The 461,373-nt window shown below is 44.0% G+C and carries 400 protein-coding genes, 3 tRNA genes, 3 pseudogenes and 1 riboswitch (2 of these 407 running past the window's edge); of the genes and pseudogenes, 232 read left to right on the forward strand and 174 right to left on the reverse strand.

All coding sequences use genetic code 11. The features are described 5' to 3' along the window. The 5 genes from FKX85_RS04585 to FKX85_RS04605 all read left to right on the forward strand — a co-directional run. Window positions 1–962: the 3' portion of a tetratricopeptide repeat protein gene (locus FKX85_RS04585; protein ID WP_141613610.1), read on the forward strand. 445 nt of this gene lie to the left of the window's left edge; 962 of the gene's 1,407 nt are visible here — the last part of the coding sequence; the start codon falls outside the window, past its left edge; the stop codon is at window positions 960–962. Window positions 963–993: 31 nt separating this feature from the next. Then, entirely contained in the window at window positions 994–1,764 is a 771-nt protein-coding gene (locus tag FKX85_RS04590; protein WP_141613611.1) for a phosphosulfolactate synthase, read from the forward strand. Window positions 1,765–1,816: 52 nt separating this feature from the next. Beyond that, a complete protein-coding gene (locus tag FKX85_RS04595) occupies window positions 1,817–2,752 on the forward strand; it encodes a DUF368 domain-containing protein (RefSeq protein ID WP_141613612.1) in 936 nt (311 codons plus the stop codon). Then, window positions 2,749–3,489 carry a shikimate dehydrogenase family protein gene (locus FKX85_RS04600; protein WP_141613613.1) on the forward strand — a complete coding sequence of 247 codons (741 nt, stop codon included), beginning with the start codon at window positions 2,749–2,751 and terminating at the stop codon, window positions 3,487–3,489. Before FKX85_RS04595 ends, FKX85_RS04600 begins: the two co-directional genes overlap by 4 nt. 232 nt (window positions 3,490–3,721) lie before the next feature. Further along, window positions 3,722–4,972, forward strand: coding sequence for a pyridoxal-dependent decarboxylase (locus FKX85_RS04605; protein WP_141613614.1), 1,251 nt, complete (start codon window positions 3,722–3,724; stop codon window positions 4,970–4,972). 168 nt (window positions 4,973–5,140) lie between these two features. Here FKX85_RS04605 and FKX85_RS04610 read toward each other — a convergent pair whose 3' ends face one another. Then, window positions 5,141–7,921 (reverse strand): glycoside hydrolase family 2 protein, encoded by a 2,781-nt coding sequence (locus FKX85_RS04610; RefSeq protein WP_141613615.1) that lies wholly within the window; start codon window positions 7,919–7,921, stop codon window positions 5,141–5,143. Window positions 7,922–8,159: 238 nt separating this feature from the next. Between FKX85_RS04610 and FKX85_RS04615 the strand changes: the two genes are divergently transcribed. Next, on the forward strand, window positions 8,160–9,527 hold the full coding sequence (locus FKX85_RS04615; RefSeq protein ID WP_141613616.1) for a PhoH family protein: 1,368 nt from the start codon (window positions 8,160–8,162) through the stop codon (window positions 9,525–9,527). A gap of 49 nt (window positions 9,528–9,576) precedes the next feature. Here the strand turns inward: FKX85_RS04615 and FKX85_RS04620 are convergent, their stop codons facing one another. The 8 genes from FKX85_RS04620 to FKX85_RS04655 form a co-directional block, all read right to left on the reverse strand. Continuing rightward, complete coding sequence (locus FKX85_RS04620) at window positions 9,577–10,029, reverse strand: hypothetical protein (protein WP_141613617.1); 453 nt, start codon at window positions 10,027–10,029, stop codon at window positions 9,577–9,579. Window positions 10,030–10,035: 6 nt separating this feature from the next. Beyond that, on the reverse strand, window positions 10,036–11,337 hold the full coding sequence (locus FKX85_RS04625; protein WP_141613618.1) for an AAA family ATPase: 1,302 nt from the start codon (window positions 11,335–11,337) through the stop codon (window positions 10,036–10,038). A gap of 160 nt (window positions 11,338–11,497) precedes the next feature. Next, window positions 11,498–12,250, reverse strand: a complete 753-nt coding sequence (locus FKX85_RS04630; protein ID WP_141613619.1) for a LytR/AlgR family response regulator transcription factor — start codon at window positions 12,248–12,250, stop codon at window positions 11,498–11,500. 143 nt (window positions 12,251–12,393) lie between these two features. Next, window positions 12,394–13,137 (reverse strand): LytR/AlgR family response regulator transcription factor, encoded by a 744-nt coding sequence (locus FKX85_RS04635; RefSeq protein ID WP_141613620.1) that lies wholly within the window; start codon window positions 13,135–13,137, stop codon window positions 12,394–12,396. A gap of 18 nt (window positions 13,138–13,155) precedes the next feature. Beyond that, window positions 13,156–14,208, reverse strand: a complete 1,053-nt coding sequence (locus FKX85_RS04640) for a sensor histidine kinase (RefSeq protein ID WP_141613621.1) — start codon at window positions 14,206–14,208, stop codon at window positions 13,156–13,158. Window positions 14,209–14,365: 157 nt separating this feature from the next. After that, window positions 14,366–17,206, reverse strand: a complete 2,841-nt coding sequence (uvrA, locus tag FKX85_RS04645) for an excinuclease ABC subunit UvrA (RefSeq protein WP_141613622.1) — start codon at window positions 17,204–17,206, stop codon at window positions 14,366–14,368. A 377-nt stretch (window positions 17,207–17,583) separates the two neighbouring features. Beyond that, window positions 17,584–19,263: a DUF748 domain-containing protein gene (locus tag FKX85_RS04650; protein ID WP_141613623.1), complete on the reverse strand. Its 1,680-nt coding sequence runs from the start codon at window positions 19,261–19,263 to the stop codon at window positions 17,584–17,586. Window positions 19,264–19,363: 100 nt separating this feature from the next. Continuing rightward, window positions 19,364–19,687, reverse strand: coding sequence for a Rieske (2Fe-2S) protein (locus FKX85_RS04655; RefSeq protein ID WP_141613624.1), 324 nt, complete (start codon window positions 19,685–19,687; stop codon window positions 19,364–19,366). 207 nt (window positions 19,688–19,894) lie between these two features. Between FKX85_RS04655 and FKX85_RS04660 the strand changes: the two genes are divergently transcribed. Beyond that, a complete protein-coding gene (locus tag FKX85_RS04660) occupies window positions 19,895–20,653 on the forward strand; it encodes a hypothetical protein (protein WP_141613625.1) in 759 nt (252 codons plus the stop codon). 57 nt (window positions 20,654–20,710) lie between these two features. Here FKX85_RS04660 and FKX85_RS04665 read toward each other — a convergent pair whose 3' ends face one another. After that, entirely contained in the window at window positions 20,711–21,466 is a 756-nt protein-coding gene (locus FKX85_RS04665; RefSeq protein WP_141613626.1) for a TerC family protein, read from the reverse strand. 223 nt (window positions 21,467–21,689) lie between these two features. Here FKX85_RS04665 and FKX85_RS04670 point away from each other — a divergent pair, with 223 nt between their 5' ends. Continuing rightward, complete coding sequence (locus FKX85_RS04670) at window positions 21,690–22,202, forward strand: FKBP-type peptidyl-prolyl cis-trans isomerase (protein WP_141613627.1); 513 nt, start codon at window positions 21,690–21,692, stop codon at window positions 22,200–22,202. Between the two features lie 258 nt (window positions 22,203–22,460). On the opposite strand, the gene FKX85_RS04675 is transcribed toward FKX85_RS04670, so the two are convergent. Both FKX85_RS04675 and FKX85_RS04680 read right to left on the reverse strand, forming a co-directional pair. Beyond that, complete coding sequence (locus FKX85_RS04675) at window positions 22,461–22,766, reverse strand: hypothetical protein (protein ID WP_141613628.1); 306 nt, start codon at window positions 22,764–22,766, stop codon at window positions 22,461–22,463. A 115-nt stretch (window positions 22,767–22,881) separates the two neighbouring features. Continuing rightward, window positions 22,882–23,553, reverse strand: a complete 672-nt coding sequence (locus FKX85_RS04680) for a carboxypeptidase-like regulatory domain-containing protein (protein WP_141613629.1) — start codon at window positions 23,551–23,553, stop codon at window positions 22,882–22,884. A gap of 207 nt (window positions 23,554–23,760) precedes the next feature. Between FKX85_RS04680 and FKX85_RS04685 the strand changes: the two genes are divergently transcribed. Continuing rightward, a complete protein-coding gene (locus tag FKX85_RS04685; protein WP_141613630.1) occupies window positions 23,761–25,233 on the forward strand; it encodes a sulfatase in 1,473 nt (490 codons plus the stop codon). Between the two features lie 207 nt (window positions 25,234–25,440). Here the strand turns inward: FKX85_RS04685 and FKX85_RS04690 are convergent, their stop codons facing one another. Both FKX85_RS04690 and FKX85_RS04695 read right to left on the reverse strand, forming a co-directional pair. Continuing rightward, window positions 25,441–26,373 (reverse strand): DUF6263 family protein, encoded by a 933-nt coding sequence (locus FKX85_RS04690; protein WP_141613631.1) that lies wholly within the window; start codon window positions 26,371–26,373, stop codon window positions 25,441–25,443. Window positions 26,374–26,502: 129 nt separating this feature from the next. After that, window positions 26,503–27,018: a DinB family protein gene (locus FKX85_RS04695; RefSeq protein WP_141613632.1), complete on the reverse strand. Its 516-nt coding sequence runs from the start codon at window positions 27,016–27,018 to the stop codon at window positions 26,503–26,505. A 67-nt stretch (window positions 27,019–27,085) separates the two neighbouring features. Here FKX85_RS04695 and FKX85_RS04700 point away from each other — a divergent pair, with 67 nt between their 5' ends. Next, entirely contained in the window at window positions 27,086–28,312 is a 1,227-nt protein-coding gene (locus tag FKX85_RS04700) for a CehA/McbA family metallohydrolase domain-containing protein (RefSeq protein WP_229239765.1), read from the forward strand. Window positions 28,313–28,699: 387 nt separating this feature from the next. Here the strand turns inward: FKX85_RS04700 and FKX85_RS04705 are convergent, their stop codons facing one another. The 4 genes from FKX85_RS04705 to FKX85_RS04720 all read right to left on the reverse strand — a co-directional run bounded on the left by FKX85_RS04705 (window position 28,700) and on the right by FKX85_RS04720 (window position 32,798). Beyond that, window positions 28,700–29,818: a glycosyltransferase gene (locus tag FKX85_RS04705; RefSeq protein WP_141613633.1), complete on the reverse strand. Its 1,119-nt coding sequence runs from the start codon at window positions 29,816–29,818 to the stop codon at window positions 28,700–28,702. Window positions 29,819–30,098: 280 nt separating this feature from the next. Beyond that, complete coding sequence (locus FKX85_RS04710) at window positions 30,099–31,259, reverse strand: glycosyltransferase family 4 protein (protein ID WP_229239766.1); 1,161 nt, start codon at window positions 31,257–31,259, stop codon at window positions 30,099–30,101. A 13-nt stretch (window positions 31,260–31,272) separates the two neighbouring features. Beyond that, window positions 31,273–32,049 carry a 2OG-Fe(II) oxygenase gene (locus FKX85_RS04715; RefSeq protein ID WP_141613634.1) on the reverse strand — a complete coding sequence of 259 codons (777 nt, stop codon included), beginning with the start codon at window positions 32,047–32,049 and terminating at the stop codon, window positions 31,273–31,275. Window positions 32,050–32,066: 17 nt separating this feature from the next. After that, entirely contained in the window at window positions 32,067–32,798 is a 732-nt protein-coding gene (locus FKX85_RS04720; RefSeq protein ID WP_141613635.1) for an acyltransferase, read from the reverse strand. Window positions 32,799–32,913: 115 nt separating this feature from the next. Between FKX85_RS04720 and FKX85_RS04725 the strand changes: the two genes are divergently transcribed. Beyond that, window positions 32,914–33,204, forward strand: a complete 291-nt coding sequence (locus FKX85_RS04725) for a hypothetical protein (RefSeq protein WP_141613636.1) — start codon at window positions 32,914–32,916, stop codon at window positions 33,202–33,204. 225 nt (window positions 33,205–33,429) lie between these two features. Here the strand turns inward: FKX85_RS04725 and FKX85_RS04730 are convergent, their stop codons facing one another. The 17 genes from FKX85_RS04730 to FKX85_RS04815 form a co-directional block, all read right to left on the reverse strand. Next, window positions 33,430–33,801, reverse strand: a complete 372-nt coding sequence (locus tag FKX85_RS04730; protein ID WP_141613637.1) for a hypothetical protein — start codon at window positions 33,799–33,801, stop codon at window positions 33,430–33,432. A gap of 340 nt (window positions 33,802–34,141) precedes the next feature. Then, the gene (locus FKX85_RS04735) at window positions 34,142–35,281 is read right to left on the reverse strand and encodes a glycosyltransferase family 4 protein (protein WP_141613638.1); all 1,140 of its coding nucleotides are present in this window, start codon (window positions 35,279–35,281) and stop codon (window positions 34,142–34,144) included. Then, window positions 35,268–36,392: an acyltransferase family protein gene (locus tag FKX85_RS04740; RefSeq protein WP_141613639.1), complete on the reverse strand. Its 1,125-nt coding sequence runs from the start codon at window positions 36,390–36,392 to the stop codon at window positions 35,268–35,270. The genes FKX85_RS04735 and FKX85_RS04740 overlap by 14 nt, the downstream gene beginning before the upstream one ends. Before the next feature lie 28 nt (window positions 36,393–36,420). Continuing rightward, window positions 36,421–37,788 carry an O-antigen ligase family protein gene (locus tag FKX85_RS04745; protein WP_229239767.1) on the reverse strand — a complete coding sequence of 456 codons (1,368 nt, stop codon included), beginning with the start codon at window positions 37,786–37,788 and terminating at the stop codon, window positions 36,421–36,423. A 34-nt stretch (window positions 37,789–37,822) separates the two neighbouring features. Further along, a complete protein-coding gene (locus FKX85_RS04750; RefSeq protein WP_229239768.1) occupies window positions 37,823–38,731 on the reverse strand; it encodes a glycosyltransferase family 2 protein in 909 nt (302 codons plus the stop codon). A 13-nt stretch (window positions 38,732–38,744) separates the two neighbouring features. Next, window positions 38,745–39,560 (reverse strand): class I SAM-dependent methyltransferase, encoded by an 816-nt coding sequence (locus tag FKX85_RS04755; RefSeq protein WP_141613641.1) that lies wholly within the window; start codon window positions 39,558–39,560, stop codon window positions 38,745–38,747. A gap of 119 nt (window positions 39,561–39,679) precedes the next feature. Then, entirely contained in the window at window positions 39,680–40,987 is a 1,308-nt protein-coding gene (locus FKX85_RS04760) for an oligosaccharide flippase family protein (RefSeq protein ID WP_141613642.1), read from the reverse strand. A gap of 299 nt (window positions 40,988–41,286) precedes the next feature. Next, window positions 41,287–42,360 carry a GumC domain-containing protein gene (locus tag FKX85_RS04765; protein WP_141613643.1) on the reverse strand — a complete coding sequence of 358 codons (1,074 nt, stop codon included), beginning with the start codon at window positions 42,358–42,360 and terminating at the stop codon, window positions 41,287–41,289. After that, entirely contained in the window at window positions 42,360–44,969 is a 2,610-nt protein-coding gene (locus tag FKX85_RS04770; RefSeq protein ID WP_141613644.1) for an SLBB domain-containing protein, read from the reverse strand. The genes FKX85_RS04765 and FKX85_RS04770 overlap by 1 nt, the downstream gene beginning before the upstream one ends. 280 nt (window positions 44,970–45,249) lie before the next feature. After that, window positions 45,250–46,743, reverse strand: coding sequence for a RagB/SusD family nutrient uptake outer membrane protein (locus tag FKX85_RS04775; protein WP_141613645.1), 1,494 nt, complete (start codon window positions 46,741–46,743; stop codon window positions 45,250–45,252). Window positions 46,744–46,755: 12 nt separating this feature from the next. After that, window positions 46,756–49,926, reverse strand: a complete 3,171-nt coding sequence (locus FKX85_RS04780; protein WP_141613646.1) for a SusC/RagA family TonB-linked outer membrane protein — start codon at window positions 49,924–49,926, stop codon at window positions 46,756–46,758. 353 nt (window positions 49,927–50,279) lie between these two features. Then, window positions 50,280–51,299, reverse strand: a complete 1,020-nt coding sequence (locus FKX85_RS04790; protein ID WP_141613647.1) for a radical SAM/SPASM domain-containing protein — start codon at window positions 51,297–51,299, stop codon at window positions 50,280–50,282. Window positions 51,300–51,455: 156 nt separating this feature from the next. After that, a complete protein-coding gene (locus FKX85_RS04795; protein ID WP_141613648.1) occupies window positions 51,456–51,989 on the reverse strand; it encodes a hypothetical protein in 534 nt (177 codons plus the stop codon). A 53-nt stretch (window positions 51,990–52,042) separates the two neighbouring features. Then, the gene (locus FKX85_RS21710) at window positions 52,043–52,576 is read right to left on the reverse strand and encodes a DUF4221 domain-containing protein (RefSeq protein ID WP_262711620.1); all 534 of its coding nucleotides are present in this window, start codon (window positions 52,574–52,576) and stop codon (window positions 52,043–52,045) included. After that, window positions 52,573–53,193, reverse strand: a complete 621-nt coding sequence (locus tag FKX85_RS21715; protein ID WP_141613650.1) for a DUF4221 family protein — start codon at window positions 53,191–53,193, stop codon at window positions 52,573–52,575. Before FKX85_RS21715 ends, FKX85_RS21710 begins: the two co-directional genes overlap by 4 nt. A 78-nt stretch (window positions 53,194–53,271) precedes the next feature. Beyond that, the gene (locus tag FKX85_RS04810) at window positions 53,272–54,411 is read right to left on the reverse strand and encodes a DUF4221 family protein (RefSeq protein WP_141613651.1); all 1,140 of its coding nucleotides are present in this window, start codon (window positions 54,409–54,411) and stop codon (window positions 53,272–53,274) included. 303 nt (window positions 54,412–54,714) lie between these two features. Then, complete coding sequence (locus FKX85_RS04815; protein WP_168196213.1) at window positions 54,715–55,272, reverse strand: RNA methyltransferase; 558 nt, start codon at window positions 55,270–55,272, stop codon at window positions 54,715–54,717. Window positions 55,273–55,361: 89 nt separating this feature from the next. Between FKX85_RS04815 and mutS the strand changes: the two genes are divergently transcribed. From mutS to FKX85_RS04855, 8 genes are all read left to right on the forward strand, one after another. Further along, on the forward strand, window positions 55,362–57,971 hold the full coding sequence (gene mutS, locus FKX85_RS04820) for a DNA mismatch repair protein MutS (protein WP_141613652.1): 2,610 nt from the start codon (window positions 55,362–55,364) through the stop codon (window positions 57,969–57,971). Window positions 57,972–58,120: 149 nt separating this feature from the next. Beyond that, window positions 58,121–58,193, forward strand: a tRNA-Gly gene (locus FKX85_RS04825). Window positions 58,194–58,295: 102 nt separating this feature from the next. Beyond that, window positions 58,296–58,379, forward strand: a tRNA-Leu gene (locus FKX85_RS04830). 61 nt (window positions 58,380–58,440) lie between these two features. Further along, window positions 58,441–58,680, forward strand: coding sequence for a GIY-YIG nuclease family protein (locus tag FKX85_RS04835; protein WP_141613653.1), 240 nt, complete (start codon window positions 58,441–58,443; stop codon window positions 58,678–58,680). A 183-nt stretch (window positions 58,681–58,863) separates the two neighbouring features. Then, complete coding sequence (locus tag FKX85_RS04840; protein ID WP_141613653.1) at window positions 58,864–59,103, forward strand: GIY-YIG nuclease family protein; 240 nt, start codon at window positions 58,864–58,866, stop codon at window positions 59,101–59,103. Between the two features lie 1,023 nt (window positions 59,104–60,126). Further along, window positions 60,127–62,943, forward strand: coding sequence for a DNA polymerase I (gene polA, locus FKX85_RS04845; RefSeq protein ID WP_141613654.1), 2,817 nt, complete (start codon window positions 60,127–60,129; stop codon window positions 62,941–62,943). A gap of 179 nt (window positions 62,944–63,122) precedes the next feature. Next, entirely contained in the window at window positions 63,123–64,499 is a 1,377-nt protein-coding gene (gene radA / locus FKX85_RS04850) for a DNA repair protein RadA (RefSeq protein ID WP_141613655.1), read from the forward strand. A 116-nt stretch (window positions 64,500–64,615) separates the two neighbouring features. Continuing rightward, window positions 64,616–65,038, forward strand: a complete 423-nt coding sequence (locus FKX85_RS04855; protein ID WP_141613656.1) for a secondary thiamine-phosphate synthase enzyme YjbQ — start codon at window positions 64,616–64,618, stop codon at window positions 65,036–65,038. A gap of 80 nt (window positions 65,039–65,118) precedes the next feature. On the opposite strand, the gene FKX85_RS04860 is transcribed toward FKX85_RS04855, so the two are convergent. Further along, a complete protein-coding gene (locus FKX85_RS04860) occupies window positions 65,119–65,775 on the reverse strand; it encodes an HAD family hydrolase (protein ID WP_141613657.1) in 657 nt (218 codons plus the stop codon). A 156-nt stretch (window positions 65,776–65,931) separates the two neighbouring features. Between FKX85_RS04860 and FKX85_RS04865 the strand changes: the two genes are divergently transcribed. From FKX85_RS04865 to FKX85_RS04875, 3 genes are read left to right on the forward strand one after another with little or no spacing between them, the layout of a single operon-like run. After that, the gene (locus FKX85_RS04865) at window positions 65,932–66,315 is read left to right on the forward strand and encodes a (deoxy)nucleoside triphosphate pyrophosphohydrolase (RefSeq protein WP_141613658.1); all 384 of its coding nucleotides are present in this window, start codon (window positions 65,932–65,934) and stop codon (window positions 66,313–66,315) included. Beyond that, window positions 66,315–69,452 carry a DUF3427 domain-containing protein gene (locus FKX85_RS04870; protein WP_141613659.1) on the forward strand — a complete coding sequence of 1,046 codons (3,138 nt, stop codon included), beginning with the start codon at window positions 66,315–66,317 and terminating at the stop codon, window positions 69,450–69,452. The genes FKX85_RS04865 and FKX85_RS04870 overlap by 1 nt, the downstream gene beginning before the upstream one ends. A gap of 31 nt (window positions 69,453–69,483) precedes the next feature. Continuing rightward, the gene (locus tag FKX85_RS04875; RefSeq protein WP_210416905.1) at window positions 69,484–69,741 is read left to right on the forward strand and encodes a hypothetical protein; all 258 of its coding nucleotides are present in this window, start codon (window positions 69,484–69,486) and stop codon (window positions 69,739–69,741) included. 8 nt (window positions 69,742–69,749) lie between these two features. Here the strand turns inward: FKX85_RS04875 and tnpC are convergent, their stop codons facing one another. The 3 genes from tnpC to tnpA form a co-directional block, all read right to left on the reverse strand. After that, window positions 69,750–71,300 (reverse strand): IS66 family transposase, encoded by a 1,551-nt coding sequence (tnpC, locus tag FKX85_RS04880; RefSeq protein ID WP_141613660.1) that lies wholly within the window; start codon window positions 71,298–71,300, stop codon window positions 69,750–69,752. Between the two features lie 168 nt (window positions 71,301–71,468). Then, on the reverse strand, window positions 71,469–71,810 hold the full coding sequence (gene tnpB, locus FKX85_RS04885; RefSeq protein ID WP_141613661.1) for an IS66 family insertion sequence element accessory protein TnpB: 342 nt from the start codon (window positions 71,808–71,810) through the stop codon (window positions 71,469–71,471). Next, complete coding sequence (gene tnpA / locus FKX85_RS04890; protein WP_141613662.1) at window positions 71,810–72,097, reverse strand: IS66 family insertion sequence element accessory protein TnpA; 288 nt, start codon at window positions 72,095–72,097, stop codon at window positions 71,810–71,812. The genes tnpB and tnpA overlap by 1 nt, the downstream gene beginning before the upstream one ends. A gap of 86 nt (window positions 72,098–72,183) precedes the next feature. Between tnpA and FKX85_RS04895 the strand changes: the two are divergent. The 7 genes and pseudogenes from FKX85_RS04895 to FKX85_RS04920 form a co-directional block, all read left to right on the forward strand. Next, a pseudogene (locus FKX85_RS04895) lies at window positions 72,184–72,609 on the forward strand (phospholipase D-like domain-containing protein); the annotation flags it as partial. Window positions 72,610–72,829: 220 nt separating this feature from the next. Continuing rightward, a complete protein-coding gene (locus tag FKX85_RS04900; protein ID WP_141613663.1) occupies window positions 72,830–73,375 on the forward strand; it encodes a YfiT family bacillithiol transferase in 546 nt (181 codons plus the stop codon). 1,401 nt (window positions 73,376–74,776) lie between these two features. Further along, window positions 74,777–75,406, forward strand: a pseudogene (locus FKX85_RS04905) (DNA alkylation repair protein); the annotation flags it as partial. Window positions 75,407–75,550: 144 nt separating this feature from the next. After that, window positions 75,551–75,712: a hypothetical protein gene (locus tag FKX85_RS21860; RefSeq protein ID WP_394344998.1), complete on the forward strand. Its 162-nt coding sequence runs from the start codon at window positions 75,551–75,553 to the stop codon at window positions 75,710–75,712. Between the two features lie 19 nt (window positions 75,713–75,731). After that, a complete protein-coding gene (locus FKX85_RS04910) occupies window positions 75,732–76,769 on the forward strand; it encodes an ABC transporter ATP-binding protein (RefSeq protein ID WP_141613664.1) in 1,038 nt (345 codons plus the stop codon). 98 nt (window positions 76,770–76,867) lie between these two features. Continuing rightward, a complete protein-coding gene (locus tag FKX85_RS04915; RefSeq protein ID WP_141613665.1) occupies window positions 76,868–78,190 on the forward strand; it encodes a Gfo/Idh/MocA family protein in 1,323 nt (440 codons plus the stop codon). Between the two features lie 187 nt (window positions 78,191–78,377). Beyond that, a complete protein-coding gene (locus FKX85_RS04920) occupies window positions 78,378–79,202 on the forward strand; it encodes a hypothetical protein (protein WP_141613666.1) in 825 nt (274 codons plus the stop codon). 10 nt (window positions 79,203–79,212) lie between these two features. On the opposite strand, the gene FKX85_RS04925 is transcribed toward FKX85_RS04920, so the two are convergent. Next, entirely contained in the window at window positions 79,213–79,683 is a 471-nt protein-coding gene (locus FKX85_RS04925; RefSeq protein WP_141613667.1) for a YcxB family protein, read from the reverse strand. A gap of 761 nt (window positions 79,684–80,444) precedes the next feature. Here FKX85_RS04925 and FKX85_RS04930 point away from each other — a divergent pair. Continuing rightward, a complete protein-coding gene (locus FKX85_RS04930; RefSeq protein ID WP_168196214.1) occupies window positions 80,445–80,675 on the forward strand; it encodes a hypothetical protein in 231 nt (76 codons plus the stop codon). On the opposite strand, the gene FKX85_RS04935 is transcribed toward FKX85_RS04930, so the two are convergent. Next, window positions 80,672–81,091 (reverse strand): Fur family transcriptional regulator, encoded by a 420-nt coding sequence (locus tag FKX85_RS04935; RefSeq protein WP_141613668.1) that lies wholly within the window; start codon window positions 81,089–81,091, stop codon window positions 80,672–80,674. The genes FKX85_RS04930 and FKX85_RS04935 overlap by 4 nt on opposite strands. Window positions 81,092–81,432: 341 nt before the next feature. On the opposite strand from FKX85_RS04935, the gene FKX85_RS04940 reads away from it, so the two are divergent. Then, window positions 81,433–82,281, forward strand: a complete 849-nt coding sequence (locus FKX85_RS04940; RefSeq protein WP_141613669.1) for a mechanosensitive ion channel family protein — start codon at window positions 81,433–81,435, stop codon at window positions 82,279–82,281. Between the two features lie 34 nt (window positions 82,282–82,315). On the opposite strand, the gene FKX85_RS21390 is transcribed toward FKX85_RS04940, so the two are convergent. Then, window positions 82,316–82,468, reverse strand: coding sequence for a hypothetical protein (locus tag FKX85_RS21390; protein ID WP_168196215.1), 153 nt, complete (start codon window positions 82,466–82,468; stop codon window positions 82,316–82,318). Window positions 82,469–83,147: 679 nt separating this feature from the next. Continuing rightward, window positions 83,148–85,661 (reverse strand): M14 family zinc carboxypeptidase, encoded by a 2,514-nt coding sequence (locus FKX85_RS04945; RefSeq protein ID WP_141613670.1) that lies wholly within the window; start codon window positions 85,659–85,661, stop codon window positions 83,148–83,150. A 524-nt stretch (window positions 85,662–86,185) separates the two neighbouring features. Between FKX85_RS04945 and FKX85_RS04950 the strand changes: the two genes are divergently transcribed. Further along, window positions 86,186–87,694 carry an FAD/NAD(P)-binding protein gene (locus FKX85_RS04950; RefSeq protein WP_141613671.1) on the forward strand — a complete coding sequence of 503 codons (1,509 nt, stop codon included), beginning with the start codon at window positions 86,186–86,188 and terminating at the stop codon, window positions 87,692–87,694. 110 nt (window positions 87,695–87,804) lie between these two features. After that, on the forward strand, window positions 87,805–88,536 hold the full coding sequence (gene rluF, locus FKX85_RS04955) for a 23S rRNA pseudouridine(2604) synthase RluF (protein WP_141616705.1): 732 nt from the start codon (window positions 87,805–87,807) through the stop codon (window positions 88,534–88,536). Window positions 88,537–88,635: 99 nt separating this feature from the next. Here rluF and FKX85_RS04960 read toward each other — a convergent pair whose 3' ends face one another. Continuing rightward, window positions 88,636–89,328 carry a tetratricopeptide repeat protein gene (locus FKX85_RS04960; protein ID WP_141613672.1) on the reverse strand — a complete coding sequence of 231 codons (693 nt, stop codon included), beginning with the start codon at window positions 89,326–89,328 and terminating at the stop codon, window positions 88,636–88,638. A 700-nt stretch (window positions 89,329–90,028) separates the two neighbouring features. Here FKX85_RS04960 and FKX85_RS04965 point away from each other — a divergent pair. Then, window positions 90,029–90,985, forward strand: coding sequence for a fatty acid desaturase family protein (locus FKX85_RS04965; RefSeq protein ID WP_229239772.1), 957 nt, complete (start codon window positions 90,029–90,031; stop codon window positions 90,983–90,985). Window positions 90,986–92,327: 1,342 nt separating this feature from the next. On the opposite strand, the gene FKX85_RS04970 is transcribed toward FKX85_RS04965, so the two are convergent. Beyond that, on the reverse strand, window positions 92,328–93,134 hold the full coding sequence (locus FKX85_RS04970) for a hypothetical protein (RefSeq protein ID WP_229239773.1): 807 nt from the start codon (window positions 93,132–93,134) through the stop codon (window positions 92,328–92,330). 394 nt (window positions 93,135–93,528) lie between these two features. Here FKX85_RS04970 and FKX85_RS04975 point away from each other — a divergent pair, with 394 nt between their 5' ends. Beyond that, window positions 93,529–93,846, forward strand: a complete 318-nt coding sequence (locus FKX85_RS04975; protein ID WP_141613675.1) for a hypothetical protein — start codon at window positions 93,529–93,531, stop codon at window positions 93,844–93,846. 264 nt (window positions 93,847–94,110) lie between these two features. Here FKX85_RS04975 and FKX85_RS04980 read toward each other — a convergent pair whose 3' ends face one another. The 5 genes from FKX85_RS04980 to FKX85_RS05000 form a co-directional block, all read right to left on the reverse strand. Continuing rightward, window positions 94,111–94,920: a M48 family metallopeptidase gene (locus FKX85_RS04980; protein WP_141613676.1), complete on the reverse strand. Its 810-nt coding sequence runs from the start codon at window positions 94,918–94,920 to the stop codon at window positions 94,111–94,113. Then, entirely contained in the window at window positions 94,917–95,351 is a 435-nt protein-coding gene (locus FKX85_RS04985; protein ID WP_141613677.1) for a DUF4870 domain-containing protein, read from the reverse strand. Before FKX85_RS04985 ends, FKX85_RS04980 begins: the two co-directional genes overlap by 4 nt. After that, a complete protein-coding gene (locus FKX85_RS04990) occupies window positions 95,348–95,758 on the reverse strand; it encodes a DUF2752 domain-containing protein (RefSeq protein WP_229239774.1) in 411 nt (136 codons plus the stop codon). The genes FKX85_RS04985 and FKX85_RS04990 overlap by 4 nt, the downstream gene beginning before the upstream one ends. Next, the gene (locus tag FKX85_RS04995; protein ID WP_141613678.1) at window positions 95,745–96,143 is read right to left on the reverse strand and encodes a TM2 domain-containing protein; all 399 of its coding nucleotides are present in this window, start codon (window positions 96,141–96,143) and stop codon (window positions 95,745–95,747) included. Before FKX85_RS04995 ends, FKX85_RS04990 begins: the two co-directional genes overlap by 14 nt. Before the next feature lie 255 nt (window positions 96,144–96,398). Continuing rightward, on the reverse strand, window positions 96,399–96,851 hold the full coding sequence (locus tag FKX85_RS05000) for a hypothetical protein (protein ID WP_141613679.1): 453 nt from the start codon (window positions 96,849–96,851) through the stop codon (window positions 96,399–96,401). Window positions 96,852–97,349: 498 nt separating this feature from the next. On the opposite strand from FKX85_RS05000, the gene FKX85_RS05005 reads away from it, so the two are divergent. The 3 genes from FKX85_RS05005 (at window position 97,350) to FKX85_RS05015 (ending at window position 101,701) form a co-directional block, all read left to right on the forward strand. Next, window positions 97,350–98,912, forward strand: a complete 1,563-nt coding sequence (locus FKX85_RS05005) for a calcineurin-like phosphoesterase C-terminal domain-containing protein (protein ID WP_141613680.1) — start codon at window positions 97,350–97,352, stop codon at window positions 98,910–98,912. Between the two features lie 532 nt (window positions 98,913–99,444). Next, window positions 99,445–100,008 (forward strand): gluconate 2-dehydrogenase subunit 3 family protein, encoded by a 564-nt coding sequence (locus FKX85_RS05010; RefSeq protein ID WP_141613681.1) that lies wholly within the window; start codon window positions 99,445–99,447, stop codon window positions 100,006–100,008. Then, entirely contained in the window at window positions 100,001–101,701 is a 1,701-nt protein-coding gene (locus tag FKX85_RS05015) for a GMC oxidoreductase (protein ID WP_141613682.1), read from the forward strand. Before FKX85_RS05010 ends, FKX85_RS05015 begins: the two co-directional genes overlap by 8 nt. 199 nt (window positions 101,702–101,900) lie before the next feature. Here FKX85_RS05015 and FKX85_RS05020 read toward each other — a convergent pair whose 3' ends face one another. From FKX85_RS05020 to FKX85_RS05065, 9 genes are all read right to left on the reverse strand, one after another. Continuing rightward, window positions 101,901–102,833: a hydrogen peroxide-inducible genes activator gene (locus tag FKX85_RS05020; RefSeq protein ID WP_141613683.1), complete on the reverse strand. Its 933-nt coding sequence runs from the start codon at window positions 102,831–102,833 to the stop codon at window positions 101,901–101,903. A 750-nt stretch (window positions 102,834–103,583) separates the two neighbouring features. Continuing rightward, entirely contained in the window at window positions 103,584–105,014 is a 1,431-nt protein-coding gene (locus FKX85_RS05025; protein WP_141613684.1) for a pyridoxal phosphate-dependent decarboxylase family protein, read from the reverse strand. 491 nt (window positions 105,015–105,505) lie between these two features. Then, window positions 105,506–106,264, reverse strand: coding sequence for an SDR family NAD(P)-dependent oxidoreductase (locus tag FKX85_RS05030; protein WP_141613685.1), 759 nt, complete (start codon window positions 106,262–106,264; stop codon window positions 105,506–105,508). 28 nt (window positions 106,265–106,292) lie between these two features. Next, window positions 106,293–106,922, reverse strand: coding sequence for a hypothetical protein (locus tag FKX85_RS05035; protein WP_141613686.1), 630 nt, complete (start codon window positions 106,920–106,922; stop codon window positions 106,293–106,295). A 166-nt stretch (window positions 106,923–107,088) separates the two neighbouring features. Further along, entirely contained in the window at window positions 107,089–107,598 is a 510-nt protein-coding gene (locus tag FKX85_RS05040; RefSeq protein WP_141613687.1) for a hypothetical protein, read from the reverse strand. 133 nt (window positions 107,599–107,731) lie between these two features. Further along, complete coding sequence (locus FKX85_RS05045) at window positions 107,732–108,202, reverse strand: hypothetical protein (RefSeq protein ID WP_141613688.1); 471 nt, start codon at window positions 108,200–108,202, stop codon at window positions 107,732–107,734. Between the two features lie 305 nt (window positions 108,203–108,507). Next, window positions 108,508–109,875, reverse strand: a complete 1,368-nt coding sequence (locus FKX85_RS05055) for a sulfatase family protein (RefSeq protein ID WP_141613689.1) — start codon at window positions 109,873–109,875, stop codon at window positions 108,508–108,510. A 1,463-nt stretch (window positions 109,876–111,338) separates the two neighbouring features. Next, window positions 111,339–111,920: a hypothetical protein gene (locus FKX85_RS05060; RefSeq protein WP_141613690.1), complete on the reverse strand. Its 582-nt coding sequence runs from the start codon at window positions 111,918–111,920 to the stop codon at window positions 111,339–111,341. Between the two features lie 124 nt (window positions 111,921–112,044). Continuing rightward, the gene (locus FKX85_RS05065) at window positions 112,045–112,737 is read right to left on the reverse strand and encodes a ComF family protein (protein ID WP_141613691.1); all 693 of its coding nucleotides are present in this window, start codon (window positions 112,735–112,737) and stop codon (window positions 112,045–112,047) included. An 82-nt stretch (window positions 112,738–112,819) separates the two neighbouring features. On the opposite strand from FKX85_RS05065, the gene FKX85_RS05070 reads away from it, so the two are divergent. The 28 genes from FKX85_RS05070 to FKX85_RS05190 all read left to right on the forward strand — a co-directional run bounded on the left by FKX85_RS05070 (window position 112,820) and on the right by FKX85_RS05190 (window position 136,710). Then, window positions 112,820–113,176 carry a carboxymuconolactone decarboxylase family protein gene (locus tag FKX85_RS05070; RefSeq protein WP_141613692.1) on the forward strand — a complete coding sequence of 119 codons (357 nt, stop codon included), beginning with the start codon at window positions 112,820–112,822 and terminating at the stop codon, window positions 113,174–113,176. Then, window positions 113,169–113,531, forward strand: a complete 363-nt coding sequence (locus FKX85_RS05075; RefSeq protein WP_141613693.1) for a hypothetical protein — start codon at window positions 113,169–113,171, stop codon at window positions 113,529–113,531. Before FKX85_RS05070 ends, FKX85_RS05075 begins: the two co-directional genes overlap by 8 nt. An 83-nt stretch (window positions 113,532–113,614) precedes the next feature. Further along, window positions 113,615–114,376 carry an exodeoxyribonuclease III gene (locus FKX85_RS05080; RefSeq protein WP_141613694.1) on the forward strand — a complete coding sequence of 254 codons (762 nt, stop codon included), beginning with the start codon at window positions 113,615–113,617 and terminating at the stop codon, window positions 114,374–114,376. Window positions 114,377–114,411: 35 nt separating this feature from the next. Next, window positions 114,412–114,813: an ATP-binding protein gene (locus FKX85_RS05085; protein ID WP_141613695.1), complete on the forward strand. Its 402-nt coding sequence runs from the start codon at window positions 114,412–114,414 to the stop codon at window positions 114,811–114,813. A gap of 2 nt (window positions 114,814–114,815) precedes the next feature. Further along, window positions 114,816–115,253, forward strand: coding sequence for an rRNA maturation RNase YbeY (gene ybeY, locus FKX85_RS05090; RefSeq protein WP_141613696.1), 438 nt, complete (start codon window positions 114,816–114,818; stop codon window positions 115,251–115,253). A 186-nt stretch (window positions 115,254–115,439) separates the two neighbouring features. Continuing rightward, window positions 115,440–117,305, forward strand: a complete 1,866-nt coding sequence (mnmG, locus tag FKX85_RS05095) for a tRNA uridine-5-carboxymethylaminomethyl(34) synthesis enzyme MnmG (protein ID WP_141613697.1) — start codon at window positions 115,440–115,442, stop codon at window positions 117,303–117,305. 58 nt (window positions 117,306–117,363) lie between these two features. Then, complete coding sequence (locus tag FKX85_RS05100) at window positions 117,364–118,194, forward strand: class I SAM-dependent methyltransferase (protein ID WP_317130678.1); 831 nt, start codon at window positions 117,364–117,366, stop codon at window positions 118,192–118,194. Further along, complete coding sequence (locus FKX85_RS05105) at window positions 118,191–119,936, forward strand: Ig-like domain-containing domain (protein ID WP_141613699.1); 1,746 nt, start codon at window positions 118,191–118,193, stop codon at window positions 119,934–119,936. Before FKX85_RS05100 ends, FKX85_RS05105 begins: the two co-directional genes overlap by 4 nt. 780 nt (window positions 119,937–120,716) lie before the next feature. Further along, the gene (locus FKX85_RS05110; RefSeq protein WP_141613700.1) at window positions 120,717–121,481 is read left to right on the forward strand and encodes a hypothetical protein; all 765 of its coding nucleotides are present in this window, start codon (window positions 120,717–120,719) and stop codon (window positions 121,479–121,481) included. A gap of 24 nt (window positions 121,482–121,505) precedes the next feature. After that, window positions 121,506–122,318 (forward strand): alpha/beta hydrolase, encoded by an 813-nt coding sequence (locus tag FKX85_RS05115; RefSeq protein WP_141613701.1) that lies wholly within the window; start codon window positions 121,506–121,508, stop codon window positions 122,316–122,318. A gap of 269 nt (window positions 122,319–122,587) precedes the next feature. Further along, window positions 122,588–122,737 carry a hypothetical protein gene (locus FKX85_RS21620; protein ID WP_229239775.1) on the forward strand — a complete coding sequence of 50 codons (150 nt, stop codon included), beginning with the start codon at window positions 122,588–122,590 and terminating at the stop codon, window positions 122,735–122,737. A gap of 199 nt (window positions 122,738–122,936) precedes the next feature. Next, the gene (locus tag FKX85_RS05125) at window positions 122,937–123,665 is read left to right on the forward strand and encodes a YqjF family protein (protein WP_141613703.1); all 729 of its coding nucleotides are present in this window, start codon (window positions 122,937–122,939) and stop codon (window positions 123,663–123,665) included. A gap of 205 nt (window positions 123,666–123,870) precedes the next feature. Further along, window positions 123,871–124,260 carry a DUF1801 domain-containing protein gene (locus tag FKX85_RS05130; protein WP_141613704.1) on the forward strand — a complete coding sequence of 130 codons (390 nt, stop codon included), beginning with the start codon at window positions 123,871–123,873 and terminating at the stop codon, window positions 124,258–124,260. Between the two features lie 160 nt (window positions 124,261–124,420). After that, on the forward strand, window positions 124,421–124,801 hold the full coding sequence (locus FKX85_RS05135) for a metallophosphoesterase (protein WP_210416906.1): 381 nt from the start codon (window positions 124,421–124,423) through the stop codon (window positions 124,799–124,801). Window positions 124,802–125,136: 335 nt separating this feature from the next. Continuing rightward, window positions 125,137–125,301, forward strand: a complete 165-nt coding sequence (locus FKX85_RS21395; protein ID WP_168196216.1) for a hypothetical protein — start codon at window positions 125,137–125,139, stop codon at window positions 125,299–125,301. Then, window positions 125,288–125,611, forward strand: a complete 324-nt coding sequence (locus FKX85_RS05140) for a PIN domain-containing protein (protein ID WP_141613705.1) — start codon at window positions 125,288–125,290, stop codon at window positions 125,609–125,611. Before FKX85_RS21395 ends, FKX85_RS05140 begins: the two co-directional genes overlap by 14 nt. Window positions 125,612–125,748: 137 nt before the next feature. Further along, entirely contained in the window at window positions 125,749–126,174 is a 426-nt protein-coding gene (locus tag FKX85_RS05145; protein ID WP_141613706.1) for a hypothetical protein, read from the forward strand. Between the two features lie 49 nt (window positions 126,175–126,223). Beyond that, a complete protein-coding gene (locus FKX85_RS05150; RefSeq protein ID WP_141613707.1) occupies window positions 126,224–126,793 on the forward strand; it encodes a Crp/Fnr family transcriptional regulator in 570 nt (189 codons plus the stop codon). A 76-nt stretch (window positions 126,794–126,869) separates the two neighbouring features. Then, complete coding sequence (locus tag FKX85_RS05155) at window positions 126,870–127,493, forward strand: FMN-dependent NADH-azoreductase (protein ID WP_141613708.1); 624 nt, start codon at window positions 126,870–126,872, stop codon at window positions 127,491–127,493. 534 nt (window positions 127,494–128,027) lie between these two features. Further along, on the forward strand, window positions 128,028–128,465 hold the full coding sequence (locus FKX85_RS05160) for a MarR family winged helix-turn-helix transcriptional regulator (protein ID WP_141613709.1): 438 nt from the start codon (window positions 128,028–128,030) through the stop codon (window positions 128,463–128,465). Window positions 128,466–128,593: 128 nt separating this feature from the next. Continuing rightward, on the forward strand, window positions 128,594–130,999 hold the full coding sequence (locus FKX85_RS05165) for a 3-hydroxyacyl-CoA dehydrogenase/enoyl-CoA hydratase family protein (RefSeq protein WP_141613710.1): 2,406 nt from the start codon (window positions 128,594–128,596) through the stop codon (window positions 130,997–130,999). Between the two features lie 50 nt (window positions 131,000–131,049). Continuing rightward, window positions 131,050–131,403 carry a four helix bundle protein gene (locus FKX85_RS05170; protein ID WP_141613711.1) on the forward strand — a complete coding sequence of 118 codons (354 nt, stop codon included), beginning with the start codon at window positions 131,050–131,052 and terminating at the stop codon, window positions 131,401–131,403. 40 nt (window positions 131,404–131,443) lie between these two features. Next, window positions 131,444–132,619 (forward strand): thiolase family protein, encoded by a 1,176-nt coding sequence (locus tag FKX85_RS05175; RefSeq protein WP_141613712.1) that lies wholly within the window; start codon window positions 131,444–131,446, stop codon window positions 132,617–132,619. 94 nt (window positions 132,620–132,713) lie between these two features. After that, the gene (locus tag FKX85_RS05180; protein ID WP_262711621.1) at window positions 132,714–132,938 is read left to right on the forward strand and encodes a four helix bundle protein; all 225 of its coding nucleotides are present in this window, start codon (window positions 132,714–132,716) and stop codon (window positions 132,936–132,938) included. Between the two features lies 1 nt (window position 132,939). Next, a complete protein-coding gene (locus tag FKX85_RS21720; RefSeq protein WP_262711622.1) occupies window positions 132,940–133,059 on the forward strand; it encodes a four helix bundle protein in 120 nt (39 codons plus the stop codon). A gap of 44 nt (window positions 133,060–133,103) precedes the next feature. Next, window positions 133,104–134,906, forward strand: a complete 1,803-nt coding sequence (locus tag FKX85_RS05185; protein WP_141613713.1) for an acyl-CoA dehydrogenase family protein — start codon at window positions 133,104–133,106, stop codon at window positions 134,904–134,906. Window positions 134,907–135,557: 651 nt separating this feature from the next. Beyond that, window positions 135,558–135,728 carry a hypothetical protein gene (locus FKX85_RS21400; RefSeq protein WP_168196217.1) on the forward strand — a complete coding sequence of 57 codons (171 nt, stop codon included), beginning with the start codon at window positions 135,558–135,560 and terminating at the stop codon, window positions 135,726–135,728. A gap of 286 nt (window positions 135,729–136,014) precedes the next feature. Then, window positions 136,015–136,710, forward strand: a complete 696-nt coding sequence (locus FKX85_RS05190) for a heavy metal-binding domain-containing protein (RefSeq protein WP_141613714.1) — start codon at window positions 136,015–136,017, stop codon at window positions 136,708–136,710. Window positions 136,711–136,947: 237 nt separating this feature from the next. On the opposite strand, the gene FKX85_RS05195 is transcribed toward FKX85_RS05190, so the two are convergent. Both FKX85_RS05195 and FKX85_RS05200 read right to left on the reverse strand, forming a co-directional pair. Continuing rightward, complete coding sequence (locus FKX85_RS05195; RefSeq protein ID WP_141613715.1) at window positions 136,948–139,254, reverse strand: hypothetical protein; 2,307 nt, start codon at window positions 139,252–139,254, stop codon at window positions 136,948–136,950. After that, window positions 139,214–140,212: a hypothetical protein gene (locus tag FKX85_RS05200; RefSeq protein ID WP_141613716.1), complete on the reverse strand. Its 999-nt coding sequence runs from the start codon at window positions 140,210–140,212 to the stop codon at window positions 139,214–139,216. The genes FKX85_RS05195 and FKX85_RS05200 overlap by 41 nt, the downstream gene beginning before the upstream one ends. 445 nt (window positions 140,213–140,657) lie before the next feature. Here FKX85_RS05200 and FKX85_RS05205 point away from each other — a divergent pair, with 445 nt between their 5' ends. Continuing rightward, window positions 140,658–141,323 carry a class I SAM-dependent methyltransferase gene (locus FKX85_RS05205; RefSeq protein ID WP_141613717.1) on the forward strand — a complete coding sequence of 222 codons (666 nt, stop codon included), beginning with the start codon at window positions 140,658–140,660 and terminating at the stop codon, window positions 141,321–141,323. Window positions 141,324–141,372: 49 nt separating this feature from the next. Then, window positions 141,373–142,581: a DUF418 domain-containing protein gene (locus FKX85_RS05210; protein ID WP_141613718.1), complete on the forward strand. Its 1,209-nt coding sequence runs from the start codon at window positions 141,373–141,375 to the stop codon at window positions 142,579–142,581. A gap of 73 nt (window positions 142,582–142,654) precedes the next feature. Here FKX85_RS05210 and FKX85_RS05215 read toward each other — a convergent pair whose 3' ends face one another. From FKX85_RS05215 to FKX85_RS05260, 10 genes are all read right to left on the reverse strand, one after another. Further along, window positions 142,655–142,912, reverse strand: coding sequence for a hypothetical protein (locus tag FKX85_RS05215; protein WP_141613719.1), 258 nt, complete (start codon window positions 142,910–142,912; stop codon window positions 142,655–142,657). A 181-nt stretch (window positions 142,913–143,093) separates the two neighbouring features. Continuing rightward, the gene (locus tag FKX85_RS05220; protein ID WP_141613720.1) at window positions 143,094–143,426 is read right to left on the reverse strand and encodes a hypothetical protein; all 333 of its coding nucleotides are present in this window, start codon (window positions 143,424–143,426) and stop codon (window positions 143,094–143,096) included. A 15-nt stretch (window positions 143,427–143,441) separates the two neighbouring features. After that, window positions 143,442–143,912 (reverse strand): hypothetical protein, encoded by a 471-nt coding sequence (locus FKX85_RS05225; protein ID WP_141613721.1) that lies wholly within the window; start codon window positions 143,910–143,912, stop codon window positions 143,442–143,444. A gap of 435 nt (window positions 143,913–144,347) precedes the next feature. Next, the gene (locus FKX85_RS21625) at window positions 144,348–145,163 is read right to left on the reverse strand and encodes a GNAT family N-acetyltransferase (RefSeq protein ID WP_229239776.1); all 816 of its coding nucleotides are present in this window, start codon (window positions 145,161–145,163) and stop codon (window positions 144,348–144,350) included. Between the two features lie 80 nt (window positions 145,164–145,243). Beyond that, window positions 145,244–146,920, reverse strand: a complete 1,677-nt coding sequence (locus tag FKX85_RS05235) for an N-acyl-D-amino-acid deacylase family protein (protein WP_141613722.1) — start codon at window positions 146,918–146,920, stop codon at window positions 145,244–145,246. A gap of 54 nt (window positions 146,921–146,974) precedes the next feature. Beyond that, window positions 146,975–147,388 (reverse strand): putative signal transducing protein, encoded by a 414-nt coding sequence (locus tag FKX85_RS05240; RefSeq protein ID WP_141613723.1) that lies wholly within the window; start codon window positions 147,386–147,388, stop codon window positions 146,975–146,977. Between the two features lie 227 nt (window positions 147,389–147,615). Further along, complete coding sequence (locus FKX85_RS05245) at window positions 147,616–147,945, reverse strand: hypothetical protein (protein WP_141613724.1); 330 nt, start codon at window positions 147,943–147,945, stop codon at window positions 147,616–147,618. A gap of 289 nt (window positions 147,946–148,234) precedes the next feature. After that, window positions 148,235–148,822 (reverse strand): sugar O-acetyltransferase, encoded by a 588-nt coding sequence (locus tag FKX85_RS05250; RefSeq protein WP_141613725.1) that lies wholly within the window; start codon window positions 148,820–148,822, stop codon window positions 148,235–148,237. Window positions 148,823–148,888: 66 nt separating this feature from the next. Then, window positions 148,889–149,302 (reverse strand): response regulator, encoded by a 414-nt coding sequence (locus tag FKX85_RS05255; RefSeq protein WP_141613726.1) that lies wholly within the window; start codon window positions 149,300–149,302, stop codon window positions 148,889–148,891. A 324-nt stretch (window positions 149,303–149,626) separates the two neighbouring features. After that, complete coding sequence (locus FKX85_RS05260; RefSeq protein ID WP_141613727.1) at window positions 149,627–150,082, reverse strand: DoxX family protein; 456 nt, start codon at window positions 150,080–150,082, stop codon at window positions 149,627–149,629. A gap of 199 nt (window positions 150,083–150,281) precedes the next feature. Between FKX85_RS05260 and FKX85_RS05265 the strand changes: the two genes are divergently transcribed. Continuing rightward, on the forward strand, window positions 150,282–150,995 hold the full coding sequence (locus FKX85_RS05265) for a ZIP family metal transporter (protein WP_141613728.1): 714 nt from the start codon (window positions 150,282–150,284) through the stop codon (window positions 150,993–150,995). Window positions 150,996–151,021: 26 nt separating this feature from the next. Further along, a complete protein-coding gene (locus FKX85_RS05270) occupies window positions 151,022–151,591 on the forward strand; it encodes a pentapeptide repeat-containing protein (protein ID WP_141613729.1) in 570 nt (189 codons plus the stop codon). 408 nt (window positions 151,592–151,999) lie between these two features. Here FKX85_RS05270 and FKX85_RS05275 read toward each other — a convergent pair whose 3' ends face one another. Next, window positions 152,000–154,258, reverse strand: coding sequence for a TonB-dependent receptor family protein (locus tag FKX85_RS05275; RefSeq protein ID WP_141613730.1), 2,259 nt, complete (start codon window positions 154,256–154,258; stop codon window positions 152,000–152,002). A 181-nt stretch (window positions 154,259–154,439) separates the two neighbouring features. Between FKX85_RS05275 and FKX85_RS05280 the strand changes: the two genes are divergently transcribed. Then, complete coding sequence (locus FKX85_RS05280) at window positions 154,440–155,600, forward strand: homogentisate 1,2-dioxygenase (protein WP_141613731.1); 1,161 nt, start codon at window positions 154,440–154,442, stop codon at window positions 155,598–155,600. Window positions 155,601–155,653: 53 nt separating this feature from the next. On the opposite strand, the gene FKX85_RS05285 is transcribed toward FKX85_RS05280, so the two are convergent. After that, window positions 155,654–156,763 carry an acyltransferase family protein gene (locus tag FKX85_RS05285; RefSeq protein ID WP_141613732.1) on the reverse strand — a complete coding sequence of 370 codons (1,110 nt, stop codon included), beginning with the start codon at window positions 156,761–156,763 and terminating at the stop codon, window positions 155,654–155,656. A 67-nt stretch (window positions 156,764–156,830) separates the two neighbouring features. Continuing rightward, window positions 156,831–157,721: a M28 family peptidase gene (locus FKX85_RS05290; RefSeq protein ID WP_141613733.1), complete on the reverse strand. Its 891-nt coding sequence runs from the start codon at window positions 157,719–157,721 to the stop codon at window positions 156,831–156,833. 150 nt (window positions 157,722–157,871) lie between these two features. Here FKX85_RS05290 and FKX85_RS05295 point away from each other — a divergent pair, with 150 nt between their 5' ends. Beyond that, window positions 157,872–158,927 (forward strand): NTPase, encoded by a 1,056-nt coding sequence (locus FKX85_RS05295; protein ID WP_141613734.1) that lies wholly within the window; start codon window positions 157,872–157,874, stop codon window positions 158,925–158,927. Window positions 158,928–158,937: 10 nt separating this feature from the next. On the opposite strand, the gene FKX85_RS05300 is transcribed toward FKX85_RS05295, so the two are convergent. The 4 genes from FKX85_RS05300 to FKX85_RS05315 all read right to left on the reverse strand — a co-directional run bounded on the left by FKX85_RS05300 (window position 158,938) and on the right by FKX85_RS05315 (window position 163,296). Then, window positions 158,938–159,486: an AAA family ATPase gene (locus tag FKX85_RS05300; RefSeq protein WP_141613735.1), complete on the reverse strand. Its 549-nt coding sequence runs from the start codon at window positions 159,484–159,486 to the stop codon at window positions 158,938–158,940. Beyond that, window positions 159,470–160,090: a nicotinamide riboside transporter PnuC gene (gene pnuC, locus FKX85_RS05305; RefSeq protein ID WP_141616708.1), complete on the reverse strand. Its 621-nt coding sequence runs from the start codon at window positions 160,088–160,090 to the stop codon at window positions 159,470–159,472. The genes FKX85_RS05300 and pnuC overlap by 17 nt, the downstream gene beginning before the upstream one ends. 558 nt (window positions 160,091–160,648) lie before the next feature. Continuing rightward, window positions 160,649–162,127 (reverse strand): IMP dehydrogenase, encoded by a 1,479-nt coding sequence (guaB, locus tag FKX85_RS05310; RefSeq protein WP_141613736.1) that lies wholly within the window; start codon window positions 162,125–162,127, stop codon window positions 160,649–160,651. Window positions 162,128–162,390: 263 nt separating this feature from the next. Further along, entirely contained in the window at window positions 162,391–163,296 is a 906-nt protein-coding gene (locus FKX85_RS05315) for an AEC family transporter (protein ID WP_141613737.1), read from the reverse strand. A 108-nt stretch (window positions 163,297–163,404) separates the two neighbouring features. On the opposite strand from FKX85_RS05315, the gene FKX85_RS05320 reads away from it, so the two are divergent. Beyond that, window positions 163,405–163,635 (forward strand): hypothetical protein, encoded by a 231-nt coding sequence (locus tag FKX85_RS05320; protein ID WP_141613738.1) that lies wholly within the window; start codon window positions 163,405–163,407, stop codon window positions 163,633–163,635. 3 nt (window positions 163,636–163,638) lie between these two features. On the opposite strand, the gene FKX85_RS05325 is transcribed toward FKX85_RS05320, so the two are convergent. Next, on the reverse strand, window positions 163,639–164,013 hold the full coding sequence (locus FKX85_RS05325; protein WP_141613739.1) for a UDP-glucuronosyltransferase: 375 nt from the start codon (window positions 164,011–164,013) through the stop codon (window positions 163,639–163,641). A 404-nt stretch (window positions 164,014–164,417) separates the two neighbouring features. On the opposite strand from FKX85_RS05325, the gene FKX85_RS05330 reads away from it, so the two are divergent. The 4 genes from FKX85_RS05330 (at window position 164,418) to FKX85_RS05345 (ending at window position 170,014) form a co-directional block, all read left to right on the forward strand. Continuing rightward, a complete protein-coding gene (locus tag FKX85_RS05330; protein ID WP_141613740.1) occupies window positions 164,418–165,689 on the forward strand; it encodes an alginate export family protein in 1,272 nt (423 codons plus the stop codon). Between the two features lie 625 nt (window positions 165,690–166,314). Beyond that, window positions 166,315–166,938, forward strand: coding sequence for a GNAT family N-acetyltransferase (locus tag FKX85_RS05335; RefSeq protein ID WP_141613741.1), 624 nt, complete (start codon window positions 166,315–166,317; stop codon window positions 166,936–166,938). Between the two features lie 70 nt (window positions 166,939–167,008). Then, on the forward strand, window positions 167,009–167,587 hold the full coding sequence (locus FKX85_RS05340) for a hypothetical protein (protein WP_141613742.1): 579 nt from the start codon (window positions 167,009–167,011) through the stop codon (window positions 167,585–167,587). A gap of 183 nt (window positions 167,588–167,770) precedes the next feature. Then, complete coding sequence (locus FKX85_RS05345) at window positions 167,771–170,014, forward strand: S9 family peptidase (protein ID WP_141613743.1); 2,244 nt, start codon at window positions 167,771–167,773, stop codon at window positions 170,012–170,014. A gap of 3 nt (window positions 170,015–170,017) precedes the next feature. On the opposite strand, the gene FKX85_RS05350 is transcribed toward FKX85_RS05345, so the two are convergent. From FKX85_RS05350 to FKX85_RS05370, 5 genes are all read right to left on the reverse strand, one after another. Beyond that, window positions 170,018–170,584 carry a Crp/Fnr family transcriptional regulator gene (locus tag FKX85_RS05350; protein ID WP_141613744.1) on the reverse strand — a complete coding sequence of 189 codons (567 nt, stop codon included), beginning with the start codon at window positions 170,582–170,584 and terminating at the stop codon, window positions 170,018–170,020. A gap of 31 nt (window positions 170,585–170,615) precedes the next feature. Then, complete coding sequence (locus tag FKX85_RS05355) at window positions 170,616–171,098, reverse strand: GNAT family N-acetyltransferase (protein WP_141613745.1); 483 nt, start codon at window positions 171,096–171,098, stop codon at window positions 170,616–170,618. Between the two features lie 538 nt (window positions 171,099–171,636). Continuing rightward, complete coding sequence (locus tag FKX85_RS05360) at window positions 171,637–172,779, reverse strand: cysteine desulfurase family protein (RefSeq protein ID WP_141613746.1); 1,143 nt, start codon at window positions 172,777–172,779, stop codon at window positions 171,637–171,639. A 236-nt stretch (window positions 172,780–173,015) separates the two neighbouring features. Beyond that, entirely contained in the window at window positions 173,016–174,407 is a 1,392-nt protein-coding gene (gene glmM / locus FKX85_RS05365; protein WP_141613747.1) for a phosphoglucosamine mutase, read from the reverse strand. A 70-nt stretch (window positions 174,408–174,477) separates the two neighbouring features. After that, on the reverse strand, window positions 174,478–174,708 hold the full coding sequence (locus FKX85_RS05370; RefSeq protein ID WP_141613748.1) for a hypothetical protein: 231 nt from the start codon (window positions 174,706–174,708) through the stop codon (window positions 174,478–174,480). Between the two features lie 73 nt (window positions 174,709–174,781). Between FKX85_RS05370 and mazG the strand changes: the two genes are divergently transcribed. Further along, the gene (mazG, locus tag FKX85_RS05375) at window positions 174,782–175,582 is read left to right on the forward strand and encodes a nucleoside triphosphate pyrophosphohydrolase (RefSeq protein WP_141613749.1); all 801 of its coding nucleotides are present in this window, start codon (window positions 174,782–174,784) and stop codon (window positions 175,580–175,582) included. A gap of 128 nt (window positions 175,583–175,710) precedes the next feature. After that, window positions 175,711–177,486, forward strand: a complete 1,776-nt coding sequence (locus FKX85_RS05380) for a chloride channel protein (RefSeq protein WP_141613750.1) — start codon at window positions 175,711–175,713, stop codon at window positions 177,484–177,486. Window positions 177,487–178,479: 993 nt separating this feature from the next. On the opposite strand, the gene FKX85_RS05385 is transcribed toward FKX85_RS05380, so the two are convergent. Further along, complete coding sequence (locus tag FKX85_RS05385; RefSeq protein WP_141613751.1) at window positions 178,480–178,950, reverse strand: Fur family transcriptional regulator; 471 nt, start codon at window positions 178,948–178,950, stop codon at window positions 178,480–178,482. Between the two features lie 234 nt (window positions 178,951–179,184). Here FKX85_RS05385 and FKX85_RS05390 point away from each other — a divergent pair, with 234 nt between their 5' ends. From FKX85_RS05390 to FKX85_RS05415, 6 genes are all read left to right on the forward strand, one after another. Next, window positions 179,185–180,435: an aspartyl protease family protein gene (locus FKX85_RS05390; RefSeq protein ID WP_141613752.1), complete on the forward strand. Its 1,251-nt coding sequence runs from the start codon at window positions 179,185–179,187 to the stop codon at window positions 180,433–180,435. A gap of 116 nt (window positions 180,436–180,551) precedes the next feature. After that, the gene (locus tag FKX85_RS05395; RefSeq protein ID WP_168196218.1) at window positions 180,552–183,839 is read left to right on the forward strand and encodes an ATP-binding protein; all 3,288 of its coding nucleotides are present in this window, start codon (window positions 180,552–180,554) and stop codon (window positions 183,837–183,839) included. A gap of 202 nt (window positions 183,840–184,041) precedes the next feature. Next, window positions 184,042–184,632, forward strand: a complete 591-nt coding sequence (locus tag FKX85_RS05400; RefSeq protein WP_141613754.1) for a LemA family protein — start codon at window positions 184,042–184,044, stop codon at window positions 184,630–184,632. 54 nt (window positions 184,633–184,686) lie between these two features. Beyond that, window positions 184,687–185,121 (forward strand): TPM domain-containing protein, encoded by a 435-nt coding sequence (locus tag FKX85_RS05405; RefSeq protein ID WP_141613755.1) that lies wholly within the window; start codon window positions 184,687–184,689, stop codon window positions 185,119–185,121. Beyond that, on the forward strand, window positions 185,102–185,929 hold the full coding sequence (locus FKX85_RS05410) for a TPM domain-containing protein (RefSeq protein ID WP_141613756.1): 828 nt from the start codon (window positions 185,102–185,104) through the stop codon (window positions 185,927–185,929). The genes FKX85_RS05405 and FKX85_RS05410 overlap by 20 nt, the downstream gene beginning before the upstream one ends. Before the next feature lie 190 nt (window positions 185,930–186,119). After that, entirely contained in the window at window positions 186,120–187,280 is a 1,161-nt protein-coding gene (locus FKX85_RS05415; protein WP_141613757.1) for an iron-containing alcohol dehydrogenase, read from the forward strand. Window positions 187,281–187,758: 478 nt separating this feature from the next. Here FKX85_RS05415 and FKX85_RS05420 read toward each other — a convergent pair whose 3' ends face one another. Next, window positions 187,759–189,420, reverse strand: coding sequence for a M1 family metallopeptidase (locus tag FKX85_RS05420; RefSeq protein WP_141613758.1), 1,662 nt, complete (start codon window positions 189,418–189,420; stop codon window positions 187,759–187,761). 227 nt (window positions 189,421–189,647) lie between these two features. After that, complete coding sequence (gene katG / locus FKX85_RS05425) at window positions 189,648–191,882, reverse strand: catalase/peroxidase HPI (protein ID WP_141613759.1); 2,235 nt, start codon at window positions 191,880–191,882, stop codon at window positions 189,648–189,650. Window positions 191,883–192,070: 188 nt separating this feature from the next. Here katG and FKX85_RS05430 point away from each other — a divergent pair, with 188 nt between their 5' ends. Beyond that, window positions 192,071–192,229, forward strand: coding sequence for a hypothetical protein (locus tag FKX85_RS05430; RefSeq protein WP_168196219.1), 159 nt, complete (start codon window positions 192,071–192,073; stop codon window positions 192,227–192,229). 110 nt (window positions 192,230–192,339) lie between these two features. On the opposite strand, the gene FKX85_RS05435 is transcribed toward FKX85_RS05430, so the two are convergent. Then, on the reverse strand, window positions 192,340–193,764 hold the full coding sequence (locus tag FKX85_RS05435) for a cellulase family glycosylhydrolase (RefSeq protein WP_141613761.1): 1,425 nt from the start codon (window positions 193,762–193,764) through the stop codon (window positions 192,340–192,342). Between the two features lie 214 nt (window positions 193,765–193,978). Here FKX85_RS05435 and FKX85_RS05440 point away from each other — a divergent pair, with 214 nt between their 5' ends. After that, entirely contained in the window at window positions 193,979–195,517 is a 1,539-nt protein-coding gene (locus FKX85_RS05440; RefSeq protein ID WP_141613762.1) for an ArnT family glycosyltransferase, read from the forward strand. Window positions 195,518–195,634: 117 nt separating this feature from the next. After that, on the forward strand, window positions 195,635–195,997 hold the full coding sequence (locus FKX85_RS05445; RefSeq protein WP_141613763.1) for a VOC family protein: 363 nt from the start codon (window positions 195,635–195,637) through the stop codon (window positions 195,995–195,997). A gap of 106 nt (window positions 195,998–196,103) precedes the next feature. Here FKX85_RS05445 and recG read toward each other — a convergent pair whose 3' ends face one another. Further along, window positions 196,104–198,197, reverse strand: coding sequence for an ATP-dependent DNA helicase RecG (gene recG, locus FKX85_RS05450; RefSeq protein ID WP_141613764.1), 2,094 nt, complete (start codon window positions 198,195–198,197; stop codon window positions 196,104–196,106). A gap of 87 nt (window positions 198,198–198,284) precedes the next feature. Further along, a complete protein-coding gene (locus FKX85_RS05455) occupies window positions 198,285–199,472 on the reverse strand; it encodes an RsmB/NOP family class I SAM-dependent RNA methyltransferase (protein WP_141613765.1) in 1,188 nt (395 codons plus the stop codon). A 283-nt stretch (window positions 199,473–199,755) separates the two neighbouring features. Between FKX85_RS05455 and FKX85_RS05460 the strand changes: the two genes are divergently transcribed. Beyond that, on the forward strand, window positions 199,756–201,810 hold the full coding sequence (locus tag FKX85_RS05460) for an alpha-L-fucosidase (protein WP_141613766.1): 2,055 nt from the start codon (window positions 199,756–199,758) through the stop codon (window positions 201,808–201,810). A 383-nt stretch (window positions 201,811–202,193) separates the two neighbouring features. On the opposite strand, the gene FKX85_RS05465 is transcribed toward FKX85_RS05460, so the two are convergent. From FKX85_RS05465 to FKX85_RS05475, 3 genes are all read right to left on the reverse strand, one after another. Beyond that, window positions 202,194–202,958, reverse strand: a complete 765-nt coding sequence (locus tag FKX85_RS05465) for a LytR/AlgR family response regulator transcription factor (RefSeq protein ID WP_141613767.1) — start codon at window positions 202,956–202,958, stop codon at window positions 202,194–202,196. Window positions 202,959–202,985: 27 nt separating this feature from the next. After that, the gene (gene nadC, locus FKX85_RS05470; protein ID WP_141613768.1) at window positions 202,986–203,843 is read right to left on the reverse strand and encodes a carboxylating nicotinate-nucleotide diphosphorylase; all 858 of its coding nucleotides are present in this window, start codon (window positions 203,841–203,843) and stop codon (window positions 202,986–202,988) included. A gap of 89 nt (window positions 203,844–203,932) precedes the next feature. Further along, a complete protein-coding gene (locus FKX85_RS05475; RefSeq protein WP_229239777.1) occupies window positions 203,933–204,337 on the reverse strand; it encodes a DUF4783 domain-containing protein in 405 nt (134 codons plus the stop codon). Between the two features lie 386 nt (window positions 204,338–204,723). Here FKX85_RS05475 and recF point away from each other — a divergent pair, with 386 nt between their 5' ends. After that, complete coding sequence (gene recF / locus FKX85_RS05480) at window positions 204,724–205,842, forward strand: DNA replication/repair protein RecF (protein ID WP_141613769.1); 1,119 nt, start codon at window positions 204,724–204,726, stop codon at window positions 205,840–205,842. Between the two features lie 135 nt (window positions 205,843–205,977). On the opposite strand, the gene ytxJ is transcribed toward recF, so the two are convergent. Further along, window positions 205,978–206,313 (reverse strand): bacillithiol system redox-active protein YtxJ, encoded by a 336-nt coding sequence (ytxJ, locus tag FKX85_RS05485; protein ID WP_141613770.1) that lies wholly within the window; start codon window positions 206,311–206,313, stop codon window positions 205,978–205,980. 852 nt (window positions 206,314–207,165) lie between these two features. Here ytxJ and FKX85_RS05490 point away from each other — a divergent pair. The 20 genes from FKX85_RS05490 to FKX85_RS05585 all read left to right on the forward strand — a co-directional run bounded on the left by FKX85_RS05490 (window position 207,166) and on the right by FKX85_RS05585 (window position 240,661). Next, window positions 207,166–208,884, forward strand: coding sequence for a polysaccharide lyase (locus FKX85_RS05490; RefSeq protein WP_229239778.1), 1,719 nt, complete (start codon window positions 207,166–207,168; stop codon window positions 208,882–208,884). A 142-nt stretch (window positions 208,885–209,026) separates the two neighbouring features. Then, window positions 209,027–209,689 (forward strand): DUF3826 domain-containing protein, encoded by a 663-nt coding sequence (locus FKX85_RS05495; protein WP_229239779.1) that lies wholly within the window; start codon window positions 209,027–209,029, stop codon window positions 209,687–209,689. 7 nt (window positions 209,690–209,696) lie between these two features. After that, the gene (locus FKX85_RS05500) at window positions 209,697–212,852 is read left to right on the forward strand and encodes a DUF6298 domain-containing protein (protein WP_229239780.1); all 3,156 of its coding nucleotides are present in this window, start codon (window positions 209,697–209,699) and stop codon (window positions 212,850–212,852) included. Window positions 212,853–213,135: 283 nt separating this feature from the next. Beyond that, window positions 213,136–214,563 carry a glycoside hydrolase family 140 protein gene (locus FKX85_RS05505; RefSeq protein ID WP_141613771.1) on the forward strand — a complete coding sequence of 476 codons (1,428 nt, stop codon included), beginning with the start codon at window positions 213,136–213,138 and terminating at the stop codon, window positions 214,561–214,563. Window positions 214,564–214,734: 171 nt separating this feature from the next. Next, window positions 214,735–216,315, forward strand: coding sequence for a glycoside hydrolase family 28 protein (locus FKX85_RS05510; protein ID WP_141613772.1), 1,581 nt, complete (start codon window positions 214,735–214,737; stop codon window positions 216,313–216,315). A 657-nt stretch (window positions 216,316–216,972) separates the two neighbouring features. Further along, window positions 216,973–217,917, forward strand: coding sequence for a glycoside hydrolase family 43 protein (locus FKX85_RS05515; RefSeq protein ID WP_229239781.1), 945 nt, complete (start codon window positions 216,973–216,975; stop codon window positions 217,915–217,917). Then, entirely contained in the window at window positions 217,914–220,007 is a 2,094-nt protein-coding gene (locus tag FKX85_RS05520; protein WP_229239782.1) for an exo-alpha-sialidase, read from the forward strand. The genes FKX85_RS05515 and FKX85_RS05520 overlap by 4 nt, the downstream gene beginning before the upstream one ends. A 230-nt stretch (window positions 220,008–220,237) precedes the next feature. After that, entirely contained in the window at window positions 220,238–223,027 is a 2,790-nt protein-coding gene (locus FKX85_RS05525) for a glycoside hydrolase family 78 protein (RefSeq protein ID WP_141613773.1), read from the forward strand. A 464-nt stretch (window positions 223,028–223,491) separates the two neighbouring features. Then, window positions 223,492–224,388, forward strand: a complete 897-nt coding sequence (locus FKX85_RS05530) for a dihydrodipicolinate synthase family protein (RefSeq protein WP_141613774.1) — start codon at window positions 223,492–223,494, stop codon at window positions 224,386–224,388. 153 nt (window positions 224,389–224,541) lie between these two features. Next, a complete protein-coding gene (locus FKX85_RS05535) occupies window positions 224,542–226,122 on the forward strand; it encodes a sodium:solute symporter (RefSeq protein ID WP_141613775.1) in 1,581 nt (526 codons plus the stop codon). A 36-nt stretch (window positions 226,123–226,158) separates the two neighbouring features. Further along, window positions 226,159–226,347 carry a hypothetical protein gene (locus FKX85_RS05540; RefSeq protein WP_141613776.1) on the forward strand — a complete coding sequence of 63 codons (189 nt, stop codon included), beginning with the start codon at window positions 226,159–226,161 and terminating at the stop codon, window positions 226,345–226,347. A 21-nt stretch (window positions 226,348–226,368) separates the two neighbouring features. Next, entirely contained in the window at window positions 226,369–227,514 is a 1,146-nt protein-coding gene (locus FKX85_RS05545; protein WP_141613777.1) for an iron-containing alcohol dehydrogenase, read from the forward strand. Between the two features lie 133 nt (window positions 227,515–227,647). Continuing rightward, complete coding sequence (gene pdxA, locus FKX85_RS05550; RefSeq protein ID WP_141613778.1) at window positions 227,648–228,700, forward strand: 4-hydroxythreonine-4-phosphate dehydrogenase PdxA; 1,053 nt, start codon at window positions 227,648–227,650, stop codon at window positions 228,698–228,700. Beyond that, window positions 228,678–229,853: a four-carbon acid sugar kinase family protein gene (locus FKX85_RS05555; protein WP_141613779.1), complete on the forward strand. Its 1,176-nt coding sequence runs from the start codon at window positions 228,678–228,680 to the stop codon at window positions 229,851–229,853. Before pdxA ends, FKX85_RS05555 begins: the two co-directional genes overlap by 23 nt. Before the next feature lie 155 nt (window positions 229,854–230,008). Next, window positions 230,009–231,376, forward strand: coding sequence for an alpha/beta hydrolase family protein (locus tag FKX85_RS05560; RefSeq protein ID WP_141613780.1), 1,368 nt, complete (start codon window positions 230,009–230,011; stop codon window positions 231,374–231,376). 301 nt (window positions 231,377–231,677) lie between these two features. After that, window positions 231,678–234,119 carry a glycoside hydrolase family 95 protein gene (locus FKX85_RS05565; protein ID WP_141613781.1) on the forward strand — a complete coding sequence of 814 codons (2,442 nt, stop codon included), beginning with the start codon at window positions 231,678–231,680 and terminating at the stop codon, window positions 234,117–234,119. Window positions 234,120–234,543: 424 nt separating this feature from the next. Further along, window positions 234,544–235,767: a glycoside hydrolase family 88/105 protein gene (locus tag FKX85_RS05570; RefSeq protein WP_141613782.1), complete on the forward strand. Its 1,224-nt coding sequence runs from the start codon at window positions 234,544–234,546 to the stop codon at window positions 235,765–235,767. An 8-nt stretch (window positions 235,768–235,775) separates the two neighbouring features. Further along, window positions 235,776–237,353, forward strand: a complete 1,578-nt coding sequence (locus tag FKX85_RS05575) for an MGH1-like glycoside hydrolase domain-containing protein (RefSeq protein WP_141613783.1) — start codon at window positions 235,776–235,778, stop codon at window positions 237,351–237,353. Window positions 237,354–237,429: 76 nt separating this feature from the next. Then, entirely contained in the window at window positions 237,430–240,153 is a 2,724-nt protein-coding gene (locus FKX85_RS05580; RefSeq protein ID WP_141613784.1) for a glycoside hydrolase family 78 protein, read from the forward strand. Between the two features lie 130 nt (window positions 240,154–240,283). Beyond that, window positions 240,284–240,661 carry a hypothetical protein gene (locus tag FKX85_RS05585; protein ID WP_141613785.1) on the forward strand — a complete coding sequence of 126 codons (378 nt, stop codon included), beginning with the start codon at window positions 240,284–240,286 and terminating at the stop codon, window positions 240,659–240,661. 193 nt (window positions 240,662–240,854) lie between these two features. Here FKX85_RS05585 and FKX85_RS05590 read toward each other — a convergent pair whose 3' ends face one another. The 5 genes from FKX85_RS05590 to ileS all read right to left on the reverse strand — a co-directional run bounded on the left by FKX85_RS05590 (window position 240,855) and on the right by ileS (window position 246,748). Beyond that, on the reverse strand, window positions 240,855–241,148 hold the full coding sequence (locus FKX85_RS05590; RefSeq protein ID WP_141613786.1) for a winged helix-turn-helix domain-containing protein: 294 nt from the start codon (window positions 241,146–241,148) through the stop codon (window positions 240,855–240,857). Beyond that, entirely contained in the window at window positions 241,141–241,728 is a 588-nt protein-coding gene (locus FKX85_RS05595) for a hypothetical protein (RefSeq protein ID WP_141613787.1), read from the reverse strand. The genes FKX85_RS05590 and FKX85_RS05595 overlap by 8 nt, the downstream gene beginning before the upstream one ends. A gap of 4 nt (window positions 241,729–241,732) precedes the next feature. Next, window positions 241,733–242,248, reverse strand: a complete 516-nt coding sequence (locus tag FKX85_RS05600) for a DUF1579 family protein (protein ID WP_141613788.1) — start codon at window positions 242,246–242,248, stop codon at window positions 241,733–241,735. 430 nt (window positions 242,249–242,678) lie between these two features. Beyond that, window positions 242,679–243,317: a lipoprotein signal peptidase gene (locus FKX85_RS05605; protein ID WP_141613789.1), complete on the reverse strand. Its 639-nt coding sequence runs from the start codon at window positions 243,315–243,317 to the stop codon at window positions 242,679–242,681. A 44-nt stretch (window positions 243,318–243,361) separates the two neighbouring features. Continuing rightward, window positions 243,362–246,748, reverse strand: coding sequence for an isoleucine--tRNA ligase (gene ileS, locus FKX85_RS05610; protein WP_141613790.1), 3,387 nt, complete (start codon window positions 246,746–246,748; stop codon window positions 243,362–243,364). Window positions 246,749–247,068: 320 nt separating this feature from the next. On the opposite strand from ileS, the gene FKX85_RS05615 reads away from it, so the two are divergent. Beyond that, window positions 247,069–247,638 carry an LOG family protein gene (locus FKX85_RS05615; protein ID WP_141613791.1) on the forward strand — a complete coding sequence of 190 codons (570 nt, stop codon included), beginning with the start codon at window positions 247,069–247,071 and terminating at the stop codon, window positions 247,636–247,638. Between the two features lie 1,103 nt (window positions 247,639–248,741). On the opposite strand, the gene FKX85_RS05620 is transcribed toward FKX85_RS05615, so the two are convergent. Next, window positions 248,742–250,571 (reverse strand): family 43 glycosylhydrolase, encoded by a 1,830-nt coding sequence (locus tag FKX85_RS05620; RefSeq protein ID WP_141613792.1) that lies wholly within the window; start codon window positions 250,569–250,571, stop codon window positions 248,742–248,744. 1,710 nt (window positions 250,572–252,281) lie between these two features. Between FKX85_RS05620 and FKX85_RS05625 the strand changes: the two genes are divergently transcribed. The 27 genes from FKX85_RS05625 (at window position 252,282) to FKX85_RS05760 (ending at window position 274,339) form a co-directional block, all read left to right on the forward strand. Next, window positions 252,282–252,863, forward strand: a complete 582-nt coding sequence (locus FKX85_RS05625) for an RNA polymerase sigma factor (RefSeq protein ID WP_141613793.1) — start codon at window positions 252,282–252,284, stop codon at window positions 252,861–252,863. Window positions 252,864–253,242: 379 nt separating this feature from the next. Continuing rightward, window positions 253,243–253,740: a DUF6789 family protein gene (locus tag FKX85_RS05630; protein WP_141613794.1), complete on the forward strand. Its 498-nt coding sequence runs from the start codon at window positions 253,243–253,245 to the stop codon at window positions 253,738–253,740. 234 nt (window positions 253,741–253,974) lie between these two features. Beyond that, window positions 253,975–254,232, forward strand: coding sequence for a hypothetical protein (locus tag FKX85_RS05635; protein WP_141613795.1), 258 nt, complete (start codon window positions 253,975–253,977; stop codon window positions 254,230–254,232). Window positions 254,233–254,451: 219 nt separating this feature from the next. Next, window positions 254,452–255,453 (forward strand): nuclear transport factor 2 family protein, encoded by a 1,002-nt coding sequence (locus FKX85_RS05640; RefSeq protein WP_141613796.1) that lies wholly within the window; start codon window positions 254,452–254,454, stop codon window positions 255,451–255,453. A 31-nt stretch (window positions 255,454–255,484) separates the two neighbouring features. After that, the gene (locus FKX85_RS05645; protein WP_141613797.1) at window positions 255,485–256,348 is read left to right on the forward strand and encodes a cupin domain-containing protein; all 864 of its coding nucleotides are present in this window, start codon (window positions 255,485–255,487) and stop codon (window positions 256,346–256,348) included. A gap of 41 nt (window positions 256,349–256,389) precedes the next feature. After that, entirely contained in the window at window positions 256,390–256,869 is a 480-nt protein-coding gene (locus FKX85_RS05650) for a RidA family protein (protein ID WP_210416908.1), read from the forward strand. Between the two features lie 23 nt (window positions 256,870–256,892). Beyond that, window positions 256,893–257,852, forward strand: a complete 960-nt coding sequence (locus tag FKX85_RS05655) for a nuclear transport factor 2 family protein (protein ID WP_141613798.1) — start codon at window positions 256,893–256,895, stop codon at window positions 257,850–257,852. Window positions 257,853–257,963: 111 nt separating this feature from the next. Beyond that, entirely contained in the window at window positions 257,964–258,314 is a 351-nt protein-coding gene (locus FKX85_RS05660) for a RidA family protein (protein ID WP_141613799.1), read from the forward strand. Window positions 258,315–258,339: 25 nt separating this feature from the next. Beyond that, window positions 258,340–258,777 (forward strand): cupin domain-containing protein, encoded by a 438-nt coding sequence (locus tag FKX85_RS05665; RefSeq protein WP_141613800.1) that lies wholly within the window; start codon window positions 258,340–258,342, stop codon window positions 258,775–258,777. 52 nt (window positions 258,778–258,829) lie between these two features. Next, complete coding sequence (locus tag FKX85_RS05670; RefSeq protein ID WP_141613801.1) at window positions 258,830–259,288, forward strand: DUF302 domain-containing protein; 459 nt, start codon at window positions 258,830–258,832, stop codon at window positions 259,286–259,288. Window positions 259,289–259,335: 47 nt separating this feature from the next. Continuing rightward, window positions 259,336–259,815 (forward strand): hypothetical protein, encoded by a 480-nt coding sequence (locus tag FKX85_RS05675; protein ID WP_141613802.1) that lies wholly within the window; start codon window positions 259,336–259,338, stop codon window positions 259,813–259,815. Window positions 259,816–259,827: 12 nt separating this feature from the next. Continuing rightward, on the forward strand, window positions 259,828–260,388 hold the full coding sequence (locus tag FKX85_RS05680; RefSeq protein ID WP_141613803.1) for a carboxymuconolactone decarboxylase family protein: 561 nt from the start codon (window positions 259,828–259,830) through the stop codon (window positions 260,386–260,388). 139 nt (window positions 260,389–260,527) lie between these two features. Next, window positions 260,528–261,475, forward strand: coding sequence for an L-histidine N(alpha)-methyltransferase (locus FKX85_RS05685; protein WP_141613804.1), 948 nt, complete (start codon window positions 260,528–260,530; stop codon window positions 261,473–261,475). Between the two features lie 76 nt (window positions 261,476–261,551). Next, window positions 261,552–262,064, forward strand: a complete 513-nt coding sequence (locus FKX85_RS05690) for a peptide-methionine (S)-S-oxide reductase (protein WP_141613805.1) — start codon at window positions 261,552–261,554, stop codon at window positions 262,062–262,064. Between the two features lie 140 nt (window positions 262,065–262,204). Then, window positions 262,205–262,840 (forward strand): cytochrome P460 family protein, encoded by a 636-nt coding sequence (locus FKX85_RS05695; protein ID WP_141613806.1) that lies wholly within the window; start codon window positions 262,205–262,207, stop codon window positions 262,838–262,840. 17 nt (window positions 262,841–262,857) lie between these two features. Then, entirely contained in the window at window positions 262,858–263,301 is a 444-nt protein-coding gene (locus FKX85_RS05700; RefSeq protein WP_141613807.1) for a hypothetical protein, read from the forward strand. 12 nt (window positions 263,302–263,313) lie between these two features. Beyond that, entirely contained in the window at window positions 263,314–263,862 is a 549-nt protein-coding gene (locus tag FKX85_RS05705) for a hypothetical protein (RefSeq protein ID WP_141613808.1), read from the forward strand. 19 nt (window positions 263,863–263,881) lie between these two features. Continuing rightward, the gene (locus FKX85_RS05710) at window positions 263,882–265,135 is read left to right on the forward strand and encodes a thiolase family protein (protein ID WP_141613809.1); all 1,254 of its coding nucleotides are present in this window, start codon (window positions 263,882–263,884) and stop codon (window positions 265,133–265,135) included. Between the two features lie 41 nt (window positions 265,136–265,176). Then, window positions 265,177–266,394, forward strand: a complete 1,218-nt coding sequence (locus tag FKX85_RS05715) for a bifunctional alpha/beta hydrolase/OsmC family protein (RefSeq protein WP_141613810.1) — start codon at window positions 265,177–265,179, stop codon at window positions 266,392–266,394. Between the two features lie 11 nt (window positions 266,395–266,405). Next, complete coding sequence (locus FKX85_RS05720; protein ID WP_141613811.1) at window positions 266,406–266,744, forward strand: cupin domain-containing protein; 339 nt, start codon at window positions 266,406–266,408, stop codon at window positions 266,742–266,744. A gap of 71 nt (window positions 266,745–266,815) precedes the next feature. Beyond that, a complete protein-coding gene (gene msrB, locus FKX85_RS05725; protein ID WP_141613812.1) occupies window positions 266,816–267,274 on the forward strand; it encodes a peptide-methionine (R)-S-oxide reductase MsrB in 459 nt (152 codons plus the stop codon). 317 nt (window positions 267,275–267,591) lie between these two features. Beyond that, entirely contained in the window at window positions 267,592–269,178 is a 1,587-nt protein-coding gene (locus tag FKX85_RS05730; RefSeq protein ID WP_141613813.1) for a beta-N-acetylhexosaminidase, read from the forward strand. A 325-nt stretch (window positions 269,179–269,503) separates the two neighbouring features. Continuing rightward, on the forward strand, window positions 269,504–270,487 hold the full coding sequence (locus FKX85_RS05735) for a nuclear transport factor 2 family protein (RefSeq protein WP_141613814.1): 984 nt from the start codon (window positions 269,504–269,506) through the stop codon (window positions 270,485–270,487). A gap of 77 nt (window positions 270,488–270,564) precedes the next feature. Further along, window positions 270,565–270,885 (forward strand): four-helix bundle copper-binding protein, encoded by a 321-nt coding sequence (locus FKX85_RS05740; RefSeq protein ID WP_141613815.1) that lies wholly within the window; start codon window positions 270,565–270,567, stop codon window positions 270,883–270,885. A gap of 244 nt (window positions 270,886–271,129) precedes the next feature. Further along, window positions 271,130–271,306 carry a hypothetical protein gene (locus tag FKX85_RS05750; RefSeq protein WP_141613816.1) on the forward strand — a complete coding sequence of 59 codons (177 nt, stop codon included), beginning with the start codon at window positions 271,130–271,132 and terminating at the stop codon, window positions 271,304–271,306. Window positions 271,307–271,435: 129 nt separating this feature from the next. After that, a complete protein-coding gene (locus tag FKX85_RS05755) occupies window positions 271,436–273,382 on the forward strand; it encodes a thiamine pyrophosphate-binding protein (protein WP_141613817.1) in 1,947 nt (648 codons plus the stop codon). Window positions 273,383–273,502: 120 nt separating this feature from the next. Further along, a complete protein-coding gene (locus FKX85_RS05760; RefSeq protein ID WP_141613818.1) occupies window positions 273,503–274,339 on the forward strand; it encodes a helix-turn-helix domain-containing protein in 837 nt (278 codons plus the stop codon). A 187-nt stretch (window positions 274,340–274,526) separates the two neighbouring features. Here the strand turns inward: FKX85_RS05760 and FKX85_RS05765 are convergent, their stop codons facing one another. Next, entirely contained in the window at window positions 274,527–275,090 is a 564-nt protein-coding gene (locus tag FKX85_RS05765) for a hypothetical protein (protein ID WP_141613819.1), read from the reverse strand. 782 nt (window positions 275,091–275,872) lie between these two features. On the opposite strand from FKX85_RS05765, the gene FKX85_RS05770 reads away from it, so the two are divergent. The 18 genes from FKX85_RS05770 to FKX85_RS21865 all read left to right on the forward strand — a co-directional run bounded on the left by FKX85_RS05770 (window position 275,873) and on the right by FKX85_RS21865 (window position 289,812). Beyond that, entirely contained in the window at window positions 275,873–276,739 is an 867-nt protein-coding gene (locus tag FKX85_RS05770; protein ID WP_141613820.1) for a transglutaminase family protein, read from the forward strand. Window positions 276,740–276,751: 12 nt separating this feature from the next. Then, entirely contained in the window at window positions 276,752–277,687 is a 936-nt protein-coding gene (locus tag FKX85_RS05775) for a thioredoxin family protein (protein WP_141613821.1), read from the forward strand. 54 nt (window positions 277,688–277,741) lie between these two features. Beyond that, a complete protein-coding gene (locus FKX85_RS05780; RefSeq protein ID WP_141613822.1) occupies window positions 277,742–278,698 on the forward strand; it encodes a CorA family divalent cation transporter in 957 nt (318 codons plus the stop codon). Between the two features lie 118 nt (window positions 278,699–278,816). Beyond that, entirely contained in the window at window positions 278,817–279,269 is a 453-nt protein-coding gene (gene msrB, locus FKX85_RS05785) for a peptide-methionine (R)-S-oxide reductase MsrB (RefSeq protein ID WP_141613823.1), read from the forward strand. A gap of 91 nt (window positions 279,270–279,360) precedes the next feature. Next, the gene (locus tag FKX85_RS05790) at window positions 279,361–279,846 is read left to right on the forward strand and encodes a peroxiredoxin family protein (protein ID WP_141613824.1); all 486 of its coding nucleotides are present in this window, start codon (window positions 279,361–279,363) and stop codon (window positions 279,844–279,846) included. After that, a complete protein-coding gene (locus FKX85_RS05795) occupies window positions 279,846–280,124 on the forward strand; it encodes a GNAT family N-acetyltransferase (protein WP_141613825.1) in 279 nt (92 codons plus the stop codon). The genes FKX85_RS05790 and FKX85_RS05795 overlap by 1 nt, the downstream gene beginning before the upstream one ends. Window positions 280,125–280,383: 259 nt before the next feature. Then, complete coding sequence (gene msrA, locus FKX85_RS05800; protein ID WP_141613826.1) at window positions 280,384–280,878, forward strand: peptide-methionine (S)-S-oxide reductase MsrA; 495 nt, start codon at window positions 280,384–280,386, stop codon at window positions 280,876–280,878. Between the two features lie 126 nt (window positions 280,879–281,004). Further along, a complete protein-coding gene (locus FKX85_RS05805) occupies window positions 281,005–281,286 on the forward strand; it encodes a DUF427 domain-containing protein (protein WP_141613827.1) in 282 nt (93 codons plus the stop codon). Window positions 281,287–281,529: 243 nt separating this feature from the next. Then, entirely contained in the window at window positions 281,530–281,802 is a 273-nt protein-coding gene (locus FKX85_RS05810) for a hypothetical protein (protein ID WP_141613828.1), read from the forward strand. A 39-nt stretch (window positions 281,803–281,841) separates the two neighbouring features. After that, the gene (locus tag FKX85_RS05815; RefSeq protein WP_141613829.1) at window positions 281,842–282,117 is read left to right on the forward strand and encodes a GNAT family N-acetyltransferase; all 276 of its coding nucleotides are present in this window, start codon (window positions 281,842–281,844) and stop codon (window positions 282,115–282,117) included. 25 nt (window positions 282,118–282,142) lie between these two features. Further along, a complete protein-coding gene (locus tag FKX85_RS05820) occupies window positions 282,143–283,714 on the forward strand; it encodes a protein adenylyltransferase SelO (protein WP_141613830.1) in 1,572 nt (523 codons plus the stop codon). Window positions 283,715–283,951: 237 nt separating this feature from the next. Beyond that, window positions 283,952–284,428, forward strand: a complete 477-nt coding sequence (locus FKX85_RS05825) for a TlpA family protein disulfide reductase (protein ID WP_141613831.1) — start codon at window positions 283,952–283,954, stop codon at window positions 284,426–284,428. Window positions 284,429–284,631: 203 nt separating this feature from the next. Continuing rightward, window positions 284,632–285,114 (forward strand): hypothetical protein, encoded by a 483-nt coding sequence (locus FKX85_RS05830; protein ID WP_141613832.1) that lies wholly within the window; start codon window positions 284,632–284,634, stop codon window positions 285,112–285,114. Window positions 285,115–285,124: 10 nt separating this feature from the next. Further along, window positions 285,125–286,066: a DUF6929 family protein gene (locus tag FKX85_RS05835; RefSeq protein ID WP_210416909.1), complete on the forward strand. Its 942-nt coding sequence runs from the start codon at window positions 285,125–285,127 to the stop codon at window positions 286,064–286,066. Between the two features lie 189 nt (window positions 286,067–286,255). Further along, the gene (locus tag FKX85_RS05840) at window positions 286,256–286,855 is read left to right on the forward strand and encodes a DUF6624 domain-containing protein (RefSeq protein WP_141613833.1); all 600 of its coding nucleotides are present in this window, start codon (window positions 286,256–286,258) and stop codon (window positions 286,853–286,855) included. A gap of 427 nt (window positions 286,856–287,282) precedes the next feature. Beyond that, complete coding sequence (locus tag FKX85_RS05845; protein WP_141613834.1) at window positions 287,283–287,510, forward strand: FeoA family protein; 228 nt, start codon at window positions 287,283–287,285, stop codon at window positions 287,508–287,510. 7 nt (window positions 287,511–287,517) lie between these two features. Continuing rightward, on the forward strand, window positions 287,518–289,650 hold the full coding sequence (gene feoB / locus FKX85_RS05850; protein ID WP_141613835.1) for a ferrous iron transport protein B: 2,133 nt from the start codon (window positions 287,518–287,520) through the stop codon (window positions 289,648–289,650). 18 nt (window positions 289,651–289,668) lie between these two features. Continuing rightward, on the forward strand, window positions 289,669–289,812 hold the full coding sequence (locus tag FKX85_RS21865; RefSeq protein ID WP_141613836.1) for a FeoB-associated Cys-rich membrane protein: 144 nt from the start codon (window positions 289,669–289,671) through the stop codon (window positions 289,810–289,812). A gap of 69 nt (window positions 289,813–289,881) precedes the next feature. Here the strand turns inward: FKX85_RS21865 and FKX85_RS05860 are convergent, their stop codons facing one another. Continuing rightward, window positions 289,882–290,760 (reverse strand): lysylphosphatidylglycerol synthase transmembrane domain-containing protein, encoded by an 879-nt coding sequence (locus FKX85_RS05860; protein WP_141613837.1) that lies wholly within the window; start codon window positions 290,758–290,760, stop codon window positions 289,882–289,884. After that, window positions 290,753–291,694, reverse strand: a complete 942-nt coding sequence (locus FKX85_RS05865; RefSeq protein WP_141613838.1) for a glycosyltransferase family 2 protein — start codon at window positions 291,692–291,694, stop codon at window positions 290,753–290,755. The genes FKX85_RS05860 and FKX85_RS05865 overlap by 8 nt, the downstream gene beginning before the upstream one ends. A 124-nt stretch (window positions 291,695–291,818) precedes the next feature. Here FKX85_RS05865 and FKX85_RS05870 point away from each other — a divergent pair, with 124 nt between their 5' ends. The 3 genes from FKX85_RS05870 (at window position 291,819) to FKX85_RS05880 (ending at window position 295,461) form a co-directional block, all read left to right on the forward strand. Then, window positions 291,819–293,411: an ArnT family glycosyltransferase gene (locus FKX85_RS05870; RefSeq protein ID WP_141613839.1), complete on the forward strand. Its 1,593-nt coding sequence runs from the start codon at window positions 291,819–291,821 to the stop codon at window positions 293,409–293,411. A 45-nt stretch (window positions 293,412–293,456) separates the two neighbouring features. After that, a complete protein-coding gene (locus tag FKX85_RS05875; protein ID WP_229239783.1) occupies window positions 293,457–295,091 on the forward strand; it encodes an arylsulfatase in 1,635 nt (544 codons plus the stop codon). Between the two features lie 142 nt (window positions 295,092–295,233). Continuing rightward, entirely contained in the window at window positions 295,234–295,461 is a 228-nt protein-coding gene (locus tag FKX85_RS05880) for a DUF2905 domain-containing protein (RefSeq protein ID WP_141613840.1), read from the forward strand. 5 nt (window positions 295,462–295,466) lie between these two features. Here FKX85_RS05880 and FKX85_RS05885 read toward each other — a convergent pair whose 3' ends face one another. Further along, window positions 295,467–295,928 (reverse strand): hypothetical protein, encoded by a 462-nt coding sequence (locus FKX85_RS05885; RefSeq protein ID WP_141613841.1) that lies wholly within the window; start codon window positions 295,926–295,928, stop codon window positions 295,467–295,469. 19 nt (window positions 295,929–295,947) lie between these two features. Then, window positions 295,948–296,535, reverse strand: a complete 588-nt coding sequence (locus FKX85_RS05890; protein ID WP_141613842.1) for a hypothetical protein — start codon at window positions 296,533–296,535, stop codon at window positions 295,948–295,950. Window positions 296,536–296,584: 49 nt separating this feature from the next. Here FKX85_RS05890 and FKX85_RS21405 point away from each other — a divergent pair, with 49 nt between their 5' ends. Further along, entirely contained in the window at window positions 296,585–296,734 is a 150-nt protein-coding gene (locus FKX85_RS21405) for a hypothetical protein (RefSeq protein ID WP_168196220.1), read from the forward strand. 47 nt (window positions 296,735–296,781) lie between these two features. On the opposite strand, the gene FKX85_RS05895 is transcribed toward FKX85_RS21405, so the two are convergent. The 3 genes from FKX85_RS05895 to FKX85_RS05905 form a co-directional block, all read right to left on the reverse strand. Continuing rightward, window positions 296,782–297,402, reverse strand: a complete 621-nt coding sequence (locus FKX85_RS05895; protein WP_141613843.1) for a class I SAM-dependent methyltransferase — start codon at window positions 297,400–297,402, stop codon at window positions 296,782–296,784. A gap of 39 nt (window positions 297,403–297,441) precedes the next feature. Then, window positions 297,442–297,897, reverse strand: coding sequence for a hypothetical protein (locus FKX85_RS05900; protein ID WP_141613844.1), 456 nt, complete (start codon window positions 297,895–297,897; stop codon window positions 297,442–297,444). A 97-nt stretch (window positions 297,898–297,994) separates the two neighbouring features. Further along, a complete protein-coding gene (locus tag FKX85_RS05905) occupies window positions 297,995–298,348 on the reverse strand; it encodes a DUF3127 domain-containing protein (protein WP_141613845.1) in 354 nt (117 codons plus the stop codon). 232 nt (window positions 298,349–298,580) lie between these two features. Here FKX85_RS05905 and FKX85_RS05910 point away from each other — a divergent pair, with 232 nt between their 5' ends. Continuing rightward, a complete protein-coding gene (locus tag FKX85_RS05910) occupies window positions 298,581–299,948 on the forward strand; it encodes an MATE family efflux transporter (RefSeq protein WP_141616719.1) in 1,368 nt (455 codons plus the stop codon). Window positions 299,949–300,167: 219 nt separating this feature from the next. Here the strand turns inward: FKX85_RS05910 and FKX85_RS05915 are convergent, their stop codons facing one another. The 12 genes from FKX85_RS05915 to htpG form a co-directional block, all read right to left on the reverse strand. Continuing rightward, entirely contained in the window at window positions 300,168–302,702 is a 2,535-nt protein-coding gene (locus tag FKX85_RS05915) for a phosphocholine-specific phospholipase C (protein ID WP_141613846.1), read from the reverse strand. Between the two features lie 271 nt (window positions 302,703–302,973). Continuing rightward, window positions 302,974–304,446 carry a SusD/RagB family nutrient-binding outer membrane lipoprotein gene (locus FKX85_RS05920; protein ID WP_141613847.1) on the reverse strand — a complete coding sequence of 491 codons (1,473 nt, stop codon included), beginning with the start codon at window positions 304,444–304,446 and terminating at the stop codon, window positions 302,974–302,976. Between the two features lie 30 nt (window positions 304,447–304,476). Next, entirely contained in the window at window positions 304,477–307,620 is a 3,144-nt protein-coding gene (locus tag FKX85_RS05925; protein ID WP_141613848.1) for a SusC/RagA family TonB-linked outer membrane protein, read from the reverse strand. A 532-nt stretch (window positions 307,621–308,152) separates the two neighbouring features. After that, the gene (locus FKX85_RS05930; RefSeq protein ID WP_141613849.1) at window positions 308,153–308,725 is read right to left on the reverse strand and encodes a precorrin-2 dehydrogenase/sirohydrochlorin ferrochelatase family protein; all 573 of its coding nucleotides are present in this window, start codon (window positions 308,723–308,725) and stop codon (window positions 308,153–308,155) included. 73 nt (window positions 308,726–308,798) lie between these two features. Next, the gene (gene cobA / locus FKX85_RS05935; RefSeq protein ID WP_141613850.1) at window positions 308,799–309,563 is read right to left on the reverse strand and encodes a uroporphyrinogen-III C-methyltransferase; all 765 of its coding nucleotides are present in this window, start codon (window positions 309,561–309,563) and stop codon (window positions 308,799–308,801) included. After that, complete coding sequence (locus tag FKX85_RS05940) at window positions 309,560–311,662, reverse strand: HEPN domain-containing protein (protein ID WP_141613851.1); 2,103 nt, start codon at window positions 311,660–311,662, stop codon at window positions 309,560–309,562. Before FKX85_RS05940 ends, cobA begins: the two co-directional genes overlap by 4 nt. Window positions 311,663–311,717: 55 nt before the next feature. Then, window positions 311,718–312,977 (reverse strand): sulfate adenylyltransferase subunit 1, encoded by a 1,260-nt coding sequence (locus FKX85_RS05945; protein ID WP_141613852.1) that lies wholly within the window; start codon window positions 312,975–312,977, stop codon window positions 311,718–311,720. A gap of 56 nt (window positions 312,978–313,033) precedes the next feature. Continuing rightward, complete coding sequence (gene cysD, locus FKX85_RS05950) at window positions 313,034–313,933, reverse strand: sulfate adenylyltransferase subunit CysD (protein WP_141613853.1); 900 nt, start codon at window positions 313,931–313,933, stop codon at window positions 313,034–313,036. 69 nt (window positions 313,934–314,002) lie between these two features. Beyond that, on the reverse strand, window positions 314,003–314,704 hold the full coding sequence (locus FKX85_RS05955; RefSeq protein WP_210416910.1) for a phosphoadenylyl-sulfate reductase: 702 nt from the start codon (window positions 314,702–314,704) through the stop codon (window positions 314,003–314,005). A gap of 5 nt (window positions 314,705–314,709) precedes the next feature. Next, on the reverse strand, window positions 314,710–314,955 hold the full coding sequence (locus FKX85_RS05960; RefSeq protein ID WP_141613855.1) for a DUF2061 domain-containing protein: 246 nt from the start codon (window positions 314,953–314,955) through the stop codon (window positions 314,710–314,712). Window positions 314,956–315,028: 73 nt separating this feature from the next. Further along, entirely contained in the window at window positions 315,029–315,445 is a 417-nt protein-coding gene (locus FKX85_RS05965; RefSeq protein WP_137401745.1) for an RrF2 family transcriptional regulator, read from the reverse strand. 157 nt (window positions 315,446–315,602) lie between these two features. Beyond that, the gene (gene htpG, locus FKX85_RS05970; RefSeq protein ID WP_141613856.1) at window positions 315,603–317,486 is read right to left on the reverse strand and encodes a molecular chaperone HtpG; all 1,884 of its coding nucleotides are present in this window, start codon (window positions 317,484–317,486) and stop codon (window positions 315,603–315,605) included. Window positions 317,487–317,781: 295 nt separating this feature from the next. Between htpG and FKX85_RS05975 the strand changes: the two genes are divergently transcribed. After that, window positions 317,782–318,579 carry a formyl transferase gene (locus FKX85_RS05975; RefSeq protein WP_141613857.1) on the forward strand — a complete coding sequence of 266 codons (798 nt, stop codon included), beginning with the start codon at window positions 317,782–317,784 and terminating at the stop codon, window positions 318,577–318,579. 129 nt (window positions 318,580–318,708) lie between these two features. Here FKX85_RS05975 and FKX85_RS05980 read toward each other — a convergent pair whose 3' ends face one another. Beyond that, window positions 318,709–319,026: a hypothetical protein gene (locus FKX85_RS05980; RefSeq protein WP_141613858.1), complete on the reverse strand. Its 318-nt coding sequence runs from the start codon at window positions 319,024–319,026 to the stop codon at window positions 318,709–318,711. 410 nt (window positions 319,027–319,436) lie between these two features. On the opposite strand from FKX85_RS05980, the gene FKX85_RS05985 reads away from it, so the two are divergent. Beyond that, window positions 319,437–320,012, forward strand: coding sequence for a uracil-DNA glycosylase family protein (locus tag FKX85_RS05985; protein WP_141613859.1), 576 nt, complete (start codon window positions 319,437–319,439; stop codon window positions 320,010–320,012). Window positions 320,013–320,752: 740 nt separating this feature from the next. Here FKX85_RS05985 and FKX85_RS05990 read toward each other — a convergent pair. The 4 genes from FKX85_RS05990 to FKX85_RS06005 all read right to left on the reverse strand — a co-directional run bounded on the left by FKX85_RS05990 (window position 320,753) and on the right by FKX85_RS06005 (window position 323,962). Beyond that, a complete protein-coding gene (locus FKX85_RS05990) occupies window positions 320,753–321,328 on the reverse strand; it encodes an FKBP-type peptidyl-prolyl cis-trans isomerase (protein ID WP_141613860.1) in 576 nt (191 codons plus the stop codon). 1 nt (window position 321,329) lies between these two features. After that, complete coding sequence (locus FKX85_RS05995) at window positions 321,330–321,890, reverse strand: FKBP-type peptidyl-prolyl cis-trans isomerase (RefSeq protein ID WP_141613861.1); 561 nt, start codon at window positions 321,888–321,890, stop codon at window positions 321,330–321,332. Between the two features lie 4 nt (window positions 321,891–321,894). Next, complete coding sequence (locus tag FKX85_RS06000; protein ID WP_141613862.1) at window positions 321,895–322,842, reverse strand: FKBP-type peptidyl-prolyl cis-trans isomerase; 948 nt, start codon at window positions 322,840–322,842, stop codon at window positions 321,895–321,897. Between the two features lie 73 nt (window positions 322,843–322,915). Beyond that, window positions 322,916–323,962, reverse strand: a complete 1,047-nt coding sequence (locus tag FKX85_RS06005) for a DHH family phosphoesterase (protein WP_141613863.1) — start codon at window positions 323,960–323,962, stop codon at window positions 322,916–322,918. 194 nt (window positions 323,963–324,156) lie between these two features. On the opposite strand from FKX85_RS06005, the gene FKX85_RS06010 reads away from it, so the two are divergent. After that, a complete protein-coding gene (locus FKX85_RS06010; protein WP_141613864.1) occupies window positions 324,157–324,579 on the forward strand; it encodes a nucleoside-diphosphate kinase in 423 nt (140 codons plus the stop codon). A 130-nt stretch (window positions 324,580–324,709) separates the two neighbouring features. Here FKX85_RS06010 and FKX85_RS06015 read toward each other — a convergent pair whose 3' ends face one another. From FKX85_RS06015 to FKX85_RS06025, 3 genes are all read right to left on the reverse strand, one after another. Beyond that, a complete protein-coding gene (locus FKX85_RS06015; RefSeq protein ID WP_141613865.1) occupies window positions 324,710–326,791 on the reverse strand; it encodes a M48 family metallopeptidase in 2,082 nt (693 codons plus the stop codon). A gap of 487 nt (window positions 326,792–327,278) precedes the next feature. Further along, window positions 327,279–328,337, reverse strand: coding sequence for a lysylphosphatidylglycerol synthase transmembrane domain-containing protein (locus FKX85_RS06020; protein WP_141613866.1), 1,059 nt, complete (start codon window positions 328,335–328,337; stop codon window positions 327,279–327,281). 5 nt (window positions 328,338–328,342) lie between these two features. Continuing rightward, window positions 328,343–329,092 carry a segregation and condensation protein A gene (locus FKX85_RS06025; RefSeq protein ID WP_141613867.1) on the reverse strand — a complete coding sequence of 250 codons (750 nt, stop codon included), beginning with the start codon at window positions 329,090–329,092 and terminating at the stop codon, window positions 328,343–328,345. A gap of 193 nt (window positions 329,093–329,285) precedes the next feature. Here FKX85_RS06025 and dxs point away from each other — a divergent pair, with 193 nt between their 5' ends. From dxs to arsB, 6 genes are all read left to right on the forward strand, one after another. Then, window positions 329,286–331,202, forward strand: a complete 1,917-nt coding sequence (gene dxs / locus FKX85_RS06030; protein WP_141613868.1) for a 1-deoxy-D-xylulose-5-phosphate synthase — start codon at window positions 329,286–329,288, stop codon at window positions 331,200–331,202. A gap of 251 nt (window positions 331,203–331,453) precedes the next feature. After that, window positions 331,454–332,221: an alpha/beta fold hydrolase gene (locus FKX85_RS06035; RefSeq protein ID WP_141613869.1), complete on the forward strand. Its 768-nt coding sequence runs from the start codon at window positions 331,454–331,456 to the stop codon at window positions 332,219–332,221. 72 nt (window positions 332,222–332,293) lie between these two features. Then, the gene (locus tag FKX85_RS06040; protein WP_141613870.1) at window positions 332,294–332,623 is read left to right on the forward strand and encodes an ArsR/SmtB family transcription factor; all 330 of its coding nucleotides are present in this window, start codon (window positions 332,294–332,296) and stop codon (window positions 332,621–332,623) included. A gap of 48 nt (window positions 332,624–332,671) precedes the next feature. Continuing rightward, window positions 332,672–333,136, forward strand: coding sequence for a DUF6428 family protein (locus FKX85_RS06045; protein WP_141613871.1), 465 nt, complete (start codon window positions 332,672–332,674; stop codon window positions 333,134–333,136). A gap of 18 nt (window positions 333,137–333,154) precedes the next feature. Further along, window positions 333,155–333,784, forward strand: coding sequence for a low molecular weight phosphatase family protein (locus FKX85_RS06050; protein WP_141613872.1), 630 nt, complete (start codon window positions 333,155–333,157; stop codon window positions 333,782–333,784). Then, entirely contained in the window at window positions 333,781–334,824 is a 1,044-nt protein-coding gene (gene arsB, locus FKX85_RS06055) for an ACR3 family arsenite efflux transporter (RefSeq protein WP_141613873.1), read from the forward strand. Before FKX85_RS06050 ends, arsB begins: the two co-directional genes overlap by 4 nt. A gap of 321 nt (window positions 334,825–335,145) precedes the next feature. On the opposite strand, the gene FKX85_RS06060 is transcribed toward arsB, so the two are convergent. The 3 genes from FKX85_RS06060 to FKX85_RS06070 form a co-directional block, all read right to left on the reverse strand. After that, window positions 335,146–337,533, reverse strand: coding sequence for a TonB-dependent receptor (locus FKX85_RS06060; RefSeq protein ID WP_141613874.1), 2,388 nt, complete (start codon window positions 337,531–337,533; stop codon window positions 335,146–335,148). 84 nt (window positions 337,534–337,617) lie between these two features. Next, a riboswitch (TPP riboswitch) is annotated at window positions 337,618–337,714 on the reverse strand. Between the two features lie 958 nt (window positions 337,715–338,672). Next, window positions 338,673–338,909 (reverse strand): hypothetical protein, encoded by a 237-nt coding sequence (locus FKX85_RS06065; protein WP_141613875.1) that lies wholly within the window; start codon window positions 338,907–338,909, stop codon window positions 338,673–338,675. After that, window positions 338,884–339,486, reverse strand: coding sequence for an RNA polymerase sigma factor (locus FKX85_RS06070; RefSeq protein WP_137401757.1), 603 nt, complete (start codon window positions 339,484–339,486; stop codon window positions 338,884–338,886). The genes FKX85_RS06065 and FKX85_RS06070 overlap by 26 nt, the downstream gene beginning before the upstream one ends. Window positions 339,487–340,039: 553 nt before the next feature. On the opposite strand from FKX85_RS06070, the gene uvrA (FKX85_RS06075) reads away from it, so the two are divergent. The 3 genes from uvrA (FKX85_RS06075) (at window position 340,040) to FKX85_RS06085 (ending at window position 345,039) form a co-directional block, all read left to right on the forward strand. Further along, entirely contained in the window at window positions 340,040–342,856 is a 2,817-nt protein-coding gene (gene uvrA / locus FKX85_RS06075) for an excinuclease ABC subunit UvrA (protein ID WP_141613876.1), read from the forward strand. 195 nt (window positions 342,857–343,051) lie between these two features. Continuing rightward, window positions 343,052–344,098 (forward strand): WD40/YVTN/BNR-like repeat-containing protein, encoded by a 1,047-nt coding sequence (locus tag FKX85_RS06080; RefSeq protein ID WP_141613877.1) that lies wholly within the window; start codon window positions 343,052–343,054, stop codon window positions 344,096–344,098. Between the two features lie 194 nt (window positions 344,099–344,292). After that, window positions 344,293–345,039: a 1-(5-phosphoribosyl)-5-[(5-phosphoribosylamino)methylideneamino]imidazole-4-carboxamide isomerase gene (locus tag FKX85_RS06085; RefSeq protein WP_141613878.1), complete on the forward strand. Its 747-nt coding sequence runs from the start codon at window positions 344,293–344,295 to the stop codon at window positions 345,037–345,039. Window positions 345,040–345,802: 763 nt separating this feature from the next. Here the strand turns inward: FKX85_RS06085 and FKX85_RS06090 are convergent. Further along, window positions 345,803–346,858: an aminotransferase class I/II-fold pyridoxal phosphate-dependent enzyme gene (locus FKX85_RS06090; protein WP_141613879.1), complete on the reverse strand. Its 1,056-nt coding sequence runs from the start codon at window positions 346,856–346,858 to the stop codon at window positions 345,803–345,805. 197 nt (window positions 346,859–347,055) lie between these two features. Continuing rightward, window positions 347,056–348,066, reverse strand: coding sequence for a dipeptide epimerase (locus FKX85_RS06095; RefSeq protein WP_141613880.1), 1,011 nt, complete (start codon window positions 348,064–348,066; stop codon window positions 347,056–347,058). A 397-nt stretch (window positions 348,067–348,463) separates the two neighbouring features. On the opposite strand from FKX85_RS06095, the gene FKX85_RS06100 reads away from it, so the two are divergent. From FKX85_RS06100 to FKX85_RS06140, 9 genes are all read left to right on the forward strand, one after another. Then, a complete protein-coding gene (locus FKX85_RS06100; RefSeq protein ID WP_141613881.1) occupies window positions 348,464–349,957 on the forward strand; it encodes a M14 family metallopeptidase in 1,494 nt (497 codons plus the stop codon). Window positions 349,958–349,986: 29 nt separating this feature from the next. After that, window positions 349,987–350,433: a hypothetical protein gene (locus tag FKX85_RS06105; protein WP_141613882.1), complete on the forward strand. Its 447-nt coding sequence runs from the start codon at window positions 349,987–349,989 to the stop codon at window positions 350,431–350,433. Window positions 350,434–350,603: 170 nt separating this feature from the next. Continuing rightward, complete coding sequence (locus tag FKX85_RS06110; protein WP_141613883.1) at window positions 350,604–350,936, forward strand: ArsR/SmtB family transcription factor; 333 nt, start codon at window positions 350,604–350,606, stop codon at window positions 350,934–350,936. Between the two features lie 202 nt (window positions 350,937–351,138). Next, on the forward strand, window positions 351,139–351,603 hold the full coding sequence (locus tag FKX85_RS06115) for an SRPBCC domain-containing protein (protein ID WP_141613884.1): 465 nt from the start codon (window positions 351,139–351,141) through the stop codon (window positions 351,601–351,603). 464 nt (window positions 351,604–352,067) lie between these two features. Continuing rightward, window positions 352,068–352,463 carry a DoxX family protein gene (locus tag FKX85_RS06120; protein ID WP_141613885.1) on the forward strand — a complete coding sequence of 132 codons (396 nt, stop codon included), beginning with the start codon at window positions 352,068–352,070 and terminating at the stop codon, window positions 352,461–352,463. A gap of 9 nt (window positions 352,464–352,472) precedes the next feature. Next, window positions 352,473–352,835 (forward strand): iron chaperone, encoded by a 363-nt coding sequence (locus FKX85_RS06125; protein WP_141613886.1) that lies wholly within the window; start codon window positions 352,473–352,475, stop codon window positions 352,833–352,835. After that, a complete protein-coding gene (locus tag FKX85_RS06130; RefSeq protein ID WP_141613887.1) occupies window positions 352,835–353,431 on the forward strand; it encodes a YdeI/OmpD-associated family protein in 597 nt (198 codons plus the stop codon). Before FKX85_RS06125 ends, FKX85_RS06130 begins: the two co-directional genes overlap by 1 nt. A 27-nt stretch (window positions 353,432–353,458) precedes the next feature. Then, a complete protein-coding gene (locus FKX85_RS06135; protein WP_141613888.1) occupies window positions 353,459–354,022 on the forward strand; it encodes a DUF4256 domain-containing protein in 564 nt (187 codons plus the stop codon). A gap of 108 nt (window positions 354,023–354,130) precedes the next feature. Further along, window positions 354,131–355,591, forward strand: coding sequence for an amidohydrolase family protein (locus tag FKX85_RS06140; protein ID WP_168196221.1), 1,461 nt, complete (start codon window positions 354,131–354,133; stop codon window positions 355,589–355,591). On the opposite strand, the gene ccsA is transcribed toward FKX85_RS06140, so the two are convergent. From ccsA to FKX85_RS06165, 5 genes are all read right to left on the reverse strand, one after another. Continuing rightward, window positions 355,588–358,662, reverse strand: coding sequence for a cytochrome c biogenesis protein CcsA (ccsA, locus tag FKX85_RS06145; RefSeq protein ID WP_317130671.1), 3,075 nt, complete (start codon window positions 358,660–358,662; stop codon window positions 355,588–355,590). The genes FKX85_RS06140 and ccsA overlap by 4 nt on opposite strands. Window positions 358,663–358,770: 108 nt before the next feature. Further along, window positions 358,771–360,264 (reverse strand): ammonia-forming cytochrome c nitrite reductase, encoded by a 1,494-nt coding sequence (gene nrfA, locus FKX85_RS06150; RefSeq protein ID WP_141613891.1) that lies wholly within the window; start codon window positions 360,262–360,264, stop codon window positions 358,771–358,773. Window positions 360,265–360,268: 4 nt separating this feature from the next. Next, window positions 360,269–360,919: a cytochrome c nitrite reductase small subunit gene (nrfH, locus tag FKX85_RS06155; protein WP_141613892.1), complete on the reverse strand. Its 651-nt coding sequence runs from the start codon at window positions 360,917–360,919 to the stop codon at window positions 360,269–360,271. A gap of 315 nt (window positions 360,920–361,234) precedes the next feature. Next, a complete protein-coding gene (locus FKX85_RS06160; protein ID WP_141613893.1) occupies window positions 361,235–362,317 on the reverse strand; it encodes a BamA/TamA family outer membrane protein in 1,083 nt (360 codons plus the stop codon). Between the two features lie 78 nt (window positions 362,318–362,395). Continuing rightward, window positions 362,396–364,915, reverse strand: a complete 2,520-nt coding sequence (locus tag FKX85_RS06165; protein ID WP_141613894.1) for a PemB family protein — start codon at window positions 364,913–364,915, stop codon at window positions 362,396–362,398. 61 nt (window positions 364,916–364,976) lie between these two features. On the opposite strand from FKX85_RS06165, the gene FKX85_RS06170 reads away from it, so the two are divergent. The 9 genes from FKX85_RS06170 to FKX85_RS06210 all read left to right on the forward strand — a co-directional run bounded on the left by FKX85_RS06170 (window position 364,977) and on the right by FKX85_RS06210 (window position 374,009). Further along, window positions 364,977–366,734, forward strand: coding sequence for a MutS-related protein (locus FKX85_RS06170; RefSeq protein ID WP_141613895.1), 1,758 nt, complete (start codon window positions 364,977–364,979; stop codon window positions 366,732–366,734). Window positions 366,735–366,817: 83 nt separating this feature from the next. After that, window positions 366,818–366,970 (forward strand): lmo0937 family membrane protein, encoded by a 153-nt coding sequence (locus tag FKX85_RS06175; protein ID WP_141613896.1) that lies wholly within the window; start codon window positions 366,818–366,820, stop codon window positions 366,968–366,970. A gap of 180 nt (window positions 366,971–367,150) precedes the next feature. Continuing rightward, window positions 367,151–368,290, forward strand: coding sequence for a 5-(carboxyamino)imidazole ribonucleotide synthase (locus tag FKX85_RS06180; protein WP_141613897.1), 1,140 nt, complete (start codon window positions 367,151–367,153; stop codon window positions 368,288–368,290). A gap of 3 nt (window positions 368,291–368,293) precedes the next feature. Further along, entirely contained in the window at window positions 368,294–368,809 is a 516-nt protein-coding gene (gene purE, locus FKX85_RS06185; RefSeq protein ID WP_141613898.1) for a 5-(carboxyamino)imidazole ribonucleotide mutase, read from the forward strand. A gap of 277 nt (window positions 368,810–369,086) precedes the next feature. After that, entirely contained in the window at window positions 369,087–369,884 is a 798-nt protein-coding gene (locus FKX85_RS06190; protein WP_229239784.1) for a LuxR C-terminal-related transcriptional regulator, read from the forward strand. Window positions 369,885–370,003: 119 nt separating this feature from the next. Beyond that, the gene (locus tag FKX85_RS06195) at window positions 370,004–370,690 is read left to right on the forward strand and encodes an ion channel (RefSeq protein WP_141613900.1); all 687 of its coding nucleotides are present in this window, start codon (window positions 370,004–370,006) and stop codon (window positions 370,688–370,690) included. A 501-nt stretch (window positions 370,691–371,191) separates the two neighbouring features. Continuing rightward, a complete protein-coding gene (locus FKX85_RS06200; protein ID WP_229239785.1) occupies window positions 371,192–372,289 on the forward strand; it encodes a sensor histidine kinase in 1,098 nt (365 codons plus the stop codon). A 56-nt stretch (window positions 372,290–372,345) separates the two neighbouring features. Continuing rightward, window positions 372,346–373,392: a TlpA disulfide reductase family protein gene (locus FKX85_RS06205; protein WP_141613902.1), complete on the forward strand. Its 1,047-nt coding sequence runs from the start codon at window positions 372,346–372,348 to the stop codon at window positions 373,390–373,392. A gap of 5 nt (window positions 373,393–373,397) precedes the next feature. Further along, complete coding sequence (locus FKX85_RS06210; protein ID WP_141613903.1) at window positions 373,398–374,009, forward strand: peroxiredoxin-like family protein; 612 nt, start codon at window positions 373,398–373,400, stop codon at window positions 374,007–374,009. Window positions 374,010–374,107: 98 nt separating this feature from the next. On the opposite strand, the gene FKX85_RS06215 is transcribed toward FKX85_RS06210, so the two are convergent. Beyond that, the gene (locus FKX85_RS06215; RefSeq protein WP_141613904.1) at window positions 374,108–374,476 is read right to left on the reverse strand and encodes a winged helix-turn-helix transcriptional regulator; all 369 of its coding nucleotides are present in this window, start codon (window positions 374,474–374,476) and stop codon (window positions 374,108–374,110) included. A 114-nt stretch (window positions 374,477–374,590) separates the two neighbouring features. On the opposite strand from FKX85_RS06215, the gene FKX85_RS06220 reads away from it, so the two are divergent. Both FKX85_RS06220 and FKX85_RS06225 read left to right on the forward strand, forming a co-directional pair. Then, a complete protein-coding gene (locus tag FKX85_RS06220) occupies window positions 374,591–375,238 on the forward strand; it encodes an NAD(P)H-dependent oxidoreductase (RefSeq protein ID WP_141613905.1) in 648 nt (215 codons plus the stop codon). Between the two features lie 357 nt (window positions 375,239–375,595). Continuing rightward, window positions 375,596–376,186: an O-methyltransferase gene (locus tag FKX85_RS06225; RefSeq protein WP_141613906.1), complete on the forward strand. Its 591-nt coding sequence runs from the start codon at window positions 375,596–375,598 to the stop codon at window positions 376,184–376,186. A 1,193-nt stretch (window positions 376,187–377,379) separates the two neighbouring features. Here the strand turns inward: FKX85_RS06225 and FKX85_RS06230 are convergent. Continuing rightward, on the reverse strand, window positions 377,380–377,793 hold the full coding sequence (locus tag FKX85_RS06230; protein ID WP_141613907.1) for a hypothetical protein: 414 nt from the start codon (window positions 377,791–377,793) through the stop codon (window positions 377,380–377,382). Between the two features lie 392 nt (window positions 377,794–378,185). Here FKX85_RS06230 and FKX85_RS06235 point away from each other — a divergent pair, with 392 nt between their 5' ends. Both FKX85_RS06235 and FKX85_RS06240 read left to right on the forward strand, forming a co-directional pair. Then, complete coding sequence (locus FKX85_RS06235; RefSeq protein ID WP_141613908.1) at window positions 378,186–378,851, forward strand: DUF4328 domain-containing protein; 666 nt, start codon at window positions 378,186–378,188, stop codon at window positions 378,849–378,851. 26 nt (window positions 378,852–378,877) lie between these two features. Then, window positions 378,878–379,258: a DUF805 domain-containing protein gene (locus FKX85_RS06240; RefSeq protein WP_141613909.1), complete on the forward strand. Its 381-nt coding sequence runs from the start codon at window positions 378,878–378,880 to the stop codon at window positions 379,256–379,258. A 222-nt stretch (window positions 379,259–379,480) separates the two neighbouring features. Here the strand turns inward: FKX85_RS06240 and FKX85_RS06245 are convergent, their stop codons facing one another. Beyond that, window positions 379,481–380,083: a DNA-3-methyladenine glycosylase I gene (locus FKX85_RS06245; protein WP_141613910.1), complete on the reverse strand. Its 603-nt coding sequence runs from the start codon at window positions 380,081–380,083 to the stop codon at window positions 379,481–379,483. 210 nt (window positions 380,084–380,293) lie between these two features. Continuing rightward, window positions 380,294–381,358: a carbohydrate-binding family 9-like protein gene (locus FKX85_RS06250; protein WP_141613911.1), complete on the reverse strand. Its 1,065-nt coding sequence runs from the start codon at window positions 381,356–381,358 to the stop codon at window positions 380,294–380,296. Window positions 381,359–381,560: 202 nt separating this feature from the next. On the opposite strand from FKX85_RS06250, the gene FKX85_RS06255 reads away from it, so the two are divergent. The 3 genes from FKX85_RS06255 (at window position 381,561) to FKX85_RS06265 (ending at window position 387,071) form a co-directional block, all read left to right on the forward strand. Then, window positions 381,561–382,907 carry a deoxyguanosinetriphosphate triphosphohydrolase gene (locus tag FKX85_RS06255; RefSeq protein WP_394344999.1) on the forward strand — a complete coding sequence of 449 codons (1,347 nt, stop codon included), beginning with the start codon at window positions 381,561–381,563 and terminating at the stop codon, window positions 382,905–382,907. Window positions 382,908–383,782: 875 nt separating this feature from the next. Beyond that, complete coding sequence (locus FKX85_RS06260) at window positions 383,783–385,231, forward strand: PhoX family protein (RefSeq protein ID WP_141613912.1); 1,449 nt, start codon at window positions 383,783–383,785, stop codon at window positions 385,229–385,231. Window positions 385,232–385,235: 4 nt separating this feature from the next. Further along, complete coding sequence (locus tag FKX85_RS06265) at window positions 385,236–387,071, forward strand: cytochrome-c peroxidase (RefSeq protein WP_141613913.1); 1,836 nt, start codon at window positions 385,236–385,238, stop codon at window positions 387,069–387,071. 135 nt (window positions 387,072–387,206) lie between these two features. Here the strand turns inward: FKX85_RS06265 and FKX85_RS06270 are convergent, their stop codons facing one another. The 6 genes from FKX85_RS06270 to FKX85_RS06295 form a co-directional block, all read right to left on the reverse strand. Beyond that, window positions 387,207–387,689, reverse strand: a complete 483-nt coding sequence (locus FKX85_RS06270; protein ID WP_141613914.1) for a GAF domain-containing protein — start codon at window positions 387,687–387,689, stop codon at window positions 387,207–387,209. Window positions 387,690–387,699: 10 nt separating this feature from the next. Next, window positions 387,700–388,743 carry a bifunctional diaminohydroxyphosphoribosylaminopyrimidine deaminase/5-amino-6-(5-phosphoribosylamino)uracil reductase RibD gene (ribD, locus tag FKX85_RS06275; protein WP_141613915.1) on the reverse strand — a complete coding sequence of 348 codons (1,044 nt, stop codon included), beginning with the start codon at window positions 388,741–388,743 and terminating at the stop codon, window positions 387,700–387,702. 9 nt (window positions 388,744–388,752) lie between these two features. Beyond that, entirely contained in the window at window positions 388,753–389,568 is an 816-nt protein-coding gene (locus FKX85_RS06280; protein WP_141613916.1) for a DUF4382 domain-containing protein, read from the reverse strand. 1,078 nt (window positions 389,569–390,646) lie between these two features. Then, complete coding sequence (locus FKX85_RS06285) at window positions 390,647–392,173, reverse strand: sodium:proton antiporter (protein WP_141613917.1); 1,527 nt, start codon at window positions 392,171–392,173, stop codon at window positions 390,647–390,649. A gap of 183 nt (window positions 392,174–392,356) precedes the next feature. Beyond that, entirely contained in the window at window positions 392,357–393,583 is a 1,227-nt protein-coding gene (locus tag FKX85_RS06290) for a Glu/Leu/Phe/Val dehydrogenase dimerization domain-containing protein (RefSeq protein ID WP_141613918.1), read from the reverse strand. A 375-nt stretch (window positions 393,584–393,958) separates the two neighbouring features. After that, window positions 393,959–395,035 (reverse strand): anhydro-N-acetylmuramic acid kinase, encoded by a 1,077-nt coding sequence (locus tag FKX85_RS06295; RefSeq protein WP_141613919.1) that lies wholly within the window; start codon window positions 395,033–395,035, stop codon window positions 393,959–393,961. 176 nt (window positions 395,036–395,211) lie between these two features. On the opposite strand from FKX85_RS06295, the gene FKX85_RS06300 reads away from it, so the two are divergent. The 13 genes from FKX85_RS06300 to FKX85_RS06360 all read left to right on the forward strand — a co-directional run bounded on the left by FKX85_RS06300 (window position 395,212) and on the right by FKX85_RS06360 (window position 408,993). After that, window positions 395,212–395,931: a type III pantothenate kinase gene (locus tag FKX85_RS06300; protein ID WP_317130672.1), complete on the forward strand. Its 720-nt coding sequence runs from the start codon at window positions 395,212–395,214 to the stop codon at window positions 395,929–395,931. After that, window positions 395,915–397,198: a hypothetical protein gene (locus FKX85_RS06305; RefSeq protein ID WP_141613921.1), complete on the forward strand. Its 1,284-nt coding sequence runs from the start codon at window positions 395,915–395,917 to the stop codon at window positions 397,196–397,198. The genes FKX85_RS06300 and FKX85_RS06305 overlap by 17 nt, the downstream gene beginning before the upstream one ends. An 11-nt stretch (window positions 397,199–397,209) precedes the next feature. After that, a complete protein-coding gene (locus FKX85_RS06310; RefSeq protein ID WP_141613922.1) occupies window positions 397,210–398,514 on the forward strand; it encodes a tetratricopeptide repeat protein in 1,305 nt (434 codons plus the stop codon). 118 nt (window positions 398,515–398,632) lie between these two features. Next, window positions 398,633–399,175, forward strand: coding sequence for an LPS export ABC transporter periplasmic protein LptC (gene lptC / locus FKX85_RS06315; protein ID WP_141613923.1), 543 nt, complete (start codon window positions 398,633–398,635; stop codon window positions 399,173–399,175). 1 nt (window position 399,176) lies between these two features. Beyond that, the gene (locus FKX85_RS06320) at window positions 399,177–399,389 is read left to right on the forward strand and encodes a hypothetical protein (RefSeq protein ID WP_141613924.1); all 213 of its coding nucleotides are present in this window, start codon (window positions 399,177–399,179) and stop codon (window positions 399,387–399,389) included. Next, the gene (locus FKX85_RS06325; protein WP_141613925.1) at window positions 399,389–400,672 is read left to right on the forward strand and encodes a hemolysin family protein; all 1,284 of its coding nucleotides are present in this window, start codon (window positions 399,389–399,391) and stop codon (window positions 400,670–400,672) included. Before FKX85_RS06320 ends, FKX85_RS06325 begins: the two co-directional genes overlap by 1 nt. Window positions 400,673–400,761: 89 nt before the next feature. After that, window positions 400,762–402,870 carry a peptidylprolyl isomerase gene (locus FKX85_RS06330; protein ID WP_141613926.1) on the forward strand — a complete coding sequence of 703 codons (2,109 nt, stop codon included), beginning with the start codon at window positions 400,762–400,764 and terminating at the stop codon, window positions 402,868–402,870. Between the two features lie 110 nt (window positions 402,871–402,980). Then, entirely contained in the window at window positions 402,981–403,247 is a 267-nt protein-coding gene (locus FKX85_RS06335) for a DUF493 family protein (RefSeq protein ID WP_168196331.1), read from the forward strand. A 10-nt stretch (window positions 403,248–403,257) separates the two neighbouring features. Then, window positions 403,258–403,488 carry a 4a-hydroxytetrahydrobiopterin dehydratase gene (locus FKX85_RS06340; protein ID WP_141613928.1) on the forward strand — a complete coding sequence of 77 codons (231 nt, stop codon included), beginning with the start codon at window positions 403,258–403,260 and terminating at the stop codon, window positions 403,486–403,488. Beyond that, entirely contained in the window at window positions 403,488–404,174 is a 687-nt protein-coding gene (gene rsmI / locus FKX85_RS06345; protein ID WP_141613929.1) for a 16S rRNA (cytidine(1402)-2'-O)-methyltransferase, read from the forward strand. Before FKX85_RS06340 ends, rsmI begins: the two co-directional genes overlap by 1 nt. 3 nt (window positions 404,175–404,177) lie before the next feature. Further along, window positions 404,178–404,966 carry an inositol monophosphatase family protein gene (locus FKX85_RS06350; protein ID WP_141613930.1) on the forward strand — a complete coding sequence of 263 codons (789 nt, stop codon included), beginning with the start codon at window positions 404,178–404,180 and terminating at the stop codon, window positions 404,964–404,966. A gap of 252 nt (window positions 404,967–405,218) precedes the next feature. Then, window positions 405,219–405,833, forward strand: coding sequence for an NADPH-dependent F420 reductase (locus FKX85_RS06355; protein WP_141613931.1), 615 nt, complete (start codon window positions 405,219–405,221; stop codon window positions 405,831–405,833). Window positions 405,834–405,996: 163 nt separating this feature from the next. Next, on the forward strand, window positions 405,997–408,993 hold the full coding sequence (locus FKX85_RS06360) for an AsmA-like C-terminal region-containing protein (RefSeq protein ID WP_141613932.1): 2,997 nt from the start codon (window positions 405,997–405,999) through the stop codon (window positions 408,991–408,993). 110 nt (window positions 408,994–409,103) lie between these two features. Here the strand turns inward: FKX85_RS06360 and FKX85_RS06365 are convergent, their stop codons facing one another. From FKX85_RS06365 to FKX85_RS06375, 3 genes are all read right to left on the reverse strand, one after another. Beyond that, entirely contained in the window at window positions 409,104–409,676 is a 573-nt protein-coding gene (locus FKX85_RS06365) for a hypothetical protein (RefSeq protein WP_229239786.1), read from the reverse strand. Between the two features lie 8 nt (window positions 409,677–409,684). Further along, window positions 409,685–411,208: a 2,3-bisphosphoglycerate-independent phosphoglycerate mutase gene (gpmI, locus tag FKX85_RS06370; RefSeq protein ID WP_141613933.1), complete on the reverse strand. Its 1,524-nt coding sequence runs from the start codon at window positions 411,206–411,208 to the stop codon at window positions 409,685–409,687. A gap of 235 nt (window positions 411,209–411,443) precedes the next feature. Next, entirely contained in the window at window positions 411,444–412,742 is a 1,299-nt protein-coding gene (locus FKX85_RS06375; RefSeq protein ID WP_141613934.1) for a M23 family metallopeptidase, read from the reverse strand. Between the two features lie 281 nt (window positions 412,743–413,023). Here FKX85_RS06375 and aspS point away from each other — a divergent pair, with 281 nt between their 5' ends. Then, window positions 413,024–414,778 (forward strand): aspartate--tRNA ligase, encoded by a 1,755-nt coding sequence (gene aspS, locus FKX85_RS06380; RefSeq protein WP_141613935.1) that lies wholly within the window; start codon window positions 413,024–413,026, stop codon window positions 414,776–414,778. Between the two features lie 627 nt (window positions 414,779–415,405). Continuing rightward, complete coding sequence (locus FKX85_RS06385; protein WP_141613936.1) at window positions 415,406–415,990, forward strand: peptidylprolyl isomerase; 585 nt, start codon at window positions 415,406–415,408, stop codon at window positions 415,988–415,990. Between the two features lie 5 nt (window positions 415,991–415,995). Here the strand turns inward: FKX85_RS06385 and FKX85_RS06390 are convergent, their stop codons facing one another. The 5 genes from FKX85_RS06390 to FKX85_RS06410 form a co-directional block, all read right to left on the reverse strand. Continuing rightward, complete coding sequence (locus FKX85_RS06390; RefSeq protein WP_141613937.1) at window positions 415,996–416,616, reverse strand: SPOR domain-containing protein; 621 nt, start codon at window positions 416,614–416,616, stop codon at window positions 415,996–415,998. Window positions 416,617–416,760: 144 nt separating this feature from the next. Then, window positions 416,761–418,161, reverse strand: a complete 1,401-nt coding sequence (gene fumC, locus FKX85_RS06395) for a class II fumarate hydratase (RefSeq protein WP_141613938.1) — start codon at window positions 418,159–418,161, stop codon at window positions 416,761–416,763. A 1,008-nt stretch (window positions 418,162–419,169) separates the two neighbouring features. After that, complete coding sequence (locus FKX85_RS06400) at window positions 419,170–419,661, reverse strand: hypothetical protein (RefSeq protein WP_210416911.1); 492 nt, start codon at window positions 419,659–419,661, stop codon at window positions 419,170–419,172. Between the two features lie 23 nt (window positions 419,662–419,684). Further along, window positions 419,685–420,068, reverse strand: coding sequence for a RidA family protein (locus tag FKX85_RS06405; RefSeq protein ID WP_141613939.1), 384 nt, complete (start codon window positions 420,066–420,068; stop codon window positions 419,685–419,687). A gap of 263 nt (window positions 420,069–420,331) precedes the next feature. Continuing rightward, window positions 420,332–422,032, reverse strand: coding sequence for a pectate lyase family protein (locus FKX85_RS06410; RefSeq protein WP_141613940.1), 1,701 nt, complete (start codon window positions 422,030–422,032; stop codon window positions 420,332–420,334). A gap of 332 nt (window positions 422,033–422,364) precedes the next feature. Here FKX85_RS06410 and FKX85_RS06415 point away from each other — a divergent pair, with 332 nt between their 5' ends. Continuing rightward, window positions 422,365–423,876, forward strand: a complete 1,512-nt coding sequence (locus FKX85_RS06415) for an ArnT family glycosyltransferase (protein WP_141613941.1) — start codon at window positions 422,365–422,367, stop codon at window positions 423,874–423,876. A 240-nt stretch (window positions 423,877–424,116) separates the two neighbouring features. Here FKX85_RS06415 and FKX85_RS06420 read toward each other — a convergent pair whose 3' ends face one another. Together FKX85_RS06420 and FKX85_RS06425 are read right to left on the reverse strand one after the other, a co-directional pair. Further along, on the reverse strand, window positions 424,117–424,623 hold the full coding sequence (locus FKX85_RS06420; RefSeq protein WP_141613942.1) for a hypothetical protein: 507 nt from the start codon (window positions 424,621–424,623) through the stop codon (window positions 424,117–424,119). An 11-nt stretch (window positions 424,624–424,634) separates the two neighbouring features. Then, the gene (locus FKX85_RS06425; protein WP_141613943.1) at window positions 424,635–425,330 is read right to left on the reverse strand and encodes a DUF4919 domain-containing protein; all 696 of its coding nucleotides are present in this window, start codon (window positions 425,328–425,330) and stop codon (window positions 424,635–424,637) included. 318 nt (window positions 425,331–425,648) lie between these two features. On the opposite strand from FKX85_RS06425, the gene FKX85_RS06430 reads away from it, so the two are divergent. Together FKX85_RS06430 and FKX85_RS06435 are read left to right on the forward strand one after the other, a co-directional pair. Then, on the forward strand, window positions 425,649–427,247 hold the full coding sequence (locus FKX85_RS06430; protein ID WP_168196222.1) for a sodium:solute symporter family transporter: 1,599 nt from the start codon (window positions 425,649–425,651) through the stop codon (window positions 427,245–427,247). Between the two features lie 59 nt (window positions 427,248–427,306). After that, the gene (locus FKX85_RS06435; RefSeq protein ID WP_141613945.1) at window positions 427,307–428,542 is read left to right on the forward strand and encodes an enolase C-terminal domain-like protein; all 1,236 of its coding nucleotides are present in this window, start codon (window positions 427,307–427,309) and stop codon (window positions 428,540–428,542) included. 5 nt (window positions 428,543–428,547) lie between these two features. Here FKX85_RS06435 and FKX85_RS06440 read toward each other — a convergent pair whose 3' ends face one another. The 5 genes from FKX85_RS06440 to FKX85_RS06460 all read right to left on the reverse strand — a co-directional run bounded on the left by FKX85_RS06440 (window position 428,548) and on the right by FKX85_RS06460 (window position 437,484). After that, window positions 428,548–428,865, reverse strand: coding sequence for a hypothetical protein (locus tag FKX85_RS06440; protein WP_141613946.1), 318 nt, complete (start codon window positions 428,863–428,865; stop codon window positions 428,548–428,550). Next, window positions 428,862–430,187 (reverse strand): PepSY-associated TM helix domain-containing protein, encoded by a 1,326-nt coding sequence (locus FKX85_RS06445; RefSeq protein WP_141613947.1) that lies wholly within the window; start codon window positions 430,185–430,187, stop codon window positions 428,862–428,864. The genes FKX85_RS06440 and FKX85_RS06445 overlap by 4 nt, the downstream gene beginning before the upstream one ends. Window positions 430,188–430,349: 162 nt before the next feature. Next, window positions 430,350–432,809, reverse strand: a complete 2,460-nt coding sequence (locus tag FKX85_RS06450) for a TonB-dependent receptor (RefSeq protein WP_141613948.1) — start codon at window positions 432,807–432,809, stop codon at window positions 430,350–430,352. Window positions 432,810–433,174: 365 nt separating this feature from the next. Then, on the reverse strand, window positions 433,175–433,837 hold the full coding sequence (locus FKX85_RS06455; protein WP_141613949.1) for an RNA polymerase sigma factor: 663 nt from the start codon (window positions 433,835–433,837) through the stop codon (window positions 433,175–433,177). A 458-nt stretch (window positions 433,838–434,295) separates the two neighbouring features. Continuing rightward, on the reverse strand, window positions 434,296–437,484 hold the full coding sequence (locus tag FKX85_RS06460; protein ID WP_141613950.1) for a TonB-dependent receptor: 3,189 nt from the start codon (window positions 437,482–437,484) through the stop codon (window positions 434,296–434,298). 496 nt (window positions 437,485–437,980) lie between these two features. Here FKX85_RS06460 and FKX85_RS06465 point away from each other — a divergent pair, with 496 nt between their 5' ends. The 4 genes from FKX85_RS06465 to FKX85_RS06480 all read left to right on the forward strand — a co-directional run bounded on the left by FKX85_RS06465 (window position 437,981) and on the right by FKX85_RS06480 (window position 443,004). Continuing rightward, window positions 437,981–438,679 carry a lysoplasmalogenase gene (locus FKX85_RS06465; protein WP_141613951.1) on the forward strand — a complete coding sequence of 233 codons (699 nt, stop codon included), beginning with the start codon at window positions 437,981–437,983 and terminating at the stop codon, window positions 438,677–438,679. A 297-nt stretch (window positions 438,680–438,976) separates the two neighbouring features. Beyond that, on the forward strand, window positions 438,977–440,746 hold the full coding sequence (gene recJ / locus FKX85_RS06470; protein WP_141613952.1) for a single-stranded-DNA-specific exonuclease RecJ: 1,770 nt from the start codon (window positions 438,977–438,979) through the stop codon (window positions 440,744–440,746). A 2-nt stretch (window positions 440,747–440,748) separates the two neighbouring features. Continuing rightward, on the forward strand, window positions 440,749–441,480 hold the full coding sequence (lptB, locus tag FKX85_RS06475; protein ID WP_141613953.1) for an LPS export ABC transporter ATP-binding protein: 732 nt from the start codon (window positions 440,749–440,751) through the stop codon (window positions 441,478–441,480). Window positions 441,481–441,483: 3 nt separating this feature from the next. Continuing rightward, window positions 441,484–443,004, forward strand: coding sequence for a GH3 auxin-responsive promoter family protein (locus FKX85_RS06480; RefSeq protein ID WP_141613954.1), 1,521 nt, complete (start codon window positions 441,484–441,486; stop codon window positions 443,002–443,004). Window positions 443,005–443,090: 86 nt separating this feature from the next. Here FKX85_RS06480 and FKX85_RS06485 read toward each other — a convergent pair whose 3' ends face one another. Then, window positions 443,091–444,005 (reverse strand): universal stress protein, encoded by a 915-nt coding sequence (locus FKX85_RS06485; protein WP_141613955.1) that lies wholly within the window; start codon window positions 444,003–444,005, stop codon window positions 443,091–443,093. Window positions 444,006–444,204: 199 nt separating this feature from the next. Between FKX85_RS06485 and FKX85_RS06490 the strand changes: the two genes are divergently transcribed. After that, window positions 444,205–444,753, forward strand: a complete 549-nt coding sequence (locus FKX85_RS06490; protein ID WP_229239787.1) for a 2'-5' RNA ligase family protein — start codon at window positions 444,205–444,207, stop codon at window positions 444,751–444,753. A 287-nt stretch (window positions 444,754–445,040) separates the two neighbouring features. Here the strand turns inward: FKX85_RS06490 and rplS are convergent, their stop codons facing one another. The 4 genes from rplS to FKX85_RS06510 form a co-directional block, all read right to left on the reverse strand. Beyond that, window positions 445,041–445,406, reverse strand: a complete 366-nt coding sequence (gene rplS / locus FKX85_RS06495) for a 50S ribosomal protein L19 (RefSeq protein ID WP_141613957.1) — start codon at window positions 445,404–445,406, stop codon at window positions 445,041–445,043. 79 nt (window positions 445,407–445,485) lie between these two features. Beyond that, window positions 445,486–446,193, reverse strand: a complete 708-nt coding sequence (gene trmD, locus FKX85_RS06500; protein ID WP_141613958.1) for a tRNA (guanosine(37)-N1)-methyltransferase TrmD — start codon at window positions 446,191–446,193, stop codon at window positions 445,486–445,488. A 3-nt stretch (window positions 446,194–446,196) separates the two neighbouring features. Continuing rightward, window positions 446,197–446,727 (reverse strand): ribosome maturation factor RimM, encoded by a 531-nt coding sequence (gene rimM, locus FKX85_RS06505; protein WP_141613959.1) that lies wholly within the window; start codon window positions 446,725–446,727, stop codon window positions 446,197–446,199. Window positions 446,728–446,741: 14 nt separating this feature from the next. After that, window positions 446,742–447,311, reverse strand: a complete 570-nt coding sequence (locus tag FKX85_RS06510; protein WP_141613960.1) for a 30S ribosomal protein S16 — start codon at window positions 447,309–447,311, stop codon at window positions 446,742–446,744. A gap of 194 nt (window positions 447,312–447,505) precedes the next feature. Between FKX85_RS06510 and FKX85_RS06515 the strand changes: the two genes are divergently transcribed. Further along, window positions 447,506–447,577: transfer RNA gene (locus FKX85_RS06515), tRNA-Arg, on the forward strand. Here FKX85_RS06515 and FKX85_RS06520 read toward each other — a convergent pair. Both FKX85_RS06520 and FKX85_RS21410 read right to left on the reverse strand, forming a co-directional pair. Then, window positions 447,540–449,102, reverse strand: a complete 1,563-nt coding sequence (locus FKX85_RS06520; RefSeq protein WP_141616723.1) for a recombinase family protein — start codon at window positions 449,100–449,102, stop codon at window positions 447,540–447,542. The genes FKX85_RS06515 and FKX85_RS06520 overlap by 38 nt on opposite strands. Continuing rightward, a complete protein-coding gene (locus tag FKX85_RS21410) occupies window positions 449,077–449,244 on the reverse strand; it encodes a hypothetical protein (protein WP_168196223.1) in 168 nt (55 codons plus the stop codon). The genes FKX85_RS06520 and FKX85_RS21410 overlap by 26 nt, the downstream gene beginning before the upstream one ends. A gap of 731 nt (window positions 449,245–449,975) precedes the next feature. On the opposite strand from FKX85_RS21410, the gene FKX85_RS06525 reads away from it, so the two are divergent. After that, window positions 449,976–450,446, forward strand: a complete 471-nt coding sequence (locus tag FKX85_RS06525) for a JAB domain-containing protein (RefSeq protein ID WP_141613961.1) — start codon at window positions 449,976–449,978, stop codon at window positions 450,444–450,446. A 41-nt stretch (window positions 450,447–450,487) separates the two neighbouring features. Here the strand turns inward: FKX85_RS06525 and FKX85_RS06530 are convergent, their stop codons facing one another. Continuing rightward, window positions 450,488–451,249 carry a hypothetical protein gene (locus FKX85_RS06530; RefSeq protein ID WP_141613962.1) on the reverse strand — a complete coding sequence of 254 codons (762 nt, stop codon included), beginning with the start codon at window positions 451,247–451,249 and terminating at the stop codon, window positions 450,488–450,490. A gap of 59 nt (window positions 451,250–451,308) precedes the next feature. Here FKX85_RS06530 and FKX85_RS06535 point away from each other — a divergent pair, with 59 nt between their 5' ends. From FKX85_RS06535 to FKX85_RS21730, 5 genes and pseudogenes are all read left to right on the forward strand, one after another. Further along, a complete protein-coding gene (locus FKX85_RS06535; protein WP_141613963.1) occupies window positions 451,309–453,543 on the forward strand; it encodes a T9SS type A sorting domain-containing protein in 2,235 nt (744 codons plus the stop codon). 238 nt (window positions 453,544–453,781) lie between these two features. Further along, on the forward strand, window positions 453,782–453,997 hold the full coding sequence (locus FKX85_RS06540; protein ID WP_141613964.1) for a hypothetical protein: 216 nt from the start codon (window positions 453,782–453,784) through the stop codon (window positions 453,995–453,997). A 514-nt stretch (window positions 453,998–454,511) separates the two neighbouring features. Continuing rightward, complete coding sequence (locus tag FKX85_RS06545) at window positions 454,512–454,985, forward strand: hypothetical protein (protein ID WP_141613965.1); 474 nt, start codon at window positions 454,512–454,514, stop codon at window positions 454,983–454,985. 316 nt (window positions 454,986–455,301) lie between these two features. After that, window positions 455,302–455,652, forward strand: a pseudogene (locus FKX85_RS21725) (IS1096 element passenger TnpR family protein); the annotation flags it as partial. Next, window positions 455,649–455,903: a plasmid pRiA4b ORF-3 family protein gene (locus FKX85_RS21730; protein ID WP_141613967.1), complete on the forward strand. Its 255-nt coding sequence runs from the start codon at window positions 455,649–455,651 to the stop codon at window positions 455,901–455,903. The pseudogene FKX85_RS21725 and the gene FKX85_RS21730, both read left to right, overlap by 4 nt. 107 nt (window positions 455,904–456,010) lie before the next feature. On the opposite strand, the gene FKX85_RS06560 is transcribed toward FKX85_RS21730, so the two are convergent. Next, window positions 456,011–456,958 carry a terpene synthase family protein gene (locus FKX85_RS06560; RefSeq protein WP_141613968.1) on the reverse strand — a complete coding sequence of 316 codons (948 nt, stop codon included), beginning with the start codon at window positions 456,956–456,958 and terminating at the stop codon, window positions 456,011–456,013. A 272-nt stretch (window positions 456,959–457,230) separates the two neighbouring features. Between FKX85_RS06560 and FKX85_RS06565 the strand changes: the two genes are divergently transcribed. Continuing rightward, entirely contained in the window at window positions 457,231–457,524 is a 294-nt protein-coding gene (locus tag FKX85_RS06565; RefSeq protein WP_141613969.1) for a hypothetical protein, read from the forward strand. Next, the gene (locus FKX85_RS06570; RefSeq protein WP_141613970.1) at window positions 457,464–458,390 is read left to right on the forward strand and encodes a hypothetical protein; all 927 of its coding nucleotides are present in this window, start codon (window positions 457,464–457,466) and stop codon (window positions 458,388–458,390) included. The genes FKX85_RS06565 and FKX85_RS06570 overlap by 61 nt, the downstream gene beginning before the upstream one ends. Here the strand turns inward: FKX85_RS06570 and FKX85_RS06575 are convergent. After that, complete coding sequence (locus FKX85_RS06575; RefSeq protein WP_141613971.1) at window positions 458,387–458,971, reverse strand: Crp/Fnr family transcriptional regulator; 585 nt, start codon at window positions 458,969–458,971, stop codon at window positions 458,387–458,389. The two genes, FKX85_RS06570 and FKX85_RS06575, sit on opposite strands and share 4 nt — an antisense overlap. A 319-nt stretch (window positions 458,972–459,290) precedes the next feature. Here FKX85_RS06575 and FKX85_RS06580 point away from each other — a divergent pair, with 319 nt between their 5' ends. Continuing rightward, a complete protein-coding gene (locus FKX85_RS06580) occupies window positions 459,291–459,737 on the forward strand; it encodes a MauE/DoxX family redox-associated membrane protein (RefSeq protein ID WP_141613972.1) in 447 nt (148 codons plus the stop codon). A 226-nt stretch (window positions 459,738–459,963) separates the two neighbouring features. Further along, window positions 459,964–460,206 carry a hypothetical protein gene (locus tag FKX85_RS06585; protein ID WP_141613973.1) on the forward strand — a complete coding sequence of 81 codons (243 nt, stop codon included), beginning with the start codon at window positions 459,964–459,966 and terminating at the stop codon, window positions 460,204–460,206. A 42-nt stretch (window positions 460,207–460,248) separates the two neighbouring features. Here FKX85_RS06585 and FKX85_RS06590 read toward each other — a convergent pair whose 3' ends face one another. Beyond that, window positions 460,249–461,373: the 3' portion of a RagB/SusD family nutrient uptake outer membrane protein gene (locus FKX85_RS06590; protein WP_168196224.1), read on the reverse strand. Its footprint extends 228 nt past the window's final position; the window shows 1,125 of its 1,353 coding nt (coding positions 229–1,353); its start codon lies off the right edge, out of view; the stop codon is at window positions 460,249–460,251.

Genomic DNA, 461,373 nt, shown 5'->3' on the forward strand with positions numbered 1-461,373 from the left:
ACAATATTGAAAAAGCCATCTTACACTATAAAAATGCCGTAAAGCTAAAAATCAACCACGAAGACGCCCTGTTTCAGCTGGCCATGATTACAGAAGAGGAAGGCTCCTTTGATGAGATCCTCCAGTTTTATCAGGAGTTTATCGATCAGGATCCATACAGTGCAGAGGCCTGGTATAACCTTGGCGTGGTGTACAATCGTCTGGGGCGCTATGAAGAGGCCATCAATGCCTACGATTATGCGTTGATCATCGATGACAGCTTTGCATCTGCATATTTCAACATGGGCAATGCCCTGATGAACACACAGCAGTACGAAAAAGCCACCGAGGCTTACTTGAATACCATCAACAGTGAAGGAGCCAATTCAGAAAACTGTTGCTATTTGGCAGCGGCCTTTGAGAAGCTGGATCAAATGGACAAAGCCTTTACCTATTTCAAAAAATCGGCAAAACTGGATCCTGAATACGATGATGCATGGTTTGGGCTGGGCATGTGTATGTTAAAAAAGGATAAATTTTTTGAAGCGATACACTACTTCAAAAAAGCCCTGAAACTCTCCAGCGTCAATGCCAACTACTGGGTGGGACTGGCCGATGCCGAATACCACCTCGGAAACCTTCAGGCAAGTTCGGAAGCTTACGAAGAAGCCATCAACCTGGAACCCGGCCTGATGGAGACCTATGTAAACCTTTCCATTATCTATTTTGACCAAAACCGATTTGAGGAAGCCATCGATGTGCTGAAGGAAGGAATCGATGAGCTGCCTGAGGATGCGGAGCTTTATTATCGACTCGTAGTTTATCTTATTAAGACAGGTAAATACAAGGAAGCCTTTTCATATTTAGAAAATGCATTAACTTTGGATTTTGAAAGACATGAAATTCTATATGAGCTGATGCCCGAAGTAAAGCATCAAAAGGCCATATACAAGATCATCGCTCAATACAAAGAAGGATTATAAGCCGAGTACTATTTACCTAAAATTTTAGAGAATGAATTACGTGCTGAAGAACGTACCCGTACGTACTGAGAAACCACGAACTACCGGATACACAATGGCTATGGACAAAGGTCTTAGCCTAAGAGAAGTAGAAGACTTCATCGATTCCTGCGGAGATTATGTAGATATTGTAAAATTGGGATGGGCTACTTCCTATGTCACCAAAAACCTGAGCCAGAAACTTCAGATTTATAAAGATGCCGGTATACCTGTATATTTGGGAGGCACGCTATTCGAAGCATTTGTGATCAGAGGGCAATTCGAAGATTACCAAAGAGTATTGGACAAGTTTGACCTTGCTTACGCGGAAGTTTCCGATGGATCGATCACACTGGATCATGATAAGAAGTGTGAATATATCCGCATCCTATCCAAGGATGTAACCGTACTTTCGGAAGTAGGCTCTAAGGATGCCGCTAAAATCATCCCTCCATACAAATGGATAGAGCAGATGCAGCAAGAACTGGATGCCGGTGCCTGGAAGGTGATCGGTGAATCCCGTGAAGCTGGTAACGTAGGACTTTTCCGTGACTCCGGAGAAGTGAGACAGGGGCTTGTGGAAGAAATTCTGACCAAAATACCAGAGGAAAAAATCCTTTGGGAGGCTCCCCAAAAGGCTCAGCAAGTGTGGTTCATCAAACTACTCGGTGCCAATGTCAATCTAGGAAATATTGCACCAAATGAAATCATACCATTGGAGACGATCCGATTAGGGCTTAGGGGAGACACCTTTGATCATTTCCTCGATATGGCCAACGTATAGAATTAATCTTGGCGACTGTAGCATACTGCAGTCGCTTTCTTTTAATTAATACATGAGACACACCAAACATTACCTCCTGACGTTCCTGAAAGGGATGGGCATGGGTGCGGCAGATATTGTACCGGGCGTTTCCGGTGGGACCATTGCCCTGATTACCGGCATTTACGAGACATTGCTGGATAGCATCAAGTCGATCGATTTGGATGCGCTAAAGCTATTGGTCCGCTTTCAGCTGAGTGCCCTTTGGAAGCATATCAATGGTAGCTTTTTGGTGGCCTTGCTCTTGGGAATATTTACCAGTATCTTTACGCTCTCAAAGCTGATCACCTATTTGATGGATGAACACCCCATCCCGCTGTGGTCATTCTTTTGTGGACTGATCATTATCAGCTCTGTGCTGATCTTAAGGGACATCAAACGGTGGAATATCATGGTCATTTTGGCCATCCCTGTAGGTGCTTTGGTGGCTTATTGGGTGACAGGACTCAATCCCGTGGAATCACCCAATACGCTGTATTTTACCTTTATTGCTGGAGCCATTGCCATATGTGCGATGATCCTCCCGGGAATTTCTGGCAGCTTTTTGCTGTTGATATTGGGTAAATACGAAGCCATCCTTACAGCAGTGAACGAAAAGGACTTCCTGACCTTAGGAATATTTGCAGTGGGATGCTTGGTCGGACTGTTGTCTTTCTCAAGACTGATCAGTTGGCTGCTGAAAAACCACCATGCAGTGACCATTGCAGTGCTTTCGGGCTTTATGCTCGGATCAATCAATAAGATCTGGCCATGGAAAAAAGTAGTAAGCTTTAGGATTTCCAGCAGCGGGGAGCAAAAGCCCTTCATCACTGAAAACCTATTGCCCAACCATTACCTGGCAGAAACGGGCAGTGAGCCAATGTTCTTTATTGGTCTTTTGGCTTTTCTGTTTGGCATTCTGCTCGTCATTGGATTGGAGAGAATGGCATTTTATTTAAAAAAGAAATGAGAAAATTCGGACTTATCGGTTATCCTTTAAAACACTCATTCTCCGGAAAATACTTTGCGGAGAAGTTTGAGCGTGAAGGCATTCATGACTGTCAGTACGACTTATATGAAATTGATACCATCAGCAAATTCCCGGAATTGATCAAAAACAATCCGGAGCTGGAAGGTGTCAATGTCACCATTCCTTATAAAGAACAAGTTATTCCTTATCTCGATGAACTGGAGCCGGGCTGTAAAGCAATCGGTGCCGTTAATTGCATCAAGGCCAAAGAAGGCAAACTCATCGGATACAATACAGACTACATCGGCTTCAAAGCATCGCTGGATGCATGGCTGGAAGGCCAGCGTCCAAAAGCCCTGATCCTAGGCACAGGTGGCGCGTCCAAGGCCGTAAAACAGGCCCTTGAAGCCCTTGAGATGCCCTATCTCATGGTGTCCCGAAATGCCAATGGCCAAAAAGGGCAAATCACTTATGATGACCTCATCAAAAACGAACAATACCTTCAAGAATACTTTTTGATCGTCAACACCACCCCATTGGGAACATTCCCCAACACGGAAGAAATGCCTGATATTCCGGTCAGCCAGATCGGAAGCGAACACAAGGTGTATGACTTGGTTTACAATCCAGAAAAAACTTTCTTAATGCGGTCCCTGGAGGCACGTGGTGCAGTAGTAAAAAATGGTTTGGAAATGCTCCAACTTCAGGCAGAAGCTGCCTGGAAGATTTGGAACTAGATAGAAGGTTAGAGGCCATTGCAACTGGGATCATGAACTGGTGGTACCAGGCCGCTGAAGCACATACATTCGAATATGAAGTCTGTCCTTCAGCCCTATGGGTCCCAAAGTACTGAGTCCACTTCCTGTCTAGAGAATAAGGTAGTTTGGAGATAGTGTCACCCCGTGGCATCCTACCCGCCACAAACTACCTTGTAACATTCTAACCATTCAAAACTTACAACATCAAACCATGTTCTGGAAAAAATTATCGCACGAAGAAGTAAAAAAAGCCGTATTTGAGGCATTAGATCAAAATCATAACTATAGAGGAGAATATCCTGCACTCGGTGTGCCGGGGACTTATTTGGACACGACGGAATTCTATCATGACGCACCGTTTCTGAAAGATGCGCCTTTCATGTCTGTCATGGTCCGAAACCCCAACCATATCGGGATCCACACCTTGAGTGAGGAATCTGTACTTGACCTGTTTCAGGGCACCCAAAAAATCGAGCGGGAGCTGATCAACTTGGTAGCTGAGGAAGTCTTTACCGGGGAAAAAGGCCAACAGGATGGCTATGTGGCCACAGGAGGTACGGAAGCCAATATCCAGGCCATGTGGGTCTACCGTAATTTCTTCAAAGCAGAATTCGGTGCCAAGACAGAAGAAATCGCCGTGGTATACTCCAGCGATTCACACTATTCCATGCCCAAAGGTGCCAACCTGCTCAACCTCCACAATATCATCCTGGATGTGGATGAGGAGACGCGCCAGATTACCCAAGAGTCCCTGGAAAACAGTATCGCTGAAGCAAAGGAAAATGGCATTAACTATTTCATCGTCATTTCCAACCTCTCCACGACCATGTTTGGTTCCGTGGATGATGTCAACCGCCTGGGCGATTTCTTCACCAATGCCAATGTGACGTTCAGAATTCACGTGGACGCCGCCTATGGGGGGTTTATCTATCCCTTTACTGATGAAGAAAGTGCTTATACGTTTAAAAATCCATATATCACTTCATTTGCCAGTGATGGCCATAAAATGCTCCAAACGCCGTATGGCACAGGGCTGTTTTTGATCCGGAAGGGGTATATCCATCACGTGTGCACGGAGGAAGCTCAGTACATTCCCGGGAAGGACTACACGCTATGTGGGTCCAGGTCAGGAGCCAATGCCGTGTCCATGTGGATGATCCTAAAAATCCACGGTTCTGAAGGATGGAAATATAAAATGGCCTCGCTCTGTGACCGTACCGAAAGGATCTGTACCAGACTGGACCGGATGGGCGTGAAATACTTCCGAAACCCGCACTTGAACATCATTACCATCAAATCTGAATTTGTGTCGCCTAGAATAGCCAAGAAGTACAATCTCGTGGCGGACAGCTATGAGTTTACCCCAAAGTGGTATAAAATCGTAGTCATGCACCACGTTAGGCAAGGTATCTTGGACAGCTTCCTGATGGACCTGGAAGGGGAATTGGTAAGCAAAAACTAACCAATAACAGTATCAAAAGTCGTCATCGCGATAAGGAGGAAGCAATTTCGTATAATTTAAATAAGATTGCTTCACACCGCTGCTCTCCGTTCGCGATGACGGCTTTTTTATGCTCATTATAAGTTGAGCTCAGTTTATGAGGGAACACTTATCCTATAATCTCTCCAGTTACCTGAAGTCAAACCATAAGGTGATCGGATAGTCCCGGTCACCATGATGGCTCACGATCCTTCGATCATAAGACGATGGCCCCATGTCCTTTGCGGAGTGGAACTTGGTGCCAATTGCAGGGATCTTATAAAGGAAAGATAAATCGCCCTCCGGAAAAGGCACTCTCAAGCCATCTGTGATGTAAGGAGATTCTGCCGGTGTAAACAGTCGGAAAAACAATCCAGGGCTCTCTGTGTAGACACTGAAATCTCCACTATCAGTACTTAACCGGTAAGCAAACATATCGGCATGATAGCCTTTAAATTCTGGATATTCCAACTTGCCCAATGAGCTGTATCCTGTGACCGTATTGTTATAATCCTTTTGCCACGCTCCAAACCGGGCTCCTCTAAGACGGTTTTGCCAGACGCGGTATGGGCCATCACCGAGCCATTGGATTCCTGCTACCTGCTCTTCGGGAAAGTCGAAATGGATGCCGACATACGGTTTTCCACTTTGACTCCTGTCTGGTGCAGCTGCCTCCACCTTGAGTAATCCATTCTGGTACAGCGTCCATTTTATGGAAGAAGGATATTGCTCGTATTCGACCTCTATATGATAATTTCCCTGCTCATCCTGGTGAACATGAGTTGCTTTTGAGCTGACTTCATTTATAAAAACCGGCCCTGAAAAAGGTATCACCTGACCATTCCTTTCCACTTTTTCCAAGGCATAATCTGCGTCAAAGTAAACCTTGACATTACCCATCTGAAATGTTCGCGTCCCCTGCTCAATGTGGATTGGCTCTCCAGCATCAGTATGCTCTGCCAGCTGCTTAAAAGTAAATTCAGCAGGGGATGGGATCGGCCAGGACCAGGTGTTGATCAGTCTTCCGGATTTATCTTTTACCGCCACTTCTAACCAGTCCTTGCTACCAAAATCCTCAGGAAGCTCCAATGATACTTGAGAGTGCTCTCCTGGTAAGATACTTTTAAGCGTGACCTCACCGCTTTCAGATTCCTGTCCTTCCCAATTCGTCAAGGTTTTGAGCCTCCAGCATAGCTGCATCCCTTCCAAATCCGTGTACAAGTAGTGATTCTCAAGGATGAGTTTACCGTCAAAGTGGGCATTCACCACCATGGGCTTGACCTGAACGGGTGACCAAATATCCCTGATGGTATAAAAGCTTCCTTCTTTCTCACGATAGGAGCCGACAATGCCGTCAGGAGCATGGTTACCATCGGCATCCAAGCTGTCTGAGCGGTCAGTTCTGACGACTGCCTCATCGGCGAAGACCCACAGAAACCCTCCTGCCGCACGGGGATTTTTCATATAATCCGTCCAATAATCATCTAAGTTAGCGCCATGACCACCATCATATAACCCATGGAGCATTTCAGTGGGCATAAAGATATTTTGCCCGTTGGAGAGGCGATTGATACCATCCTTGTAGATGGGGTAATGGAAGGTATCGACGCCGTTTCGGTTGAGCCAGGGATAGATGACGGGCCGTTTTTGGATATCCCATCGATGAAACCATTTCTCGTTGGCAAAATCCCAACCTCCTTCGTTACCATGGTCCCAGACAATGACCGCTGGATGGTTTTCATCCTTGAGAATGGTTTCTTTGATCACCTTGGGCCCAACAATGGTGTCATAGCCATCTTGCCAGCCCGTAACTTCGTCCAGGACAAACAGCCCCAAGGAATCACACAAATCCAAAAATGCCTCATCAGGAGGATAATGGCTCATTCTGACAGCATTCATGTTCATTTCCTTCATTAGCTGGATATCTTCCAGGTGATTGGCATTGCTTAGCGCCCTTCCGGTGGTAGGAAAAAAAGAATGCCTGTTTACACCTTTAAAAACCACCTTGGTGCCATTGACATAGATACCATCCTTATCCCTTAGCTCCACGGTACGGAAGCCTACTTTCTCAGACTGGATATAGACGGGTTTTTCATTGATCAAGAGCGTAAACGTAGCCTGATATAAATGGGGATTTTCTGGGTTCCAGGTTTCCACTTTTCCAAAGTCATGCTTTACTATGGTGCTTTCACCCTGGAGCGATGCGGTAAACTCTCCCAATTCGGAATTGGCCTGAAGGTCTGTGATGCGGACATTTACATTGGCCTTTTCCAAAGGGATGTTGGTAGTCAATAGTGCTTCGAAGTTTCCCGAAGCTTTGGCATCTATCGCAATTCTGGAAAAGTGGGCTTCAGGCAAAATCTCCAAATATACAGGCCGGAAGATCCCTCCAAAAATCCAAAAATCAGCTTGCCGCTCTGCCCTGTTCACTGATTCATTAGCGGAGTGTTTGGCCACTTTCACCTCCAACAGATTCTCCTGCCCAAACCGTACCAATTTGCTGATATCATACTTAAACTCATAAAATGCCCCTTGGTGTATTTCACCAGCCAATTGCCCATTGATTTTTACTTCCGTATCGGTCATGGAGCCTGCAAAGACAATATTGATGGTCTTGCCATCCCAGCTAGCTGGAACGGTAAAGGAATGCTTGTATTGCCCCGTTTCTTTGCCCAGTGTACGGTCTTTGCGGCTATGGTCATGTCCATAATTATAGATGCCAAAGCCATGCAGTTCCCAGTTGGAGGGGACAGGGATTTTTTGCCATTTTCCGGCTTTTCTTCCATTAGAAACCTTAAAATCCCAGTCCACAGCGCTGGCGGCATCTTTTCCGGAAAGGTATATTCTTTGGTATTCTATGCGCTCTTGAGCTCCTGCGAAGGTGATTGAATATAAAATAGTGAGTGCAAGCAGTAATAATTTTGATCTCATGGGATTATCATTTTTGACATGAGTGACCAATATAACTCATCACTCGGATAATCGGGTGATCTGATTCGAAATATGCAATTTTTACCAGTAAAAAAAGGCAGCAAAATCATTCCCATTGATCTCCAACGATTTACAAGCACGAGCCTGTTTTATCTGCTCAATTTTAGTTAAAAATATGGCAATCCCAGAGATAAATAGCTATCTTATTCTTAACATAAATCACTAACCTTTTTCGCCTATGCCAAGAGCTAAAAAAAATGAAAGTGACCGTAAGATCTTTGTTTTGGACACCTCGGTCATTCTTTATGCCCACAATTCCATTATGAACTTTGCCGAACACGACGTAGTGATTCCGATCACGGTATTGGAAGAACTGGATCAGTTCAAGAAAGGCAATGATTCCAAAAATTTCGAGGCGAGAGAGTTTATTCGATTACTGGACAAGCTTTCCAAGGACAAAATGATCCACAAGTGGACACCACTGAACGGGAAGACCAAGGGAAATTTCAAGGTCATGATGACCACCCATGACAGTACTGGCAAAACTGATCTTCAAAATGCCAATACGATTTTTGGGGAGGAAAAAAATGATCATAAAATCCTAAACGCTGCCCTTGACTTGAAAAACAGTGAAAATGGCCGCAAAGTCATCCTGGTAAGCAAGGACATTAACCTCCGCCTGAAAGCAAAATCCCTGGATATCCAGGCGGAAGATTACGAAACGGGCAAAATCAAAAATATCACCGAACTGGAAAGTACCGGCAAGGATATCCTTGAAGGCATCGATCCAGATGTAATCAATCAGTTATATGATAGCCATTCCATAGAGGCCAAGAAAGTACTGGGTACACGCAAGCGCAAGACCAATACTTATTATATTCTAAAAAGCGAAAAAAATTCAGTATTGGCGTACTATAATGGTGAGGAAAACACCATCGAGCGGGTAGATAAGAAATTGGCCTACCATATCAAGCCCAAAAATGCCGAGCAGACATTTGCCCTACATGCCATCACCAATCCCAATATCAAATTGGTATCAGTGCAGGGTGTGGCCGGTACCGGTAAGACATTGCTGGCTTTGGCGGGTGCCTTGGAGCAAAGAAGAGACTATAAGCAGATATTCTTGGCCAGACCGATCGTGCCTTTGAGCAATAAGGACATTGGTTACTTGCCCGGGGACATCAAATCTAAGCTTAACCCGTATATGGAACCCCTCTGGGACAACTTAAAATTTATCCAGAACCAGTTCAAGGAATCCGATAAGGAATATCAGAAGATCACAGAAATGGTCAACCAGGAAAAGCTGGTCATACAGCCTTTGGCATACATTCGGGGAAGATCGCTGTCCAATATTTTCTTTATCGTGGACGAGGCCCAAAACCTAACTCCCCATGAAATCAAGACTATTATCAGTCGAGCAGGAGAAAACACCAAAATCGTCTTTACTGGGGACGTTTATCAGATCGACACACCTTATCTGGACAGCCAGAGTAACGGTCTGTCTTACCTTATCGACCGCGTCAAAGAGCACCCGCTTTACGCCCACATCAAACTGGAAAAAGGAGAGCGCTCTGAACTCGCCAATCTGGCCAATGAGCTGCTTTAGGTTTTATCGCTTTCATAGGAGGGTAGATGAGAAATGTTTATTTACCCTCCTATGATTCATATCCTTGCAAAGCCTTGTCCAGTGACCAAATTTTTACAGCAAATGCTTGAAAAGCATTTCTCTGTTCCTCCCAATCTTGGATTATGGAAAAATCCCCAAAGCCAATTCCTTTTGAGGCAAACTCTGGAAATTTGTTAATGTTCAGTGATAAAGATTCTTTCTCAGGGAATTTTAGTGGTTTCCAAGGGGCTTGGTTGTCCAATGCTAGTTTAATTTGTTCTGCAAATTCAAGAGACTTAATCCTTTTTAGATCTCCATTTAATTGTGCTATAAAGTTTCCTGTTTCCACTAAGGTGGCATAGGGTAGAAAAAAACTATCTTTGTTCTTTATCCTATTTTTGAAGTCTTCTCTTACCTCCAATTTGTCTTGATTCTTGCCGGGAATGTCAAGAATATTTGTAATAATAGAGGTATCTATAAGCCAAATAATGGGTTTAGACATAAAAAATTATTTTATAGATTCCAGCCATTTGAGAGCTTTTTCGACTTTTTTATCAGAGCTTTCTTGGCTCTTTACAAAACGGGATAAAGTTTCTTTGGTAACCAAATCTCCAAGGCTTCCTTGAATGATGAGCTCTGGATAATCAGGTACTTCCTTAAGGGAGGTAAGCTTAGATGCTCCGTCTTTTTTGTCCCTATAGCAAAAGACCACATCTTGTATTGCATTTGAAGGAACAGCATCCATTAATGCAGGATTATGAGTACTCAGTAAAACAGTCAAATTCCTCCGTTTAGCAGTTTCCTTGATGTTTTTTAAAAGTACTTCAGCTCTGCTAGGATGTACTCCGTTATCAATTTCTTCAATGATGACCATTCCATTTTCTGGAGCGGACAGCAAAGCAGCTCCGATAGCCAATACTCGAAGTGTTCCGTCTGATAAGTTTCCCGCGTCAATTTCTCGTCGATATCCCCCAAAAGTCTCTGTCAAAGTAAGCATAACTTCTCCTCTTGGTCCTTTCAAAAACCCTATATCAGAAATATCCTGTTCCGGAAGGCTTTTAATAAAATCCAGTAAGAAAACTCTATTATCCGAGTTCTTTTCCATGAGTTGAAAAAGTACAGCTGAAATATTACTTCCATTTCCTAAGAGCCCATTGCTATCAATAAAACTATATTCACGCATGGACTGAGGGGATGGGTCTAAAAATAGAATAGATTTAAGTAGGCTTTCTGTTAATTGAGTGACGTGTGGAATTTTTAACCGTGAAGTTTTATGGCTTGGAGCAAATACCCCGATACGTGTAAGCTGGGTAAATATACCAAGCTGGTCTGAGCAGATTACCTGAGGTTTTTTACCTCCTCTTGCGAAATTGTTATAAGCTACCGAAATATCCGTGGCCATACTATTGGTAGGCCTTATAGTATTGTATAAAACTTCACCTTTGCTTTTATTCTCCATTGACTCATTGGATATGTGGATTTCTTTTTTATCACGAATATCCAAATCAATATTTAAATCCCATAATTGACCTTCTTTATTGTCACAAATTGTACAGCCAATAGAAAAGAAGGACGAGCCCTTATGTATCAAATCTCCGGTTTTGCCCCTGATAACTGTATCATTTTTATTTACCTCAAATTGTAAACTTGAAAGTTTTTGTCCTTGTGCTATCCAGCTTAAAAAACGCACAGCCTCAATGGCGTTACTTTTCCCTGAGGCATTGGCACCGATCATAACAGTCAATGGTGCCAGCTTCAATTCCGCTTCACGATAGCTTTTAAAGTTCTTTATTTTAAAGGACTGGATCATTAGTGCTTAATTTCACTTATAAATATAGGAAAACGAAAAGACGGCTTCAATTTAAATTGCTATTTATTAATTGATTTAGATTGAGGGGAAATTCTATTAACAAAAAAACCTCCAAATTGGAGGCTTTTTTTTGGGTCTATGATTTACTAACTAAAGTTACTTAACTCTCCGTAATGGTATTGAGCTTTGCCAAGAAGCTATTGTAGTATTGGCGACCTACCTGTACCACGGCTCCGTCCTTAAGGTTTATTTCCTTAGTGCTGAAGCTGGCGATTTGGGCAAGCTGGACAATATACGATTTTTGCACCCGCAGGAAGAGACTGGAAGGAAGTTTTTCCTCCATTTCTTTCATGGATTTGCGAATGGTATAAGTCTTGCTTTTGGTAAAAATGGACACCATGTTTCCGTTGGCCTCCACATAGTAAATATCACCATAATCCACCCGCTCATAAGCATTGTCGGATTTGATATAAACCGCATCAGCGACCAAGTATGGGCTTTCCGCACTAGGTTTTGGGCTGTCGGAGCTGGCACTTTGGTTCCTTCTATTATAAAGGACGATTTCCACGATCGCATGAATGTCATTGGTATTAAACGGCTTTACGATAAAACCTGCTGGATGAATACGTTTTGCCCGCTCAATGATGGATGGGTCACTGTAAGAAGTAACATAAACAATTGGTGCGTCCACCATTTGCTGAATGATCTCTCCTAGCTCAATGCCATCCTTGTCACCCTTTAGTTTGATGTCCATAAATACCAGATCAGGCCGGTATTTCTTGATCACCTTGATGGCCTGATTGGCGGAATTAGCAATATCAATATTTACGTAACCTAAAAGTTCGAGGATCTCCTCTATATTTTCTGCAATATCCGGATCATCCTCTACAACCAGTATTCTTTCTTCTTTCATGTTATCGTATGGTTGGTCTATGTTAGGTGAAGCTCATGATTCCTAATCATTTACATTCACAAATGAATTCAATTTTTTCTAAAATTTGGACTGAAAATGAGAATATAAATTTAAAAAAACAATTTAAAACCACCATTTTTTATTTATAAACTCATCATGTCTTTAAACCTTGCTGCCTGACGACGGCTGACTTCGATGCGATCTCCTCCCTTAAGCGTAACCACCAATCCACCATTAAACCAAGGCTCTATCCCATCTACCCAGCTTAGGTTAATGATATGCTTTCGGCTAGCACGAAAAAAGGACTTTTCGTCCAATCGCTCATCCAATGCATTCAGGGATTTGTGAATCATGGGTTTATTGTTTCCAAAATAAACTTTTATGTAGTTCCCATCGGATTCAAACAAGCGTACATTTTCAAGCTTGACAAACCAACAACGATCGCCATCTTTTACAAACACCTGATCTTCCAAAGATAGTTTTTTATCTCCGTCTATGGTAACTTTTTCAGTATCTTTGGTTAAATCTACTTTATTTTTAAGTTTGTTTTTTAGTTTTAAGATGGCTTCGGAGAGTCTGGAGGGCTCTATTGGCTTTAGCAAGTAGTCCAGTGCATTCACCTCAAACGCTTTGAGGGCAAACTCATCGTAGGCGGTGGTAAAAATCACGTCTGGCACAGCATCCATTTCAGATAGGAGATCAAAACCAGTCTTTTCAGGCATCTGAATATCCAAAAATATCACGTCCGGACTGAGGCTCCCTATCTTTTCCTTTGCATCATCTACATTTACTGCCTCTCCAATTACTTCGACATCTTCTATAGAAGACAATAGGTTGATCAGTTCTTTTCTTGCCAGTCTTTCGTCATCGATTACTAGTGCGCGCATGCTATAGAGTTTTTAAGATTAGTCTAATTTAGTACTTTGTTTTGGAATTTTAATTTCTGTGACCACAAACTCATTGTCAAAATTCCTCATTTTGAAGTAAGCCTTGTTACCATAGATTAATTTTAGCCGCTGGATAGTATTGGAAATGCCATGGCCGCTACCATCGTTTTCTTTGCGGTTTCCATGATGGCTAAGCTGTCCACTGTTTTTTACTGCGATGTACAAATCATCTGAAAGCCCCACAGAACACTGGATGTGAATAATGCCCCCTCGCATCAGATTCGAAATACCATGCTTAATGGCATTCTCGACAATCGTCTGCAGCATCATGGGAGGAATTTTATAATGATAGGCCTTTTTCTCAATATCATAAGACACCCTCAAGCGCTCTTCAAACCGGATGCTCTCCAAGTCAAGGTAGTCCCGCACAATTTTTATCTCATCGCTAAAATCTATCGTCCGCTTTTTGTCCATGATTAACGAATAACGCAGGATATTGCTCAGCTGGGTGATCGCTTCTTTTGACTTGGGAGGGTTTTCATCCACCAAAGCACGGACGCTGTTGAGGGCATTGAAAATAAAATGGGGATTCAGCTGGTTCCGAAGCTGGTTAAGTTTGACTTCGTTGATTTTGGCCTGATACTTCAGGGTAGTATTGTAATTTTCAAGAAAATGGTACAGAAAATACATCATTGCCCACAGGGCGTAGTACAAGAAACTGATGAACATATTGACCAGCAAGACAATCGGCTTCAGGTCTTCCTGCTCTCTCAAAATTCCAAAAACCCAGTTGATCAATACGGTGGCGATCACATTGGCAAAACTTAGCACCAGCAGTGCACAAAATGCCTGGATCAATAACTTGGACAGGTTAAAGTTAAACCAGTCCTTACGTTTAATGATGTGCCTAAAATAATGCGTGGACACAAAATAAAATGCACCAAGCGACAGGTACGCCCCTATCTGAACCGATGTAATGCCGCGGATCAAAGAGACAAAAAACAAGTTGATCACCGCAAATGCAGCCCAACCGAAGATCTGAAATATCCAATATAATCTGCTTCTGTCCATTCCATCCCAAATATAAGGAAGTCTTCGGATGTAGGCAGTGATTTTTTATCAGTGGATACAACCATTGCTGAAAGGGCATATCCAATGTATTGAAAACCTTAGAGGCCACCACTCCCTTCGGATCTGCTCGGGGCGTGGTGGGTATGGAAATGACAGTCTATGATTTGCTCGGCGATAACTCCATCCGCAGGAACTTCGCCGTGTAGCTTGACGGATGTTTGGCGACAGCTTCAGGTATTCCTTGGGCAAGGATCTGCCCACCTTTGTTCCCGCCTTCTGGGCCCAGGTCGATGATATGATCGGCCACTTTGATAACATCCATGTTATGTTCGATGATCAGCACGGTGTTGCCTTTGTCCACCAGCCTGTTTAAGACTTCCAGCAGGTGCTCGATATCTTTGAAGTGCAAACCTGTAGTAGGTTCATCAAGGATGTAAAAGGTCTTTCCTGTATCTTTCTTGGAAAGCTCAGTGGCCAGCTTCACCCGCTGGGCCTCGCCTCCGGAAAGGGTGGTAGCATGCTGTCCGAGGGTAATATAACCAAGACCGACATCGTTTAACGTTTGGATTTTTCTGAGTATTTTAGGCTGTTTTTCGAAAAACTCCACCGCTTGCTCCACTGTCATGTCCAGGACATCAGAAATGGATTTGCCCTTAAACCTGACTTCCAGGGTTTCCCTGTTATAGCGTTTGCCCTTGCAGGTCTCACAGGGGATATGCACATCCGGAAGAAAGTCCATTTCAATAAGCTTCATCCCTGCTCCTTCACAGTCTTCACATCTACCGCCCTTGACATTGAAGCTAAACCTGCCAGGCTTGTAGCCACGGATTTTTGCTTCCGGCAACTCTGTAAACAGTGCTCGAATATCGGTAAATACACCGGTGTAAGTGGCAGGATTTGATCGTGGTGTCCTGCCAATGGGTGACTGGTCTACTTCAATCACCTTATCGAGATGCTCCAACCCTTCTATGCTGCCATATGACAAAGGCGTCCTCCTGGAACGGTAAAAATGCCGGTTAAGCAGCGGGAACAAGGTCTCGTGGATCAAGGAACTCTTACCACTTCCTGATACACCGGTCACACAGATCATACTTCCCAATGGCAGCTCCAGGTCTACATTTTTCAGGTTATGCCCACTGGCTTGAAGTAACTTCAGGTAATTGCCACTTCCTTTCCTTCTCGCTGTAGGAACAGCAATCTCTTCTTTTCCATTTAAGTAATTTGCTGTAAGGCTATTCTGCTGGAGGATTTCCTTGGGTGTGCCTTTGGCGACGATATGGCCGCCGTGCCTACCTGCGCCCGGGCCTATGTCCACCACATAGTCCGCGTCCAGCATCATGTCCTTATCGTGCTCCACCACCAATACGGAATTGCCCAGGTCGCGGAGGTCCTGAAGGGCTTTGATCAGCTTTACGTTATCGCGTTGGTGAAGGCCGATACTCGGTTCATCCAAAATATACAATACCCCTACCAGCTGGGTACCGATCTGCGTGGCCAACCGGATCCGCTGGGCTTCACCTCCGGAAAGTGTCCGGAGTGGCCTGTTCAGCGAAAGGTAATCCAGCCCAATGTCCAAAAGGAAGCCAATCCGCTTCCGGATTTCTTTCAGGACTTCTTCGCCAATGATCTTTTGCTTTTCGGTAAGCTTATCGTCGATTTGGCCAAACCAGTTGCCAAGCTGCTGGATATCCATCATGGCGAGCTCTCCTATGTGCTTGCCGGCAATCAGAAAGTGAAGTGCCTCTTTTTTCAGCCGGTATCCCTCACAGTCTGGACATCCCCTGGTAGTGGTAAAGTCACTTACCCATTTTTGAATTTTCTCTGATCCTCCTTCCTGCTGTTTTAGGAGAAAGTTTACGATACCTTCGAAAGTAGTGCTCCACTTGGTACCTGGATACTTGACAGAATCCACTTCCACGGTTGTCTTGTCACCATAAAGCAAGACATCCAGGACCTCTTCTTTTAAGTCCTTGATAGGAGTGGACAGACTGGCCTTATGACGCTTGAGAATCGCTTCTATTTTCTTGAAAATCCAGATATCCCGGTATTCACCGATCGGCACTATTCCTCCCCGAGAAATACTCAAATTGGGATCTGGAATGATACTTTCCTTTGTAATCTCTTCAATGACACCTAACCCGTTACAAGTGGGACAGGCTCCATAAGGACTGTTAAAAGAAAAAGTATTCGGTGCTGGCTCATCGTAAGAAAGTCCAGTGGTAGGATCCATCAGGTACTTGGAAAAGTGATGGATACTACCTTCCTCATCCCGCAGCATAATGATGCCCTTTCCGTGCTGTAGGGCAGTCTTTAGGGATTGGGTGATGCGGTAGCGGTCGTCCTCTTCGGCAATAATCCTGTCCACGACGATTTCGATGTCGTGGATTTTGTAGCGGTCCACCTGCATCTTGGGTATCATTTCCATGACCACGCCATCCACGCGGACTTTTGAAAATCCCATCTTTCTGATCTGCTCAAAAAGCTCCCGATAATGTCCTTTACGGCCTTTTACCACGGGTGCAAGGATATAAAGCTTTTTACCGGCAAAGTGCTCTAACAGCTGGTCGATGATCTGATCCTCCGTCTGGCGGATCATTTTTTTGCCAGAAAGATAACTATAAGCTTCCCCTGACCGGGCATACAGCAAACGCATAAAGTCATAAATCTCCGTAACGGTGCCTACCGTGGAGCGGGGATTTTTGCTGGTGGTCTTTTGCTCAATAGAGATCACCGGTGAAAGCCCATTGATCTTATCCACGTCAGGACGCTCCATACCACCAAGAAATGTCCTGGCATAGGCGGAAAAGCTCTCCATATAACGACGCTGCCCTTCGGCATAGATGGTGTCAAATGCCAACGAACTTTTACCACTTCCACTGAGGCCAGTGATGACCACTAGCTGATTCCGGGGAATGGATATATCTATGTTTTTGAGATTGTGCTCACGAGCACCGTAAATCTCTATTTTTTCTTCTACTGCTGCTACTGTTTTTGACATGAAGGGATCGGACCTTTAATTAGGTTTACAATTTCACAAAAATATGGATTATTCACGGAATACCCTTACCGTCTTCTAAAACCGTTTTTGCATCAGAATAGTTTGATTGTAAATTCTTTATTACGGGCGGCCGAGAAAACAATCGTCAAATTGAAAAAATCAACTGTTTTCACGCCTAAATCCCCTAAAGGGGACTTTCCAAAGCTCCCCTTTAGGGGATGGGGTCATTTTGGGGATTGGAATAAAAACCCTCAAATTTCTATTTAAAGACAGTTTTTGATCATATTTGAAATTTAGTCTGACGCCAGTAATTTTTAATAAGAAAAATCGTAATTATAAAGGAAACTTCCAACGCCCATGCGATTCAGACATTGTTATTAGTCCTGCTTTTGGCTTCTTTTTCGTAGGGCTTCTTCATCTTCACCTGTCAGCGTGGATCGCATCCCACTGAGTGTGAGCTTCCACCAGTAGTTAAAAATAAATTTGCTTTGGTCCCGCTTAAAATAGACCACTCCTTTTTTAAGCTCGCCTTTTGGACCGGGATTTTCTGAGCGTATCACCAGCTTATTGGTGAGGAATGAACCGATCTTCTGGAAAATGTTCTGCCCGTCGCCATAGGTTTTTCCACGGATGTCAATGGCCAGGTCATGATATTTCATGATCAACTCCCCGGATCCATCGATGTCATCAGCCGTGATATCAAAAGTCAATTCATCAATCTCACCACTACGGGCTTCCACTTGGGTCGCAGGCCTGAGCATGGGATTGATGGCCGTAAGTTCCATATCACGAATACTTCCATCCATGGTAAACTTCCCTGTGCTGTCTTGTAGGAAATAGGTAACGTTTAAATCGACATTCCCTTTACCCATTATCCTTGCAGTAGCTTCCAAGGTAAGCTCATTGTGCATTTCGAGCATTTCTGGAACATTGGTGATGTTCATGATTTTTGCGTTGATCTGGTCAAAAAATATGGTGCCTGCCTTTGGGCCCTCATTATCGGGACGCTCTTCATAAGAAACATATCCGTTCTCCAACTGGATCAAATCCACATGAAGGTCTTTGGGAATACTACTGATGATTTCGTTGATCATTTTTGGCCTTTTCCGCGTGTCATCGGGCTTTCTTTTGTCCCTGAAGACATTGATCACCATGTCCGAGATCATTAATTTTTCGGACTCAATCAGGTTTTTGCGGAAGTAGGCATCATAGTTCATATTGACCAGCTTGACCTTTCCCTCCACCAATTCTATCCAATCGGTTTCCTTCGTAAAACTCCTTGTATAGGCATACTTATCCAGCTTGTTGTCCAGCTGGACATGCTGTACTTCCAGGGATTTTTTTCCTTTGTCAAACTGGATTTCCTCCGCATGGAGGACATTGCGGTAATTATTAAAATGGATAAATGATTGCGCGATCCTTCCATTAATTTCCTCCACAGAAAACAAGGCGTCAGGTTCCTCAAGGTCCTTTTTGGTAAGGTTAAAATTCGTAGCGACCACATTAAGGTCCTCTAGCTCAAGCCGGGCAGAATCGGTTACTACATCCCTGTTTTCGATCGAAAAGTCACTGATGTCAATATGGGCCACTTGGATGGATTTATAATCTTTGCCAGACGTTGGTTGGCGCTGTTGTTTATCTTTAAGCTCCAGCGAATCCAGTGAAGGCGATCGGGAGCTGATGCGGACATGTCTGAGCTCTGCAGAATCGAGAACGATCGAGTTGTTTAGCCATAGACTCTTCCATAAAAATCCCGAAAGCAATATCCTTTCGGCGAGCAGATTGATCTTTACATTGCTTTCAGCGACATCTTCTGCAGGAAAGATGGCTACCGAATCCAGCTCCAAATAGGTACCTCTGTAATCGTAATCCAACTTGATATTTCCGAACTTCACTTGATGACCGCTAAAATCATTGGTCCGGGTGATCAGGTCACTGACTATCCTGTCAGCATTCTTGTTCAGGTACAGGTTTACCAAAAAAGGCACCCCCTCCAATACAAAAACAATGACGAGCACCACTATTCCCAAAAAAATTAGCCACTTTTTATTTTTCATATATCTTCTCTAAATAATACAATCAATATAACTAAAAATTGGCGGTTTTGTTCATTTTTTGAACAGAATATGGTAGAAAAACACTTACCTATCGCGCTGACTACACATAAATTTCCAGGCCTTCTTCCGTCAATGCACTTTTGTAAACTTTCAAGTCTCCACAGCTGCCTCCTGAAGCCAACATTCCCGTCTTCAAATCAAAACGGTAAGCATGCAACGGGCAAATGATCTCCCCCTGACCATTAATATGGCCATCTTTCAGCATGGCTCCTCGATGGGGACAGTGTTGCTCAAAGGCGTAAACACTTTCTCCCGAGCGTACCACGCACACCTTTTTGGCTCCTAGCTGCGTCACTTTGATCTTACCTTCTGGTAACATGCCTTTTACATCGTCTTTGGATTTGCCCAATGTGAATTTTCCCATAATGCCCCATTTACTTTTCCTAATTGTACTGATAGTTCACCTTCCTACCTGAAAGATCTCCCCTTTAAATTAAAATTACGCGTAATCCCGCCAATAATCAGCCTCATCATCTCACCATTTGTATAAAAAGTATCAAACTTTTCCAAAACAGGAAAGGGTACTAGTGGATTTTTGTAAATTAGTGGAACAACGAAAAAGTCCCTACTCATGAAAAATCTATGCTTAATTCCTTTACTGTTATTGGTGTTCAATGTTTTTGGACAGGACCTGGAAGGTGCCTGGAAATTAACTTACCTAAATGGTGACAAGGTCACTGAAGAAGAAAGTGTCAAGATCTTCCAGGATGGTTATTTTGCCTTTGGCACAAAAAAGGCCGATACCACCAATCACTTCATCGGTGCGGGAGGGGGTACTTACGCATTAGAGGGCGAGCAGGCGTATTCGGAGACGTTTGATTTTTACACCACTGATCCCGAAAAGGTAGGCACTTCCGTAGGTTATAACCTGGACTTCGTGGATGCCAAAATGGTGCTTTCCTACACTAAGAAAGGCCATAACGTAATCGAGATTTGGGAAAAAATCTCCGACAGGGATGATGAGTTAAATGGTACTTGGGTGATCACAGGCCGCAAAAGGGACGGGGAGCTGCACACCATGACGCCGGGTGCACGACGAACCATCAAAATTCTCGGTGGTGGCCGCTTCCAGTGGATTGCTTTCAATTCCGAGACCAAGGAATTTAGCGGTACCGGAGGTGGTAACTATACCGCCCAAAACGGTAAGTACACAGAATACATCGAATTTTTCAGCAGGGATGATAGCCGCGTGGGCGCCTCCCTTGGATTTGACTATGCGGTGAAGGACGGTGCCTGGCACCACAGCGGGCTTAGCTCCAAGGGTGACCCTATTTATGAAATCTGGTCAAACTACCGGGAAGCCTATCTCGAGAAACAAGAAGAACAATAGCGGATAAGTATGAGTTATATAAGCTTCTGTCTTGATAATACCAAAATGTAAAAAACCTTACTCTTCATCGGACTCCTTTATCCTTGGATGAAGTTCGACAGGTTTTTGGGACGTTTTTTTGCGCATCCGTAAATTCACTAGCTCCACTGCCAAAGAGAAGAATACCGCAAAATAAATATAGCCTTTCGGGACCTCCACATGAAACCCCTCTACCAGCAGCATCACACCTATCAAAATAAGAAAGCTCAGGGCCAAAATCTGGAGCGTCGGATGCTGATTGATAAAAGTACTGATCTTACCCGCAAAGATCATCATGATGATCAGGGAGATGACCACGGCAATAATCATGATGCTTACATGATCCACTAAGCCCACTGCTGTAAGGATGCTGTCAAAGGAAAAAATCAAGTCGAGCAGTAGAATCTGGACGATTACGTTTCCAAATGATGCGCTTGTTTTAGCCTTTACCTCTTCCGCTTCGCCTTCCATTTTATGGTGGATCTCCATAGTAGATTTGAAAAGAAGAAACAATCCTCCTCCTGCCAATATCAAGTCCCTGCCACTAAATCCATGGTCAAAAACCGTAAAAAGCGGCGTTGTAAACTGAATGATATAGGATATCCCCAGCAACAGTCCTATCCTGAAAAACATGGCCAGTAGCAGGCCCAGATTTCTGGCCTTTGGCTGCTGATGTTCGGGAAGTTTATTAGAGACAATAGAGATAAAAATGATATTGTCCACCCCCAGTACAATTTCCAAAAAGGTAAGTGTCAGCAAGGCTATCCACGTTTCACTCTGCAAGAATATTTCCATAACGCAAAAGGTAAATTTTTGCATGAATTTACCAAAGGTTTTGATTTCTTGGTCATCGGTGAAAATAATTTTTAATATTTTTGAGGACCTGAAGGTCATCAAAGTCCCTCTTAGTAATATCATTAATTAAAAACACATTGGAGCATAGACACTTAGGCTTATTTACTACACTATGTATCTAACGATACCTGGTGTGGTTCTCCAAGTATACATCACTAAAATCATGATTGCAGAAAAGAACAAAGTAGTTAGCGTGGCCTATGAACTTCATGTAGATGATGGTGAAAATGGCAAGGAATTCAAGGAAAAGGTCACAAAAGAGCAAGCCTTTGCATTCTTATTTGGGGCTGGCAATACCTTACCGGCATTGGAAGAAGTCATTGCCGGCAAGAAAGTAGGGGATACCTTCGAAGTATTTATAGATTTTGAAAATGCGTATGGTGACTATGACGAAAGCAAAGTCGCCATCGTTCCAACATCCAACTTCAAAGAAGACGGCAAGAAAAATAAAGCGTTATTGAAAGTGGGCAGGGTCATCCCGATGCAAGATGATCAGGGGAACCACCTTCGCGGAGAAATCACTAAAGTTGATTATAAAGGCGTCCACATGGATTTCAATTCTCCTTTGGCAGGATATGACCTGTACTTCACGGGAGAAATTGTGGGCATTCGGGATGCTGATCCAGAAGAAATTGACCATGGTCATGTCCATGGCCCAGGTGGGCACCAGCACTGATCAGCTAATTTAAGCCAGGCACCAGATCCAGCATGGTGCCTGGTGTTTTTCTGTTTGGACACGGACATTATTACGGCACAAGCAGAAATGTGGGGGATTTGTGGTTGGTTCCTATAAAACACAGTTGGCGCAGATTATTAAGGTTTGCAATGATTTTTTTTATGGAGCATACACTCCCATTGCTACATTAAAGAGAAATGCGCTTATCTAAACCACCTTGAAACCTCTCATCCACCAGAATTATTGCTTGAACCTGTATTACGCATGGGAGCGAGCGTCAAATTCCCTGTTGACTACTTTGCGCAGGTATTTTAGCACAAAAAACACCACTACACTGGCCATGAAAAGTACCAAAAGCACTATTCCCGCAAAAAACGTTTCTACTAGATCTACATGACCAGGCGCTTCTACTAATTCCAAGACCATATTGATCATAGCATGGCCATTAAACGCCATGATGCTCAGCCACAGAAATAGCCCACCGAAAAAAGCCGCTGTTACTTGCAGAATACTTACAAAAATCCCCGACAATTCTATTATCGGATCCTTAATGATAGGAGTCATGATCAAATTTTTTGATGTCGACAAGCCGACATTGCTACACTTCTCAAAAATTTCACTTGCATAAATTTAACGATAATCAATTAAATTCTGTATAAATAATGCTGTTATATTGGCCTTATTCTATCTTCACTGAATCTGATTCCAAGGGATTTTTCCAAAGTGGCCGGGTTTTGCCTGGATCTACCGGATCCCGGGACAGGTTCGGCATTTGGCCTTTACCACTAAACAAGCGCTTGAACGTCGATATTAAGCCCATGGATGGATTACTGGAAAATAACGTAACACCACCTTCCTGATTGATGTTCTTTAACAGCATATCGTAGCTGCTATAATCATGAAAGTAACTTAGGTCTTTGATTATCATGATCATATTGACATTGCGCTGCATCATATTCATTTCCATAGCATGATCAGCCGTGGTATTCAAGATGGCCTCCTTAAACGTCTGCTCAGAAGGCATCCCGGTTACTTCAAACTCACGCATCTCCAAGGTTCTTTCTTCCAATTGGATCAACTGAAACTGGTTATCGTCGCCATTGGCCACCATGGTGAGCGGCTGGTAAGTTAGATGAACGAAAGTGAGCGAATCTCCCACCTTGGCCCTAATGGTAAACTTCCCGTGATCATCGGTAGATATCCGCTCAAGTGAACTGCTGATCCTCACCACCGAAACAGGTTCCAAGGTAGATTTGTCCACCACTTTTCCCGTGATCTCTTTTTCCTCTTGTGCCACCGCCCAAATAGGCAAAAATAATAATAAAAAGAATACAGTAGAAGATTTTCCCATAGTAAGCTTATCCAGAACTCACCGGCAATCTATAGGATAGTTTTGATGAAAAGCAGCATTTAATTTTATTTAACAGCCTGATTAACAATAATTAATAATTTTCAAAAAGAGATACTATTTTCGCATTAATTGAAATTAATGGAAAGCATGCTTTCAATAATAGGGACTGGCCAATATCTTTGGCCAATTCACCTAGAGTAACTATTTATGAGAAACCTGATCCATGTTTTGTTTTTTGCCCTTGTCGTTTCTTTTTCCTTTTCTTGTAAAGAAGAACCCAGGACTCCGCCTAACATTCTATTTATTGCCGTGGATGATCTACGACCTGAGTTGGGCTGCTATGGAAAGTCCTATGTCCATTCCCCCAATTTGGACCAGCTGGCAGCCGAGAGCAGTTTGTTTGAAAACCACTATGTGACCGTGCCCACCTGCGGGGCTTCTCGCTATAATCTGATCACTGGTCAACTTCCCAAAAATCCCGGTGACCTTAGCAATCAAGCCTCCGTCTCCAATATTGCGAATAAGCCTGCGGGGGAACGGCCTACCACCTTCATGCAAGAGCTAAAGCAAAATGGCTATTACACCGTGGGAATCGGAAAAATCTCCCATCATCCGGATGGTTATGTCTATGGCTATCATGAACCAAAAAGTGATAAAATCGAATTGCCCGGCAGCTGGGATGAAATGCTGCTCAAGGCGGGCAAATGGGGCACCGGACATAATGCCTTTTTTGGCTACGCCGACGGTACCAACCGCAACGGTATGGCAAAGGAAGTAAAGCCCTATGAAGCAGGAGAAGTAGGTGATGATGGATACCCAGATGGACTTACAGCAGAGCTGGCCATCGAAAAGCTAAAATCACTAAAGCAACAGGATAAGCCCTTCTTCTTGGGAGTGGGCTTTTTCAAACCACACTTGCCCTTCACTGCCCCCAAAGGCTATTGGGATTTATATGATGAAGAGAACATTCCACTGGCACCATTTGCCGAAATCCCAGAAAACAGCTCCAAGGCCAGTTTACAGAACAGTGGAGAGCTAAACCAATACAAGCTCGGGGAAGAAAAACCCCATTTGGACAGAGTCGCCTCTGATGCTTATGCCAGAAAGCTGCGACATGGCTATTTGGCCGCAGTAAGTTATATCGATGCGCAAATAGGAAAGTTATTGGATGAACTTGAGGAACAGGAATTGGCCGAAAACACCATTGTGGTGGTGTGGGGGGATCACGGCTGGCATTTGGGAGACCAAAAAACCTGGGGCAAACATACTGTCTTCGACAATGCCCTGCACAGTGTACTGATGATCAAACGTCCAGGGGAAAGTGGCCAGCGCATATCGCAGGTCGTAAGCACCACAGATATCTACCCGACTATCATGGAACTCACAAATGTACCTTCCCAAGCGACCTTGGATGGAGAAAGCATGGTGTCCCTTATGGAAAATCCAGCGGCAAAGCATTGGAGGAATACTGCCTACAGCTACTTCAGAAGGGGAATTTCCTTGCGAACACCACAGTATAGATTGACCAAATATTTCCGCGACCAGCCACCGGCCATGGAGCTATACAATCATCAAAACGACCCTTACGAAAGTAAAAACGTGGCCAATGAGAAGCCAAAAGTTGTGAAGCAGCTTATGCCCATCTGGAAAAAAGGCAATACAGGGATTTTTAAGGAATAAGTGAAAGATTAGGCCATTCGGCTACACTCAGGGACCATCATTGTTCATTGCTTTGTGGCGGTGACTCGATACAGCTGTTCTTGTCCTTTGCTCCAAAACAATCCCACCTAACCTCCCCTACAAGGAGAGGAACATTCTGTCTCAATGCTCACGTCTCATATCTAACATATTGCTACTTAATTCTTTGTGCTATAATTACATTATGGCTCAGTCAGTCACCTTGGTTTTCATATTGATTTCCATGGGCATGGACATACCATCAGGAAGCTGTTCGTTCTTTTCGATTTCTACAAAGCCCTCCATAGTCTGGTCCAGATCAATGGTCTTGATCCAGCCTGTTTTGGCATCCAGCGTAATGGTGGCGTTTAAGGTTCCGCCCATGTCATACGTCATAGGAAATGGCATTAATGCTGGATCTACTTTTTCACTCTGGGCCATTTTGGTATTGCCATTGGCTTTCAAATAATACTGGTCACCTTCCTTTTTCACATAAGTATAGGTAATTTGGTGATCGGCATCCACCCCGTTCATGGAAGAAGTGATCGCAACATCCCAGGTATCTCCTGGCTCGACCTTGTTCTCCGGAAAAACCGGGCTGGTAAGCTGTAGATTTCCCAGCATGCCATTTTTGCCAAAATTCTGCTTCATTTGGGACTTGACCTTGTCCAGTTGGTCATCTTCATGCTCTCCTGCAATCTCGTCAACAGCTGAAGAAAAAGCCTGCTCCATTCCAGTTACTTCAAGGATTTTACCTTTTTTGCTCATCTTAATTCTAAAAGGCTTTTCAGCCATTCTTCCAAACATCTTGCTGAGCGGATTGCTGCCTTCTTTGTCCGCATCCTCAGAGCTGAAAGCCATGTTCATCATGGGCATTTTCATTTCCATTCCCATCTTGTCAAACTTGGCTTCCATCAGGTAAGATTCATTATCTACCTCGAGGACTTTTAGCGACATATCGCCCACAATATTCATATCAATATCGATGTTGTTCCCACCAAACTCTTGACTAATGTGAGATGCCATCGTCGATTTTTGGTAATAGGTTTCGCCTTCCGCCAAATCCAGTCGTAGTAGGACTTTTTTGGATTGGCAAGAAGCCATCAAGGCGCATATAAGCAGTAAAAGGCTTAGATTTTTCATAAAGGTCAAAAATGATATCAATTAAAAATTATTTATGCCAATTTAAGCATTCTTTTTCCGCTGCGGCAGGCCTTTACCGACTTTCTATAGTATTGCCATGAAATTCAGGAGCCGCTACGTTGATTACTTTTAGCGTTCATTTTTTTTGTTCAGATCCATTCCTGCATAAAATCCCAGGTCTTTTCTTCGAAGGATTTTGGTCCAAAAGGCGATTTGTCCGGTGTGGTAGGAAAAATGCTCCACAGCATGGATAATATTTCCAATACCTGAGTAGTGATAGCCCTGGACGGTATATTTACTTTCCAAGCTGTTTTGATCCAGGCTTTGCAATAAATCCGTGCATTGGTTAACCGTGGTATTCAATTTATCTATCAATGCTTGTTTGTCCATGGTCTTACTGGCACTAAACTCTGCGTCCCGGTCACGCTTGTCTTCGACTTTTCCAAGGGAGGACAGCAAGTACTGTGTCAGGTTTCCGCATAGGTGTAAGACCAAGTTCCCCATGCTGTTAGAGGATTCGTTTGGCTTTTCCCATATTTCATCTTCTGACAACCACTCCAGGCAACTTAAAATTTTGGAATTGTTTTCCTCCAAACGAAATACGGAATGCTTGATCGTCTCTTTTACTAATATGTTATTTTGCATGGTTTGTGATTTTTTAAGTTGTTTAAACTATTATTTTATAGTAGCTTATATTCTGTTCTCATAAACGATGTATCACATTAGGATCACCAAAGTCATGCGAAAGTTATCGCTTCTCATTTGTTTTTTGCTTTTAGTGTTTTCATGTACCGAAAAAACATCCAAGACCAAAGAAAAACAATGGTACAAAGGCAACCTACATACCCACAGTTACTGGAGTGATGGTGACGATTACCCTGAAATGATCATGGACTGGTATAAGTCACACGACTATGATTTTATTGTCCTTTCTGATCACAATGTACTGGCAAAAGGTGAGAAGTGGAAACTGATCCCAAAGTCTCCTGTACACAAAAAGGCCTTTGATAAGTATTTGGCAAAATATGGAGAAGAATGGGTAGAGCACAGGGAAGATTCTACTGGGCGAAAAGAAGTGCGGCTAAAAACCCTGGAAGAGTACAGGACGATTTTTGAGGAAGAAGGGGAATTTCTCATTATCCAATCCGAAGAGATCAGTGACAGTTATGACAAGAAACCGCTTCACATGAATGTCACCAATATCCAAAAAATGATCGAGCCGCAAGGAGGTAATTCTGTTGCAGAAGTCCTGCAAAACAACCTGGACAAGGTAAAAGAACAGCGGGAAATCACCGGTGTGCCGATGTTTATGCATATTAATCACCCCAACTTTGTCTGGGCCATCACCCCGGAGGACATCATCCAGCTGGATGGTGAGCGTTTTTTTGAAGTGTACAATGGCCATCCGCTGGTCCACAATTACGGGGATTCACTGCGCCCCAGTATGGAAGCACTGTGGGACAAGGTCCAGGCGGCTTATCTACAGGCCGGCAAGCCACCACTCTATGGATTGGCAGTCGATGACGCACACAATTACCATGTGTTTAATGAAAACAGCAGTAATCCCGGCAGGGGCTGGGTCATGGTAAAAGCCAAAGACCTCTCGCCAAGCTCACTGATCGAAGCCATGGAAGCAGGGCAGTTTTATGCCTCCACCGGCGTTACCTTGCAGGACATCCACTTTGATGGTAAAGAGCTGACGGTATCAGTGTCCGAAGAAGAAGGTGTTGATTATGCCATCCAGTTTTTTGGTACCAAAAAATCATCTCCTGAAAGGAGCGGGGAGCTACTGCACGAAATAAATGGTGCCGAAGCCACCTATAGGTTACAGGAAGATGACATGTATGTCAGGGCAAAAGTGATTTCATCCAAGACCAAGGAAAACCCCTACCAAACCGGTGACAAAGAGGTGGCCTGGACGCAGCCGGTGTTGAAATAAGTTTATTTTAGCGTTATAGTAGAGTTGTTTTTATGGAACGCTGAGCACGCAGATAGGGCTGATGTTCACAGATAATTTTGATAGTATGTATTGGTCAAAGTCACTGGGCCAAGGGAAAAAGTTGGAGGGATTAGGGTTGGTTCCGATAGCACGCAGATGCCGCAGATTAATAAGATTTACGCTGATTTTTTATACTGGAGCACGCATTCCCATTACTAAATAAAAAAGAGAAATATGCTTACCATAACCACCTGGAAATCTCTCATCCCCCAGAAATATTGCTTGGTCCGAAGTCAATGGAATGCGACAGGTTTTGAAGTAATGCCGTTCAGTCACCTTGATAAAAATAGCATCTAAACCTTTAAATGTTCAAACCTGCCTTAGCCACTACCTGCTGGCCAATTCCTTAAACACCTCGATATACTGATCCGTCACATGGTCCCAATCGTACTTTTTGGTTAGGCCTTCACGTGAAGTTTGGCGGAATTGCTGCATGGCTTCTGGAGATTGCTCGGCTTTCTCTATCACCGTGGAGATGGCTTTTTGCCCCTTCTGAAAGTACCAGCCGTGCTTGCCATTTTGGAGCATCTCTTGGTTAAATGGCGTGTCCAGGGCAAGGATGGCACAGTCATAGCCCAATGCCTTTAGCATGGCCGGGTTGGTGCCGCCATACTCATGTCCATGGAAATATGCATAGCAGTTTCTGTACAGCGCGGCCAGTTCCTGCTGGTCTTTGACATAACCCGTGAAGAGCAACCTGTCATCGGGGATGTTTTTTAGCCGTTCGGCAAATTCGTCCTTGTAAGGAACATCTCCCACTACGACAAGTTTTCGGGTACTGCTGGACCGGGTAAAACCTTCGATGATCAGGTCGGCATTATTATCAGGAATCAGCCTCCCTACGATCAGGTAATAGTCTTCCCTTTCCAGTTGCCATTTTTGGATCAGCGTAGGATCCGCTTGCAACCCCGGATTGGAGCCATAGGCAATGACTTTGGAAGGCGCATTGAAAAGCTCTAGATAGATGCGCTGCATTTCATCGGAATCATTGATGAGCTGGTCATAGAATTTGGTGGCCATTTTGGAGGCCCAATAAAAATACTTGCCACCGATACCTTTCCACTTTGGGCGGAGCCATTCCAGGCCATCCACATTGATGGCAGTAGGTTTCCGCATGATACGAGAGATCAGGCCAAAAGGGCCATTGCCACTGTTGACCACAAAAATCACATTTGCACTGGAAAAACAGGCATGGATCATGGAAAAAAAAGAGTGGGTCAGCTGCGTAAAGGACTTGGACTCAATGGCCGGCATATAGACCAAATCGATGCCATTGACCTGCTTAGGCCGCTCCTTGAACAAGGAGCGGTGACAGTACACAGTTACACGAATATTCTTTTTTACCAATCTTTCGCACAGCTCCTTTACCATGGTATCGTATCCTCCATATACATAGGGATAACCTTTGGCTCCAAAGATGGCGACGTGAAGTGGTTTTTCTTTCATATTGGTGTGGAATTGTCAAACTGCTTGATAGAGGGAAACTGCCCCCTAGCCCCCTAAAGGGGAATTTTCAAATGATGGGCGACAGTATATGGTTTTGTCACAACCTGAATGTATGGGACATTTCCTTCCTCATCCTTCCAACTTGGGGCCTGGGAGTAGCCGAAGGCCACCCACGGTTATCCCATGCTTGTCCTTGCCCGGGCAGAGCCCCGGTACAACCCGGTTTTACCCCACCTAACCTCCCCTGCAAGGGGAGGAACTTGTTCATGATACACACATCTCACTTCTCACTACTTTTTCCCATAAATTCCTGAAACACCTTTCCCATATTCTCCATATAAGCTTCTATGGAAAAGTGCTGGATCACCCTTTCCTGGCCTGATTGGCCCATGGACAACCTTTTGGAGGGGGCTTCGATCAGTGTATCAAAGGCAAGGGAGGCTTTTGCGGCATCATCCCAAGGCACCAAGTACCCTGTCTCTCCATCCAGCACCATCTCAGTGGCACCGCCGTGGGCAGTGGCGATCACCGGTTTGCCGGCCGCCATGGCTTCCAGGACGGTGGTGGGCAAAGGGTCGGGCAAAATAGAGGGCAGCATAAAGATGTCCAGGCCGCTCATGATATTGGGGATATCGGTACGGTAACCAAGGTTACTGACTTTTCCAGTTAAGCCATTTTCGTTGATTTTGGCATCAATCTCGTCATAGAGGTATTCGTATCCCTCAAAGGCGTCGCCTACCATGACAAAATGAAGATGATCGTGCCTTGCGGCCAATGCTTTTGCCACATCCAGAAAATAGGGCTGGCCTTTCCAGAAATGCACCCTGGCGATCATCCCGATCAGGATGGTGTCTTGGGAAATGCCGATTTCGGACTTCAGGTCATAGCTTGCCTCCTTAAAGGGAAGGTAGTCGATGCCGTTGTAGAGCAACCTTAGTTTATAATCAGGGACATTTGGCTTCATATTTTCCAAAACAGCTTTAGAGACACAAAGAGACAACTCTCCCGTGTAAAGGATATACTTTTCCAGAAAATTTTTAAACCATTTTGGATTTTGGATAATCTCATGAATGTGCCAAATATGCTTAATCCCGGTAAGCATACTGACAATACCGCCTACTACATTTGCATTGCTATTGGTGTATATCAATGTCACACCCTTTTCTCTCACCAATCTGCGCAATTTCCAGCTTGACTGGATGAGCTGACTGGACAATTTCAAAAGACCTAAAGGAGAAAGGTTCTTCCTTCTCAATACACCGTGATCCAATATATTCACTACTACACCCAAGCTTCGGATTTCGTCGACCAATGGTCCCTCATAGGGCAAAATAACGATCGGCTCCATTCCAAGCTGCTGAATGGCCATGACCGACCTCACAAGGTTTCTGCTGGCGCCATACAAGTCCGCTGCACTGTGGATTACTAATACGCTTTGCACGATCTTCCTTCACTTATTGGTTCTTGGCCGTCCCACTGCCAAAAAATTTGTTTTTTGTCTGTACCAGGAAATTGTAGTTTTTGGCAAACAATTTCTTAAAGGTGGAGCTCTCTTCTTTGGGAAACCAGTCCGTTGTACGTGGTTTTTCGATCAACATCTTGTGCTCTTGGTAAGCATAAGTGGCAATGGACGTCCGGTATTTTCCTTCTGGGAAATTGGTCATATCATAGCCATGAAGTGTATATGGTCCACATTGCTGAATGATCAACCTATTGAAGGGCACATCCAGCTCCGTTTCTTCGTCGGTGCGAAGATCCCTGATTTTAAGTCCTCCCTTGTATGCTGGTTTCCAATCCTTATTGAGATACAAGAGCAGGTTTAATTCACGGTACCAATTTTTGTGGATAGGGTGGTAGTTAAAATCCAAGTGCATGTCCAAAAAGCTGTTCTTTTTACCTTGGTGAAGCCCTCCTCCGTGATTTTTAGGATCCACAAATACCTTCTTGGCCGTGATAAAAGATAGGATTTTGTTAAACCTTTCGGAGCTTAAATCCTCATAGAGTGACCTCAGTTCAGGACATATTTCCTTATAATTTGACTTTTCAAACTTGTTGTTGGCAAAGACATAATCACGGCTCTTATTGTCCAGTTCGGGAATGGCCTCATAAGCTGCTTCCAACTGGGCTTTGTCACAAAAATCATCTATGACCAGATGCGGAAAGGGATGAGCAGCCAAATAGCTGACCCTCAGTTTCTCTAAGTTGTTTTCCAGTTGCTCAAAATTGATCATTTTTCTTTTCGTTTGCTTTATACTTGGCTGGTCGATGCTGGGTTTATTTTCCGGCTTTTGATGATACGGGCAGGGTTTCCTCCTACAATGGAGTAAGGCGGCACATCTTTGGTCACCACACTTCCGGCAGCCACCACCGATCCTTTACCGACCGTTACTCCTGCCAAAATTATGGAATTACTGGCAATCCAGCAATCATCCTCGATTTTAGCAAAAGACCTGGTCACTCCCTGCTCGATCATCGGGGTTTCGGTATCACCAAAGTTATGGTTTTCGGAGTAAATACTTACCCGTGGAGACATCATCACATTATTGCCGATTTCGATATAGCCAGAGCAGCCGATATAGGCGTAAGGGCCGATGCTGGAATTATTGCCCACTTTCAGCCCTACTCCTGGCTCTCCGCCGTAGAGATTGGTGGGGCGGATGATGGCATAGCTGCCTACAGTCACCTTATCACCAAAGACAATGCCCTTTTGGGAAAGGCAGTTGATCTCGCAATTGTCCTGTGCGATAAAGTTCTTGCCCACAGACAGATAGCGGGCTTGGCGGATCGTCACTCTTTTGCCGATCAACAGCATTCCCTCGGAGGACTTGAACCACCATCTGCGGAAGCTGCCCCGGACAAACCACACACTCATGCGCAGTAGAACCCCAAGCGTGGATAGACTGTCCCAATTCTCGTCAAACCTATCGGACAAGTCCATCCCGGTGATGTTATTGATGGTGCGTTGGATAAAATTCGCCATGGTGCATTATACGATTTTTCCATTTAAGGAAACAGGTATTTTATCTTTCAAATAAACGTAAAAATGGCTATTTTCAATAAACTATTTGTGGATAACCTTTAAACTCATTCAATTGATGAAAAAAATGGGACTAATCATGATGGCCTGCATAGTCATTTTGAGTTGCAATACCAATGATGATGACCCGGACTTGATGGAAGTGCGGGAAATAGCTTGGAACAGCATTGATGAAGGAGAGTATGGTCGTGAATCGGTCGTTACGCCTTGGCCAGAAGCCGAGGTAAGAACCAATGATGGAAGTTATGCCGTAACCTTCTATACCGAGCAAGATCCGTTACTTGGCCCTATCGTGGTGTATGTCAATGTGGAAACGTTGGAAGTTACAGGTCAGGCACCAAGGTATTAAGTAAATGCAAGAGAATTAAATATAAAACAGGAATGTCTTCGTCCGAAGACATTCCCGTTGCTGTTTGGTATGGTCAGATTTAGAAGATCAATTCACTTTGGTTTAGGTTTACCTGCCCTCATGCGGAATTGACCTTTTTCATGCCGCTAGGTATGCCAGCTTGGTAACATGAGGCCGGCAAGCTGATCCACTTCTGTGCCGGAGGTACAAAACTATACTAGCTGCTTACTCCTCAAAATTGCACTGGTTTTCTTCAGATTTCCATACCAATTCGATATCGGTCATTTCACTTATAGAGATATCCAAATCCTCCTGAGATTCCCCTTGGCAATTGAAAATTGTAGGCACATAAAAACAATTAGGACAGCAAGAAGAGTCAAAATAATAGAAATCTCCTTCATAATATCCGCTTTGAATAGTAGTATAATGTCTACCCATTTCCGTGGATTCAATCTCAGCAATAAGTTCCTGCATCCATTCCAGTTCTTCAGTGGGATTTTCCACGCCGCATGACATGATAACAGGTTCTTCCTCTTCTTTACATGACAAGGACAAAACCAAGAAGCAAGCAAATAACAAATAGGATAATTTTTTCATGGTGTTAAAGGTTAAAAGATAAAACATTACATTCCCTGTACGAGGATGTGACGAATAATGCTACAGGATATGAAGGTTTTTTAACATTTTGGCCAGTTAAGTAATGTACCTACGGCACATCGGCGACTTATACTTTATTATGCAGTTACCAAGCTTTTCCACCTACGGTGGAGGGTTGGCAGACAAGGTATTCTATGGGGAAGAAGTACAGCTTTTTTTATAACCTAGCTTTCCTCAATCTTGTCCAAATGCGGAATCAGTCCTTTTCATGCCGCTAGGTATGAAAGCTTGGTAACTTGAGTACTGCAGACTTATCAACATTTGTGCCGGAGGTACAACACTATCCTCGCAGTACCTTACTAAAACAAGCCTCTAAATCCACTAAAAATTGCTTTCCGCTAAAACAAGTGAGTCGTTTGTTCCCTTTCTCGATCAGTGTTTTGCGTAGCTTTGGATCCTCTACGACCCGCTGCATTTCTTTAGAAAAGGCCTTTGGTGAATTATCCACAGGACAACTGACGGCATCACCGCCCACTTCCATCAAGGCACCTTGTCGTGATACGATTACGGGAAGTTTATAGGAAAAAGCCTCCAGCACCGGCATCCCAAATCCTTCATTCAAAGATGGAAAAATATAGACAAAGGCGTGCTGATAGTAGCTTTCCAGTGCTCCCCTGCTTACAAAACCCGGAAGAACCACTTGATCCCTTAACCCTAACCGATCGACTTCCTGACTGACATTGTCATAGTCATCCAATTCCTTCCGAGGCCCCCGCTGCCCCACCAAAACGAGTTTATATTCATCATGGCTTGATGTTTTCAGAAAGTGGTCAAATGCCTTGATAAGGGTGACCAGGTTTTTACGTTTTTCCATAACGCCCACATGCAGGAAGTAAGGAGCTGAAAGTAGGCTTTTGGAAGGAGTGGCTGGCTTGGCGACCACATTGGTAGCAGGATAGACCACATGGATGGGCAAGCCAGAGATATTCAGGTACTTTTGGAGTTGTTTTTTGGAGTGTTGGGTGATGGTTACCACCTGGGCATTCTTGCGCAGTGAAACCTTAAGCAATGCCAAGAAATATTTGCGCCAGCGGGGATTATAGTGGTCGGGGTTCTCCCAAAAAAAAGCATCGTGCAAGACCGACACCTTCATTCCCTTCGCCCAAAGTGGCGAAAGTATATCAGGGGAAAAGACCAGGTCACTACGATGCCAATAGGTCAAAATAGGCAGCACCACTGCTTTTCTCAAAAAATAGAGCAGTTGAAAAAGCAGGTTTTTCCATTTTGGAGTTTTGCCTTTAAAGAAGGTGTTCGATTTTAGCGATGAATACTCCGGGCTGATGATGTATTCAAAATCCCCCCCACCTTTTAAAGATTCCACGGCCTCCAAGAGCGATTCGGTATAGGTCCGGATTCCCGTCTGAGCCACATGGAGGTAATAGATGTCGATAATAACTATTTTCCGACTATCTCCTATCATACTTAGAATTGACTAACCTTGGTATTGACTTCCATTTTGAGAGTCTATTTTTCGATATAATCTCAATATATTTATACGTAAAATCTGAATAGATCAATGTGGCAAAAAGAGAAATACAAAGGCAAATCACAGTAGTAACTACATTGTACGGAAAATTTAGTATTCTAAACTCTAAAAAATAAACTACCCAAAGAATCAAATAATGATTAAGATAGATTGAATAGGATCTTTCACCTAAAAATTTAAAAAAATTGTTCTTCAAAAAATTCACTCCCTGACTATCATTGGCAAATATATATACCCCAAAACCAAAAATATATGGCAATATAAGTTTATATATATCTGGAACATTATCAAATACAAAAAGTAAGATCACAAGGAAAAGAATATAAATCCCTTGTAAAATAGATGTATTTAGGGCTTTAATTAAAAATAAACTATAAACCATTACCCCAATTGAAAAATTCAGTATCCCACGAACAAAACCAAAATTGCCCGAAACGGAATAGCTTCCATCCAAAAACAGAAATCCAAAACAAAAAATATGAACAAACAAAAAGAGATAGTTAAACCTATTTTTACCTATCACGAGTACAACTCCAAACAAAAAATAACAAATCATCTCGGCGGATATTGTCCATGTAACAGGATTCATTCCCAACGATGATCCAAAAATGGGATTGGAATTCATTAATGTTAGAGCTTCCAAAATTTCCATACCCCAAGTGCCCCAACTATAGTTAGGATCACTAAATCCGTGTTGGTTAATCAATCCATATAATTTCAATATAGAATACATTAAAACGGAATAAACTAACAAAGGATAGAGTCTTATAAATCGCTTTTTCATGAATGTAGCAAAGGATTTGGTATCATTAAGCTTATCGGAATATCTATGGCAAATAACAAAACCACTTAATACAAAAAAGAAATCAACAAAAATATAAGATTGACTAAAAATAAAGTTACTGAGATAATTTTCTGGATCGAATATATCATATGTAAAATGATAAAAAACAACTAAAATAGCAAAACAGCCTCTCAAAGCATCTAACTTTTCAAATCTACTGACATTACCATCGATACTATATGGCCTAATTTTATTTATCACCCTACAATTGAGTTTATTTTTTTATATTTTATCTAGCTAAAACAGTACGTTTACTTTCTCCATATGTCTTTACACTAATTCCAATCATCCACCAACTTACCCAAGATACAAAACCATATAATTCAGCATTAGCAGTAAACAGTGGGAGCAATAGGCCCACTTTTACGGTAGCTGCCACGAAGGCTATCCTGGCCAAATGGGTGTCATGTGATTTTCGAAATGCTTTTACGGCTGTCCAAATTCCAGTCGCCAAGATGGAAATGTAAAGTAACATCCCCAACACCCCTAGCTGGACACCAAATATCAAAAACTGGTTTTCACCGCCAATTCTTAAATCGTCCGTAACGCCAGAAGCATTACCACTGGTCGCCAGCCCGGATCCCAAAGGAGCAATCACCATTTGATTGAAAGCTTCAATCCACGCAAGAAGGTGTCCCATACTGGAGGCATTCTCGAAAGTAAGGGTGTCCACCACGAAATAATAAAAGTCATCGGAGGCAAAATAAACCACATAGATCACAAAACCCAGCAGGAGCATTATGCCTAGTTTGATCAATCCATAGAGCCGAAAAATCATCGCTATAAAGCACAGCATGATAAAAAAAGAAGCAAAAGAAGCCCTTGATGCTGCAAAAAACAAGCTGCCCAAAGAACAAAGCATGATCGTGATAAACAGCCAGGATTGCTCCCGCTTGGAAGTCAAATATCCAATCAGCCCCACCGAAAAGCCAATTAAGCATGAACTGGCCAAATCCAATGGGTCAGAAAAAAACGATGCCAAGCGCATTCCCGTGGTCTGGGTTTCAAAAGTCCAGGTCAATCCATAATTCCCCGAGGGCTCCACATCATTAATGACCCGATTATATAGGGCATATCCCGAAATATTCTGAAAGTGCATGTGGGTGATTTTTTCAAAAATATTTAAGCCAAATGCACCCACAAAGATGACCATCATCATTAAAAACATAATGCGGAATTCTCCGTCTTTCAGGGATGTGTTCCTACCAAAGAAATACATCAATCCCATTATCACCACATTCTTAAAATATACCGCTTTGGTCGTAAAATCAGCCGTTCCTATCGGAAGGATCAAGAAAATCGCACATAACAGGTAAAAGAACAGAAACAGTTTGTCCGTCATCCTTAGCCGATATCCGTCATCAAAAATATTCTTCCTGTAAAGGACAAAGGACAGCAACGCCAAAAGAAGGACCAGTTCTTTTAAATACTTAAATATATTGGTAAGCAAAACCGAAGAGGTGGCCTGATAGGTAATACTCAAAATTGCCGTGTATGCAGGAAGAAAAAGGATCATAAAAAATATCACCCACTCCCACTTGCCCTTGAAGACGATTTGGTAAACCGTCACCATAAGCAAGGGAATTATATAGATCATTACCAGTAAAAAAAGCACAACAGGTACGTATAAATTAAGATTTACATTCCAACTTTAGGCCATCTCTAAGGCCCTTTAGCAAGGCACGGAATTTTTCCCTCCGTCGACGGACCAGAAAATAAACACCAAACAGCCCCAATTTGACCAGTTGGACGGGCCAAGCAACCAGTCTGTGGGGAAAATCCACGTGGTTTCTTAGCTGAAACAGCTGATTTCTGGTGTTAAGGTAATGGACTTTAGGGCTTAAAACCCCCTCTTTCCCTTTCTTTTTGGCCTTGGAAGAGGCACCAGCCTCATGGTAAATGACCGCTGCGGGAGCCACGGCCAGGCCATGCCCTCGCTCCCGCATTCTCAGTGACCAGTCCACGTCTTCGAAATACGCAAAATAGTGGTCATTTAGCAGTCCTACTTCCCTGATCACCTCGGACCTTACCAAGATGCAGCAACCCGTGATCCAGTCGGTGGGATAAGGTAAGGAATGGTTTTTTTTTTGTGTAATGGAGGTCGATCCTCCCGTCCAAGGATTAAACTTGCCTCCGGCATTCCATACTTTGTGCTTATCATGTAGATAGTACATCAGGGGCTGAACGGCTGCCAGTCTTGCATGGCTTTTGAGTTCATGCAGCAAGTGGCCCAAAAACCCCGGGACTACTTCGGTATCATTGTTCAGCAGCATTATATAAGGGATTTCCCTTTCCAGTGCATGCTTAATGCCCACATTATTTCCCCCGGTAAAGCCAAGGTTTTGTTCATTTTGGAGATACGTGTGCTGTGGGAATTCCGATTTCAGCTTGGCCACAGCGCCATCCTCAGAAGCATTGTCCACCAAGATCACTTCGACATCCTCCATCTTGGCTGCCTGCAGTGATTTCAGGCAGGCGCTGGTATGTGCATAGCCATTCCAGTTTAGGATGATAATGGCCACGGAAGGTGTCTCTTTCACGACAGCGATTACCTTAATAGTTTGGCGTAGTCAATTTCCAGGTGTGCTGCTTGTTTACAGTGACCACTGCCTCAAGGTCCTCCGCAAAAAAACCAAGGCTATTGCCCAGATTGGCCAGCAGCCTGTACCCTTTATGCGGGCCGGAGAGATCGTACTTTCGATAGCTGTACTTTTTTACCTTTACCTCAAAATCATCACTCAGCATCTGAAAATAAGCTTTAATCTCTCCTGCGCTATATTCTTTCCAGTGATGCCCATAAGTCACACTATGGTGGATCATCTCCACGCCGATTCCCACTCCTCGAAAACCCAACAGGTTTTTTAGTGTCCTTACAAATCCCGGGAGGCTTAGGCTATTTGGGGTGGATATATAAATCAAGCCACCATCTTTTACCATTCCGTGAATGGCCTTCCAGAAGTTTATGGGATTAAAGGTAATGTGCTCCAGGATCTCTGTAAAAAGAATGATATCATAGTGCCCCTTTTTTCCTTCGGGAACCGCCAATGTGCTCAAGTCATCCTCGATGACGGGATTAAGGTTATACTTAGCGGCACGTTCTCTCACAAATGGCAGCGACCAAAACGCAGACACATCCATGCTGTCCACTTCGCATCCCATTTCTTTGGCCATAATGGATGTATGAAGATAATGACTGCCTATATCGAGCACTTTTAATCGCTTATTTCCTATCCTATTTTGAAGAAAATCGTACACATGGCCAAACCGCTTATGATGCACTTCAAAATAGGAGATGTCCCCTTCATTGCCCGTGGCGGTAATTTCACTTTTCAGTGCTGCAATAAGGGCATCTTTTTCAATCAAACTCATGTTTAGATTATTATCGGTAATCGGCATTACCGTATTGTACTATAATTTATTTCTATCCCTTCTGTGGTACGGTTTAATCCAAAATATTACACGTAACCATATTTATTACTGTTTTTGCCCTATTGACCATTCCTGCTTTTTCCATAGAAGCCTCTTATCAGTTCCGGGCATTTCTTTAGGATGATCCAAAACGTTAACAAAAATACAAAAAGCTCACTCATCACCATGGCCGTACATAATCCGACCGTGCCGAATAGCGTAGTAGCTGTTACCGCACTCACCAACATCGCTAGCAGCATGATCCAGGATGCGTTGAACAAAAGGTATTTTTTGTCGGCTATTAACAGCAAAACGGTATTGCCGGCATTTAAGCTTGCGATCATTGGTACAAAGACCAATATCCGCAAATATAAAACACTTTCCGGTAAAGGTTCCTTTGCCAAAAGCCGGATGATAAATGGTGCCAGCAAAGAAATGATCCCTACCATAAGCCCACAAAGGATAAGCGTGGAGGCATACACTTTCTTCATAAACCGATAAAACCCCTGAATGTCTGATTCATATAGTTTCGCTGCGTTTGGATATATCGCCTGTGCGATCAATGCCGGGACTATCCGCAATACCAAACTTACCCGCTCTGCCAAACTGTACATGCCCAGCATCTCGGCACTGGCAAAAAAGCTTAGCACTACTATTCCACCATTCACTGCGATGTGGTTAGCGAAAGCTGACAAAAAGAGGTAAATATTATCCTTTAATGAGCTAATGATGCTTCGCCAGTTGGAAAATACCAATGCGATGCGAAATTGGAAATGCACATAAGCGAGCAGGAGAAGATTGATCAGCACCGCCGATCCCCCAAAGAAAAAATTCACCCACTTGGCATCGTCAGGCCCTTGGATAAAAAGCACAATGCCTGTGAGATAAAGAAGCTTGCTGAAGACATTGGCCGCTGACACCAATTTCATCTTTTCCATTCCCTGAAAAAACCACACCGGTAGGGTCGCTTCCGAAAACAGCATCAGCAAAGAATAGAGCAGTATGACCTGATATTCTGGAAAAAGCCCAAATCCCTTTACTGCCACCAACAGGGAAACAGCCGCCAATACCGCCAATACCAATTTGCTGGAAATGACAGTGGATAGGATTTCGGAAAGGCTATTTTTATCTTTTTGGTTTAGGGCGACCTCACGGGGACCACTCAGGTTATAGCCGAAGCCGATAAATACATTGGCAATCAATATCACGGACAACGCCAAGCTCACCAGCCCAAACTGGTCCACACCGATAGACTGGATCAGCAATGGCATGACGATCAGTGAAATCAGGATATTGGAGGACTGGATGATCAGTAAAAAAATAAAGTTCTGTACTGACTTATGGCGGATAAGCTGAAAAAACGGTACAGAAATGAGTTTTTCGATCATTATTGGATGTTGGAAGGTTTTAAGGGTTGGGTTTCTTGTACGTCATTGTAAACCTGCCTGGGCAGGGAAGTATAGCTTGTCCCGGTAGCTATTGGAAACGAAGCAATTTCGCTTTCAAAACGAACGATTGCTTCGTCGCTTACTCCTCGCAATGACATTACCGACAAGACAATATTGTCACTTTACTCTTTGCTATTTACTCTCTTCTCGATACTGAATCACCCCACCTAACCTTCCCCGCCGCGGCGGGAAGGAATTAATCTCGATACTTGCGTCTTGTTACTTGATAATGCTCCATTTTACTCTTCCCTAATATTGGCTTGATATAGGCGGGTGATGTAGAGGTAAAACAGGGCCAGGATAAAAGCCACGACTCCTCCTATAATGATGCCAACATACCATTTCAGCTTGCTCTCTTCCAATGGAAATCGGGGTTTATCGATGATCTGGATCAGTGGGGAGCTGTTCCGGTGGTTGATTTTGGCGACTTCCAGGTTCTTGACGATTTCCTCATACGCACTACTGGATACACGGATGTCCACTTGCTTGCGCTCGGCATCCACGACGGTACGTTGCATAAGGGGATTGGGATTGGGGCGTTTGTCCTGCAGCTGGGCATATTCCTTCAGATCTTCATCCAGCACTCTGCGGACACTGTCTGCTTGGGATTGCAGGATTTGAAGGTTTTCGGCAGTCTTTTTGGTTTTGGTTTCGAAGTAAAACTGGTTGACATTTTCGACCAACTTTTCATTATAGGCTTTGGCAAAAGGTTCATCTTTGGAGGTATTGGACACCTTGATGATGCTCAGTTTACGATCAGGTTTATCCACACCAAGTTCATTTTCGCGGATCAGCTTGGCCAGTTCTTTCATCACACTATCCTGTTCCACAGAAAAATCCTCCCTGGGAAGGCTAAAGTCCAGCTTTCCAAAATCCACCTGTCCGCCCCACTTGTCCTCAAGCTCATGAAACTGGATATAGCGATCTACCAACAGCTGTCCATCAATGTCCTTTGCTGGTGTCAGAAAGGTCTTGATCAGCATATTGTCAGAGCGGTAAAGTTCCATGATATTGTCCCCCTGAAACAGGCCACTGCTGCTGCCCAGCGAGCCCAAGTTGATGCCTGCCAAGCTGGCCAGTCCAGATAAGCTTCCCATGCTACTCCCGCTGGATTCTTCCAGCACAAAAGAAGTGGCTGCCGTATATTTGGGCTTCTTTAGCCAAGAAGCGGCCAACCCAAGCACAGCACCCACCACTATAGCTATGACAATAAACCTCGTCTTACTTCTAAAAAACGTGAGCCAGCCCTTGCCCCGAAGGATAAGTTCACGGAAAGTAATCTTGTCGTCGATAATGTGTTTTTGATCTGCCATTAGTTTCCTGATCCGTTATTAAAGTTGATCTGAGAGATGACCAATGCCACCGTAGCCAAGCCACTTGTCAAGCCTACGATTTCCCCGATCCTGAGCGGTACTCTTGGGCCTTTGGAAGGCACGATTACCTCTGCACCAGGTTCCACTTTAGGATAGGATTTAAGGCCCAGAAAGGTCTTGGTACGGGCCACCTCTCCATTGGCATAAACGACATAGGTGCGTTTTCGCTTGGCCCTATTGTCAAAACCACCTGCCCTGTCTATATAATACTTCATCGTACGGCCACTTTCATACCTTACAGTAGTAGGGTAAATGACATCGCCACGCATTCTCACTGTCTGTAGCTGCTTTGGCACACTAATGATATCACCCTCTTCCAAGATCAAATCATACTTCGATCCCGGCTGCTGAAGGATGGCCTCCAAGTCAATGGCGATGGCTTCCGTTTCTTTAATCTTGATGGCCGTACCTTCTCCTTGCCCAATATCATAAAGGGTCTCCTGCCGGGTTTGGGCGATAAAATCCCGTTTATCCTGCTCACTCAGGCTGTCCCCTGTCTGTGCTTGCAAGCGTCTCATTTGGCTGGCCTGTGCTTCAGAAGGATCTCCTTTGTCAATGCGGTCAAGCAGCTTTTCCAGGTTTTTCTGCTTTCTGAGCTTTTCAGACTCGGTATTGTAGTATTCCGTTCTTCGGATGAGTGTAGCCCCCGCTGGATAAGCATATCCGGTCAGGCCTCCTGCTCTCCTGATGACATCAGAGACTCTTTCTTCGGTGTTTCTAAGGGCAAATTCCCCTGGTGCATTCACTTGTCCCTCCACTTTGATAATCCGCTCCAGGGCAAAATTGGGTTTGCGGCGGACAATGATATTATCATAAGGTACCAAGGTCTGGGGGCTTCCTTTGACACTCAGGTCACTGTTTAATGCTACTGGGATGAGTTCGGCAATCTCCCCGCTCTCGCCATTCTCCTGCACTCTTCGCGCTATTTCTACATCAGCCTTGGAGGCCGATTCAGTAAAGCCGCCTGCACGCTGTATCAAATCTTCCACGGTCATCCCTTCTGCATAAGGATAGATGCCGGGATCCCTCACTTCTCCGGAAATCTTGAGGTAATACTCGTCTTTCAGGTCATAAATGGAAGAGATCCGAATGATATCATCCTCTTCCAGGGTGACCTCTTCCGTTCCGTCCATAACATCTTTTAAATCCACCTGGATGATTGATGTGGAAAGATCATCATTGGTTCTCAGGATATTGGCCCGGTCAAGGTAGGCATCTCCGCGGAGGCCATCGGCACGCCGGATAAGCTGGGAAAGGGTAAGGCCATCCGAAAGGGCGTAGTTTCCTTCCCTAAACACCGCTCCTTTGATCTGCACCCGGTTGTTATAGCGATCAAGGACTGTTCCTACCGTGTATTGGTCGCCGGCCTTGACGCTAAAAATATCAAACTGGCCTTTATAAACGTCAGAGACGGACTTTTCTTTATCGGTAAATCGGGTGACGCTGATTTTGTCTTTATAGGCATCGTCCGTAAATCCTCCTGCGTATGCCAGCACCTCTCCAAGTGTCTCTCCATCCTTCACTTCAAATACCATTGGCCGCTTCACGGCACCTTGGAGGGTCACCCTGGACTGATAAGGCTCCACCAAAATCACATCTTGGTCTTGGAGCTGTAGGCCCATATTGGCCTTGCCGTTGACCAGAAAGTCATAGGCATCCACGGTGGCTACTTGCTTATTGTTGCGCATCACTTTGATGTTTCGCATGGTACCGTTTTTATTGGGACCTCCTGCGGCGTACAGCGCATTGAACACGGTGCTGAATGCGCTGAGGGTAAAGGTACCGGGCAGTCTCAATTCACCCACCAAGTGTACTTTTATACTACGTACATTGCCAAGGGAAATTTGCATAAAAGTGCTTGGGCTATCCCCTTGCATATCAGCATAGAAGCGCGAAAGTCTGTTTTTGATCACCCTAGTGGCTTCTGTGATGGATAGCCCCGACACACCGATGGGGCCGATGTTTTCCAGCAGCAGGTTACCTTCTGGGGTAACGGTGGATTCATAATAATTTTCGGAAGCCCCATAAACATCCACATAAACAAGATCACCGGGCCCCAGGACATAGCTATTCGGAGTGGCCATGTTAAGATTGGGCTCAAAGGTCAGCTGTCGCTCCTTTTGATAGAAAAGGTCCAACCCAAAATACACTTCTGTGCCTTTCACCTGTTCGGGTTGCTTTTGATTGGCATATACGCCTTGAAGAATTTCATGCTGGTTATTTTGCTGTCGGGGTTTGCGATCAGCCAACGTAGCACTACTTCTACTGGTTGTGGAGCCAGTTTCTAACTGCTCGATCCGTTCTGAGAGTTTTTCGACTTCTGCATCGGCCATGCCCCTCGAACGTGCCATTTCAAGTAATTCCGCATTGCTAAGTCCTGCGTCTTTGGCTTTTTGGAGCAATGTCCTTACCTGATCATCCGACAATTCGTCTACCTTGATCGTAGAGACATCTGTCATGGATTGGGCAGCTATCTCTTGCGGTACCGCTAACAGCAGCGCAAACCCAACGAAGGCTCGTATGAGCACCAAGTTCAAAAATTTTATCATTATTCCTGATTTGTTTTAATTATCGTAGGAAGTGGACACAGCTTCGCCACGTCACTCCCACATTTAGTGACCAATGAATTGATTTTCATTATCTAGCCACGAAAATAGAAAACCACCGTAAAGATAATTATTCCGACTGATTGAGGGCAATGTTTGTAATTAAATGCCCTCCTTATGCTAATCAAATAAAATCAGCACCACTCCAGGCAAAAAAGAAACCAAAAAAAGCCCGGATGATATGTCCGGGCTTTGCATTAATTTAGCAATGATAATAATCTCCTTATTCAATAGGATTTTGGATTATATTATCATTGGCGTTACGTTCATCCACAGGGATTTGCCACTGCCAATTGGCTGTTCCCGCTTCTTCAAAGAACTTGCTGTTGATGACAATGCCTACATGGTTACCGCCGTTTCTGTCCAGGGGCAAGTCCAAACGCTTAAGGTCATAGAACCTAAAACCTTCTCCCCACAGCTCCACACGACGCTGGATCATGATCTCATCGATCAAGGCCTGGCCGGTATTGGTGCTTTGAGTATATTCTGGATCCCTTGCGGAGGCCAGCTCAAATAAGGCAGCGGACGCTCCCACATCATCACCAGCCCTGGCGAGGGCTTCCGCTTCGATCAGGATCATTTCTGCTGCTCTCATATAAGGTACGTCTCCTACTGAGCTACCATTCGCTTGGGCCAAGAACTTGCGGTTCATATAATCGACTTTAGCAAAAGATTCTAACGTCACTTCATCGATAAACGGATCTCTCAATTCAGGATCGGAAGCATTGGGATCCCACAGTCTCTTACGGTAATCCGTTTCACTGATCTGGTCATAAAGCGGCTGGAAAATGGCTTTAGGATTACCGCGGATATTGGTAGAGCTAAAGTTCAGCGACATATACGCAAAGAAAGAAGCAAAATACGTTTGCTGAATATCAACTTGATGAAATCCCCACATCCATTCTGGATTGGTATAATCATTAAAGCCACCAAACAATTGCGACTCATTCATTAAATCGAAACCATCCCTGGCAGCATTGGCTACCGTAGCCGCTTCGGAAAATTGCCCTTGAGTAAGCAATACCCTTGCTTTGATGCCTCTGGCTACATTGATGTTGAAGTGAGAAGCATTGTTTCTGCTTTCATCCAAAAGGGCAATGGCATCATCCAGGTCCTGATGGATTTGAGCATATACTTCCTCTACGGTATTTCGTGGACCACCTACGGTAATAGGCTCCGATACTATCGGCACACCCATTTGGTCATTGCCACCATTTGCATCATAGCGTTTTGCAAAGATCTGCACCAAATTAAAGTGTCCCCAAGCACGGTAAGCCAGTGCCTGACCTTTGATCTCATCCCGCTCTTCTTGGGGCCCCTCAGCACCATCAATATTAGCAATGATCATATTGGCATTGCCAATAATCTTATAGTAAAATTTCCAGACAAACTCCACGTCGGACTTTGTTTCATTATTATGCCTCTGCCAAGTGGACATTTCCACAAACCAACCGTTAGCTTGATCAGTCATTACGACATCTTCCGCAAGTACTTCACGCATGATCATTACGCCGTGCTCTCCCGGTTGCCCTTGGGAATCGTAGCGGAGACCCATGGCACGGTGAATACCATTTAATGCTGCCATGGCATTGCCTGTAGTTGTAAATACTACTGTTTCGGAAACGGCATCAGTCGGGGCTGTATCTAAGTAATCACTGGCACAGCCAATGTTTACCATCAAGCCCAATAGAAATATTTTATGGATTAATTTTTTCATGTTAATTCTCATTTAGAAGCTTACATTAAGACCCAACGTGAACGTCCTGGCAGGTGTGTAGGTATTTGAAGTCGTTCCATTGAAACTCTCCGATACAAACATTCCCTTTCTTTTTGAAAGCCAACCAAGGTTTTCCCCGGCAATAAATACCGTGGCCTGGGAAGCATCTACCTTGCCTAGGATGTCTTTTGGTAATCGGTAGCTCAGGTTAATAGACCTTAGGTTCAGGTAAGAACGATCGATGAGCCACCGGTCTGAAGTACCATTGGTTTCGGCCGAATTGATATTATCCATCCTGGGCACATCGGTAATGTCACCAGGCTGCTGCCATCTACCCAGCGCATCGGTATGGAGGGCATCCCCATCAGGGCTGGAGCTCATTAGGCTGGCATACAGCCCGTCGTAGATTTCACCTCCCACCGCGAAGCTGACCAAAACACTTAATTCAAAGTTTTTGTAAGAGAAGGTATTCGCCAATCCACCAGAAAAATCTGGAATCGCTGTACCGGCAAAATGCTGCCTGGCATTGTTATATTCGGTCGTCAGTGTATCCGTTCCGACGATTTTCACATCTTCACGTACCTCGCCATCCTCATTAAGGTATTCATCCGCCGTATATAGCCCATACCCTGTCTCTGGATCCACACCTCTCCAGTCTCTCAACCAGTAGTCGTAAATCGATCCGCCCACCACATATTTTTTGGTGCCGTTGATCTGCTCATCAAATGGCAGCTTTTTGAATTTATTGGTAAAGGTCGAAACGTTCAAGTTAGCATTCCAAGTGAAATCCTGATTTCGGATGATGTCCCCTTGGATCTGGAATTCCACGCCGCTATTGGCCATGGTACCGATATTGATCGGCCTGCTTTCCAAACCAGTCGTAAGGGACAATGGTACATCAAACAACAAGTTTTCAGAAACTCGGTAGTAATACTCCAAGGTACCGGAGAAACGTTTTGCGAAAGCAAAGTCCAAACCGACATCAAAGGTATTGTTAGATTCCCATAGTAAGCTACGTGCTGAAAGGCTTCCTTGTAAAATACCTGGCTCATTCGCATTGTTATAATCAAGATCATATAATGCCTGCCACGGATAATAGTTTGGGGTTCCATCATCCTTTAATAATCCATCATTACCCACTTCTCCATAGGAAGCTCTAAGCTTCAGCATGTCGAAGAAATCGGCATTGAAGAATGCTTCTTTCTCGATGTTCCATGCACCGGCCACAGACCAGAAGGTCCCCCAGCGTACATCTTCAAAGAACCTGGAAGATCCATCCGTCCTGATGGATGCAGAAAGGGAATACTTATCATCATAGACGTAGTTAAACCGAGAAAAATAAGATTCGATTCTGTAAGTATCCACACGGCCATTCGCAGCACTGGTTACCACAAAGTTGCCCGGTTCGATATTACCATCCAAAACTTGATCTTGCTTAGCCAGATATTGGTAATTGTACTTAAAGTCATAATTCTCGTGCGCCACTAATCCTTCAAAGTAATGCTTGCTGTTAAAGGTATTGGCATAGCTTAGGATCTGGTTAAATGTAACGGCATTTCTTCGGGTATTGGTTCTGTTGGTTCTACCAGCAGGAGCACCATCACCGACGATTTTATTGTCATATTCGATTCCCAAATAGGAAATCATATCCGTCGAAACGTTGGTTCGGAAGGTGAAATCTTTCAGGAAGTTTACTTCCGCATAAGCCCTGGCACTGATTACATCCCGGTCATACAGGTCTTCATTTAATTTGGTCTCCTGGGTCACATGACGACCGACTGATGCTCCTGGCCCACGTCTTACGGAACCAAGGTCAATCATATCACCGGTATCATAGATCCGCTGACCATTGGCATCAAGGATATAACCACCTGTTTGTTGGTTTTGAAGGTACACTGGATAGATCGGACCCATATTTCTCGCAAAGAAGAATGGGTTTACATAGCTGGAGCTGTTATTAACAGTTCGTGAACTGTTGCCATCTGCCATCGTAGCAGACAGGTTAATGCCGGTCTTGAACCAATCCGTAGCTTGTGTATTTACATTGATTCGGCCCGTAAAACGCTCCATATCCGATTTTAGCAGGAAGCCTTTTTCATTAAGGTAACCTACTGAGGTATAGAAATCGGTTTTTTCGGTTCCTCCTGAATAGGTCATGTTATATTCGCCACGGTTACCGGTACCGATCAATTCATCGTACCAGTCAAGATCGGTAAAGTTGTTTACAGCAGCGGAGTTTAGGCTACCGTCCAGTCCTACTACTTCTCCGTTAGGAACATTGTAAACATTGTATCCTAGTAATTCGATCAGGTTTTCAGAAGCATATTGGCTAGCCGCGCCATCTTCCAGGCCGTTTGAAGTCATTTGGCCATGTTTGAGAGATTCCCAAACGAGCGGGTAGTACTGACCGGCATTTACCCGGTCGTATTCAGGCAATGCCCTGGAAGAAACACCCTGCCTTACCGAGAGGTTAAAGGTGGATTTTTTAGCTCCTCCTTTTTTAGTGGTGATCATGATGACACCATTGGCAGCACGAGCACCATAAAGGGCTGAAGAAGATGCATCTTTCAGCACGGTCACGTCAGCGATGTCATTCGGATTAAGGTTAGAGATATCTCCAGAGTAAGGTACTCCATCTACTACATAAAGTGGATTCTGGGAGGCATTTACGGAGCCAATACCACGAATACGAATTGTTGGGCTTTCGCCTGGCTGACCGCTGGCAGAGGTGGTGATCACACCGGCCGCCTGTCCTTCCAGTACGTTGGTCACACTGTTGATGGGACGATTCGCAATTTGGGCTTCTTTGATGGCTACTGCCGAGCCGGCAAAATTGCCCTTTTCAGCTGATCCATATGCCACAACGATCACCTCTTCCAGGTTTTGGGTGTCTGGCATCAAGGTGACATTGACAGTGCTTTGGTTGCCAATGTTAATTTCTTGGCTGCTATAGCCAATAAAGCTAACTACCAAGGTATTTTTTCCTTCAGGTACCTCTATGGTGTACACACCATCCAAGTCGGTGATGCCACCCACTGTGGTTCCTTTTACCAGCACGTTTACGCCTGGCATTCCATTCGGCTCCTCTTCGGAAGTTACTTTCCCCGTTACGGTCCGGCTTTGCGCCCAAACCGAGGAAATAGTAAAGAGGGCTAAGATAAGACTTAGTAAACTTTTCCTCATGCGATTGATTTTAAATATTTAATGTTGTTTTTATCGGATAATCATAAAAACTATAGTTGTTGGCATCAATTATCCAATTGAAAGATATAATAGATTTTATTAATTTTTTACCAAAAATTAACATTTATTAAGAAAAACTGGTGATTACCACCTTTAAATAAAACTACAAATTTGAAATAATTTAATATAATGACGATATCATTGGATTTAAAAAGTACTTTTTCTTTGGTGTTTTTACAAGATCATATTATAAAATTCCTATGCTAATCACAGGATTAAAATTGATTACGGAAAAAGCCTAGTTACCAGCTTCATTGCCTTTTCTTTACTAACCCTATCTTCAAAAAAATTGGTTACTCCGAACAATTTTTGCAAATCTCAATTTGACTCCTATCTCGTAACAATTGCTTTCTAAAGGTTTGGTACTTTGCCGTCTGCCAAATATGGCTAAATCCATGTGTGGCCAGATTGCCCATTTTATGGCTGGCATCCTTATCAAAGCAGCAAGGCACCACATCGCCATCCCAAGTCACCACGGTTCCTTGCCACATTCGCCAGCATTTGTTGCGGATGGGCTTTTTTAGCTTCCATTTACCATTTTGCTGGGGCAAGTACCTGGAGTATCTGAGGTTCTTGGGGATCAATTCAGAACCATTTTCATATTCATAAATTTGGGCTGTTTTGAGCTGGAGCTCATCCACTTGGAGAGCGCCGGCCATTTCCTTGATGGCGGGAAGCTCATGTTCATTTTTTCCCGTGACCAGAAACTGGAAGATCACTTGGGGAAATTGCTTTCCGGCAGCATTCCGCTCCGCAATAAGCAATTCGATCCCCACCTTCACACGCTCCAGGTTTCCCCCAATGCGGTACTGCTCATAGACGCCCTGCGATGCACCATCCACCGACACGATGAGTTGCTTCAGCCCAGAAGCGAGCACTTTGGGAACGGTCTTGCTATTGAGAAAATGGGCATTAGTGGAGGTAGCTGTAAAAATCTTCCGATCATCGGCATACTTCACCAACTCCAACAGTGCGGGATGCAAAAAAGGCTCCCCCTGAAAATAAAGATGAAGGTAAGAGAGATGGCCAGCACTTTCCCGGATGATCTTTTGGTACAGTGATTTGTCCAACATTCCAGTTGGCCGCGTAAAGCTTCTCAGCCCGGAAGGGCACTCTGGGCACCGCAGATTGCAGCCTGTAGTAGGCTCTACGGACAGGGCTGTCGGAAGTCCACGCATATGGGGTACCTTCACCAGCCTGGACCAATGAAAAGAACCGTATAATAAAAATACATTTACTATCTTTTTCCACGTCAAGTAGCGTAGAAATGCTTTCGCTAATATAAACTTGCTTTTTACCGTCACTGCTGTCATGGCCTTCAAATGTATTAAAAAAGGCGCAATTTAGGAGGATAGACAAGGGTAATGTCCCTGACAATTGGAAATAGACATTATTTACCGTAGATACCGCGAAGCTATGTAGAATGTCTTCTGACTGCTGATTTTACTAATCGAACCAAGGCTTATAACCTACCTCTTCTTGGCTTCAAAGGTTTGGATCATTTCTTCAAATTCCTTTTGGATAGTGTCAGCAGAAAGGGCAGGGACTGTGGTGGTTATTTTGAAGTTTTGGCCCAGCTTAGGGTACATATAAAAGTAATTGACTGATTTTTGCCCGTCGTTTAGGGACTGGAATTGTGCCCAGAGGGCCGTGGTTCCGTCTATTTGGGTCTTTCCCTGCTCGATCACTTCGAAGCCCTCCACGCCATCGGCCACATTGTACATCAGCTCAAAATCGAAATCCTCCTTAAAAGCCGGCTTATCACCGAGGGATTCTATATAATCATCTCCTTGGGGCCGCTGCACATACGTGAACGATACATACGCCCCATCTATACTGGGAACGTGGACCTCATAAGTATAGCCATCATCCTTTACTTCCCAGCCACTCGGTTTGACGTAGCTAAACTGGATGCTGGGGTCGTTTACCACTACGCGGTCCTGGGCGGATACCACCAAAGGCAACATGCCGAGAAAAAAAAGGACTATCGATCTGAATATCATAAAATTACTTGGTCTGGTTTATATAATTAGAAAGAGCAAAAAAAGTGCCCAGCTTATTCTTCTTTTATTTTAAAACGTACAAATCCCATTTCATCATTTACATTTTGAAATATATAAATCAAGCCATTTTTCACAAAGCACTTTCCAGGATGCCTGTTAAGCGGTATGTCTTTGGTTTCAAAAAGTGGATTCATTTTATGGTCAAAAACTGTTAAGACATAGTCTGCTTCCAATTCACCATCTCCCACCTCCCGGGCCACTCCTTTGGTAAACCGATAATACAACTCGTTTTCAGGATCAAATAGCGGCATTTCGAAACGGACTTCCATCGTTCTTTTCTTGGATATTTCTCTAAATTCTTCCTGAGAGGACACCTCCGATTTTGGATTATCCGTTTGCCTATCAGGTGTGATTTCACTATGAAAATGGTAGCTTGATAGGCTATCTGCTGACAAATCATATATATAAACTGCATTAATTCCTTTGGGAGCAATCATTAAGCTATCATCCTGCATGGCGATATCCACTCCTGGGTAAGAGGCGGAACTACCGTATTCGGTTTTGTGAAAAACCCGAAACTTTTTCATTTCATCCAATCCCGAAATGGGAATCCTATTAAGGGATTTATTCTGGACATCGATGACGCCAACCCACGAGGGTCTCCGAATGCCGCCTCATACAACACCAGAAAGTATTGTCCCGAGGGATCCATCATTCCCCTGGTCTTAGGGTATATATCCTGCTCCAGTGAATCTCCCGAAAATTCCAGTTCATCTATGTTTATCTGAAAAATTCGTTGGGAAGTACTGCCAAATGCATTGATTTTATTAAATGTCGAAAGTAAAAATTTCCCTCTGAAAAAATCAAAACTCTGGATATGATCTTCAGTGCCATTAGGCCCCTCTTTTTCCAGTTGAAATTTTTCCTGTAGTGACAAATCGTCGAGATCGATTACTTCAATGGAATTATCATGGCCATTATAGTTATACAGCTTTGAAAGATCACTGCTCCAATCAGCCCTGTACAATCCATATTGGGTATAGATAATTTCCTCCCCGGGATCCACTAGGACAGTATCCACGATTTCCATAGTGAATTCTCGATCTGAAATTATTTCATTACCTGATGCTACCGTCTCAGATTTGTGTTTCTGAGAGCAAGCTAAAATCAAAAATGGTATCGCAACAAAAAATAGCTTGTTCATCCTATCAATTTCTTTAAATGTTACATTTCTAAAATTATTGTTTCGTGAGGATTACGAAGGGATCAATTTATCAAAAATTCACCTTTTTTCAGCTACCTCTCCGCGAATAAAAGCCAACTCATCACCAATTGCGGTCTTCCAATGGATTTTTCCATCGTTTGCATGGCTGATATTGGGGATAAAATCCTGAATAAGGTTTTCCCCAATTTGCTTGAAGTCTCTATCAAAAACAGTAATGACTCGAATTACTTTTCCATCTTGAGAAGCGATCGAAAACCGATAGAAGTGCTGGCGCTTGGCATCGAAAACCGGCTTTTGAAAAGAAACAGAATTTAACATTTCCAGGTAGAGTGTGTTAAATTCTTCCAAATCCTTCGTCCTCTTCTTTTCAGGCTCGATTTGCTGATTTGGAGTGAACTGACTCTTATAGCTAACATGGGATACTGCCTCTTTTTCAACCTGGTACACAAACAGTTCATTGATTGCGCTATTGGACATCAAAATCTTATCCCCAACCAATTGGAAGTAAAAACTGTTGCCTACACTCATTTTGTTACCATTTTGATTTAACGATACGCTGAACGCTTTTATCCTCCCCAATTCTGGAATGGGAGTTTTATCAAACTGCCCAGTTGACACATTTAACTTGGCGATTCCTAAAGGCTCCTTGGCGCCTTCTATATTATGGTAGTAGGAATAATAGGTGTCTTCATCATACATAACGCCTTTTGTGCTTATGGCTTCGTTTCCTTCCAAAATAGCCCCCTTTAAGTTTTTGTTATCCAACTGTAACGCATACAGTTTTTCTCCTGATGGATCGAAAAGTTTAATATGATCATCCGAATCGTTGATCAACATATTACCATTCCCACAACTTGAAATGTAACCAATCCGGGCTCCTGTTCCATTTGGGCCATTTTCTTCTAGACGAATCCGTCCTTTCAGTTGCATCTGATCAAGGTCTACCTCATCAATGCGGTCTCGGACGTGATCGTAACTGTAAAAGTATTTGAGATCGCCACTAATAGAGGAAGGGCTGCTCGAATTGTTACCTAACATTATAAAATCATCTCCTGAATCCACCACTATGGTATCTGTTATATTCAGGTCAAATTTTCTATCATGCGAAATTCCTTTTTCGGCTACTTCTGAATCCCTGTCTTTTTGGGAACAGGAAAAAATCATAAACAGTAAAGCGATAAAAAATAGCTTGTTCATAAAAATAAGATTAGTTGAAAATTCTTTAGAATAAAGTAATGGTTTTTATCATTATTTACCAAGCATCCAAGGGTTTAGGTATCCTACGTGACGATGGCACTTTTGATCAGATATCCTTTGAATCATTTAAGGACAATCCTAACGGAGGCCACCGTAGAAAGTGAAGGTGTAGAGTACCACGGGACAGTTAGTTCCTTAGGAACGGCATATATATATTGCCCCAAAGGGTGTGGGCAGCCCTAAACTGGATAGATATTTTCTATATGCTCACCATGATCCTTGACACAAAACGGTCAATGCCATCTACTTGACATTATCCTGATCACTGTCCCAAACCCCTAGCTTAGACACAAAATCCCAAATAGCAATGCCCATGCTCACCGAGATGTTCAGGGAATGTTTGGTGCCCATCTGGGGGATTTCCAGGACATGGTCACTGGCCAAGATGACTTCTTCCTCCACGCCAAAGACCTCATTGCCGAATACCAATGCGTATTTACTGTCCTCTATCGGGCCGAACGCATTCAGCTTGGTACTGTTATCCACTTGTTCCAGTGAACAGATGGTAAAGTTTTGTTGCTTTAAATCGGCTATGGCATCCAAGGTGCTCCCGACATACTCCCACTCCACGGAATCGGTGGCGCCGAGGGCAGTCTTCTGGATGTCGCGATGCGGCGGGGTGCCGGTGATACCGCAGAGATAGATTTTCTGAATCCTAAAGGCATCCGAAGTCCGAAATGCCGATCCCACATTGTTCAGGCTACGGATATTGTCCAGGACAATGACCAGGGGAATTTTATCGGATGATTTAAACTCGTCGACGGACAGGCGGTTAAGCTCATCCATGCTTAATTTTTTCATTCGGTTTTTGTTTACCTTCTTGAATCGATTAATTTCAGCCTTTGAATAATTACCAAAATTAACACGAAAGATTTAAAATCCGGTAAAAGATGGCCAAAGCAAAGGCAAAAGCAGCGAAGGAAACGCCCTTGATGAAACAGTATAACAGCATCAAAGCCAAACATCCAGGTGCCTTATTACTGTTCAGGGTGGGGGATTTCTACGAGACATTTGGGGAGGATGCCGTCAAAGCCAGCAAGGTCTTGGACATCGTCCTCACCAAGCGCGCCAATGGTGCCGCCAGTCATATCGAATTGGCGGGTTTTCCACACCATTCACTGGACAGCTACCTGCCCAAGCTGGTCCGAGCCGGAAATCGTGTGGCCATCTGTGACCAGCTGGAAGACCCAAAAGATGTCAAGGGCATCGTCAAAAGGGGCGTTACCGAACTGGTCACGCCTGGACTGTCATTTAACGACAATGTCCTCGACAAACGTCGAAACAATTACCTGGCATCGGTATATTTTAACAAGCAAAGTTTAGGCATTGCTTTTCTGGACCTGTCCACAGGGGAATTTATGTGTGCCGAGGGCAATGCGTCGTACATCGAAAAACTCCTACAAAGTTTCAGCCCTTCCGAAATCATTTACTCCAAGGCCGATAAGGGCAGGGCTACAGAATTGCTGAAGGACGATTATACGACATTCCACTGTGAAGACTGGGTATTTCAATATGATTACACTTATGAAAAGCTGACCGAGCACTTCCAGACAGCCAATCTGAAGGGCTTTGGCATCGAAAACTTAGAACAGGGCATCATCGCAGCTGGTGCCATTCTTTACTACCTGGAGGAAACCGAACACAAAGAAGTAAAACACATTGCTGCGATTTCCCGGATTGCCGAGGAGAAATTTGTCTGGCTGGACAAATTCACCATTCGAAACCTAGAGCTGGTTTATTCACAGCAGGAGGGTGGAGTGCCCTTGATCCAAATCCTGGACCAAACGGTAACCCCGATGGGCTCACGGATGATGAAAAAATGGATGGTACTGCCCCTAAAGGAAAAAGCCCCTATCGAAGAGCGGCTAAAAGTCGTCGACCATTTCCATGCTGAGCAGGAGCTGGCCGAAGAAATCCTCAGTCACCTGAAGCACATCGGAGACCTGGAAAGGCTGATCTCTAAAGTGGCCGTAGGCAGGATCAATCCACGGGAAATGAACCAGCTGAAGAAAGCCCTTAAAAGTTCATTGCCCATCAGGGACCTGCTTAAAAAGCAAAAGAACCCTTCCCTCAAAAAACTTGGTGACCAGATCAACGCTTGCGAATTCCTTCTGGAAAAGATCGACAAAGAACTCAAGGAAGATGCCCCCATGCTGACCCATCAGGGCAATATCATCTGTGACGGGGTGGACGCTGAACTGGACGAGTACCGCAAATTGTCCACTTCCGGAAAGGATTACCTGGTGCAGATCCAGCAACGTGAAATCCAACGTACAGGTATCAGCTCTTTGAAAATTGCTTATAACAAAGTCTTTGGTTATTACCTTGAAGTCTCCAATACCCATAAGGACAAGGTACCTACCGAATGGATCAGAAAGCAGACCTTGGTCAATGCAGAAAGATACATCACCGAAGAGCTAAAAGAATATGAAGATAAAATCCTCTATGCGGAGGAAAAGCTCGTCGTGCTGGAACACAAATATTTTAACTTGCTTGTGCAAAGTGCCGGGGAATATGTCACCCAGATCCAGGAAAACGCCCGGATCTTAGCCACCGTCGATTGCCTGCTCTCTTTTGCAGTCATCGCAGCCCAAAACGGCTACTGCCGTCCAAAAGTGTCGGATACAGATAGCCTGGAGATCAAAGATGGCCGCCATCCCGTGATCGAAAAGCAACTTCCCATTGGTGAAGATTATGTACCCAATGACATCTACCTGGACAATAGCACCCAACAGATCATCATCATCACTGGCCCCAATATGGCCGGTAAGTCGGCATTGCTTCGCCAGACGGCGCTTATCGTGCTGATGGCACAGATGGGGAGCTTTGTGCCCGCTTCGTATGCACGAATTGGCATTATCGATAAGGTGTTTACACGGGTAGGGGCTTCGGATAACCTTTCTAAGGGTGAGTCCACCTTTATGGTAGAAATGACCGAAACGGCCAGCATTCTGAACAACCTCTCCGACCGCAGCTTGGTGCTTATGGATGAAATCGGCCGTGGTACCTCCACCTATGATGGAATTTCCATTGCCTGGTCCATCGTAGAGTTCCTGCACAACCACCCTAAGTTCAATGCCAAAACACTCTTTGCCACACACTATCATGAACTTAACCAGCTGGCAGAGGATTTCCCAAAGGTGAAAAACTTCAACGTTTCCGTAAAAGAGGTCGCCGATAAAGTGATCTTTATGCGTAAATTGAAGGAGGGAGGCAGCGAGCACAGCTTTGGGATCCACGTGGCACAGATGGCCGGTATGCCAAACCCTGTAGTCCTCCGTGCCGCAGAGATCATGGGACATTTGGAGAAAGACAAGGACATGAACCAGCAAAAGGAAAAGATGAAGGATGTACCTAAAAACAACTTCCAGCTGAGCCTTTTTGAGATCGACCCAAAATTTAAAGAAGCGCAGGAACTATTGGACAGCATAGACATCAACACCATCTCTCCGGTCGAGGCCTTGCTAAAACTCAATGAAATCAAGAAAAAACTGGACTAAAAAATCTCCTTGAAAATCAGCAGGGTAGCGAAACAAGGGGAGAAATCTAAAAAAATATTGAGTGTGATATTTGTGGTTTTAAAAAAGCTGCGTACATTTGCACTCACAATGACGGAGATAAAACGGTCAACGTCACGATTTCATCACAAGCGAAAGTAGCTCAGCTGGTAGAGCACGACCTTGCCAAGGTCGGGGTCGCGAGTTCGAATCTCGTCTTTCGCTCTCAAGAGCCCTTAAACGAAAGGGCTTTCTTGTTTCTGGGCATATTTTATAAGCTCAAACACTCAAACAAGAATGCACATTACTTCTATGCCAATAGAAGAAGCCGGGATGGTGGAATTGGTAGACACGCAAGACTTAAAATCTTGTGTCCATTAGGACGTGCGGGTTCAAGTCCCGCTCCTGGTACAGAAAAGCCGCTTTATTGCGGCTTTTTGTGGTTAATATCATTTTTTGTATTTTCTCAGCCATGTTTACTGTTTATGCAATCTCAAGTAAAATCAGGAATTACATTTATGTCGGGATGACATCAAACATAGAAAACCGGATCAATAGACACAATTCCGGTTACGAACGAACTACTAAACCCTATAGGCCTTTCCTAATGATATATACTAAAGATTTTGCTACGCGGGCTGAGGCTCGCCAACATGAGAAATATCTTAAAACTCGGAATGGTAAGCGCTATTTAAGAGGTAAAATCCTTTAGGACGTGCGGGCCTGTCTAGATGGCCAAACTGAATAGCATGCATGCCCGTAAGATCTTTACAAACACCAAATAGAACGTATTGGCTTATGAAAGCCAGGTAGATTCAAGTCCCGCTCCTGGTACAGAAAAGCCGCTTTATCGCGGCTTTTTGTGGTTAATATCATTTTTTGTATTTTCTCAGCCATGTTTACTGTTTATGCAATCTCAAGTAAAATCAGGAATTACATTTATGTCGGGATGACATCAAACATAGAAAACCGGATCAATAGACACAATTCCGGTTACGAACGAACTACTAAACCCTATAGGCCTTTCCTAATGATATATACTAAAGATTTTGCTACGCGGGCTGAGGCTCGCCAACATGAGAAATATCTTAAAACTCGGAATGGTAAGCGCTATTTAAGAGGTAAAATCCTTTAGGACGTGCGGGCCTGTCTAGATGGCCAAACTGAATAGCATGCATGCCCGTAAGATCTTTACAAACACCAAATAGAACGTATTGGCTATGAAAGCCAGGTAGATTCAAGTCCCGCTCCTGGTACAGAAAAGCCGCTTTATCGCGGCTTTTTGTGGTTAATACAGGGAGATCGCTTTGAAAAAAATGTTGTATAAATCACAATTTCTAATTCGTTGTCATCCCGACTTGAGGAGGGATCTCAATTTTAAATTACTGTCGACCGACTAAATTTCACATACGCTGAAAAGTAGGTTTAAACGGAAAGAGAAAAGATTTTTTGGATTTCCTAAATCTACCCTGTCCTCTGAAGAAGTGATCAGAAAGTCCCCTTTAGGGGATTTAGGGGTAGATTTTGACAAATTTCGTTCGAAAGTAAATTCTTTACTCATATGCCAATGCTTTTAAATAAGAGATTTCTTCCCGATGTATCGGGATCGGAATAGCCTGCCCCGGTGGAGGATATCGGGCACATAGGCATTGTTAGAATGGCGTAGCTAGTGGAATACGCAGTCGCTCATCTAAAAGCGATTGCCCTGGTGGTTAATACCATTTTTTATAATTTCTTAACCAGGTTTACTATTTATGGATCAAGCCGAAAAATTGGGGGCTATGCAGGGTCGTTATTGGATAGCACGCAGGTGACGCAGATTGGGAAGGTTCTCGCTGATATGTTTTTTGCAGGTTTTCGGAGGATTTGGAAATGCAAAGTTGCCATAAGCAAAGCCCACAAATTCACGCTAAAAGCCGATCCATGTGGATAGCTGCAAATGCCTTTGGTGGCTTCGCGCCTTGGTGTCTTCCTTTGTTAGCGCCACAGGCGCTAAAGCACAAAGAGGTTTAGTTGAAAATTGTATATGGCTGAGATTACCAATTAACTCGGTAAAGACTGCGTTTCCTTTCCATTATAATTTGTAATTTAGCCTTCCCTGTACTGGCCAAAAGAATGGCAAGCAGGCTAATTCATACATACTAAGCAGATTAAACCCATGCCCAGTTCCGACAAGAAAAAACTCTTTCTTTTAGACGCCATGGCCCTAATTTACCGGGCCCATTTTGCATTTAGCAAAAACCCAAGGATCAATTCCAAGGGCCTCAATACCGGCATAATGCTTGGCTTCACCAATACACTTTTGGAGGTGATCGAAAAGCAAGCGCCCAGCCATGTTGCCGTGGCTTTTGATACGGCTGCACCGACATTTCGCCACGAGCAGTTTGAAGCCTATAAAGCCAACCGGCAAGAGCAGCCAGAAGATATTACTGTCGGTATTCCCTGGGTAAAGCAAATTGTGGATGGTTTTAACATCCCCATCTTGGAACTGGATGGTTATGAAGCGGATGACATTATCGGGACGATAGCCAAGAAGGCCGAATATAAAGATTTTGAGGTGTACATGATGACACCTGACAAGGATTACGGCCAGCTGGTGGAAGAGCACATCTTCCTGTACAAGCCCGCTTTTATGGGAAATGCAGTGGATGTGATGGGGCCGAAGGAAGTATGTGCCAAGTGGGAAATCGAAGATCCAGATCAGGTTCGGGATATTCTTGGCTTGATGGGAGATGCTGTGGATAACATTCCAGGAATCCCGGGAATAGGCGAAAAAACAGCCAAGAAGCTGCTAAAAGCCTATGGCACCATAGAAGGCTTATTAGAGCATGTCGATGACCTAAAAGGCAAGCAAAAGGAAAATGTGGAAAACTTTGGCCAGCAAGGCCTGCTTTCCAAAGAACTTGCCACGATCAAACAGGATGTTCCTATCGAATTTAATCCCAAGGACCTGGAATATGACGGGCCTGACGAAGAAAAGCTCAAGGCACTTTTTGCAGAAATGGAGTTTAGGACATTGACGCAACGGGTATTTGGCGAGAAGATGAAAAAGCCGGCGGTAAAAGTCAATGAACAATTGGGCCTGTTTACCGGACCAGAGGACCAAGCGGAGGAGGAAGAGGAAATAGAAGAAATCAACCCAATGCCGACACCGGAACAGACGAACTCAGTGGCTTCCATGGTGCATTCCTATCACAAGGTGGAAGGACTGGAAGCGATCAAAGAGCTCGTGGACTACCTGGAAATACAGGATGAACTTTGTTTTGATACCGAAACGACAGATCTGGATCCTAATAAAGCCGAGCTGGTAGGCTTGTCCTTTGCCTACTTGGCGGGTGAAGCATTTTACATTCCAGTTCCCGCAGACCAGGAAGAGACCAAAAAGCTCCTGGAACCACTGCGGGGTGTTTTTGAAAATGAAGCCATCACCAAGATTGGGCAAAACCTAAAATATGATGCGTTGGTGCTTAAGAACTACGGCATTGGGCTGAAGGGCAAACTTTATGATACCATGCTGGCCCATTACCTGATCGAACCAGAAGGTAAGCACAATATGGACTGGCTGGCGGAACATTATTTGAATTACCGGCCAGTGTCCATCGAAACACTTATTGGCAAGAAAGGAAAATCCCAAGGCAATATGCGTGATGCCGATGTGGATAAAGTGGTGGAATACGCTTCAGAGGATGCTGACATTACCTTGCAGCTGGCGCAAAAACTGAATCCTGACCTAAAAGAACGTGGTTTGGAGAAACTCTTTTATGAAGTGGAGACCCCACTGATCCCAGTGCTGACGGCCATGGAATATGAGGGTGTAAAGATCGATAAAGACAGTTTGGCCGAGTTATCCACAGCCTTGGAGAAAGACATTATCCAGATAGAAGCCCGTGTTTATGAATTGGCAGGGGTTAAATTTAACCTGGCTTCTCCAAAGCAATTGGGCGAGGTGCTCTTCGTGAAGATGGAGCTGGATCCAAAAGCCAAGAAAACCAAAACGGGCCAATTTGCGACAGGTGAAGAAGTGCTCTCCAAGTTGGCTCCAAAGCATGAAATTGCCCAGGCCATCCTAGATTATCGGGAATTGGTGAAGTTGAAAAACACCTATGTGGACACCTTACCTACTTTGATCAATCCTAAAACCAACAGAATACATACTACTTATAATCAGGTGGTTGCAGCCACCGGGAGACTATCCTCCATTAATCCAAACCTACAGAATATTCCCATTCGTACCGAACGAGGCAGGGAGATCCGAAAGGCTTTTGTACCGAGGGATGAGGACCATGTGATCTTGGCAGCAGATTACAGCCAGATCGAACTGCGTATCATGGCGGCTTTTTCGCAAGACGAATCCATGATTGAGGCATTTAAAGAAGGACGGGATATCCACAGCACCACTGCGGCCAAGATCTTCCAGGTGCCTTTGGATGAAGTGACAAGTGATATGCGTCGAAAGGCCAAAACAGCCAACTTTGGCATCATCTACGGGATTTCTGCTTTTGGACTGTCACAGCGCCTTAACATACCAAGGGGTGAAGCCAAGGAAATCATCGATGCCTATTTCAAAGAATTTCCCGCTGTGAGTCAATACATGAATGATTGCATCGAGAAGGCCCGCAAAAACGAATATGTGGAAACCATCCTTGGCCGTCGACGCTATCTCAGGGATATCAACAGCCGAAACGCCACTATGCGCGGCTATTCCGAGCGAAACGCTATCAATGCCCCCATCCAGGGAAGTGCTGCTGATATGATAAAGGTAGCCATGATCCATGTGCATAAGTGGATGCAGGAAAAACAGCTGAAGTCCAAGATGATCCTACAGGTACACGACGAACTGGTATTCGACGCCCACAAGGATGAGGTGGATCTACTCAAGAAAGAAATTCCAAAACTCATGACCAAAGCCTTAGAGATCGAAGTACCCATGCAGGTGGAAGTCGGTGTCGGCAAGGATTGGTTGGAAGCACACTAAAGGGATTGGAAAACTATAGAATAGAAATTTTGGAAGATTTGTAATCCTGTTCATCTGACTTTGTTTTCAGGTTGCGATGCCAGCTTTTCACCAATTTATTTCGTGTTAATAAGTGAAATTCGTGGACATCATCTTCAATAGGAAATTTTCCACAAACACGTGTTAATTATCATATCAACATGCCAAAAATAAAGACGGCTTATTTCTGCCAAAACTGCGGTGCCCAAAGTCCTAAGTGGGCGGGCAAGTGTCCCGCCTGTGGAGAGTGGAACACCTATGTGGAAGAGGTTATCCACAAAGAAGAAACAGGCCGTGGAAGCTGGAAACAGGGTGCTGAAAAAACAAAACGCAGCAATTCGCCCAGAAAATTACAAGAGATCAACTACGAAGAGCATCCTCGTTTGGTCACGCAGGATCCTGAATTGGACCGTGTTTTGGGAGGAGGAATCGTTCCAGGCTCCCTGACCCTGATAGGGGGTGAGCCGGGCATTGGCAAATCCACCTTGATGCTGCAGATAGCACTGGTGCTGAACCAAACCAAAGTGCTGTATGTCTCCGGTGAAGAAAGCGAGAGCCAGATCAAGATGCGGGCGGACAGAATGCAGTTTCATTCAGACAACTGCTTCGTGCTTTCGGAGACCAATACTCAAACCATTTTCCAGCAGATAGAAACGGTGAAACCTGAAGTGTTGGTCATCGACTCTATCCAAACCCTCCACAGCAAACACGTGGAGTCCGCCGCAGGAAGTGTTTCACAAGTAAGGGAATGCACGGCAGAACTCATGAAATTTGCCAAAGAAACCGGTACTCCGGTTTTTCTAATTGGCCATATCACCAAGGACGGCTCCATCGCCGGACCAAAGATCCTGGAGCATATGGTGGACACCGTGTTGCAATTTGAGGGAGATCGACACCTGTCTTACCGGATACTGCGTACTTCAAAAAACCGTTTTGGCTCTACCAATGAGCTCGGCATCTATGAAATGCGTGCAGAAGGCCTCCGTGGCGTGGCCAATCCTTCAGAGATCCTCTTGAGCCAGCGAGAGGAAGTGCTCAATGGCGTGGCCATCGGTGCCATGCTGGAGGGAAACCGCCCACTGCTGATCGAGATCCAATCGCTGATCAGTCCCGCCACCTATGGCACTCCGCAGCGAAGCAGTACCGGCCATGATGCCAAACGGCTGAACATGCTCTTGGCCGTATTGGAGAAACGCGGCGGAATGCGCTTGGGACAGCAGGATGTTTTCTTGAATGTGGCTGGAGGGATGCGCGTGGATGATCCGGGCTTGGATTTGGCCGTATGTGCTGCGTTGCTTTCTTCCTATGAAGATACACCGGTGTCACCAGACTTGTGCTTTGCGGGTGAAGTGGGGCTGGGCGGTGAAATCCGCGCCGTCAACCGCATCGAAAACCGTATTGCCGAAGCAGATAAGCTAGGCTTCAAAAAGATCATCGTTTCCAAATATGCCGTAAAAGGCGTTGACTTATCCACATTTGGCATTGAAGTAATCCCTGTCACCAAGCTGGATGAGATGTATCAGCGTTTGTTCAGCTAATCTGTGGATGTATTGCCCCCTCGGTCCCCTAAAAGGGGAAGGGGAAAAATAGATCAGCGTAAATCCTAAATAATCAGCGGCATCAGCGTTCCGTATTATTTTAAACTATTCCACATATGAAATTCTTCCAGAAGCATACCACGTTAAGGCCTTATTCAAGAGGTTTTCACCTGATCACGCGAGAGGTGGAGGCTGCTATTCCAGCAATCAGGGAAATCCAAACAGGCACTTTACAGGTGTTTATCCAACACACTTCTGCTGGTCTCACGATCAACGAAAATGCCGACCCAACAGTCCGAAAAGACTTCGAAACGTTCATTAATGACATGATTCCCGAAAGTTATCCACGGTTTATCCACACTTACGAAGGGCCAGATGATATGCCTGCCCATATCAAAAGCAGCTTGTTCGGCTGCTCCGTTTCAATTCCCATTTCTGGGGGAAAACTGGCTCTAGGGACTTGGCAGGGTATCTATTTAGGTGAATTTCGAGACCATGGTGGTTCAAGAAAGCTGGTGATCACTGCCATGGGGCAATAAAAAAACCGTGTAAAAGCCTGCCATTCACAGACTTTTCCACACGGCTTCATCTTTTATATACAGAAAATTGTTTTTAAAAATTATCGTAGCAATTCCTGTACTTTTTCCAAGGTGATTTCATTGTAGTCTTTTATGTAAATATCACATGGCGGCAGTTCCTCCTTGGTATGCGAGGTAAGGACACCGACCACCTTCATTCCTGCATTGATCCCAGCGGAAACGCCGGAGTAGGAATCCTCGAAAACCACACAATTGGCTGGTTTTGTGGATAAGTTTTCGGCTGATTTGAGGTAAACTTCTGGTTGGGGTTTGTGGGTGGTGACATCTTCGCTGGCCATGAGTGATTCCATGTTGGCGCGAATGCCAAGGGTGTCGATGATCAGGTCCATATTGGCGCGGGGAGCCGAAGTGCCTACACCCGTCCTGAAGCCTTGCTCCTTCAGGCCCGCCAAGAACTCCATATATCCTGGCACCGGGGTTACTTGTGAGGCATAGATTTCACGGAAAAGCCCCTCCTTCTCATTTTCCAGATCGACCAGCTCCTCTGGCGTCACCTCTCTTTTCAGAAAATAGCTGAAAATATAGCTGTTAGGTTTCCCGTACATATGATCGGCATATTCTTCTTTGCTGGCTTTCATGCCACGTTTTTCAAAAAACCGGTCAAAGGCCTGAGAATGGAACGGATTGGTATGACAGATCACCCCGTCCATATCAAATATCACTGCAAAATTTTCCATGCCGCAAAATTAGGGCTTTTTATGGGATTGGGAAGGGAAGGGAGGTTATTGGTTTGTTAAGGGAAGACTTGAGACAATAGATTTGAGATTTTAGATGGAGGGTTTTTGGGAATGTATTATCTTGGAAAACAAATATATCCATAGACTATATTTTTTATGATTACAGTGTCGTGTGCATTAATACAAAAAGGAAAATATATTTTAGCGGTTCAGCGAAGTGAAACCATGAAAATGCCCCTTAAGTGGGAATTTCCAGGTGGAAAAGTTGAATTGCATGAAACTGCTGAAGACTGTTTAGTTAGGGAAATTGAGGAAGAACTTCATCTAATGATAGAGCTAAAAAAGCGGTTAAAAGCTGTAATTTACCCTTATGATAATTTTACTATTAATTTAATTCCATTTACCGCAAAAATTAAGTCAGGTAAATTGAAACTAACCGAACACAAAACATACAAATGGTTATTAAAAGAAGATTTATTAAGGTTGGATTGGGCCGATGCTGATATACCTATTGTTAAAGACTTTTTAAATCAAAACTAATGCAAGAAGGAATATACGAGTCTATAATTAATCAATTAACACAAGAAAAGCTGGATCAAATTAATGCTGATAAGTTTTACATTAAATCTGAATCTATTGATAAAGCAGAAGCAGCAAGCCTATTAGCTCAATATATTTATTCAATCGTGAAAAAGGCATTGGTAATTATACCAAAAGAGAATGCTTTGGAATCACAATTGAAGCTAGCAAATCGACTAATCTTTACTATACGAGATGAGTTAGATGATATTGATTTTGAAAGTGACCTTCTAAAATTAGAAGGGAAGATTCTTAAAGCAATTATTTCTAAGGTAGATGCGGATTTTACTGATATAAATCGTCATTTAGGAGAAATCACACCTCACTCTCGTTTAATTTATAGTGAATTATTTACAGGAGGTGGTAAAAATATTCCTCTTGATGGGGAGCTGAATAAAGAAATCTTATCCTCTAATAAAATTGATTTTCTGGTTTCTTTTATTAAATGGAGCGGTCTGAGGCTTCTATTACCAGCACTAAAAGTATTTACTGCGCGCGGGGGCAAACTTCGTATCATTACGACTACTTACGTAGGAGCAACAGATTTTAAAGCAATCAAAGAACTTTCCAATCTTCCAAACACGTGTATAAAAGTTTCATACAATACAAAGAATGAAAGAGTACACGCTAAAGCATATTTATTTAGAAGAAATACTGGCTTTCACACCGGGTACATTGGGTCGTCAAACTTCTCCAAATCTGCCCTAACTAAAGGCTTGGAATGGAACATCAAAATTACCACAAAAGAAATACCTCATGTAATAGATAAATTTCAGAAAACTTTTGAAAGCTACTGGAAAAGCTCTGATTTCGAAGTATTCGACAATCGTAAAGAGGAAGATCTCAATCGTCTTAAAATTGCTCTTCAGGAAGGGAAATTCAATGGTGAAAACACTAAGAATATTACTAGCTATTTTGATATTAGACCTTACAAGTTTCAAGAAGAAATACTGGAAAAACTGCAGGTTGAGCGACAAATTCATCATCGTTCCCGTAATTTAGTTGTAGCTGCGACAGGCACGGGGAAAACAGTCGTGTCTGCATTTGATTTCAAAGCTTACCTTTTAAAGAATCCAAAAGCTAATTTATTATATGTAGCTCATCGGAAAGAAATATTAATAAAGGCCAGAAAGACATTTCAGGAAATTTTAAAGGATCAAAATTTTGGTGAATTATGGGTAGATGGAATTCTTCCAACTGATCGTAGACATGTGTTTGGTTCGGTCCAAACTCTAAATACACAACTACCTGGATGGGAGATAAAAGATGAATACTATGATTTTATTATCATTGATGAAGTTCATCATATTGCTGCTGAGAGCTACCGTTCTATTTTGAAACAGTTTAATCCTCAGATTCTTTTAGGTTTGACAGCAACTCCTGAAAGGATGGATGGAGCAAATATTTTGAAGGATTTCTCAAACAAAATAGCTGCTGAAATTCGTTTGCCTGAGGCAATAAATAAAAAATTAATTTGCCCTTTCCAATATTTTGGGATATCTGACAATACAAATCTTTCAAATCTTAATTGGAGAGGAAAGTATATTCCAAGTGAGCTGAGTAAAGTTTACACAGGAAATGATAAACGGGTCGGTCATATTATTGATAATCTAGAAAAATATGTAACGGATATACACCAAGTTAAGGCTATAGGTTTTTGTGTCACAAAAGAGCATGCCAAATATATGGCGGAAAAATTTTCACTTGCAGGATTAAAATCAAATTATTTAGTAAGTGGTTATAAAGAAAATAGAATAAAAATTTTCAATCAATTTCAGACTAATTCAATAAACTATTTATTCGTTGTAGATATCTTTAATGAAGGTGTAGATATTCCAGAAATTGATACGGTTCTATTTTTACGACCCACAGAAAGTTTGACTATCTTTTTACAACAATTAGGTCGTGGTTTGAGATTGCATAAAGATAAAGAATGTTTGACTGTTTTAGATTTCGTGGGTAATGCTCGTCCTGAATATGATTTTGAAGGAAAATTTAGAGCTTTAATCGGGAAGTCACATAGTTCTATTAAAAATGAAATTGAAGATAACTTTCCACATTTGCCATTAGGCTGTTCTATTGTTCTCGAAAAAAAGGCAAAGGAATCTATTTTGAAGAACATACAGGCAGCATTTAATCCATCAAGAAAAAAGCTCATTGAAAAAATTCAATTATTTGAGCATCAATTTACCTTAGAACTGACCTTATCAAATTTTATAGAGGTACATCATATACCTCTTGCAGTAATATACAAAAAAGGGGCTTGGAGTCGGTTATGCGAAGAAGCCGGAAAATTAGAAAGCTTTAATAATGTAAATGAAAAGAATTTTGTCAGTTGCGTACTAAAGAAATGGCTTTCTACATCTGCACCTACTTATTTCAAATTCCTTCTAAAGTTAGCTAAAAAGAACTTCAATATTTCACTAAATGAACTAGTACCAGTAGAGAAGATAATGTGCACTATGTTACATTATGATTTTTGGCAAAAAGAAGGAGGATTCAATTCGTTAGAAGAGAGCATAAAGGCTATTGGAAAAAATAACGTGATAGTAAAAGAGATTATTGAAGTTTTAACTATTTTAGAGGATAAAGTATCTTTTCTTGAAATAGATATTAAACTACCATATATCCAACCTCTAAAAGTGCATGCTAGGTATACAAGAGATCAAATTCTAGCTGCATTCAAATTGAACACATTTGATAATAAAAGTCCAAATAGAGAAGGGGTAGCCGAAAATCCGAATATAAACTCAGAATTATTGTTTGTGGATCTGAAAAAAACAGAAAAGGACTTTTCACCAACTACAATGTATGATGACTATGCTATAAACGAATCCTTATTTCACTGGCAATCTCAAAATTCTGCGAGGCCTGATAAAGGAAAAGGTTTGAGTTACGTCAATCATAAGTCGAAAAAAAAGAGAGTTTTATTATTTGTTAGAGAACAAGCAAAAGATGAATTTAATAATACCATGGGCTATGTGTTCATTGGAGAAGGAAATCTATCAGAACATTATGGCTCAAAGCCAATGAATATAAAATGGAAACTTGAAGAACCAATTCCCTCTTATCTATGGAACGATGCTGCTAAGCTTTAAATTTACTCCCATTTCAAGTATTTTTCATTAAATGACCAGTTTTCAACATTTGATAGCCGAATTCCAAGAAAGTCTTGATGACCATGCGCTCTCGCGGTCGGAGAAGCGGGAGATTAAGTCATACTTGACATCGCTAACGACGCATGATCGGCAGGTGTTGCTGTCGGATTTGTTTCAGATGGCACAATCCAAAGCACCGGACGTCCACACCGAAAACCTGATTGCTTGGTTTTATGAAGCGGTAAAGATCCTTCAGGAAAAGGAAAGCCCCCAGGCCAGTGCAGAGTAACCGCCCTATTAACCCCGTGTTGTGTGGTTGAAGTTTTGTGGGTATAAGTCCCGGATGTTTTTATGGTTGATGGTCATGATATTTCTCAGCGCATGTTCGAGCCACTGCTGGGGATTCACGTCATGTAGCTTACAGATACCGAAGAAGGAATAGATCATGGCCGCCCTTTGGGCCGCTTTATGGGAACCGGCAAACAGGTAGTTCTTCCGGCCGACCACCATGGATCTGATTTCTCGCTCTACGGGGTTGTTGTCGATCTCCAGTTCCCCGTCATACAGGTAGTTGGACAGCTCGGCCCATCTGTTTGCCGAGTAGAACAGGGCTTTTCTCAGCTCGCTTTTGGGCAGGGCCTTGGGCAGCTGCTTCTTGATCCATTCGGACATTTTGTTGATCACCGGCAATGCCTCATCCAAACGGAGCTTTTTACGGTCTTCGGCAGATAGGTTCAGCTTCTTGGCCTTTCTTTCCACATCGTAGAGCTTGCCGATAAAGCCCAGGGCTTCGGAAGCCAGCTTTTTGTTCTCCACCAAGGCCTCAAAGTACTTCCGCCTGGCATGCGCCCAGCAGGCCAGGTGGGTGACCTCCTTATTGTCGGCGTAGTGTTCATATACGGCATACCCGTCACTTTGCAGGTAGCCCTTAAAGTTTTCCAGGATGGCACTGGGGGCTTCCTTTCCCCGGGTAGGCCGGTAATCGAACAGTACGGTTTTTTCCAGGGGATTATGGTACACCCAATAGTAGCCTGTATGGCAGGCGCCCTTCTTGTCGCCGTCCAATACCCGTATGGTACTCTCGTCCACCATAAGATAGCCCATGGCCTTGGTGTCGGCCACCAGGCAATCGTACAGGGGCTCGAGTTTTTCCAGGCCCTGTTTCACCCATCCCTCAAGTGTGGTGGGTGCTATAGGGATCTTTTCCCGTTTGAATCGCTGCGCCTGCCGGTACAGCGGCATATGTTCCAGGTATTTCCTTGTAAGGATGTCGGTGAGCAGTCCGTAACCCGGGATGCCCTTCGGGATGGCCCTTTCCGGTAACAGGCCGATCTTTACCCCGGCACTGCTGTACTTGTCTTTTGGTGCATATTTGTAACGGATATACCTTCTGCGGATATATTGGGCAGGGATATAGTCCAGCTCTTCGGTCACTTCCTTGCCGATACACTCCATTCCGGTAAGATCGCCTTCCGGATGGATCTCGATCTCTTCTGTAGGGAGATGGTCGGGCAAGGGCTGTCTGCCCGTATGGGCGGGGCGTTTCCTGCGGATGTATTCCACCTTGCGGGAGAACTCCTCCTGCTGTTGCCGCTCCTGCTCTTGGGTTGGCTCAAAGGGCAGGTCCATCTGGTCTTTGTTCCCCTCGAAGCGCTCCCGCTTCTGGGCAAAGGACATGCGCTTGAACTTCTCGATCATCGCCAACAGCTGCTTCTCATAAGCTTCTTTCTCGGCCAGGATACGTTCCTTCTCGGCTATCACCCGCTCACGGTCGGCCACCTGTTGCTCCCTTTGCTCCAAAAGGGCAAGCAGTTCGGCTTTGGTCAACTGATCGAGTGGCTTTGACATGCCCGAAAATAAAGCCTCCCGCTTATAAAACCATGAACTTTTTTTCCACATCCCCTGTGGAAAAAGCTCTCAAGGGATGGTTTCGGCCATTTCACTTCAAAAAACACCTGATGGAGCGAATAGGAGCGCATACGGCTCCAAAAAGCTGAACACCGGTCAGTAAAAAAATCAACCGGGGGTGTAGCGGGGACGCTGCCGGTAGCCGTCCACCTGGATGCCCTCGACCATCAGCACCAGTTCGGGCCATTCCAACACGCCGTCGTCCCGCTCCTCCGGGAGCAGGAAAGTGCCTTTTTCCAGGCGTTTATAATAGACCACGAAACCGCCCTTCTCCCAGTGCAGGAGTTTGATCAGGTTGCGGTTGCGGTTGACAAAGACGAACACCTCCCCGGAAACCGGGTCCCGGTCCAGTTCATTGATGACCATCCCGTAAAGCCCATTAAATCCTTTGCGCATGTCCACCGGGCTGCGGTACAGGAAATATTGGTGCTGGGAGCCCAGTGAAAACATCAGTAGAGTTTGATCAGGTTCGACAACAGCGATAGGTCCCCGCCAGGCACCCGCAGCTTTACCCCGTTCGGATAGACCACTTCCACTGTCTCTGCTGAAAGGCTGCTGCCCTGGGTACGGACAGGCATAAAGCCGGTCGCTCCCCGGGACTGTTCATCCCTCAGCTTTCGGTACCAATAATTGAACTTGGGATAACCGATCCCCTTTTGTGCACTGAAGGTCTTCTGCGTTAGACCGGTCGTTTTAAACTCTTCGACCAGGGCGGCCATTTCTTCTTCTAGGTTCATCACTTTTGCTTTTTCCACAAAGCTATGCGATCAAACCCGTCAATGAAATATGTACTTTATAAGGAGGTTACAGTGCAGAGGTCTTTTTCAGCCCTGGAAATGCCTGCAGAGAGGCTATAATCCGAGAAATCAGGTTGGCGCAGTCCGTTATCCACATCTGTGTCTTTACCATTAGCGATAATCAGATTACGGATGAATTGATCCATTCACATGAGCGGAATGTGGCCGTGAGGGTATTGACGGATGATGAAAAATGCTTTGATCTTGGCTCGGATATTGACCGGATCAGGCAATCTGGCATTTCTGTTCTGACCGACCACAGTGCTGCCCACATGCACCACAAGTTTGCCATCTTTGACCAGAAAAAGGTACTTACCGGAAGTTACAACTGGACCAGGTCAGCTGCTGAATTTAACTATGAAAACATCGTTTTGTTGGAAGATATCCACACGGTGAGGGCCTTCGAAAGGGAGTTTGAACGACTGTGGAAAAGTTTTGAAGGTGGCCTTTAGAACCATTCAATGCAGAATTGAATAAACGTCCCCCGAAAGTCTATGATATTGATAAAAGCCTATGGTATAATGAGCTTGGGAAGCAAAAAATGCTTTTTTCCCATATAACCTGTGCTATTGGCTTGTTATTTGTATTTTCAAGTGGAAAGTAATTAGTCTCTTCAAAATTTGCCGCTTCTGTTACTTTTCTACAGATTGAGAAACCTAAAATTTGTGTCCTATGAACCCTCAAGAACTTGAAAAATTAAAATATCCCATTGGTCAGCACCACGAACACCTAAAATTCACCATGGAGGATGTGTCCAGCTGGATCAGGGATATCGCCCAATTTCCCCAGCAGATCACATCGCTTACCGAAAACCTCACCACAGAAGAACTCAACTGGCTCCATCGTCCCGACGGATGGACCATCAAGCAACTGGTGCATCACTGTGCAGACAGTCATATGAACAGTTTTATCCGTTTTAAATTAGCCCTGACAGAAGATACGCCAAGTATCAAACCGTATTATGAGGATCGCTGGGCGGAATTGCCGGATAGCACAATAGATGATGTTTCTGATTCATTGATGATTATTGCTGGTATCCATCGTCGGTGGACCGTTCTGCTCAATAGCCTTAGTGAAGAGCAGTTGCACCGGACTTTTTATCACCCAGAACACCGAAAGGAAACCAACTTGGGCGTGACCACAAGTATGTATAGCTGGCATTGCAAGCATCACTTGGCGCACATTGAGCAGGCTTTGGCCCATAAAGGAGCATTTTGACAGAGGTCTATTGAACTAACCTTCTCGTCTATGACATTCGTCGCTTATCAGTATGATGAGGGGAAATATATTTTACCCACTGTTAATGTTATGAGCTATGCTGCGGAATGGATTGTTTAGGATCAAGCAATATTTCTGGGGGCGGGAGAAGATTTATATTCATTTGGTATGTCGCCACGAAGTCGCCAAGACACGAAGTGTTTTGTAGGCGGATTCCAAATTTCATGGAAAACAAACAGCTTTGGGTCTTAGAATCTTTGTGGCAAAAAAACAAAAAAGAAATCCTGTTAAAATAAAGGGATTCATGCCCCCAACTTTTTCGCTTGCCTCCTTTTTCGCACATTTTGAGGACCAAGCAATATTTCTGGAAGATGAGAGATTTCCAGGTGGTTTTGGTAAGCATATTTCTCTTTCATTTAGCAATAGGAATGTGTAGATTATAAAATCAGTATAAATCCGTCATCGCGAACGGAGTGAAGCGATCCCGTATCTGAAAACGGGATTGCCACGTTCCCGATAGCTCGGGACAGGCTATACTTCCTCGCTATGACGGTATTTTAAATCGCGTTTATAATAAAAAAAATCAGCGCAAATCTTATTAATCTGCATCATCTGCGTGCTATCGAAACCAACCCTAATCCCCCCAACTTTTCCGCTTGATCCATTGTTTATAGGCGTTGTTGTGGAGATTACCAGTCTGTCTCATAAATCCGCGTCATTGTGATGGTAGCCATAGCGGAGAAAAGCAATTTCCCCATGCATGCATTAAGAATAGCTTGAGATCGTTTCACCTCGCTCGTGATAGCCCACCCCGCTATCGGAGACGTGCTTTTGGCTTTTGGGAAAGCCTGTCGTCCTGCGTCCGCCTTGCATTTCCAAATCTACCGGTTCATTGTACGGCTATCGGAACAACGGAGATTCAAAAAAATCGGTTAGTTTGTAGGTATGAGCGTAGCACCGCTACGGTATATCCTGTCTCGCCGCCAGGTAGAGCCGAAAACTAAAACATACCGGCTGATGTTGAAGCAATTTCAGGTTTAAAATCAATGCCGTGTAGTTAACGTATGTCCCCGATAGTCATGCGGGCCAGGCTATCCTGATCCTGACAGATCGGAAAAGAATCTTTTCAATCTGTGTTGTATGAGAGAGCTTCCCTCGCCGCAGCGAGATGACAGCTTTGTCACTGTCTGCTCCTATCTAAACGGCATTAAACCCGCAATATGCATTAGAAAATCTACTGTGGGTTTAAAATAGCACTGAAAGATCCACTTCGACAGCTAAGATGTTTTAAATCGAATGAGGTTAAAAGATTGGTAATCATCACGCATCAATACATGGATTCTTTTCCTATTTTTAGGGATGAAAGTCTACCTGCGCACCCTCTAAAATGAATTTCGCCGACACGGAAATAATGTCATTGCAAAAGGCCAAAAGTCATATATGAAGGATCATTTTGAATTTATCGGCCTGAAGACACCCTTCAGAAGGAAACTTCAAAAGCCATTTTTGGAAAAAGCAGCCCTACCTGATAAGCAAGAATTATCGGAGATGGTGGAGATCCTTTGGAATATGCCAGAAAGGGAATTCCAGCTTTTTGCACAGGAGCTAGTGCAGAAGTACTTCCGGAAACCGGAAAAGGCCGATATTGACCTGCTGGAGTATATGGTCGTGAATAAATCATGGTGGGATACGGTAGATTTTATAGCGGTAAAGCTAGTGGGTAATTATTTTTGGGTATATCCTGAGCAAATAAAACCCTATGTGGATAAGTGGCTCGCATCGGATAATATCTGGCTGCAACGAACCGCCCTGCTCTTTCAGCACAATTATAAAGATAAACTGGATACTGAGCTCCTTCAGGAGATTATCCACACGCTGCTGGGTTCGAAGGAATTTTTTATCAATAAAGCCATCGGCTGGATCCTCCGCCAATACAGCAAGACAAATCCTGATTGGGTAAAGCAGTTTGTGGATAACACTGAATTGGCCAATCTCAGTCGAAAGGAAGCGTTAAGAAATGTGGATAAGTGATTTCACCTATGTCCATCCATTATTTTTATATCATTGATTTACAGCAATATACATAAATTCGTGTCAAGTACTTTCGGTACCTATACTTACCAATTAGTGATGGACGCGCCGTATTATGTTACATTTATTTGAACAGACAAAAGAATGCTCTTTGTTAACCGCATGATGATCCTTGGCAAGTACAGAATATCGATTCGTTATTACCAAGTTTTATCGATTGGGTTTAATTCTGATCAGTTTTCCCATCGGTTTAGGATGACTATTCAGAGAAATACCATTAAATTTATCCCAATAGGCCATTTATAACCCCAAAGCTTATATAAAAATGAGTTTACTCCAGCTCCATGGAATCAGCAAGAAGTATCCACAGACCAAGCAGTTTGCGGTAAAAGATATCCACATGGATATCGAGGAAGGCAGCATACAGGCCATTGTAGGGGAAAATGGATCTGGAAAGACCACATTGCTAAAGTTGATCGCTGGGTTAGAGCATCCTGATAAGGGAAACATTGTATTCTCAGGGCAGACTATTGTGAACGGGAAGTCATCCGTCCCGGCCAATCAGCGGGAGGTGGGGGTGATCTATCAGGAGTATGCCTTGTTTCCACAGATGACTTTATTGGAAAATGTACGGGAAGCACTGCACCGCGAGCCCCGTAATGCCCGGCAGATAGCCATGGACAGTCTGGCTTTGGCGGGGCTGGAGGATAGTTTTAATGCTTATCCACATCAGCTTTCCTCTGGCCAGCGGCAGCGTGCAGCGCTGGCCAGGGCATTGGCTTCACGTCCAAAGCTGCTGTTGCTGGATGATCCTTTTCGTAGCTTGGACACCCGTTTCAAAAACGAAATAAGCGAAGATATCAGGGACATTGTCAAGTCTACTGGAATTACGGCGATCGTCGCCAGTCACCATGCCAAAGACGCCCTTTCCCTGGCAGATAATATTGCCATTCTTCATAAAGGAACCCTCCAGCAAGAGGGTACTCCTATGGAAATCTATAAAAACCCTGCAAATGCCTACGTCGCCAACTTCTTTGGAAAGCGAAATGAGCTATTGGCCACACCTACCGAGGATGGTTTTTATGCGGGTTTTGGTTTTATCCCGCATCCGGAATCGGCCAGCTTTACGGAAAAGGTAAAAATCCTCTTTCGGTCTGAGGATGCCAAAATCAAAAAAAATGCTGAGCAGCCCCTTAGTGGCATCGTGACGAGGATCCTTTTTTATGGAGATCACCAAATCATAAAGCTGGAAGATGATGAGGGCATGCAAATCAGCATCAAGGCCGCACCTGGGAGAAATTTCGAAATGGGTACGCGGATGTTTTTTACCATTGACAAGTTTGAGATCGAAGCTGCTTTTTGATTATCTCTCGAATTCCTCATTATTCTTGATAAATACAATGTATCGGTTTACTTTGGGTGTATTATTTTGTGAAATCTAATAAAAACCCGAAATATTCCATGAAAAAGAAAAACAAGCCTGGTCTTTCCAGAAGAAAATTTATAGGTGCTTCGGCACTTAGTGCCGCAGGGCTTTCATTTTTGCCCCATCTTGGCTTTGGCAAACCGCAAACACTCACCAACTCCCCGCTAGGGATCAGCAAAGTCCGATTAGGATTTATCGGACTGGGCAGACAGTCTTATGGGATCATGAACGGCATGATGAACATCCCCAATGTAGAAATCATCGCTGGCTGTGATGTGTATGGCGTCAAGCGGCAGCGGTTTCAATATGCTGTGTCCGAGCGATATGGCAAGAAGCCCGCCGACGTCCCCGTTTATGAAAAGTATCAAGAGTTGCTCCAGCGGGATGATGTAGATGCAGTAGTCATTGCCACACCTGATTTTTGGCATGCATTGATGGCCATCGATGCCTGTAAAGCGAAAAAAGACGTATACCTCGAAAAACCCCTTACCTACACCATTAAAGAAGGTCAGGCACTGGTAAAAGCTGTCCGTGATAATAGTGTGGTCTTGGCCGTGGGCAGTCAACAGCGCTCTGAAAACAATTTCCAATATGCCGTCAGGATGGTTCAGAAAGGCCATATCGGAAAAGTACACCATGTCAAGGCCAACGTAGGTCAACCTACCTCTCCAAAACCATTTGATTTGCCTGAGGAGAATATACCTTCAGATCTAAATTGGGACCTGTGGCTCGGGCCGATCAAACCTGTTCATTATAACCACGAGCTTAATCCGCCCATCAGCTTGGATCCAGCCCAAAACGAACAGATTTGGGGAGCATGGCGATGGTACTGGGAAACAGGTGGTGGATTGATGACTGACTGGGGCGCCCATATGTTTGACATTGCTCAGTGGGGAATAGGCATGGATCGGCATGGCCCGGTGGAGATCGCGCCTGAAAAAGACAATAGTCCACTGACCTTTACGTATGATAACGGAATTGTCATGACCGCGGAGCCTTTTGACGGAAATACGCGCGGTGTCCGCTTTATTGGTGACAAAGGCTGGATTCAGGTCTCAAGAGGTGGATTTAAGTCATCTGATCCTAATCTGTTAGTACCGGAAGCCGAAAAGTCATCGATAAATGCTCCGGCACACTATCTTGACTTTATAGAGAGTGTGATCAAACGAAAAGATCCTATTGTCCCCGTGGAGATCGGCCATAGCACCTGTACGGTCTGCACCTTGGGCAATATTGCCAATAAACTACAGCGAAAGCTTCGATGGGATCCTGCTTACCAGGTTTTTAAAAAGAAGGACAAAGAGGCTTCCAAGATGCTTCATTATAACTATGAAAACGGTTATTCACTTGATTATTAACTCACAATAGCCTTTATTCCCCGTGGATAACTAGGTTATCCACGGGGAATAAATTTTTGGTAATTTTCACCAATAATAATCTTCTGATGAAATCTTGTTTTGCGATATAAAAAGTGGTAGTTTGCTTGATTATAAAACACTGCGTGTTTCCCTTTGGGGAGCCGGGCGACTGATAAGGCAAATACCTATGCAACAAAATCAAGAGGCCAAATTTTTTCATTGCTATGCCACAGCCAATGATAATCGGCTTTTCATCAAAGATATCCTTAACCTTGTCCGCTTAAAGCACAGCGATCCAGGTGTGGAAAAAGTGATGCTCTATATTGCAATCAGTAAGGTAAAACCTGTTGGGTTTATGGATCGCGTATTTGTAAACACGGTCAGGAAAATGTTTGCCGAACATCCCAGCATTGAGCTTCAGGACATCTGTTTTAAGGAGAATAAAGGGCGTGACTTTAGCAGTTACGCTACCCTTTATAGAAAGGTGAAGCAGCTTGCCTGCGCAGAAGATTATATTTTCTTCCAGAACAGGAGTGCTTTTGGGCCTTTTGAAAACAACTGGCTAAAAGCATTTGTAAAGCAGCTGAACCGTTTTCCCGACGTAGCCATGTGCGGTAGTACCATCAATTTTCAGGACCATCATGAGCGGAGCAACAGCTTAATGCCACATGTGCAGACCTATGTCTTTATTACAAAGCAAAAGTTCCTCAAGATGTTTGGAGACGCTTTTCCCGCTGAAAGCGAAGAAGAGCGTTTACAGATTATCCTAAAAGGTGAAATTGGCCTGAGTCAATTTTTTCTCCAAAAGGGCTATCGTGTCACCTGCATGGAATGGCCAGAAAAAAGTATTTCGGCAACTTGTTCCTCTCTATCAGGCACCGATATCAAAACCAATGTTTGTGCTAAACACCAATTTTACCATAGAAAATATTTCAGGAGAAATAAAAAACCACAGGTGCAAAATCCATTGTTTCCACCTGTGGTTACCTATATAAAAGCGATGTTTAAGTAAATGCCTAGGCCTAAATAAGCCCTTTACGCTTTAGGATGGTTTCGATGAATTTCCGTTCGTTTTCAGTGTTGAAAATTCTAAATGGCAAGTACACGAACTGGGCTTTTGACATGATGAGTACAAAAGCATCCTTGTTGATTTCTGCTTTTTTGATCATTCCCCAGTTGATCGGCATGCCCTGCTTGGTGTTGATCTTCATTAGGATCTGGCGACTATCGATCTCATAGGCCAGCTTTTCAAACATCACCTTGTTTTGCTCCATTTGGCTGACGCCGGCAAATTGGATGACCCAAAACAGCACGTAAAGCAACAAGGCTACAAAGGCCATGCTGATCCACCACCAGGAAGCAATCCAGAAATACCCACAGCCAATGGCAATGGCAATCAAGACCACCCACCACTGTTCCCTGAGGACATTTTTCAATCCCAATTTGACATACGTTCCTGTTTCGAGTTTATATTTTTTTGTTTTTACGATCATGACACTAGTTTTTCGAACCGCAAATATCTGATGATATGAGGTATTTAACAAATGGATAAGGAAATAGCCTTGAAAAATTTTGCTGTTTATATCGGAAATATGCAGTAGGAATCGTAGTAGCCTATCCTCCCGAAAGACTTGAAGCGGCAAGATAATCAGCCCTATCAGCGTAATCAGCGTTCCATCAAAAAAACACCTGCTCCAGGCCTCCAAACTTTTCCGCTTGACCCGTTTTGGGATCAAGCAATACCGCTGGGGGCGGGAGAAGGTTCCCATTCATTTGGTATGTCGCCACGGAGTTGCCATGACACGAAGTGTTTTGAAAACAGCTTTGGGGCTTTGTGGTTTACCGTATCTTATTCGTTACCAGGCTAGCCCACCTAACGGCGGGACAGACCAATTGGCGTTGATATTCCACTTAATAGAAAAGAACGAACGCTCTATGCTGCGCGCACTTTAACAAGTGTTGAGTTAAAAACCCACTGCTCGAGGTTCCTCAGCACAACTGCCGGAACAACAGGTGGCCTGCTTTTTTTGGCCACGAAGACTCAAAGTCACAAAGTAGATTTGTTGGGAAGTGTCGTGCAGTCTGCTCCTTTGTTTCCCAAAAAACTTGGTGACTTTGTGGCAAAAAAGAAAGCAATTTAAAATAAAGGGATTCATGCCCTCAACTTTTCCGCTTGCCCCCGTTTTGCTCCCAAGGCTATTGACTTATTATAATTTTTCTTGTAAATTATCATAAACCAGATAATCATAGGCGCATGAGCATAATGGTAGTTGATATGATCGTTTTCGGAATGGCATATGTCCTGCTCGTGTACTTGGTCATGACGATGATCAGACCAGCGCATAAGCCCAATAAAAATCGCAACGACGATGGTGAAGGAGGGGTAGAAACCGTAAATCCACCAAAGATCGATTTGCCTCCAGGCGTGATATGGCCTTCAGATGGCCCAAAAACGAAGAAGCCTGCCCCGACTGTAGAAGTTTAATTGCTGCATTTATTACAGGTACCTTGCACCAGTAAACTTTTTTCCTTCACGATGAACCCTTGTGGCAAATGGATATCGGGAAGGGCTATCTCATCAATACATTGTGTCTGACCACAGGTATCACATTTAAAATGCACATGTTCATGGTCATGGTGTTCCTCAGCGGCATCGTGGTGACAGAGGGCATATTTGGTAACACCCGTATCATCCAGCACCTTATGGATAAGGTCACTGTCCAAAAAAGTCTTGAGTGTCCTATAGATCGTCACCCGATCAAAATTTTCCTTTAACTTTTCTTCCAAATCAGAATGGGATAGGGCGATATTCCTATTTAGAAACGTATCCAATACATCCCTACGGCAACTGGTCACACGCAGCTGATGGCTTTTGAGTATTTTTGCTGATTTTGTTGACATATACTTTTGGTGTCCTTTTGGGCAATTCAATAGGGTAAAAATACGCTAAATTCAGCGAATTACCACATCACCTCCTTTTGTCTGTGAGGCCTTTATTAGTTTGTAAACCATACTGGCGGCCTAAATCGTTCAATATTTAATAAAAGATTGAATTTGAGATATTAAGCCTATTTTATCCAACATAAACATTTTTTTACCTACAATTGTCCAGTTTATTCTTTAAAATTTATCTAATTTCACTTAATTTAAGCAATCGTAACGTTTCATCATCCTTTGGCTACCTATTTGTGGCCATCAAAAAATCATAAAATCTAAGTTTTTAACTAATTATTTTATAACCTATGGAAAATATTAATGCAGAGACCTTGCAATCAATGATTGATCAGGGCGTGGAGCTCATGTGGGAAATTATCCCAAGCCTACTTTATGCCATTCTTATCTATATTGTGGGTAAGATGGTCATTAATTTTATACTTAATTCTGTAAAGAAAGTAATAGCTAAAAGGAACCCTGATGCATCTTTGACCAATTTTTTAGTGAGTTTGGCAAGTGGTATACTTTATATATTATTGTTCTTGACCATAGGCTATACGGTCGGTATAGATGTTACCTCCTTTGTAGCCATCTTAGGTGCTGCTGGTTTGGCGATTGGTTTGGCACTGCAAGGTTCCTTGGCCAATTTTGCCGGTGGAGTCTTGATCCTGCTCTTTAAGCCTTTTAAGGTGGGAGATGTCATCGAAGGACAAGGTCACCTGGGTGTGGTAGAGTCCATCGACATACTTTATACCAAAATGCACTCTTTTGACAATAAAGACATCGTCATTCCTAATGGTGCGCTGGCCAATTCAGACATAATCAATATGTCCAATAAACCTACCCGAAGGGCAGACTTTAACGTTGGTGTGGCCTACGGCACTGATTTGAAGAAGACCAGAGAAATTATTTTGGGTGTATTTGCCAAGGACGAGCGCGTGCACCAAGATCCGGCACCTGTGGTATTCTTCAATAGCTTTGGAGACAGTTCTTTGGACTTGGTCATCCGTGTATGGACCGATGCTTCCAATCTGTGGCCGGTATATTTTGACAATATGGAAGCCATGAAAGAAGCTTTTGAGGCCAATGACATCGAAATCCCATTTCCTCAAAGGGACGTTAACCATTTCTATCCTGACGGAAAATCAGAAGCCTAAATCACGGCTTAACGCTATAGAAAAGGAGGACTGCTCAGTCTTCCTTTTTTTTGTTCTTTTTACGGCTGTTGGATGCGCAGCCGATGTTTTTGGTCAATTCCACATCCTCCGGAATACCTCCAAAACCCTCACTCAAATCCCATTCGGCAGCTTCTTCCTGTTGTTTTTTCTTGTCTTTTTTGCTCATAGGTGAGTTTACGAATGTGAGCTGGCAAATGTTTATTGTTAAATGTACCCGAATATCCGTTGCTACGACAGCTGTGCTACGAAAACAATGGGCACTAACAATGGAAGCTACCAAGCCATCAAGTTTTGGGGATCACTGGAACGATGCTTCTTTGGGGTCAAGTGGAAAAGTTGAGGGGGTGGATTTAATAGAACGCAGATAGTGCCGATTAAAAAGATTTGCGCTGATTTTTTTTTAGGAAGGGCTGGACAGGTTAGGCGGAAGCCCTTAAAGGCTTGTCTGCATCCAAGTAGCCATGTCTAGTATCAGATAGAGCGTGATAGCCATGGGCAACGGCCTTGGAAACAATAGCCGAATCAACAGCATTTTATTTTAGCAGCAATTACATTATTATCCAAAAATTTACACTAAACCTTTTTTTGAATAAATGGAGTACCCCTCCCTGCGCTGAACGAAAGAAAAATATACTTTCCTAAACCACCTTGAAATTCATCGCCCCCAGAAATATTGCTTGATCCCTTCTTTGCGCCTTGGAGCCTTGGTGGCCCTCAAATATTCCAGTGGCCCAGAAAAAGAATCAACGTCATCTGTGTGGCATTCAAAACAACTTCGGGTTTAACTGGCGTAAAGCCAGGTTTTCGCTTTATCCTATATCACCTCCACACTACTCGTAAGTGATTCAATTTCCCACCAAAAAGACCGCATTGGCCATGATAAGTTTCCCGTTTTCCCAAAAACTTCTGAAAAGAGGGTTATCCACAAGGTAAATAACTTGGCCTTTGCCCTTGTTTTCCACACCGAATACCAAACTTTCTTTCATATTGGCTTTGGCTTTGTAGCCAATAAAGCCAGCCCTGTGCTGATCCAAGCTATGGATAACTCCAGCATTGATTCCATTATTAAGGAAGGCGTAGCGGTTGGGGCTATTTTTGAGGGTATAGTACTTGCCTCCTGTACCATATCCCAGTGAATAGGTGCTGTCCATGTCCACCTCGAACACTGCTCCTGCTGCGAAATTGGATATGGTCTGCCTTTCCCTATCTCGGTATGGGGAAGTTAGGTCTTCATCAAGGTTCGTTTGCTGAAGAAAGTCTTCTTTTTGCTCGTCCGATAAAAATGTGGATAACCCAAAGCCTTCCTTATTGGCAAATAGCTCCAAGGCTCCTTCTATAGCAATAAGCTTTCCTCCTGCATTGGTCCAGTTGGTGAGATTATCCGTTTCCTCTCCTTCCCAACCATAACTGCCACTGGGCAGGATAAGGACATCGTATTTTTCCAGGTTCAGGTGGTTTACATCCGAGGCATTCAGCACTGAAATCGGATACTGCAACTGCTGCTCAAAAAAATGCCAGACTTCCCCAAAATTCAGGGAAGAGACTCCGTCTCCGCTGAAAATTGCCACTTTTGGGGCCTTGATCACCTTAATAGAAGAAGATCCAAAGTCCTTTCCTTTATCCATAAAACCAGTGCTGGCCGTACCAAGGGTAATCTTGTGCCTGTTTGCTAATTGCGTGACGCTTTGATGAAAATCTTTTACGTATTCATTTCCTCCGCGCGTAATGATGAGGCTTCCGGTGGGATAGTCTTTGTTATCGACCGTAAAAGGATAGCCTGCAGACCGGACACGGATGTCTTCCTGAAGCAATGCCGCTAAAAAAGCGGCTTGTTCCGCATCATTCCATGGGACAAGGTAGGCTAGAGCCGAGTTATCCACATCATTATTTACAAATTCCGGCTGTGTATAAGGGGTACTTCCTTCCAACTTTTCTTCCAAAGCATAGGCTTCCAGTCCATAAGCATAAGGAAGGGCCCAGCTGGTAATATCATAAGTCAAACTATCCTGTAGCTGAGCTTCAGGTTCGAAGAGTACTTGGGTGAGCACCGACTTGGGTTGCCAGGCATTGATGATGATATCTTCTTTAGCTAGGTTAAAACCCTCCTTCTTTCCTTTTTGGTAGGAATAGCCGCGAAGGCTGGTGGATTTTCCACTTTGGCTGTACTTGATTTTATTCTTGTCCAGAAGTGCCAATAGCCCGGCAATCCGACCCTCGGAATTGTAGCCTTTGATAACAAAGCTCTTGTACTTTCCTTTGGGTGATTGGTCAAAGTAGGCTTCAAATTCACTCAAAAGCCGCGAAGCGTTCTTTGAAGTAACTTCGATGGCTGTGAGTCCTGTGGTGTGGTGATGCTTGATACGTTCTTTTAGCGTCAACGTATCACGCTCTGCCGTATGGACACCTATACCAGCGGCTCCTGATCCCCCTTGCTCGATGGTCATGCCGATAGCGCCATTAAACATCGGGTAAGTATCGCCATAACTGGGATAGAGCAGGTCAAACACTTCCTTGGTGAAATAAAACCAATCATTTTCGTCAAAATAAGCAGCATTCCGACGACCAAAAGTTTCCTGAAATTCCAATTGATAGTCACTTAGCTGACGATGGAGCGGAACCGCCGCAGGAGCAAAATAATAGGGGCTATTGATGCCTTGTTCATGAAAATCCAAGTGGATATTGGGCATCCATCGTTGGTAAAGTGCCATACGCTGCTGGGATTCCTGCTGCGACTGCCAAGCCCAGTCCCTGTTCAGGTCAAATAGATAATGGTTTGCCCTTCCACCTGGCCAAGGCTCTTGGTGTTCTGCAGATTGGATGTCTGGCTGGAGCTGGGTATTCATCTTTTGATTGTACCAGTTGACATAGCGGTCGCGGCCATCGGGATTGACACAGGGGTCGATGACGACCACATTGTTATGGAGCCAAGCTTTGTTATCGCTTTTGGCTGGATCCACCAATGCCCAAAGGGTTTTCATGGCTGCTTCAGATGAGACGGCCTCATTTCCATGAACATTATAGCTCAGCCAAGTGATGGGAATGGTGGTGTTGGGATTGCCGGTTTCGAGGCCTGTTCGCCGCAAGTTATCCACACGGATCTTTTCCAGTTGGTCGATGTTGTCTTGTGCGGAAACCCAGACCACCATCAAGGGGCGTTTTTCGAATGTCTCACCATAATATTCCAACGTTACATTGTCATTGTGAGCCGCCACATGTTCGAAATAATCCACAATGCGATGGTGTGGCGTAAACCGCTCACCCAGTTGATAGCCCAAAAATACAGCAGGACTTTTGGTTTGGCCATGTGCAATAAGGCTCAGCGTAAGGATTGACAGTGTAATCAGTAATTTTCGTTTCATATAGCGGGACTTAAGACATGAGATGCGAGCAATTCACAAAATAAGGGCTTTCCTGAAGGAGGACAACTTATCCTTTATGAAATTATTTTATATGAGTCTCCGCAATCATACACGTAGCCAAGCATAATTGAATAAATTGTGTTTCTGTTCTTTTATTCAGGTGTAAAATTGCTTTCAATAGGTCTTCATGAATGCTACGCATTTCCATTGATGAAAAGGGCGGAAAATCCAGTCCGGTGGTGAGCCCTTTAAATTGGGAAGGACAAGTTTTCCAGTGAGGACGATACGTTACCCAATTTAATTTATGAAAACTGCTCCGGCCTGAAAATGAATGGATCTCGCTGTTCCACGACGCGAGCTAATTCATTTTCTTAACGGCCTGCTCATTTTTCTTAAACCGGTCTCACCAAGGGACTTCCTTAACTTTCCAAATCACATTTTGGAATGGTACCACTACGGGTAAAATTACCGATAGTCATTTTATTTTAACTATCTTGAGCTTGCTTGGCTTTTAAACTTCAAACATGAAAAACATCACCATTATTGGCGGCGGTGCCAATGGCGTTTCGGCTTTTATTGAACTGTTTATCCAGGTCACAACGGCCGGTTTGGAACGAAAGGTGCAAGTCACCATTGTGGAAAAGGATGATAAACTGGGATATGGGCTGGCTTTCGGAACGCCGCAGCCCGGTCATATTCTGAATACCCAAGCGGACCTGATGGGGATCTTTGCGCATGAGCCGGCACACTTTGCCAATTGGCTAAAAAAGCAAGGCCACCGCAAAAACCAAAACGTCAAAGGTACTGGCGACATGGACAATGCTTATACCACTCGGATTTTTTATGGTGATTACATTGCCGAACAGGCAGAAATTTACCTGAAACGCGCTAAAGCACTACACTTTCCAGTCCAAGTGCTGAAAGACCATGCAATGGATATTGATACTCAAAAGGGACGGTATCAGGTAAAGCTGGAGAGCGGTGAAATCATCATGAGTGATTTTGTCATTTTGGCCTTAGGGACACCCAAACCAAATAATTTCACCACTTTCAGAAAACATCAGCGGTTTTTGGATTTTCCATGGCCAGCTTCCAGGATCAAGACTAAAATTCCAACAGAAGCCCATGTGGGCGTTCTGGGCTCTAGCCTGAGTGCCATTGATACCGTCATGACGCTTGTGGATAACAACCACCAGGGAAAAATCACGCTTTTTTCACCTGATGGAAAACTTCCTCGAGTTCAGCCATTGGAAAACAAAGCATACGAACGTATTTATCTAACGCTGGAAAATATCCACAAGATAAAGCGTAAAACGTTGAAAAAACCCCGTGTAAAGACCCTTTTACGGCTTTTGATGGATGAGGTGGAGCATTATGAAGGACATCCAGTGGATTGGCTGCAGCATACTTCTCGGGAATCTTCTGCGAAAGCACTGCTCCATTGGGACATTTCCTGCGCTGAAGAGGGCGGTGATGCCTTGCTCAATATCGCCGATGCCATGCGGTATGATGCCTCCACTATATGGAGCTGGATGGGAACGGACCAAAAGCTGCTGTTTAAAAAATGGGTTGGCAGTGACTGGGCCATCAACAGGCACCCCATGCCGCTGCACAATGCCAAAAAGCTCCTGCGACTATTTGATCTGGGCCAATTGGAAGTTTGTGCTATGGAGGATGGCGATGCTGTTTCTCATGAAAAGGATACGTTTAGCGTGAAGACCAATCAGAATAAGTTGGTCTCTGTGGATTTTTTGGTCAATGCCACAGGAAGCTCATCGGCACTTGATCAGATGGAAAGTCCACTTATCCACAATTTGATGGAGCGTCAATTTATACAACCATACAAGGTGGGTGGGGCGATCATCAACGAACGCACTATGCAGGTGATCTCTCCCAGGGGTGGTGAGGGCATCTATGCTGTCGGCCATATTGCCAATGGGATTCTGATGGACATCAATGCCGTCTGGTACAACGTGGAGACAATCGGCACTTTGGCGCGTGATCTGATTTTTAGGCTAGTGGAGAAAGATTAGAGGGAGTTTTCAACAGGCTCTTGCTTTCTTGGCCATGACTATTCAATCGACCTCATCAGCCGGTTTTTTAAATAATCTCATAACTTTGTGCTCAAATGGTCAAGGCATATATGGAAAAGGACACGGTAAGGATCAATAAATACTTAAGTGAAATCGGCTATTGCTCCAGAAGGGCGGCCGATAAGCTGTTGGAGGAAGGCCGGATCACCATTAATGGCAAAGTTCCTGAACTGGGCACCAAGGTAAGCCCTGGTGACGATGTCCGTGTCAACGGCAAGCTCGTGTCACCGCCAAAAGAGGATTTTATCTATATCGCTTTTCACAAACCCGTGGGTATTGTTTGTACGACAGATACCAAAAGGGAAAAGGACAATATCATCGATTATATCAATCACCCCAAGCGGATTTTTCCCATCGGGAGACTGGATAAGCCCAGTGAAGGGTTGATATTTCTCACCAACGATGGTGATATCGTAAACAAGATCCTGCGTGCCAAGAACCATCATGAGAAGGAGTACATCGTCACGGTGGATAAGCCCATCACCCCTGCCTTTATCCAGAAAATGGCCAATGGGGTCCCCATTTTGGACACGGTCACAAGGGAGTGCAAGGTGGATCAAATCGGCAAGCGGAAGTTTAAAATAGTCCTCACCCAGGGCCTTAACAGGCAAATAAGACGAATGTGTACCTATTTGGGATATGAAGTCACCAAGCTAAAGCGCATCCGGATCATGAATGTCCAGCTGGATACGCCAGTCGGTAAATGGCGATACCTCACAGCAGAGGAGCTCGCTGAAATCAACCATCAAGTAGCTAGTTCCAGTAAAACGTTTGAAGGATGAGCCAAGTGAGAAAGTGCCCATAGGTGTCGTCACACCGTTATACAGGGTGATGAGCAATCAACCTCTTTCGAGCCAAGGATGTGGATAAGTCTGATGGTGCTAGAGCCGCTCCCTGGCATGGTCACGATACCAGCCAATTGGGCAAGTATCTGCATATTCTTGGAGGGCCGTTTTCTGATCGATTTTGCCATCATTTGAATCAATGTACAGGATGGATAATTTTTTATTCCACTCCGAATGCATGGCTGAGAGGGATTTTATGGCTGTTTTGGGATTTTCATCAGGCTGTGGAAAACCCGCATCGTCGACCACCCGCTGGATCAGGGGCAAGTGTCTTTCGTCAAAAGAACTTCCCGTGTCTTCTAAGATATCCACATAACTTTTCAGCAATGCCAATAGCTGAAACGAATGGTTTTCTTCAGATAAGTTCAGCAATGCGGTTTCAAACCAGACAAGTGCCGCATCATAGTGACCTAAATAGTGGTAGCAGGCAATGAGCTGTAAGGTGATGATATGATATAAAAAAGGGTAATCAGATGGCTTGAGCAGTGTAAGTGCTTTTTCATAATGGTTTATGGAAAGCTCATATTGATCCGATTCCCAATAGAAAAAAGCATATTGCTCGTTTTTCCTAATAAAGAGCACGTCAGCATCCATCTTACCTTCCTGACTGGCAAAAAAATCATCCAGCACGCTCATCTTCTGCTTCCAATCGTATTGGGGGATATCGCGGTGAAGTTTGAGTACCAGATCTTTGGGCATAAAGTCCCTTTGTAACTGCACTTTGTCCATAATGAAGAATGTGTTAACAGAATAGTTTGTTTCTTCAAAGTAATGATTTAAATCATAAACAAAAGAAAAACCCGGCTTTTTAATCGTTTACAACTGTTATTGAGTCATTTAATTGGCAGAGTTAAAAAGAAAACAAGCCATTGGATACGTCCACTTGGAGTGGAAATTTAGCAAGATTTAACATCTTTCCTTATCAATTTATCCGTTTAGAATTCCTATATTTGGTATAAGGTAAGATAATGCTGTTCACAAGAAGATATACTATAAAGAGGCAAGTCTTACATCACCTTGAATTGGTTTCTGTCCAGGTAAGCTGCTTTCCCTTTTCAAGCCTCAGGTATTATCCTTTAACCAAAAAGCAACAAGTATTTTACACACATTTACCAAGCCTTAATGGCCCACGTTTATAGCCTTAGTAGTCATCCAAGAATTCTATCTCTATATGTTTTAATTCTTTTTTCTACCAATTGGTTCATCTCTAATGAAAAGAGCGCTAAACTGAAGTCACAGGTATTTTCATTGCCTGCACCGAAACGAAATATTTTACCATTTAATTATATTCAATATTAAGACTATCCGATTTACGGAATCAGCACTGTCTGATTTCTCCATTACGCTAAGAAGCCGGGTGAATGCTCATTTTAAGCAAACCCAAAAGTCCAGATATGGCAATCTGGAAATGATCCTCAAAACGTTATTCATGCTTTCCCTCTATTTTGTACCAGTATTGTTGGTGATCTTGGGAGTAGTGAGCCAGACATGGCAGCTTTACCTTTGCTTTATTTTAAGTGGTTTGGGAATGGCAGGAATTGGCATGGGGGTCATGCACGACGCCATACATGGCACCTATTCCAAAAACAAATCGATCAACAAGCTGTTGGGCTATACGCTGAACCTCGTCGGAGCAAATGCTACCGTGTGGAAAATCCAGCACAACGTTCTTCACCATTCCTTTACCAATATCCATGAAGGGGATGATGATATCAATGTGCCTTTCTTTCTTCGCTTTTCTCCTAATGCCAAAAAGAATGCAATGCATTCTTACCAGCACTTGTACACGTGGTTTTTCTATGGGCTTTCTACCCTATCATGGGTTACGTCCAAGGACTTTGTCCGGCTCAATAGGTATTACAAAATGGGATTGCTCAAAGGGAAAAATATCTACCGCAATACCGTACTGAAGATCATCGCATGGAAGGTGATGTATTATATTTTCATACTGGTTCTGCCGATACTGTTTTCCCCTTTCAGTGTGGGGCATATCTTGCTCGCTTTTGTGGCCTTGCACTTTGTGACTGGGCTGAGCATTTCTCTGGTATTCCAGACGGCACATATTATGCCCGATGTTACTTTCCCAAAAATGGACAGTGCTGGCCAGGTGGAAGGAGAACGAATGATCCACCAATTGATGACCACTTGTAACTATTCCGAAAAAAACAGGGTGTTTTCTTGGCTGATCGGCGGCTTGAACTATCAAATCGAACACCACTTGTTTCCAGACATTTGCCATGTTCATTACCGTAAGATAGCTCCGATCGTTCGTAAAACAGCTGCTGAGTACAATCTGCCCTATTACTCCAAAGTCACCTTCATACAGGCCCTGAAATCACATTTCAAAATGCTGCATTGGCTGGGAAATACAAAAGTGGCCAGCTGATTTCGGTGTCGGTCATATAGGCGATGGGCATACCGCTTGGTAATTCGGCAATAGGAGTTAACAAGTTATGGATCGAGCATTATTCTGGGGGCGGGACAAGGTTTTCATTCATTTGGTATGTCGCCACGAATTCGCCACAACACGAAGTTTTCGGGAACAATCAGCCAAGTACACGGCAAATGCAAACCAGCCTAATTTGTGCCTTCGGGCCTTTGTGGCAGAAAAAAAGCAAGCCACCAGGTCACCAAGCCACGAAGTTTTCGGGAACAAACAGCCAAGTACACGGCAAATGCAAACCAGCCTAATTTGTGCCTTCGCGTCTTTGTGGCAGAAAAAAAGCAAGCCACCAAGCCACGAAGTTTTCGGGAACAATCAGCCAAGTACACGGCAAATGCAAACCAGCCTAATTTGTGCCTTCAGGCCTTTGTGGCAGAAAAAAAGCAAGCCACCAGGTCACCAAGCCACGAAGTTTTTGGGAACAAACAGCCAAGTACACGGCAAATGCAAACCAGCCTAATTTGTGCCTTCGGGCCTTTGTGGCAGAAAAAAAGCAAGCCACCAGGTCACCAAGCCACGAAGTTTTTGGGAATAAACAGTCAAGTACACGGCAAATGCAAACCAGCCTAATTTGTGCCTTCGGGCCTTTGCGGCAGAAAAAAAACAAGCCACCAGGTCACCAAGCCACGAAGTTTTTGGGAACAAACAGCCAAGTACACGGCAAATGCAAACCAGCCTAATTTGTGCCTTCGGGCCTTTGCGGCAGAAAAAAAACAAGCCACCAGGTCACCAAGCCACGAAGTTTTTGGGAACAAACAGCCAAGTACACGGCAAATGCAAACCAGCCTAATTTGTGCCTTCGGGCCTTTGTGGCAGAAAAAAAGCAAGCCACCAGGTCACCAAGCCACGAAGTTTTTGGGAACAAACAGCCAAGTACACGGCAAATGCAAACCAGCCTAATTTGTGCCTTCGGGCCTTTGTGGCAGAAAAAAGCAAGCCACCAGGTCACCAAGCCACGAAGTTTTTGGGAACAAACAGCCAAGTACACGGCAAATGCAAACCAGCCTAATTTGTGCCTTCGCGTCTTTGTGGCAGAAAAAAGCAAGCCTATAATTCGCCACGACACGAAGTTTTTTGTAAATAAAAGATGCCAATTGAACAACAAATCCCTATCAACCCCCTTTGTGCCTTCGCTTCTTTGTGGCAAAAAAAAGGAACCATATTAAAACAAAGGGAATAATCATCCCCACAGCTTTTCCACTTGATCCAAAGTTATCGCTCAAAAGAAAAGGCGATGGGAAATTTCATCCCATCGCCTTTTTGTTGATTACGTCAATCAAGGTGATTATTCGCAACTTGTATTTTGTAGGTTGGCATCCCAGCAGAAATAAGCATCACTTTCAAAATAGGTTTCACTTTTTACTTGGCCAAATTTACTAGCCTTACTCCAGTTCACGAAGATTTCACTATCCAAATCGGTATTATTTATGACAACGGCCCTGTCCATTTCCTTGGAATCATCAATGCGGTAAGTGATGGAACTGCCAAGATTCTCTCCATCTTTCTCTACAGTAAAGGTAGTGGCGCCATTTCCCGTTTCCTGATCATACCCCCATGAATTGGATAGCCATACCGAAGCAGACTCAGGTGACTCATAAAGCTCCCAATATCCAGCTTCTCCGGTCATATTGGAAGTTCCGGTGAACCAAACGAAGTTATCCACAATCCCTTCACCAGAGATATAACCCATCCAGTTGACATTTTCACCTTGAACATTTGCGGTAAGGCGAATGTCATAAGCTCCGTGCCCTTCCACATCAAATGCCTTTTCCCAAACCCAAAGGCCAGTATCTTCGTCAAACGCGGCTTCTGTGCCTATGGTAGCTTTAAAGGCGGTAATCGGTACGACCAAGTGGGTATAGAGAATGGATGAGTAAACACCCACATTGATAGCAGCATAAGCCCAGTTGGTAGCAGCAGTAACACGCGCTCCTTCGTCACCCTCTTCCTCAAACATGCTCATGTCTGGAGCCATACTGGCTTCAGGGGGCAATGCAGGCTTTTCGGACTGCTGTGGCATCGGCTCCTCGTCCTTGTTACAGGAAGCAAATAGTACCAAGGCTGCCAGAAAGAATCCTAGTGATCTTTTCATTATAAATAGTTGGTTTAGTTTTCATAGTTAAAAAAAACAAAGACAGTGCCAATCAAACACCATAATAAAGGTAAATTATACCAATTATAATCGCAATCAATAGCATTAATTTGTAAACCATTAAAAATGTACCTTTTAACAAGATAATTGCGGATAAGAAAAATTCATGTTTCGGGATGGAAGAAATCTTTGTACTATATTGAAGGAAATTTTAGCACAATCGACAATTAAATCGGGGAAAATGTGGAAAACTTTTTAGGTCACATTTTATATTTTGGTTTAAAATTTGATCAAATAACTACCGTTAGCGGATTGCGAATTTTGCAATGCGTTTTATTTTCGTAAATTCAATATGAATTAATGCTAATTGTTTATCACTAAATCAAAAATGAATATGAAAAAAGTCGTCTACTTTTTAGCGGTCATGTTTAGCTTTGCTGCGTTTTCACCTGCGGCCATGGCAGCACCCGAAAAAAAGGAAAAAGAAAAAACGGAATTATCACCCGAGGAGGAAGCTAGACTCACTGAGATCAATGATCGTGTGGAGGAAATCAAAGCCATGGATTTCTCTGAGATGAGCAAAGATGAAATCAAAGATGTTCGTGAAGAACTGAGAGGGATGAAAAAAGAAGCTAAAACAATGGGTGGAGGTGTCTACCTTTCTGTAGGAGCCATCATCATCATCCTATTGATTCTAATTCTAGTAACCTGATAAGTCATATTATCCCACTAAAAGAGGCTGTTCCTGGTACGTTTTCCGAACGGCCGATCAGCCTCTTTTCTATTTGTGAAAAAAATATAGTTCCCTGATTATCAGTTATATTCACCCCAAAAATTTTATTGATCATTTAAACAGTCTTATACTTCAACTACTACTTTAAGTTACTTGATTTTTTGGTTCTATATAGCCCGCTAGCGCTCAGTTTACCCATAGTAAATCATATAGAACCGATTTTTTTGTATGATATTCTCGTAACTATTTAGCTTTTAGATCATGTACGATCTTGATCACATCGTTCCAGGAATCCTCACTAAGAATCGGCTTATTCTCCACTTCGCCTTTCATAAAGTTATCCACAATAGAAGTGGCTCGTTCCTTACTATCAGGATGTGTACTGATCCACGTAAAGTACTTAACCGCTTCATGATCATCCAAGGACATTTTATATAGGAAGTTGGCCAAATGCTCAGGACTGACTTGGGCGTTTTTCATGTACTCGGCCGCTTTCAGATCTGCTTCCCGCTCTTGTTCACGATCAAAAGCCGTCGAAGAAAGCAATTTTGCGACTTCAGCCACTCCGGTGCCAGAACTGCCAGTGGTGAGGGAAACCAACATGGATATCCCAACCTCCTTGGCAAGCTTTTTCATTACGTGCTTCTGTTGGATATGAGCCATTTCGTGGCAAATTACACCAGTAAGTTCTTCTTGTTTATCCACATTTTTTATCAAGCCTGTATAGAGTACCAGGTATCCATCAGGCATGGCAAAGGCATTTACCTCATCTTTTTTTAAGATGCGTAGCTTGATCTTATCCACATCGATGGCATTGGCTTTACTAATCTCACTGACGATACTGTCCATCGCCATGCGCAAGGTATCATTGGTGACTTCATCGGCTTCGCGCGAATAAATTTTCCACAGCTCTTCACCTAGCTTTTCCTCGAGCTTGTCACTGGATTCTTCCCACCTGAAGAGCCCTATCCAATCGACTTGCGCTAGTAAAAACCAGCCGATCAAAAATGATCCCAGCACGGCAATTCCTTGGAGAAACACATTTTCCTTCATGACTTCTTACAAATTTGACTGGTAAGACTTCCATAAAACCACCATTCGATGTGGATCCCTTTCCGAATTTGGATTGCACTATATATGGTCACGATAAACTCCATTAGGTTTGCTAGCACGACCATAAAGATATAGGCGATGTACATATTGCTCAATTCCGTGTTTTTAAAAATTAACGAAAGTGTCCACCAAAACCCAATGGTGTTGATAACAAAGAGGGAAAACTGCGAAACCAAGGCCTGCGTGCAGTGCCAACGTACAAAATACGTTCCTTTGCGGTTGCCCAAATAAAAGATCAGCGTGGCCAGCAAATTGATAATAGGCAGTGGCAATCCTGCAATCAAAGCCACCAAGGACATGAGATAGCTATTAGAAGCCTTTTCTGCTTCATGGTCGCTAGGCCTGTAGTCAAACGGACGAATGTGCATCATAACCCTTTGTATATATTCCAAAACCAATTGATCAGCACCACCACTGCCAAGGGAATGGCTCTGACAGGATTCCTGAGCCAAACCTCAACTTGTTGATAACTCTTCCACAGGGTCTCTTTCCGCCATAATACATCAACTAGCAGCCATATAGGGCCGACCACTAAACCCGTCGCTACCAAAAGACCTAAAGGATTACTGTATAATGAACCATTCACGTCACCATGGATAATCGCCATGATCGCCCGTGTAATACCACACGAAGGACATGGTACACCAGTGACGTTTTTGATCAGGCATAATGTAGGGCCATGGCTGTGGCTCACCGCTGCATGCAACTGGTAGGCTAACCAGCCATAACCTGCCATAAAAGCGATCGATAGAATGATATAAAGCTTATTCCTGCTCACGATCTGTCGACTCTATTTGATTTGTGGGTTCTGCTGTCCTGTGCAAAGCTTCCAGCGCTTCTTTTAGCTTGATGCCATTCTTTTCCCTGGCCACTCCCGGGATCATAAACCAATCAATGATCGACCAAATCACAAACCCTCCACAGGTTAGTAATTTTAAAATTCCCAATCCTGTATCACCCACCATAAACCGGTCAATTCCCAGCTGACCACCCACCAGGGATACAAGCTGTACCGTATTGGGATCATAAAACTGCAGAACCTGAATGGTTTCCCATGATGCGTCATCAAGCCTCAGCAAGCGCTCACGGATAAAGGGAAGATGATGAGCTTCAAAATACTTACTATTCATCATCATAAAAAGATCAACTTTAGCTACTTCCATTTGTGTGTGTTATAAGTGATAGATATACAAACAATATTAATGTGTTACTTATCAAGTGGTTATTCCCGAAAACTCCAAAATCCAATCAAAAAAATGAAGGTTGATTTGATGTTAATAGGCTAATATAGTACAAAAAATAAAAGGTTAAAAATCGCAAACCAATTACAGCATTTTGCTATTCGATATGAAAACCGATGCTACTGGAAATATTCAAATTTGCCAAATTTATTCACCTTTTCCCTTGCCTCCCTTTCTTTACTCCTCGTAGGTTTGGAGGTAGACTTTGACCTGGAGGGCTTTCCATAGCACATAGGAGAGGGGAATCAGCCAAAACAGTTCGTTAAAGCCTAGATGGAAAATGGTGCGCTTGTTCCAGCCAAGGATATCCACATAATACGCCACAAACCAAATAGCAGAAATAAGTTTTCCGGCGATCCCCAGCATGGTAAGATAAATCCATGAAATTGGATAAAATGCACTTAAAAACAATAAAAAGCCGATAATCAGGACAAAACTTCCATAAATGGTGGCGTCTGCAGGCACTGTTTGCCCAGGCGTCATCGCCAGCCAAGATAGCAGCGGATCTCCCATCCATCTGAAAAAGGCTCCCCAAGCCACTGCCATCATTCCTGAAATAAGGATTACTCCCCGCATTGGCATGGTGTAATGCGGCATAGTCTGGTCGGTATTTGGCGGTTTATTTTGCATGTGCTGTTTTTAGGTAAGCTCAGAAGTTACAAAACTAAGCCTTGCTAGTTAAAATCCCACTATCCTTCACAGCCTTTTGTCATTACTCCAATCCCGATAATTACGGCTCTTTATTAAGCTAACATCACCATTTTTCAGAATTCATAACAATTCTATAACCATATTTTTCGGTAGTGATGTGTCATTTTCGACACTTTACTATTAGAATAAAAGTCCTATGGCCCAAATCATCAGAATGCAGTATTTATATTGAAAATTCTCAGCAGTCCTACTTGGTCAAATGACGGTTATTTGATGAGATTCTGATCCCGAAGGACGGGGATCTATTTGAATCAAATGATTGATTTGACAAAGCAGGAGTAGTTCAATATGCAGGTGCTGTTATTATGGTAATATCGTGTTGCCATCCCACCTATGAAATTACCATGGAGGGATGGTTTTGTCATAAAAAAAGGAAATTTAAAACTTAATCATTTTACTTAAAACGAACACCACATCATGAAAAAACTGCTTTTTACCGGTCTATTACTGGCGGCATCATGGACAGCAATCGCCCAGGAAACTGCCAAAGGAACGGTATATGAAGATTTAAACCAAAACGGCAAAAAAGACCGTAAGGAAGATGGTATTTCCCAAGTAGCCGTTTCCAACGGGGTAGAAGTCGTCCTGACGGACAAAAAAGGCCGCTATGAACTGCCAGTAGGCGAGGATCAAATCATTTTTGTCATCAAGCCTGCCGGTTACCAATCTCCCGTAAATGAGCAAAACCTTCCTCAGTATTTCTACATTCACAAGCCAAATGGTTCTCCCGATATGGATTTTGAGGGAGTGGCACCCACTGGCAAACTTCCTAAAAAAATAGACTTCGGCCTGTTACCTGCCGCAGACAAGACAAATTTCACCGCATTGATCTTTGGCGATCCACAACCATACACCATAGAAGAGGTCAATCATTTTGACAATGGTGTCGTTTCCGAAGTAGCAGGCATCGAAGACATCGACTTTGGGCTGTCACTGGGAGACCTGGTCGGTAATGACCTGGATCTTTTTGATCCTTACATTGCGGCCACCGCCAAGGTGGGTGTGCCATGGTACAATGTCCTGGGAAATCATGACCTTAACTTCGATGCACAGGAAGACCATCTGGCCGACGAAACATTTGAAGCACATTTTGGTCCGGCCAATTATGCCTTTAACCACGGCAAGGTTCACTTTATCGTCCTTGACGATGTAATGTACCCTGATCCACGGGATGGCAAAGGATACTGGGGAGGCTTTCGGGAAGACCAATTGGAATTTGTAAAAAACGATTTGAAATACGTTCCCAAAGATCACTTGATCGTATTGGCATTCCATATTCCATTAAGCGAACCAAATGGCGATCCTTTTAATGATGAAGAGCGCCAGCAGCTGTTTGACTTGCTGAAGGATTATCCACAGACCCTATCACTTTCCGCACATACCCATTTGCAAAAACAAGACTTCTTCTTTGAGAAAGACGGTTGGGGACAGGCTACCCCACACCACCACTATAACGTGGGTACTACCTCGGGAGACTGGTACTCTGGCGAACTCAATGAGAAAGGTATTCCCAAGTCCACCATGCGAGATGGGACACCAAAAGGGTACGCTTTCTTGGACTTTACAGGAAACCAATATGAAGTGAGGTACAAGGTGGTCGATCAGAATGACGATTATCAAATGGCCATCTTTGCACCGAAGGTGCTGGAAAAAGACAAGCGCACATCCGCAGGCATCTTTGTGAATTTTTTTATGGGCACTGCAGACGACCAGGTACGCTATAGAATTGATAATGGTCCTTGGAAAAAAATGACCTATCTGGAAGAATATGATCCCACTTACCTGATGGATGTGTATAAGTGGGACACTACTGATGAGTTATTGGACGGTAGGCGTCCTTCCAATCCTGTAAAAAGCACCCACCTCTGGCGTGCTGGCATTGATGCCAAATTGGAAAAAGGTGCCCACACCATTGAAGTGGAAGCCACTGATATGTTTGGCAAAACGCATTATGGTAAAAAGACTTACCACATTCGCTAATTTTTTAGATTTAGTTTGTAGCCGGAGAGCACCTGTGCTTTCCGGCTCTTTTTTGTGCCACAAAGGCTCCAAGGCACAAAGAGAATTTGTTCCTACTATAGCCCATGTTCCCATTTGATTATCTCCAAATATTGTCTAATACTCTAATTGACCGTGTTGTTCCGCAGCACAGCTGTCGGAATTAAATTTTTAACTCAATATTGCTGGCACTTTACATTTGGCTCAGGAGAAATTAAAAAGGGAAGATAACAAGGGAATGAGCATACCTGCCTTTATACCAGTTCAGATAGCGCTGATCCGCCACAGCGGGACGAATTGCACTGACATTTTTATTCTTATACTTTTGAGAAGATTTAGGTTAAGATTCAGTGATATTGTAAGGTCTCTTTTTGAATTCAAATAGTCAACCATAGGGTGTCAAAAAACCTAGCTACCGATGGATTAAATCACTAATTCATTGAAAAATTGGCTAAACCGTTTTATCTTTTCGCCTAAATCTAACCAAACCCAAAATACCCCTAATGACAAGCCTATGAACAGACGATTAGCCTTAAAACAACTTGCCCTCGCGGCGGGTGGCCTTGCTTTGATTCCTTCCTGTGATTTCAGTGAGGAAAAAGTGCTGGCGGCTTATGATGAGCTGCAGATCACTGAAAGTCAGCAGAAACTGCTTCAAAAACTGGTAGATACCATTATTCCAAAAACAGACCTAAAAGGCGCCACAGAGCTTGGCGTTCATGATTTTGTACTGGTCATGGCCAATGACTGCATGAGCGCTGAGGAACAAAAGCAATTCCTCAGTGGCCTGAAAGGATTTGATGATTATACCAAAAAAACATTTGGTACACGGTTTACCAAAATGGACAATGCCGAAGCAGAAAAAAACGTCAATGCCATTTTGGAAGGCAAACCGACATCGAATGGCGAATTAGCCAGCCAGTATTTCTTGCAAACCACCAAGAAATACACCATCCAGGGCTATTTGAATTCCGAATATGTGATGACAGCACTCATGCCCTTTCAATTGGTACCAGGGCCGGAATTTAATGGAAAAAAAGAAATCGTACCAGGAGAAAAAGTGAACATTAATGGCTAATCTAAATATAAAAAACAAACAAGAAAACACATATGGGGCCATTGTCATTGGCTCTGGGATGAGTGGTGGCTTTGCTGCCAAAGAACTGTGTGACAAAGGCGTCAAGACCTTGGTGCTAGAACGTGGAAGGAGTGTTATCCACAACAAAGATTATCCCACTACCAATATGATGCCCTGGGAATTTGAGCATCGTGGGCAGATGCCTGAAGACATCCAGCGGGAAAATCCGGTGGTCAGCCGCTGCTATGCCTTCCGAGAAGATGCTGCACACTTTTTCGTAAAAGATAAGGAGCATCCATATATCCAGGAAAAACCCTTTGACTGGATCAGGGGCTATCAGACAGGAGGAAAATCCCTGCTTTGGGCAAGGCAGGTCCAGCGCTGGAGTGATCATGACTTTGAGGGACCGGCACGGGATGGCTTTGCTGTAGATTGGCCGATCCGGTATAAGGAATTGGCACCATGGTACAGCTATGTGGAAAAGTTTGTAGGCGTAGCAGGATTTCATGATGGCATTCCGCACCTTCCAGATGGGGAATTTTTGCCGGGAATTGAGCTTACAGCCGCTGAAGAGTACTTTAAATCCATCGTGGAACAAAAATACCCAGGCCGAAACGTCATCAGTGGCCGCTGTGCACATATCACAGGGAATGCGGAATATTATGCCAAACAAGGGAGGGGAATATGCCAACACCGCACCATATGCCAGCGCGGATGCCCATTTGGTGGCTATTTCAGTTCCAACTCCGCATCACTTCCCTGGGCGCAGCGCACGGGAAACCTGACGCTAAAAAATAACGCCGTCGTGCATTCCATTATTTATGACGACGCACAGCAAAAAGCAACGGGTGTGAGAGTGATCGATTCGAATACTAAAGAAGTAACAGAATATTTGGCACCGATTATTTTCGTCAATGCCAGTGCACTAAACACCAATTTGATTTTGTTGAATTCTACTTCTAAGCGCTTCCCAAATGGTCTGGGCAATGACAATGGACTGATGGGAAAATATGTAGCATTCCACAATTATCGTGGTGGTGTTTCAGGAGAATATGACGGCTTAAAAGAGTTTACCACAGAAGGGAAAAGGCCTACCAGCGGTTATATGCCGCGATTCAGGAATGTGGATAAACAAGAAACCAAATTCCTGAGAGGATATGCAGCAGGCATCCATGGCAGCCGGTCCAAGGATGTAAATTACAGCGGTACAGGAGCTGATTTAGTAAAAAATATGATGAGCCCATCCTACGGCCCTTGGAGAATCGGTTCCCATATGATGGGCGAAACCATCCCCAAGGAAAGCAATTATGTTGCTCTAGACACGGACAAGAAAGACGAATGGGGAATGCCCCAGCTTAAGGTCAATGTGGACTATGACCAAAACGATCTTGACATGATCCAGGATTACCGCGACCAATTGGCAGAGATGTTTGATGCAGCAGGATTTAAAAATATCCGTACTTGGGACGACGAACGACGGCCAGGATTGGATATCCACGAAATGGGTGGCGTCCGTATGGGCCATGATCCCAAAACATCCCTGGTCAATAAGCACCATCAACTCCATGCTTGCCAAAATGTCTATGTCACAGACGGAGCTTGCATGACATCTACCGGCACCCAAAACCCTTCGCTGACTTATATGGTTTTTGCAGCAAGGGCGGTGGATCATGCCATGAAAAATCAAGGCTAGTTTGGAGGTGCGGCTGTGGAAAAGCTAGAAGGTTTAAGGTTATTATTGGCATCCAAGCATATTCGAAGGGGCCAAAACTATCAATCACCGAATATCGTTCCTGACGATCTTAACTTACTTTATTACTAATAACAACATGCCATTCAAAAAGAACAGAAAAATATCCTGAGCAAAACTGGGATATTTTTCTGTTTGGGCATTATTTAAACTTTACCACCTTGCCATGCGCCTTGGACGTCATGTCTTCGGGAATGGCGCTAGTCACCTCATTGTATAGCAATTCTACCAATCGCTTTTTCAGAAAACTTCTGGTCAGGACAATGCTCACTTCACGTGTAGGTTGCTCTCCCGCAAAAGGCCTAATCCGAGCTTTTTCATCTTCGCTTAAGTCAAACGTAGCCAGTTCTGGAAGCAGTGTCACGCCTTTATAACGATTCACCATATTTTTTAGCCCTTCCAGTGACCCACTTTCATAATGAAAATTCATCCGCTGAAACTTAGTCTGGTCACAGATACTCAGGACTTGGTCGCGAAAACAATGTCCCTGCTGCAACACCCAAAAATCATCTACCATGAGATCTTTGACTTCTATGGCTTCCTTTTTCAGTAATCGATGGTCTTTGGAGAGATAAGCATAAAACTTTTCATAAAACATCGGTTTTTCCACTATACCTTGCTCTTGCAAAGGGGTAACTACAATACCCAAATCCAACTCATCATTCCGCAAACGTTTAATAATTTCCTCAGTAATTAATTCCTCCACCTGTAGCTGCACATTGGGATACTTCTCCAGAAAATTGCGGATAAAAAGATGCAAAAGGTAAGGTGCCAAAGTTGGAATAATCCCCAACTTGATCACGCCGCTGATATTTCCCTTCAGCTGGGATATCATCTCGTAAATACCCTTGCTTTCAGAAACCACCCGCTTAGCTTGCTCTATCAGTTGTTGGCCTATTTCCGTCGGAATCACCGGCATCTTGGAGCGGTCAAAGATCACCACGTCCAATTCCCTTTCCAACTTATGTATTTGGGCACTTAGAGTGGGTTGGGTGACAAAACAAGCTTCGGCGGCTTGTCCAAAGTGACGGTGTTTATCCACTGCCAGCACATATTCTAATTGCTGAATAGTCATTTGCTAAATTGTTTTTAGCGATCAAAAACTTGTGCAAATATAGGACTTTTTCTTTTTATTTAGACTCATTTTAAATAAAAACTTTTTTCACCTCCTAGCCAGTTCCATATTCTCTTATATGAGTCCCGGCAATCAAAGAGGTAGCCAAGCATAATTGAATAAATTGTGTTTCCTTCCTTTTATTCAGGGGTAAAATTGCTTTCAATAGGTCTTCATGAATGCTAAGCATTTCCATTGATGAAAAGGACGGAAAATCCAGTCCGGTGGTGAGGACTTTAATTTGGGAAGGACACGTTTTCCAGGGAGGACAATACGTTACCCAATTTAATTTAAGAAAACTGCTCCGGCCTGAAAATGAGTTAGCTGGCGCAGTGGACAAACGAGATCCTCTCATTTTTAGCCCACGGCAACTGGCACAAAATCAAATTAAGCCAAACGAAATTGTAATCGGAATACCAAATCACTCAATTTGAAGAATGCTCCATGGCCTAGACTTTTTCATCAATGGAATCATGAATGCTCTTTAAAACTCAGTCCAATACCTGAATAAAAAGCAGGAAAGATCAATATAGCAAAAGCAGTATTGAATTTGGTTACGTGCAATATTGCGAATACACATACTATCTTATTAAACTGATTAGCAATATATTAAAAGTATACTGGATAAAGTAACTTTAATATGATGTCTGTTTTTAATTATTTAACAAGGTTTTAAACAAGTTATCCACAGCATTGGTCAGCTTCAAAAGCTTATTGGAAAAACTGCTCTTTTACAGCGGCTAATTCTTGCTGGAGTATTTTCCAAGCCAATTCAATGTGCTCAAATTTCACATCCGTCTGGCCAATTACCCAACGAATCACGTACTTTTCATTAAGGATGGTGTGGGTAAAAAACACTTTGCCAGACTGGTTCGCACGTTGCATCCAAGCTTGATTAATGGCATTATTCTCTTTTGTGGATAGCGACTTTTCCACAAATCGGAAACAAATGACATTCAAAATAGTAGGTGTTTCCAGTATTACATTTTCTTCATTTTCAACCCATTTTTTTGCCAATTCCGTAAGCTCCAAATGTCCTCTGAGCTTCTGTCTGATTCCTTGCAAACCAAAAGTCCTGATAACCCACCAAAGTTTCAATGCCCGAAACCTTCGCCCCAATTGAATCCCCCAATCACGATAGTTATGCACATGATCATCCTGATCCGTTTTGAGGTATTCAGGAGTCATGGAAAACGTGTTGACGAGATCATCGGCATTTTTCACAAAGAGCACAGAGCAATCGAAATTAGTAAACATCCACTTATGTGGATTGAAGACATAGCTGTCGGCTAATTCATGACCCTGTATCATCCAGCGAAATTCCGGAAGTAGGAGAGCAGTACCGGCATAGGCCGCATCGATGTGATGCCACATTCCAAATCGACTAGCAATTTTTCCGATTTCTCCAATAGGATCTATGGCCGCCGAACTAGTCGTTCCCAACGCAGAAACAACACATATCGGTGTAAATCCATTTTTTACATCTATTTTTATAGCCTCCTCTAGTGCGTTGGGCAGCATTGCAAAATTTTTATCCACGGAAATTTTTATCAAATTCTGAAGTCCTAGCCCAGCTATTCGCATCGCTTTATCCACAGACGAGTGGGCATGCTCAGAACTGTACACACGAAATTTTTCATGTCCAATAAAGCCTTTCTCATTGATAGAAAACCGGCTTGCTCGCTCCCTTGCAGCTAAAACCGCGCATAGCGTGGCAGTGGAAGCAGTATCTTGGATCACACCTTTCCATGCAGAATCCAGCCCTTTGGCATCTCGGAGCCAATTGACGACTTTTTCTTCCAGCTCCGTGGCAGCTGGAGACGTCAGCCACGACATGCACTGGGCACCTAATGTGGACATAAGCATTTCTGCCATGATAGATGGTGCCGAATTATTGGCCGGAAAATAACCGAAGAACAGGGGATGTTGCCAGTGGGTCATACCAGGCATAATCACTTTTTCAAAATCGGTAAAAATCTGATCAAACGTTGCCGGCTCCTCTGGTGCCTCGTTGGGTAGTTTATCATAAATCTCACCTGGATTAATATCAGGAGTTACTGGATAATTTTCTTTTTGCTCCATGTAATCAACCATCCAATCCACCAATTGATGGGCATGCTTTCTAAAATCCTGATTATTCATTTTTCAATTATTGTATTGCAAAAGTTCAAATATGAACTGAAGACTTGATTCTTTCCATTGCAGTTTCTCTGTGCTCCGATCTGCCCCACCTAAACTACCTGCGGCGGCGGTGAGGATGTACTTCCCTGATTATAGTTGACCGGATTAATTATTAAATTTCATTGTTAAACATTGTAATAACTGGTCTTTCCTTAAATGGAATTTTAAATCAATTCCTTTCAAACTCGTCCTGACTTTTGCTCATTTTTGCTATAATGAGAACTGTGACCAAGCATGGCGAATTGTCTGCTCCAGGCAAGCTTGTCTGGTGCCAGTCAGAGAGGAACAGCTTGTCCCGGAGGCTATCGGGAACGAGGCAGTCCCGTCTAAAGATAAGGAAATTGCTTCACTCCGTTGCTCTGCGTTCGCAATAGCCTGTCCTGATACTTTAGGGGACGTTATGCTCATGTCTTAAGTCTCATTACTTGATACTCACATCTCAATACTCCCCACTAATGAACATAAGAACCCGCATTCATATCAATCGTGCCGCCGGTCGCATGGTCTGCAAGGCCAGATACCAGCAAACATACCATCGGTGCAATATCCTTTGGCTCCGTAAGGCGTTCTAGTGCAATGTCTTTTAGGGCGAAGTCCTCGCCATATTGATCCATAAAATCCTTCGCCATATCCGTCCGGACAAATCCAGGGGCAATGATAAAGGCCCGAATGCCCTCTTTACCATAATATCTTGCCACAGATCTGGTAAATCCCACCAAGGCTGATTTGGAGGAGGCATAGGCCAAATATTCGGGTGTATCACCTCGAAAAGCTGCACGGGAACTGATATTGACCACTCTTCCGTTTATATTGAGGCGGGCATGCTGGACAAATTCCTTGGTGATAATGGCCAAGGCATTGACATTTACTGTCATCGTATGGAGCCAAGTGGCTGTCCATTCTTCTGTAGGAGCATCATCGGGCACTGATAGTGCAACACCGGCGTTATTGATGAGTGCATCGATTTTCCCATATTTATCCACTAACCGTGGAATCCAACCCTTCACCTGCTCCAAATCACCCAGATCACACGAAACGATATATGTCGGATTGGGTAATTGCCTCTGCAATTCCTTAGCGGCGGCTGGGTTTTTATGGTAATGAATCAACACTTCTGCCCCGGAGGCAGAAAGCTGCTCAGCAATAGCGCGGCCTATTCCACGTGAAGCTCCAGTGACGAGAATGCGTTGGTTTTCGAGAGAAATATTCATCGAACAATCAAAATTTAATGCTGTTTGGTTACTTTTTAGAACTAATCAATTTCTTCAGATCCGCTCGGAGTGGAACGTTCTTAATACCTTCTTTTACTGCCAAGTAGTCAAAAATTTCTTCGTCCGTCAATGCATGTGTCTCTTTTATTCCCCTGATAATGGTCCCAAGGTACGATTCATGCGGAGCCACATAAGGCTGGAACAATTCCTTAGCAGTAAAAGTAAAAATGGGTTCACCATTTTGTTTGCCCAGGTACAGTAACTGATCATACCAACCTGCCTTTCCCAATATTACACTTCCCTGAGCGATGACCTTATCCAACTCAATTTCAGGACGTTGTGTAAGCCCATTTTCCTGCATGATTACATCATAAAACTGTTCTTTTGAGATCCGGTACATGCAGGCCAAAGTCACTTCAGAAGCAGACATTTCTTTGTGGATAAATGCTACGCCACCGCCACTCCATATTTTTGCAAGCTTGGCAAAATATATCCTATAGGGTATTTCAAGTCCTTTTTTTGCCGTTGGAAGCGACTTATCCACACAACCCTGATAGGTCTTGGTGGCGCCCAAGGGTTTGCCTCCCCTGATATAACAAAGAAACCTTTCCTCCAAAAGGTTAGATCCATAGCTGGCGTACCAAATGTAGTTACACATGTTAGTTTTTGTATTAAGTCGTGAGTATTGAGCTACTTTTTTGGCTATTTGAGCTTGTGACTTCATGTGGGTTCAGTGCTTGGGCGAAGACCCAGCATAACATGAAGCTTATTGCCTAGAGTACATTGAAGATAAAATATTTATTATATCAAAGCACTCTTTTCATCTATTCTATACAACTAATTAATTGATTATCAACAACTACCCGTTCAAATGCCATATTATCCCTAAAAACCTTGATAAGCTTTTCTTGTGAACCATTTTGATCCGAATCACTTAATTCAAAAACATATCTTTTCTTTCCAGCATTAACCTTTAAAATCGTTACTGGCCAAAGAGCCTCATATAAAGAAAATATCCCTATAAATCCCAATAGGCCAAACATAATCAACCAAATAAACAATAGGCGCATAATCGAGCCGCTATTTTTCCAAGAATCATAACTACTTATAAAACCTTGAACTATTTCCAACACAGTAATGACTGAATATATGGCCATACTGAGTATTACTATTCCGAAAAGAGCAAGCAATAGTGGATTTCTGACTTTAGAGCCCTTGGTAAATTCTACTTTTCTAATCTCCGCTAAAACAATTCTTTTATAGGGAAAACCTTTTCTCAGTAACACAAATTCCTGTCCTTCAATTTTAAATTGGGTTGTGGATATTGGAGTCATGATTTTTTTGAGCAAGTCCTCTTGGTATTTTTTTGGCTATTTGAGTAAGAGACTCAGCATTATTCCGTGCTGGGGTGGAAACCCAGCTCAACGTGATATCATGAATTTACGAATAAATATGATAAGTGTGTTACTATAACTTTTTGAATTTGCCCTTCTCTAATGTCAAGGGAACTCCCACTTTGATAGAGTCCAATTTCAAACCAAAAAAGATTTTACTCTTATCATTTCTAAAAAATTCCAGTATAAGTCCAGCATTATACATTTTAAACTCACTTGAGCCTTCGCTTAGATCAACTTCTTTCCAATGCCATTTCCCAACTACTTCCTTATCCAAATAACATACTTTTGCAGAAGAATTGGGCTTAAGTTCAAATGACTTTATTCTTTTGTTAGGATCACCTTCTTCAAAAGGATTTCCAGTGTGCTCCCATTTCCCAACCAATGCTGTCCGATCTAACTCTCCAAGATTAGTTTTATCAGAGAAACTAACTTCTAAAATATCGTTTTTGCTATGGTTCAGTCCTTCTCCAGTATTTTTATCACTACATGAATTCATACTTATAGCCAAAAGGGTGATCAAAAAAACAACTGGCTTTCTCATCTATATTTTAGATTAAATTTAAAATTACAACAGCTATCAATATATTAAATAACTGATTTTAAACCAATTGTATTCATTGAAATAGTTTAGAACCCAAGGCATAAAAGCTTTTATTACCAACATTGAGTATCAAATAGCAATCATATCATCTCGTAAACCGAGCAAACCACTCAGCATGATCAGGAACATCATCCATTAAGTGTTTCTGGTCTGCCAACTCAAAATCCTAACAATCAAAACCGGGCGAGACCGTACAGCCCACCAATGCAAAACCATCCTTATCCAATACTTCTGCTGATATTTTCCTAGTTTTCCCTTACTTTCCGCTTTTCCCAATACCACTGGATCACTTCGTGGCTCAGCTTTTCTGCCAATTCCGGTTGCTGATCTGCTAGGTTGGTGGTTTCAGTGAAATCCTTTTCCAGATCGTAGAGCTCCAATTGGGTACTATCTGAATTGACCAATAATTTCCAATTTTGGTGGCGAATGGCCAAATGGGGGCTCTGGTGATACGACTGCCGTGGATGATTAAAGTGTCCATTTCTCCCAAAATCCCAGTATAGATTACCATTCCTAATTTGTGTCTTCTTGCCCAGAAGGGCATTGCTCATGTCTTCACCAGACCAGGCCACCCCTTCGGGCAATTCAGCTCCTGTAATGGAGGCTAGGCTAGGCAGCAGATCCACCGCCCCAATGATCGTTTCGCTATCCGTCTGGTTTTTTTTGATAACTGCCGGCCAACTGACGATAAAGGGCATCCGGATTCCTCCTTCATACAAGCTGTTTTTGGAACCGCGCTGGCTGTTGGTGCGGATATGTTCGTAGGTGGGGTAGGCACCATTGTCACTGGTAAAGATGACCAGGGTATTTTTGGCGATTCCCATTTCCTCCAGTCCGGCCATCAGCCTGCCGATCTGTCGATCATATTCCTTGAGCACGGGAATGAAATTGGGCTTGCTCGGCCATGAGTCTCGCTTATCATAAAATTCCTCATTGGGAATCCAGGGATCATGCATATCGTCTGGCCAGAAATTCACAAAACATGGCTGTTCTTTATTTCTTGCTAGAAAATCCAAGGTCTTGTCCACAAAATATCCTGTCCTTTCCCAGCGCTCGATGCTGTCCTGCTCACTCCATATCCAGTTGGAAGCAGTGATCAGCTTATCAGGATCAGGACCTTCATAAGTAGTGGTGTATTCATCAAATCCGTATTCGGTAATCTGTGGAGCATCCGTTACATCACGGCCACCACCCATGTGCCATTTTCCGATATGACTGGTTTTGTAGCCAACGGTCTTCAGCACACTGGCCATGGATGGGGCAGCAGGATCCAAGTAATCGAACTGTTCGCAATTGGCATTACCCTTTCGGCTGTGCAAGAAGGTATTGATCCCCCATTCGGTAGGGAACATCCCCGTGGTAATGCCGACTCGAGATGGTGAGCAAACCGGTGCTGCGGAATAATACTGGTTAAATTTCAAGCCGTTGGCCGCGAGTTCATCGATATTTGGCGTGGTCACCCAGCCACTGTTATAGCACGATAGATCGCCAATGCCCATGTCATCCGTATAAATGATAATAATATGGGGTTTGGCCATAGCTATTTCCTGGGAATAACCTCTAGCGCAAGACCACAAAAAAAGGCTAAAACATGCTAAAATCAGGTTTTTCATTTTGGGCTGGTTATTGACAATGATAATTTATAACGTAATAATACCACTCCAATTTATTCATTTAATCGATTTAGTAAAATTAAAATGGAGGATAATATTGGTTCTATATGATTTACTGTGAGTAACTTTTTACATTGTTTGCCAAATTCCAGCGTGGCTTTCACCTCATCACCTTTATTACTTTTTTGCTCTGGGTGAAAAAGTAATCCAAACCTGTCCGCCTGTGGAGGAAACCCCACTGCGATTAGATGTTTGCCTAAAATCAAGGCCAGCACTCGCGCAGGAAAACTCCTCTGTTGTGCCGACAGCTGTGCTGCGGAACCACTAGCGGTGGGTTTCTAACTCAACACTTGCCAAAGTACGGACAGCATAGAGCGTTAGTTCTTTTCTATTAATCGGTATATCACCGCGAATTGGTCTGCCCCGCCGTTAGCTGCGCTAGTTTGGTAACAAATAAGATACGGGTAAGCCACAAAGGCACCAAGCCACTAAGTTTTTTTGGGAAACAAAGGAGCAGACTCCACGACACTTACCAACCAATTCACTTTGTGACTTCGAGCCTTCGTGGCAAAAAAAACAGGCCACCTGTTGTTCCGGCAGCTGTATTGCGGAACCACTAGCGGTGGGTTTCTAACTCAACACTTGCCAAAGTACGGACAGCATAGAGCGTTAGTTCTTTTCTATTAATCGGTATATCACCGCGAATTGGTCTGCCCCGCCGTTAGCTGCGCTAGTTTGGTAACAAATAAGATACGGGTAAGCCACAAAGGCACCAAGCCACTAAGTTTTTTTGGGAAACAAAGGAGCAGACTCCACGACACTAACCAACAAATCTACTTTGTGACTTCGAGCCTTCGTGGCAAAAAAACAGGCCACCTGTTGTTCCGGCAGCTGTACTGCGGAACCATGAGCAGTGTTTTAACTCAACACTTGTTAAAGTACGGGCGGCATAGAGCGTTCGTTCTTTTCTATTAAGTGGTAAATTGATCTGTCCCGCCGTTAGGTGGGTCAGCTTGGTAAAGAGTAAGATACGGGTAAGCCACAAAGGCACCAAGCCACTAAGTTTTTTTGGGAAACAAAGGTGCTGGCTGCAAGACACTTACCAACAAATCTACTTTGTGACTTCGAGCCTTCGTGGCAAAAAAAACAGGCCACCTGTTGTGCCGACAGCTGTGCTGCGGAACCATATGTGCCGCAGGTACATCAGCCGTCCAACCACCTTTTGGTAATATGCCCACGGCACATTTGGAGTGAATCCGTTCCTGCTACCGTTACCAAGCTTGTCTGGTGCATGACTTGATGGCCTAAAAAAACTCAATCCGCTGGCTTGCTGAACGGATAAGACAGCGCCACTATTTTCTTCTTGTCCCCAGACGGCCCCAGTTTCTAGGGTAACTACAAAATCTCCATCTACTAGTAGATTTAAAGAAGACATTTGCTACACTTCATGATTCTCCATTTCTTCAAATCTTTCCCCTCCAAAACATTAGGAGTAATACCAACAGAAAAACCATTGTAAGCGCATAGGAAAGGTAGTTCCAGAACAATACTGTCCAATAGTAGCTACCCACGGCCGTTGAAACATCCATTTTTTCAAAATGTTCTTCCTTCAAAACAACTTTTTTGGTCTCCAAAGGGGAAAGATCAACATGGCTAATATACCACTCACCACCAAAGTAGGTTGCAATTTGTAAGGTATCCATCTGAGGACCTTCACTTTCCAAAGTATGTATTGTGGCAGCACGTGCCGGTACATGATCCTTCCAAAAAACATCGCCATTCCCATCCAATAAGTAAACGCTCTTTTGCTCCTCAAAGGGATTTTCCAGATTCACTTCCACGGGAGAAGAGGGAATAGGACTAGGTCGGGAAAATCCCCATTTAAAAACTCCTAGGATAATAAAAATCAATATCGCCGATATGGATACAAGGCGTAGAAAAAACTTACGCCCTGATCCCATGGCATATACCAACATTAAAATCAATAACACATCAATTGCAATGACTATTGGTAAGAGATAACCTGAGAATTGATAAAATAGCATGGTTTATAAAATGATATAAATTTATAATTTGCGTATGGCTATAAGTATATGGCTTTAACGTTTACCTGTTCTTGCTTTCACAGGTGAAAAAAACTAAAACCCAAACGGCAAAAGCATCCTCACCCTATTTACCTGCGGCAATAACCGCCAAATCCACTTGCGTTGCTCCTGTGGCCAGCAAAACATTGGCTGCAGCAGCGAGTGTAGCCCCAGTGGTCATGACATCATCTACTAAAAGTAACTTTTTATTCCTTACATCTACATCTGAAACCAAGGAAAAAACGTTCTCCACGTTAGCAATCCGCTCCCATCTGGATTTATTGGTCTGGGTAGTTGTAAATTTGGTACGTACCAGTTGGTCTTGGACAGGTAAACCCAATGCATCAGACAGTCCCTCAGCAAACATCAAACTTTGGTTATATCCCCTTCTCTTTTCCTTGGCAGGATGCAGGGGAATGGCCAATACACTATCCCATGTGCCTTTATATCCATTTCTGACCAATTCTTGACCATACAATTTTCCTAAAAACCTGCCCATTTCAGGCCTATTTCGATATTTTAACTGATGAAGCAGCTTTTGGCTAACACCTTTTTTAGCAAATCTGAGGAAGGCCATAACCCGTGTCACTTGACTGAGTCCCATCACTTTTTTTGCCAAATCATTGTCTTCAGCCCGCTTATGGTGGGAAGTCATGGGCAGTTGCACCAGGCATGGCCTACAGATCAGCTCCTCAAAGTCAAACAGACTACATCGGCATATTGCGCAGGTCTGCGGAAACACCAGGGCCAAAAAATCATTGAAAAAAGTGAAACGCATTAGGAAAAAGGGTTGTTAGTTCTAATTGACAGGAAAATACCTGTTATATTTGTTAATTAGATAAAAACTACCCTATAAGTTAATGAATTTAGTCAACGAATTCAACGAATACCGCGCGAAGATGAACGATAAGATCCTAGGGGAGGACAATAAAGTCCTCAAAAGGATCTTTAATTTGGACACGAATGCTTTCAAAGAAGGTGCTGTGGATATCCAATCCAAAGAAATGATCGGGCTGGCCTGTTCCATGGTACTACGCTGTGATGACTGTGTACGCTATCACTTAGGCAAATGCCATGAAGTTGGCATCAGCAAAGAGCAGATTTTTGAAGTATTTTCCATTGCGAACTTAATCGGAGGCACAATTGTCATCCCTCACCTGCGAAAAGCCGTTGAATATTGGGAGGAACTCGAAAACGAAGCTAATAAAGATGTTTAAAAAAGACCTTGATCTTGAGAAACGTTGGAGTAAGCTACTCCTCGGCCTGAAGGACCTTATAGGCAAGAAACCCGCTGATTTGAACGGCATACTATTTATCATCGGGGTACAGGAACTCGGCAAAGGCATGAAAAACTTCAGTAAGGAACAGAAACAGGACCTTATACACATTGCGGTATGCAAAGTCTTGAGCCTGGCTGGCTTCTATGAACTGGATTTTATTGACCAAGATGGATGGCCTCATTGGAAATTAGTGAAGGAATTACCTCACTTTGATCTGCTGGAGCAAGAGAAATTGCTCAAAATCCAAGTCTTAGAATATTTCGAAAAAGAATTTGAAATAGACATTAAATAGACATTTTACTTAGAATAAATATACTTGTTTACCATTTAAAACAATTTACAAGGTAACCCCAAAAGAAAATAAATCCATTATCTATGAATATCGTATCCTATAATGTCAACGGTATCCGCGCTGCCATGAGAAAGGGTTTTGCCGAATGGCTATCTCAAACATCACCGGACATCATTGGCTTACAGGAAATAAAAGCCACCGAAGAACAGATTGAAGTCAGCGTATTTGAGGACCTGGGTTATCATTGTTATTGGTATCCCGCTGTTAAGAAAGGATATAGCGGCGTCGCCATTTTGAGCAAAGTAAAACCGACAGAAATCACCTATGGGATGGGTGTATCCACTTACGATGATGAAGGTAGGATGATCAGGGCTGATTATGGAGATTTCTCCTTCATCAGTGCTTATTTTCCTTCTGGAACTACTGGTGGCATCAGGCAGGATTTCAAGTATGCTTTCTTGGATGATGTATATGGTTATTCCCAAGACCTGGTCAAATCAAGACCAAATTTAATCCTCAGTGGTGATTACAATATTTGCCATAAGGCAATAGATATACATAACCCCATAGCCAACAAAAACACTTCAGGCTTCTTGCCGGAAGAAAGGGCGTGGATGGATAAGTTTACCGGCGCTGGCTTTGACGACAGTTTCCGGTTATATAACCAATCTCCCCATCAATATTCATGGTGGAGCTATCGTGCTAATTCCCGTGCAAACAACAAAGGCTGGCGGATAGATTATCACATGACCAGTTCAGGTATGAAAGAAAGAGTAAAACATGCGGGGATAATGCCAGATGCCATACATTCTGATCATTGTCCCATATTGGTAGAAGTTGAGTAAAAGGAAATTTATAGGACAATTAACCATAAGACTTAATGAAATCGATCAAAATTTCTATTCCATCTCTCATTGAGAATATAAAGATCGTAGAAAGCTTCATTGATAATGCCAGGGAAAAATTCCAAATCAATGACGACATCTATGGCAACATTATGATTTCAGTAACGGAATGTGTCAGCAATGCCATTGTTCATGGCAACCAGGGAGACGCTAATAAAGCGGTAAACCTTGAAGTGAATTTCCTTGAGAACCAATTGAAATTCATCATTGAAGACGAGGGAAAGGGTTTTGATTACGACAATCTAAAGGATCCTACTGCACCAGAAAACCTGGAAAAATCAGGAGGCAGAGGGGTGTTCATCATGAAGCACCTAAGTGACGAAGTAGATTTTGAGAACGACGGTAAGAAAACGATACTTACATTTTACATGAATTAATCATGGCCATCAATTTCTTTCAAGAAGACATCCAATATAGTCTGCCCCAAAAGAATCTTACCAAGCGATGGCTTAGGGAAATCGCCAAAAAGGAAGGGTTCAAGATAAGAGATCTAAACTATATTTTCTGTACAGACGAATACCTTTACCAAATAAACGTAGATTATCTAAACCACGACACTTATACAGACATCATCACCTTTGACAATTCCGAGGAAGAAGCTATACTCGAAGGGGACATTTTCGTAAGCATTGAACGTATATTTGACAATGCCAAAACACAAAAACAAGACATCTATAAAGAAACTATACGCGTAATCAGCCATGGACTTCTTCACCTTTGTGGCTATAAAGATAAAACAAAAGAAGAAGCATCACTCATGAGATCAAAAGAAGATGAAGGTATCAAACACTTCTTCGAACTAAAAGAAAATGCATAGTGTTCCACGTGGAACACTAATTCATCAAAACAAGAAACTTTCAAACGTTCCACGTGAAACATGAGACAAACATCAGAACTAACAAACTACTGTTCCACGTGGAACAGTAAAATAGAATTGAAACGTTTCAGGTAAATACAAAAACACAGTGTTCCACGTGGAACATTCATAATACAATATAAAACTATGTTTCCAGAATACGATGTAATAGTAGTCGGTGGAGGTCACGCAGGATGTGAAGCAGCGCATGCCGCTGCCAAGATGGGATGTTCTGTGCTTCTATGCACCATGAACATGAACACTATTGCTCAAATGTCTTGCAATCCAGCTATTGGAGGAGTAGCTAAAGGACAGATTGTTCGCGAAATTGATGCGCTAGGGGGGATGACGGGGATTATTTCCGATAAATCTATGATTCAATTCCGAATGCTCAATAAATCCAAAGGCCCGGCAATGTGGTCCCCAAGATCCCAAAACGACCGTATGCGCTTTGCAGAGGAATGGCGATTAGCCCTAGAACATACACCCGGCGTAGATTTTTGGCAAGAAATGGTCTCTGGCTTGGTAGTGGAAGACAAAAGGGTAGTGGGTGTCAAAACAGGTATCGGCTTAGAAATCAAAGGAAAATCCGTGGTGCTTACTAACGGAACTTTTCTAAATGGTCTCATTCATATTGGTGAAAAACAGTTTGGAGGAGGACGAACAGGAGAAGCCGCCGCCAAAGGCATTACAGAACAATTAGTGGATCTCGGTTTTGAAGCAGGGAGGATGAAGACAGGGACACCGCCACGAGTGGACGGGAGATCCTTAGATTATTCCAAAATGGAGGTACAGCATGGTGACGAAAATCCAGAAAAATTTTCCTTTTCCAGCGAAACATCTCCCTTAAAAGAACAACGAACTTGCTGGATAACCTATACCAATAAGGAAGTCCATGAAACCCTGGAAACTGGTTTTGACCGATCACCTATGTTCAATGGTAGAATTCAGGGGTTAGGGCCAAGGTATTGCCCTTCAATAGAAGATAAAATCAACCGTTTCGCAGAAAGGGATCGCCACCAAATCTTCGTGGAGCCAGAAGGATGGGATACCGTGGAAATCTATGTCAATGGATTTTCTACATCGCTCCCGGAAGATGTGCAGTACAAGGCCATCAGAAAAATAGCTGGTTTTGAGAATTGTAAAATGTTCCGGCCCGGCTATGCCATTGAATACGACTTCTTCCCTCCAACACAGTTGAAACTAACACTCGAAACACAATTAGTGGAGAATCTGTTCTTTGCAGGACAGATCAACGGAACCACAGGGTACGAGGAAGCAGGATGCCAAGGGCTCATAGCGGGCATAAATGCAGCTAGAAAAGTAAAAGAAGAAAGTCCTTTCTTGCTAAAAAGATCAGACGCCTACATTGGCGTGCTCATCGATGATCTTATTAATAAAGGTACAGAAGAGCCATACCGTATGTTTACTTCCAGAGCTGAATTCAGACTTCTTCTTCGTCAAGACAATGCAGACTTGCGGCTGACCGAACTTGGTCACGCTATTGGTCTGGCATCGGATAAACGCTTGGAAAAAATGCTGGATAAGAAAAATGATACCGCTAAACTAATCAATGACCTCAAACAAAAGAAACTTAGCCCAGAAAGCATCAATGAAGGGCTTGAAGAAATTGATACGGCGACCATCAAAGAAAAAATCACAGTAGAAAAACTATTAAAACGGCCGCAATTAGGACTTAGTGCTATCAAAGAACTTGATCCTGATATTCATCATTATCTATCCAAATACCCACAGGAGGTACTCGATCAGGCTGAAATACAAGTTAAATACAACAGCTATATCGAAAAAGAACAACAAATGGTAGAAAAACTCAACAGCATGGAAAACTTTAGGATTCCAAGCCATTTTGACTATCTCACCATACCAGCACTGTCTGCAGAAGGAAAACAGAAATTGCATAAAATAAAACCAGAAACATTGGGACAAGCATCAAGGATCAGTGGTGTGTCGCCAGCTGATCTGTCCATTCTCACAGTTTATTTAGGAAGATAACATGTACGAAAGATTAACCAAATGTCCACTTTGCAAAGGTGGACTTTTTATTAATCATATGGTGGTGAAAGACCACAGTGTCTCCGACGAATCATTTAGCATTTGTAAATGCAGCAATTGTCATTTTTTATTCACCAATCCCAGACCTGATGAATCCAGTATCAGTCAATACTATGAATCAAAAGACTATATCTCCCATACGGACAAGTCCACTAACCTGGTCAATTTTATTTACAAGCAAGTAAGAAAAATAACCTTACAGCAAAAGATAAATTGGATCAATAAATATACCGCCAATCAAAATAGACTATTGGATTACGGATGTGGCACAGGTCATTTTCTACATTTTGCCCAAACAAGAGGGTGGGAGTGCATAGGTTATGAACCAAGTGAAGAGGCTGCTGCGCTTGCCAAATCCAAATTTAACCTAACACTATATCCGAAACTGCAAGCGCTGAACAATGAAAAGAAATTCGATGCCATTACCCTGTTCCACGTCTTAGAACACATCCATGACCTAGAAGGCACCATGAGGTTTCTCTTAAATAAACTAAAAAAACGCGGCACGCTATTCCTGGCCGTTCCTAATAATTCTTCCTTCGATGCAGCACTATATAAAGAAGACTGGGCAGCCCTAGATGTGCCAAGGCATTTATATCACTTCACAAAAGAAACCATGCAGCGATTGGCCACTGAATTTGGTCTAAAAATAGTGGCACAGGAACCCATGCCCTTTGATAGCTATTATGTATCAATTTTATCTAACAGTATAAAATATAATAAGAAAAAGCTTATTAATTCATTATTTACAGGATATAAGTCAAACAGATTAGCTAAAAAAAATAACAATAATTATTCAAGCATATTGTTTATATTAAAGAAGAAATGAACAATAGAAACCATCATACCCCAATTCTCCTAGCCGCAATAGGCCTGATATTATGTTATGCCTGTGCGAAGCAAAGCTCTCCCATGGGTGGGCCGAAGGATGAGGAACCACCCAAACTACTTTCTTCCAATCCAAAAGATCAAAGCCTAAATATCAAACCTGAGAATGTAACCTTGGTATTTAATGAATACATCAAGACTGAAAATCCTCAGAGAAACGTCATCATCACACCAAGCCTGGACAAAAGCAAAATGGAGTTCCTCGCGTTGAAAAATGAACTTCGCATAAAAATAGGCCAAGAGTTGGAAGATAGCACCACCTACGTTTTTAACTTCCAAAAGAGCATCCAGGATATCTCTGAAAGCAATCCATCAGAAAACCTCAAACTCGTATTCTCTACAGGAAACATGATAGACAGCTTAAGGTTTATTGGAAAAGTGGCCTATATCTTTCCACAGAAAAAGCCTGATATGGAAGATGTCATCGTCGGACTATACAGAATAGAGGATGATACCATGGACGTATTTACGGATCCACCGTATTACCTAACACAAACTGATTCTGCAGGAAATTTCGAAATCACCAATATCAAAGGAGGGAAATACCGGGCTTATGCATGGCACGATGCCAACAACACTTCCAAAGCAGAGGACAAAAGTGAGCCTTATGCATTCATTGGTGACACCATCACCATCATGGATGATGTATCAGGAAGCTATTTTAACCTATACAAAGGCGACCTATCGGATTTTAAAATCAACAGAACCAATGCCCTTGGAAGCAACTTCGATGTTGTATTAAGCAAGTACCCAGCAAAACTAACCGTTACCCACCCTGATCTAGGAAAGTCCTTATTCTATAGAGTCAACGAAAAAAGCGTTCGTTTTTACCATACCAAAATAAGGGACGACAGTACCCAAATCTCATTGAGTCTCCGTGATTCTGTGGGTTTTGGAGTGGACACTACGTTCTACGCATCCTTTATGACAAGTGAAAGAAGGGCCGAAAATCTTACCCCTATCATGGATAAAAACAAGGAATTTATCTCCGATATCAAGACTTCCATTTCCTTCAATAAACCCATCAAGGACATCGTCTACGACTCTCTATTCGTGCAATATGACTCTGCTGCATTTATCCGTATCAAACCTGAATATGTTAGTTTCAAAGACAGTGCATTACGCAATACACTTCTCATGGATATTCCTGTGATAGATACCCTGACGAAGACAAACTTCCAGTTCTATGCTTCAGATTCCACATTTATCGATGTAGAAGACCAGCATAACCAAAAGCCCATCAAAACAACCTTTAGCAAGCAAGATCCAGAGAACTTAGCAGACGAAGTCACTGGAAAAGTATTGGTAGAGGAATGGCCCATCATCGTACAACTATTATCCAAGGATGGAGAAATCGTGAGGGAAACAGCCCTTCAACAGGAAAATCAGGCATATAGCTTCAAAAAAATCAAAGCTGGTGAGTATATGGTAAGAGCCGTAATCGACCGTAATAGGAATGGTCAATGGGATCCTGGAAACTATCTTGAACTCAGGCAACCGGAACCTGTCTATTACTACTATGATAACGAAAACAAATCCTATTACATACTCCTTAGAGGTAAATGGACCAATCAAAACATTAACATCTTACCCAGCCCAGCCTCAGGCATACTCAAAGTAAGCATCGATAATAGCCAAAATGACACGATCCCCACAAAGCCTGAAGACACTGGAGCTATGTAGATAACTCACAAAAATGGTGTTAATAAATGTCTATAACTTATGGACAAATATAGACTTATCCCAAATGCACCTGGTCGTTTGGGATATTTTTTTGGGGTCTATGGATAACCCTCATATTATAAACCTCTATCCACATTTATACACACAGCCATTAATGAACAGTAATGAACGAGGCACTTTATTCACATAAACATGGATAATCAGTATAGGTACTATTTACCAATTACTTACAAGTTGATAAGATGTGGATGACAGTCGCATTATATATGGATAAACTCCGGTTAACGTGTGGGTAACATTAAATGAAAAACTTACCCACAAATCCACACCTTAATAACTGTAATAGTTTTTTATTTAAAAAAGAATATAATATAAATATATAAGGTGTGGAAAGTTGATAAGTCCGAAGAATCCGTTCATTCTGCTCTCTCCAATTTCCTGCTTAAAATTTTGCCATTGATCAGATAAATTTTCTGTAGCCATTTACCAATTTTGTTTTTATGAATATGAGTCTCGGCAATCATGCACGTAGCCAAGCATAATTGAGTAAATTGTGTTTCCGTTCTTTTCCATTAATGAAAATGAAAACATAAAAAAGCAACGCAATTTCCTTGTTCTTGGCTTAGGGACCTTTGGAGGGATTTAAATGAAAAAAGGACATCAAATCCCTTAAAAAGATATCTTTGCATGATAAAAATGGATAACTTTAATCTTTGAATAGAAGCTGAGCAAAATTTCTTAATTCATTGGCTCAACTGTAATAGTGTAAATCCTATAACTATGAAAATAGTCATACTGATATGTAGCTTTGTGTTGTTTTCCCAATCTGCCCTATTTGCACAGGATAGCATATCCCAGGAAAAAATATATTTCACAGATTTTTACATTTCCGCCGGATACAGAAATCAGCCGTACACAGAGCTAAATAATTACCTAAACGGTCAGGGATACCAAACGTTCGATAAGCAAACAGCTACATTAGGAGGTGGAATATCCTACGTAGCCATGTCGCGATTAGGTTTTTTTGCTGAAGCAGATTTTAACCTGAACAAGAAAAGATTTAGCAATGACTATGTAAACTATCGTTATCTACCAGTTCATGCAACGGCTGGTTTACAGTATCACTGGAAAAATAGCATCACTAAGGACTGGAGATTTTATCCCAAATTGGGGATTTATTATGGCACCACTTCACTGGATCTCATCGCCAAGGATCTGAATACCGATTTCAATGAAAACCTAATGGGAAATATGAACACCAGCTTTCTCTATCAACGAAATCTTGGTTTAAATATCAGTTTGAACGCGGATAAGTTATTAGGGGCATTTCTCAAACCGACAACACAAGTGGGTGTATATTCCAGGATGGGCCTGCAAGTCGGCTATATGTTAAACCTCTATTCCAGTGTGACCAAGCTCAGAAGAAATTTTAGCCCAGACCTTCGGCAAGACCTGATTATTTCCAATGCCCCAACGTTTGATCCCAGTGCATTTTATGTGAAATTGAATTTTGCCATTGGCAAGTTTGAGAAATCAAGCGAATAAATGGCCTCGAGCATTTACCCGAACATGAGAAAAATTTATAGCTTCGTAGCCCTTTTTATAGGACTACAATGGATTGCATTAGCTAAAACGGATACTGTGCAAGTCCATAGTGATGCGATGGACAAGGATGTTCCAAATTTGATCATTACGCCTAGTGGTTATTCAAGCGATGCATCCTATCCGTCTGTTTATTTACTTCATGGAGCTGGTGGCGACTATACCTCTTGGGCGAGGATAGCCGATTTACAGCAATATGCGGACCGCTACGGCCTTATCATTGTCTGTCCCGATGCAGGAGTCACCAGTTGGTATTTCGATAGCCCTATAGACCCTAAAATGCAATATGAGACTTATGTGGCAATGGAACTGGTCCATTGGGTGGATCAACATTACGCCACCAAGAGAAACCCGGACTTTCGTGCCATCACGGGCTTGAGCATGGGTGGTCATGGGGGGCTTTACTTGGGCTTTCGCCATCAGGATGTTTGGAGAGCCGTGGGAAGTATCAGTGGTGGAGTGGATATCCGGCCTTTTCCGCTCAACTGGGATATTGACAAAAGGCTGGGATCTTATGCCGAATGCAAAGAGACATGGGAGGAAAATACCGTGATCAACATGCTACACCTACTGGATGGAAAAACACTGGATATCATCATAGACTGTGGCCGGCATGATTTCTTCTATGAGGCCAATGTGCGTTTGCATGATAAACTGGAGGATCGAAACATTCCCCACGATTTCATCAGCCGACCAGGGGTTCATAATGCTGAGTACTGGCATAATTCCATTGCTTATCACCTGATGTTCTTTAACGGTAAGTTTGAGGCACGTAAATAGAATAATATTATCAAATGGAACTAGACCTGTTCCTGTGGGTATTTTTTACAAATAGTAAGTTTTAAAAGACTTTTTTTGGTGTTGGGAGTTATACCATTCAAAAGAAATTATTCTATCTAGGGAAAGGTTTGAATTCCAGCTATACGGGAAACTGATCTATCTCGCGCTCAATACCGACCTGTTCCATTGGATATTGCGGTAAATACAGGATCATATCGGAAATCATCAAAAGCAATGATGCGCGTGTTCTGAATGCTGTCAAATCACTTTTGAGCATTGAGGAAGAAGTAGATTTTTGGGAAGGGCTAAGCGCGGAAGACGGGCAGGCCATCGATGAAGGATTGGAGCAGCTGGACAAAGGCCAGTACGTGTCCCGTGAATCCAACAAACATAAAGGCCTGAAAATGTGTCTTCAGTAAGCAGATGAGTATCTATTACCGCATCAGGGAAGACTATGTAGAGGTCCTCTTGCTTCGGCTACGCTCAGCCAGCCACCGGAGTTTAGCCGTTCATTAGTTTCCCTGAGCGGAGGCGAAGGGAACTAATGGGGCTTGAAAAGATCAAAGCATAACTTTTTTAAAACACCCTACGTTATCCATATTGAAATAAAAGTAGAATATGAGGATCAGAGAACTTCTTCAGATCAAAGATCACCGTCCATGGGAACTTCCAAAAAGAAAATGGAGCTATTATCAAGAATGGAATGACGCAGTTTTTTTGCATTGGCCTGTTGACGAAACAGCATTGAGAAAGTGGGTACCTGCCGAACTGGAGATTGACTTCTTTGATGGACAGGCGTGGATTTCTGTGGTGGCTTTTACGATGGAAAAGATTCGGCCAAGAAATTTGCCACCATTTCCGCCAATTTCAAATTTTCATGAGATTAATATTCGCACTTATGTCAAGTATAAAGGCAAGCAGGGTGTTTATTTTTTGAGTATCGAAGGTGGCAAAAGGACTTCTTGTAAAGTAGCCAAAAGCCTGTCAGCATTGCCTTATCGTTTTTCGCCCATGAAAAGGGTAAATGGGAGTTATCATGCCGCTAATGCAGCATGTCAGGACGAACTGCAATTGAAGTTCCGGATAGAGGCAACTCTGGAGGAAAAGTCTCCGCTGGAATGGTGGCTCATGGAACGTTATGCCCTGTTTCAGGATAGCCCTAACGCGATCAATGCTTATGAAATCCATCATACACCTTGGCCTGCCCGAAAAATTGCTTTAACCAAAGCTTTCATAAAATATCCCAGGTTTTCTAAACTATTTCATGGCCAACCAGTATTAAGTCACTATTCTCCAGGGGTTAAAGTGCTGGCCTGGGCTAATGAAAAAAGTATGAGCATGGAATAACATCTGGAATATAAACGGAAAATTCTGTAAATTAATGCGAGTTCGAACCATAGACCGTTCCCGAAAACTTTCGGGACAGGCTATTCTAGGGTCAGAGGGCCGAAGACCCTACCAAAAGGCAGGGTAGCAATGATGGTTTTTGGCGATGATTATTCCGAACTGATGTTAAATTAAACTATCAAACCTCAACCAAAGTCCTTTTGTTATGAACAATGATATCCGTACGTATCATGAAGCCCAATCGGAAGAAGACAGGATTATTTGTGACAGGTTGTTTCAGCTAATTGACGAAAACCTGTCTGGTTCAGAAAGCAAGGTTTGGCATGCACATCCGGTCTGGTTCCTGGATGGTAATCCCATCGTGGGCTATAGCAAATTGAAAGGATGCATCCGGCTGTTGTTTTGGAGTGGGCAGTCCTTTGATGAACCGGAGCTAAAGCCGGAGGGAAAGTTCAAAGCCGCCGAAATCCGCTATACTAGTGGAGATCAAATCAATAGTCAGGATCTCAAACGCTGGCTGGAAAAATCCCGCATGATCCAATGGGATTATAAGCATATCGTTAAGAGAAAAGGACGCTTGGAACGGTTAGTTTAATGTGAATTCGGAGAAAATGCATCATTTGAGGTCTATTTTGTCATTAACCATAAGCGAATCACTGCCGTAACATCTTTATGGGACTCCCTTACCACAGCGAGATGACAGACCAAGCCGCTTTTTGTCACTGCTAATTCAAACTGATGTTAGTTTATGTAATATGAAAAGGAGAAAATTCATCAGGAATACTATTTTGGGTACCATGGGAGCGGGCATCTTGGGCGCTGCTTATGCCTACCAGATAGAATTTTTTTGGTTAGAATTTGTAAGGAAGAAGATGCTTATCCGCAATTTACCTGCTCATCTTACAGGCAAATCTTTGATCCAAATAAGTGATATCCATGTAGGCAACCGCTTTGATTATCGCTATATCATCGATGCATTTAAAAAAGCCCGGCAATTCAAGCCTGACGTCGTGGTGTATACAGGAGATTATGCGAGTTATGAGAATCAAGAGCAGTTTGGACAATTGGAGGTGGTAGTAAAGTACGCTGAAAAAGGGAGGAGAGGAACAGCTGGAATCTTAGGAAATCATGATTAAAATATACTGCCGGAGAATTTGATTTGGGAGATGGAAGAATGTTGTACATTAATCGTGCAGTGGGCCACTTATGGCAAGTACGGTTTAATGTCCGGCCTGAAATTACCATTTTTCAATTGGAACGGGCTTAAATGTCGGAGAAGAAACCTTTATTTGTGCGGCAGCATATTGTCGGTGATTGATAGGAAATTTAATGCTCCTTGATTGAGGAAAGCAGTTCAGACACTATTTTCCGACTAATTGCAACCAAATTTTACCTGTAGAATGGTTTTAGAAGACAGTAAATGAACTTGGATAATCATATAAATGTTTAAATTTGAACAAACTATGTTGTGATGGTTACAATAATAAAAAAAGGATTAGATAAGAAGATTTTAGATAAGCTTTTTCAGAAAGCGTTAAAAATCAAAGGGGTAAATACCCACAAGTATTGTGGAGTAATCCGCCTGAAAGAAGATCCTTTAGTCATTCAAAATCGAATGAGGGATGAATGGGAATAGTGTTCTATTGGATACTAATTTAGTACTTTACCTGCTTTTGGGAGATGAGGACCTATCTACCTTATTATATAACAAAAAACTATATGTGTCCTTTGTTACTCAGCTTGAATTATTAGGGTATCAGGACATTGAAGAACATGAGCAGCAAGAAATCAGGAATTTTTTGGAAGACTGCGTAATTATCGATATCAATAACCGGATTAAGGAAGAAGTAATTAGGATAAAACAGTCCGGAAAAATCAAATTGCCCGATAGTATCATCTTGGCTACCTCAAAATATTGGCGTTCCCGTAATTACTTCAGATACTGACTTTTAGTAAGATTAAAGAAGCAAATCTAATTTACTACGACAAATAGACGCTTATCATAAACAATTTGAGTCCAAAGTCAGCATCCATAGGGCAAGATCGAATAACTTTTCACAAGTTTTTGTAACGGGATTATTGAATGAAAAAAGAAATTTATTGGCTTATCGGTACAGTGATCTTAGTGCTTGCTTTGCACCTGTTTCATTTTGGATGGGCGGGCTTTGAGCCGGAAACCCAATTTGATCTCCGGATTTTTGATACTCATTTAGCCATGAGCAGCTTGTATTTTTTGTGGCCTTTTGCGGTAGCCTGTTTTTTTGTGGTCTATTTGGTAAAGGTTATCGCATTGGGTTTTAGCAGTGGACCGGCCAATTTAATTTTGATGATCACATCCATTTTCCTTTTACTGTTTACCACCCGTGGTGGTCTGATTATGGGCGGGGTATTGGAAGGCGATTCATTGCTCAATTTTGCCTCGGCCATGGTCCTGGTACAGCTGGTACTGTTGGTTTTACTGGCCTATACTGCTTTTCGCACAGGGAATTTAAAAAAGTATGGGTGGTGAGTATCAGGAGATGATGGTGGATTATAAGGATTAACTTAATAGCGTCGGCATGAATGCTCAATTGCTCAAAAACATAGCAAAATACGTAACACTCAGCCCGGAGGAGATTGATCTTTTTCATACGTTCTGGATGGAAAAGATACTTCTGAAAGGAGACTATCTGCTGAGAAATGGAGAGGTATCCAAAAGTGATAATTACGTGGTCAAGGGTGCACTGAAGGCATTTTATATTTCAGATAAGGGCAATGAGGAGATTTTGTATTTTGCCATTGACGATTGGTGGGCGACAGACATCCTGAGTTTTCAAAAACAAACACCCTCCATTTATAATATTCAGGCATTGGAAGACACCCTGCTATTGCAAATTCATCGTGATTCCTTTCAGGAAATGCTGAAACGTATTCCAAAGTTAGAGTCCTATTTTAGAAGTATCTTGGAGAGCTATGTGGGGAGTTTACAGCAGCGCATTATCACTACCAATTCAAGTAATGCTGAGCAGAACTACATTGATTTCGTGGAGAAATATCCAACTATTTCAGCTAAAGTACCCCAATACCTGATAGCTTCCTACCTGGGTGTTACACCGGAATTTATCAGCCGTATAAGAAAAAGAAAGTAATGCTGATTGAACTAGGTCAATTTTTTTGTGTCACCTGATTGGGATTTTTGCATGGTAAACTAAATGCAAAAATCATATGAAAAAGGTATTGGTCATCAACGCCAGCGCAAGGAAGGAAAAATCACATAGCCGTAAGCTTGCGGAATTGTTCATGGAAAATTGGCTAGCAAAAAATCAAGCTGATTCGGTTACCAACAGGGAAGTGGGGCTAAGTGAAATTCCCCCGATTGATGAAGACTGGATAGCCAGCGCTTTCGTCAAACCTGAAGCGAGAACCAAGGAAAACCAAAAAGGAGTGGACTTCAGTAATGAGCTTATAAAAGAACTAAAGGATCACGACGTCTATGTAATTGCCACTCCCATGTACAATTGGTCAATCCCAAGTGGATTGAAAGCCTATATTGACCAGATTATGAGGATCAACGAAACATGGAAATTTCGTTCGGGGAAGCCAGATGGAGATTATGTCGGTTTATTGGAAAATAAGAAATTGTATATCCTATCGAGTAGAGGTGATGCGGCATATGGTGAAGGAGAAAAAAACGGCCATATGAATTACCAAACTACTTACTTGAAATTTATTTTCGCGATGATGGGAGTTAAGGATGTTACCGTTATTTCCTTGGATAATGAGGAATTTGGAGGGGAACGTTTTGAAAAATCCAAGCTCGAGATTCATAAAAGAATCAAGGCGATCTAAGGTGATTGTTTTATACTGGCGTCAGAGAAAAAAATCGTCAAAATGAAAAAAACAACTGTTTTCACCCCTAAATCCCCTAAAGGGGAGCTTTAGAAAGTTCCCCTTAGGGGATGGGGGTCATTTCAGGGATTGGAATAAAAACCCTCAAATTTCTATTTAAAGACAGTTTTTGATCATATTTGAAATTTAGTAGGACGCCAGTGAGTGTTTTACTTTCTTTGATATAGCTAGTGGTGACTTCACTTAGCCAGTCATAGCAAAGTGAGTAAAAGAAGATCCTGTATTTGTCCGCTTGGAGGATGTCCATCTGTGGTTAACTTCTCTCTTAATAGCATTGGGTAATGTCCATGGCACAAATCCTCCTTATATTCATTCCCGATTTCATATCCAGAACAGCACCTGCCACTTTCCAACCTCTTAATCTTCCAACATTTAATCCGACCAACCTTCTAACTTTTTTAACCCAAAATAGTATGCATGCATACAAAATTATTATTATATTACGTTATGTAAATATAGAAACGACCTGAGACGATGAAGCCGGAAGAAACCGTCGATTTCCACATCAAAACTGCCTGGCATGCCATTTCCCGCATGTATAACCAAAAAGCAGTGGAAGAGGGATTTACTACCTCGATAGGTTTTGTGCTGATCAATATCAACTCACACGAAGGCACTCCTGCGACCAAGATTGCCCCTTTGATGGGATTGGAGTCCAGAAGCCTTACCCGCATACTCAAAACGATGGAAGAAAAAGGCCTCATTTGCCGTAGACCTGATCCTTCCGATAAGCGTTCGGTCCGCATTTTTTTGACCCCTGAGGGCAAGCGGAAAAAAGAAAGATCCATCGAGACCATTCAGGAATTTAACCATGCCATTCGTGAAATAGTCAACAAGAGGGAAATGGACACTTTCTTCAGGGTATTTCAAAAAATCAACCAAGTAATCGAAAAACAATCAACTGATTTATAGTTTGCCCAAGTTGGGATTATTTTACTAGAAATTATTGCTATGAAACCGAGCATGATGCAGATCACTCCGGGAGGAGCCAGTGTAAATTGTGAGGTTCCATTTGACCATTGAAAACAAATTAAAATCAAATGAAACGAGCCATTCAGAAAGTTGCTATTTTAGGTTCAGGAGTAATGGGATCCAGGATCGCTTGCCATTTTGCCAATATCGGTGTGCAGGTACTATTACTGGATATTTTGCCCAAAGAACCCAATGAAGCCGAAAACAAAAAAGACCTGACCCTGAAAGACAGGGCGGTCCGTAACAGGTTGGTCAATGAGGCCTTACAAAAGGCACTCAAGTCCAAGCCTTCGCCGATTTATGATCAGGCTTTTGCCGATCGTATCCAGACGGGTAATTTTGAAGACGATCTTCCCAAAATCAAAGACTGCGATTGGGTGATCGAGGTGGTTGTAGAGCGGCTGGATATAAAGCAGTCCCTTTATGAAAAGGTAGAACTACACCGCAAGCCGGGCACGCTGATCTCCTCCAATACCTCAGGCATTCCAATGCAGATGCTCTGCGAGGGAAGAAGTGAAGACTTCCAGACCCATTTCTGCGGAACGCACTTTTTTAACCCGCCAAGATACCTACGGCTGTTGGAGATCATTCCCGGACCGAAGACCGATCCGGCGATCATCGATTTTCTGATGGAATATGGAGACCGCTATCTAGGTAAGGAAACAGTGTTCTGTAAAGACACCCCGGCATTTATCGCCAATAGGATCGGAGTCTACGCGATGATGTCCAGCATGCACATTATCGAAGAGATGGAGATGGGTATTTCGGAAGTGGATAAGTTGACAGGCACTGTCATTGGCCGAGCCAAATCGGCTACCTTCCGCACCATGGATGTCGTCGGGCTGGATACCATGGTCAATGTCGCCAATAACCTGAGCAAAGCCCTGCAAAAAGATGAATCCAAAGAGCGGTTCAAACTGCCTGGGATCGTGGAGTTCCTTTCCGAAAAGAAATGGCTGGGTGACAAAACCGGACAGGGTTTTTTCCATATGATCCGGCATAAGGACGGCAGTAAAGAACTCAAAGAAATCGATCTCAAAACCCATGAATATAAACCTGTCGAAAAACCTAAGTTCAAGGCACTGGAAGGTTCCAAAGAAATCAACGACCTGAAAAAGCGGATCAAGTTCCTGGTAAACTTTGACGATAAAGCCGGAGAATTTTACCGGGCTACTTTTTATGACCTGTTCCGCTATTGCTCGTTCCGGATTCCTGAAATTTCGGATGAACTCTACCGTATTGACCAGGCCGTTTGTGCAGGCTTTGGCTGGGAATACGGGCCATTTGAGAACTGGGATATTCTTGGTGTAAAAGATGCGGTCAAAAAGATGGAGGAAGCAGATCAAAAAGCCGCTGATTGGGTATATGAAATGCTTGATGCTGGAAATGACAGTTTCTATCGCGTGGAAAATGGCAATCGCCAGTATTACGATATTCCTTCGAAATCCTATAAGGACATTCCTGGACAGCATGAATTTATCCTGCTGGATACGCTTAAAGCAGCCAATAAAAAGATATGGGAAAATCCCGGTGCTACCATTTATGATATGGGCGATGAAGTGATCGGTCTGGAGTTCCATACCAAGATGAATTCCTTGGGTCAGGAAGTGATCGAAGGTATCAATACGGCCATCTCCATGGCCGAAAAAGATTACAAAGGGCTGGTGATCGGCAATGAGGGTGCCAACTTCTCGGCCGGTGCCAACCTGGCGATGCTGTTTATGTTTGCTGGAGATCAGGAGTTTGACGAGATCAATCTAATGATCGCCCAGTTCCAAAAAACCATGATGCGTGTCCGATACAGCAGTGTTCCGGTGGTGGTGGCTCCGCACAATATGGCACTGGGCGGAGGTTGTGAAATGTCATTGCATGCCGATGCAGTACAGGCACATGCCGAACTGTATATGGGTTTGGTGGAATTTGGCGTCGGCTTGATCCCTGCGGGAGGGGGTACCAAGGAGATGACCCTCCGGTTTTCCAATGCCATTCATAGTGGTGATGTGGAAGTGAACAGGCTGCAGGAATACTTTATGAACATCGCGATGGCCAAAGTTTCCACTTCAGCAGAAGAAGCCCGCGGCCTCGGATATTTGCAGGTCAAAGATGGCATCACCATGAACCGTAAACGGCAGTTTGCCGAGGCCAAAGCGAAAGTTATCGAACTATTTGACGAGGGGTATACACAACCTGTGCAGCAGACCAACATCAAGGTTTTGGGCAAAACTTCCCTGGCTTTGTTCGAAGCTGGAATTACCGGGATGCAGTATGGATCTTATATCTCTGACCACGATGCGAAGATCGCCAGAAAACTGGCTTGGGTGATGAGTGGAGGCGATCTATCACAGCCTACAGAAGTAAGCGAACAGTACCTGCTGGACCTGGAACGCGAAGCCTTCCTCAGTCTCACCGGCGAGCAAAAAACCCAGGAAAGAATCCAGAGCATCCTGTTTAAGGGAAAAACATTGAGAAATTAGTATCAAGATAAGAAATTACAAACATAATTTTCAATTAAACCCGTAATACGATGCACAATTTTAAAGAACTAAAAGTATGGCAGAAATCTGTTGACTATGCCATAAAAATATACCAGATGACACAGGGCTTTCCTCAGGAAGAAAAATTCGGACTTACTTCTCAGATGAGAAGAGCAGGTGTTTCGATTCCCTCAAATATAGCAGAGGGCTGTACCAAAACCTCATATAAGTCTTTTGCTAATTCCTTGGAAATTAGTTTGGGAGAAAGCTTTGAATTAGAAACACAATTGGAAATCAGTAAAAGAATAGGACTTGTTACAGAAGATATGAACGAAGAAATTCAATCAGATTTGTCCGAAATACAACGGATGATAATTGGACTAAAATCAACTTTAACCAAGTAGCTAAATCTAGATACTAGCTACTAAAATCTAGATACTCGACATGGAAGCTTATATAATCAATGGATATAGAACAGCAGTGGGAAAAGCCAAGAAAGGTGGATTCCGCTTTTATCGGCCAGATGATTTGGCCGTGGATGTGATCAAGGAGTTGATCGCCGATACACCAGGTTTGGAGCCCGAGATGGTGGATGACCTGATCGTGGGCAATGCCGTTCCCGAAGCGGAGCAGGGCATGCAGATGGGCAGGATGATTTCCCTAATGGCCTTGGGTAAGGTGGTGCCCGGGTTTATCATCAACCGTTATTGCGGCTCTGGTCTGGAAGCCATCGCCCTGGCCACAGCAAAGATCAAATCTGGTATGGCGGACTGTATCATCGCAGGAGGTACCGAATCCATGTCCATGGTGCCGATGATGGGGTATAAGACCGCCCTGAACTGGAAAATCGCTTCACAGCATCCCGATTATTACCTCAGCATGGGGCTGACCGCTGAGGAATTGGCCAAAGACTACAATATTTCCCGGGAAGATTCCGATCAGTTTGCAGTGACTTCCCACGAGCGTGCGATCAGTGCCATTAAAGAAGGAAGGTTTAAGGACGAAATAGTTCCGATCCAAGTGGAGGAAACCTATGTGGACGAATCCGGCAAACGGCAGACGAGGTCGTTTACCGTGGATACTGACGAAGGTCCCCGGCCAGGAACCAGCATGGATGTGTTGGGAGGACTGAAACCTGCCTTCAAGCAAGGAGGACAAGTTACCGCGGGCAATTCTTCCCAGACTTCCGATGGTGCGGCCTTCACCTTGGTGATGTCCGAGCGGATGGTCAAAGAGCTGAACTTGGAGCCAGTGGCGCGACTGGTCAGCTATGCTGTGGCAGGTGTGGACCCCCGTATTATGGGCATCGGCCCGAAAGAAGCCGTTCCAAAAGCACTGAAGCAGGCGGGAATGAAATTGAACGATATCAGTCTTGTAGAGCTAAATGAAGCCTTTGCCGCACAGGCACTTGCCGTGATCCGCGAGCTGGACATGGATCCCGAGATCGTGAATGTAAATGGCGGAGCCGTAGCCCTGGGTCATCCACTGGGCTGCACGGGAGCCAAGCTCACCGTCCAAATGATCAATGAACTCCGCCGAAGAAACCAAAAGTACGGCATGGTCACCGCCTGCGTCGGAGGCGGACAAGGCGTAGCCGGAGTGGTGGAATTGCTGAAGTAGACTTTAGATTGGAGACGTTAGATGTTAGACAGAATCAATATTACTAAAATAGACCACTATTAATAAGCTACCTTTTTACTTAAAAATACAAATTATGCATAATTACAAGGAGTTTAAAGTTTGGCAAAAAGCGATTAAGGTGATAGTGGATGTTTACAGGATTACTAGATTTTTTCCTACGGAAGAAAAGTTTGGTCTAATATCCCAAATGAGAAGCTGCGGGGTTTCCGTGGCTTCTAATATCTCTGAAGGTGCTGGCATAAAAAAGCGACAAGGAATTTTCTCACTTTTTGTCCGTATGGAATGGTTCAGTCTGTGAATTGGAAACACAACTAATTGTTGCTTATGAATTAGAATTTATTGAAAGAAAGGATTTTGCAACGATATCTGAAAAAATAAATGAATTGCAAAGGATGCTTTACACACTGATTAAGAAATGATCAGTCAGTCTAGCATCTCAAGTCTCATATCTAAAATCTGAAATATGGAAACAACAAAAAATAAAACCATTAACGGAGGAGAGTTCCTCATCAGGGAGACGGATGCCAAAGACATCTTTATCCCGGCGGAGTTTACCGAAGAGCAGCGCATGATGGCGCAGGCCTGTCAGGATTTTGTGGATACGGAAATACTGCCCAAGATCGAGGAAATCGACAGCATGAAAAACCCCGATTTGGTACCGGGCATTTTGAAGAAAGCGGGCGAATTGGGTTTGTTGGGAATTTCCATTCCTGAGGCCTACCAGGGGCTGGGCATGAGTTTCAATACATCCATGCTGATTGCCGATATCATCGGTGCAGCCGGTTCTTTTTCAACTACATACGGAGCGCATTCGGGTATTGGTACATTGCCGATCCTATTTTATGGTACTGAGGAGCAGAAGCAAAAATACCTGCCCAAGCTGGCCACAGGTGATTGGGCAGCCTGTTATTGCCTTACAGAGCCGGATGCTGGTTCAGATGCCAACAGCGGAAAGACCAAAGCGGCCCTCACCGAAGACGGTAAGCACTACTTGCTCAATGGGCAGAAGATGTGGATTTCCAATGGCGGTTTTGCCGATCTATTGATCGTCTTTGCCAAGATAGATGACGATAAAAACCTGACGGCTTTCATTGTGGAGAAATCTTTTGGCGGTATCACCATGAACGAGGAGGAGAAAAAGATGGGCATCAAGGGTTCTTCCACCCGGCAGGTATTTTTTAACGACTGCAAAGTGCCGGTGGAAAATATGCTCTCCGAACGGCAAAACGGCTTTAAGATCGCCGTAAACATCCTGAACATTGGCCGGGTGAAGTTGGGAGTGGGCGTGCTGGGAGGATGCAGGCAGGTAATTAAGAATGCCTTGGATTATTCATCCGAGCGGAAACAATTTGGTGTGGCCATCAATACTTTTGGCGCCATCAAATCGAAACTGGCCGAGATGGCGGTGAAGACTTATGTGAGCGAGTCGATTTGCTATCGTCTTGGGCAGAACATTGAAGACCGGATAGACGCGTTGATCGCAGATGGAATGGAGGTAAACCAGGCTAAGCTGAAAGGCATGGAGCAGTTTGCCATGGAATGTGCCATTGCCAAGATCCACGGATCAGAAGTATTGGATTATGTGGTGGATCAGGGAGTGCAGATCTATGGAGGTATGGGCTATTCGGCAGACGCTCCCATGGAACGGGCTTACCGGGATGCCCGGATTTCCAGAATTTATGAAGGTACCAATGAGATCAACCGCATGCTGATGGTGGGCATGTTACTGAAGCGGGCCACAAAAGGGGAGATCAACTTATTCGAGCCGGCCAAAACAGTGGCGGATGAACTTACGTCCGTTCCATCTTTCGATACGGTAGATGCTTCCGAATTATTTGCTGCAGAAAAAGAAGTGTTGAAAAAGCTCAAAAAGGTATTCCTGATGATCGGTGGAAAAGCCGCCATGACTTTTGGGCCAAAGATCGAAGAAGAACAGGAAATCATGATGAACCTTGCGGACATTATGATTGAGATCTACGCGGTGGAGTCCGCACTGCTCCGTACCGAGAAACGGGTGGGAATGCAAAGTGAAGAAGCTTGCAAACAACAACTGGCAATGGTAAAGGTCTACTTATCCGAAGCGGTGGATAAGATCCAGGCAGCCGGTAAAGAAGCCATCGCTTCCTTTGCTTCGGGTGACGAACAGAAAGTAATGCTGATGGGACTGAAGCGATTCACCAAAATGGATGTGGTTAATACCAAAGTTTTGAGAAGACAAATCGCCGATCATATGATCGAGAAAGGGAAGTACCCGTACTTCGATTAGAATGCCAATCCAAAAGAGCCGTCACGCCGAGAGATTTGATCTGGGCGTGACGGCTTTTGGTGTATCGGTCGTACCTACGGCAAGTGGAAATTTATATCTTTTAAGAATTCGACACCTTCCTCATAAAAAAGCATGTTTTCTTCAATTTTTCTTAAAAACTCAGCAAGAATATGCTCTCTATGAGGTGTATAGTAAGCTCTTTTTGAAAAAAATGAATAAAATATAAAATTTATTTCGTGATAGGATAGCTGTTGATAGAAAATAGTATGATAGTAATCCTGATCAATGATTTCCCTGTTTTGATAAATATGGATAATTACTCCGAATACACACCTCATTATTAATTTGTCTCGATTATCTGTATTTGTTGTCCCAGAAATGCTACATAAACAAATAAAGCTCCCGAAATGGAGGCGAATGGCATGGATAATCCTCCAATGTAGGAGCCAACGGTATCAAAATTCATAATACCAAATTAATTTAGATACCATGCAAAAAGAACAGGAAAAAATGAAAGTAAAGAAAAAATTATCCAAATAATTATTTGGTTATTAAGAAAACAAATTCTTTCTTCAAGTTCTATATCTACATTCATTTTGGATCTATTTTGAATACTATGGGTATAGTATTCCACCGAAAACCCTTAAAAAAATGACACTGGAATATAAAACTTGTATTAATGTATCCGCCTTGCAGGTATTGGGCGTTAAGAAATTAAATAAGCGTGTGGGCAAGAAAGCAGGCTTGTTTGACGAAATGCTGCTCGAAAGGGTTATTGGCAGCTTAACTGGAGGAGTTTGCCTGCATGATGGAGGGGTTTAATTTTAGCGTAATAGATGCGCCGCGGCGGGTTTTTTTGGCCACTTTTTTCACCTGTAGGAAAAAAGTGGCAAAGGCTGACTTGATGACAATGCTGAAATTATACCATTACAAATAATTTAGCACCCACAGTAAATCATATAGAGCCTTCATTTTAAGAGGGTTTATTATAAAAACACGAAAAATTTATTACCTGCCTTTTACTTCTGTTTTACGCCATTTTAGCATCCATTGGATTTTAGTATATTGGAAGGTGATTTTTGAAGTGTGAATTTTTATAAAGGAAATTATGAGTAAAGAAACTTGCCCCAACTGCAATGCAGTATTGAAATTCAGTATCATGTCCGAAACTAGTTTAGTAGGAAAAAAAACGGTTGGCTTTATCCACAAATTTACAGACAATCAAAGTCCTGGCTTTTGCACAAAATGTTCCTCTCCTTTAATAACTGATGCTAGGAGTGAATTCAAAAAGACGTGGGAAAAGACTCATTCCGATGAATCTGATTGTTTGAAAGACATTAAGAAATTGATTGATGCAGTTCCTATTGTGACATTACATAATCCCAAAGATTGGAAATATGAGAGTTTAGAGATGATTACCTCTCAATCTGTCACGGGAACAGGAGTGTTTTCGGAAATTGCTTCTAGTTGGACGGATTTTTTCGGGATGGAATCTGGAAAGTACAATAAAAAGCTAAAGGATGGTGAGGATAGATGTAAGGATCAACTACGTTGGGAAGCCGTGGCCGTTGGTGGAAATGCTGTAGTAGGAACTGATATTGATTATTCAGAAGCAGGAGCAGGGAAAGGAATGCTTATGGTTTGTATGGCCGGTACTGCTGTAAAATTGAAGAATCTGTCGGAACTCAATTATGATGTTGATAAGCTTGGAGAACTTCAAGAAGCAGGTATTCGACTTAAAAAGGTAAAAGAATCTATTGATGCCTTAGAACCTTTTAAGAATGTTTCCGATCAAGTTTACTAATCATGGCATAACTAAATTGGGGTTTAGTGTTTTCTGGTATTCAAAGTTTATCGGGTTTAATAGTAACCTGAGCTCGATTTTAAATAGTGTCACTGCGAGCTTGTCTACAGTCAAAGGCAGTCTTGTCTGGTGCCAAATAGGGAGTAGGAAAAGGTCTCGCAATGACGTTATAACCGTTTTTAATCAAATTATATTAATCGAACTGAGGTTAGTAGTATTGGGAAGTCTTTTTTTATTTCACTCGTTTTCCACATAGGTCCTAAAATACCCGCATTCTTCGATCACCTCTTGGTAATACTGGGTATCTGAATATTCATCCTTTAATTTTTGGAAGCCTTTCCAGGCAATAAAATCCACATCGTCATCTTCTTCAGACCATTCATTGGCATACTTGCTGTAGTATTTTTCGTAGTAATATGCATTTCTTTCACACTTTGCCAGCATGTAACTACATTTGGCTTTTTGCTCATGTGTTGTGGCAGCATCGAATGCTTTTTGGTAATACAATTTGGCTTGGGAACAATCGGTGATCATGTGGCGCATGGAAGGACTGAATCCATAGGGACTGTAGGAATAACCCACAATATCGGATTGATATGCCCGTACATTGCCAAAGTACGTGATATTATAAAAGGCATTGCCCAGCAAAAGGCTGTTTTGATAGACTTCTTCCTGCTTGGCCAATTTTTCCTGCATCAACTTTACCGTTTCCAGGAATTGTCCCATGGGATAGGTTTTGCCCAGGGCGTGTTCAGCATCATGATTGTCCCAAATGTGGGCATTGAAGGGGTTGGCAGGGAACACCTTTTCAAACGCCTGACTTTTATAAATCTGCAAGGCTTCATCGATGCGGTTGGCAAAGAGTGCTTCGATGGTTTCATAATAATAGATATCATGTAGCGTGATAGGATATAGTTTTTCGCCAATTTGTTCTATCCCTGTAGCTGTATTGGAGAGGAAAAATTGCTTTAGTTTTTTCGTATTCCCGGCTTGGTCAAAAAAGGTGGGTTGGTTATCGTACCCATAAAAATACCCTGCATATCTGCTTGAAAGCAATTCACTCATAAGGGCGTTTTCTCCCTTGGCAAATAACAGGGAAAGGTATTTTTTACTCCAGGATTGTGCATTTTCATAGCGGAAAACATCGCTGTTGGGATATTTTTGCCCTGGTAGTTCAAAGTAAAGCCAGTTAAGCTCATCGACCAAGGCATCCAGCTGATCTGGAACTGGATTTTCCAACAAATTGAGCTGGTTGATCAGGCGCAATAGACGCAATTGGTTTTTGGCCAACTGGGTCTTGGGTAAATGATCTTCGGCTTTGTCAAAAGCCTTTTCAGCATCGTCAAACCGATCATTTAGTGTCAGCAAATACCCATGGGAAATGTTCCAAAGAAAGGGGTGCTTAGTCTTCCCTGATTGGGCAATCCTGGCCACCAAATCCAGTGCATCGCTGTTGAGTTCTTTGTGTTGCTGTTCTTTATACTCATCTAAATCTGTGTAACCGCGATAGCTTTCAGTGTGGTAATAGGGGTCTTTGATATAACGTTCTTGATGATTGATCAGCCGGGTGAGCAGGAAGTTGAGGTGGGGATTGGTAGGGTCCAATGCAAAAATGTGGCTGATCGCTTCTTCTTCATTAGTATAATAGCCCTGTAGCGCCCAAAGCGTGGTTTTTTCGGCCAGGGATTTGGCGAGCGGGAGCGTTTCCTGTGCAAAAACGACCGAATCCTGCGGATGGTAACTGAAGATCGCTACTTTTTGTAGGGAAGCGCATTCATTAAATACCTGTGCATAATAAAGATTGGATTGGCTGAAGGCCTTTTGGTGGTAATAGACGCCTGCTTTGTAGGCTAACGCCCTGTAATATAAGGTGTTTTTGGGCATGGACGCAGCTGTTTTGTCGAAGAAGGCAATCACTTTTTCTTGGTCAGAGGCACTGTAGAAATAGGCTTTCATCACCTGAAACCAATACCGCTGTTTCATAAACTCATCCGCAGCATTTTCATATTTCTTTTGGAGTTGCTGAAATAGTCCTTCATCCGTCAATGGGTGATTTTCCTTAGGTTCCCAGTAGCCATACCCGCTATTGAGGGAGGCCGTTTCTACCTGCTTGGCCAACTCCAAAAAGGCAAGGAAGTCCTTAATTTTTGGAGTTTTTAGGTCCAATGATTTTGTCCATGAGGGTAGGCTGGAGCTAGAGCTGGTAGAATTTACAACATGATTTAGATCACTTATAAGCGCAGAATCTGCCTGTAACAACAAGGAATCTACCGCATACTTGGGCACAGATGAGGCCAGATACTCGGACCAATCTTTGACGATTTTATCATTAAATCGACCATTATGCGCATTATCCATACCATCATAAAAGAAGAAATTTTCTTCCAGTAGCAATGGCTCGTAGCTTTCGTCCACGTAGATCTCAGGGGTAAAATTAGAGGCAATGATGTCGTAATAGCCACCGCAGGCTTTCACCACCAAATAAGTCAACAGCAAACTGCCACTAAAAAGCAGCCCTAACTTGGGCAAAGATATCTTTTTCATAGTTTCTTAAGTTCATTGAGTCAAGGTCATAAAAAATAATTTCGTCCACCTTCATGTGATTCCCCAGATCCTCCGCCATTTCCAACAATTGTCCTTGGGATACCGCTTCGGTTTTCAGTACATCACCTTTACGGTAATAGGTTCCATTGCGCAACAAATCTTTTTTTACTTCAAAGAAATTGGGCTTGAGGGCTGCAAAGGCAGCATCCATTTTTAGTGCTGAAGCTGTCACTTTTGGCCTAAGTCCCACCACTTGGCCATTTCGGAGATGAATTCCCCAACTAAATATCGGCATGGCCACCTTCAGGGGCAAAGGATAATCCCCTAAAGTATAGGTATAAAGATCAGCGATGGTCTTGTCATAGATGGAGTTGGCGGTTCTGGCATTGATTTCTCCCATATTGTAATACATCAGCACACCATAGTCCACATTCGGAACTTTGGTCTTTTGGGCGTATTTGATTTGGTGGAGGCGAATGGTGGCCGACAGGGTTTTATCAGTCATCTCATCCAATTGGTCGATAAAAGCCATGAAATGGTCACGACTCTTTAGGCTCCAGTCGCAGTCAATCTGGATTTCCTGATAGGAAAGATGGTTGTTTTCTGAAATTGAATTGACATGCTTACTGATTTTTTTTGCCAATTCAGCCACATCCAAATTAGAAGACAGCATCACCTCATTTTTGATATACACTACCGGAACGATTTCCAATGTATCGGGAAAATGATCGAGGGTCACTTCACTGACAGGATATGGCAGGCCATCGGCACTTAGCGCCACATCAAAATAGCGGACATAAAGTTTCTTGACCTCATTGGCCTTGATGGTGTGGGTTTCAGTGGGATTCAAATTTAAGGCCGTTTTCCAATAGTAAAAGGAGACAGCTGGTGGAGAAGTATGCTGGCAAGCACCCAAGCAGGCCGTGAAAAAAAACAGTATAAAAAGGCGTATTTTCATAGCTAAAAAGGTATGAGCAATCGACCATACCAAGTACAAAGTAAATAGAATATCATGAATATGTATGGAATTATTCAGATAAAAGAAGCTCGGTTTGTTCACGATTTGTAATTCCAAATTAAAGATAAAGATGGCATATTATATGGATTCCGATTCGCCACGGCTGACAGGACAGGAGAAACGAAATTGATGGGGTTTCATTTGATAATCATGTGTTTGAAATGCTTTACCGACATTGGGTCGGCACAGGCGCTGTGGTCAGTCCCGTATGAGTATCGGGGACAGGCTATTGCGGCTTATGTGACAGCCTTATTTTCTCCATAACCTGATCTCGGCTTAGAAATCAAACTGATGTACATCAGTTTTGCAACTTTAGCTACTCTAAACGCTTACAAGCTACTGCTATGCACTAAAATCAACTTTATTTTTATAACTTTATTCTCCTATGAAAAAGTCATTTAGCGAAGAAGAACTAAAGGCCATTGCTTCCCAGCTGAGCCACCCAAAAGGGGAAATGGGCATCGATGTGGCCGCTACCATGCATGAATCGAACATTTCCATGACTGAAAAGGCCATAGAACTGCTTCATTTGGAGAACGGCGACAAGGTGCTGGAGCTAGGGCATGGGAGTGCAATGCATGTGAGCCAGCTTTTAGAGGAGCAGGAAAGCCTGCACTATACTGGCTTGGAAGTTTCCGAACTCATGTACCTAGAGGCCAAGAAGCACAATATCCAATGGATCGATGCAGGTATTGCGGACTTTCATTTGTATGATGGAGAGCAAGCTCCTTTTGAGTCTGGGAGTTTTGATAAAATTTTTACGGTCAATACCATTTATTTCTGGAAAGATCCTTTGAGGACAGCAGAGGAATTGGAAAGGTTGTTGGCCGATGAGGGGAGCTTGGTGATCGCTTTTGCGCAGAAACGGTTTATGGAAAAGCTGCCTTTCGCCCAGCATGGCTTTACGTTATATGATGATGCTGATGTTATGGAGTTAATGACTGAAGTTGGTCTGGTGACCTTGGAGCAATCAGACGTGACCGAAACCGTCAAGAGCAAAGCCATGGAAGAGGTACAGCGGGAATTTACCGTAATGCGTTTTTCCAGATAGGTTTTCTCGCAGGGTGGGTCCTAAGCTTTCTGTTTATAATTAGCATCAAATGAAATTAGACCAATTGGTAAACCCCATTTCTGACCGTTCTCGTATTGAATTGATCGACATTTTTAGGGGCTTTGCGATATTCGGGATTTTTATGGTCAATATCGAGATCATGAACTGTTTTATGGTGAACCAAGAGAAATTTGGCAAGTTATGGACTCGGCCAATCGATACCTTTTCCTACAGGATTTTGCAGCTGTTCTTTTATAGCAAGTTTTTCCCAATATTTTCTTTTTTATTTGGATTGGGCATCGGTATGCAGACCAATAAATTCATTAATTCTAAACGACTGCCACTTGGCTTTTTAATAAGGAGAATGCTCATACTGTTGGTTTTTGGAATTCTGCACATCACCTTTTTGTGGGATGGTGACATTTTGCATTTATATGCCCTCATTGGGATATTCACCTTTTTTTGGATCCGAAGAGCTGCAAAGGTGATTTTAATTACGTCGATCATTGTATTTGTTTTTCCATTTTATGATGTCATAGTGGCCATTGTTTTTGGGAGTTTGGAGGTGAATTCTAGCCGCTTAATAGAGCTATATAATCCCCAAGAAATCAGGAATATCATTTGGAATGGTTCGTTGGGTGAGCAAATCAGTTTGCGTTGGGCAGATTATGTTTCAAATATCCCTTTGTTACTTTACATGGTGGGACCAGTAGCTTTTTCAATGTTTTTGTTGGGGCTGTATTTTGTCAGACAGGGCTATCACAATGCGATAAAAGATTTTATTGCACGGACAAAAAAGCCAGTTTTGATGGTGATTTTATTGATCACGGCTTACAGGCTATTTTTTATATTTGCCCTTACTGATCTTGACATTTACCATAATCCTTGGCTTAAGCCAATATTTCTACAACTTATATTCCTATCAGATGTGATGACGGGGCTTTTTTACCTCTGGCTTATGGGTTGGTTATATTATTTTCAAGGATGGAAAAAACTGTTAAGTCCATTAAAGTATGTGGGGAGGATGGCACTTTCCAACTATATTTTTCAGAGTTTAGTTGGTTTGATTCTTTTTTATGGACTTGGGTTTTCTCTTTATGAAAAAATGAGTCCACCGATGATGTTGCTCACTGGGATTTTGGTCTTCGCTGTGCAGATGCTGATGAGCGCGATTTGGCTTCGGTATTTCAGGTATGGGCCGCTTGAGTGGTTGTGGAGAGTGCTGAGTTATGGAAAACGGATGGGGATAAAACGTTAGAAGATTTCTTGTCTTACAAAATGTTAAAAGTGGCTCTCCCGCGCTCTTGAAAAAGTAAAAATTACCTTGGCAACTAACTCATTAGCACGATAATGAATACCGTTATAATTGCCAAAAGCACTGCGATCTTTAGAATCAAGAATCCTTTCCATTCGAATAAACTGCGCACGCGGCTTTTTGTGAGTACTTCATCTTTGGTGAGCTTTGGAGCATTTTCATCATGCTCGATAAGCGTATGGTCATTGCCATATACATCTTTGTAAAGTTCCAGTGTTTTTCTGGGCTTGCGCTTGTAGTCCTCTTTACGCATCCCAAATCCCATATATCCCATCTTCAGTTCATTTATTGGTTAAAAATATCGATTTGATATCCATCATCACGAGGAGGATGCTACAGAGCAATCTGTTTTGCAAAAGAAAAGATTGCTTCCCTTCGATTCTCTTCGTTCGCAATGACTTTAAATCGTAAAAGCTATTGATATTGAATATACAAAAAATAAACGGTATTTGGACTTATATCAATTTCCAACCCAGTGCTGTATTGACCGTACCCTTGACTACATCCAAGGCAGCATTGATCGCACCTTCTACGGCCAATATGCCTAGGCCTTCGATGGTCAGTAAAACGATGCGCGCGCTGCTTTTTTGGATTTCCAAGTAGTGTTTGGCTTGTTCCTCGGTAATTTTACCCTGGAGTTTCAGTTCACCGATCAGTTTGATATTGTTGGCCAATACTTTCAGCTCATTTTCAGCAAAAGGTTGGGCTTCTTCCCAGTGGTTGGTCAGTACACCTTGGACAGCCATGACCATTTTTTCGAATATTTCCTCTGTGTTGATCTCAGACATAATGGGATAGGTTTATCAGTTTTCGTAAGACTCTCCACGTTTGAGGGCCATTTGCAGTCGGATGATAGCTGTAAAGGCAGAGTTAAAGGCGGTTTTCAGTGGAGGAAGTTGTTCTGCAGATGCAAATCCCATCTTGTGCAAAAACTCAAGATTCGATACCATGTTTTGCAATTCCTTTACCTGCTCCTGGACAATGCGGTTTTTGTCGACCGCAGCTGCCCTGACCGCCAAGGTGTTCAGATCCACTTTGGCTTCATCAAAGAATGTTTGGTAATGTTCATAATCTGCTTCTTCGGTGCCGATGGTTCGCTCCAACTGGACAAAATACGCTGCTACTTTTTCTTCAAGTTCCGTTATCTTTTCATCTGTGATGGGATCATATTCACTGATCAGGCGCACAGAGGTACAGGCATGCCCACATAATAAAAATAGCAGGAGGAGGCTGAAAATTTTCCCTTGCGTAGAAATTCGTTTGGATAATTTCATGTAGTTGTGGTCTAATGACAATTTAAGCAATAACCTTGTGTGATACTTAATAGAATGTGCTTTAAACCCGAAATCAATGCCGTTTAGATAAGAGCGGACAGTGACAACGCTGTCATCTCGCCGCAGCGAGGGAATCTCTCTCTCATACAATACATAATGGTTTAAAAGATCCTTTCCCGATCTGTTGGGATCAGGATAGCCTGCCCCGCATGACTATCGGGGACATACGTTAACTAAACGGCATTGAACTCGAAATATGCATTAGCCTATCTACGCCACAGTCTGTCCCGGACTATTTCGGGAGCGCACAGGTATTACGATCTGCAACTGCTTCAAGAGCAGCCGCAGGTTTGCTGCTATATTGATCTCACTGCTTTTATTAGAAATCAACAAATCCATCACTTAGGCCTCGATTATCTGATTTTCATTAAACCCTCAGTGTTCCTTTCCCTCGTATTTCCACATCGGTACCGTTTTTCCGGCATGTTCAAAGCCAATTTTTTCGTAAAATGATACTGCGTCGACCTCAGCTGTGAGCATTTGCATGTGGAATCCCGCATATTTTTCGAGCATCCTTTCCATGATTTTGCGGCCGATTCCTTTGCATTGGTGACTGGGCAATACCAATAAATGCGGAAAATAAACCACCAAATACCCATCAGAAATGGCATTGCCCAATCCCACCAACTGGTCGTTTTCCCAAGCGGTGACCAAACTATCAGAATGGGTAAGGCCATTGTAGAGAACGTCAGGCATATTTGCGGAACTCCATTGGTTTTTTTGGTAGAGTGGCAGTAGGTCTTCTATGGTAAAATTCCGGTTTTCTGAAATTTGCACAGTTGTTTTTTCCATAATGACGTAGTCAATTCCTCCTTTGACAAAGGTTTGGAGGGTTCTTTGAAACCCAAATTTTTCGTAGAAAGCGGTTTTATCCGCGCGTGCATTGCACCAGATACGATGGATGCCTTCTTTTTCCAAACGGGAAATTGCATGCTGGAGCAAGATACTTCCCAGGCCTTTGCCCTGCAGGGATATTTCGGTGGCAAATTTTCTAAACTGGGCTTGGTCGTCTTTTATAAATACGGAGATGACTGTGATGAGTTTATCTTCCTGGATCAAGCCAAAATGTTGGCCATGGTGATCTTCTTCGAGTTTTACATAGTCAATTGGCTGATCTGGCCACATCACACGGTGACGGAGGTCCCAAGTATCTTCTGGACGTATGGGGATGATCTGGTAGTTATTTTTCATTGACTGCTTTGATCCAAGATGGATGAGAAGTTTTACAAATGGGTAATGGAAAGCGCAACTTTCTTACTGATTACCGAATACTAATGGTGTCCCCTCCAGCCTGGGCCGCGGACGACTCTGCCGGGGAAGGCTCCAGTATGTTCTCCATGGCGAAGCACCTGTTGGCCATTTACCAGAACATGTACCATTCCTTCTGCATACTGATGTGGCTGGTCAAAAGTTGCCCGGTCACGGATTTTTTCTTTGTCAAAAATAGCCAAATCGGCATAGTATCCTTCTTTTAAAAGTCCTCTTTTTTTGATTTTAAGGTTACTGGCCGGTAAATGCGTGAGTTTATAGATGGCCTCTTGGAGGGGAATTACCTTTTCCTCCCTGACGTATTTGCCAAGCAATCTGGCAAAATTCCCGTAAGCCCTGGGATGCGTGCTGGATTGGAGAAATACTCCTTCTGCCGCCATCGATTGGGCATCAGAGCCGAAGCTCATCCAAGGAAGCTGGAGTTGTTTTTGGACATTTTTTTCATCCATCAGAAAATAGACCGTTCCTACACGGCTGCCGTCTTCCACTACGAGATCCATGGCCGTTTCTTCAGGGGATTTACCTCTTAGTTTTGACACTTCTGCCAGGGTTTTGCCCGTGAGGTGTTTCAGGCTGTCATTTTTAAAGCCTACCAAGATCATCTTTTCTGCTGAACCGGCAGCTTGCATAAGGCTTTCCCAAGTGATGGCTGGGCTTTTCATTTCTTGTAGGACTTTTTTCCTGATTTCCGGTTGTTGTAGCCGCTCTGCCCAGGCGTCATAGCCCCCCTCTTGTACCCAAGGCGGCATGGCGGCATCCAGGCCGGTTGCCCCGGCGGTGTAAGTGTACATGTCCGTGGTGATGTCGAGGCCGACACTTCTGGCGGAATCGATCTTGCTGATCACCGCATCCAGCTTGCTCCAGTTTGCCGAACCGCTCTGCTTAAGGTGGTAAACTTCTGCTCTTATTCCCGATTCATTTGCGATTTTTATCAATTCATCTAAGCTCTCCAACAGTTTGTTTCCTTCACTCCGTAAATGCGAGATATACATGCCATCATACTCCGAAGCTACTTGGCAGAGGGCGATCAGCTCTTCCGTGGAGGAATAAAAAGCCGGAGCGTAGATCAGGGATGACCCAATGCCCAGGGCACCTTCTTCCATGGCCTGGCGGACCATCATTTTCATGGAGTCCAGCTCTTCCGGAGTGGGAGCGCGGTCTTCATAGCCGACCGTATTGACCCGCAAGGTGGTCGCTCCTACGAAGGAGGCTATATTAGTGGAGACACCTTTACTTTCTAGAAATTCAAGATATTCGCCCAAAGTGGTCCAAGGGATATCATAGGTGATTTTGCCTTGATCTTCCTTCATCTCTCTTCGGGTAGCAGGTGTCAGCGGTCCCCAAGAGCTTCCTTCACCAAAAACTTCCAAGGTCACGCCCTGTTTGATATCACTCATGGAGCGGCCATCCTCGATCAGCGATTCCACGGCCCAGCTGAGCATATTGATAAAGCCCGGGGCCACTATCAGTCCTTTGGCATCGATTTCATGACTTGCGGCCTGATCAGATAGATCATCGATGGCTGCTATGGTGTCCGCATTTATACCGATATCGGCCATAAATGCAGGTTTTCCGCTACCATCGATAATTTCACCATTCCGGATGATGATATCAAAGTCTTTGGGAGTGGTGCAGGAAAATAAAAGCAGAAGGAGGAATGATGTTGGTCTAAGGCACATAACAGTTGGTTTTAAGCAGATGATTGAGATAAGTATACAAAATAAAGCTGATTATTAATCCTTGTCTGTCAGTTTGTTACAATCCAAGCAGCGATAGACTGTTTTAAGATAGATAGGGAGCACTAAAAAGAACAGGGCTAATAGCATGGAGAATATCCCTTTAGAATCCCGCCATGACGAAGTTTCAGCTATCAGATGCTCCGATCCGCAATGAGAGCATTTGACGATATCGCCTTTATCATCTTTGACCGGTTGATGGTCAAATTTACGGAGGATTGCCATGGCCTCCTCTGCCTTGTGTTGTGGCACTTTTAATTTGATGCCACCCAGGGCCGGACTCATAACAGGGTATAATGTTACCATTCCTTCATCATGTAAAAATGTGGGAATGCCTTCGCTTTCCAGTTTGGACTTTATCAAGTGGGCCTTTACAGCATTATCCAGTGTGTCTATCGTGATCAGTTTCAATGTCGGCTATGGGTTCTTTGTGAAAGTTTTACGCTGCTGGTAAAGCATAGGACAAAATTTTCGACTTTCTAAAAACGCATGGGTACAGGAAAGGCTGACAAGGTAATTTCTAAACCCTTCGTTTGGGATCTTGTCCAAACGATAAAGAGTCATTTCCCTTCACCAATTTAGTTGCTACTTTATAGGTTCTACATCCCAAAAAGGATGTGGCATGATATGCATTCATCTTATTGAAATGGATTATTGGCTACTTCTGCCTGATCATCGATTTCAACTTCAATTCCCCCGATCCATTTTGCGGCGAGGTTATAAACCAGACAACCAATGGCTGTCATCACAAAGGCAATTCCGGCGTAAATAAATGGCAAAAACACGAAGAAGATGCCTCCTGCACCGAATCCATTAAGAAAATGGCTGTGATCTGAAAACCCGCTTAACCCGACTACGGTCATTATGAGTCCGAAGGGTATCATAATAATCGCCATAAATACAAAATAAACAATGGCGAACATGGAGGCAGTCTGTACTACACCAAAACGTTTGATTCTTTTTTTCATAATCCGTTTAACAATAAAAGTGTTGGTTCAGATGTAAGATACAAAATATTCTGTTAATGAAGCGATGAACGGTGAAGCTATTGGGGAGAGGTACACTTATATCATTTTTAAACTCTAAAAATCCACATATTTCAGGTAAAATTGATTAGTTGACTTTTAAATAATACTTAACACATTTTTCAGTATGATGACATATTTTGTCAATTAATGAACAAATATATACATTTCGTTAGCTAAAATTAACGATATAGGCTTTCTCGAGAAAACTAGAAATCTATGAGAACAACATTTATAAAATGTCCTTTACCACTTTACAGGGATTGCCAAAGGCCAGCACATTACTGGGTATATCTTTGGTCACCACCGAGCCGGCACCAATGGTCACATTGTCACCAATATTTACCCCGGGCATGATGCAGACATTTCCTCCGATCCAAACATTATCGCCTATCGTCACGGGCTTGCTGCAGGTACGGTAGATGGGTTCGCCTTCTTTCCTGTCCGGCGGGCTTTTAATTCTTTCAGAGGCTTTTAATGGATGGTTAGCAGTGTAAATTTGTACCCCGGGAGCGATCAGGCCATTTTTTCCTATTTTGATCAAATTATCATCCAAAAAGGTACAGTTCATGTTTACAAATGTCTCTTCACCGATACGGATATTTTCACCATAATCACAGTAGAATGGTGCTTCTATCCAGACATTTTTCCCTTTTTTGCCCAAAAGACTGATGAGAATGGTATTTCTTTCATCCATGTTTTCGGAATCAAGGGCATTGTAAATCTTGATCAGTTTTCTGGCCTTGTGGTATTGCGCGATCAGTTCGGGATCGAGCGTATTGTAAAGCTGGCCAGCGAGCATTTTTTCTTTTTCTGTCATACCTTCACTAGAGGGGTTTCACTTAAAGTTAGGTGAAATTGCTTAGTGGAGAATTCTATTTTTCGATTATTTATTCGAAAAATGTTTTTCTATGATATCACTGATTTTATCTTGGGTGAGTGGTTTACTGCGGTATTCACTGATTTCTTGATAGGTTTTTGATTTTTCGTCATCATCAAGATTTATGCTCTTAGTAAGCATTACGACGACGTTTTTGGCTTTTTGGTGCGGGGGAAGCTTTTTATATTCCTCCAAAAAGTCCCAGCCACTGATACCCGGCATATTGATATCCAAGAAAATGAGTTCGGGTCGAGGATTTTCATTTTCATCAACACTTTTTAGGTACTCCAGAGCAGCCATCCCACTTTGGACGGTCACTATTTTATCGACATATCCTGTTCGCTTGAGAATTATCTCATTGATATAATTGGTCGGTTCATCATCGTCAATCAGCAATACACATTTGATTTTTTCATTCATAAGTTAATAGCTTTTTCTAAATGGAACAGTAAATAGCTCCCTTTGTCAGGCTCCGGTTGGAGCCCATATTTTTCCATTATGGGGCTGTTTTTTGCTGTAGCCAAACTGGTTTTTCGCCTTTATCCTTCACCGATGAAAACTGTGGCGATACCAGTTTCTTTTTATCACCCTTCGAAACGAGGTTAAATTTAACTGTTACCGATAGATGTCACCAATCATTTTATTAGTGTAAATATAGGTTCAATTTCATTAAAATGTAATTATTACCCTTTACTGGTAAAATTACGTATAATAAATGTATTTAGTAATTTTTAGAACCATCGATTACTTTTTGCTGATAACACACCAAAATGTCCATCCGATAAGGAACAGCTGAAAGGGAATTCTGAACCAAAGGTATGTTAAGCCAGGCCCGTTGTATTGCCCTGTTTTATAATTTAACTGATCCATGGAAGCGTTGATATTAGCAGGCAGGATTAATATGAAGAATACGCACACTAATATGCCCGTCATTTTTCTTACAGTGCGAAGATGGATCCCAAAGGCTGCGGCTATTTCAATCAATCCAGTAAAATAAACCACAGCAGTTTTGGAAGGGATGAAGTCGGGAATCATCTTGGCCATTCCGGCCGTAAACATCAGATGGCCAATGGCAGTAAAGACCAACATTGTGCTAATGGCCACCCTTCCTGCCAATGGCCAGTTCGGTTTTTTCCGCCATAGATATAACACTATGACCGAAAGAGAAAAACTGGTTAGCAGTACATATAATGGTATCATATCGATTCATTTTCAATGAAGTACAAATTTCCAAAACAAACCCATCCTGATCAATGAACCTGGGTTAAGTAATGGTGGATGATGCATCGTTTGGGGAAAAATCACCGTGAATGCTTATATTGATTAGGGGATAAGTGTTAGAGAATATTCCTTAGTGAAAAGAACCGAGGAATCTGTGAGCGATTTTAAAAGACAAAAGATGGATACGATAAGTAAAATTTTGATATATGCTGGTTTTTCAGGCATTACGGTTTTTATCGGAGGCCTATTGGGCAATGCGTTCAATAATCACATTAAAAAAAGGGTAGTAAAGTATGAGATTTCACATGCAGCCATTGCCTTTGGAGGTGGGATAATCCTGTCTGCTGTAGCACTGGTGTTGGTGCCAAAAGGCCTGGAAGAACTCAGCTTGTGGCCGATGTTGCTTTCTTTTGGTCTTGGCTCGGTGATTTTCTTTTTGATCGACAAGAACCTGGAGCAAAAGGGTGGTAAAATGTCGCAACTTTTGGCGATGTTAATGGACTTTGTGCCTGAGTCGATTGCGTTGGGGGCCTTGTTTGCAAGTGATCCTTCGACTGGAACGCTCTTGGCCATTTTCATTGGTCTGCAAAACCTTCCTGAGGCGTTTAACTCATTTCGGGACATGGTGGTAAGTGGCTTTACCGTAAAGAAAACGCTTGTGCTGATGTTTTTGCTTAGTTTCGCAGGAATCGCGGGCGCCTTGATCGGTCATTTCATGCTCAGGGATTATCCAGGTGTCACGGCACACCTGATGGTTTTTGCCAGTGGAGGGATTTTATACCTGCTCTTTCAGGATATTGTCCCGAATAGTAGAATGAAGCACCACCATTGGGGAGCCTTAGGAGCTTGTTTGGGCTTTATGGTGGGAATGATAGGAGAGAAGGTTCTTTAGACCTCGTAATTTTATTAAATTCGGGCATGAAAACAGCCTATTTTGATGGTAAGGAATTTCGAGACGAAGATTTCAGATTGTCGTTTACTACGGGTGAATATGAGGAGTGCACTTTTGTGGGATGCACTTTTGCTGGATCGGATCTTCGTGACGTGGTTTTTTCAGAATGTAACTTCGAACGTTGTGACTTGAGCAATGCCCAACTGCAAAATACCAGCCTTAGGGATATTGAATTTTCCACTTGTAAACTGCTGGGGCTGCGATTTGACAAGTGCAATCCCTTTTTGTTGACCATAACATTTACCGATTGCCAGCTAGACTTTTCATCCTTTTATGGCCTGAAACTGAAACAGACTAAATTTAAGTCCTGCAGGATGCATGAAGTGGAATTTGTGGAGGTGGATTTGACAGCTTCCACTTTTGATGGCTGTGACCTGTTCCATGCAGTGTTCGATGGGGCCTGTTTGGAAAAAGTGGATTTTAGTACTGCGGAAAACTTTTCGATTGACCCAGAAAGTAACCAGATCAAAAAGGCAAAATTTTCCCTTTCCAACGTGACAGGATTATTGGATAAATACGATATTTCGGTGAGGTGAATGCCTTAAATAACTTGGGTTCGTCTGTTCAATTATTCTATTACATTGCGAACACAGCATCAGCGAAGTGAAGTCTGAAAGTAAGATTGTCGTATCGTACTTACCCGGTTTTGGCATCAAACGGACGCTTCGGGGCTGTTTTTTTTACACTTGCTTCCCCTCCAGCGAGTAAGAATCCTGCTCCTCATGATAATTTCTATTTAAAAACTACTGTCGTCCGACTAAATTTCACATACGCTGAAAAGTAGGTTTAAATGGAAAGAGAGAAGATTTTTTGGATTTCCTAAATCTACCTTTCCTCTGAAGGGGTGATCAGAAAGTCCCCTTTAGGGGTAGATTTTGACGAATTTTGTTCGAAAGCAAATTCTTTACTCGTATGCCAATGTTTAAAAACCGCCTTTTCACGTTTCAATACCTCATTTTCACTTTGATACCCCCATAATAATTCCTGTCTGCAGCAGGCTGGAAGTAACGCCCACCAAAGGCATTGAGATCATTTCCGAGGCTGTATTGCTCGTTCAGCAGATTATCCACCCCTCCAAACAGTTCCAGTTGCCATGCGCTGCCTAGATTTTTGCGCCATCCTAGACGTGCATTCATTAGTTGGTAGGGATCTTGGATCATGGTATTGTCATCCGTAAGGGGGATCTCATCCACCCATTGATATGTGAGGTTGAGGTATATGCCAGTTCGTGTAATGAGATCCAGTTTATTTACCAGATTATTTTGCGGTACGCCAGTCAGGGCATTTCCCGAAAAGTCTTCTCCGTCATTTACATAATCCTTAAAGCGGAAGTGATGATATGAATACGCATGGCCCATTTTTAGCTCTTGGATCAGTCCTGCGGGATTTCTGAGCAGAAAGTAATCCAATTGTGCTTCGATGCCTTTTTGGTCAGTGGCGCCGGCATTTCGAAAAAGGACCACACCTTGTTCATTGGTGTAGGTGGTGATCGTTTCGTCCAACTTAAAGAAAAAGGCACTGGCGTCCAGCTGTACCTTTCCGTCCAAATACTCACCGCGGTAACCTACTTCATAATTGATCCCTTTTTCTGCTTGCAAGTCCAAGTTGATGCTGCCTTCATTGGTACGTACTTCGTCGATGGTCGGCGGAGAAAAGCCGGAGCTGATGCTGCCATATATGGAAGAATAGTCTGTCAACTTCCCAGAAAGCCCAATTCTGGGCACTATTACCGGATCAAAAGTCCGTTCTGCGGCATACGGATCTCCAGTGCTGGCGTCTACGGTCCTGCTGATATCATATCGTGAAAAATTCTCGCTTACGCCTAAGGTCATAAGCAAAGAAGGTGTCCAATTGATCTCTATTTGCTGGAAAATAAAACCTTGTGTGGTGATCAGATCATCCGCAAAGCGAATGGTGTCTGCCTGGCCATTCCTATTACCAAAGTTCTGTGCACCGGTATTGGCAAATTGGTATTCTCCTCCAAAAAGCAGCCGCACAGGGAATGTGCCCCACTGGTCGTTCAGTGTAAACCTGGTCCTGGCACCATACCCGTATTGTGTTTCTTTTTTATAATCCAGGTTGAATGGGTTTTCGAAATCAGTGGTTTGGATATACACAGTGGTGTGGTTGCTCCAGTGGTCGTTAAATTCATAGTCATGAACGAACGTGCCATACAAGGTTTTTTGCTTGATTGAGGCATTTTGTGTAGCAGAACCCGGTCTGGCTTGACGGGGATTTTCAGCCACTTGCTCTGCGGTCAGTCCGCCGGGGATTTCATAAAACAGGTCCGAGTACAATAGCCGTGTGGAAATGCGCTGTCGATCGGATGGCTCAAACCTTCCTTGCAGCTGAAAGACACTCCTGTCCAGTGCGCTGTGATCACGATATCCGTCGGATTGTTGCTTGACATAACTGGCCGAAAGGCTGCCGCTTTCCAGCATTTGGTCCACTCCTACACGGTATTTTACGAGTCCGTAGCTTCCGCCCATCATGGAGGCTTCCGCTTTATTTTGGTCGATCTTTTCTGGAGTAAAGGAGATCACCCCGCCATTCCCGGCTCCATAAATGCTCCCAGCTGGACCTTTGATGACTTCTGCACCTTGGATGTTCGTAAGGTCAAGGAGATTTAGTGCAGTGGTGCCATCTGGAGCTGTAAACGGAATGCCGTCCCAATAGATTTTTACATTTCGCACACCAAAAGGTGCCCTGAGCGAACTCCCCCTAATGGATACCCGGTAGCTTCCTGGGGCGCGTTCTTCTAATCGGATTCCTGCTTTGGTGTTAAAAGCATTGACAAGAGAGGTTTCATTGAAGCGATAAAGTTCTGCTTGATCTACTTTACTGACAGCAGCGGCCTGCTCCATCAGTGACCTTTCCGATTCGAAAGACGTAATGGTCACCTCTGAAAGATTATTGGTCTTTTTCTCCAGTTTTATAGTGATAGAGCTATTCGGATTCACGACAGTCCGCAGCGGCTCATAGGCAATATGCGTAAACAGGCCATTCGTTTTTTCTATTAGATCAAGTGAAACATGCCCCCTTTCATCTGAGAGATATCGTCGTCCATCAGCTATATTAACAACAACCGAAGGAATAAAATCACCGCTTTCAGCATCGATAATGGTCAGGGAAGTCTGTCCAATTGCCGTTGTTGCAAATACACTGAGCAATAGAAGAATCAAGGTGCAATGTAAAAGTCTCATAAAGTAAAATTAACCAGATAATTAGTAATGGAAAGAAGGATTGGAATGGAATTTTTGTTCGGAATGAGGGGAGATTTTACGATATATTACATAAGTGGTCAAGGAATGATAAAATCAGGACGCAAATAATGTAGGTGATCAAAATTTCGTAAATTGTAAAAGACATATAAACCCAAAAGCCATGGCATTTTATCATCGACTTGGTGAATTCCCTCCGAAAAGACACACCCAATTCCGGCAACCGGACGGTAGCCTCTACAAAGAGGAACTGGTGAGCTCCAAAGGATTTTCAGGGATATACTCCACCATGTACCATATCCATAATCCCAACCGTGTGAGCTCGATAGGCAAGCCACAGATCTATTCCTGGGAAATCGCCAGTGACTACGGCTTACGGCAAACCCACCTCAATACTTCCAAGGTCACCTCTACAGGCAGTGATTATCTAACTGCCCGAAAGATGCTGCTCAAGAATCCCGATGTGATGATGGGAATTTGCATTCCAGAAAATCAAAAAATGGACTATTACTTCAAAAACGCTGACGGCGATGAGGTGATTTTTATACACGAGGGAAAAGGAATGCTCTTGTCACAATTTGGTAGACTAGAAGTGAAAGCGGGTGATTATGTGGTGATCCCCAGAACGACCATTTACCGGTTTGAATGGAAAAAAGGAAAAGTTAGGCTGCTCGTCATTGAAGCTTCAAGCCCGATAGAAACCGTCCGAAGATACCGTAATGAAGTGGGCCAGCTGCTGGAGCACTCACCTTACTGTGAACGGGATATTCGTGTGCCGGATAAGTTGGTGATAGAGAAAGAACAGGGCGACTATCTCGTTCAGATCAAAAAGAACGGTCATCTTTATCCCTATTTTTACAGGCATAGTCCACTGGACGTGGTGGGATGGGATGGTTACTTATATCCCTACGCCTTGAGTATCCATGATTTTGAACCAATTACAGGCCGTATCCACCAGCCACCACCCGTACATCAGACTTTTCAGTCTGCAGGCTTTGTGATTTGCTCCTTTGTACCCCGGCTCTTTGATTATCATCCACAGTCTATTCCTGCACCCTATAATCACTCCAATATCGATTCGGATGAGGTGCTCTACTATGTGGATGGCGAGTTTATGAGCAGAAAGGGCATCCAAGCTGGATCCTTTACGCTTCACATGGGCGGCCTTCCACATGGTCCGCATCCAGGCTTGGTCGAAAAAAGTATTGGCGCTACCAAAACGGAAGAAACAGCCGTCATGCTGGATACCTTTCGGTCTCTCCAGCCCACCCAAGACGCCCTCCAGTTTGTGGATAAAAACTATCCGATGAGCTGGACGGAATGATCGTTCAGATTTTTTAAGCTTTCCAACCTCTTAACCTTGACACTTTCAAACATCTATACCTTTATAACAATATTCTTTTTCCACATAAAATAGGCAGGTATAAAGAGTATGACCATCATGAGGAAGGCACCGGCGAGTGAGGCATTTTTTGGTGTAAGCCAGCCATTGAAAAGGGCTTCTTGCAAGAAAAACTTCAAACTAACGGCTTCTCCTTCCCAGCTAACTTTTATCAGTCCAAACAATTTGGCAATAACGCCCGAAAGGAAAAACACCGTAATGGCATTCATCCCATAAATAACGAAGGGTACGGACCATTTTTTCCAGCCCTTGACATCCAAGATCCAATAGCAGGCTGCCAGTCCCAAAAATGCCCATCCTGCGGTATAAAGCACAAAAGAACTGGTCCATAGTGCCTTATTTAGCGGAAAGAAAAGTGACCATCCAAGTCCCCCGATCAGGAGTGCTGTTCCGGCCAATCCCCATTTGGTCAAGCGGTCTTTATCGGACGTGTATCCCGTGAGGATCTTCCCACAGGCTACGCCCAGGAGACAGGTGACGATGGCTGGCAACGTAGAAAATAGTCCTTCCGGATCCCAAGTTTTGGTCTGGGACCACATATGCCCAGTGAGTACCTGCTGGTCTATCCAAGCGGCGAGGTTTGTGCCCGGTTCAAGGTTAGCAGCGCCCATTCCCGGTACGGGGATCAATGTCATACACAGCCAATAACCAATCAGGATCGCACTGGATGAAATCACCAATGCCCTTGGTGACATATACAAGTACATCACCGTGCTGATAAAGTAAACCACGCCAATACGCTGAAGTACCCCTGGAAATCGAAGATTGGCCAAGTCAAAGTATGGAAATGCCGTCAGCAGTAAGCCCAGGCCGATCAGCTTAAGTGACCTGATCAGCGATTTTTTGACAAGCGTGCTTTTAGGGGTTCCCTTGCGGAGCTGCCCTCCCATGGAGAGTTCAATGGCCACACCGACAATAAACAGGAAAAAGGGAAATATCAGGTCAGTAGGCGTACAGCCGTGCCACTTGGCATGCAGCATGGGGGAGTAAACATGGGACCATGAACCGGGATTATTTACCAAAATCATGGCAAATATGGTGATTCCTCGAAAAACATCAAGGGCAAGGATTCGCTGTTTGGGCATAAAAAAACGATTAGCAGAAAACTAATCGTCAATATATTAATTTAAGATGTATTAATTATTAGAAATTTTAATTAATCTCCTGATCTAGATGAGCCACACTGTTGAGGATCAATTGGACTACATGAAAATAAAAATCCTGATTGACCTTGTCAAACGTGTCGGTGTCACGATGATAATCCGGATGGTCCTCCACACCAAAATAAATAAATGGGATGCCTTTAGCGTGGAAGGGAGCATGGTCAGAAGCACTGGTCCAATCATCATGACCCGTCCCAGGAAGGTCATGGCCAAATTTTAATTGGACTTTGGAATGTTCGGCCGCATTCTCCAGTATGGGTTTGAGCTGCGGGTAATGATGGGTCCCACAAGCGTAGATTTCATTCTTATCACTTCTACTGATCATGTCCATGTTCACATTTAAGATGATCTGATCCAACGGAAATGGAAAATCCCTCACCAAGGCCTTGGCACCCTGGAGGCCCATTTCTTCGGCATCCAGGGCAGCGAAGATCATGGAATGCATCGGCCGGTTTTCAGCAAAATAGGCCGCCATCGCCAACAGCGCAGCCGTTCCCGAGCCATTGTCATCCGCACCATTATAGATTTTGCCATCCTTTACTCCCAAATGATCATAATGGGCGGTGATCACGATGATTTTCCCGGAAACGGTACCAGGCACAAAGCCCACAATATTGGCGGCATTTTCAATTTTGGTTTCATCACCAAAGCTAAAAAGCTGGGTATAATCATCATATTGACTGGTCAAGCCGAGGGCTTCAAAACGGCTTTTGATCAGCGCACGGGCCTTCATGCTACCTTCCGTCAAGGGTGCCCTTCCTGCCAATGCATCAGAAGCCAGGAACTGGAAATCCTCCATCAACTGTGAACGGTCGATTTTCTGACCGGACACGCACAAAGGACTGAGGATAAAGAGCATCAAAATGATGATTTTTGGCATTCTCATGGGATTATGCATAGCTAAGGATAAAGTATATCAATGAAAATACTAATTTAGTCTTTTGGAAAGGTCAAACGCTGGTGAAGCCTCCATGAATTTCTAAACGTACATTTGCTGACAAATATGCTCAAAAAATCAAGGACAAGTTTCATGCAATATAGCGAATTATTGGCTATAGGCGTAAAATCGCTTTTGATTCTGATTTCCTTTTTTATAGTCTCATTTCAAACTTTCTGCCAAAGTCAGCTGCCTCCACAGTTTTTGGATGGAAAGGCCATCGTTTTTATCTCCAATGCGCCGGGTGCCCGGCCAATCATGCAGTGGGAAGGTATCGCAAAGGAAGTTCATCCTGCTTTGGTAGAAGCTGGAGGGGATCCGGTAGCCTACTTTGAACTCGAAGAGGTCACCCTGTCTGAGGAGATCCAAGGTGCCTATGCCAAAACTTTCAGCCAGCGGTTAATTAAAAATATCCTCATCCTAACCCGTACCGGCAACGGTGATTTCTATGTGAATATCCTGGAATATTCGGGAAATGAAGCCATCATCAATACGGCGAATCCTTGGAGCTTACATTCACGTGATATCGAAACACTAAAAGAAAGCTTGGTCGCAGCAGGTAAAGGTACTCGTAGTAAAAACCTAATGCCCTTGGAAGTGCCTACTTTCTTATCACCCCTCGTTGGTGGTGGACAGGCGGCCAATAGCACTGCAGCCAGTAATATTCCGGTTTCCGCACGTTTCGTCGCCAAAAATCCGTTAAACCTGGATATATTCAAGTTGGGTATTCCGCTATCCGGAGCCAGCGGGGAAACCGCGCTACTATCCAGATACCGCTATGACCTTTATGGTAAGTCCGAAGAGGAAGCTCTTGCGGCCCAAAAGGCAGAGAAAGCCAATTTAGAACGTATTTTTGATCAATACTATCCGCACCAAACGGAATTTCTTACCGAAATCCGCTCTGATGAACAGTTGATCGATGACCGTGTCCAGTTTGTGCTGACACGAGTGGAGGGAAGGGAAGCTGACCTTATGGAAAGCATGGGGCTCAATCCTTCAGGCCTTGCAAGCCCGGACAGGATTGTCGTCAAATATTACATCAAATTTTTGGTGAGGAATGAACTCTATATTGGCCCAAAATGGGATGCCGATCCAGATGGCCAGACTGCGCTGGTCGATTTTCTAAAAAACTTACAGATCGAACCATAACGCTTATGCATTATTGATTGCCAGCGGTCTTCCCCAAATAGTCCTCAATAGCTTTTATCGATTTGGTCAAGCGCTCGTCCAAACTGCCGGAAATTGCTACCACAGGTGCATCAGCAGTGTGCATCAGTCTATCATACCAATGATAAAAAAACGTTCTCATTTCGGGATCGGGATGCTCCCGCAGTGGATCTTCCTCCCATGGGATATCAATGTCGGTCAGCAGGTAAAGGTCATACTTCCGCCGCGCCATTTGTTCTAATATCCAATCGGCAGTTTTCTGGTATTTGTGCTCACTCCAGACATGGATGACGTGAAGATCGGTATCACAAAAAAGCAATGCCTCAGCCTGTTTTGCCATTACGTCCTCCAACTGGATTTGGCCTTTGGCGATTTCCAAAAGGTCGTCAAAGTGATAATCCCTATCCAGCTGCTGAATATACTTACGGGCATATTCCTCCACCCATGGCTCGCCAAAATGTGCTGCCAATGCCGCTGAAAGCGTACTTTTACCGGTAGATTCCGGACCAATGATGACGATTTTTTTAGGCTGATTGGGCATAATTTTTTGCGGATTTTATCCATGCGATCAGCCCTATGATGGCCAATACCGTAAAAAACAAAAACTGAAAAGACGTAAGGATCAGTCCTTTGTAAAAGTAAAGGGGCACAGAAACCAAGTCGGTAATAATCCAGGCAATCCAATTTTCTACTTTCTTTTTGGCCATCAGGTACATGCCCACGAAGGCCGAGGAAGTAGTAAACGAATCCCAATATGGCACATCGCTATCTGTGTAGGTAGATAATACAAAGTACAGTACACCATAAGAAACGATCAAGAGAACAATGGCATATAACCACCCTTTCCACTTAAGCCAAGTCACGGGCAAGACCGACTTTCCAGGCTTCGGGTGCGTCCAGACGTACCAGCCATAAATGGACATGGAGAAGTAATAGGCATTGATACCCATGTCCGCATAGAGTTTTACCTGGAGGCAAATCCACACATAGATCAAAGTGCTGATGATACCTGTCGGATATACCAGGATATTTTCCTTCATGGAGAAAAAGACACTGGCAATGCCAAAAGTCACCGCAAATGCCTCTAACCAGCTCATTTGCTGAAGGCCCTCTATAAAACTATTGATTATCCACTGCCAATCCATGCCCCGAAATAACGGTAAAAAACCGTGAAAAGGAAGGGATTGAGGTTGGAATATTGGAAGGTTTGGGGTAATCACATAGCTGTAGGGTTATATTCCCCTTATCGACTTATACGTGCTTTCAGTACCTTAGGCGTTGACCATTTGGCATGTATTTGTCTCAATGTTTCCGCTGTGTCCAAAATTCAATTAAACTTATTTGTGCCTTAGCGCCTCCGTGGCATTAGCAATGGAAGCCACAAAGACGGGAAGTCACCAAGCAATATTTCTGGAAGATGAGAGATTTCCAGATGGTTTTGGTAAGCATATTTCTCTTGTAATTTAGCAATAGTAATGTGTAGATTATAAAATCAGTATAAATCCGTCATTGCGAATGCAGAGCAACGGAGTGAAGCAATCTCGTTTTCTTAATACGGGATTGCCACGTTCCCGATAGCTCGGGACAGGCTATACTTCCTCGTATGACGGTATTTTTTCTTCCCGCCATGAAGTATTCGAAGTTAAAAACTAAAAAAGGCTATCCAATTTTGGATAGCCCCTTTGCCATAATATCTTATATTTTTATCCTTTCAAGCTGTAGTTTGGCGCTTCTCGGGTCACGCTTACATCATGTGGGTGGGATTCGTGGACACCTGCAGCAGTGATTTTCACAAACTTGCCATTTTCCTGTAAGTCTTCTACCGTATTGGTACCGCAATAGCCCATGCCTGCCTGAAGTCCACCTACCAATTGGTAAAGCACTTCAGAAACCAGGCCCTTAAAGGCTACTCGTCCTACGATGCCTTCAGGAACCAGCTTTTTGATATTGTCCTCGGCATCTTGGAAGTATCGGTCTTTGGAGCCAGACTCCATGGCTTCCAGTGAGCCCATTCCCCGGTAAGTCTTGAACTTACGGCCTTGATAGATGATCATTTCACCAGGTGCTTCTTCGGTACCTGCGAGCAACGAACCGATCATGATAGAGCTCGCACCTGCAGCTACGGCTTTCACCAAGTCTCCGGAATAGCGGATCCCACCATCCGCGATGATCGGAACACCGGATCCCTTGAGCGCTTTGGCACACTCGAATACGGCTGATAGCTGCGGTACCCCCACGCCGGCGATCACCCTCGTGGTACAGATACTTCCTGGTCCAACGCCCACTTTCACGGCATCGGCACCCGCTTCAGCCAGTGCAAGTGCTGCTTCCGGCGTGGCGATATTACCCACGATCACCTCAAGCTCTGGGAACGTTTCTTTGATTTTTTTACATGTTTCGATCACTCCTTTGGAGTGGCCATGGGCCGTGTCGATGGATACTACGTCTACACCAGCATCCTTAAGGGCCTGCACACGATCCACGATATCAGCGGTAACACCCACTGCAGCACCTACTCTCAATCTGCCATATTCATCTTTACAGGCATTTGGCTTGTCCTTCCTTTTCAGGATATCCTTATAGGTGATGAGGCCAGTCAGTCTGTATTCCTCATCTACGATCGGAAGTTTTTCGATTTTGTACTCTTGGAGAATTTCCTCGGCCTGCTCCAGGGTAATACCAGCTTTGGCAGTGATCAGGTTTTGGACGGTCATGATCTCTTTCACAGGTCGCTGCTGATCCTTGATGAAGCGCAAGTCCCTGTTGGTGATGATGCCTTTTAAGGTTCTTTCGTTGTCCACCACGGGGATACCACCGATGTGGTATTCTCGCATGATGGTTTCAGCATCCTTTACTTTGGCATCCACTAGAAGAGTAATCGGATCCAAGATCATACCGCTTTGGGAACGCTTCACCTTGCGTACCTGGGCAGCTTGCTGATCGATGGTCATGTTCTTATGGATAAAACCCAATCCACCTTCAAGCGCAATGGCAATTGCCAGTTCGGCCTCGGTGACGGTATCCATAGCTGCAGAAACCAAAGGAATGTTCAGCCGGATTTTCTTTGTAAGTTGAGTGGAAGTGTTGGTGTCTCGCGGCAATACTTCTGAGTATCCCGGCACCAGAAGCACATCATCGTAGGTAAGTGCTTCAAAGAGGAATTTATCGGTGTTTAGATTCATGGCAAATTTGGTTAAGGAACCCTATTTGCCCGTCAAAGATACGAACAATTTTGAATGTGAATCAACGTTCGTATGAAAATAATTAAAAAAATCCCGCATTTTTCAATCATCGATGGAATAATCTTTGGAATGCGTTATAAAGATACATTTTAGTAATCGAAGTTTTTGCCAAACTATCATTGGCAAGCATTAAAGGTAACGTATGCTGATTGGTGTATAGGTTAAAATATGATAGAAAGATTGCTGCTCGATCTTCGAATTTCCTATCCTACCAGGTAATACCAGCCTATCAATGTAACAAAGGAAAGCGGGATTCCGATCCCCACCAGCAAGGAGGCAAGCTTGGGATTAAGGTCATGGTTAATCGCGATGATCGAGCCGGTAATCATGGGGGCCATGGCAGTTTCCATGACGCTGACCTTATACAGGATATCTTCTGGGCTGAAGATCCACCGGTAAACCAAGAAAATCAGCACCGGTATAAAGAACAGTTTATAGCCCAAACCATACCAAAGATTTCTTGAGGAAAGCGTCTGGGCATTGATCTTTACCTGAAGTCCCACAGCAATCAGGGCGATGGGAGTGAGGGTGGAGGCAAATGCGGCCAATATCTCGTGCGGAATGCCTGTCAGGCTAACCTGCCCAAGGTTCATGGCAATAGCAATCAGGAAAAACAAAAAAGGTGGAAAGGTCAGGATTTTTCTGGTGATGTCCCGCTTGCGCTTTTTACCATCACCATAGATCGATGCCACGATAATCGCTATGCTGCTCACAATGATAAAGGAGCCAGCCTGATCCACCAAAAGGGCAATCTTTAGTCCTTCAGCTCCATAAAGGGCTTCGATGATCGGAAAGCCGATAAATGATGTATTGGCCAGTCCGGGCACGATGATGAGGCAGCCAGTGGTGGTTTTGCTCCAGCCCAATTTCTTCCCGACGGTACCAAAAATCATCCACGATAGACCAAAACTTATCCAAGCTGTCAGCACAGGGAGTAGCAATCCAATGGAAAGTTCCGTCTCGGGAATATGAAGCAATGCCAATGCTGGCAATACAATATAAATCAAATAAGTGTTCAGGGACTTTGGCGCATTGTCTGGCAGTTCCTTTACGCGTTGGAGCAGGATTCCTATGATCAGGCAAAGAATGACAAGAATAAGGTTGGTCATAGAACAAAGGTTTGGAAAAGTTGTTGGCTAAATTAACAGTAATGTAATCTGTTGTTAATCAATAATTTGATTTTATATAGTTTCTTTAATGATAGAAATCCAATTACTATGATAAAACTTGTACCTATTCTGATCGATAACAAGCGCATCGTGCAACTTTCGCAGTTGACCATCGACCAAGCCAATGACCTGAGAAGTTTTTTGCCGGGCTCCAGCATCAAGCAAATGACCTATCAGGGAATGGAACTTCAGGATTGCATTGAATTTGAAACGTATGAGTACTGGTTTCAGACCAATCATGTCCAAAATGGAACCGCCTCAACCATTTGGGACTTCTGATGATCAGAGCATTCCGAAGTTTTTACGTTTTTCCATGAAATATGACTCCAACTGGGGGTATACATTGCTTTTTGCTTCCGGAATACCAGAAAGCGTCATATTCATGTCTCCTTTTGAACCTTGATCCATTACTTCTAAGGTTTCTATTAGAACGATAAACTCCTGAAGGCTCAGGGGATGGTTGGATCTTTCAGGCTTTACGGCAAACTCATTACCATAGAAATCCACCACCTCAAAATAAATCTTTCCGTCCAGCGGTGCTGCATAAATGCTGATTTCCTCTCCCCATTGGCTTTCGGGATATGAAAGCTTTGCCAGCAGTGCTGAAGGGCCTGTTCCATCAAAGTAGCTCTTTGGTGCAAAATCAAAATCAATCATGTCCCAAAAGTAAATGTTATGCTTCGGAAACCCACAAGGGCCAGTCGGATTCTTTCACCTCGAAATATGCATTAGCCTATCTACGCCGCGGAGCAGAAGTGTGGCGACCTGCAAATTGTTTCAAAAGCAGTTCATTACCATTTTTAATATAAAATACGTATATTTACGTATATTCAGTTACGCGTATGGAAACACACACAGTAGATCACTGCACTTGTACCAATATTTCTTGTAAACGGTCATTTACAAGAAATAAAGAGTTCTTATGCCATAGAAACAACGTGCTATGTAAAAAAGAAGCGCTATGCTGTATTAATGTATAGAAGCACTGTAATACGTGGCTTATTTTTGTAATAAAATACGTAATAATACTTATTTATAACATACCACTATAAAACAACCCAATGAAAAAGATTTATCTCCTGACCATCATTTTATGTACTTTATTGGTGACCCAAACCATGGCCCAAATCCGCATATCTGCTGAGGTACGACCCAGATCTGAATTTCGAAATGGCTTCAAAACGCTCACGGACGATAGCAAGGATCCCGCGTTCTTTACAGAGCAACGATCAAGGCTGTACTTGGACTACACCAATAGCGACTTTGTTTTTAAGTTGGCATTTCAGGACGTACGCATTTGGGGCGAAACCACCCAAATCTTCAAGGAAGAACCCGGCAATACTTTCCTCAGTGAAGCTTGGGGCCAATACTTTTTCAAGCCTGAATTTTCTGTAAAGGTAGGTCGCCAAATCCTCTCTTATGATAACCAGCGTTTCCTTGGTGGCCTGGAGTGGGCACAGCAGGGTAGAAGGCACGACGCACTTTTGTTCATCTATGATAGCGAGCCAAAAGGAATACAGCTACACGTTGGCTTGGCCTATAATCAAGATAATGATGTGCCAGAGCCTGGTTTTCTCCAAGGTGACGGGGCCAATTTTTATAGTGTATCAGGGAATTACAAGACCATGCAATATGCTTGGTTTCACAAGAATTATGAAGCGGGAGGATTTTCGTTATTGGTGCACAATGCAGGCTATCAAAATGCAGATAGTACCGTTTCCAATAAACAAACCTTTGGTTTTATCCCAAATGTAAACATTGGCAAGGTGGCCGTGGCTGGTGACTTCTATTACCAATCCGGCAAACAAGGGACCAATGATGTCAGTGCCTTCCTGGCCGGCGTCAATGCCACCATTCCTACTGCAGTAACCCCGCTCACTATCGGTGTAGAATACATCTCTGGTGATGGTGATCTCACAGACGGGAAAAACACCAACTTCAATCCTGATTTTGGCACCAACCACGCCTTTAATGGTTTTATGGATTACTACTTCGTAGGCCCTGCCAATGGAGCAGTAGGAGTCAATGACATCTACCTAAAGACCAAATGGAAAATCGGCAAAGGAAACCTCCAGGGACACTTACACCAGTTTTTTACCGGTTCCACCCAATATGATGGGGCAGGTGAAGAGCTTACCAAGGCCATGGGAACTGAAATTGACCTTGTTTATGGCATCAAACTGGCCGAGGCTGTCACCTGGAACATCGGCTATTCCCAGATGTTCGCTACAGACACCATGGAGTCCATTCGTGGTGGAGACCGTACCCACATCCAAAACTGGGCTTGGACCATGATCACCTTCAAACCAACCCTATTCACATCATCCAAATAAGTCAACCCAGAAAATAGCAACATTATGAAAATTCCGGCAATCAAAATGGAAGGTGGCCAGTAACCTTTCTGTCTTATTTTTTCAGGCTTAAATGCCTAGTGGCATTGGCCAGGACTCCCTTCTCACTATTTTAGCCGGCAGAAGTGTAAGCAGGGATGCTCCGTTAGGAGCATTAGCTTGGTAACAGAAATTGGATACAGCATCCTAACAGTGCCGTAGGTACTGACCATGGGCAAGGAAAACATATATCATTATCGACTGCATCAGGAGCATGGGCACCCAAATTCATCCGTCCACGCGATGCTTCGATCTCCATAGCCCGCTAGCGCTCAGTTTACCCATAGTAAATCATATAGAACCGATTTGTTTGGATGTTTGGTCAGCTGGGGGGACGGGTATTTCCGAATCCACCAATTTATACAGGAAAATCACAATCTGTTCCATTCCCGTGCAACTAAACTGTCGACTAAACGGAGAATCAAATGGATAATTTTTTAAATTCGTGCTGGCAAAATCTTTACGGCTCTAGATGAATTATAGTGGGCAAATTACGCTGCATTTAACAAGCAAAGTCAAAATACTTGTCCATCATAATTCATTTAGAATCACCTATATCCTACGAACCATGAAAAATAGCTGGCTACAAAATATCGAGCTGAAAGGCGAAATCGCCAGGCTGGTACCCTTAGAGAAATCCCACCGCGATGCACTTATTGATGCAGCATCTGATGGCAAGCTCTGGGAACTATGGTATACCTCAGTGCCTTCACCGGAGACGATTGACGAATACATTGCCCAGGCCCTTCAGCAAAAAGCAGCCAAAGCCAGTCAGCCTTTTGTCATCATTGATAACCTAACTGGAAAGATCGTAGGCTCCACTAGGTACTGTAATGTCGCTAAAGAGCACAAAAGGCTGGAAATTGGATTTACCTGGTACGCCAAAAGCGCCCAACGAACAGGTATCAACAGAGAATGCAAATTGCTTATGCTTAGCCATGCTTTTGAAAAAATGGGCTGTATCTGTGTCCAATTCAAAACCGATTGGTTCAATCAAGCTTCCAGAAATGCCATCGCCCGATTGGGCGCTAAGCAAGACGGAATCTTAAGAAACGACCGCCTCAATGCAGACGGGACCTATCGGGACACAGTAGTATTTTCCATCATAAACCAAGAATGGCATGGTGTCAAAAAAAATCTGCTCCACCAAATGAAAAATTACAAGGAGCAAAAGGAAAAGCCATTGGATTAACTTTTATAAGAGATTACCGTTCTTTTCCATTATGAAATATTGATCAATTTTTACCATACCAAAATAAGCCATGAAACCAGTTTACATCAGTTGCCTACTTGCATTTCTTTCCCATATGCATTTTGCCAGTGCCCAAGTATCACGAGACCTGCCTTTTGCAGATATCAGCACTTACCCGCAAGAAATGACCTCGGCAACTGTCGCTGCCAGAATGGTCGAAAGCCTGGGCTTCAGGTACCGTTATGCCACCCAGGGATTGGAAGATGAAAACATGGATTTCCGCGCATCGGAAGATGCCAGAACCATAGGTGAAACAATGCTCCACATCTATGGTTTGAGCATGGTGATTCATAATTCGGTCATGGAAAAACCGTATGCCAAAAAGGAAAGGCTCAGCCCTATGAAAGCACGGGAAATAAGCTTATACCTGCTGAAGACGGTCTATGACCAATTACTGAGTATGGACGATGACGAGCTGAAGGCGATAACCGTCCGTGGAGATTACCCGTTTTGGATATTGATCAATGGCCCTTTGGCGGATGCCCTTTGGCACAGTGGGCAGGTCGCCACGCTTAGAAGAGCCGCAGGAAACCCCATGCCAAAAGGTGTCAACGTTTTTTTGGGTACATATAATGGTAGTAACAAGTAAAAGGTAGATTTCAAGCCTAAATTGCCACAAAATTGACCATTTATAATACGCTATTAACCAATGGCAATCCAAATTCAAGAACAAAGGGGGAATTACCTGATAATGCTTATTTTTAGCGTTGATCTTCATTTCTTTTCGAAGAAATTGAAGCCATTCTATTATATGATGAAGTAAAATACAGTAATGAAGAAGTTAACCTACATCGCCTATTGTAGTGCAATTTTCCTACTTGGCCACCTGTGCTACGCCCAAGAATCCCAACTTGACATAGACAGGATATATGCTGGGGAATTTCGGCAAGAAGGCATGACCGCTTACCAGTGGATAGAAAATGGAGAAGCCTATGCTGTGGTCGAAAACACGGAGGACGGCAAGCCTCAAATCGTGAAGTACCAAACTTCTTCAGGTAAAAAAAGCATTTTGGTAACAGGAAGCCAGCTGGTACCAAATGAGAAGGGAGCATCCATTGGGGTCGAACGTTTCACTTTTTCACCCGACAGGACCAAGCTGCTGATATTCACCAATAGCTCGCGCGTTTGGCGTGCCAATACCAAAGGGGATTATTGGGTATATGATCTGGGAACAGGCGAGCTTAGCCAGCTGGGCAGCGCATTTCCTGCCTCTTCACTGATGTTTGCCAAATTCTCCGCCGACCAGTCGCAAGTAGCCTACGTACAGGATTTTAATTTATATGTGGAGGAGATTGCCACTGGAGTGGTCAGGCAGCTCACCAAACGCGAAAATGAGTCCATTATCAATGGGACCTTTGACTGGGCATACGAGGAGGAGTTTGGAGCAAGGGACGGTTTTCGCTGGAGTCCTTCCAGCCAGCATTTGGCCTTCTGGAATTTTGACATTTCCGGTGTTGGAACGTTTTATATGATTGACAATATCGATTCCATTTATTCGAAACCCATTCCGCTCCAATATCCCAAAGTAGGCCAGGATCCTTCTGCTGTAAAAGTAGGCATCGCTGACCTAAACGGAGAAAATATTCACTGGGTGCCTGTTCCCGGCACTGCTAACCAAAATTACCTTCCCGGCATGCAATGGGTAGATGCAGAAACGCTCCTTATCCAGCAATTGAATCGCCTCCAAAATAAACTTACAGTCTGGAAATATGACCTTGGCACAGAAGAGCTGGAACAGCTCTATATAGAAACAGAGGATACGTGGGTGGATATTTACTATCCGGATGTTTCGGCTGGAGGCTGGGAAGAAAATGACCTGAAGCTTGTGGATGATAACAAGGCCTTTTTGCGCATGACAGAAAATGATGGCTGGAGACATGCCTACAAGGTGGATATCGCGACTGGGGAAAAAAAGCTGTTGACGCCTACCGAATTTGATGTTGCCTCCATCGCCGGAGTAACGGATAAGGCCATCTATTTCCATGCTTCCCCTGCAAACACAGCGCAACGCTATCTATACCAGGCCAATATGAAGGGAAAAGTGCAGCAGGTCACTCCCCAGACGGAGACAGGGATCAATATCTACAACTGTGCTCCCAATGGCAAATTTGCCATCCAACAGCACGATGAGGCCCTAGCGCCTACCACCTACACTTTAGTCAGCCTGCCAGATCATAAAACGATCCGCTCATTGGTGGATAATAATAGCTATAAACAGCAGTTGAATGACCTTTCGCTTCCAAAGGTGGAATTTTTCCAAGTCACTACAGAGGAGGGTGTCAAGATCGACGGAAGGATGATCAAGCCAGTGGATTTTGATCCAGAAGATCAATATCCTGTGCTTTTTCATGTCTATGGAGAACCTTGGGGAGCAGTAGCCACGGATAACTTCATCGGTCTCTGGAACATCATGCTGGCACAAAAAGGCTATATCATCATCGATATGGACAATCGTGGCACGCCTTGCCTCAAGGGTAGTGAATGGCGCAAAAGTATCTATCGTAAGATAGGACGGATAAATGCCCAAGATCAAGCTTTGGCAGCCAAAGAAGTTTTCCGGAAATTTTCTTTTGTGGATCCCGACCGTGTGGCAGTTTGGGGATGGAGTGGTGGTGGCTCCATGACCCAAAACCTACTTTTCAAGTATCCGGATATTTACCAAACAGGTATGGCAGTGGCCGGTGTTTCCTTGCAGCTGATCTATGATAATATTTATCAGGAACGCTATATGGGCCTTCCACAGGAAAATGTGGAAGACTTTATCGAAGGCTCGCCGATTTCACATGCCAAGGGTCTGGAAGGAAACCTGCTTTTGGTCCACGGCACCAATGATGACAATGTTCACTACCAAAGTCAGGAACTCTTGGTCAATGAACTTATCCGGCATAACAAGCAATTTGATATGATGGCATATCCGAACCGTTCGCATGGGATTTATGAAGGAATGAATACACGCCGCCACCTTTACACACTATTGACCAATTACCTGATAGAAAAGGTACCGGTGAATGAATAGAGATCACAACGATATCCGTCTGCGGATGCGGCTAAGGGCTTGTGGAGTAATGCCGATATAGCTGGCAATGTACTTCAGTGGTATTTTATGGATAAGCTCCGGGCGATCCGAAAAAAGATTAAGGTATCGCTCTTCAGCGGATTCTTTCAGGAGGGCCAGTTCCCTTTTGGCTTTCTTTAGGAATAGACCTTCTGCAGCATGTCTTCCTATTCTTTCTCCCACATCTGAGAGCTGATAAACTGCCTGCAAATCGGCATGACTGATGCTCCAGAGGGTGGTTTCACTCAGTGTCTCTATGGTATATCCACTCTTTGCCCGTGTCAAAAAAGCATCATAAGCACTCATGAATTCCCCCGCAAAAGAAAAACCAAAGGTCAGTTCTTCTTCCCCAGGGATATAATATCTCACTACGCCCTTTTGGATAAATGAAAGGTAATCTTCTCTTACACCTGCCGAAATGACGTGGGTTTTGGCTGGAAATTGCCTTTTAGTTAACTTTTGTGAAAAGAGGGACCAATCACCATCGGTCAGCGAGACCTGTGCTTCGAAGAGTTTTCTTATTTCTTCCATGGACTTCTAAAGGTCTTGAGCGATGAGATGATTATTCCAAAAATGCTTTTTCCACGCGGTAATTAATGAGCTCCAAACCATTGACTACTTTTATATTTTCCTGAACCATGCTAAAACCCATTTTCTCAAAAAAGGGTATGGCTGTTTTACTGGCATCGGCGATAATAAGCCCTGCTTTATTTTCCTTGGCTTTATTTTCTAGTGCTTTAAGTAATCGTTCTGCTAAGCCTAGCCGCTGGTAGTCATACTGGACATACATAAAGTCAATGTAATTATCATCCTTCAATGCACCAAAACCAACGATTTTTGCATCGTATTCTGCCACCAAAAAAAACTCCTCTTTTAAGGCTTGCTTCCATCGCTCCTCATTGATCACAGAAGATATCCACGCAGCAATCTGCTCTTCCGAATAATCGTTTTTACAGGAACTTTGGATCGTTTCCACGTATAGCTGCTGAACTTTGATCATATCTTTCATTTCAGCTTGGCGAATAATAATGTCATATGCATTCATAACAAGGGTGATTTAGTGGGTAATGAAAGACAAATATTTGTAGAAGATAGTTAAATAATTTCAATAAATTTCCGCTATAAAACCACATAATTTGTAGATTTCTATCATTGGGGCAAATTGGTATCACCTACTTTTAGGTTAATTTGTTGGCTACTTTATGATTATAGTATTTTTACGTAAGTGAATGGGCTTCCCAAAGGCCAAAATTTCCTGTTGGTGGTTTTAAAGGTTCCACATTTAATTTCATTTGTAGCTTCCAGCTTTTCTGCTGGATCCAAAATAATGGAAGCCACCAAGTCACTAAGATGCTTGTTGCTCCGATAGCTGTGCTGGGGAACGTGGAGCCTTGAGTCTTTAACTCAATTCCACATCGATTGTATATCCCCCAAGTGTTTCTTCTGTTTCCAAGATACAATCAGGGCTTTATGTGTCTTGGCGCCTTTGTGGCCACGACAATAGAAGCTATCAACTTTTCCGCTGATCACAAAAAAAGCCGACCAAAATGGTCGGCTAGATTTACTGTTTCACTCTTTACTCATTAGGCAGTTACGCCATAAAGTTCTTTTAATTTCTCTACGGTATAATCGATTTCTTCCTGTGTATTAAAACGACTGAACGAAAACCTAACGGAGTCTCTTTCGGGCTGGGCATTGAGTGCGCGCAGCACATGGGAACCTACAGTGGCACCGCTGCTACAGGCAGAGCCTCCAGAAGCGGAAATACCATTTAAGTCCAGGTTAAAGAGCAGCATACCGCTGTTTTCTTCGGAAGGAGGAAGGCTGACATTGAGTACGGTGTATAAGCTGCGGTCCAGATCAGCAGAGAGCCCATTGAACTCCACGCCCGGGATCCCTTCCTTTAGTTGATCGATAAGGCTTTTTTTAAGCTGCTTTACGTGCTGCTTGTGCCCCTCCATATCTTCATAAGCAAGCTCCAGCGCTTTTGCAATTCCTACAATGCCATAAACATTTTCGGTTCCGCCTCGCATGCTTCTTTCCTGTGCCCCTCCATATATAAACGGCCTGATCTTATTTTTCTTGTTCAAATACAAAAAACCTGAACCTTTAGGGCCGTGGAATTTGTGTCCACCGGCTACCACTGCATCTATGGGGAGTTCCTTCAGATCATGTACGTAGTGCCCCATGGTCTGCACGGTGTCGGAGTGGAAAAACACACCATGCTCCTTGCATTGCTGGCCAATGGCCTTGATATCATTGATATTGCCAATTTCATTATTGGCGTGCATGATAGAAACAAGTGAACTGGGATGTGCCTGGATCCAATCGTATAGGTGGTCCATGTCGATTTGGCCGTGTTTGTCGATTTGGGCAAAGTGCAGTTTGATATGGCCACGCTTTTCACATTCTTCCAAGGTATGGAGCACAGCATGGTGCTCGACCGGTGAGGTCAGCACATCTTTTATCCCGTACGTTTCGATGCCGCACACCAATGCGGTATTGTCCGCTTCAGTGCCACCGGAAGTGAAGAATATTTCACCGGGAGTGGTGTTCAGCAATTCAGCTACTTTTTTTCTTGAACGCTCGATTGCTGTCCGCACTTCTCTGCCGTGGGAGTGGACAGAGGAGGGATTGCCATAATGGCCTTTCATATAAGGCAACATGGTTTCCAGTACCTTTTCATCCAGTGCTGTAGTGGCTGCATTATCTAAATAAATGTTCATTATCTCTAAATACTTGGGTACGATGATTATTGATAGCCTACGGCTATGCACTATAATAAGTTAAATCCGCATTCATTGCCGTTTTAGTTAACCAGGCTATCCTGATCCCGACAGATCGGGACAGGCTCTTTCAATCATTATGTGTTGAATGAGAGAGATTCCCTCGCCATGGCGAGATGACAGCTTTGTCACTGTCTGCTCTTATCTAAACGGTATTAAAACCGGGTTAAACCTGCTTATTTGCTTGCAGAGATCACTTCTTTGATATCCAGAATGAGCTTGTTGGCCAAGTGCTCTGCTGTTGCTTTAGTTTCAGATTCGGAGTAAATCCTGATGATCGGTTCCGTATTGGATTTCCTTAAGTGGACCCACTCTTTTTCAAATTCTATTTTGATACCATCAATGTCATTGATGGGTTGTTTGCTGTACTTCCTGCTGATTTCGTCCAAGATGGCATCCACGTCGATATCAGGGGTCAGCTCTATCTTATTCTTCGAGATGTAATAGTTTGGATAGCTTGCCCGAAGTCTGTTGGCAGTCTTTCCGAATTTGGCCAGATGCGTCAAGAAGAGTCCGATGCCCACCAGGGCATCACGGCCGTAATGGGATGCAGGGTAGATGACTCCGCCATTGCCTTCACCACCGATGATGGCATTGGTTTCTTTCATTTTATTGACCACATTGACTTCACCTACTGCGGCAGCGGTATAAGTGCCTTTATATTTTTCGGTTACGTCTCTGAGTGCCCGAGTGGAGCTGAGGTTGGACACCGTGTTTCCGGAAGATTGCGATAGCACATAATCAGCGATGGCCACCAAGGTATATTCTTCTCCAAATGCCGAACCGTCCTCAGTCAGGAAGGCCAGCCTGTCCACGTCCGGATCCACTACGATGCCCAGGTCAAATTTCCCGTTTTTCAATTTACTGGAAATGTCCCTGAGGTTTTCAGGCAATGGCTCAGGATTGTGTGGAAAGTGTCCATCTGGCTCACAGTACATTTGTTCCACTTGATCCACACCCAGGGCTTTCAGGAGTTTTGGAAGAGCGATGCCTCCAGTGGAGTTAACACAGTCGATCACCACGCTGAAGTTACGGGCAGCAATAGCCTCCTTATCCACTAAATCAAGGCTCAGTACATGGTCAATATGCCGGTCGATATAGTCTTCGACCAAGGTATATGCGCCAAGGTTTTTTACACCTGCAAACTCAAAATCTTCCTTTTCTGCCTTATCGAGGACCTCTTTTCCATCTTGATCAGAGATAAACTCGCCTTTGTCATTGAGTAGCTTCAGGGCGTTCCATTGGATGGGATTATGGCTGGCGGTAAGGATAATTCCCCCCCCGGCTTTTTCCAAAGGCACGGCAAATTCCACTGTAGGAGTAGTGCTAAGCCCCAAGTCGATGACATGAATGCCCAATCCCTGCAGCGTAGCAGTGACCAATCTGGAAACCATGTCACCAGAAATTCTCGCATCTCTGCCGAGGACGATTCGAGGGTTGTTGGTTTTTTCTAGGATCCATGCTCCGTAAGCGGAGGTGAATTTTACAATGTCAACAGGAGTCAGTCCTTCTCCTGATTTTCCTCCGATAGTCCCGCGAATACCGGAAATAGACTTAATTAATGCCACTTTGATAGCGTTTAGTTATAAACTATAAGAAAAAATCCCGCTTGACACTACAAGCAGAAACTTTTGGTGATTATTTAAATCTTTCCATTACTTTGTTGACTTCCGAATCTGGGTTGCCACATGCCTCACCTTCATCCATTGACTTTCCGCAATAGCTGCATGAACCACCCTCCTTGTTAAGGTATGGGTTTTGAGAAGCACAAGTTCCCTTAAACTGCCCGTTTTTGAGGAAAATCAGCCTCACGGACATCAGAATGAAAAACAGTGCCAGGAATCCCAAAGTCAAATATAGAGTTGCCATATCCAATTAATTTGTTCAAATTTACGTAATACTTTGAAAACGTCCACACAATCCAAATAGTTTCCCAAGCCCTATGTCCAAAAACTCTTCCCGATCACAACAACTAGAAGCATTTGACAGGCTGTTGACCATCATGGATGAGCTGAGGGAAAAGTGCCCTTGGGATCGCAAACAAACCATTGAAAGCCTGCGCCACCTGACCATCGAAGAGACTTTTGAGCTCTCAGATGCCATCCTCGATGAGGATCTGGAAGAAGTAAAAAAAGAGCTTGGGGATATATTGCTTCATATCGTCTTTTATGCCAAGATTGGTGCCGAAAAGGAGGCTTTTGACATCGCCACGGTGATCGATGGCTTGTGTGATAAACTGATCCGCCGCCATCCGCATATTTATGGGGATACGGAAGCCAATGATGATGAGGCAGTGAAGCAAAACTGGGAAAAGATCAAGCTCAAGGAAAAAGGCAATAAGAGTGTTCTTGGTGGTGTCCCGAGATCACTGCCTGCACTGATCAAGGCCATGCGAATTCAGGAGAAGGCCAGAGGAGTGGGCTTTGACTGGGAAGAAAAGACCCAGGTATGGGAAAAAGTGGAAGAGGAAATGCAGGAGTTCAAGGAGGAGTTTGATGCAGCGGCACCTGGTCAAATCGATAAAGAAAAGGCAACTGGAGAATTTGGTGATTTATTGTTTTCCCTGATCAACTACGCTCGGTTTGTGGACATCAATCCTGAAGAAGCACTGGAAAAGACCAATAGGAAGTTCATTCACCGCTTTCAGTATTTGGAGAATGCAGCAAAGGAAGCGGGAAAAAGCCTGGGTGATATGACCTTGAATGAAATGGATGTTTATTGGAATGAAGCCAAAGAGCAATAAAGTCTCAGATTTATAGCATTATTTTAAGAGGGATAGCAATAAATTTTTACTTTTGGCTTTGATTATCAGAAACTAGCCAAATAACCTTTAATGAATCCGAATAAATTGATTATCAACTTCGTTCCGTTTTGGCAAAAGATATCATAACCCGATTTTTAATCTGGCGGCTCAAGCATATAAGTACTAAGAATTTTATGCTGATTCTTAGTGGTGTCATCGGTATTCTTACGGGATTGGCTTCGGTGATTCTAAAGGTTTCTGTCCATTCCATTCAGCATTGGTTGATCGAGGGTTTTCAGATAGAGTATGCCAATTTCTTTTTTATTCTTTATCCCCTGATTGGTATTTTTCTTACCTATGTGGTGGGTAAATATATCGTCAAGGACTACGGTGGTCATGGCATTCCAGAGATACTTTATAATATTTCCAAAAAGAATAGCCTTATCCCCAGGGTAAAAATGTACAGCCGGGTGTTTACTTCTTGTCTCACTGTGGGACTGGGAGGATCGGTCGGTTTGGAAGCACCGATCGTGGTGACTGGCTCGGCGATTGGCTCTAACTCTGGCCTTCTGATGCACCTAAACGCCAAAAAGCGGAATATCCTTATCGGTTGCGGTGCCGCAGGAGGAATATCGGCCATATTTGGTTCGCCCATTGGCGGGGTGATTTTTGCGATAGAAGTAATCCTGATGGAGGTAAATACAGCAGCCTTTATTCCCTTGTTGATCGCTTCTGTGCTGGGGTCGCTGACCACCATGGTACTTATCGGAAATGATCCTATTTTCTCCTTTAACCTATCTGGAGAATTTATAGCGGCGCATACTCCATATTATTTGCTGCTGGGCGTGGTGACTGGATTGGTATCGGTTTATTTTATAAAAGCGGTATTGAGGACAGAAAATTTATTGGAGAAGCAGCACAATCCCTGGCTGAAGATGCTGATTGGCGGGGCAGTGCTCGGACTTATCATCTTCTTTTTTCCTCCTATTTACGGTGAAGGGTATAGTACGCTGAACTCACTAATTTTGGGAGATCCAGCGGTATTGCTGAACAGAAGCCCATTCTTCTCCGAGATCAACAATACCTACTTTATATTGTTTTATCTCTTAATGATCATTTTCGCGAAGCCGATCGCAGCGGCATTGACCATCGGAAGCGGCGGTAGTGGTGGTATTTTCGCTCCATCCCTGTATGTGGGGGGAATCACTGGATTCCTTTTTGCTTTTGCCAATAACTTCTTTGGGATTTATATCCCCATTCCGGTGGCCCACTTTACGTTGGTGGCGATGTGCGGAGTGATGAGTGGTGTGCAGCATGCCCCGCTTTCGGCGATATTCTTGATCGCTGAAGTTACCGGTGGCTATGAGCTTTTTGTACCGCTTATGCTCGTTTCGGCCATTTCACTGGCCACTACGAATTATTTTGATAAAAATTCCTTATACAAAAACCAGTTATTGGAACAAGGGAAGCACATCCCCGAAACCAAAGATGAACAAGTGCTTGGCCTGATCGATATTCGAAGGATCATGGAAAAGGACTTACTGCCCATTCATCCAGATGCAGTGCTTAAGGACCTTTGTGGATTGGTCAAACTCTCTAACCGTAATATCTTCCCTGTGGTCGATGAGAAGGGCACCCTGAATGGGATCATTACCTTGGATGATATTCGAGATATTATGTTTGATCGTGAGAAACAAAACGAAGTACAGATCCGGCAACTGATGCACAGTCCGCCTGACACGATCCAGCCCTCTGAAAGTATGCGGGAAGTAATGGATAAATTTGAACGTTCTGGGGCTTGGAACCTGCCCGTAGTAGATAATGGGATGTACCTCGGCTTTATTAGTAAATCACGTATCTTTAATGCCTATCGGACACGCCTGATCAGGCAGCAGAAGGAATAGCATAAAATTATATTCTGTTTCACATCTTATCCACGGTTACCCACATCGGGCAAAACCGTATAAAATTCATTTACAGCGTTTTATCCACAAATTAGATTTTCATAATAATCACATAAATAGCTGAAAACAAGATGTTTATGGGTGTCGAAGGAGAGTGTGTGGATAAGTGTGGATAATTGTGGATAAATATTGGTCTTAATTTTTGGAGCTTTTTTCTGTCAGTATAGGGCGATTTTTTGTTCCAATACATGTTCCTTTGACCTCTTAAAAAAGTGAAAGATTTTTCGAAAATCAGAATAAAATATTTATATCGCCAATAGCGGACCTAGATATATTACTTGGGTTCTATATGATTTACTTTGAGTGCTGAATTTATATGTGTTGGTACGGATTGAGCATTTAATTTTGTTGGATCTATTTGGAATACTGTGGGTAAATTATCTACGGGACTGTCCCACTTGTGCGGATAGATTAGGGAATAGTTTTGTTCCTACGGCACAAAGCCCACTGGAGGCAACCTGATTTTATAAATGCCCAGCGGCATTGGCCAGGACTCCCTCCTCACTATTTTACCGACAGAAGTGTCAGCAGGGATGTTCCGTCAGGAGCATTAGCTTGGTAACAGAAATTCTTCGATCTCCATAGCCCGCTAGCGTTCAGTTTACCCATAGTAAATCATATAGAAACATTTTGTTGTTCTCCTTTAACGATAAAAAGAACGAAAAAATCAAGGTTTGAAATGGCATTATATTCCTAGTCATGGGCAACACCTATGGTAAGCAGTCTAGCAAACCGATATAGGTTTTAGCGTTGAATACCTGATCAATGCACACAAATTTACGCTAAAATCCGATTCACGCCAGTAGAGCATTTTTCCCATAATCAACAGGGAAAAGGAATTTTAGAAAAGCATATTGAAATTTATTTGCCCCCAGAAATATTACTTGCTCGGTATTAAGGTCAAGTCAAGCTTAGGAAAAGAAAAAAGGGAGCCTAAACCAGTTTTAGATTTTTGCAATTGGGGATTTGGCAGTCACCATACAGTACCAAGGAGTGGCTGGTGATAGCAGAGGAAAGTTCTTTGCCCATGGTTTCCTTGATCAGGTTTATCCGTTCGTCAGAAAATTCGCGGATTTTGCGGCACTGGTTACAGACATGATGGTCATGGTGCTTGTACGTAAGTGCTTGTTCGTATAAGGCTACTTTGTCTTTAAATTGGTGCTTGACGGCTAGCCCACATTCCACTAGCAGGTCAAGCGTATTGTAGATTGTGGCACGACTGATAGAATAACCTTTATTTCTCATCAGTAAAAAAAGTCCTTCTACATCAATATGCTCATCTTGCGGTAGGGCGTAGAGTTCATCGATCACCGAAAACCGCTCAGGTGTCTTCCTACTTCCCTGTCTCAACAAGAAATTTTCAAAAATTTTCTTTGCTTTATCTAAGATTGACTTTTCTGCCATAGTTTTTTCTTTACTAAGAAATAAAGATGGTGCATTTTTTTAATTATGTCAAACTGAGTCGATCCACAGAGGTTTAATAATGCTAATTTGCTTTCAGTCTAAATTAGCTTTGGTGAATTTTTGGCAAGTTTTTTTCACACTTTAGCAAGTCAGCATCCTGAATCAACCCAAAATCGTTTCTCGATTACTTGGCCATGTTTTTATTTTAAAGCTATAATGCTAAATTAGTTATGTATGACCCTGACAAGACTCTTTATTCTTTTTTTTACAGCCAATTTTTTTATTAGCTCATCACTTTGGGCACAGGTGCCGGGGTTTTATTTAAAAGAAGACCAAAAGCGGGTCAACATCCCTTTTCTCAATTACAATAACCTGGTTATCGTCCCGCTATCGATCAATGGTGGACCAACCTTGAATTTTTTGTTGGACACAGGGGTAAAGTCAAATATTCTATTTAGCAAGTCCATTGGTGATGAGATAGGGCTTTACTATACGAGGACCCTTAACCTCATGGGCGCAGACGGCAAGACCGTGCTGACGGCATTGGTGTCTCCAAATAATTATTTCGATGTAGGCCCTGTGGAAGGTAAGGTGCAGGCAATACTGGTACTGGAGGAAGACTTTTTGGAATTGGAACGGGTAATTGGCCTGCCGATCCATGGCATTATCGGCTATGAGTTTTTTAAATATAATCCAGTCAGAATCAACTATGACACGGACATCATCACCTTTTATCGGCAGGATCGGTTGAATTGGCGGCCGTTTGGATACAGAAAGATAGGCTTGGACTTTAATAACTATAAACCGTATGTGAAAAGCACCATCCACCAGATCGGTGGCGCGGTGATTCATGGAAAATTACTTATTGACACTGGGGCTAACCACGGTTTGATGCTTAATCGGGAAACTTCTGATGAGATCGTCCTGCCTCCGGAAAATATCGAGACAGACCTCGGTCGGTCATTGGGAGGTGATCTTTATGGATATGCAGGAAGGGTAAAAAAATACAGCTTGGGTAATTTGAATTTTCGGAAAGTCATCACTTCTTATCCAGATGAAACAGAGTTTTCGTCTATCATTATCGAATCTGGGAGACTTGGTAGTTTGGGGTCGGATATATTGTCCAGAATGACACTGATCATAGACTATCCCAGAGAAAGGATGCTGTATAAAAAGGCTGCCGACTTTCATAAACCTTTTGAATATGACATGAGTGGCTTGAAAATACGGCTGACAAGTGTAGAGGAGAGGCGCTATTATGTCAGCAGTGTTCAGGAAGATTCCCCTGCTTCTCGAAAAAATTTCAAAACAGGGGATGAAATTCTGGCAATAAATTTACTTCCCGTAGAATACTGGGACCTTTCTGGAATCAATGATTTATTGCGTTCTGAGACAGAAAGGAAAATATTATTTACCATTAGAAGAAACATTAATGGAATAATGGTGGAACTGGAAAAAGAAATCACACTGGAAAAACAGTTATAAAACAGTAGTTTTTCGTAATATTGAAAAACAAAAATAGCCTAAATGGGATTGAAGGGCGAATCTTTTTATTCATGAAAGTAAAAAAAGCTTGTTTTTCTTGTAGATAGTCGATGGTGATGAAGAGAAGAAATATGGAACCTTCCATGCTTACCTTTAGGAGGTTCAGCTTCGGGGAATATCAATGTATTTATCAAAGCAGTTCATTGGATCCGTACATTGATCAGTCAGATTTGAAGAGTTTTTCAGCAGCTTTTTTGTGCATGCCAAATCCGGCTCTTGAGCACATTTATCAGTATTTTTTGATGGAGAGGTCGCTAAGTACCTTTTTCTTTTTCAGTGATGGTACATTTATCAGCGTAAGGTTAAAAGGCAATGTCATTAAGGAATCTGACTCGGCATTGTTTAATATTATGGTCTCACCGGTTCCAAATGTCGATGCCTCCCTGTCAGGCTGGATTCTGGACATGGAAACCCAGAGGTTTTACAGCAATCTTTATAATACAAAACCACAATACCATGGTGACAGTGATTTTATAAGCATGCTCATGCGCCACTACAAGGGAGAGAGTAGAGAGGCTTTTGAACAGTTTATCACCTCCATGGATCAAAAAACATTACCAGTGGACGCTTCCAAGAAGCTACAGTTGGTAAAAACACCCATTGAAAATGGCAGGTTCTACTTTTTTGTGGAGCTTAAGGATAAACGATTGGAGAGTCAGCCCCAGTTTATACCACTAAAGTCTGAATATTTTCATCAAATTGGCCCCAGGACCTTGTTTTATGACTTTGGAAGTGACCAATCCAAAATATCCCTTTCCGGGGATACAGAAGAAATCTTGGGTTATCACTCGAAGGAATTGGAGGAGTTTACCGTCGACCGCTGGCATGCGCTTATCCATCCAGAAGATGTAGGAAAAAGAAAGACCATCGACAAAAGGGAGCCTTCCAAACCTACCGGGGCGTGGTATCGAATACGGCACGGGCAGGGACATTATGTTTTTGTGTATGAAGCTATTTATCCCTATCTCGATGCTGTAACCGGACAGGAAAGGATATTTGGCAAAATCAGGCTGGCATCCAAGTGGGAGTATCGACAGGGGGAAGATGTTAAGATAAAACATACCTTTAAAGAGTTGGCTGATTGTATGCCGGACTTAGTATACTTGTACAGTGAAAATGCCAAAGGAGAGGTTGAGGTTAGGTTTTTGAGTGGCGATACAGAAGAGATCCTTGGCGTGGATGCAGGCTACTTTAAAAAGAATGTCAGAGAGATTATAGATAGTTTTTACTCCGTGGATATACCGCAAGAAGGGAGACTTTTAAGCAATACGAAATCTTCTGAAGCATCTACGATGGTGTTTCAGGTGATGCTGCCCAATAAAGAAATCAGGTGGCTTTATTCAAAATCGTATCCGTTAAGAGAAGGGGATGACGCACAAATCCGCTTAAGAAACATCGTGGACATGTCTTCCCACAGATCGATCGAAGAGGAGGCTATGGGTGTCCAAGACCAAAGTACCGCGGGCTTTGATTATATTCCTTTGGTGATTTTTCAATATAATAGCCAAGGGACCATTTTAAAAGCCAATAGAACACTTTTCCAAAAGACCCAGATCACTGACAGGAGCAAGTATATCGGTAGGAGCATCCACGAAATTTATAAGGACTCCACAATTTATGATACACTTTTACAAGGGATTAACAAGGGTTTCGCAAGGTATGAAGGGCCGTTTATTTCCTTTTTGAATAATAGCAAATATTATGTTGGCCTGACGGTGAGAAAGCTCGAAAATGAGGACATTTACCAAGCGGCTTTTGAGGACATCAGTGAAAAGGATTTTGTCCAGCGCGTACTTAATGAAGTGGCCACCATTTCAGCCCATTTTAATGATGCGGAGTTCTTTAACCAACTCGTAAAACTACTGTCCCAAAAGCTTAATTTTACCTTTTGTATGGTGGGGGAGTATGTCTCTCAATCCAACTCAATTCGAAGTATTGCCGTGGCAAAGTCAGGAGAGCTTATAGATAATTTTTCCTATTCACTTTTAAATACCCCCTGCTATCATGCGATCAATGGTACCGAAGATGACAATGTGGTGATTGTGCCCAATCAGGTGGCAAAAAAATATCCAAAAGACAAATTTTTACAAGATGAGCAATTGGTATCATATTGCTCTACGGGCATAAAGGATAAATCAGGAAAGAAGCTTGGTATATTGGTCTTGGCTGACAGAAGCCCTATTCTAAACCAAAATATCCTTATCAATATTATCTCGATCCTTGGGGACCGGGCTGGGGCAGAGCTGCAGCGCATGCGTTATGAGAAAGAGCTGATAGCTTCACAGCAGCTTTACCAAAGCATTGCTGAAAATTTTCCCAAAGGTACCATCGATGTGCTCGATCGGGACTTGAAATATATTTATACAGAGGGGAGTGAATACCGCAATTTACAGATCAATCCAAAACATCTCATTGGAGCCTTCCACCTTGCCAAATATGAGGCTGATGTCGCTGCGCATGCAAAAGCGCACCTGGAAGAGGTTTTTGGGGGGAAGACCGTGACCTATGAGATCAGCTATAATGGGGAAAACTATAAAAAGATAGGTGTGCCGCTTAGAAATGAGGAGGGTGAAGTGACCCGAGCACTGCTCGTTACCCAGAATATCTCTGCCTATAAAATAGCAGAAGTGGAGCGGGAAAAGCTCATTAGAGATCTGTCCAGCCATAATGAAGAGCTACAGCATTTTGCATACATTGTCTCGCATAATTTGCGGGCTCCGATCGTGAACATCACTTCCCTGCTGGATCTTATCGATGCCGATAATCTGTCCGATGAAGAAAATAAGGTACTCTTTGACAGTCTTAAGGATTCTACTTCCATCTTAAACACCACACTGATGGACCTCATCGAAGTGGTCTCTATTAAGAAGAAAAAGCTGATCAAAATCGATCGGATAAACTTCGATAGCATCGTCAATAATATTGAAAAGAGCCTCTTTAGACAACTGAAAGATGCAAAGGCAAAAATTCATAGGGATTTTGAGGCCGCAGAAATCAATTACGTCTATAGCCACCTTGAGAATTTTTTGCTGAACTTCATGACCAATGCCATCAAGTACAGTCATCCAGACCGCATTCCCGAGATAATTATTAAGACTAGAGAGGAAGGTGATAAATGCAGGATTACCTTCACAGATAATGGCATCGGCATTGACTTGGAGAAATATGGGGATCGTATTTTTGGACTCTATCAGCGATTTCATAACCATGTGGAGGGAAAAGGCCTTGGGCTTTATCTTATCAAAGAGCAAATCCGCTCACTGGACGGTGAAATTTCAGTAAAAAGTTCTGAGGGCGAAGGAACTACCTTTTCGGTGCTCCTGAAAAACCTCCCACTGCCTTAGATATTTATAAATAAATTAGGATGCTTTGCGGAGTGTGGAGTGCATTTTTTTAAACTCTTTCCATTCTTTTGCGTGAGAATACCTAAATTCGAATATTCCAGACCGGATGAATAGGGACATGATATGGAGATTTTATAAGTTTCCTTTACCTTCGGCTGGTCATATCACAAACTAGATACTGTTAAATATCAATTATAAGCACATGAAAAAAGCAATTATTCCAATTTTGATTTTGGTGGTAGTGGGTATTTTTGTCTATACCAAGGCGGTAGGAACCTACAACCAATTTGTACAGACTGAAGAAGACATCAACGGCAAGTGGGCTGAAGTGGAAACCCAATACCAACGAAGGGCAGACCTTATCCCCAATTTGGTCAATACAGTGAAAGGCTATGCCGATTTTGAGAAAGAAACCCTGGAAGGTGTCATCAACGCACGTGCCAAGGCCACTTCGATCAATATCAATGCCAATGAGCTTACCCCTGAAAAGGTAGCCCAATTCCAACAAGCACAAGATCAACTGGGCGGGAGCCTCAGCAGATTACTCGTGGCTGTGGAGCGATATCCAGACCTGAAGGCCAACCAGAACTTCCTGGATCTCCAGGCTCAGCTGGAAGGTACCGAAAACCGGATAGCTGTCGCCAGAAGAAACTTTAACCAATCTGTCCAAGCGTATAATTCCAACTTGAGACAATTCCCGAATAATATCTTTGCGGGGTGGTATGGGTTTGAGAAAAAAGGCTACTTTGAAGCTGTCGAGGGAGCTGAAAATGCCCCTGCCGTAGAATTTTAAATTGACTTATTTTGCCCGGTATATGCCGGGCATTCTTATTAAAAACACTAGGCTATGGCCGAAAAACTATTTTCCAAAGAAGAAAAGCAACAGATCGTTGCTGCTATCAAAGCTGCTGAGCTGCAGACATCCGGTGAAATACAAGTTCATTTGGAAAATCACTGTAAAGGTGAGGTCCTGGATAGGGCAGCAGATGTCTTCGCCATGCTCAAAATGCACAAAACCAAACTTCGCAATGGAGTGCTCTTTTACCTGGCTGTCGAGGATCACAAATTTGCCGTGCTGGGTGATGGTGGTATCAATGCCGTCGTGCCCAAGGGATTTTGGGATGGTATAAAAGAGGAGATGGTAAAGCACTTTAAGGAGGGCAAGTTTACCCAAGGACTGGTCACTGGCATCGAAATGTCAGGCAAGGCCTTGAAGGAGCATTTTCCCTATGATGCTGACACTGACAAAAACGAACTCTCTGATGAAATTTCCTTTGGATAATATGTTGATTAAAAGATACGCGCTATTCCTATTCCTATTTTTGCTGACCGCTCAGGTGATTATTGCCCAGGACGATTTTCCTGAGCGCCCAAATCCCCCCAAGTTGGTCAATGACTTTAGCCAGACCCTTTCCGCTTCTGAGCAAGCAGCCCTGGAGCAGAAGCTGGTAGCCTATAATGACAGTACATCCTCCCAAATTACCGTCGTCTTGATGGGGTCCGTAGGCCAATATGATATCAGTGATTATGCTTTTCAGCTTGGTGAAAAGTGGGGGATTGGCCAAGAGGGCAAGGACAATGGCCTGCTGATCCTCGCCGCCATACAGGATAGAAAAGTGTTCATTGCTACCGGCTATGGCATGGAAGGAGCTGTTCCGGATGCGTTGGCCAGAAGGATCGTGGACAATGTGATCGTCCCGGCTTTTAAGCGGGAAGCTTATTTCGAAGGCTTGGATCAAGCCACCAGTATGATCATAAAGCTGGCCAGTGGAGAATATGATGCGAAAGACATCGAAAAGAAAGGCAATAGCGGTGGAGCTGTATTTTTCATTTTGATCTTCATCGTCATCTTTATCATCATACCCCTGATCAAAAACCGGAATGACAATGACAACCACATGGGAGGCCGTGGTGGTGGCGTAGGTTTGTTTACCTCGTTGATGCTTATGAACCTGCTGGGTGGAGGCAATCGCGGCGGCGGTGGCTTCGGAAACTTCTCCGGTGGAGGAGGTAGCTTCGGTGGTGGCGGCGGATTTGGCGGCTTCGGAGGCGGCAGCTTCGGAGGCGGCGGTGCTGGCGGAAGCTGGTAATTGGTGATGTTGGAAGGTTAGCATGTTTAAAAGTTTAAATGTGGTATTTGTTTAGGTCCAAATTGGCTTGAAAAGTACATTTTCCGGTTTGGATTATAACACAGCCTTTTAGAATTATCGGGAACTGATCAAAGTGATATACTGTTAGGAGGGGCATGATTTTAGAAATAACAATCCTAACGAATCGTATATGCTGAACTTTGAATTTAAGAACCCGACCAAGGTCATTTTTGGCCAAGGCCAAATGGAAAAAATAGCCGTCGAAATTCCTTCTGGAGCCAAAGTGCTTATGACTTACGGTGGAGGAAGCATCAAAAAGAATGGCATTTATGATGCGGTAATGACAGCAATGAAGGATTTTGAGGTCATTGAGTTTGGCGGCATTCCTGCCAATCCCGAATATCATCAGTTGTTGGAGGCCTTGAAAGTCATCAAAGAAGAGAATATTACCTTCATGCTGGCCGTGGGTGGTGGATCGGTCATCGATGCCACGAAGTTTTTATCTTCTGCGGCGCTTTATGATGGTGAAGAGCCATGGGATATTTTGGCCAAAAAGATCCGGACAGAAAAGGGCTTGCCCTTTGGGACGGTACTGACCATTCCGGCGACTGGTTCGGAGTCCAATTCAGGTGCGGTGATCTCCAATCACCAGACTGGAGAGAAATTCTCCATGGGCGGTCCAGGCTTGTTCCCCCAGTTTTCATTACTGGATCCCACTGTTATCCGTTCACTTCCCGAAAGGCAGCTTGCCAATGGTATCATGGACGCTTTTTCCCATGCTTTGGAGCAATATATGACCTATCCGGTCAAAGCGGGCTTGCAGGACCGTTTTGCAGAAAGCATCATGCAGACTTTGATAGAAGTGGGACCGCAGGTGATGAAGGATCCCACGGACTATGATGCGGCGGGGGACTTTATGTGGTGCTGCACCATGGCCCTGAACGGACTTATCCAAAAAGGAGTACCTACTGACTGGGCCATCCATGCCATGGGGCACGAGCTAACGGCACTTTATGGGATAGACCATGCACGTACCTTGGCTATTGTAGCCGGCAGCCATTACCGCTACAACCTCGACAGGAAGAAGGCCAAACTGGCCCAATATGCTGAGCGTGTGTGGAGGATTATGGATGGTACTGTAGAAGAAAAGGCACTGGCAGCCATTGAGAAAACAGAAATATTTATCCAGTCGCTGGGTATTGATACGCATCTTTCCGCCTATGTTGATAAGTACGAGCATACGGCCAAGGAAATTGCTGATCGGTTTACGGAAAGAGGCTGGACGGGGCTCGGCGAGCACAAAGATCTCAGTCCGGCAGATGTGGAGAAAATAGTTGAAATGGCGTATTGATTTTGAAAGAGGATTGCGTTAATTGAAAGATTGGCCACAGATACGCAGATAAAATTATATGAGTCTCCGTAATCATAGACGTAGCCAAGCATAATTGAATAAATAGTGTTTCCGTCCTTTTATTCAGGTGTAAAATTGCTTTCAATAGGTCTTCATGAATGCTACGCATTTCCATTGATGAAAAGGACCAAAAATCCAGTCCGGTGGTGAGCCCTTTAAATTGGGAAGGACAAGTTTTCCAGTGAGGAAAATACGTTACCCAATTTAATTTAAGAAAACTGCTCCGGCCTGAAAATGAATGGATCTCGCTGTTCCACGACGCGAGCTAATTCATTTTCTTAACGGCCTGCTCATTTTTCTTAAACCGGTCTCACCAAGGGACTTTCTTAACTTTCCAAATCACATTTTGGAATGGTACCACTACGTGTAAAATTACCGATAGTCATTTAAAATTATCCCTGCGTATCTGTGGCTTTTTTTATTCTCCCATGATATTCATCTTGGCCACATAGAAGTTGCGGTCGACGATAAGCTTTGATGTGGTAGGATCGAGCTTTTTGGTTTGCCATTGGGTAGTCGGTTTGAGCCAAATTTCCTTTCCATCGACCCAAACCTTCAGGGACATATTAAAGCTTTCTATGGTATTTTCCCATCTGTAGGCCAGCGATCCTTCCCTGAGCGTGTAGCTGAAAATCGGGATATCCACATTCCGAAGGTACTGGTCAAATACAGGATCGAGGTCCATTCCGGATTTATCACTGATGTAGTTTTCGACCTGTTTGGTCGTGACGGTTTGGTGATAAAATTCACTGTTCAGACCACGGAGGATTTCGCGCCATTTATCATCATCATTGATGAGCTGGCGAATGGTGTGGAGCAGATTGGCACCCTTGTAGTACATGTCTCCAGAACCTTCGTGATTTACCCCGTAAGTACCGATGACAGGGAGGTCGTTATTGATGGCCATACGTGTGCCCAGCACATAATCACTGGCGGCTTCTTTGCCGTAAAAATAATCCAAAAATAGGTTCTCGGAATAGGCCGTAAAGCCTTCATGGATCCACATGTCTGCCACATCTTTATTGGTGATGTTATTGGCAAACCACTCGTGGCCGGATTCATGGATGATGATAAAGTCAAATTTCAGCCCCCAGCCTGTCCCGCTGAGATCCCTTCCAAGGTAGCCGTTACCATAGGCATTGCCATATGTGACGGAGCTCTGGTGCTCCATCCCCAGGTAAGGCACTTCTACGAGCTTATAGCCATCTTCATAAAAAGGATACGGCCCAAACCAATGCTCAAAAGCTTCCATCATCCGCTTGGCATCCTTAAACTGTTCTTTGGCCTTTTCCAAATTTTCGCGGAGCACATAGTAGTCCATATCCAATGTTCCTTTTTCCCCTTGGTATTTTTCGGAGAAGTGAACATAATCACCGACGTTGATATTGATACCATAATTGTTGATGGGGTTTTTGACTTCCCAAGTGTAGGTTTTGGTGTTGGCTTTGCGGTTGTGCTTGGTGTCGATCAAGCGTCCGTTGGAGACATCCATTAGGTTTTCGGGTACTTCCACTTTGAGTACTACGCCATTTTCCGGTTCATCGCTGGGATGGTCCTTGTTTGGCCACCATACGCTGGATCCGATGCCTTGGTTGGCATTGGCGATAAAAGGGAGGCCATTGCTGTCTTTTTGCCAAGTGAGACCACCGTCCCAAGGTGGACGTTGCGCTACTACTGGCTTGCCAGCAAAATGAAAGGTAATGCTATAGCTTTTGCCTTGTTCTTGGTCTTGCTTTATGGTGATAAAATGGGCATTGCCATCATGCTGGATGGGAAGGTCTTCACCATTTTGTACGGCCTTGGTAAGCTTCATGGGCACTTGAAGGTCGATTTGCATGCGCTGTGGCTTACCGATGACTTTATACGTCATGGTGTTGGTGCCGGAGAGGAACTGTTTTTCTGGCTCCACTTTTACCGCTAAAGTGTAATGCTCTAAATCCCACCATGCCCTTTCCGGTGTGATGGTGCCACGTAAGGTATCCTGTCGTGTAAATTTTTCCCCATGGGGGAAAAGCTGTGCTTTAGCAGTAAAACTAAAAGTCATTGCTCCCGCTATCAAAAGCGATTTCATCCAGTTCATATCAAATAAGGTTGGGTTTCTATTCTATTTACACTCACTAATGTAAGTCTTATTCATAAAAAGTGGCAATGGACTGCTAAAAATGGATGTTTCGTAATCGGAAAAAAGCAACAATGATTGTCATTCCGACGATAGGAGGAGTCCCAATTAGACATTGAAGAAAGATAAATGGGTAGAAATTTCTCCTTTCGTCGAAATGACAGGTTATAACGCTGTTAACTTACTACTTACTTCAGATCATACCGATCGAGGTTCATCACCTTGTCCCAAGCGGCGACAAAGTCCTTGACAAACTTATCCTGTGCATCAGCGCAGGCATAAACCTCTGCTTGTGCCCTTAGCTCTGCATTGGAGCCAAAGATGAGGTCTGCGCGAGTGGCCGTCCATTTTTTTGCACCCGATTTACGATCCTTTCCTTCAAAGAATTCCTTGTCGTCAGAAGTAGGTTCCCAGATCGTGCCCATGTCCAACAGGTTGACAAAGAAATCATTGGTCAGCTTTTCTGTCCTGTCGGTGAAGACACCGTGCTTGGATCCATCAAAATTGGTGTCCAAGACCCGCATGCCACCTATCAGCACTGTCAGTTCCGGAGCGGTAAGGTTAAGTAAGTTGGCTTTATCCACCAAAAGGTCTTCGGTAGACACATTGAATTTTGTCCTTCTGTAATTTCGGAATCCGTCCGCAAAAGGCTCCAAGAAACTGAAGGCTTCCTCATCGGTCTGCTCGCTAGAAGCATCCATTCTACCTGGTGAAAACGGTACAGTAATGCTGTGGCCAGCATCCTTTGCGGCTTTTTCCACACCGGCACATCCTGTCAAGACAATCATATCGGCCAAGGATATTTTCTTGTTGCCGGATTGGGAATTGTTAAAGTCTTTTTGGAGACCTTCCAGGATGTTCAGGATTTTGGAAAGCTGCTCTGGATTATTAACTTCCCAATCTTTTTGTGGAGCGAGCCTGATCCTGGCACCATTGGCACCCCCACGCTTGTCAGAAATCCTGAAAGTGGAGGCAGACGCCCAAGCGGCGGATACCAACTGAGATACCGACAGTCCAGTGCCCAAGATTTTGTCTTTTAGGCCTGCAATGTCCTTTTCATCTACCAGGTCATGATCCACGGCTGGAATGGGGTCTTGCCAGAGCAATTCCTCTTGGGGAACTTCAGGGCCCAAATAGCGGTCTTTTGGTCCCATATCGCGGTGGGTGAGCTTATACCAGGCCCTTGCAAAGGCATCGGCAAACTCATCAGGATTTTCGTAAAACCTTCTGGATATTTTTTCATATTCCGGATCAAAACGCAAAGCTAGATCCGTCGTCAGCATAGTGGGTCTGTGCTTTTGGGATTTGTTAAAGGCATCTGGAATACTTTCTTCTGCATCTCTGGCAATCCATTGTTTAGCTCCAGCAGGACTGCGGTGTGGATCCCATTCATATTTAAATAAGTTATCAAAGAAGTGGTTGCTCCATTGGGTGGGAGTTTGGGTCCAAGTGACTTCCGGGCCGCCAGTGATCGCATCAGGGCCAGCGCCTGTTCCATAGGAGTTTTTCCAGCCGAAACCTTGCTGTTCAATTGGTGCGGCTTCTGGCTCCGGCCCCACATACTCACCGGGATCAGCAGCACCATGGGTTTTCCCGAAGGAGTGTCCGCCCGCGATCAGCGCGACCGTTTCTTCATCATTCATGGCCATCCTTTTGAAGGTTTCCCTGATATCCGAGGCAGCAGAAACAGGGTCCCAATTTCCGTTTGGTCCTTCAGGATCTACATAAATTAGCCCCATGACCACCGCAGCCAAAGGGTCTTCGAGGTCACGTTTTCCAGAATACCGTTTATCTGCTAACCACTCATCTTCTGAGCCCCAATACACATCTTCTTCGGGTTCCCAAGTGTCTTCCCGTCCCCCTGCAAAGCCAAAAGTCTTAAAGCCCATGGATTCCAGGGCGACGTTTCCTGCAAGCACCATCAAATCAGCCCAAGATATTTTGTTGCCATATTTTTGCTTGAGGGGCCATAATAGTCTTCTGGCCTTGTCCAGGCTGGCATTATCTGGCCAGCTGTTTAGCGGAGCAAAACGCTGCTGACCTCCCCCTGCACCACCACGGCCATCACCGATCCGATAAGTGCCGGCACTGTGCCAGGCCATCCGGATGAACAGTCCTCCGTAATGGCCAAAGTCTGCAGGCCACCAATCCTGTGAATCTGTCATCAGGACATGTAGGTCTTTCTTTAACCCCTGATAATCCAAGTTTTTAAAGGCTTTAGCATAGTCAAAATCTTCTCCTAGCGGATTGGACATTGGGGAATGCTGGCGGAGGATATTCACTTTTAAACGATTTGGCCACCAATCAAGGTTGCTAGTACCGCCTCCTGCACCCTTCTTTGGAGGTGCTCCAGAAAAGGGACATTTGCCACTGGCACTGCTTTCATTTACGTCAAAACTCCGGGATCCATTATTGTTTTCCATTTCTTGATAGGTTTTTTGGTTAATGAACAACCACAGATATTCGTGATTGAGTATAAAAATGATTATCTACTTATTAGATAAGAGTGGATATAATTTAAAAATTTATGGCTATATCAACAAGCGATAGGATAGTTTTGAAAGCTATAATGGCTAAAATTAACTTTCAAAAACCAAAAGGCTGTCCAAATTTGAAAGCCAAGTTCCTCCAACTTGGCTTTGATCGAATCGTAGAGATCGATACAGATGGTAGTCCTGTGAAAAAAGAGGCTTCAAAAGTCGAAATGGAAAAAGGAAATGGAGTGAAGGCTAGCGCGCCTCACTCCATTGGCCGAAACGCTGCCCGCTGATTTATGCAGACCGCCAGTGAAGTGGAATTCAGTGCTTAGCCATGAAAACGGATCAAATAAAGATAAAAGGGCTGCTTCGATGAGAGGCAGCCCTATACAATTAGGGGTTATTAATTAATGTTAGGTAATATTTTTTTGATCAAGGCAGGATAAACCTGCTCTCCGTTATTTCTGTCAAAAAGCCCAAACCCATGGTTTCCGGTATGGCCATTGTCCCAGTAAAAAGGAACCAGGGAATGGTCCAGCATCGTTTTAGTGATCTTTTCCAAGTAATAGCCCCTGTAAACAGTATGATCTTCCAAATTGGTCTTGGAGATCGCACCGTATTCGCCTACAATCACCGGGATACCTTGATCCACAAAGTGGCTTTTCATTTTTTGGAATTGCCCAATGGCATATTCTTCCCCTCCCCATTTTGCTGTCTTGGAAGGATCATCGGCCTCATTGCCCCACTGGCTGACCGGACTATCGGTGTTCAGCGCAAACTCGTAGGGATCGTAATAATGTACTTCCATCATCAGTCGATCAGGCGTATCATCGCTGGGCATTTCCATAAACCCCACCGCATGGTCGATGTTGGTGTTGAAGCTTTGGACGATGAGGTGACGGTAGACATTCCTGCCTCCCGTGCCACGCACAGCATCCACGAAGGTTTGGTTATAGCCGTTTTGTACCGCTGTATGCTCAGGCTTCGGAGTACCGTAATCCCCCTCTACCATTACTTCATTTGTACCGGCAAAGAGCAAGTGATCATCATAATCCCTGAAGTGGAGGGCGATCTGCACCCACATTGCTTCCAAGCGGGTATTTACTCCATCTTCTTCAGCAAAAGTAGGCTGCATCCAGCCACCGTCCCAGTGGATGTTGATGATGGCATACATATCATTGTCCAAAACATAATTCACCACTTCTTCTACACGGCCAGACCATGCTGGATCGATGGTAAAGTTGCTCTCATCCGTGAATTTGCTCCAGGCCACCGGAATACGTACTGCGGTAAACCCAGCGGCTTTGACCGCACCGATAAGTTTTTTGGTTACGACAGGGTTTCCCCAGGCGGTCTCCCCGCCAATCGCCTCAAGAGAGTTGCCCAGATTCCAACCAATGCCCATGTTAGCTGCCAGGTCCAAGCTGCTAAGATCCCTCATGTCCGTTTGGTCAGCGGGGATGTAATAAGCAGGAACGGTTTTTCCAGGGAGCTGCGTGACCTGTATTTCTTGGCTTAGGGCTTCTGCTATGACACGGATGGTGCCAGTGCGGCTTTCGCTGGATTCATTTTTGATGGCTGTGATAGAGATGGTTTGGTTCCCTTGTCCAGCGACTGGTGTAATGCTGAGCCAGTCGCTGGATGCCTGCACACTCCAAGAGGCATTTGAAGTGATAGAAACCTCCGTGTTTTCTCCTTCTGCATCCAGTTCGACCGCTGGGGAAGAAACATCCAATTTGGCAGGTTCTTCTTCAGTAGGCTTACATGCCCATACCATTCCTAGCCAAAGGATCGATAGCAGAAAGACGAAAAGGTTATTTTTACGCACTGGTTTAGCTTAATGAGATATTACCAAAGCTATTGAAAAAGCTGTCGTCATGGGGTGTTCAAATGTTAAGGGAAGGGGTGATGTTTGTTTAATAGGACCTGAAATGTGGGAAAACGTCAAGTATGTTAATATTTGCCTCTTTGATATCTGTGTTCTTATGAGTATACTTACTTTACTTTGATGCTGTTTACATCGACTTAGAAATCCTTGATACTTGAAAAACACACCTAAAGATCTAGTATTCCTGATCGGCATTTTTGTCCTGGCCAAACTCTTGGTTCACTTTATCACTTACGAAAACTATGAGTTGCACCGGGATGCCTATCTGTACTATGCACAGGGCGAGCATTTGGACTGGGGCTTCATCGCTGTGCCTCCGCTCATTGCAGTTTTGGGTAAGGTGACGACGAGTTTTTTTGGTAATACCGTTTTTGCCCTGCGATTTTTTCCCGCCTTGATCGGTGCTGCCAATGTGGGGCTAGTGGGACTTTCGGTGAAGGAACTGGGGGGTAAATGGCTGGCCATCTCATTGGCCTGTTTGGCCTATTTGCTTTCGCCTTCCTTTCTGCACTCCAATACGCTGTTTCAACCCGTTACGTTTAACCATTTTTTTTGGCTGTTGTCATCTTGGTTGATTTTACGGATGATCATTAGAGATAATCCTAAATACTGGCTTTGGCTGTCCGTGGTATTTGGGTTGGGATTTTTGAATAAATACTCGATCCTTTTTTTCTTTGCGGCTTTTCTGGTGGGGCTGAGTTTAACTGCCCATCGAAGGTTATACTGCAGTTCCTATTTTGCCATCGGGGTAGCCCTGGCTTTGGTGATCATTTCGCCAAATTTGGTTTGGCAATATCAGCATAATTGGCCTGTGATGATGCACATGAAGGAGCTGAGGGAAACTCAACTGGTACATGTGGAGCTATTGGGTTTTTTTGTCGATCAGCTACTGATGAACCTCCAGGCTATTTTCCTTTGGTTTGGTTCCTTAATTTTATTGCTTTTTTATCCAAAGGAAAAGCAGTATAGAATAGTTGGTTTAATGTTTTTGTTGTTGCTGGGATTGCTTATGGCAGGGAGTGGAAAGGCCTATTACACCTTGGGGATTTATCCAGTCTTATTTTCCTTTGGTGCTTTTTATGTGGAAAAGTATGGACGAAGATACCAACGACCGATAGCGGTTTTCTTGGTGACATGGATGATTTTTGTGCTGTACCAATCCCTTTCGTTTGGAGGAATTCCCTTTATGACTGTTGAAAAAGTGGCCGGAAAGGAAAAGCATCGTTGGGAGGATGGAAAAGAATATGATCTGCCTCAGGACTTGGCCGACATGACAGGCTGGAAGGAAATAGGGGAAACGGTCAGGGATATTTATGTAGGCTTGGGCTCAGCAAATCGGAACAACTGTGATGTTTTTTGCAATAATTACGCCCAGGCTGGATCCGTGATGTTTTATGGCAAGTCAGTTGGTATTCCACAGCCGATGTGTACCGTTGGGAGCTTTGTGTTATGGTCACCGGATAGTTTGGAGAAAGAATATTTCATTCTAGTGGATCACGATCCTGGGGATGAAGACGGTTCCAATGCCATGCTAAACGATTTTTTCGAAAAGGTAAAGCTGGTGAAAACCATTGACAATCCCTATTTCCGAGAAAACGGCACCAATATCTACCTCTGCCAGTATCCAACCCCACTGATCAAGGAACATTATTACAAACTGATGAGCGAAGCAAAAGGGAAATACAAGCGGTAGTTTTACGATATGAATATCCTTAATCATACCTGAAGACGTTTAAATATAGAAGCTGTCTCACGGAACTTAAAACCGAGAACAGCTGAAGTTTTATTATTCACGATAATCGATATAACAATGGACTACAAAGCTAAATCCATCAGGACATTCATCGGTGCAAAGGAATTTGACCTTTCACGCACATTTTATTTGGCCTTGGGGTTTGAGGAACGTCCCATTTCGTCAAAAATGTCCCTTTTTACCTTAGGCAGGCTTAGCTTCTATTTGCAGGATTACTATGTGAAAGAATGGGCGGAAAATTCGATGGTATTTTTAGAGGTTGATGACTTGCTACAACATTTTGAGCAGATCAAAGAAATGAGCCTGGACAAGCAGTTTGCTGGCGTAAAAGTATCTACAATCGTTGAGAATGACTGGGGGAATGAATTTTTTATTCATGATCCCGCAGGAGTACTTTGGCATATCGGGGAGTTTAATTGAGCGGGCATATAAGTTTCAGTTTTTAAATTTGAATGTTAAGACTTAGCATCCGGATCTAAACCTTTCAACCTTCTAGCTTTATAACCTTCAAACCTCCTACCCCCATCTAACTGATCCGGCTCCAATTGACAGCGTGTTTCTTTTGGTTTTTGATTTGGCGGAGGACCATGGCGTGCTGTGGAAGGGTGATTTCCGGATCTTCTGCAATCAACTGTTGGGCGGCATCACGGGCCATGGTGAGGATAGGAGCGTCCTTGCTGAGATCGGCGATGATCAGGTCAGCCACACCGCTTTGTTGGGTGCCCATAAGGTCTCCAGGGCCGCGGAGCTTCAGGTCTACATCTGCGATTTCAAAGCCGTTATTGGTGCGGACCATGGTATCCAGCCGTACACGGCTGTCTTTGGACAGTTCGTATTTGCTCATCAGGATACAGTAGGATTGTTCTGCACCCCGACCTACCCGTCCACGTAACTGATGGAGCTGGGAGAGCCCAAACCGTTCGGCATTTTCGATCACCATCACAGAAGCGTTGGGGACATTTACACCCACTTCGATCACAGTGGTCGCCACCATGATTTTGGTCTCGCCCTTAACAAAGCGCTGCATTTCGAAGTCCTTATCAGCAGGTTTCATATTGCCATGGACGATGCTGGTGGGGTATTGTGGAAATGCCCGCTGGATACTTTCATAGCCGTCCATTAGGCTCTTAAGATCCATTTTTTCGGATTCTTCTATCAGTGGATATACCACATAGATCTGCCTGCCGAGTTCGATTTCCTTTTTCATAAAGCCAAAGACCTTCAGCCGGTCTTTGTCGTATCGATGGACCGTTTGGATGGGCTTTCGGCCAGCGGGAAGCTCATCAATGACCGAAATGTCCAGGTCACCATAAAGGGTCATGGCCAATGTCCTGGGGATTGGCGTGGCCGTCATGACCAGGACATGGGGGTAATATTTTGGGTTTTTTGCCCATAGTTTTGCCCGCTGGGCCACGCCGAAGCGGTGCTGCTCATCCACGATGGCGAGTCCGAGATTATGGAACTGCACCACGTCTTCAAGCAGGGCATGGGTGCCGATCAGGATATGCAGCTGGCCATTGAGCAATTCACCATGGATACGGGTTCTTGCCGATTTTTTGGTAGATCCAGTGAGGAGATCGATACGCAATCCCATCATGTCTGCAAATTCCTTCAACCCTTCAAAATGCTGCGTGGCCAAAATCTCCGTTGGGGCCATCAGGCAAGCTTGCGTGCCGGAGCTGATGGCGATCAAGGCACTGATAAAGGCCACAATGGTCTTCCCACTGCCCACATCACCTTGGATGAGACGGTTCATCTGCTTGCCGGAGCGCATGTCCGCAAAGGCTTCCTTGATCACCCGTTTTTGGGCATTGGTCAGATCGAAGGGTAAGTGGTCGGTGTAGAATTTGCCGACAAGCTCCGTTTGGCCGAGTACTTGGCCGCGGTATTTCTCGGTGCGGGTAAGCTTTAGTTTTAGCAAGCGTAATTGGACGAAGAAAAACTCTTCAAACTTCAGCCTAAACCTCGCTCGTTTTAGCTTTTCGGGGTCATCGGGGAAGTGGACCTGTCGGATCGCATCCTTTTTGGCCATGAGGTTAAACTGCCCGATGACGGAAACAGGGAGCGTTTCCAGTATTTGGGGATAGGCATTCTGGACGAGTATGTCCATGATGCGGGAAATCCCCTTGCTGTCCAGGTATTTGGCCCGGAGTTTTTCGGTGGTGGGGTAGACGGGCTGAAAGAAGCTCTTTTCCTCCTGGGCAGCCGTAAGTGGTTCCATTTCCGGATGGGCGATGCTGAATTTTCTGCCATAGCGGTTGGGCTTTCCGAAAAAGATGTAGGTACCACCGGGAACCAGTTTTTTGGCTACCCACTGAATGCCTTTGAACCAAGTGAGTTCCATCTCGCCCGTTTCATCTTCGATATGGGCCACAAGCCGTTTTTTACGGGCCATTCCGATGGTTTCCAGCCGCCGGATCTTGCCGATGACCTGCACATGCTCCAAGTGGTCGGAGAGCTGGTTGATCTTGTAAAACTTGGTGCGGTCTTCGTATCGGAAAGGGTAATGCTGCAGGAGCTCACCAAAGGTGAAAATGTTCAGCTCCTTATTAAGCAATGCTGCTTTTTGGGGGCCGACGCCTTTTAGAAACTCAATTTTGGTATCAAAGAATCCTGGCAATTTCCTGCTTTATTGATGGTCCGAATAAATTTGGTACAAATTAATTTTTCATGGGATGAAATGCTATTCTTTCGACGGTTTATTGTCTCATTTGCGCTGCAGGCGAGCAATGTAAAAGCCATCAAATCCACTTTCATGGGCCAGTACTTTTTGGTCATCCAAAAACTGAAAATCCTGTCCCTTTTCTGATTGGAGGAACTTTTCGACCTGTTGCTGGTTTTCAGTGGGCAAAATGCTGCAGGTAGCGTAAACCATGATGCCGCCTGGCTTGACCATCGAGCAGTAATTTTGGAGGATGTCCTGCTGGATCAATTGCACATTGGAAATGGATTCTGGACTGAGCTTCCATTTGGTGTCCGGGTTTCTTCTGAGCACGCCCAGACCGGAGCAAGGCACATCCAGCAATAGCCGATCGGCGGATTCCTTGAGACGCTTAATGGTTTTGTTGTCCTCGATGGTTCGGGTTTCGATGATGCTGATGCCATTTCTCCTTGCCCGCAGCTTGGTGTTTTTAAGCTTCCAGCTTTCGATATCCATGGAGAGGACCCGGCCTTTATCCCCCATCAAGGTGGCTAAATGAAGGGATTTGCCACCAGCTCCGGCACAGGCATCGATTACACGCATGCCTGGTTCCACACCGAGGGCGTTGGCGACCAATTGGGAGGAGGCGTCCTGGATTTCGTAAAGACCCTCTTTAAAAGCAGGGTTGCGGAAGATATTCTGGCGTTTGGCCAATACCAGTGCATCGGCATAGCCTTTTGGAGCATAGGTTTCCACACCATCTTCTTGGAGTTGGTTCATTAGGGCTTCACGGGTGGTTTTGAGCGTGTTTACCCGGAGGACCACCTGAGCTTGTTCATTCAGGGCATTAATCTCATCGTCCCATTTTTCACCGAGCAGTTCAGCCCCCATTTCGTCCAGCCAGTCGGGAATGGATTGGAGTGCCCCACGGGAAGTGAGGGCTTCATATTTTCTTTTTACCGCATTGACATTTACTCCTTCAAATTCATGCCAGGGTGGAAGCACATTGCCCTGCAGCAACCAGTACGTTCCAAATAGGTGATAAAGGTCCTCGGAAGGGCTTACTTCATTGATCAATCGCCACCATCTGACCATTTCATATACAGATTCGGCGATAAAACCGCGGTCTCTGGCACCCCACTTTTTATTGGATTTCAAGGTTCTTTCGATCACCTTGTCAGCATACTGTTGGTTATAAAAGATTTCTTCTATGGCACTGACCACACCTTTGACCGTATTGGAATAAAGCCTCATGAGTTTTTAATTGTTTAAGGCAGCAAAGATAAGGAATTTACATGACGAAGCAGTAAGAAAAAGTAGCAAGTAATGAGATATGAGTATTGAGACCTGAGACAAATTGCCTCCCTGCTGCGGCGGGGAGGTTAGGTGGGGTAGGTTGGAGCAAAGAGAACCCCCAACGAGCCTATCTGATACCATTTTTGCACGTTGTTGTCTGAAATTTTCATTGTCGGGTAAAATTTATGATTCATACTTTACAAATCCTTATATTGGTAGTTGAACCTTTATAAAACCCACCATGAAGAAGTATTTAGCATTATTGCTGGTAGCCTTTTCCTGCCAGCAAAAGGAAGCCGCTCCTCCTGCACCTGTACAACCGGTGCCCTCAGAAAGGCAGTTGGCATGGCAAGACCTGGAATTTTACGCCTTTGTGCATTTCAATATGAACACTTTTTCGAATATGGAATGGGGTATGGGCGATGAGGATCCCAAGACTTTTAATCCTACAGCGCTAGATTGTCGGCAGTGGGCAAAAGTGGCCAAAGATGCCGGTATGAAAGGCATCATCATTACCGCCAAACACCATGATGGTTTTTGCCTTTGGCCAACAGCTACTACCGGGCATTCTGTAAAGAATTCATCTTGGAAAGACGGAAAAGGCGATGTGATCAAGGAACTTTCGGAGGCCTGTAAGGAATATGGGCTGAAGTTTGGGGTGTATCTATCGCCCTGGGATCGAAACAATCCCCATTATGGAACGCCGGAATATATTGATATTTTCAGGACGCAGCTAAGAGAACTCCTGACCAATTATGGGGAAGTCTTTGAAGTGTGGTTTGACGGTGCCAATGGCGGTACCGGCTACTATGGCGGAGCCAATGAAGAACGCCGTGTGGACAAAAGGAACTATTATGATTGGGAAAACACCTATAGCATCATCCGTGAACTCCAGCCCAATGCAGTGATCTTTTCCGATGGTGGGCCGGACATTCGCTGGGTGGGAAACGAGGAAGGCCATGCTTATAAAACTACTTGGTCCAATCTCAAGAGGGACGAAGTGTACGGCGGTATGCCGGAATATGCTTCTGAATATTCGGCGGGTCAGGAAGATGGCACCCACTGGGTACCAGCTGAAGTGGATGTTTCCATTCGTCCAGGCTGGTACTATCACCCTTATGAAGACCATAAGGTAAAATCTCTGCCAAAACTCCTCGATATATATTATGAAAGTTTGGGCCGAAACGGTTCACTTTTGCTCAATTTTCCGGTGGATCGCAGAGGCCTGATCCATGAGAAGGATGCTGAGCAAGTACAGAAATTGGCCGATAAGATCAAGGAGGATTTTGCACATAATTTGGCGAGTGAAAAAGGCGAAATAGCGGCATCCGAAACGCGAGGCAAGGGGTATGGAGCAGCAATGGCCATGGATGATGATGAATCCACTTATTGGGCCACCACTGATGGTACTGTTTCGGGAACGCTTACAGTGACCTTCGATAAGCCTACTACATTTAACCGCTTTCTGGCACAGGAATATATTGCCTTGGGGCAGCGTGTGAAGGCCTTTACCGTGGAGGTAGAGACTGAAAGCGGCTGGGAGGAAATTGCCAGTGAGACCACTATTGGCTATAAGAGGATTTTGAGATTTCCTGATGTGACGGCCACTTCAGTGCGGTTTTCCGTTACGGATGCCAAGGCCTGTCCGACCATCAGCGAGATAGGCATCTTCAATGCACCAAAGGTCGTTATGGCTCCTGAAATCTCTCGTTCTGTGTCGGGAATGGTGAGCTTGGAGGCAGCAGATCAAGGGGTAGATATTTATTTTACCACTGATGGCAGCACGCCGGGCAAGGACAGTAAAAAGTATGAATCACCTTTTGAGGTGATCACACCAAAGACCGTCCAGGCAATTGTCATTGACCAAGCCTCAGGAAAGACCAGTGAAGTAGGGCGTGTGGATTTTGATCTGGCCAAGGCAAACTGGAAAGTGATAAATGGAGCCGATAAGGCGGATCAAGCAATTGATGAAAATCTCCATACCAACTACACCAGTAAAAATAATGAAGTCGTAATTGATCTGGGAGCTGCCGTAGACCTTAAAGGCTTTACATACATGCCGATGCAAAGCAGGTACATGTCTGGTGTGATTCAGCAGTATGAATTTGCCATAAGCACCGATGGAGGCAACTGGAAGACGGTCCGCAAAGGGGAATTTGGCAATATTGCCGCAAGCCCCATTGAGCAGAAAATCACTTTTGGTACTGAAAATGCAAAATTTATCCGGCTAAAGGCCAGCAAAACCCTGGACGGTAAGGAGGCTTCGTTTGCAGAAATTGGTGTGATTACAAAATGATCTATTTACAAAGCCGGAATAGCTACTAAACACTTTGAAAGCCCATCTTCAGCATTGGAGGTGGGCTTTTTAATTGAAATGGGGAGTTGGAAGTTTTTAAATGTTTGTAATTCCATTGTAATCCCTCAATCTATCAAGAACCAAGCAATATTTCTGGGGGATGAGAGATTTCCAGGTGGTTTTGGTAAGCATAATTCTCTTTAATTTAGCAATAGGAATGCGTGCTCCATCATAAAAAAATCAGCGCAAATCTTATTAATCTGCGCCATCTGCGTGCTATCGGAACCAACCCTAATCCCCCATCAACTTTTTCACATGACCCTCTATCAACTACGTCGGGGCAGCCGAAGCCATAAGCCGAACTCCCATTTATTCCCTCATTACTACTGGCTTACCCATTTCTTAAACTTACTTACCTTTTCACGACTGACGATGATATCATCGTTATAGGCGACTTTAGGCGTGATTTTCAGCCGGCTATTTACGTGTTTTTTTATAGCCCCGATAGCTTTTACATTTAGGATGATACTGCGATTGACCCTGAAAAATCGGCTGGGGTCTAGCTGCTCTTCCAGGTCCATCAACTTATTGCTCATAAGGTAATACTCGCCGCTTACCATCTCCACCAAGTAGGTTTGGCCCCCTTCTGCCAAGAAAAATGCGACATCTTCCTGGTTCTTTTGGAAGAGTTGTTCTCCTGATTTTACTAGGAAACGTGTTTTCTGGGATGAGCCAGTTTCAGTTGGCTTTGCTTTTTCTTCGCCAGGATTAGCTTTGGGATAGAGTAATTTGAATTTTTCAAATGTCTTGGTCAAGCGCTCATCAGAGCAATTTTCATTGATAAAATCAAGGCAATTGAGCGCAAAAGCTTTTTCGGTCACAAAAGGTTTGGCAGAGGTAAACACGATGGGGATAAACTTATTCATTTTATCAAAAACAGAAGGATGCAGATCGGTAAGCTCATAACTCCCCAAAATCACGTCTGCATTGTTTCCATCCCTGAGGTATTGGATGGCATCATCCCATGAGGGCAAAACTGCCACTGTCTTGGCTTCTATACATGCTTGGTGAATTTGGTGGCTAAGTCGGTAACCCTCATCAGGCTTATGTACGACCAGACACTGAATAAATTGCTTTTCGACTTTCATGGTGTTTTAGTAGTTTCCAGAAAAATATCAATCAGCCTTAAGGCTGATATCCATGCTTTTGACGTGGTGGGTAAGTGCACCTACAGAAATATAGTTCACGCCACATTCAGCGACATCCTTGAGTGTTTCTTCGGTAATACCGCCGGATGCTTCCGTAAGCATTTGGCCCCCGATAAGGGTGACGGCTTCTCGCATCATGTCATAGCGCATATTATCCAGCATGATGACATCTACCCCTCCTACTCTTAAAACTTCTTTTACCTCCTCAAGGTTTCTTGTCTCTACTTCGATTTTAAGATCCAGCAAGTTTTCTTTAAGATAGCTTTTGGTCGCTGTGATAGCAGCTTCAATGCCGCCCGCAAAATCGATATGGTTATCCTTGAGCATGACCATATCATACAATGCAAAACGGTGGTTTTCTCCTCCTCCAATGGCCACTGCCCACTTCTCAAGCATCCGGAAGTTTGGCGTGGTCTTTCTGGTATCCAATAACTTGGCATTGGTATGGGAAATAAGCTTGGTCAATCGGTGGGTCTTGGTGGCAATACCGCTCATTCGCTGCATACAATTCAACACCAGTCTTTCGGTGGTGAGTATGGAAGCTGCTTTGCCCATGACCTTAAGGCCAATGTCCCCTTTCTTTACTTCTTGCCCATCTTCCAAGAGGAGTTGCACTTCCAGTTCCTTGTCGTAAGAATGAAAAATCAGCTCAGCCAATTCCAGACCGGCAATGATTCCGTTTTCCTTAATGAATAATTGAGCGCTGCCTTCTTTGTCTTTGGGAATCGCGGCAAGGGTAGAATGATCTCCTTCCCCAACGTCTTCCCTAAAGGCAGACTGGATAAATGCTTCCAGATTTTCCCGTGTTAAGTAGTTTTCTTTCACACCGTAAAAATAAGAAAATTCGAGAAAGGGAGGCCTTTAACGGGAACAACTTCCCAGCTATTTAGTAGAAATATGGTGATGAGAGGACATTACTCCTTGGTAATGTCCAGAGAGTAGATGGAACAGCCGTCGCTATCTTTTTTACATTTGATCAGGATGCGGAATTTTGTGCCAGTACTATCATAGGTGCCAATAAAATATTCTATCTGGTTACCGGAAGTTCCCCGATGCACAATATCAAAGTCGCTAGGTGTGAACTTCTTGAAGAAATCCCGCATGACCAATTCTGCCTGATTCTTGGAGTAATCTCCCTCGTTTCCATTGATACTTAATTCTACATTTCTATCAAAAAAAGCCGCCAGATCCTTACTGGAACCTGCTTTAATGGAAATGGCAATTTCCTTGGAATCGTCGTGCTGCGCCCAAGCTGATGACCCCAAAAAGATCATCCCAACTACAAGTAGACAGAAGGTTTTTGATATTAGTTGTTTCATTATAAGAGTGAAAGAATCAAATTCTGAGCCAAAGTGTGTGATGGTAGGTGAACATGCTTAAACTAAGCAAAAAAAAGTAAATTTTACTTAAAATTGAAAGAATAAGCTTATAAATGAAGTACTAAAATCCAGCTAACATCAAAGGGCTTTTCTTCACGGCACAATGTCCCGGCCTCATGATTAGATGCGTAACCTTCTGTATTACAGTAGGGTTAATCGATTGGGAAAGTACTGGTAAACCTATCAAAAGAGCTTGGAGCTTTAGAAATACTGGCTTGTCGGCATGGGTTTTTAGCTACTCAGCATTTACACTCATAAAAAGAAATACTTTCATAAAACACGCTTCTCCTTACATTTGTACTGATAAGTAAAATAAAAAGCCTCCTATGCACTTAAAAAGCCTCCAGCTAATCCAATTCAAAAATTATGAAAAGGCCCTGGTAGCTTTTAGCCCTGAAATAAACTGTTTCCTTGGCATCAATGGAAGTGGAAAAACCAATATGCTAGATGCCATTCATTACCTGTCCCTGACCAAAAGTGCCTTTAACCCTGTGGATATCCAGAATGTCCGGCACGACCAAGCTTTCTTTTCGATGAAGGGGGATTTTGACAAGGCGGGAAAATCAGTGGAAATCCAGTGCATCCTGGAAGCCAAAAAGAAGAAGCAAGTCCTTAACAATGGTAAAGCTTACGATAAAATGAGTGAGCACATTGGGCTTTTGCCGGTGGTGTTGATTGCGCCGGATGATACCTCCCTTATCAAGGAAGGAAGTGAGGAGCGGCGAAAATTCTTTGACACCTTACTGTCACAGCTTGACAAAAATTACCTTGGCAAGCTGGTGCGGTATCAGCATTTTCTGAAGCAGCGAAATGCCCTGATCAAGAAGTTTGTGGAACAGAATAGGATGGACAAAAGTCTACTGGAGCCCTATGACCTGGAACTGATCCAGCTTTCAAAATGGCTTTATCAGGAGCGAGAAGCCTTTATTGATCGCTTTAAGCCCTATCTCCTTCACCATTATGCGGAGATTTCAGGAAAACGGGAGACCGTAGAGATCCGTTATGAAAGCCAATGCCAGAAAACGGATTTTGAAGCGCACTTTTACAGTTGTCTCCAGCGGGACCTGATCCTGAAGCGGACCAATGCGGGAATTCACAAAGATGACTTTGTCTTTGAAATCGATGGCTATCCGCTCAAAAAATTTGGTTCCCAAGGCCAGCAGAAGTCCTTTTTGATCGCGCTAAAGCTTGCCCAGTTTCAGATTTTTAAGGAAGAAACGGGTACCAAGCCCTTGCTGCTTTTGGATGACATCTTTGATAAGTTGGATGATTTCCGCATAGGTAAAATGATGGAATTGGTGGCCCATCATGAATTCGGGCAGTTATTTATCACAGACGCCCGTCCTGAGCGCACCAAAAAGATCATGCAGGATATCAAAGCTGATATTGCTTATTTCCATATTGAGGAAGGCGACATCAAGCGAGAAGGGGATTCCCCTACATGATTTGTTATTTATGGTATTACCAACTTCTCGCTCCGCCACGTGGAGGCCCGAATCCTCTACGGCCAGACCGGCCTCCATCCTCAGGTTTTTTGAATTTCCCAATGATATAGGTAAAGGTAACCAGCCTTAAAACACTTAAACCATATCGATAATATCTTGGTAATTGATGCCCATGTGGCTGCTGTCATAATAAGCCATGCCGTCTTTAAGAAGGATCACCTGGGGGGACTCATGATCCACCGCAAACTCCTGGGCGATGGCATTGGAGATCTCCCTGTAGCTCAGTAGGTCAAGTATGTATGGACGGACTTTTGCGAAGTCTTCTTCTTTCCAATTGCGCTGAAGCCGGTTCCAGGCCATTCCACTGATACTGCAGCTGGTAGAGTGCTTGAAGATCAGCACCGGTTGGTTTTTGCTTTCTTCTTTGATTTTTTGGATTTGCTCGAGGTGATCAATTGCTTTCCAGGTCATAGTTTCTTTTCGTTTGGTCTGTAACAAGCAAAAAGCTCATTTTGTTTCGAAGATAAGGGAAAAATGGTTACGATTTGATTTTCAGGCTGGACAAGGTGGAAGTAGCTAGATGTAAGTATCAAGTAGTGAGACATGAGTACGGATGTTCCTCTCCGCCGTGACGGGGGAGGTTAGGTGGGGTAGATCGGAGAAAAGAGCAAAGAGAAAAATGCAGATAGCAAAAACATAAGGTTGAGTCGGGAGGCTCAGTCTTTGTGCTCCCGTGTCAGAGACGGCGGGACAACGCTAAGACGCGGTTGTGCTGGTTCTCTGCCCCTGTACTAAGAAACATTGAGTCCCTGCCTGGGCACGGCCCCGTCATAACCAATAATGGGTAAAGGCTTGGGAAGGTTTGAAAGGAATTGGTCAAAACTTTCATCTAGGGAAAGACCAATTGTTACTATGTTTGACAATGAAATCTAATAATTAATCCGGTCAACTATAATCAGGGAAGTACAATCGCCTTATTGCGTGCAATTGAGGTACATCGAGATCACTTCGTTTCGCCGTGATGAGGGGGGACTGATTTATAGGACAGCCTCATTAAAGAAAACATTGATGGTTTAATCCAATCAATTTTATCGCTCCATCTTCATGCTCCCAATATCCCTTTTCAGGTAGATAATATCCCCATTCAGGCGCAATGTGGGCTTTTTAGCAGGATAGTTCAGGAAGGTTTCGCTACCTTATTAAGTAACTTTACATAAGCAATTTAAGGAATTCCTACAGTATCGCCGGCTTTCTTTGGCTTGCAATATTAACAATCGGCATCGCTTTGTTAAGCTACTGCTCTAAACCTAAAATTAACTGAACATGTTGGCTATGAAAAAGTCATTTTGGCAAAAAAGCTTGATCATGATGGGTGTATCGGCACTATTGGGCATGGAAGCATTTGCCCAATACCCTGAAATCCCACCGGCCATGCAGTCCAAAACCGATTCCATGATGGCCTTGGAAGAAGCAAGGCTGGAGAAGGTGTGGGACGAAATCTACCCTACCATCCAAAAAGAAGCCACAGAAGGCAGGCCTTACATGCGCTGGGCTTCTTATCCCAAGGACTTTGTGAAAGCAGCTATTCCTGCCTTTCCTGGAGCTGAAGGTGGCGGTGCCTATACCCCTGGAGGACGAGGAGGGAAGATCTTCGTCGTGACCAGTTTGGCAGATAGTGGCCCGGGAACCCTCCGGGAAGCCTGTGAGGCTGGCGGTGCCAGGACCATCGTATTTAATGTAGCTGGTATCATCCAACTGAAAAAAGCCATCAGCATCAGGGCTCCTTATGTTACTATTGCTGGGCAGACAGCTCCTGGAGATGGAATTTGTGTGGCTGGTGAGACCTTTGCAGTGGATACACATGATGTGATCATCCGGCACATGAGGTTCCGAAGAGGGGCTACTGACGTGACGCGCAGAGACGATGCGCTGAGCGGTGATCCCATGGGCAATGTCATCATTGACCATTGTTCGGTGAGCTGGGGTCTGGATGAAAATATCTCCATGTACCGCAATATGTTTACGGCCAATGAAAATTCTGATCGAAAGAAATTGCCCGCGGCAAATATTACCATCCAAAATACCATTTCATCCGAAGGACTGGATACCTATAACCACGCTTTTGGCAGCACCATTGGTGGACTGAACAGCACCTTTATCCGAAACCTATGGGCCAATAACATTTCCCGAAACCCATCAGTAGGAATGTATGGAGATTTCACCTTTGTGAATAATGTGCTCTTCAACTGGTGGAACCGATCCGTGGATGGCGGCGATTATCGGTCCCTTTTCAATATCATCAATAACTACTACAAGCCGGGGCCGATGACTCCCGAAGACAAACCCATCCGCTATCGGATCATCAAACCAGAGTCCGGCTATTTGGATCCCAAGACCTTTGGCAGGGCTTATGTGGAAGGAAACTTCGTAGAGGGTAATCCAAAGGTGACCGCTGACAACTGGGACGGTGGCGTGCAGCCGGGAGATCTTAGTCCTGAAGAAAGGGAAAAGCATTTTGCTTATATGCGCCAATCCAAGCCATTCGAAATGGCACCGCTAAACATCATGTCGGCCAAAGAAGCTTATGATTTTGTATTGGACAATGCCGGAGCTGTTTTGCCCAAGCGGGATGCGGTGGATCAGCGGATCGTAAAGACCGTCAAAAGCGGTAAAATCAATGCACCGAAAGGGAAAGAAATGGAAATCGGAACGGAATTTATCAACAGAAGATTGCCAAAGGATTCGTACAAAAAGGGAATTATTGTCCATCCTGACCAAGTGGGCGGTTATCCAGATTACCAAGGCCAGCCATATCAGGAAACCGATGGTGACGGTATCCCGGATGCTTGGGAAGAAAAACATGGTCTCGATCCCAATGATCCGTCAGACGCCATTAAAGACCTCAACGGAGATGGCTATACCAACCTCGAGAAATACCTCAATGGTATAGACCCGACCAAAAAAGTAGATTGGACCAACTGGGAAAACAACCACGATACCTTGCTGGAAGTGGCGAAGAAAGGCGGACTCTTGCAGGATTAAGATGTTAGTCGCTAGATTTTAGATAGGAGGCGTGAGATATGAGTATTGAGACTTGAGTAGAACAATAACTAAACTTTATACCCTTGGAGGGCACATTTTGACGATCAAGAAATCCCTCCTGAAGAAAAAGCAAAATAAACCAATGATGAAAACGAACATAAAATCACTCCTGTTTGCAGCCATGATGATGATGGGCCTGGCGCAATTAACGAATGCCCAGGGCTTTGATCCGGAATATGTGAAAGTGACCAATGAGCGGGCCAGGAAGATCGTGGATAATATGGACATTTCGGATATTCAAAAAGCCGATAAAGTAACCGATTATATTGCCAAACAATACAGAAACCTCAGCCTGATCCACGACGAGCGCGACAAGCAGATCGATGCGGCCAAGGAAATGTATGATGGTAAGAAGGAGGAAAAGAAAATCAATAAAGCTGAAAAGAAAGCCAACAAGTCCATGGCCAAACTGCACAAAAAGTACCTTGCACAGCTTTCTTCTGAATTGACTGCTGAGCAAGTGGATCAAGTAAAGGATGGTATGACCTACGGAGTGGCTCCAAACACATATAAAGTGTACCAAGAGATGTTGCCCGACCTTACGCAAGAGCAAAAGGACAAGATATGGAACTGGTTGGCAGAGGCCAGGGAACATGCGATGGATGCAGGATCTTCCCATGCCAAGCATGCTTGGTTTGGCAAATACAAAGGAAAGATCACCAACTACCTCTCAGATTTAGGCTATGACCTCAAGCAGGCTGAAAAGGACATGTTTGAGCGCCAAAAAGCCGCTAATAATCAATAAGCTAAAGGTGAAACAGTTTTATAGCAATAATATAAGCTTGATAGGTATCCAAAATTCTGGGAGAAGGTTCTTCCAGAATTTTGTGGTACTTGGCCTTTTGGTATGTTGGTCTTCGCAGCTTATGGCAAGGCAGGACGAAAACCCAATTGGCCACCAAGATGGAAAACTTCATTATCAGAAAGATGAACATGGCAACAGGCTACTGGATTTTTCCTATTGCGGGTTTATGGCCAGTGAGGAAGCAATTCCCACGGTGCCCGTTAAAGTAGTGGTTTCACCTGTCGAGGGAGATGCTACTGCCCATATACAAGCGGCGATAGATTATGTTGGAGGGCTTTCTGCAGATGGAAATGGCTTTAGAGGAGCTGTTTTGCTGGGATCAGGAACCTATAGGGTCGCTGGACAGCTTCAGTTTTCACAATCCGGTGTAGTGCTCAGGGGAAGTGGCCAGGGAGAAACGATCTTGCTCGGTACAGGCAAAACCCGTGAAACCCTTGTTCGCATACTGGGAAAGGATGATCGCAAATTTGGCGATACACTGAACATCACTGAAGATTTCGTTCCTGTCAATGCCCAGGAAGTAACGGTAGATGGAAAAATCTCAGCAGGTACCAACGTCATGGTGGTGCGTCCGTCCACACAAGCGTGGATCGATGAGCTTGAAATGAAGGAATTCGGTGGGGAGACAGGATGGATAGGTTGGAAACCCGGTGGACATAACCAATATTGGGACAGAACAGTCACAAAAAATGCCAATGGAAAAGTTACGCTGGATGTACCCTTGACGAATGCTATCGACCAAGAATATGGAGGAGGATATGTGCTGGATTATCAATGGGCAGGGAGAATAGAAAATGTGGGAATCGAGAACCTTTCCATGCAGTCCACCTATGATCAGTCTAACCCAAAAGATGAAGACCACCGGTGGTCGGCCATCTCAATGGAAAACGTGCAGGACGCATGGGTGCGACAAGTGGAGTTTAAGCATTTTGCTGGATCAGCCGTGGCGGTTTTTAAGACTGGCAGAAGAATCACCGTGGAAGATTGCCGTTCTTTGGCACCTGTTTCCGAAGTAGCTGGCGAGCGCCGAAACACCTTTTTTACCGAAGGACAACAGACACTTTTTCAGCGGTGCTATTCGGAATATGGTTACCACGATTTCAGCACCGGGTTGGCCACTGCGGGTCCCAATGCCTTTGTGCAGTGCAAGGCCTACTTGCCCCATAGCTTTAGCGGTGCCCAGCAAGGATGGGCTTCGGGTGTATTGTTTGATATTGTGAGGGTTGACGGCCAGGCCCTTGTTTTTGCGAACCGCATGCAAGAAGGGCGTGGCGCCGGATGGACGGCTGCCAACAGTGTCTTCTGGCAGTGCGATGCGGCCGAAATCCGAAATTACAGCCCGCCTACTGCGCAAAATTGGGCCTTTGGCGCTTGGGCGCAGTTTGAGGGAAATGGCCAGTGGATTGAAACCAATAACCACGTTAAGCCCCGCAGCCTTTACTATGCACAGTTGGAAGATCGATTGGGCAGTTTGCCTTTGGATCCTTTCTTGATGCCTGTGGGATCCGAACCGACCAGTAGTCCCACAGTGGAGCAGGCAGCAGAGATGACCATTTTGGCAAGGGAACCTTTATTGACCATGGAAGAATGGATTAGTCAGGCTCCTGAAAGAAATCCCATCGACACCAAGGCTTCGCAAGCAAAGACCATTTCCAATTTAAAAATTGATATAGAAAAAGCAGATAAAACTACTGCTCCCCGTGTGGCGATAAAGAATGGAAAACTGACCTGGAAAGGCCAGCTTTTGACGGGTCAGACCCAATCCGTCCAGTGGTGGCGGGGAAGCTTGCGCCCGCGCGACGTGGAGCGGGCACGTCCGCATGTGACGCGTTTTGTGCCAGGAAGGTATGGGGAAGGCTATACCGATTTGATTCCCGAGGTAGTGGCTACCATGAAAGCTGAAGGCAGTGTGGCCCTTGACCATAATTATGGGCTTTGGTACGACCGAAGAAGGGATGATCATGAGCGTGTCAGGAGACTTGATCCGGATGTATGGCCGCCGTTTTACGAACAGCCCTTTGCCCGAAGTGGCCAAGGAGAAGCCTGGGACAGGTTGAGCAAATACGACTTGACCAAGTACAGTTATTTTTATTGGAATAGATTGGATCGGTTTGCTGACCTGGCAGAGCAGGAAGGTATTTTACTGATGCACCAAAATTACTTCCAGCACAACATCTTGGAGGCAGGAGCCCACTGGGCAGACGCTCCTTGGCGAGCAGCCAATAATATCAATGATACCGGCTTTCCAGAACCCCCTCCCTATGCTGGCGATAAGCGAATCTTTATGGATGAGTATTTCTATGATGTAGACCATCCAAAGCGTAGGGAGTTGCACCGGAAATTTATACGACAGTGTTTGAGCAATTTTGCTGATAACAGCAATGTACTGCAGTTTACCAGTGCCGAATACACAGGGCCATTGCACTTCACGCAATTCTGGTTTGATGTGATCGGTGAGTGGGAGGCTGAGACAGAAAACGATGCCCTGATCGCACTGAGTGCGACCAAGGATGTGCAGGATTCCATTTTAGCTGATCCGGTAAGGAGCAAATTGGTGGACGTGATCGATATTCGTTACTGGCATCCGTCAGAGGAAGGTGATTACATTCCTTTGGGAGGGAAGCACATGGCTCCTCGTCAGCATGCGCGAAAAATGAAGCAAGGGAAAGAAACTCCTGGAGCTATTTACGAAGGAATCCGGAGGTATCGCGAAAAATTCCCCGAAAAAGCAGTAATCTACTCCACACCCGCAGGCAGTCGGATGGGCTGGGCAGTGCTTTTTGCCGGAGGCTCATTGCCCAATTTACCAGAAGTGGATGATCCCGATTGGAAGGAGAGTCTGAGTACAATGCAATTCAAAAATGAGGATGATGATAATTGGTGGATGCAAAATGAGGAAGGAGAAGTGTTGATTTATCTACCGCACAGTAATTCAGTTAATACCATAAAAGAATTTGGCATCCAGTGGCCAGAAAACGGTGATGCATTGGTCATCCATGCAGCTTCTGGACGGATTATCAAAAGCATACGGGTTAAGGAACCAAGTGGAGGGCAAGCAATCGAAGCGGATGGCCCTTTGGTGATTTGGGTAAAAATGCAGTAGAAGTAAAAGGGATATACTATTCTCAAAACCCGCTGTCTCTGACGCGGGATTTGTTGAAGATACCAGCGTTGTCCTGTTGTCCCGTCGACTGTACCGCGGGACTTGCTAAAGTTGAGTCTTAGACTCAATTTTCATGGTGCAGGGGCAAAGCCCCTGCACAACTATATCGGGAATTTACAGTCCCCTAGAAACGAAATTAGTAAAGAAGCTGCTGCCATGAGAGCATGAAGCAACTTGCATAACCTATAAACATTACAACCTTTCAACAAATAACCAATCAAGAATGAAACTCAACATAACACTGGGCATCGCAGCCTTTGTAGTTGGCACTTTACTAGGCTGCCAAAGTAATAAAACCGAAACACAGACTGCCGTAAAACCGGCAGAGGCTCCAAAGGGCCTGCCCTTCTTGAAAGTTTCCGATAATAAACGCTATTTCGTCACCACCAGTGGCGAGCCTTTTTTTTGGTTGGGGGATACCGGATGGCTGTTGTTCAATAAGCTGAAAAGGGAAGAAGCTTTACAGTATTTTGAAGACCGAAAAGAAAAAGGCTATAATGTCGTTCAGGTGATGACCCTGCATACCCTTGGTGCCGTGAATGCCTATGGCGACAGTGCACTTGTCAACCAAAATGTGGCCACACCATTGACGCAACCCGGAAGCGATTTTGCAGATTCTGCGGCCTATGATTTTTGGGATCACATTGATTACTTGGTGAGAGAAGCGGAGAAAAAGGGCATCTACATGGCCATGGTTCCCGTTTGGGGTTCCAATGTCAAGGATGGCGGCGTGACCGTGGAGGAGGCCAGGAAATATGCCAAGTTCCTAACGCTCCGCTACAAAGACCGTCCCAATGTCATCTGGCTCAATGGAGGCGACACCTTTGGCAATGAATATACTGATGTGTGGAATGCGATTGGTGAGACCTTGGATAAAAATGACAAAAACCACCTGATCACTTTCCACCCAAGGGGGAGAATGCAGTCTTCAGATTGGTTTGCCGATGCGGCATGGATGGACTTTCACATGTTTCAGTCCGGCCACCGTCGGTACGATCAGGACGATACAGAAAGGGCCTATGGTGAGGACAATTGGAAATATGTTCAGGCAGATTATAGACTTGATCGTAAAATGCCCACAGTGGACGGAGAGCCTTCGTACGAAGGGATTCCGGAAGGGCTTCATGATCCTGAAGAAGGATTTTGGGATGCTGATGCAGTAAGAAGATATGCGTACTGGGCAGTATTTTCTGGTGCAGCAGGCCACACCTATGGCCACAGTGCTGTCATGCAGATGCACCGTCCAGAAGATGGTGAAGTGGGTGCTTATGGCAATACCAAACAATGGACAGATGCGCTCAATGATCCCGGTGCCAAGCAGATGCACTACCTAAAAGACCTGATCCTGCAATTCCCTTACCTGGAGCGTATACCTGACCAATCCCTGATTGCCAATCAAGGTGAAAGACACGACCATTTGGCTGCCACTAGAGGCGAAAAGTATGCCCTCATCTATACCTATACCGGCAGACCTATTCAAGTAAACATGGAGGTGATTAGGGGAGAAAAAGCCACGGCCAGCTGGTTTAATCCCCGAGATGGTAAAATGAATGAAATCGGTGAGGTGGATGCCAAAGGTGTGAAGGAATTCAAACCGGACGGGAAGGTGCAGGATGGCAACGACTGGGTCTTGGTGTTAAATTACGAATGAAGTAGGCAGTCTACAATAGTGAGTATTGAGACCGTTTGTTATTGCCGGGTCTCTGCCCCGGCAATAACAAACTTTGAGTCTCTGACTTAATGCAAGCACTGTTCCTGATTTGTAATCAGGAACTCACGATAATGGGGATTACAAATCCCCTATCATGTATCAAAATAACCTATGAAAAAGTACATCACGTTATTGTTTATTATAAGCCTTTTTGCTTTTAGCCATACCTTGACGGCTGCCAATTCCGGCTGGACCAATATTTTGGAAGTGGGCGGAAACAATGAAGGGAAGCTTTGTACAGAAGCGATCCAACATGCCATCGACAAGGCTGCTGAGGCGGGTGGTGGAACCCTTTATTTCCCGGCAGGTGATTACCTTACGGGAGCCATTCACATGAAAAGTAATACCACTCTTCACTTGGATGCGGGAGCAGTGTTGCGGTTTTCCACCAATTTTGACCATTATCTGCCTTTTGTGCAGATGCGCTGGGAAGGTACCGTGATGAATAATTTTTCGCCGCTGATCTATGCGTATGAGGCAGAGAACATCACCATTACAGGCCGTGGAAAGATAGATGGCCAGGGCAAAGACTGGTGGATGGAAATGTACCGCATCCACGAGGCAGATCCCGAAACCCTCAAGGAGAGCAAGTACCAAAAGATGTGGACAGAGGCCAATGTGGGACTGGAAACTACTCCCAATTACCAAAAGACCATGCGGCTGAAGTTTTTCAGGCCACCATTGATCCAGCCTTTCCGCTGTAAAAATGTACGCATTGAAGGGGTAACTATTGTGAATTCACCTTTTTGGACGGTAAATCCAGCTTTTTGTGACAATGTCACTGTCACGGGGGTTACCATCGAAAACCCGCCTTCCCCCAATACCGACGGCATCAACCCTACCTCCTGTCGCAATGTACACATCTCTGACTGCCATATCAGCGTGGGTGATGACTGTATCACGATCAAGTCCGGAAGGGATATCGATGGCCGAAAATGGGACACCCCGACCGAAAATGTCACCATCACCAATTGCACTATGCTCAGCGGGCATGGTGGTGTGGTGATCGGAAGTGAGATTTCCGGCAGTATCCGGAAAGTGACGATCTCCAATTGTGTCTTTGATGGCACCGACAGGGGGATCCGGCTGAAAGCGGCCAGAGGACGTGGCGGCGTGGTAGAAGAAATTAGGGTGGACAATGTGGTCATGAAGGACATTCAGCTGGAAGCCATTGTGATGAACCTTTTTTATGATAAAGACACCAAGGAAGGACCGGTAACGGAAGAAACGCCCGCTTTCCGCAACATTCATATTTCCAATGTCACAGGAAGCGAAGTAAATGTAGCGGGAAAAATACTCGGTATCCCAGAGATGCCTATTGATCAGATCACTTTCTCTAACATCAATATGGAGGCAAAAGAAGGAATTTCCATCCATACTGCTACCAATGTAGAGCTGCATGATGTGCAAATCACCACCGAGATGGGGCCTTCCGTAAGTGTGGAGGAGACGGAAGGCATTATATTGGACAATATCAAAAGCCGCCAGCCCCATGCAGACCGACCTGTGATCGAAATGACCAATGTCAGCAATGCCTTGGTGACCAATAATTTCCCAATGGCCAGCACCCCTAACTTCCTGAAGGTGCTGGGGGAAAAGAGCATGGACATCTTTATCCAAAACAACCAATGGAGCAATGTGGAGGAGCCGGTGATAAAGGGGAATGAGGTGAAAGGAGTACCAAGCCAATAGACGCTAGACATTAGATTTGAGATACAACGGTGTTGGATGATCCAAGAGGGGCAAAAGCCGCCGCTGCGGAGAGGAAGTTCGGAAGCCTTGTGAGGTGGTTTCTGTCTATAAAGCCGTGTCTGGTTCCATAGACGGCAGAGGCATGTCGAACATCAGAAGACGGATGGACGGCGAAGTACTTGGCAATGAAGTGGAAACATGTACTGATAACCTCGAAGGGGTGTTATTATCTTAGCCATGGGTGAAGCCCTCGGTAATAAAAAGGCAAAGCATTAGGGCATTAGCTGCACGGATCGTCCTAGGGTCATCTTCTTTCCGCTAATGCCCATGGATGGTTAATAAAAACAACAAAAGAAAAGTAGCCTTTTAACCTCAGTTCGATTATAAAACCGTCATCGCGAACGGAGTGAAGCGATCCCGTATCTGAAAACGAGATTGCCGCGTCGCAAGCTCCTCGCAATGACGTTTTTGATGCTAATTATGAGTCGAACTCAGGTTTTTACTGTTTGGGATTTCACCCTAGGACGAACGCTCAGGGCAGACATCCCAAACAAGAATAATGGAGATTTTTAATCCCAGTATGATTTAAAGAACGCCCTGAGGGTTCTTGTACGAGAATCAAGAACCCTTAAAAATTTAGATTTAACGAAGAAATACATGAAGAAAAGACTTAAAAATAAATGGTGGGTTATTGGGTTAATATTGACTGGAATCTGCTTTCTGAGCTGTCAGTCAGAAAAGGAATATTACATATTTACCTCCTTTAGGGAGCCTGCTGACAAAGGGCTTTATTTGGCTTACAGTGAAGATGGGTATCATTGGGAAAGTCTGGGCGGTCCCTTCCTTCCACCAAAGGCAGGCAAAAGTAAGATCATGCGCGACCCTTCTGTGGTCAGAGGGCCGGAGGGGACGTATCACATGGTGTGGACCACCGATTGGAAGGGCGGTAATGGCTTTGGTTATGCCAGCACCAATGATTTTATCGATTGGTCGGAGCAGAAATTCATCCCCGCCATGTCCCATGAACCAGAGGTGGTCAATGTCTGGGCACCGGAGATTTTTTATGATGACGAAGAAGATCGCTACATCATCATTTGGGCATCCACGATCCCTTTCCGCTATGAAAAGGGCGAGGAGGAAGAGCGTAACAATCACCGGATGTACTATACCACCACCAAGGACTTTGAGGAATTTACACCTACCAAGCTCTTTTTGGAGCCTGGATTCAGCGTGATTGATGCGGTGATCGTGAAGCGAAAGAAAGATGATTATGTCTTGGTGTTGAAGGACAATACCCGGCCCAATAGGAATATTCAAGTCGCCTTTGGCAATTCCCCTTTAGGCCCATGGGAGGATTACTCAGCACCTTTTTCTGACTTCCTTACCGAAGGTCCTACCGTCCTGAAAGAAGGGGAGAAATGGCTGATTTACTTTGACAGCTATGGGGCCAAAACCTATCAGGCCGTCAGCACCGTTGATTTCAAGACCTTTACCGGTATTGATGACCAGATCAGCTTGCCCGAAGGACATAAACACGGCACCATCAGCACGGTTTCCAAAGAGGTGCTGGAAAATCTAAAAGCCAACGCGAAAACGAAATGAAGATAGTAAAGAGTATGAAGATAGAAGTACGAGGTACGAAGTATAAAGGACGAAGGCCAGGAAATGCTGAATTTCCATGCTTCCCAGACGGCATTGCGAGGAGGACGGTAGGACGACGTGGCAATCTCCAATTAAAAGGCTTAGCTAGCAAACTGTTCCGGATGTCTGTCCAGGGCCTTTCCGAAGGAATGAAGCCGTTCAGGATTTGTAATCCTCCGTTGTCCCGTCGGCTGTGCCGCGTGACGGTGAAGTTCGAGCCTTTGGCCCTTCTCTCCATTTTTCTTTGCCTTCTATTCATCACCTCAGCCCAGGTATTCGCCCAGGACACGCTCCATTACAGTGGCAGTACACTCTCCAGGGTGGATTATCACCATGGGCAGCTGAAGCCGGCCATCGGCGTGCACGCCGTCCAGACCATGCGTGCCAATAGGGAACAGCCTGACAAAGGGGATGGCTTTGGCTGGACCTACAACCACGCTCCAATGATCGCCTATTGGAACGGTAAATTTTATATGGAATACCTGAGCGACCCGGTTGGTGAGCACATTGCTCCGAGCCAGACCCTTCTGCAGGTTTCGGAAGATGGCCATGACTGGACAATGCCAGAGGTGATTTTTCCGCCCTATCGTATTCCTGATGGAACGACCAAGGAGGACCACGATGGGGTGGCAAAAGACCTGGATGCAGTAATGCACCAACGAATGGGTTTTTATGTAGCAGATAATGGTAAATTTTTGGCACTGGCCTATTATGGCATTGCCATGGATGCCCACGATGGGCCGAATGACGGCAACGGTATTGGCCGCGTAGTAAGAGAGATCAATCAGGATGGGAGTTTTGGACCGATCCATTTTATCCGGTATAATCAGGGCTGGAATGAAGAAAATACCGATTACCCTTTCTTTAAGTCGAGTAAGGATAAGGACTTTATCAACGCCTGTGAGGAATTGCTCAGCAAACCGCTGATGATGCAGCAGTGGGTGGAAGAAGCAGACAGGGATGATCCATTGATTCCACTGAAGAAACAATATAAAGCATTTAGTTACTATCATCTCCCTGATGGCAGGGTGGTAGGACTTTGGAAACATGCCCTCACCAGCATCAGCCATGATGGCGGAGAGTCCTGGGAGTATAACCCATTGAGAGCCCCTGGCGTCGTAAATGGTAATGCCAAAATTTGGGGACAACGTACATCTGATGGCGCTTATGTCACAGTTTATAACCCTTCCGAATACCGGTGGCCCTTGGCGGTGTCCACCAGCAAAGACGGAATTGACTATACTGATTTGCTGCTTGTGCATGGAGAGATCACCTCCATGCGGTATGGGGGAAACTATAAATCTTATGGGCCCCAATACGTTCGGGGGATCTTGGAAGGAAACGGTACTCCTCCGGATGGTGAAATGTGGCTGACCTATAGTGTGAACAAGGAGGATATCTGGGTAGCTTCAGTACCCACACCCATTACCGCAGAGGCCGCAGGTCATGCCAATGAAGTTTTTGACCAGCTGTCTGCCGGCGAAGAATTGAGGCTTTGGAATACCTACAGCCCCCAATGGGCTAAAACGGAAATAGCGGCAATGGATGGTAAAAAGTACCTGACTTTCCGGGATAAAGATCCCTTTGATTATGGCAAAGCACAGCGTATTGTTCCGACCAGTAAGGAAATGCATGTGGAATTTACCGTAATCCCGGGACAAAATGATCATGGCAAATTCCAGATCGAAATCCAAGATGGTAAAGGCCGTCCCGGAGTGGAGCTGATCTTTGATGAAGACGGGCGCTTCAAAACGCGGGCAGGTTACCGCATGAATACACTGACCGAATATGAAAAAGGAGAAAGTTACCGTGTAGAGCTGGACCTGAATACTGAAACGCGTTTTTATCAAATCAAGGTAAACGGCAAAGAAAAAGGGCCAAAGCTCTTTTTTGCACCCTTGGATGCCATGGAACGGGTGGTGTTCAGGACAGGTACCCAGCGGTACTTCCCCAATGCAGAAACACCGACCGATCAGGATTATGACCTGGACAATGCCGGAGACGAAGATCCGGAAGCGGTGTTCTATTTGGAGTCGTTAGTGACGTATTAAGCGTTTAATTGGAACGCAGATGATGCTAATTTGGTGGATTACGCAGGTTTATTGAGTTTTCGCCGCGGCGAATCGGAAAAACAATGATGGCCATACATCAGGGCTAGGAGAAACGGAATCAGTGGAGATCAGCCCAATTTATCTCGCCTGCATTCCATAAAAGAAAAGTTACCAGAAATAATAAAAAATTGAAAATAAGTACGAAACATACCCAACGGTCCATCTTTAGTATGGGATTACTATCTTTTCTGATAGCGGCCGTGCTGCTATTTGGTTGTGAGGCAGGGCCTAAAGGCACCCTTCTTCAGGTCACCCGATCCACTACGGAACTGGACTTAAATCCCATGAACATCAAAAAGATGGCTCCACGATTTGGTTGGGAGCTGGCTTCAATGGAGAACGGTGCACACCAAACGGCCTATCAGGTGGTCGTCTCCCATTCAGCCAGTGATGAAGAAGGATCTGTAGTTTGGGATAGCGGAAAGGTCACCAGTGATCAGAGCCAGTTTGTCACTTACCAAGGTGGTCCACTGATCAATGGTGAACGGTACTTTTGGAAGGTGAAAGTTTGGAATGAAGAAGGTATCGCTTCGGATTGGAGTGATTTGGCTTTTTTTGAGATGGCGCCATATGAGTTGGAAAAAGAGGCCCAATGGATTGGAGCCATCACCCGGGCAGAAAGTGGATTGCCAGCGGGTAGAAATTACCATGAGCCTGACATGCGCCGAGAGGAAAACAAGGAAAAATGGCGTAAGGTGAAGCCTTTGGCAAAGCAGAGTATCCAGCTGCGAAAGGATTTCAAAGTTGATAAAGCGATCGAAAATGCCACCGTATATATCAGTGGGCTTGGTCACTATGAGTTATCCCTCAATGGGGAAAAAGTAGGCAAAAGCGAATTTGCACCGCTGTGGTCAGACTATGATAAAACCGTTTATTATAATACCTACGACGTTACCGAGCTGCTCGAAAATGGTAACCATGTCATCGGCGTGCTGCTGGGCAATGGCATGTATAATGTTTCTGGTGACCGTTACGCCAAATTCCTGATCAGTTTTGGCCCTCCTACGCTCTTTTTCCATATGAAAATTACTTATGCTGATGGTCGGGAGCAACTGATTTCATCTGACGATTCCTGGAAGTGGTCAGCAAGTCCAATTACATTTAATTGTGTTTTTGGCGGAGAAGATTATGATGCCAACTTGGAGCAGGAAGGCTGGAACAAGCCTGGCTTTGATGATCAAGGCTGGAAGCCAGTAGTGCTACAGCAATCCCCAAAAGGAAAACTCCGTCCCCAACAGGCAGCTCCCGTGCTTATCCAGGAACAATATGGCGTCAAGGGGATCACCGAACCTGAAGCAAACACCTATGTTATGGACATGGGACAAAATTTGGCTGGTTTTCCTTCCATCAAAGTGAAAGGTGAAAAGGGACAGAAAGTAAAACTGGTCGTCGGTGAGCATATCAAAGAGAATGGCCTGGTGGGCCAAGGGCGTACAGGTGGGCCACATTACTACGAGTACACACTCAAAGGCGATGGAGAGGAATCCTGGCAGCCGAGGTTTAGTTATTATGGATACCAATACGTCCAGGTGGAGAATGTCAATTTGCCTGGCCAGGAGCAGCAGGAAGGAAGGCCCACTATTACAGAAATCAATTCCAATTTCATTTACAATGATGCCAAAGAAGAAGGAACATTTGAAAGTTCCAATGAAATCTTCAATAAGGCGCACTGGTTGATCAATAATGCCATCAAAAGTAATATGCAAAGCGTATTCACCGACTGCCCGCACCGGGAAAAGCTGGGCTGGCTGGAAGAAACCCACCTGAACGGACCCGGACTCTTTTACAATTATGATCTTAGCCAACTGGTGCCAAAAGTGATGCAGGACATAGCGGATGCCCAGCGGGAAAACGGCCTGGTGCCGAATATCGCCCCTGAATATGTGGTCTTTGGTGGTGACTTTACCGATTCTCCTGAATGGGGAGTGGCTGCGGTGGTGCTGCCGTGGATGTACTACGATTATTATGGGGACAGCTCCTTGATCCGTGAGTACTATCCGGTGATGAAAAAGTATATAGACTATCTAGGGACTACGGCTGATAACCACATTGTTTCCCATGGATTGGGTGATTGGTATGACTATGGTGAACATGCGGCAGGTTATTCCAAAAACAGCCCGATCGCACTTTCGGCGACTTCCCATTATTATTTTGGGGTGAAATTGCTTAAGAAGGCAGCACTGATGCTCCAAAAGGGGGTGGATTACCGCGAATATAGTCGACTGGAGGAAGCAGTCAAAGAGGCCTTTAACGAAGAATTCTTCGATCCTGAAACCAATCAATATGGCACGGGCAGCCAGTTCTCGAATGCGGTGCCGTTGTTCTTGGACATGGTAGATGCTTCCAGCCGGGAAGCGGTGCTGGAAAATTTGGTAGAGGACATTAAAGCGAAGGGTTATCGCTTGACCACGGGAGATGTGGGCAATCGGTATTTGTATCAGACATTGGCCAGGAACGGGCTGAATGAGGTGATGTATAAAATGCAAAATCATTATGACACGCCCGGTTATGGTTTTCAGATCAAATTTGGGCTGACTACACTCACTGAGCAGTGGGATCCCCGCAAGGGCAACAGCTGGAACCACTTTATGATGGGCCAGATAGAAGAGTGGTTTTATCGGGATTTGGCAGGCATCCAGCCAGATCCTGCCCAGCCAGGCTTTAAACACTTCTTCCTAAAACCACAGCTGGTGGGAGATATGACCTTTGTGAAGGCGACCTATGAAAGTATTTATGGTACCATTGCCTCGGAATGGAACAAGGAAGAAGACAAGGTCCAATTCCTTTTTGACATCCCCGCAAATACAAGCGCTACAGCAGTACTTCCAGTGGCCAAAACAGCGGAGGTATTTATCAATGGAAGCAAGGCTGAAAATACCAAAACAGTTAGTAAAGCGGAACATCCCTCTCACCCGGCATATACCTTGGGTTCGGGAAAATATAGTATAGAAGTGAAGTGATAGTATTGAGACTTGAGACAATAGACATGAGTATTGAGATGTGAGACTTGAGATTCCTCCCCGCCGTGGAGGGGGTAGATTGGAGCAAAGAGCAAAGTAAAAATGCAGATAGCAAAAATATAAGGTTGAGTCGGGAGACACAGTCTTTGTGCTCTTGCGTCAGAGACGGTGGGACAACGCTAAGCTCATTACTGCCAATTTCGAGACATTGGAATAACAGAGAGGCGCTCTAAGTTACCCAAGTTGGTGAGTTATAAGTTCCCTTCTCGAAATGCAGGGGCATAGCCAAGGCTGGTTAACAAATCGTCCCCGATAGTATCGGGGCAGGCTATTGTGAATGTGGCGATATCCGAATGAAGCAATCTCAAGTTCCAAAGAGTGGATGGCTTCTTCCCTCTGGTCATCACAATGAATGGATCATTGGGGATCAATTCCCTGATATCAAAATGCAGAAATAAAAAAAAATGAAAAAGCAATATCAAGGCGTGGTGGTGCCGATGGTGACACCACTGACAGCAAGTAGAGAGATTGATAGAGGGGCAGTGGCCAAGATTATGGAGGAGTTTGCCAAAAATGACATCTCGCCTCTAGTACTTGGGACTACCGGTGAATCAGCTTCTTTTTCTGAGAAGGAAAGCCTCGAGATGATTAAGGCAACCGTGGCATCCAAAGCGGCCCACCAGCAGGTATATGCAGGCGTGGTTAGCAACTTGGTAGAAGAGCAACATCGCAGAGGAAGCCAATTCCTAGAGCACGGTGTAGATGCGATCGTGGCCACCTTGCCGGCCTATTACATCCTTTCTGATGACCAGATGAAGTGGCATTTCGAAAGCCTGGCCGATCACCTGAATGGGCCGCTGCTGATGTACAATATCAAGGCAACGACGCAAATGTCCATTCCCCTCTCTGTGGTGGAGGAAATGAGCCATCATCCACATATTTGGGGATTGAAGGATTCTGAAAGGGACATTTCCAGGATGCATGCGGCGATCGACCAATACCAAGACAGGGAGGATTTTTCCTTTTTTTGTGGTTGGGGTGCCCAGTCTGCCAACAGTCTCAGGACAGGGGCAGATGGTATTGTACCGAGTACTGGTAATATTGTGCCTGAAATGTACAAGGCCTTATATGTAGCCGCAATGGAAGGGGATGAGGAAAAGGCTTTACACTATCAGGAATTGACCGATGAGGTAGCCAAAATCTACCAAGGAGGAAGAAGCCTTGGTACCTCATTAGCGGCATTGAAAGTACTCCTACAGCAGAAAGGATGGTGCCAGGCTTATATGAAACCACCACTGACCGAACTGACCAATAGTGAAGCTGAAATGCTGATCGGCCACTGGAATGAAATGATGAATTAGAAATTAAGAATGAGGAATCAGAAATGATGGATTAACCGGTGCCGCTGAGGCGAGGCCACCTTTAAACATTCTAATATTTTAACCATTAAACCTTAAATAACCACCCTTCGACTACGCTCAGGGCTCGGATAACCAATAACCCAATAACCAAATATGGATACTTCACTACATTGGATAGATTACTTGCTGATCATTGCCTCAATTTTGGGGACGATTTATATGGGGATCTATTTTTCCAAACGACAAAAGAGCAGCGAGGATTATTTTGCTGGAGGAGGAGGAATTCCTTCTTGGGCCATTGGCATGTCCATTTTTGCTACGCTGATCAGTAGTGTGACTTTTCTGGCCTATCCCAGTGCAGCCTATAAATCCAACTGGATTTTGCTCGTGCAGGGACTGATGGTTCCCATTGTGCTGGTATGCATGATCTGGGTGATCGTTCCACTTTTCAGGAGAGTTATTGGACTGAGTACCTATGAGTATTTTGAAAAACGCTTTGGTTTCTTTGCCCGCTTGTACAGCTCATTGGCCTTTGTCCTGACCCACTTTTCGAAGATGGGAACCGTGCTTTACCTTGTGAGCTTGGCACTGAGCAGCATGATGGATGTCAATATCTTTATAGTCATCGGGGTGCTTACCTTTGTGATCATCATTTTGACCTTGTTAGGGGGAATTGAAGCGGTGATCTGGATGGACGTAATTCAGGGTTTTTTGCTGATCGGTGGTGGGTTATTTTGTTTGGGACTGTTGCTTTGGGTACCTGAAGGTGGTCCGCAGCGGGTGATGGAAGAAGCCATCAACATGAATAAAATCGGCTTTGGGCCATATGATTTTGACTTTACACAGCTCACCTTTATTGTAATGGTGGTCAATGGGATTTTTTATGCCATCCAAAAGTACGGTACCGATCAGACTATTGTGCAGCGTTATCTCACCGCCAGAAATGACCGTGAAGCCAAGAAAGCCGCATATATGGGAGTGTTTTTAAGCGTACCGGTATGGACGCTGTTTATGTTGATCGGCTCCTTGTTGTTTGTGTTTTATCAGGTTTCAGGTTCCGTCCTTCCAGAGGGCACAACGGTGGATGCGGTGTTCCCTTATTTTATTATGACCGAATTGCCGCCTGGTGTTACCGGATTGGTATTGGCGGCCTTGGCGGCGGCGGCGATTTCCAGCTTGGATTCAGACATGAACTGCCTGGCGGCAGTAGGCGTGGAAGATTACTACAAACGTTTTAATCCCAACTGCAACACTCACGAAAAACTTAAAGTAGGGCGTATCCTGGTCCTGATTGCTGGATTGGCGGCGGCTTTTGTGGCGGTGCTGTATGTGCTTTGGCAGGGAGAAGGAGTATTGGGGGCGGTTTTTGGGCTGTACGCCATTTTTTCGGCGGGAATCGTAGGGATATTTCTTCTGGGTCTTTTTAGCCGAAAGGCAAATAAAGAAGGACTCTATGTGGGGATCGTTGCGTGTATCTTATTTACCGCATATGCCTTGCTCACTTCCACTCCGATAGGCTTTGGCGGTAGTGAAAAGACGTTGCTGTTGGATTTTGGCAGGTTCAATTTTGCGCAGCACAAATACATGCTGGGTGTATACAGCCATTTGATTGTCTTAATCGTGGGTTATGTCGCAAGCTTGTTCTTCAAAAGACCACCGGCAGACGAAAACCTCACGGTTTATGGATATTTCAAACAGAAGAAGGAAATAGAAAGGGTGAAGGAGGTAGTCTGATGTCGGCTGGATAGGACACAGATACCGCAGATGTTTATGATCGTCGCAGATATCAGTTCAGACATTCAGGAAGGTTTTGCTAACTCAGCAGTAGCTGTCCGTCCGAGGCAAGCCAGCCTTCCAAACCAGTGGCTTCGGCTCCGCTCAGTCAGCGGAGCCGAAGCCAAGCTCGAAATGACAGAAACGGACGACTCCAGACTAGTGACCATAAATGAAAACAATTAACAAAAACCAATAACGAAAAAAATGAGGGCGATAACTTTATTACAACCCCAAAAGCTGGTGTTTGGAGCGGGTTCCTTTTCCCGCTTTGTAGAGGACACCATCGCTGCCAGTTACAAACGGATTTGGATATTGGTGGCCAAGCCGCTAATGGATACCCTGAACGGCGGGCTACAAGAGATGAAGCATGCAGGCCTGGAAGTAGAAGTGGCCATTTATGATGCAGGAGAGCCCACATTTAGCCTTTATGAAGAATTTTTACAGCAAGTGAAGGGCTTCGATCCGGACACAGTAGTTGGAATTGGTGGAGGAAGTGTCCTTGACCTGGCCAAACTTTTGGCAGCGATGCAGGACAGTACTGGGCAGTTATCTGATTTTGTTGGTATAAATTTGTTAAAAAGGAGAAACACGCATATGGTGTGTATCCCTACCACTTCGGGAACCGGGAGTGAAGTTTCCCCGAATGCCATTTTGCTGGATGAGGAGACGCTGGAGAAGAAGGGCATTATCAGCCCCTGCCTTGTGCCGGACGCCACATATATCGACCCAGTGTTGACGATAGGGCTTCCTGCAAAGATTACGGCAGAAACGGGAATTGATGCACTTTCGCATTGTATTGAAGCATTTACCAATAAGTTCAGCCATCCACTGGTGGACGAATATGCCCTGCGGGGAATTGCCTTGATCGGGCAAAACCTCCACCGGGCCTTTGAAGCTCCGGATGACTTGGACGCACGATCGGCAGTGGCGCTAGGAAGTATGTACGGAGGGTTATGTCTGGGACCAGTGAATACGGCAGCAGTACATGCACTTTCCTATCCCCTTGGCGGAAAGTATCACGTACCTCACGGACTTGCCAATGCCGTGCTCCTACCGGAAGTAATGGCTTATAATCTTTCTTCCAATGTTCAGAAACACGAGCAGATCGCTTTGGCAGTGGGAGCAGCAAGGGGTAAGTCACCTGAGGAGACCGCCAAAAATGGCGTGGAGAAAGTCAAAGACCTGGTGAGGCTTTGCGAAATTCCTCAAAACCTCACTATACTGGGTGTCCAGAAGGAAGATGTCTCTGAATTGACCGGCTTGGCCATGAAAGTGACCCGCTTGCTTCAGAATAACCCCAGAGAGGTGACCTTCGCCGATGCCGAGGAGATTTACTGCCGCTTGTTTTAGACTGACATAACAGTATCAAGTACCAAGAACGTAACAAGGAATAGGATAGATTTAAGATGAAAGATTAAAGACCAAAGACAAAATGCTGTCCAAGATCTCAGGTCTCTAATCTCAAGTCTACAAATTAAGGAATATGGAAAGACCAATAATAGCCATCACCATGGGTGATCCCGCTGGTATAGGACCTGAGATTATTGTGAAAAGCTTTCGGGATGGAGGATTGCATGCCAAGTGCAAGCCATTGGTAGTGGGCGATGCTGCAACCATTGCCAGGATGGCCAAACAGCTAAATGCTCCATTGACCGTGAAGGCGATTCAGGAGGTTCACCAAGCCAAGTTTGACCCACAAGTGATCGAGGTTGTGGACTTGAATAATGTAGCATTGGACCAACTGGAGATTGGTAAGGTGAGTGCAATGTCCGGTGAAGCGGCTTTCCAAGCGGTGAAAAAGACCATTGAACTGGCATTAAGTGATGAAGTTGATGCGACAGTTACCAGCCCGATCAACAAAGAATCCATTAATTTAGCAGGGCACCATTATGCGGGTCATACAGAGATATACGCAGAGTTTACCGGCACGGAGAAATTTGCGATGTTGCTCGTGGAGCAAAACCTCCGGGTAATCCATGTGACCACCCATGTGCCTTTGAGGCAAGCATGTGACCTGGTGAAGAAAGGCAGGGTGCTGGACGTAATCCGATTGTTACACAATGCCTGCGTGCAGTTTGGGATCGAAAAGCCGCGTATTGGCGTGGCAGGCCTTAACCCGCATGCGGGTGATGGAGGACTGTTTGGTACAGAGGATGACGAAGAAATTTTACCTGCTGTACGGACGGCACAAGCAGAAGGATATGTCGCCGAGGGGCCAGTTCCTCCGGATACCTTATTTGCCAAAGCCGTTCAAGGATATTACGATGGCTGTGTAGCCATGTATCATGATCAGGGACATATCCCTTTCAAGATGGTAGGCTTCAAATGGAACAATGAAACCAAGACGATGGAAAGTGTAAAAGGGGTAAACATCACCCTTGGCTTACCGATTATCCGTACTTCTGTGGATCATGGTACTGCCTTCGAAATTGCCGGGCGGGGAATTGCCTCAGAGGATGCGTTGAACTTAGCGATTGATTATGCCATTCCGATGGCCCAAAACAGAAAAAAACATGATAGCAGTTATAGCCGATGATATTACCGGGGCAGCAGAGATTGCCGGAGTATGCCTGAGATGGGGCATTCCTGTTTCTTTTTCCCTGGACGCCAGTCCTGCCAGTGGAGCTGAAGTGATGGTTATTGCCACGGATACCCGTTCGATGGCAGAAGCGAACGCCCTCAAGGAAACCGACAGGATAGCCTCCGAGCTATTGGATATGGGCATTACGTGGATTTTTAAAAAATCAGACTCCGCAATGCGGGGTCATGTAGCTTCAGAGCTTAAGGTGCTGGCCAATAAGTTGAACAAAAAGAAGATGCTGCTGGTACCGGCAAATCCCTATACGGGCAGGAGCATCAGCGATGGGATTTATTATGTAAAGGGAAGGCCGCTGAACGAAACCAGTTTTAAGGATGATCCTACCTTTCCGGCTTTTTCTGCGAATGTGAAAGACTTGCTGAGGGAAGACGAACTGCCCGTGGCCTATGGCAAATTTTCGGAAGAAGAAGACCTTCAAGGAGGATTCAATATCCCTGATTCCCAAACCATGCAGGATCTCTATGCCTGGGCCAGCCTGATGGATGGTACCGTTTTGCCGGCAGGGAGCGCAGCGTTTTTTGAAATGTGCCTGAAGCGAAATTTCCCTGAATGGATGCGCGGTCAGGAACCCGATCCGCTTTCTTTTGTGGGTAACAGCTTGATGATCGCCGGAAGTAGCCACCAAAATAGCAAGGACTTTGTGGAGAAGGCCGTGGAAAAAGGAGTTCACCTGAGTGAAATGCCCGAATTGCTGATGGAAGAGAAATACAATCCTGCCGGTACAGAGGCTTGGGTGCATGATGTAGGACAGGGGCTCATGGAAGGGGACCGGGTGATCATGGCTTATGGCAAGAAGAAAGTGAGCTTTAAAAATTATCCTGCCATTCTGAAGAAGCGTACCGCACAGGCAGTGTCCAGAGTGATCGAAGAAGTGCCTGTACGAGAACTGTTGTTAGAAGGTGGGGCTACGACCTGCGCAGTGATCGAAGAACTGTCCCTTGGAGCCCTGATTCCCATGCAAGAACTTAGCCCCGGAGTGGTGCGCCTAAAAGCCGTCGATCATGACATGGTGCTGACCATCAAGCCAGGCAGCTATGCGTGGCCGGAGGCAGTTTATAGATATTTTGAGTTGGAAAAGCCAATGGTGTGATGGGTGCAGTAAGATGGGGTTCTTTTGACATAAATAAAAAGAAAAGTCCACAGTCGACCAATGACCGTCGACCGTGCACCTGTGCGATTACCTCCCTTTTAGTAAATAGAAGCGTGCACAGGGGGAAGGGAAATTCATTTCTTGTCCTGTCATTTATGACTACACTTTTCTTGTTCAGTGGACTTACTGACTTGTATGCCCAAGATGCTGACCAAAATTATCGGGCTACTTTAGAGGAGACCCTTGACCGGATCGAAACGACTTTTCAAGTCACTTTACAGTACGACCAAAAATTACTGGGGGACAAAGTGTTGGATTATGCTTTTTGGCGAATTAGGCCAGGAAATTTGGAGAATTCCCTTACGGCAGTACTGTCACCTTTTGATCTAACCTATTACCAGGAGGGAGCAAAGACCTATTCCATCAAGCCTTTTCAATACCATAAAAAATCCATCTCATTTGCTCAGGAAGAGCTGGCGTATTTCGAAAGCCTTTATGATAATCGAATTGCTTGGGAAGACAGAAAATCCCAATTGCGCCAATGCATGATCGAGGCACTTGGTATATTGGAACTTCCTAGGGGGCCATCTTCCGAACCAGTCATTACCAAGCGAAGAAATCATAAGGGCTATTCTGTGGAGAATGTTGCCCTGGAAGTGCTGCCGGGCATTTATACCACTGGCTCAGTATATAGACCTCGTCCGCTGAAAAAGAACCTTCCCATCATCATTATGCCCAATGGCCACTTTGGTGAGGGACGCTATCGGGAAAGTGAACAGATCCGAGCTGCTACGCTTGCCAAAATGGGAGCCGTGGTGGTAGGATACGATCTTTTTGCCTGGGGTGAATCCCAGTTACAGTTTGCTTCCGAAGACCATCGGTTGAGTGCCGCGCATACCATCCAAACCTGGAATGGCATCCAGTGGATCGATTACCTTTCCGCGCTTGCAGAAACTGATCCTGAGCGTGTGGGCATTACTGGAGGGTCTGGCGGTGGTTCGCAGACCATGCTGCTGACGGCCGTTGATGATCGAATCAGCGTGTCTGTGCCCACAGTGATGGTTTCCTCTCACTTCTCGGGAGGATGTCCCTGCGAAAGCGGCAAACCTATCCACTTATGTGGAGGCGGAACCAATAATGCGGAAATTGCGGCAATGGCTGCACCCAGACCATTGTTGATCATTTCTGATGGAGGGGATTGGACCCATACTGTACCGGAATTAGAGTTTCCATTTATCCAGCGGACGTATGGATTTTATGGTGCCGAAAATAAGGTGGCCAATGCGCACTTCCCGGAAGAAGGCCATGACTATAAATATTCCAAACGTCAGGCCATGTATCCGTTTATGGCAGAACATTTAGGCTTGCATATTGATAAGTTAAAGAATGATGAAGGAAAGGTGGATGAAAGCGGTGTAGTCATTGAAGAGGAGCAAACCTTGAAAGTGTTTGGCCAAAATGGGGAAGATCTTCCTGAGAGTGCCATTAAAGGGAAAGATGCCCTGTTTAATGTCTTGGAATAATTGTCATTTCAAATGCCTGGCCCATCATGTCCGTCATTGCTTATGAAGGGATAGCGGAGTGAAGGGATCGCTTCACCTGGAAACAAGATTGCCCGTTGTCCTGCCAGATGTTCCGCGGAACCTGCTAACATTGAGTTTCAGACTCAGGACAACAGCTGTGCCGACTGGAGCAACAATATAACAGCAACGCTGTTCGGAATTTGTAATCCGGATTAGTGAAGCATCGTCCACGGAGGACCGTTGATCGTGGACTGTCGACCAGAAAACCAAGTAACTCAATAACCTAATAACTCAAAAGCCAATGCGTTGGACAACATTCTTACTTCTCGTCTTTTTTGCACATACGACCAGCCTTCAGGCGCAGGATACGCCGTGGAAGCTTTGGTACGATAAGCCGGCATCCAACTGGAACGAAGCCTTGCCCTTAGGAAATGGTCGCCTCGGCGCAATGGTCTTTGGGGCACCAGCGATGGAGCGGTTGCAGCTGAATGAGGAGACCATCTGGGCGGGTTCACCCAATAGCAATGCCCACAGCAAAGCCAAGGAAGCCATTCCCTACGTTCAGCAGCTGATTTTCGAAGGAGATTATCAGGCCGCCCAGGAGCTGGCCGACGAAAAAATCATGTCCCAGACCAATGACGGGATGCCGTATGAAACATTTGGCAATGTTTATATTTCCTTTCCCGGCCATCAAGATTACGAGGATTATTACCGTGACCTAAATCTGGAAGAGGCCATCAGCACGGTGAGCTATACCGTGGACGGCGTTCAGTACAGAAGAGAAGTCCTCAGTGCTTTTGAGGATGATGTCATCATGGTGAAATTGACGGCAGACCAACCTGGCAGTATTACCTGTAATGTCCAAATGACCAGTCCCCATGACAATGCCGTAGCGCGGGTAAGAGAGGATCAGCTGACACTGTCCGGTGTTTCCCAGACCCATGACCACCAACGGGGCGGCGTAAAATTCCAAGGAAGAATAAAAGCCACCAACCAAGGAGGTGAGCTGGTCATCAAAGATGGACTGATCAGCGTAGAGGGTGCCAATGAAGTGACCTTGTACATTTCCATTGCAACCAATTTCAAGAGTTATAAAGACCTTTCGGTGGAATACGAAAAGAAGGCAGGAGAAATTTTAGATGCTGCTTACCAAAAAGATTTTGCAAGCATCAAGAGCGCCCATGTGGACTATTATCAGCAGTTTTATGATCGTGTGGCCATCGACCTTGGCACCACAGAAGCAGCTGATCATCCTACAGACCAGCGGATCCAGCAGTTTTCAGAAGTAACTGATCCCCACCTGGCAGCTTTGTATTTTCAATTTGCACGGTATCTATTGATTTCATGCTCCCAGCCGGGAGGGCAGCCGTCCAATTTGCAGGGCATTTGGAATGACATGCTTTTCCCCCCTTGGGAGAGTAAATACACCGTCAATATTAATGCTGAAATGAACTATTGGCCGGCAGAGCTTACCAACCTGAGTGAGATGCATGAGCCGTTTCTGCAAATGGTGCGGGAAGTGAGCGAAACCGGTCAGGAAACGGCCAAAATGATGTATGGTGCGCGTGGATGGGTGCTTCATCACAATACGGATATCTGGCGCATCACAGGCCCCATCGATTATGCAGCCTCCGGGATGTGGCCAAGTGGCGGGGCATGGCTGAGCCAGCACCTTTGGGAGCGCTACCTGTACAGTGGGGATGAAGATTTTCTGAAAGAGGCTTACCCGATCATGAAGGGGGCCGCACAGTTTTTCTTGGATGTACTGATAGAGGAGCCTGAGCACGGCTGGTTGGTCGTGTCTCCCTCAAGTTCACCGGAAAACAGCCATGTGCATGGTGCGACCATTGCGGCAGGGGTAACCATGGATAACCAGCTGATGTTTGACCTGTTTTCCAACCTGATCCGTTCCAGTGAAATTCTGGGACAAGATGAAGCTTTTGCAGATACGTTGAAAGCCACCCGTTCGCGATTGGCGCCCATGCAAGTGGGACAATACGGGCAGCTGCAAGAGTGGATGCACGATTGGGATGACCCTGAGGATAAGCACCGCCATGTGTCGCACCTTTACGGCGTATTCCCAAGCAACCAAATTTCACCTTTCCGAACGCCGGAATTATTTGATGCAGCCAGGACTTCGCTGATGTTCAGGGGCGATCCATCCACTGGCTGGTCCATGGGATGGAAAGTGAACCTTTGGGCAAGGTTCCTCGATGGTGACCACGCTTATAAATTGTTGCAAAACCAGCTGAGCCTGGTAACCCCTTCCAGCCGTGGCGGAGGAACGTATGCCAATATGTTTGATGCGCATCCTCCTTTTCAGATCGATGGCAATTTTGGCTGTGCAGCGGGAATTGCCGAGATGTTGATGCAGAGCCAGGAAGGGGCGATCCACCTGTTGCCGGCCCTGCCCGGTGTTTGGGATGAAGGAAGCATCGAAGGTTTGCGCGCAAGAGGTGGATTCGAAATTGTCGAGCTGACCTGGAAGGACAATAAGGTGGACAAGCTGGTGATCAAATCCACCCTTGGTGGAAACCTACGGCTCCGATCTGCCAATAAGTTAAAAGCAAAAGGGCTAGCCGAAGCTTCTGGAGAGAATCCTAATCATTTCTTCGCGCTGCCTAAAGTCCAACAGCCGCTAGTTTCCGAGAAAGCAACATTGAATCCGGTGGACTTGCCGGACTATTATGAATATGACTTGGCAACTGAACCTGGTGAAGTATATACAGTTTCTGGCAGGTAAGCTATTGTATTAGGGTTGTTTGTGAATTGGAAGATTAAAAGATTGGAAAATTGTGACATTCTAGTAAAAAGGAAGCAGTGCTGGCAGCTCATTCGTCCAGAGATTTTTCTTGGAAAGATACCAGCACATTTGCGGTTATTCCCCCTTTTAGGAGACTAGGGGGTGAAAAGACAGGTAGAGAGATTGAAGAAATAAAAGGTTGTAATATTTCCCAATAATGGTGGCTCTTACATAGTGCTTCTTAGGGCATGAACGGGTGTGGGTATTGAACACAGGTATACACAGATGTTAATTTTGGGATCTTAAATCTGTGTTCCTCTACGGTTATCACTTTCCGTTGTGATAGAGGGTGCAATGGCAGGTTTGTGGATTAGGGAATTGTCCCGTAGGTACATTACAAATTGAGTCAATGAACAAAAATGACATGAAAAAGAACATTATAAATTATAAGTTGATCCTTGGCGCAGCCATTGTCCTGTTTTCCTGTGGAGGTAAAAAAGAGAATAGCCAAGAGCAGGCTGAAGCAGCTCCTGCAATGGAAGAGAAATGGTCGGTACGATTGGCCAATTCCGATATCATTCGCTTTGAAGACTGGATTGTGGAAGATCCCTATTGGGGTTACCATGAAGGCTTGGTGTGCAAGTCCATGCTGGACATGTGGCACTACACAGGAGATGATAAGTATTTCAATTTTGTAAAAGGTTTTGGCAATAATATCATTGAAGGTGATGGCACCATCAAGACCTACAAAATGGAGATTTATAACATCGATAACATCAATTCCGGTAAAGTACTGATTCCCCTGTACGAGAAGACGGGAGAAGAAAGGTTCCGTATTGCCTTGGATACCTTAATCAAGCAGCTTGAGGAGCATCCACGGGTTTCGGATGGTGGATTCTGGCATAAGAAGAAATATCCCCATCAAGTTTGGTTGGATGGTCTGTATATGGCAGGGCCATTTTTGGCAGCGTATGGGGCTGCTTTTGATCAGCCAGCATATATGGATGATGCCACGGCGCAATTAATTGCCGCTTATGAGGTGCTTTTTAATCCTGAAAAGCACCTATTGTACCATGGCTGGGACGAGAGCAGGGAGCAAGACTGGGCCGATAAGGAAACCGGCCTATCGGCCAACTTCTGGAGCAGGGGCATGGGATGGTATGTGATGGCGATTGTGGATGTACTGGACTATTTACCAGCAGACCATCCACATAGATCTAAGCTGATAGAAATGGCCAATAGCATTGCGGTAGGCATAGCAGATTTCCAAGATCCAGCGACAGGAGCTTGGTACCAAGTGACCGATCAGGGGAGCCGTGAGGGCAATTACCTAGAGGCTTCCGGGACAGGAATGTTTGTGTATTTTCTATACAAAGGCGTTCGCAAAGGTTATTTGCCCAAAAGCTATATAGCAACTGCAAATAAGGGCTACGAAGGCTTGGTCAACGAGTTTTTTAAAGTAGATGAAGATGGCTCCGTGTCCGTTACCGATGTTTGCTCTGTAGCAGGACTGGGAGGTGATGGCAATCGCGACGGGAGTTTTGAGTACTATATTTCAGAGCTCGTCAAAGACAATGATCCCAAAGGGACTGCTCCGGCCATCATGGCCAGCATAGAACATGAAAGATCTTCAGAGGAAAATCAATAATTTAAGACATGCAATACCCAAAAATACTTATCGCCTTTGCGCCTTTGCAAATACCTTTTATCGGCCTTCTTACAGCCGTCTTGTTGGGCAGCTGCGCCACTACAGTGGAGGCACAGGGCCCTGCGATCTTAAAGAAAGAGAACTTTAAACACTATGCTGACTATTTTAGTCGCATGGAAGATGAAAATATCACCCAGGCCATTTCCAATGAAGATTCTTGGGCGTGGATGGAAGATAATATTCCACTTTTTGAGGCTCCCCAGAAAAATTTTGAAGAGATTTTTTATTTCCGATGGTGGTCACTGCGCAAGCATATCAAGGAAACACCTGTGGGCTATGCCATGACGGAGTTTTTGGTGGAGCGGTCTTATTCGGACAAATACAACCTGATCAGCTGTGCCCTGGGGCATCATATTTATGAATCCCGCTGGCTGCATGACCCTAAGTACCTGGACCAGATCGTCCACACTTGGTACCGGGGCAATGACGGCGAGCCAATGGAAAAGCTACATAGTTTCAGCAGTTGGACTGCGGATGCTTTGTATCACAGATATCTGGTGACCGGTGATGAGGAATACCTGCTGGACATGCTGCCGGATTTGCAGGAAGAGTACCAGTGGTGGGTGGACAACCGCCAGCGGGAAGACGGTCTTTTTTGGCAGATAGACGTGAAAGATGGCATGGAAGAATCCATCAGTGGTGGACGTCATGTCAAAAATGTGCGTCCCACGATTAACAGCTACATGTATGGCAATGCTAAGGCGATTGCAAAGATCGCTAGGCTAAAAGGAGACGACGTATTGGCCAAGGAGTATGATCAAAAGGCAGCGGAAATCAAGGAATTGGTGCAGGAGAATCTTTGGAACCAAGAAGATTTGTTTTTTGAGACGGTGAAAGAAGAAGGTGGCTTCGCCAATGTGCGGGAAGCCATCGGGTTTATTCCCTGGTACTTCAATCTCCCCGACGACAAAAATCCTTATCATGCTGCCTGGGATCAGGTAACGGATGAGGGTGGCTTTTTGGCGCCTTTTGGCTTGACCACTGCGGAATGTCGACATCCGGATTTCAGGACCCACGGCTGCTGTAATTGTGAATGGGATGGAGCTATTTGGCCGTTTGCCACCAGTCAGACTATGACAGGCATGGCGAATTTGCTGAACAACTACCATCAAGATATGGTGGGGAAATCCGATTATTTTACCCTGATGGAAAAGTATGTAGAATCCCAGTATTACCGTGGCCGACCCTACATCGGGGAATATTTGGACGAGAAAACAGGCTTTTGGCTGAAAGGCGACCAAGAGCGTAGCCGTTACTATAATCATTCTACTTTTAACGATTTGATCATCACCGGTTTGGTAGGGTTCAGACCAGGCCCCAATGGCCAGATGGAAGTAAACCCTCTGGTACCGGCAGATAAATGGGATTGGTTTTGCCTGGACAACATCGCCTATCAGGGGAATATCGTGACCATCTTCTGGGACAAAACAGGTGAAAAATATAATAAGGGCAAAGGCCTGCATGTGCTGGTGAACGGTGAAGAAGTAGGCAATGCGGAAGATTTGGAGCGAATCGTGGTGGAGTAGATTTTCTTTTGGAGCTTTTGCAAACGGTTGAAAGATCCCCTCTTTTAGGGGACCAGGACGTAAAAATGAACACAAAATGAAACGACTTATAGCTTCGGTATTATTTTTTTTCATGGTGATTTCGATGGTCAAGAGTTATCCTGATGGTGACATCGCTGTGGGAGCCTTGAAGGTGGAAATGCTGACTGATCCGGAAGGTATTGATGTGCGGTATCCGAAGTTGAGCTGGAAAATTTCGGCTGGTCAAAAGGAGACCTATCAGGAAGCCTATCAAGTGCTAGTGGCTTCTTCTCCGGAACTATTAAGCCCAGAGAAGGCTGATGTGTGGAATTCCGGAAGAGTCACCTCTGATGGGAGTATCCATGTCACCTATGATGGTGAAGCGCTGGGCAAGGATACCAAAGTCTATTGGAAAGTAAAAGTATGGACCAACCACGGTGAGAGCGATTGGAGTGAAACGGCCCATTGGTCTCTTGGTCTGCTCTATTATAAGGACTGGAGGGGCAGATGGATCGGTTTTGACAGGGCTTTTCCCTGGGAGGATATTTCGACCTTTCCGACCCTGGGAGCACGGTATTTTCGCCACGAGTTTGGAGTGGAGAAGGAAGTGAAACGAGCCACCGTTTATATCATGGGTTTGGGGCTATATGAGTTACACCTTAATGGCCAAAAAGTGGGAGATGCCGTTTTGGCTCCCACGCCAACTGATTACACCCAAAATGTAAAGTACAATGCTTACGATGTGACGACCATGCTTCGGGGAAGTACTGAGAATGCTGTGGGTGTCATGCTGGGCAATGGGCGTTATTTTACCATGCGCCAAAACTACAAACCTTATAAAATTAAGAATTTTGGCTTCCCAAAGCTCCTTTTCAATCTTGTCATCCACTATAAAGATGGTAGCAAGGAAGTGATTTCCACCAGTGACCAATGGAAGGGCACAGCAGATGGTCCTATTCGAAATAATAATGAATACGACGGGGAATACTATGATGCCAACAAGGAGTTTCCTGGTTGGGATAAAATAGGTTTTGACGATTCATCTTGGCTCCAGGCGGAGTATGTGCAGGAACCACGGGGAGATTTTGAGGCGCAGCTGAACGAAAACATGAAAGTGATGGAGGAAGTGAAACCTGTTTCACTGGAAAAAATTGACGGCGATCGGTATATCTTGGACATGGGCCAAAATATGGTGGGGTGGCTACAGATGACGGTTCAGGGAGAAAAAGGGGATACGGTGAAGCTAAAATTTGCAGAATCCCTCCAGGAGAATGGAGAGCTATTTATGACCAATCTCCGCGACGCTAAAGTCACGGATACTTATATCCTTAAGGACGCCAAAGAAGTCACTTGGGAACCACGCTTTACCTATCATGGCTTTCGGTTTGTGGAGATTTCTGGTTATCCTGACGAGCCCAAAATAGAAGACTTTGTGGGGAAGGTGGTGTACGATAATATCAAGACCGTTGGGCACTTTGAAACATCAGACCCTGTGCTGAACCAAATCTATCAAAACGCCTGGTGGGGCATTGCGGGCAATTATAAAGGCATGCCTGTGGACTGTCCACAGCGAAATGAACGACAGCCTTGGCTGGGAGACCGTGCTGTGGGTGCTCACGGTGAATTTTATATGTTTGACAATGCCCGTTTGTACCAAAAGTGGCTGGAAGATATCCGGCTTGCTCAGAAAGCAGACGGCAGTCTCCCCGACGTGGCACCGGCCTACTGGCGGTATTACAGTGATAATATGACCTGGCCAGGTACTTACCTGATGATCGCCGATATGCTGTACCAGCAGACGGGTGATAGTAGTGTAGTCCGGGAAAATTATCATGCCATGAAAAAGTGGCTCACTTATATGGCTGACCGCTATATGAACGAGGACTATATCGTGACCAAAGACAGTTACGGAGACTGGGTAGTACCACCGGCCAGTATCGAAGCCGGAACTGGCCAAAATGCCGATGTGAAGCGACCAAGTGCATTGATTTCTACCGCTTATTATTACTATTTTATGGAAATGATGAGCGACTTTGCAAGTATCCTTGGCAAGCAAGAAGATATCCCCGCCTATCAATCGATGAAAGTAAAAGTTCATGAAGGTTTCCAAAAGGAATTCTACCATGAAGAAGGCTTTTATGGAGCAAATAAAATGACCGATAACCTGCTGCCATTGGCTTTTGGCATGGTGCCGGAAGAGGATCGACAAAAGGTCTTTGGCCAAGTGGTAGAAACGATTGAGGTTAAAAACAGTGGGCACCTGAGCACTGGGTTAATCGGTACGCAGTGGTTGATGCGGACGCTTTCGGACTTTGGCAGGGCGGATTTGGCACTTAAACTGGCGACGAACACTACGTTTCCCAGCTGGGGATATATGATCGAAAATGGTGCGACCACCATCTGGGAGCTTTGGCACGGCAATGTGGCCAAGGCAAGTATGAATTCCCAAAATCATACCATGCTGTTAGGTGATCTGACCGTGTGGTATTACGAGTACTTGGCTGGAATCAAGGCCGGTGAGAATAGTCCCGGCTTTAAGTCATTTGTGCTGGATCCGGTTTTTGTGCAAGAATTGGATTTTGTAAAAGCTTCTTTTGATTCGCCTTATGGCATGATTGGCAGTTATTGGGAAAGACAGGGGAAGCAGATTGTGTGGAAAGTGAAGGTGCCCGTCAATACTACCGCCACCGTAAAGCTGCCAGCCAGGGCGACCGGCAACGTTACGTTGAACGGTAAGGCCTTGGTCACAGGTGAAACAGTGGTAAAGTTAGGGTCGGGAGAGTATGAATTTGTTTTTTGAATAGCCCCAGCACGTGGGAAAGGCCCTTGGAAATTATCTTTTGTCGAACAAAAATCCTTAAATTTAACAAGCAACACATTACTACTTCTTCTGCAATAAATTCATTGATGAATCAAAACGCTTTATTGCTATGTGTAGGATGCTTGGAATGTATGTCATCATTTTCCTTTTATGTGCATGCCAGCCTGCAAGTCCCCAGTATCCAGATTCCAAGTGTGCAGAAGCCACGGAGTTTGTCCAAGAGGTAGAAAACAGGAAAGGAAGATTATATCGAATGGAAGATTCAGAAAGCTATGCCATAAGCTACCATTATCCAGAAACGGTCGATATGGTGGATGTCGGTGTGGTTTGCCATATTCCAGCTGATTTTCCACTACCGGAAACAGCGGAGGAAGCTTTAGAAGTGACTTTTAGTGGTAAGTATTGGAAGTACACAGATGTGCCTCCAGCCATGGCCGCTGGAAGTACGGTGTATTATTTGGAAGTAGCGACCATAAGCCAAGAGTAGTGGCAGTACATTATATTTGTACCCAGTGTAGGCGACTTTCCTGTTTATATATCCAATTGTTAATAGGTTATGGTTTTCAAAGGAAAAACCGAGCTATGTAGCATTGGGTTAAAAACTCAATGTACGCGGTTCTGCAACACAGCTGTCCGAACAACAGGGAGCGATATAGCGTAGCGAATGCCAATGGAGCCCCTTATTTTTTCTTCACCTGAAGGTAGGCCTCCAGCGCTTGGACATATTCGTCAAAGGCTTGGATTCCCTTTTTGGAGATTTTACAGGTGGTCAAAGGGAAATTGTCCCGGAAAGACTTTTCCACTTCGACGTAGCCTGCAGTTTTGAGTTTTCCGATCTGGATAGAGAGATTGCCTGAAGTAGCCCCAGTTTTTTCTTTGATATAATTAAATTCCGCATCCTCCACCGACATCAGCAATGAAATAATGGCCAGCCGTAATTGGCTGTGGAGGATGGGGTTTAATGTTTTAAACATTGGTCTCAGGGGATTTTGGTTTCATCAGGTGAGCTGGGATAATATAACTGGTCAAAACGGCCACCATAAGTAGGATAAGCTGGTATTGAAATGGCTGGGCAAAGGCAATAAACCCGCAAATAGCGCTAGCAATACCGCCAATCATCAATACCTTATACTTCAAAGCCACCGCAGTAGCATAGGAAGCTGTTCCGTATAAAATCATAAAGATAGGGTATACGACATCCCAACCAATGACAAAGGCCCTGAAAAGTACAAGGATAATTGCTATTCCCATACCGCCCCAAATTCCTGCCATCACCCGGTCCATATAGGTACTTACTTTGCTGCGTTTTTTTTGCTTGGCCATATAGATGAAGTGCATGACACCTCCCAGTGCCATCAGGGTCCATACACGATGGGAATGCTGATACTGCACCACGTAGGCCAATATATAATGGACCAAGGCACATCCGAGTGTGAGATAACCCCAAATAAAATATAGGAATCGGTCTTGATAAATTTGGTATTTGGTGGACTCCACCATCGAGCGGATCAGCTGGATGCTATCCTTCTCGTTCCATTGTGTTGTATTTTCCATGGTTTTATTTTTTGGTTAATTGCATTTCGAAACTTGGGTACCACTGCGAGCCATTTGGAGAATATTGGCCGTTTTCTTGCCATCTTCCCTGTTCATCGAGCTGAATGGTATATTTCAATGCACCACCATTGGCCATATCAAATCCCCATTCGATATGGCGTTCTCCTTTCAAGGTAAAGTAGGCTTCAGTGCTCATGCCATTGGCCAGCCAAGACCGCATGTTATATGCTTGGCTATGTTCATCAAATGTTACGATGGCTAGCGCATTGAAAGCGATACTATCTGCTTGGTAGCCTTTTCCTTCAATGATGAGCGCTTTACCGCTGAGCCTAAATTCCACATTTTCATGTTGGGATATTTCTGTGGCCTGGTTGGAGCCTGTCGTGACAGTGGCCGGACCTTGCCATTTTCCTTCCAAGAAGGACAATTGGCTCATCGCTTCATCAGCACTGGATTGGGCCAGGCCAGGACCACTGGCAAGGGCTGGGATCATGGAGATGATGCATAATAATTCTTTCATGTTGATGATGCTTAGTTATTAAATATGAAACTAATATAAAGTAGTTTATTTTATAAACCAAATAAAATCAATGATTTATATATAGTGTGTTAACCTGAAGATAGGAGGGATGGTGATTTTTTTGACTAGAGGGAAGCTTAGCTTACAGGATTAGTCAATTACAGGTGCAGCCGGCAAGTTGGGGCATCCATTGCTTGGGCCGCCACCAAGAGTCACAAAGAATAGGGATTTTAGACAAAGCGAAAACGCTAGGGGCTTATACAAACGATGTAGTCTTGAGTTAAAAATATAATGTGGTGGCTTCGCAGTACAGCAGTCGGGACAATAAATGTCTTGTTGTCTTTGCGACCTGTGTCAACTTATCTTTTGAATAGATCCCATAAAAATGGCTTGATCCAAAAAAAGCCCCGGGGTTTCCGAGGCTTTTGGATTATTTTTCTTCAATGAACTGACGCTGTATTTCGTCTTCTTCCTCTTCCTGATGGGTCTTGGTGTCCTCTCCAAAGAATTTTTTCTGGAAGAGCAGGATGAATACTACACCCATAAAGATGGAGGCGTCGGCGATATTAAAGATCGGCCATAACGCAGTATAGCTTCCTCCCCATAGTGGTACCCAGTCGGGAATAAATCCTTCCCAAATGTCGATATAGAACATGTCGACTACTTGGCCGTGAAACCAAGGCGTGCTGGCATCAAAAGGGGCATTTCCCAAAAATACGCCATAAAAGACACTGTCTACCAAATTACCGATGGCACCGCCCAAGATCATGGCAATGCAGACGATATAGCCAGGGTGTACTTTTTTTGTGATCAGGTAATAGAGGTAATAGCCGATGCCGACCATTGCTACGAGCCTAAAGGTCGTCAGTATCAGCTTTCCATACTCAGAACCCAGTTGCATGCCGAAGGCCATTCCCGGATTGGTTGTGTAATGGAGCTTAAACCAGTCACCGAAAATCTTGATCTGGCCGGCAGTTCCCATAGCCATGTTCGAATCAACGGCCAGTTTAACGACTTGGTCGATCAGGATGACCAGTAAGGTAATGCCAAAGTATTTTAAATATTTCATTTGCTATAAGTTCAGCGGCGCCATGATGGCCGCACTTGTTTAGTTTATACTTTTTCTACCTTTACTTTCAGTTCGAAATCGTCCATGTCCAGCACAGTTCCTTCTTCCACATCTCCATTTACGTAAAGTGATAGGGCTTGTGTTTCGGACTGGATGTAGGCCGAGAAGTTTTCCAGTGCACTGTCCACCTGCTCGTTCAGCTTGGCCACCTTGATGGTGATTTTGTCCTGCACTTCCAGCCCCATGTCCTTTCTCAGGTTTTGGATTCTATTGACCAGATCACGGGCGATCCCCTCTTGCTTTAGAGCATCTGTCAGGGTCACATCCAAGGCTACGGTGATGCCATTGGCACTGGCCACAGACCAGCCCGGTATATCCTGTGAGGTGATGAGGACTTCCTCTGGTGCCAAGCTGGCCTTTTCTCCATCTACCGAGATGTCGATGCTGCCGTTTCGCTCCAGCGTATTGATCTCCTCCTGGCCCCACTTACCAATGGCTGCTGCCACCAGCTTCATTTTTGGGCCAAAGCGTTTCCCGAGAAGCGGGAAGTTAGGCTTGGCATTTTTTACCAATATTCCTGAAGCATCATCAATGTATTCGACACTTTTGATGTTGACTTCAGACTTGATCAGTTCTTCCACGTGTTGGATTTGCTGTCTGGTATTTTCGTTCAGGATAGGAATGAGGATCTTTTGTAGTGGTTGTCGCACTTTCAGTTTATCCTTCTTCCTTAGACTATGCACCAAAGAAGAAATGTCCTGTGCCAACTGCATGCTGGCCTCCAGGTCTTCATTGATGAGTGCATCATCCGCTGCTTTCCAGTCGGTCAAATGCACCGATTCTTCGATATTCTGTCCTGCTTCTTTGGCTCCTTCGGTCAGGTTGGTAAACATCCAGTCCGCATAGAATGGAGCAAAGGAAGACATCAACTGGCTGAGTGCCATGAGGCATTCGTACAAGGTCTCGTAAGCGGCTTGCTTGTCCTCGTTCATGTCACCTCTCCAGAAGCGTTTCCTTGCCAACCTCACGTACCAATTTGACAGCTGGTCCACGGTGAAGTTCATGATGGCACGAGTTGCTCGCGTACCATCATAATTGTCCATGGCACTTTCCACTTCCTTGATCAGGGTCTGGAGCTTAGAGATAATCCACCTGTCCAGCTCTGGTCTGTCGCTTACTGCCACGGTCTTGGCCGGATCATAAGTAAAGGCATCCAGATTGGCATATAACGCGAAGAAGTTGTACGTATTTTGTAGGGTGCCGAAGAATCTGCGCTGTACCTCGGCCACACCTTCCAGGTTAAACTTCAGGTTGTCCCAGGGGTTGGCATTGGAGAGCATGTACCAGCGGAGTGCGTCCGGGCCATATTCTTTTAGGGTTTTGAATGGATCGACCGCATTGCCAAGGCGTTTGGACATCTTGTTGCCGTTTTTGTCCAGCACGAGGCCGTTGGCGATCACGTTTTTGAAGGCCACACTGTCAAACAGCATCACGGCAATGGCATGAAGGGTGAAGAACCAGCCCCTGGTCTGATCTACCCCCTCAGCGATATAATCTGCAGGGTAATTGGCCTTAAAGATTTCTTCATTTTCAAAAGGATAATGCCACTGTGCATAAGGCATGGCCCCAGAGTCAAACCATACATCGATCAGGTCTGGCTCGCGGAACATTTTATTGCCGTGGCTGTCCACCAAGATCACGTCATCCACATAAGGCCTGTGCAGGTCGATTTCTTCCCCTTTAAATGGAGATTCTTGCATAATGCCCTTGGCAATGGATTTTTCGATCTCTTCGTTCAGTTCAGCGATAGAGCCGATGCACTTGGTTTCGGTAGCATCTTCATTTCTCCAAACTGGTAGTGGCGTGCCCCAGAACCGGGAACGGCTGAGGTTCCAGTCTACTAGGTTTTCCAGCCAGTTGCCAAAACGGCCAGTACCGGTGGCTTCCGGTTTCCAATTGATGGTCTTGTTGAGCTCCACCAAGCGGTCCTTGTAAGCAGTGGTTTTGACGAACCAGCTTTCAAGTGGGTAGTAAAGTATAGGCATATCTGTCCTCCAGCAATGAGGATAGCTGTGCTCGTATTTTTCTACTTTAAAAGCCTTGTTTTCATTCTTCAAGATGATGGAAATGATCACATCGGTGTTTTTGTATTCCGGTGCATTCTCTTCCTCTTTCAGGTAATTTTTTACATAGAAATCATCCGCCGTGTATTCTTTGTGTGCGGTGATTTCGTGCGCTTTCATTTTGGAAAGCAAGTATTCACCTACTACGGGCAAGAACTTGCCTTTTTTATCTACTACAGGGATTTCATTGTCCTGATCGTCTTTGATAAATACACCGGGTACACCTGCTTGCACCAATGTCCTGAAGTCATCCGCACCAAATGCTTTGGCAAGGTGAACGATTCCCGTACCATCTTCTGTGGTGACGTAGTCGGCAGGAATTACTGTATAAGCAGGATGAGGCAGCTTGATGCCGTCGATAGGGAAGAGCGGCTCATACTCCATGCCCAGCATGTCCGCACCCTTAAACTCTTCTACCACTTCATAAGGAATCAGCTTATCGCCAGCTTTATAGTCTTCTACTTTCAGGTCAGCAGCTTTTTTGTTAAAAAGCGCACTCATTCTGGCCTTGGCCAAAATAACTGTTTGTGGCTGGAAGGTATAGGGGTTGAAGGTTTTGACCTTAACATAATCCAACTTTTCTCCTACTGCCAAGGCGGAGTTGGAAGGAAGTGTCCACGGTGTGGTGGTCCAAGCGATGATGTATTCGTTTTCACGTCCTTTTACCTTGAACTGGGCCGTGATGGAAGTATCTTTCACATCGCGGTAACAGCCTGGTTGATTGAGTTCGTGGGAACTCAGTCCAGTGCCGGCAGCAGGGGAATAAGGCTGAATGGTATAGCCTTTATAAAGCAGGTCTTTATCGTATAACCGCTTCAGGAGGCTCCATAGGGTTTCGATGTATTTCGGGTCAAAGGTGATATAAGGATCATCCAAATCCACCCAATAGCCGATTTTTTCGGTTAGGTCATCCCACTCGTCCTTGAAGCGCATGACCGTTTCCCGGCATTTTTTGTTGTATTCCTCTACAGAGATTTTCTTTCCGATATCTTCTTTGGTGATGCCCAGCTCCTTCTCTACTTGCAGCTCCACAGGCAAGCCGTGTGTGTCCCAGCCGCCCTTACGCTTTACCTGATATCCTTTGAGGGTTTTGTACCGGCAAAAAATATCCTTCAATGTTCTGGCCATCACATGGTGAATGCCCGGCGTTCCATTGGCAGATGGAGGGCCTTCAAAAAAGGTAAATGTCTCCGCTCCCTCTCGGTTCTGCACGGATTTTTCAAAGACCTTGTTTTCCTGCCAATAACGCAGTACACTTTCTCCTATTCCAGGATAATCTACTTGTTTGAACTCCTGATATTTTTTCACGATATCTCTCTTATTTCTTCCTAATCAAATGCTTAAGTGCCAGGCTTGTCTTCCCTATCTGGAATACAGCGCTGAGCTAATTGTTTCAAAAGCAGGCACAAAGTTAATAGAAAAGTAGGGTTTATGTATGGTGAAAGCTGAAAAACTCTCATTGCCTAATGGATTAGGATAAACTGTCCAGCTCATTGTTGGGATCATTTGGTCAAAATTGGCATTATCAGGACGGGGATTTCTCTTTTATTTAACTGGAAGGACTTGGGAAAGGACACAAAAATCCAGTTATTAGTAAAATTGTTTTACCTCATTACTACTGCGATACAATGAAAAAAATAACCATCTACTGCGGCTCCAATACCGGTAACAATCCTGCCTATAAAAAAGAGGCGATCACTTTGGCGGAGGAAATGACCTTGAGGAAGATGGATCTGGTGTATGGAGCTGGTAAGGTGGGGCTGATGGGCATAATGGCAGATCATATGTTAAGTGTGGGAAGAAATGTTTATGGTTTTATTCCCCAAAAATTAGTGGATGTGGAGGTTGCCCATCATGGCTGTACAGAGCTGACCGTCGTGGAGACAATGCGTGACCGTAAATGGCTGATGGCAGAGACCGGTGATGGCTTCATCGCCATGCCCGGCGGGATTGGTACCTTGGAGGAGCTTTTTGAGATCATGACCCTTAACCAACTGGGCTATATCCAAAAACCTTTGGCGCTTTATAATGTGGAGGGCTATTATGATAAACTAATCGAATTCCTGAATTTTTCTGCCCAAGAAGGTTTCCTGAAGAAAGCACAAATGGAGCTTTTGATCATCAGTGATGATCCTTCTGAGATGTTGGATAAGATGGCTGCCTATGAACCCAAATTTGTTCCAAAATGGGGAAAATAGAAATCCACGTTAGTGTGGGCAAGCGGAAAAGTTGGGGGCATGAACCCTTTTATTTTAATCCTACTTCTATGTTACGGTTATTTTAGGAGGGCTCTCTTTAAGGTACTTTCTTAATTTGACAAAGCAGGATTAATATGATTTCTTTATTGTTTTTTATGAGTCTCCGCAATCATACACGTAGCCAAGCATAATTGAATAAATTGTGTTTCTGTTCTTTTATTCAGGTGTAAAATTGCTTTCAATAGGTCTTCATGAATGCTACGCATTTCCATTGATGAAAAGGACCAAAAATCCAGTCCGGTGGTGATCCTTTAAATTGGGAAGGACGCGTTTTCCAGTGAGGACAATACGTTACCCAATTTAATTTAAGAAAACTGCTCCGGCCTGAAAATGAATGGATCTCGCTGTTCCACGACGCGAGCTAATTCATTTTCTTAACGGCCTGCTCATTTTTCTTAAACCGGTCTCACCAAGGGACTTCCTTAACTTTCGAAATCGCATTTTGGAATGGTACCACTACGTGTAAAATTACCGATAGTCATTTTGTTTTTTGCCACAAAGGCTTTAAGACCCAAACTAGTTTGTTTTCCAAGAAATTTGGAATCCGCCTACAAAGGACTTCATGTCTTGGCGACTTCGTGACGACATACCAAATGTATGGAAATCTTACCTCGCGCCCCCGCCCCAGAAATATTGCTTGATCCATTGATTAGCCAATTTCCTTACTGGTATAAAAGCATGGAGGGTGATTTTGAGACAATTACAGGTCGAAACACCTGTCCGCCTTGGAGGATGGCGTAAATAGGCTAATGCATATTACGGATTAAAAAAAGCCAGGGAGCTAAACAGGTAGCAGCCCTGGCTGTTGCGGTTGATTTGATTTTGAATGAAATAGCGCATTATGTGTGCCAAACTTTTATCGATATTTTAGAAGGCTGCCTTGGTAGTTTTTACCCCCTTTCAGGATTGCAATTATTGTTTAGTAAGCTTCCATTGAGTGTAAAACTGCGTTTGAACAGCCCGCCCCGAAGGGCAGGCCGTCACAAACACACTTACAATTAACCACAACAACCCAAAATGGGTATTCTTTATTACCTTTTGTATCATTCTGTATACAAGACTTCGCTTTTCTGAGAAATGCCGTTTTCATCAAATGCCTCTACTTGGTAGTAGTAGTCTTGATCGGTGTTGAGGGCCCGAAGTTCATATTCATTTTGGCTGTACATGAGTGCGGAAAGGTTCAGCTTGTCCTTGCTGATGCCCCAGTAAATCACATAACCGGTGGCGCCTTCCACAGGATTCCAGCTTAGGTCGGTATTGCGGCGGTCGCTTTGCCTTTTTGCGGTGAACTTGGCCGGTGTAGCAGGTGCTGCTTCTTTCCCGTTGCCAAATACCCTCAGCTCGGAAATGGCCAAAAACTTATTGGTGCAGTGAACGTGCTCATAGCGTACATACCGCGCCTCCACAGGTTTTTTCAGTTCGACGTATCCATGCGGCATGTCCTGTTGGTTTTGCGAATAGTCCGCGACGGTTTCCCAATTTTTTCCATCCAGGGAAGCTTTGATCACAAATTGCTGCTTTAACGTGTCCGGCCGGCCGAAGATCTCACTGTTAAAATCCTGGAAGTTGATTTGGATGGCTTTTACATCCATGGGTTTTTCCAGGTCGATCTCCACATAAATCGAATCATTATTGGCTTCGGATACCCAGTAAGACCGGATTTCTTCGTCATTGATCTGGGTAATGTCAAATTCCCGGATCTGCTCCTGCATGTATCCGCCTTCACTTTCATCGACTACATTGAGATCCATATTGACTTCTCCGGAGTTTGTTTTTACCGGTTTTTGATAGGACAGCAGCATCCATCCTGTGAAGCGGTGCTTATGGTCTTTCACTTCGGTGTCCGGCAGGTAATGTGGATAATCTCCGTAAGCGGTGTTGACGTACATTTGACCGTCTTCCTCAAATCCGGCGGGGTACATACCGATCCTGCGCTCGAATTTGTAATTGACCGATATGGCCATGGTGGAGTAGTGCCAGTAATTGCCGTTATTGTCCTGTACGGTACTGCCATGGCCTGATCCTTTGAGGAACCCGCCGGGTTTATAAGCGATGGGATTGTAGGGGGCATAGGTAAATGGCCCCAAGGGGCTGTCACTGGTATAGACACCGTCTGCATAGACATTCCACTGTGTGCCGGGAGCGCCATATTCCAAATAATATTTCCCGTCATGCTTGACCATCCAAGGCCCTTCAATAAATGGTTTCAGATCACTTTTATGATCTTGGCCAAATCGTTCCCATCCGTGCTTCTCAGGCTCCAGGTTAAAGAGGTCTTTCTCTTCTCCCTTGGGGACATAATAGTTGTCCGGATCCAGCTCCACTACACGTATTGGCCATTTATTGGAGGATTCTTCATAAAGATAGACTTTGCCATCGTCATCTACGAAAAGATTGGGATCCTGAACACCGCCGGGAGGATTGATCACCGCAAAGTTGGTTTTCCAATCCCCTATGTCCGGGTTGTCGGTTTCGATGACCGCCCCCCTTCCGGAAGGATCGCCCAATACAATGATCTTGTCGTCTTTTACCGCTGCCGCAGGGGCATTGCTGCCATTAAAGTACCAGCTTTGTGGGCGGATAAACTTCCAATTGCTCATGTCGTCCGATACCCAATATCCATGGGAACGGGTGACAAAGAGGTAATACTTTCCTTTAAAGTTCACAATGGCCGGATCTGCTCCGGAACGATAGGAAACATTATTTTTGGCCCGGTAATGGGACATATAGGTATAATCAATGTCGATCGGGTTGCAGTACGTTTCAAAAGACTTTTCCGCAGTTTCAGGAGCAGAAGTTTCCTGCTTACTTGGGTTTTCTGCGCATGATGCCAGAAGACAAATGACGACAAATGGAAGTATAATTCTTTTCATTGGAATAACGTGGTTACCACACTAAATGGGTTTATTTTTTTGATTCATTAAGGGTGAAGTGTGAATACATCTGTTTTCGGTTCCATTGCATCCTCCCTTAATTGCGATGATTGTAGGTTGAAGGTAGGATAATGGAGCTATTCCGGCAGGCTTACGGAATGAAAATACACGGTTTTTGTTTGATTTTTACAGAAAAATTCCATCAGAAATCCCTGTTGGTTTCCATTTGAAACTGGTTGTTTTGACCTTTATTAGCCAGAAATATAAAGGATCATCCCTGATGAATACTAATGATGTGGATAAGGAAGTACGGTGCCCGGAGGGAAGGGGGCATAGTAGGTAAATGTCAGAAGCCAAGAGCGTCTATGGATTAAGGATATGGGAATATATCTGCCGCAAAAATTTTAAATGGCTCTATATGATTTACAGTGGGCAAGAATATTTACCTTTTATGCAAACTTCAGTTTAGTATTCACATCGTTACCTTTGTTACTTCTTTGCTCCAGGTCAAAAAAGTAACCTAAAAGCCCCGCCGCAGTGAGGTGCTTGCCTGATATAAAAACCAGCACACACGCAGGAAAACGCTTCTGTATAGGGTATGAGCTACTTTTTGTGCTGATTTCCATCAGGTCTATCTGGCTGCTAGACAGGAAATCCTACGCCTTTTTCATCGCACTTCTTTGATTTCTTAACGTCAAATACCTCAAGGGTTGGACTACTGACCATTGGCTATGCATGTTAACCCTTTTTGCGGTTATAGGAATATACCAACTTACCGAATAGGATCAGGAAAATTGTTTTTAGATCACTCCCCTGAAAAGGGATGTTTAATCCAGCCCATTGAAGCGCATTGGGCTAATAGGTGATGATGATGAGACTACCCACGGCCTGTAAGGCCAGCTAAAAATCTTAACGGTTAAAAGTATTCCCGTGCCATATTGTTTGGTTAGAAGGGAGGACTCAACTGGGCTTTCAGCCTGCGTTAGAGGAATGTTTTTAGGCTTATGTCCCAAGGCCTTGCCTTTTTGGGTGATAGTGGAACATACCTTTTTGGCGCACTATTGGCCCTTTTTGAATTAGTGGCGGGTGTTTTAGTCCTGGCCAATCGGCAACTAAAATATGCTTATGAGTTCCTGGCATTTGTGTTGGTCTACATTCCATCAGGAAACTGGATGAGTAGTATGATATACATTGATTTATTTTTGGGTTTTTTAAGATTATTTCATGATGATTTAAATTCGAACAACACGGAATAGAAATGGCAACAGGAATAAGGATACACTGCTAATGGTTTGAAATGACTATAATAGGTTGTAAACAACGTATAATTGGTGATAAATTATTGTACCTGAGCAAATAAATGGCAAAAGTTCTTCAACGTTAAAAAAAATTCCCGTTATTGATTTCTGTGATTATGTTTAATTCTTATACCCCAAACCAAATACTTTGGAAACAGAAAAGACAAAATTCGATTACACCGCGCCGGTTAGAGAAAACGGAACCTCATTCCATAAAAACAGCTTGTTGATAACTGAAGATGTTTTTGTCAACCCCGACTATTTAGAAGATGGATAAAATTTAAGCTATTGCTTCCAATGAAGTGCATATCAAAGAATATAAAAAATAATCCTCGACCACAGCGTACCCAAAGCGGTAATCAATCAATAAAGCGGCTGTTTCAGGCATTTTCCAAAATCCATGACAAAAAACATGAATAAGGTTTTATCAGATTTAAAGGCTAAAAATAACGTTGCGTTTGAAAAATTGTACCATGACAATTTTCATAAAGTATCAAAGTTTGTCCAAAACAACAACGGAAATAAAGCTGATGCGGAAGATTTATTTCAAGAGGCCATGATTGTGCTTGTAGAAAAACTTCGGCAAGATAACTTTCATCTCACAGCTTCTATAAACACCTATGTTTACGCTATATGTAAAAACCTATGGTTTAAGAAGCTACGGGACAGAAACTACGAACTGTCTGTTGATGAAATGCAGTCTTTTGATTTTGCGAACTCAATTAATAGTTCCATTGAAGTTGAAAAGACCTATATAGAAAAGCTAAAAGGATATCTAATGAAAATCACCGACCATTGTGATAAACTCATCCGGGATATGTTCTTCAGAGGAAAAACAATTGAGCAAATCCAAAAAGATTTCGGCTACTCGACAGTACATAATGCTCAAAATCAAAAGTATAAGTGTTTAGAACAAATCAGGAAAGTCAAAGAGGACGAAGAAAGATTAAAAAAATTAATTTATCTGGGTGATTATTTTGGACTATTGGTATAAAGGTGGTAGACGGGTGTATCTATTCTAATCTTAACGTTAATAATATTATCAACACTCGAAAAGACTGTTTTCTTACTAGCTATTACTGTATAAAATGAGATTTTGGTAATTGCGCAAGAAAACACAATATGGAAAATCGACAGATCACACTCTACTGTCAATTTTTCAAGCAAACAACTTTTTAGCAGCTACAGGAAAGTTCACTGACTTTGAGGGAGTTTAATGTTTCGCCCTAAACAACTTAAAAGTCAGATGATTGTAGCTGATGAAGTAAACTACCTCGGGGCATTTATTAGGAGAGACTTTAGTTTCGAAGCATCCCAACGGCTATCGGGACGGAGCATCTAAAGCTCGATTATCGAGTAAACTCCATATTCCAATGGAGGTAACCGCAACAGTAAATGAAAAATTAATTATGAGTACAGAAATTCAAAGAACAATACTAGCTGGAATTATTGGAACAGCTATAATGACCGTAGTTATGATGCTTGCACCGATGATGGGAATTCCAAAAATGTCTCCACCAGAAATGCTTTCAGGAATGTTGGGAATGCCTCTTATAATAGGTTGGATAATGCACTTAATGATAGGAATAGTGTTTGCCTTTGGATACACCTATTTGTTTTTTTTTAAACATAAAATCAAAGATGTGTGGCTTAGAGGTGCAGTATTCGGAATTATTGTTTTTGTTTTTGCCCAAATTATGTTGAGTGTAATGGGGATGATATTCTCCATGCCAAAAATGGAGGGTTCAATGATGCTGATCATGATAGGGAATTTAATAGGGCACATTGTTTTTGGAATGGCTGTCGCTAAAACAGCTGGCGAAACCTGTTTTGCCAGTGATTCTTGTGAAACTAAAGCACCAAAAGAATGACCATAAAGCTGATACAGCAGTGCTAGGCAAATGGCACAGGTACAAGGTTGAGTTGTTTTTGTGATTGTTTCATTTGCTCTTCTAAAGCAATTGCATCGTCATCCATAACTGTACTTACACTTGACCAGAGACAGATAATGAAGTTCATTATCAAGATAGCCTATCATGTTTCTTTAAGCACTGGACTGTTGTAGGCCAATTTTTGAAAAGAAATAACAATAACCTGAATAATAAATGAAAAAACTATTCCCTTTACTAGTCGCAATAATTACCCCTAACTCTTTCAATCAGACAAAAAAAGACCAAACAACCACTGAAACCGTAACCACAATGGTTTCTGCAAGGGCAGAAGGTGTTAGCTCCAAAGTGCTTAAAACAGGTCATCTTATGTCTTTGCGCTCGAAGGCAACATTAGTGAAAAAAAAGAAAATGCGACCGCAGAAACACGGTAACCGTTCGGTGCTACCAAGCTTATCAATGCAGGCAATGTAGGTTGGCAATGCCTTAGTTACCGGAAAATCCCTTTACATCATTATGAGAATTTGGGATCCTGCGGATGAGCATATTTTGTAAGGCAATTACCTCAGGGCGAACCCTTCAAGGTACAAAACTAAAAGACATTTCGATGTAAGCATCGGAGTTCCTAATTGTTCCCGGTAATCATAATTAGGACGGAAAAAACAAACACATGTAAGGTTAAAAATTCAACCAATGAGAAAAGTACTCCTCTTATTAATTTCAGTAGTAGTTCTAGGTTCTTGTAAACAAACTAATCAAGACCAAGCGAACGAAAATAGAGTAGTCACAAAGGAGGCTAAAAGTGATTCAGCTTACGAAGCCTTGGTAAGGAAGAACAGTTCGCAGTTTCATAAAAACTTTAGTGCCGGCAGGTTCACCGACAATGGTCCGTTGACAACTGAAGATATTTATGTCAATTCCAACGGAAAGATTGTGGTGGGTCGTGACAAATTTGTGGGTCGTTTAACACGTTATGAAAAGCCGTTTCCCGGCTTGGAGGTCAACGACCGCATTATGATTGTTGATGGAAATATAGTGGCGTTTCATTACCTGATGCAGGCCACGCATCTCGGCAAGTTTGGAGACTTAGAACCCACCGGAAACAAAGTAGAAGCTATGAGCAGTGAGTTTTTTACGATGGATGAAAACGGACTGATGAAAGATTTGATCACCATTTCGCAAGTAGATAAATTTTTAGCCACTGCTTCTGGTGAAGAGCATATCGAAGAACATCAGAAAGTGACGCTTTATCCCATTGATCACAGTGTGCCGAAAGCGGTAACTAAAAAGGCGGCGGATTTGTACCTGCGTCATTTCAATTTTCGCGATTGGGATGCCATAAGCGAACTATTAAGCGATGACGTTCAGGCGAATTGGAACAGCAATCACGTGAGTGGGAAAGAGGCGGTTATTGAAAAAATGAAAGAGCGCTTGACTCCATTTCCCGATTTGACCTACCAATTGGACAGGAGTGCCGCCGAAGGGAACCGTGCAGCCATTGGCTACACTTTACACGGCACGCACAATGGCTTGTTTACCTACAAAGGGAAAAACTATCCGGCAAGTGGAAATGCGGTACAGACAAGAGAAGTACAGCATTTGGAAGTAAGCGCAGACGGAAAAATCAAATCCATCATTATGATGTCTGATCAAGGGGCTTTTTTAAAGTTTATTGACGCTAAAAAAAGCAAATAACAATGAAAAATAACACAAAAAACAGCGTTAAATGAAAAAAATATTACTTACGGCATCCATCGCTATATGTACAATGTTCGCATATGGTCAGAAAAGCCCCTCAAAATATGGGAAATCCCAAATTACAACCAAGGTTGTGGGCGAGATAAAAATTTCGGACGTCAAACTACCCGAAGGGAACAAACCCCTTGAGCTCCGTAGCTTACGGATGAGAAAGCTGGACGTATTTCCCGCCGGTATCGTGGGAATACACAGTCACGAAAACAGACCGGCAATACTGGGCATTATCCAAGGAAAAGGACTCGGAGTACGTTCCTACAAAGAACCGATGGAAGAAGCAGCGTTTAGCGAAGCCACTTTGGAATACAATAGCTTTATCCACTATGCATATAATTTATCCAAAACCGATACACTAAGGATTATTACTTTCGACCTTTTGGATGACGGTTCCAAACAAAACAACCAAATCTATCCGCAACATATGCCCTTGTTTGAGAAACTAAAAGCGGATGAAGACCCCTTCTACGTCTTTGCACCCAAATTGTTTGATCATGAAATAAGCACGCAACTGCACAGCACCAACATTCAGGACATTAAATTCCCCAAAGGGAAGGCCACCTTTTTGGAAAGGCATTTGAGAATCAGAAGAGTGACCATGCCGGCCGGTGCAACAACCGGAGTTCAGAATTATTCCAATCTTCCTTCTTATATCATTGTGTTGAAAGGGACGGTTGAAGTAAAAAATACTGGTTCAAATACTTCAGAAACAATTGCCTCATTAGAATCGCGAAGCCTTATAAATACGGGAAAAATCGAAGTCAAGAATTCCTCCGGCCAGGAAGCAATCTATTTCGTAACCGAGCTGTGGGATCCAGCTGATAAGAACATTCGATAAAAAATCAGTAACTAATAATCGATGCAAATCAATTCAATATTATGAGTAAAATGAAACACATCTTATTTTCAACAGCAATCATTGCTTCACTTTCGCTAACATCTTGTTGTAAGCAAGAAGAAAAATGTGAGGCTCCCACAGCGACTCAGAGAACTGAGCAAGTGGCCCCTGTGGAAACTACTATTGAAAGAATCGAACAAGGGACACACATCAGCCAAGCTTCCAAAGCCGGTAATTTAGTTTTCTTATCTGGGCAAATTGGCGATGGCAAAACAATAACGGAACAGGCTCAAAATGTTTTCAAAACTATAGACGGCCTATTGACAAAAGCCGGCACCGACAAATCAAAAATCATATTCGCCACAGTCTATTTAACAGATATGAACGATTACGGAGAATTCAATGACGCTTGGATAAAATGGCTTGGAAATAGTTCAAAGCCATCACGTGCCACCGTTCAGGTAGTTCAGTTGGCAAAGCCAGAATGGAAGGTAGAAGTTCAAGTATCTGCTAACCTATAAGCTCAAACAATAAAATTTTAACTATGAAATACATTTTAACCATGAAACGCACTTTCTTATTATTCGTAACGGCTTTGCTCGTTGCAACGTTTGCCAATGCGCAAGAAGGATCCGATTACGCGCAACTGGTCAGGGATAATGGAGCGCAATTCCATATCAACTTCAGTGCGGGTAAATTCGATGAAAATGGCTTGCTGGTTACCGAAGACATTTATGTGAATTCAAACAATGCCATTTTGGTAGGAAGAGAAGATTTCGTTAAGCGGGTTAAACGCTACGACGGACCATTTCCCGGAATGACCTTGACCGACCGAATCGTCATTGTTGAAGACAACATTGCTGCGGTTCACTATATATTACAAGGCAAGCAAAAAGGAAAATACGGCGATTTGGCTCCTACCGGAAATAAGGTGGAGGCAATGAGTGCTGAATTTTTTGTGATGGACGAAAAAGGGTTGATGAAAGATTTGCTCACCATCACACAATTGGACAAGCTGAAAGCACAAATAAAAGGCGAAGAAACCATTGAAGAGCATCAGAAAGTGACGCTTTATCCTATTGATCATTCGGTGTCGAAAGAAGTTACAGAAAAAACAACGGATATGTATGTAAGGCATTTCAATTTCCGCAATTGGGAAGGCTTTAAAAATCTTTTGGCAGCAGATGTAAAAGTCAACTGGAACGGAGAAATGTTTACAGGTGCTGATGCCTTTATGGAAAAGATAAAAAGCCGTGTCGCTTCATTTTCCAACATCACTTACCAACTTGACAGAAGCGTTGTAGAAGCCAACCGTTCGGCCATTGGCTATACAATGAACGGCAAACACGACGGTGCTTACTCCTATAAAAACAAGACGTTCCAACCAACACAAAAAGACTTTGAAATAAGAGAAGCCATACATTTTGAAGTCGGTGCTGATGGGAAAATACAGTCCCTTATTGTCATTTCCAATCAGGATGAGTTTTTGCCTTTCGTAAAGTAATTGAAAGCTAGACTTAACAGATTAATAAAAACATATTTACCACAAGGATGCGAGGAGCACAAAGAAAAGCCTTTGTGTTCTTCGTGCCGCTGTGGTCAAAAACACAAAACAATGAGTATTAAACGAATTGAACAGAACAACCGAATGAGCCAAGCTTCCCAAAACGGGAATTTATTGATCCTTGCGGGGCAAGTTGCTGATGGCGCAACCATCACCGAGCAGTCAAAGGGGCTTTTCAAAAATATAGATGCGCTTTTGGCGAAAGCCGGTACCGACAAATCGAAGATCATTTATGCTAATATTTATCTCACCGATATGGATAATTATGAAGCCTTCAACAAGGTTTGGGACGAATGGGTGGCGAGCGACAAAGGACAAGTTCCTTCCCGTGCCGCCTTGCAGGTGGCGCGCTTGGCAAAACCCGAGTGGCTGGTAGAGGTACAGTTATTTGCAGGGGTGTAATCAATACAACTAAAACTTTAAAATAATGGATAAAAAGAAAGAAACCGTTATCCAACCGGGTACCATAGCACTCAACGATCACGAAACCTCCACTGAATTGGCAGCCATCCATATTCCGGACATTGTTATCCCGAAAGGGGGAGCGCCCATTATGGAGCGCTATATGCGTTGCCGTGTATTGGAATGCCAGCCGGGTGAAATCATCAACGTGCATTCGCACACCAATCGCCCCGCCATTTTATATATACTGGAAGGCAATGGCGAAGAGCATAGCAATCAATTTGAAGGAACTCGCCTTTGGAAAGCCGGCGATTGCTTTACGGAATATAACGATACAGAACATTGGGTAAAAAACAGGTCGGAAAAAGTACCGCTCAAGGTGCTGTCGTTTGATTTGTTGGATGCCGAAGCAGAGCTTAAAAATGCAGCGGCGAGAGACAAAAAACAGAGCGGAGGTTGTTAATTAGTCTCATTTGTAAAAAAGAATATCACAGAAATTGATTAAAAAAAATGAAATGAGTAGTTACAAATGGGTCAGAGAAAGTCCGTATTCGGTAAAGGAAACGGCAGACAGGCTAATGGCGATTTTAAAACAGTATCCTACTGTGCTGTTTATTGCCCGAATAGACCAACAGAAAAATGCCAAATCACAAGGTGTTGGCATTGATGAAATGGAAACACTGTTGTTTCAAAACAATGCATTGGTTGGTGCACTGTTTAAAGCCAACCCCGAAGCGGCTTTTGAGTTGCCCATTAAAGCTACAATTTGGAAAGATGCAAAAGGAAAAGTGCAGTTAAGAATAACTGACATCGACCGTCTTGACAAAGAATATGGACTAAACGGTGCTTTTGGAGCGATAGCCATTATTTACGACTTGCTACCGCCTTGGTTAGATATTTTGGTAAGCGATACGCCCGTAGACAAATTCGGTGAGGTACTTCCTCCGGTTTCCAGTTCACCTCAAATCAAATAGTAGACTAAGCAAACAAGTTCATTACAAACATTTATTAAAATATACAAATGATAAAATCTATACTCACACTAATTACTATAAGCTTTATTTCCATTAACTGCTTTGCACAAGAGGAGGCAGGGGAAGTCGAAAAAGGCGTTTGGGAAATCAGTCTGTCGCCCATTTACAGTTATGTCCCCTCTCACTCTGAAGGATTGTTCAAATCGGAATTTCACCTTACCTATTGGTTCACCCACGAATGGGGCGGAGGGGTCTCTTATACACACAAATTCATTGACGGCTCAGAGATCAATGATGACATTGCCCTGATAGGCTCCTGGAATGTTACAAAATATCTGATGCTCAACCTTGGGCTGAATTATAGCATTCCAAAAAAAGGTGGGGAAGAAGGTATTTTAGGTATCTACAATGAAGCCGAAATCAACTTCAGGCCTAACAAGTGGCTGAGCTTCGGGCCACTTGTCGGATCCGTAATTTCCAAAAGGACAGAATTTTATACAGGGGTGCACGTAAGCTTTGAATTTTAAAAACAAATAGTCATGAAAAAAATACTGTTGATCACCTTGACTTTTATGGTATTCAATATAAATACACAGGCGCAGACAAAACCATTGATTACAGAACGTTCGTTTGGAAATATCGGGTTTGAATTATCCCGTATAAATACCAATGAAACGGACTGGACAAAAATACCAACAGAATGGGCCAAGACATATGGGTCTGACAGCTATGCTTCTCTGCATATCGACCGAAAGGTGGCAGAAATAGCCAGGCTGCGTGTTGCCCAGCTGGACAACTGCAATTACTGCGTCATTTTCCACACAAAAGCAGCTTTGGAAACAGGTCTTGAAGCACCAAAAGTATATGCCGTGTCGGCTTGGAGAGACAGCAAGCTATTCACTGAAAAGGAAAAAGCAGCATTGCAATATGCAGAAGCTCTATCACAATTAGATCAGGATAAAATTCAATCTTCATTTGAACAACTTAGTAAAGTAGGCTTCAGCAATGTGGAAAAAGAAGAGCTTTCTATGAGCATCATCCTGATGAGTGTTTGGTCGAGGGTGTTTATGGCTCAGGGAAAGACTTCTGTCGAAAAATAGTTTCGGCAAGCACTATATACAACCCTCAGCCTATAAATGGAATTTGACTGGTGCTAGCCCGGCTTCCTCTTAAGCAGGGTAGTGATGCTCACGGTTAACCTCATATCAGTGTTTTTAACGGAAAAAAGTATTAATCTGAATGACAGCGCAATTTAAGAAAGATGTTTATGTAGGTCTGAGTGCCCCAAACAAGCATTTGCCATCAAAGTACTTTTATGACAAAGAGGGAGATGCGCTTTTTGTGGAAATAATGCATCTGCCCGAATATTATCTTACCCGTGCCGAAATGGACATATTCGAAAACCAAACAGATGGTATTATCAAAGCATTGCAGTTAAGCCCAGATCTCTATTTTGAGTTAATAGAACTGGGTGCAGGCGATGGTTTAAAGACAAAAAGGCTGTTGCATTTGTTGGATCAGAGAGGCTATAAGTTTGATTACTTCCCTGTGGATATTTCTCAAAATGCGCTGGACAAGCTCGAAGCGGATTTGAAAAGTGAATTGCCCGGTGTTTCGGTGATCAAGAAACAAGGCGATTACTTTCAGATTTTGGCTTCCTTAAAAGAAATCAAAAAGCCAAAAGTCATTCTTTTTCTGGGTTCCAACATTGGCAATATGCCAGACGAGGTGGCTACGCAGTTTATTTACGATTTGGGGTCGAACCTTCACCCAGGAGATAAATTATTGCTTGGAGCAGACCTCATTAAACCTGCATCTATTGTGCTTCCCGCTTATAATGATAGCAAGGGCGTTACAGCAGCGTTCAATTATAATCTGTTAACCCGGATTAACAGGGAATTGGGGGCTGATTTTGACATTGGAAACTTCAGGCATCAACCTGAATATACAGAACAGGAGGGTGTTGCGAGAAGCTTTCTGGTAAGTCAGACAGATCAGACAGTACGTATTAAAAGCCTTGATAAATCTTTCGATTTTAAGAAGGGAGAAAGAATAGAAACAGAGGTTTCTAGAAAATACAACGATGAAGTTATACATAAAATAATAGGGGGAACGGACTTTAAAATATCGCACAAACTCAGTGATGGCAATAACTATTTTGCCAATTATATATTGGAAAGAACTTAATTGAAAAAAAGGGGGAAATGTAATGAATTTCAACATAGGGTGGCCCATAAAAAGATAAAACAACAATTGGGGGAAGATGAAAAACGAACATGAAAAAATAGCTTTTAGTGGTGGCTGCTATTGGTGTATGGAAGCCATTTACCAGTCTTTGAAAGGGGTGAAAACCGTTGAGCAGGGTTTTGTGGCGCCTGATAAATCAGAGGATTTTTCGGAGGCAGTAATCGTGCATTACGACAGCACGAAAATCACGCTCAAAACCTTAATGGAAATTCATTTAAGGACACATAGCAGCACGGTAAACCACAGTATGAGGAAAAAGTACAAATCGGCTGTTTATACCTTTTCTGATGCTCAAATACCAGAGGCGGAGATGATTTTGAAGCAACTTCAGAGCGGATTTAAGGAAAAAATAATTACCCAGGTGCTTCCATTTGGATCGTTCAGGTTTTCGGAGGAAATGTTCCACAATTATTATTATGCCAATCCGGAGAAACCATTCTGTCGAACTAACATAGACCCTAAATTAAAGATGTTAATCTCGGAATTCAGTAATGTTATCAACAAAGAAAAATTACAGCATTTATACTAAAAATTGACTTAAAGCAATAGAGAATGAAACCGACATGATCAAAATAATCTATAAGCGAATGTCATTATTTTACTTATCAAGACTTGTCCAGCGCTAGTTTCGGGACAGGTAGTGACTATTGAAAAACAAAATATAAACAGATGAAAAAGATATTTATTCTACTGATACTGTCGATAACGACAGCACTCCTGGTACAAAGCTGTCAACAGGAGGAGGAAAAGTATTATCAGTTTACAGAAAATGGCGAGTTGATGCGCCCCGTTGATTACCGGACCTGGGTGTTTGTAGGCAGTGCGGCTACCCCCAAATCATTGGACTCTACGGCACTCTTTCCCGACTTCCAAAACGTCTATATGGATCCGGATAGCTACCGTTTTTGGAAAGAGAAGGGATACTATAAAGAGGGGACCATATTTGTGAAAGAGCTGCTGCGAAAAGGCGATACTGTTTCGCCCATTGGCCGTGGTTTTTATCAGGGGCCGCACTATTCACTGTCCGCCACTATTAAAGACACGGTGAGATTTCCTGATGTAAAAGGTGGGTGGCAGTACTTCAAATTTACCAATTATGATAAACAACTGCTTAATGACAGCTCCATAGCGTTGGGAGGCAAGTGTATTTCCTGTCATAGTTTGAGCAAATCAGGCTACGGGCCATTTACCGAATTTTACCCCATACTACAGGATGCCAAAAATTATGGAAAAGACAATCCCGAAAACAGAAATACAAGAACGGGGCTTGACGAAACGATGAAAACCTTCAAAGAAGAGCATTAGACAAAAAATAAATAGCCATGGATAAGAATTTGATCAAACAGGAACTGCTTAAAAAAGAAAAGAAACACATCGAACAATCGAATGAAAGTCACTATAACTTTTTACGTGCTAGCGATGTAAACGTGGAGCAAGTAACAGATCTGGACGACCGTTCGCATCAGAGCCAATCTGCCGACATTTCTCAAAGGCTGGACGGCGCCGTTCACAACCACGAAGACCACCTGGCAACCATTGAAGCCATTTCTTTTGAACCCAAAACAACGGTAGAACCCGGTGCCATCGTGAGCGTAAACGGGCGGTGTATCATCGTGGCAGTTTCCAAGCCACCGTTTAAGATTGGCGATAGAAATTTTATCGGCATTTCTACCGAGGCTCCTATTTATAAGGAATTGAAAGGCAAAAAAGCCGGTGACAGCTTCACATTCAATAATCAAAAATTCACCATAGAAATAATTCATTAAAATCAAGAAAATATGAACGATACAGAAGATTTGGTAGCGGCGGTTGCCGATTTGAAAGACCGGGGTTATGGCCACGAGTTCAGGATTAAAAACAAGCAGTTGTTTTCTGATAAGTTGGACAAAGGATTTGGGATGGGTGAATTTACGATCGATGAGGCTTATGGGTTCAGTAGCATTGAGGACGATGGAACGGAAGGGGAACGCCTGTTTGCTGTCACACTTACCAAAGAAAACATCAAAGGATATTTGGTAGATGCTTATGCCGGGATCGAAACCATAGAAACGGACGAAGTAAGGGAAAAATTCGACGCAAATAATGCGCACATCCATTATTTAAGCGATGCCGAAACGAAATACGGGTTGCCCCGTGTGAAAAAGGCCGAGTTTAACCAGGATCCAGACCGCTATATATTGCGTGTCGGCTTTCCCGATTTCCCTGCATGTCCTTTCGGAAATAGTTTTGAAGCCCTGGGCTGGGATAAGCAGGATAAACACTATGTCTGGTTTGTTACAAGCATTATAAAGGACGACCGATTGGTGCGGGAGCAGTATAAAAAGTAATTCTGATGCTGAACAGAAAATGAAGAAAATAATGGATGAAATCTGGGTTGTTTCAGGATTGAGGACGCCTTTCGCAAAAAACGACAGAGAGCTACGCAACGTTGATGCTGTAGATATGTCTGTTTCTGTGGTAAACAAAATGGAAGAAACACATAAAAACCCGGATTATGTAGTTTGGGGAACTGTCATTCCAAATTTGGCGTACAGCAACATCGCCCGCGATATTGTTTTACGATCAAAGGTAGACGATACCACCATTGCCTATACCACCACCATGGCTTGTGGCAGCAGTCTGGCTGCTGCAATTCAATCGGCTTGCTTGATTACCGAAGACGAGATTGCCATTGCCGGCGGTGTAGAAAGCCTTTCTAACGTTCAGATAGGGCTAAGTTCTTACACTTCAAAATGGTTAAGGGCTTTTGGCACCACCAAAGGTTTTTTCAACAAGTTGAAATTAATTGGTGGAATATTTAAATACAGGCTTTACATCCCGCCGGGCGTTAATTCCGTTACCGGAAAAAGTATGGGGCAACACGCTGAAATTACAGCGCAACGATTGGGCATTAAACGAGAGGACCAAGACAAGTTTGCGTTACAAAGCCATCAGCACTATTTTGAAGCATTTGAAAAGGGATTTTTTAAAGATTTGATATTTGAGGCATTTGGCATCAAAGAGGACAAAATTCCAAGAAAAACATCCACGCTTGAAGTACTCGCCACCTTAAAGCCTGTTTTTGATAAATCTTCGGGCAAAGGAAGCATTACAGCAGGCAATGCAAGTTTGTTTACTGATGGTGCTGCCGGAGCCTGGATAGTGGGCAAGAACAGAATAGCCGAATTTGCCTCGTCTTACAAAGCCAAAATGATAGACTGGGAAATGGCGGGCGTGAAAATTGAAGAAGAAGGCATATTGATGTCACCCACCTTTGCCATTCCACGCCTATTGGAAAGAAACAGGCTGAGATATGACGACATTGATGTTTGGGAAATCCACGAGGCATTTGCATCACAGGTGCTATCCACTATCCGGAACCTGGAAAATAAAGAGCACCTTAAAAAAGTAGGGACGACTTTTGATTTTGGTGAATTTCCAACAGAAAAATTAAACCCCAACGGCAGCAGCATTGCCATCGGCCATCCGTTTGGAGCAACGGGTGCACGGATATTAAGTCAGGCAGTTAAAGAAGTTTCCCAAATGGGACAAAGTAAAAAGGCATTGATCAGTGTATGTGCCGACGGAGGACTGGGAGCGGTAGTATTAATTGAAACTTAACATTTTGCTTGCCAATTATAAAACGAATTGAAAAGAATACTATGAATAAAACGAAGCTAGAAATCATTAACAAAAAGGGCAATAAATTAAGTGCTTATTTGGAGCTTCCCGCCAACCAGAAGCCTCATTTTTATGCCATTTTCGCCCATTGCTTTACCTGCAACAGCACTTTTGAACCCGTAAAGAATATCAGCAGAACGCTTGCTAGTTACGGCTTTGGAGTCGTCCGATTTGATTTTATGGGATTGGGACGTAGCGAAGGAGAATTTGCAGAGAGCTATTTTTCGGCCAATGTGGACGATTTGATTTCGGTAAGCGATTATTTAAACGAACACTTCAAAGCACCTTCACTTTTGATTGGGCATTCTTTGGGAGGTGCGGCAGCCATTGTGGCGGCATCCCGTCTGGAAAATATCAAAGCGGTAGCCACCGTCGGTGCTCCCGCTTCGGTGTCGCACGCAAAGCGTCTGTTTTCCGACCAGGTAAAAGATGCCGAAACCGACGAAGCCGTGGAAGTGACCATTGAAGGCCGTCCGTTTAAAATCAATGCGGAGTTTGTAAAGGATTTTGACAAGACTGATTTGATCGCCATTGTAAAAACGCTGCGGAAGCCTATTCTCATCATGCATGCACCCCAAGACAACAGCGTTGGCATTGAGAATGCCCGGGAGTTGTATCATCACGCCTTTCACCCCAAAAGCTTTATTGGCCTGGATACTGCCGATCATTTGCTGACCAAAAGCAAAGACAGCCGGTATGTTGGAAATATGATTGGCACCTGGGCGCAACGTTATTTTGATGAGGCAGAAAACGAAATGCTGGATCCGGCGGGAGAGCAACTGGTAGCGCATTTGAATGTAAAGGAAGATAAGTTTACCACCTTGATGCAAACCCGGAAGCATGCGATTATTGCCGATGAGCCCGAAAGTGTTGGAGGCGACGATTTAGGCCCTGCTCCTTATGATTTTTTAAGCGCGGCTTTGGCTTCGTGTTCCGTGCTTACGGTAAAACTTTATGCCGAAAGAAAAGGCTGGGATCTGCAGGAAGTGTATGCCTATATCACCTACTCTAAAAAGCACAGTGACGACCTGATGGTTGATGTGGAAAAGTCGGGACAGATAGATCATCTTTCTAAAAAGCTAAAATTCATTGGCGACCTGACCGATGACCAACGGACTCGGTTAACTGAAATTGCCGGCAAATGCCCGGTGCATAAAACCTTAACAGGGAAAGTAATTATAGAAACTGAAACCATTTAAAATAACCAACCATGAGTAAACCTTTTAAAAAATACAAATTAAGCGACACCGTAACGCTACAAGTGCTTTCGTATACAGATGAAATGATGACTGCCAAGCTTTGGTTTAGCGGAAAGGGATTTGACGGTACGCACCACCATAGTAATCAGGAAGTAAATGTGGTAGTAGCGGGCGAATTTGAAGCCACCAACGGAAAAGAAAAACACAAGGTGTATCCCGGCCAAACAGTTGTCGTTCCCTCAAACAATGAACACAATATGGAATGCCTCTCACCCACTGGCGCGATGGTTAGCTGTTGGACACCGGCTCGCAAAGACATTATCGAGAACTATACAGAATTGGAGGAGTGATTTTTCATCCATCCAAAATAAAAAAGCAGCTTTTTAAGCCTGCCCATTATTGACAATTAAAACATAAAGCAATGATAAACTGGAATGACGTTATAAAATTCGCAACTCATGGCAATCCAACACCACCAAAAAGAGTGGAAAAAACAGACGAAGAATGGAAAGCACTGCTGTCTGATGAAGCCTATCATGTAACCCGACAGCACGGGACCGAACGGGCACACAGCTCAGAATTGTGCAGTCTCTTTGAGCCGGGCGAATATGCCTGTATATGCTGCGATACGGTGCTTTTTGACAGCAATGAAAAGTTTGAAAGTGGTACCGGCTGGCCATCTTTTACCCAGCCCATCGCCGTAGAAAATGTGGCGTATAAAAAGGATGCTGGTTTTGGGATGGTGAGAATTGAGGCACTATGCAATATTTGTGATGCACACTTAGGACACGTTTTCCCTGATGGCCCTGCACCAAGCGGATTGCGTTACTGTGTGAATGCGGTTGCCTTGAACAAGGTAAAAGCAGGGAAAACAAAATGATGGATTTAACTATTGGTGTATTCTTGGATTCCATCTGTGTGGACAAACCTTCAGAATTAAATTTTAATAAATATAATGGTGATTGACGGACATAGTCTCTAAACAAGACCGGTAAATATAATATAGCCACATCATATATTCTGATGGTAGTGTAGGAGGATAGACAAGCTTATTGGTCGGCAGCAACAGGATATTCTCTTTTACCTTACGGCTCTAATATTCTTTCGAAATGTTACGAGAAAATCGTCGGTGTTTTTATGCAATCCAGTCATGATTAGTTAATGAATTTGAAAAACTATACTTATATAATTATGGGAATGAATAGAATAAAAGCAACACTGCTGCTTGTTTTGTTAACGTCAACCTTAAGTGTTATAGCCCAAGATGTGTTTATTATCCCAGAACCCAACCAGCTTCAATATGAAGAAGGAAAATATCAGTGGAACAGGCCATTAAAGGTGCTTTGCGAAGCTGCTGAATTTGAGAATGAACAAAAAGAACTTAAAACCTTTTGCGATAGCACCGCTTTGGCAAATGAAAAGAGCACTACTTCCAATGTAGGGATTATCAAACTGACAAAAGACTTATCCATAAAAAATGCCGAAGGCTATGAGTTGGAAATCACTCCTCGGTCAATATCGTTAAAGGCAGCTACGGCCCAAGGTATGTTTTATGCGGTTCAAACATTAAAACAAATCATCCAATCAAGCCTTTATCAACACAGTTCGGCTTTGCCTTGTCTTCGTATTAAGGATCAACCCCGTTTTTCGTACCGGGGACTGATGCTTGATCCTGCGAGGCATTTTCTTCCCATTGAGGATTTGAAAAAATATGTGGAAGTAATGGCTGGCTATAAATACAACAAATTGCATCTCCACCTTACCGATGATCAAGGTTGGCGCCTCGAAATCAAAAAATATCCTAAACTTACTACCATTGGGTCCAGAAGAGACGGAATGAATGGCGATAAAACACCACGAAATGGCTTTTACACCCAGGAGGAAATGAAGGACTTTGTTCAATTTGCTGCTGAAAGACACGTTGAAGTGATACCTGAATTTGACTTGCCCGGCCATAGTGTGGCAGCCATTGCATCTTACCCAGAGCTAAAACTTAGTTGTGCCGATACTGTTACGAAAGTTCGAAATCATGAAGGCGTATCAAAGGATATTTTATGTGTGGGTAACGATACCGTGTTTACTTTTATTGACGATGTTATAAAAGAGATGTCCAGCATTTTTCCGTCAAAAATGTTTCATATTGGAGGAGACGAGGCACCTTTGGATGCCTGGAAGAACTGCGCACCTTGCCAGGCTTTAAAAAAGGAACATCACTTGACAACCGATCAGGAACTGTTTGCTTACTTTTTTAAAAGAGTAAATCAGTCGTTAACCAAGTATCAAAAAGAGCCTTTGTTTTGGTATGAGTTGGACGTGCCGGAATATCTCGAAAACAGTACCATATTTTTATGGAGAATGGGAAGTGCTGCCAAGGTATTGGCTGCTGCTAAAAAAAACAATTACGAAGTGATTTGCTCACCTGGAGAGTATGCCTACTTTGACTACCCGCAATGGAAGGATGGCCTACCAAATGTTGATTGGATGGGGGTGATTACGCTCCAAAAAGTGTATCAGTTTGACCCCGCCTATACTTTTAACAAGAAGCAGCAGAAAAAATATATCAGAGGAGTTGAAGCCCCGGTTTGGGGCGAAAGTGTAAAAGATCTGTTTCGAGCTTTTTACATGACTTACCCAAGGGCACTGGCATTGGCCGAAGTAGGCTGGACAGAAATGCCGCAGAGAAACTGGGATACCTTCAAATCAAAATTGGATATGCAATTTAACACGCTGCTTCATAAAGGTGTTAATTATCGCCCACCGGTAGAGCTGTATGGAGGGCTTTAACCGATGCGCCCGATTCAACCGAGATTATGCCGTTTAGTTAAGAGCAGACAATGACAAAGCTGTCATTCCGACAAATAGCCTGCCCCGCATGACTATCGGGGACATACGTTAACTAAACGGCATTGATTTCGGGTTATACTTTGGGGCTAAAAATGCCTTTAGTAATTCCCTGAATAGTAAAATCATTTGATGGAATCCCGACCGTAAAATTCTCTTTGTTGAAAGATATGACGGGGCTGGAAATTTCGATAATGGTATTCGGCAGAAGTCTGGAGACCTATAAAAAGTAAATTGAACAATTTAATTAACAACTAAAAACAGAAAAATGAGAACAATGACAACAATGAACACACAAGCACTACAAAAAACAATCCTTTTAGCAGGAATAGCTTTGATGCTTGCCCTAAATGTGCAAGCACAAAATACCGACAAGGCTTATTCAGAAAAAGTAAGAGAAAATGCGACTACGTTTCACAAAAACTTTAGTTCAGGAGATTTTTATAAAAATGGTGCGCTTGTAAACGAGAAAATCTATGTCAATTCCAACAATGCAATCGTAATCGGACGCGATAATTTCGTAAACCGCATCAAGCGTTTCCACACACCGTTTCCTGAACTGGAACTTCATGACAGGATCGTAATTGTAGATGAAAACGAAGTAGGCTTATTGTACATTATGCAAGACGAGCAGGACGGACCTTACGGAACAATTCCGGCATCTGGGAATAAAATTAATGTGTATGCAGCAGAATTTTTTGTTATGGATGACGAGGCCCGGATGAAGGAATTACTCACCATTACGCAATTAGACCAATTGAAAAAACAGATCACAGGTGTAGATAAAGTTTCTGAATTTGAAAAAGTAAGCTTGCTTCCGATAAAGAAAACCAATTTAGCGCATAAAAAGATGTTGACAGACAACGTGGAAGCCTATGTTCAAAACTTCAACACCCGTGATTGGGAAGCTTTTAAAGCACTGTTTGCCAAAAATGCCGATATCAACATCAACGGAAAAATGATTACCGGAGCCCAAGCATTGATTGACGAGCTAAATAAAAAGATCGCTGACTATGCTCCTGATATGACGTATCATTTAGAACACAATATAGTGGAGGGCGACAGAGGAGCTTTGGCCTATACCATAAAAGGCACCCACACCTTCTCTAGCCAAGTGGGAGAAGATGGAAAACCCTTAAAAAAATCCATTCAGTCGATGGAAGGCATCCATTTTCAATTCAACAAAAAAGGAAAAATTATAAAAGCTGTGATTATTTATAACTCTGATGATTTAAATAACCAAATACACTAAGTGCCAGACGCGCATTTGGCTTATGATTTTAAAAACGAGAATCACCAACATATACGTTTAACAAATAACTAAAAAGAATGGACAATTCGAAAATGATTGAGGCCTGTTTGACCTGTTTTGCAGCTTGTGAAAAAACTGCTGCCATAAGTATAAAAATGGCTGATGCAGATTATCTGCGTTGCATTGCACTTTGTCGTGACTGTACCGAGCTGTGCATTCTTTGTGTTAAGCTGGATGAAAGAGATTCCGATTATAAGCACCAAATAATGAACGTGTGCATTGATAATTGCCTCGCCTGTGCAGAGGAATGCGAGCGTTTTCCTAATTCGGAAGACCACGTAAAATCTGCCAAAGCTTGCCGTAAATGTGTAGAAGAAATGCAGAAACTGCTTAAATAGCGAAAGGTTAAACGTTTAAAAAGAATGAGCATTTGTGATCCAAAGTAGGTCTCGTACTTGCAGCACTCGGAAAACCCAAATACATACGTATCGGGAAAATAGGAGTGTGCAACAAAGCAGAAACCGCTTTTAAAGAAAATGCATTTATGGCATTGGATGAAGCTTACAAAACGGGGGTGCGGTATTTTAATACGGCACCCTCTTATGGTAAGGGTGAGCAGGTTCAATTGTGTTACGGTTTTGTATGGATAATTCAAGTTCTGAAACGGTATTAAGGGGAGGGTCTTCAGTAAGCCAACTTCAGGGAAATCTAGAAGCAAACAGTTTCAAGCTTACTGAAGAAGCGGTGAATACATTGAAAATCCATCCTGTTTCCAACGTTGATGGTTGGAGGGAAAGAAGCCAATTGGAATGGGATTAAAGGTATACTGATGATGTTGCACAGGCATTCCAAAATCGTATGGTAATCGCTATTATAGTTTTAAAACGATAGTCTTTACTGTTCTTTTCACATACTCCACTAGCGTAATATCAATTAGAGAGGAAAATTATGAGTAATAATATACAATGGCACAAGGTACTCGACGATAAAAACAAGCTCCAAGAAGGGCGGGTAGTGACTGTTACTGCCGGTCACAAAGACCTTTGCATTTCACATTACAAAGGGAAATTCACTGCTTTGGACAATAAATGTCCTCATCAAGGTGGGCCGCTTGGTGAAGGCTCAATTGAAAAAGGGCTATTGCGTTGTCCTTGGCACGGTTGGGACTTTTGTCCGCATGGTGGAAGCTCGGGAGATTATGACGACGGATTGGAGACTTTTGAACTTAAAGTAGAAGGAGATGCTATTTTTGTAGGGTTGGAGGAGGAGGGTCCTCATGAAGAAACCGTAACAGATGTCATGGTGGAGACCATGGTAAATTGGGGAGTAAACCGGGTTTTTGGAATGGTTGGTCATTCCAATCTTGGTTTAGCAGATGCTTTTAGGAGACAAGAGGACAAAGGGAAGTTGAAGTTCATTGGCATCCGGCACGAGGGCGCGGCTGCATTTGCTGCTTCTGCTTACGGCAAACTCACAGGAAAACCTGCTGCCTGCTTTGCCATTGCAGGTCCGGGAAGCACCAACATGTTTACGGGCTTATGGGATGCAAAAGTTGATCGTGCACCGATTTTAGCGTTAACCGGACAGGTCGCCACCCAAGTTGTGGGCACAGGTAATTTTCAGGAAGTTGATTTGGTAAGGGCTTTTCAGGCAGTTGCGGAATTTAACCAAAGAGTAGAACACCAAAGCAGGCATACCGAGTTAATGACTTTAGCTATCAAGCATGCGATACTAAAACGCGAGGTATCCCACCTTACTTTTCCCGACCAGGTACAAGTGTTATCTGCTAAGGGAGCAAAAGCGCAGACACCTAAGGGGAGGATTACTTCACTTACCGTGGCTCCACCCCAAGAGCAGTTGGATGAAGCCATTGATAAAATTAAAACTGCCAAAAGGCCTGTAATTATTGTAGGACATGGTGCGCGGTTTCACATGGATAGGATTGTACAGTTTGCTGAAAAATTGAACTGCCCGATAATGACGACTTTTAAAGGCAAGGGCTTAATATCGGATGATCACCGTCTGGGCTGCGGAGTGCTGGGGAGAAGCGGAACTCCTGTAGCCTCTTATTTCATGAATGAAGCTGATTTATTGATAGTGATCGGGGCTTCCTTTTCCAACCATACAGGGATCACCCCCAAAAAGCCCATTATCCAACTGGATTTTGACCCATTGGCAATTGCCAAATTCCATAAAATAGAGGTAGCTGTATTTGGTGAAATATCCAGGACAGTTGGTTTGCTGAATGAGACTTCTGAAGATTTGGCCAAAGACAAAATTGATCAGACTGAGGAAATAGTGGCCCGGTGGGAGATATGGCGGGCTGAAAAACAAAAACGACTTGCCGAAGACAGAGGAAAAGGCATTAGTTCAATTTACGTCTTCGACGCACTTACAAAATTGGCTCCCGAAAATGCCATAATGTGCGTGGATGTAGGTAATAATGCCTATTCATTTGGAAGGTATTTTGAGTCTAAAGATCAAAGCTTTTTGATGTCAGGCTATTTAGGTTCAATCGGTTTTGCTCTCCCGGCTGCTATTGGTGCTTGGGCTGCAGTGGATAATGAAAGGCCAATTGTTGCTGTGGCAGGTGATGGTGGGCTTTGTCAGTATTTGGCAGAATTTACCACATTGGTGAAATACAAGATGCCTATCAAACTCATTGTACTGAACAACAACGAGCTGGGCAAAATATCCAAAGAGCAGCGGGCTGGAGGTTGGGACCAATGGGCAACTGATCTGGTGAATCCGGACTTTGCAGTTTATGCTCAAAGTTGTGGGGGATTTGGCATTAAAGTCCACAGACAAGAGGATTTGAAAAAAGCAATGCTTCAGCATTTTGAGAATGATGGCCCGGGACTTTTAGAAGTAGAAGCTGATGTGAAATTAATATAAATGAGTGTGCAACATTGTACCGGTTTTGAAAAGTTCTGCCTGAGCTCCAGGCTATCGGGGCGAATAGGTGAAAATTAGTATTGATACAACACTATATATTTGGTCTAACAATTTTACGGGATGGTTAAAAAAATAAGAATTTCAGATAAGCTCATGGCGCCTTTTTCTTTTATGCCAAATAATTTGGATGAAGAGTTGTCCATTCTGTGGAATGTGGGAGAAATAACCAATGTAAAACTGGACGGATACGATATTGAAATTGGAACCAATTGCATTCTCTTCGTTTCGGAATTTTATATGAACCTGCAAGCAACTACCGGAACTTTTCGTTTCATCAAGTTTAATAAAACCTTTATCAATCCCGTTGAAACAATGGCTAATACTGGGGAATATTTAATGATTTTTTATGGGTTGCACGCCTTAAACCATTTACCAAAAATTCTTATAAGAGAAGAAGAATTACCGATGTTTGAGCAAATTTGGCAGAACTTTCTTGCTGAAGCAAAAAATATAAACAATCCTATTTCCGAGGCATTGCTTAGAAATTCTTTTCAGCGTTTTCTTCTGATTAGCCAAAAAAAGCACGCAGAAACGGAGTTAGATATTCCTATTGATTTTAAAGATTTAAAGCTCATTCGCGAATTTCAATATTTGGTAAATGCCAATTTTAAAGAATTAAAGAAAGTGTCCGATTATGCAAGCATCCTAAAAGTTTCACCCAAAAAAATATCGGAAATATTTGGCTGCTGCTACAGCAAAAAAGCGAGCGAACTTATTGCGAGCCGAAGAAATCTATTTGCCAAACGCCAATTGATACATACTGATGAGTTGATAAAAAACATCGCTTACGATTTGAACTTTTCAGACTCCCAAGCATTTTCGCACTTCTTCAAAAGGCAAAATGGAATAACGCCCGATGAATTTCGGAGTAAGAACCAAGGTGGAGCGTTGTCCTGAGGCTGTTATAAAAGTGTATATTTACTTTTAACAAAACAATTATCAATCTAAATACTTTGGTATTGGTTTTCTTGTATTGAATAGACACACCGTACTTTTCCAATTGTGTCTGCACTTCGGCTACAATTAAGCTGTACCAGAATAAACTTCTTTTAAGCGTTGATAATGAGATAAAAGAGAATAAGTTTTAAAAACCCATGCCCAATGCCATTGATGCTCCAACTGAGGTCGGTGCATTGTTTCCAAATCTCACAGAAGGAAATGAAAGAAGTAGAAAGAAGTTATAACTATCAGCACGGTAAAACACCTTGCTAGTAGAAAAAGCAAAACCGAAACGTCCGGAGGTCTCAAATGCGAGGCGGGGTGCGATGCTATAGCCGTTTCGCTCTTTTAGAATAATACCAGGCTGAATCAACAGATTGCTCACCTTAGATTCTGTTGGGCCAAAATGTATGATCGGATCTACCTCAAAGCTATAGGCAATATGGCTTGATTTTACGATATTTAACCCGAAAGCCATCGCCATACTATAGCCATTGGAAAAGCTGGAAGTAACCTTTCCATCTGAAAATGATGCAATAGGCTGAACATAGCCAGCATACCCGGAAATTTTATTAGCATTCCCTCCTTTCATAGCGTGGTGCTGTGCAACTGCCGGATGAGAAAAAATCAGTAATCCGATTACAAATAAAAATTTCCGTCCGTTGCTTTCTATATAAGCGTCATAAGTTGTTTTAAAGAATTCCATCATAGGGCATTTCAAATATTCAAATCTGTTTAATTTTAACCTCTTCTCGTTATTTTTACTTCATTCATTCAAGAATAACTAGCTAATTTTTTTGGCTTAAATAGTTAATGCTTTTCCGTTATTTCACATAAATATTTTTTTTTCATAAAAGACAAAGATATGGTAATATTGGATTTTTACAAGAAATATTCTGACGAACATTTTTGTAGGACAAAGTTCAAGGTTATTCGTGATAAACAGGTACAAACCGCAAAAAAATATGGATGTATGGGTAATTGTTAGAAAAATTACGAATATAGTTATAAATTTACTTTATAATAAAAATTTGATTACTCCGATGATTGCCTAGAAATAAGTATGTTTTTCATAAAAAAAGTAAAATATACTTATTGGTTCAAAAACCAGAAGATTATGAATCTGAAAAAGAATATCCAATGGTGTTTATGCTTCAGGGATATAGCTAAAATTACAATGTTTGGAGTGAAATAAAAGATTTGAAAAATCGACAATCTATTATCAAATGATTTTGGTTTGCCTGGAAGGCTTTTAAGCTATTGGTTGAACAGCCACATCACAGATTCACAAATATTTAGATTAGAATTTTAAGCTGATTACCCACTTCTTCAAAAAGCAAAATGGAATGACGCCTGATGAATTTCGGGACAAGAGCCGAGCTGTTTAAATCAGGTTAAAGGCTGTGGGAAAGCCAAACACCAATTGAGGAATTCCCAACACCTTTTTTGCCCGGTGTCTTGGTATATTCGAATAAGAAAGGAAGTTAGAAAATGGAAAAAAACGAAATAAACACAGGAAGAACCAACGCCTTAATCAGTCTTTTGGACGATCCGGACACTAGGATATACGATATGGTGAGAAGGGAGGTCTTAAATGCCGATTTCAATGTTATTCCTGAACTACAAACTGCTTTCGATACCAGTGATGACGAGCTGAAAACCGAAAGAATTGTCGAAATTCTAGACCATATAAAATTAAAAAAATTACAAGCGGATATTGAAAGCTGGAGTGCTCAAGAGAACCCCGATTTAATGGAGGGAATGCTGCATGTTGCAAGCTATGGCTATCCCAATTTCGATTTGGCGGCCATCACAAGTTTGATTGATGAAATTACCACCGCCGTAAAAGCTAAAATAGAAGGGAAATCTCCGGAAGAGATAGCGGAAATATTCAATGAAGTTATTCTGAAGGATTTTGAATTTAGAGGCAATTTCAAGGAATATTCAGCTTTAAGCAATTCGTTTATCAACAAAATGGTCGAAACGAGGGCTACAAATCCCATTGGTTTATCCATCATTTACTTATTGGTAGCCAGGGGCGCAGGCATTCCGTTGGTCGGCATCAATTCACCCGGTCATTTCATTTTGGGATACCTTGCAGAAGATAATGATGCCGAAAATTCGATGAATGAAATAGCATTTATCCTCGACCCGTTCAATAATGGACAAATCATCAAAAACACGGATTTCAAGGCTTGGTTGAATAAGCAAAACGTGCCCAAAGATTTTCGGGATATAATTATCGCTACCGATAAAGCCATTGTTAGAAGGGTTTTCAATAACATGATTTACGCTTTGTACACTTTAGGTGAGAAAAGTACCGCAAAAAAATTGCTAGCCCTAGTAGCATTAATTTAACTAAAAACAGCTATGAAGACTGATAGAAATCAACAGCCGAAAGAGTTGGGAAAAGTTTCCTGGTACCGTGATTATGATGCCGCAATAGCGGAAAGCAACCGGACCAATAAGCCTGTTTTTCTGCTTTTCCAAGAAGTGCCAGGGTGTTCCAATTGTGTGAATTTCGCATATGATATGCTGAGTTATCCACTGGTTGTTGAAGCCATTGAAAATGAATTTATTCCCTTGGCGATATACAACAATGTGGAAGGCGAAGACAAAAAGGTGTTGGATAAATTTAATGAGCGGGCGTGGAACAATCCGGTGGTGCGGTTTATAGACAAAAACGGTGTTGATATTGTACCAAAATTGGAATACTCCTTAAATCCGCTTGCGCTTTATGAAAAAATGCGAAATACCATCCTGATAAGTAGCAAGCAAGTACCCCGGTACATTGAATTGTTGGAGGATGAATTGAAAATATTAAGCGGAATCAGCCGGATAGCCTATTACGAAACGCCTTGTTTTTGGTCGGGCGAAACAAGTATGATACAGCATCCAATGGTGTTATCTACCGAAGCCGGTTGGATGGCGGGCAAGGAAGTGGTAAAAGTACATTATGATCCGGACAAAGGCACCTTGGATGAACTGAACAGCTATGCCATCGACCAAGGGTTTTATTTAATGGAAAAGCTCGATACGTACAAGAAAGATGTAAACCCGCAATATTATCTGAAAGGCTCTATTTTCAGGGTGCTGCCGTTAAGTTTCCGACAAAGAAGCCTGTTGAATTACGCCATTCCGTATAAAAAGGACGGTGAGGGAGAAACCTATTTAAGTCCATTACAGTCTCAATTACTGGTGAAATATCGGAAAAACAATAGAGCGGAAAAAGCAGAAGCGTTGTATGACCGAAATATAGAAGAAAGCTGGTCTTTTCGGGAAGTGGAAACAAACACCCGTCGATGATAACCCACACCTGAATGAAATGATGATGTACTTCATTATGAATAGGAAAAATCTATGATAGAAATTTTATTGAAAAACAAAGAACTTTTATATCCTGGAAACATAACTGAAATTCCGGTTTCAAACCTGGAATTTCAGTTGATGCGTTTTACGGAATATGCTGATGCTGAATTAAATTGGCTTAGCGAAAATTATGGTCTCGATTTCACCATAATGAAAAATCATCAGGATATTGAAATCAGTTCTCACTTTTTAGAAAGTGAAAGCCAGGTAGCCTTTCATTTTTCAATTCCGTATTTTAACAAGGAAGAGAAAATGGAGGAAGAGCAGGTTTTTATCATTTGTTCCAAGACGGGGATTTTTATGTTTACAAATCCCGAGCTTGACGGCTTTTTTAACAGCACCTATTCTTATCAGGTAAATTCAATACAGAAAATAGCGAATGCAGAAAGTCTTTTTAAGTTCCAGTTTGAATTTATTGCGGACTATCTCGCAGACATAACTGAGCGGCTAACAAAGAAAATCAAATTACTTGCCAACAAGATTTTAATTGAAAAGTCCTTTTCTAATGAAGAATTGGACATCATCACAAGATACAATTTCAGCAACTTATTGATTAAGGAAACATTGTTGGAAACAACACGGATTTTTAACCTTTACTTAAAAAGTTATTGGGAAGCATCAACTGGAATTAAACAATGTGTGCAAGCAGAGTTGAATGATTTGGCAACGGTATCGGATTATATTCAATTCAATTTTGACCGCTTGGATGATCTAAAGGAAAATGTATCCAACAAAATAGATCTGGAGCAAAATTATATTTTTAAAATGCTCACAATCGTTACAGTGTGTATTTCCCTACCAACCTTTATAGCAGGTATTTATGGGATGAACTTTAAAGATATGCCCGAATTAGAGCTCGATTACGGTTACCCGATAGTCATCATTGTAATGCTGCTTTCGGCACTATTGCCTTTTATCTATTTTAAAAAGAAAAGTTGGTTGAAGTGATAAGGTATAAACGCACTGCATAAGTGGAAAATCAAACACCAATTGGTGAAAAACTCACACTTAAATGGCTGCTATTTGAAGTAAATTTGTATCAGTAGAAAGATAAAACTAAATAGATATGATACACTGGAAAGACATTATAAAATTCGCAACGCACGGAAATCCAACACCTGACAGAAGAGTAGAGAAAACCGAAGCAGAATGGAAGGCTATTCTTACGCCGGAGCAATTCAGGATTACCCGTTTAAAAGGAACGGAAAGACCGGATACCGGTGCTTTTTGCCACACTCACGACGCGGGCAAATACAAGTGCATTTGTTGCGACAACGAGCTGTTTGATTCGACCATAAAATTCGAGTCGGGAACAGGCTGGCCGAGTTTTACACAACCCATCAGAGAGAATGCGGTAAAGTATGAAAAAGACAGCTCATTTGGAATGATCCGGGTAGAGGCGATGTGCAATAACTGCGACTCACATTTGGGGCACGTATTTGAAGATGGGCCAGAGCCAAGCGGCTTGAGGTATTGCATCAATTCTGAATCCATTGATTTGGTAAAAGTACCTGCTTAATTATCAGAAAAGCGTGACCAAAGCCACGTTTATCAAACCGCATGTTATGTGCTGTTTTGTATAGTTCTGTTGAACATTAAAAATAAAAAAAATGGAAAATACTCAAGAACAAAATACTATAAAAGCTCCCGAATTACGTGTGGAGCAATGGATAGATGCCAACGGAAATAAGTTGGAGCAACCTATAAAACTATCGGATTATGAGGGGAAATATAAAATCATTTATTGCTTTCAGCATTGGTGTCCGGGTTGCCACAGTGTAGGGCTTCCGTCATTGAAAAAATTGGTTGATGCGTTTGAAGGAAATGACAAAATTGCGTTTCTGGGCGTTCAAACGGTTTTTGAGGGAGCGCATGCCAATACCTATGATAAGATTCTGGAAACCCAGAAGAAGTACGGTTTAAAGATTCCGTTTGGACATGACCCCGGCAAAGGCCAGTCTACCATTATGCAGGATTACCGAACGGGCGGGACCCCTTGGTTTATCTTTATCGACAAAGAAAATAATGTGGTATTTGCCGATTTCCATATCAATGTTGATGGGACTATTAAATATTTTAAAGAAGCTGCAAAATAATGGATATCATTCACGATCATATCAATAAAGAATTTGTGCTGCCCTTGGAAAATGGCTTAAAGGCAAAGGTTCTTTATACGCTTGACCACTGTTCTGGCAAGATGCGACTGATACATTCGGAAGTACCCGAGAAATTACGGGGTAAAGGAGCCGGAAAAAAATTGGTTTTAAAGACCTTTGAAAAATTAAGTGAAGAAGGATACCAAGCTAAGGCAGTTTGTACTTACGTTAAATATGTGGCCAATAGTGATCCAAAATGGAATAGCATTATTGATTAGTAAGTGTATAAGTATACCAGCAGCAATAAGGCAATAAACTAAAATTTAGTAAGTAACGAAATAAAATGAAATCAATAAAATTAGAAAATCATAAGAAATCATGTTAAATAAAGATGCAAAAAAGCAAGTTTTCACCTTGCTGTCTCTTCTGTTTTTGTCTATCGTCTTTACGGCATGTGGCATGAATAAAGGAAGTCAGAAGGAAAAAGAAAGTTCAATAAATAAGAATAATCAATTAACAGATAAAAACAGGAATAAAATGGAAAACACAAAAAAAGTGTACATCGCTGGAGGTTGTTTTTGGGGGATGGAAGATCTCTTCAGAAAATTGAATGGAGTTGTGGATACCGAAGTAGGATATATTGGAGGTGAAAATGAAAATCCTACGTATAGGAATCACCCGGGACACGCTGAAGGTATTGAAATAACGTATGATACCACCGAAATCAATTTTAAAGGAATATTGGATTATTTCTATCGCATTCATAATCCGACGACAGTAGACCAGCAAGGAAATGATAGGGGATCGAGCTATCGCTCGGCTATTTTCTTTCAGAATGAAGAAGAAAAACAAATTGCTGAGGAAGTAATAGCCATTGTAAATAAATCTAATAAGTGGGACGGAAAAGTGGTTACCACGTTGGAACCTTATACTAAATTTTGGCCCGCCGAGGAGGAGCACCAGGATTATTTATTAAAACATCCAAACGGCTATACTTGTCATTCCGAGCGGTTTGGAACCTTTCTGGACTAAAAAATAAGAAGAGCCCTTTATGCCCTTAATTTGTGGCATAAAGGGCTTTATTGAAAGGCTTAGGTACCGCTATGCGTTGGCAGTACAGGGATCAATAAACAATTGACAACTTAAACATAAAAAGAAATGAAGGCAGTATTTAATGATGTAATCATCGCAGAAAGTGACGAGACGATTGTGTTGGAGGGCAACCATTATTTTCCTCCCCAAAGCTTGAAAAAAGAATATTTCGTAGAATCCGATTATAAAACCTCCTGTCCGTGGAAAGGTTCGGCATCCTATTACACTGTGAATGTCAACGGAGAAGTACAGGAGGATGCAGGCTGGTATTATAAGTCGCCTTCCGAAGCAGCAAAAGAAATAAAGGATCATGTGGCTTTTTGGAAAGGTGTAAAAGTGGAGGAATAAGTCCTCATATAAATTTAGTGGATTTTACCACTAACGGTTCAGTGCTGACCGAATATGTACAGCTCAGTCAAAAAGGTAGCATTCATTATATTGAGGGATACACTTTGCAAAACCCGAGAGTTGAGCATAATGGAGCGATGGAGGGTCTTACGCTTGCCTTCACGCTTACCCAAAAAGCATATTTGATGGATGCCTATGTCAAGATAGAAGCCATAGAAACTATTTACTTATAACAAAAAAAATATGAAAACACTTGTTGAAAACATCAAAAGCTATTTTTCAAAAAAAGAAAAGGGAGAGCCTGTTGGCAAAGCTCCCGAAGGAATGTGTGCTGTCTGTTGGGGATATTCAGAGTGGGACGGAGAATACTATAAATTGGTAAGAGACAGACATCTGACTCCGGGTAAAGAAATTTATGAGAGTTTTATCAGTAAGATAGTAGATGAGCATGTAAATAAGACTCATAAGCATGAGAATGTATATGTCTGTACGACTTGCAATAGAGAAATTAAATAAGACAGCAGAAAAGAATACAATACGCAAGGGCAAAAAACAATGGACATCATTCACGATAAAACCAATAAAGAATTTGTGCTTCCGTTGGAAAACGGCACAAAAGCAACCGTTAGTTATATTCTGGATAATGCCTCTGAAATGAGACTTGTCCACTCTGAAGTACCTCCTGCACTTAGGGGACAGGGTGTTGGAAAAGAATTGGTGTTGAAGACGTTTGAGAAATTAACCGAAGAAGGTTATCGGGCCAAAGCTGTTTGTAGATACGTTAGGCACGTAGCAAGACGCGACCCGAAATGGAGCGGGATTATTGGGTAGCCGAAAAAGCAAAGAAATAAATAAAATGAAAGATCTTTTTGAACATAATACACATCCCCATTTCTCAAAAGAACTTCCGGCAGACCTGGTGATGGACAATCGGTCGCGACAAGTTTATAAGGCTTGTTTTTCATTCGTTAATCCTTTAAAACCATCCAATCCCAGCTTGGTGCATTCATCTAAAAATTTTGCGGATGAATTGGGCGTTTCGCTAAACAACAAAGCGAAATTGGTACAGGTAATGAGCGGAGCAACTTCTTTTAATGGCTTTGAAAGTTATGCAATGTGTTATGGTGGGCATCAATTTGGAAATTGGGCAGGACAATTGGGCGACGGAAGAGCAATAAATATTGCAGAAGTAGATTTGAAAGACGGTATAAATTGGAAGTTTCAATTAAAAGGTGCCGGTCCAACTCCGTATTCCAGAAATTCTGACGGATTAGCGGTTTTGCGGTCTTCCGTAAGGGAATATTTATGTAGCGAAGCCATGCACCATTTAGGCGTTCCGACCACCAGAGCCTTGTCTTTGGTAAAAACGGGTGACTTGGTATTGCGTGATATTATGTACGACGGAAATCCCGAAAACGAACAAGGAGCTATTGTTTGTCGGGTATCGCCCAGCTTTATCCGCTTTGGTAGTTTTGAAATTTTCGCATCCAGACAAGACAAGGAAAACTTGCAGAAATTGGTCGATTATACCATCAAACACCATTATCCGCAACTTGGAGAAAACCGCGATAAAGCAACCTATTTAAAGTTCTTTGAAGCAGTAGCCAACCGCACCCTCGAAATGATTTTGCATTGGCAACGGGTCGGTTTTGTACACGGCGTGATGAATACCGACAATATGTCGATTCTTGGCTTGACCATTGATTACGGGCCTTACGGCTGGCTGGAAGATTATAGTCCGCTTTGGACGCCCAACACAACGGATGCCCAAAATAGAAGATACCGCTATGGAAATCAGCCCGATATTGCACTTTGGAATTTAGTTCAACTAGCAAATGCTTTGTATCCTTTGATTGAAGAAGTTAAGGGTTTTCAAACCATTCTTGAAAAATTCAGAACCGATTTTCAGGCACGTTATCATCAAATGATGTGTGGTAAATTGGGGCTGTTTAACGACCAAAATGTGCCCAAAGAATACATTCAAAAATTAGAAACCTTATTGGAACAATGGGAAATAGATATGACCATTTTCTTCAGAGAATTTTCTAAAAACATAACTGATTTTGATGTGTTTTGGAAAGGGCTTTCAAAATCGTCCTATCTCGATAAAGAAAAACTCGAAACTGGAAAAAAAGACTGGGCAGCCTGGTTTGATTCATTTTCAAAATATCTCGCACAGGAAAATACCAGCCGCGAAGAAAGAGTCGCAAAGATGAAATCCATCAATCCGAAATATGTTTTGCGCAATTATATGGTGCAATTAGCGATTAACGATGCCGAAAAGAACGATTACAACTTGTTGGACGAACTGTATCAACTATTGTCGAAACCTTATGACGAGCAACCGGAAATGGAAAAATGGTATGCAAAAAGACCCGAATGGGCAAGGCATAAAGTAGGCTGTTCAATGTTGTCGTGCAGCTCTTAGGATAATGGTTAATTGGAGAATAACCAAAAAAAATAAAAAGCTTTATGCAGGCAATTGTAGATGCCGGTACCAAGCTCTTTTGGGGGCCTGTATAGTCGGCCTTGACGGCGATGAAATTATAGCTTTCATAATCATCTTGCTGTATGCCAAACAGCCTTATACCGTATTGTGAGATGCGGTACACATCATAATCCGGGTTAAAACCATTGAATTAAGAATTATACAAAAGCTAAAACCATGCACGGAAATCTAAGTTTAAACCAGATTGTACTGGGCAAGCCTTTACCCGACTGGCACCTGGAAAGAATATTCGATGAACAGAAACTTCCGGATAGGGAGGAATATGTGGGTAAACCTTTGGTTATTTTATTTTTCAATTTAGGCTGCCCCGGCTGTTTAGGCAGGGCAGTTCCTTTTGCCAATCGTCTGGTGTATGAGTATAGCGACAAAATAAATGTGCTGGGCATTCACACCATTTTTGAAGGAATGGAATATGGCAAGCAGGCCTTTGAAAAAGCAAAAGAAGAACTCTATATCCGCTTTCCTTTTTATAAAGATTTTAAGTTCAACACAACTTATTTGGACTACGGTGCAGGTGGCACGCCACATTGGATAGTCGTCGATAAAGACGGCAATGTCACCTATTCCATCTTTGGCTCTGATCCTAACAATGCGCTTTTGAGGTTGAGTTATTTGATTGAGGAGATGGTATAGATAAGGTGCATTGGTCCAAAGGCAAAGGATTATGAAGACAGTTCGGCCCACCTGTTTGCCGAAGTAGTGTTCGTACACCTTTTTAAGACCCCTCTTCAAACAAAGTTAAAGGGGTGCGTACTTTTGCGTACTTCATTAATAGCGTTGTTTACTTTTTTTTGGCTAATTTTGTGTATTATATAATGTGCAAATATGATTTTAGTGTGAAAAATTTACATTTACCTTTTGTGGCTTTAGCTTTTCTTGTATTAAGTTCATGTGCTTCGGTCAAGCAGCAAGTAAGGCAACTAAAACAAGAAGAATCAGATGCAGCGGTCAAAGGTGGTTTGAAAGACTTCCTTTCAGAAAGAGAAGAGAACCTGGAGAAATATAATGTCACGTGTGAGTACACTGATCGTCTTGGTACTATTTTAATTACTGAAATAGATACATTGGAAAATCAGCAAATTCGTGTCTATTATAGCTTCAAACCAAAGACCCCGAGCGCAATCGATAAGGAATATGAAATGGCAGATAGAAATCGGACTTTAATCATTGATGGGAAATACCCTACAATGGAATGGTGTGAAGCGAATGGAATAAAGGAACGTGCCAGCTTTCCGGGCTCACGTATGGAACTAGTGAAGGGATACAAGACTGAATATTGCGAGCAAGTTAAATACAATATTCCCACACTTGGTAAGTAAACGAAGAAATTTGAATCAATTAACAGTATTGCTACTAATAGCAACAATCTTGGTTGCACAAGCTTGTACCGAAAGTGATATGGAAATTACCGTTTTGGAGAAAACGAAAACAGATAAAATCCCCAGTGGATCTGGAATCGTGAAATCCGGCGATGTTTATCATATTATTGGAGATGATTCCCCTTTTTTATTTTCCTTAAACAGTGATTTTCAAATTATCTCCAAAACACCATTGGTTGACAGCCTGCATTCTGCAGGCGGTAGAATACCCAAATCTGAAAAACCGGACTTTGAGGCATTGGAAATGATCGGGCAAAATGAGATGGTTGCTTTCGGTTCCGGTTCTAAATCGCCGCAAAGAGATATTTTTATCCGTGCTTTGTTGAAAGATTCCTTGCTCATTGAAAAGTATCAAATTACTGATTTTTACAACAAACTGCGAAAGCTCCCGATATTGCATGATGCTGAGTTGAATATTGAAGCGGCGGCGTTTCACAACAAACGCATTTATCTTTTTAATCGAAAAAAAAACCTGGTTTTACAGTTTGAATATACAAGGCTCTTAAACTATCTAAGAGGTGAAGCATCTTTCCCCCAACCAGAGATCACGGCATTTTCACTGCCGAAGATAAACGGTATAGAAGCGGGTTTTTCGGGAGCCGCGTCATTAAAAGGCGAAGCAAAGATTATTTTTACAGCTTCGGTAGAAGATACGGACAATGCGTACAATGACGGTGAAATTTTGGGCAGTTTTATTGGAATGATCGACATCTCTGATAATAAGATTTCCGAATCTTTTGATTACTGTAAAATCCCTAATGAAGGTGAACATTTAAAAGTTGAATCCATAAGTGTTGAAAAAGAAATTTCACCCGGAAGAACTGAAGTGGTGCTCATTACGGATGACGATAAAGGTAATTCCGTGTTGTTAAAGGGGAGGTTGAGGTGGTAAACTTGGTATATTGAATAAGCATAATGCATGTCGATAGTGGCAAAATATAATGTCAATGGTGATAGGAAACGGAAAGTGAAGTGTGTTTAACTCCTCACTAGGTGACCTTTTATCAGCAAGAGGGAGGCTTTCTTAGTTGCCAGGCTTTAAAAGATACTGCCAGCATTTGTTAGTGACAATTTGAACAATATGGATTACAAAGACCTTTCTGAAACCATTATAGGGTTAAAAAACGCAGACTTGGAACTTCGGGACAAGCTTGTTCGGAAGGGACAACTGGGGAAAGGATATAGCGAAGAAATGGCCGCTTTGCACAATAGGAATGCGAAGTTATTGGACGAAATAATGGACCGTATCGGATATCCGACATCAGATAAAGTAGGCAAACGGGCCAGTGAAGCTGCGTGGTTAGTAATTCAACATTCAATCGGACAGCCAGGCTTTATGAAAAGGAGTGCCAAGCTATTAGAAAGTGCAGTTCGTGAAGATAAAGCAGACCCCATAAATTTAGCCTACCTGACTGATCGAATAGCCGTGCTCGAAGGGAAGTTACAGCTTTATGGAACACAGTTTGATTGGGACGAAAATGGGGAAATGAGTCCCAGTCCCATCGACGATATGGTCAAAGTAAATGGCCGGAGGAAATCTATCGGGCTTAAGCCTCTGGAAGAGCAGACCAGGATTATGAGAAGACGGATGGAAAGCGAAAACCAACTTCCCCCAACAGACCTTGAAAAAAGAGAACGACAATACGATGAATGGAGAGCATCAGTTGGTTGGATAAAGTAGTACATACGTGTCCGAAATATTGCACGTAACCGAATTCATGAACTTTTCCATCAATTGCTCAATACCTAACGTTCTAAAGGCCAATAAAAGAACTTTCGGTAAATATGTCAACTTCTTCAGTGGTACATGCAAAGTCACGGATAGTCATAAATCAATATTCCGACACCCGACCACTCATCACTGAAACTTAAGATTTCAGCAAAAACAGAACGAATTCTGCACTTTTTCCGTTAATTTTGCAGCAATTTAGATTCAATCTAATTCAATTATTCAGAAATATCGATTTGATATCCAGGGATTCGAGTGTTTGGGAGGCGTGCTTAGTAGTGATTTTGGCACCTTTACCTAATCATCAAGAACACGAGCGTAAGATTTTCTTGGAGCTTATCATCTCGGAGGAATTACATAATGCTTTATAGCACCAGATATGACGACGGCAGATACGATTAAAATAGGTGAAAAGGCCAAAATCCTTAAGATTTTGCCAAGTGAGTTGACCTTAAACTTAATGGAAATGGGATTTTTGCCCGGCAAACATATATCCTTGTTGCAGCGGGCACCACTGAAAGATCCGATGGCCTTTAGACTGGAAAATACCGTCATTGCTCTCCGCAAGAGCGAAGCCCAACTCATTGAAGTGATCCTAGAAAACTAATTACCGTATGCCAGAAGTACTCACCCCTGAGAAGTTATCAACTTTTACTGTGTCCCTTATCGGAAATCCGAATGTGGGGAAAACAACGATATTTAACCGCCTGACGGGATTGCGTCAAAAAGTGGGCAATTATCCTGGTGTGACGGTGGACAAGCGCTATGCTTCCCTAAAAATGGGGGATCAAAACGCTACCATCATCGATCTACCGGGCACGTACAGCATCTATCCCAACTCGGAAGATGAAGTAATCGTCCATCGTGTGCTCAATGGACTGGACAAGACTTCCAAGCCGGATTTTGTCCTGGCAGTAGTAGACATGTCCAGTATGGAGCGTGGATTATTTTTGGTTACCCAGATCATGGATCTTGGTCTGCCAATGGCTGTGGTCCTTAATATGTCAGATACAGCAGAAGAGCAAGGGATCAAAGTCAAAGCCCACCAACTCTACAAGGCACTGGGCGTACCGGTCATCCAAACCAATGCGCGAAGCAACAAAGGAATAAACGGCATCACGGACCTGATCAGCCAGCAAATGTTCGAAAAGCCAGTTCCCTTTTTAGATACTGATCAACTGCTGCCTGGTGACTTGTCAGCAAAAATCTGCGAGCGATTTTCCCTTGAAAACAGCTATCAAGCCTACCAGCTGATCCGCTTTCATGATAAGGAGCCTATTCTTTCCCAAGAAGATAATGAATGGCTTGGCAGGGAAGTAGGGGAAGCTGATTTTGATATCAAATCCATACAACTAAAAGAAACCCAAGACCGCTATGCAGCCATCCAGCAGGTGTTAGAGATGGTGGTAGAAAAGACAGATATAAAGAAAAAGCGCCTAACAGATAAGTTGGACAAGGTCTTTCTTCATAAAATTGGCGGATATGCTATTTTCTTGGGCATACTTCTATTGATTTTCCAAGCCGTTTTTGCGTGGTCAGCAGTTCCCATGGATTTGATAGATGGTTTTTTTGCCAGCTTAAGTGCTTCAGTGTCAGGTTTGTTACCGGAAGGGGTGCTCACTGACCTGATCACAGAGGGAATCATTCCCGGCATCGGTGGAATAGTGATCTTCATTCCGCAGATTGCGTTGTTATTTGCCTTTTTGGGGATTTTGGAAGACACAGGATACATGTCTCGTGTAGTGTTCCTGATGGACAGGATCATGCGCCCCTTTGGCCTGAATGGCAAAAGCGTCGTGCCGCTGATTTCAGGCATTGCTTGTGCCATTCCAGGGATCATGGCCAGCCGTAATATCGGCAATTGGAAAGACCGCCTGATCACGATTATGGTTACACCATTGATGAGCTGCTCAGCAAGGCTTCCGGTTTATGTCATTCTTATTGGTATCGCCGTTCCGGCGACCAATATTGGACCGTTTAACCTACAGGCGTTGGTCATGCTGGGCATGTACTTGCTGGGTGTAGTGGCGGTATTGGTGACCGCATGGATATTGAAGTTAGTCCTTCAATTTAATGAGAGAAGTTATTTGATGGTAGAAATGCCATTGTTTAGATTGCCCCGGTGGAAAGATGTGGTGATCACCATGTATTCCAAATCGAAGACCTTTGTATTCGAAGCGGGGAAGGTAATTTTGGCCATTTCTATCGTGCTTTGGGTGCTGGCGACCTATGGCCCGTCCAGTGCAAGGGAGGAGGCAATGGCCGCAGTGGAAGTGCCCGCCGATGGGGCTGCTGAAGAAGCGATGCTTGAATATCAACATAATCTTGAATCAGCTGAGTTGGAATCTTCGTATATAGGAATAGCTGGACGGTTTATCGAGCCGGCCATCCGGCCTTTGGGCTATGATTGGAAAATTGGGATTGCATTGATCACTTCATTTGCTGCCCGTGAGGTCTTTGTCTCTACGATGGCCACGCTCTACAGTGTGGGCAGTGAAGTGGAGGACGAATTGACCATTCAGGAAAAGCTGAAAAGTGAGGTAAATCCCAAAACCGGCGAGGCTGTATTTAACCTGGCCACGGCGATTTCACTGATGGTCTTCTATGCGTTTGCGATGCAGTGCATGAGTACGTTGGCGGTAGTTTATCGCGAGACCAAAGGATGGAAGTGGCCAGTAATCCAAACTATTTACATGACTGCTTTGGCCTATGTCTCGGCCTTCATCGCCTATCAGTTATTTTCGTAATTAAACAAGCAGAAAATTATGTGGCAAGAAATTATTGTATGGATGTTGTTTGCAGGGATTATTGCCTGGAAGGGGTACCAATATTTCAAGCCGAAAAAATCCAACGGAATGGACTGTGGCTGCGGCAAATGTGATGCGGTCAAGAAAGGTGATTTGCATTGATATTTAAAATTGGAAGATTGTAAGGGTTGAAAATTGTAAAAATGTGGCAAATATTCTAACTATTGCCCATTACTTACTGGTCACTGATCCCTGGACATCCTCCATCTTCACCGTCGCGCCAGCCAGGGAAACCACTGCGGTGATCAAAAAGAAAAGCAGACTAAAGGCAACGGCAATATTTTTATCGATGCCCATGTACTCATGGCTAAAGATAAATACCAATTCACGAGCGCCTACACCGCCGATAGTAAGTGGCAAAACCGCTACGATCGAAGAAAGCAAAAAGACAAACTGGTATTCAAGGATTTGTTCCTCTATTCCCAATGCAAGCAGGATAAAATATGCGCAAATAAGCTGAGCGGACTGTACGAAAAGTGAATAGCCGCTGGTAATCGCCGTAGAGCGCCAAAATGAGGGGAACCACCATCTCACCACAGCAGCAAATACCAGTGGCACCATGGTCAGGCCTACAGCAGCTACCATATCCAAGTCTATGCCCCATGGAGCTGTCCACTCCACGTTCACAAAAAACCAAAGTCCCAGCATGAGCCACACCAAGGCCGCCAAGCCGCTCACACGGTCCAGCAATACCGCGGCCAGTAGTTTTTTTACTTTAGTGTCAAAGCGTTTGTTAAGCCAGTAGACTTTATAACCGTCTCCGCCAATCCCTCCGGGAAGGAAGAGGTTATAAAACATCCCGATCCAGTAAAGTTTGAGGTTTTGGCGCTCACTGAGGAGAACGTCAAGATTACGGAATAGCCCGTTCAGACGAAGGGAAGAAAGGGCTTTGGAAAGTACAAAGCACAGCGCTGCGATGATAAGGTATCCGAAATTCACCTTCTTGATTACCTGCCAAGTGGCTTCGATGTCTATTTTTCTGAATACAAGGTAAATGGCCACTCCTGTGAGTAGCAGCTTCAGGAGCAGCTTAAGTGTTTTTTTATTCACCTTCGAAAACTTCTTTGATGGTATAGGTCTTCTTATCCTGTGACTCAAAGTACGTCCTGACGATGATCTCCGCCACGATACCGGTGGTGATCAGCTGCAGCCCCCCCAAAATCAAGATCAGCCCAACCAGCAGAATCGGCCTGCCCCAGATGTCCTCTCCAAGGATTTTGAGCACCAAAAGGTAAAAATTGATAAGGGCACCAGAGATCAATGCCAAAAGCCCTAAGCCTCCAAAGATATGGATCGGGCGCTGCAAGTACTTTTGGAAAAAGAGCATCAAGATCAGGTCCGCCAAAACCTTGAAGGTCCTGTTCAGGCCGTACTTGGAAGTGCCATGGATCCTTGGATGGTGCTTGACATTTACTTCGGTCATGCGGGCACCTTCCTGTTTGGCCAAAACAGGAATAAAACGGTGCAATTCACCATAAAGTCCCATGTTTTGGGCAATCTGCGCCTTGTACACCCGCAGGCTACAGCCGTAATCCTTTAGGTAGACCTTGGTGGTATTTCGGATCATCCAATTGGCAAACTTGCTCGGCAATTTCCGCAGGACGAAGCCATCCTGTCGATTGGCGCGTACCCCTGCTACCACATCCCAATCCTCGTTGATGGCTTTCTGGAGCATCATCGGAATGTCGGACGGATCATTCTGCAGATCCCCGTCCATGGTTACAATATACTCGCCAATGGCATAGTCTATACCTGCTGCCAGTGCAGTGGTCTGCCCGTAGTTTTTGTTGAAAATCAACACCTTTGTGAAGGCATTGGCATATTGCTTGGACATGGCCACAGTCTTATCAGTGGAGCCATCATCCACCAAGATGAGTTCGTAGGAAATACCTTCTAAGGCTTCATAAACAGCAGCTAATAGTGGTTGAATATTTTCTTCCTCGTTATAAACCGTGACAACAAGGGAAAGCTGTAACTTGGACATACCGCATAAAATTTGGTCAAAATTACAGCTTTTTTGCACGGGCACCAAGTGGCGTTATCAAAACCTAATCTTTTGATAACGCTTTGTTGACATTGAGCAGGGGAATAGCCTGTAATTTTAACACATGGAAAGAATCCTGGATATAAAGGGAATTGTCGGAGGTGTATTGCTGCTCATTGTTCTTCTCCTGCATTATTCTAATCTCAATGGGCTGAGTGTCTACGCCTTGGATGAAGCTAAAAATGCTACCGCCGCCATCGAAATGCTTCAGAAAGGAGAGTGGGTTGTGCCGACGTTCAACGGTGAATACCGCTTTGATAAGCCCCCATTGCACTATTATTTCTTTGTGCTTTCCTACCAGCTTTTTGGGATCAATGAATTTGCGGCCAGGTTCTTCCCTGCTTTGTTTGGCTTTTTGACGGTGTATTTTACGTATCGGTTTGCCAGGAGAAACCTGGGATATCGGGCGGGAGTCCTAACCCTGCTTGTACTCGCTTCCAGTCTCCATTGGTACATCCAGTTTCATATGGCCGTACCCGATCCATTTTTGATATTTTTCATGAGCATGGGCCTGATGGCATTTTACGAATGGTCCCTTTCAGGTTTTCGTTCAAATATGCTGATGTTGGTCACTTATGCTTCATTTGGGTTGGCGGTGCTCTCTAAGGGGCCCGTGGGAGTAGTGCTGCCCGGTATCGCACTGTTGGTATATGGATTGGCGATGCAGTTGCTGAATGGCAAAAGGCTGCTCCGGATTTTTCATCCCATGGGCTTGGCTGTTTTTTTCCTGATCGCCTTGCCTTGGTATGTCTTGGTGGCTACCAAAACCAATGGGCTTTGGATAGAAGAGTTTATCTTTAAGCATAACCTTAACCGTTTTTCGGCTCCCATGGAAGGGCATGGAGGAGGCTTCTGGCTGACTTGGCTGTTTGTGTTTGCAGGAATGCTGCCTTTTGCTTTTTTTATGTTTCAGGGTGTCTGGCATACCCTAAAATTCCGAACCAACCGGGTCACGACGTTTGCATTAATCTGTGCTGCGACCATCATAGTTTTTTTCATGCTGTCCGGCACTAAACTTCCCAATTATACTGTACCGGCATATCCGTTTTTGGCCATTATTATTGGAAACTATCTGGGGGCACTGACCAAGGGAAAGAAGTGGAAAAGCCTGGTGGCTCCCGGGATTGTATATGGAGGAGTCCTGGTATTATTGCCTTTTGGGGTGTATTATGGATTGTCAGCAGATCCTGCATTGTATGTTCCCAAAAGCCTTCTTTGGTGGTTTTTTGTACCGGTTTTGGTGGTTTTTCCAATGTTTAGGGCCCTGGTCAAAAGACAAACCGAGTACTTTTTGGTTTGGTTTGGTGGAGGGTTTATGCTGGTGGCATTTGTTTTCTTTTGGTTTGCGTTTCCAATAATTGACCGTCAAAACCCCGTTTTACAAGCAAAGACTTCACAGCTGGCTGCTACTGATTTGTATTACTTTAAAATCTACAATCCCGCGTTTTCATTTTACCTTCAGCAACCTTTAAAGGATATTCAGAAAGTAGCCGTTCCCCAGCAGATGACAGGCTACCTGATTACCAGAAAGCGGTATTTGGAAGAATTGGATGAAATGGAGATTCATTATCAAAAGGTTTTTGAGGGGAAAGACCTTTTTGAATCTCCTACCACTGTGGTCCTTAGGCTATTGCCCCATGAGCAGATCATGGAGTGATCATCTTGGAGAGGTCTTCATGCTGAAAACAGACCAATTACTTTTATGTTTTATACAAACGCCCTAAATTATGGGATGAACCTACAAAAATTCACCTTTCTTCTCAGCATAGCCTTCATCGGCTTGCATTTATATGGGTGTAAAAAAGTAGTATCCAGCGTAGAAAAACCCAATATTATTTTTATTTACGCCGATGATTTGGGCAAAGGTATGCTCAGCCAAGAAGGCCAAAGGTATCTCACCACTCCAAATATTGATCGTCTGGCAGCAGAAGGAATGCGGTTTACCAATGCCACAGGGAGCATGTTGTGCGCCCCTGCCCGGGCATCGCTGATCACGGGATTGCACGATTGCCATTCCCCTGAATTCCCTATAACCAAAGGACAGCTGTACAAGCATGTCGGGGATTCCACTTACATGGTTCAGGAAATAGAAGAAATGATCAACGGTGTCCTTGATCCTATTCCTGAAGCACAGGTGTTTTTGGGTCAAGTGGCACAGGAAGCGGGGTATGTTACAGGGCAATTTGGCAAACTGGAATGGGGGTTTTCGGTATCAGATTATCAAATGAAACGTCATGGCTGGGATCAGTATTTTGGTTATCTCGACCATAATCGGGCGCATGGATTTTATCCACCTTACCTTTTCGAAAATGGCCAGCTAGTGGATATTCCAGGAAACACACGGGCAGATTGCGGCAAAACCATCGAGCGTGAGACCCAAAAAGCCTTTGACGAGCGATGGGATATGACCGGCAAAGCCGTTTATTCACAGGATTTGTTTATGGACAAAGTGCTTGATTTTATCCGGGACAATAAAGACCAACCTTTCTTTCTCTATTTTCCCACCCAATTACCCCATGGCCCAGTAGCGGTTCCATCGGTTCATCCTGAAGTTGCCGAATCCACGGAACTCACCCAAATAGAAAAGGAATATGCCTCCATGGTCAAATTCCTCGACGATAATGTCGGCCAAATTTTAGATGAACTGGATCGGCTGCAGTTAGCAGAAAACACTTTGGTAATCTTCACCGCCGACAATGGCCATGAAATTTATTATACCCAAGAAGGCAGGGTGCTCAAGCCTTACACCAATATGCAAACCGGTGAGCGCTTTGATAACCTGCAAAACAAGTATTACAGTGATCTTGCTGGTGATATTTTTAATGGAAATAATGGCCGAGCGGGTATGAAAAGAAGCAACTTGCAAGGTGGTCTTGAAGTTCCCTTAATTGTGAGATGGCCTGGCCACACCCCTGTAGGCAGTACCTCTGACCTTTTGGTCACTAACTACGATTGGCTGCCTACGGTGGCAGAGATTACAGGTTATCAACGGAAATTTAGCACAGATGGTATCAGTTTCTTTCATGAAATGACCGGCAGGGAGCAAACGGATAAGCACGAATTTATCGTCCATTCATCCTTTGAAGGGCCGGCCTTGATTGCTGAAGATGGCTGGAAATTACGGTGTATTGTTCGAAAAGATACTTTTGAGCTTTATTATCTTCCTGATGATTTTAAAGAAACGACAGATCTTTCGGCCAAACATCCCCAAAAGGTGGAGGACATGAAAGCAAAGCTACTAGAATTATGTGATAGTGACTATAAGAATGGATGGTACAGACCTGCTATCCATCAATTGGACGTGGAATCTGCTTGGAAAAGTAAATTGACAAATTAAGCTATATTTTGCGGGTGAAAGCATAGGACTAAGTGTATCGCTGATTCAAAGGTTTTTGAGACCGCAGTGGATTTTCCAGTGCTTATACTGGGTTATCCAAAACGCTATTGCTTAATCCACGTGCAGCAAGTATTTTAGCTCCATGAACAGTGAAACCGGAAAATGGATTATTGGCATTGGCCTGGCGATCTTGGTGATTGGGCTGCTTGTTTACTTTTTGGGTGATAAGTTGCATTGGCTGGGGAGGCTTCCGGGAGATATCCGCGTAGCGCGCGAAAATTTCAGCTTTTACTTTCCCATCACCACGATGATCTTGCTTAGCATCATCGTATCCTTGATCCTTAAACTGTGCCAATACTTAGGCCGATAGGCTAGCTAATTTCTAATTCCTTCCGAGAAAAAATTCTTCTTCCACATTTCCTGACACACATAGTTCACACTGTCTAAGATCTGATACACGTTCTTGGGCACAAAGGGGCTCAGGCCAATGGAATAGTGGCCGTTTCGATCCATTTGGATGTCCATTTCATAAGTGGACTTTAGGCGAAGAAGAGATTTGGGGAAAAATATCTGGACATGCGTGGAGGTGTCTTTTGAGGAGAATCCGAATTGTTTTTTCTTATGATGAAATCGTTGAGATACCGATTTTTCCTGAAAAAGCTTCTCCGCAATGATCAGCGTAGACTCTTGCCAGAGCTTTGGGTTAAACTGATGAATAAGCTGGATATTGCCCTTGGTGAATTTATAATAAACATGATGGTCCAATTCCAGCTTCACGGGCAGGTTGTTTTTTATGGATAAAAACCGCCATAGATTATCGATTTTTTTAATGTCCATCTTCCTTCGTTCTTTGGGTTTATTTTATCAGGCGGAGGTAATCCTCAGCAGTTGTTTTGAATGCTTGTCTTTCCTTGCTGGAGACTAAAATAGGGTGCCATTTACCAGCGATTTTTACTTGAAATTCCCTTTCTTCATCTATCAACGGATAAAGCTTGGTGACGAACTGATGGTGGCTGACCCGGTCTCCCTGTTGGAAGCTTAGGACACCCTGCTGCGTCCCTTTGTTAAGCCATCTAAATTCCACGGTTGTTTCCGATGTTAACCTTTCGGATGGTTCAATAAAGATATAGGCTTTATTTCTTATACGGCTTATGATAATAGAAAGATTAACAAAAATCAAATTATTACCTTTTAATCGCTTGCCTAATCGAAATATTTCTAGTTTTGCGGTGGTATTTTTATTGATTTCATAATCCAGCTGGCGTACATTCTTAAAATACAACAAGTTGCTGTCGGCCATTGCATGGGTATCATTGGAGTTGGTATTATCTGCCCGGTATTCATTAAAAAAAGACAAGACCAAGACAATGCCCACAGACGTCAGACCAAAAATTTTGATGATTTTCAGGAGCTCAGGTGTCAGGACGGGGTCTTTGGTAGGCATGGGCATGGTCAGGTTTGAAAGCAGCTAAGTAAACCATAACTTTACGGAAATGTTTGATTTAAAAAAGAATATTCGTTTTCGCATCGGATCAGAAGATTGGGAGATGCCCTTGGGCGTGTTGTTGTTATTGCTGGGAATTACGCTGGTGATGGTAATCGGGGGGGCTTATATGGGGTATTACTTCGGGAACGGTCAGTGATGGAAGCTGACTCATGCCCCGCTTTAGGAGGCAGGTAAGGTTGCCTTTCAGGACTTCTCAAAGCAACAAAACACAAAATCCTGATGATTTCCTGATGGTGTGTGATGCTGTTCATGGAAACATTTTTCCTTTCGGAAACCTTGCCCAAAAATGCCGGATAATTTTTCAGCGGAATATTGCTTGATGGTGATGCCGCTGCACCTTGAAGGTCCTTTTTCAGAAAATGTACCGATGATCATTTTTCCTTTTTCCGCCAGATGTTTGTTTACTGCAGCATAGTAAGCAGTAATATCCGCACTGTTGGTGAGAAAATGAAAGGTAGCCCTATCGTGCCAAAGGTCATAGGTGTCATCGGCACAGAATGTAGTAATATCAGCCACGATCCATTTTACTTTCTCGGCTGCTTTGCCCAGGCGCTTTTGTGCCCGTTTGATTGCTTGGGATGAAATATCCAGCACGGTGATGTTCTGATAGCCCAGCTGAAGGAGATGGTCTACCAGAAAGCTGTCCCCTCCACCGACATCGATTATCTTGGCAGAAAGCGAGAGCTGCATTTCATCGATCAGTGTTAATGAAGTCTTTGGTACGGGCTGATACCAGCTCACGGTAGTCAGTGGCTTTGTTTCGTAGATATTTTCCCAGTGGGCTTTTCGGTCTTTATCGTCCAAGGTGTTCAGATTGGTCTTTAGATAAGTGTAATATGCTGCTCAAAACAATCCCCACCCATCGTCATATTTGCAGGAGGGGTCAAAACCTTTTACCCAATCCACGAATAGTGACTTGAAGTCGTTAATGGCATCTCTGAGTAGCTGTAAGTGCTCTTCAGCATGATTGTCGACCATTGCTACGGAGTAGGTCATGGAATTGAGGTGTCTGGCATGGACTTTCATAAAGACGGCATTTTCCATTTTTAGGATATAGTCGTCCACCCCCTCTGCGCCACCAAATTTCCCACAGATCACGGTGGCATCTTCCAGCATAAAGGTGCCGTACATTTCTTTGGCACTTTCATCCAAGACCCCTACCAATGCTTCGGTAAGGAGCAGAATATCGTTGGCTTTCTGCATTAATGGGTGTTTGTTGATGCGATCTTGTTCTTTTCTGAAATCTTCTTCATCTCCATCGTCCCACTGATTGTCATTATCATCAAAATCATTCCACATACACTTCAGTTTTACTTTTTAGCTAACTATAAAAAGGACTGTACCAGCTGATGTGATACAGTCCCTAAATATAGTCTTTTTGCTATATCTGGCTTAATTAGAAGGGCAAAATATCTTCACCGCTTTCATCATTGAAGGTGCTGACTTCTGGAGCTCCGGATGCCGCTTGGCCACCGGCGGGAGCACCACCTTCTTTATCCACACGCCAAACCTTCACATCAGTGTACCATCTGCTGTTATACTCACGGCTTTCGATCTCTATTCCCGCTTTGACAGTGTCTCCTTGCTGCATGCCAAATTGGTCGATTTTATCCCCCCAAACGGTCAGGCAGACTTTTTTGGGATATTGCCCTTCCGTTTCAAGAATGTAATCTTGCTTTCTCCAAGTGCCGTTTCTTCCATTGCCAGATTGCTCTGGCATAATTTGAATTATTTTACCGTTAATTTCCATATTGCTATTTGTTTTTGTTGCTTTCCCAAACCACGAAGGTACTCAATCACCCCTTTTATTAAAAAAGACCCTCTCTAATTTCTCAAAGTTTTTTGGAGACTTCTGGTGAATGCCCCTGGGAATAAGTGAATACGCTTTTTTGCAGTTCTTGGAGAACCGGAGGTGTCTCACAGACGCCGCTGATTTACGCGGATAAATTAATATGATTAATTATCTTTGGCCAACTGTTTTTATGCAAGCACCGAAAGAGAAAAAATATACAGAAGGAAAGTTGATTTCTGCACTTGTCAGTCTCGCCTTTCCGATCATTTTGGCCAATGTCCTTCAAACCGCCTATCAACTGATTGACACTTTTTGGCTGGGAAGATTGGGGGCCAATGCGGTGGCGGCGGTGAGTGTGAGTTTTCCGATTCTTTTTTTGATCTTATCGCTTGGTGCCGGACTTACGTTAGCGGGTACGGTGCTGGTCTCTCAGCACAAGGGAGCCAATAACCAGAAAATGGTTAATTCAGCCTCTTCGCAGACCGTATTTGTGGTGTTTTTCATTTCTGTACTGCTCGCTATAGTGGGTTATTTTGCCGCTGGTCCTTTGATGAAGTTCATCGGTGCTGGTCCGGAAATCTACTCCGACTCGGTAGATTATTTTAAAGTTTCCTCGCTGGGTTTTGTCTTTCTGTTTATGTTCTTTGTGTTCCAATCCCTGATGCGGGGCATAGGCAATGTTATGCTGCCTGTTTATGTGGTGTTGGTAACGGTCTTGCTCAATTTGGTGCTTGACCCGCTTTTTATTTACGGTTTTGGACCTGTACCTGGTTTCGGTGTAGCAGGTGCAGCCGTGGCCAGTGTCATTACGCAAGGGCTGTCGGCAATTGCAGGAATTTACGTTATGTGGAGAGGAAAGCATGGTATCCAAATCCATTTTTCTGAGATGAAGTGGGACTTCCCCTGGGCCAAAAAGCTATTCCAACTTGGATTCCCTTCCAGCATGGAGCAATCTGCCAGGGCTTTGGGAATGACCATGATGGTCATGCTGGTAACCAGCTTTGGCAGTGAAACGGTCGCTGCATATGGCGTAGGAGCCAGAATGCTGAGTTTTGTAATTGTGCCAGCTTTGGGATTGGCCATTGCGACGACTACTTTGGTAGGGCAGAATGTGGGCGCACAAAAACTCAGAAGGGCAGAAAAAACCGGCTTGCTCAGCGTGAAAGTTGCCTTTTTTGGCCTGACGGGGATTGGAGTGTTATTGTTTCTTTTTGCCGAAGATTTGGTGCGGTTTTTTGTTCCCAATGAGCCCAATGTCATTGCTGACGGGGCACTTTTCATAAAGATAATGGGACCTAGCTTTGGCTTCCTTGGTGTTCAGCAGGTGATCAATGGGACTTTTAATGGAGCAGGATTTACCAAGGCTTCCATGTTTATATCATTTCTGAACCTTTGGATTATACGGTTCCCAGTAGGCTATTATCTGGCCTACCATACTTCTTTGGGCCACGAGGGAATTTACTGGGCTTTTCCCATCTCCAATTGGGTTTCTGCCATTGTCGCCTTCATCTATTTCAGGACAGGTTACTGGCGAAAACGGATTGAGGTTGTACGTTGAAGGTTTGGATGTTCTAAGGTTTTAGGTTGTGGGAGGGACAATGGATAATGGCTCCTCGGCTACGCTCAGGGACCAAATGGTTTGTCTTTGCTCCATGAGAACCCCACCAAACCTCCCCGCCGTGGCGGTACCGGGGCTCAGCCCTCGGTACAACGTCTCATGTCTCCATACTCATATCTCTTACTCACTGCACGGGAATCTTGATACTTGCTCTTTACTCTAGCTGCTAAACATTTCTCTGCCCATAAAGGGATCTGAAATGCTGTCCTTGCCTGTTTCCAGTCTACCGGCATAGCGCAGCTCAAAGCTGCTGATACCCGGCGATTGGAGTTTAAAATCATACCAGCCCTTTGTAGAAGAGGTGTCCAAGGTAAAACTTTCTTCTTCTTTAGGATTTACCTTGAATTTCTTCTCTAGTTTTTGGTAGGTTTCATCCGCCAGTTTTAAGTCTATCGCCTGGAGGGTACTAATGTTTCGAACGGTGATCTTCAACTTGTCCGTATAATTTCTTCGTCTTTTGATAGGCTTGCAGGAAAGCTCCACACGAGGCCCCTGGGCATCTCCGAAAAACTCCCTGAAGTATCCATTTGGCCCATACACCCTGAGATGGTACTGGCCATTTTCAAAAGCCTCCAATGGCCACTGGTACTCCAGTACATCGCCGGATTTTACGGCAAATGCCCACGTCTTGACAGGTTCATAAGTTTCGGAAGTTTGGTTCCAATAATTACCGGGAGCATATACATTAAAAGGTGCCCCCAGAGACTCTTCTTCAAAGATTTCCTTGGCCGCTTCAAATTTCACCACGAAGTGCTTTCCATCCTCGCTGATTTTACCATCTACGTAAAGTTCGTACGGAAGGCCATTGGAAGGTTTGGTGCCAGGCTCCTGCTGAGGTAGTACCTCGTGACTGGGATCGGCCGCTACGTTGCGGGCTTCTTCCTCGGTCAGTGTCCTGAAGTTTTTGGGCAGGTCTTTGAATTTTGCATTATAGATCTCCTGGACGTGTTTGTTCCTGTCCACCCAGGCTGGCAAATCAATTTCTTCACCTTTATAAGGTCGGAAGACAGAAGTCAGGTCTCCGCTGACAGCCCTTCGCCATTCGCTGATATTGGTTTCTTTGATGGTTTTTCCAGTTTTTTTGGAAAGCCACTTTTCCATTAGCTGGATGGTGGAGGTGATGTCACAGACTTGGGAATTGACCCAGCCACCACGGGTCCAGGGGGAGGCGATCACCAGCGGTACACGATAGCCCAACCCCACGGGACTGGTCCTGGAATCTGCTTCGCTAAATCCGGCAGCCTGCTCTTCTTCTTTGGTGACAAATTCGCCCGTGACATCCAATCCTTCAGAGGCCATACCGTTGTCCGGATCTTGGGGGTTAGGGGCTACAAAGGGAGGAACATGATCAAAGTACCCATCATTCTCATCATAATTAAGGATAAAAATGGTCTTCTTCCACAGCTCAGGATTTTGGGTCAAAATATCCAGCACTTCTGATACGTACCAGGCTCCGTACCAAGGGGCACTTGGGTGATCGGAAAATTTCTGTGGAGCCACTACCCAAGATACAGCAGGCAATTTTCCTTCCTTGACATCTTTGCGAAATTGATACAGCACGTCGCCTTTTGGAATGTTCGTTTCACGCTGCTCAAGGCCATCTGCATAGGTCAAGGTGGCAATTTTATGATAGTCTTTGTCTCCACTGTTGGTGGTAAAGGCCTTTTTATGGAGAAGCTTTTCCCTCTCGGACAGTTGGCTGAATTTTTCCGGATTCCAGGCGGCAAGGTATTCACCCAGCTTGACCAATTCCGCTTTCTTTTCGGCGATTTGCTTGGACAGTGCGTCCTGATCCACATCAGACTTGCTCAAATCCGCTTCCAAATTCTCCAGCTCGGCTGGTATTTCCTTCTGCCTTTTTTTCATATACTGGTAATGCCCTTGGCTATACCTCACACCAAACTGCTTGAACCATTCGAGGTTGTTGTCGGTAAAATTGGCCAGCAAAGAACTGTCCTCCACACCAGTGGGCAGACTGATTTCATTTTGATAAACCTTCCAGGAGATGCCTTCGTCTTCCAGCCTATCCGGAAAGGTCGCCCAATCCACTTCATGGCTATAATTCAGTTCTCCATTGCGGACCCTGGCTTTTTCACCTTCACCGTGGGTTTTTCCTGCCCAGAAATAATTCCTGTTCGTCGTGGTGCCTGTAAGGGAAGCGCAGAAGTGTTGGTCACAAACGGTGAATGCATCGGCTAGGGCATAATAAAAAGGGATGTCTTCACGATTGTAATAGCCCATGGTCATCGGCACATCTCGAAATTCGGCACGGCCGGATCGCTTGGCCTCTATCCAGCCATTGTATTTGCCTTCATTGCGGGCATCTACTTGGTTTTCCCAGCTATGGGGAATATCTCGCATCCAGGTAGCTTTGGTGTCTTTGATGTCAAAGCGAAAAGGCGCAAAGCGATTGCCGTTCTTATCAGGCTGAAGCCAAACAGGGTTTTTGTCCGGGAGGCTGATGGCGCGTGGATCATTAAATCCCCTGACACCTTTCAGGGTGCCGAAGCAGTGGTCAAAGGAGCGATTTTCCTGCATGAGCAGGACGACATGCTCAGCATCATAAAAAGTGGTTCCAGGATCTGGCGTAATGGCCAATGCTTTCTCGATGGAAGTGGGCAATACACTCCACATCCCTGCACTTCCAGAAAGCAATGCTGCTTTTTTTAAAAAATCTCTTCTAGAATCGTTCATGTTTCTTTTCTGTCAAGTTTATAACCTAAAACTAATCATTTCAGGTAAAATAGGCCACAAAGGCTCAAAGGCGCTAAGAAATTATTGTTTTCTTACCACTACTAATTAAGACATCAATGGTTTTCCAATTTTAACTTCTTGCCTTCGTGGCCTATTCTTTTCCGCCACCAAGACCCAAAGACACAAAGGGATGGTATGGTTTAATCACCACAAGTACCGGCTTACCCATAGCAACTTCGTATCTTCGTGTCCAATTTATAAATTTACTCTTTTATTCTAACCACCAAGGCATTTGGTTGATCAGGTCGTTTCCTTCCCCAAACTGTCGGGTGATGGCTTCCGTTACATTGGCTGCGTTATAGTTGTACTCTGACTGTGGGTAGATCCACCGATAAGGAATCTCCACACCTGAAGGTCTTCTGAAAGAAGGATATCCTCCTACTCTGTGGTATTCATAGAAAGAAGTCCATCCCAATTGGAAAAACGACTGCAGGTATTTCTGCATGATGATAAGCTGGATTTGCTCTTCCTCGGTAACGGCCGTAGTGAAGTTATTGTTGGACTTGGCCAAATAGTCATTTGCCGCTTCTTCAGTGACATAAGTGGCGTATTCTTCCGAATAGAGCTCATAGAATTTGAAGGAAGCTTTTACTGCTGATTCATACAGTAGCCCAGCATCGGCAGATATCCAGCCTCTTACGGCAGCTTCCGCTAGGATCAGCTGTTGCTCAGAATAGCCTAAGAGCAAATAAGGCTCATTAACGGGGTCTTGGTGATAGCGCTCATTAACCTTGGAAACATTTCCCTGGGTGGCTTTCTGGTTTACTTCTCCATAGGGAGCGGCAGGGTCACCGCCTTCATAAGCGGTAAAGTCGTCGATGGCTTTTCCAGCCTCTTTAGCAGATTTGGTTTGGGTACAATAAATAAACAATCTAGGATCTTCCCTTTCTTGAAGGCGTTGAATGAACGTGGAGTCCATGTACATCCCTGAGCTAAAGCCACTGCTGTTGAAATCAGGATAACGGTTGTTTTGCTGATCCAGGAACACCACTTGACCGCTTTCTTCCACACTTTCCATTAGTGGTTGATTTTGGTAGATAGAGGAAAATTCACTTACATCTACAGTGCCCGTTTTTTCAGAAAGGGTCAGCATCACCTTAAGTCTAAAGGCATTGATCAATTTTCTCCAGCTGGTCAGGTCACCTTGATAGATGATATCACCGGCGATGATATTATTGGATTCGGCCAGGATGTCATTGGCTTCCTTTAGCTCGGTAAGGATCCCCTCAAATACCGCTTGTTGGGTATCGTAAATTGGTGCGTAGCTTTCTTCTGCTTCTCCTTTCAGCGCTGCCGAATAAGGCACATCCCCAAAGGTCAGGGTCAGGTTATAGAAATGGTAAGCTCTGAAGAACTTGCCCAATGCCACATAAGTCATGTCATTGATCCGCTCTCCCTCTTCGATCATTTTGGTCACATCGCGCATATCACTGTAGGCACCATAGCTTCCTCTGGCCCATTTATAATACTGATTGGTATTTTCACCATCGGTTTGCACGAGCATTTTCAGGGCGTACAATGGAGAGGTTCCTCGATAAGCCCTGAATGCTTCCCATTCGATATTGGTCAGCAAAAGCTGCGGGTGAGTCTCTGTAGGCAAGTTGGGATTGACATTCATTTCCTGAAGATTGTCGCAGGATGCCAAACCAATCAATGCTGCAAATAGGATTAGTATATTTTTCATTTTCTTATAATTTCTTAATTGCATAATCCATTAAAATGTAGCCTTCAACGTAAAGCCTACGTACCTCGATGATGGATCTTGAAGATTGTTGTCATTACCATAATCTGGATCCAGCAGAGGCATTTTTTTCCACATGGCCAGGTTATAGCCATACAATGAAAGGTCCAGTTTTTTGATCTTTTCGGACTGCATGATGTTCATCAGATCATAGGTCACTGCCAGCCTTCTCAATTTGAAGTAAGACCTGTCAAAAACGTTGGCAAAAGTCTCGCTTTCTTCTTCGGTCACCTGGGCTTGGTAAGGATAGATCTGCGACCATGTCTGCCAGCTCACGGCGGTGGTGTTTTGGGTGTACTCCCTAGTATCAGAGATCACGTTTCCATCTACATCCCTGGTGAGCTCCCCACCGGTGAGGACTACACCTTCCGGTACATAGACCGGCTCTCCGGCGGCATATTCTTGGTCTCTGTAAAGTACGGAGTTAGGATGTTTTCCTCCCCACCACATTTTTTCGATGGTCATCGATCTAATCAATCCGCCCCAGGCGCCGTCCACATCCACGTCCACTCTGAAGTCTCCTATGCGGAAGCGGTTCTGAATGCCCAGTCTCCAGCTAGGATCCAAGTGGCCGATTTTGGTCGGATAGGGATCTTTGGTCGGCAGACCAGTGTTCGCGTCAAGGATAACCTGGCCGTCAGCACTTTTCTGCCATACCGTGGCATAATATGAGTCTGCACGGTCACCCTCTCTCAAGTTTCCATAGCGGTTCTCTCCACTGTAAATGTCGGAGATACGCTTCACAAAACGTGTCCAGTTCAATCCAATATTCCAGTCGAACTTGTCATGGTCAATGGCCAAATAATTCAACATGATCTCCACCCCATCGGTTGTATATTCATTGCCATTTACCTTTCTGGAATTAAAGCCCGATGCTTCAGAGATACTGAGGTCGATGATCTGATTTTCGTCCAAGATGCGGTAATAAGTACCTTCCAGTGTCAACCTTTTTTGGGCAAAAGAAGTACTCAAACCAGCTTCAAAGGTAGTGGATTTTTCAGGCTGTATAGCAGGATTTACCAATCCCGACGGATAGTAAACAGATGGAGTGGAGCCATAGGTGACGCCTTTGTTATAGGTCGCCTGAAGGCTGTATGGATCCAGGTCATTGGATACTTCTGACCAAGAGGTGTACACCTTCAGGTAATCCATGGCCTTCGGCAATGTGATGAATTCCGATATCATCGCACTCAATGACGCTGATGGGTAGAAGTAGGAGTTGGTCGAAGCAGGCAGGGTAGAAGACCAGTCGTTTCTTCCTGTAAGGTTAAGAAATACGGAGTTCCACATTTCCAGGTTTACGGTACCGTAAACACTGCGAATCGCTTTTTCTTGATAGGTGTTGGATGCCTGTACAGGCCCTTGGGTATTGCTAAGACTGTAAACCCCTGGAACAATCAGTCCATCAGAAGAGGCATATTCCTGCTGGTATGTCCTACGGAAACTTGACGCACCGGCATTGACACCAAAGGAGAAGTTATCCGTCAAGGTCTTATAGTAACTGGCCAAAAAGTCAGCGTCCAGGTTTAGCTGGTCATCGTTCCACATCTTGTAGTCACCATTTCTGGAATCGCCATAGTTCAAGTAAGACTTAGGACTTTGTGCATCGGTAAACTTCCCTTTATTTCTGGCAGAAACCCTTCCCTGAATATATAGATCGGGCGTGATTTGGTATTTCAGCTTCAGCTTTCCGTCCAAGGTGTTTTGGTTGTACAGTTGGTTGTATTCATTAGCCGCAAAGTACACATTGTTATACCATGCATAGTTGTAGTTGGCCTGGCGGTATCCTTCCAGTCCCGGTACATACATGTGGTCTTTTAGGTCTTGGCCATTGACATCATCGCCCATCCAGATCAAGATGGTGTACATGTGGTTTTTAGGGCCATAGCCATATCGAGGATAATTGGGAGAGTGCACCTTATTATAACTCGCCGTGGCGTCAAGTTGTAGGTTTTCCAATAATTTAAAGGAAGAATTAAACGTCATTCCACCTGTGGTGAGGGCACTATTAGGCACTTGCCCTTTTTGGTGGGAATAGTTTCCGGAGAAGTAAAACTGAGCACGGTCGCCTTGATAGGCTATCGAGAAATCGTTTTTGGTGACTACCCCTGTGCGCAAAAAGTCCTTCAGGTTATCATGCCTCACCCATGGAGTAGGGACACGTTCATAGCGTGACTTGTCATCATAAACTGTTCCGGCCACGTTACCGTACCATTCGATGGTTTCGCCTGTTTGCTTATCGCGGATGGGGCTGTTCCACTGAGGAATCATCACTCCAGGCTCAAATTTAGGTCCCCAGATCATATCTCCATCGGAAATACCACCGTCAGCACCGTCCCAAAATTCATATTTGCCATTGGAACCGTTCCCATATTCGGTTTGGGTTTCCGGAAATACGGTAAATCCGGCAGTCACCATGTTGCTGGTGGAGGCCGTAACGGTAAGGCCTTCTTTGGAAGCATTTTTTCTGGTGATCAGGATGGCACCGTTTTTACCTCTGGCACCATACAGGGCTGATGCAGCACCACCTTTGAGGACATTGATGCTTTCGATGTCATCGGGGGAGATATCATAGAAATCAGTCTCTACCGGCACACCGTCCAACACGATCAGAGGTGTCTTGCCCCGAAGGGTAAAGGAGGGCGATTGGAACATCCCCGTGGGGTTGGTTACGGTCAGTCCGGCTACTTGTCCAGAAAGGGCATTGCCCACGTTCATGGTATTGGCCTGTTCCAGTCCTTCTGTGTTTACTTCCTGAGTGGCATAGCCCAGTTTTTTCTTTTGCTGCTTGATCCCAATGGCCGTAACGACTACTTCATCAAGGCTCTTTTCGTCCTCAGTAAGGGTGACATTGATGTTGGATTGACCGTTTACAGGGATTTCCTGGGTGGTAAAGCCAATAAAGCTAAATTGCAACACTGCATCGGTAGCCGCTTCAATGGTGTAATTACCTTCAAAATCGGCTATGGTGCCTTTGGTGGTGCCTTTAATCATGACAGTGACGCCGGGTAGCCCCATTCCTGTGGCATCCGTGACCTGTCCAGTGACCTGATCCTGCCCCACTACTAGGAAGGGGAGCAAAAACAGGACGACAAAAATAGTAAAAACCTGTTTCATAGAGTGATTTGAGTTATAGATGATAGATAATTGAAATTCAGATAATTGTGTGCTTTCAGGCGTTGTTGTTGCCTTAATTTGTCGCAAAACTATCCGTATAGCATATATCAATTGAAAAGGTTCGGTTATGAAATTTTTAATTAAAGCAAAGAATGCTTAAGTGAAAATTAACATTAAATAAGTGCCTGAATTTGGCAATGTGATAAAGGCTATTTGGTGTTGGAAAAATCTAACCAAACGCAGCAAATACGTGATATTAGACTAATGTTTTTAAAAAATAACTATTAATGGAAAGTTAAATGAAATTAAAAATAATTTTATACGATTAAAAGAAAAGGATTCGTAAACAAAAAAAACAGGTAGAGACTACCTGTTCTTTTTAAAATTAAATCAACCGCATATTATATCTTTACTATTATCGAACTGCTGAATTGAAAGATTATGGAACCGTGCTGGATGAAATGGATGAAAGTAGTTAATGGCAAACAGTTGACGGTGCAGTCTTATTCAACAGCCTTTGTCGTATTTTACATTACTTTACCAAAAGCTCTTTGGTAAGCTTGTTCAGGGCTTCTACTTTGTATTCGAAGTCACCTTTTAGCGTATCCCGGTATTGGTGGATGTTTTCCACCATTTCGTTAATGTCATCAGGGATGACTTCTTCCAGAAATTGACGGAGTCGCTTGGCGGTGGTAGGTGATTTGCCATTGGTGCTAATGGCGATTTTTACATTGCCTTTGGTGACGATGCCACCCAGGTAAAAATCACACAGCTCTGGCGTATCGGCGATATTTACTAACAGATGCTTGGCTTTGGCGTCCTGTTGGATCTGCTTATTTACTTCTTTATCGTCAGTGGCTCCAATAACGATGTGACGGTTTTCGAGATAAGCCTTACTATAGGCGGCTTCGATAAGCTGCAGATTGTCTGTTTTGGCTGCAATCGCCTTGATCTCATCTGAGATTTCTTTGGCTAGAACAGTTACCTTGGCCTTAGGGCTGGATTTGAGCAAAAAAGATAATTTTTCCAGTCCCACATTACCTCCTCCTACGATCAAAGTGTCCAGGTGTGCTACTTTTAGAAACACGGGGTAAAGTTCATTCATGGTGGTTATGGTTTATGGGTTAAAGCAGCATCGGGAATGGGTGATCTTCCCGATGCTTTTGATTTTTATATCGCTATACACTGATAGCTTCTCTATATACTTCCATTAATTTAGGACTCTCGCGCACCACGTCGCCAATGACGATAACTGCGGGTGCTCCAATGCCAGATGCCTGTACTTTATGTTCGATATCATGAATATGGCCGGCAACCACTTTTTCTTCCGATGTAGTGCCACTTTGGATCAGGGCAATGGGGGTGTTTTCTCTTCCCCCCTGACGAAATGCTGCTACGATTTCCGGAAGTTTTCTGGTGCCCATCAAGATGACCACCGTTGCTGTGGATTGAGTTGCCAGCTGCACATCACGGGACAGTTGTCCTGATGAAGTCGTACCTGTAATCACCCAAAAGCTCTCTGAAACACCACGCTTTGTCACAGGAATTCCCTGATAAGCGGGTACAGCAATGCTGGAGGTGATGCCTGGAACTACTTCTGTTTCAATGCCAAATTGCTGCACATAGTCTATTTCTTCAGCTCCCCGTCCAAACACAAAAGGGTCTCCACCTTTTAACCGTACTACATGACCGTGCTTTAGGGCGTATTCTACGATCAACTTGTTGGTATCCTGTTGGGGATTCCACTTGCACCCATGCCGCTTTCCTACAAATACCTTAATGGCATTTTCAGTGGCATGTTTGAGGAGTGCCTTATCCACTAACGCATCATAAAGTATCACATCCGCCTTTCCCAGTGCCAATATGCCTTTAAGGGTGATCAGTTCTGGATCACCTGGGCCGGCACCGACCAAGGTCAATTTCGGTGTGATGGGTGATATCATGCTTCTACCTCCTTGGCTCTGTAATCGCTAATGGTATGGTATACTTTTTCGGCTTTTTCATAGTATGCCTTCGCAAAATCCTCGGTAGGTTCATTTTGCTGAATTTCATACACGATATCCGCAAAGCTGCCATCCAGTGCGATTTTCCCTGAATCTACGAAAGTTTCGTCAAACTGCTTAACGATATCTGCATAGGAATTGGTTTTCTTACCTTCAGAAACCAAGATAGCCTTTGCAGTATTTACAAGTGTGGCATAGGTGTGGTAGATGCTGTCTGACCATTTTTTGTCATTGAAGCTATCCTCTGCATTGGCCAGTTTTTCCCTGGCTTCCAATAGCAAGGTAGCTACCAAGTCGATGACCACACCGGCACATTCCCCGACACCGACAGCTTTGACATATTCCTGCTCATTGCCCCAGTCGATATAATCACTGTCCACAATATCATCCGTGCTGGTCAATGGCTTCAAGAATTCATAGAAATACATTTGTCCCTGACGGTCATAATATTCTACGAATACCTCGTCCTTTTCTGCATTTTTTGCATAGTCGTCAAGGATCAGGCGGAGAGCTTGAGGGGCTCGTTTACTCGGGATTTTAATGACTTTATCCGCAAATCTCCCTTGCCCTTGTCCCAAAGTGGCTCCACCAAGCAAGACCTGCAAGGCAGGAATGACGGATTTGCCCACTTTGATGGACATGCCCTGAAACCCGATAGAAGCCATGTTGTGCTGGCCACAGGCGTTCATACAGCCAGAGATTTTGATGCTCAGGTTTGTGTTGGACAGGTATTGGGGATACTCCTTGAAAATCACCTCTTCCAGCACATGTGCGGCTCCTGTACTGCTGGCAATACCCAAGTTACAGGTATCTGTGCCCGGACATGCCGTCAGGTCTCCCAACGTATCATAGCCATACGCTACAAAATCCAGTTTTTCCAATTCCCGATAGAAGAATGGTACTGCTTCTTCTTTTACATCCCTGATCAGGATGTTCTGGCGTAAGCTAAGACGGATTTCGTCATTGGCGTATTTGCTTACTAAATCAGCCAATTTACGAGCTTTGTCTGTATAGAAGTCCCCCAAGTGTACTTTGATGCCTATGGATACGTACCCTTCTTGTTTTTGAGGGAGTACATTGGTGTTTAGCCATCTTTCATAGGCTTCTCCAGTGGGGGTTTCCACTGCAGGAATTTCAGGATTTGGAAGAGTCCTGGCCGCTTCATAGCTTTTATGGTCGATCGGATAGGATTGGAATTGCAAGGCTTTTTGTTCCTCGTTTACCAACTTCATAAACTCCTCTACGCCGATATCTTTTACCAGGAATTTCATCCTGGCCTTCATCCTTTTGGCACGCTCGCCGTGTCGGTCAAAAACCCTGACTACACCTTCTATAAAAGGAATCAACTTATCGGTGGCCAAAAACTCTTCGATCACATCAGCATGTCTGGGCTGGGATCCAAGGCCCCCTCCGAGAAGCACTTTGAAACCACGTACTTCTTCACCATTGATTGTTTTTACCTGCGGGATAAAGCCCAAGTCGTGCAGGTAAGTCAGGGCAGTGTCATCTTCAGTCGCTGAAAAGGCCATTTTGAACTTCCTGCCCATCTCTTGGCAGATCGGGTTTCTCAGCATGTACTTAAAGGTAGCATCTGCGTAAGGAGTTACGTCAAACGGCTCTTTGGGATCAACACCGGCAGTTTCTGAAGCAGTGACATTCCTGACGGTATTTCCGCAGGCCTCACGAAGTGTTACTTCATCCTTTTCCAGTTCCGCCCAAAGCTCAGGCGTTCTGTCCAAGCTTACATAGTGGATTTGGATATCTTGGCGAGTGGTAATGTGTAGCCTGCCGGTGGAATATTCATCAGAAACCTTACAGATTCTGTGCAGCTGTTTGCCGGTTACTTTTCCATAAGGCAATTTGATCCGTATCATCTGTACACCCGGCTGGCGCTGGCCGTATACACCTCTGGCCAACCGAAGACTTCTGAATTTTTCTTCATCTATTTTACCGTCCTTAAAAAGCGAAATTTTCTTCTCAAGTTCGATAATGTCTTTTTCCACAATGGGATTTTCTATCTCAGTTCTAAAGCTTTGCATAGTGGTTGTTTTGATTATTGGGTGAAAAGCCCTTTCTGGCGAAGCGGAAAGGGTGCTATTGGATGAACCCTACGCTGGTCGTGTCAAAGGAGCCCTCATCGATAAGGATAAAGCTACCGTTTGACTTGCTTTCCTGGTAGGGATCAAAGTGAATGGGCTTGCTGAGCCTGAAGTTCACTTTACCGATATCATTTAACTTCAACTGGTCCGTCCCCTCTGATCCGGAGAAATCGGTATGTACCAAGCCCTCTATGCTATCTACTTTTGCCAACACTTGGTTTACGCCATGTTGAAGGATGTATTTTGCTCCTGTTCGTAATGGTCTGCTGTTTACTTGACAGATTGTGGCAGACAGCTGTTTTTCGGATTTAGGCAGTTCGTTGGATTTTACCAGCATGTCACCGCGACTCACATTGACCTCGTCTTCCAGTGTGATGGTGATTGAGCTGCCCGGAATGGCTTCTTCAAACTCCTGATCGAAGAAGTTGATGGATTTTACTTTGCTGCTGGTGAAGGAAGGCAGTACCGTCACTTCATCACCTACAGCAAGCTTGCCGCCGTAAAGTTTGCCCGCAAATCCACGGAAGTCATGGTGTGCATCTGTTTTTGGTCTGACCACATATTGCACTGGGAACCTCGCGGCACTGTTGTCTTCTGATTCATCGATTTCTAGCCCTTCCAGGTAGTCCAATAGGGATGGTCCTTCGTACCAGTCCATGTTATCGGATCCACCGGCGATATTGTCACCATGGAGGGCGCTTACCGGAATGAACCTCACTTGGTCTTCCGTGTAGTTACTTTTCTCGATCAGCGCTTCAAAATCACTTTTGATCTCTTCGTATACCTGCTGATCATAATCTACCAGGTCCATCTTGTTTACGGCCACGATCACACGGCCTACGCGAAGGAGGTTATTGATGAAGAAATGGCGGTAGGTCTGCTCGATCACTCCTTTTCGGGCATCGATCAGGATGATGGCAGCGGCGGAGGTGGAAGCTCCTGTCACCATGTTTCGGGTATACTCCACGTGGCCGGGAGTGTCTGCGATAATGTAGTTTGTATTTTCGGTGTTGAAATAGATGTGAGCCACATCAATGGTGATTCCTTGTTCCCTTTCCGCTACCAGGCCGTCCGTGGCCAGTGAAAAGTCAAGGTAATCAAAGCCTTTTTGCTTACTATTTCGCTCAATGGCTTCCAGTTTATCAGTGGTCAGTGACTTTGTATCATAAAGTAGTCTTCCGATAAGGGTACTTTTTCCGTCATCCACACTTCCTGCCGTCGCGATATTGATCAGTTTTCTATTTTCGGTGCTCATAAAATCTTGTCTCTTTGTTCTATTCTCTCTCGATACTTTCTATGGCGTACTTACTGCTAAAAGTACCCTACTTTTTTACGGTTTTCCATGGCGGCTTCGGAGCGCTTGTCATCGATTCTGGCGCCACGTTCGGAAATTGTACTTGCCCGGATTTCGTCCACCACTTCTTCCAATGTTTCGGCTTCGGAAAGTACGGCTGCTGTACAGGTCATGTCACCCACTGTTCTGAAGCGGACCATTCGCTCTTCCACTTCCTCGTGGTCTTCTCGGTACACATGTTCAGATGCCGTCCAGATCATACCGTCCCGCACAAATGTCTCCCGTTTATGGGCAAAATAGATGGAAGGTATTTTGATGTTTTCTGTCTTGATGTATTCCCATACGTCAAGCTCTGTCCAATTGGAGATCGGGAATGCCCTCACGTTTTGTCCATGATGGATTTTTCCGTTCAGCATGTCAAATAGCTCCGGACGCTGATTTTTTTCATCCCACTGGCCGAAGTCGTCCCGAACGGAAAATACCCGTTCTTTGGCCCTTGCTTTTTCCTCGTCCCTACGTGCTCCACCGATACAGGCGTCAAACTTGTGCTCTTCGATGGCATCCAGCAGCGTGGTGGTCTGCAGGGAATTTCTACTGGAATAGCGACCTCGCTCTTCCTGGACTTTTCCTTGGTCGATGGAGTCCTGAACATTGGCTACGATCAGTTCCAATCCTAGCTCCTCTACCAGCCTGTCACGGAATTCGATCGTTTCGGGAAAATTGTGCCCAGTGTCCACGTGCAGCAATGGAAATGGTATCTTTGCCGGATAAAAGGCCTTTTGAGCTAATCTTACCAAGGTGATGGAATCTTTTCCACCGGAAAACATCAACACTGGTTTTTCGAATTGGGCAGCCACTTCACGGATGATGTGAATGGATTCGGCCTCTTTCGGATTAGGAACAAACGTATTTTTCATGTGCTATTATTGTTTTTATCGGAAGCTCTGTGGCAATGGTTTTTCCATTCAAAGCTCCAGGCGAAACTTCTATTTTATATGTAATCCACATTCTTTATGCGAAACTTCCCACCACCATCTGCCGGCTCGTGGGTCTTCACCGGGCTCGATGGCCCGGGTACAGGGTGCGCAGCCAATGCTGGCGAATCCTTTGTCATGAAGTGGGTTATATGGGATTTTGTGGTCGCTGATGTATTGGAGCATTTCATCCATGGTCCAGTCCAGCAGGGGGTTGAATTTCATGATTTGGTTACCTTCGTCCCATTCCAGTTTTTGCATGGAACTTCGGTTGTTGCTTTGCTCGGAGCGCAGACCGGTAATCCAGATACTGTTTCCCGCAAGTGCCCGTTTAAGGGGCTCTACCTTACGAACGTAGCAACAGCTTTTTCTGTTCTCCGGGGATTCATAAAATCCATTGATCCCTATATCACCGACCAGTTTCTCTACAGTGCTGGTATTGGGATAGTAAGGCTTGATCTTAATCTTATATCTGCTTTCGGTTCTGGCCAAAAGGTCATAGGTCTCATAAAATAACCTTCCAGTGTCCAAGGTAAAGATTTTTACTGGAAGATTATACTTGGCGATGATTTCTGTAATCACCTGGTCTTCCTGACCCAATGAGGTGGAGAACACAACCTTTCCCGGAAACAATTCACACAGCTGCGCTAACGCCTCAGAGATGGAGAGGTTATCAAGCCGTACTGACAAATCTTTCAAAAGGTTCTTTTTCATGGTAATTATTTGTTATCGGATACTCTCGCCCAAGCCCTTTCGTGAAAATAGTAAAGCACCATTTTGCTTACTACTTCTATAGAGCCGATGGACAATGCTGTCTTTATCTGTCCTGTGATCAGGTAGGAAATCACCATGGTGTCAATAGTGCCCACTACCCTCCAGGAAACGGATTTCAAAACACTCTTTACATTGGTGTCTTTTCCTTCTTCATCTACAAACCATTTTTTGATAGATTGATCAAAAATCATAGGTTTTATAATTTGTTGAAAGACAAAAGTATATAAAACCTATAAAAAAAGTAGGGTTTATAGGAAAATTTTTTTATTCTTTATCCAGTATATCAGATAAGGTCTTGTTTTCCAATATATTAAGTGTCTCGTCTCTCACTTGAATCATTACTTGATTTAATCCACATTTCTCTTGATCCCTACACTCTTCGCAGGCTTCGTAATAGTTTAAACTTACACAAGGTAAGAGGGCTATCGGGCCATCCAAAAGTCGGATTATCCTTGACAATGGAATGTCCTTTGGTTCTTTGATCAGGTAATAGCCACCACCTTTTCCTTTTTTACTTCCCAAAAAACCTGCCTTCTTTAATTCAAGCAAGATATTTTCCAGAAATTTATGTGAGATACCGTGCTCAGCGGCAATGTCTTGTATCAATACAGAGCCTTCTTCCTTATGCTTTCCCAAGTAGGTCAACGCATGAAAGGCATATTTGGTTTTTTTGGATAACATCTTACAAAAATAAAATAATTCCTGAATTCCCCCCATTTGTGGGATTTTTTTCTGAAATCTACTCAGGTCAGTTGAAATAGAAGCCTCACTATAAGAAAACCCTCCAAGGGCAACTTGCTCTTGGAGGGTTATCGAAATAATGGGTTGATATTAACTATTAAATCAGGTCCACACTTCTTTTCACAAACTCGGTCAAGTCCTTCCCGGATAGCATGCCTTGGGAAAGTTTTGCAAGGTCAAATGCCTGCTTGGCCAAGCGACCTTTCTCTTCTTCTCCTTCTGCCTTGAGAATTTTGTCGATGATCTTGTGGTTGCCGTTGATGGCTACTTTGTAATTATCGGGCATAGCTCCATAAAAGCCCATGCCTCCACCGGTCTGTGCCATGTCTTTCATCCTGCGCATAAACTCTTCCATGGTGATGGTAACTGGAAGCTCCTCTGGGCTGAGGCCTTCCACTTCCACGGTATAGCTTTGGTTGGCAATGGCTTTTTCGAAGACCTCTTTTACCTGCTTGCTTTGCTCTTCAGTCAGTACATTGCTGGTACTTTCTTCTTTCTTGATCAGTTTATCCACTACATCGGCATCTACTCGCTTGAGGGACGTTTTCTCCAGCTTCTGCTCCAGGTTGTTGATAAAGTGACTGTCTATCGGAGAATCCAGTGCAAGTACGTCGTAGTCTTTCTTGTTGGCAGATTCGATAAAGGTATTTTGCTTTTCAGGATCAGTACTGTACAGGAATATGGTCTGTTCGTCTTTGTCTGTCTGGGCAGCTTTTACCTTTTCCTGGTATTCTGGAAGGGTGTAAAATTCGCCTTTTGTATTTTTCAGCAAAGCAAAATCCTTCGCTTTGTCATAGAACTTGTCTTCGCTGACCATGCCATATTTTACGAACAGGCCAATGTCATTCCATTTGGATTCGTAAGATACTCGATCTTTTTTGAACAGCTCACTCAGCTTATCGGCTACCTTTTTGGTGATATAGCTGTTGATCTTTTTTACATTACCATCGGCCTGCAAAAAGCTTCGTGATACGTTCAATGGAATATCCGGAGAATCGATCACACCATGCAGCAACATCAGGAACTCTGGAACGATATCTTTCACCTCGTCGGTAATGAAGACTTGCCTTGAGAAGAGCTTGATTTTATTGCGCTGTAGCTCAAACTCATTTTTCACTTTAGGGAAATAAAGTACCCCTGTCAGGTTAAAAGGATAGTCTACATTCAGGTGGATCCAGAATAGCGGATCCTCACTCATGGGATACAGCTCTTTGTAAAAGGCGAGGTAATCCTCATCTTTCAAGTCGCTCGGTGCCTTGGTCCAGATCGGCTGAGTAGTATTGATGATGTTATCTACTTCTACGGATTTGTATGCAGGGTTGCCCTCATCATCTTTACCATCTTCTACATTTTCGGTTTTGGTCTCGAACTTGATCGGGATGGGCAGGAATTTGCAGTATTTGTCCAGGATTTCCTGAAGTTTCCACTTGTCCAGAAACTCCTCGGATTCTTCATTGATGTGGAGGACGATTTCAGTACCGCGCTCGGTACGATCTCCTTCGGAAATTTCGAATGAAGTACTGCCATCACATGTCCATTTGGCAGGTTTGGCGCCTTCTTGGTAAGAGAGAGAATGGATGTCCACCCGATGGGCCACCATAAAGGCAGAGTAAAAACCCAGTCCAAATTTACCGATGATTTCATTGGCATCCTTGGCGTCTTTAAATTTCTCCACGAATTCCGTGGCACCAGAAAAAGCAATCTGATTGATGTACTTTTTGATTTCGTCTGCCGTCATGCCCAGGCCTTTATCGGCGATGGTAATGGTCTTCTTCTCCTTATCAAAACTTACTTCAACGGTCAGATCACCCAAATCACCTGTGTATTGCCCCAGTGTCGCTAGTCGTTTTACCTTTTGGGTAGCATCCACTGCGTTGGATACCAGTTCTCTGAGAAAAATCTCATTGTCCGAATAAAGAAACTTCTTGATAATCGGGAAAATATTCTCGGTATGGATCGAGATTGTACCTTTTTCCTGCATAGCTATTTATGTTTTTTATTATTTGCTGTGTTAAATCATTTGCTAATTATCAAGCAGTGTTCCAATTCTCATTTCGTGCCAAAATGACAGTATTGGATTGTTTTTAGCGAAAAATACCTGAAAATGAAACTTTTTATAATGATACAGGTTAAAACAAAGTGTAAAATAATATATTTGAAACACATTTTTAATGTGTTGTAATTGATTTATCTTTACTAAAGCATTCTGCTGGATAGCGGAAATAAAGCAACACGTTATCCAAGGAAATGTACTACTACTTATGAATCTATGAGGTATGAAAATAGTTGTTATTAGTGAATGCAAGCCCAGGGAGATGATCGTCATAAACAAGATCCTCCAATTTCAGCCAAGAGCCGTGGTGGTGCAGCCCAGTTTTTCTAAGAAAAAGAAAAAAAGAGGTGTTGAGGTGTTGGCAAAACGGATGTTGGCAAAGCTTCGCCATCGAGCGTTGAAGCGGAAAATGGCCGTGACAGGAGAAGAAAGTGGTGCGATTTTAAATAAGGTGACTTTTGATGCGAAATTGCTAAATTCACCAGAGGGCATCGAGTTTATTAGGAGATTGTCTCCAGACCTGTTAATTACCTGCAGGGCACCTTTACTTGGCCATGAGATCACCCAGATTCCAAAATTGGCCACGATAAATATTCATTACGGAATTGCACCTGAATACCGGGGGAACGACACCCTTTTTTGGGCGCTCTATCAGAAAGATTATGGGCAAGTGGGAGGCACCATCCATCACATCAGCCAAGGGGTGGATACTGGAAATATCCTTGCCAGGGTCTATCCTGCGCTTGGTCCTGATGATGATGAGACTTCCGTGGATATCAAAACATCCCAGTTGCTCGCTGACACCCTCTATAAATATCTGGAAAAAATTGTTCAGGCACGACAGCCTATACCCGGGATCATTCAGCAGGGCAAAGGGAAGAATTACCGTGCTGCCGATAGGACACCAGGAAAAAGCCTTGAGATGATATTCCGGAACCTCTTGGGCAATTCATCCATCCCCAGCCAAAATCAAAAGGTGGAAACCTACTTCAAGGAAGAAAGCATCAGTATTTTTGCCTGATGCTAATCCTGCTTCTATGTGACGATTAGTTGACAAGATTCCCTCGCGGTGGCGAGATGGGAAATCGAGCTGCCATCCCGATGTATTGGGAAGAGGGCACTTTATTATTTTTGACAAAATAGACTTAGGTTAATCTGTAATTTCCTTTCCCTTTTCATCGTATTTTTTGATGAGGGACTCCTCTTCTGTCCCGAACTTGATTTCGTAATGGACGGTTCCATCTGACTCGGTCACTTTAAAAACTTTGGAGACCACTCGTCCATTGGTTTCTTCACTGTCCAATACCGCCTGAACCACCTTTTTAGGCAAATCCTCAGGAGAGATCTCCTCCCGCTGATCTGTCACAAAGAAACTTGGGGTCTTCGCTAATGTTGACGTAATTGATGAAGCTTTAGGGCTGGCAAAGGGTAAAGCAAAAAGCACCATTACTAACACAATTCTTTCCATGTTTTTTTATCTTCTTTATTATTCAACCAATAGTATTAAGAACACCCATAAAACTCCATGATCCATGCCATTTCTGCGAACCACCAATAGCCAACAAAAAGTGGTGTAACACAACAAAAAGTGTGGAAAAGCGCAACATTTTGTTTCTGTTTTACAGTTGGCTGGTCTTTCCTTCGAGGAAGGACACAGATTCGGATTTTTTTAACAAAAGGTATATCCGTGTGTATATCCATCCATCGTTAAATTCTCTTTTGGCTTAATAGCATGGAGGGATGCCATTGGTACAAATCCAATTTATTTGGGGGCGGAATATTAAGCCCCGAACAGCGGAAACGGCTGCTTTGCCAAGCACTGGATTTTAGAAAGTGATGTAGCCTTTGTACCTTGATGTAGGTATTTCGAAATGCTCCATGAAACGATTATTAGAAGAAATAAAAGCTTGCCAAGTGTGCATTGACAAACTTCCAATGGGAGCCAATCCCATCGTCACAGGAAGCCCACGAAGCAAGATCGTTATCATCGGCCAGGCACCGGGCAAAATCGTCCACGAATCAGGCATACCCTGGAATGACAAAAGCGGAGATAACCTGCGCAAATGGCTGGATGTGGACAGTGCTACCTTTTATGATCCCGACAAAATCGCCTTAGTGCCCATGGGGTTCTGCTATCCGGGAAGGGGAAAATCAGGCGATCTGCCCCCGCGGCCCGAATGCGCACCGCTTTGGCATCGACAGCTTATGGAAATGATGAAGGAAGTGCAGCTGAGCATCTTGGTGGGCAGTTATGCGCAGGCTTATTATTTGGAAAGCCGCTCGCGGAAAACACTGACCGAGACGGTGAAAAATTTCCATGAATACCTGCCAGAATATTTGCCGCTGCCCCATCCGTCTCCGCGAAACAATATCTGGCAAGCCAAAAACCCTTGGTTTGGAGAGGAGGTGCTGCCTACATTGAAAATGCAGGTAAGGAAGATTTTGGATGAATAATAATAGCCTGAGTTCGATAAATACCGTCACTGCGAGGCACTAGATAGGATTTTGGGGAAGGAGCCGCGGCAGTCTCTGCGGTGATTGCCACGCCCTTTTCCAACGCACGCCCCCCTAAAAAGGGCCTGCCTGGTGCAGACAGGTTCGCCCCATACTTTTGGGGACTTTATAACCGTTTTTATCAAATTTCATTAATCGAACCGAGGTTAACAGGGGAATCGCTTTTAAAAATATAAATGTTGTATAAATCACAATTTCTAATTCGATGTCATCCCGACTTGAGGAGGGATCTCAATTTTAAATAAGAGATTCCTTCCCGATGTATCGGGATCGGAATAGCCTGCCCTCCCGAAATCCTTCGGGACAGGCTGGTGGATATCGGGGACAAAGGCATTGTTAGAATGGCGTAGCTAGTGGAATATGCAGTCGCTCATCTTAAAGCGATTTCGCTGCTGAGGTTAAGCTAGGGCAATGCCATAAGCTTTGACGGGCTTGGGAGGATTACAAATCCTCATAATTTGCGTTCGGGATTGTATCCTGCGGCTTACACTCAGGGCACAATCCCGAACGGTTAGTTACACTCTATTGTGCCCTATGTAATAACTATGTCGTTAATAAAAAAGCCATTCTTCAGAAATATTGCTTGATCCCTTATTTCTGTCTCGGTTTTGTGTGCTAAAAAAAAACACCCCAGCTTTTGTCGGGGTGTTTTTGAGATTATATATTTTCTGGAAATGGGTTTAATCCATCCCTACAAATTCCACATCAAAGACCAAAATAGTATTCTCAGGAATTTGCCCTTTTTCTTGATCTCTGTATGCCAAAGGCGAAGGAATAACCAAAACAGCCTTTGCTCCACTTCTTAAATGCTTAAAGCCAAAGTGAATTCCTGGAATAGGATCTACAGATGGGTTTGGATTGAGAGGGTTTAGTTGCTGAAGTTTAAAAGGTGAAGGTCCGTAGGTATCATCCTCTTCATACAGGTCATTATCGATAGCTACCGACTCAATATTCGTCCTGTATACTGTTCCAGCCATATCCTTTTCGACAAAGTTCCTATAAATGATATTACCATAATTAGGCCTGGAAGCATCACCTTCCTCTTGGACGATAATGATGGTGCCACTGGGATCATGGATCCGGTAAAGGCTGTCGATCTGAGCCGTATCCAAGTAGGCGGCGATCTTGATGCTGTCCGTTTTCAAATTACCCGCATAGTCATACTGTGGGCCGAAATCATATGGATTGTTCGGCTCACATGAAAAGGCAGCTATCCCCACTATCGCAGCCATCAGGCCTATCATTAACTTTTTCATATCATTCTTCGGTCGTTGTTTCTTCTTCATTTTTGATGACGTCCCTCAGGTCAAGATCAAAGATCAGCACAGCATTGGCAGGTATCCTTCCTTGGTATTCCCTGTTTCCATAAGCGTATAAAGAAGGAATGAGAACCCTGGCACGGTCTCCTTTTTCCATCTTGGAAAGGGCAATCAAAAACCCTGGTAAATATTTCTGATTATATACTTCCAATGGAGCATAATTTCTATCGGAGTTATACATGCCATTTTCCCTTGCCACTGCCTCAATATTGGTGTCGAATACCGTTTCATCAAGCAATCTACCCACATAATTTACCTTCAAGGTGTCCGCACCATTTGCCTTTACTCCGGAATATGACAATGAGTCCCATAGCATGACGATTCCTGTGCTGGCATCCTGTTCTTTTTTGATGTATTGGTAATCTGTGGTGGCCAGATAATCTTCGATCTTCTTGAGATCCTTTTGATAGATTTCCAGTTGGGTCTCCTGATCCTTGATACAGGAAACAAACAGCCCTGCAAGGAGGGCTGTCAGTAAAATATGATGTAGTAATTTCATGCTATTATTTCTGCACGTCCACTACTTCTACGTCAAATACCAAGATAGAGTTTGGCTTGATTACCTCACCCGCTTGTCTAGGCCCGTAAGCCAGGGTAGAAGGGATCAGGAACTTGGCTTTGCTTCCGCCTTTTAGCAGTTGAAGTCCTTCGTCCCATCCTGGGATCACACGGCCTTTGCCCACCATCACTTCGAATGGCTCGTAAGACCTGCCTTCATTGAAAATATCATTTTCCTTGGCTACTTCTTCCAGGCTGGTGTCAAAGATAGTTCCGCCATCCAGTACATAACCGGTGTAGTTTACCACTGCGGTATTGCCTTCTTCCACGACTTCACCATCACCTTCTTCTTCGATAATGTAAAATAATCCGGATTCCGTTTTGGTGGCGTTGATGTTATTCTCTGCCATATAATCCTGGATTTTCTTCATGTCTTCTGCTAGCTGTACTTCAGCTTCTTTTTCCATTTTGGCCTGCTGCTTTTCCTGCACCTTTGTCATGAAGTCTTGCATTTCTGATTCATCCAAGATATCCGTAACACCAATGTTAAGGGTCACTTTCTCCTCGGCAGTCAGGAATGGAGGAGTGTTCATCTCGCCAAAGATGTCCTTGGCAGCAGCGCTGAACTGGATGCTGTCTCCTTTGCGAAGCCCGGATAAAATCTCGTCAATACCCGGTCTTACCTTGGTGGTATCGTAGCGTTTGACGGAGTCATTGTGCATCATGTACGCAGGAGCGCCATTCTCGATGCTGGAGATAAAGGTGGAGTCCTTGCTGTTTTTGGCAGTAAATTCATAGATGACAAACTGGCCGTTCTCCGGCTTTTCGCTACCTTCTTCGATGTACGTGTATTCCGTGCCGTCCTCGGTAGTTTTGGTCTTTTGACAAGAAATGACTCCCAGGCATGTTGCCACCATACCGGCTGACAACATCAAACTTTTAATGTTTTTCATGTGATGTTTTATTGTTTTCAATGGCCACATGGAACCTTTTAAGATTTACATTAATCATTTTTAAAATGACTGATTAAACCTTGCCGGTTTCATTGACTAATTCTAGTTGATTTAATAATCGTTCTTGATTTTCTTTAATTAATTTTTCGAATCTTTCGATCGTATCTTTTAAGGAATCCATGGACTTGCCACCGGCGGCATTTCTATGCCCTCCACCGTCAAAATATTTGGCGGCAAATTTATTCACCGCCACGTTTTCGATCGAGCGGAAGGATATTTTCACCCCGTCTTTTCGCTCGGTAAACATAGCAGCGATTTTGATGCCGTCCAAGGAAAGAGCATAATTCACGAGCCCTTCTGTGTCTCCAGTCTGTGAATCATATTTTTTCAGGTCTCGCTTACTGATCCAAAAATAGGCCGTGTGCAGATCGGTATGGATGACCAGTCGCCTGGTTAGCGCAAACCCGATAAATTTTAGCCGGTTGACCGAATTGGTGTCGTATATCAGTCGGGAGATTTTGGAATTGTCCGCTCCCAAACCGATCAGCTCCGCCGTGACCATGTGGACATGCTTTGTGGTGTTTGGGTGTTTGAAGCCTCCTGTATCCGTCATGATGCCGGAATAGAGGCAATCTGCTATGTCACTATCGATCAGGTCTTTTTCGTCCATCTTCACGATCAGGTCGTATATCAGCTCACAGGTAGCCGCAGCATCTGTGCTCCAGTACTGGAAGTCGGCAAAATCCTCAGGATCTTGGTGGTGGTCGATGTTTACCTTGGTGGCATTGGCTTTTTTGACAAGCGCGCCAAGTTCGTTTATCCTGCTGAGGCAGGAAAAGTCCAGGCATATAATGATATCGGCAGCATTGATCAGCTCAATGGCTTCTTTCTGGCAGTCTTCTTTCTCAAAGTTCACCACATCATCATTGCCTTTCATCCAGTATAGGAATGAAGGATAATCTGATGGGGTGATCACCGTTACGTCATGTCCCTTCTTCTTCAGGTAATTTGACATTCCCAAGGAAGATCCCAAAGCATCGGCATCGGGCTTGTGGTGTGTGGTGATGACGATTTTCTTTGGTGAAGACAGTAGTTTTTTAAATGACTCTAAATCTAGCATCTACAATATTTTAGTAGCACTTTTTACAGTACACAAGACGCAAAGGTCTATATAATTTTTTAAAATTCCCAAATTTATATAATCGCCTTATACTGAATAAGATAACTTACAAATAATTGTAAATACTCTGAGTTTCCAGTAAAAACGCTAATTTTGCAGCCAAATATAAACCTTCATTTTCAAAACTAAACAAAATGGCAAGTAACAGAACTTTCACCATGATCAAGCCAGATGCATTTGCTGAAGGCAACTCAGGTGCTATCCTAAAAATGATCGAAGAGGCCGGATTTAAAATTGTAGCGATCAAGGCTACGCAGCTGTCTGCTGAACTGGCAGGTAAATTTTATGCTGTGCACAAAGAGCGTCCCTTTTACAATGACCTGTGCAATTATATGTCTTCAGGTCCGATCATCGCTGCCATTCTCGAAAAAGACAATGCCGTGGCGGACTTCCGAACGCTGATCGGAGCTACTAATCCTGCTGAAGCAGCTGAAGGCACCATCCGTAAACTGTTTGCCAAGTCCATCGAAGCGAATGCAGTACACGGATCTGATTCAGACGAAAATGCTCAAATCGAAGGAAGTTTCTTCTTCAGCCAGCTAGAGCACGTAAAATAAACGGAGTTTTCCCTACCGAACAGCCAAGGCGCCAAGGTCACCGGAAGTGAATATGTTCGCGCTGGCCTTGGTGTTTTGGTTTGTTGGGGGAAATATGGGTTTAGGGAGCCCGATAGTTGTATTAGTTGGGTTATTGTCCGGTTTCACTTTCAGAGACCTTCTTTATCAAATCTGCTTGATATTCCAATAGGTTTCTCTTCATCACAAAGTAACTTCTTGAGAGAAGAACAGCATAAAAGTTCATAGCGGTAAATAGTACCTCAAGGTTTGCATCGAAGTAAGTTTCATTCCCAAAATATTTCCATGGCTTACTGAGGTATTTCTCAAAGGCCTCTTGCATCTCTATGGTTACTTCCTGCCGAAAAGCAGGATCTTCCAGAAAACCCTGCAGTTCATTTTTAAGATGCTCTTCCAATGGTTTGATCCTTTCAAAATTGGAATGGATCTGGTCAAAGGGTGTAGTTACACTGACGAAGTCCAGTTTAGCCATTAATTGTGAGTATAATTCATATTTGGAGTCAAATGCTTTGTCAAACTCAAAAAAATCCCGATAACATTTTTCTAAACGTTCCGCTTCTCCTGATTCCTCGGCCAAATACCGGAAAAACCAGTAAACCTGTTCGTCGTTTATTTTGATTCCCGCATTTATTTCCTCTAGTTCCTGCTCAAGTCGTTTGATCAATTTCCTGCTTTCCCTTCTCGTGTATTTTTTCCCATCATAGTCAAATGTCTTCACCTTGACCGTTTTTTCTGCGATCTGTTTGAGTGTTTCAATATCATTCTGCAGGTAAATGGCCGAATATACCATGTCCACTTTGTCCAGATTAAACAATTCATTTAGATGAGCTTTCCGGACGGAACTGTTTAGTACGGAATTCATTTCAAATGGAAGAGGATTCTTGTGGTCGTAATAGCCATTATAAATTTTAGAGAAGGAGTTGCTTAAAAGCTCTTCACGAAATGCTTCACTGAAATCATTTTCTGTAATAACTTCCACCGCTCCCTCGTAAACGACATCCTTAAATGTGTGTTCTGTCATCAGTTTCTCAATACTTTCAGCATCCTTAAAAATACTATTGCCTTTGGCCGGATCATTTGACCTTTGGGTGACCTTGTATTGATCTAATTTTGCAATTCTCTCTTCTGTGCTCGGGTGAGAAGCCCATTGGTCTTTGATGACCAACTTCGATTTATTGAACTTGTTCAATTCATTCAAAGCGACTTCTGGCAACTCATTCACTAAAGGAATGTCATTGTACGTGGCCAAAAATCTGAGTACAAAGGATTGATTTTCATAAATGTTGGCACTCTTATGGTTTTTCTTGACCCTACCTTCATAAAAATTCAATACACTATCAAGCGAATGCTCTGCCACTGAAGCCCGCAGTAGTGAAGACTTTAATGGCTCCGCCCCGACCACATTGGCGGCGATCTCATCAGCATGAAACTCCATCTCTCTGGATAATGCCATATACTGTTTGTTCACCAGCTCATAAAGCTTTCTCAAGACCCACTGGATTGCGTTTACCAATTTCAGTGTTATACCTACAAAAATGGTAAAGTAACCGGTTATGCTCGCCCATTTGTGGACAATTTTCTCGTACGAATCATTTTCATACAACAGATTATAAATTACTTGGTTAACATGGTGAACATAGCTTCCGACCTTCATGGTATGCTGCGAAAAGTGACCGAATTCATGAGCTAATATCGCTTTAAGCTCATTTTTCGTTACCGTGTTTACCAGCCCCATTCCAATTTGCAGGTTTTTCTTGATGGGTAAAAACATACTCCAAAAGTTCGAATCATAGAAAACCGCCGCATTTACGTCAGCAGACAGGTAGACTTTTTTTGGAAAGGATGTCTCCACTTCTCTTACGATTTCACCGATCATTTCAAAAAGCATCGGTTCATCTTTTTCTTTCACCTCTATCAGATGAGAGCGGTCAACTTTATGGGATGTAAACATGAATTTCAGTAAGAAAATAAGCACCAAAAAACCTAGACTGGCCAAGCCTGTCCCTAACAGAAACGTGACAAGGTTCGCATAATTGGCCACAAGGGAGAGTCCCAAATAAACACATAGCACGGTTAAGCCAATAGTTAAAGTCAGTAACAGAAAATAGGTGAAGGCAAAAAGCCCAATTGCAACAATTGATTTTATCGTCTGAGTTCTGAACTCAGGCGATAATTTGATTTCGATCTTCCTCATGTAGTTTCTTTTTTATCGTAAGCATTTCCCAGCTTACCGTATCCATCTTTATTCAAAGGTTAAAAAGCAATTTAAATAAAAAGAGGTTGAAAAATATAATTTGATCAAATCTGGATAAGAAATCAATATAGCTACTTGCTACAGACAGGTCTGCCTGGAGACGGGCTCAATGTGAACCGTCCCGTGAAATTCCGATGAATGCGGGACGGAACAAGTGCGAACGCTCTTTGGTTTTGGCGGCAGCCTGTATGCTCTATTGACATCTTTGCGGCCAAAGCCATTCTCCAAGCCTACATTGCTGAAATTGGCTTACTACACAGTCTCTTATGTTCAGTATCTAAAGTTTACAGCGCATGGACACGTGCATGATCCCACTTAAATCGCTGCGCTCTCCGTGTCTCTGCGGTTTGTCTAAAATCTAATATCTCACATCTAAAGTATTTTCTTGGTTTCGCCTTGATACTTACATCCAGCTACTTGCTACTCCCTACTCTTTTTCTTTTTTCTTAAAAAACACCTGACGGATCCACCTTGGCAGGAAAATAGCACCTAATAGCAGGTAAGGATAGTAGGAAAACATCCTCCACAGGATACTGGTCACGAAGGTGTAGTTTGACAGGAACTCATAGAAAAACTGGGCAAAGAAAAACTCTGCTGTGCCGCTGCTGCCAGGAGTAGGGGAAATCATCATCACGACCCACATGATGATCTGTCTGGCAAAGACCAGAATATGTTCTGTAAAGCTCAGATCCACATAAGCTGTCATCAGGGCATTGAGCATCAGGTAACGGGATGACCAGATAAAAACAGTGGCTACGGCAATGGTAATCCAATACTTTGCCTTTTTGCCTTGTAGCTCCTTACTCGATTCGATGATCTGATTGCCGTATTCACTGGCATGGTGTTTCCACTTGCGGATCCAGCGAATACTGAAAAGCTTCAGCAGCACCCACTTAAAGACCCTCGGGCGGTAAAATAATGCTGCGGCCATAATCAGGGAATACAGCGCATAGAGGGAGTAGCTCACCCAAAAGATATAGGTTAAACTCTTGCCTAGCCTAAGCTCCAGTACATGGCTTTCGGGAAAGATGCTTCCTTGTGCAAAATACAACACGATGGGAGCTCCAATCACAAAAAACAGATTGTCCAGAATAGCGGTCACCATCACAAAGGCGATTGCTTTTCCCAGCTTGATGCCCTCCTTGTGGAGAATAAATACCGCTACGGCTGTCCCCCCTACGATGGAAGGCGTCACGGCTGAGGCGAATTCCCAGAGAATGATCACATAAATGGCCCTCGTCCATGTAAGCCGCTTGTCAGTGATCTCCCTTATCCGAAAGACATATCCTGCATCGCGCATAAAGATCACCAAAACAGCCAGCAAAATAGGTGGCCAGGAAGCATCGAAAACACTGCGGAGGTTTTCGCGTGTGATGGAGGGGTCAGAGTAGAACATCACAAAGACAATCCCTATCCCTAAGAGCACAGGTATCCATACCTTGTTAGGGTTAAGTGTCTTGAAGATCTCTTTATTGTCTAACTTCATAAAATTTATACTGCTGGGATTTCCTCTAATTTCTCTACCCAAAAATTATTGAAGCCTTCTCCCAGCTTGATGGTCACCAACGAAAGTTGAAGGAGTTCCAAAATGGCCAAAAATGTATAGATCACAAAGATCTTGTCAGGCTTATACTCAATAAACTCCGTGAAAGGCATTCGCTTTTTAAAACTGATCTTGTCCAGGACGAAATTTTTTTGTTGGTCAATAGTGTAGGGGTATTGCACCACTGTGTGTTTGGTTTCATCAGTCCTGGCTGCATATCGGGCCATGACGCGCTGAAAGACCTTGAGAATTTTGTACAGATCCAAGTCCTGGATTTCGCTTTCCACATCATCGGCCTTACTGAGTTCTTTAAGTTCTGAGGCGATATTGCCCCTTTTCTCCCTGGTCATGCGGGCAGCTTCCATCTCTGTGAGCTCACTGATGACGGATTTATACTTCTTGTATTCCAGCAGGTGCTTGATGAGCTCCTCTCTGGGGTCGATCTCTTCACCATTCTCATCCAGTTCAGGCCTGGGGATCAGTAGTTTTGATTTGATCTTCATTAGCGTGGCAGCAACGAGGATAAATTCACTGGCCACTTCGATCTCCATTTGTTCCAGGTGTTTGAGGTAATCCAGGAAATCATGGGTGATTTTGGAAATAGGAATATCGTAAATATCCAGCTCATCCCGCTCGATAAAGAACAGAAGCAAATCGAAAGGCCCCTCAAATAGCGGTAATTTGATCTCGAAACTCACTGGATACTATTAAATTTCTCTTAATTTTGCGATCAGATTGAATATCAAAGATATTACATTAATACAAAATTCTATATGCGACGGTTCAAAATCGGCAAGAAAACTTGCAGATAAAAAATTTGGCTGAATTTTGGCTATATTAAAACAATCATTTACCGTCACAGTTACTTGTTAAGAAGGGATATAAACCGCAATGCTAATAGAACCAGGAAAATTACTTGCCCAAATCAACTCTCCTGCTGACCTGAAGCAGTTTAGAAAAGACCAGCTCGTTCAGATTTGTGAAGAGTTACGTCAATATATCATTGACAGTGTCTCTGTGTATGGAGGCCATTTTGGAGCGAGCCTGGGCGTAGTGGAATTGACTGTGGCATTGCACTATGTGCTCAACACCCCTTCGGACCAGCTTGTCTGGGATGTCGGCCACCAAGCATACGGCCACAAAATCCTCACCGGAAGAAGGGATAAATTCTATACCAATAGGCTTTACAAAGGGATTTCGGGGTTTCCCAAAAGAAAGGAAAGCGAATACGATGCTTTTGGAGTAGGACATTCCAGTACGTCGATTTCTGCTGCCTTGGGAATGGCTATGGCGTCTAAATACAAAGGCGATGGACTTAAGCAGCACGTGGCCGTCATTGGTGATGGCTCCATGACGGGCGGAATGGCGTTTGAGGCCATGAACCACGCGGGTGTTTCGGATACCAATATGATCATTGTCCTAAATGACAATTGCATGTCCATTGACCCTAATGTGGGAGCGCTCAGGGATTACCTGACAGACATCACCACTTCCCAGACTTATAACAGGTTCAAGGATGACCTTTGGAGGATTTTGGGTAAATTCAGCAAATTCGGATCCAGTGCCCAAGAGGTGATTTCCAAAGTGGAGGGAGCCGTAAAATCGGCCCTTTTGCACCAGAGTAATTTGTTCGAATCGCTTAACCTACGCTATTTTGGCCCAGTGGATGGCCATGATGTCAACCATCTGGTGGAAGTGATGAATGATCTCAAAAAAATTCCTGGCCCCAAGATTTTACATTGCCTGACAGTGAAGGGCAAGGGCTATGACCTGGCCGAAAAAGACCAAACAAAATGGCATGCACCCGGTAAATTTGATAAGATTACCGGTGAGATAGCTAAGAAAGTATACGATACCCCGCAGCCCCCGAAATACCAAGATGTGTTTGGGCATACATTGGTGGAGCTGGCGGAGGAAAATGATAAAATCCTGGGCATTACGCCTGCCATGCCTTCCGGATCATCCATGAATATCATGATGAAAGCCATGCCGGACAGGGCTTTTGATGTAGGTATCGCCGAGCAGCATGCCGTGACTTTTTCTGCGGGACTGGCCACGCAGGGCATGAAGCCTTTTTGTAATATTTACAGCACCTTTATGCAGCGTGCCTATGACCAAGTGGTGCATGATGTCTGTTTGCAGAATTTGCCAGTAGTATTTTGTCTGGACAGGGCAGGATTTGCCGGTGCTGATGGCCCCACGCACCATGGTGCCTATGATCTGGCCTATTTCAGATGTATCCCCAATTTGGTGGTGGCAGCGCCAATGAACGAAGAGGAGCTCCGAAACATGATGTACTCTGCATCTGTTTATGATGGGCCGTATTCCATTCGTTATCCCCGTGGCCAAGGAGTCATGCCTGACTGGAGGAAGCCTATGCGTGAGATTGCCGCTGGGCAAGGGCGCATTGTCCGGGAAGGGGATGATGTGGCGATTTTGACCTTGGGGCATATTGGAAATTATGCAGTAGATTCCTGCGATATGCTCGCCAAAGAAGGATTGAACCCCGCTCATTATGACATGCGGTTTGTAAAACCACTGGATGATGAGCTGCTGCATGAAGTTTTTGGAAAATTCAAGAAAGTCATCACCTTGGAAGACGGTTGTCTCATGGGAGGTTTTGGAAGTGCTGTCCTGGAATGGATGATGGATCATGATTACCAAGCGCAAGTCAAGCGACTGGGGATTCCAGATGCGGTTATCGAGCACGGTACCCAGCTGGAACTGCACAGGGAATGCGGAATGGATCCTGACGGTATTGCCGCAGCAGTAAGGACACTCGCAGCGCCTGTTTCGGCCAAACACTGATGTGGGGTGGGGGAAGCGTTACTTCTACAGGTAATCACCCCGAAATCATCCCGCTGGTACTATTGTAAAATACTCCGACTCTGTCATCGTATACACATGGTTTTGCAAGATCCCTTCCCGATGTATCGGGACGGCAGGCGTTTTGTCCTCAATATCCATCGGGCAGGTTATCTCGCTGCGACGAGGGAATTTTGGGAATTAACGATAAGCTGATAAAGTAGGTAACCATACTTTATCATTAACTTCATTTTATGACTGCTACGATTGAATACACCGACCAAGGGCACGGCAAGGCCGTCATTTTTATACATGGTTTCTGTGAGACCAAGGAAATGTGGGGGAAATTCATCGAGGCCTTTTCCGGTGAATACCGGGTGCTCTGCCCTGACCTGCCTGGTTTTGGCGAATCCCGCTGGTTTGAAGAAACCATTTCCATGGAGCAAGCAGCCGATATGTTAAGGGACTGGATCAAGGATCTTGGGTTGGAAAAACCAGTCGTCATTGGACATTCGCTTGGCGGTTATGTGGCCTTGGCCATGGCGGCGTTGATGGGAGATGAGCTCGGAGGATTGGGGCTTTTTCATTCTACCGCTTTTGCAGATGATGAGGAAAAAATCGGTGTCAGAAACCGCACACTTACCTTTGTAAAGAAACATGGTGTAAGGGTATTTGTGGACTCCTTTGTTCCTCCGCTGTTTACCGAAGCGCACCGTGCATCCATGGATGATACCATTCAGGAAGTGGTTCAACTGGCGCGCAAAACCACTTATGAGGGGTTGGTGTCCTTTACTAAGGCCATGCGGGACCGAAAAGACCGAATGGATATACTCCGTGGTTTTAGTGCAAAAAAGTTGATGATTGCGGGTGTGCTTGACGGTGCTGTCAAAATAGATTCCAGCAGAAAACATCAGGTTTATGTGGATTATTACCACGAACTCCCAAACGCAGGTCACATGGGGATGTTTGAGGAAGAAAAAGAAACCCTAAAAATGGTAAGGGAGTTTTTGGAGATTGGATAATCATTACATCATTCGCTAGCCTTGGATTTGGAATTTATTTATCGTAATATTGCGATGTAACAATAAATAAAAATGGGACTAGCTAAAACAGATATCTTTTCAGCAGAGCAAAATGGCATCGCTGCTTATGCCAAGGTATTCGGGCATCCAGCCAGGGTCGCCATTTTGCAGCACCTATTTAATATGAATGCCTGCGTATGTGGTGACCTGGTCTTGGAGATCGGATTGGCGCAGCCTACCATTTCCCAGCACCTAAAGGAACTCAAGCAACTTGGCTTGATCAAGGGAAACGTGGAAGGCACGAGTGTTTGCTATTGCATCGACAAGGAAAACTGGCTTAAAATGAAGGAAACCATGATGGCGTTTTTGGATCAGGATGTCGCTAGTTTGGATTGTTGTTAAAAAAAATTGCCTTCTTTTATCGTTATATCGCAATAAACAAATTAAGCTATGAAACTATCAGAAGTAAAATCAGTATTAAACAACTTGGAGAGAATTGGTTTTCAGCTTCCGGACGGGAGCTTGGTGCCAGGCCATTTTCACGTAACAGAAGTTGGAAAAGTGACCAAGCATTTTATTGATTGCGGGGGAACAATCCGTGATGAGGAGGTGGTGAACTTTCAGCTTTGGAATGCAGATGACTACGACCACCGGCTACATCCTGGAAAGCTGGTGCATATTATTGAACTTTCTGAGAAAACCCTTGGCCTCCCGGACGCAGAAATAGAGGTGGAATACCAAGGAGAAACCATTGGGAAGTTCGGACTGGACTTTGATGGCACAAATTTCCTTCTGACCACCAAGCAAACCGATTGCTTGGCCAAAGATCAATGCGGTATTCCTTCCCAAAAGCCCAAGGTCAGAATTTCTGGCGGACAGTCCAATACATGTACTCCAGGCGGAAACTGTTGCTAATGTCCTAAAATTATGATCATGAAAAAAACATTATTTCAAGACCTGGTATCCACCATTAATGAATTAGAGAGCGATAATATTGCGGAAGATCGCAAGTTAAGGCTTCAGCCATTGGTGGACTATATTCAGGGAAAGGTAGATAGAAATGAACCGATCTTACTGAACTTTATCTGCACCCATAATTCTCGAAGGAGTCATTTAGCGCAAGTATGGGCGCAGTGTATGGCTTATTTTTGGGGGATCGATCAGGTCAAAAGTTACTCTGGAGGTACGGAGGCTACTGCCTTATTCCCCAAAGTAGCCGAAACCCTATCCAATCAGGGATTTAAGGTAGTAATACTACAAGAAGAAGCAAATCCAGTTTACAGCATAAAATATGCTGGCAATACGCATCCAGTGATTGGTTTTTCCAAGAAGTGGGATGATGGGTTTAATCCAGGTTCAGGTTTTGCAGCAATCATGACTTGCTCCCAAGCCGATGAAGATTGTCCTTTTATTGCTGGCGCTGAGCAGCGAATCGCCATTACCTATGATGATCCCAAAGCCTTTGACGGCACACCGCAACAGTCAGAAAAATACTTGGAGAGAAGCCTTCAGATCGCTTCGGAAATGTACTATGTATTTTCGAAAATTAACAGCCCATCATGAAAGCAGGTAAAAAATTGAGTTTTCTGGACAAAAACCTCACTGTGTGGATATTTGTAGCTATGGCTGTGGGTGTCGGTCTTGGATACTACATCCCCGCGATACCTGCCAATGTGGAAGCGCTCAGTCATGGCAGCACGAATATCCCCATTGCTATTGGGCTGATCCTGATGATGTACCCACCACTGGCCAAAGTGAACTATTCATTACTGCCCAAAGTCTTCAAGAACACTAAAATTTTATCCGTATCGCTGTTGTTAAACTGGGTGATTGGTCCGGTGCTCATGTTTCTCCTGGCGATATTTTTTCTAAGGGATTATCCAGAATATATGGTCGGACTGATCCTGATTGGTTTGGCTCGCTGTATTGCCATGGTTTTGGTCTGGAATGACCTGGCAGAGGGAAGTAGCGAGTATGGTGCTGGATTGGTGGCACTGAACAGTATTTTCCAAGTCTTTTTTTATAGCTTTTATGCTTGGATATTTATTACAGTGCTCCCTCCGTATTTTGGCTTTGATGGTGTCTTGGTGGATATTTCCATTCAGACGATTGCTGAGAGCGTGGCCATTTATCTGGGGATTCCGTTCTTGATGGGAATATTGAGCAGGTACTTCCTGATCCGGGCCAAGGGAGAAGATTGGTACACCAACACATTTATTCCGGCTATTTCTCCCATGACACTAGTTGCCTTGCTATTTACGATCGTGGTCATGTTTTCGTTAAAAGGTGAACTGATCATGGAAATCCCGGCTGATGTGGTGATCATTGCTATTCCTTTGATGGTGTATTTTACTGTGATGTTTATCATCGGTTTCTTTGTCACCAAAGCGATGGGCGCCACCTATGACAAGACTGCTGCGGTGGCTTTTACCGCTGCAGGAAATAACTTTGAGTTGGCGATAGCTGTGGCCATAGCCGTTTTTGGCTTAAATTCAGGCCAGGCATTCGCAGGTGTCGTTGGTCCTTTGATAGAGGTGCCGGCCTTGATCCTGTTGGTACGAGTGGCTTTCTGGCTACGCAAAAAGTACTTCACGTTCACGTAAGAAAGTGATAGCACGCAGACGACGCAGCATTAGCAGATATTACACAGAAAATTATCAGTGATAATCTCTTTAATCAGCGTTCATCTGCGTGCCATTAAACCTTCTTAAACCTGGATTATGCATTAGTCTATTTATTACGACCTGAAACTACTTTAAAATCACACGCTTTGCTCTATTTTTCAACATCACCATAGCGGTGCTATGCTTCTGTCTCCAAACTAACTGATTTTCTTGCATTTTCAGGCCTTCCCGACATCCACCAGCCTGTCCCGAAGGATTTCGGGAGGACAGGCTACTACAATTCCTAATGTATAATCCAGGTTAAAACTTCACATTTACCCCTGCCATAAAATTGGTTCCGGCCATGGGGTAGTAGTAATTTTCGGTAACAAGCTCCCTATTTGTATCACCCGGAACAAAATAGCTAAAGGTGTACCCATTGGGTTCGTACATGACATCAAAGACATTGTTGACTTTTACACTAAATTCCAGTGCTCTCAGGAACCTTGGACGAAGGGTATAAGCAAATCGGATGTCATTGGTAAAGAAGGCATCCAGTTTACGGCCATCATTCTGGGTATTGTCCAGGTATTGGTCGTCCACGTACTTGGCCATCCAGCTGATCTCCATGTTTTTTATTGGATAAAAGTCCACCATGGCCGAACCCACGATATTTGGAGAAAAGGCAATGTCCGTATCTTCATAGGTAAATTCTTCCTGCTGGAATACTTCGGTGGAGTAATCATCGACGTATTCTGTAAAGGCATTGATCTTATTGCGACTGAAGGCAATGTTTCCTCCAAGGGTCCATTTTGGAGATAGCTTCACGGCTCCATCCAGTTCGATGCCGGCGCGGTAAGAATTGTCCACATTTTCCCGAATGTAAGCACCGACGTCGTTGATCTGTCCTGTCAGGATCAATTGGTCCTTATAGCCCATATAGTAGAAATTGGCATTATAGCTGAAGTTGCCTTTTTGGGCCCTGATGCCTGCTTCTATATTATGCAGCCGTTCGGGACGTGGAACTTCCGTAATAGGGTTGTCAGTAAAGTCACTTCTGACAGGCTCCCGATTGGCCACTGCAAAGGAGGCATACCAGGTTTCACCTTTTCCGCTTTCGTAGCTAATGCCGAATTTTGGATTGAAGAAATTGTAATGCTGTGCACCATCCACCACTCGCTGGTCGTCATTGACACCTTCAAAGCGGTAGTCAATCTGCCTAAACTGCAAGTCACCAAACAAGTAAAGGCGATTCGCGACTTCGTAGGTGGCCTTAGCATAGATGTTACGATCATCTTTCACCGCATTATTATCGTAATAGCGATCACGGATATCGGTGTTTCCAGCGACCCTGGCCCAGATGATCTCACCAAAATGGTCGCCATCATAGCGGTTGGCACCACCGCCCAGGATCAGGTCCCAGTGACCATCGTCAGACACGTAATTCACGGAGAATACACCACCGAAGAAGTCGTTGTCAAGCCATCTCCTGCGGATAATGTCAGTGCTCTCGATGGTCTCATCACCGATTACCACTGGGGCTAGGCCGTAGCTTGCAAAATCATCATCCTCGCGGTATTGTTCATAATACCCTCGACCATAGGTGTAATGCAAGGCAGCATGGGTTTTCCAGTTTTGGCCGTATTTTCCGGTATAGATAAACTGGTAATGGTCTTGCTGGTAATTATCGGTTTCGTTGTCGTAGCTGTAATAATTAAATGTCCGGTCCGTTTGCAATTTGTCTTCAGGTAGGCCATACCATGCTTGGTAGGTTTTTTCTTTGCCAGAAAATACGTTGACTTTAAAGACGTGGTCATCACCGTAATAACCACCCGAGAGGAAATAGGATTTGAGATCAGATGTAGCACGGTCCACATACCCGTCAGACTTAATCTGCGAAAGACGCGCATCTACGGCCCAGCGATCGTTCAGTAGCCCTGATCCAGCTTGTACGGTATATTTTTGTGAATTAAAAGAACCGAATGAGGTGGCTACCTCACCATATGCTTCTTCCTTCTTGGTATCCGTCTGGATATTCATGCTTGCACCAAATGTCGCGGCGCCATTGGTGGAGGTGCCGACTCCGCGTTGGATTTGGATATTCTCCACCGAACTGGCGAAGTCCGGCATGTTTACCCAAAAGACTCCATGGGATTCGGCGTCGTTCATAGGGATTCCATTTACCGTCACATTGATCCTTGTCTGGTCAGATCCTCTGATCCGAAGTCCTGTATATCCGATCCCTGCACCTGCATCTGAATTGGTGACCACAGATGGAGTATAATTCAGCAAAATAGGCATGTCCTGGCCCAGGTTGTTTTTGGCAAGGTCTTCCTTGGAGACCGACGTGAAGGTGGTAGGGGTGGTTTCTGAGGCCCTAGTGGCTGACACGATGAATTCCTCTGTAAGCAGGGAATTCTGTTTCAGGATGATTTTGAGTTCAGGAGACGGGACTTGCAATGCTTCCACATGTGACTCATAACCTACAAAGGACACCTTCAGCTGGTAATGGCCTTCGGGAACATTTTTAATGGCAAAGGCTCCATCGAAATCTACTGTACTGCCTCGGCCTGTACCTTCCAGAATTACATTGGCACCGATCAATGATTCCCCGGTAGTGGCATCTACGACCTTTCCGGTAACTTGGTTTTGTGCCATAGCACAAACTCCGACCAGCAGCATTGCTGCGGTCAAAAACATACGTTTCATTATTTAAATAGGTTAAGCTTGGTTAAACATCAGAGCCATCCAGGGGCGATTGCTCCACTTGTTGTTTACCCGATTGTTCCATATATCATGGAAATCGCATTTCCCTTCGCCGGCACTACCCGGATCAGGTAATATGGGTATGATCTCAGCCCGTGATTTTTGGGCACCCCTAATTCGATCTATTCTTGCAGCAAAGGTAGAAGGATTATTGGAGAATGAAAAAATGTTGTATAAATCACAATTTCTAATTCGTTGTCATCCCGACTTGAGGAGGGGGCTTAATTTTAAATAGGAGATTCCTTCCCGCTGTATCGGTGATCGGAATAGCCTGCCCTCCCTATATCCACCAGCCTGTCCCGAAGGATTTCGGGAGGACAGGCTGGTGGATATAGGGGACAAAGACATTGTTAGAATGGCGTAGCTAGTGGAATACGCAGCCGCTCATCTAAAAGCGATTTCCCTGGTATTCAATAGGCAGTTTGGGGATCAAGCGGAAAAGTTGGGGGGATTAGGGTTGGTTTCGATAGCACGCAGATGATGCAGATTAATAAGATTTACGCTGAATTTTTATAATAAACGCGATTTAAAATACCGTCCTTGCGAATGCAGAGCAACGGAGTGAAGCAATCTCGTTTTCTTAATACGGGATTGCCACGTCGCAAGCTCCTCGCGATGACGGATTTATACTGATTTTATAATCTACACATTCCTATTGCTACATTAAAGAGAAATATGCTTGCCAAAACCACTTGGAAATCTCTCATCTTCCAGAAATATTACTTGGTCCTCAAAATGTGCTAAAAAGGAGGCAAACGAAAAAGTTGAGGGCATGAATCCCTTTATTTTAAAAGGATTTCTTTTTTGTTTTTTTGCCACAAAGATTCTAAGACCCAAAGCTGTTTGTTTTCCATGAAATTTGGAATCCGCCTACAAAACACTTCGTGTCTTGGCGACTTCGTGGCGACATACCAAATGAATATAAATCTTCTCCCGCCCCAGAAATATTGATTGATCCCAGTTTGGTGGGCGGTGATCAGTTGAGTACTGCCAATTTAGAATTTTATGATCCTCAGTCCCGAAATAAAACAGCCCTTTCCGGCTTAAGCCGGAAAGGGCTGTTTTATTTCTATGGTGTGCGTTTAGACTTTTTCGAGTCCGGAAGACCTGGCTTTCTTAAGGATAGACTCTACGGTTTTTTCAGATGGTTCCATTACCACCTCATTGAGCCGGCCAAGCATATCCAGTGTATCCAAATATTCTTGCAATAAGCATTCATCTTTTTGCAAAATCTGCTCAAAGGCAATGCTTTCCATTTCGCTCATTTCCTGATAGACATATTGTATCAGTTGTTCACTTGGGGTAAAATATTTTGTCATAGGCAACATTTATTTGTTTCAACTTTTTCCGCATGTTGATAAGCGCATACCGCATTCTTCCAAGTGCCGTGTTGATGCTTACACCCGTCTGGTCGGCAATTTCCTGAAAACTCAAATCCATGTAATGCCGCATGATCAACACCTGCTTTTGGCTTTCAGGCAGTTCATCGATGAGGTCCCTTACCAGGGCATGAGTTTCGTCCTTGACCTTTTGGTCTTCGACATTGGAATCAGCAAATTTTAGTGTATTGAACAGATTCGAACCGTCTTCCATCATGATGAATGGATAACGCTTCATTTTTCTGAAATAGTCCACCGCTAAGTTGTGCGCAATCCGCATCAACCAAGGCTGAAATTTTCCTTCTTCGTTATATCGGTCAGAGTTAAGGGTTTGAATTACTTTCACAAACACGTCTTGCAGTAAATCCTCTGCTAAACCCTGATCTTTTACTATCATATAAATCGTCGTGAACACACGGGATTTATATTTATCTACCAACACTTCGAAAGCAGCTTCACTCCCATTTCTGTACTGAGCGATCAATTCGCTGTCTTTCGGTCTTAACCTTTTACTCATAAATTCTGACGTTTAAATAACGTAGAAGTCTACTTCATATTGCGGGATTTGGGGTTGAAACAAATTCTGTCAAAGTCAAATGTATATATTTGAAATACACAATGCAATGAAATAACTGATTTTTTTGTTTAAATTATACGTAACATTAGCCTGTGATCAAAATATAAATTCGATTATTTCCTGTATACCAAATTATAAATTGATTATATTTTTGACAAAAATAATCCTCATATAGGTCAATTTTTGTACCAATATATCAGAACCATAGAGTATACATGGAGGTTTAATAAAAAATCTTTTTAAAGTAATAAAATTTAATATATTTCGTAATAAGCGGGTCACGCTTATTGTGGAACTGTCTGTGTTTCTGTGGAAATTTTCAACAATCTAGATTTAATGTTACATGTATCAATTGTTTATAACAAAGATTTATCCAAAAAGGAGTAGTTGAAGGCCCGTTTGATGAAGGATTGAGCCATGAGGGAACTTTTCTAGTGAATTCAGCTTTAAACAAATTACCAATTCACAGGTTGACTTGGTATCTTTGTAAGCTATGAATGAGACAACTGCCTTGAATCCATCATCGATAGAGAATTTAGACCCTAAATCATATATCATCATCAAAAACGCCCGGGTAAACAACCTGAAAAACCTGAGTGTGGCCATTCCCAGAAATAAACTGGTGGTCGTAACAGGACTGTCAGGTTCCGGAAAGTCCAGTTTGGCCTTTGATACCTTGTTTGCTGAGGGCCAGCGGATGTATGTGGAGAGCCTGAGTTCCTATGCCCGTCAATTTTTGGGGAGAATGGAAAAGCCGGATGTAGAATACATCAAGGGCGTTTCTCCGGCCATTGCCATTCAGCAAAAGGTAACCACCAAAAATCCCAGGTCTACAGTAGGCACCACCACAGAGATCTATGATTATCTCAAGCTCCTGTTTAGCAGAATCGGCCATACGATATCCCCCATCAGTGGGGAAGAAGTAAAGCACCATACCGTTACGGATGTGGTGGATTTTATCCATAGCTTCGAAGAGGGCAAAAAAGTAATGATCAGCTGTCCTTTACAGACCAATGCCTCCCGAAGCATGGAAAAAGAACTGGAAATTCTATTACAAAAAGGATTTACACGGATTATTATTGATGGAGAGGTGTATTATGTGGAGGAGCTGCTGGAGGAAAAAAGTATTCCTGAAGGTGACATAGAAATCCTGATCGATAGGGCTGTAGTCAGGAAAGAAGACGAAGACAATCATTTCCGTATAGCAGATAGTGTGCAGACGGCTTTCTTTGAGGGACACGGCGATTGTTTTGTGGTAGTTCCTGGAAAAGAATCGAGAAAATTCAGTGACCGTTTTGAGCTGGATGGAATTTCTTTCGAGCTTCCATCAGTCAATTTCTTTAGCTTTAACAATCCCTACGGCGCCTGTAGGACCTGTGAGGGTTTTGGTTCGGTGCTGGGCATCGATCCGGATTTGGTGGTTCCTGATAAGTCCCTTTCCGTTTATGAAGGTGCCATCGCCCCTTGGCGGGGAGAGACCACCAAAAAATGGGCTACTCCACTGATCAAAAACGGCATTCACTTTGATTTTCCCATTCATAGACCTTATGAAGAGCTCGATGAGGAGCACAAAGAACTGATCTGGAAAGGCAATAGTCATTTCAAAGGGCTCGATGCATTTTTTGAGCATTTGCAGAGTAAGACCCACAAAATCCAGTATAGGGTGATGCTATCACGCTTCCGTGGGAGAACTACATGCCCTGACTGTAAGGGGACCAGGCTCCGAAAAGATGCTGCCTATGTCAAAGTCGACGGCCATTCCATCACCGACATTGTGCTGATGCCGATCGACAGGGCACTGGAATTTTTCCAAACTATCCAACTTACTGAAGGAGAGAAAAAAACGGCCAATCGACTTCTCAAGGAAATCTTAAACCGACTGGAGTATATCGATAAAGTTGGTCTGGGCTATTTGACGCTAAATCGCCTTACCTCCAGCCTCTCGGGCGGGGAATATCAGCGGATCAAGCTGGCCACTTCACTGGGAAGTGCTTTGGTAGGATCAATGTATATACTGGATGAGCCGAGCATTGGCCTGCATCCCAGGGATACCGATCGGCTGATATCGGTGCTCAAATCCCTTCGGGACATGGGCAATACGGTAATTGTGGTAGAGCATGAGGAAAAAATCATGAAGGCTGCCGATGAAATTGTGGACATTGGGCCGGATGCTGGCGTCAATGGCGGGGAACTGGTTTTTCAAGGTGATTTGGAAAACCTTATTGCCCATGGAGAAACCTACACCGCAAAATACCTGAAGGGAGTAGAAAAAATAGATATCAAGCAGGGAAACAGAAAGTGGAAGGATAAAATCCTGATCAATGGAGCTCGTGAAAACAACCTTAAAAACATCAATGTTCAGGTTCCGCTACATGCCCTTACAGTGATCACTGGGGTCAGTGGCTCTGGCAAGTCTACTTTGATCAAGAAAGTATTGTACCCAGCATTGGGCAAAATGCTGGGCACGGTAATCGATGAGACGGGAAAATTTGATAAGTTGGGCGGAGACTATAAATCCATTAGCCAAGTGGAATTTGTGGACCAAAACCCAATCGGAAAGTCTTCCCGGTCCAATCCCGTAACGTATGTGAAAGCCTATGATGCTATTAGAAGCTTATTTGCTGATCAGCCAGTGGCCAAACAGCGGGGCTATAAACCAGCCTTCTTTAGCTTTAATGTGGACGGCGGTCGCTGCGAAGCTTGCCAAGGGGAAGGCACGCAGAAAATAGAGATGCAGTTTATGGCCGATATTTTTCTTACCTGTGAATCCTGTAAGGGAAAGCGCTTCAAAAACGAGATCCTTGACATCACTTATAAAGACAAAAACATAGCCGATGTGCTTGGGATGACCATTGATGAAGCCATGACATTCTTCCAGGAGAAAAATGCCATCATCTCCCGTTTGCAGCCGCTGCAGGAGGTTGGTCTGGGCTATATTGGTCTTGGGCAGTCATCAAACACTCTCAGTGGAGGCGAAGCCCAGCGGGTAAAGCTGGCTTCCTTTCTGGGCAAAGGAGGCAACAAAGCCAAAGACCATGTACTGTTTATCTTTGACGAACCCACCACTGGTCTACACTTTCATGACATTAAGAAACTGTTGTATTCCATCAATGCCTTGATAGAGGAAGGGCATTCGGTGATCATTATTGAGCACAACACTGAAGTCATCAAATCTGCCGACTGGGTGATTGATCTAGGACCGGAAGGTGGTGAACGCGGAGGAAACGTGACCTTTGAAGGTACACCGGAAGCACTGGGGGAGGTAGAGGACAATTATACCGCAAAATACCTAAGAGAGTCGTTTTCTTAATGGAATGTTAGATAATAATTGTCAATCGATGTGAAAGAAACTTTTCCGATGGTTTTTGGGTTGAAAAACTTAAGTCCGGAAGATGTATGTTTGGGCTAATTGGCTGCAAACCATCATGTCAAGAAATGCAGATTGAAGATTTATGCGAAATCAATTTATAATCATATAGGTTGTTAAGATTTTTATCGAGAAGAAATGAAACATCAAATTTATCATCAAGTCCTTGTATGGGCATTTTTAGGTCTCTTTTTTTCATGTAATACTCCGCAGGCTACAGAGCGTCCTTCTCCCATGGGCTGGAAGGAGATCACCACTCCCACCGAAGCGTCCCTAAGGGGTCTTTCCCCCTTGACAGCGGACATTGTGTGGGCGACGGGCAGTAATGGGTGCTGGATGCTAACCATGGATGGTGGCGAGCATTGGGAAAAGGGTGTGATCGCTGGACTGGACACTGTGGATTTTAGGGATATTGAAGCCTTTAATGCCAAAACGGCGGTTGCTGTTTCCGCAGGGCAGCCGGCGGTTATTTATAAAACTACCGATGGCGGGAAGTCATGGGAGAAGAAATACCAAGGGCCTGAAGAAGCCTTTTTGGACGGATTGGCCTTTGTGGATGAAAGAAGAGGGTATGCATATGGTGATCCTGTAGATGGAAAATGGATGGTGCTGCTCACCCTAAATGGCGGGGATTCTTGGGAGCCGCTTAGCCGGACACCTGAAGTCCCTGATGGAGAAGCCGGCTTTGCGGCAAGTGGTTCGGGGATTTTGGCCAAAGGCCATGAAATCTGGATCGCCAGTGGTGGTATTAAGAGCAATATTTATTATTCGGAAAATGGCGGTATCGATTGGGATACCATTCCGGCACCATTTATTCAGGGGAAGCCTTCTCAAGGCATCTTCTCCCTCACTTTTATGAACAAAAGGCATATTGTCGCTGTCGGCGGGGATTATCTTGATCCCGATCGTGCTTCCGGGAACAGTGCTTTTTCACTCGATCATGGCAAAACGTGGAAGTCCACGGAAGGCAAACCTCCCGCTGGCTATCGATCAGGAGTGGCTTATTTTCCAGAAAGGAGTTGGCTGATAGCAGTGGGCCCTAATGGTAGTGATTATTCCTCCGATGGCGGGGAGAATTGGACGAAATTTTCCGATTATGGCCTCCATGCCATAAAATTGGCCAAGAATGGGGAGACCATTTGGGCTTCTGGTGCTGAAGGTAAAATTGCCAAACTGGAGTATTAAAGGGTACTGTCTGGCTGGTATCTTACTAATTCTACCAGAATCACTTGCTTAAAAATAATTATAGGGATTAATTATTAAATCAGGTGGTTTAATATTATATTAGGAAAGGCTTGACTAGAAACAGTAGCTTTTTATCTTACTTGGAGCAGTATAAGGCTAAGTCATGCTATTTAATCCTATAACCTTGACGCAAAATGTTTGAAATAATTCCATCTATATGGATCATGAACGGAAAGTGTGTCCGTCTCGAAAAAGGTGACTTTAGCACCGAGCAGGTGATATCTGATAACCCCTTGGAAATTGCCCAGGAGTTTGAGAACTGCGGTATTGAGCGGGTTCATTTGGTGGATCTGGACGGTGCTAGGAGGGGAAGTCCAAAAAACTATCATATTTTACATACTATTTCTGCTTATACTTCGCTAAGTGTCGATTTCACGGGAGGTGTAGGTACAGATGGAGATATTATCAAGGTTTTTGAACATGGAGCCAAAACCATTACTGCTGCTACTGTAGCGGCCAATTCACCCGAAAAGTTTGCCCAATGGTTGATTTCATACGGAAGGGAAAAAATCAACATGGCGGCAGATACTGATCCCAGAGACCATCTGATCAAGATCAGAGGTTGGCAAAAAAAGACCGATATCCATCTTTTTGATCAGATTTCCTATTTTTACGATAGAGGATTAAAATATCTGAAATGTTCTGATATTACCAGAGAAGGTGTCATGGAAGGGCCAAACTTTGAGCTATATGGAGAAATTGTGGAGCGATTTCCAAATCTCCATGTCGTCGCCAGTGGTGGTGTCCGAAATGTGGAGGATTTTAAGCGGTTAAAGGATTTGGGTTTGAGAGGTGTGGTTTTTGGGAAAGCTTATTATGCTGGAAAAATTACTGCAGAAGAGCTGAAGACCTTTATCGCCAGCTGCAAGGCGCCCCTTTAAGAGGAAGGAAAATTGATCGGTATTGTGTCTATTGAAATAGATTGGACAGGTTACTGCTGTAATTTGTAATTCCGAATTATATTTTAAATCTACTGACGTCCGACTAAATTTAAAATAAGATCAAAAACTGTCTTTAAATAGAAATTTGAGGGTTTTTATCCCAATCCCTAAAATGACCCCCATCCCCTTTAGGGGGATTTAGGGGTGAGAACAGTTGATTTTTTCAATTTAACGATTGTTTTCTCGGACGCTAGTATTTTAAAACCTTCATTTCGCGCCTGCCTTTGGCTGTAGACAGGCCTGTCTGGTGCCAAAGGCAGGCTTGTCTGGTGCCATAAGCAGGGAGAATGCGGCGTGGAAATCTCGGATTCAAAAGAATAGATTGCTTCACTCCGCTACCGCTGTGTTCGCAATGACGGTTTATTTTCGACCTTACGAGGAGCCTGCGACGTGGCAATCCCGTATTAAGAAAACGAGATTGCTTCACTCCATTACCAATGACGGCTTGATATCTATTTCATTTTCGAAATCAGGTTTATACTTCTTTACCAACTGTCATTATCCTCAGAAATTAGGGGGCAAGCGAAAAAGTTGGGGGGATTAGGATTGGTTTCGATAGCACGCAGATGGCGCAGATTAATAAGATTTGCGCTGATTTTTTTATGATGGAGCACGCATTCCTATTGCTGAATTAAAGAGAAATATTGCTTGATCTGAAATTAGTGCACAAAAATAATCCTGGCGTTCTTTGAGACTTTTTAGGTTAGCCTGAGGTAATCGCTGCGGCCAATTGTACGAGGTCTTCTTTGGTGTGGTAGGCGGATAAAATAATCCGGTCCACAGGCGCATCTTCCGACCTTGGATAGGAAAAAGAGGAAATCATAATTCCTGCTTCCAGCAATTTGGGAGACCAACCGTTATTTTTGAAGGTGACCACAGGGAAACGAGGATTGAACCTTAGCTTATCCGAGGAGTCTTTGATCAGGTGAAAAAAATACGCCATGTTTGCTCGAAGTAGCGATTGCTGCTGTTCGTAGAGTTTGTCAGCCTGCAAGAAGGCCTGACAGTAACCTGGTGCTGCTGGAGAGGCCCCTCTGAAGATAGCGCTGCTTTTCACCTTTTCTATAAAGTAGGCATCCCCCAAAATAATTCCCGCAGGAATGGCCAAGGCTTTGCCAAGCGAGCCTGCTACAATCAAACGGACAGGGAGGCTCTTCCACTGATGATAGGTGCCGTATATTCCTTTTCCAAGCAATCCCAAAGCATGACTGTCGTCTATCAGCAGGTAATAATTATTTTGTTCCGAGAGCTGTCTTACCCAGCTAAAATCATGCACGGCCGGTAAAATGGTATCCACCGCATTGGAGAGGATAGCGATGGTGTGGCCTGTTACTTGATGGCTCTTTTGGATACAGTCCTCAGCAAAATTGCGGAAAGACAGGATTGGATCAGGCTGGAATTGGGCGGGAAGGATGGCTGGATGGGCATCCGGAGCTGGCCACACATCATCCGCATGTGCATACAAAAGCGTCTGGGCGAGATATCCGGCCATAAATCCACTGCTGAGCAAAGCTCCAAATGGAGCTCCTGCTTCATGGGCAAATTTCTCTTCCAAGGCGTCAAATACTTCCAGCTGGACATTGCTAAATCTACTGGCTCCGTGATTGGAGCCGTACTGTTGGATGCCTTGAAGAATCAGCTGCTCGAATTTCGGCACACTGCCCATCCCTAAATAAGCAGTGCCGCTGAAATAGAGGTAGTCCTTTCCTTTCCAGGGAATAAGTCTACCGATTTTATGGTTTATAGGGTGGTGCTGCATGTAGATCTTTTCAGGGTGTTTTTGGTGTTTGCGGAAGGCGATAAGACACAGAAAATTTCTGTTTTTACTGTTGAACCGGCCGTTTTTTTATTGTTCTAAACATTTTTTGCTAAAAGCGATAAGGTAAAACACGATAGAAATTCGAAATCCTTCAGCTGACAATATAGTCCTCCAATCATCCAACAACAGAAAAGAAATCAAATTAACTCTGCGCCGATGCCTGGTCCATCTGGGAAAGTGACTTTTCCGGGTTCGATATGGACGCCTTTGGCAATGTCCTTGGCGAGCAGCATAGCTCCGTCCATATCCACATAATCCAGTAGCGGTGCAATATGGGCAATCGCCGTTACGCCCACAGAAGATTCCGTCATACAGCCCACCATGGTCTGCATGCCCAGTTCCTTGGCTTCATAGAGCATGCGCAATCCAGGTGTAATGCCACCCGCTTTGACCAACTTGACATTGATGCCATGGAAGAGACCATGGCATTTTTTGACATCTGATTCCACGATGCAGCTTTCGTCCGCAATGACGGGCAATTTGCTATGTTTATACACTTCCTTCATGCCTTCCAGGTCGTCTTTGGCCAGTGGCTGCTCCATAAATTCCACTTGGAGTTTCTTCAGTTCATGGGAATATTCAATGGCCTGCTCTGCGTTCCATGCACAATTTGCATCGATGCGGAAGATGGCTTTGGTGTGTTTGCGCAGCTCGCGTACGATCTCCAGGTCATGGTCTGTGCCCAGCTTGATTTTATAAAGTGGCCAGTCCAGCTCCCTCATCTTTTCCACCATTTTGCTCGTTTCGGCTATACCTATGGTGAAGTTGGTCGTCGGGATGTTTAATGGATCCAGCTTGAGGTACTCGTAGAGCTTTACGTCCATCTTTTTGGTGAACAGGTCCCAAGCGGCCAAATCCAGTGCACACTGGGCAAATGGATTGTGGGCAAAAATCCCTTTACATTGTTCCCAAAGCTTCTCAGGCGTTTCCCAATTACCTGCTTCGACGATCGGACGGGCATTTTCCAGGGACTCGGTCATGTTTTCGACCGTCATCCCATAGAAGGGATTGGTGGTGGACTCCCCAAGGCCATAAAACTCACCATCCGTAAGGCGGACGATGAGTGTTTCCTGCACATCACGACTTTGGTGGGCGATGGTGAAGGTGTGTTTCAGTGGCAATTGTTTGATCAATATCTCTAGTTTCATTGGGCTGTGGGGTTTTATGTCGGTTTGCTAAGGTGCTAAGAACATTCTGCGGTAAAATGGTTATTGTCTTTTGTCATATTTTATGAAATCTACTGGATTCACCAATTAAAATATGCCTTGGTCAATGGATTTACAGGTTCTCCCGACAGAAATCGGTTCGGAGAAACTGTATGCCGGTCCGCTGCAAATGGTAAATTTAGGTATGCCCAAGTTGTTATTTCTGCATTCGAACCAAAATATCCCTGAAGTTTATTATTTTGATTGACATTAAAAAGTGAATGGTGATTTCTAACAGAGGTTTCCGTACTTAGGAAAAGAAAAATCCCTGAAATCAGTGAGCAATGCTCGTGAATTGAAAGCCAATTTTGGGCAAGGATAATTTTAATAGGCGAAAGATATGGAGCAATTATACAAGAAACGATGGAGCACTATCGCAGTGGCAAGCATAGGGCTGTCCTTTTGTTTGTTTTCATGTACACAACCCCAAGAGCGTACAAAAAATCTCCAACCGGCGGTGCTAGAAGCGGCTTATGAGCAATACAAGGAGTCGGCTATCACCCATCGTCGGTTTACGCATGCAGATTTGCAGCCGCTGATAGAGGATCATACGGAGGGCTTTGAAGTGACTGCTCTTGGAAAGTCCGTGGAAGGGCGTCCTATCAGGCAGTTGGCATATGGAAAGGGGGAAACAAAGGTGCTGCTTTGGTCGCAGATGCACGGGGATGAAAGCACGGCCACAATGGCGCTTTTTGACCTGTTTAACTTTCTGGAAGGCAGTGGGGATGATTTTGGCCAAATACGAAAGGCCATTCATGATCAATTGACGCTGCATTTTATCCCAATGGTCAATCCCGATGGCGCAGAAAGGTTTACCCGCCGAAATGCCTATGGCATTGACCTGAACCGAGATGCCATCAAGGAAGTATCTCCAGAGGCCAACATCCTAAAAACCGCTAGAGAGGAATTTCAGGCTGATATTGGCTTTAACCTCCATGACCAGCAGATTTATTATAATGTGGAACAAACTCCCAAACCCGCCACGATCTCCGTGCTGGCACCGGCATTCAATTATAAAACGGAAGTAAATGACGTGCGGGCAAAAGCCATGCAGGTGATTGTGGGCATGAACCGTGTCCTGCAAGAGGTGACCCCTGGCCAAGTAGGCAAGTACAATGATGCCTTTGAGCCGAGGGCGTTTGGTGATAATTTCCAAAAATGGGGAACCAGTACCATCCTGATCGAGTCAGGCGGTTATCCGGGAGACCCTGACAAACAGTACATTCGCCAGTTGAATTTTATGATTATCCTGAACGCCCTCTATGAAATCGCTACAGGAAATTATGAACGCTATGCCGTGGAGGATTACTTTCGCATTCCGGACAATGATAACATGCTGATGGACCTGCTCCTGAAAAATGTAACGATCGATGACTCTAATGGCCAATATCAGCTGGATTTAGGGATCAAGCGGCGTAATGTGGAGATAGGCAAAGGAGATTTTTATGTAAGGGGCAGCTTGGATGATGTGGGAGATCTATCGGTGTACTATGCATATAAGGAATTTGATGCCAGCGGGATGATGCTGAAAAAAGGGAAAGTGGCCGAGGAGACCTTGGATTCACTTAGCAGTATTACCCCTGATATGGCCCTTGAGCTGCTGAGAGAAGGAAACTTGGCCGTTAAGGTAAAGCATGCACCAGAAGAGGCTCTGCATGAGTTGCCGATCCTCGTCTTTACTGATCAGGACAGCATTCCCGGCGGTACCACGACAGGCAGCTCGGCCAATTTTTTCTTGGAAAGCAATGGCCAACTGACACATGCCGTAGTCAATGGCTACCTGATCAATTTACAAAAACCAGTGATGGAGGGACTGAAGCAAAGGGTGTGGTAGTGGTCATGAATTAATGATGTCATTTCTATATGATAAATCTAACGGGGACGTGGGAAGGTGAGTATTCCATTAATGAAGGTACAGAAGCAGCACCTGAAATTCATTATTTCACTTTTCGGATGGAGCTATATGATGACAATGGGCAGTTAGGTGGAAAAGCCTATGACCTTGCACTTTCGGATGAACCGTCAGTTATCAGCGGATTTGTGGAAGGAAATAATATAAGTTTCATAAAAAAATACCAACGATTGGTATTTGAAGATAATGGAGTCTGTTTTGGGGATGATTCCAAAGAGCATCCGGATATACATTATCATGGAGAATATAACTTGAAAGATAATTGTTACCAAGGAACTTGGGAAATGCTCGAAGAAGAAGAGCGTGTCGGAAATCAAGAAGCTTACGACGAACACTATTTTTCTGGAAATTGGTTAATGTGTAAAGTGGAATATAAATATCAACGCCCAGGCGTATGACGCTATTGAACCTGAGCTGTATACAGAATGATATTCCTGTTTTATCCTAAGGTATAGCGGTTATGGAAGCTGGTTTTAACTATAACACCTTGATTTTTAAGTAAAAATAGCCTCTAAAATTTGCGCAGTTAAATGATTGCGCTTATATTAGCAGTCAAATAGCTGCGTTTATGGAACTACGAAGAGATGTATTTCAGGCCATTGCCGATCCCACGCGGAGGGCAATCATTACTTTGGTGGCCATTCAGTCCATGACCCCCAGTGCCATTGCGGGAAATTTTGACTCCTCCAGACAGACAATTTCTAAACATATCCAGATTCTTACCGAGTGCGAGTTGCTCGAGCAGGAACAGTCCGGAAGGGAAATTTACTACCAGCTGAACCCTGAAAAGCTGAAGACCATTGCCGATTTCATCGAGCCCTTTCGGCAGTTTTGGGATGAGAAGTTCAATAAGCTGGAGGCGGTGATGAAAAACTATAAGTCAAAAAAAGATGGTGACTGATTTAGCCAGTTGGACAATTGTACCTAATCCTACTTTGTCATGTTGTGATTATTTTAGGAGATTACTTCCTGATGTATCGGGACAGGCTATTCGTCGGAATGACAAAACACCCTGTCATCCCGAGGAACGAGGGATCTCTTTAAGGTACTTTCTTAATCTGATAAAGCAGGACTAATCATAAAACTTAACGACTAAACTTACCATGGAACTCAAGACAAAAGTACATGCAGAAGATGGCAAGCAGGAAATTCTTATTACACGGGAATTTGACCTTCCACTGGACTTGCTTTTCAAGGCATACATGGAACCGGAAATCGTGGAACAATGGATGGGCACCAAAGTGCTAAAGCTCGAAAACAAAACGCACGGCAGCTACCATTTTGAGACGACAGATCCAAAAGGTAACAAGCACGGCTTTCATGGAACGGTCCATGATGTTGTTATGAATAAAAAGATCACGCGAACCTTTGAGATGGAGAATGCGGATTTTGGCGCTCAGCTGGAGTTTTTGGAGTTTGAATCACTTAATGAGGATACCAGCAAACTCAGCATGCATGTCATCTATCGCTCGGTGGCCATCAGGGATCAAATCCTCCAGCTCCCCTTTGTCCAAGGTATCAATATGGCGCACGATCGATTGGAAGAAATTCAAAAAAGTATCAAGTAATGAGATATGAGACCTGAGCATAACGTCCCCGAAAGTATCGAGGCAGGCTATTGCGAACGCATAGCAACGGAGTGAAGCAATCTCCTTCTCTTTAGACGAGACTGCCTCGTTCCCGATAGCCTCCGGGACAAGCTGTTCCTCCAGGCCTGGAGCAGGCAATTCGTCAAGCTTGGTCACAGCTCTCGTTATAGCAAAAAGGAGCAAAAATCCGGAGGAGTTTGAAAGGAATTGGTTTAAAATTCCATCCGGGGAAAGACCAATTATTACGATGTTTGACAATGAAATCTAATAATTAATCCGGTCAACTATAATCAGGGAAGTACACTCGCATGGAGTCGGGAGACTCAGTCTTCGTGCTCCTGCGTCAGAGACGGCGGGACAACGCTAAGACGTGGTTGTGGTTCTCTGCCCCGGTACTAAGAAATATTGAGTCCCTGACAAAAAAATATAAGGATAAAATAAGCATGAAAAAGCGTAATAAGATTATCTATTGGATTGCCACCGTTTGGTTGGCATTGGGGATGGTGTCGACAGGCATTGTCCAGTTGATACAGATGGAAGAGGAGGTGCAGATGATGGGCCATTTGGGCTATCCTGTGTATTTGCTTACTTTATTGGGAGTATGGAAAATACTGGGCACAGTGGCCGTTTTAGTCCCTAAATTCCCATTGGTGAAAGAATGGGCATATGCGGGCTTTTTCTTTGTGATGTCGGGTGCGGTGTGTTCGCACCTTGCCGTTGGTGACGAACCTATAACACTGTTTGGACCACTACTCTTGATCGTATTAACGGTTATTTCCTGGTATTTTAGGCCAGCGGAAAGAAAGGCCGAAAAAGTTTTTGGTGAACCGATGAAATAAAATATAGGCATGGAAAAGGTAAAAAATGTAGCGGCTTATATCGCGAATGCGCTCGATGAGGCAAAGCCGATCATGGAGGAGCTCAGGAAGATCATCACAGACACTGTTCCCCAGGCGGATGAAGGAATCAGCTGGAATGTACCCATATACAAATACCATGGAATATTGGTGGGATTTGATGTGGCCAAGTACCATGTAAGCTTCGGGGTGGATTCCCTACAGGAAGAGGATCGAAAAATCCTTAAAGAAAAGGGTTACAAAACTGGCAAAAAGACGATACAGATTAAGTTTGACCAAGAGGTGCCTTCAGAAGTAATAAAGAAGCTTATTCTCGCTCAAGCAGAAATTAATGAACTAAATAGCAAGGGCTGATGAACCCAAAAGTTGATTCTTTCTTTGAGAAAGACAGTAGATGGCAGGAAGAATATCGCCTAATGCGGAAGCTGATGATGGAATGTGGGCTGACCGAGGAACTCAAATGGGGAGTGCCCTGCTATACTTATCCATCAGGAAGAACAGGCAAGCCCGCTAATGTGGTATTGATCCATGGATTTAAAGATTACTGTGCCCTGCTGTTTCATAAGGGAGCCTTGCTTAAGGATACCGAAGGTCTGCTGATCCAGCAGACAGAGAATGTACAGGCGGCCAGACAGGTCCGGTTTACCAATGTTGTGGAAATCCTGGACCGTCGATCAGTATTGAAAGCATATATCTACGAAGCCATCGAGGTAGAAAAGGCAGGTTTGGAGGTGAAGCTCAAGAAAACCAAAGAGTTTGACATGTCCGATGAGTTTAAGGAATATTTGGATGGGAGCCCGGAGTTAAAGACGGCCTTTGAGAAGCTTACGCCGGGGAGGCAGCGAGGTTACTTACTCCATTTTTCCCAGCCCAAGCAGCCTAAGACCAAAGTATCCCGAATTGAGAAAGCCATACCAAGGATCTTTGAAGGCTTGGGGTTAAATGACTAAGATGGAATACTCCACAAATTATAAAATATGAGCACTAACAGAAAGTTAGAAACAGAAGAAGCAAAGGCGTTTTTGGAAATCCTAAAGGACCGTTTTGAGCAAAATCCATCACGACACAAAGGGTTGAAGTGGGGGCCAATAGAGGCCAAATTGGAAGCGAAGCCCCTAAAGATTTGGGCCATTTCCCAGATGGAGGAAACAGGTGGGGAGCCTGATGTGATTGGCCATGATACGGAAACGGATCAATATGTTTTTTGCGATTGCTCAGTAGAAAGCCCAAAAGGGAGAAGGAGTCTTTGCTATGATCATGAGGCTTTAATGGCACGAAAGAAGTATCCGCCATCAAACAGTGTGCTGGAAGTGGCTGCTGACATGGGCATCGAATTACTGGATGAAGCCCAATATCGCTCACTGCAGGAGCTGGGTGCATTTGACCTTAAAACATCCAGCTGGATACAGACGCCCACCTCCATACGTGAGCTAGGCGGAGCACTGTTTTGTGACCGCCGCTACGATACTGTTTTTCTCTACCATAATGGAGCTGATTCTTATTATGGAGCACGTGGATTTAGAGGCTTGGTACGCGTATAAGGTTTTCTGGAAGTTAAAAAGGGTGGATTATACTTATTTTAGCGTTCTGATCAGTATGTTTGGGGAGCCATGATTACAAGGCACATTGTTTTCAGTAAAAACCATCCCATGAAACGCGTACTTTCCATCATCAGTTGTCTGATTGCCTTTTTCTCCTGCCAAGACGTGCAAAAATCCAAGATCAATATATCTGATCAGGCGCAGCTCCTGCACAATGGGAAAATCGTCAATGTAAAAGATGGCAACGTGCTGGAAAACCAGGCCATTTTGGTGGACAGTGCCAGGATAGTCACGATCTCAACTTATGGTGATCTCAGTGAGATGGTGCCTGCTGAAAGACAAATTGACGCGAAGGGAAAGTACATTATTCCTGGTCTATGGGATATGCACGTACATTTCGAGGGCGAGGATCTGGTGGAAGATAACCTTGCTCTTTTCCCGGTTTTTGTAGCTTATGGCATCACCACCGTCAGGGATATGGCCAGTGACCTTGGTGAGCAGGTGTTGCAGTGGCGTGAGGAAATAGCTGCTGACAAATTCCTGGGACCTCAGATTTTTACGGCCGGGAGGAAGTTGGAGGGTATCGACTCCTTCTGGAAAGGTGATCTGGAGATTGCCAATGAAGAAGAGCTACAGCAAATGCTGGATAAGCTGGAGGATTACGAAGTGGATATGGTAAAAGTGACAGAAAATGCCCTTTCGGGTGAACTCTTCCTGCAAAGTGTAAAACAGGCCCATGAAAGGGGTTTTTTGGTTTCAGCGCATGTGCCGTTGGATTTGAGTATGGAAGACTTGGCAGCTGCGGGGCTCTCCAGCATTGAGCATGCGAGTTATTTGCTGCGACTGGGCACTGACGAATACCGCATTGCACATGAAGTCGCCAATGGCAGAATGTCCCCATCCGAAGCCAATACCTATTATGCAGGGCATTTTGACCAGGACACGGCAATGCTGCATTACCAAAAGCTGGCCGACTCGGGCTTGGCCATTACGCCCACACTTATCGGTGGCAAGCAGTTGGCCTACTATGATGTGGATAACCATGCCGATGATGATTTTAGGAAATACCTTACCGATCGTTTTACTTCCAACTACCAATGGCGGATCGACCGTATCGCCGATTCCTCCCCCGAGCAGTGGCAAGCCCGAAAGGAGCGGTACCAGCAGATAGCAGCACAGCTTCCCTATCTCCAGCGGGCAGGGATGACGATTTTGGCAGGAAGTGATGCGGCAGCCTTGAATACGTTTGTGTACCCTGCCTTGTCATTGCACCAAGAGCTGGAGCTTTTTCAGGAGGCTGGCCTGAGTCCGCTACAGGTGCTACAGACTGCTACCATTAATGGCGCTGCATTTATGGGTAAATCCTCCACCATGGGAACTGTAGAAACGGGCAAACAGGCGGATTTGGTCTTATTGAACAGTAATCCACTGAAAGATGTAGGGGCTACCCAAGATATCTTTGCCGTGATGAATGATGGCCAATATTTTGATCGAAGGGCGCTGGATGCGCTGCTCGAACATGCTTCCCAAAGGAAAACTCAGCTGGATCAGGAGCGTTTGACACGTTAGACTTTAAGATAGGCTTTGATGGAAGCGGGGAAGTTTTTGTAACGTAACATGGCTCCGATGGAGATGGCCAGCAAAATGGCTACGCACCAGTACACCCATGACGGAATGGGCACAGGATCACCCTTGGCGTAGGAATGCAGGCCGGATAGGTAGTAGTTGACCCCAAAGGATGTCATGATGATGGAAGCAAATGCCCAGAGGCTGGCAAGCTGATAGACCATAAAGTTTTTTAGCCCTGGAATCAACCTCAAGTGAAGCACACTGGCATATACTAGAATGGAAATCAGCGCCCAAGTCTCCTTTGGATCCCAAGCCCAGTAGCGTCCCCAGCTTTCATTGGCCCAGACACCGCCCAGAAATGTGCCGATGGTGAGTAAAAACAGCCCGATGGTAATGGCCATTTCATTGACAATGGCCAGTTCCAATAAGCTCTTCCACCAATTGACAAGAGGTCTTTTGGGTGAGAAGATCAGTAGAATCATGCTGAGCAAAGCCATGACGGCAGCCAGTGCCAAAGGTGCATAGCTGCTCACAATAATGGCGACATGGATCTTAAGCCAGTAGGAGTGCAGCACGGGCATGAGGTTGGTGATCTCCGGATTGAGCCATTCCAGAAATGCCACGAAGAGCAAGGTGCCCGAAAATATCAGTCCGAGCGGGACCGTAAACCTGGACTTGCGTGAAAAGAGCAGCCCAAAAAGCAATACCCCCCAGCCCACAAACACCAGCATTTCAAACCCATCACTCCAGGGAGGATGCTGCGCTATGTACCAACGAAGGCCAAGATGAAACGTGAAGGCAAGCATGCCCAATCCGCTCAATACCATTCCTGCCCTCCAGAGCCATTTGGTCCACTTGTTTTCTGTAAATGTCTGCCAGATCGCTATTACCAGCATGAAAATCCCCAGCAACCAGAATACTCCAAAAAGCCGATTGCCAAGATTAAGTTTATTATAAAACCTTTCGGCCTGTAGCCGCCGGTCGGTGGGATAGACAGCTTCGCCAGCTTTGCGCTGATACAAGTCAATGTATTCGAGTGACTCATTGGCTTTTTGCCAATTATCAGTTTCCAGCCCTTGCTGTAGGCCCTGTAGATAAATGCCCGTAATATGTCGGACAAATTTAATATCCTCTTCCGGGAAGTTTTGGGTGGAATTTTCCCTTGTAAACCAGGTGTGGTTTTCATCCAGTCGGTTGGGGAAGAGTTTGAGGAAATCACCTGAGAGCAATCCAAAGAAAATATTAAATCGCTCGTCTACTTTGAGGAGTTCATTGTCGCCTTCGTTCCGCTCGGCAGGTTTGAGCAGATTGGCTTTTTCTACCATAGACTGCAATTTATACCGGCCTTCATCATCCACAAAATCCAAGAAACTCACTTTGCCTGAAGGGGGCAATTCCAACGTCTCATAGATATGAAGGCCTTTTTGCGCATCTATTTTGATGATCGGAAGACTTCCCATCATTTCTGGATACATCTGCATGGCCAGCAGAAATTGCTCCGGGCTTAGCATTAATTGTCCCTCATCCAGTGCGATGGAGGATTTGCCATTCAGTTTACGGATGATTTCATTGGCCAGGGTTCCCAAAGGTTTCATCCTGCCATCCAGGTCCTGGACGACCAATTGCCCATAGCGATTGGCCTGCATTTCTGGCACCACCCAAGCGGCCGTTTTGGACATTTCCTGAGCGATACTGGCACTACTTAGTAGGACCAGCATCAGGGTCGCAACGTTTTTGATTTTTTGGAGGTGCTTGTTAAGGTACTGAAAGCGGCTGTTGAGTGTAAAAAGGGTAAAGAACATCCCCAAGCCAAGCAAGAGGTAGCCGATATAGGTCAGCGTACTTCCCAGTTTGTCCTGATTGATGGAGAGTACTGTTCCCTGTTCATCCGTGTCGTAAGAGGCTTGGTAGAAGCGGTAACCACCATGGTCCAGCACATTGTTCATATAAATCCTAAAATCAAAGGATTGCTGTCCATCTTCTACGGTCACCTCACTGGCATAGCTGGAGGGGCTCTGGCTGCCGGGGTAGCGCTGCATCTCAAAATCTTTCAAGTACAGGGAAAAAGGCAGCTGCTGTGCTTTTGGTCCATAGGTAAACCGATAATTTTTGCCCTTATAGGAGACGAGGTTCCATGTTGGGTTGAGCTTTACCAGCTGTACGTGGTTTTTTTGGAGGACATTTCCGGTCTTGTCCAGCACTTCCAAAGCGACCACATCCGGAAGCTGATCGGCCAATTTCGGGTCTTTTTCTTCTACATAGGCCAATTGACTGTCTTCGTGAGTAGCTTTGATGAGGAAAGCGCCGTTTTCCCATTGATAGAGACTTCGGAGTTTAAGGGGCTTGGTTTCTCCTGCATGGATCACGCCTAGGTTCTGATTGCTCATCTGCATGACTTGGAGATGGACCTTGCTGCTGATCATCCAGCTGCTGTCATCTTTATATATTTTGATGGGGTGGGCCGCTTGTTTTTGCGTGGCCAGGTGGAGCTCTTTCATGGGGAGACTTTTGCCAATGGGCAAGATGACATCTTCTCGGCCGTCTCCCAGGGTGAGTGCAATATCCAGGTAATCCACTTCCCCTTTTTGAAATGCAGGGCGGCCGTGCGGAATAAAATCGCTGATCCGGATTTTCAGCCCATCACTATTGGGTAAGGCCACTTCCTGTGGATGGAATGTTTGACTGGTGAGTTTGATGGGTTTTTGGAAATGCTGAAGCTTGTTTTGATCGCTTTGTTGTACCTGTAAGTACTTTTCTGCTGTAAAATAGACATGTTGGGATTGCCCTTCCCGGATATGGATCGTGCCAGCATGGCTGAAATACCGGGTAATGCCCGCTGCAATGATGATTACTATAAAAGCCACATGGAAGAGGCCAATGGGCCATTTTTGACGGCTAAATAAGTGATACCTTTTGATATTGGCGATGAAGTTGATGGCGAGCAAGACCATGATCATCTCAAACCACCACGATTCGTAGATGACAGCCCAGGCCACTGCCGTGCCAAAGTCATTTTCCAGAAATGTGGCCACTGCCATGGCGATAGCAAAGGTAAGCAGTAAAAAAAGCATGAATTTGCTTGAAACCAGCAATTTTAACAACCGCATAGAAAAGGAATTATTTTCGTAATGGTGAAAAGGATATAGGCAACGAAGCGTGGATTGTGTACCAACTTACGGTTATTCATTGGAGATCATTTCTATTGTGTAGCCGGCCTCTCTTTTTTTACCTTCTTCGAGCCATTCGGGAATCACCTCTTGAAGAAACCGTGATTTGTCTGCCCGCTCCTTCTCCATGTCCAAGCCGATGTATGCTTGCAGGGCTTCGGTGTCATTAAAATCAGGCATCTCCACCGGTTTATTGTGTCCTAAGTCGGCCAAGAGCCTAGCCAGCTGGAGCCGTGCTTCCTCAATGATGGAAGTTCCAGAGGTTACGATGCTGCTGGTAGGCAGTGGGGCATGGAAGGCGGCTCCGTGAGAGGCCACGGCGTAATCCCATCGCCACTGGGCATGCCGGATCCCTTCTTGGATGGGCTGCATCTGCTGCTCGGTTGCGCCTAGTTCCCAAGCTTTACCGGCTTCGATATGGGCTTTGGCAATGAGTCTCATGAGTGTTTCGGAGCCTTTTTTGATGGTTCGCTGCCGGTCATAGACATCGGTAATGAGGTCTTCCTTCTTCTCCCGGTGGCAGACGAAGCAGGAGTTTTCCACATTGCTCAGCGGTGAGCCGATGTGGTGATCGGTGAATTTCTGGCCGCCCTCGGTCTTGTAGGGCATATGGCAATCGGCACAGGAAACGCCCCGTTTAGCATGCACACCGAGGGAAAAGAGTTCATAATCAGGGTGCTGGGCTTTCAGCATGCGGGTTTTGCTGATCGGGTGCACCCAGTCAGCGAAATCCAATTTGTCGTAATAGGCCTCGACGGATTCGACGTCCATGCCATCTTTCCAAGGGAAGGTCAGGTATTGGGCTCCTTTTTTATCCGGAGCGTCTTTAGCGAAATAATATTCCACGTGACATTGGGCACATACCAGACTTCGCATTTGCTGGTGACTGGCCGCATTGATGTCTTTGCCCATGGCTTCAAAAGCTTCCACGAGGGCCGGCCGTGTGATGGTCAGGTTCATGGTTTCGGGGTTGTGACAATCTGCACAGCCGATCGGGTTGATCATTTCTGCTCCTAAATCGGACCATTTTTTACTGTAAAATTCTGTCACGCCAATTTCTTTCATCAGTCGGGGCACATCAGGACTTTTGCAGGTCCAGCAAGTGCTGGGCATAGGGCCTTCCCCCGGTTCCAAAGGAGCTCCGGTTCGGAGTATCTGACGGATGTCCTCTACCGCATGGGCGTGTCCTTTGGGTTGGTTGTATTCCTTGCTGAAGGCATATCCTGCCCACAGGATCACGAGTTCTGGATCTTCTTCCAATACAGCGATATGTCCAGAAGTATTGTACATGCTACGAAAACTGGTGTCCTTGGTTTTTATGTATGACTGGTATTGCCTGGGGTAGTTTAGCCCCCAGATGGAATCTCGGGGTTCGATATTCCCAATTTCCACTTTTGGCTGATAGGCGTACTTGGCTTCGTTTTTTCTGTCCATGATGGAATAGGCCAACATGGCCAATAAGAAGACCACTACAGCCGTGATTAAAAAGAGAATCCAGTTTTTCATAGCCTTATTCGTTTGATTCGTGTTGATCGATTTGTTGTTGCATTGAGGATTTTAGCCAAGCAGGAATTACCTCCAGGTCTTTTGGAGCGTATTCTTTGATGGGCTCGATTTGATAGCCCACAGAAGAGAGGCTTTTTACCTTGCCATGGGGTACATCCCTGTGGCATTCCCAGCAAGTGCGGTCTGTGCGCATTTCTTGGTGATTTGTGATGGTGGCCGTCATTTTAGCGTCGGTGATCTGGTCTTGGTGGCATCGGATGCAGTTGCTTTGGATCACGGCCTGAGAAGGTGCCAAGGCCCTAATCACCTCAGGTTCCTTTCTTAGTGTAAAGATGGACGCGTGGTAAAGCCCGTCTTTGGCCTTGAAGAAGTACTTGTTGAAGACATTGTCATGGGGCACATGGCAATCATTACAATGGGCCACTTCCCGGTGGGAGCTGTGGGTCCAAGTGATGTATTGAGGTGTCATCAGGTGGCAATTGACGCAGGCTTGGGGATCATCCGAAAGGTAAGAGGCTGCATTGCTCAGCTTGAGTACATAGATTCCCAGCCCCACGATGGCAGCTACCAGCACAATGGCCGGTTTTCGCCAACGATGCGGTGGAATGAGCTTCCACCGAAACATGGTCCGTTTTGTGGTCTGCCAAAAACCCATGGTTCCTGTTTTATGTTAAAAAAAATAATCTTACCCGATGTGATCCGGTAGTTGACATAATAGCCTTATCAAGATAATAAAACTATACTGCAAATAGTAAAAGTTATTGGTAATAATTGGTTAGAATTTGGTAAAAAAGGGCAGATATGATATAAATCATATGATAATAATTATATATGACCCCGTTTTGCGTATGAAGATAATAGAAGTATTAAAGTGGCTTTCATGGCTATATACCAGGATTCCAAGCAACGGAAGGTGGGCCGCCTCTTGGCGATAGGAAAAGCAGATGTAATGGATGCAGATTAAGGGAATTTAAAAAGACTCTCCTATTCGGAAATAAACTCCCCAGTCGTCCTTGCCTACGGCCGCATCCAGACCGATGTTAAACTTGACGGTTTTGAAGGCGCGGTAACGGTAGCCTACGCCTGCGCCAGGATAGAGTTTCCAATTGAAGCTTTCGGTGTCCGAACCATAAATGGTAGCCATACCCGCGAAGCCAACCAAGCCCATTTTATGATTAAAATTATACCTGTACTCTCCCTGGAGTGCCATGAGCCCATCGCCACGGTATTTTCCCTGGGAATAGCCGCGGATATCTTTACCGCCAAGCGTCACTTGTTGTTCAAAGGCAATATCTCCCAAGCCAAATTTCCCAGCAAATCGAGCGGCAAAAACATCCCTGTCATCATGTACAGAAAAGTAATGGTTGTATTCTGATAGGATCTTATTGGCATCTATATCATTGCCCAGTCCCTCAGGATAAGTGATCCATCGTAACCGTGTCCTCCGGCCTTTCGTGGGATAGTAAACAGCATCCCTGGTGTCGAGGAGGAGGTTTATTTCGAGTCCGTTGGTTTTGGTGGTAGAAGGAGGTTGTACATCGTCTTCGTATTGGGTGTCATAGTGGGAGTAGGTGTAAGTCAGGCCACCATATAGCCTGTTGACAATTTCTCTTTGAATGCCCGCACTCACGATCGTGGTCTTGGTGCCATAATCGTAAAACCCTGGCGCATCGATATCATCCATGTAAAATTGTGAGTTGTTATCTCCGGTCAAAGCAAAAAAACTGGCCCTCCATGTATCTTCTTTAAAATACCATCTGTTAAATCCTGCCACAAAATAGGAATGGTTCGTGGTATAGATGGCCGATAGACCTGAAAGCGACTTTGGGGAGATGCTGTCGCTTGGGTCTAGCTTGTACATCATCATCGGGATGGCGCCAAACATCAGTTTCAAATTCCTGTTATAACTTAAAAAAGGCATCAAGGTGAAATCCATCTTTTTGATGCTGTCTTTCTCAGCGGGCTTGGAGGTCGATCCTCCCTGTCCGAAAAGTGGACCATAGCCAATCAGGATAAAAAATAGTAGAAGCAATAGGGGCAAGGATTTTTTCATAAAAAATCATTAATACATTTAAGATTGTCATTGACTAAATATAGGCAAAAATCACCATAAGAAGGATTTAATAGCTTCCTACTTCCATTCCAATTTTACCTCATTGATCATGGTGGGCGAGCCTCCGTTATATTCCAGCCCAAAACCACCATAAGGATCAGGGGATATATTGCTGGAAAGCTCCACTCGGTCTTTTACTTCTACTGGATAGTCAGCAGGATCGTAGTCAGCACCGCTGGATAGCGTGGCACAGAGGCAATTTTCTTTTACTGAAAGTGAGATGTAGACCGGAGCGCGAAAGCAACTCGTCGATACCGGTTCAGTAAGGGGCGTGACCTGATTATGATCATACCGTATCAGGAAACAGTCTACCGAGTTGGCAAATTTTGTGGTACGCATGATCCGGAGGCCATAGCCGGTTTTGGTTTTGGCGTCGTATTTGATCAGTACATCCATATAGAGAGGAGCTACGCTAAAGCCTTGGCCAGCCGTTTTATGGGGTGAAACGACCATATTGAGCACCATATCCGCTTCCATTTTCATTGGGGGCGTGTAGCTCATCGAGCCCGTTCTGGCGGATTGCAGCAGGCCCACCATCCCATCTGATCCACCAGTTCCTTTACCATAGATCCAAGCATCAGCGGGCTGAAAGGACGGACGGTAGGCAGAAGATTGCAAGGTGTCAAAGGTCCAATGACCAGGGATTATCTCAGGCTGGTTCGCTACTGCCAATGTACTGAAGTCTGTTTCTAATCGGTGGCTATCTGTTTTTACATCCGCTGCTTCGATGGGTGTTTTCAGTGAATACCTTTCTTCTGGCCCTGCATCACTTCGAAGATGTTTGGGGGCGATACCCACCGTGATGTACCTACCAATGTCACTTGCCGAAAGTTGATATTGCCGAAGCGGTTTGCCCTCCCTGGAGACGGCGATTTTGATGGCTTGCGTTCCATTTGGATCGATGCTGCGGTACCACGAAATTTCGGACTGATCGGTAAGTTTCCCTTCCTTAAGCGAATAATCCACGCTGAGGTAGCCATCTTTAGTGCGGTGAATTTTGGGAAGGTCGGAAAACCGGGGAGGAGGTAGTTGGGCTGGGAGGATTTCCAGTTCACAAGCGGCTTCCAGTCCAGCTTCGGTATGTGCCGTGAGTACCACCTTTTGGGCGGTATTGGTCATGTTGGTGGGAATGATCTCTACGCGGTTTCCATCTTCATAGGGTGTGATGGCCACCAAGGCCTTGTCTTCTTCGGGGATTTGCCACTGAACAGGTCGCGTTGCTGCTGGATAGTTCCCGAATCTGAAAAATGATGTTTCGAGCCAAGCGGTATCCTTTTTCGTCTCTAGCTGGTTGGTGGGTGGACTTATCCTTAGCTGCACGGGAATGTCGGTAAAGTCCTCCATTTGGGAAGATGCAGCAGCTTTTACGCTTTCCTTGATCCCCTCGGGATCCCAGTTGTCATCTCCTTTGAGGAGATTGTAAGTATTATAAAGGGTGTCGTCGCTTATTTCAATCCGGTAAGCATTCAGTAAAGGTTTGTCGGCAAGTATAACGGTGTTTTCGGGGTTGTTGCTGCTGATCGTTATCGGTTTATTGTTTACTTCGACATTGTGCTGGTAGTTTTTCATGGAAGCAGGGGGCTCATCCCTCCAGCTGAGGGCGGTCATTTTGGGGCCTTTAAATCGCGTATCAATGACGGCTATTTGGCCATTGGCTTTGGTAAAATACTGCTCACCACCCGTAAAAGATCGGATGTCACAGTTTAAAAATACCGCACCTGTTCCGGTGGTATGGTAAAAAGGCTTGGAGCTGTAAAAATCCAAGGAGCTGTTTTTGTAAACGGCAGTACCACAGAGGGCGTCATCAGTGGATTCGAAGTGACATTGATCAAAGAACACTCTTTTTCCTCCCACGAAGGGACAAAGGTTCAGGCGACTGATAAAATGAGTGTTGCGGGCCACGATCTTGTCTCCATTACAGTGGATCAGCTGGGCTTGGACAATGGCATCAGCGCGACGTGTTCTATTGAGAGCTGGTTTTAAGGGGAATTCCAGGTCGACATTGCAATAATTGCCAAAGGTGATGTTTTCGGCCGAAGTCCCTTGGCCGTCAAAACGGAACATGGTAAAGTTGCCTTTAGCACCCAGTGTTTGTCCACGGTTACAGGCCAAAATAACATTTCCAGGATGCTTGTTCAGCCCAAAAAACCGAAGCCATTCACATTTGATTTCCATACCATAAGGGACGGGACGGCCATCTTGCGGCACCCTAATCTCAGGATCATCAGGATCATCTATCCAATACACATATGGAGCGATATAAAGTACCATGGGGGAATTTTCGCTGCCATCTTTAACTTCTGCCGCAGCGTCTTGGATGGAATTGAACACAAATGGCCATTTACCTGCTTCTTCATCACTGAGCTGGCCGTCCACAAAGAAGGCTTTTGGTCCCAGCACAATGCGCTCATGTTGGTAAATGATATGGTCTCCGCCGAAAGTGACAGGGTCAGTGAAATCCAAAGGAGCATAAGCTTTTTGGGCCCAGCCCAATAGTGGTAAAAATAATAGCAGCCAAATGCACAAGTACTTTTTCATACTATGAAGATAAAAATTACCTACGAAGAAACCTGTTTTGGACTTTATATTATATTTGGGCATGAAACTAGATCTTCGCACCACCAATACTACTCAAGAGCTACGGACCTGCAAGCGGAAAATCGCCAGTTTGGCACTGTCAAGGATGATCTTGTTTTTGGGCATCGTAGCACTGACCATCATCGGTCTCACAGAAATCAGGTGGTTATTGCTTTTCTTTTTCCCCTTAGCGGGGCTTTTTATTTACCTGATATTGCTTTTTAACCTTCAAAAGGACCGTCAGGCATTTTTGCAGGCGATCGCCAATATGGAAAATGAACGGCAATTGAGAAAGGAAAGGAAACTGGCTGACTTTGATGGAGGGGAATCCTTTAAGGATAAAAAACATCCTTTTTCCAACGACTTGGACTTATTTGGAGAACATTCCCTTTTTCAACTGCTGAATCACACCATCGGTGATGGCGGTAAGAAGTTGCTGGCAAATTGGATGAAGGCACCGATCGATCCTGAAAAAGCGAAGAAACGATATTCTGCAATAAAAGAGTTGGCACTTCATACGGGTTTTATCAGGAATTTTGAGGCAACGGGAAAGGCATTTATCAAGGAGGAAAAATCGAAGAAACCTTTTTATGCTTGGCTTAAGACGCCAAGTGCCTGGAAGTCGTTTTATTGGTTTCCCCTCATTGGCGGGCCTCTTGGTGGGCTTGCTTTGTTGGGTGGATGGCTTTATTTGGGGTGGCCTTTAGCTTACCTTTTGATCTGGGTGTTAGCAGGGACAGCTTTGTTGGGGTTGATTTTTCGGCCGTTACTTGTAGCCTTTAAAAATATGCCCGATGAGGGAGATTTAAAAACCTACAGCATCTGGGCCAGGGAACTGGAACAGCTGGATTTTAAAGATGGGTATCTGAAAGAACTTCAATTGCCCATTTTGGAAGGAGAATACCGTGCTTCTGACGCACTAAGGTCCCTAGAGCAGCGCAGCTTTATGGTGCAGAACCGCGCCAATATGATGTATATGATCTTTGATTTACTCTTTTGGGTAGATTTTGGGGTGCTGTTTTCATTGGAACAGTGGAAAAAGAAACATGCCAGCAAAGTCGAACGGTGGGAAGATATTTTTCAGGAATTGCAGGTCTTGGTGTCACTGGCAGCCTTTACGCATGATGAAGGCTTAGAGTGTCCGGTGATATGGTCTGATAAAATGGTGTTAAAAGTCGCTGACCTAAAGCATCCATTATTGCCACAATCGGTATGTGTTGGGAATGATTTTGAGGTCTCAAGCGATCAGAAAACCATTCTACTGACCGGTTCCAACATGTCGGGTAAGACCACATTTATGCGTACTGTAGGGATCAATATGGTGTTGGCCAACCTTGGACTGAGTCCCTATGCCACCTCCTATGAAAGTGGCGCTTTTTGGCTGTTTACCAGTATGCGCAATACCGATAACCTCGGAGAAAGCGTCAGTTCCTTTTATGCAGAACTGGCCAGAATCAAAAGCCTTTTGGATCAAGCGGAAAAGCAGTATCCAGTGTTTTATCTCCTTGATGAAATCCTTAAAGGAACCAATACTACCGATCGTGTGATGGGCAGTGAGGCGCTGATCAGGCAGCTAGCCGAGAGTCACAGTAAGGGCATCATCAGTACCCATGATATCGAATTAGCTGAATTATCTGACAAAATCCCTGGTTTAGTTAATTATAGTTTTCATAGCGATATAAAAGACAATGAAATCCTCTTTGATTATAAAATAAAAAATGGACCCTGTCCTAGTTTTAACGCTCATAAATTAATGGAATTGATGGGGATTCGCTTTTAATAAATACAAATTTTAGGCGGGTTTGGCATAGCAATTGTTTATAAATACCTATAAACCAATTGTTTCACTAAACAACCATAGTTATGAGCTCTTTATTATATTTGATCGCATTGATTCTAATTATAGGATGGATATTTGGTGCCTTCGTTTACAGTGTCGGAGGATTAATACATATTTTACTGGTACTTGCCGTTATTGCTATTTTGTTCCGACTAATTGGTGGTAGGGCAGTTTAGCAACAACTAATAATAGTACCTAAGAAGTGCCAGTCTCATGGAGGTTGGCACTTTTTTTATTTTGTAGGGTTAAAGAATAAGTAAACCAAGGGGATTACTGGGACAAATTATGCGTTGAAGGTACGTGGTACGGAGAATTTGTTTTAATTTTGAGGCATTATTTCTAAAAAAAGTATAAAAGTGCAAGATAACTATCAGCAAAAGATACTAGGAATTATAGGTGGCGGTCAGCTGGGGAGAATGGTCATCCAATCCGCCATCAATTATAACATCGATATTCACATCCTAGATCCAGATGAAAATGCGCCCTGTAGACACATTTGTCATGATTTTAGTCATGGGAAATTGACAGACTATGATACGGTGTATGCATTTGGCAAGGGCTGTGATGTGATCACTATAGAGATTGAGAATGTAAATACCGAGGCATTGGAGCAGTTGGCAAAAGAGGGCAAGAAGGTCTTTCCCCAGCCTGAGATCATCCGATTGATCCAGGATAAGCGAGAGCAGAAGCAGTTTTATAAAGAAAACAATATTCCTACGGCTGATTTTATCCTGACCGATAGCAAAGCAGATGTATTGGCGAATGCGGATTTTTTACCGGCTGTCAATAAGCTGGGCAAGGAAGGCTATGATGGAAGAGGTGTCCAAGTGCTTAAATCCGAGGAGGACTTGGATAAGGCTTTCGAAGCCCCTGGTTTATTGGAGAAGTTGATCGATTTTGATAAGGAAATTGCCGTAATTGTTTCCAGGAATGAGCACGGGGAATTGGTGGCTTTTCCACCTGTAGAATGTGCCTTTCACCCCACCGCCAATTTGGTGGAGTTCTTATTTGCTCCTGCGCAGATATCTGATGAGATCGGTGAGGAAGCCATTAAAGTGGCCAAGGATGTCATTATCAAATTAGACATGATCGGGATCCTGGCGGTGGAGATGTTTGTGACCAAATCGGGGGAAATACTGGTCAATGAAATAGCACCAAGACCGCATAACAGTGGTCACCACACAATAGAAGCTAATTTCACTTCTCAGTTTGAGCAGCACCTAAGGGCCGTAATGGGAATGCCTCTGGGCAATACAGGACTTCGGATGCCAGCAGCCATGGTCAATCTTCTTGGTGAGGATGGGTTTACAGGTGATGCTGTGGTGGAAGGAATGGATGAGGCGATGAAGGAAAAAGGGATTTTCATCCACCTTTATGGCAAGAAAATCACCAAACCTTTCCGAAAAATGGGGCATGTGACTATTTTGGAAGAAAATGTGGAGGCTTTGAAAGCCAAAGCTCTTAAAGTCAAAGACAGCATAAAGATAAAAGCATAAATCATGAGCAAACAGGTAGGAATCATCATGGGGAGCAAGTCCGATCTTCCCATCATGTCAGAAGCAGCGAAGGCGCTGGAAGAATTAGGCGTAAATTATGAACTTACCATTGTCTCGGCCCACCGTACTCCGAGAAGAATGATCGACTATGCTGAAAGTGCACGCCAGCGCGGCATAAAAGTGATCATCGCCGGTGCAGGAGGAGCAGCACACCTTCCCGGAATGGTGGCCTCACTTACCTCTCTGCCTGTCATCGGTGTACCGATCAAATCTTCCAATAGCATCGATGGTTGGGACAGTATCCTTTCTATCCTGCAGATGCCTGCCGGTATCCCTGTGGCCACAGTCGCTTTAAATGGGGCAAAGAATGCAGGAATTCTGGCCGCCTCTATGGTAGGAGCTTATGATGCTAAGGTAGCCGAAAATATGGATAACTTTAAGAAAGAATTACGCGAAAAGGTAGAGGAGAATGCGCGTGATGTGGAATTGAAGGGGTGGAGAGATACCTTGGATGATTGATACACAAGGGGTTGTCTCCAGTGATTAATAAAAAAGCCATCCATTGGAATTATTCAATGGATGGCTTTTTTTGGTTTAATGCACAACCTTATGCTTTAAAAATATACTTTTTTGTCGAAAATGCTTTTTTAGATGTTATAATTTTTACAGTTTGGTTATGGAAAATGTTATCATTTGTGTTTGAAGTTGTTTTTTGTTCTGGAAGCATTAATATTAGAACTAAGGTTCTATTTTTAGAAAAAGGATAACTTTGCACTTTGATTCAGTGATTAAAGCTATGGAAAGAGGTATAAGTAATTTGATAGATTTGTGGAAGGAGGGATACTCGGAGCATATCAAGAGGTACCAGCCATATCAAGCGATGCAACAAATAAGGCATATTGCCTCACTGTTCAGTCCAGGAGATTTTTTCTACTTTATCTTAAATATGCATAACCTGGAGTTAGAGTACGTTCATCCCACGGTTAAAAATTTTATGAATGTCGACCCTGTTCACGTTACTATTCGTGAGCTGCTAAAATGTGTGGAGCCACAGGATCTGGAATCTGTCAAACGGAAGGAAATGGTGCTTCAGGATTTTCTGGAGAAATTTAAAGATCCATATGAGCTTCCTTTCTACAAAATTCTGTACATGTACAGGATGAAGGATCGATATGGCCGCTATCGCACAATGCTCCTTCAGGTCAATGTGCTTTCCGTGTCAGATACCGGAACCATAGAGCATATCCTCAGTGTCCACACGGATATTTCTTATCTTGGAGTCACTAAGAGTGATCACATTTCCTTTATCAGCCTCAATGGCCAAAAGTCATACTATAATGTGAATTGTGAAAAAGGGGGATTTGATGAGGCCCTTTTTGATATTCCTTTTGTTGGTTTTGGGTCGGATCTTACTAAAAGAGAACAGGAAATCATCTTTTATTTCTCAAAGGGTCTTGGTGCCAAGGAAATTGGTGAGGCTTTGAATATTTCAGAATATACCGTAAGGACACATCGGAAGAATATTTTAAAAAAGACCAAGCAAACCAATATGGCACAGTTGGTTTCATTGTGTGTCATGGAAGGGTTGATATAATAAGGTGTAGATGGTGAGTTTGAAAAGTATTTTATAATCGTGCAAATATCCATTAAACCGTAGCATATTATACAGGATGAGTTTTTAACCTTGCGCTGTAAGCCCAAAATATAATTCCAATGTTTCAGATAAAGAATTTGCCGTTCCTTTTAGAAAGGAAAAAGTACGAGGTCTTGATATTTGCCCTGATTGTACATTTGTATGCGGGGGTGTTTTTTGAAAATTTAAATCTGTATATCATTTACTTTTGGCCCTTAAGTATTTTATTTCTAGGTCTTTCCAGTGTAGGGGTCTTTAGGGAAAAAGGAAGATGGAAGATCATTACTAAAAATACCTTGTTGGTAGTGGTGATCATATTGCCAGTTTCGCATCCTTTTTTAAAGGATCATGTTTTATTTATGCAGGTCCTCAGCTTACTATATGTGTCTTTTTTTTCATTGATCTTTTGGGAAGTGATGAAATTTTTGATACGCCCTAGCTACGTCAATGCAGACATAATTTTTGCGGCTGGGTGCGGTTACTTTTTATTGGTGGAGATCAGTGTCTTTCTGCTGCAGTTTATGTATTATAACCACCCGGGATCGATCGCCAATGTAGATGCGAGCAAGTTGGCCAGTACCTATATTGACTTGGTCTACTTTGCCAGCGTAATTCAGACCTCTATCGGTTTTGGAGACATCACACCGAGTTTTCATACCACTAAGCTGGCTACATCTTTTTTGGGAGTTCTGAGCCAATTGTATAATGTGCTATTGGTCGGGATTCTGATCAGCAAGTTCTCCTCGAGAATCAATTCCAAAAGTTGATATTGATAACCTTTACCGGATCTGGGGAATGTTCTTACTGGTAGGCATGAACAATAATTGTTTAATTTATCGATTATGGCAACTTATTTTTACTACATTGAATAAGAGTGGCATTTCAAACACCCTAAATTACACCAATTGTTGATTGTGTTTGATTTTGAGCTGGTGTTTTTGTTATATTAGATAGAAGTCATTGGTTTTTGGTTGTTATTGAAAGCTGTTGCTTTTATTGAGAAGAGTGTTTAGATTTTGCATAATCACGGATTGGATTCAAAGCGGAAGAGCAGTTTTATATTTTGCCTTGCATGAATGGAAACCATCATTATAAATTTAAGAGAGATAAAGCGCACATTGCTATTTGTCATTTTAGTAATCATTTTCGCTTTGTTCGTTGACAGTTTAGTGGAGTGGAGATTGGGTAACCATCCAGTCCTGTATATTAAAAACCTTATCAATATTGCGATCATTCTTATAGCTGTTTTTTTTTATCGGCTTGGCCGAATGAAGCTAAAGTTTGTTTTGGGCATAGCGGTATATTCGATATTTTTAAATATCTATTTTTCGATTCCTATCCGGATGGAGATCGCTTCTTTTGTAATGGAAGCCTATTTTGTCAAAGTGGAACTGATTACGATCTTACTTATGCTAGTGGCGGGGATACTTATCCATCGCCACCATATGATGTTTATTTCGTTCGTTAACACCGCCTTTATTATCACTAGCATTGTACTCTTTCCAGGGGATTATCCGGTATTCAAGTATTTATTTTACTTCGTGTTGATAACTGGGACAGGTCTAACTGGCCATATGCTGAAAAAAACATTGACGAAATTGAGAGAGAATTTGGAATACGCCAATGCTGAAATAGCAAGGAATAACCAAAAGCTGGTTGAAATAAATGAGCAAAAAGACCAGCTGTTTCGGATTATAGGCCATGATATCAGGACGCCATTTAACCAGATCAGCATGATACTAAGTATAATGTCCAAGGATCTCGATAAGGCTAGCTTTGAAGAAATGAAAAATATCATGGAGACTGCCGTGGAGAATGGCAACCGTCTGCTCCATGACCTCATGACCTGGGCAAAAGCCCAGGCGACAGACTCCAGAGCGGTAAAGGAACAGGTCTCCCTATATCCAATCATTCAAAAGGAAGTCCACTTCTTTGAAGAACAGGCAAAAGGCAAGTCCATAAAAATCAATAATCAAATTATGGAGAATATAGAAATCATAGCGGATCCCAATATGACAGCCACGATCATGAGAAACTTTATTTCCAATGCCCTGAAATTTTCCCACCGCGATTCTTCAATCGATATTTTTATGGAAAATAATGAAGAATATAGCTGTATAGCTGTACGGGATCACGGTACAGGGATGAAGAAGGATAGATTGGAAAGGTTGAAATTTTCTGAGAAAAATGTGGTCTCCAATGAAGGCACAGAAAAGGAAGCAGGATCAGGTTTTGGTATCAGAATATGCCAAAAATTAGCCGAACATCAATGTGGAAGGGTAGAAATCACCAGTAAATGGGGGCAAGGAAGTACATTTAGCTTAATCCTGCCAAATGATCCAGTGTCGCAAGACTCCCAAAAGTGAGAACCCTGATGGAATAACTGCGTACACTTTTGTGTCCCGACCAATTATATGACGATATGCACCGAGTTTTTTTTATCTTGATTCTGGCAGCTAGTATCATTAGTCCTTCTTTTGCCCAAGATGGTGGATACACCATTGATGGAAAGTTTGATGTAGATTATGAAGGGTTTGTGTATCTCCATTATGATGGGAAAGTGGATAGCGCGTTAGTGCAGGAAAATGGGTTTTCCTTTTCTGGTAAGGTGCCTTATGTGATGGAAGCTTATTTTACGGCAAATACCCGTATGACCAATGGGGATTTTTATTTGGAGAACAGTGAGATGAAAGTCTTGCTGGGGAGGACAGATGAAATTACTTTTATCTCCGATGTGAAAGGCTGTCATACGCTTAAGGAAATGGAAAAGCTGGGCAGATTCTATGAGAAATCTTCCGAAGGTCCAGACTTCCATCGTGATCTTTATCAATGGGTACTGGAGCTGGTGAAAGCCGATCCCCGAAGCCAATTTTCGGGCATGTTGGTAGCTGCTTTGATTAGCAATGAACAATATGATTTACAGGATGTCAATGATTTGGTGACCGCTATGGATACCACTACCCAAGTGGCAGCGACGATGAGAGAGATTCGATTGACCATGGGGAGAAGAAGTACTGCCTGGGTAGGGAATGCGCTTCTTCCTTTACGCTTCCCGGATGATAGTGGAAAAGTGCGCAGTACAACAGAATTTTCAGGGCAGTATCTGTTGGTCACTTTTTGGGCATCCAACTGTGGTTATTGTAGGAAAGAAAATCCTGCTATGGTAAAGGTCTATGAAAAATACCATGCGAAGGGACTGGAAGTGTTTGGAGTTTCCGTTGATTCGCAGCGGGAGCAATGGCTTGCGGCAATAAAAGAGGATCAGCTACCTTGGGTAGATACGCTGGCAGAAGGAGGAATAAACCATCCGGATATAAAGAGCCTTGGAATATACTTTATACCCAGTAATTATCTCCTTGATCCTAGCGGGATTATCATTGGCGTTAATCTCTCTCCGGAGGAATTGGACCGTCAACTGGCTTCAATTATGAGTGATATTTCCCCGGAACAATCTATTACCTTAAACTAAATTATATGCTTCAATTAAAAATGTTGTTGGTGGCGGTGAGTTTCGCTACATTGTTGTTCTCGTCAGTTTATGCGCAGGAAGTCCCTGCGGATCCCACGGATATTTCTCCCTTACTGATCGGTGAAAAGATTCCAGAAAGTATGGTGAAGGATCCAGATGGCAATGCCCGGTCGCTTCTGGAGGAAATTGGCAAGAAGCCTACTGTCTTGATCTTTTACCGTGGAGGCTGGTGTCCTTATTGTAATAAGCATCTTGCCGAACTACAAGCGGTGGAGCAGGATATTTTGGACATGGGATATCAGATCCTGGCGGTAAGTCCCGATGCTCCTGAGCAGTTAAAGACTACCGTAGATAAAAACGAGCTGACATACAGGCTTTTTTCTGATAGTGACCTGAAAGTGACCAAGGAATTTGGACTGGCTTTTCAAGCACCTGACCGTTATAAGAAAATGCTTTTCAATGCTTCAGCTGAGCAAAACCCCGGCGAACTTCCCGTGCCAGCCGTATTTGTGCTTAACCAAGAAGGAACGATCCTCTTTGAATATATCAATCCCAACTACGACAGCCGTATGAGCGGTAAAATGCTGACGGCAGTACTGGGAAGTCTAGAGGACTAGGATTTTAAGTTTATAATTGAAAAAGGTTGTTTCATGAATGGAGCATTTCATTTGGGAAACAACCTTTTTTGTGGATGATTGGAGTGAGGTTTTTAGGTTCATTCAGCACTCATCACTGCTTCGCGATGCTGTAGTCCCCAAGTGACCATGGCATCCAGTAGTTCACGAATTTTCTTGCCGGAGGGGGTGAGCTCATATTCGACCGTTACGGGTGTGGTGTCATAGACTGTTCTGGTCACAATGCTGTTCAGTTCGAGCTCTTTGAGTTCTTTGGAGAGCATGCGCGGGGTGATTTTTGGGATATCACTTTCCAAGTCTTTAAACCGTTTTTTACCATAGCAGAGCGATCCAATGATGGGAAGTTTCCATTTTCCACTGATTACATTTAGCGTGTCCCGCACGGCTACCACAAATTCACCTGAGCAAATGTGAACTTTTTCCTTGTCTTTTGTCGTTGATGTGTCCATAATGGCTATAGAGATTGCTATACAAAAGTATAGTAGTTTATTTTAGTATGTTACTTCTTTTTGTATAGCAAATATAGTTAATTTTGAACATCAAAAAAACTAAAGAACCAGATCATGAGCTTATTAGAGAATCTAACGTGGAGATATGCCACTAAAAAAATGAACGGAAAGGCTGTTCCCCAAGAAAAAGTGGATTACATCCTGGAAGCAGCGAGGCTTTCCCCTTCTTCTTCCGGATTGCAGCCCTACAGGATCATTGTGGTAACTGATCCTGAGATAAAGGAAAAAATCAAACCGATCGCTTGGGATCAGAGCCAGATCACCGATGCTTCCCATATTCTGGTATTTGCTGCCTGGGAAAAGTACACAGAAGATAGAATTAAAGAGGTTTTTCATAATACATTAACAGCCAGAGGTCTTCCTTTGGACAAGATGGATGCTTACAGAGAGCGTTTGTGGGGTATGTACAGCCAGCTTCCTGAGGAGTGGCATGCGCATCACGCGGCTAAGCAGGCGTATATAGCCTTCGGTACGGCCATCGTTGCGGCGGCCGAGCAGAAGGTAGATGCCACACCGATGGAAGGCTTTGATCCAGCTGCTTTGGATGAGTTGCTTGGGCTGAAAGAGCTAGGGCTGAAAAGCGCTGTTGTTTTACCTTTGGGCTATAGGGACGAAGAAAATGACTGGCTGTCAGGTATGAAAAAATTCCGTACTCCAAAAGAAGAATTTGTGATTTCATCAGCTGAGATCTTGGAGAAATAAGTACTAGTCACGCTAAATTGCTGGCTATTTTCAAGTAAAATAGGAAAAGCTGTATCCTGAGTTTTGGGGTACGGCTTTTTTTATTCAATTTAACTCGGATTATACATTAGGAATCGTCGTAGCCTGTCCTCCCGAAATCCTTCGGGACAGGCTGACGGATATCGGGAAGAGCTGAAAGTGTAATAAAATCAGCTAGTTTGGAGGAGTGAGTGTAGCACCGCTACGGTGTACCCTGTCTGGCCGCCAGGTAAAACCGAAAAGCGTAGCGGCTGATTTTGAAGCAATTTCAGGTCGCAACACTTGTGCGCCGCGGCGTAGATAGGCTAATGCTTAAAGTTCACTTTTAAACTATGACGTATGAATGATGCTAATATGCATGATGTACCGGCCAATTATCCGAAAGTCCTAGCTAAGTGCCAAGAAATAGGTTTTAGTATGCCTTCAGACCAGTATATCGGTGCATTGCTGAAGACCTTGATGTTGTCAAAGTTCGGTGGTAATTTTCTGGAAATAGGTACGGGAATTGGCCTTTCATTGGCTTGGATGGTGGATGGGCTCAGTGAAAAGGCCACATTGACCACCGTGGATAATGATCCAGCCCTAACTGCGATAGCAGCAGACTTTTTTGGTCACGATAAGCGTGTAAAGGTGGTTTGTGCAGATGGGGGTGAATGGATCAGAAGCTATTCGGGTGATGCTTTTGATTTGATTTTTGCTGATGCCTGGCCAGGTAAGTACAGCCATCTGGACGAAACGCTGGCCATGTTAAAAGTAGGAGGCTTTTATATTATCGACGATATGGATACCCAGCCAAACTGGCCAGCAGGTCATGAAGAAAATGTGGAAAAGCTTATTGCTACATTGGAGTCTCGCTCTGATTTGTCTTTATGTAAGATGAATTGGTCCACGGGGCTGGTAGTGGCGGTGAAGACGGAAGATTATAAGTAGTGAGATATGAGACTTGAGACAAATTGTTTCTCTCCGCTGCGGCAGCGTGCTCAGGTGGGATGCTTTGGCATAAAGAGAAACCCTAGAGGGCTTGTCTTGTTTCAGACAGGATTCCAGCTAAATCTTCCAAATGCCAACGCAGCGCCTTTGTCAGAAAGAATTTGATATGAATTGGAAAAGAAGGATCAAGCTGAAAAGTTGGGGGGGTTAGGGTTGGTTTCGATAGCACGCAGATGATGCAGATTAATAAGATTTACGCTGATTTTTTATAATAAACGCGATTTAAAATACCGTCCTTGCGAATGCAGAGCAACGGAGTGAAGCAATCTCGTTTTCTTAATACGGGATTGCCACGTTCCCGATAGGTCGGGACAGGCTATACTTCCTCGCTATGACGGATTTATACTGATTTTATAATCTACACATTCCTATTGCTAAATTAAAGAGAAATATGCTTACCAAAACCATCTGGAAATCTCTCATCTTCCAGAAATATTGCTTGGTCCTCAAAATGTGCGAAAAAGTTGAGGGCATGAATCCCTTTATTTCAATAGGATTTCTTTTTTGTTTTTTTGCCACAAAGATTCTAAGGCCCAAAGCTGTTTGTTTTCCATGAAATTTGGAATCCGCCTACAAAACACTTCGTGTCTTGGCGACTTCGTGGCGACATACCAAATGAATATAAATCTTCTCCCGCCCCCAGAAATATTGCTTGATCCGAAAAGAATAGAAACTGCTTTTGAGGACTTCGCTAAGCACCATAAAGTCTCTTTAAGGGATGATCAGAAGTACTATTTCTATGGTGTGAAAGTTACTTATAGTGTTTTATTTGAAACCGAATATGGGTATTGTGATCTTAAAAGTGTTTATTATAAAAAGTTGAATCCCCATAATTTTAATGAAACTACCATTTAAATGGCATTGAGTAAATCTTTACGAATTAAGGGTGATTCAGTAAAACGTAAAAGTTCCTTTTGGGGATTTGGAAAAAAGGAAATAAACAGACTCCTCTTTTAGAACTACTTGAAAAAACCAATTCAGAAGAAGTCACCTACAGTGATGATTTGCTTGAAATTAGGTTAAGGGAAATTCCAGAAACAATGGAGCGTTTGATTTTTTTGGAAGAATCAATTATGAGGTGGCTCACTGACCTGGAGACTTTCTAAATAAATTATTGATCATTAATATCTGGATCACTGCCCATTCACCGGTAACTCCCGATTATCTGATCCGTCGTTTTGTTTGCCGACTTGGAGGACTTCATAGACGACGTGTTTGCTCGCGCCTCGCCAAGGCAGCTTGCCAAGGTATTCCCGGTAGCGGACTTCCACAAATTTGCCACTGGCCCTTTCCAGTTTTTCGGAAACATCCCCGTCGACACCGCTAAAGCGGAATTCATTGCTTTGCAGCGCCCCGGCAGTAGGGCTTTGAAAGCCTTCCTGTACCAAGCGTCCTTCCCAGGTTTTAAAGATAAAGCCTTTCTTTTCGTAATAATTTAAAGTTCCACCCTTAACACCTTCCGCAAAAACAAAGAAGTACCTCCAATAGATAAATCCTGCCATTATGATTAGCAGCGAAAAAATAGCAATCTTAACGTACTTGTTCATGGTAAAATCAGCTAGTCAGCAGTAAAATCTTCAATAGTAGTTTTTTTGATGGTCTAAAACCTTCAAATGACGATTTTAAGTTCTGACTATTTGGGGAATAAAACAATAGTAGATGTCATTAATATATAAGAACCCACTGAAATAGCCTATTGTTGGATAAGGAAAATCGATTATGGTAATTCTACTAAAAACCACATTACATTTACAGAAAGGGTACATTTGACATAATTATTTGTATTTTTGTTTACCCATTTATTTTTGGTGTGTGCAATCAAACTCTTTTTATAGGATTGATTTTTTGGTGGATAGAAGGGGAGCATTAAAAATTTTTGGGGTTGTTTAACGTAACTACTGCTCATTTGGAAATACGACCTAATCAAAAAAGGGCCAAATTGGCTCAGCTGTTTGTCTATTTGGTAATGGCCCTTCATGCTGTCAGTATTATTTCAGGCTATATGCAGTATGACCTCCTGATTCGTGCGGAGGAAATGGGCATCACTGATCAAGAGGCCGAAGTAAATGACTTAAGAGAGCAGGTGATAGCGATTTTGATCATCGCGACCTACATCGTATCCGCCATCGTTTTTCTTAATTGGTTTCGCAGGGCCTACTTTAACTTGCATACGTTGATGCCAAACCGGCTGGACTTTTCAGAAGGATGGGCTGTAGGCGCTTGGTTTGTTCCTTTCATAAACCTCTACAGGCCTTATCGAATCATGAAGGAGCTGTTTGACGAGACCGAGTCTTATTTGAGAAGGAAGAAGGTGGCTTTTGATTCCCAGCATCAGGATGGTTTAGTGATCAGTTGGTGGGTAGTCTGGATTTTGGGTGGATTTATCGATAGAATATCCTGGAGAATTTATGCCAATGCCGAAACGATTGACGAACTACTGGAAATGACAATCATGGACATGGTTTCCTCCGGAATCATTATCGTATGCGGAGTGTTGGTGGCCAGGCTTATCAAAGATTACAGTCAGCTGGAACAGATATTGGCCAATGAAAGCAACTACGAAAACGCACTAAACCCAACTGAGGAAATAGCCTTGTTAGATTGAATCTTTTACCAACTAAAAAATAGATCATGGAATACTACAAAAAAGTACTTAGCCAATACGCTGATTTTAACGGGCGTGCACGACGAAAAGAATACTGGATGTTTGCGCTATTTAATTTATTAGTATTAATCGTTTTGAGCATAGTGGCTGTTATGCTTTCAATGGTGCTCTCAAGTGAGCTCCCTTATATCTTATTATTTGGTGCCTATACTTTGGCCATTATCATTCCTTCTCTGGCCGTAGCTGTGCGCAGGCTCCATGATATTGGTAAAAGCGGATGGATGTACTTGGTTGGCTTGATTCCGATGATTGGTGGGATATGGCTACTAGTACTTTTGGTTACAGAAGGTGAGCACGGAGCCAATCAATACGGCGAAGATCCTAAAGAAGGGGAGAAAAGCTTTTAAATCTCCGGTGATTATCGGTCAAGACAAGGAGGCTGCTCATACGTCAACGTCATTACCAATTCAATGAATTTCGTATAAGGCAACCTCTCGATATTTTCTTATACTTTGGCCTATTTGATTATGATGCTAAGCTGTACCGGGGCGTAGTCCTCGGTACCACTTTCCATTTCTCGAGTCTTTTCTCTTGGGACTTTGTACCTCGTACTCCATTTTACCCCACCCTTACCTTATCATACGCTTCACCTCCTGGTGGCGAAAGCACTGCATCAGATGGTCATTGACGAGTCCGGTGGCCTGCATGTGGGCATAGATCGTGGTGCTGCCAAGAAATTTAAATCCTCGCTTTTTGAGGTCTTTGGCAAGTTTGTCGGATTCTGGAGTGGTGGCCTTGGCATCCGTCATGTTTTTTAACTGGCCATCTATGGGCTTGCCGTTTACAAAATCCCAGATATAACTCGTAAAACTGCCCACTTCCGCTTGTACTTCCATAAAGCGTTTGGCATTATTGATGGCAGCAGCGATTTTCAGCCTGTTGCGGATGATGCCAGCATCCAGGAGCAGCTCTTCTACCATGCTGTCTGGATAATCCGCCACCTTCTTATAGTCGAAGTCTGCAAAAGCCTTTCGATAGCCTTCGCGTTTCTTTAGAATGGTGGCCCAGCTCAGTCCGGCCTGGGCACTTTCCAATACCAAAAACTCAAAATGGACCCGGTCACTATACACGGGTACGCCCCACTCTTCATCATGGTATTTGATATAATCTTCAAACCCGAGGCACCATGGGCATCGAATTTTTTCACTTTGGTTGATTAGGAAATTGGCCATCTAAAAACTATCTGTGGTTATCACTTATAGAAAATCTTTTACCTGGACAATTTAGCGTTTTGCCAATAGTTACCCAAGGAAAGCACCAAACTAGTGTGCGGCCGATGGAAATATTATCCATCGATGGATACATAAAAATAATGGAAAATGAGTTTATCTGTGGGAAAGTGGCCCATTTACCACTATTAAGTCGACATTAGCTTACCTTTATCACTCTCGCCATATTTTGCTGTCTTCGGTTATAAACCAAGTTTGATCACTGTTGAGGGAAGATGCTGAAAGCTTAAAGCGTGTGGCACTCACCTCGAATTGAGGATGGAATTTCTTGAAGTCACCAGCATCTGGCAATTGGGAAAGCTGGGTGGCAAACGTTCCATGGTTTTTGAAATAGCGGTGCTGTTTATGATAAAGCGAGCGTAGTGCATCCTTGACGGCTTCATCTTTTGCGAGCTGGAAAGGGACTTTTTCTGTACCTGCTGGTCTGGCCGCAAATTGGACGTAGCCCCAGTTTTCAGGAATGTGCATGTTAATATGCCCTTGGGGAGACCACACCCAGTTGTATTCGGGATAGTGTTTGCCCGTTTCAGGATTGGTTTTTTTGATGTATTGCCCGTCCTTGGTGTCCAGCTGCCACTGTACCCTGGAAAAATTGATCCGCCACTGCTGGCCATCGGCTGGTGGGGAATAGGCAGGTCCCTTTTGGGAAAGTGCTTTCCAGGGAATGGCCATTTCTACGGTCCAGGCGCTGTCCTTGTCAGTGGGATCATTAACAGTGCCTTGGAGGGAAAGGCCTTTTTGGAATCCATTTATATTCCAGCCGTTAATGGGAGCGCCGCCATTACGGTAAGGCTTGGTCATAAGCAGGTCCCACTCGGTGCCAAGTGCATTGATCTCCAGCTCATAGTAATTATGGGTATCACCATCGGGATCGATAAACACTTCAATGTCATTTTGGTGAAATATCACGGATTCCCTTTCAGTGTAGGTGGCCCATAAGTCCGGCTCTTCCATCCATACCGCGATGTAGAGGTTTTCCTCATCCCAAAGCATCTTTAGCTTGGTGTCGAAAAGTGGTGTAGGCTTGACTTCTCCCTCGATATCCACAAATAAATCGGACCATGCTGCGTTTTGCCAATCCTTCTCCTCCATTCTTCCGTCCATTTTTAGGGGAGCGGTGGCTTGGTAGGCGACATAATGTCTCCTGTCTTTCAATTGCTGCCCAGAAAGCAAAAAGGGAAACATCAGCAAGAGGAGTAGCAATCTAGGAATAACCATTGTCAAATAATTTTAGTAATAATAATATCTTTACAAAGATATTTAAATATGTAGGGGCTACCGTGATGGGAAGTGATATTTTACCGGAATCTTCCACCAGTGGTTCAGCTATCGCAATGGAGAAAGATGTCGAATCACCGTAAAAATTAGATTTTGTAGGTGGATTTATCCATTAATTTAGGAGGGATGCTTATTTTTGGGCATGATGAAATGGGAAAAGCTGCTAAGTGCAGGTCGCGCAGATTTTAAAAACAAGGCCAATCAAAGCCAAGAGCAATACCGAAGTGAGTTTGAAAGGGACTATGACCGGATTATCTTTTCGGCACCGTTCCGGAATTTACAGGATAAGACACAGGTATTTCCATTACCTGAGTTGGATTTTGTGCACACCAGGCTTACCCACAGTTTAGAAGTGTCCAGCGTGGGCAGATCGCTGGGTAAATCGGCAGGAGAGTATTTGCTCAAAAAATACCCTTCTCTTTCTGAGATGTGTATTGGGTCCAGTGATATTGGTGCGATTGTGGCGGCGGCGGCACTTACCCATGATCTCGGCAACCCTCCTTTTGGCCATGCCGGAGAAGACGCCATTTCTGACTTTTTTAGGTTTCACCCTTCCGGGCAGTGTTGGAGAGACCATTTGCGGGATGAAGAATGGGCAGACATGACTCATTTTGAAGGCAATGCCCAAGGATTCAGGATGCTTCTTGACAAAAACAATGGCCTTCAGGTTTGCTACGCTACATTGGCAGCATTCACCAAATACCCCAGGCCTGCTGCTGTGGAGAAGATAGATCCCAGAAGACGAAGCCAAAAGAAGTTCGGATTTTTCGCTGACCAGTTATCGCTTTTTAAGCAATTGGCAGATACGCTGGGGATTCCTTCATCTGGTAAAAATACCTGGTTCAGGCATCCATTGGCATTTTTGGTAGAGGCGGCAGATGATATTTGTTATAGCATTATTGACTTGGAGGATGGTTGTACGCTTGGGCTGGTACAGTTGGAGGAGGCAATTCCACTTTTGGCAGAGATCATCGGGGAGAAATTTCAGGAAGAAAAGCTCCATTCTATCAAAACTTCTGCACAAAAATTGGCTATTTTGAGGGCCATGGCCATCAGTAGATTGGTAGAGGAGACGGTTGCAGCTTTTAGAACCCATGAAGAAGCCATGCTTTCCGGAGAATTTGATCAAGCCCTGACCGATTGCATTCCTTCTTCAAAGGCTTTGGACAAAATCACCAAATTGTCCGTAAAGAAGATATATCGCTCGCAGCCTGTACTGGAAAAAGAGGCGGCAGGGTTCCAAGTGTTGGAGGGGCTGCTGGAAGTTTTCTCCAGTGCTCTCTATAACCAATATTTCGATACGGAGAGATTTTCCGGTAAGGACAAGAGCATATTGAGGCTTTTGCCTGAAGTGTTTAAGCCTGATAATGAACTTCAGATGCCCTACTTATTGCTCCGAAATTTGGTGGATTTTATTGCCGGAATGACAGATAAGTATGCGCTTTCACTTTACCGGAAAGTCAAAGGAATTGCCCTTCCCGGTGCTTGATTTGGTCTAATTACTGAAGCGTGTAAGATGCTGTTTTTACAGTGTTTGTGGGTATGGATATTTCTATCCGGACGTTTATACTTTTAAGGCTGGAGCTGCGCTATATGATTCGCTGTGTTCTTCTTATTCGTTGAACCGGCATTGCAGGGATCAAGCAATATTTCTGGGGGTGGGAGAAGATTTATATTCATTTGGTATGTCGCCACGAAGCCGCCAAGACACGAAGTGTTTTGTAGTTGTAGGCGGATTCCAAATTTCATGGAAAACAAACAGCTTTGGGTCTTGGAATCTTTGTGGCAAAAAAACAAAAAAGAAATCCTATTAAAATAAAGGGATTCATGCCCTCAACTTTTTCGTTTGTCTCCTTTTTAGCACATTTTGAGGACCAGGCAATATTTCTGGAAGATGAGAGATTTCCAGGTGGTTTTGGTAAGCATATTTCTCTTTAATTTAGCAATAGGAATGTGTAGATTATAAAATCAGTATAAATCCGTCATAGCGAGGAAGTATAGCCTGTCCCGACCTATCGGGAACGTGGCAATCCCGTATTAAGAAAACGAGATTGCTTCACTCCGTTGCTCTGCATTCGCAAGGACGGTATTTTAAATCGCGTTTATTATAAAAAATCAGCGTAAATCTTATTAATCTGCATCATCTGCGTGCTATCGAAACCAACCCTAATCCCCCAACTTTTCCGCTTGATCCCATTGCAGGCAGTTTATGGGTTTTGGCTGGTTAATTTTAGATTAAATTATTGTTTTTTATAATTTTTCAGCGGTATATAATCATAAATAAAACGAAACATTCGCTTAATCAGATTGATTGGTGCTCCGTGTAAATTTGTGGAAACACAAACAACTTTAAAGAGACCAATTATGAAAAAATTATTGACCATTCAGGCCATTGCCAGCGCCTTATTTTTGGCTGGTTGTAATGATGATAAGGAAGGGGATACTCCTGTGCCCCCGAGTGCAGAGGTGGAACTTACAAACCACTCTAAGACTCCTGTATTTTTAAAATTAAAATCAGGCTTTGAGGACGTCGAGATCTATAATTTATTGACCTCCGAAGATCAATTGGAAAATACACCAGCCTTTGTTTATGGCAGTATGGCGGATGGTGCAGGATTAATGAAAAATGATGATGGCACATTTACCTTGCTAAATAATATCGAGGCGGATTATTCTGTAGCCCGGATTGCCTTTGACGAAACATTTAAGCCTGTGGGCGGAGAGTATATCCTAAATGCTGAAGCCACAGCCGCCACGGCCCAATGTTCGGGGTCCTTGATCACGTTGGAGGAGCACGGTTTTGGGCCGTTATACCTTTCAGGTGGGGAATGGGGAGGAAACTCCAAGGGGGTTTTTATGACGGATCCCAGCAAAGATCCTGCTGATGCCCAAACGGCCACCATGCTGCCGGCATTAGGGCAATGGTCAGTAGAAAATGCCGTGGCTATCGGGAAAGAAGCCTACCCTGGCAAAACGGTGGTTTTCGTCGGTGATGATACCAGTGATAATGAAACCCCTTCTGGCCAAGTGGCCATGTATGTAGGGGACCAAGGAGACTTATCCAATGGCAAACTTTATGGTATGAAAGTGACCAGCCCTGGTATCACGTATGAAATGGACATGGAAGAAGGAGAAGAGTACGAGGTGGAATTCAGCGAATACCAAGAGCGTACCTATGATGAACTGGAGCAGGAATCCAGAGAAAAAGGCTTTATGGGTTTTTCCAGAGTGGAGGATATCGACTGGAGAAGAGGTTCCGCAGAGAATAACCGTGAAATTTACTTTGCAGTGACCGGCAGAAAAAACGATGCGTTGCTGAACAAAGGTACTTTTTACGGACGTGTGTATAAATTGGTGTTGGACAGTGAAGACCCTACCAAGGCGACCATTTCCTGTGTACTGGATGGTGACAAACCCGATGGAAAAGCCAAGGCATTCCATAGCCCTGACAATATTCTGGTGACCGAAAACTATGTGTATATCCAAGAGGATCCAAACGGGTATTTTGACCAGTCCGACAAGATGCACTTTGCGCAGTTGTACCAGTATGACATCAATTCCGGTGATCTGAAAACTGTCTTGGAGTGTGACCAAGAAGCAGCTGCTGCGCAAAACTATGGTACGGATGAGGACATTTGGGAAATCACCGGGATGATCGATGTATCTGACATCCTGGGCGTAGATGAGACCTTCCTGATGATTACCCAAAATCACGGCTGGGAAGACGAAGCATTTACCGATCCCAATGCCAATGCCAACACTGATTCAAATGAAGGAAGTATGCTTTTCGTTTTGAAAGGTCTAAACCGCTAACAGTATGCGTAACATATTATCCCAAAAGGCTTATGTTTTCATAGGCCTTTTGCTTTTATCACCCTGTTTTTTTTCTTGCAAGAAGCAAGCTGAATCCAAAAATGATTCTTCACCGATCGATCAACTGGCAGAGCAGTACTATGGTCATTTAAGAAAATCGTATTTGTATTTGGACAGTATTACTGGAGAGAGGAGCCAACGTAAAGTGGAAAGCTATTTTTTGCAGTCCCGGAAACATTTTAAGATGGCTGAGCCCATCTTGGCCTTTATGGATTCGGAAAACTATAAATTTCTGAACCAGCCCAATATTTCCAAGATCGAAGAGGAGGATTTTACAGATATCAAAATAAAATCTCCAAAGGGCTTTCAGGTGTTGGAGGAGACCATTTTTGTGGAAGACCCTGATTGGAAATCCATAGGAAAAACAGCACAACTGACCGCTGGAAGGCTTAAACTGTTACATAGAAACACTTCTTTTGACTTTGTGCAGCCCTATCATGTCCTGTGGATGGTGCGAGATGGTTTTGTACGGGTAGCCCTGACGGGAATTACGGGCTTCGACTCGCCGGTATTGGAAAATTCACTGACAGAGGCGCGTTATGTGTATGCCGGGCTACAAGAGACTTTGGTCCTGTTTAAAGACCAATTTCAGAATGAGGCCGTTTATGAAAAAGCCTTTCAGGAGCTGGAAAAAAGTATCCATGCGCTTGAAGGCGATTTTGGCACGTTTGACCGTTATGGCTTTATCAAGGAGCATACCCAACCCATGCTCGGTATTTGGAATGAGGTCGTGGCAGATTGGGGAGTGACTTTTCCTTTTGAAGAGGCCATCCGAAATGATGCGACTTCATTGTTTTCGGACCAGACGTTCAATATCAGCTATTTTTCATCCGAGAGCTTTGAGGATTTGGATGAAGAGAAAGTGGCCTTGGGCAAGCGGTTATTTAACGAAAAGGCATTTTCCCTTCATGGGGATATGAGCTGTGCCACTTGCCACCTTCCGGAGAAGCAGTTTACCGATGGACGAAAGACGGCTATGGGAAATCCCCGAAACAGCCCGACCCTAGTATATGCCGCACTACAAAAGGGATTTTTCTATGACAATAGGTCTGGCAGTCTGGAAGGGCAGATCGTGGACGTGACCACCAATGAAAATGAATTCCATACCGACCTGGATCATCTCCAAACTATTGCAGCCAATAACCCTTCCTATGCCAAGGCCTTTCGAGCACTTTATGAAAGCGAGGAGGTGTTGGAAGGGGATATTCGGAATGCCATTGCCAGCTATATCAGAAGCTTGGTCCCGTTTTATTCCAAGTTTGATCGAAATATGAATGGGCTCGAAGAAACGCTTACCGCAGATGAAAGAGAAGGGTTTAATCTCTTCATGGGCAAAGCCAAATGCGCCACCTGTCATTTTCCTCCGATATTTAACGGCACAGTGCCCGTTACCTTTAAGGAATCTGAAATGGAGCTGATCGGCGTACCAGGTGCCAACGATACCATCAATGCGACCATAGATGATGACTTGGGCAGGTATGAGGTTTATCACACCGAAGAAAGGAAACATTTCTTCAAAACACCCACTGTCCGAAATGCTGCCCACACGGCTCCGTTTATGCACAATGGCGTTTATAATACCTTGGAGGAAGTGATTGACTTTTATGATCGCGGAGGAGGTGCCGGCATTGGTATTGCATTGGAAAACCAAACTTTGCCCACGGATAAGCTGGAGTTGACAGCATCAGAGAAAAATGCCTTGGTGGCATTTATAGAGGCCCTAAGTGATGGTGCCCCTGGCAACCAAGAAGGTGATGTCAAGCAAATGGCTGTGAAATAGCTGGTAAGGAGACCCTCAGAGGGGCTATGTCGTGAGGAATAGCCCCTCTGGGATAAAAGAGAAGTAATCTTTATTTCGGATATAATTAGTCCTCTTTTGTCTTGATATGGTTACTTAATGATTGACCAAACGCTATTAGATAAATTTTTCTATTATCCGCATTAGCTTCTCCAGGTAATCGGCATCGCTTTGGTCAAAATCATTGAGCTGATCGCTGTCAATGTCGAGTACCAAGGCTACGTTGTTGTCTTTGAAGGCAGGAAGGACGATTTCGGACTTGGAGGCGGAGCTGCAGACAATATGGCCTGGAAATGCTTCCACGTCCGGGACAAGCTGGGTTTTGCCTTCTTTCCAAGCTGCCCCACAGACGCCTTTTCCAAACTGGATTCTGGTACAGGCGACCGGCCCTTGAAACGGCCCCAAAACCAGTTGGTCGTTTTTTACCAAGTAAAATCCCACCCAGAAGAAGCCAAAAGCTTCTTTAAGAGCAGCACTGATATTGGCAAGGTTGGCGGTGAGGTCAACTTCACCTGCGGTGAGGGCCTCTATTTGCGGAAGCAGGGCTTCATATTTTTCTGCTTTGGTTGCGTTTTGGGGAAGGAATAGTGATTCAGCCATTTGTCGTATTTTAAGAGTGCGGTTTGTTTTGCTCGAAGATTTCCAAGCAGTCGCCCATGATATTAAGCGTTTCAGAGGCACGTTGTTTCAGCTTGGGTGCCACAATTCCGCTTTCAAAGGTATCGTTGCCAGTAAACACCCTTGCTTCGTCCCAAAGTTCACTTTGAATAAACTTTTGTAGCAAATAACTCCCGCCTTCGATGATCACGCTTTGCACTTTACGATGGTGGAGATCGTTCAGGATGTCTTCGATGTCAAAGTGGTCTTTTAGTTTTACGTACGTGAGGTTTTTTTCAGATTCGTCTTTGAGGAGGTTATAGCAAAGTGTAGGGATGCTATGGTCAAATAAGTGTAGGTTCTTGTCCAGTGTGAGCTGCTTGTCCAGAACGATTCTTAGCGGATTTTCACCATGCCAATCACGGACATTTAGCTTGGGGTCATCGAAGTGGGCGGTTTTGGTACCTACCATGATGGCGTCTTCTTCAGCGCGCCATTTGTGTACCAGTTGCCTGCAGTAGCTATTGGAAATCCATTTGCTGTCATAGTTGGCACGGGCGATAAACCCGTCCTTGGTCTGCGCCCATTTGAGGATGACATAAGGTCGTTTTTTTTCTATGGTGGTAAAGAAGCGTTTATTTAGCTGTCTTGCATGTCTTTCTAACACTCCCGTGACCACTTCTATGCCGGCATCTTGGAGGATTTTTATGCCTTTTCCTCCTACGAGCGGATTACTGTCCGCGACTGCGATGACCACTTTTTCAACTTGTTTTTCGACCAGCAGGTTGGCACAAGGTGGTGTTTTGCCAAAATGCGCACAAGGCTCCAGTGTAACGTAAACGGTCGACTCTTTGAGCAGGGCTTGCTCTTTCACGCTGTTCACTGCGTTGGGCTCGGCATGAGGACCGCCATATTTCATGTGATAGCCTTCACCAATGATAGCGTCATTGTGGACGATAACACAGCCGACCATGGGATTGGGGCTGACATTTCCCCTGCCCAGTTCAGCTAGTTCCAGTGCACGCAGCATGTATTTTTCGTCTGCAGTCAGGGTCATTTGGCAGGATTATTCTTCAGGGTTTTCAGGTACTTGTAGGATGATGGGCTCCATTTTAGAAGTGGAGTCCAGTTTGGTAATCACAGTGGTCAGGCTGTCCAGGTAGGGAGCCCTTGGCTCAAAATAAACCTGATACTCGGCTGCTTCCAAGCCGATAAAAGTAAAATTGCCCAAGCTGTCAGTAAGGGTGCCCAGTGTGTCCTGTCCGATAATGGCATATACGTATGGTTTGGCATTTATGGGGGTTACTTTACCTTGTATTTCAGTGGAGGTTGTTTTCTCAAAGACACGTACGACGGGATCAAAAAGAAAGCTGCCTTCCTCACTGGGACTTGCCAGAATGGAACGGCTCAGATCGATGTCCATGATCAGATCATAGGACATTCCACCCTCTAGGGGATAGTTTACCTCATGCTCATAGGCTTCATCCTCAGGGTCTGCAAATTGGAGCACCAGCTCTTGATTTTCCTGCACCAAGTATTGCCCATCGCCAAAAACCAGCTTGACCTGACTGATTTTTCCCAATGGCAATTCACCCCTGCCCAAGATCAACCTGGAGTCATTTACCAGCGCACTCACATTTACGATATTGCTGAGTGGTAGGTAATCCAAGGGAATCCACTCTTTGGTTCCTGCACTGTTTCCACTTTCGACGAATACCTCTACCCGCTCGATATCCAGAAACACTTGGTCCCAATCTCCGGGAGCATCCATCAGGTAGACATTGACCAATGCGTGGGTTTGATTGGAAGCATCATCCAAACAGCTGAAGGTAAGGAGAAGAATTGGCAGGAATAGCCCAAGAGATCTTTTAAGTTTATGCATTACCTGGATGGTTGGTTTTAGGTAAACAACGCAAAATTACTGCATTATGGTTTTGAAAGAAAGTTATTTGTCAATACCCAAAGCAAATGTAGTGATTTCGATGCAGTTTCTGACGGGTAAAGGCGGTTTAGTCAGAAATATCACTTTTTAACCCGGATTATACATTAGGAATCGTTGTAGCCTGTCCTCCCGAAATCCTTCGGGACAGGCTGGTGGATATCGGGAAGAGCTGAATGTGCAATAAAATCAGCTAGGTTGGAGGAGTGAGCGTAGCACCGCTGGCCGCAAGGTAAAGCCGAAAACTAAAGCGTAGCGGCTGATTTTGAAGCAATTTCAGGTCACAACACTTGTGCGCCGCGGCGTAGATATGCTAATGCATATTTCGGGTTAAAGATAATATTGTATACAGCATGATTACTGGCTAGCCGTCCGACAGTAGTAGGGATCTCCTTGCAAATTGGCGTAATGTAAAAGATTCCTCCTTCCGTCGGAATGACAAAACCAATGTTAGCATGGTGTTGCGAGCGCAAAATGTAATTTTCCCAGAGGGGTAGTGGTGAAGGTTTTTTCGGATCAAGCTATATTTCTGGGGGCGGGGTAAGGTTTCCATTCATTTGGTATGTCGCCACGAAGTCACCAAGACACGAAGTGTTTTGTACGCGGATTCTAAATTTTATGGAAAACAAATAGCTTTGGGTCTTAGAGTCTTAGTGGCAAAAAAAACAAATCATATTAAAGAAAAGGGATTCATGCCCCCAGTTTTTCCGCTTGCTTCTTTTTTTTTCGTTATAGTAGCGATGATGTGTCAAGGTTTCTTGGGTCAAGTGAAAGAGTTGAGGGGATTAGGGTTGATTCCGATAGCACGCAGATGGCTCAGATTAATAAGATTTGCGCTGATTTTTTTATGCTGGAGCACGCATTCCTATTGTTAAATTAAAGAGAAATATGCTCACCATAGCCACCTAGAAATCTCTCATCTCCCAGAAATATTGCTTGATCCGGTTTCTTTAAACCAAAAAAAGCTTGGATATTATTCTGATCCAAGCTTTTTTGATTTATCTAATGGTGGTTTATTTTTTTACACAAAAGCAAAGAAAATAAGCCATGTAATGATCAATAGTGGTAATAGGATTGGGATGGAAAACCGAATGATGTATCCAAAGAAGGAGGGCATTTTAATGCCTGATTGCTCCGCGATGGATTTTACCATAAAGTTGGGGCCATTTCCGATGTAGGTCATGGCACCGAAGAACACGGATGCAATGGATATTGCCATCAGCTGGAAGGCCGAATCGTGGTATCCATCCATGGCAAACTTCCTCACCATTTCCACATCACCAATGCTAGCTCCTCTGGAGGCCATTGCTGCTGCCAAAAAGTTAAGGTAAGTCGGTGCATTATCCAGGAATCCAGAGAGTAGGCCTGTGCCCCAGTAAAGGCTGTTATGGGTGATCAGTTCGGCTCCTGCTGGTGACTTGGCAAAATTACCTACCAGCTCCAGTGCAGGCATCATGGTGCCAAAGATCCCGATAAATATAAAGGCCACTTCCCGGATGGGCTCGAAGTTAAATTCATTGCCTTGGATGGCTCTTTTATCTGCAAATTTATAAGAAAAGAAAGCGACAGAAAACATGATGAGTTCTCGTATAAAGGAGAACTTGGTACCATCATAAACGATCGCCGGTACCCAATCCAATACGTTAGGATCCAGGAACACTGATATGATCACGACCAAAAGCCACAGGAAATTTTTAGATCCGATAAGGGAAATTTTATTTGAGTATGTGGCGGTATCCTCGATTTCGTCATCATTGGCGGCTCGGCCCAGCTTCTTATCGATGAAGAAGAAGGCGAGAGCGAGAATGATCAATGCGATCCCCCAGGCGGGCCAGTTATGCTCCAATGTCCAGAAGAAGGGCACTCCTTTAAGGAAGCCCAGGAACAATGGAGGATCACCGATCGGTGTGAGGGAGCCTCCGACATTACTCACCATAAAGATGAAGAAAATAATGTGGTAAGCGCGGATGTTATTTTTGTTTAGGCGAATAAATGGCCTGATGAGCAGCATAGAAGCACCTGTCGTACCGATAAAGTTAGCGATGATCGATCCTACGATCAATAGGGTGACATTGGCCAGTGGTGTGGATTTTTTGTCAATGCTAATCATAATCCCACCAGATGCAATGTACAGGGAGGCAAGCAGTGCGATGAACTGCAGGTATTCGGCTAGTGCGTGTACAGGAGCATGCGTATTATGCATGGCAAAAATATAATAGAGCACTACCAGGGAGGCTAAGATAATGGCCACTTTAGGATAATTGTGATGCCAGAAATGCTCGTAGAATAGCGGGCCTGTAGCGATCATCAGCAGTAGTGCCACAAAAGGAATTACCAGCCAAACAGGTGCGTGTGCATGTTCTGCATCTCCCTCTGCATGGGCGTTTGCTTGTCCTGTGTCGGACTGATGATCATCCTGATCTTGGTGTCCCTCCTGATGTGCCGATACTTCTGTAGCTTGATGACTGGTTTGAGCCATGAGACTGGCTGAGCCTGTATAAAACATTGCCCCCCAAATAATCCCAAAAGCAATAATAATGTTCTTCATTAAAATAGAATTAGATTAATTCGTCTTAGGTTTTGATTCTTTTTCCGCTAGGGATGAAAGTAGTTGAAGGAATACGCACCCCTAAACTACAGAATTTGAACCAAACCCACCAAAATAAATTCATATGGTCGGAATAAATTAATTTTTTATTAATCTTTATTCCTGATAAATAGTTTTACATGGTTATACCAGTTGCCGCAACGCTATTTCAAATGATTTTTCAGCAATTCCCGTTTTTGCGGGGTGCTCATCAGCGGTTTTTTTCATTGCCTTGAAGATTGTTTGGCTGACATCTTCAAATATGGCTTGGTCAGTCACTTCACTATGATCTTCCATGAGGTAGGCAAAAGTCCGTGCCATGCCGCAGTTGGCGATGAAATCAGGAATTAGCCCGATCCTCTGGTCAGCTGAAAGTGCTATGGGGCCGACAAAGATCTCCTTGTCAGCAAATGGCACATTGGCACCGCATGAAATTACTTCAAGTCCTCCCGCAACAAGGCGATCCAGCTGAGCCTGTGTGACCAGTCTGGAAGCAGCGGCAGGAATAAATACCTCATGCTCCAGATCCCAGACAATTTGATCCATGGCCTTAAAGGGAATTAATTCATCAGCAACCAGCTTATTGCCTTTTCGGTCCAAGAAAAGCTTTCGTATTTCATCCAGGGCAAATCCGTCTGTATTTATCACCCCCCCTACCTGATCGATGATCCCTACGATTTTGACGCCTTCCACTGCCAAGAAACAGGCCGCCGAAGAGGCGACATTTCCCCAGCCTTGGATGATGGCGCGTTTGCCTTTGAGCACACCGTCCCAAAGCGTGTAATAATGCTTTACTGCTTCAGCCACCCCAAAGCCCGTGATCATATCCGAAACCGTGTATTTTTTTGGGCCGTCAGGAGTATAGTGAGGGTCTTCGAGTACCTTGGATACGCCTTGCCGCAATTGACCGATCTTTCTGATTTTTTGTGGTTCCGTGGCGTGAAAATAGCCGTTCACGATGCCTTCTTGTGGATGCCAGAGCCCGTATGACTCCGTGATGGGTATTACTTCATGTATTTCCTCTATGTTCAGATCCCCTCCAGTGCCATAATAATTCTTCAAGAGGGGCAGGACGGCTTCAAACCATCTTTTAAGGACTTCTTCTTTCCGTGGATCATCGGGATCGAAATTGATCCCAGATTTTGCACCGCCGATGGGAGGGCCCGACACCGTAAATTTTATCTCCATCGTCTTGGCCAAGGATTCCACTTCCCGTCTGTCCAAGCCTATGCGCATTCGTGTGCCCCCTCCTGCCGCTCCGTTTCGGCGGGAATTGATCACTACCCAGCCTTCAGCGTCTGATTCGCTGTCACTCCATTCGAAAACAATTTCAGGTTTCCTGTCCTCAAACCGTTTGAGTAGTTTATCCATACGATAAGAATTATCGGGTTGCACAAAAATATAAAAAATTCATAATTAGGCTATTCTTATAGCTAATCATTGAATGTATTTTGTTAAAAAAGTAAAGACAGGTTATTTTTTGTACTTATAACTTGTAAATTGTATAAAATACGAGTGTTCATGGTTGTTTTATTTGGGTTGTACATTAGGTATGCAGTCTTCCAAAGACCGTAAGATAATCCCATTAATGTAAGAAAAAGTATTCAAATTACCCTGTATTTATTAAAACTCGATGGCAATGGATCGTGTCAAAATTAGCGTTAAGCACCATGAAAAAATATCAAGTAGCAGGAATTAGCGGAAAGAAAAGATGAAGCAAAGCATTTTGGCATTAGCCGTGCTGGGCTAGGGATAGAAGACTCCCCCACAACTGTCCTTTGAGGCACCGGTCACGGAGGCGAAGGTGTTTACCTCATTTTTTAATCTCAACACCCCCAAAAAGGCAAATATCAAAGCTTCCTTAAATTCCACGATGGACCTGTCCGGAACAATGACTTCGGTTTGGTTCCCCAGTTTATTTTGCAGCTGACCAATAAAAAAGGCGTTGTACGCACCTCCTCCTGTGACGAGGAGTTTATGCTTGGTGAGAGGAAAAAGCTGTTGTACCACCCGGGAGATCTGCTCGGTATAGTGCGCTACCAATGTGGCCAAAATATTTTCCACGGTATCATTTTGTTGATTTAGCAAAGGCAAGAATATGCTTTCTATTTCTTCTCTGCCGAGGGATTTGGCTCCCGTATGGGTGTAAAAGTCAATGGCGTTTAGCTGATTGAGAAAAGCAGTGTTTATAATGCCGGCTGCGGCAAGCATGCCTTGGTCATCATACATTAACCCTTTTTTTGCTGCTACTTCATTGAGCAGGAGGTTAAAGGGTGACACATCAAAGGCCATGCGTTGTCCTTGGTGGATCATGGAGATATTGGCAATGCCCCCAAGGTTTAGGCAGCCGTCATATTCAGGGAAGAGATAGTGATCTCCCACAGGTGCCAGTGGAGCCCCTTGTCCATCAAGTGCCACATCGAGACTTCTAAAATCATTGATGACAGGAAGTCCCGCTTTTTCCCTTAAGCTCCAGCCTGAGCCGATCTGTTTGGTCATCTTGAGGTGTGGCTGGTGGAAAACCGTGTGGCCGTGCGAACAGACGATGGCAGGCTTTAATTGGTGCTTTTGACAGAAACCACTTACTTGCTCTCCCATCCATGCTCCGAAATCAACGTCCAGCATGGACAGCTGCTCACCAGAAAGGAGATGTGACCGAAGAAGCCTATGGGCGAGTGTGCCCGGAAACGGTATGGTTTCAGCTTTTAGGATCTTAAAATCCCATCTGTCGTTTTGCTGGAAGCTGCAGTGGGCAATGTCAAGTCCATCGCCAGAGGTTCCGGACATCAATCCGATGGCTTCATACGTCTTGGAGGATTTCATAAGGGTTAAAGTTTGTTAAAAACGAAAGCTTAAAGTTAATTTTAATGAATGTATTTCAAACGGACTTTTTAAAATCCTTAATTTAGGGCCGAAATTCGGGATAATGTTGTTTACAGAAAACATCCTGAATAGTAAGTAAATGTAGCGAGACTTTCGAAGAAGAAGTATTGAAAAATTTGATCATCGATATTGGGAATACGCGTATAAAATCGGCTTTGTTTCATGGCGAAGAGCTGGTGGAGGACTGTGTGGAGGAATATTTGGATGAATTGTTGTTGAAGGTAGGACCATGGGATTTTGATCATGTCCTGGTGAGTTCGGTAAGGTGGTCGAAAAATGAACTGGAAGTGATGCTTCCTTTTTCCTTTTTGTTTTTGGATCGCTCTATGCCCTTGCCGGTCACCAATGCTTATGAGACACCTCACACGCTGGGCTTGGACCGGATAGCTGCAGCAATAGGTGCCCACCGGATGGCCGGCGGATCAGCAGTTCTGAGCATCGACCTGGGCACTTGTATCACATATGATTTTATCGATCACTCAAGTTGCTACCAAGGTGGGGCGATATCCCCGGGCGTACAAATGCGCTTTAAGGCGATGCATGCACAGACAGCACGATTGCCTTTGTTGGAACATGTTCCTTCTGATGGATTTCCACCCCTCATGGGAAATAATACCCAGGAAGGTATGAAAAGCGGTGTTTATTATGGCGTGTATTTCGAAATGGAAGGAATCATTTCCCAGTATCGCAGCCATTACCAAGATTTAAAGGTGTTTATTTGCGGTGGCGATGCTAAATTCTTTGAAAGCTTAACAAAAGACTACATATTTGTAATCCCCAATTTGGTCCTGCACGGATTGAATAGAATTTTAAATTACAATGTCAATACAAACTAGACTGCAACTACTTGGCGTTTTTTGCGCCATCTTCATACTTACACAGGCAAAAGGACAAGTTGGTTCTTCCACATACAGTTCCCTTGGTGTGGGAGATATGAACAATTCTGGCCTTACCCAAAACCAAGCCATGGGAGGACTTGGCATCAGTTATGGGGATGCTTGGTCAGTAAACCAGGTGAACCCTGCCCTGTCCGTGAAGAACAATGTGTTTAATTTCCAGGCGGCTTTTAATTACAAGCGCTATCGGGCTTCTACAGAAAGCAGTTCGTCTACCTTGGATGGGGGAGGGCTGAGCTATGTGACCGTTTCGCTACCTGTCAAGCCAAGAAAATGGACAATCGGGCTGGGCCTGGACCAGGTGAGCACCGTGGATTATGAACATTTGGTCGAATCCCCAGTGGTCAATTCCGAGCTCAATTCGATAAGTAGAATGAGAGGTCGTGGAGGGATCAGTGAGGTTTACCTGAACACTGGTTTCGAGTTATTCAAGAATTTCAATGTAGGCGTACAAGGTTCCTATATTTTTGGCTCCACGATCAAGCATCAGCAGATTACACTGACGAATGAAGACGGGGTGATGGCCGGAGGACAATCAGAATACTACAGCCGACTGACGATTAACGATTTTTCATTTAAAGGCGGTGTTCATTACGCATTGCGCACTGGAGACCGTAGTAGATTGAATTTTGGGGCCATTTATCAGGCTTTTGGTGACCTTAATGGAAAAGTCTTCGCAAAAATGGCCGATATTGGTGAAGCTAGTGATGAGGATTCGGATGGACAGACGATATTTAATAACGAAAGCGGAAATATTTATTTACCTAATAAGTTAGGTTATGGCGTATCTTTCGAAAAAATTAATAAATTTGTGATTGGGCTTGAAGCTCAGCATCAGGATTTTACGCAGTATGAGTCCTTTATAGGAAGAAACGATGATCTCGGAACATCCTTTAAGGTAGGGCTGGGAGGTCAATTTATCCCGGATATTTACTCTATTGAGAGTGTTTTCAAGCGGAGCACTTTCCGTGGGGGTATCGAATTTGAACAGACGCCATATCTTATAGGTGAAAATAAAGTCAATGATATTGGCATTAATTTTGGAGCATCTATTCCTATGAACAGTTTATCTCTGTTAAATTTTGCAGTAAAATTTGGACAGAGAGGTACAACAGACGGTGGCTTAGTCAAGGAGGAATATGTGAAATTTTCTCTTGGATTTTCCATCAATGACAACAGTTGGTTCTACAAAAAAGTATTTGAATAAACGAAACGAGTATGAAAGCTAAATTTGCATTATTTGGGTTATTGTCTTTTGTTTTCGTGGGCTTGGCTCAGGCTCAGGAGGGATGGAATTGGCCTTCTGACAAAAAAATGGAAGCAAAAGCTAGGGAGTACAACGCTGCCTACAACGATTACATGAAAGCGGATCAATTTATCCAAGCTACGAAACCACTTCACTGGCTATTGGTAAATGCCCCCGATCTAAACGAAGCCATCTATATCAATGGCATTACTGTTTACGATGGTGCTTCAAAAGAGACGACAGACGAAGCACAGAAGAAGATTTACCAAGATTCTGTAATGACGATATATAATCTACGCGGCGAAAAATACGACAATACTGCCAGCTGGATCGAAAACCAAGCTTATTATGCCTATAATTATTACAGAGGCGACAAGGAAAAAGTAGGGGATGCTGCTGCATACTTTGCCAAAGACATCGAACTTAATGGTGAAATCAATACTGCTGGATTAGTACCTGCGTACTTTGACTTGGTATACAGAAATTACGCCTATAACCAAGCATATTCTGATGAAGAAGTGCTGGATATATACGATGGGCTTTATGCCAGATTGGACAAAGCGGAAGCTGCAGGTGAAGATGTCTCCGGACAAAAGACCACTTTGGACCAGATTCTTGTAAACATGGAAATCATCGACTGTGATTTTATCCAAAACAAGCTGGCTCCACAAATGATAGCAAATCCAAGCGATATTACATTGGCCAAGAGAGTATTCCAGTACTCTGTACAGTACAAGTGTACTTCTTCAGAAGCCTTTACCAAGGCACTGGAAATCGTGGATAACGATAGCCCTACTTTCTCTACTTCCCAAGTAAGAGGTATGCGGGCCATGCAAAGTAAGGAACATGCCAAGGCCGAAAAATTATTTACCAAAGCATTGGAACTGGCAGAAAATGATAATCAACGGGCGGAAGTATATTATGACCTTGCCAAAGCCCAGGCACAACAGGGCAAGAAGTCAACTGCTCGCCAATCTGCACTAAAGGTGCTGGACTTTGACTCTTCCAAAACAGCTGATGTATGGAACTTTGTCGGTAGCTTGTACATGGGCTCATCCAACGACTGTAGAGGTGGACAGAGCCGTGTGAAAGATTACTCTGTATTCATCGCTGCTTATGAAGCATTTGCCAAAGCTGGTAACAACTCAGGAATGGCCAATGCCAAAGCAAGATTCCCTTCCAAAGAGGAGCTGTTTACAGAAGGCTACCAAGAAGGCCAAACGATCAATACTGGATGTTGGGTCGGTCAATCAGTGACCCTTAGAACAAGAGATTAATGAGGTCATTTAGTCAATGACAATAGTCAACTATGAAAAGGCGGTTCACGAAACCGCCTTTTTTTTATTCCCCACTGAGTAATAGGGATTAACCCGATTTTATTGATAAATTTGCTGCATGATTAGGAATCTGGTAATAGTGTTTTTGACGGTAATGGCAGGATTTTCCTGTAGGGAAAGTGTGGACACAAGCCAGCTGGAAGATTATAATGGCCCTATGAGGATAACTACCGATATGGAAGTATTCAGGAGTGACTCGGCAGTGGTGCGTATCAAACTTACTGCGGGTAAACAACTGGTCTTTGATAATCAGGACATGGAGTTTCCGGATGGGATACAGATTCATTTTTTTGATGTAGAAGGGAAGCTTACCTCTACGATCAGGGCTGATAAGGCCTATTATGATAACAAGACCAAGTTGTATAGGGGAGAAGGGGACGTAAGGGTCCACAATATGGAAAAGGGAGATAAACTGAATACAGAGGAGCTGTTTTGGAATGAACGAAAAGAGATTATTTTTACAGAGAAGTTTTTCACCATTGAAAAAGCCGACGAGACACTGATCAAGGGCACTGGCCTTGAGTCAGATCAGTCTTTCAGTAATTATACATTATACAATATAGTAGACAGCCGATTGCCAATACAGGAAGGGGAAGAATAGTATGAGATTAAAAGGAATTATTTTGCTGTCACTGTCAGCAGCGCTGGTTATTATTGGTACACATCTGACGATGACGCAGGGGATTACCTTTTCTTATCCTGTGTTTATGTTTGCGGTGGCGTTGCTGTTTTGGTATAAGTACTTAAAGACCAAGTGGGCAGAGCAAGACGAGCAATCATCTCAAGGTGAAATGGGTAAGAAAAAGCGCAAATAATGGAATATCAGTACCTTGTTTATGTTTTGATCACCTTAATGTTTTCGGCCTTGTTTTCTGGTTTGGAAATAGCGTTTGTGTCAGCTAACAAGCTTCACATAGAGCTTCAGAATAAGCAAGGGGATTTCACGGGGAAGGTGTTAGCGGGATTTATGAAAAATCCAGGCCAGTTTATTGGTACCACCCTTCTGGGTAATACCGTCTCACTGGTAGTTTATGGTATTTTTATGGCCTATTTGCTAGAGCCGTCCATTGCCCATTACCTACAGTATTTGCCAGACGGCTTAGATGGTCTGAACAATCAGGTGACGGTCATGCTTATCCAGACGGTGCTATCCACTTTGATCGTGCTGATCACTGCGGAGTTTATCCCTAAGAGCATATTCATGCTGAACCCGAATAACCTGCTTAGCTTTTTTGCCCTTCCATTTATGATCATCTATTATATGATGTATCCTATTGTGTGGCTGGTAGTGGGCATGTCACGGTTTTTTATCACCCGGATTTTGGGCTTGGATTATAGCGAAGACCGGCCTGTCTTCAAAATAACTGACCTGAACAGTTTTATACAAAACAACTTGGAGACAGAAGGTGATGATGCTACCGATATCGATACTAAGATTTTTGACAATGCCGTAGAGTTCAAGAAAGTAAAGGCCAGAGACTGCATGGTCCCCAGGACAGATATCGTGGCCGTGGATGTGCAGGACAGCATTGAGGAGCTCAAGTCCACCTTTATGGAAAGTGGGCATTCGAAGATCATCGTTTACAAGGAGAACATCGACGATGTGATCGGTTATTGCCACCACTTGGAGCTTTTTAAGAAGCCCAAGGAAATTAATGACATCCTTACCCCTATCATCATTGTTCCGGAGACCGCGCTGGTCAACGAGCTTTTGATACAATTTATCTCTGAGCGAAAAAGCTTGGCACTGGTAGTGGATGAATTTGGCGGTACCAGTGGAATTGTCAGTATGGAAGATATCATCGAAGAGATTTTTGGTGAGATCGAAGACGAGTATGATAACGACGACCTGATCGAGCAGGAGCTCTCGGATGACGAGTACCTCCTTAGTGCCCGACATGAAGTCGATTATCTCAATGAAAAGTACGATTGGAATTTACCTGAGGGAGATTATGACACCTTATCAGGTTTTATCCTGTCCATAACAGAAAATATCCCCAAAAAAGGAGAGTCTGCGGTGTACGGACCATTTACTTTTACGGTAGTTTCCAAGCAGGAGCACCGAATTGATACAGTGAAACTTAAAATAAATACGTAAGTGAAGTGAAGAAGTGATTATTGGGGGCGATAATATTTTGAATTTACCGCCAGATGTAATTATTTTGCGACACTTCAAAAACTAGAAGAATGGCTTTAATAAAAGAAATTAGACAGAGAACAGGTCTTGCAATCGGAGTGATTGCGGTAGGGTTGATACTTTTCCTGGTAGGAGGAGATTTATTGGGCCCAAATTCAATGCTCTTAGGTGGTAGAGATACCGTGGTGGGAGAAATCAATGGGGAAGAAATTTCCTATGACGAATATATCGCACAGGTGGAGCGGTTTAAGCAAAATTATGTGCAAAACACCGGGCGAAATCCAACGGAAAATGAAATGAACAGTGTGCGTGAGCAAGCATGGCAAGCCATGGTGGTGAAGCGTGTATTCTCAGAGCAGTATGAGGAACTGGGTATGACCATCTCTGATGCTGAGTTGGTAGATATGGTACAAGGTAAAAACATCGTAGCCGAGCTTCGCCAACAACTTACCAATCCGGAAACCGGACAGTTTGATCGCCAGCAGTTGATCTCTTTCTTACAATCTTTGGAATCTGCTTCTCCTCAGCAACGTGCTTTCTGGGCACAGCAAGAGCAGACTTTTGCCGATTCCAGGTTACGTATTAAGTATGACAACTTGCTTTCATCATCATCTTATGCTACCAAGGAACAAGGAGCGATGCAATATAAGATGCAAAACAGCATTGCGGATATTGAGCACTTGTTTGTTCCTTATTATGCGGTTTCTGATTCTGCCGTGAACATTACAGATGCGGACCTTGAGGCGTATCTTTCTGAAAACAGAGAGGAATTCGAAGCGCAGAACACGCGGGATCTTTCCTATGTGACGTTTAATCTTTATCCAAATGGTGAGGATTCTGCGGCGGTGATCAGTGAGATCAGCCAATTGACCGAGGAGCTTCGTGCTGCTGATAACGATTCTGTTTTTGTACTGAGGAACTCAGAAATATCCAACCCATACAGAACCTTCCTTCCTGGACAGACGCTTCCAGCTGATTTTACATCAAATGTGGAAGAGCCTGAAGTAGGTACTGTTTACGGGCCATTCATTACCAATAGAAGTACCTATGTGAGCTATAAGCTTTCTGAGAAATATGAGGGCACTCCACGCATGAGAGCAAGTCATATACTTTTCAGCACGCAGGGTATGGACGATGCTGCGAAAGCAGATGTGAGATCCCAGGCGGAGACGGTATTGGCCCAATTGGAAGAAGGAGGAAACTTCTTTGCTGCTGCGCAGCAATATGGACAGGACGGTACCGCCCAACGTGGTGGTGACTTGGGATGGTTTGCAAAGGAAGACTTTGTGGAGCCTTTTGCCGATGCGGTATTTGTAAGGAAAGAAACCGGGCTTATCGGTAAACTGATCGAAACCGAATATGGCTTTCATATCATTAATGTGACAGCACTGCCAAAAACTGAAGTGGTGAAAATCGCAGTACTGGAGAAAGAACTTGTGCCAAGTGATGCCACTAGAAATGAGGTGTTCAGAGACGCTGACATGTTTGCAGCCAACACCGGCAATGCCGATCAATTCGAGACCAATGCCAAGGAGGAAGGGTATCGTGTTATGGATGCGAGTGGCCTCGCTACCAATGCCAGGTCTATCAATAATCTTACAGGTGCCAGAGAAGTGGTAAGATGGGCCTTTAATGATGCTTCGGTAGGAAGTGTTTCACAGGTGTTTGAATTGGAAAATGCCTATGTGGTAGCCCTGCTGAAAGGTAAGACGGAAGAAGGCGACGTGGAGCTGAACCAAGTAAGAGGCGTGGTGAAGGATGAAGTGCTGAGGAAAAAGAAATTTGAAATGATAGCCGAAAAACTTTCCGGAAAGGAAAGCTTACAGGACATGAAAGCAGTATTCCCAAATGAAGCCTCTATAGGTACTGCTCCAAGCTTAAAATTAAGTGAAAACACCATTCCTGGTATCGGCTATGCGCCAAAAGCAGTAGGTGCGGTGTTTGGATTGGAGACAGGGGAATTTACCCAGCCTATAAAAGAAGATATTGGAGTGATCGTGGCCAAACTTAACAGCAAGACGCCAGCAGGTGAAGTCGCTGACTATACCATGTACCAAAATCAGCTGCAGGCCAACGAGCAACAGCGTACAGCTTATATGATCATGATGGCTGCTGAGGAATTGGCAGAAGTGAAGGATTATAGGTATAAATTCTTCTAAGAAGATACCATTATAGATTGAAATCCCATTCTCCTTTGAGAATGGGATTTTCTTGTTTATGGATTTAATTTTTTATCTGTCGTGTTAATACAGTAAATTCGACTATTATGATGAAGAGGGAATTTAATAAGGCCGCTTTCAAAGAGAAACTTGATGAGCAAACCAGTTTCCCAGCGCTTTATATGTTTAAATTTATCGTTCCAAGTGGTAAGGAAGATGAAGTGAAAGATTTGCTGCCCAAGCATGAAGTGATCTTTAAGGAATCGGCAAAAGGCACCTATGTCAGTGCTACCATTAAGGCAATGATGAAGGACAGCCAGTCGATTGTAGATGTTTATGAGCGGGCAGCCAAAATAGAAGGAATTATTTCGCTATAAAAATTATGCTATGTGGGAAGAGAAAAATGATCAACTTGTAAGGGAATTCGAATTTTCAGATTTTCAGGAGGCATTTGCTTTTATGACCAGGGTAGCCTTCTTGGCAGAAGGACAAGGCCATCATCCCAACTGGAGCAATGTGTATAATAAAGTGACCATAGCCCTGACGAGCCATGATGCTGGAAATAAGGTCACCGAGAAAGATAGAAAACTGGCCTCGGCCATCGATAAGCTGATCTGATGACCGAGGACATAAAGCCGCACCTTTATTTGGTGCCCACTCCCATTGGTAATCTTCAGGACATTACCCTGCGGGCAATAGAGGTGCTCCGAAGTGTAGATGTAATTTTGGCAGAAGATACACGAACCACTGGGAAATTACTAAAGCATCTGGAAATCCAGCGACCCCTTCAGAGCTACCATATTTTTAATGAGCACAAGACCGTAGAGAAGCTGGTGGCGCGAATGGAAGCAGGAGAGCAGTTTGCATTGGTGAGTGACGCGGGTACACCGGCCATATCAGATCCTGGATTCCTGCTGGTGAGGGCCGCCAGGGAAGCGAAGCTGGAGGTAAATTGTTTGCCCGGAGCGACAGCATTTGTGCCGGCATTGGTAAACTCAGCACTTCCTAACGATCGATTTGTCTTTGAAGGTTTTTTGCCTCATAAAAAAGGACGAAAAACCAGGATCGAAAATCTACTGGAAGAACAGCGAACCATGATATTTTATGAATCGCCCCATCGGCTCTTAAAAACACTTCTTCAATTTAAGGAGGCTTTTGGTGAGGACAGACTGGTCTGTGTCTCCAGGGAACTCACCAAAATGTATGAAGAAAACATTAGGGGAACCTTGGAAGAGCTTATTGCCTATTATCAAGAGAACACTATAAAAGGAGAAATAGTAATCACAGTAGCAGGAAAGAACTAACTAATGGAAATAAGCACACTTTTAGACAACACCATTGCCATAGCGAGAGAAGCTGGCGCTTTTATCAGAAGAGAGAGACAGAGCTTTGACCTTAATAAGGTAGAGCACAAAGGGTTTAATGACTTGGTATCTTATGTGGATAAGGAGGCCGAAAAGATCGTGGTGAGCGGACTCCAGGAAATTTTGCCTGAAGCTGGATTTATCACCGAAGAGGGCACAATCAGCAAGGATGGAGAAGTTTACAATTGGATCGTAGACCCTTTGGATGGAACCACCAATTTTGTTCACGGTGTACCTGTGTTTTCTGTGAGCATTGCCCTCATGCAGGACGGGGAAATCGTGCTTGGAGTAGTTTACGAGGTCAATAACAATGAATGCTTTTACGCGACCAAGGGCGGTGGTGCATTCTGTAATGACACCCCTATTTGCGTTAGCCCGACCCCTTCCCTGTCCGCGGGTCTGATTGCAACAGGATTCCCTTACAGTGCTTTCGAGGAGGTGGATAAATACTTGGGCTTGCTGAAGGACATTATCCAGCATTCGCATGGGGTACGACGTATCGGAAGTGCGGCAGTGGACCTTTGCTACGTGGCAGCTGGAAGAATGGATGGGTATTTTGAGTATAACCTTAATTCCTATGATGTGGCTGGTGGTGTGATAATTCTACAGGAAGCGGGAGGTAAAGTGACTGATTTCAGTGGTGGTGATGATTACATCTTTGGGCGAGAATTGGTAGGCAGTAACGAAAAGATCCATGAGGAATTGTTGGGAACGGTTAGAAATCACTGGTAAAAAGTGTAGGAAAAACAGTTTTTAAAGCCTGTTTTTGGTTCTTTGCCTAAAGTAAAATGTATTGTGCTTATTTTCAGATAATTAGGTGTGAAAATGTTTGGTCTAGAACAATTTTTTTTTTAGTTTTCATATGATTGCACAAGTGGCTAATACCAGTTGTGCAAATCACCCAACTTCTTTCCCCTCACCAAGGAAAGAAACCCACACCTTTTTCGTTAAAACTATACAGGATATTTTAAAGACCGCGTAAGCATGACGTTAGGAATTATTGGAGGAACAAAATTGTCAGTGACTTTAGGGAATAAATATATTTCCCGAGGTATAGAAGTTGTATTTGGAGTAAGGGAGGAGTTTGAAGCCAGGCAAATAGAATGGAAGATTCTAAAGATGCAAAAGGACAAAGTATTTGGCTATTGCGAAGCAATGGACAAGGCTGATGTCATCATGGTCTGTTGTGAAAACGAATTCTTGCCTTTGGTATGCAAATGTCTTTCGAGATTGGAAACAAAAGACAAATTAGTCTTGGACTGCACCAATGGAAAGTATAATCCGAATTTCGGATGTAATACCAGGTATATTCAAGAAAAATCAGGTTATAAACGTGTATTGAAGGGATTTAACAATCTAGGACTAGATTATCCTAAATCCGATCCACTAGAACTGGTTAAGGAAACCTATTTCTGTGGAGACAATGATTTTGACAAATACCGCGTAAAAAAGCTGATCGAATTGATAGGTTTTAAAGCCATCGATGCTGGGGGGCTTGATAATGCACCTCTGCTCGAAGCTTTTTATCACCTCAGAAAACAGATTACCCATTTCAAAAAGGAAAATGTGGACTACCATTTTAAGTTAATGTCCGTATAATCCCGTAAATAAGGGTTAAAAGCATAAAATTTCAGGTTTAGGGAACATTAGTGTGTTCCCTTTTTTATTGAGGCATCAAATTTGATAACTTTGTAACAGTCTTGCTGGTTATCATATTTTTAGTTCCAGGCAAGGAACATGTATCACTAATTTTGACATTGCTATGAAAAAGACCCTGATTATCATATTGTCCGTTTTTGCTTTTTTGCTTGTGGTGCTAATCGCCACTCCTTTTATTTTCAAAGATAAGATCGTGGAAAGGATCGACAAGGAAATAGCCAATGCCGTGGATGCACAGGTTTATTATGATGTGGATCAGATTGGCCTGAGTGTCCTGAAGCGCTTTCCCAATATTTCTGCGACTGTAAATGAATTTGGTGTGCGTGGTAATGCGCCCTTTGAAGGTGATACCCTGGCCCATATCAATAACTTTCAAATTGACTTTAATCTTATGTCGGTGATTTTTGGGGACTATCCGGAGCTGACAGGATTGCACCTGAAAGGGGGGAGCATTTATGTGAAAGTGCTGGAAGATGGTACGGCTAATTACGACATCGCCAAGGATACGGGAGAACCTACAGTTCCCGAAGAACCTTCAAATTTCAAATTGGGCATTGATCTGATGGAAATAGAAGATGTCAATTTTGTCTACGACGATCGGCAGTTAAAATACTTCATGGCACTGGAGGATTTTGACATGGAAGGCTATGGTGACTTTACTACCGATGTGTATGGTCTGGATGGAAAGATCCAGACCAATATCGTGCGGATGGATTTTGAAGAGGTCAACTATTTGACCAATAAAGTCTTTACGGCTGATACGGAGATCCAAGTGGACATGAACCAAATGAAGTTTACTTTCGGTGAGGGACAGTTTGGTCTGAATGAATTTTTGTTTGGCATAGATGGCTTTCTGGCCATGCCTTCCGAAGACATAGAGTTTGACCTTACCTTCGAAGGAAGGGAAAATACCTTCAAAAGTGTCCTCTCATTAGTACCAGGGGTGTATACGGAGTCTTTTGATGGAATCAAGACTTCTGGGACCATGGATTTTGGCGGTTATTTTAAGGGGACTTATAGCGAAACCCAGTTTCCGGCTTTTGACATTGGTCTGAAGGTAACTGATGGGATGTTTCAGTATCCCGATTTGCCAAAACCTGTCAGCAACATCAATGTGGACATGTCTGTGAAAAATGAAACCAATAACCTGGATAACACACAAGTCAATATTCCTGCATTCAACCTTAATTTCGGTTCCAATCCCGTTTCGGGAAGGTTATTGCTGGAGAATTTGGTGACTTATGATATTGATGGAGCGCTCAAAGGGAAACTGAACCTAGAGGAGCTCACGTCTATCTTCCCAATAGAAGGCATGGAACTGAAGGGGATATTGGATGTGGATGCTGCCGCCAAAGGCCGCTATGACAGCGTAGCGAAGATCATCCCAGCCATTGATGCCAAGATGACCCTTACCAATGGCTATGTGAAAAGCGAGGAGTACCCTGCACCCATCGAAGAGCTGAACGTGCATACTATTATCGTCAATAATAGCGGTAAGATGAATGATTTCTTAGTGGACTTGTCCAAGTTTGGCTTTAAGCTCGAAGGGGAAGAAGTCAATGGCAATATGGCCATCAGGGATTTGGAAGAGCTCAACTGGGATGGCTCTATTCACGGATCGGTGGATCTTGGTAAGATCAGTAAGATCTTCCCGATGGAAGAAGTGATCATGGACGGCAAGGTAAAAGCCGATATTGACACAAAAGGAAGCTATGCCGATGTGGAAGCGGAACGGTATAATCGCCTGGATACCCGGGGACAAGTAAGCCTTACGGATTTTTATTACACCGATAAGGACCTTCCCCAAGGTGTTCGCATCCATGAAGCCACAGGGGACTTTAGCCCTCAGGCGATCAACTTAACTAGTTTTGACGCAAGGCTAGGCGAAAGCCCCGTGAAAGCCAATGGTAGCTTGGCCAACTATATTGCTTATGTCTTTGAGGAAAATGAAGTACTTTCAGGAAAGCTCAATATCAGCTCTACCAAGTTCAATATTAATGAGTGGATGACCGAAAGCGAATCTACAACGGCGGATACCACCGAGCTTCAACTTATCGAATTGCCCCAGAACATTGATTTTACGATGAATGTTCAGGCAGATGAAGTGCTCTATGATGATTTGGTGTTCAGTGATGCGAAAGGGACAATGACCCTTAAGAATGGTATTTTGACGTTTAAGGATGCCGGGATGCGGACACTGGGAGGTCAGTTGACTCTGAATGGAGCATACAATACCCAGGACATCAAAGATCCGAAGTTCAATATGGACTTCAATGTCATTGCCATGAGTATTCAGGAGGCCTTTAAGTATTTTAATACCGTGAAAGCCTTTGTCCCAATCGCACAGCACTTGGATGGGGATTTTACGACCAACTTCTCCCTGTCAGGAAATTTGGGCCAAGACATGATGCCGGTGCTTTCATCATTGGATGGTAGCGGACTGATCAAAGTGGCCCAGGCAGCCCTTCAAAATAGCCAGATTGTAAATGGCATTACTTCACTTACCAAGCTCAAGAATGGCAATACCATCAATCTCAAGGATATCAACCTACAAGCTGCCATAAAAGATGGTATGCTGGAAGTCCAGCCATTTAATGTGAAATTGTGGGATTATGAGGCTAAAATACAAGGTAGCACTGGCTTCGATGGCAGTGTGAATTACTTGATCAACATGCAGGTGCCTGCTGGTAAGTTGGGAAGCCAAGCTAATAATCTGCTGGCGGGTATCGCAGGTACAGAGGCCACAGGAGATACCAAAATACCTGTTGCCATTAATTTGGGTGGGACATATTCTTCGCCAAAGGTGAGTTTGGCGGGAGGAGATAGCATGGAGGCCATGCTTACCAATGCATTGAAATCCCGCGCGTCGGCTGAGGGCAAAAAGCTTCAAGACCAAGCCCAAGAGCAGTTTAAGGCTCATGAGGACAGTGCTAAGCAGGAGATGAAGGCCAAGGCTGAAGCAGCCCAAGACAGCGCAAAAAAAGAATTGAATAAAAAGGTCGAGGAAGCACAAAATAAAGCAGCAGATGAAGTGAAAGATGCTTTGAAAGGACTCTTCGGCAAGTCGAAATCCAAAACGGACACGACCAAGAATAATTAATCAAAAGTATATACAGGAAATTGTTGATGCTTTGTCCTGTGGGTTTAAAACCAAAAAGGGCTACAACTGAGATCAGTTGTAGCCCTTTTTGGTTCTTTAAGTATATCATCTTACTCCACTACATTTCCTTTTACCGCGATTTCATTAGGAGATAGAAACCAGACTTTTTGTGTGCCTTCCACCGAATAAGTAGAGATTAACCCACTGGATTCATCGATTTTCAGGGTGCCTGTGGTGCTGGATTCATAAAAGAAGTTCTCAGATTCGGCGACAAAGGTCACCTGCTTCACTTTGTCATTGGCTGAGGACTGGTATGTCACTCTAATCTCCTTGATGTTTCCTTTGGCTTCGGGCTTTAGGAGGTAGCGTTTTTCCTTTCCTTTTTTCTGCTCTTCATAGGCTGTTGAATTAGCGGCTTTATTGATGTCCGCTTGAATGAAGGCATCGAGCTCTTTTCGCCATTGTTCTTTATTGAGGACCACTTCCGTAGATGCTTCTTCACCGTTGATCATGGTGATTTTATGGACTTTATGGTCTTTCAGCTCATCGAGCTGGTTGATCACAAAACTTTTGAGCGGAAAATATTTGTCTATTTGGGTCGGATTTGCCAAGGGCTGCTCTTCTCCTTCATTGCAGGAAAAAAGCAGCCCTAGCATCAGTAGTAATGAAAATAACTTTTTCAAAAGACTTTTTATTTTAGCAACACATCACCAGTCATTTCTGCAGGGATGTCTACACCTATCATTTTTAGAATAGTAGGCGCAAGGTCTCCCAACTTCCCGTCATTCACTTCCAACTGGTCTTTCTTGTCAACCATAATACACGGAACTAAGTTCGTGGTGTGTGCAGTATTTGGTGTACCGTCTTCATTGAGCATTTTGTCACTATTGCCATGATCGGCGATGACGATGATAGAATAATCATTTTTCAGGGCAGTGGAGATGACAGAATTGGTGCATTCATCTACTGCCTCACAGGCTTTTACAGCTGCTTCAAATACGCCTGTATGACCGACCATGTCCGCATTGGCAAAATTAAGGCAAACGAAATCCGTTTCTCTTTTGTCGAGCTCAACATTGATCTTTTTGGCAATTTCGTATGCGCTCATTTCTGGCTGAAGGTCATAGGTAGCTACCTTGGGTGAGCTGCAGAGTATGCGGGATTCTCCCTCAAATTCTGATTCACGGCCTCCGCTGAAAAAGAAGGTAACATGCGGGTATTTCTCCGTTTCGGCAATTCTGATTTGTTTTTTGCCACTTTTGGCCAAGACTTCACCGAGGGTATTTTTGAGGTTGTCCTTTTCGAAAATGACAGAAACTCCTTTAAAGGTCTCGTCATAATTGGTAAATGTCACATAGTGCAGGTCGAGCTTTTTCATCTTGTAATCTTCGAGATCCTGCTGTGTCAGTACTTGGGTTATTTCACGTCCTCTATCCGTACGGAAATTGAAACAGATCACCACATCCCCTTCTTCGATCGAAGCGATGGCCTTACCTTTTTCATCTACTTGAACAATTGGCCGGATAAATTCATCAGTGACGCCATTGGCATAAGACTTACGGATGGCCGCTGGTAGGTCTTTGGATTTTTCACCTTCTCCCAGCACCATGGCATCATACGCCAATTTTACCCTTTCCCAGCGCTTATCACGGTCCATGGCATAATAACGGCCAATAACGGAAGCTACCTTGCCTACAGATTGTTCACAATGGCGCTCAAGGTCTTCCAAGAAGCCGAGCCCACTTTTGGGGTCAGTGTCCCTTCCATCGGTAAAGGCATGGATGTAAGGCTCTTCGATGCCATTGGCCTTGGCGGCATCACAGAGGCCTTTTAGGTGTTTAATATGGGCGTGCACACCTCCATCAGATACTAACCCGATAAAATGTACCTTTTTTTGGTTTTCTTTTGCTGTGGCAAAAGCTTCCTTCAAAATTGGATTGTCCTTTAGATCCCCTTCTTCGACAGCTTTATTGATTTTTACCAAATCTTGGTAAACAACTCTTCCGGCACCGATATTCATATGCCCTACTTCTGAGTTGCCCATCTGTCCCTCTGGTAAGCCCACCGCCAAGCCAGAAGCATCCAATTTGGCGTGTGGATATTTTTCAAAAAGACTGTCGATAAATGGCGTGTTTGCCTTGTCAATCGCAGAAACTTCAGGGTTGGTGGCCAAGCCCCAACCATCCAAAATCATTAGTAAAACTTTTTTATCCATGAGGCAAATATAAAGATTTTAAATACAATGATAGAAAATTACTTTGATTCTGTAGCATAGAAAAGGGACTAATAAAGAGGTACCACTATTAAACGGAACGGATTAGTTAATAAGCAGTCTTTTGTAAACGATTAATAATGATATTTAGTACCATTTTTTTATTGCTCTAATAATAAAAAGGAGGCTGCCCATTGATAATGGGCAGCCTCCTTAAGGGTTCTTTATTAGGAATAAATCACTCAGTGGCTTGCGTGATCAGCTTGTCTTCTGGATTCTCTTGGTAAGGAATCGAAGCCAATTGATCGGTTTTTTCTGTTTTCACCCGTTCAAAAGCCATTACATTATCCTTTAAGATCGGGTCGGATGGTGGGATGTCTTCTTTTAGCCAATCTACCTGCTTTCCATGCTTCCAAAATCTGAAGCACAAGTGCGGCCCTGTAGCCAAGCCGGTGCTTCCCACGTAACCAATGACCTGACCTTGTTTTACACGTACGCCATTGCGAATGCCGGAGGCGATTTTGGACATGTGCAGGTATTGGGTGGTGTAAGTGCCATTATGTTTTACTTTGACATAATTCCCGTTGCCTCCTGTGTAGCTGGCGGCGATGATGGTACCATCACCTACTGATCGGATCTCTGTTCCTCTCGGTGCTGCGTAATCCGTCCCCAAGTGGGCCTTGTAGCGTTTTTGAACCGGATGGTATCTTCTCAGGTTATATCGGGAGCTGATTCTGGTAAATTTCACGGGGTCTCGAAGGAAAGCCTTTTTGAAACTATTGCCTTCCAGGTCAAAGAAGGATACCTGGCCGTTTTGCTCAAAAGGAATGGCATAATAGGGCTCGCCCATATGTTCAAAATAGGCGACTTCGATGGGTTCGATGCCGACTACTTGGCCATCAACTACTTTTTCATTGTACACCACTTTGTATTTGTCGCCTTTTTGGAGGCGCTGAAAGTCCACGCTCCAGCCGTAAAGGTCCGCAAATTCATCGATAAGGTCTGGTGTGATGCCTTGCTCGGTCATATTGACGTAAAGGGAAGAGGTGATTCTGCCAGCGATTTCCCTTTTGCGTATTTCTACCGGTTTTGCTTCTTTGTAAATGTCCTTGCCGTCTAATTTGTATACTACAAACTCTGCGGCGTTAGGTTCGTAAATAAAAAATTCTGCTGTGGAGCTGCTATCTTTAGAGGTGAGTACGGTGTATTTTTTATTGAAGGCAATCTTGCGAACATCAAAAATATCTTTTGATTTCCTGGCGATTTGATCGATGATCTGGTAGGGCACGTCAAAGGGCGCCAAAATCGTGGATAAGGTTTGGTTTCTGGCTACTTTTCCCTCTACTATATCCAGTTCGTTTACATTAATTCCATAGAGTAAACTCTCTTCCTTAACCGCTTCGTTCTCTTCTATTTCTATTGCGGTTACTTCTGCATCTACAACTTCACGCTGAGGCTTTAGCTTGGTTTCGTACAAGCCATAACCCGCTGCCGTCAGCAACACGATTCCTGCTGCTGCGATCCATGTCTTCTTCATTCCCTAATGTTGATTTTTGGTAATTAAAATGATCTTGTAATAAGTTTAAATTTTGGTCAAATAGCAAGAAGTTCAGCCATTTTTTACTTTCAATTGGGCGTTTTTGCTAAATCTTTAGATATTAACGAAATAAAAAGGTGTGGATTGTGTTTATAAAGGCGATATTTTTAGGTTTAAATTACAAATAGGCAGAAAAAAAACAGGATACTTTTTGTCATAATAGTAAACTGTGGATCGAATTATTATCTTTGGCGACTGGTATTGAATTAAAAATTAAAAATATGCTAAGAACACATACTTGTGGGGAATTGCGGATAGGAGATGTGGGCGAAGAAGTGACCCTTTCCGGATGGGTACAACGGGTACGAAACAAAGGTGGTTTGGTATGGGTAGACCTACGGGACAGATATGGTGTTACCCAACTGATTTTTGAGGAAGGTTCCAGTGATCAGGTGCTGCTGGAGAAAGCCGCTTCACTGGGACGTGAATTCGTCATCCAGGCCGCAGGTGAGGTGATCGAGCGAACTTCCAAAAACAATAAAATCCCAACGGGAGAAATAGAGGTGAAGACGACTTCACTGGAAGTGCTGAATGCCGCCAAGGTGCCTCCATTTGTGATTGAAGATGAAACGGACGGTGGGGAAGACCTTCGGATGAAGTACCGTTATTTGGACTTGAGGAGAAGGATTGTGCGCGAAAAACTTCAGTTGAGGCACCGCATGATGCAGGAAACACGGAAGTTCATGGACGGCTTGGACTTCATGGAAGTAGAAACTCCCGTACTGATCAAGTCCACCCCTGAAGGTGCACGGGACTTTTTGGTGCCAAGCCGAATCAATGAAGGAGAATTCTATGCATTGCCACAATCGCCACAGACTTTTAAGCAGTTGTTGATGGTGAGTGGTTTTGACCGGTATTTTCAGATTGTAAAATGTTTCCGCGATGAGGATCTGCGAGCAGATCGTCAGCCAGAGTTCACACAGATTGACTGTGAGATGTCCTTTGTGGAGCAGGAAGATATTCTAACGACCTTCGAAGGCCTGGTAAGGCATCTCTTTACGACGGTGAAGAAGGTAGACCTTGGGGAAGTGGAAAGAATGACTTTTGCTGATGCCATGAAATACTATGGTAACGATAAGCCTGATCTCCGTTTCGATATGAAATTCGTAGAACTCAATGATGTGGCCCAGAACAAGGGCTTTAAGATATTTGATGAGGCGGAATTGGTAGTAGGGATCGCCGCCCCCGGAGCGGCCAGCTACACCCGAAAGCAAGTAGATGCGTTGACAGAATGGGTGAAACGACCCCAGATCGGTGCCAAAGGCCTGGTGTATGTAAAATGTAACGAAGACGGAAGCTTCAAATCTTCCGTGGACAAGTTTTATAACCAGGAAGACCTCAAGGATTGGGCTGATAAAATGAATGCTCAGCCAGGTGATTTGATACTGGTATTGTCAGGCGACAAAAATGCCACGAGGAAGCAACTTTCTGAGCTAAGGCTAAAAATGGGAAGTGACCTTGGCCTAAGGGATAAAAATGTATTCAAGCCACTTTGGGTATTGGATTTTCCACTGCTGGAGTGGGATGAGGAGACAGAGCGGTTCCATGCGATGCACCACCCCTTCACTTCTCCCAAGGCAGAAGATTTTCCACTGCTGGAAAAAGACCCTGGAGCCGTTCGTGCCAATGCCTATGACTTGGTGATCAATGGTGTGGAAATCGGCGGGGGATCCATTAGGATCCATGACCGCGATACCCAAAAGACCATGTTTAAGCACCTTGGATTTACAGATGAAGAAGCACAGGCACAGTTTGGCTTCTTGATGGAGGCATTTGAATATGGAGCGCCACCACACGGTGGAATTGCCTTTGGCTTTGACCGGCTGTGTGCGATCTTCGGAGGAAGCGATTCGATCAGGGATTACATCGCCTTCCCTAAGAACAATTCAGGAAGAGACGTGATGATCGATTCCCCAAGTGCTATATCAGACGAACAGCTAAAAGAGCTGAGTATTCAACTGGCACTGAAGAAGTAAGATTCCGTTTAATAAATGAGTTTCGCGCAAAGCCGTGGAGTAGCCAAGAAAATCAAATTGGCTACTCCACGGCTTTGCTTTTGATTAGGGGACAAAGTTGATGAAGTGAAAGGCACAATGGAATTTAGCAACCGAACATAAATAACTGTCAACAGTTAAATCATAGAGATCCCAATATGATTACATCATAATAAAACAAATAAAATTATGGTTCTATATGATTTACTATGGGTAAACTGATTGCTAGCGGGTTATGGAGATCGAAGCATCGCGCGGACGGATGAATTTGGGTGCCCATGCTCCTGATGCAGTCGATAATGATATATGTTTTCCGTGCCCATGGTCAGTACCTACGGCACTGTTAGGATGCTGTATCCAATTTCTGTTACCAAGCTAATGCTCCTAACGGAGCATCCCTGCTTACACTTCTGTCGGCTAAAATAGTGAGAAGGGAGTCCTGGCCAATGCCGCTGGGCATTTAAGCCTGGTAAGATCAGGGTGCCTCCAGGGGGCTTTGTGCAGTAGGAACAAAACTATTTCCCTGCTCTTTCCGCACAAGTGGGACAATCCCGTGAATAATTTACACACAGTATCCCATATGGAGCCAAAATTATAGAAGATTGAATCATGAAATACATACTTATTAATTTTATGTTTCTCCTCTTGCTCCTTTCTTGCGCCTGCAGTTCAGAAAGGAAGTATCAAATCGGCCAGATTACTACCCCAAAGGGCGAAATGCTCTTTTGGTTGTATGAGGAGACACCTGTACACAAGGCTAGCTTTATTCAACTGGCCAAGGACCATTATTGGGATTCCCTGACTTTTAACAGGGTGATCGAAGGTTTTGTGATTCAGGGAGGATGTCCCGACACGCCAGCAGGATTTGGCGGTTCACCGTATTTGCTTAAGCCGGAATTTGTAGACTCTATTCGTCATGTCTATGGCGCTGTTGGTGCAGGCCGTGATGATAACCCCGAAAAACTTTCAGCGGGCTGCCAACTGTATATTGTCCATAATAAAGACGGGATTCCGAGGCTTGATGATAATTATACCGTGTTTGGGCAGATATTTAAAGGATTGGACGTATTGGACGCCATCGCAGAGGTTCCTACTGATTCCACTGACACACCTCTTGACGCCATCACCATGGAGGTAAGGGTTATCGAAATGTCAGCATCAGAAGTGGAGGAATTGGGCTATGATGTGCCTTAAAAAGATCAATTCACTACTTCACCGAGGACTTCTTTTAACGGCACACGTTTACCGTCCTTATAAGGCACTATCCATGCCGTCCGGATGCCCAGCTTCCTCATGAGCTTTTTAAAGGAATCCGCTTCGTCATAATCTCTGTAATGTCCCACTAGCATTCGCTTCAGGTCTCCTTTGTGCTCCACATCTAAGCTAAATCCAGAGGGGATTTCTTTTTGGTATTCCTCTTCTGTGAGTGCACCGATCTGCACTCTGAAGACCACACCTTTGCCCCATTCAGAGGTGACTGGCTTGGAAGAAGGGGCGGTTACGCTGGCTTCATTGTCCGTCATGGCCACATTTTCATCTTCACCTTGTTCGATCTTGTTTTGCTTTATGGCTAAATCCTCAGCTTGTTCAGCTAACTTTCCCTTCAAGTCTTCGTTTTCCTTTTCAAGCACAATAATGGCCACCTTTTGCTCTTGCTGTTGGTTTTTGAGGAGCCAATACTCTTCTGGGCTCATTTTTCTCAGCTCCTTCTTGAGGGCTTTCTTCTTATCTTTGGTAAGTTGCTGTGAATGGGCATTGATCGCTAATGCCAGAAACATTCCTAGCACAAGACCACTTCTCAAAAGGTTTTTCGAAACCATATTCGTTAATGATTTTCTTTGGTTGTAAAAAAGGGGAAGCATATTTCATGTAAAATACGAAATATACTCCCCCTTTTAAAATTTGGATAAAATAAAGTTTGTACAATAGTCTTCTGGGAATAGAATTTCCCAACCAATTTAGGCTTATTTTAGTCCTCCGATCATATTCTCGGGTTTTACCCATTCATCGAATTGTTCACTGGTAAGCAAGCCCAGATCGATCGCTGCTTCACGCAGGCTGGTCCCTTCTTTATGTGCTTTTTTGGCGATGGCAGCGGCATTTTCATAACCGATATGTGTATTTAGGGCAGTTACCAGCATCAAGGAGTTTTCCAGGTGCTTTTTGATAAATGGCCTGTTTGGCTCAATACCAATGACACAGTTGTCATGAAAGGATACACATGCATCCCCAAGTAACCTGGCAGAAGCAAGCAAGTTATGGATCATCATCGGCTTAAAGACGTTCAGTTCAAAATGGCCATTGGAGCCACCTACTGATACCGCCGTATCATTCCCGATCACTTGGGCACACACCATCGTCATGGCCTCCGCTTGCGTAGGATTCACTTTACCGGGCATGATGGAGGATCCTGGCTCATTTTCAGGAATTAGAATCTCTCCAATTCCAGACCGGGGCCCCGACGAAAGCATCCTGATGTCATTGGCAATCTTCATCAGGCTTACGGCCAATTGCTTCAAAGCCCCGTGTGTCTCCACAATGGCATCATGGGCAGCCAGCGACTCGAATTTATTGGGAGCGGTGACAAAAGGCTGTCCCGAAAACTCAGCGATTTTCTTCGCCACCAATTCGGCATAGCCTTTTGGGGTGTTCAGTCCGGTTCCGACAGCGGTACCGCCCAATGCAAGCTCAGAAAGATGTTCAAGGGTGTTTTTCAAGGCTCTTAGTCCATGGTTCAGCTGCGCCACATATCCTGAAAATTCCTGTCCCAATGTCAAAGGTGTGGCATCCATAAAGTGTGTCCGGCCGATTTTTACGACATCCATAAATTGGTCAGACTTGCTTTTTAACGTATCCCTCAATTTTTCCACACCAGGAATAGTCGTCTCCATGACCATTTTATACGCCGCTATGTGCATGGCGGTCGGAAAAGTATCATTGGAAGACTGTGACTTGTTCACATCATCATTGGGATGGATCGATTTCTTCTCATCCTCTAGGCTTCCACCTTCCAGCACATGACCTCTGTAGGCGATTACTTCATTGGCATTCATGTTTGACTGGGTACCGGAACCGGTCTGCCAGATCACCAGCGGAAACTGGTCGTCTAATTTGCCCTCCAGGATCTCATCACATACTTTGGCAATGGTATCTGCCTTTTCCTGTGGCAATACACCAAGTTCAGCATTGGTCAATGCAGCTGACTTTTTGAGGATGGCAAAGGCATGGGTGATCTCCAGCGGCATACGGTTGCGCTCACCTCCGATTTTAAAGTTATTGATGGATCGTTGGGTTTGGGCGCCCCAGTACTTGTCCGCAGGGACTTCCACTGGCCCCATGGTGTCTTTTTCTACTCTATATTTCATGTGTTTATAATTGATTTTTAATGGTCAAATGGAATCTCGCATGAGGATTGTCATCCCTCGCTGTGTCGATGGTGTCATGCTCGATTTCATCGTATAATGTATATTGATTTTAATCAAAAATTGGTCATTGCCACTTTTGATAAAGGGCTTGCCGACAGTGCCTCTAAATTACGACCTGAGGGGCAAAAACCATAAGCGTAAAGGGATTTTGTGCCTTAATAAATTTTATGGATGTCCGGGCCATTCTACCGGCCAACAGCTGATTGGGGATCAATCAATATTTCTGGGGGCAGGGAGAAGATTTATATTCATTTGGTATGTCGCCACGAAGTCGCCAAGACACGAAGTGTTTTGTAGGCGGATTCCAAATTTCATGGAAAACAAACAGCTTTGGGTCTTAGAATCTTTGTGGCAAAAAAACAAAAAGGAAATCCTATTAAAATAAAGGGATTCATGCCCTCAACTTTTTCGCACATTTTGAGGACCAAGCAATATTTCTGGAAGATGAGAGATTTCCAGGTGGTTTTGGTAAGCATATTTCTCTTTAATGTAGCAATAGGAATGTGTAGATTATAAAATCAGTATAAATCCGTCATTGCGAGGAAGTATAGCCTGTCCCGAGCTATCGGGAACGTGGCAATCCCGTATTAAGAAAACGAGATTGCTTCACTCCGTTGCTCTGCATTCGCAATGACGGTATTTTAAATCGCGTTTATTATAAAAAATCAGCGTAAATCTTATTAATCTGCATCATCTGCGTGCTATCGAAACCAACCCTAATCCCCCCAATTTTTCCGCTTGAGCCCTGATTGGATGTTGGTTATTAAGTTGATCGATTATTGTAAACCAACTATTGGACACCGAAACAGCTCCCTGATTATTGACCATCAATCGCTGAATACCAAAGTGGTACAAGACAATATGTACCAAGGCCGGGCCTGATTATTGACCATCAATCGCTGAATACCTTATGGGATTTGCACCTAGTGCCCGGGCTATTCATAAAAATCACCCATTCTTTTGCAGGCTGAGCATTTTGTGGAAAATATCTTGGGACTGCTTGACTTTCCGTTTAAAGTGAGACCATGCAAATAACATATTGCCCAAACCCACGGCAAAACTGATCACGGCAAAGATGGGCTGCTCTTCGCCAAATAAAAAGAACATCCCCATAATCAAAGTAACAACCGACCAAAATACCATGAAAAATGAAGATCCCGGGAACAACCGGTAATCCAAAAATATGATACAACCTGCCCGCGTGGATTCTATATTTCCTTTTATCAACGGCAAAAAGCTATCCGCCCTTCTTACTACCATAGACAGTCGAAAGGAGGTATCGCTTATTTTTCCGTTAAATAAATGTTCTCTGGCATGATCACTTAAAGGATCAGATAAATAATCCACATCCCTAGTGACATGATCCAGACGTGAAAGGACTTCTTCGCAGCTCATGGAAGAAACCAGTATTTCACTATGATGGGGCAAGTATTTGATCATTTTTTCCTGCCTCCACAGGCGGGTTATGCCTTCACGGCGATACAAGAAATCTCTACCTGTACATTTTTTGGCAATCTGCTTACTTCCACGGTTTCCCTTGCAGGAGGATTTGATGGAAAATATTGACCATACGCTTCATTTATGGTACCGAAATCGTCCATGTTCTTAATAAAAATAGAACATTTTACCACATCTCCAAAACTATATCCCGCTGCGGACAAAATAGCATCCAGGTTTTTCATTACGGCATGGGTCTCTTCGGTAATATTTTCGTTGATCAGTTCGCCCGTTTCGGCATCTAGCGCTATCTGGCCAGAGATAAAAAGCGTTTTGCCTGCCTGAACGGCCTGACTGTAGGGCCCTATGGGTGCAGGTGCCTCTTTGGAATAGATAATATTGTTTGCCATCCTTTACTGTTTTAATTCAAAGGTAGGGATTTCCCCCGAAAATAGCAGATGGTAAAGCGTAGATAGTCGGTCGAAAAAATTACGGGGCACCAAGTGAAAAGAAAATGATGTCCCTGTCATTCCGGCGAAAGGAGGAATCCCTTACAAATATACTGGAAGAGATCCTTCCTTCCGTCAAGATGACATTACGTTTTGGCACGTAAAACAGTGCTGAGAACTAGATAAAAGTGCATGGAAAAGATATTAACCAAACTCAAATTGGCTCATTTTCCCAAGTCCCCATTCTCCAAGGTGTCATGGTTATTGGCAAGATCGGTCCAATCCACCTTTTTGGCTGGATCGATACCATTGATGTACATTTCGATATTGGTATAGCCATCTCCATTCATATCTTCCATGGCATCCGAAGGGTCATTGGAATCAAGGCCTACCTGCTGCTCATAGCTATCTGGCATGCCATCACCATCCGAATCGGTATAGGGTGTGCCTTTGTATTCCGGATAGCCTCCCACTTGTGAAATATCCGTGATGATGCCCATCTTGTAAGCATCCTTTGGTAGCCGGCGGTGCTCAAATTGGTAATAGTCATCCGGGTTAAGTCCCTCGGCATATTCGGGCTGACCAGTTTTTACGGTCCTGATTACCCTTTCATCTACTGGATCTCGCCTGGGGAGGGTCGCCCCTGCATGAGCAATGACATGATCATACGCTTCATTGGCGGATATAACACTCATTTCCGGCATAGGGAAAGGGGTATTGGATTTGATCCGTGGAAAGTAAAACTTGGCTTGTTCCAAGCTCATCTCACCGCCTTTTTTACCATTGAGCTGTACACCACCTTTCCAGTTATCGGCTGTTACCTTTTCGTTTCCTTCTACGATATTTCCTGTGATATGAGCGCGTCCCCACACCAAGGTATCCAATCTGGACAATACTGCATCTGGCCGTAAGATCCTGTGGGAAATGGTCTCTCCTTCAGGGGTGACCGGTCCTGGTTTGTAGTAATTGTTAATGATATTGTACTTGGCCATATAATCGCCCCCATCGGTGGTCCTATGGCTCCAGTTAAAGACTACATTATTGACAAAGTTAAAGATCCCGTTCCATCCGATGGAAGGATTACGTCCGGCATTGTTGGCCCACAGATTACGCATAAAGGAGCAATTCTCACCACCCAGGGTACTTCCCAAAGAGTGGTTATACGTGTCCAGTGCTTCTGAGAAAATACTGTTTTGGATGGTAATGTTTACCGTGCCTCTTTTCACGTCTTTGTAGTCACCGCCCGGGCTATACATATGGCGGTACATGGACATATTTTCATCCAGCCCCCAGCTCGCCGAGACATGATCAATCATGATATTGCCCACGGGATTACCTCCTATGGCATCATCCCTTCTGCCCACAAAGGTCTCTCCGCGTCGGAAGCGCATATGGCGAATCACCACATCATGCGTATCGATCCATACCGATTCGCCCGCTACACAAACTCCATCTCCCGGTGCAGTCTGCCCCGCGATGGTCACGTAGGGCGCGCGAATGATCAAAGGGGCCTTCAGCTTGATGATACCGGCAACATTAAAGACAATGATTCTGGCACCACCTTTTTCACAAGCTTCCCTCAGGGTACCTGGGCCTCTGTCTTCCAGGCTGGTGACTGTGATCACCTTTCCTCCACGACCACCGTAGCTGTACATTCCGCCACCTTCTGCTCCAGGGAAAGCGGGAATATCCGCTTGTGGAAGATCCGTTGGGCGAAATGCCCAAGGCACATAAGGCTTTCCTGCTTCCATTTCCGCCATTACCGTTGGCCAAGCTTTTTCCCAGGCTTTATCGGACAGCTTTTGGTTTGCTGTCATGATTGAATCTGATTTTGCCCTTGCCTCAGCAGGCACCTTAGGATACTGGGCAAAGGCTGCGGAAACAGCCAGTACCGAAAAGGCTATTGATAAGAGTTTGCGCTTCATGGTCTAAATTATGATGTATTGGATTTTTACATTTCAGTTCAACATCCAATCTAAGCCAATTTATTGCCTTCAAAACTGCTATTTCCACCAAGCGGGACATTATATGGCTCAAATGGGCTATTTTAAAGATGAGCTGGCCACAATTGTGGAGGGATCTTCTCTGCACCTACTTCGTGCGCACACTGGAGGCCTACTTTGCTCCAAGACTGCCTTCTAAGCCTCGATTCAATCAAAATTTCAAAAAAAATGCTATTTATTAACGGCTTTTTGACAGATTTGTAGCTTCAAGTTGGCTGCACATCATATTGTGTAACAACCAAAAAAAATATGTAATGAAAGACACCAAACAGCTCAGAATCTACTTGATTGCGATACTGGCGATCATTTCCTTTTTTAAGATCCTGTTTACCGCAACCACCTCTCTGAGCCTGTTCTCTGAGGAAACCCAATATTGGCTATGGTCACAAAACCTCGATTGGAATTATTATTCCAAGCCACTGATGATCGCCGTTTATAATTTCATCTTTACGGGGGTTTTTGGCCATACCGATGTGGCGGTAAGGCTTAGTGCCGTACTCTTTTCCGCTGGTACAGCTTGGGTGATCTTTGAGCTTGGACAGCAGATGTACCGTGATCCAAGAATCGGATTTTGGGCGGCATTGATGCTGGTAGTGATGCCGTACTTCCATCTGGCCTCCTTTTTCCATACCACAGACTCTTCGCTACTTTTCTTCTGGGCTTTGAGCTTTTACTGGCTATACCGTGCCACTGAATCGAAGAAGACAACCTACTGGATGTATGCTGGCTTGGCGAGTGCCCTTGGCATGCTCTCCAAAAACACTATGGTATTGGCCATTCCGCTGATTTTTGTTTACCTGCTTCTGGTGGATTTCAGACAGCTAAAGCAAAAAGGTTTCTATATCTACTGCCTCGTTTTTTCGCTTTCATTTGTTCCGATTATCATCTGGAATTTTCAGCATGATTTTGTCACTTTCAAGCATGTAGGCACCTTGGGAGGTGTAGAAGGAGAGAGCAAGCCTTTTGATTTTGGGGAATCCCTTAACTATATCTCAGAATATGCGGGGGGTCAGCTAGGGATCATTTCTGCCTTTTTTATTCCATTTTTGGTCATGGCCATACGAAGGTTGGTCAAGTACAAGGAAAGAAAAATGCTCTTTAACCTTTTGCCGGCCATTTTAGTCTGGATGCTGTTCTTCTTGATTTCCATTACCAAGCGTGTAGAAGTCAACTGGCCAGCATTTGCTTATGTCACCTTGCCGCTTGCCATGGCTTACATATTGACCCTGATCAGTCAGGGCTGGCGGAAGTATGCTGTGTATGCCACGGCGATCTCCGGTATCCTCCTGATACTGATCATGAAACCTGCTCCGCTGGATGCCATAGGTTTCAGGAATGTGCTTCGCCCTGACAAGGATCCCTTGGCACGCCTGGCAGGCTATCGAGAGATGGGGAATAGAATTGATGTGCTCATAGACTCTCTGGAGCTGGAAAAACATTTTATCTTCAGTGACAGCTATCACCTGGCCTCTGAAATGGCTTTTTACGTGGATGGAAATCCACAGACCTACACCATCAACTTAGGTAGGAGGAAAAACCAGTTTGATCTTTGGCCAGGAATTGATCAATTCGAAAACAAAGGCTATGATGGCATTTTTATTCAATGGAATACGGCTGATCGTTCTGAGGTAGTGGATGGATTTGATAAACGTGTCCTGAAGGAAACACATTATGCTATCTATCGTGGGGATACCGTGCGGGTATTTAGTATAGAAGTCTATAAAAACCTACACCACATCGACGAAGTAAAGTCGGATAGTTATTAGCCTGAGCTCGATTTAAAATACCGTCACTGCGAGCCTGCCTGGCACCAGACAGGCTTGTCTGGTGCCAAACAGGGCGTAGGGTAGGATTTGGGGAAGGAGCCGTGGCAGTCCCCATATTAGATGAGATTGCCACGCCAATTTTAACGCACAAACCATCCCCAAAAGGGTTCGTAGTGGCGGATTTATACTGATTTTATAATCGAATTCAGGTTATTGGCCTTGTTGGTAACCCATTTTATCTTAACGTAGATTCACTTCTGCGATCTCCTCATTGGGATTTTCGACTTTTTGTCGTTCTATGCCACTGAGGCGGAGGTCAGTGATGGCCTTGCCCATGGAAGGGCGATCAAGGATAAAAACGACCAAGACCACCACGGCCATCCCTAAAAAGAGGTAATTGGCAGTGATGAAATAAGCCACAATGGACAGCATCGATGGAATTTCCAATAGGGCATATTTGATCATCAAACTACTCAGGTAGCCGATAAGCTTGGCTTTTAGCTCAGACGTCTCGATGAGCTTAGCCAGCTGCTTTCTGAACAGAAGATTACTTCCAGCAATTCCTGCAAGGACCAATACCGGAATCAGATAAGTAAACAGACTGTTCAGCTCTTCATTGCTTACAGTACTTCTGTCCGTGAGAAAATAGGCCGCAGCAAAAAAGGCAATCTGGACCACCAAAAGCATCCTGTGAAGCATCGTCAGGTTATTAAAGTAGGCTTTTGAGGTTTGCGGCTGGGTTTTCAAGGGTCGTTTTTTTATAGGTTATTGTTCCTTAGTGAATGCATGAGAAAATTTCTATAAGGACTAAGGTCAAAATATAACCCTTCCAAGCCAATATCATTGGCAGCCAATTCCAAAAAATCATATTTTCCAATAGATTGATGGTTATCTCCAGGCCTCAATCCCAAGGTTTCCATCAGGATCAATTCGTGTGCAGGGTCAATTACAAAAAAAGCTGTCTCCTTGGTGGCGCCATCACCGGAGCTGAGTAATGTCTCAAAGATCATGTCCATTTTGAAGGTGACTTTTTTATATTCGACGGTGTCCTTAAGATTCTCCAATGCATATAGTTGATAATTCATTACATTGAGATCAAATGGTTTTTTTTCAAGGACTTTTTTTCCAAAGGATACAATTCGCTTCAGGTCTTCATCACGATGCACTTCCTTCCGCAGAATAGCATCAAGGCTATCCACCACCTTCTCTGGCTCGTCAGCGGCGTAGGTACACTGAAATACAAAGCCATAGTACAGGTGACGCATTTCAGCCAGGTTAAGCGTCGAATCGGCGCGCTGAAACCGCTCCAATAATTGGGGATAATACATAAGGGATGCCTTGTCCTTAATCGCCGTTTCTATTTCTTTATAGTCAGGCCTTTCAAAATCCCAATACTGCGCCACGCACACCTGGCCATAGAGAAACACAAAACAAAAAATTGCTACTTTTTTCATGGCAACCCATTTAGATGTCAGTTTTTGCTGCCAGAGGCTCAACTGAATAGTGGAAAAGATCAATTAACTAATCACAGACGAAAAAGTCAATTTATTTCGCTTATGAAATCATTAATTGTTGTTTATGTGCTGCTGGTATTATTTCTTGACCACCCAGCAATGACCTCCTTCATTTTCCCGTGACCAAGTATTTTGATCATATGGATATAAAATCAATAGAAATATAGGTCGTTTGGACTAAAATTGTTTAAATTAGCAATGGCCAAACCTACCATTCTATTTGGCATATGGCAAAGAGTGAAAAAATTGATGATGCTCATGGAAACAATAGCCCTAATCGACCTATCCATAATCGTCCTCTACATTATTTTAATGGTAGTGGTGGGACTCTGGTTTGGCCGGAGAAATAATGACACCACCTCAGGATACTTCTTGGCGGGGAAATCACTCACTTGGGGAGTCATCGGCGCGTCTCTTTTTGCCTCCAATATTTCTACCGTTCATTTGGTAGGATTGGCCGAATCAGGTTTTATAGATGGTATCGTATGGGGAAATTTCGAATGGTTCTCCGCTTTTGAGCTGATCATACTTGCCTATGTTTTCGTGCCTTTTTTCTTACGCAGCCAAGTGGCCACCCTCCCGGAATTTCTCGAAAAACGCTACGATAGCCGATCGCGCGTCATCCTCGCTGTCTTCAGCATCCTGGCAGCACTGTTTATGCATATCGGGGTAAGCTTTTATGCAGGTGCGGTCGTCTTTGAAAAGATATTTGGGATGGACATCATGGTCTCCATCCTGATCATCGCCGCCGCCACAGGCATATACACCATCATTGGCGGGCTGACTTCTGTAGTAGTCACCGAAACGGTACAAACCGTTATCTTGATCTTGGGGTCTTTGATGATTACTGTTTTGGCCATCTGGAAGCTTCCTGAAGTAGGAATAGAGTCTTACGAAGCACTGAAGGAAGCAGTGGATCCGGACCGGTTTAAAGCCGTAAGCTTTAGCAGCGAACAAAAGGGGTTCACGTTTATGGACATGATGCTGGGCCATTTTGTGCTGGGGATTTGGTATTGGTGTACCGACCAGACCATCGTCCAACGTATCTTGGGTGCCAAATCCGAAAGAGAAGCTAAGCTGGGAGCAATCTTTGCTGGTTTTTTAAAGATACTTCCTGTCTTCATCATGGTTGTTCCCGGGATTTTGGCCTTTGCGCTCTTCCGTGACCAAATAGGTGATGAAACGAAAAGTGTCCTGCCGATAATGATCATCAATCTTTTGCCCGTTGGGCTAAAAGGACTGATGATAGCCGCACTGCTGGCGGCCGTCATGAGCAGTGTAGCGGCTGCACTGAACAGTTGCTCTACGTTGGTCGTATTTGATGTTTTTCAAAAGCTGGCCCCAGGATTATCAGACCGACAGCGTGTACGAATAGGTAAATTAACTGGTTTAGTTGTATTGGTTCTAGCAGTACTCTGGTCTCCTTTTTTGGGAGATCTAGGTGGGATTTTCGAATTGATCAATCAGATGTTCAGCATTTTTGCACCCTCGATTGTGGCGGTATTCCTCTGGGGTGTGCTCTCACCAAGAGGAACGGCCAATGCCGCATTCTGGACCTTGCTGGGAGGTAGTCTTTTTGCCGTGACGGTCTTTATCATCGAAAAATACATCCCCATTCATGGCATCAGCAATTACGTTTCCAGTGCGGAAGGGCTAGGGATCAATTGGCTATGGCAAACTTTTGTGTTTTTCCTGATTTCCTCTGGCCTATACTGGTGCATCAGTATCTTGGACCAAACTGTACAGACTATTCCCAGTAATTTCTACCTGAAAACAAAAAGCCCTTCAAAACAGGTCAATCTGCTGACACTATTGCTAATAGTGATTATGTTGGTCATTTATTACCTGTTTTACTGATAAAAAGAAATGCAGCACAAACTTGATTTGAAATAATAGCCATAGAAAACCAAATATTGATGAGTAACTCAGTAGTGATCAAAAAGGTAATGGCGGACGATGTTCGCTTTCCACTTAAAAACGGGGCTGGATCAGATGCCATACACACCACGCCAACCTATGCCTACGCGGTATGTAAGCTAATCACCGACAATGGCTACGAAGGAGTAGGCTTGGCCTTTACCTTAGGCGAGGGAAATAACCTGGTCAGTGATGCCATTGCGTATCTGGGCAAGCACGTGCAGGGCAAGGAAATCAACGAGCTTATGGCTGATTTTGGAAAAACCTATCGCACCATGATGGATGACCCTAACCTTCGGTGGCTCGGCCCACATAAGGGGGTGGTACACTTAGCATTGGCTGCTGTGGTAAACGCTTGCTATGATCTCTGGGCAAAGTCCCACGAAATACCATTATGGCAATTGCTGATTGACCTACCTCCGGAAAAGCTGGTGAATACCTTGGATTTTTCTTACTGCGAGGATATTTTGACCCGCAATGAAGCCATTGCCATGCTCCAGTCCAAGAGCAGCGGAAAAGTTAGGCGAAAGAAAATCCTGGAGTTGGGCTACCCTGGCTATGACACGTCCATTGGCTGGTTCAATTACTCGGACGAGCAGGTCACTGATAATATCCGGAGGGCCATGGACATGGGCTTTACTGCCATGAAATTAAAAGTGGGCAGTGCCATGGCCGAGCGGGACATCAGAAGAGCCAAATTGGTCAGGGAAATTGCCGGCGATGATGCTACGATCATGTTTGATGCCAATCAGCAATGGAACCTGCCACAGGCCATTGCGATTTGCAAAGAGTTACTTCCTCTCAATCCGTACTGGATAGAGGAGCCTACGCATCCAGATGACGTGGAAGCGCACGTTCGCCTTGCCCAAGAAGTTCCTGTGAAAATTGCCCTTGGGGAGCACGTACCCAATAAGGTCATTTTTAAGAATTTTCTTCAGTCGGGATGTGTGAGCTTTAATCAGGTAGATGCCGTTCGTGTCGGCGGGGTTTCGGAATTTATCATGATCAGCTTACTGTCAAAAAAATTCAATGTACCCGTGGTACCTCATGTGGGCGATATGGGGCAGATTCATCAGCATCTGGTACTGTTTAATCATATTACCATGGATCATCCGGCCCTGCTGCTAGAGCACATTCCACATCTCAAGGATTATTTTGTCCATCCTGTAAACATCGTGGAAGGCCGTTATCAGACGCCACAGGCACCGGGTATGAGTACAGAGCTAAAGGGGTAAATAGGCTAAAAAACAAGGTAAAGCACACCGACAGTTCCCAATGCCAGGGCCACCAAGCTGGCGAGTCGGTGCTTGGCAAGTGCTGCTCCGATACAAATGGCAGCAAGTATGAAAAACAACGCCATAAACCATCCCATTTCTGCGTGGTAAGCCTGGCTGGAAACGTCGCCCTGATATGTGAAAAAGGAGACATCCCGGGGGACTTCAGAACTTATCAGCCACTCGGAGCAAAAATAAAGTGCCATTATCAATGTGATGGATGCCAGGGCTAAAAGTAATGGCACAAAGATATGCTGGTTTAGTCGGTCAATTTCCTTTTTCATGCCATAGAATCAGATGTGCCTGAAAACGGTCTTGATCCGACAAACCGCCTCCAAATCGCTTTAATGATCAAATACAGAAAAAACCCATAAATACCCGTCGTTACCAGCAAGGAAGGTACCGCTATGCCAAAATTGGTGCTAAGGATGGCCACCACGATGATAAACGCAGCCATTCCTCCTCCCCAACGTATCAGCAGAGGCCTCAGTGGTACGTAATCGGACCTCTGCGAACGTGCCTTCTTGGTACGTTCCAGGAAAATGATAAATCCACTCAGGGAAAGAAACGCAGAGCCCAGTGCCAGTACGCAGTAGAGAAGTTTTAGCGGCAATCCGCCAAAATCCCCAAAATGGAAGGATTCCTGGACATAATAAAGCTTGTCCCCAAAACCCTGATCGCTGATATTGTATTTACGCTGGACACTAAAGTCCTTTTTGTCCAGAAAGAGCTTGTTGGACCTTCTTTCATAGGCTTGCCCTTGGACATTTCCGAGGACTTGGATAATGCCTTCACCGTTAGTGGTGGGACGGATATTCCAGACCTTTAGTGCTGGGAATTCCTTTCCAGTCGTTTCCAGTACTGCTTCATAATCCAATGCATAGTTGGCGTCTTGATCAGCAGTAAATACCTTCTCATTCCGTACAAAGCCATTTGGCTGCTTCATGTCGAAGCCTTGCATCAGGTAAACCTGTAGTCCCAGCCAAGCACCGGTAATGGCTATGGCCAGATTAAAAGCGAGGGCACTGATACCGACGAATTTATGTAAATCTGCCTGGGTAATCCGTAGGTTTTTCTTTCGTATTTTACCAAAAGCCTGTTTCTTGGTAAATCTTCCGTAGATGAGCAGACCTGTAATGGTGGAAATAAGCAGGGCTATTCCAGCGAGGCCTACGAGCTGTCTTCCATACTGGGCTTCATAAAGTCTCACATGGATGTTTCTCAGAAAATAGCTGAAACTTTTAAAATAATTACGTTCTCCCAGCACTTCGCCCGAATAAGGATTCACAAAGACCTCCCAAACAGTGGGCTGTATGGGGTCAGGATCTTTAGGACGAAGACGGATGTTCCAAGTGTCCAGATATTCCTTAGGAAGTTCTATCTCAAAGAGCTCGTGATTCGGATGCGTAGCCAGTACCGCTTCGACCGCAGTGGTGAGGGAAACCTGATCTGGCTGAGGTGTTACTTTGGTCAAAAGGGGATTCAGCAGCCTGTCCACTTCCGGCCGGAAAAGGGCAGCCGCACCCGTAATGCTGAGAAAGGCGATCACCACCCCAACATACAGGCCTATCCAATTGTGAATCTTCCAAAGTAACTTATTATCCATAAAACGAAATAAAAGAGGCTGTCTTACATATGCATCACTCACGCTGTTAGCAATAACAGAAGAGTTACTGTCATCGCCAACGGAGTAAAGCAATCCCGTTTATAGCGACAGATTCTGTCGTCTCACTGTCCTCAACGGGAGGATAAGACAGCCTCCAATGAGTTAAAACGTATAAGAAACGGTAGTCATGACATTGCGTGGTGCGCCAGGGAATGCCCTGATATAATCGTATCCCCCTACCCAGTGGGTTTTATCAAAGATATTGTTAAAATTCATCTGGATCTGGAATTTATCAATCTTATAATAAACCGCAGCATTGATCAACTCGTAGGCGGGAAACGTAGGCGGCTCCTCTGTAGTGCCCAACGACCCAAATCGCTCTGTCACGAAGTTACCGCCAAGGCCGACTCCCAGCCCTTTCAGCTTACCTTCATTGATGATGTACTTCGTCCATACATTGCCTGCATGTTTAGGCGCATTGGGCTTTTGGCGACCTTCGAGATTTTCATCATCACTTTCCTCAATCGTAGCTTGGTTATAGGCATAATTCACAATTACGCTCCAATTATCCGTAATGCTACCGACCAAGTCAAGCTCTATCCCTTTGGAAAGGTCTTTTCCGGTCTGCACCAGCAGGTCTGGATTTCCTGGGTCATTGGCATTGTAAAGGGCACCTTTTTCTGTGAGGTAATACAAGGCCATCGTCGCACTTAGCCGGCCTTCAAACCAATCACTTTTAACTCCGACTTCCTTCAGCTCACTGGTCAGGGGATCAAAAGGCCCACCAGCTTCTGGATTGTTGATTAAAGTGGCCGTTTGAGGCTGGTACCCTTGTACATACGTGCCATAAAGGTTGATATTGGGCGTAAGGGAATAGACCAATCCTACCCTAGGAATCAGCGCATTTTGGGTCACTTTCTCTTCACTGTCCGTCTTATAGTTCAATAGGTCAGTGTAATATTCTTGCCGAAGGCCTAGCAGCACCCTAAGTTTGCCAATTTTCATTTGCTCCTGCACATATATACCGTGTGAGTGAAGGCTGGATTGGGGAAAGCTCCTATTGCTGTAAATGTATTTACTGATGTCCCGCAGCTGGTTGCCATAAGGGTCGGTCAGATCGAAGTGCGGCACCACTGGAATGGGATTACCATCTGCGTCCAAGGCGTAGAGCGCCTTGTTTTCCGCCTTATAGGAATTGATAGATCCTGTTCGGTCTGCGGTAAGGTATCCTCTGGCCTGAAGCTGTGAACCACCTGGATGAAGGGTCTGCTGGAAGTAGTCATACCCCACGAGCAGTTTATGGTCCACATCGCCTGTGCTGAAATCATAGTTAAAATAGTTGCTGAAGTTATTGTTGCTCCAGCTCCTCTCGCGGATGCCCATCCGCATTTCCACCTTTTCGATGTCCAGGCTTCCGTCACCGTTATTGGCAAATTTATTGTTGCCACGGTGCTCTTGAAGGTCTTCGCTGTAATCTGAACGCATGAATACGGAATTAAAGCTCAATCCATCAGTAATTTGATGACGAAGGGAAATGGTCACATTGAGGCTTTCTTCCTTCAAATAGTCATTGACGGCATTGATGGATTTGCTGATGGGCACGGAGAAGAGATCTCCATTGCCAAATACCGCTTGGCCACGATCCAGCATTCCATCTGATTTCTGATAGACCACATCAAAGTTTAGCAAGGTCTTTTCCGATGGCAAAAAGGAGAACGATGGCGCCACGACCAGGTTCTTCGCATATTGCAGGTCGCGGAAACTTCCTGAATTCTCATAGCCAAGGTTTAAGCGGTACAGAAGACTTTCGTCTTGGGTCATTGGTCCTGTAAAGTCGCCGAGCATGCGGAAGGTATTAAAGCTTCCCACGGTAGAGCTGATGGATTGGCGCTTTTCCTTTAATGGTTTTTTGGTTACCCTATTGATGGTTCCGCCTGCTGAAGCATTGCCGAATAGGGCTGAGGCAGGCCCTTTGATCACCTCCACCCGCTCGATGTGGGGGATTAATTGCTGCTTCCAGAAGCTGGTAAAAGCACGCATGCCATTGACCAGGTTTCCTGAAAGATCTTGGCCTTTTATCCGGTGTCCACGGATGGTAATGTCATTATAGAATGTAAACTGGTTCACTCCACTGACGTTTTTGACCACATCGTTTACAGTGTACGCGCCCTGATCCAGCGCCAGTTCTTTGGTCACATAGCCAATGGACTGTGGGACATCCCTGAGCGGGGTAGAGGACTTCGTCCCAATAAACGAGTTGGTGTTTTTATAGCTGGTCTCCGCTCGACCGAGAATCTCCACTGTCTGTAGCTGAAGCTCATCTTCTATAACCGTAATATCCAACGTAATCGTTTGCCCGTCTTTTATGAGCACCTGCTTTGAAGCCGGCAAATAGGTAAAAGAGCTGAATTTAACGGTCTGCTCACCTGAGGGAACATTCTCCAAAAGGTACTCTCCATTCCTATCAGTAAGGATTCCTATTCCCGTCCCTTCGATGAGCACATTGACAAATTGCGCCCGCTCACCTTTTTGGTCAGTGACGGTTCCTGTTAGTTTCCCCGTTTGTGCTATGCCAAGGGTGCTTAAGCTTAGGAGAAACAGAAAAAGTAAACTGTTCTTCATGGTATCAATTTTTATTTAGACTTATTATTAATAAACGCAAAAGTAAAAGTTATTTTGATATAAGACCACTCGATCACAAATTAAATTTATCGAAAGTGATGCCTATTGGGAGGGGAAGGTTGAGGTATCAAGGTGTTAACCTGAGTTTCTATATGAATTCGATGTCAATCCGTCATCGGTAGGAAGTATAGCCTGTCCCGATAGCTCGGGAACGAAGCGATCTCGTTTTCAAAGGAAAGATTGCTTCACTCTGCTATCGCTGCGTTCGCAATGACGGATTGATGTCGATTTCATGGTCGAAATCAGGTTATTGGGGTTGGATATTTCGCTGAATACTGATGACTGATTACTGCCTACTCTATAGGTTACCATTCCTTCAGCCCCCAAAAAGAAGCCAGCAGGTAGACCACAAAGAACTTGCGTAAGTGGGCAAGCCCACGATAGACCAACCTCCTCGCCGAGGAAACATGTGAAAATTCAAATACCTGTGCGATTTCCTGATAACTGAGTCCTTCGAAATAAAAATAGTAAATAGCTTCTCTTTCACGGGAATCGAGCTGTTGGAGGGCGCCATTTAATCGCTCAAGCTGTTCGCGATCTATTTGACGGTTGATATAAACGGTCTCATGGGACAGTTCGACCGGAAATTGTTTAAATTCAAACCCGTCTTCGTCTGAAAAATACTTATGATGCTTTTTTAAAGCCGCAACAATCCTTCTTTTGAAACTCTTGATAAGGTACGGTTTGATGGCATCAGTCTTGCCCAAATGGCTTCTTTTATGCCTGAGGTAAATAAAAAAATCCTGTAAAATATCCTTGACCAAGTCACGATCTGGGGTGAGCTGGCAGCCAAAGTTAAAAAGGATATTGGCATACTGCTTATATATCGTGATAAATGCCTCTTCACTCCCTCTTCTGAATGCATCCCAAAGACGTCCTTCATCCATCCCCATAGCCGTATGATCAGCGCTGTGGTTACTGGTAGCAGCTGATTTGGGTGTTACGGGACTTTTATGGAGCAAGGACATGGTGATAGGATTAAACGATCATCACCATAATTTTTGAATTAATCAGGTAAAGATCATCCTGCACATTCCTGTATGTCCTTGAAAAACACGAATTTTATTGAAGTGCTGAGAGCTTTAGGATCTTCAGAGCGTTGATGATGGGAGGATCGTGGGTCAAGTGAAAAAATTGGGGGATTAGGGTGGATTCCGATAGCACGCAGATGGCGCAGATTAATAAGATTTGCGCTGATTTTTCGATGCTGGAGCACGCATTCCTATTGCTAAATTAAAGGGGAATATGCTTACCATAGCCACCTGGAAATCTCTCATCCCCCGGAAATATTGCTTGGTCCAGGATCGTCTTTGGTGATAAGGGGATAATTGCAAGTTTTCTTGCCATTAAGATCAGCTTGTAAATACAAAAGAAAAAGGCATCCGCCGTGACGGATGCCTTTTGTATGGATTATTGGTTATTTGTATTAATCGAAAATATACCTTATGCCGATTTGCCCTCTCCATCGGCTAAGGAAGTCACTTACAAAGTAAGGGTTGCCATCGCTCAGACCAGAGCCATCATAGCTGTAGGTAGGTACATAGCCACCGTCTTCATACCCTTCGAAATTGATCAAAGAGAAGGAGTTATTGCTTACGCTATATTGTCTTCCCCAGTCTTTACTGATCAGGTTGCCAAGGTTAAACACATCAAAAGAAAGCTGTAATCTGTGATTGGTTTCTCCCACTGTAGCCAATTTGAATTCATGCATAAAGCGCAAATCCACTTGGTTGGTCCAAGGCAATTTATCACCATTTCGCTCTACATACTGTCCTCTTCTGGAGCTAAGGTATTCATTTCCTTCGATAAAGGTATTCAGCCTATTCCACTGAGAAGCTTGCTCTGACGATGATCCTACGAAATTGATTTCGTCAGCACTAGCAGGTACGTAAATAAGATCGTTGCCATTCGTTCTATCATTATTAATATCCCCGTCATATATATATGAAAGCGGTACCCCAGACTGTCCATTATAGAAAAGGCCGATACTGGTAGAAGAACCGTTCTTATAATTGATCTTGTAGTTCACCGAAGCCACTACCCTGGACCGGATATTATTGTCCGCAAAGCCCAGTTCAGTGCTATTGCCACCATTGACGCTTTCGATATACCTCCAGTTGGAATAAGCTTGACTGGAAGTACCTCCGTTTACGTCTTTGGATTCGCCATAAGTGTATGCCGCACTTAAAGATAAGCCTCCTTCAAAGCTCTTTTGCAACTGTGCGGTTAAATTATAAGCATAACCTTTATTGGTATTGGTCAGAAGGAGAACATCAGTAAAGTTGCCACTCATATATGCGCTTTCAAAAACCACCCTATTATCCGGTCCACCTTGTAAATTGCCAGCTTCTTCTTTGTTGAGGTTTCTGTAATCAATGTTTTTCAAGTTTTTAGTATAGATCGCTTCAAAAGTCGCAATCAAACCACCGGGAAACTGATGGTCCACAGCACCATTTACCCTGAATATTTGCGGGAACTTGAAGTCTTTATCTGTTACATTAATTTCTGACGAGCTAAGTGATTCTCCTAAGTCTGCTGCATCAGGTTGACCATAAGGATCAGGCACAAATGTGAAGTCGCTTACATCTTCAAATTCTCCTTCATCATTTCCTTCATTTCTAAACAAGGAAACCCGGCCAAATTCATTACCGGTATTGGTGTATTGATTAGACAACCAAACAAATGGCACACGACCGGTAAACAGTCCTATGCCACCACGCACCTGAGTGGTTCCATTGCCATTTACATCCCAATTGACACCAACCCGTGGAGAAATCATTAGTTGGGCACCAGGCATTTGGTCTGTGGCCACGCCATATTCGGAAAATTCCTCGTTAAACTGTTCGTTAACGGATGGCTTTTCTGAGAATGTAGGGATATCCAGCCTTAGACCAGCGGTAAGTTTCAAGTCCCTGGTAGCTTGGTATTCATCCTGTGCGTAGAAGCCCAGTTGGAAAGCATTGAATTCTGCACCTTGCTGAGGATTATCTGTTCTGGAGTAAGAATAATCGTAGCTTCTTGGCAATACTTCACCCGGTGTACCCACCGTTTCAAAGTCCTCTATGCTGTAGTAAGAATAAGCTCCGAAGTTTTGACGGATAAATAAATTGTAGGTACTGTAGAACTCATTGTGCGTACCAAAAGTCAGGGTATGTCTTCCTTTAAATAAAGTCAGGTTATCCGTGATGGTCAGTACATCCTGATCCAGTTGGTTGGCGGTCGAGAATGGCTCAGATCCCAGATTAATGCTTCTCCCACCGCTTAGTCTCACATTGATGGCGGGGAAAGGATCACCTAAATAGTCCCTGTCGTCACGTACAGAAGTATAACCGATACGCAATTCGTTGGAGATATTACTTCGGAAGTTACTGGTCAATTCCAGTACAGTACTATTTGTCGTCGATGGAAAAAACTGTCCATAATTATAGAAGTTGGCGGAGTTTGGACTTCTGGACCCATCAATGTTCTCACCATAAACGTAAGAGTGACGCAAGGTCAGTTTGTTGTCCTGGTTAATGTTCCAGTCCAAACGGGCAAATATTTTTTCTGAACTGGTGACATCACTGTACGCGCCGTAAGGACCTGGGTCATATCCCAGCCGTTCAGCTACGGAAGCCACTCTTTCCATTTCGTCTATCGAAATATTTGAGTTTCCAGAACCTGGCTGATAGAGCAAAGGCTGTGTTCTACTGGTCACTTCACCATTGACGAAGAAGAACAATTTGTCTTTAACCACTGGTCCACCCAATCTAAAACCGGTTTGATAATCGGTATAGCTGTCAAGCTTGGTACGTTCTTCGTTTGGGCTCTTTCCTACTAAATTTTGATTATTGCTATAATAATAAACAGAACCCTCGTAATTGTTTGTTCCGGACCTTGTAATGGCATTGATGCCACCACCGGTAAAGCCTCCCTGACGGACATCGTAAGGGGCAATCACCACCTGAACCTGCTCAATGGCGTCGAGGGAAATGGGCTGGACTCCTGTCTGACCACCATTGGTGCCAGATGCAGACAGACCAAAAACGTCATTGTTTACCGTACCGTCAATGGCAAATTGATTGTATCGGTTGTTTTGGCCCGCGAAGGAAGTTCCTGATCCTGCGGTAGACGCTTGCGGAGTTAATCTTGTAAAATCCGACAATGACCTAGAAATCGAAGGGAGGGAATTGATCTGCTCATTGCTGATGCTGGTAGCAGCACCGGTTCTCTCATCATTTATAATAGGGCTGCGTGTGGCCAATACTTCCACGCCTTCTATTTCAAGTCCTTCTTCTTGCAAAACCACATCCAGTCCATAGGCTTGTCCCAGTTGTAGATTAATGTTATTCACCACTGCCTTTTCGAAACCGATATAACTGACTTCCACTGTGTATGGACCGCCTACACGCATTCCCTGAATGGCAAATCGGCCATCTACACGGGTTGAGGCACCATACCTGGTTCCTGATGGCGTGTGAATGGCTACTACATTGGCGCCAGGCAACGTTTCTCCATTAGGATCCTCCACTACACCGCTCATACTGGCAGTGGTAATCCCTTGGCCATACAATGAACTTACTCCGGTCAGAAGTATTGTCATTGCGAATAGACTCTTTAGTAATAGTTGCTTCATAATTTGATTTGTGATTGATAAAAACTGATTTGTTTAATTTGATTTTCCAATACAAATGTATAGGACTTTACAGGGTTTTTATTTTAGTTATTGTTAAGTTTCTCCTTGCTAAAGTTGTTTTTCTTAACATTAAATTCGCACTGACCAAAAATTTTATTTTAAATATAAGAATTTAAGAAAGTAATTCCGAAAAAACACTACATCATCACATCGATAATACAGAATTTATTCTTTTCGTATTCTTGAATCACCTACGCTTACTTTTGTCACAAATAAAATCTGTTTAATACAAAGTGTTTTTCCGGATTGTTAATCTTAGAGTTAAAATACCTTCTGTCACTTTTTTTACTATCTTCAAGTTCTCGGTAAATATTGCCTAATTTTGGCTGTCCCTAAAAAATCAAGTATTCACCCAACACCACCGACTCCGAAATTACGTTATGAAGTTGGATCCGAGATGGCTTGCCAAGACAAGAATAAAAACTGCCAAAAATCTATGAAACAAAAAGGAATTGGATGGCTATACCTCTATCTATTTGCGGGCATAAGTGATATGGTGATGATCGTCGAAGGTCATCAGGACTATCGCTATTTCACCAAGCCATTGATCATGTTGGCACTGGCCTTATATTTTCTCACCACCACTGCTGTGATCAAAAACAGTTTGCTGAGAAAGTGCATAGGAGCGGCATTGCTGTTTTCGTTGGCTGGAGACGTACTTTTACTTTTTCCGTCACTGTTCTTGTATGGTCTCGGGGCTTTTCTGATCGCCTTGATCGGCTATACCATTGCTTTTAAGCTCACCCAAAACCACCAAATCAATCTCCGTAATATCAATTTCCTGAAAACCTTTTTCTTTAACCTACCCATCTACATTTTTGCTGCGATGCTGTATTTTCTGGTCAATGATCACTTGGGCCAAATGAAAGTGCCTGTTGTGCTCTATATCCTCGCCATGGTCTTGATGGTGTCTATTGCCAGAGAGCGCTTCAAGCGCACCAATATGCTTAGCTTTATCCAGGTTTTTGTAGGGGCATCGCTCTTTATGGTTTCGGATAGCATCCTTGCCCTGGACCTTTTTTTTAGTCCTATCACCAATGCAGACATTTTGATCATGGGAACTTATATTTTGGCACAGCTACTCATCGTGATGGGAATCAGGAGCCATTTGGTGCACAGTCCTACGGCAAAGTAGTATTTAGTAACTAGATGTGAGTATTTCATTCCAATGTGTTTTGGACGAAGCGATCTCCTTATTGCGTGATATAAGACTACTGCCCCACTCATAGAAATCGTGACGGAGAAGTGATGAAGGATCGCTTATGTGTGATCCAGTCTCGTTTATAATCCACTGTTAATGAAGAGATCTTTGGACGGATGATGACCGGATGGCCTTATGTAGCAAGGACTTACCCCAGATGTACTGAAAGCAGAGGAAATAATTGCAATTTTTTTTAATAAAGAAGTACTTTAGTTTAGTAATTTAGGCGGTATGGAGTTTAGGTGGGAAATAAAAAGCAAGGCAGATCAATCAACAGTACAATCTCTCAGCAGTGAAATCAATGTCAACCCGACGCTGGCCAATTTATTGGTCAATCGAAATGTGAAGACTTTTCAGGAGGCCAAGGATTTCTTTAGGCCGGATCTGGATAAAATCCACTCACCATTCCTGATGAAGGACATGGACAAGGCGGTGGAGCGGTTAGTGAAGGCGATTGACCATGAGGAAAAAATCTTGGTCTATGGTGATTACGATGTGGATGGCACCACTGCGGTGGCCTTGTTTTATGGGTTTTTGAACACGGTCTATCCCCAGGTGGAATTTTATATCCCCGATCGCTACCAAGAGGGATACGGGGTGTCCGAAAGAGGCGTGCACTATGCTGCTGAAAATGGCTTTAAGCTGATCGTTTCCCTGGATTGTGGCATCAAGGCCTTGGAAAAGGTAGAATTGGCCAATAGTTTGGGCGTAGACTTTATTGTCTGTGATCACCATACGCCAGGCGAGCAGCTGCCCAATGCACTGGCGGTGCTCGATCCTAAACGCCAAGATTGCGACTATCCGTACAAAGAACTAAGTGGTTGCGGGGTGGGCTTTAAGCTGATTCAAGCGTTTACCGAAAGGACGGGGAAAAATGCCAGTCACCTTTTTGGTTTGTTGGATTTGGTGGCGGTAAGCATTGCGGCGGATATAGTGCCGATCACGGGCGAAAACAGGATTTTGGCTCATTATGGACTTGAGCGGTTGAACAATAACCCCCGTCCGGGGCTTATGGCGTTGATATTGGCTGGCAAAGGGCAGCGCAGTCCTCAGGAATTGCTCGAAAACCGTCAGCTGCTGCAGCGCGAAATGCTGCAATTGAAATCGGATAAGGACATTGAGATTTCTGATATTGTTTTCCGGATAGGCCCGCGCATCAATGCCTCCGGCAGGCTGGAGCATGCCAAAGCATCTGTGGAGCTGTTGATTTCACAGGATATCCATGATGCACTGCGCAGGGCAGAAGTGGTGGAGGATGTCAACGCTGCCCGAAAGAATTTTGATGAAAACATCACCAAGGAAGCGATCCAGATGATCGAAGATCGTGAACAGGAAAAGCCCTATAAGAGCACGGTGTTGTACAAGGAAGATTGGCACAAAGGTGTGATCGGGATCGTGGCTTCTCGCTGTATCGAACAATATTACCGTCCGACCATAATCCTGACAGAATCCAACAATAAAGCAACGGGCAGTGCGCGGTCGGTATATGACTTTGATATCTATGAAGCCATTAGTGAATGTAGCGATTTGCTGGAACAGTTTGGGGGGCATAAATATGCTGCTGGCCTTACGATGGAGTTGGATAAAGTGCCGGCTTTTCAGGAGCGTTTTGAGGAAATAGTAACCAGCCGTATAGCGGATATCCACACAAAACCCGTACTGGAAGTGGACGACGAACTGGAGTTGGATCAGATCAATTACAAATTTTATAATATATTGCGTCAGATGGCGCCATTTGGACCGGGAAATACTGAGCCGATCTTCTGTGCTAACCAAGTATATGCCCAAAATATCAAAGTGCTAAAAGACAAGCACCTGAAGTTTGAAATCGTACAGGATGGCCAAGTGACCAGTCCTGTGTGCATAGCTTTTGGCTTTGCGACCTATTATGAGATGCTGCGCAGCAAAATGCGTTTTAATATAGCTTTTGAGGTACGGGAAAATACGTTCAGAAATACCAGTAGCCTTCAGCTGTATGTGAAGGATATCAAATTCGACTGACCATGATACTAAGAGGAGAAAACCTGATCAAGATTTACAAGGGCCGAAAAGTGGTGAACAATATTTCGGTAGAAGTAGAGCAAGGGGAGATCGTAGGCCTCTTGGGGCCCAATGGAGCAGGGAAGACCACTTCTTTTTATATGATCGTAGGGCTAATCAAGCCCAATAGCGGTAAAGTCTTTCTGGATAAGGAGGAGATCACGCCCCTGCCCATGTACCGGCGGGCAAAGCGAGGAATTGGCTATCTGGCCCAGGAAGCATCTGTATTCCGGAAGCTGTCTGTGGAAGAGAATATCATGGCCGTGCTGGAGATGACCGATCTTCCGAAGGATGCCCAAAAGGAAAAAATGGAAGAGCTCCTGGAGGAATTTAGTCTTACCCATGTCCGTAAGAACCTTGGCATGGTGCTTTCTGGTGGTGAACGAAGAAGGACGGAGATCGCACGTGCCTTGGCGGTAGATCCCAAGTTTGTGTTATTGGATGAGCCTTTTGCAGGGGTAGACCCCATTGCTGTGGAGGAAATCCAGTCAATTGTTGCTAAATTAAAGAATAAGAATATCGGCATTTTGATCACTGATCATAATGTGAATGAAACCCTTTCGATAACCGATCGCGCTTACCTGATGTTTGAGGGTAAGTTGCTCAAAGCAGGGACCGCCGAAGAGTTGGCCGCCGATGAACAGGTTCGGAAAGTGTATTTAGGCAAACACTTTGAGCTGAAACGTAAGATTTAATTTATGGACGTATTAAATACTTTTATGACCTGGATTTTTAAAATCCGTATTGGTCAGATAGATAACTTCAAGGAGAATCCCATAGAAGTACAGCGAGACATTTTTTTTGACCTGATAAAGTCAGCAAAGAAAACCCAGTTTGGGAAGAAATATGGGTTTTCGGATATCAAAAGCCCAAAGGACTTTGACCGCCAAGTGCCCATTCACAGTTATGAGCAGATGCAGCCCTATATCGAGCAGACGATGAAGGGTGAGCAAAACGTGATTTGGCCATCCGAGATCAGTTGGTTTTCAAAATCCTCAGGAACGACTGGCAGCCGGAGCAAATTTATTCCGGTCTCACAAGAATCATTGGAGGATTGTCACTTTAAGGGCGGCAAGGATATGCTTTCCCTGTATGTCAACAACTATCCGAACAGTAAGCTCTTCACTGGAAAGAGTCTGGCGATCGGTGGGAGCAGTGAGGTCAATACGTTCGATATCAATAAAAACAGCCAATACGGTGACATCTCCGCAGTGATCATGCGTAATTTGCCCGTGTGGGCACAGTTGGCCAGGACTCCAAGTCTCGAAACGGCGTTGATGAGTGAATGGGAGGAAAAGATCGAGAAAATGGCCAGGGAGACCATGGAGGAAAATGTGCTCAGTATTTCAGGAGTCCCCACTTGGACCATTGTGCTGCTACAGCGGATTATGGAATTGACCCATTCGAGTAATATCCTTGAAGTATGGCCAAACTTAGAAGTGTTTTTTCACGGTGCGGTGGCTTTTGGCCCTTATCGAAGGCTTTTTGAGGAATTGGTGCCTTCCCCTTCCATGCATTATATGGAGACCTATAATGCGTCCGAAGGTTTTTTTGGCATACAGGATCAGAAGAATTCAGACGAGTTATTGTTGATGCTGGATTATGGGATTTATTACGAGTTTATTCCCATGGAAGAGTGGGACAGCGATGATCCCAAGGTGTTGCCACTTGAGGAGGTGGAGTTGGGTAAAAATTACGCTTTGGTCATCAGTACGAATGGTGGGCTCTGGCGGTATAAGATCGGCGATACCGTGAAATTTACTTCTATCCGGCCGTACCGCATTCGGATATCGGGAAGGACGAAGCATTTTATCAATGCTTTTGGGGAAGAAGTGATCGTGGAAAATGCCGAAAAGGCCATCGAGGTAGCTGCTGAAGCGACCAGCGCCATTGTGGTGAACTTTACGGCTGCTCCGGTGTATTTTGAAGGGGCGGACGGCAAAGGAGCACACGAATGGATCATCGAATTCAGTCAAGCCCCGACGGACGAGGCTATATTTAAGGAAAAACTGGATGCGACCCTTCGCGAGGTCAATTCAGATTACGATGCCAAACGCTACCGGGATATTGCATTGGACAAGCCTCGGATTCACTTTGCGGAAGAAGGGCTTTTCGAAAAGTGGATGAAGTCGCGTGGAAAATTGGGTGGACAAAATAAAGTGCCCCGATTGGCCAATAACCGGGAGTACATTGATGCTATTTTGGAGTTGATGAAATAGACCGTTCTAATAAAGCATTTATGCCATGGCCTTGGGCCATGGCATAAATAGAGGTGACTTCTTTATGTACTTTATGGATTAGCAGATCAGATGTTCAACAATGCCTGCAGGAAGCCCATATTCTCTCCCTGTCTTTTGATGACCAGCATGGGGACTTTGTAGTTGATCTCTACCAGTCGCTCCGCTACGCTCCCCAATAAGAGGGCTGCCGAGTTGCTTCTTCCTCTACTGCCGATAACCACCAGGTCAATGTTTCTATCAAGGGCGTCCTGGAGGATATCATCTGCTTTTATAGAGTCTTTGTTAAGAATAAAATCACATGGATGGTTTTCAATTTTGTGTTTTTTCACCATCTCATCAAATTCCTTCTTTGCGTTTTCCTTCATGATTTCGGCAAATTCCTCATAGGATTTACCGGTTTTATGATAGCCAATGGGGACATCATAAAGGTGCATATAGCGGATTTCAGCACCCTTTTTTTCTTTGATAAAATTTTCTACCTTTTCCAGGACTACTTCTGTATGTTCTGAAAAGTCAATGGGAACCAAGAGCTTTTCCAGATGATTTTGTCCCATGTCTTCGGTAACGAAAAAGACCGAGGCAGGAGCTTTCTGGGCAATGCGCTTAGGTAGCCTTCCGCTGCCCTCTAAAGCTGTTTTCCTGCCCATGACGATGAAGTCTACGTGCTTGATCTTAGACCACCTCAGTAGGTTGTCCATGGGGTCGCCCTCTTCGGCATTCACTTCTACTTCCACATCAGCAGGAAGGCCCAAGGTTTTAATTTTGTTTTCGATCTCCTGCTCGATACTCTCGTCGACAGGGGTCGTCAAGTTTGGGTAAGTGCTTGCGATATCATCCGGAAGGACGAGATTGTCCGCAACATGCGTGAAATAAAGTTTTTTGAGGTGTAAAAGTTCGATGACCTTTTTGATATTGTCCAAGATCACTTGGTCCATTTTAGTGAGGTCCAGTCCGACTAATGCTGTATTGTTCTGTGCCATAGGTTGATTAAAGAATTTGTAACAATTTAATAGATACGGAGGAGCTAAGAAAGAGAATCAGGGAGAATTGTGTTTTGGAGGACGAGGAAATGATGATTGTGGCCGGTATTGCTTTTTTCGTTTGGTGCAGAACTGGCTTTTAGATGTGGGCTTGTTTTTTCCGGTGGAATTTATGCATCTTTGGGCCATGCCAAGGTCAATGCAGAAATATTTTGTAGCGATAGTTCCACCAGGAGAAGTTCAAGTACAGGCACAGGAAATAAAGGAAGCTGTGCGGGAAAAGTATAATGCCAAGCATGCGCTTAAATCACCTGCCCATGTTACGCTAAAGATGCCCTTTGTGTGGAATGAGCATAAGGAAGACAAGCTTTTTGGCCTGTTAAGAGCATTTTTTAAGGAAAGAGGGCCATTCCCTGTGGAGTTTAAGGGAATTGGGCGATTTGGCAGGCGGATCATGTATGCACGCGTGCATGGTGGTGATGCATTGGTGGAGATGCAGGAGGCATTTAGGCACTATTGCAGGAGGGAGCTCAAACTGAATGAAGAGCTAAGTGATAAGGCCTACACCCCCCATGTGACGCTGGTATACAGTGACCTGAAAAAGAACTTCTTTGATGAATGTTGGGCGATGCTAAAGGAAAGGGGCTTTTATGGAAATATGGAAGTCCAGCAGGTAGCCCTGCTCAAGAAAGAAAATTATCGCTGGCAGGTGCTGGAGATGATTGATTTGGGTAATAGTCAAGGCTAGATAATAGGGGGCAAGTGGAAAAGTTGGGGGGTTAGGGTTGGTTCCGATAGCACGCAGATGGTGCAGATTAATAAGATTTGCGCTGATTTTTTATGCTGGAGCAGGCATTCCTATTACTAAATTAAAGAGAAATATGCTTACCATAGCCGCCTAGCAATCTTTCATCCCCCGGAAATATTGCTAGGACCGATAATGGATATAAGAAGTAAAAAATGTACCAACTAATTTAAAGCCTAAAAAAAAGGGAGCCAATTTGGCTCCCTTTTTTTATTTCATTGTACTGTGAATTAGTGTTTCACAGTGATTTTTTCTTTTACTTTTGCAGCTTTACCTTGACGGCCACGTAGGTAGTAAAGTCTAGCTCTTCTCACTCTACCTTGTCTTAGCACTTCGATTTTCTCGATGCTAGGGCTAAGTAGAGGGAAGATTCTCTCTACACCGATACCGCTGGAGATTTTTCTTACAGTGAATGTCTCTCCATTGGTGTTAACGTTTTTACGTTGGATCACGGTACCTTGGAACAGCTGCACACGTTCTTTGTTACCCTCTTTGATTCGTACGTGAACGTTAATTGTATCTCCTGACTTGAAAGAAGGGAACTTGGCCCTGGCCTCGTTGTATTCCTCTTCTACAATTTTAAGTAGTTCGCTCATATCTGTATGATTTATGTGCTTGTCGCAAATTCGAATTGCAAAGGTATGCAATTATCTATTTTATTCAATTAATTATCAACTATTTACGTTTTTCGTCCGCTTCGAAATCTTTGCCTTCGAGTAGGTCCGGCCTTCTTTCTTTGGTACGACGAACCGATTCTTCAAACCTCCAATTGGCGATCTTTTCATTGTGACCGGAGAGCAGGACATCAGGTACTTTCATGCCTTCGTATTCTGCTGGTCTCGTATAGATCGGTGGGGCCAGTAGTCCGTCTTGAAAGGAATCCGTCAAGGCAGAGGTCTCGTCATTGAGCACCCCCGGAATCAGGCGGATCACTGCATCTGCGACCACGGCCGCAGCCAGTTCGCCACCAGAGAGTACAAAATCCCCGATACTGATTTCACGGGTGATGTACTTCTGTCTGATCCTTTCATCCACGCCTTTATAATGACCACAAAGGATCATCAGGTTTCCTTTTAGCGAGAGGGAGTTGGCCATTTGCTGATCGAGAGTTTCGCCATCAGGGGTCATGTAGATGATTTCATCGTAATCCCGATGGCTTTTCAGGGCTTCTATGCACCTGGCCACGGGCTCGACCATCATGACCATGCCTGCTCCTCCGCCGAAAGCATAATCGTCGACTTGCTTTTGCTTGTTGGTAGCGTAATCCCTGAGGTTGTGTACCTTAACCTTTGCCAGTCCCTTTTCTTCCGCCCTCTTAAGGATGGAATGTGAAAAAGGCCCTTCCAAAAGACCGGGTACTACGGTGATAATGTCGATCTGCATGGACTAATCCTCTAGATATATTTCAAGTAAGCCATCTGGCAATTGGCAGAAAACTTTTTTTGCTGCCTTGTCCACTTTAAGGATAATATCATCCTGGATAGGCACCAGGATTTCTTTTCCTTGATAATCCATCCCGATTAAGTATTGGGTCTGGAGGTCGTATATCACATTTACACTACCCAGTACTCCTTTGGAGGTATCTTCTACTTCAAAACCAACCAGCTCATGATAATAATATTGATCATCATCGAGTGAAGGGAGGTTTTTCAGCGGAAGGTAGAGCGCCGTTCCCACCAGGGTATCGGCTGCGTTCTTGTCATCAAATCCCTCAAACTTTGCCAGAAAGCGGTTGTTTGGCTGGGAGACAAAATGCTCTAGAAAGTAGGGGGCCAGTCGGTTGTTTTTTTCCAAAAAGACATGCTCGATATCTTCGTAATTTTCTGGATAGTCCACATCCAGGACAGCCACTACTTCTCCTTGGAGTCCATGAACTTTAGCAATGTAGCCTAATTGGAAACAGTTGTCCTTGTTCATGGAAAGGTGCGTAATTAACCTTTGTTTTCTTCTTCTTCGTTGCCTTCGGCGGCAGGAGCTTCACTTTCCTCGCCTTCAGCAGGAGCTTCAGCTGCAGCGGCTTCTGCCTCAGCAGCGGCTTTAGCCTCTTCTTCTCTTTTCTTGATCGCATCAAGACGAGCTTCATTTTTGGCGATTTCCGCCTCATGAGCTTTCTTACGAGCGTCTTCTTTCGCTTGGGCGATTTTGTCTTTCTTGCCAATGATGGCTGTTTCTTTCTGGTCGATCCAAGCTTGGTACTTTTTGTCAGCCTCTTCTTGGGTGATGGCGCCTTTAAGCACACCGATCTGAAGGTGCTTTTTCAGCAATACACCACGGTAAGAAAGCATCGCTTTTACTGTGTCCGTAGGTTGGGCACCGTTAAGCAACCATTGTAATGCTCTATCATTGTTGATGTTGATAGAAGCGGGGTCAGTGTTCGGGTTATAAGACCCGATTTTTTCGATAAAGCGTCCATCACGTGGAGCTCTTGCATCAGCTACAACGACATCGTAGATGGCCATTCTCTTTCTACCTCTACGAGCTAATCTGATTTTTACTGCCATATTTTATTGATATTTAGTTAATTGATGGATCTCGTCCATCGTAAATTTGGACTGCAAAGATAGCGGATTTATCTTTAAAAGAACAAGTTAGGTAGAGAATATTTGCGGAATAAAGAAAATATGTTTTAAATTGCGGCACAATTTAGGGCGGTAGGAAATACTAAGTTCTGCCATCCTCGATTAACGTACCAACAGGTCCCGTAGTTCAATGGATAGAATAGAAGTTTCCTAAACTTTAGATACAGGTTCGATTCCTGTCGGGACTACTTCATTGAAAAGCCGCGAAAAATTTATTTTTTTGCGGCTTTTATTTTTTGTAACCTTCTGATTTACAGTATAGATATAGAGGGCGATTTGGTTAACATATGGGGTTCGACATTTTTGGCCGTCAAACATCAGTTTTTGGGGAAATATCGAACCCACCACCTGTCTCTTCTCTTTTACCTCCAAAGTGTCGTATAAGTTAACTAGCTGATCTACAGAGTGTAGAGTGTCTTTTAGCTTCGGTAAATAGTTCGACTTTTGTTCATTGAGGGTTGTCAGCTTATTTTCCAGTTTTTTGATCTTTTCCTGGGATTCTCTCTTTACTACAGCAAAGTCATCGGATTCCATGCTTCCGTCAATTAGGAGGTTCCTTGCCTTGGATATTTTTTTGTCCAGTCTTTCGATCTCGTCCAGGTATTGCTTTTTGGTTTTATGGCCACTTGAGGTCAGGTCATGATAGACATCCCGAATGCAGTCTTTATAGATATCCAGGATGTTTTCCTGTACCTTGTATTTAAAGAGTTCTTTTCTTACCGCCTTGTTGACCAGTTCTGTCCGGAACCTTACACCACAAGAAGAAAGGCAGTGGTAATAATGGTAGTAGCCGCCCTTGGAGCTTTTGGAAGCGCTCCCAGTAAGTGGCCTGCCACATTTATGGCATATAAGGAATCCTCTTAATGGGAACTTTTCATGGGAAATGACCTTCACGGCACGTTTGCGTTTCATCCTTTTACGCCCGGACAGTACGTCCTGCACATCAAGGAACAGGGATTCCGAAATGATGCCTTCGTGCTTTCCCTCCACAAGGTACTCTTCTTCCTCTTTGAATGCCTTTATCTTGATCTTTCCGTAATAAATCGGATTTCTGACCAGATACCAGAATTGCCCCCTGCTGATGGGCAGCCCCTTTTTGTTGACGAGCTTTCTGATCTGGTCTGCGGCCAGCTGGTTTTCCGCTATTTGCTCAAAGGCCCATTTCACCAAGGATGCCTGTGGTTCTTTTCGGGCTATGATCTTATTGCCGTATTCATCCCGAGTATTGATATAACCGATGGGTGCGGTGCCCATATACCTGCCTTCCTTCTTTGCCCGTCTCATTCCCTGTAAGGTATTGAGTGCCCTGCGGTCATTTTCCACTTCCGGGGCTGCAAGGTAAAAGGCCAGCATCATTTTTTGTTCGGGTATGCTCAGGTCAAGGGGCTGTTCAATGGCCTGTATGTCCACGCCTAGTTTAGTGAGTGTTGAGATCATCAGGTAGGCATCACCGGTATTCCGGCTGAACCTGTCCCATTTGGTAAACAGTACCATGTTGGTATCGGAACGGTTCTTTTTTATCAAGGCCAACAATTTCTGCCATTCGGGCCTGTCAAAAGTCCTGGCGGAATAATCCTCGTAGATGACCCTTCCCACCTGTATATTTTGGAAGACACAGTACTTTCTCAGGACCTCCTCCTGGTATCTCTGCGAATATCCCTTGTCTGCCTGTTCGTCGGTACTTACCCTAATGTAAAGGTCTGCGGTCTTCATCTACGTTAAATATTTGGTAAACAGCTAATTTAGCTATTTTATACATAAAATTTAAGGCTTCTTTGGAGGTTTTTAGGTCTACTTTGTGGCCGTTTTCCTCCAAGGCCTTCTGCAGTTTCTTAGGACTGACCGATCTTTTCATGGCAAAATGGTTGGTTGGGGTTAAAAATGCCTTTCAATAAAGATATATGGTCACACTGAGCTCAGAAGGTAGAGAAGAAGGATTGGCTATTTTAGGGTTTCCATTGATGGCCGGGAAAGTTAGGGGATCAAGGTTTTATAATTGGGCAATTAGAAAAGGTGTTTTGGGCAGCCCCCTTCGGGCCGGGCTATCCGCTATATCCCGGCAAGGCCGGGGATGCCGCTTTCTATCCCTGCTGCGGGATGACTTTGACCAATATCTGATTGTGATAAGCCTCCAAAATTATTTTGAATTAAAGCAAAGAATATCAACTGGGATATGTCAAGTGAAGTCCGAAGGATCGCCTATTTCGTATTGTTGTTATGTGACAATTACGAAAGGCTAAAAACTGTTAATGAGGGAGAGGGCCATGGACCGTTTGAATATTAGGAAAGTGGGGCGTGAACAGTGGATAACTTCACAGAAGTTACCCACAATTAACACCCATAATAATAGTACTTCTTTTTTTTATATCTTTCTCTTTGGATTACCTTCCTTTCCAAAAGTGGGATATGGTTTATTCATTAATCATTCCACAAAGTTCGCTTTCGGTCTGCCGGGCGGCCATGAGCGTTCGGCATAAACACTTGCCTGCCCGCCAACCCTTCATTTATTCCGTTGCCACATGGCCTTGGTTGCCCTCAAGCGCGGCGGCTTCCATAATTAATTTCTAACCATTAAAACGAAATGTTATGGATACCAACAACAAAAACATTGTCCTCAGCCAGGTAGCTGAAATCACCCTGAGCTATTATCCCAATTCAAGGGTTTCAGAAAAACCGCAGATTGTTTCTTCCCTTGCAGCCAATAGAATCTTTAGGGCCAACTGGGATGCATCGAAATTGGGGTTTATTGAAGAGTTTAAGGTGATGTTGCTGAACGGGGTAAACCGGGTATTGGGGATCATAAATGTTTCATCCGGAGGAACTTCCGGTACCATTGTGGATATGAAGTTGATCTTTGCAGCTGCAATGAAAGCTTCCGCGACAAGTCTGATACTAGCCCATAATCACCCAGGAGGAACCTTAAAACCCAGTGACCGGGATGTAAAGGTTACAGAAAAACTGGTCAAAGCGGGTGACCTTTTGGATCTACCGGTAATAGACCATACCATCATCACTGTGGAAGGATATTATTCCTTTGCTGATATGGGAGGGCTTTAGGGCCCTTTTTTATATTAATGGAAGTGAACATCTGTACCTTCCTAATAATACTCATACGTATACCTTCTGGCAAGTGTGAAATCATATGAAGGGAGGTATTCGCGTTTTTCAATCAAATTGCCCGATTGGTCATAATCAAATTGGAATGCATCCTTTTTTTCATTTTCAGCTGGAACACTATATGAAGTTTCTTTTGCTTCCAAATAGTCCTGATCATTATAACGATAGAAGTACACTATCCATGGACTTTCCTGTCCTGCGTAAACAGATTCCTTGATTCTTTGGCCATTTTCATTATATTCATACGTGGTTTTTTCGGCTCCATCACTTGAGTACCATACCTGCGTTAGATTACCATTTTGACCGTAAATATTTTCATACCTTATTTCAGCTGTTTCTCCTGGAGCATGTGCAAGCACTTTGGATAGACGCCCTTCACCGTCATACAGATATTCAGAATATGATTCAAGTACTAAATTGTCATGAGAGAAACTGTAATTGTAATTCCATTTTAACACATCATTTTCATATAAATAGGTGACGGCACCAGTTGTATCCGCAGAAGCGTTTAACCCAACTTTTATCGTTATTTTGCCTTTATTATCATAGTAATAGTGGTTGGTCCATGATGGATCATCAAAAGAGTCTTGATAAAAAAACTCTTTTGATAAAACATTGGGCGGTGTAAACAATTCTAACTGTGAAATGTCAAGAATGTCCCTGTTAGGTGCATTATCTTCATTTGATTGGCAGCCCCCTAAAATTAGCAATGTTATAATGAAATTTTTAATTGATAATTGCATTTTTCACTATTTTTAAGTTTTTATTATAAATATAAATATTTTCAACCTAATTTGTGTTTATGATGAAATTTTATTTCGCTCTATTAGTTTTACTGTTATTATTACCATTTTATTCTAAAGGTCAGATTAAAACAGAAAAGGTAGACAAGTCAGAAATACCAAGAATTCCTGCAGGTATAGCTACAAAAAGTTATTCACCAATTGCAATTAATATTGAAGAAAAGGAAACTAAACTCCAAAAATTAGAGGAGAGTATTTTGGAATATAAATCAGGTGAGGGAATGACATTTGGGATATTTGAAGAGTTTTTTCTTAATTTTGATAAAGTAGAATCAAGCTGCTTAGATGGGACTTGTTATAAAGAAGTTTCTATTTATTCAAAGGGGGCGAATACACTTGGGTTCTATTTTGATCAAATACTATTAGGTCCCAACTCAGAATTCTATATTATCAATGATGAGGAATCTTTTTTACAGGGACCTTTTACCAAAGAAACAGTAAACAAAACAGAAGGATTTATTTCAGGACTAATACCTGGTGAGAGGCTGAGATTGCTTCTGAAAGCTCCTGAAAATGAAGTTTCAACTAATAGAATAGTAATTTCAGAAGCGTCCTATGGGATATATGACTTTTTTGGTGTTAATAAATATACTAGCAATAATTCTATTCAGTCCGCTTGTTTTGGTTGTTCCGCATCATGCAACCAAAATATAAAATGCTTTTCTACATATGAGGAGGAATCTCATGGAGTAATGTTGATGTTGGTAAAAAGTGGAGGCACTTATTCTACCATAGGAACAGGAGCGCTATTGAATAATGGGAAGCAGGATTATGAACCGATTGTACTTACAGCCGTTCATGTTTCTCCTACAATTTATTTGGATTCCATGCAATTTATGTTTCACTACCGAAGTCCACAATGTAATCCAACTAGTAATGGCCCTACAAATATTATAGTTCAGGGAGCAAGCCCCTTGGGACCGAGTGATGGAACGACGGATTTAAGACTTTTAAAGTTAGATGTTAATCCTCATAATAGCCCTGTGTTTAATAATAATCCTGTTTCATATTTAGGATGGAGCATAAACAGCAATCCGATAGGAAGTGTAGTAGGGATACACCATCCAGTATCCGATGTTCAGAAATTTCTTGCTGGGGATGTCCCTTCCCTTAGAAATGATACAAGTGGTCCTGGGAATTATTATTATTGGGAATTTAATCTGACTAACGGGTTACTTCAACCGGTAAGTTCAGGCAGTCCATTGCTGGATGATAATAAGAGAGTGATTGGTGCAAATCATGGAAGGGATCCGGGGGACAACTATGATTGCAATTATAGCAATAATCCAAAAGTTCTTTATGGTCGGTTAAATAGATCTTGGGATATTTTTTCTCAATATTTAGATCCTAATAATGAGGGGCTGGTAGCTCTGAATACAATTACAAACCAACCGGGTGCAGAAACCAAAGGTTATATTGAAGGATTGGACTACCTTTGTTCATCAACGAATTATGAACTCAAAAATTCACCGTTGGAGTTTTCAATCAATTGGACAGTTTCTCCAGCTGGATTGGTGACAAATAGTTCGGGTACCGGGCCCATCGCCAATTTAAGCCCTAGCAGTCCATCAGCTTCAGGAGATGCCGTCCTGACTTTCACAATAACCAGTACAGGAGGGAGTGTCCAAACTGAAGTTAACAAAACCATTAAAGTGGGAAAACCAGGAGTATCCTCAATTTGGTCAGCAACTTCTTCCACTGGCTTAAATCTTCCAGTGCCATTTGTAGCCACATACCCAGATCGTTGTGATGAAATATTGGATGCAGAATGGGATGTATACCCAACAACGGTAACTATAATGGAGGAATCCGGCTTCCCCTGCGCATACCCCAATAATACAGGTGTCCAAATAAGTTTTCACAATAGTGGGTCGTATTCAGTAAGAGTAAGGGTTAAAAATGGATGCGGTTGGGGAGGTTGGAGCAACCCAACCTACATACAGGCTAACAACTTTTTGGCATTTGATTATACAGTGTATCCCAATCCCGCATCAAATGAAATTAACATTGAGATCCAGGATGGACCAGAAAAATCCACGTCCAGCCCTGACTTGATAAAGCAGAGTCCATTTGAAGTAAATATTTTTGATGAGCTTGGTAATTTAATGCTGTCAACAGAAATGTCAGATACCAAATTCAAATTAGATGTTTCTGCCTTAACAGAAGGTTATTATTTTATGCATATAAAGCATGATAAGGGGGTGATTAGGAAGAAGATAAAAATTGAAAGATAAATCAGATTTTTATCGTTGAATAAAGAATAAGACCGGTTTCTAAAAACCGGTCTTATTCTTTAAAGAAAGGTTTTTGAAAATTAAAGGGTATCCATAAAACTTTTACAGGTATTTATTATAAGTTACCGCAGAATACGGTTATCCCACGCTCCGTTTCTTATCCCACTTCGGTTTTCAGTGTGACCATTCCAGCCTTTCATGATCCACATTTGGGCTACAGAACCAATGTAAATTGATCATGAAAGACCAACAAGAACATCCGAATTTTACCGGTAATATTCCTCCATCCATTGAAGAGGTGAAGGCCTATTTCCGGTACATGAACATCCCCGAATCCGAAGCGGAAGTATTCTACTTTTACTACCAGGGGCTGGACTGGAAGAGTGAGTCTGGAAGCCCATTGCGCGACTGGGTGATGGCCGCGGACCAGTGGGTGTGGAACCTTGAAAATTAACCCCATCCTTTCATAACAAGCAAACCCAACCAAGTAAAACGGGGGGCACTTTGCCCTAATCCGGGGCCGCGATCCGGCGGCCAGCAAGATGTAGGATTGTCTGACGCCAATCCGATCTTGCCCCTTGCTGCCGGAGTGGCAAGGGGATGAACGCTCCGGAGTCGCATGTAGGGTTTTATCCGGTGTGAAATCAAACCACTACTTTTGAAAACATGGAAAAGTAAAGGATTGCTTCCGGCATTGGACGTTAATACTTGAAAAACGGAAAGCCGGTTCCCGCTATCCTCCCGCCGGAATGCAAAGGTATCCAGCTCATGGAACCGGACAAGGGCAGGTAAATGCTTCCTTATGTCAGCACCCTTGCCTGGTACCTTTCGCCGTGATAAAATGGCATCCAAGAGGGAAGGATGCCCGGTGAAGGATACCTTTCCAAATGATGGATACCATATTTGGTTTCTCCTGCCTATATTTAAATGGGCAAACCAACTTGTTTTATAATAAAGGATCACATAACATGGAACAGCTTTCTGGCAATAATTGGATAGAACGTAAGGCGTTCCAAAAGATATTTTCACCCTTCAACGAAACCGGTACCCAGGTCTGGACAGTAAGCAGGGTAAAGGAACTCCACCCGCAGGTAGTAAGGATGGTCGTTAACCTTGCCCAACTAGAATTTATAAACTTTATCAGGATCTGTGACGAAACATTGGCCGCATCCAGTGAAAATTATCCAAAACGTCCAAAGGTACCCGTTACCCAAATGAACCATCCTTCGGCAATCGGTATAGAGCTTTTCTACGATACCGATTACAGGACTGTTGATTTTAACGATATCAATTCACCTGTCAAGGGAAACGGAGGGAAAATGGTGGATGCCGTCCTGCGGGATTTTCCAAAAGGGTGGCAACCTGCGGTGATCATGGACTGGAGCAATGGGTTTTGGGACAGGATGGAAGAAAAGTACCATGACCTGCAATGGATAAGGTAGCAGCAGGGACGGCATGGTTGTCAGATAAATATAAAGAGTGGAGGCCCCTTGGCACAGGTGTTCTTATAAATCAATAACCCTTTTTTGTCAGGAAGGAATGCGGCCTGTTTCTCTGGAAAATCCCCTCCTTGAAAAAGTTGAAATCCCACCCCCGAAAGCGGTTAATTTACATCCTGTCAATACCCGTTCCGGACGGAGTGCCAAAAGGAACAGGTTTCAAAGCTACAAGCGTAGCTCCTGAATGACCAACCACCAAGAAATCCCAAACAATACCGCCACAGCTGGATTTATACCGATCCACTAAAAACTACATGTACAACTTCTGGAAATGCCCTGTTCAGTGGAAAGGACCTTGTTGGTGCCGGCAAATATCAACATGATGCAATTGCACTATATTGTGCAGATTGCTATGGACTGGGAGAACATACACCTTGCCCAATTTATGGACCGGGAAGAACGTCCGGGGATAAATGCCTCACTGGTTCCTGAATATGACCTGGAATATGGCCATTTCAATGAGACCCCGCTTAATGAAGTACACCTGTTGCCCGATTTTTTGGTGGACAGACTAGCCAAATCATTTTTCTATCTTTATGATTTCGGGGACCTTTGGCTGCACACTGTAAAGTTCAAGAAGTTGACCAAAAATGACCGGAAGGTTTTTTGAGGCATGCCCCTGTGCCTGAAGGGAAATGTCCTCCCGAAGATGTCGGTGGCACCCATGGGTACAGGCTGTTTTTTGATAGCATCAACGATCCCGGCCATGAGGATTTCCAACTCAACAGGGGATGGTTGGGAATGGGGGACGACCAGGTCTATACCTTTGAATCTCCGGACACCAATGCCATCAATGATAGGTTCCGTGACCTGATCGCTTCCCCGGATTGGTGGATGACGGTGGAGAAATATTACCAATAATCGGTTTTTGGGGCATGGCCCGGAAATATGGGACAGGACAACAATTGTCGATTTCATGTGAATGGTCTTACTATGGGTGGGATGTATTCCAATAGTGGGGTAAGGAACTATTCCCTATACCTTGAGGTGACCTTTCTTGCCCATGTTTCCAGTCCATTCAGCATTTCATGGAGGTGGCCAACCAGTTGCTGCTTTTCCTGGAAACTGCCGGGTCCGGTAGACAGAAAGTGATATACCTGTCGCCGGTATACCTCCCTGACAAAACCATATTCTTTCCTTACCCGATCGATACACTCCTCCAGGCCGATGTGGTAGTAATGCTTTTTGAGCAGGACAAGATTATGAAAGTCCCCGGACAGTGCCTCTTTGTAGTGGGAATCCAGGTCATTTGACAGGCAGATCAGCCTGACCGCAGTTCTCTTTAGGTCCAGAAAGGCTGGGCTTTCATACGTTTCCATTGTAAATCCAAGTGAACTGATATAGGTAAGCAGTTCCAGGGCAATCCCCGAACCCGAACAGTGCTTTAACCGTTTGCGATAGGCCAAAAGAGAAGGAGGATTGTTCCTTTCCAGGTTGGCAGCCTCCCAGAGTCCGGAGGTTATAAATTTCTCCACCTGCCGTACCAGTTTAAGCCCCCTGTTAAACCTCCTCGCCCTGTCGCGGAACCAATACCAATGAAGGTCCTTGAAAACCCTGCCAACTGCATTGTCCGGTGATAATTTACCTGAACGGATCTTTTTGAAGTCGGCAAGATGGTTATTCCAGAATTCCGTCCTTTCCCCAGCCCCAAGCCCATCGGCACGGTCGTCCAAACAGAACAATACCAGGAAGAGCTTGGAGATATGGAAAAGTTCTTCCTTGTTGGCATGTGGATAGGCATATGCAGCAAAATCTTCCTGGTTTTGATCATAGGCACGATTTCGCTCACGGTCGGAAAGGAACAAGCCTCTTTCTTCGGTCCATTTCCTGACAGCAATTCGTGTTATTTTTGTAAATGGGTTTGTGGTCTGGGCTTCATGGGAGCCTTTCAAATCCCTGTGTGCAGCTTCCTTCATGTTATATTCTCCGTTTTGTTAAAAAGATAGCCTAGCTGTCAGGGCCGGTTCGAAAGGAGTATGTTTTTGTCCAAAAATGAATGCCCGGGCAAGACTTGTCGCTAACCTAATCATGTGGGCGAAGTGACACAAATTGCCGGGCCGTTATTCCATTTGACTTACCCGATAAGGCCTGATCCAAGCCTATTTGGTAAATCAGGAAATGCAATGTTACCTCAGCTTTTCAGGGTACACTCTCCATGGTATATTGGAATAAAACAACGCCAAAAGATATGCAGGAACATAAGGTAAGGGGATTTCCCGGCAACCCCCGTTCATTGATCGAACATTTCAACGCCCACCTGGAAAACAAGACCTTTTATTTCACGGGGTACCGTAATGACAGGTTTATTTACGGGACAAGATTGGATGACCCGTTCCACTACTGTACCAGGCCCTGGTTGGGGAGTGAGCGGTTCCATCTTGAACTGGATTCATTGCCCACGGCCCGGCTGGGCCCTACCGAGTGCTTTCCAACCTCTTTGACCAGGGCGCGGGAGTATGGCCCGGAGCTGAAATCAACCTGAACAACAGGAAAACCATTCCCAGTGGCCTTTCCGCCTATTGGGACCTTTCCTACAGGAGGTTTATGGATGACCATATACCTGGGATGTTCCATAGCCGTCTGTGCGACCTGTTCACCGCACTGCTCGAGTCCCATTATTGTTTTTATCTGGGCCTTCCCAAAAGGAAATGGAAAGAGGACTTCCCACTTGCGGACCTGGTCAAGGTATTGTCCTTTATTACCGTCAAGCAAATGGAGAAATTCCCGCGATGTGGAAAGACCAGTATAGGCTGTCTGTTGGAAACGTTCAGGGAACGGGGCTTGTACTTGATAAAGAGGAATATGCATATGGGTAAGGGGGAAATACAACGCTTCGTCCGCCAACGTTACAGGGGGCTTGATTTTTCCTTTAGGGGCTACAATGCCGGAGTGTTTGAATACGTAATTGCCGGTAGTGGCGACGGAATCCTTGAGAAAGAGGAGTTGCTGCGGTTCAAGGTACGGAAAGGTGCCAAGCTGTATCCCCTTATGGCCTTTGGGAAAATCGTTCGGGCATCCAGGGAAATGCCCGATACCACGGCAGATACCATTTTCAGGACAACTCCCATCGCCAAGCTGGTGGGATCCTGGAACAAGAAGGCCACCGTGGTTTTGGCCCACCATGAAGAGCAGCTGGGGTTTGAACTTGCCTACCTTCTCCGTAGACTTTTGGACATGCACCCGCTTGCCCATAGGGCAGGTGGAGTGGAAAGGATGCAGGCCGTATTCATTTTGCAGAAAACCACCATACAAACGGCAGCAACGGTACTGGCAGAGGAGTTGGCAAAGGCCAAAAGGGAACTGGCAGAATACGGGATCTTTTTTATGGACCGGGACGACCGTAGCTAGGGCAGGTTGTCCATTAGCTTTTTGATGCTGGCCGAACTGGTGTTGAAGAGAAATGCCAGGTCCTTCCGGGAAAGGAATTTGCGCTCTTCCCTGTAATTTTCCCAGAAAAAGGCGAATCCCTGCCGCAGGGGGAGCTGGAAGCACCTCAGGTATTTGTGCGTCTCCTCCAAGAGCTGCCTGTTCACGAAGGTACTCAAACGGCTGATCTCGGGCATTTCATGGAGCAGGGCAGCTTCCGCATCATTTTTGAGCGAAAAGCAGGAAACATAGCTGATGGCCCTCAGGTAAAAGGGGGATGGCCCTTTTTCGAAATAGGCATACAGGTCCGCGGCCACCGAGCCTTCTGTAAAGATCCTTACCCTGTAGTCCCTTCCCCGTTTGGCAGGATATAGTTGGGCCATCGTACCGGTGTGTACATAGTGCACATAGGATTCCTCAACATCCCTTTCCCGGATGATTTCCCCCTTTTGATAGGTCTGGATCCTAAAATAGGGCTGCATATCGCGGTATACCTTTGGGTTAATCCTTGCCAAGTGGCCAAAGGACTCTCTCAGCATTTCCGTAGTCAATATTCTACCCATATCGTCAAACAGTTAGTTAAAAGAATGTAAAACATGCCTTGGGCAAAAAAGCAGTATCGGGTAGTTAAGATAACAGCTGTGGCAACAACCTTCAAGGCAACAAAGGATAAAAACAGATGGTTTACCGTAGAGGGTTGAAATTTGGTTTATGTGGTAAGTGGTTGTTAATCAGTTTGGTATAATTTCCGTGCTTTGGGCATAAAGGTTAATTTCATGAAAGGAAAACATTTTGGACGACCAAACCGAAAGAGATTGGACGGCCGATCTTATGGAAAGGACCTTTGATCGGGGCCGTCCCTGGAGCTTTAAGCAAGGGAACATGAACAGCTATAAAACGATCACAAAGGAGAGTATCCCGATATTGGTGAGCCTGTTGTTTGTTTATACGGCCACAAGCAAGGTTTACGATTGGGAGGGTACCAGGGCAGCACTGTATAACCAGGTCTTTCCGGTCTGGATGGCCGAGGGGCTACTGTGGGGGCTTCCACTGCTGGAAATAGCGGTGGGGGGCATATTGCTTTCCAACCGGTGGCGGGCAAAGGGCATGTGGTTTTCCCTTTTGATGATGGTGGGCTTTTCCCTGTATTTGGGACTTGTCATCATGCAGGTGTTCGACCGTGTTCCCTGTAGTTGTGGCGGGGTGTTCTCCGGTATGGGCTGGGAACTGCACTTGGTGGTCAACCTGGCCATCGTGTCTTTGATTGGCTTTTGGTTGGCAAAGTGCAGAACACCTGCCGCGAGGCAGTCCATTGAAGGATTGAAGTAATTGATGTGGTTTGAAAGAATGCCACCGTCACTGGGAGCTGCCAAATGGGCAATGTTTTCGGAAGACGTTTTCTATAGTAAACAAGATATGTACGGCCAGTGAAGGTACAAGGTTCCTGCCTGGCACCGGTAGGGGAGAAAACCGGACGCTCCTCTCAAAAGATTGTCAAGCGTAACAGAACGATCGAAGCGCCCGGATCCATTTGTAATACTTAAACCATAAAACTATGAAAAATAGTATGTTAAATTTAGTAAAAGGCGGGGTTTTTCTCCTCGCCATGATAGCTGCGTTCGCCTTTACGCAGCCGGTAGTACAGGGACCTTATCATTACGATGAGGATACCGAAGAATGGACCGACCTGTCAGGAGTCGAATATTCCTGTGACCAGGAACCCCAAGAGGTCTGTACGTATGCCTCGGAGGATCTGGATGATCCATTTCAAGAGGGAAGGATTGACCTGAACCCTTAAACGCTGTGGGAAAGGGACAGCCAACGGTTGGCTGTCCTTTTTTTAGATCCCGTCCAGTTCCGTTTCCCTTGGGGGAATCGGCAGGACATATTTTTCATCGTCCGGCTCCAGACGGTATATTTTCCCTTCAATCTTTTTTTCAAGGACCTTTGCAGTGGCAGGATCCTTGTTCAACCTTTTCAGATCGGACCACCTCATGCCCCTAAGGACCATTTCCTTTCTTCTTTCGGAAAGGACCTTCTGTAGCATTTCCCGGGTACCTAGTCCTTCAAGGCCACTGGGAACAATAGCCCCCGGCCTGTACCTTGATTTTAAAAGGGTCCCCAATGCCCTTTCTGCCCCTGCGGGGTCACCCATCCTTACGCTGGTCTCGGCAATGGTGAGCAACAGCTCGGGGACGGCAAGGCCGCTGAAATAATCGTTGCTGCCCGTGTAACTGCCCGTGAAGTTGATGTTTCCCAATTCGCGGACAGAAAAGAATGCGCGTTTCCTGAGGTCATCCTCGTCATAGGCATTGTAGAGCAAGGTGTCCACCCTGTGCACCTGGCTGTCGAAGTATCCGTAATCCAACATTCTGGCATAAAAGATGACCTCGTCGTTGAACTCGGAGAACGGGTTCCCGCCATCCAGGTCCAGGGAACTGTAATCCAACAGCCGATCGTAAATATTAAGGGCATTTCTTGCCTCTTCCCTGGCCTTATCGTAATTGCCCATTACCAGGTGTATCCGTGAAAGCAAGGCAAGGGCCGCCTGACGTGATGGCCTGCTGGCAGGAGAGGACCTGTCTTCCAATAAGGCAGCGGCATCCCCAAGGTCCGTGACCATCTGCGCGTAGCAATCGGACACACTGGCCCGTTCCAGGTCCTGATGTACCGCGGGGGAAAGGCGCAAGGGCACGGCAGGCCCGAGATTGTCCCCAGCTGGATCATAGGCCGGAGCGAAGAACTGTAGGAGCTGGAAATAGGCAAAGGCCCTGTGGAAAAGGGCTTCGCCCCTGAGCGTGGAATATTCCGGTAAGCCCCCACCTGTTTTTGCTATCCCTTCAAGGACAACATTCGCATATAGTATGCCCTCGTAACAACTGGACCAGTCAGATAAGACCATTGTCTGGTCAAATACCGGCCTTTGCCAGAGGTAGCAGTTTTTTTGCCAAAGGGAAAGGCCGGT

It is taken from the genome of Echinicola soli, from assembly GCF_006575665.1.
In the GTDB taxonomy this organism is placed as follows: Bacteria; Bacteroidota; Bacteroidia; order Cytophagales; family Cyclobacteriaceae; genus Echinicola; species Echinicola soli.

Excerpts from the sequence above, each read along its gene's own strand:
- ytxJ (WP_141613770.1), bottom strand. The coding sequence starts at position 206,313 with ATGACCTGGAAAGCAATTGATCACCTCGAGCAAATCCAAAAAATCAAA.
- cobA (WP_141613850.1), bottom strand. The coding sequence starts at position 309,563 with ATGATATCACCCATCACACCGAAATTGACCTTGGTCGGTGCCGGCCCA.
- uvrA (WP_141613622.1), bottom strand. The coding sequence starts at position 17,206 with ATGTCAAAAACAGTAGCAGCAGTAGAAGAAAAAATAGAGATTTACGGT.
- FKX85_RS04715 (WP_141613634.1), bottom strand. The coding sequence starts at position 32,049 with ATGATCAATTTTGAGCAACTGGAAAACAACTTAGAGAAACTGAGGGTC.
- FKX85_RS05140 (WP_141613705.1), top strand. The coding sequence starts at position 125,288 with ATGAATGGGAATAGTGTTCTATTGGATACTAATTTAGTACTTTACCTG.
- FKX85_RS05980 (WP_141613858.1), bottom strand. The coding sequence starts at position 319,026 with ATGGAAAGAATTGTGTTAGTAATGGTGCTTTTTGCTTTACCCTTTGCC.
- FKX85_RS05625 (WP_141613793.1), top strand. The coding sequence starts at position 252,282 with ATGAATAAGGTTTTATCAGATTTAAAGGCTAAAAATAACGTTGCGTTT.
- FKX85_RS05255 (WP_141613726.1), bottom strand. The coding sequence starts at position 149,302 with ATGAATGAAAAAATCAAATGTGTATTGCTGATTGACGATGATGAACCG.
- FKX85_RS06165 (WP_141613894.1), bottom strand. The coding sequence starts at position 364,915 with ATGAAAAAGTACTTGTGCATTTGGCTGCTATTATTTTTACCACTATTG.
- FKX85_RS05085 (WP_141613695.1), top strand. The coding sequence starts at position 114,412 with ATGAAATCGATCAAAATTTCTATTCCATCTCTCATTGAGAATATAAAG.
- FKX85_RS05580 (WP_141613784.1), top strand. The coding sequence starts at position 237,430 with ATGAAACGACTTATAGCTTCGGTATTATTTTTTTTCATGGTGATTTCG.
- purE (WP_141613898.1), top strand. The coding sequence starts at position 368,294 with ATGAGCAAACAGGTAGGAATCATCATGGGGAGCAAGTCCGATCTTCCC.
- FKX85_RS06340 (WP_141613928.1), top strand. The coding sequence starts at position 403,258 with ATGTGGGAAGAGAAAAATGATCAACTTGTAAGGGAATTCGAATTTTCA.
- FKX85_RS05845 (WP_141613834.1), top strand. The coding sequence starts at position 287,283 with ATGACGACGGCAGATACGATTAAAATAGGTGAAAAGGCCAAAATCCTT.
- FKX85_RS04975 (WP_141613675.1), top strand. The coding sequence starts at position 93,529 with ATGAAAAAAGTCGTCTACTTTTTAGCGGTCATGTTTAGCTTTGCTGCG.
- rluF (WP_141616705.1), top strand. The coding sequence starts at position 87,805 with ATGGAAAAGGACACGGTAAGGATCAATAAATACTTAAGTGAAATCGGC.
- FKX85_RS05675 (WP_141613802.1), top strand. The coding sequence starts at position 259,336 with ATGATAAAATCTATACTCACACTAATTACTATAAGCTTTATTTCCATT.
- FKX85_RS05155 (WP_141613708.1), top strand. The coding sequence starts at position 126,870 with ATGAAAAAGGTATTGGTCATCAACGCCAGCGCAAGGAAGGAAAAATCA.
- FKX85_RS05570 (WP_141613782.1), top strand. The coding sequence starts at position 234,544 with ATGAAAAAGAACATTATAAATTATAAGTTGATCCTTGGCGCAGCCATT.
- FKX85_RS04655 (WP_141613624.1), bottom strand. The coding sequence starts at position 19,687 with ATGGGAAAATTCACATTGGGCAAATCCAAAGACGATGTAAAAGGCATG.
- aspS (WP_141613935.1), top strand. The coding sequence starts at position 413,024 with ATGCTAAGAACACATACTTGTGGGGAATTGCGGATAGGAGATGTGGGC.
- FKX85_RS04995 (WP_141613678.1), bottom strand. The coding sequence starts at position 96,143 with ATGGAAGTAGCTAAAGTTGATCTTTTTATGATGATGAATAGTAAGTAT.
- FKX85_RS05690 (WP_141613805.1), top strand. The coding sequence starts at position 261,552 with ATGAAAAACGAACATGAAAAAATAGCTTTTAGTGGTGGCTGCTATTGG.
- FKX85_RS05585 (WP_141613785.1), top strand. The coding sequence starts at position 240,284 with ATGTGTAGGATGCTTGGAATGTATGTCATCATTTTCCTTTTATGTGCA.
- FKX85_RS04665 (WP_141613626.1), bottom strand. The coding sequence starts at position 21,466 with ATGGAAATATTCTTGCAGAGTGAAACGTGGATAGCCTTGCTGACACTT.
- FKX85_RS05215 (WP_141613719.1), bottom strand. The coding sequence starts at position 142,912 with ATGGGATATATGGGATTTGGGATGCGTAAAGAGGACTACAAGCGCAAG.
- ccsA (WP_317130671.1), bottom strand. The coding sequence starts at position 358,662 with ATGCTTTTTTTACTGCTTACCTTTGCTATCGCCATGGCAGTGGCCACA.
- FKX85_RS06310 (WP_141613922.1), top strand. The coding sequence starts at position 397,210 with ATGAAAGCTAAATTTGCATTATTTGGGTTATTGTCTTTTGTTTTCGTG.
- FKX85_RS05885 (WP_141613841.1), bottom strand. The coding sequence starts at position 295,928 with ATGGACATTAAAAAAATCGATAATCTATGGCGGTTTTTATCCATAAAA.
- FKX85_RS06245 (WP_141613910.1), bottom strand. The coding sequence starts at position 380,083 with ATGGCCAATTTCCTAATCAACCAAAGTGAAAAAATTCGATGCCCATGG.
- FKX85_RS06295 (WP_141613919.1), bottom strand. The coding sequence starts at position 395,035 with ATGAAATCCTCCAAGACGTATGAAGCCATCGGATTGATGTCCGGAACC.
- FKX85_RS21400 (WP_168196217.1), top strand. The coding sequence starts at position 135,558 with ATGACACTGGAATATAAAACTTGTATTAATGTATCCGCCTTGCAGGTA.
- rplS (WP_141613957.1), bottom strand. The coding sequence starts at position 445,406 with ATGAGCGAACTACTTAAAATTGTAGAAGAGGAATACAACGAGGCCAGG.
- FKX85_RS06080 (WP_141613877.1), top strand. The coding sequence starts at position 343,052 with ATGAAACATCAAATTTATCATCAAGTCCTTGTATGGGCATTTTTAGGT.
- FKX85_RS04725 (WP_141613636.1), top strand. The coding sequence starts at position 32,914 with ATGAAAAAAATGGGACTAATCATGATGGCCTGCATAGTCATTTTGAGT.
- FKX85_RS06020 (WP_141613866.1), bottom strand. The coding sequence starts at position 328,337 with ATGAAGTTAGACAATAAAGAGATCTTCAAGACACTTAACCCTAACAAG.
- FKX85_RS05685 (WP_141613804.1), top strand. The coding sequence starts at position 260,528 with ATGACAGCGCAATTTAAGAAAGATGTTTATGTAGGTCTGAGTGCCCCA.
- FKX85_RS05915 (WP_141613846.1), bottom strand. The coding sequence starts at position 302,702 with ATGAACGATTCTAGAAGAGATTTTTTAAAAAAAGCAGCATTGCTTTCT.
- FKX85_RS06565 (WP_141613969.1), top strand. The coding sequence starts at position 457,231 with ATGCAGGAACATAAGGTAAGGGGATTTCCCGGCAACCCCCGTTCATTG.
- FKX85_RS06335 (WP_168196331.1), top strand. The coding sequence starts at position 402,981 with ATGAAGAGGGAATTTAATAAGGCCGCTTTCAAAGAGAAACTTGATGAG.
- FKX85_RS04780 (WP_141613646.1), bottom strand. The coding sequence starts at position 49,926 with ATGAGGAAAAGTTTACTAAGTCTTATCTTAGCCCTCTTTACTATTTCC.
- tnpC (WP_141613660.1), bottom strand. The coding sequence starts at position 71,300 with ATGTCAAAGCCACTCGATCAGTTGACCAAAGCCGAACTGCTTGCCCTT.
- FKX85_RS05330 (WP_141613740.1), top strand. The coding sequence starts at position 164,418 with ATGAAAAAGATTTATCTCCTGACCATCATTTTATGTACTTTATTGGTG.
- FKX85_RS05735 (WP_141613814.1), top strand. The coding sequence starts at position 269,504 with ATGAGAACAATGACAACAATGAACACACAAGCACTACAAAAAACAATC.
- FKX85_RS04635 (WP_141613620.1), bottom strand. The coding sequence starts at position 13,137 with ATGCGCGCACTAGTAATCGATGACGAAAGACTGGCAAGAAAAGAACTG.
- ybeY (WP_141613696.1), top strand. The coding sequence starts at position 114,816 with ATGGCCATCAATTTCTTTCAAGAAGACATCCAATATAGTCTGCCCCAA.
- FKX85_RS05600 (WP_141613788.1), bottom strand. The coding sequence starts at position 242,248 with ATGAAAGAATTATTATGCATCATCTCCATGATCCCAGCCCTTGCCAGT.
- FKX85_RS05700 (WP_141613807.1), top strand. The coding sequence starts at position 262,858 with ATGGATAAGAATTTGATCAAACAGGAACTGCTTAAAAAAGAAAAGAAA.
- FKX85_RS05145 (WP_141613706.1), top strand. The coding sequence starts at position 125,749 with ATGAAAAAAGAAATTTATTGGCTTATCGGTACAGTGATCTTAGTGCTT.
- FKX85_RS05285 (WP_141613732.1), bottom strand. The coding sequence starts at position 156,763 with ATGCCCAAACAGCGAATCCTTGCCCTTGATGTTTTTCGAGGAATCACC.
- FKX85_RS06290 (WP_141613918.1), bottom strand. The coding sequence starts at position 393,583 with ATGGATAAACTACTCAAACGGTTTGAGGACAGGAAACCTGAAATTGTT.
- FKX85_RS05100 (WP_317130678.1), top strand. The coding sequence starts at position 117,364 with ATGGTGGTGAAAGACCACAGTGTCTCCGACGAATCATTTAGCATTTGT.
- FKX85_RS05020 (WP_141613683.1), bottom strand. The coding sequence starts at position 102,833 with ATGACTATTCAGCAATTAGAATATGTGCTGGCAGTGGATAAACACCGT.
- FKX85_RS05165 (WP_141613710.1), top strand. The coding sequence starts at position 128,594 with ATGAAACGAGCCATTCAGAAAGTTGCTATTTTAGGTTCAGGAGTAATG.
- FKX85_RS05195 (WP_141613715.1), bottom strand. The coding sequence starts at position 139,254 with ATGAAAAAGATATCTTTGCCCAAGTTAGGGCTGCTTTTTAGTGGCAGT.
- FKX85_RS05495 (WP_229239779.1), top strand. The coding sequence starts at position 209,027 with ATGATGAAAACGAACATAAAATCACTCCTGTTTGCAGCCATGATGATG.
- FKX85_RS06305 (WP_141613921.1), top strand. The coding sequence starts at position 395,915 with ATGTCAATACAAACTAGACTGCAACTACTTGGCGTTTTTTGCGCCATC.
- FKX85_RS05755 (WP_141613817.1), top strand. The coding sequence starts at position 271,436 with ATGAGTAATAATATACAATGGCACAAGGTACTCGACGATAAAAACAAG.
- msrB (WP_141613823.1), top strand. The coding sequence starts at position 278,817 with ATGATACACTGGAAAGACATTATAAAATTCGCAACGCACGGAAATCCA.
- FKX85_RS04745 (WP_229239767.1), bottom strand. The coding sequence starts at position 37,788 with ATGATCTATATAATTCCCTTGCTTATGGTGACGGTTTACCAAATCGTC.
- FKX85_RS05810 (WP_141613828.1), top strand. The coding sequence starts at position 281,530 with ATGAAAACACTTGTTGAAAACATCAAAAGCTATTTTTCAAAAAAAGAA.
- FKX85_RS05765 (WP_141613819.1), bottom strand. The coding sequence starts at position 275,090 with ATGATGGAATTCTTTAAAACAACTTATGACGCTTATATAGAAAGCAAC.
- FKX85_RS05340 (WP_141613742.1), top strand. The coding sequence starts at position 167,009 with ATGAAACCAGTTTACATCAGTTGCCTACTTGCATTTCTTTCCCATATG.
- FKX85_RS05360 (WP_141613746.1), bottom strand. The coding sequence starts at position 172,779 with ATGAACATTTATTTAGATAATGCAGCCACTACAGCACTGGATGAAAAG.
- FKX85_RS05370 (WP_141613748.1), bottom strand. The coding sequence starts at position 174,708 with ATGGCAACTCTATATTTGACTTTGGGATTCCTGGCACTGTTTTTCATT.
- FKX85_RS06175 (WP_141613896.1), top strand. The coding sequence starts at position 366,818 with ATGAGCTCTTTATTATATTTGATCGCATTGATTCTAATTATAGGATGG.
- fumC (WP_141613938.1), bottom strand. The coding sequence starts at position 418,161 with ATGAAATATAGAGTAGAAAAAGACACCATGGGGCCAGTGGAAGTCCCT.
- trmD (WP_141613958.1), bottom strand. The coding sequence starts at position 446,193 with ATGCAGATCGACATTATCACCGTAGTACCCGGTCTTTTGGAAGGGCCT.
- FKX85_RS05220 (WP_141613720.1), bottom strand. The coding sequence starts at position 143,426 with ATGTCTGAGATCAACACAGAGGAAATATTCGAAAAAATGGTCATGGCT.
- FKX85_RS05510 (WP_141613772.1), top strand. The coding sequence starts at position 214,735 with ATGAAAAAGTACATCACGTTATTGTTTATTATAAGCCTTTTTGCTTTT.
- FKX85_RS04865 (WP_141613658.1), top strand. The coding sequence starts at position 65,932 with ATGATTACAGTGTCGTGTGCATTAATACAAAAAGGAAAATATATTTTA.
- FKX85_RS05960 (WP_141613855.1), bottom strand. The coding sequence starts at position 314,955 with ATGATTTTTGATCAATCTATCAAAAAATGGTTTGTAGATGAAGAAGGA.
- FKX85_RS06015 (WP_141613865.1), bottom strand. The coding sequence starts at position 326,791 with ATGAGGAAGATCGAAATCAAATTATCGCCTGAGTTCAGAACTCAGACG.
- FKX85_RS06010 (WP_141613864.1), top strand. The coding sequence starts at position 324,157 with ATGGCAAGTAACAGAACTTTCACCATGATCAAGCCAGATGCATTTGCT.
- FKX85_RS04620 (WP_141613617.1), bottom strand. The coding sequence starts at position 10,029 with ATGTCTAAACCCATTATTTGGCTTATAGATACCTCTATTATTACAAAT.
- FKX85_RS06270 (WP_141613914.1), bottom strand. The coding sequence starts at position 387,689 with ATGGCTGAATCACTATTCCTTCCCCAAAACGCAACCAAAGCAGAAAAA.
- FKX85_RS05035 (WP_141613686.1), bottom strand. The coding sequence starts at position 106,922 with ATGTGTAACTACATTTGGTACGCCAGCTATGGATCTAACCTTTTGGAG.
- FKX85_RS06060 (WP_141613874.1), bottom strand. The coding sequence starts at position 337,533 with ATGAAACGTATGTTTTTGACCGCAGCAATGCTGCTGGTCGGAGTTTGT.
- FKX85_RS06585 (WP_141613973.1), top strand. The coding sequence starts at position 459,964 with ATGAAAAATAGTATGTTAAATTTAGTAAAAGGCGGGGTTTTTCTCCTC.
- FKX85_RS06520 (WP_141616723.1), bottom strand. The coding sequence starts at position 449,102 with ATGAAGACCGCAGACCTTTACATTAGGGTAAGTACCGACGAACAGGCA.
- FKX85_RS05190 (WP_141613714.1), top strand. The coding sequence starts at position 136,015 with ATGAGTAAAGAAACTTGCCCCAACTGCAATGCAGTATTGAAATTCAGT.
- gpmI (WP_141613933.1), bottom strand. The coding sequence starts at position 411,208 with ATGGATAAAAAAGTTTTACTAATGATTTTGGATGGTTGGGGCTTGGCC.
- FKX85_RS05955 (WP_210416910.1), bottom strand. The coding sequence starts at position 314,704 with ATGAAAAAGAACCTTTTGAAAGATTTGTCAGTACGGCTTGATAACCTC.
- FKX85_RS04915 (WP_141613665.1), top strand. The coding sequence starts at position 76,868 with ATGAAAAAGAAAAACAAGCCTGGTCTTTCCAGAAGAAAATTTATAGGT.
- msrB (WP_141613812.1), top strand. The coding sequence starts at position 266,816 with ATGATAAACTGGAATGACGTTATAAAATTCGCAACTCATGGCAATCCA.
- FKX85_RS05010 (WP_141613681.1), top strand. The coding sequence starts at position 99,445 with ATGAACAGACGATTAGCCTTAAAACAACTTGCCCTCGCGGCGGGTGGC.
- FKX85_RS05055 (WP_141613689.1), bottom strand. The coding sequence starts at position 109,875 with ATGAAAAACCTGATTTTAGCATGTTTTAGCCTTTTTTTGTGGTCTTGC.
- FKX85_RS06485 (WP_141613955.1), bottom strand. The coding sequence starts at position 444,005 with ATGGCACAGAACAATACAGCATTAGTCGGACTGGACCTCACTAAAATG.
- FKX85_RS06085 (WP_141613878.1), top strand. The coding sequence starts at position 344,293 with ATGTTTGAAATAATTCCATCTATATGGATCATGAACGGAAAGTGTGTC.
- FKX85_RS06440 (WP_141613946.1), bottom strand. The coding sequence starts at position 428,865 with ATGAAAAAGGAAATTGACCGACTAAACCAGCATATCTTTGTGCCATTA.
- katG (WP_141613759.1), bottom strand. The coding sequence starts at position 191,882 with ATGGAAAACAATAATGGATCCCGGAGTTTTGACGTAAATGAAAGCAGT.
- FKX85_RS06230 (WP_141613907.1), bottom strand. The coding sequence starts at position 377,793 with ATGAACAAGTACGTTAAGATTGCTATTTTTTCGCTGCTAATCATAATG.
- recJ (WP_141613952.1), top strand. The coding sequence starts at position 438,977 with ATGGAGTTTAGGTGGGAAATAAAAAGCAAGGCAGATCAATCAACAGTA.
- mazG (WP_141613749.1), top strand. The coding sequence starts at position 174,782 with ATGTCCAAAAACTCTTCCCGATCACAACAACTAGAAGCATTTGACAGG.
- FKX85_RS05415 (WP_141613757.1), top strand. The coding sequence starts at position 186,120 with ATGCTGAACTTTGAATTTAAGAACCCGACCAAGGTCATTTTTGGCCAA.
- FKX85_RS05325 (WP_141613739.1), bottom strand. The coding sequence starts at position 164,013 with ATGATTGATTTTGATTTTGCACCAAAGAGCTACTTTGATGGAACAGGC.
- FKX85_RS05925 (WP_141613848.1), bottom strand. The coding sequence starts at position 307,620 with ATGAAACAGGTTTTTACTATTTTTGTCGTCCTGTTTTTGCTCCCCTTC.
- FKX85_RS21860 (WP_394344998.1), top strand. The coding sequence starts at position 75,551 with ATGCTCTTTGTTAACCGCATGATGATCCTTGGCAAGTACAGAATATCG.
- FKX85_RS04610 (WP_141613615.1), bottom strand. The coding sequence starts at position 7,921 with ATGAGATCAAAATTATTACTGCTTGCACTCACTATTTTATATTCAATC.
- FKX85_RS05920 (WP_141613847.1), bottom strand. The coding sequence starts at position 304,446 with ATGAAAAATATACTAATCCTATTTGCAGCATTGATTGGTTTGGCATCC.
- FKX85_RS04605 (WP_141613614.1), top strand. The coding sequence starts at position 3,722 with ATGTTCTGGAAAAAATTATCGCACGAAGAAGTAAAAAAAGCCGTATTT.
- FKX85_RS05995 (WP_141613861.1), bottom strand. The coding sequence starts at position 321,890 with ATGAAATTACTACATCATATTTTACTGACAGCCCTCCTTGCAGGGCTG.
- FKX85_RS05445 (WP_141613763.1), top strand. The coding sequence starts at position 195,635 with ATGGACTACAAAGCTAAATCCATCAGGACATTCATCGGTGCAAAGGAA.
- mnmG (WP_141613697.1), top strand. The coding sequence starts at position 115,440 with ATGTTTCCAGAATACGATGTAATAGTAGTCGGTGGAGGTCACGCAGGA.
- FKX85_RS06090 (WP_141613879.1), bottom strand. The coding sequence starts at position 346,858 with ATGCAGCACCACCCTATAAACCATAAAATCGGTAGACTTATTCCCTGG.
- FKX85_RS06385 (WP_141613936.1), top strand. The coding sequence starts at position 415,406 with ATGAAATACATACTTATTAATTTTATGTTTCTCCTCTTGCTCCTTTCT.
- FKX85_RS05175 (WP_141613712.1), top strand. The coding sequence starts at position 131,444 with ATGGAAGCTTATATAATCAATGGATATAGAACAGCAGTGGGAAAAGCC.
- FKX85_RS04910 (WP_141613664.1), top strand. The coding sequence starts at position 75,732 with ATGAGTTTACTCCAGCTCCATGGAATCAGCAAGAAGTATCCACAGACC.
- FKX85_RS05805 (WP_141613827.1), top strand. The coding sequence starts at position 281,005 with ATGAAGGCAGTATTTAATGATGTAATCATCGCAGAAAGTGACGAGACG.
- FKX85_RS05045 (WP_141613688.1), bottom strand. The coding sequence starts at position 108,202 with ATGAGAAAGCCAGTTGTTTTTTTGATCACCCTTTTGGCTATAAGTATG.
- FKX85_RS04670 (WP_141613627.1), top strand. The coding sequence starts at position 21,690 with ATGATTGCAGAAAAGAACAAAGTAGTTAGCGTGGCCTATGAACTTCAT.
- FKX85_RS05815 (WP_141613829.1), top strand. The coding sequence starts at position 281,842 with ATGGACATCATTCACGATAAAACCAATAAAGAATTTGTGCTTCCGTTG.
- FKX85_RS05660 (WP_141613799.1), top strand. The coding sequence starts at position 257,964 with ATGAGTATTAAACGAATTGAACAGAACAACCGAATGAGCCAAGCTTCC.
- FKX85_RS06450 (WP_141613948.1), bottom strand. The coding sequence starts at position 432,809 with ATGAAGAACAGTTTACTTTTTCTGTTTCTCCTAAGCTTAAGCACCCTT.
- FKX85_RS05290 (WP_141613733.1), bottom strand. The coding sequence starts at position 157,721 with ATGCCAAAAATCATCATTTTGATGCTCTTTATCCTCAGTCCTTTGTGC.
- FKX85_RS06225 (WP_141613906.1), top strand. The coding sequence starts at position 375,596 with ATGAATGATGCTAATATGCATGATGTACCGGCCAATTATCCGAAAGTC.
- FKX85_RS05030 (WP_141613685.1), bottom strand. The coding sequence starts at position 106,264 with ATGAATATTTCTCTCGAAAACCAACGCATTCTCGTCACTGGAGCTTCA.
- FKX85_RS05180 (WP_262711621.1), top strand. The coding sequence starts at position 132,714 with ATGCATAATTACAAGGAGTTTAAAGTTTGGCAAAAAGCGATTAAGGTG.
- mutS (WP_141613652.1), top strand. The coding sequence starts at position 55,362 with ATGGCCAAAGCAAAGGCAAAAGCAGCGAAGGAAACGCCCTTGATGAAA.
- FKX85_RS06115 (WP_141613884.1), top strand. The coding sequence starts at position 351,139 with ATGGAACTCAAGACAAAAGTACATGCAGAAGATGGCAAGCAGGAAATT.
- uvrA (WP_141613876.1), top strand. The coding sequence starts at position 340,040 with ATGAATGAGACAACTGCCTTGAATCCATCATCGATAGAGAATTTAGAC.
- FKX85_RS05890 (WP_141613842.1), bottom strand. The coding sequence starts at position 296,535 with ATGCCTACCAAAGACCCCGTCCTGACACCTGAGCTCCTGAAAATCATC.
- FKX85_RS04630 (WP_141613619.1), bottom strand. The coding sequence starts at position 12,250 with ATGAAAGAAGAAAGAATACTGGTTGTAGAGGATGATCCGGATATTGCA.
- FKX85_RS04775 (WP_141613645.1), bottom strand. The coding sequence starts at position 46,743 with ATGAAAAAATTAATCCATAAAATATTTCTATTGGGCTTGATGGTAAAC.
- FKX85_RS06250 (WP_141613911.1), bottom strand. The coding sequence starts at position 381,358 with ATGGTTATTCCTAGATTGCTACTCCTCTTGCTGATGTTTCCCTTTTTG.
- FKX85_RS05730 (WP_141613813.1), top strand. The coding sequence starts at position 267,592 with ATGAATAGAATAAAAGCAACACTGCTGCTTGTTTTGTTAACGTCAACC.
- FKX85_RS04810 (WP_141613651.1), bottom strand. The coding sequence starts at position 54,411 with ATGAACAAGCTATTTTTTATCGCTTTACTGTTTATGATTTTTTCCTGT.
- FKX85_RS05065 (WP_141613691.1), bottom strand. The coding sequence starts at position 112,737 with ATGCGTTTCACTTTTTTCAATGATTTTTTGGCCCTGGTGTTTCCGCAG.
- FKX85_RS06560 (WP_141613968.1), bottom strand. The coding sequence starts at position 456,958 with ATGAAGGAAGCTGCACACAGGGATTTGAAAGGCTCCCATGAAGCCCAG.
- FKX85_RS04980 (WP_141613676.1), bottom strand. The coding sequence starts at position 94,920 with ATGAAGGAAAATGTGTTTCTCCAAGGAATTGCCGTGCTGGGATCATTT.
- FKX85_RS04705 (WP_141613633.1), bottom strand. The coding sequence starts at position 29,818 with ATGAAAGAAAAACCACTTCACGTCGCCATCTTTGGAGCCAAAGGTTAT.
- FKX85_RS05840 (WP_141613833.1), top strand. The coding sequence starts at position 286,256 with ATGGATTACAAAGACCTTTCTGAAACCATTATAGGGTTAAAAAACGCA.
- FKX85_RS05795 (WP_141613825.1), top strand. The coding sequence starts at position 279,846 with ATGGATATCATTCACGATCATATCAATAAAGAATTTGTGCTGCCCTTG.
- FKX85_RS06535 (WP_141613963.1), top strand. The coding sequence starts at position 451,309 with ATGATGAAATTTTATTTCGCTCTATTAGTTTTACTGTTATTATTACCA.
- arsB (WP_141613873.1), top strand. The coding sequence starts at position 333,781 with ATGAAAGCAGGTAAAAAATTGAGTTTTCTGGACAAAAACCTCACTGTG.
- FKX85_RS05820 (WP_141613830.1), top strand. The coding sequence starts at position 282,143 with ATGAAAGATCTTTTTGAACATAATACACATCCCCATTTCTCAAAAGAA.
- FKX85_RS06125 (WP_141613886.1), top strand. The coding sequence starts at position 352,473 with ATGGAAAAGGTAAAAAATGTAGCGGCTTATATCGCGAATGCGCTCGAT.
- FKX85_RS05320 (WP_141613738.1), top strand. The coding sequence starts at position 163,405 with ATGATAAAACTTGTACCTATTCTGATCGATAACAAGCGCATCGTGCAA.
- FKX85_RS05990 (WP_141613860.1), bottom strand. The coding sequence starts at position 321,328 with ATGAAAAAGTTAATGATAGGCCTGATGGCTGCGATAGTGGGGATAGCT.
- FKX85_RS05595 (WP_141613787.1), bottom strand. The coding sequence starts at position 241,728 with ATGGAAAATACAACACAATGGAACGAGAAGGATAGCATCCAGCTGATC.
- FKX85_RS06575 (WP_141613971.1), bottom strand. The coding sequence starts at position 458,971 with ATGGGTAGAATATTGACTACGGAAATGCTGAGAGAGTCCTTTGGCCAC.
- FKX85_RS04940 (WP_141613669.1), top strand. The coding sequence starts at position 81,433 with ATGGAAAATATTAATGCAGAGACCTTGCAATCAATGATTGATCAGGGC.
- FKX85_RS06130 (WP_141613887.1), top strand. The coding sequence starts at position 352,835 with ATGAACCCAAAAGTTGATTCTTTCTTTGAGAAAGACAGTAGATGGCAG.
- FKX85_RS06320 (WP_141613924.1), top strand. The coding sequence starts at position 399,177 with ATGAGATTAAAAGGAATTATTTTGCTGTCACTGTCAGCAGCGCTGGTT.
- FKX85_RS05170 (WP_141613711.1), top strand. The coding sequence starts at position 131,050 with ATGCACAATTTTAAAGAACTAAAAGTATGGCAGAAATCTGTTGACTAT.
- FKX85_RS05280 (WP_141613731.1), top strand. The coding sequence starts at position 154,440 with ATGGCATTTTATCATCGACTTGGTGAATTCCCTCCGAAAAGACACACC.
- FKX85_RS04695 (WP_141613632.1), bottom strand. The coding sequence starts at position 27,018 with ATGCAAAATAACATATTAGTAAAAGAGACGATCAAGCATTCCGTATTT.
- FKX85_RS05245 (WP_141613724.1), bottom strand. The coding sequence starts at position 147,945 with ATGAAAAAAAGAATCAAACGTTTTGGTGTAGTACAGACTGCCTCCATG.
- FKX85_RS05875 (WP_229239783.1), top strand. The coding sequence starts at position 293,457 with ATGTTTTATACAAACGCCCTAAATTATGGGATGAACCTACAAAAATTC.
- FKX85_RS04925 (WP_141613667.1), bottom strand. The coding sequence starts at position 79,683 with ATGATCGTAAAAACAAAAAAATATAAACTCGAAACAGGAACGTATGTC.
- FKX85_RS05025 (WP_141613684.1), bottom strand. The coding sequence starts at position 105,014 with ATGAATAATCAGGATTTTAGAAAGCATGCCCATCAATTGGTGGATTGG.
- cysD (WP_141613853.1), bottom strand. The coding sequence starts at position 313,933 with ATGAAAAATACGTTTGTTCCTAATCCGAAAGAGGCCGAATCCATTCAC.
- FKX85_RS06530 (WP_141613962.1), bottom strand. The coding sequence starts at position 451,249 with ATGCAATTATCAATTAAAAATTTCATTATAACATTGCTAATTTTAGGG.
- FKX85_RS06160 (WP_141613893.1), bottom strand. The coding sequence starts at position 362,317 with ATGAAAAAATCCTTGCCCCTATTGCTTCTACTATTTTTTATCCTGATT.
- FKX85_RS05705 (WP_141613808.1), top strand. The coding sequence starts at position 263,314 with ATGAACGATACAGAAGATTTGGTAGCGGCGGTTGCCGATTTGAAAGAC.
- FKX85_RS05905 (WP_141613845.1), bottom strand. The coding sequence starts at position 298,348 with ATGGAAATTAACGGTAAAATAATTCAAATTATGCCAGAGCAATCTGGC.
- FKX85_RS05130 (WP_141613704.1), top strand. The coding sequence starts at position 123,871 with ATGAACAATGATATCCGTACGTATCATGAAGCCCAATCGGAAGAAGAC.
- FKX85_RS05225 (WP_141613721.1), bottom strand. The coding sequence starts at position 143,912 with ATGAAATTATCCAAACGAATTTCTACGCAAGGGAAAATTTTCAGCCTC.
- FKX85_RS05315 (WP_141613737.1), bottom strand. The coding sequence starts at position 163,296 with ATGACCAACCTTATTCTTGTCATTCTTTGCCTGATCATAGGAATCCTG.
- FKX85_RS06240 (WP_141613909.1), top strand. The coding sequence starts at position 378,878 with ATGGAATACTACAAAAAAGTACTTAGCCAATACGCTGATTTTAACGGG.
- FKX85_RS05270 (WP_141613729.1), top strand. The coding sequence starts at position 151,022 with ATGAAAACAGCCTATTTTGATGGTAAGGAATTTCGAGACGAAGATTTC.
- FKX85_RS04685 (WP_141613630.1), top strand. The coding sequence starts at position 23,761 with ATGAGAAACCTGATCCATGTTTTGTTTTTTGCCCTTGTCGTTTCTTTT.
- FKX85_RS04875 (WP_210416905.1), top strand. The coding sequence starts at position 69,484 with ATGACCAGTTTTCAACATTTGATAGCCGAATTCCAAGAAAGTCTTGAT.
- FKX85_RS04760 (WP_141613642.1), bottom strand. The coding sequence starts at position 40,987 with ATGATCGAAAAACTCATTTCTGTACCGTTTTTTCAGCTTATCCGCCAT.
- FKX85_RS05490 (WP_229239778.1), top strand. The coding sequence starts at position 207,166 with ATGTTGGCTATGAAAAAGTCATTTTGGCAAAAAAGCTTGATCATGATG.
- radA (WP_141613655.1), top strand. The coding sequence starts at position 63,123 with ATGCCAAAAATAAAGACGGCTTATTTCTGCCAAAACTGCGGTGCCCAA.
- FKX85_RS05865 (WP_141613838.1), bottom strand. The coding sequence starts at position 291,694 with ATGTCCAAGTTACAGCTTTCCCTTGTTGTCACGGTTTATAACGAGGAA.
- FKX85_RS05395 (WP_168196218.1), top strand. The coding sequence starts at position 180,552 with ATGAAGAGAAGAAATATGGAACCTTCCATGCTTACCTTTAGGAGGTTC.
- FKX85_RS05590 (WP_141613786.1), bottom strand. The coding sequence starts at position 241,148 with ATGTTTAAAACATTAAACCCCATCCTCCACAGCCAATTACGGCTGGCC.
- FKX85_RS06540 (WP_141613964.1), top strand. The coding sequence starts at position 453,782 with ATGAAAGACCAACAAGAACATCCGAATTTTACCGGTAATATTCCTCCA.
- FKX85_RS04970 (WP_229239773.1), bottom strand. The coding sequence starts at position 93,134 with ATGAAAAGATCACTAGGATTCTTTCTGGCAGCCTTGGTACTATTTGCT.
- FKX85_RS05070 (WP_141613692.1), top strand. The coding sequence starts at position 112,820 with ATGAATTTAGTCAACGAATTCAACGAATACCGCGCGAAGATGAACGAT.
- FKX85_RS05535 (WP_141613775.1), top strand. The coding sequence starts at position 224,542 with ATGGATACTTCACTACATTGGATAGATTACTTGCTGATCATTGCCTCA.
- FKX85_RS04770 (WP_141613644.1), bottom strand. The coding sequence starts at position 44,969 with ATGATAAAATTTTTGAACTTGGTGCTCATACGAGCCTTCGTTGGGTTT.
- FKX85_RS04935 (WP_141613668.1), bottom strand. The coding sequence starts at position 81,091 with ATGTCAACAAAATCAGCAAAAATACTCAAAAGCCATCAGCTGCGTGTG.
- FKX85_RS05605 (WP_141613789.1), bottom strand. The coding sequence starts at position 243,317 with ATGAAATATTTAAAATACTTTGGCATTACCTTACTGGTCATCCTGATC.
- FKX85_RS21390 (WP_168196215.1), bottom strand. The coding sequence starts at position 82,468 with ATGAGCAAAAAAGACAAGAAAAAACAACAGGAAGAAGCTGCCGAATGG.
- FKX85_RS06035 (WP_141613869.1), top strand. The coding sequence starts at position 331,454 with ATGACTGCTACGATTGAATACACCGACCAAGGGCACGGCAAGGCCGTC.
- FKX85_RS05185 (WP_141613713.1), top strand. The coding sequence starts at position 133,104 with ATGGAAACAACAAAAAATAAAACCATTAACGGAGGAGAGTTCCTCATC.
- FKX85_RS05210 (WP_141613718.1), top strand. The coding sequence starts at position 141,373 with ATGAAATTAGACCAATTGGTAAACCCCATTTCTGACCGTTCTCGTATT.
- FKX85_RS05630 (WP_141613794.1), top strand. The coding sequence starts at position 253,243 with ATGGAGGTAACCGCAACAGTAAATGAAAAATTAATTATGAGTACAGAA.
- FKX85_RS05200 (WP_141613716.1), bottom strand. The coding sequence starts at position 140,212 with ATGAAAATACGCCTTTTTATACTGTTTTTTTTCACGGCCTGCTTGGGT.
- FKX85_RS21865 (WP_141613836.1), top strand. The coding sequence starts at position 289,669 with ATGTGGCAAGAAATTATTGTATGGATGTTGTTTGCAGGGATTATTGCC.
- FKX85_RS05545 (WP_141613777.1), top strand. The coding sequence starts at position 226,369 with ATGAGGGCGATAACTTTATTACAACCCCAAAAGCTGGTGTTTGGAGCG.
- FKX85_RS05640 (WP_141613796.1), top strand. The coding sequence starts at position 254,452 with ATGAGAAAAGTACTCCTCTTATTAATTTCAGTAGTAGTTCTAGGTTCT.
- FKX85_RS06445 (WP_141613947.1), bottom strand. The coding sequence starts at position 430,187 with ATGGATAATAAGTTACTTTGGAAGATTCACAATTGGATAGGCCTGTAT.
- recF (WP_141613769.1), top strand. The coding sequence starts at position 204,724 with ATGCACTTAAAAAGCCTCCAGCTAATCCAATTCAAAAATTATGAAAAG.
- FKX85_RS05930 (WP_141613849.1), bottom strand. The coding sequence starts at position 308,725 with ATGAATGAACTTTACCCCGTGTTTCTAAAAGTAGCACACCTGGACACT.
- FKX85_RS04950 (WP_141613671.1), top strand. The coding sequence starts at position 86,186 with ATGAAAAACATCACCATTATTGGCGGCGGTGCCAATGGCGTTTCGGCT.
- FKX85_RS06000 (WP_141613862.1), bottom strand. The coding sequence starts at position 322,842 with ATGAAAAACATTAAAAGTTTGATGTTGTCAGCCGGTATGGTGGCAACA.
- pdxA (WP_141613778.1), top strand. The coding sequence starts at position 227,648 with ATGGAAAGACCAATAATAGCCATCACCATGGGTGATCCCGCTGGTATA.
- FKX85_RS04720 (WP_141613635.1), bottom strand. The coding sequence starts at position 32,798 with ATGGCGAATTTTATCCAACGCACCATCAATAACATCACCGGGATGGAC.
- FKX85_RS04965 (WP_229239772.1), top strand. The coding sequence starts at position 90,029 with ATGCTTTCCCTCTATTTTGTACCAGTATTGTTGGTGATCTTGGGAGTA.
- FKX85_RS05460 (WP_141613766.1), top strand. The coding sequence starts at position 199,756 with ATGAAGAAGTATTTAGCATTATTGCTGGTAGCCTTTTCCTGCCAGCAA.
- FKX85_RS04960 (WP_141613672.1), bottom strand. The coding sequence starts at position 89,328 with ATGGACAAAGTGCAGTTACAAAGGGACTTTATGCCCAAAGATCTGGTA.
- FKX85_RS05985 (WP_141613859.1), top strand. The coding sequence starts at position 319,437 with ATGAAACGATTATTAGAAGAAATAAAAGCTTGCCAAGTGTGCATTGAC.
- FKX85_RS04870 (WP_141613659.1), top strand. The coding sequence starts at position 66,315 with ATGCAAGAAGGAATATACGAGTCTATAATTAATCAATTAACACAAGAA.
- FKX85_RS05575 (WP_141613783.1), top strand. The coding sequence starts at position 235,776 with ATGCAATACCCAAAAATACTTATCGCCTTTGCGCCTTTGCAAATACCT.
- FKX85_RS05040 (WP_141613687.1), bottom strand. The coding sequence starts at position 107,598 with ATGACTCCAATATCCACAACCCAATTTAAAATTGAAGGACAGGAATTT.
- FKX85_RS06215 (WP_141613904.1), bottom strand. The coding sequence starts at position 374,476 with ATGGACACATCAACGACAAAAGACAAGGAAAAAGTTCACATTTGCTCA.
- FKX85_RS06400 (WP_210416911.1), bottom strand. The coding sequence starts at position 419,661 with ATGATCAAATACTTGCCCCATCATAGTGAAATACTGGTTTCTTCCATG.
- tnpA (WP_141613662.1), bottom strand. The coding sequence starts at position 72,097 with ATGAACCTAGAAGAAGAAATGGCCGCCCTGGTCGAAGAGTTTAAAACG.
- FKX85_RS05910 (WP_141616719.1), top strand. The coding sequence starts at position 298,581 with ATGCAAGCACCGAAAGAGAAAAAATATACAGAAGGAAAGTTGATTTCT.
- FKX85_RS06545 (WP_141613965.1), top strand. The coding sequence starts at position 454,512 with ATGGAACAGCTTTCTGGCAATAATTGGATAGAACGTAAGGCGTTCCAA.
- polA (WP_141613654.1), top strand. The coding sequence starts at position 60,127 with ATGCCCAGTTCCGACAAGAAAAAACTCTTTCTTTTAGACGCCATGGCC.
- nrfH (WP_141613892.1), bottom strand. The coding sequence starts at position 360,919 with ATGGGTTTTTGGCAGACCACAAAACGGACCATGTTTCGGTGGAAGCTC.
- FKX85_RS05560 (WP_141613780.1), top strand. The coding sequence starts at position 230,009 with ATGACTACACTTTTCTTGTTCAGTGGACTTACTGACTTGTATGCCCAA.
- FKX85_RS05515 (WP_229239781.1), top strand. The coding sequence starts at position 216,973 with ATGAAGAAAAGACTTAAAAATAAATGGTGGGTTATTGGGTTAATATTG.
- FKX85_RS05565 (WP_141613781.1), top strand. The coding sequence starts at position 231,678 with ATGCGTTGGACAACATTCTTACTTCTCGTCTTTTTTGCACATACGACC.
- FKX85_RS05160 (WP_141613709.1), top strand. The coding sequence starts at position 128,028 with ATGAAGCCGGAAGAAACCGTCGATTTCCACATCAAAACTGCCTGGCAT.
- FKX85_RS05410 (WP_141613756.1), top strand. The coding sequence starts at position 185,102 with ATGAAATTTCCTTTGGATAATATGTTGATTAAAAGATACGCGCTATTC.
- FKX85_RS06050 (WP_141613872.1), top strand. The coding sequence starts at position 333,155 with ATGAAAAAAACATTATTTCAAGACCTGGTATCCACCATTAATGAATTA.
- FKX85_RS05475 (WP_229239777.1), bottom strand. The coding sequence starts at position 204,337 with ATGAAACAACTAATATCAAAAACCTTCTGTCTACTTGTAGTTGGGATG.
- FKX85_RS06205 (WP_141613902.1), top strand. The coding sequence starts at position 372,346 with ATGCACCGAGTTTTTTTTATCTTGATTCTGGCAGCTAGTATCATTAGT.
- FKX85_RS05390 (WP_141613752.1), top strand. The coding sequence starts at position 179,185 with ATGACCCTGACAAGACTCTTTATTCTTTTTTTTACAGCCAATTTTTTT.
- FKX85_RS04795 (WP_141613648.1), bottom strand. The coding sequence starts at position 51,989 with ATGATATTCAGATCGATAGTCCTTTTTTTTCTCGGCATGTTGCCTTTG.
- FKX85_RS05455 (WP_141613765.1), bottom strand. The coding sequence starts at position 199,472 with ATGAGGCTTTATTCCAATACGGTCAAAGGTGTGGTCAGTGCCATAGAA.
- FKX85_RS05295 (WP_141613734.1), top strand. The coding sequence starts at position 157,872 with ATGCAATATAGCGAATTATTGGCTATAGGCGTAAAATCGCTTTTGATT.
- FKX85_RS04625 (WP_141613618.1), bottom strand. The coding sequence starts at position 11,337 with ATGATCCAGTCCTTTAAAATAAAGAACTTTAAAAGCTATCGTGAAGCG.
- FKX85_RS04855 (WP_141613656.1), top strand. The coding sequence starts at position 64,616 with ATGAAATTCTTCCAGAAGCATACCACGTTAAGGCCTTATTCAAGAGGT.
- FKX85_RS06490 (WP_229239787.1), top strand. The coding sequence starts at position 444,205 with ATGCAGAAATATTTTGTAGCGATAGTTCCACCAGGAGAAGTTCAAGTA.
- FKX85_RS05540 (WP_141613776.1), top strand. The coding sequence starts at position 226,159 with ATGATCGTCGCAGATATCAGTTCAGACATTCAGGAAGGTTTTGCTAAC.
- FKX85_RS06465 (WP_141613951.1), top strand. The coding sequence starts at position 437,981 with ATGAAACAAAAAGGAATTGGATGGCTATACCTCTATCTATTTGCGGGC.
- FKX85_RS06110 (WP_141613883.1), top strand. The coding sequence starts at position 350,604 with ATGGAACTACGAAGAGATGTATTTCAGGCCATTGCCGATCCCACGCGG.
- FKX85_RS06040 (WP_141613870.1), top strand. The coding sequence starts at position 332,294 with ATGGGACTAGCTAAAACAGATATCTTTTCAGCAGAGCAAAATGGCATC.
- FKX85_RS06510 (WP_141613960.1), bottom strand. The coding sequence starts at position 447,311 with ATGGCAGTAAAAATCAGATTAGCTCGTAGAGGTAGAAAGAGAATGGCC.
- FKX85_RS04595 (WP_141613612.1), top strand. The coding sequence starts at position 1,817 with ATGAGACACACCAAACATTACCTCCTGACGTTCCTGAAAGGGATGGGC.
- FKX85_RS06280 (WP_141613916.1), bottom strand. The coding sequence starts at position 389,568 with ATGCATAAACTTAAAAGATCTCTTGGGCTATTCCTGCCAATTCTTCTC.
- FKX85_RS21410 (WP_168196223.1), bottom strand. The coding sequence starts at position 449,244 with ATGAAAAGATCGGTCAGTCCTAAGAAACTGCAGAAGGCCTTGGAGGAA.
- FKX85_RS05770 (WP_141613820.1), top strand. The coding sequence starts at position 275,873 with ATGGAAAAAAACGAAATAAACACAGGAAGAACCAACGCCTTAATCAGT.
- FKX85_RS04700 (WP_229239765.1), top strand. The coding sequence starts at position 27,086 with ATGTATCACATTAGGATCACCAAAGTCATGCGAAAGTTATCGCTTCTC.
- FKX85_RS05555 (WP_141613779.1), top strand. The coding sequence starts at position 228,678 with ATGATAGCAGTTATAGCCGATGATATTACCGGGGCAGCAGAGATTGCC.
- FKX85_RS06350 (WP_141613930.1), top strand. The coding sequence starts at position 404,178 with ATGGAAATAAGCACACTTTTAGACAACACCATTGCCATAGCGAGAGAA.
- FKX85_RS05750 (WP_141613816.1), top strand. The coding sequence starts at position 271,130 with ATGGATAATTCAAGTTCTGAAACGGTATTAAGGGGAGGGTCTTCAGTA.
- FKX85_RS05975 (WP_141613857.1), top strand. The coding sequence starts at position 317,782 with ATGAAAATAGTTGTTATTAGTGAATGCAAGCCCAGGGAGATGATCGTC.
- FKX85_RS05615 (WP_141613791.1), top strand. The coding sequence starts at position 247,069 with ATGAAAAAAATAACCATCTACTGCGGCTCCAATACCGGTAACAATCCT.
- FKX85_RS06285 (WP_141613917.1), bottom strand. The coding sequence starts at position 392,173 with ATGAAGAACATTATTATTGCTTTTGGGATTATTTGGGGGGCAATGTTT.
- FKX85_RS06375 (WP_141613934.1), bottom strand. The coding sequence starts at position 412,742 with ATGAAGAAGACATGGATCGCAGCAGCAGGAATCGTGTTGCTGACGGCA.
- FKX85_RS06200 (WP_229239785.1), top strand. The coding sequence starts at position 371,192 with ATGAAGCTAAAGTTTGTTTTGGGCATAGCGGTATATTCGATATTTTTA.
- FKX85_RS06065 (WP_141613875.1), bottom strand. The coding sequence starts at position 338,909 with ATGACAAAATATTTTACCCCAAGTGAACAACTGATACAATATGTCTAT.
- FKX85_RS05740 (WP_141613815.1), top strand. The coding sequence starts at position 270,565 with ATGGACAATTCGAAAATGATTGAGGCCTGTTTGACCTGTTTTGCAGCT.
- FKX85_RS05525 (WP_141613773.1), top strand. The coding sequence starts at position 220,238 with ATGGGATTACTATCTTTTCTGATAGCGGCCGTGCTGCTATTTGGTTGT.
- htpG (WP_141613856.1), bottom strand. The coding sequence starts at position 317,486 with ATGCAGGAAAAAGGTACAATCTCGATCCATACCGAGAATATTTTCCCG.
- rimM (WP_141613959.1), bottom strand. The coding sequence starts at position 446,727 with ATGAACAAGGACAACTGTTTCCAATTAGGCTACATTGCTAAAGTTCAT.
- FKX85_RS06255 (WP_394344999.1), top strand. The coding sequence starts at position 381,561 with ATGATGAAATGGGAAAAGCTGCTAAGTGCAGGTCGCGCAGATTTTAAA.
- FKX85_RS05260 (WP_141613727.1), bottom strand. The coding sequence starts at position 150,082 with ATGATACCATTATATGTACTGCTAACCAGTTTTTCTCTTTCGGTCATA.
- FKX85_RS04790 (WP_141613647.1), bottom strand. The coding sequence starts at position 51,299 with ATGACAGCAGTGACGGTAAAAAGCAAGTTTATATTAGCGAAAGCATTT.
- FKX85_RS04755 (WP_141613641.1), bottom strand. The coding sequence starts at position 39,560 with ATGAGTTTGATTGAAAAAGATGCCCTTATTGCAGCACTGAAAAGTGAA.
- FKX85_RS21395 (WP_168196216.1), top strand. The coding sequence starts at position 125,137 with ATGGTTACAATAATAAAAAAAGGATTAGATAAGAAGATTTTAGATAAG.
- FKX85_RS06100 (WP_141613881.1), top strand. The coding sequence starts at position 348,464 with ATGGAGCAATTATACAAGAAACGATGGAGCACTATCGCAGTGGCAAGC.
- dxs (WP_141613868.1), top strand. The coding sequence starts at position 329,286 with ATGCTAATAGAACCAGGAAAATTACTTGCCCAAATCAACTCTCCTGCT.
- FKX85_RS05345 (WP_141613743.1), top strand. The coding sequence starts at position 167,771 with ATGAAGAAGTTAACCTACATCGCCTATTGTAGTGCAATTTTCCTACTT.
- FKX85_RS04840 (WP_141613653.1), top strand. The coding sequence starts at position 58,864 with ATGTTTACTGTTTATGCAATCTCAAGTAAAATCAGGAATTACATTTAT.
- FKX85_RS05115 (WP_141613701.1), top strand. The coding sequence starts at position 121,506 with ATGAGAAAAATTTATAGCTTCGTAGCCCTTTTTATAGGACTACAATGG.
- FKX85_RS05780 (WP_141613822.1), top strand. The coding sequence starts at position 277,742 with ATGATAGAAATTTTATTGAAAAACAAAGAACTTTTATATCCTGGAAAC.
- FKX85_RS05965 (WP_137401745.1), bottom strand. The coding sequence starts at position 315,445 with ATGTTATCCAAAAAAACCAAATATGCCTTTCATGCGTTGACCTACTTG.
- FKX85_RS04640 (WP_141613621.1), bottom strand. The coding sequence starts at position 14,208 with ATGGACAGAAGCAGATTATATTGGATATTTCAGATCTTCGGTTGGGCT.
- FKX85_RS05205 (WP_141613717.1), top strand. The coding sequence starts at position 140,658 with ATGAAAAAGTCATTTAGCGAAGAAGAACTAAAGGCCATTGCTTCCCAG.
- FKX85_RS04860 (WP_141613657.1), bottom strand. The coding sequence starts at position 65,775 with ATGGAAAATTTTGCAGTGATATTTGATATGGACGGGGTGATCTGTCAT.
- FKX85_RS05940 (WP_141613851.1), bottom strand. The coding sequence starts at position 311,662 with ATGCAAAGCTTTAGAACTGAGATAGAAAATCCCATTGTGGAAAAAGAC.
- FKX85_RS05355 (WP_141613745.1), bottom strand. The coding sequence starts at position 171,098 with ATGAATGCATATGACATTATTATTCGCCAAGCTGAAATGAAAGATATG.
- FKX85_RS05760 (WP_141613818.1), top strand. The coding sequence starts at position 273,503 with ATGGTTAAAAAAATAAGAATTTCAGATAAGCTCATGGCGCCTTTTTCT.
- FKX85_RS04930 (WP_168196214.1), top strand. The coding sequence starts at position 80,445 with ATGAGCATAATGGTAGTTGATATGATCGTTTTCGGAATGGCATATGTC.
- tnpB (WP_141613661.1), bottom strand. The coding sequence starts at position 71,810 with ATGTTTTCACTGGGCTCCCAGCACCAATATTTCCTGTACCGCAGCCCG.
- msrA (WP_141613826.1), top strand. The coding sequence starts at position 280,384 with ATGGAAAACACAAAAAAAGTGTACATCGCTGGAGGTTGTTTTTGGGGG.
- FKX85_RS06045 (WP_141613871.1), top strand. The coding sequence starts at position 332,672 with ATGAAACTATCAGAAGTAAAATCAGTATTAAACAACTTGGAGAGAATT.
- FKX85_RS04765 (WP_141613643.1), bottom strand. The coding sequence starts at position 42,360 with ATGGCAGATCAAAAACACATTATCGACGACAAGATTACTTTCCGTGAA.
- FKX85_RS05900 (WP_141613844.1), bottom strand. The coding sequence starts at position 297,897 with ATGTGGAATGATTTTGATGATAATGACAATCAGTGGGACGATGGAGAT.
- FKX85_RS05870 (WP_141613839.1), top strand. The coding sequence starts at position 291,819 with ATGGAAAGAATCCTGGATATAAAGGGAATTGTCGGAGGTGTATTGCTG.
- nrfA (WP_141613891.1), bottom strand. The coding sequence starts at position 360,264 with ATGAAAAACTGGATTCTCTTTTTAATCACGGCTGTAGTGGTCTTCTTA.
- FKX85_RS05400 (WP_141613754.1), top strand. The coding sequence starts at position 184,042 with ATGAAAAAAGCAATTATTCCAATTTTGATTTTGGTGGTAGTGGGTATT.
- FKX85_RS05655 (WP_141613798.1), top strand. The coding sequence starts at position 256,893 with ATGAAATACATTTTAACCATGAAACGCACTTTCTTATTATTCGTAACG.
- FKX85_RS05125 (WP_141613703.1), top strand. The coding sequence starts at position 122,937 with ATGAGGATCAGAGAACTTCTTCAGATCAAAGATCACCGTCCATGGGAA.
- FKX85_RS06005 (WP_141613863.1), bottom strand. The coding sequence starts at position 323,962 with ATGCTAGATTTAGAGTCATTTAAAAAACTACTGTCTTCACCAAAGAAA.
- FKX85_RS05150 (WP_141613707.1), top strand. The coding sequence starts at position 126,224 with ATGAATGCTCAATTGCTCAAAAACATAGCAAAATACGTAACACTCAGC.
- FKX85_RS05825 (WP_141613831.1), top strand. The coding sequence starts at position 283,952 with ATGCACGGAAATCTAAGTTTAAACCAGATTGTACTGGGCAAGCCTTTA.
- FKX85_RS21715 (WP_141613650.1), bottom strand. The coding sequence starts at position 53,193 with ATGAACAAGCTATTTTTTGTTGCGATACCATTTTTGATTTTAGCTTGC.
- FKX85_RS05635 (WP_141613795.1), top strand. The coding sequence starts at position 253,975 with ATGAAAAAACTATTCCCTTTACTAGTCGCAATAATTACCCCTAACTCT.
- FKX85_RS05105 (WP_141613699.1), top strand. The coding sequence starts at position 118,191 with ATGAACAATAGAAACCATCATACCCCAATTCTCCTAGCCGCAATAGGC.
- FKX85_RS06220 (WP_141613905.1), top strand. The coding sequence starts at position 374,591 with ATGAGCTTATTAGAGAATCTAACGTGGAGATATGCCACTAAAAAAATG.
- FKX85_RS06330 (WP_141613926.1), top strand. The coding sequence starts at position 400,762 with ATGGCTTTAATAAAAGAAATTAGACAGAGAACAGGTCTTGCAATCGGA.
- FKX85_RS04590 (WP_141613611.1), top strand. The coding sequence starts at position 994 with ATGAATTACGTGCTGAAGAACGTACCCGTACGTACTGAGAAACCACGA.
- feoB (WP_141613835.1), top strand. The coding sequence starts at position 287,518 with ATGCCAGAAGTACTCACCCCTGAGAAGTTATCAACTTTTACTGTGTCC.
- FKX85_RS06105 (WP_141613882.1), top strand. The coding sequence starts at position 349,987 with ATGATAAATCTAACGGGGACGTGGGAAGGTGAGTATTCCATTAATGAA.
- FKX85_RS06265 (WP_141613913.1), top strand. The coding sequence starts at position 385,236 with ATGCGTAACATATTATCCCAAAAGGCTTATGTTTTCATAGGCCTTTTG.
- FKX85_RS06170 (WP_141613895.1), top strand. The coding sequence starts at position 364,977 with ATGAAACTAGATCTTCGCACCACCAATACTACTCAAGAGCTACGGACC.
- FKX85_RS04835 (WP_141613653.1), top strand. The coding sequence starts at position 58,441 with ATGTTTACTGTTTATGCAATCTCAAGTAAAATCAGGAATTACATTTAT.
- FKX85_RS05775 (WP_141613821.1), top strand. The coding sequence starts at position 276,752 with ATGAAGACTGATAGAAATCAACAGCCGAAAGAGTTGGGAAAAGTTTCC.
- FKX85_RS05385 (WP_141613751.1), bottom strand. The coding sequence starts at position 178,950 with ATGGCAGAAAAGTCAATCTTAGATAAAGCAAAGAAAATTTTTGAAAAT.
- FKX85_RS06135 (WP_141613888.1), top strand. The coding sequence starts at position 353,459 with ATGAGCACTAACAGAAAGTTAGAAACAGAAGAAGCAAAGGCGTTTTTG.
- FKX85_RS06455 (WP_141613949.1), bottom strand. The coding sequence starts at position 433,837 with ATGTCCTTGCTCCATAAAAGTCCCGTAACACCCAAATCAGCTGCTACC.
- FKX85_RS21710 (WP_262711620.1), bottom strand. The coding sequence starts at position 52,576 with ATGAAAAAGTTTCGGGTTTTTCACAAAACCGAATACGGTAGTTCCGCC.
- FKX85_RS05015 (WP_141613682.1), top strand. The coding sequence starts at position 100,001 with ATGGCTAATCTAAATATAAAAAACAAACAAGAAAACACATATGGGGCC.
- FKX85_RS05265 (WP_141613728.1), top strand. The coding sequence starts at position 150,282 with ATGGATACGATAAGTAAAATTTTGATATATGCTGGTTTTTCAGGCATT.
- FKX85_RS06095 (WP_141613880.1), bottom strand. The coding sequence starts at position 348,066 with ATGAAACTAGAGATATTGATCAAACAATTGCCACTGAAACACACCTTC.
- FKX85_RS05645 (WP_141613797.1), top strand. The coding sequence starts at position 255,485 with ATGAAAAAAATATTACTTACGGCATCCATCGCTATATGTACAATGTTC.
- FKX85_RS05670 (WP_141613801.1), top strand. The coding sequence starts at position 258,830 with ATGAGTAGTTACAAATGGGTCAGAGAAAGTCCGTATTCGGTAAAGGAA.
- FKX85_RS04945 (WP_141613670.1), bottom strand. The coding sequence starts at position 85,661 with ATGAAACGAAAATTACTGATTACACTGTCAATCCTTACGCTGAGCCTT.
- FKX85_RS06195 (WP_141613900.1), top strand. The coding sequence starts at position 370,004 with ATGTTTCAGATAAAGAATTTGCCGTTCCTTTTAGAAAGGAAAAAGTAC.
- FKX85_RS05405 (WP_141613755.1), top strand. The coding sequence starts at position 184,687 with ATGGCCGAAAAACTATTTTCCAAAGAAGAAAAGCAACAGATCGTTGCT.
- FKX85_RS05520 (WP_229239782.1), top strand. The coding sequence starts at position 217,914 with ATGAAGATAGTAAAGAGTATGAAGATAGAAGTACGAGGTACGAAGTAT.
- FKX85_RS05250 (WP_141613725.1), bottom strand. The coding sequence starts at position 148,822 with ATGACAGAAAAAGAAAAAATGCTCGCTGGCCAGCTTTACAATACGCTC.
- FKX85_RS06260 (WP_141613912.1), top strand. The coding sequence starts at position 383,783 with ATGAAAAAATTATTGACCATTCAGGCCATTGCCAGCGCCTTATTTTTG.
- FKX85_RS05680 (WP_141613803.1), top strand. The coding sequence starts at position 259,828 with ATGAAAAAAATACTGTTGATCACCTTGACTTTTATGGTATTCAATATA.
- FKX85_RS06325 (WP_141613925.1), top strand. The coding sequence starts at position 399,389 with ATGGAATATCAGTACCTTGTTTATGTTTTGATCACCTTAATGTTTTCG.
- FKX85_RS05000 (WP_141613679.1), bottom strand. The coding sequence starts at position 96,851 with ATGCAAAATAAACCGCCAAATACCGACCAGACTATGCCGCATTACACC.
- ribD (WP_141613915.1), bottom strand. The coding sequence starts at position 388,743 with ATGACCCTGACTGCAGACGAAAAATACATGCTGCGTGCACTGGAACTA.
- FKX85_RS05465 (WP_141613767.1), bottom strand. The coding sequence starts at position 202,958 with ATGAAAGTCGAAAAGCAATTTATTCAGTGTCTGGTCGTACATAAGCCT.
- FKX85_RS04680 (WP_141613629.1), bottom strand. The coding sequence starts at position 23,553 with ATGGGAAAATCTTCTACTGTATTCTTTTTATTATTATTTTTGCCTATT.
- FKX85_RS05530 (WP_141613774.1), top strand. The coding sequence starts at position 223,492 with ATGAAAAAGCAATATCAAGGCGTGGTGGTGCCGATGGTGACACCACTG.
- FKX85_RS05300 (WP_141613735.1), bottom strand. The coding sequence starts at position 159,486 with ATGCCCAATCAGCCTAAAAAAATCGTCATCATTGGTCCGGAATCTACC.
- rsmI (WP_141613929.1), top strand. The coding sequence starts at position 403,488 with ATGACCGAGGACATAAAGCCGCACCTTTATTTGGTGCCCACTCCCATT.
- FKX85_RS06525 (WP_141613961.1), top strand. The coding sequence starts at position 449,976 with ATGGATACCAACAACAAAAACATTGTCCTCAGCCAGGTAGCTGAAATC.
- FKX85_RS06425 (WP_141613943.1), bottom strand. The coding sequence starts at position 425,330 with ATGAAAAAAGTAGCAATTTTTTGTTTTGTGTTTCTCTATGGCCAGGTG.
- FKX85_RS06435 (WP_141613945.1), top strand. The coding sequence starts at position 427,307 with ATGAGTAACTCAGTAGTGATCAAAAAGGTAATGGCGGACGATGTTCGC.
- FKX85_RS05235 (WP_141613722.1), bottom strand. The coding sequence starts at position 146,920 with ATGTGCCTTAGACCAACATCATTCCTCCTTCTGCTTTTATTTTCCTGC.
- lptC (WP_141613923.1), top strand. The coding sequence starts at position 398,633 with ATGATTAGGAATCTGGTAATAGTGTTTTTGACGGTAATGGCAGGATTT.
- FKX85_RS06480 (WP_141613954.1), top strand. The coding sequence starts at position 441,484 with ATGGACGTATTAAATACTTTTATGACCTGGATTTTTAAAATCCGTATT.
- FKX85_RS21405 (WP_168196220.1), top strand. The coding sequence starts at position 296,585 with ATGTTTGATTTAAAAAAGAATATTCGTTTTCGCATCGGATCAGAAGAT.
- FKX85_RS21625 (WP_229239776.1), bottom strand. The coding sequence starts at position 145,163 with ATGAAAAATAACTACCAGATCATCCCCATACGTCCAGAAGATACTTGG.
- FKX85_RS05075 (WP_141613693.1), top strand. The coding sequence starts at position 113,169 with ATGTTTAAAAAAGACCTTGATCTTGAGAAACGTTGGAGTAAGCTACTC.
- FKX85_RS06415 (WP_141613941.1), top strand. The coding sequence starts at position 422,365 with ATGAAAGACACCAAACAGCTCAGAATCTACTTGATTGCGATACTGGCG.
- FKX85_RS05880 (WP_141613840.1), top strand. The coding sequence starts at position 295,234 with ATGAACAGTGAAACCGGAAAATGGATTATTGGCATTGGCCTGGCGATC.
- FKX85_RS06120 (WP_141613885.1), top strand. The coding sequence starts at position 352,068 with ATGAAAAAGCGTAATAAGATTATCTATTGGATTGCCACCGTTTGGTTG.
- FKX85_RS06580 (WP_141613972.1), top strand. The coding sequence starts at position 459,291 with ATGAACAGCTATAAAACGATCACAAAGGAGAGTATCCCGATATTGGTG.
- FKX85_RS05505 (WP_141613771.1), top strand. The coding sequence starts at position 213,136 with ATGAAACTCAACATAACACTGGGCATCGCAGCCTTTGTAGTTGGCACT.
- FKX85_RS04675 (WP_141613628.1), bottom strand. The coding sequence starts at position 22,766 with ATGACTCCTATCATTAAGGATCCGATAATAGAATTGTCGGGGATTTTT.
- FKX85_RS05710 (WP_141613809.1), top strand. The coding sequence starts at position 263,882 with ATGAAGAAAATAATGGATGAAATCTGGGTTGTTTCAGGATTGAGGACG.
- FKX85_RS06140 (WP_168196221.1), top strand. The coding sequence starts at position 354,131 with ATGAAACGCGTACTTTCCATCATCAGTTGTCTGATTGCCTTTTTCTCC.
- pnuC (WP_141616708.1), bottom strand. The coding sequence starts at position 160,090 with ATGGATTGGCAGTGGATAATCAATAGTTTTATAGAGGGCCTTCAGCAA.
- FKX85_RS04735 (WP_141613638.1), bottom strand. The coding sequence starts at position 35,281 with ATGATAGGAGATAGTCGGAAAATAGTTATTATCGACATCTATTACCTC.
- FKX85_RS06430 (WP_168196222.1), top strand. The coding sequence starts at position 425,649 with ATGGAAACAATAGCCCTAATCGACCTATCCATAATCGTCCTCTACATT.
- FKX85_RS05650 (WP_210416908.1), top strand. The coding sequence starts at position 256,390 with ATGAGTAAAATGAAACACATCTTATTTTCAACAGCAATCATTGCTTCA.
- FKX85_RS05715 (WP_141613810.1), top strand. The coding sequence starts at position 265,177 with ATGAATAAAACGAAGCTAGAAATCATTAACAAAAAGGGCAATAAATTA.
- FKX85_RS05350 (WP_141613744.1), bottom strand. The coding sequence starts at position 170,584 with ATGGAAGAAATAAGAAAACTCTTCGAAGCACAGGTCTCGCTGACCGAT.
- FKX85_RS06210 (WP_141613903.1), top strand. The coding sequence starts at position 373,398 with ATGCTTCAATTAAAAATGTTGTTGGTGGCGGTGAGTTTCGCTACATTG.
- FKX85_RS05110 (WP_141613700.1), top strand. The coding sequence starts at position 120,717 with ATGAAAATAGTCATACTGATATGTAGCTTTGTGTTGTTTTCCCAATCT.
- FKX85_RS04985 (WP_141613677.1), bottom strand. The coding sequence starts at position 95,351 with ATGATGCACATTCGTCCGTTTGACTACAGGCCTAGCGACCATGAAGCA.
- guaB (WP_141613736.1), bottom strand. The coding sequence starts at position 162,127 with ATGAATCTAAACACCGATAAATTCCTCTTTGAAGCACTTACCTACGAT.
- FKX85_RS05275 (WP_141613730.1), bottom strand. The coding sequence starts at position 154,258 with ATGAGACTTTTACATTGCACCTTGATTCTTCTATTGCTCAGTGTATTT.
- FKX85_RS05790 (WP_141613824.1), top strand. The coding sequence starts at position 279,361 with ATGGAAAATACTCAAGAACAAAATACTATAAAAGCTCCCGAATTACGT.
- lptB (WP_141613953.1), top strand. The coding sequence starts at position 440,749 with ATGATACTAAGAGGAGAAAACCTGATCAAGATTTACAAGGGCCGAAAA.
- FKX85_RS05005 (WP_141613680.1), top strand. The coding sequence starts at position 97,350 with ATGAAAAAACTGCTTTTTACCGGTCTATTACTGGCGGCATCATGGACA.
- FKX85_RS05945 (WP_141613852.1), bottom strand. The coding sequence starts at position 312,977 with ATGAGCACCGAAAATAGAAAACTGATCAATATCGCGACGGCAGGAAGT.
- FKX85_RS06190 (WP_229239784.1), top strand. The coding sequence starts at position 369,087 with ATGGAAAGAGGTATAAGTAATTTGATAGATTTGTGGAAGGAGGGATAC.
- FKX85_RS05335 (WP_141613741.1), top strand. The coding sequence starts at position 166,315 with ATGAAAAATAGCTGGCTACAAAATATCGAGCTGAAAGGCGAAATCGCC.
- FKX85_RS05720 (WP_141613811.1), top strand. The coding sequence starts at position 266,406 with ATGAGTAAACCTTTTAAAAAATACAAATTAAGCGACACCGTAACGCTA.
- FKX85_RS05420 (WP_141613758.1), bottom strand. The coding sequence starts at position 189,420 with ATGAACTGGATGAAATCGCTTTTGATAGCGGGAGCAATGACTTTTAGT.
- FKX85_RS04650 (WP_141613623.1), bottom strand. The coding sequence starts at position 19,263 with ATGAAAAATAAAAAGTGGCTAATTTTTTTGGGAATAGTGGTGCTCGTC.
- FKX85_RS04660 (WP_141613625.1), top strand. The coding sequence starts at position 19,895 with ATGAAAAATCTATGCTTAATTCCTTTACTGTTATTGGTGTTCAATGTT.
- FKX85_RS06360 (WP_141613932.1), top strand. The coding sequence starts at position 405,997 with ATGAAAAAGACCCTGATTATCATATTGTCCGTTTTTGCTTTTTTGCTT.
- FKX85_RS06355 (WP_141613931.1), top strand. The coding sequence starts at position 405,219 with ATGACGTTAGGAATTATTGGAGGAACAAAATTGTCAGTGACTTTAGGG.
- FKX85_RS05695 (WP_141613806.1), top strand. The coding sequence starts at position 262,205 with ATGAAAAAGATATTTATTCTACTGATACTGTCGATAACGACAGCACTC.
- FKX85_RS04900 (WP_141613663.1), top strand. The coding sequence starts at position 72,830 with ATGAACCCTCAAGAACTTGAAAAATTAAAATATCCCATTGGTCAGCAC.
- FKX85_RS04730 (WP_141613637.1), bottom strand. The coding sequence starts at position 33,801 with ATGAAAAAATTATCCTATTTGTTATTTGCTTGCTTCTTGGTTTTGTCC.
- FKX85_RS04920 (WP_141613666.1), top strand. The coding sequence starts at position 78,378 with ATGCAACAAAATCAAGAGGCCAAATTTTTTCATTGCTATGCCACAGCC.
- FKX85_RS04690 (WP_141613631.1), bottom strand. The coding sequence starts at position 26,373 with ATGAAAAATCTAAGCCTTTTACTGCTTATATGCGCCTTGATGGCTTCT.
- FKX85_RS04600 (WP_141613613.1), top strand. The coding sequence starts at position 2,749 with ATGAGAAAATTCGGACTTATCGGTTATCCTTTAAAACACTCATTCTCC.
- FKX85_RS06405 (WP_141613939.1), bottom strand. The coding sequence starts at position 420,068 with ATGGCAAACAATATTATCTATTCCAAAGAGGCACCTGCACCCATAGGG.
- FKX85_RS05080 (WP_141613694.1), top strand. The coding sequence starts at position 113,615 with ATGAATATCGTATCCTATAATGTCAACGGTATCCGCGCTGCCATGAGA.
- FKX85_RS06410 (WP_141613940.1), bottom strand. The coding sequence starts at position 422,032 with ATGAAGCGCAAACTCTTATCAATAGCCTTTTCGGTACTGGCTGTTTCC.
- FKX85_RS06390 (WP_141613937.1), bottom strand. The coding sequence starts at position 416,616 with ATGGTTTCGAAAAACCTTTTGAGAAGTGGTCTTGTGCTAGGAATGTTT.
- FKX85_RS04815 (WP_168196213.1), bottom strand. The coding sequence starts at position 55,272 with ATGAAAAAATTAAGCATGGATGAGCTTAACCGCCTGTCCGTCGACGAG.
- FKX85_RS06070 (WP_137401757.1), bottom strand. The coding sequence starts at position 339,486 with ATGAGTAAAAGGTTAAGACCGAAAGACAGCGAATTGATCGCTCAGTAC.
- FKX85_RS05665 (WP_141613800.1), top strand. The coding sequence starts at position 258,340 with ATGGATAAAAAGAAAGAAACCGTTATCCAACCGGGTACCATAGCACTC.
- FKX85_RS06460 (WP_141613950.1), bottom strand. The coding sequence starts at position 437,484 with ATGAAGCAACTATTACTAAAGAGTCTATTCGCAATGACAATACTTCTG.
- FKX85_RS05135 (WP_210416906.1), top strand. The coding sequence starts at position 124,421 with ATGAAAAGGAGAAAATTCATCAGGAATACTATTTTGGGTACCATGGGA.
- FKX85_RS04615 (WP_141613616.1), top strand. The coding sequence starts at position 8,160 with ATGCCAAGAGCTAAAAAAAATGAAAGTGACCGTAAGATCTTTGTTTTG.
- FKX85_RS05060 (WP_141613690.1), bottom strand. The coding sequence starts at position 111,920 with ATGCTATTTTATCAATTCTCAGGTTATCTCTTACCAATAGTCATTGCA.
- FKX85_RS05620 (WP_141613792.1), bottom strand. The coding sequence starts at position 250,571 with ATGAAAAGAATTATACTTCCATTTGTCGTCATTTGTCTTCTGGCATCA.